Source organism: Pseudomonas sp. ANT_J12 (assembly GCF_008370045.1).
GTDB lineage: Bacteria > Pseudomonadota > Gammaproteobacteria > Pseudomonadales > Pseudomonadaceae > Aquipseudomonas.
On record NZ_VOBN01000001.1, the window covers coordinates 170,122 to 624,011 of the forward strand.

The 453,890-nt window shown below is 60.6% G+C and carries 433 protein-coding genes, 2 tRNA genes, 4 pseudogenes and 1 riboswitch (2 of these 440 only partly in view); of the genes and pseudogenes, 188 read left to right on the forward strand and 251 right to left on the reverse strand.

Annotated features, from left to right (window positions below):
• The 5 genes from FQ192_RS00835 to sdhC all read right to left on the reverse strand — a co-directional run.
• Nucleotides 1–803 carry the beginning of a 2-oxoglutarate dehydrogenase E1 component gene (locus FQ192_RS00835; protein ID WP_149656972.1) on the reverse strand. The gene continues 2,029 nt to the left of window position 1, outside the view, so 803 of the gene's 2,832 nt are visible here — the first part of the coding sequence; it begins with the start codon at nt 801–803; its stop codon lies beyond the left edge, outside the window.
• Between the two features lie 260 nt (nt 804–1,063).
• Nucleotides 1,064–1,768, reverse strand: a complete 705-nt coding sequence (locus FQ192_RS00840; RefSeq protein WP_149656973.1) for a succinate dehydrogenase iron-sulfur subunit — start codon at nt 1,766–1,768, stop codon at nt 1,064–1,066.
• Between the two features lie 11 nt (nt 1,769–1,779).
• Entirely contained in the window at nt 1,780–3,555 is a 1,776-nt protein-coding gene (gene sdhA / locus FQ192_RS00845) for a succinate dehydrogenase flavoprotein subunit (protein WP_123510548.1), read from the reverse strand.
• A gap of 3 nt (nt 3,556–3,558) precedes the next feature.
• Nucleotides 3,559–3,927 carry a succinate dehydrogenase, hydrophobic membrane anchor protein gene (gene sdhD / locus FQ192_RS00850; protein WP_133836530.1) on the reverse strand — a complete coding sequence of 123 codons (369 nt, stop codon included), beginning with the start codon at nt 3,925–3,927 and terminating at the stop codon, nt 3,559–3,561.
• The gene (gene sdhC / locus FQ192_RS00855) at nt 3,921–4,307 is read right to left on the reverse strand and encodes a succinate dehydrogenase, cytochrome b556 subunit (protein WP_178076575.1); all 387 of its coding nucleotides are present in this window, start codon (nt 4,305–4,307) and stop codon (nt 3,921–3,923) included. The genes sdhD and sdhC overlap by 7 nt, the downstream gene beginning before the upstream one ends.
• Nucleotides 4,308–4,656: 349 nt before the next feature.
• On the opposite strand from sdhC, the gene gltA reads away from it, so the two are divergent.
• Nucleotides 4,657–5,946 carry a citrate synthase gene (gltA, locus tag FQ192_RS00860; RefSeq protein ID WP_003222994.1) on the forward strand — a complete coding sequence of 430 codons (1,290 nt, stop codon included), beginning with the start codon at nt 4,657–4,659 and terminating at the stop codon, nt 5,944–5,946.
• Between the two features lie 919 nt (nt 5,947–6,865).
• On the opposite strand, the gene FQ192_RS00865 is transcribed toward gltA, so the two are convergent.
• The 3 genes from FQ192_RS00865 to FQ192_RS00875 all read right to left on the reverse strand — a co-directional run bounded on the left by FQ192_RS00865 (nt 6,866) and on the right by FQ192_RS00875 (nt 9,967).
• Nucleotides 6,866–8,524 carry a cation acetate symporter gene (locus FQ192_RS00865; RefSeq protein WP_149656974.1) on the reverse strand — a complete coding sequence of 553 codons (1,659 nt, stop codon included), beginning with the start codon at nt 8,522–8,524 and terminating at the stop codon, nt 6,866–6,868.
• The gene (locus tag FQ192_RS00870) at nt 8,521–8,832 is read right to left on the reverse strand and encodes a DUF485 domain-containing protein (protein ID WP_008148580.1); all 312 of its coding nucleotides are present in this window, start codon (nt 8,830–8,832) and stop codon (nt 8,521–8,523) included. Before FQ192_RS00870 ends, FQ192_RS00865 begins: the two co-directional genes overlap by 4 nt.
• Nucleotides 8,833–9,115: 283 nt before the next feature.
• On the reverse strand, nt 9,116–9,967 hold the full coding sequence (locus tag FQ192_RS00875) for a glycine betaine ABC transporter substrate-binding protein (protein ID WP_149656975.1): 852 nt from the start codon (nt 9,965–9,967) through the stop codon (nt 9,116–9,118).
• A gap of 287 nt (nt 9,968–10,254) precedes the next feature.
• Here FQ192_RS00875 and FQ192_RS00885 point away from each other — a divergent pair, with 287 nt between their 5' ends.
• Nucleotides 10,255–11,850, forward strand: coding sequence for a beta (1-6) glucans synthase (locus FQ192_RS00885; protein WP_149656977.1), 1,596 nt, complete (start codon nt 10,255–10,257; stop codon nt 11,848–11,850).
• A gap of 120 nt (nt 11,851–11,970) precedes the next feature.
• Here FQ192_RS00885 and FQ192_RS00890 read toward each other — a convergent pair whose 3' ends face one another.
• Entirely contained in the window at nt 11,971–12,339 is a 369-nt protein-coding gene (locus FQ192_RS00890; protein ID WP_149656978.1) for a hypothetical protein, read from the reverse strand.
• A gap of 225 nt (nt 12,340–12,564) precedes the next feature.
• Between FQ192_RS00890 and FQ192_RS00895 the strand changes: the two genes are divergently transcribed.
• Nucleotides 12,565–13,863: a serine/threonine protein kinase gene (locus FQ192_RS00895; RefSeq protein WP_054049439.1), complete on the forward strand. Its 1,299-nt coding sequence runs from the start codon at nt 12,565–12,567 to the stop codon at nt 13,861–13,863.
• Entirely contained in the window at nt 13,856–14,644 is a 789-nt protein-coding gene (locus tag FQ192_RS00900) for a VacJ family lipoprotein (RefSeq protein ID WP_149656979.1), read from the forward strand. Before FQ192_RS00895 ends, FQ192_RS00900 begins: the two co-directional genes overlap by 8 nt.
• Before the next feature lie 304 nt (nt 14,645–14,948).
• Here the strand turns inward: FQ192_RS00900 and FQ192_RS00905 are convergent, their stop codons facing one another.
• Nucleotides 14,949–15,863 (reverse strand): DUF808 domain-containing protein, encoded by a 915-nt coding sequence (locus tag FQ192_RS00905; RefSeq protein ID WP_149656980.1) that lies wholly within the window; start codon nt 15,861–15,863, stop codon nt 14,949–14,951.
• Nucleotides 15,864–15,998: 135 nt separating this feature from the next.
• Here FQ192_RS00905 and FQ192_RS00910 point away from each other — a divergent pair, with 135 nt between their 5' ends.
• Nucleotides 15,999–16,607 (forward strand): TetR/AcrR family transcriptional regulator, encoded by a 609-nt coding sequence (locus FQ192_RS00910; protein ID WP_149656981.1) that lies wholly within the window; start codon nt 15,999–16,001, stop codon nt 16,605–16,607.
• Between the two features lie 55 nt (nt 16,608–16,662).
• Here FQ192_RS00910 and FQ192_RS00915 read toward each other — a convergent pair whose 3' ends face one another.
• Both FQ192_RS00915 and FQ192_RS00920 read right to left on the reverse strand, forming a co-directional pair.
• Nucleotides 16,663–17,730, reverse strand: a complete 1,068-nt coding sequence (locus FQ192_RS00915; RefSeq protein ID WP_149656982.1) for a hypothetical protein — start codon at nt 17,728–17,730, stop codon at nt 16,663–16,665.
• Nucleotides 17,731–17,829: 99 nt separating this feature from the next.
• Nucleotides 17,830–18,270, reverse strand: a complete 441-nt coding sequence (locus FQ192_RS00920; RefSeq protein ID WP_149656983.1) for a heme-binding protein — start codon at nt 18,268–18,270, stop codon at nt 17,830–17,832.
• A 267-nt stretch (nt 18,271–18,537) separates the two neighbouring features.
• Here FQ192_RS00920 and gcl point away from each other — a divergent pair, with 267 nt between their 5' ends.
• From gcl to FQ192_RS00960, 8 genes are all read left to right on the forward strand, one after another.
• Nucleotides 18,538–20,313 (forward strand): glyoxylate carboligase, encoded by a 1,776-nt coding sequence (gcl, locus tag FQ192_RS00925; protein ID WP_123510515.1) that lies wholly within the window; start codon nt 18,538–18,540, stop codon nt 20,311–20,313.
• Between the two features lie 145 nt (nt 20,314–20,458).
• Nucleotides 20,459–21,241, forward strand: coding sequence for a hydroxypyruvate isomerase (gene hyi, locus FQ192_RS00930; protein ID WP_149656984.1), 783 nt, complete (start codon nt 20,459–20,461; stop codon nt 21,239–21,241).
• A gap of 212 nt (nt 21,242–21,453) precedes the next feature.
• A complete protein-coding gene (locus FQ192_RS00935) occupies nt 21,454–22,347 on the forward strand; it encodes a 2-hydroxy-3-oxopropionate reductase (RefSeq protein WP_133839090.1) in 894 nt (297 codons plus the stop codon).
• A gap of 165 nt (nt 22,348–22,512) precedes the next feature.
• Complete coding sequence (locus FQ192_RS00940) at nt 22,513–23,793, forward strand: glycerate kinase (protein ID WP_149656985.1); 1,281 nt, start codon at nt 22,513–22,515, stop codon at nt 23,791–23,793.
• Nucleotides 23,783–25,198 carry a pyruvate kinase gene (gene pyk, locus FQ192_RS00945; protein ID WP_149656986.1) on the forward strand — a complete coding sequence of 472 codons (1,416 nt, stop codon included), beginning with the start codon at nt 23,783–23,785 and terminating at the stop codon, nt 25,196–25,198. The genes FQ192_RS00940 and pyk overlap by 11 nt, the downstream gene beginning before the upstream one ends.
• 135 nt (nt 25,199–25,333) lie before the next feature.
• Nucleotides 25,334–26,248 (forward strand): urea transporter, encoded by a 915-nt coding sequence (locus FQ192_RS00950; protein ID WP_149656987.1) that lies wholly within the window; start codon nt 25,334–25,336, stop codon nt 26,246–26,248.
• A gap of 21 nt (nt 26,249–26,269) precedes the next feature.
• The gene (locus tag FQ192_RS00955) at nt 26,270–27,094 is read left to right on the forward strand and encodes an ion transporter (protein WP_149656988.1); all 825 of its coding nucleotides are present in this window, start codon (nt 26,270–26,272) and stop codon (nt 27,092–27,094) included.
• Nucleotides 27,095–27,199: 105 nt separating this feature from the next.
• Entirely contained in the window at nt 27,200–28,195 is a 996-nt protein-coding gene (locus tag FQ192_RS00960; protein WP_149656989.1) for a sulfate ABC transporter substrate-binding protein, read from the forward strand.
• 211 nt (nt 28,196–28,406) lie between these two features.
• On the opposite strand, the gene FQ192_RS00965 is transcribed toward FQ192_RS00960, so the two are convergent.
• Nucleotides 28,407–29,036: a DUF5666 domain-containing protein gene (locus FQ192_RS00965; RefSeq protein WP_178128976.1), complete on the reverse strand. Its 630-nt coding sequence runs from the start codon at nt 29,034–29,036 to the stop codon at nt 28,407–28,409.
• Nucleotides 29,037–29,270: 234 nt separating this feature from the next.
• Between FQ192_RS00965 and FQ192_RS00970 the strand changes: the two genes are divergently transcribed.
• Nucleotides 29,271–30,476, forward strand: coding sequence for an MFS transporter (locus FQ192_RS00970; protein ID WP_149656990.1), 1,206 nt, complete (start codon nt 29,271–29,273; stop codon nt 30,474–30,476).
• Between the two features lie 30 nt (nt 30,477–30,506).
• Nucleotides 30,507–31,346: a hypothetical protein gene (locus FQ192_RS00975; protein WP_149656991.1), complete on the forward strand. Its 840-nt coding sequence runs from the start codon at nt 30,507–30,509 to the stop codon at nt 31,344–31,346.
• Between the two features lie 59 nt (nt 31,347–31,405).
• Here the strand turns inward: FQ192_RS00975 and FQ192_RS00980 are convergent, their stop codons facing one another.
• Both FQ192_RS00980 and FQ192_RS00985 read right to left on the reverse strand, forming a co-directional pair.
• Nucleotides 31,406–31,810 (reverse strand): type II toxin-antitoxin system HicB family antitoxin, encoded by a 405-nt coding sequence (locus tag FQ192_RS00980; RefSeq protein WP_149656992.1) that lies wholly within the window; start codon nt 31,808–31,810, stop codon nt 31,406–31,408.
• The gene (locus tag FQ192_RS00985; RefSeq protein WP_149656993.1) at nt 31,810–32,022 is read right to left on the reverse strand and encodes a type II toxin-antitoxin system HicA family toxin; all 213 of its coding nucleotides are present in this window, start codon (nt 32,020–32,022) and stop codon (nt 31,810–31,812) included. Before FQ192_RS00985 ends, FQ192_RS00980 begins: the two co-directional genes overlap by 1 nt.
• Nucleotides 32,023–32,244: 222 nt before the next feature.
• Here FQ192_RS00985 and FQ192_RS00990 point away from each other — a divergent pair, with 222 nt between their 5' ends.
• From FQ192_RS00990 to FQ192_RS01010, 5 genes are all read left to right on the forward strand, one after another.
• The gene (locus FQ192_RS00990) at nt 32,245–32,901 is read left to right on the forward strand and encodes a peroxiredoxin-like family protein (RefSeq protein WP_149656994.1); all 657 of its coding nucleotides are present in this window, start codon (nt 32,245–32,247) and stop codon (nt 32,899–32,901) included.
• A 48-nt stretch (nt 32,902–32,949) separates the two neighbouring features.
• Nucleotides 32,950–33,669, forward strand: coding sequence for an SDR family oxidoreductase (locus FQ192_RS00995; RefSeq protein ID WP_149656995.1), 720 nt, complete (start codon nt 32,950–32,952; stop codon nt 33,667–33,669).
• 159 nt (nt 33,670–33,828) lie between these two features.
• Complete coding sequence (locus FQ192_RS01000; RefSeq protein WP_149656996.1) at nt 33,829–34,716, forward strand: LysR family transcriptional regulator; 888 nt, start codon at nt 33,829–33,831, stop codon at nt 34,714–34,716.
• Between the two features lie 85 nt (nt 34,717–34,801).
• On the forward strand, nt 34,802–35,269 hold the full coding sequence (locus FQ192_RS01005) for a helix-turn-helix domain-containing protein (protein WP_149657727.1): 468 nt from the start codon (nt 34,802–34,804) through the stop codon (nt 35,267–35,269).
• On the forward strand, nt 35,266–35,841 hold the full coding sequence (locus tag FQ192_RS01010; RefSeq protein ID WP_149656997.1) for a PIN domain-containing protein: 576 nt from the start codon (nt 35,266–35,268) through the stop codon (nt 35,839–35,841). The genes FQ192_RS01005 and FQ192_RS01010 overlap by 4 nt, the downstream gene beginning before the upstream one ends.
• A 155-nt stretch (nt 35,842–35,996) precedes the next feature.
• Here FQ192_RS01010 and FQ192_RS01015 read toward each other — a convergent pair whose 3' ends face one another.
• From FQ192_RS01015 to ccmA, 10 genes are all read right to left on the reverse strand, one after another.
• Complete coding sequence (locus FQ192_RS01015) at nt 35,997–36,401, reverse strand: hypothetical protein (protein ID WP_149656998.1); 405 nt, start codon at nt 36,399–36,401, stop codon at nt 35,997–35,999.
• Between the two features lie 14 nt (nt 36,402–36,415).
• Nucleotides 36,416–37,615, reverse strand: a complete 1,200-nt coding sequence (ccmI, locus tag FQ192_RS01020; RefSeq protein WP_149656999.1) for a c-type cytochrome biogenesis protein CcmI — start codon at nt 37,613–37,615, stop codon at nt 36,416–36,418.
• A complete protein-coding gene (locus tag FQ192_RS01025; RefSeq protein ID WP_149657000.1) occupies nt 37,612–38,082 on the reverse strand; it encodes a cytochrome c-type biogenesis protein in 471 nt (156 codons plus the stop codon). Before FQ192_RS01025 ends, ccmI begins: the two co-directional genes overlap by 4 nt.
• Nucleotides 38,079–38,615: a DsbE family thiol:disulfide interchange protein gene (locus FQ192_RS01030; protein ID WP_149657001.1), complete on the reverse strand. Its 537-nt coding sequence runs from the start codon at nt 38,613–38,615 to the stop codon at nt 38,079–38,081. The genes FQ192_RS01025 and FQ192_RS01030 overlap by 4 nt, the downstream gene beginning before the upstream one ends.
• Nucleotides 38,612–40,600: a heme lyase CcmF/NrfE family subunit gene (locus FQ192_RS01035; protein ID WP_149657002.1), complete on the reverse strand. Its 1,989-nt coding sequence runs from the start codon at nt 40,598–40,600 to the stop codon at nt 38,612–38,614. The genes FQ192_RS01030 and FQ192_RS01035 overlap by 4 nt, the downstream gene beginning before the upstream one ends.
• 3 nt (nt 40,601–40,603) lie before the next feature.
• The gene (ccmE, locus tag FQ192_RS01040) at nt 40,604–41,059 is read right to left on the reverse strand and encodes a cytochrome c maturation protein CcmE (protein WP_123510460.1); all 456 of its coding nucleotides are present in this window, start codon (nt 41,057–41,059) and stop codon (nt 40,604–40,606) included.
• Nucleotides 41,056–41,232 (reverse strand): heme exporter protein CcmD, encoded by a 177-nt coding sequence (ccmD, locus tag FQ192_RS01045; RefSeq protein ID WP_149657003.1) that lies wholly within the window; start codon nt 41,230–41,232, stop codon nt 41,056–41,058. The genes ccmE and ccmD overlap by 4 nt, the downstream gene beginning before the upstream one ends.
• Nucleotides 41,229–41,984: a heme ABC transporter permease gene (locus FQ192_RS01050; protein WP_133839105.1), complete on the reverse strand. Its 756-nt coding sequence runs from the start codon at nt 41,982–41,984 to the stop codon at nt 41,229–41,231. The genes ccmD and FQ192_RS01050 overlap by 4 nt, the downstream gene beginning before the upstream one ends.
• Before the next feature lie 93 nt (nt 41,985–42,077).
• Nucleotides 42,078–42,746, reverse strand: coding sequence for a heme exporter protein CcmB (gene ccmB / locus FQ192_RS01055; protein WP_007980754.1), 669 nt, complete (start codon nt 42,744–42,746; stop codon nt 42,078–42,080).
• Entirely contained in the window at nt 42,743–43,378 is a 636-nt protein-coding gene (ccmA, locus tag FQ192_RS01060) for a cytochrome c biogenesis heme-transporting ATPase CcmA (protein ID WP_149657004.1), read from the reverse strand. The genes ccmB and ccmA overlap by 4 nt, the downstream gene beginning before the upstream one ends.
• Before the next feature lie 222 nt (nt 43,379–43,600).
• Between ccmA and FQ192_RS01065 the strand changes: the two genes are divergently transcribed.
• Together FQ192_RS01065 and FQ192_RS01070 are read left to right on the forward strand one after the other, a co-directional pair.
• The gene (locus FQ192_RS01065) at nt 43,601–45,226 is read left to right on the forward strand and encodes a flagellar hook-length control protein FliK (RefSeq protein ID WP_149657005.1); all 1,626 of its coding nucleotides are present in this window, start codon (nt 43,601–43,603) and stop codon (nt 45,224–45,226) included.
• Nucleotides 45,223–45,552 carry an EscU/YscU/HrcU family type III secretion system export apparatus switch protein gene (locus tag FQ192_RS01070; protein WP_149657006.1) on the forward strand — a complete coding sequence of 110 codons (330 nt, stop codon included), beginning with the start codon at nt 45,223–45,225 and terminating at the stop codon, nt 45,550–45,552. The genes FQ192_RS01065 and FQ192_RS01070 overlap by 4 nt, the downstream gene beginning before the upstream one ends.
• A gap of 318 nt (nt 45,553–45,870) precedes the next feature.
• On the opposite strand, the gene FQ192_RS01080 is transcribed toward FQ192_RS01070, so the two are convergent.
• The 66 genes from FQ192_RS01080 to FQ192_RS01410 all read right to left on the reverse strand — a co-directional run bounded on the left by FQ192_RS01080 (nt 45,871) and on the right by FQ192_RS01410 (nt 116,783).
• Nucleotides 45,871–46,263 (reverse strand): DUF2802 domain-containing protein, encoded by a 393-nt coding sequence (locus tag FQ192_RS01080; RefSeq protein ID WP_123509158.1) that lies wholly within the window; start codon nt 46,261–46,263, stop codon nt 45,871–45,873.
• On the reverse strand, nt 46,264–46,749 hold the full coding sequence (locus FQ192_RS01085) for a chemotaxis protein CheW (RefSeq protein ID WP_149657007.1): 486 nt from the start codon (nt 46,747–46,749) through the stop codon (nt 46,264–46,266).
• 89 nt (nt 46,750–46,838) lie between these two features.
• Nucleotides 46,839–47,726, reverse strand: coding sequence for a CheW domain-containing protein (locus tag FQ192_RS01090; protein ID WP_149657008.1), 888 nt, complete (start codon nt 47,724–47,726; stop codon nt 46,839–46,841).
• A 118-nt stretch (nt 47,727–47,844) separates the two neighbouring features.
• Nucleotides 47,845–48,633: a ParA family protein gene (locus tag FQ192_RS01095; RefSeq protein ID WP_133839117.1), complete on the reverse strand. Its 789-nt coding sequence runs from the start codon at nt 48,631–48,633 to the stop codon at nt 47,845–47,847.
• A 43-nt stretch (nt 48,634–48,676) separates the two neighbouring features.
• Nucleotides 48,677–49,570, reverse strand: a complete 894-nt coding sequence (motD, locus tag FQ192_RS01100; protein WP_372242321.1) for a flagellar motor protein MotD — start codon at nt 49,568–49,570, stop codon at nt 48,677–48,679.
• A gap of 12 nt (nt 49,571–49,582) precedes the next feature.
• On the reverse strand, nt 49,583–50,323 hold the full coding sequence (locus FQ192_RS01105) for a flagellar motor protein (RefSeq protein WP_092271414.1): 741 nt from the start codon (nt 50,321–50,323) through the stop codon (nt 49,583–49,585).
• Nucleotides 50,323–51,456: a chemotaxis response regulator protein-glutamate methylesterase gene (locus tag FQ192_RS01110; RefSeq protein ID WP_149657010.1), complete on the reverse strand. Its 1,134-nt coding sequence runs from the start codon at nt 51,454–51,456 to the stop codon at nt 50,323–50,325. Before FQ192_RS01110 ends, FQ192_RS01105 begins: the two co-directional genes overlap by 1 nt.
• A gap of 49 nt (nt 51,457–51,505) precedes the next feature.
• Nucleotides 51,506–53,746 carry a chemotaxis protein CheA gene (locus FQ192_RS01115; RefSeq protein ID WP_149657011.1) on the reverse strand — a complete coding sequence of 747 codons (2,241 nt, stop codon included), beginning with the start codon at nt 53,744–53,746 and terminating at the stop codon, nt 51,506–51,508.
• Between the two features lie 38 nt (nt 53,747–53,784).
• Entirely contained in the window at nt 53,785–54,573 is a 789-nt protein-coding gene (locus tag FQ192_RS01120) for a protein phosphatase CheZ (RefSeq protein ID WP_149657012.1), read from the reverse strand.
• Nucleotides 54,574–54,595: 22 nt separating this feature from the next.
• Nucleotides 54,596–54,967 carry a chemotaxis response regulator CheY gene (locus FQ192_RS01125; protein ID WP_003183998.1) on the reverse strand — a complete coding sequence of 124 codons (372 nt, stop codon included), beginning with the start codon at nt 54,965–54,967 and terminating at the stop codon, nt 54,596–54,598.
• 168 nt (nt 54,968–55,135) lie between these two features.
• The gene (fliA, locus tag FQ192_RS01130; RefSeq protein WP_085716996.1) at nt 55,136–55,876 is read right to left on the reverse strand and encodes an RNA polymerase sigma factor FliA; all 741 of its coding nucleotides are present in this window, start codon (nt 55,874–55,876) and stop codon (nt 55,136–55,138) included.
• On the reverse strand, nt 55,873–56,703 hold the full coding sequence (gene fleN, locus FQ192_RS01135; protein WP_003222917.1) for a flagellar synthesis regulator FleN: 831 nt from the start codon (nt 56,701–56,703) through the stop codon (nt 55,873–55,875). The genes fliA and fleN overlap by 4 nt, the downstream gene beginning before the upstream one ends.
• A 116-nt stretch (nt 56,704–56,819) precedes the next feature.
• A complete protein-coding gene (gene flhF / locus FQ192_RS01140) occupies nt 56,820–58,154 on the reverse strand; it encodes a flagellar biosynthesis protein FlhF (RefSeq protein WP_149657013.1) in 1,335 nt (444 codons plus the stop codon).
• An 11-nt stretch (nt 58,155–58,165) separates the two neighbouring features.
• Nucleotides 58,166–60,295 carry a flagellar biosynthesis protein FlhA gene (flhA, locus tag FQ192_RS01145; RefSeq protein ID WP_149657014.1) on the reverse strand — a complete coding sequence of 710 codons (2,130 nt, stop codon included), beginning with the start codon at nt 60,293–60,295 and terminating at the stop codon, nt 58,166–58,168.
• Nucleotides 60,296–60,462: 167 nt separating this feature from the next.
• Complete coding sequence (gene flhB / locus FQ192_RS01150; protein WP_149657015.1) at nt 60,463–61,602, reverse strand: flagellar biosynthesis protein FlhB; 1,140 nt, start codon at nt 61,600–61,602, stop codon at nt 60,463–60,465.
• A 3-nt stretch (nt 61,603–61,605) separates the two neighbouring features.
• Nucleotides 61,606–62,388 (reverse strand): flagellar biosynthetic protein FliR, encoded by a 783-nt coding sequence (gene fliR / locus FQ192_RS01155; RefSeq protein WP_149657016.1) that lies wholly within the window; start codon nt 62,386–62,388, stop codon nt 61,606–61,608.
• A gap of 3 nt (nt 62,389–62,391) precedes the next feature.
• Nucleotides 62,392–62,661 carry a flagellar biosynthesis protein FliQ gene (gene fliQ, locus FQ192_RS01160; protein ID WP_123409175.1) on the reverse strand — a complete coding sequence of 90 codons (270 nt, stop codon included), beginning with the start codon at nt 62,659–62,661 and terminating at the stop codon, nt 62,392–62,394.
• On the reverse strand, nt 62,658–63,416 hold the full coding sequence (gene fliP / locus FQ192_RS01165) for a flagellar type III secretion system pore protein FliP (RefSeq protein WP_149657017.1): 759 nt from the start codon (nt 63,414–63,416) through the stop codon (nt 62,658–62,660). The genes fliQ and fliP overlap by 4 nt, the downstream gene beginning before the upstream one ends.
• Nucleotides 63,416–63,862 carry a flagellar biosynthetic protein FliO gene (fliO, locus tag FQ192_RS01170; RefSeq protein WP_149657018.1) on the reverse strand — a complete coding sequence of 149 codons (447 nt, stop codon included), beginning with the start codon at nt 63,860–63,862 and terminating at the stop codon, nt 63,416–63,418. The genes fliP and fliO overlap by 1 nt, the downstream gene beginning before the upstream one ends.
• Nucleotides 63,863–64,321, reverse strand: a complete 459-nt coding sequence (fliN, locus tag FQ192_RS01175) for a flagellar motor switch protein FliN (protein WP_149657019.1) — start codon at nt 64,319–64,321, stop codon at nt 63,863–63,865.
• Nucleotides 64,322–64,384: 63 nt separating this feature from the next.
• The gene (gene fliM, locus FQ192_RS01180; protein WP_123409179.1) at nt 64,385–65,353 is read right to left on the reverse strand and encodes a flagellar motor switch protein FliM; all 969 of its coding nucleotides are present in this window, start codon (nt 65,351–65,353) and stop codon (nt 64,385–64,387) included.
• Nucleotides 65,354–65,362: 9 nt separating this feature from the next.
• Nucleotides 65,363–65,869: a flagellar basal body-associated protein FliL gene (gene fliL / locus FQ192_RS01185; RefSeq protein WP_149657020.1), complete on the reverse strand. Its 507-nt coding sequence runs from the start codon at nt 65,867–65,869 to the stop codon at nt 65,363–65,365.
• A gap of 312 nt (nt 65,870–66,181) precedes the next feature.
• Nucleotides 66,182–67,555, reverse strand: coding sequence for a flagellar hook-length control protein FliK (locus tag FQ192_RS01190; RefSeq protein WP_149657021.1), 1,374 nt, complete (start codon nt 67,553–67,555; stop codon nt 66,182–66,184).
• 105 nt (nt 67,556–67,660) lie between these two features.
• The gene (locus FQ192_RS01195; RefSeq protein WP_149657022.1) at nt 67,661–68,008 is read right to left on the reverse strand and encodes an Hpt domain-containing protein; all 348 of its coding nucleotides are present in this window, start codon (nt 68,006–68,008) and stop codon (nt 67,661–67,663) included.
• 31 nt (nt 68,009–68,039) lie between these two features.
• Entirely contained in the window at nt 68,040–69,755 is a 1,716-nt protein-coding gene (locus FQ192_RS01200; RefSeq protein WP_149657023.1) for a fused response regulator/phosphatase, read from the reverse strand.
• Nucleotides 69,752–70,057: an STAS domain-containing protein gene (locus FQ192_RS01205; protein ID WP_149657024.1), complete on the reverse strand. Its 306-nt coding sequence runs from the start codon at nt 70,055–70,057 to the stop codon at nt 69,752–69,754. Before FQ192_RS01205 ends, FQ192_RS01200 begins: the two co-directional genes overlap by 4 nt.
• Nucleotides 70,058–70,213: 156 nt before the next feature.
• Nucleotides 70,214–70,663, reverse strand: coding sequence for a flagellar export protein FliJ (fliJ, locus tag FQ192_RS01210; RefSeq protein ID WP_133839137.1), 450 nt, complete (start codon nt 70,661–70,663; stop codon nt 70,214–70,216).
• A gap of 6 nt (nt 70,664–70,669) precedes the next feature.
• A complete protein-coding gene (gene fliI, locus FQ192_RS01215; RefSeq protein WP_149657025.1) occupies nt 70,670–72,028 on the reverse strand; it encodes a flagellar protein export ATPase FliI in 1,359 nt (452 codons plus the stop codon).
• Nucleotides 72,018–72,842 (reverse strand): flagellar assembly protein FliH, encoded by an 825-nt coding sequence (gene fliH, locus FQ192_RS01220; protein ID WP_149657026.1) that lies wholly within the window; start codon nt 72,840–72,842, stop codon nt 72,018–72,020. Before fliH ends, fliI begins: the two co-directional genes overlap by 11 nt.
• Nucleotides 72,843–72,849: 7 nt before the next feature.
• Nucleotides 72,850–73,869 carry a flagellar motor switch protein FliG gene (fliG, locus tag FQ192_RS01225; RefSeq protein WP_003184041.1) on the reverse strand — a complete coding sequence of 340 codons (1,020 nt, stop codon included), beginning with the start codon at nt 73,867–73,869 and terminating at the stop codon, nt 72,850–72,852.
• Nucleotides 73,862–75,649, reverse strand: coding sequence for a flagellar basal-body MS-ring/collar protein FliF (gene fliF, locus FQ192_RS01230; RefSeq protein WP_149657027.1), 1,788 nt, complete (start codon nt 75,647–75,649; stop codon nt 73,862–73,864). The genes fliG and fliF overlap by 8 nt, the downstream gene beginning before the upstream one ends.
• Before the next feature lie 15 nt (nt 75,650–75,664).
• Nucleotides 75,665–75,994: a flagellar hook-basal body complex protein FliE gene (fliE, locus tag FQ192_RS01235; RefSeq protein ID WP_054049322.1), complete on the reverse strand. Its 330-nt coding sequence runs from the start codon at nt 75,992–75,994 to the stop codon at nt 75,665–75,667.
• A gap of 115 nt (nt 75,995–76,109) precedes the next feature.
• On the reverse strand, nt 76,110–77,489 hold the full coding sequence (locus tag FQ192_RS01240) for a sigma-54 dependent transcriptional regulator (RefSeq protein WP_149657028.1): 1,380 nt from the start codon (nt 77,487–77,489) through the stop codon (nt 76,110–76,112).
• Nucleotides 77,490–77,494: 5 nt separating this feature from the next.
• On the reverse strand, nt 77,495–78,688 hold the full coding sequence (locus FQ192_RS01245; RefSeq protein WP_178128979.1) for a PAS domain-containing sensor histidine kinase: 1,194 nt from the start codon (nt 78,686–78,688) through the stop codon (nt 77,495–77,497).
• A gap of 128 nt (nt 78,689–78,816) precedes the next feature.
• Nucleotides 78,817–80,292: a sigma-54 dependent transcriptional regulator gene (locus FQ192_RS01250; protein WP_133839143.1), complete on the reverse strand. Its 1,476-nt coding sequence runs from the start codon at nt 80,290–80,292 to the stop codon at nt 78,817–78,819.
• Between the two features lie 169 nt (nt 80,293–80,461).
• Complete coding sequence (locus tag FQ192_RS01255) at nt 80,462–80,758, reverse strand: flagellar protein FliT (RefSeq protein WP_133839144.1); 297 nt, start codon at nt 80,756–80,758, stop codon at nt 80,462–80,464.
• 10 nt (nt 80,759–80,768) lie between these two features.
• Entirely contained in the window at nt 80,769–81,164 is a 396-nt protein-coding gene (gene fliS / locus FQ192_RS01260; RefSeq protein WP_149657030.1) for a flagellar export chaperone FliS, read from the reverse strand.
• Nucleotides 81,165–81,293: 129 nt separating this feature from the next.
• Nucleotides 81,294–82,736 (reverse strand): flagellar filament capping protein FliD, encoded by a 1,443-nt coding sequence (gene fliD, locus FQ192_RS01265; protein WP_149657031.1) that lies wholly within the window; start codon nt 82,734–82,736, stop codon nt 81,294–81,296.
• An 82-nt stretch (nt 82,737–82,818) separates the two neighbouring features.
• The gene (locus tag FQ192_RS01270) at nt 82,819–83,187 is read right to left on the reverse strand and encodes a flagellar protein FlaG (RefSeq protein ID WP_149657032.1); all 369 of its coding nucleotides are present in this window, start codon (nt 83,185–83,187) and stop codon (nt 82,819–82,821) included.
• A gap of 72 nt (nt 83,188–83,259) precedes the next feature.
• Nucleotides 83,260–84,111 (reverse strand): flagellin domain-containing protein, encoded by an 852-nt coding sequence (locus FQ192_RS01275; protein ID WP_133839148.1) that lies wholly within the window; start codon nt 84,109–84,111, stop codon nt 83,260–83,262.
• 243 nt (nt 84,112–84,354) lie between these two features.
• A complete protein-coding gene (locus FQ192_RS01280) occupies nt 84,355–84,621 on the reverse strand; it encodes a hypothetical protein (protein WP_149657033.1) in 267 nt (88 codons plus the stop codon).
• A complete protein-coding gene (locus tag FQ192_RS01285; protein ID WP_149657034.1) occupies nt 84,618–85,910 on the reverse strand; it encodes a motility associated factor glycosyltransferase family protein in 1,293 nt (430 codons plus the stop codon). Before FQ192_RS01285 ends, FQ192_RS01280 begins: the two co-directional genes overlap by 4 nt.
• A gap of 138 nt (nt 85,911–86,048) precedes the next feature.
• Nucleotides 86,049–86,975, reverse strand: a complete 927-nt coding sequence (locus FQ192_RS01290) for a ketoacyl-ACP synthase III (protein WP_133839151.1) — start codon at nt 86,973–86,975, stop codon at nt 86,049–86,051.
• Nucleotides 86,976–87,204: 229 nt separating this feature from the next.
• Nucleotides 87,205–88,257 (reverse strand): pseudaminic acid synthase, encoded by a 1,053-nt coding sequence (pseI, locus tag FQ192_RS01295; RefSeq protein ID WP_149657035.1) that lies wholly within the window; start codon nt 88,255–88,257, stop codon nt 87,205–87,207.
• Nucleotides 88,250–89,755 (reverse strand): UDP-2,4-diacetamido-2,4,6-trideoxy-beta-L-altropyranose hydrolase, encoded by a 1,506-nt coding sequence (gene pseG / locus FQ192_RS01300; protein WP_149657036.1) that lies wholly within the window; start codon nt 89,753–89,755, stop codon nt 88,250–88,252. The genes pseI and pseG overlap by 8 nt, the downstream gene beginning before the upstream one ends.
• Complete coding sequence (gene pseF / locus FQ192_RS01305; RefSeq protein ID WP_149657037.1) at nt 89,752–90,453, reverse strand: pseudaminic acid cytidylyltransferase; 702 nt, start codon at nt 90,451–90,453, stop codon at nt 89,752–89,754. The genes pseG and pseF overlap by 4 nt, the downstream gene beginning before the upstream one ends.
• Nucleotides 90,450–91,070, reverse strand: a complete 621-nt coding sequence (locus FQ192_RS01310) for a pseudaminic acid biosynthesis-associated methylase (protein ID WP_149657038.1) — start codon at nt 91,068–91,070, stop codon at nt 90,450–90,452. The genes pseF and FQ192_RS01310 overlap by 4 nt, the downstream gene beginning before the upstream one ends.
• 57 nt (nt 91,071–91,127) lie before the next feature.
• Nucleotides 91,128–92,288, reverse strand: a complete 1,161-nt coding sequence (gene pseC / locus FQ192_RS01315) for a UDP-4-amino-4,6-dideoxy-N-acetyl-beta-L-altrosamine transaminase (RefSeq protein WP_149657039.1) — start codon at nt 92,286–92,288, stop codon at nt 91,128–91,130.
• Complete coding sequence (gene pseB / locus FQ192_RS01320; protein WP_149657040.1) at nt 92,285–93,286, reverse strand: UDP-N-acetylglucosamine 4,6-dehydratase (inverting); 1,002 nt, start codon at nt 93,284–93,286, stop codon at nt 92,285–92,287. Before pseB ends, pseC begins: the two co-directional genes overlap by 4 nt.
• A 13-nt stretch (nt 93,287–93,299) precedes the next feature.
• Entirely contained in the window at nt 93,300–96,224 is a 2,925-nt protein-coding gene (locus FQ192_RS01325; RefSeq protein ID WP_149657041.1) for a TIGR00180 family glycosyltransferase, read from the reverse strand.
• A 51-nt stretch (nt 96,225–96,275) separates the two neighbouring features.
• On the reverse strand, nt 96,276–97,004 hold the full coding sequence (locus FQ192_RS01330; protein ID WP_149657042.1) for a cephalosporin hydroxylase family protein: 729 nt from the start codon (nt 97,002–97,004) through the stop codon (nt 96,276–96,278).
• Nucleotides 97,005–97,032: 28 nt separating this feature from the next.
• Complete coding sequence (locus FQ192_RS01335; protein ID WP_133839160.1) at nt 97,033–97,698, reverse strand: DapH/DapD/GlmU-related protein; 666 nt, start codon at nt 97,696–97,698, stop codon at nt 97,033–97,035.
• On the reverse strand, nt 97,695–98,816 hold the full coding sequence (locus FQ192_RS01340; RefSeq protein ID WP_149657043.1) for a DegT/DnrJ/EryC1/StrS aminotransferase family protein: 1,122 nt from the start codon (nt 98,814–98,816) through the stop codon (nt 97,695–97,697). Before FQ192_RS01340 ends, FQ192_RS01335 begins: the two co-directional genes overlap by 4 nt.
• A complete protein-coding gene (locus tag FQ192_RS01345; RefSeq protein WP_149657044.1) occupies nt 98,813–100,039 on the reverse strand; it encodes a class I SAM-dependent methyltransferase in 1,227 nt (408 codons plus the stop codon). Before FQ192_RS01345 ends, FQ192_RS01340 begins: the two co-directional genes overlap by 4 nt.
• A complete protein-coding gene (locus tag FQ192_RS01350; protein WP_149657045.1) occupies nt 100,036–100,596 on the reverse strand; it encodes a dTDP-4-dehydrorhamnose 3,5-epimerase family protein in 561 nt (186 codons plus the stop codon). The genes FQ192_RS01345 and FQ192_RS01350 overlap by 4 nt, the downstream gene beginning before the upstream one ends.
• Entirely contained in the window at nt 100,593–101,675 is a 1,083-nt protein-coding gene (rfbG, locus tag FQ192_RS01355; protein WP_149657046.1) for a CDP-glucose 4,6-dehydratase, read from the reverse strand. The genes FQ192_RS01350 and rfbG overlap by 4 nt, the downstream gene beginning before the upstream one ends.
• On the reverse strand, nt 101,657–102,430 hold the full coding sequence (gene rfbF / locus FQ192_RS01360) for a glucose-1-phosphate cytidylyltransferase (protein WP_149657047.1): 774 nt from the start codon (nt 102,428–102,430) through the stop codon (nt 101,657–101,659). The genes rfbG and rfbF overlap by 19 nt, the downstream gene beginning before the upstream one ends.
• A 306-nt stretch (nt 102,431–102,736) precedes the next feature.
• On the reverse strand, nt 102,737–106,333 hold the full coding sequence (locus FQ192_RS01365; protein ID WP_149657048.1) for a glycosyltransferase: 3,597 nt from the start codon (nt 106,331–106,333) through the stop codon (nt 102,737–102,739).
• A gap of 111 nt (nt 106,334–106,444) precedes the next feature.
• Entirely contained in the window at nt 106,445–108,019 is a 1,575-nt protein-coding gene (locus FQ192_RS01370) for a flagellar hook-associated protein 3 (RefSeq protein WP_149657049.1), read from the reverse strand.
• Between the two features lie 13 nt (nt 108,020–108,032).
• Entirely contained in the window at nt 108,033–110,075 is a 2,043-nt protein-coding gene (flgK, locus tag FQ192_RS01375; protein ID WP_149657050.1) for a flagellar hook-associated protein FlgK, read from the reverse strand.
• A 23-nt stretch (nt 110,076–110,098) separates the two neighbouring features.
• Nucleotides 110,099–111,406: a flagellar assembly peptidoglycan hydrolase FlgJ gene (gene flgJ, locus FQ192_RS01380; protein ID WP_149657729.1), complete on the reverse strand. Its 1,308-nt coding sequence runs from the start codon at nt 111,404–111,406 to the stop codon at nt 110,099–110,101.
• Between the two features lie 14 nt (nt 111,407–111,420).
• The gene (locus tag FQ192_RS01385) at nt 111,421–112,527 is read right to left on the reverse strand and encodes a flagellar basal body P-ring protein FlgI (RefSeq protein WP_133839169.1); all 1,107 of its coding nucleotides are present in this window, start codon (nt 112,525–112,527) and stop codon (nt 111,421–111,423) included.
• Nucleotides 112,528–112,536: 9 nt separating this feature from the next.
• The gene (flgH, locus tag FQ192_RS01390) at nt 112,537–113,232 is read right to left on the reverse strand and encodes a flagellar basal body L-ring protein FlgH (RefSeq protein ID WP_149657051.1); all 696 of its coding nucleotides are present in this window, start codon (nt 113,230–113,232) and stop codon (nt 112,537–112,539) included.
• 52 nt (nt 113,233–113,284) lie between these two features.
• A complete protein-coding gene (gene flgG / locus FQ192_RS01395; protein WP_054049256.1) occupies nt 113,285–114,070 on the reverse strand; it encodes a flagellar basal-body rod protein FlgG in 786 nt (261 codons plus the stop codon).
• Between the two features lie 46 nt (nt 114,071–114,116).
• The gene (locus FQ192_RS01400) at nt 114,117–114,857 is read right to left on the reverse strand and encodes a flagellar basal body rod protein FlgF (protein ID WP_149657052.1); all 741 of its coding nucleotides are present in this window, start codon (nt 114,855–114,857) and stop codon (nt 114,117–114,119) included.
• A 363-nt stretch (nt 114,858–115,220) separates the two neighbouring features.
• Nucleotides 115,221–116,783, reverse strand: coding sequence for a sigma-54-dependent transcriptional regulator (locus FQ192_RS01410; RefSeq protein WP_149657053.1), 1,563 nt, complete (start codon nt 116,781–116,783; stop codon nt 115,221–115,223).
• A 280-nt stretch (nt 116,784–117,063) separates the two neighbouring features.
• Between FQ192_RS01410 and phhA the strand changes: the two genes are divergently transcribed.
• The 6 genes from phhA (at nt 117,064) to FQ192_RS01435 (ending at nt 121,488) form a co-directional block, all read left to right on the forward strand.
• The gene (phhA, locus tag FQ192_RS01415) at nt 117,064–117,855 is read left to right on the forward strand and encodes a phenylalanine 4-monooxygenase (protein WP_149657054.1); all 792 of its coding nucleotides are present in this window, start codon (nt 117,064–117,066) and stop codon (nt 117,853–117,855) included.
• A 105-nt stretch (nt 117,856–117,960) separates the two neighbouring features.
• Nucleotides 117,961–118,317, forward strand: a complete 357-nt coding sequence (locus FQ192_RS01420) for a 4a-hydroxytetrahydrobiopterin dehydratase (RefSeq protein WP_123509107.1) — start codon at nt 117,961–117,963, stop codon at nt 118,315–118,317.
• A complete protein-coding gene (locus FQ192_RS01425; RefSeq protein ID WP_149657055.1) occupies nt 118,317–119,510 on the forward strand; it encodes an amino acid aminotransferase in 1,194 nt (397 codons plus the stop codon). The genes FQ192_RS01420 and FQ192_RS01425 overlap by 1 nt, the downstream gene beginning before the upstream one ends.
• 284 nt (nt 119,511–119,794) lie before the next feature.
• A complete protein-coding gene (locus FQ192_RS34275) occupies nt 119,795–119,926 on the forward strand; it encodes a hypothetical protein (protein ID WP_256672193.1) in 132 nt (43 codons plus the stop codon).
• Nucleotides 119,927–120,002: 76 nt separating this feature from the next.
• The gene (locus FQ192_RS01430) at nt 120,003–120,185 is read left to right on the forward strand and encodes a hypothetical protein (protein WP_149657730.1); all 183 of its coding nucleotides are present in this window, start codon (nt 120,003–120,005) and stop codon (nt 120,183–120,185) included.
• 103 nt (nt 120,186–120,288) lie between these two features.
• On the forward strand, nt 120,289–121,488 hold the full coding sequence (locus FQ192_RS01435) for an MFS transporter (RefSeq protein ID WP_149657056.1): 1,200 nt from the start codon (nt 120,289–120,291) through the stop codon (nt 121,486–121,488).
• On the opposite strand, the gene arfB is transcribed toward FQ192_RS01435, so the two are convergent.
• Nucleotides 121,485–121,898, reverse strand: a complete 414-nt coding sequence (gene arfB, locus FQ192_RS01440) for an alternative ribosome rescue aminoacyl-tRNA hydrolase ArfB (RefSeq protein WP_007920134.1) — start codon at nt 121,896–121,898, stop codon at nt 121,485–121,487. The two genes, FQ192_RS01435 and arfB, sit on opposite strands and share 4 nt — an antisense overlap.
• A 153-nt stretch (nt 121,899–122,051) precedes the next feature.
• Between arfB and FQ192_RS01445 the strand changes: the two genes are divergently transcribed.
• Complete coding sequence (locus tag FQ192_RS01445) at nt 122,052–122,366, forward strand: type II toxin-antitoxin system RelE/ParE family toxin (RefSeq protein WP_149657057.1); 315 nt, start codon at nt 122,052–122,054, stop codon at nt 122,364–122,366.
• Nucleotides 122,366–122,656, forward strand: coding sequence for a DNA-binding transcriptional regulator (locus tag FQ192_RS01450; RefSeq protein WP_149657058.1), 291 nt, complete (start codon nt 122,366–122,368; stop codon nt 122,654–122,656). The genes FQ192_RS01445 and FQ192_RS01450 overlap by 1 nt, the downstream gene beginning before the upstream one ends.
• A 58-nt stretch (nt 122,657–122,714) precedes the next feature.
• Here FQ192_RS01450 and FQ192_RS01455 read toward each other — a convergent pair whose 3' ends face one another.
• Nucleotides 122,715–124,127: an amino acid permease gene (locus FQ192_RS01455; RefSeq protein WP_149657059.1), complete on the reverse strand. Its 1,413-nt coding sequence runs from the start codon at nt 124,125–124,127 to the stop codon at nt 122,715–122,717.
• Between the two features lie 31 nt (nt 124,128–124,158).
• Entirely contained in the window at nt 124,159–124,320 is a 162-nt protein-coding gene (locus tag FQ192_RS33925; protein ID WP_178128981.1) for a hypothetical protein, read from the reverse strand.
• Between the two features lie 733 nt (nt 124,321–125,053).
• On the opposite strand from FQ192_RS33925, the gene FQ192_RS34280 reads away from it, so the two are divergent.
• Nucleotides 125,054–125,188, forward strand: a complete 135-nt coding sequence (locus tag FQ192_RS34280; protein WP_054049237.1) for a hypothetical protein — start codon at nt 125,054–125,056, stop codon at nt 125,186–125,188.
• 70 nt (nt 125,189–125,258) lie between these two features.
• The gene (locus FQ192_RS01460) at nt 125,259–126,224 is read left to right on the forward strand and encodes a leucyl aminopeptidase (RefSeq protein WP_149657060.1); all 966 of its coding nucleotides are present in this window, start codon (nt 125,259–125,261) and stop codon (nt 126,222–126,224) included.
• 189 nt (nt 126,225–126,413) lie between these two features.
• Here the strand turns inward: FQ192_RS01460 and rluB are convergent, their stop codons facing one another.
• From rluB to FQ192_RS01490, 6 genes are all read right to left on the reverse strand, one after another.
• The gene (rluB, locus tag FQ192_RS01465) at nt 126,414–127,706 is read right to left on the reverse strand and encodes a 23S rRNA pseudouridine(2605) synthase RluB (protein ID WP_149657061.1); all 1,293 of its coding nucleotides are present in this window, start codon (nt 127,704–127,706) and stop codon (nt 126,414–126,416) included.
• A gap of 155 nt (nt 127,707–127,861) precedes the next feature.
• A complete protein-coding gene (locus FQ192_RS01470; RefSeq protein WP_149657062.1) occupies nt 127,862–128,053 on the reverse strand; it encodes a DUF1289 domain-containing protein in 192 nt (63 codons plus the stop codon).
• 358 nt (nt 128,054–128,411) lie between these two features.
• The gene (scpB, locus tag FQ192_RS01475) at nt 128,412–129,434 is read right to left on the reverse strand and encodes an SMC-Scp complex subunit ScpB (RefSeq protein WP_149657063.1); all 1,023 of its coding nucleotides are present in this window, start codon (nt 129,432–129,434) and stop codon (nt 128,412–128,414) included.
• Nucleotides 129,435–129,445: 11 nt separating this feature from the next.
• Nucleotides 129,446–130,204, reverse strand: a complete 759-nt coding sequence (locus tag FQ192_RS01480; RefSeq protein WP_178129007.1) for a ScpA family protein — start codon at nt 130,202–130,204, stop codon at nt 129,446–129,448.
• A 60-nt stretch (nt 130,205–130,264) separates the two neighbouring features.
• Nucleotides 130,265–130,894 carry an L-threonylcarbamoyladenylate synthase gene (locus FQ192_RS01485; protein ID WP_133839183.1) on the reverse strand — a complete coding sequence of 210 codons (630 nt, stop codon included), beginning with the start codon at nt 130,892–130,894 and terminating at the stop codon, nt 130,265–130,267.
• 13 nt (nt 130,895–130,907) lie between these two features.
• Nucleotides 130,908–131,771, reverse strand: a complete 864-nt coding sequence (locus FQ192_RS01490) for a PHP domain-containing protein (RefSeq protein WP_149657064.1) — start codon at nt 131,769–131,771, stop codon at nt 130,908–130,910.
• A gap of 117 nt (nt 131,772–131,888) precedes the next feature.
• On the opposite strand from FQ192_RS01490, the gene FQ192_RS01495 reads away from it, so the two are divergent.
• From FQ192_RS01495 to FQ192_RS01520, 6 genes are all read left to right on the forward strand, one after another.
• Nucleotides 131,889–132,455, forward strand: a complete 567-nt coding sequence (locus tag FQ192_RS01495) for a septation protein A (RefSeq protein ID WP_256672228.1) — start codon at nt 131,889–131,891, stop codon at nt 132,453–132,455.
• A 1-nt stretch (nt 132,456) separates the two neighbouring features.
• Entirely contained in the window at nt 132,457–132,756 is a 300-nt protein-coding gene (locus tag FQ192_RS01500; RefSeq protein ID WP_149657065.1) for a YciI family protein, read from the forward strand.
• Nucleotides 132,757–132,866: 110 nt separating this feature from the next.
• The gene (locus tag FQ192_RS01505; RefSeq protein WP_149657066.1) at nt 132,867–133,280 is read left to right on the forward strand and encodes a translation initiation factor 2; all 414 of its coding nucleotides are present in this window, start codon (nt 132,867–132,869) and stop codon (nt 133,278–133,280) included.
• A 7-nt stretch (nt 133,281–133,287) separates the two neighbouring features.
• Nucleotides 133,288–133,965 carry a response regulator transcription factor gene (locus FQ192_RS01510; RefSeq protein WP_123409237.1) on the forward strand — a complete coding sequence of 226 codons (678 nt, stop codon included), beginning with the start codon at nt 133,288–133,290 and terminating at the stop codon, nt 133,963–133,965.
• Between the two features lie 219 nt (nt 133,966–134,184).
• Complete coding sequence (locus FQ192_RS01515) at nt 134,185–134,634, forward strand: Spy/CpxP family protein refolding chaperone (protein ID WP_149657067.1); 450 nt, start codon at nt 134,185–134,187, stop codon at nt 134,632–134,634.
• Between the two features lie 192 nt (nt 134,635–134,826).
• On the forward strand, nt 134,827–136,161 hold the full coding sequence (locus tag FQ192_RS01520; protein ID WP_149657068.1) for a HAMP domain-containing sensor histidine kinase: 1,335 nt from the start codon (nt 134,827–134,829) through the stop codon (nt 136,159–136,161).
• 105 nt (nt 136,162–136,266) lie between these two features.
• Here FQ192_RS01520 and FQ192_RS01525 read toward each other — a convergent pair whose 3' ends face one another.
• Complete coding sequence (locus FQ192_RS01525; protein ID WP_149657069.1) at nt 136,267–136,830, reverse strand: NAD(P)H nitroreductase; 564 nt, start codon at nt 136,828–136,830, stop codon at nt 136,267–136,269.
• A 122-nt stretch (nt 136,831–136,952) separates the two neighbouring features.
• Between FQ192_RS01525 and FQ192_RS01530 the strand changes: the two genes are divergently transcribed.
• Entirely contained in the window at nt 136,953–138,407 is a 1,455-nt protein-coding gene (locus FQ192_RS01530) for a TrkH family potassium uptake protein (protein ID WP_149657070.1), read from the forward strand.
• On the opposite strand, the gene FQ192_RS01535 is transcribed toward FQ192_RS01530, so the two are convergent.
• Nucleotides 138,364–139,425 (reverse strand): AraC family transcriptional regulator, encoded by a 1,062-nt coding sequence (locus FQ192_RS01535; protein WP_149657071.1) that lies wholly within the window; start codon nt 139,423–139,425, stop codon nt 138,364–138,366. The genes FQ192_RS01530 and FQ192_RS01535 overlap by 44 nt on opposite strands.
• A gap of 160 nt (nt 139,426–139,585) precedes the next feature.
• Between FQ192_RS01535 and FQ192_RS01540 the strand changes: the two genes are divergently transcribed.
• Nucleotides 139,586–139,897: a DUF962 domain-containing protein gene (locus tag FQ192_RS01540; RefSeq protein WP_149657072.1), complete on the forward strand. Its 312-nt coding sequence runs from the start codon at nt 139,586–139,588 to the stop codon at nt 139,895–139,897.
• Nucleotides 139,898–139,995: 98 nt separating this feature from the next.
• Nucleotides 139,996–140,586: an HD domain-containing protein gene (locus FQ192_RS01545; RefSeq protein WP_149657073.1), complete on the forward strand. Its 591-nt coding sequence runs from the start codon at nt 139,996–139,998 to the stop codon at nt 140,584–140,586.
• A gap of 105 nt (nt 140,587–140,691) precedes the next feature.
• Here the strand turns inward: FQ192_RS01545 and FQ192_RS01550 are convergent, their stop codons facing one another.
• Nucleotides 140,692–141,507, reverse strand: a complete 816-nt coding sequence (locus FQ192_RS01550) for a UDP-2,3-diacylglucosamine diphosphatase (protein WP_033055919.1) — start codon at nt 141,505–141,507, stop codon at nt 140,692–140,694.
• Nucleotides 141,508–141,634: 127 nt separating this feature from the next.
• Here FQ192_RS01550 and FQ192_RS01555 point away from each other — a divergent pair, with 127 nt between their 5' ends.
• Nucleotides 141,635–142,399: an AraC family transcriptional regulator gene (locus tag FQ192_RS01555; RefSeq protein WP_149657074.1), complete on the forward strand. Its 765-nt coding sequence runs from the start codon at nt 141,635–141,637 to the stop codon at nt 142,397–142,399.
• A 70-nt stretch (nt 142,400–142,469) separates the two neighbouring features.
• Complete coding sequence (locus FQ192_RS01560; RefSeq protein ID WP_149657075.1) at nt 142,470–143,360, forward strand: DMT family transporter; 891 nt, start codon at nt 142,470–142,472, stop codon at nt 143,358–143,360.
• Here the strand turns inward: FQ192_RS01560 and FQ192_RS01565 are convergent.
• Nucleotides 143,354–143,641 carry a SelT/SelW/SelH family protein gene (locus tag FQ192_RS01565; protein ID WP_054049193.1) on the reverse strand — a complete coding sequence of 96 codons (288 nt, stop codon included), beginning with the start codon at nt 143,639–143,641 and terminating at the stop codon, nt 143,354–143,356. The two genes, FQ192_RS01560 and FQ192_RS01565, sit on opposite strands and share 7 nt — an antisense overlap.
• Before the next feature lie 72 nt (nt 143,642–143,713).
• Here FQ192_RS01565 and FQ192_RS01570 point away from each other — a divergent pair, with 72 nt between their 5' ends.
• On the forward strand, nt 143,714–145,903 hold the full coding sequence (locus FQ192_RS01570) for a patatin-like phospholipase family protein (RefSeq protein WP_149657076.1): 2,190 nt from the start codon (nt 143,714–143,716) through the stop codon (nt 145,901–145,903).
• Nucleotides 145,904–146,085: 182 nt separating this feature from the next.
• Here FQ192_RS01570 and FQ192_RS01575 read toward each other — a convergent pair whose 3' ends face one another.
• From FQ192_RS01575 to recQ, 3 genes are all read right to left on the reverse strand, one after another.
• Complete coding sequence (locus FQ192_RS01575) at nt 146,086–147,831, reverse strand: FimV/HubP family polar landmark protein (protein WP_149657077.1); 1,746 nt, start codon at nt 147,829–147,831, stop codon at nt 146,086–146,088.
• A gap of 129 nt (nt 147,832–147,960) precedes the next feature.
• Nucleotides 147,961–148,395, reverse strand: a complete 435-nt coding sequence (locus FQ192_RS01580) for a MarR family transcriptional regulator (protein ID WP_133839199.1) — start codon at nt 148,393–148,395, stop codon at nt 147,961–147,963.
• A gap of 119 nt (nt 148,396–148,514) precedes the next feature.
• A complete protein-coding gene (gene recQ / locus FQ192_RS01585; protein ID WP_149657078.1) occupies nt 148,515–150,641 on the reverse strand; it encodes a DNA helicase RecQ in 2,127 nt (708 codons plus the stop codon).
• Nucleotides 150,642–151,037: 396 nt separating this feature from the next.
• Here recQ and FQ192_RS01595 point away from each other — a divergent pair, with 396 nt between their 5' ends.
• From FQ192_RS01595 to lapD, 4 genes are all read left to right on the forward strand, one after another.
• A complete protein-coding gene (locus FQ192_RS01595) occupies nt 151,038–151,625 on the forward strand; it encodes a YecA family protein (RefSeq protein ID WP_133839201.1) in 588 nt (195 codons plus the stop codon).
• A 10-nt stretch (nt 151,626–151,635) separates the two neighbouring features.
• Nucleotides 151,636–152,031, forward strand: coding sequence for a YbaN family protein (locus tag FQ192_RS01600; RefSeq protein WP_149657079.1), 396 nt, complete (start codon nt 151,636–151,638; stop codon nt 152,029–152,031).
• Nucleotides 152,032–152,272: 241 nt separating this feature from the next.
• Nucleotides 152,273–152,977, forward strand: a complete 705-nt coding sequence (gene lapG / locus FQ192_RS01605) for a cysteine protease LapG (protein WP_149657080.1) — start codon at nt 152,273–152,275, stop codon at nt 152,975–152,977.
• A 22-nt stretch (nt 152,978–152,999) separates the two neighbouring features.
• Entirely contained in the window at nt 153,000–154,940 is a 1,941-nt protein-coding gene (gene lapD / locus FQ192_RS01610) for a cyclic di-GMP receptor LapD (RefSeq protein ID WP_149657081.1), read from the forward strand.
• Nucleotides 154,941–155,120: 180 nt separating this feature from the next.
• On the opposite strand, the gene FQ192_RS01615 is transcribed toward lapD, so the two are convergent.
• Complete coding sequence (locus FQ192_RS01615) at nt 155,121–162,995, reverse strand: retention module-containing protein (protein WP_149657082.1); 7,875 nt, start codon at nt 162,993–162,995, stop codon at nt 155,121–155,123.
• Between the two features lie 592 nt (nt 162,996–163,587).
• On the opposite strand from FQ192_RS01615, the gene FQ192_RS01620 reads away from it, so the two are divergent.
• The 3 genes from FQ192_RS01620 (at nt 163,588) to FQ192_RS01630 (ending at nt 168,612) form a co-directional block, all read left to right on the forward strand.
• Nucleotides 163,588–164,946 carry a TolC family outer membrane protein gene (locus FQ192_RS01620; RefSeq protein ID WP_149657083.1) on the forward strand — a complete coding sequence of 453 codons (1,359 nt, stop codon included), beginning with the start codon at nt 163,588–163,590 and terminating at the stop codon, nt 164,944–164,946.
• Nucleotides 164,947–165,075: 129 nt separating this feature from the next.
• On the forward strand, nt 165,076–167,235 hold the full coding sequence (locus FQ192_RS01625; RefSeq protein WP_149657084.1) for a type I secretion system permease/ATPase: 2,160 nt from the start codon (nt 165,076–165,078) through the stop codon (nt 167,233–167,235).
• Between the two features lie 9 nt (nt 167,236–167,244).
• Nucleotides 167,245–168,612, forward strand: coding sequence for an HlyD family type I secretion periplasmic adaptor subunit (locus FQ192_RS01630; RefSeq protein ID WP_123515350.1), 1,368 nt, complete (start codon nt 167,245–167,247; stop codon nt 168,610–168,612).
• A gap of 153 nt (nt 168,613–168,765) precedes the next feature.
• Here FQ192_RS01630 and FQ192_RS01635 read toward each other — a convergent pair whose 3' ends face one another.
• Nucleotides 168,766–169,359 carry a tRNA-uridine aminocarboxypropyltransferase gene (locus tag FQ192_RS01635; RefSeq protein WP_149657085.1) on the reverse strand — a complete coding sequence of 198 codons (594 nt, stop codon included), beginning with the start codon at nt 169,357–169,359 and terminating at the stop codon, nt 168,766–168,768.
• Nucleotides 169,360–169,363: 4 nt separating this feature from the next.
• A complete protein-coding gene (locus FQ192_RS01640; RefSeq protein ID WP_008013540.1) occupies nt 169,364–170,257 on the reverse strand; it encodes a LysR family transcriptional regulator in 894 nt (297 codons plus the stop codon).
• 309 nt (nt 170,258–170,566) lie between these two features.
• On the opposite strand from FQ192_RS01640, the gene speB reads away from it, so the two are divergent.
• The 6 genes from speB (at nt 170,567) to FQ192_RS01675 (ending at nt 176,191) form a co-directional block, all read left to right on the forward strand.
• The gene (gene speB / locus FQ192_RS01645) at nt 170,567–171,517 is read left to right on the forward strand and encodes an agmatinase (RefSeq protein ID WP_054049162.1); all 951 of its coding nucleotides are present in this window, start codon (nt 170,567–170,569) and stop codon (nt 171,515–171,517) included.
• 9 nt (nt 171,518–171,526) lie between these two features.
• Complete coding sequence (locus FQ192_RS01650) at nt 171,527–171,934, forward strand: nuclear transport factor 2 family protein (RefSeq protein WP_149657086.1); 408 nt, start codon at nt 171,527–171,529, stop codon at nt 171,932–171,934.
• Between the two features lie 54 nt (nt 171,935–171,988).
• Nucleotides 171,989–173,506, forward strand: coding sequence for a cytosine permease (locus tag FQ192_RS01655; RefSeq protein ID WP_149657087.1), 1,518 nt, complete (start codon nt 171,989–171,991; stop codon nt 173,504–173,506).
• A gap of 189 nt (nt 173,507–173,695) precedes the next feature.
• Nucleotides 173,696–175,075 (forward strand): sodium:solute symporter, encoded by a 1,380-nt coding sequence (locus FQ192_RS01665; protein WP_149657089.1) that lies wholly within the window; start codon nt 173,696–173,698, stop codon nt 175,073–175,075.
• Nucleotides 175,076–175,159: 84 nt separating this feature from the next.
• Nucleotides 175,160–175,885 carry an MBL fold metallo-hydrolase gene (locus FQ192_RS01670; protein ID WP_149657090.1) on the forward strand — a complete coding sequence of 242 codons (726 nt, stop codon included), beginning with the start codon at nt 175,160–175,162 and terminating at the stop codon, nt 175,883–175,885.
• Between the two features lie 54 nt (nt 175,886–175,939).
• A complete protein-coding gene (locus FQ192_RS01675; protein ID WP_149657091.1) occupies nt 175,940–176,191 on the forward strand; it encodes an acyl carrier protein in 252 nt (83 codons plus the stop codon).
• A 191-nt stretch (nt 176,192–176,382) separates the two neighbouring features.
• Here the strand turns inward: FQ192_RS01675 and FQ192_RS34285 are convergent, their stop codons facing one another.
• Together FQ192_RS34285 and FQ192_RS01680 are read right to left on the reverse strand one after the other, a co-directional pair.
• Nucleotides 176,383–176,511: a PA1414 family protein gene (locus tag FQ192_RS34285; protein WP_003184145.1), complete on the reverse strand. Its 129-nt coding sequence runs from the start codon at nt 176,509–176,511 to the stop codon at nt 176,383–176,385.
• 138 nt (nt 176,512–176,649) lie between these two features.
• Nucleotides 176,650–177,543, reverse strand: a complete 894-nt coding sequence (locus FQ192_RS01680; RefSeq protein WP_149657092.1) for a LysR family transcriptional regulator — start codon at nt 177,541–177,543, stop codon at nt 176,650–176,652.
• A 103-nt stretch (nt 177,544–177,646) separates the two neighbouring features.
• Here FQ192_RS01680 and FQ192_RS01685 point away from each other — a divergent pair, with 103 nt between their 5' ends.
• On the forward strand, nt 177,647–178,825 hold the full coding sequence (locus FQ192_RS01685; protein WP_149657093.1) for an MFS transporter: 1,179 nt from the start codon (nt 177,647–177,649) through the stop codon (nt 178,823–178,825).
• Here FQ192_RS01685 and FQ192_RS01690 read toward each other — a convergent pair.
• The 3 genes from FQ192_RS01690 to FQ192_RS01700 all read right to left on the reverse strand — a co-directional run bounded on the left by FQ192_RS01690 (nt 178,770) and on the right by FQ192_RS01700 (nt 181,158).
• Nucleotides 178,770–179,702: a DMT family transporter gene (locus tag FQ192_RS01690; RefSeq protein ID WP_149657094.1), complete on the reverse strand. Its 933-nt coding sequence runs from the start codon at nt 179,700–179,702 to the stop codon at nt 178,770–178,772. The genes FQ192_RS01685 and FQ192_RS01690 overlap by 56 nt on opposite strands.
• 168 nt (nt 179,703–179,870) lie before the next feature.
• Complete coding sequence (locus FQ192_RS01695) at nt 179,871–180,275, reverse strand: DUF2177 family protein (protein ID WP_149657095.1); 405 nt, start codon at nt 180,273–180,275, stop codon at nt 179,871–179,873.
• A gap of 46 nt (nt 180,276–180,321) precedes the next feature.
• On the reverse strand, nt 180,322–181,158 hold the full coding sequence (locus tag FQ192_RS01700) for a S1 RNA-binding domain-containing protein (RefSeq protein ID WP_054049140.1): 837 nt from the start codon (nt 181,156–181,158) through the stop codon (nt 180,322–180,324).
• Between the two features lie 352 nt (nt 181,159–181,510).
• On the opposite strand from FQ192_RS01700, the gene FQ192_RS01705 reads away from it, so the two are divergent.
• From FQ192_RS01705 to FQ192_RS01715, 3 genes are all read left to right on the forward strand, one after another.
• Nucleotides 181,511–181,699 carry a hypothetical protein gene (locus FQ192_RS01705; RefSeq protein WP_017337097.1) on the forward strand — a complete coding sequence of 63 codons (189 nt, stop codon included), beginning with the start codon at nt 181,511–181,513 and terminating at the stop codon, nt 181,697–181,699.
• A 208-nt stretch (nt 181,700–181,907) separates the two neighbouring features.
• Nucleotides 181,908–182,627 (forward strand): TorF family putative porin, encoded by a 720-nt coding sequence (locus FQ192_RS01710; RefSeq protein WP_149657096.1) that lies wholly within the window; start codon nt 181,908–181,910, stop codon nt 182,625–182,627.
• A gap of 80 nt (nt 182,628–182,707) precedes the next feature.
• Nucleotides 182,708–183,577 (forward strand): DUF6279 family lipoprotein, encoded by an 870-nt coding sequence (locus FQ192_RS01715; RefSeq protein ID WP_149657097.1) that lies wholly within the window; start codon nt 182,708–182,710, stop codon nt 183,575–183,577.
• A gap of 124 nt (nt 183,578–183,701) precedes the next feature.
• On the opposite strand, the gene FQ192_RS01720 is transcribed toward FQ192_RS01715, so the two are convergent.
• Entirely contained in the window at nt 183,702–184,091 is a 390-nt protein-coding gene (locus FQ192_RS01720; protein ID WP_149657098.1) for a transcriptional regulator, read from the reverse strand.
• Nucleotides 184,092–184,268: 177 nt separating this feature from the next.
• Here FQ192_RS01720 and FQ192_RS01725 point away from each other — a divergent pair, with 177 nt between their 5' ends.
• Nucleotides 184,269–185,003: a thioredoxin family protein gene (locus FQ192_RS01725; RefSeq protein WP_149657099.1), complete on the forward strand. Its 735-nt coding sequence runs from the start codon at nt 184,269–184,271 to the stop codon at nt 185,001–185,003.
• 97 nt (nt 185,004–185,100) lie between these two features.
• On the opposite strand, the gene FQ192_RS01730 is transcribed toward FQ192_RS01725, so the two are convergent.
• Nucleotides 185,101–186,006, reverse strand: coding sequence for a LysR family transcriptional regulator (locus FQ192_RS01730; protein WP_149657100.1), 906 nt, complete (start codon nt 186,004–186,006; stop codon nt 185,101–185,103).
• A gap of 103 nt (nt 186,007–186,109) precedes the next feature.
• Here FQ192_RS01730 and FQ192_RS01735 point away from each other — a divergent pair, with 103 nt between their 5' ends.
• From FQ192_RS01735 to FQ192_RS01755, 4 genes are all read left to right on the forward strand, one after another.
• A complete protein-coding gene (locus tag FQ192_RS01735; RefSeq protein ID WP_149657101.1) occupies nt 186,110–186,850 on the forward strand; it encodes an SDR family oxidoreductase in 741 nt (246 codons plus the stop codon).
• A 289-nt stretch (nt 186,851–187,139) separates the two neighbouring features.
• Nucleotides 187,140–187,415 (forward strand): hypothetical protein, encoded by a 276-nt coding sequence (locus FQ192_RS01745; protein WP_149657103.1) that lies wholly within the window; start codon nt 187,140–187,142, stop codon nt 187,413–187,415.
• A 277-nt stretch (nt 187,416–187,692) separates the two neighbouring features.
• Nucleotides 187,693–188,277, forward strand: coding sequence for a papain-like cysteine protease family protein (locus FQ192_RS01750; RefSeq protein WP_149657104.1), 585 nt, complete (start codon nt 187,693–187,695; stop codon nt 188,275–188,277).
• Nucleotides 188,278–188,289: 12 nt separating this feature from the next.
• The gene (locus tag FQ192_RS01755) at nt 188,290–188,889 is read left to right on the forward strand and encodes a hypothetical protein (RefSeq protein WP_149657105.1); all 600 of its coding nucleotides are present in this window, start codon (nt 188,290–188,292) and stop codon (nt 188,887–188,889) included.
• A gap of 228 nt (nt 188,890–189,117) precedes the next feature.
• On the opposite strand, the gene FQ192_RS01760 is transcribed toward FQ192_RS01755, so the two are convergent.
• Nucleotides 189,118–190,464, reverse strand: coding sequence for a DEAD/DEAH box helicase (locus FQ192_RS01760; RefSeq protein WP_123406347.1), 1,347 nt, complete (start codon nt 190,462–190,464; stop codon nt 189,118–189,120).
• Nucleotides 190,465–190,657: 193 nt separating this feature from the next.
• Between FQ192_RS01760 and FQ192_RS01765 the strand changes: the two genes are divergently transcribed.
• Nucleotides 190,658–191,956 (forward strand): mechanosensitive ion channel family protein, encoded by a 1,299-nt coding sequence (locus tag FQ192_RS01765; protein ID WP_149657106.1) that lies wholly within the window; start codon nt 190,658–190,660, stop codon nt 191,954–191,956.
• Between the two features lie 13 nt (nt 191,957–191,969).
• Here the strand turns inward: FQ192_RS01765 and FQ192_RS01770 are convergent, their stop codons facing one another.
• The 15 genes from FQ192_RS01770 to FQ192_RS01850 form a co-directional block, all read right to left on the reverse strand.
• The gene (locus tag FQ192_RS01770; RefSeq protein WP_149657107.1) at nt 191,970–192,233 is read right to left on the reverse strand and encodes a PAAR domain-containing protein; all 264 of its coding nucleotides are present in this window, start codon (nt 192,231–192,233) and stop codon (nt 191,970–191,972) included.
• A gap of 107 nt (nt 192,234–192,340) precedes the next feature.
• Nucleotides 192,341–192,733, reverse strand: coding sequence for a hypothetical protein (locus tag FQ192_RS01775; protein ID WP_149657108.1), 393 nt, complete (start codon nt 192,731–192,733; stop codon nt 192,341–192,343).
• A 37-nt stretch (nt 192,734–192,770) separates the two neighbouring features.
• Nucleotides 192,771–193,766 carry an ankyrin repeat domain-containing protein gene (locus FQ192_RS01780; RefSeq protein WP_149657109.1) on the reverse strand — a complete coding sequence of 332 codons (996 nt, stop codon included), beginning with the start codon at nt 193,764–193,766 and terminating at the stop codon, nt 192,771–192,773.
• Between the two features lie 208 nt (nt 193,767–193,974).
• Nucleotides 193,975–194,367: a hypothetical protein gene (locus FQ192_RS01785; protein WP_149657110.1), complete on the reverse strand. Its 393-nt coding sequence runs from the start codon at nt 194,365–194,367 to the stop codon at nt 193,975–193,977.
• A gap of 137 nt (nt 194,368–194,504) precedes the next feature.
• Nucleotides 194,505–194,912: a hypothetical protein gene (locus tag FQ192_RS01790; protein WP_178128983.1), complete on the reverse strand. Its 408-nt coding sequence runs from the start codon at nt 194,910–194,912 to the stop codon at nt 194,505–194,507.
• A complete protein-coding gene (locus tag FQ192_RS01795) occupies nt 194,909–195,115 on the reverse strand; it encodes a hypothetical protein (RefSeq protein ID WP_149657111.1) in 207 nt (68 codons plus the stop codon). Before FQ192_RS01795 ends, FQ192_RS01790 begins: the two co-directional genes overlap by 4 nt.
• 696 nt (nt 195,116–195,811) lie before the next feature.
• On the reverse strand, nt 195,812–196,075 hold the full coding sequence (locus FQ192_RS01800) for a PAAR domain-containing protein (protein WP_149657112.1): 264 nt from the start codon (nt 196,073–196,075) through the stop codon (nt 195,812–195,814).
• A 32-nt stretch (nt 196,076–196,107) separates the two neighbouring features.
• On the reverse strand, nt 196,108–196,494 hold the full coding sequence (locus FQ192_RS01805) for an Imm10 family immunity protein (protein ID WP_149657113.1): 387 nt from the start codon (nt 196,492–196,494) through the stop codon (nt 196,108–196,110).
• A gap of 425 nt (nt 196,495–196,919) precedes the next feature.
• Nucleotides 196,920–197,288 (reverse strand): hypothetical protein, encoded by a 369-nt coding sequence (locus FQ192_RS01810; RefSeq protein WP_149657114.1) that lies wholly within the window; start codon nt 197,286–197,288, stop codon nt 196,920–196,922.
• Nucleotides 197,289–202,031, reverse strand: coding sequence for an RHS repeat-associated core domain-containing protein (locus FQ192_RS01815; protein WP_256672199.1), 4,743 nt, complete (start codon nt 202,029–202,031; stop codon nt 197,289–197,291).
• Entirely contained in the window at nt 202,028–204,934 is a 2,907-nt protein-coding gene (locus tag FQ192_RS01820) for a type VI secretion system tip protein VgrG (protein WP_149657115.1), read from the reverse strand. Before FQ192_RS01820 ends, FQ192_RS01815 begins: the two co-directional genes overlap by 4 nt.
• A 129-nt stretch (nt 204,935–205,063) precedes the next feature.
• Entirely contained in the window at nt 205,064–205,579 is a 516-nt protein-coding gene (locus tag FQ192_RS01825) for an Hcp family type VI secretion system effector (protein ID WP_149657116.1), read from the reverse strand.
• Nucleotides 205,580–205,879: 300 nt separating this feature from the next.
• Nucleotides 205,880–206,746, reverse strand: coding sequence for a carboxylate/amino acid/amine transporter (locus FQ192_RS01830; protein ID WP_149657117.1), 867 nt, complete (start codon nt 206,744–206,746; stop codon nt 205,880–205,882).
• 328 nt (nt 206,747–207,074) lie between these two features.
• Complete coding sequence (locus tag FQ192_RS01840; RefSeq protein ID WP_123507765.1) at nt 207,075–207,674, reverse strand: FMN-dependent NADH-azoreductase; 600 nt, start codon at nt 207,672–207,674, stop codon at nt 207,075–207,077.
• A 309-nt stretch (nt 207,675–207,983) separates the two neighbouring features.
• Nucleotides 207,984–208,298 carry a 3-phosphoglycerate kinase gene (locus FQ192_RS01850; RefSeq protein ID WP_149657120.1) on the reverse strand — a complete coding sequence of 105 codons (315 nt, stop codon included), beginning with the start codon at nt 208,296–208,298 and terminating at the stop codon, nt 207,984–207,986.
• 49 nt (nt 208,299–208,347) lie between these two features.
• On the opposite strand from FQ192_RS01850, the gene FQ192_RS01855 reads away from it, so the two are divergent.
• From FQ192_RS01855 to aqpZ, 5 genes are all read left to right on the forward strand, one after another.
• The gene (locus tag FQ192_RS01855; RefSeq protein ID WP_149657121.1) at nt 208,348–209,271 is read left to right on the forward strand and encodes a LysR family transcriptional regulator; all 924 of its coding nucleotides are present in this window, start codon (nt 208,348–208,350) and stop codon (nt 209,269–209,271) included.
• Between the two features lie 14 nt (nt 209,272–209,285).
• Nucleotides 209,286–210,089, forward strand: coding sequence for an alpha/beta fold hydrolase (locus FQ192_RS01860; RefSeq protein WP_149657122.1), 804 nt, complete (start codon nt 209,286–209,288; stop codon nt 210,087–210,089).
• 3 nt (nt 210,090–210,092) lie between these two features.
• On the forward strand, nt 210,093–210,650 hold the full coding sequence (locus tag FQ192_RS01865; RefSeq protein WP_149657123.1) for a peptidylprolyl isomerase: 558 nt from the start codon (nt 210,093–210,095) through the stop codon (nt 210,648–210,650).
• 85 nt (nt 210,651–210,735) lie between these two features.
• Nucleotides 210,736–212,568 carry an ABC transporter ATP-binding protein gene (locus FQ192_RS01870; protein WP_149657124.1) on the forward strand — a complete coding sequence of 611 codons (1,833 nt, stop codon included), beginning with the start codon at nt 210,736–210,738 and terminating at the stop codon, nt 212,566–212,568.
• 280 nt (nt 212,569–212,848) lie between these two features.
• Nucleotides 212,849–213,544, forward strand: a complete 696-nt coding sequence (aqpZ, locus tag FQ192_RS01875) for an aquaporin Z (RefSeq protein WP_149657125.1) — start codon at nt 212,849–212,851, stop codon at nt 213,542–213,544.
• 15 nt (nt 213,545–213,559) lie between these two features.
• Here the strand turns inward: aqpZ and FQ192_RS01880 are convergent, their stop codons facing one another.
• Nucleotides 213,560–214,684 (reverse strand): GNAT family N-acetyltransferase, encoded by a 1,125-nt coding sequence (locus FQ192_RS01880; protein WP_149657126.1) that lies wholly within the window; start codon nt 214,682–214,684, stop codon nt 213,560–213,562.
• Nucleotides 214,685–214,964: 280 nt separating this feature from the next.
• Here FQ192_RS01880 and FQ192_RS01885 point away from each other — a divergent pair, with 280 nt between their 5' ends.
• A complete protein-coding gene (locus FQ192_RS01885) occupies nt 214,965–216,281 on the forward strand; it encodes a putative porin (protein WP_149657127.1) in 1,317 nt (438 codons plus the stop codon).
• Between the two features lie 439 nt (nt 216,282–216,720).
• On the opposite strand, the gene FQ192_RS01890 is transcribed toward FQ192_RS01885, so the two are convergent.
• The 3 genes from FQ192_RS01890 to aceK form a co-directional block, all read right to left on the reverse strand.
• Nucleotides 216,721–217,842 (reverse strand): beta-ketoacyl-ACP synthase III, encoded by a 1,122-nt coding sequence (locus FQ192_RS01890; protein WP_149657128.1) that lies wholly within the window; start codon nt 217,840–217,842, stop codon nt 216,721–216,723.
• Between the two features lie 348 nt (nt 217,843–218,190).
• Complete coding sequence (gene hrpA / locus FQ192_RS01895; RefSeq protein ID WP_149657129.1) at nt 218,191–222,102, reverse strand: ATP-dependent RNA helicase HrpA; 3,912 nt, start codon at nt 222,100–222,102, stop codon at nt 218,191–218,193.
• Nucleotides 222,103–222,381: 279 nt separating this feature from the next.
• The gene (gene aceK, locus FQ192_RS01905; protein ID WP_149657131.1) at nt 222,382–224,103 is read right to left on the reverse strand and encodes a bifunctional isocitrate dehydrogenase kinase/phosphatase; all 1,722 of its coding nucleotides are present in this window, start codon (nt 224,101–224,103) and stop codon (nt 222,382–222,384) included.
• Nucleotides 224,104–224,260: 157 nt separating this feature from the next.
• Between aceK and FQ192_RS01910 the strand changes: the two genes are divergently transcribed.
• Complete coding sequence (locus FQ192_RS01910) at nt 224,261–225,169, forward strand: DMT family transporter (RefSeq protein ID WP_149657132.1); 909 nt, start codon at nt 224,261–224,263, stop codon at nt 225,167–225,169.
• A gap of 110 nt (nt 225,170–225,279) precedes the next feature.
• Here FQ192_RS01910 and FQ192_RS01915 read toward each other — a convergent pair whose 3' ends face one another.
• The 3 genes and pseudogenes from FQ192_RS01915 to FQ192_RS01925 all read right to left on the reverse strand — a co-directional run bounded on the left by FQ192_RS01915 (nt 225,280) and on the right by FQ192_RS01925 (nt 227,284).
• Nucleotides 225,280–225,660 (reverse strand): type 1 fimbrial protein, encoded by a 381-nt coding sequence (locus FQ192_RS01915; RefSeq protein WP_149657133.1) that lies wholly within the window; start codon nt 225,658–225,660, stop codon nt 225,280–225,282.
• Between the two features lie 134 nt (nt 225,661–225,794).
• Entirely contained in the window at nt 225,795–226,094 is a 300-nt protein-coding gene (locus FQ192_RS01920; RefSeq protein WP_149657134.1) for a hypothetical protein, read from the reverse strand.
• A gap of 340 nt (nt 226,095–226,434) precedes the next feature.
• Nucleotides 226,435–227,284: pseudogene (locus tag FQ192_RS01925) on the reverse strand (DMT family transporter).
• Here FQ192_RS01925 and FQ192_RS33930 point away from each other — a divergent pair.
• On the forward strand, nt 227,283–227,456 hold the full coding sequence (locus FQ192_RS33930; protein WP_178128985.1) for a hypothetical protein: 174 nt from the start codon (nt 227,283–227,285) through the stop codon (nt 227,454–227,456). The pseudogene FQ192_RS01925 and the gene FQ192_RS33930 sit on opposite strands and share 2 nt — an antisense overlap.
• 263 nt (nt 227,457–227,719) lie before the next feature.
• Here the strand turns inward: FQ192_RS33930 and FQ192_RS01930 are convergent, their stop codons facing one another.
• From FQ192_RS01930 to cysK, 3 genes are all read right to left on the reverse strand, one after another.
• Nucleotides 227,720–228,967, reverse strand: coding sequence for a TerD family protein (locus FQ192_RS01930; RefSeq protein ID WP_149657135.1), 1,248 nt, complete (start codon nt 228,965–228,967; stop codon nt 227,720–227,722).
• Between the two features lie 220 nt (nt 228,968–229,187).
• Nucleotides 229,188–230,126, reverse strand: a complete 939-nt coding sequence (locus FQ192_RS01935; RefSeq protein WP_149657136.1) for an aspartyl/asparaginyl beta-hydroxylase domain-containing protein — start codon at nt 230,124–230,126, stop codon at nt 229,188–229,190.
• Between the two features lie 364 nt (nt 230,127–230,490).
• On the reverse strand, nt 230,491–231,465 hold the full coding sequence (cysK, locus tag FQ192_RS01940) for a cysteine synthase A (RefSeq protein ID WP_133839252.1): 975 nt from the start codon (nt 231,463–231,465) through the stop codon (nt 230,491–230,493).
• A gap of 127 nt (nt 231,466–231,592) precedes the next feature.
• Here cysK and FQ192_RS01945 point away from each other — a divergent pair, with 127 nt between their 5' ends.
• The 3 genes from FQ192_RS01945 to FQ192_RS01955 all read left to right on the forward strand — a co-directional run bounded on the left by FQ192_RS01945 (nt 231,593) and on the right by FQ192_RS01955 (nt 234,851).
• Nucleotides 231,593–232,669, forward strand: coding sequence for a DUF748 domain-containing protein (locus FQ192_RS01945; protein WP_149657137.1), 1,077 nt, complete (start codon nt 231,593–231,595; stop codon nt 232,667–232,669).
• A 144-nt stretch (nt 232,670–232,813) separates the two neighbouring features.
• Nucleotides 232,814–233,659, forward strand: a complete 846-nt coding sequence (locus FQ192_RS01950; protein WP_149657138.1) for a MoxR family ATPase — start codon at nt 232,814–232,816, stop codon at nt 233,657–233,659.
• A 13-nt stretch (nt 233,660–233,672) separates the two neighbouring features.
• A complete protein-coding gene (locus FQ192_RS01955) occupies nt 233,673–234,851 on the forward strand; it encodes a VWA domain-containing protein (protein WP_054049045.1) in 1,179 nt (392 codons plus the stop codon).
• Between the two features lie 123 nt (nt 234,852–234,974).
• On the opposite strand, the pseudogene FQ192_RS34820 reads toward FQ192_RS01955, so the two are convergent.
• From FQ192_RS34820 to FQ192_RS01985, 6 genes and pseudogenes are all read right to left on the reverse strand, one after another.
• Nucleotides 234,975–235,055: pseudogene (locus FQ192_RS34820) on the reverse strand (hypothetical protein); the annotation flags it as partial.
• Nucleotides 235,056–235,177: 122 nt separating this feature from the next.
• Nucleotides 235,178–235,258, reverse strand: a pseudogene (locus FQ192_RS34920) (hypothetical protein); the annotation flags it as partial.
• A gap of 108 nt (nt 235,259–235,366) precedes the next feature.
• The gene (locus FQ192_RS01970) at nt 235,367–236,293 is read right to left on the reverse strand and encodes a biotin-dependent carboxyltransferase family protein (RefSeq protein WP_149657139.1); all 927 of its coding nucleotides are present in this window, start codon (nt 236,291–236,293) and stop codon (nt 235,367–235,369) included.
• The gene (locus tag FQ192_RS01975) at nt 236,290–236,994 is read right to left on the reverse strand and encodes an allophanate hydrolase subunit 1 (RefSeq protein ID WP_149657140.1); all 705 of its coding nucleotides are present in this window, start codon (nt 236,992–236,994) and stop codon (nt 236,290–236,292) included. The genes FQ192_RS01970 and FQ192_RS01975 overlap by 4 nt, the downstream gene beginning before the upstream one ends.
• Nucleotides 236,991–237,743 carry a 5-oxoprolinase subunit PxpA gene (locus FQ192_RS01980; RefSeq protein ID WP_149657141.1) on the reverse strand — a complete coding sequence of 251 codons (753 nt, stop codon included), beginning with the start codon at nt 237,741–237,743 and terminating at the stop codon, nt 236,991–236,993. Before FQ192_RS01980 ends, FQ192_RS01975 begins: the two co-directional genes overlap by 4 nt.
• A gap of 75 nt (nt 237,744–237,818) precedes the next feature.
• Nucleotides 237,819–239,105 (reverse strand): MFS transporter, encoded by a 1,287-nt coding sequence (locus FQ192_RS01985; RefSeq protein WP_149657142.1) that lies wholly within the window; start codon nt 239,103–239,105, stop codon nt 237,819–237,821.
• 147 nt (nt 239,106–239,252) lie between these two features.
• Here FQ192_RS01985 and FQ192_RS01990 point away from each other — a divergent pair, with 147 nt between their 5' ends.
• Nucleotides 239,253–240,164 carry a LysR family transcriptional regulator gene (locus tag FQ192_RS01990; protein ID WP_149657143.1) on the forward strand — a complete coding sequence of 304 codons (912 nt, stop codon included), beginning with the start codon at nt 239,253–239,255 and terminating at the stop codon, nt 240,162–240,164.
• Nucleotides 240,165–240,290: 126 nt separating this feature from the next.
• Here the strand turns inward: FQ192_RS01990 and FQ192_RS01995 are convergent, their stop codons facing one another.
• Genes FQ192_RS01995 through FQ192_RS02005 form a run of 3 tightly spaced genes read right to left on the reverse strand, consistent with a single transcriptional unit; the run spans nt 240,291 to nt 242,151 of the window.
• Entirely contained in the window at nt 240,291–240,833 is a 543-nt protein-coding gene (locus FQ192_RS01995) for a DUF2937 family protein (RefSeq protein WP_133839262.1), read from the reverse strand.
• Between the two features lie 11 nt (nt 240,834–240,844).
• The gene (locus FQ192_RS02000) at nt 240,845–241,621 is read right to left on the reverse strand and encodes a class II glutamine amidotransferase (protein WP_149657144.1); all 777 of its coding nucleotides are present in this window, start codon (nt 241,619–241,621) and stop codon (nt 240,845–240,847) included.
• A 32-nt stretch (nt 241,622–241,653) separates the two neighbouring features.
• Complete coding sequence (locus FQ192_RS02005) at nt 241,654–242,151, reverse strand: MFS transporter (protein ID WP_149657145.1); 498 nt, start codon at nt 242,149–242,151, stop codon at nt 241,654–241,656.
• Nucleotides 242,152–242,520: 369 nt separating this feature from the next.
• Between FQ192_RS02005 and FQ192_RS02010 the strand changes: the two genes are divergently transcribed.
• Both FQ192_RS02010 and FQ192_RS02015 read left to right on the forward strand, forming a co-directional pair.
• The gene (locus tag FQ192_RS02010; protein ID WP_149657146.1) at nt 242,521–244,575 is read left to right on the forward strand and encodes a S9 family peptidase; all 2,055 of its coding nucleotides are present in this window, start codon (nt 242,521–242,523) and stop codon (nt 244,573–244,575) included.
• A 188-nt stretch (nt 244,576–244,763) separates the two neighbouring features.
• Entirely contained in the window at nt 244,764–245,237 is a 474-nt protein-coding gene (locus FQ192_RS02015; RefSeq protein WP_133839266.1) for a cyclic nucleotide-binding domain-containing protein, read from the forward strand.
• Here FQ192_RS02015 and FQ192_RS02020 read toward each other — a convergent pair.
• Nucleotides 245,234–245,524 (reverse strand): hypothetical protein, encoded by a 291-nt coding sequence (locus FQ192_RS02020; protein WP_149657147.1) that lies wholly within the window; start codon nt 245,522–245,524, stop codon nt 245,234–245,236. The genes FQ192_RS02015 and FQ192_RS02020 overlap by 4 nt on opposite strands.
• 88 nt (nt 245,525–245,612) lie before the next feature.
• Here FQ192_RS02020 and FQ192_RS02025 point away from each other — a divergent pair, with 88 nt between their 5' ends.
• The 4 genes from FQ192_RS02025 to FQ192_RS02040 all read left to right on the forward strand — a co-directional run bounded on the left by FQ192_RS02025 (nt 245,613) and on the right by FQ192_RS02040 (nt 248,646).
• Nucleotides 245,613–246,299, forward strand: a complete 687-nt coding sequence (locus tag FQ192_RS02025) for a spermidine synthase (protein ID WP_133839268.1) — start codon at nt 245,613–245,615, stop codon at nt 246,297–246,299.
• A 48-nt stretch (nt 246,300–246,347) separates the two neighbouring features.
• The gene (locus tag FQ192_RS02030; protein ID WP_133839269.1) at nt 246,348–246,719 is read left to right on the forward strand and encodes a YajD family HNH nuclease; all 372 of its coding nucleotides are present in this window, start codon (nt 246,348–246,350) and stop codon (nt 246,717–246,719) included.
• Nucleotides 246,720–246,903: 184 nt separating this feature from the next.
• Nucleotides 246,904–247,758, forward strand: coding sequence for a hypothetical protein (locus tag FQ192_RS02035; protein ID WP_149657148.1), 855 nt, complete (start codon nt 246,904–246,906; stop codon nt 247,756–247,758).
• 204 nt (nt 247,759–247,962) lie between these two features.
• Nucleotides 247,963–248,646, forward strand: coding sequence for a response regulator transcription factor (locus tag FQ192_RS02040; protein WP_149657149.1), 684 nt, complete (start codon nt 247,963–247,965; stop codon nt 248,644–248,646).
• 215 nt (nt 248,647–248,861) lie between these two features.
• Here the strand turns inward: FQ192_RS02040 and FQ192_RS02045 are convergent, their stop codons facing one another.
• Both FQ192_RS02045 and FQ192_RS02050 read right to left on the reverse strand, forming a co-directional pair.
• On the reverse strand, nt 248,862–249,272 hold the full coding sequence (locus FQ192_RS02045; RefSeq protein WP_149657150.1) for a hypothetical protein: 411 nt from the start codon (nt 249,270–249,272) through the stop codon (nt 248,862–248,864).
• A 45-nt stretch (nt 249,273–249,317) separates the two neighbouring features.
• The gene (locus tag FQ192_RS02050; protein WP_149657151.1) at nt 249,318–249,722 is read right to left on the reverse strand and encodes a hypothetical protein; all 405 of its coding nucleotides are present in this window, start codon (nt 249,720–249,722) and stop codon (nt 249,318–249,320) included.
• A 226-nt stretch (nt 249,723–249,948) separates the two neighbouring features.
• Between FQ192_RS02050 and FQ192_RS02055 the strand changes: the two genes are divergently transcribed.
• From FQ192_RS02055 to FQ192_RS02075, 5 genes are all read left to right on the forward strand, one after another.
• Nucleotides 249,949–253,170, forward strand: a complete 3,222-nt coding sequence (locus FQ192_RS02055) for an efflux RND transporter permease subunit (RefSeq protein WP_149657152.1) — start codon at nt 249,949–249,951, stop codon at nt 253,168–253,170.
• Nucleotides 253,160–254,326 carry an efflux RND transporter periplasmic adaptor subunit gene (locus FQ192_RS02060; protein WP_149657153.1) on the forward strand — a complete coding sequence of 389 codons (1,167 nt, stop codon included), beginning with the start codon at nt 253,160–253,162 and terminating at the stop codon, nt 254,324–254,326. Before FQ192_RS02055 ends, FQ192_RS02060 begins: the two co-directional genes overlap by 11 nt.
• Complete coding sequence (locus FQ192_RS02065) at nt 254,310–255,722, forward strand: efflux transporter outer membrane subunit (RefSeq protein ID WP_149657731.1); 1,413 nt, start codon at nt 254,310–254,312, stop codon at nt 255,720–255,722. The genes FQ192_RS02060 and FQ192_RS02065 overlap by 17 nt, the downstream gene beginning before the upstream one ends.
• A 199-nt stretch (nt 255,723–255,921) precedes the next feature.
• Entirely contained in the window at nt 255,922–256,392 is a 471-nt protein-coding gene (locus FQ192_RS02070; protein WP_010462134.1) for an RNA methyltransferase, read from the forward strand.
• A 77-nt stretch (nt 256,393–256,469) separates the two neighbouring features.
• The gene (locus FQ192_RS02075) at nt 256,470–256,847 is read left to right on the forward strand and encodes a DUF2892 domain-containing protein (RefSeq protein ID WP_149657154.1); all 378 of its coding nucleotides are present in this window, start codon (nt 256,470–256,472) and stop codon (nt 256,845–256,847) included.
• A 253-nt stretch (nt 256,848–257,100) separates the two neighbouring features.
• On the opposite strand, the gene FQ192_RS02080 is transcribed toward FQ192_RS02075, so the two are convergent.
• Together FQ192_RS02080 and FQ192_RS02085 are read right to left on the reverse strand one after the other, a co-directional pair.
• Nucleotides 257,101–258,330 carry a hypothetical protein gene (locus FQ192_RS02080; protein ID WP_149657155.1) on the reverse strand — a complete coding sequence of 410 codons (1,230 nt, stop codon included), beginning with the start codon at nt 258,328–258,330 and terminating at the stop codon, nt 257,101–257,103.
• 144 nt (nt 258,331–258,474) lie between these two features.
• Nucleotides 258,475–258,924 carry a YcgN family cysteine cluster protein gene (locus tag FQ192_RS02085; protein ID WP_149657156.1) on the reverse strand — a complete coding sequence of 150 codons (450 nt, stop codon included), beginning with the start codon at nt 258,922–258,924 and terminating at the stop codon, nt 258,475–258,477.
• Between the two features lie 280 nt (nt 258,925–259,204).
• Here FQ192_RS02085 and FQ192_RS02090 point away from each other — a divergent pair, with 280 nt between their 5' ends.
• Nucleotides 259,205–259,798: a nitroreductase family protein gene (locus FQ192_RS02090; protein WP_149657157.1), complete on the forward strand. Its 594-nt coding sequence runs from the start codon at nt 259,205–259,207 to the stop codon at nt 259,796–259,798.
• A 177-nt stretch (nt 259,799–259,975) separates the two neighbouring features.
• Here the strand turns inward: FQ192_RS02090 and FQ192_RS02100 are convergent, their stop codons facing one another.
• The 6 genes from FQ192_RS02100 to FQ192_RS02125 form a co-directional block, all read right to left on the reverse strand.
• Nucleotides 259,976–260,908, reverse strand: coding sequence for a D-2-hydroxyacid dehydrogenase (locus FQ192_RS02100; protein ID WP_149657158.1), 933 nt, complete (start codon nt 260,906–260,908; stop codon nt 259,976–259,978).
• A 109-nt stretch (nt 260,909–261,017) separates the two neighbouring features.
• Entirely contained in the window at nt 261,018–261,311 is a 294-nt protein-coding gene (locus tag FQ192_RS02105; protein ID WP_133837473.1) for a YcgL domain-containing protein, read from the reverse strand.
• The gene (gene rnd / locus FQ192_RS02110) at nt 261,308–262,441 is read right to left on the reverse strand and encodes a ribonuclease D (RefSeq protein ID WP_149657159.1); all 1,134 of its coding nucleotides are present in this window, start codon (nt 262,439–262,441) and stop codon (nt 261,308–261,310) included. Before rnd ends, FQ192_RS02105 begins: the two co-directional genes overlap by 4 nt.
• Nucleotides 262,442–262,564: 123 nt before the next feature.
• Entirely contained in the window at nt 262,565–263,227 is a 663-nt protein-coding gene (locus FQ192_RS02115; protein WP_149657160.1) for a class I SAM-dependent methyltransferase, read from the reverse strand.
• A gap of 73 nt (nt 263,228–263,300) precedes the next feature.
• On the reverse strand, nt 263,301–264,950 hold the full coding sequence (locus FQ192_RS02120; RefSeq protein WP_149657161.1) for a phosphoethanolamine transferase: 1,650 nt from the start codon (nt 264,948–264,950) through the stop codon (nt 263,301–263,303).
• 167 nt (nt 264,951–265,117) lie between these two features.
• On the reverse strand, nt 265,118–266,500 hold the full coding sequence (locus tag FQ192_RS02125; RefSeq protein ID WP_149657162.1) for a glutamine synthetase family protein: 1,383 nt from the start codon (nt 266,498–266,500) through the stop codon (nt 265,118–265,120).
• A gap of 650 nt (nt 266,501–267,150) precedes the next feature.
• Between FQ192_RS02125 and FQ192_RS02135 the strand changes: the two genes are divergently transcribed.
• Nucleotides 267,151–268,335 carry a cyanate transporter gene (locus FQ192_RS02135; protein ID WP_149657164.1) on the forward strand — a complete coding sequence of 395 codons (1,185 nt, stop codon included), beginning with the start codon at nt 267,151–267,153 and terminating at the stop codon, nt 268,333–268,335.
• Nucleotides 268,336–268,538: 203 nt separating this feature from the next.
• On the forward strand, nt 268,539–269,474 hold the full coding sequence (locus FQ192_RS02140) for a LysR family transcriptional regulator (protein WP_149657165.1): 936 nt from the start codon (nt 268,539–268,541) through the stop codon (nt 269,472–269,474).
• A gap of 4 nt (nt 269,475–269,478) precedes the next feature.
• Here the strand turns inward: FQ192_RS02140 and FQ192_RS02145 are convergent, their stop codons facing one another.
• The 6 genes from FQ192_RS02145 to FQ192_RS02170 form a co-directional block, all read right to left on the reverse strand.
• On the reverse strand, nt 269,479–269,844 hold the full coding sequence (locus FQ192_RS02145) for a 5-carboxymethyl-2-hydroxymuconate Delta-isomerase (protein WP_149657166.1): 366 nt from the start codon (nt 269,842–269,844) through the stop codon (nt 269,479–269,481).
• Nucleotides 269,845–269,929: 85 nt separating this feature from the next.
• The gene (locus tag FQ192_RS02150) at nt 269,930–270,868 is read right to left on the reverse strand and encodes a LysR substrate-binding domain-containing protein (protein WP_149657167.1); all 939 of its coding nucleotides are present in this window, start codon (nt 270,866–270,868) and stop codon (nt 269,930–269,932) included.
• Nucleotides 270,869–270,941: 73 nt separating this feature from the next.
• Nucleotides 270,942–273,050 (reverse strand): DUF6311 domain-containing protein, encoded by a 2,109-nt coding sequence (locus tag FQ192_RS02155; protein ID WP_149657168.1) that lies wholly within the window; start codon nt 273,048–273,050, stop codon nt 270,942–270,944.
• Nucleotides 273,047–273,433 carry a GtrA family protein gene (locus FQ192_RS02160; protein ID WP_149657169.1) on the reverse strand — a complete coding sequence of 129 codons (387 nt, stop codon included), beginning with the start codon at nt 273,431–273,433 and terminating at the stop codon, nt 273,047–273,049. The genes FQ192_RS02155 and FQ192_RS02160 overlap by 4 nt, the downstream gene beginning before the upstream one ends.
• Nucleotides 273,430–274,140 carry a bifunctional 2-polyprenyl-6-hydroxyphenol methylase/3-demethylubiquinol 3-O-methyltransferase UbiG gene (locus FQ192_RS02165; protein ID WP_149657170.1) on the reverse strand — a complete coding sequence of 237 codons (711 nt, stop codon included), beginning with the start codon at nt 274,138–274,140 and terminating at the stop codon, nt 273,430–273,432. The genes FQ192_RS02160 and FQ192_RS02165 overlap by 4 nt, the downstream gene beginning before the upstream one ends.
• 3 nt (nt 274,141–274,143) lie before the next feature.
• Complete coding sequence (locus FQ192_RS02170; RefSeq protein ID WP_149657171.1) at nt 274,144–275,112, reverse strand: glycosyltransferase family 2 protein; 969 nt, start codon at nt 275,110–275,112, stop codon at nt 274,144–274,146.
• A 278-nt stretch (nt 275,113–275,390) separates the two neighbouring features.
• Here FQ192_RS02170 and FQ192_RS02175 point away from each other — a divergent pair, with 278 nt between their 5' ends.
• The 3 genes from FQ192_RS02175 (at nt 275,391) to mtlD (ending at nt 279,206) form a co-directional block, all read left to right on the forward strand.
• The gene (locus FQ192_RS02175; RefSeq protein ID WP_007958030.1) at nt 275,391–275,582 is read left to right on the forward strand and encodes a DUF1508 domain-containing protein; all 192 of its coding nucleotides are present in this window, start codon (nt 275,391–275,393) and stop codon (nt 275,580–275,582) included.
• A gap of 108 nt (nt 275,583–275,690) precedes the next feature.
• Nucleotides 275,691–276,386 carry a DUF1963 domain-containing protein gene (locus FQ192_RS02180; protein ID WP_149657172.1) on the forward strand — a complete coding sequence of 232 codons (696 nt, stop codon included), beginning with the start codon at nt 275,691–275,693 and terminating at the stop codon, nt 276,384–276,386.
• 681 nt (nt 276,387–277,067) lie between these two features.
• The gene (mtlD, locus tag FQ192_RS02185) at nt 277,068–279,206 is read left to right on the forward strand and encodes a bifunctional mannitol-1-phosphate dehydrogenase/phosphatase (protein WP_149657173.1); all 2,139 of its coding nucleotides are present in this window, start codon (nt 277,068–277,070) and stop codon (nt 279,204–279,206) included.
• Nucleotides 279,207–279,432: 226 nt separating this feature from the next.
• Here mtlD and FQ192_RS02190 read toward each other — a convergent pair whose 3' ends face one another.
• The 7 genes from FQ192_RS02190 to dapA all read right to left on the reverse strand — a co-directional run bounded on the left by FQ192_RS02190 (nt 279,433) and on the right by dapA (nt 284,064).
• A complete protein-coding gene (locus FQ192_RS02190; protein ID WP_149657174.1) occupies nt 279,433–279,867 on the reverse strand; it encodes a DUF86 domain-containing protein in 435 nt (144 codons plus the stop codon).
• Nucleotides 279,857–280,252: a nucleotidyltransferase domain-containing protein gene (locus FQ192_RS02195; protein WP_149657175.1), complete on the reverse strand. Its 396-nt coding sequence runs from the start codon at nt 280,250–280,252 to the stop codon at nt 279,857–279,859. Before FQ192_RS02195 ends, FQ192_RS02190 begins: the two co-directional genes overlap by 11 nt.
• 119 nt (nt 280,253–280,371) lie before the next feature.
• A tRNA-Ser gene (locus FQ192_RS02200) sits at nt 280,372–280,461 on the reverse strand.
• A gap of 84 nt (nt 280,462–280,545) precedes the next feature.
• Nucleotides 280,546–281,259 (reverse strand): phosphoribosylaminoimidazolesuccinocarboxamide synthase, encoded by a 714-nt coding sequence (gene purC, locus FQ192_RS02205; protein WP_149657176.1) that lies wholly within the window; start codon nt 281,257–281,259, stop codon nt 280,546–280,548.
• 28 nt (nt 281,260–281,287) lie between these two features.
• On the reverse strand, nt 281,288–282,046 hold the full coding sequence (locus FQ192_RS02210) for an MBL fold metallo-hydrolase (protein ID WP_123406244.1): 759 nt from the start codon (nt 282,044–282,046) through the stop codon (nt 281,288–281,290).
• 6 nt (nt 282,047–282,052) lie between these two features.
• Entirely contained in the window at nt 282,053–283,168 is a 1,116-nt protein-coding gene (gene bamC / locus FQ192_RS02215; RefSeq protein ID WP_149657177.1) for an outer membrane protein assembly factor BamC, read from the reverse strand.
• 17 nt (nt 283,169–283,185) lie between these two features.
• Nucleotides 283,186–284,064, reverse strand: coding sequence for a 4-hydroxy-tetrahydrodipicolinate synthase (gene dapA, locus FQ192_RS02220; RefSeq protein ID WP_149657178.1), 879 nt, complete (start codon nt 284,062–284,064; stop codon nt 283,186–283,188).
• A gap of 328 nt (nt 284,065–284,392) precedes the next feature.
• Here dapA and FQ192_RS02230 point away from each other — a divergent pair, with 328 nt between their 5' ends.
• Together FQ192_RS02230 and FQ192_RS02235 are read left to right on the forward strand one after the other, a co-directional pair.
• Nucleotides 284,393–284,953 carry a glycine cleavage system protein R gene (locus tag FQ192_RS02230; protein WP_054046705.1) on the forward strand — a complete coding sequence of 187 codons (561 nt, stop codon included), beginning with the start codon at nt 284,393–284,395 and terminating at the stop codon, nt 284,951–284,953.
• Nucleotides 284,954–284,963: 10 nt separating this feature from the next.
• Nucleotides 284,964–285,437: a peroxiredoxin gene (locus FQ192_RS02235; protein ID WP_123597202.1), complete on the forward strand. Its 474-nt coding sequence runs from the start codon at nt 284,964–284,966 to the stop codon at nt 285,435–285,437.
• Between the two features lie 120 nt (nt 285,438–285,557).
• Here FQ192_RS02235 and FQ192_RS02240 read toward each other — a convergent pair whose 3' ends face one another.
• Both FQ192_RS02240 and FQ192_RS02245 read right to left on the reverse strand, forming a co-directional pair.
• Entirely contained in the window at nt 285,558–286,628 is a 1,071-nt protein-coding gene (locus tag FQ192_RS02240) for an AI-2E family transporter (RefSeq protein ID WP_149657180.1), read from the reverse strand.
• 31 nt (nt 286,629–286,659) lie between these two features.
• Nucleotides 286,660–286,899, reverse strand: coding sequence for a sulfurtransferase TusA family protein (locus tag FQ192_RS02245; protein ID WP_133837453.1), 240 nt, complete (start codon nt 286,897–286,899; stop codon nt 286,660–286,662).
• Nucleotides 286,900–286,997: 98 nt separating this feature from the next.
• Here FQ192_RS02245 and FQ192_RS02250 point away from each other — a divergent pair, with 98 nt between their 5' ends.
• The gene (locus FQ192_RS02250; RefSeq protein WP_149657181.1) at nt 286,998–288,431 is read left to right on the forward strand and encodes a M48 family metalloprotease; all 1,434 of its coding nucleotides are present in this window, start codon (nt 286,998–287,000) and stop codon (nt 288,429–288,431) included.
• 77 nt (nt 288,432–288,508) lie between these two features.
• Here FQ192_RS02250 and FQ192_RS02255 read toward each other — a convergent pair whose 3' ends face one another.
• The 4 genes from FQ192_RS02255 to rpoE form a co-directional block, all read right to left on the reverse strand.
• Nucleotides 288,509–289,933, reverse strand: a complete 1,425-nt coding sequence (locus tag FQ192_RS02255; RefSeq protein WP_149657182.1) for a DegQ family serine endoprotease — start codon at nt 289,931–289,933, stop codon at nt 288,509–288,511.
• A 246-nt stretch (nt 289,934–290,179) separates the two neighbouring features.
• Nucleotides 290,180–291,139, reverse strand: a complete 960-nt coding sequence (locus tag FQ192_RS02265; protein ID WP_149657184.1) for a MucB/RseB C-terminal domain-containing protein — start codon at nt 291,137–291,139, stop codon at nt 290,180–290,182.
• 8 nt (nt 291,140–291,147) lie between these two features.
• Entirely contained in the window at nt 291,148–291,735 is a 588-nt protein-coding gene (locus FQ192_RS02270) for a sigma-E factor negative regulatory protein (protein ID WP_149657185.1), read from the reverse strand.
• A gap of 30 nt (nt 291,736–291,765) precedes the next feature.
• On the reverse strand, nt 291,766–292,347 hold the full coding sequence (gene rpoE, locus FQ192_RS02275) for an RNA polymerase sigma factor RpoE (protein ID WP_007944079.1): 582 nt from the start codon (nt 292,345–292,347) through the stop codon (nt 291,766–291,768).
• 559 nt (nt 292,348–292,906) lie between these two features.
• On the opposite strand from rpoE, the gene nadB reads away from it, so the two are divergent.
• The gene (gene nadB, locus FQ192_RS02280) at nt 292,907–294,523 is read left to right on the forward strand and encodes an L-aspartate oxidase (protein WP_149657186.1); all 1,617 of its coding nucleotides are present in this window, start codon (nt 292,907–292,909) and stop codon (nt 294,521–294,523) included.
• Here the strand turns inward: nadB and FQ192_RS02285 are convergent.
• Together FQ192_RS02285 and FQ192_RS02290 are read right to left on the reverse strand one after the other, a co-directional pair.
• A complete protein-coding gene (locus tag FQ192_RS02285) occupies nt 294,492–294,944 on the reverse strand; it encodes a protein YgfX (RefSeq protein WP_149657187.1) in 453 nt (150 codons plus the stop codon). The two genes, nadB and FQ192_RS02285, sit on opposite strands and share 32 nt — an antisense overlap.
• Entirely contained in the window at nt 294,928–295,182 is a 255-nt protein-coding gene (locus FQ192_RS02290) for a succinate dehydrogenase assembly factor 2 (RefSeq protein WP_007944081.1), read from the reverse strand. Before FQ192_RS02290 ends, FQ192_RS02285 begins: the two co-directional genes overlap by 17 nt.
• A gap of 148 nt (nt 295,183–295,330) precedes the next feature.
• Here FQ192_RS02290 and FQ192_RS02295 point away from each other — a divergent pair, with 148 nt between their 5' ends.
• Together FQ192_RS02295 and FQ192_RS02300 are read left to right on the forward strand one after the other, a co-directional pair.
• Nucleotides 295,331–296,272 carry a folate-binding protein YgfZ gene (locus FQ192_RS02295; protein ID WP_149657188.1) on the forward strand — a complete coding sequence of 314 codons (942 nt, stop codon included), beginning with the start codon at nt 295,331–295,333 and terminating at the stop codon, nt 296,270–296,272.
• A 36-nt stretch (nt 296,273–296,308) separates the two neighbouring features.
• Nucleotides 296,309–297,130 (forward strand): HDOD domain-containing protein, encoded by an 822-nt coding sequence (locus FQ192_RS02300; protein ID WP_149657189.1) that lies wholly within the window; start codon nt 296,309–296,311, stop codon nt 297,128–297,130.
• 104 nt (nt 297,131–297,234) lie between these two features.
• Here FQ192_RS02300 and FQ192_RS02305 read toward each other — a convergent pair whose 3' ends face one another.
• Together FQ192_RS02305 and FQ192_RS02310 are read right to left on the reverse strand one after the other, a co-directional pair.
• Complete coding sequence (locus FQ192_RS02305; RefSeq protein ID WP_149657190.1) at nt 297,235–298,623, reverse strand: sensor histidine kinase; 1,389 nt, start codon at nt 298,621–298,623, stop codon at nt 297,235–297,237.
• Nucleotides 298,616–299,287 carry a response regulator gene (locus FQ192_RS02310; RefSeq protein WP_054046730.1) on the reverse strand — a complete coding sequence of 224 codons (672 nt, stop codon included), beginning with the start codon at nt 299,285–299,287 and terminating at the stop codon, nt 298,616–298,618. The genes FQ192_RS02305 and FQ192_RS02310 overlap by 8 nt, the downstream gene beginning before the upstream one ends.
• A gap of 234 nt (nt 299,288–299,521) precedes the next feature.
• Here FQ192_RS02310 and FQ192_RS02315 point away from each other — a divergent pair, with 234 nt between their 5' ends.
• Genes FQ192_RS02315 through FQ192_RS02335 form a run of 5 tightly spaced genes read left to right on the forward strand, consistent with a single transcriptional unit; the run spans nt 299,522 to nt 304,901 of the window.
• Nucleotides 299,522–300,814, forward strand: a complete 1,293-nt coding sequence (locus tag FQ192_RS02315; RefSeq protein WP_149657191.1) for an OprD family porin — start codon at nt 299,522–299,524, stop codon at nt 300,812–300,814.
• A gap of 39 nt (nt 300,815–300,853) precedes the next feature.
• Nucleotides 300,854–301,831 (forward strand): tripartite tricarboxylate transporter substrate binding protein, encoded by a 978-nt coding sequence (locus tag FQ192_RS02320; RefSeq protein WP_149657192.1) that lies wholly within the window; start codon nt 300,854–300,856, stop codon nt 301,829–301,831.
• A 59-nt stretch (nt 301,832–301,890) separates the two neighbouring features.
• Nucleotides 301,891–302,349, forward strand: a complete 459-nt coding sequence (locus FQ192_RS02325) for a tripartite tricarboxylate transporter TctB family protein (protein WP_149657193.1) — start codon at nt 301,891–301,893, stop codon at nt 302,347–302,349.
• A 1-nt stretch (nt 302,350) separates the two neighbouring features.
• Nucleotides 302,351–303,865, forward strand: coding sequence for a tripartite tricarboxylate transporter permease (locus tag FQ192_RS02330; RefSeq protein WP_149657194.1), 1,515 nt, complete (start codon nt 302,351–302,353; stop codon nt 303,863–303,865).
• Nucleotides 303,858–304,901 (forward strand): AbrB family transcriptional regulator, encoded by a 1,044-nt coding sequence (locus FQ192_RS02335; protein ID WP_149657195.1) that lies wholly within the window; start codon nt 303,858–303,860, stop codon nt 304,899–304,901. The genes FQ192_RS02330 and FQ192_RS02335 overlap by 8 nt, the downstream gene beginning before the upstream one ends.
• A 105-nt stretch (nt 304,902–305,006) precedes the next feature.
• On the opposite strand, the gene ung is transcribed toward FQ192_RS02335, so the two are convergent.
• Nucleotides 305,007–305,702, reverse strand: coding sequence for a uracil-DNA glycosylase (gene ung / locus FQ192_RS02340; protein WP_149657196.1), 696 nt, complete (start codon nt 305,700–305,702; stop codon nt 305,007–305,009).
• Between the two features lie 132 nt (nt 305,703–305,834).
• Between ung and FQ192_RS02345 the strand changes: the two genes are divergently transcribed.
• The gene (locus FQ192_RS02345) at nt 305,835–306,947 is read left to right on the forward strand and encodes an enoyl-CoA hydratase/isomerase family protein (RefSeq protein WP_149657197.1); all 1,113 of its coding nucleotides are present in this window, start codon (nt 305,835–305,837) and stop codon (nt 306,945–306,947) included.
• A 55-nt stretch (nt 306,948–307,002) separates the two neighbouring features.
• Here the strand turns inward: FQ192_RS02345 and FQ192_RS02350 are convergent, their stop codons facing one another.
• The gene (locus FQ192_RS02350; RefSeq protein WP_149657198.1) at nt 307,003–307,413 is read right to left on the reverse strand and encodes a hypothetical protein; all 411 of its coding nucleotides are present in this window, start codon (nt 307,411–307,413) and stop codon (nt 307,003–307,005) included.
• Between the two features lie 199 nt (nt 307,414–307,612).
• Nucleotides 307,613–307,882, reverse strand: a complete 270-nt coding sequence (locus FQ192_RS02355) for a hypothetical protein (protein ID WP_149657199.1) — start codon at nt 307,880–307,882, stop codon at nt 307,613–307,615.
• Between the two features lie 274 nt (nt 307,883–308,156).
• A riboswitch (guanidine-I (ykkC/yxkD leader) is annotated at nt 308,157–308,257 on the forward strand.
• A 63-nt stretch (nt 308,258–308,320) separates the two neighbouring features.
• Here FQ192_RS02355 and FQ192_RS02365 point away from each other — a divergent pair.
• The 17 genes and pseudogenes from FQ192_RS02365 (at nt 308,321) to FQ192_RS02440 (ending at nt 326,085) form a co-directional block, all read left to right on the forward strand.
• Nucleotides 308,321–309,388: a putative urea ABC transporter substrate-binding protein gene (locus FQ192_RS02365; protein ID WP_149657200.1), complete on the forward strand. Its 1,068-nt coding sequence runs from the start codon at nt 308,321–308,323 to the stop codon at nt 309,386–309,388.
• 17 nt (nt 309,389–309,405) lie between these two features.
• Nucleotides 309,406–310,221 (forward strand): ABC transporter permease, encoded by an 816-nt coding sequence (locus tag FQ192_RS02370; protein WP_054615877.1) that lies wholly within the window; start codon nt 309,406–309,408, stop codon nt 310,219–310,221.
• Nucleotides 310,218–311,006: an ABC transporter ATP-binding protein gene (locus FQ192_RS02375; protein WP_149657201.1), complete on the forward strand. Its 789-nt coding sequence runs from the start codon at nt 310,218–310,220 to the stop codon at nt 311,004–311,006. The genes FQ192_RS02370 and FQ192_RS02375 overlap by 4 nt, the downstream gene beginning before the upstream one ends.
• Nucleotides 311,007–311,020: 14 nt before the next feature.
• Complete coding sequence (locus FQ192_RS02380) at nt 311,021–311,746, forward strand: urea amidolyase associated protein UAAP1 (RefSeq protein ID WP_149657202.1); 726 nt, start codon at nt 311,021–311,023, stop codon at nt 311,744–311,746.
• An 11-nt stretch (nt 311,747–311,757) separates the two neighbouring features.
• A complete protein-coding gene (locus FQ192_RS02385; RefSeq protein ID WP_149657203.1) occupies nt 311,758–312,399 on the forward strand; it encodes an urea amidolyase associated protein UAAP2 in 642 nt (213 codons plus the stop codon).
• A gap of 228 nt (nt 312,400–312,627) precedes the next feature.
• Nucleotides 312,628–316,338 carry an urea carboxylase gene (locus FQ192_RS02390; RefSeq protein ID WP_149657204.1) on the forward strand — a complete coding sequence of 1,237 codons (3,711 nt, stop codon included), beginning with the start codon at nt 312,628–312,630 and terminating at the stop codon, nt 316,336–316,338.
• Nucleotides 316,339–316,362: 24 nt separating this feature from the next.
• Nucleotides 316,363–318,129, forward strand: a complete 1,767-nt coding sequence (atzF, locus tag FQ192_RS02395; RefSeq protein ID WP_149657205.1) for an allophanate hydrolase — start codon at nt 316,363–316,365, stop codon at nt 318,127–318,129.
• Between the two features lie 203 nt (nt 318,130–318,332).
• Nucleotides 318,333–319,820, forward strand: coding sequence for a sensor domain-containing diguanylate cyclase (locus FQ192_RS02400; RefSeq protein WP_149657206.1), 1,488 nt, complete (start codon nt 318,333–318,335; stop codon nt 319,818–319,820).
• A 5-nt stretch (nt 319,821–319,825) separates the two neighbouring features.
• Nucleotides 319,826–320,044 (forward strand): cysteine-rich CWC family protein, encoded by a 219-nt coding sequence (locus tag FQ192_RS02405; RefSeq protein ID WP_123507553.1) that lies wholly within the window; start codon nt 319,826–319,828, stop codon nt 320,042–320,044.
• Between the two features lie 34 nt (nt 320,045–320,078).
• Nucleotides 320,079–320,771: a pseudouridine synthase gene (locus FQ192_RS02410; RefSeq protein WP_149657207.1), complete on the forward strand. Its 693-nt coding sequence runs from the start codon at nt 320,079–320,081 to the stop codon at nt 320,769–320,771.
• 312 nt (nt 320,772–321,083) lie between these two features.
• A complete protein-coding gene (locus FQ192_RS02415; RefSeq protein WP_149657208.1) occupies nt 321,084–321,968 on the forward strand; it encodes an alpha/beta fold hydrolase in 885 nt (294 codons plus the stop codon).
• Nucleotides 321,969–322,147: 179 nt separating this feature from the next.
• A tRNA-Gly gene (locus tag FQ192_RS02420) sits at nt 322,148–322,221 on the forward strand.
• Nucleotides 322,222–322,913: 692 nt separating this feature from the next.
• Nucleotides 322,914–323,648, forward strand: coding sequence for a zeta toxin family protein (locus FQ192_RS02425; protein ID WP_149657732.1), 735 nt, complete (start codon nt 322,914–322,916; stop codon nt 323,646–323,648).
• Entirely contained in the window at nt 323,636–323,803 is a 168-nt protein-coding gene (locus FQ192_RS33935; RefSeq protein ID WP_178128987.1) for a hypothetical protein, read from the forward strand. Before FQ192_RS02425 ends, FQ192_RS33935 begins: the two co-directional genes overlap by 13 nt.
• 498 nt (nt 323,804–324,301) lie before the next feature.
• Entirely contained in the window at nt 324,302–324,565 is a 264-nt protein-coding gene (locus FQ192_RS02430) for a short-chain dehydrogenase (RefSeq protein WP_149657209.1), read from the forward strand.
• A gap of 82 nt (nt 324,566–324,647) precedes the next feature.
• Nucleotides 324,648–324,935: pseudogene (locus tag FQ192_RS02435) on the forward strand (type II toxin-antitoxin system HicB family antitoxin); the annotation flags it as partial.
• Between the two features lie 421 nt (nt 324,936–325,356).
• The gene (locus FQ192_RS02440) at nt 325,357–326,085 is read left to right on the forward strand and encodes a class I SAM-dependent methyltransferase (protein WP_149657211.1); all 729 of its coding nucleotides are present in this window, start codon (nt 325,357–325,359) and stop codon (nt 326,083–326,085) included.
• Nucleotides 326,086–326,165: 80 nt separating this feature from the next.
• On the opposite strand, the gene tam is transcribed toward FQ192_RS02440, so the two are convergent.
• Nucleotides 326,166–326,936 carry a trans-aconitate 2-methyltransferase gene (gene tam, locus FQ192_RS02445; protein WP_149657212.1) on the reverse strand — a complete coding sequence of 257 codons (771 nt, stop codon included), beginning with the start codon at nt 326,934–326,936 and terminating at the stop codon, nt 326,166–326,168.
• 393 nt (nt 326,937–327,329) lie between these two features.
• Between tam and FQ192_RS02450 the strand changes: the two genes are divergently transcribed.
• The 3 genes from FQ192_RS02450 (at nt 327,330) to FQ192_RS02460 (ending at nt 329,079) form a co-directional block, all read left to right on the forward strand.
• Nucleotides 327,330–327,833, forward strand: coding sequence for an inclusion body family protein (locus FQ192_RS02450; RefSeq protein ID WP_149657213.1), 504 nt, complete (start codon nt 327,330–327,332; stop codon nt 327,831–327,833).
• 124 nt (nt 327,834–327,957) lie between these two features.
• On the forward strand, nt 327,958–328,497 hold the full coding sequence (locus FQ192_RS02455) for an AidA/PixA family protein (RefSeq protein ID WP_149657214.1): 540 nt from the start codon (nt 327,958–327,960) through the stop codon (nt 328,495–328,497).
• 171 nt (nt 328,498–328,668) lie between these two features.
• Nucleotides 328,669–329,079 (forward strand): low affinity iron permease family protein, encoded by a 411-nt coding sequence (locus FQ192_RS02460; RefSeq protein ID WP_149657215.1) that lies wholly within the window; start codon nt 328,669–328,671, stop codon nt 329,077–329,079.
• A gap of 42 nt (nt 329,080–329,121) precedes the next feature.
• Here the strand turns inward: FQ192_RS02460 and FQ192_RS02465 are convergent, their stop codons facing one another.
• The 7 genes from FQ192_RS02465 to FQ192_RS02495 all read right to left on the reverse strand — a co-directional run bounded on the left by FQ192_RS02465 (nt 329,122) and on the right by FQ192_RS02495 (nt 334,015).
• Entirely contained in the window at nt 329,122–329,625 is a 504-nt protein-coding gene (locus FQ192_RS02465; RefSeq protein ID WP_149657216.1) for a DUF4142 domain-containing protein, read from the reverse strand.
• 74 nt (nt 329,626–329,699) lie between these two features.
• Nucleotides 329,700–329,858: a KGG domain-containing protein gene (locus tag FQ192_RS02470; RefSeq protein ID WP_133837415.1), complete on the reverse strand. Its 159-nt coding sequence runs from the start codon at nt 329,856–329,858 to the stop codon at nt 329,700–329,702.
• 117 nt (nt 329,859–329,975) lie between these two features.
• Complete coding sequence (locus FQ192_RS02475) at nt 329,976–331,325, reverse strand: sensor domain-containing diguanylate cyclase (RefSeq protein WP_149657217.1); 1,350 nt, start codon at nt 331,323–331,325, stop codon at nt 329,976–329,978.
• An 81-nt stretch (nt 331,326–331,406) separates the two neighbouring features.
• Nucleotides 331,407–332,045 carry a LysE family translocator gene (locus tag FQ192_RS02480; RefSeq protein WP_149657218.1) on the reverse strand — a complete coding sequence of 213 codons (639 nt, stop codon included), beginning with the start codon at nt 332,043–332,045 and terminating at the stop codon, nt 331,407–331,409.
• Nucleotides 332,046–332,078: 33 nt separating this feature from the next.
• Nucleotides 332,079–332,519, reverse strand: a complete 441-nt coding sequence (gene fos / locus FQ192_RS02485) for a fosfomycin resistance glutathione transferase (protein ID WP_149657219.1) — start codon at nt 332,517–332,519, stop codon at nt 332,079–332,081.
• A gap of 6 nt (nt 332,520–332,525) precedes the next feature.
• Nucleotides 332,526–333,251, reverse strand: a complete 726-nt coding sequence (locus FQ192_RS02490) for a hypothetical protein (RefSeq protein ID WP_256672204.1) — start codon at nt 333,249–333,251, stop codon at nt 332,526–332,528.
• Between the two features lie 26 nt (nt 333,252–333,277).
• A complete protein-coding gene (locus FQ192_RS02495; protein WP_149657220.1) occupies nt 333,278–334,015 on the reverse strand; it encodes a hypothetical protein in 738 nt (245 codons plus the stop codon).
• Nucleotides 334,016–334,179: 164 nt separating this feature from the next.
• Here FQ192_RS02495 and FQ192_RS33940 point away from each other — a divergent pair, with 164 nt between their 5' ends.
• Nucleotides 334,180–334,485, forward strand: coding sequence for a hypothetical protein (locus FQ192_RS33940; protein ID WP_178128989.1), 306 nt, complete (start codon nt 334,180–334,182; stop codon nt 334,483–334,485).
• A gap of 9 nt (nt 334,486–334,494) precedes the next feature.
• Here the strand turns inward: FQ192_RS33940 and FQ192_RS02505 are convergent, their stop codons facing one another.
• On the reverse strand, nt 334,495–335,409 hold the full coding sequence (locus FQ192_RS02505) for a LysR substrate-binding domain-containing protein (RefSeq protein WP_149657221.1): 915 nt from the start codon (nt 335,407–335,409) through the stop codon (nt 334,495–334,497).
• A gap of 78 nt (nt 335,410–335,487) precedes the next feature.
• Here FQ192_RS02505 and FQ192_RS02510 point away from each other — a divergent pair, with 78 nt between their 5' ends.
• A complete protein-coding gene (locus tag FQ192_RS02510; RefSeq protein ID WP_149657222.1) occupies nt 335,488–335,976 on the forward strand; it encodes a DMT family transporter in 489 nt (162 codons plus the stop codon).
• A 78-nt stretch (nt 335,977–336,054) separates the two neighbouring features.
• Here FQ192_RS02510 and FQ192_RS02515 read toward each other — a convergent pair whose 3' ends face one another.
• The 4 genes from FQ192_RS02515 to FQ192_RS02535 all read right to left on the reverse strand — a co-directional run bounded on the left by FQ192_RS02515 (nt 336,055) and on the right by FQ192_RS02535 (nt 340,835).
• Nucleotides 336,055–337,386 (reverse strand): MFS transporter, encoded by a 1,332-nt coding sequence (locus FQ192_RS02515; protein ID WP_149657223.1) that lies wholly within the window; start codon nt 337,384–337,386, stop codon nt 336,055–336,057.
• A 178-nt stretch (nt 337,387–337,564) separates the two neighbouring features.
• Nucleotides 337,565–338,491 (reverse strand): hydroxymethylglutaryl-CoA lyase, encoded by a 927-nt coding sequence (locus FQ192_RS02525; protein ID WP_149657224.1) that lies wholly within the window; start codon nt 338,489–338,491, stop codon nt 337,565–337,567.
• The gene (locus FQ192_RS02530; RefSeq protein ID WP_123597175.1) at nt 338,488–339,681 is read right to left on the reverse strand and encodes a CaiB/BaiF CoA-transferase family protein; all 1,194 of its coding nucleotides are present in this window, start codon (nt 339,679–339,681) and stop codon (nt 338,488–338,490) included. Before FQ192_RS02530 ends, FQ192_RS02525 begins: the two co-directional genes overlap by 4 nt.
• Before the next feature lie 245 nt (nt 339,682–339,926).
• Nucleotides 339,927–340,835: a LysR family transcriptional regulator gene (locus tag FQ192_RS02535; protein ID WP_149657225.1), complete on the reverse strand. Its 909-nt coding sequence runs from the start codon at nt 340,833–340,835 to the stop codon at nt 339,927–339,929.
• A gap of 201 nt (nt 340,836–341,036) precedes the next feature.
• Between FQ192_RS02535 and FQ192_RS02540 the strand changes: the two genes are divergently transcribed.
• Both FQ192_RS02540 and FQ192_RS02545 read left to right on the forward strand, forming a co-directional pair.
• Nucleotides 341,037–342,263, forward strand: a complete 1,227-nt coding sequence (locus FQ192_RS02540; protein WP_149657226.1) for an aminotransferase class I/II-fold pyridoxal phosphate-dependent enzyme — start codon at nt 341,037–341,039, stop codon at nt 342,261–342,263.
• A 17-nt stretch (nt 342,264–342,280) separates the two neighbouring features.
• Entirely contained in the window at nt 342,281–343,447 is a 1,167-nt protein-coding gene (locus FQ192_RS02545) for a multidrug effflux MFS transporter (RefSeq protein WP_149657227.1), read from the forward strand.
• On the opposite strand, the gene yiaY is transcribed toward FQ192_RS02545, so the two are convergent.
• The gene (yiaY, locus tag FQ192_RS02550; protein WP_149657228.1) at nt 343,444–344,592 is read right to left on the reverse strand and encodes an L-threonine dehydrogenase; all 1,149 of its coding nucleotides are present in this window, start codon (nt 344,590–344,592) and stop codon (nt 343,444–343,446) included. The genes FQ192_RS02545 and yiaY overlap by 4 nt on opposite strands.
• A 157-nt stretch (nt 344,593–344,749) precedes the next feature.
• Between yiaY and FQ192_RS02555 the strand changes: the two genes are divergently transcribed.
• On the forward strand, nt 344,750–345,769 hold the full coding sequence (locus tag FQ192_RS02555; protein WP_149657229.1) for a DUF4917 family protein: 1,020 nt from the start codon (nt 344,750–344,752) through the stop codon (nt 345,767–345,769).
• Between the two features lie 268 nt (nt 345,770–346,037).
• Here the strand turns inward: FQ192_RS02555 and FQ192_RS02565 are convergent, their stop codons facing one another.
• Nucleotides 346,038–346,382 (reverse strand): YegP family protein, encoded by a 345-nt coding sequence (locus FQ192_RS02565; RefSeq protein WP_123597168.1) that lies wholly within the window; start codon nt 346,380–346,382, stop codon nt 346,038–346,040.
• Between the two features lie 140 nt (nt 346,383–346,522).
• On the opposite strand from FQ192_RS02565, the gene FQ192_RS02570 reads away from it, so the two are divergent.
• Nucleotides 346,523–346,858, forward strand: a complete 336-nt coding sequence (locus tag FQ192_RS02570; RefSeq protein WP_149657230.1) for a sigma factor-like helix-turn-helix DNA-binding protein — start codon at nt 346,523–346,525, stop codon at nt 346,856–346,858.
• The gene (locus FQ192_RS02575; RefSeq protein WP_149657231.1) at nt 346,855–347,802 is read left to right on the forward strand and encodes a FecR domain-containing protein; all 948 of its coding nucleotides are present in this window, start codon (nt 346,855–346,857) and stop codon (nt 347,800–347,802) included. Before FQ192_RS02570 ends, FQ192_RS02575 begins: the two co-directional genes overlap by 4 nt.
• A gap of 282 nt (nt 347,803–348,084) precedes the next feature.
• Here FQ192_RS02575 and FQ192_RS02580 read toward each other — a convergent pair whose 3' ends face one another.
• Together FQ192_RS02580 and FQ192_RS02585 are read right to left on the reverse strand one after the other, a co-directional pair.
• A complete protein-coding gene (locus FQ192_RS02580; protein WP_149657232.1) occupies nt 348,085–348,390 on the reverse strand; it encodes a ribbon-helix-helix domain-containing protein in 306 nt (101 codons plus the stop codon).
• Nucleotides 348,391–348,404: 14 nt separating this feature from the next.
• On the reverse strand, nt 348,405–348,986 hold the full coding sequence (locus tag FQ192_RS02585) for a DJ-1/PfpI family protein (protein WP_149657233.1): 582 nt from the start codon (nt 348,984–348,986) through the stop codon (nt 348,405–348,407).
• Nucleotides 348,987–349,322: 336 nt separating this feature from the next.
• Here FQ192_RS02585 and FQ192_RS02595 point away from each other — a divergent pair, with 336 nt between their 5' ends.
• Nucleotides 349,323–350,213 (forward strand): DMT family transporter, encoded by an 891-nt coding sequence (locus tag FQ192_RS02595; RefSeq protein WP_149657235.1) that lies wholly within the window; start codon nt 349,323–349,325, stop codon nt 350,211–350,213.
• A gap of 133 nt (nt 350,214–350,346) precedes the next feature.
• Here FQ192_RS02595 and FQ192_RS02600 read toward each other — a convergent pair whose 3' ends face one another.
• From FQ192_RS02600 to FQ192_RS02625, 5 genes are all read right to left on the reverse strand, one after another.
• Nucleotides 350,347–351,561 carry an SAM-dependent methyltransferase gene (locus FQ192_RS02600; protein WP_149657236.1) on the reverse strand — a complete coding sequence of 405 codons (1,215 nt, stop codon included), beginning with the start codon at nt 351,559–351,561 and terminating at the stop codon, nt 350,347–350,349.
• 264 nt (nt 351,562–351,825) lie between these two features.
• The gene (locus FQ192_RS02610; protein ID WP_149657237.1) at nt 351,826–352,443 is read right to left on the reverse strand and encodes a TPM domain-containing protein; all 618 of its coding nucleotides are present in this window, start codon (nt 352,441–352,443) and stop codon (nt 351,826–351,828) included.
• 28 nt (nt 352,444–352,471) lie between these two features.
• Nucleotides 352,472–353,230, reverse strand: a complete 759-nt coding sequence (locus tag FQ192_RS34825; RefSeq protein ID WP_149657238.1) for a YgcG family protein — start codon at nt 353,228–353,230, stop codon at nt 352,472–352,474.
• Nucleotides 353,231–353,264: 34 nt separating this feature from the next.
• On the reverse strand, nt 353,265–354,221 hold the full coding sequence (locus FQ192_RS34830; RefSeq protein ID WP_149657239.1) for a YgcG family protein: 957 nt from the start codon (nt 354,219–354,221) through the stop codon (nt 353,265–353,267).
• Nucleotides 354,221–354,829 carry a LemA family protein gene (locus FQ192_RS02625; protein WP_149657240.1) on the reverse strand — a complete coding sequence of 203 codons (609 nt, stop codon included), beginning with the start codon at nt 354,827–354,829 and terminating at the stop codon, nt 354,221–354,223. The genes FQ192_RS34830 and FQ192_RS02625 overlap by 1 nt, the downstream gene beginning before the upstream one ends.
• A gap of 239 nt (nt 354,830–355,068) precedes the next feature.
• On the opposite strand from FQ192_RS02625, the gene bglX reads away from it, so the two are divergent.
• On the forward strand, nt 355,069–357,360 hold the full coding sequence (gene bglX / locus FQ192_RS02630; RefSeq protein ID WP_149657241.1) for a beta-glucosidase BglX: 2,292 nt from the start codon (nt 355,069–355,071) through the stop codon (nt 357,358–357,360).
• Nucleotides 357,361–357,499: 139 nt separating this feature from the next.
• On the opposite strand, the gene FQ192_RS02635 is transcribed toward bglX, so the two are convergent.
• From FQ192_RS02635 to FQ192_RS02655, 5 genes are all read right to left on the reverse strand, one after another.
• Nucleotides 357,500–358,657: a phosphatidylserine/phosphatidylglycerophosphate/cardiolipin synthase family protein gene (locus tag FQ192_RS02635; RefSeq protein WP_149657242.1), complete on the reverse strand. Its 1,158-nt coding sequence runs from the start codon at nt 358,655–358,657 to the stop codon at nt 357,500–357,502.
• A 1-nt stretch (nt 358,658) separates the two neighbouring features.
• Nucleotides 358,659–359,249, reverse strand: coding sequence for a YceI family protein (locus FQ192_RS02640; protein ID WP_149657243.1), 591 nt, complete (start codon nt 359,247–359,249; stop codon nt 358,659–358,661).
• Between the two features lie 150 nt (nt 359,250–359,399).
• Nucleotides 359,400–359,723, reverse strand: a complete 324-nt coding sequence (locus tag FQ192_RS02645; protein ID WP_149657244.1) for an amidase — start codon at nt 359,721–359,723, stop codon at nt 359,400–359,402.
• Nucleotides 359,720–360,814, reverse strand: coding sequence for a serine hydrolase (locus FQ192_RS02650; RefSeq protein ID WP_149657245.1), 1,095 nt, complete (start codon nt 360,812–360,814; stop codon nt 359,720–359,722). The genes FQ192_RS02645 and FQ192_RS02650 overlap by 4 nt, the downstream gene beginning before the upstream one ends.
• 158 nt (nt 360,815–360,972) lie before the next feature.
• Entirely contained in the window at nt 360,973–361,860 is an 888-nt protein-coding gene (locus FQ192_RS02655; protein WP_149657246.1) for an acyl-CoA dehydrogenase family protein, read from the reverse strand.
• 154 nt (nt 361,861–362,014) lie between these two features.
• Between FQ192_RS02655 and olsB the strand changes: the two genes are divergently transcribed.
• Nucleotides 362,015–362,770, forward strand: coding sequence for an L-ornithine N(alpha)-acyltransferase (gene olsB, locus FQ192_RS02660; protein ID WP_149657247.1), 756 nt, complete (start codon nt 362,015–362,017; stop codon nt 362,768–362,770).
• The gene (locus FQ192_RS02665; protein WP_149657248.1) at nt 362,770–363,564 is read left to right on the forward strand and encodes a 1-acyl-sn-glycerol-3-phosphate acyltransferase; all 795 of its coding nucleotides are present in this window, start codon (nt 362,770–362,772) and stop codon (nt 363,562–363,564) included. The genes olsB and FQ192_RS02665 overlap by 1 nt, the downstream gene beginning before the upstream one ends.
• A 127-nt stretch (nt 363,565–363,691) precedes the next feature.
• Here FQ192_RS02665 and FQ192_RS02670 read toward each other — a convergent pair whose 3' ends face one another.
• The gene (locus FQ192_RS02670; protein ID WP_149657249.1) at nt 363,692–364,261 is read right to left on the reverse strand and encodes an ACP phosphodiesterase; all 570 of its coding nucleotides are present in this window, start codon (nt 364,259–364,261) and stop codon (nt 363,692–363,694) included.
• A gap of 170 nt (nt 364,262–364,431) precedes the next feature.
• Between FQ192_RS02670 and FQ192_RS02675 the strand changes: the two genes are divergently transcribed.
• From FQ192_RS02675 to FQ192_RS02685, 3 genes are read left to right on the forward strand one after another with little or no spacing between them, the layout of a single operon-like run.
• Nucleotides 364,432–364,752: a helix-turn-helix transcriptional regulator gene (locus FQ192_RS02675; protein WP_054046859.1), complete on the forward strand. Its 321-nt coding sequence runs from the start codon at nt 364,432–364,434 to the stop codon at nt 364,750–364,752.
• Nucleotides 364,753–364,755: 3 nt separating this feature from the next.
• The gene (locus FQ192_RS02680) at nt 364,756–365,925 is read left to right on the forward strand and encodes an MFS transporter (RefSeq protein ID WP_149657250.1); all 1,170 of its coding nucleotides are present in this window, start codon (nt 364,756–364,758) and stop codon (nt 365,923–365,925) included.
• A gap of 21 nt (nt 365,926–365,946) precedes the next feature.
• A complete protein-coding gene (locus FQ192_RS02685; protein ID WP_149657251.1) occupies nt 365,947–366,996 on the forward strand; it encodes an alkene reductase in 1,050 nt (349 codons plus the stop codon).
• Between the two features lie 291 nt (nt 366,997–367,287).
• On the opposite strand, the gene emhR is transcribed toward FQ192_RS02685, so the two are convergent.
• Nucleotides 367,288–367,920: an efflux system transcriptional repressor EmhR gene (emhR, locus tag FQ192_RS02690; protein ID WP_149657252.1), complete on the reverse strand. Its 633-nt coding sequence runs from the start codon at nt 367,918–367,920 to the stop codon at nt 367,288–367,290.
• A gap of 264 nt (nt 367,921–368,184) precedes the next feature.
• Between emhR and emhA the strand changes: the two genes are divergently transcribed.
• From emhA to FQ192_RS02715, 5 genes are all read left to right on the forward strand, one after another.
• Nucleotides 368,185–369,339, forward strand: a complete 1,155-nt coding sequence (gene emhA, locus FQ192_RS02695) for an efflux RND transporter periplasmic adaptor subunit EmhA (protein WP_149657253.1) — start codon at nt 368,185–368,187, stop codon at nt 369,337–369,339.
• 3 nt (nt 369,340–369,342) lie between these two features.
• Nucleotides 369,343–372,492: an efflux RND transporter permease subunit EmhB gene (emhB, locus tag FQ192_RS02700; protein WP_149657254.1), complete on the forward strand. Its 3,150-nt coding sequence runs from the start codon at nt 369,343–369,345 to the stop codon at nt 372,490–372,492.
• Nucleotides 372,489–373,949, forward strand: a complete 1,461-nt coding sequence (gene emhC, locus FQ192_RS02705; RefSeq protein WP_149657255.1) for an efflux RND transporter outer membrane subunit EmhC — start codon at nt 372,489–372,491, stop codon at nt 373,947–373,949. The genes emhB and emhC overlap by 4 nt, the downstream gene beginning before the upstream one ends.
• Nucleotides 373,950–374,252: 303 nt before the next feature.
• The gene (locus FQ192_RS02710; RefSeq protein WP_149657256.1) at nt 374,253–375,512 is read left to right on the forward strand and encodes an OprD family porin; all 1,260 of its coding nucleotides are present in this window, start codon (nt 374,253–374,255) and stop codon (nt 375,510–375,512) included.
• Between the two features lie 263 nt (nt 375,513–375,775).
• A complete protein-coding gene (locus tag FQ192_RS02715; RefSeq protein WP_149657257.1) occupies nt 375,776–376,585 on the forward strand; it encodes a methyltransferase domain-containing protein in 810 nt (269 codons plus the stop codon).
• An 83-nt stretch (nt 376,586–376,668) separates the two neighbouring features.
• On the opposite strand, the gene pcaC is transcribed toward FQ192_RS02715, so the two are convergent.
• The 11 genes from pcaC to pcaR all read right to left on the reverse strand — a co-directional run bounded on the left by pcaC (nt 376,669) and on the right by pcaR (nt 387,616).
• The gene (gene pcaC, locus FQ192_RS02720; protein ID WP_149657258.1) at nt 376,669–377,061 is read right to left on the reverse strand and encodes a 4-carboxymuconolactone decarboxylase; all 393 of its coding nucleotides are present in this window, start codon (nt 377,059–377,061) and stop codon (nt 376,669–376,671) included.
• Nucleotides 377,062–377,071: 10 nt separating this feature from the next.
• Nucleotides 377,072–377,863, reverse strand: a complete 792-nt coding sequence (gene pcaD / locus FQ192_RS02725) for a 3-oxoadipate enol-lactonase (RefSeq protein WP_149657259.1) — start codon at nt 377,861–377,863, stop codon at nt 377,072–377,074.
• 11 nt (nt 377,864–377,874) lie between these two features.
• Nucleotides 377,875–379,239, reverse strand: a complete 1,365-nt coding sequence (locus FQ192_RS02730) for a 3-carboxy-cis,cis-muconate cycloisomerase (RefSeq protein ID WP_149657260.1) — start codon at nt 379,237–379,239, stop codon at nt 377,875–377,877.
• A gap of 45 nt (nt 379,240–379,284) precedes the next feature.
• Nucleotides 379,285–380,589, reverse strand: coding sequence for an MFS family transporter (locus FQ192_RS02735; RefSeq protein ID WP_149657261.1), 1,305 nt, complete (start codon nt 380,587–380,589; stop codon nt 379,285–379,287).
• 238 nt (nt 380,590–380,827) lie between these two features.
• Nucleotides 380,828–381,394 carry a protocatechuate 3,4-dioxygenase subunit alpha gene (gene pcaG / locus FQ192_RS02740; protein ID WP_149657262.1) on the reverse strand — a complete coding sequence of 189 codons (567 nt, stop codon included), beginning with the start codon at nt 381,392–381,394 and terminating at the stop codon, nt 380,828–380,830.
• A 1-nt stretch (nt 381,395) separates the two neighbouring features.
• Nucleotides 381,396–382,100: a protocatechuate 3,4-dioxygenase subunit beta gene (gene pcaH / locus FQ192_RS02745; RefSeq protein WP_149657263.1), complete on the reverse strand. Its 705-nt coding sequence runs from the start codon at nt 382,098–382,100 to the stop codon at nt 381,396–381,398.
• Between the two features lie 35 nt (nt 382,101–382,135).
• Complete coding sequence (gene pcaF, locus FQ192_RS02750; RefSeq protein ID WP_178129011.1) at nt 382,136–383,341, reverse strand: 3-oxoadipyl-CoA thiolase; 1,206 nt, start codon at nt 383,339–383,341, stop codon at nt 382,136–382,138.
• On the reverse strand, nt 383,338–384,117 hold the full coding sequence (locus FQ192_RS02755; protein WP_149657265.1) for a CoA-transferase subunit beta: 780 nt from the start codon (nt 384,115–384,117) through the stop codon (nt 383,338–383,340). The genes pcaF and FQ192_RS02755 overlap by 4 nt, the downstream gene beginning before the upstream one ends.
• The gene (locus tag FQ192_RS02760; protein WP_123406032.1) at nt 384,117–384,974 is read right to left on the reverse strand and encodes a CoA transferase subunit A; all 858 of its coding nucleotides are present in this window, start codon (nt 384,972–384,974) and stop codon (nt 384,117–384,119) included. The genes FQ192_RS02755 and FQ192_RS02760 overlap by 1 nt, the downstream gene beginning before the upstream one ends.
• Before the next feature lie 285 nt (nt 384,975–385,259).
• The gene (locus FQ192_RS02770; protein ID WP_149657267.1) at nt 385,260–386,606 is read right to left on the reverse strand and encodes an MFS transporter; all 1,347 of its coding nucleotides are present in this window, start codon (nt 386,604–386,606) and stop codon (nt 385,260–385,262) included.
• Between the two features lie 167 nt (nt 386,607–386,773).
• On the reverse strand, nt 386,774–387,616 hold the full coding sequence (pcaR, locus tag FQ192_RS02775; protein WP_149657268.1) for a pca regulon transcriptional regulator PcaR: 843 nt from the start codon (nt 387,614–387,616) through the stop codon (nt 386,774–386,776).
• 675 nt (nt 387,617–388,291) lie between these two features.
• Between pcaR and FQ192_RS02780 the strand changes: the two genes are divergently transcribed.
• Entirely contained in the window at nt 388,292–388,492 is a 201-nt protein-coding gene (locus FQ192_RS02780; RefSeq protein ID WP_133837358.1) for a hypothetical protein, read from the forward strand.
• A gap of 376 nt (nt 388,493–388,868) precedes the next feature.
• Nucleotides 388,869–390,344: an inorganic phosphate transporter gene (locus tag FQ192_RS02785; RefSeq protein WP_133837357.1), complete on the forward strand. Its 1,476-nt coding sequence runs from the start codon at nt 388,869–388,871 to the stop codon at nt 390,342–390,344.
• Between the two features lie 269 nt (nt 390,345–390,613).
• Here FQ192_RS02785 and ccoM read toward each other — a convergent pair whose 3' ends face one another.
• Together ccoM and FQ192_RS33945 are read right to left on the reverse strand one after the other, a co-directional pair.
• The gene (ccoM, locus tag FQ192_RS34835; protein ID WP_054046898.1) at nt 390,614–390,727 is read right to left on the reverse strand and encodes a cytochrome c oxidase subunit CcoM; all 114 of its coding nucleotides are present in this window, start codon (nt 390,725–390,727) and stop codon (nt 390,614–390,616) included.
• Between the two features lie 144 nt (nt 390,728–390,871).
• Complete coding sequence (locus FQ192_RS33945; RefSeq protein WP_008016476.1) at nt 390,872–391,033, reverse strand: hypothetical protein; 162 nt, start codon at nt 391,031–391,033, stop codon at nt 390,872–390,874.
• Between the two features lie 171 nt (nt 391,034–391,204).
• Here FQ192_RS33945 and FQ192_RS02795 point away from each other — a divergent pair, with 171 nt between their 5' ends.
• From FQ192_RS02795 to FQ192_RS02805, 3 genes are all read left to right on the forward strand, one after another.
• Nucleotides 391,205–392,077, forward strand: a complete 873-nt coding sequence (locus tag FQ192_RS02795) for a LysR substrate-binding domain-containing protein (protein WP_149657270.1) — start codon at nt 391,205–391,207, stop codon at nt 392,075–392,077.
• A gap of 88 nt (nt 392,078–392,165) precedes the next feature.
• Nucleotides 392,166–392,636, forward strand: a complete 471-nt coding sequence (locus FQ192_RS02800) for a RidA family protein (protein ID WP_149657271.1) — start codon at nt 392,166–392,168, stop codon at nt 392,634–392,636.
• The gene (locus FQ192_RS02805) at nt 392,633–393,823 is read left to right on the forward strand and encodes an aminotransferase class V-fold PLP-dependent enzyme (RefSeq protein WP_149657272.1); all 1,191 of its coding nucleotides are present in this window, start codon (nt 392,633–392,635) and stop codon (nt 393,821–393,823) included. Before FQ192_RS02800 ends, FQ192_RS02805 begins: the two co-directional genes overlap by 4 nt.
• A gap of 66 nt (nt 393,824–393,889) precedes the next feature.
• Here the strand turns inward: FQ192_RS02805 and FQ192_RS02810 are convergent, their stop codons facing one another.
• Nucleotides 393,890–394,231: an aspartate-semialdehyde dehydrogenase gene (locus FQ192_RS02810; RefSeq protein ID WP_149657273.1), complete on the reverse strand. Its 342-nt coding sequence runs from the start codon at nt 394,229–394,231 to the stop codon at nt 393,890–393,892.
• Between the two features lie 240 nt (nt 394,232–394,471).
• Between FQ192_RS02810 and rapA the strand changes: the two genes are divergently transcribed.
• Entirely contained in the window at nt 394,472–397,318 is a 2,847-nt protein-coding gene (gene rapA / locus FQ192_RS02815) for an RNA polymerase-associated protein RapA (RefSeq protein WP_149657274.1), read from the forward strand.
• Nucleotides 397,319–397,511: 193 nt separating this feature from the next.
• On the opposite strand, the gene FQ192_RS02820 is transcribed toward rapA, so the two are convergent.
• Nucleotides 397,512–398,861, reverse strand: a complete 1,350-nt coding sequence (locus tag FQ192_RS02820; RefSeq protein ID WP_149657275.1) for an MFS transporter — start codon at nt 398,859–398,861, stop codon at nt 397,512–397,514.
• Between the two features lie 348 nt (nt 398,862–399,209).
• Here FQ192_RS02820 and FQ192_RS02825 point away from each other — a divergent pair, with 348 nt between their 5' ends.
• Nucleotides 399,210–399,575, forward strand: coding sequence for a YkgJ family cysteine cluster protein (locus FQ192_RS02825; RefSeq protein ID WP_149657276.1), 366 nt, complete (start codon nt 399,210–399,212; stop codon nt 399,573–399,575).
• A 148-nt stretch (nt 399,576–399,723) separates the two neighbouring features.
• Complete coding sequence (locus tag FQ192_RS02830) at nt 399,724–402,006, forward strand: bifunctional diguanylate cyclase/phosphodiesterase (RefSeq protein WP_149657277.1); 2,283 nt, start codon at nt 399,724–399,726, stop codon at nt 402,004–402,006.
• On the opposite strand, the gene FQ192_RS02835 is transcribed toward FQ192_RS02830, so the two are convergent.
• Nucleotides 401,897–402,793 carry an NAD(P)-dependent oxidoreductase gene (locus tag FQ192_RS02835; protein WP_178128991.1) on the reverse strand — a complete coding sequence of 299 codons (897 nt, stop codon included), beginning with the start codon at nt 402,791–402,793 and terminating at the stop codon, nt 401,897–401,899. The genes FQ192_RS02830 and FQ192_RS02835 overlap by 110 nt on opposite strands.
• 197 nt (nt 402,794–402,990) lie before the next feature.
• Here FQ192_RS02835 and FQ192_RS02840 point away from each other — a divergent pair, with 197 nt between their 5' ends.
• Entirely contained in the window at nt 402,991–405,186 is a 2,196-nt protein-coding gene (locus tag FQ192_RS02840) for a hypothetical protein (RefSeq protein ID WP_149657279.1), read from the forward strand.
• 355 nt (nt 405,187–405,541) lie between these two features.
• On the opposite strand, the gene FQ192_RS02845 is transcribed toward FQ192_RS02840, so the two are convergent.
• On the reverse strand, nt 405,542–405,847 hold the full coding sequence (locus FQ192_RS02845; protein ID WP_123405996.1) for a DUF2288 domain-containing protein: 306 nt from the start codon (nt 405,845–405,847) through the stop codon (nt 405,542–405,544).
• Between the two features lie 339 nt (nt 405,848–406,186).
• Between FQ192_RS02845 and FQ192_RS02850 the strand changes: the two genes are divergently transcribed.
• From FQ192_RS02850 to FQ192_RS02870, 5 genes are all read left to right on the forward strand, one after another.
• Nucleotides 406,187–407,314 carry a branched-chain amino acid ABC transporter substrate-binding protein gene (locus tag FQ192_RS02850; protein WP_149657280.1) on the forward strand — a complete coding sequence of 376 codons (1,128 nt, stop codon included), beginning with the start codon at nt 406,187–406,189 and terminating at the stop codon, nt 407,312–407,314.
• Between the two features lie 232 nt (nt 407,315–407,546).
• Nucleotides 407,547–408,470 (forward strand): high-affinity branched-chain amino acid ABC transporter permease LivH, encoded by a 924-nt coding sequence (livH, locus tag FQ192_RS02855; RefSeq protein ID WP_149657281.1) that lies wholly within the window; start codon nt 407,547–407,549, stop codon nt 408,468–408,470.
• Entirely contained in the window at nt 408,467–409,723 is a 1,257-nt protein-coding gene (locus tag FQ192_RS02860; protein WP_149657282.1) for a high-affinity branched-chain amino acid ABC transporter permease LivM, read from the forward strand. Before livH ends, FQ192_RS02860 begins: the two co-directional genes overlap by 4 nt.
• The gene (gene livG / locus FQ192_RS02865) at nt 409,720–410,487 is read left to right on the forward strand and encodes a high-affinity branched-chain amino acid ABC transporter ATP-binding protein LivG (RefSeq protein ID WP_149657283.1); all 768 of its coding nucleotides are present in this window, start codon (nt 409,720–409,722) and stop codon (nt 410,485–410,487) included. The genes FQ192_RS02860 and livG overlap by 4 nt, the downstream gene beginning before the upstream one ends.
• Entirely contained in the window at nt 410,488–411,189 is a 702-nt protein-coding gene (locus tag FQ192_RS02870; protein WP_059407957.1) for an ABC transporter ATP-binding protein, read from the forward strand.
• 64 nt (nt 411,190–411,253) lie between these two features.
• On the opposite strand, the gene acpP is transcribed toward FQ192_RS02870, so the two are convergent.
• Entirely contained in the window at nt 411,254–411,493 is a 240-nt protein-coding gene (gene acpP, locus FQ192_RS02875; RefSeq protein ID WP_149657284.1) for an acyl carrier protein, read from the reverse strand.
• A 308-nt stretch (nt 411,494–411,801) separates the two neighbouring features.
• Between acpP and FQ192_RS02880 the strand changes: the two genes are divergently transcribed.
• Complete coding sequence (locus FQ192_RS02880) at nt 411,802–414,030, forward strand: hypothetical protein (protein ID WP_149657285.1); 2,229 nt, start codon at nt 411,802–411,804, stop codon at nt 414,028–414,030.
• A 78-nt stretch (nt 414,031–414,108) separates the two neighbouring features.
• On the opposite strand, the gene FQ192_RS02885 is transcribed toward FQ192_RS02880, so the two are convergent.
• Nucleotides 414,109–415,017 (reverse strand): LysR family transcriptional regulator, encoded by a 909-nt coding sequence (locus FQ192_RS02885; protein WP_149657286.1) that lies wholly within the window; start codon nt 415,015–415,017, stop codon nt 414,109–414,111.
• A 105-nt stretch (nt 415,018–415,122) separates the two neighbouring features.
• Between FQ192_RS02885 and FQ192_RS02890 the strand changes: the two genes are divergently transcribed.
• The 3 genes from FQ192_RS02890 (at nt 415,123) to FQ192_RS02900 (ending at nt 418,288) form a co-directional block, all read left to right on the forward strand.
• Nucleotides 415,123–415,722, forward strand: a complete 600-nt coding sequence (locus FQ192_RS02890) for a short chain dehydrogenase (RefSeq protein ID WP_149657287.1) — start codon at nt 415,123–415,125, stop codon at nt 415,720–415,722.
• Between the two features lie 204 nt (nt 415,723–415,926).
• A complete protein-coding gene (locus FQ192_RS02895; protein ID WP_149657288.1) occupies nt 415,927–416,580 on the forward strand; it encodes a COG3650 family protein in 654 nt (217 codons plus the stop codon).
• 94 nt (nt 416,581–416,674) lie between these two features.
• Nucleotides 416,675–418,288 (forward strand): NAD(P)/FAD-dependent oxidoreductase, encoded by a 1,614-nt coding sequence (locus FQ192_RS02900; protein ID WP_149657289.1) that lies wholly within the window; start codon nt 416,675–416,677, stop codon nt 418,286–418,288.
• Between the two features lie 168 nt (nt 418,289–418,456).
• Here FQ192_RS02900 and FQ192_RS02910 read toward each other — a convergent pair whose 3' ends face one another.
• Nucleotides 418,457–419,554 (reverse strand): PLP-dependent cysteine synthase family protein, encoded by a 1,098-nt coding sequence (locus FQ192_RS02910; RefSeq protein WP_178129013.1) that lies wholly within the window; start codon nt 419,552–419,554, stop codon nt 418,457–418,459.
• A 247-nt stretch (nt 419,555–419,801) separates the two neighbouring features.
• On the opposite strand from FQ192_RS02910, the gene nhaA reads away from it, so the two are divergent.
• The 4 genes from nhaA (at nt 419,802) to FQ192_RS02930 (ending at nt 422,818) form a co-directional block, all read left to right on the forward strand.
• Entirely contained in the window at nt 419,802–420,989 is a 1,188-nt protein-coding gene (gene nhaA / locus FQ192_RS02915) for a Na+/H+ antiporter NhaA (RefSeq protein WP_149657291.1), read from the forward strand.
• Between the two features lie 120 nt (nt 420,990–421,109).
• Nucleotides 421,110–422,282 carry a colicin E3/pyocin S6 family cytotoxin gene (locus FQ192_RS02920; protein WP_149657292.1) on the forward strand — a complete coding sequence of 391 codons (1,173 nt, stop codon included), beginning with the start codon at nt 421,110–421,112 and terminating at the stop codon, nt 422,280–422,282.
• Complete coding sequence (locus FQ192_RS02925; RefSeq protein ID WP_149657293.1) at nt 422,279–422,503, forward strand: hypothetical protein; 225 nt, start codon at nt 422,279–422,281, stop codon at nt 422,501–422,503. Before FQ192_RS02920 ends, FQ192_RS02925 begins: the two co-directional genes overlap by 4 nt.
• 84 nt (nt 422,504–422,587) lie before the next feature.
• The gene (locus FQ192_RS02930) at nt 422,588–422,818 is read left to right on the forward strand and encodes a hypothetical protein (protein WP_149657294.1); all 231 of its coding nucleotides are present in this window, start codon (nt 422,588–422,590) and stop codon (nt 422,816–422,818) included.
• A 99-nt stretch (nt 422,819–422,917) separates the two neighbouring features.
• Here FQ192_RS02930 and FQ192_RS02935 read toward each other — a convergent pair whose 3' ends face one another.
• The gene (locus tag FQ192_RS02935) at nt 422,918–423,382 is read right to left on the reverse strand and encodes a glycine zipper 2TM domain-containing protein (protein WP_149657295.1); all 465 of its coding nucleotides are present in this window, start codon (nt 423,380–423,382) and stop codon (nt 422,918–422,920) included.
• A 167-nt stretch (nt 423,383–423,549) separates the two neighbouring features.
• Here FQ192_RS02935 and FQ192_RS02940 point away from each other — a divergent pair, with 167 nt between their 5' ends.
• Nucleotides 423,550–423,786 (forward strand): hypothetical protein, encoded by a 237-nt coding sequence (locus FQ192_RS02940; RefSeq protein ID WP_149657296.1) that lies wholly within the window; start codon nt 423,550–423,552, stop codon nt 423,784–423,786.
• Nucleotides 423,787–423,791: 5 nt separating this feature from the next.
• Here the strand turns inward: FQ192_RS02940 and pdxH are convergent, their stop codons facing one another.
• The 5 genes from pdxH to dinG form a co-directional block, all read right to left on the reverse strand.
• Nucleotides 423,792–424,439, reverse strand: coding sequence for a pyridoxamine 5'-phosphate oxidase (pdxH, locus tag FQ192_RS02945; protein ID WP_054046956.1), 648 nt, complete (start codon nt 424,437–424,439; stop codon nt 423,792–423,794).
• A 37-nt stretch (nt 424,440–424,476) separates the two neighbouring features.
• Nucleotides 424,477–425,589, reverse strand: coding sequence for an OmpA family protein (locus tag FQ192_RS02950; protein ID WP_149657297.1), 1,113 nt, complete (start codon nt 425,587–425,589; stop codon nt 424,477–424,479).
• Between the two features lie 112 nt (nt 425,590–425,701).
• Entirely contained in the window at nt 425,702–426,847 is a 1,146-nt protein-coding gene (locus FQ192_RS02955) for a serine hydrolase domain-containing protein (RefSeq protein ID WP_149657298.1), read from the reverse strand.
• A 294-nt stretch (nt 426,848–427,141) separates the two neighbouring features.
• The gene (locus FQ192_RS02965; protein WP_149657299.1) at nt 427,142–429,637 is read right to left on the reverse strand and encodes a beta-agarase; all 2,496 of its coding nucleotides are present in this window, start codon (nt 429,635–429,637) and stop codon (nt 427,142–427,144) included.
• A gap of 95 nt (nt 429,638–429,732) precedes the next feature.
• Nucleotides 429,733–431,877, reverse strand: coding sequence for an ATP-dependent DNA helicase DinG (gene dinG / locus FQ192_RS02970; protein WP_149657300.1), 2,145 nt, complete (start codon nt 431,875–431,877; stop codon nt 429,733–429,735).
• 99 nt (nt 431,878–431,976) lie between these two features.
• On the opposite strand from dinG, the gene FQ192_RS02975 reads away from it, so the two are divergent.
• Nucleotides 431,977–432,441, forward strand: a complete 465-nt coding sequence (locus tag FQ192_RS02975; RefSeq protein ID WP_149657301.1) for a CopD family protein — start codon at nt 431,977–431,979, stop codon at nt 432,439–432,441.
• A gap of 172 nt (nt 432,442–432,613) precedes the next feature.
• On the opposite strand, the gene FQ192_RS02980 is transcribed toward FQ192_RS02975, so the two are convergent.
• From FQ192_RS02980 to FQ192_RS02995, 4 genes are all read right to left on the reverse strand, one after another.
• Nucleotides 432,614–433,372: a collagen-like protein gene (locus FQ192_RS02980; protein WP_149657302.1), complete on the reverse strand. Its 759-nt coding sequence runs from the start codon at nt 433,370–433,372 to the stop codon at nt 432,614–432,616.
• A complete protein-coding gene (locus FQ192_RS02985) occupies nt 433,365–433,643 on the reverse strand; it encodes a DUF1145 domain-containing protein (RefSeq protein ID WP_149657303.1) in 279 nt (92 codons plus the stop codon). The genes FQ192_RS02980 and FQ192_RS02985 overlap by 8 nt, the downstream gene beginning before the upstream one ends.
• Nucleotides 433,644–433,793: 150 nt before the next feature.
• Nucleotides 433,794–434,516, reverse strand: coding sequence for an OmpA family protein (locus tag FQ192_RS02990; RefSeq protein WP_149657304.1), 723 nt, complete (start codon nt 434,514–434,516; stop codon nt 433,794–433,796).
• A 92-nt stretch (nt 434,517–434,608) separates the two neighbouring features.
• The gene (locus FQ192_RS02995) at nt 434,609–435,304 is read right to left on the reverse strand and encodes an OmpA family protein (protein WP_149657305.1); all 696 of its coding nucleotides are present in this window, start codon (nt 435,302–435,304) and stop codon (nt 434,609–434,611) included.
• Between the two features lie 190 nt (nt 435,305–435,494).
• On the opposite strand from FQ192_RS02995, the gene FQ192_RS03000 reads away from it, so the two are divergent.
• The 4 genes from FQ192_RS03000 (at nt 435,495) to FQ192_RS03015 (ending at nt 437,326) form a co-directional block, all read left to right on the forward strand.
• Nucleotides 435,495–435,992: a DUF6231 family protein gene (locus tag FQ192_RS03000; protein ID WP_133837321.1), complete on the forward strand. Its 498-nt coding sequence runs from the start codon at nt 435,495–435,497 to the stop codon at nt 435,990–435,992.
• Between the two features lie 4 nt (nt 435,993–435,996).
• Nucleotides 435,997–436,473 (forward strand): YchJ family protein, encoded by a 477-nt coding sequence (locus FQ192_RS03005; protein ID WP_149657306.1) that lies wholly within the window; start codon nt 435,997–435,999, stop codon nt 436,471–436,473.
• Nucleotides 436,474–436,619: 146 nt separating this feature from the next.
• Nucleotides 436,620–437,105 (forward strand): LEA type 2 family protein, encoded by a 486-nt coding sequence (locus FQ192_RS03010; protein WP_149657307.1) that lies wholly within the window; start codon nt 436,620–436,622, stop codon nt 437,103–437,105.
• A gap of 5 nt (nt 437,106–437,110) precedes the next feature.
• Nucleotides 437,111–437,326, forward strand: coding sequence for an SEC-C metal-binding domain-containing protein (locus FQ192_RS03015; RefSeq protein ID WP_054046981.1), 216 nt, complete (start codon nt 437,111–437,113; stop codon nt 437,324–437,326).
• Nucleotides 437,327–437,433: 107 nt separating this feature from the next.
• Here FQ192_RS03015 and FQ192_RS03020 read toward each other — a convergent pair whose 3' ends face one another.
• Nucleotides 437,434–437,991 carry a cysteine hydrolase family protein gene (locus FQ192_RS03020; RefSeq protein ID WP_149657734.1) on the reverse strand — a complete coding sequence of 186 codons (558 nt, stop codon included), beginning with the start codon at nt 437,989–437,991 and terminating at the stop codon, nt 437,434–437,436.
• Nucleotides 437,992–438,134: 143 nt separating this feature from the next.
• Between FQ192_RS03020 and FQ192_RS03025 the strand changes: the two genes are divergently transcribed.
• The 11 genes from FQ192_RS03025 (at nt 438,135) to pdeM (ending at nt 452,160) form a co-directional block, all read left to right on the forward strand.
• A complete protein-coding gene (locus FQ192_RS03025) occupies nt 438,135–438,779 on the forward strand; it encodes a glutathione binding-like protein (protein WP_149657308.1) in 645 nt (214 codons plus the stop codon).
• 218 nt (nt 438,780–438,997) lie between these two features.
• The gene (locus tag FQ192_RS03030; protein WP_149657309.1) at nt 438,998–441,448 is read left to right on the forward strand and encodes a penicillin acylase family protein; all 2,451 of its coding nucleotides are present in this window, start codon (nt 438,998–439,000) and stop codon (nt 441,446–441,448) included.
• 192 nt (nt 441,449–441,640) lie between these two features.
• Complete coding sequence (locus FQ192_RS03035; protein ID WP_149657310.1) at nt 441,641–442,672, forward strand: ligase-associated DNA damage response exonuclease; 1,032 nt, start codon at nt 441,641–441,643, stop codon at nt 442,670–442,672.
• Complete coding sequence (locus FQ192_RS03040) at nt 442,669–444,357, forward strand: ATP-dependent DNA ligase (protein ID WP_149657311.1); 1,689 nt, start codon at nt 442,669–442,671, stop codon at nt 444,355–444,357. Before FQ192_RS03035 ends, FQ192_RS03040 begins: the two co-directional genes overlap by 4 nt.
• A gap of 314 nt (nt 444,358–444,671) precedes the next feature.
• Nucleotides 444,672–445,454 (forward strand): transporter substrate-binding domain-containing protein, encoded by a 783-nt coding sequence (locus FQ192_RS03045; RefSeq protein WP_123405931.1) that lies wholly within the window; start codon nt 444,672–444,674, stop codon nt 445,452–445,454.
• A gap of 56 nt (nt 445,455–445,510) precedes the next feature.
• Nucleotides 445,511–446,239, forward strand: coding sequence for an ABC transporter permease (locus FQ192_RS03050; RefSeq protein WP_123512059.1), 729 nt, complete (start codon nt 445,511–445,513; stop codon nt 446,237–446,239).
• The gene (locus FQ192_RS03055) at nt 446,236–446,946 is read left to right on the forward strand and encodes an ABC transporter permease (protein WP_149657312.1); all 711 of its coding nucleotides are present in this window, start codon (nt 446,236–446,238) and stop codon (nt 446,944–446,946) included. Before FQ192_RS03050 ends, FQ192_RS03055 begins: the two co-directional genes overlap by 4 nt.
• A 12-nt stretch (nt 446,947–446,958) precedes the next feature.
• A complete protein-coding gene (locus FQ192_RS03060) occupies nt 446,959–448,077 on the forward strand; it encodes a succinylglutamate desuccinylase/aspartoacylase family protein (RefSeq protein ID WP_149657313.1) in 1,119 nt (372 codons plus the stop codon).
• A gap of 13 nt (nt 448,078–448,090) precedes the next feature.
• A complete protein-coding gene (locus tag FQ192_RS03065; RefSeq protein ID WP_149657314.1) occupies nt 448,091–448,855 on the forward strand; it encodes an ABC transporter ATP-binding protein in 765 nt (254 codons plus the stop codon).
• A gap of 162 nt (nt 448,856–449,017) precedes the next feature.
• Nucleotides 449,018–451,504, forward strand: a complete 2,487-nt coding sequence (locus FQ192_RS03070; RefSeq protein WP_149657315.1) for a ligase-associated DNA damage response DEXH box helicase — start codon at nt 449,018–449,020, stop codon at nt 451,502–451,504.
• Complete coding sequence (pdeM, locus tag FQ192_RS03075) at nt 451,504–452,160, forward strand: ligase-associated DNA damage response endonuclease PdeM (protein ID WP_149657316.1); 657 nt, start codon at nt 451,504–451,506, stop codon at nt 452,158–452,160. The genes FQ192_RS03070 and pdeM overlap by 1 nt, the downstream gene beginning before the upstream one ends.
• A gap of 136 nt (nt 452,161–452,296) precedes the next feature.
• Here the strand turns inward: pdeM and FQ192_RS03080 are convergent, their stop codons facing one another.
• Nucleotides 452,297–452,506: a hypothetical protein gene (locus tag FQ192_RS03080; RefSeq protein ID WP_109628267.1), complete on the reverse strand. Its 210-nt coding sequence runs from the start codon at nt 452,504–452,506 to the stop codon at nt 452,297–452,299.
• Between the two features lie 106 nt (nt 452,507–452,612).
• Complete coding sequence (gene dcd, locus FQ192_RS03085; protein WP_054047011.1) at nt 452,613–453,179, reverse strand: dCTP deaminase; 567 nt, start codon at nt 453,177–453,179, stop codon at nt 452,613–452,615.
• A gap of 355 nt (nt 453,180–453,534) precedes the next feature.
• Here dcd and FQ192_RS03090 point away from each other — a divergent pair, with 355 nt between their 5' ends.
• Entirely contained in the window at nt 453,535–453,744 is a 210-nt protein-coding gene (locus FQ192_RS03090) for a cold-shock protein (RefSeq protein ID WP_002554837.1), read from the forward strand.
• Between the two features lie 132 nt (nt 453,745–453,876).
• Nucleotides 453,877–453,890 carry the beginning of a toxin-antitoxin system YwqK family antitoxin gene (locus FQ192_RS03095; RefSeq protein WP_149657317.1) on the forward strand. 1,417 nt of this gene lie beyond the right edge of the window, so only the first 14 of its 1,431 coding nucleotides appear in the window; the start codon lies at nt 453,877–453,879; the stop codon falls past the right edge of the window.

The window sequence follows — 453,890 nt, forward strand, 5'->3', positions numbered from 1 at the left end:
CCACGGTGGGCCATGCCGATCACGATTTCCTTGGTGCCGTAGGAACCGGAACGCTGGATCAGCTCGTCGAGCATCGGAATCAGGCTCTCGCCGCCTTCCAGGCCGAAACGCTTGGTACCCGGGTATTTGGTGCCCAGGTATTTTTCCAGACCTTCGCCGGCAGTGACGCGTTCGAGCAGGTGGCTCTTGATGTCGGCGGAGTACGTCGGACGACCGCGCACGCTTTCCAGACGCTGCTGGAACCAGTGACGCTGCTCGGAATCGGTGATGTGCGTGAATTCAGCGCCGATGGTGCGGCAATATGTCTGCTGCAACGCTTCGTGAATTTCGCGTAGGCTCGCCTCCTCTTTGCCGATGAACAGGTCGCCGGCACGGAAGGTCGTATCAAGATCGGCATTGGTCAAGCCGTAATGATTGATTGACAGGTCTGCAGGTGCAGGACGCTGCCACAGCCCCAGCGGGTCAAGCTGGGCTGCCTGGTGGCCACGCATACGGTAGGCCTGGATCAATCGCAGCACTTCAACTTGCTTCTTCTCGTGCTCACTGCTCACGCTCCCGGCGGAAACCGGTTGGGCGCGGCGCTGGTTCTTTGCCAGCAAGACGAAATGATCGCGAATTGTGGAGTGCGAAACATCGGTGGCAGTGTTGCCGTCAGCAGGCAACTTCTGAAAGTAGGTGCGCCACTCTTCTGGCACAGCGTTAGGGTCGTGCAGGTAGAGCTCATAGAGCTCTTCCACATAGGCAGCGTTACTACCGGATAGGTAGGCGCTGTTCCACATGCGCTGCATCACGCTTTCTTGCATGCTTGGTCACCCTCGGTTAGGGGAACACCACCGGCGTCGACACCGAGCAAACTTGCAGAAGTCCGAATGCAGCGACCAAAACAAGCCACTTAGGATCACGCTGATAGTCCGGGTACCAGCCCGGATGCCCCTGCTTGTCTCATTTCTTCAAAATAAGAGCCGCAGCTTTATGGGCTGCTGCCCAGGTTAAAACTACGGCGCCGGTTGAAGCCTGCGCCGTAGCATCTACGGGTACAACGGTCCTGCAGTTACAGCCTGTATCACACGCCGCTTTGCAGCAGCATGTTACGTATGTGACCGATGGCCTTAGTCGGGTTCAGGCCTTTCGGACAGACGTTGACGCAGTTCATGATCCCGCGGCAGCGGAATACGCTGAACGGGTCATCCAGCGAAGACAGACGCTCGGCAGTCTGGGTGTCGCGGCTGTCTGCCAGGAAGCGGTACGCTTGCAGCAGGGCAGCTGGACCCAGGAACTTGTCCGGGTTCCACCAGAAGGACGGGCAAGAGGTCGAGCAGCAAGCGCACAGGATGCACTCGTACAGACCATCGAGCTTTTCACGCTCTTCCGGGGTCTGCAGACGTTCGATGGCCGGAGCCGGCGTGTCGTTCTGCAGGAATGGCTTCACCTTCTCGTATTGCTTGTAGAAGATGCTCATATCGACGACCAAGTCACGGATAACCGGCAAACCTGGCAGCGGACGAACGATCAGCTTGTTACCTTTTACTACAGCGGACAGCGGCGTGACGCACGCCAGGCCGTTTTTGCCGTTGATGTTCATGCCGTCGGAACCGCAAACACCTTCACGGCAAGAGCGACGATAGGAGAAACCCTCGTCCTGCTCTTTGATCAGGGCCAGCACGTCCAGCACCATCAGGTCTTTACCACCGGTATCGACCTGGAATTCCTGCATGAACGGCGCGGCGTCCTGATCAGGGTTGTAGCGATAAACACTGACTTTCAACATGGCAGCCACCCTTAATAAGTCCGAATCTTAGGTTCAAAAGTCGGAACAGTCTTCGGCGAGAAGTTCACGGCACGCTTGGTTACGCGCTTGTCACCCGGGAAGTACAGGGTGTGGCACAGCCAGTTTTCGTCGTCGCGGTCTTCGTAGTCTTCACGGGCGTGAGCACCGCGGGACTCTTTGCGGATTTCTGCAGCGATGGCGGTGGCTTCGGCCACTTCCAGCAGGTTTTGCAGTTCCAGCGCTTCGATACGGGCGGTGTTGAACGCCTGGCTCTTGTCGTTGATCTTGACGTTGGCGATACGGCCACGCAGGTCAGCGAGCTGGGCAATACCCTTCTGCATGTATTCGCCGGTACGGAATACACCGAAGTAGTTCTGCATGCAGCTTTGCAGCTCTTTACGCAGGGTAGCGACGTCTTCGCCTTCGGTACGCGAGTTCAGACCATCGAGACGTGCCAGGGCAGCGTCGATGTCGGACTGGCGTGGGCGAGCGTAGTCGACGCCTTCTTTCAGGGTCTGTTCCAGGAACAGGCCGGCAGCGCGACCGAATACCACCAGGTCGAGCAGCGAGTTGCCGCCCAGACGGTTGGCACCGTGAACCGATACGCAAGCCACTTCGCCTACCGCGAACAGGCCCGGGATGATCTGGTCTACGCCTTCAGCGTCCTGGGTGATCGCCTGGCCATGAATGTTGGTCGGCACGCCGCCCATCATATAGTGGCAGGTTGGAACGACCGGGATCGGCGACACGGCTGGATCGACGTGGGCGAAGGTCTTGGACAGTTCCATGATGCCTGGCAGACGGCTGTGCAGAACTTCTTCACCAAGGTGATCGAGTTTCAGCATTACGTGGTCGCCATCCGGACCGCAACCGTTGCCGGCGATGATTTCTTTAACCATCGAGCGAGCCACTACGTCACGACCAGCCAAGTCTTTGGCGTTCGGAGCATAACGCTCCATGAAACGCTCGCCGTGCTTGTTGATCAGGTAACCGCCTTCACCACGGCAGCCTTCTGTAACCAGTACACCGGCGCCGGCGATGCCGGTCGGGTGGAACTGCCACATTTCGATGTCTTGTACCGGCACGCCAGCACGCAGAGCCATGCCAACGCCGTCACCGGTGTTGATCAGGGCATTGGTGGTGGACGAGTAGATACGGCCTGCACCGCCGGTCGCCAATACGGTGGCGTTCGCGCGAACGTAGGAGGTTTCGCCAGTTTCGATGCAGATGACGATCATGCCGACAAAGGCACCATCTTCGTTCTTCACCAGGTCGACGCCATAGTATTCGTTGAGGAATACGGTGCCGGCCTTTAGGTTGGCCTGGTACAGGGTGTGCAGCAGTGCGTGACCGGTACGGTCGGCAGCAGCGCAGGTACGGGCAGCCTGGCCACCTTTACCGAAGTCTTTCGACTGACCGCCGAACGGACGCTGGTAGATGCGGCCTTGTTCGGTACGGGAGAACGGCAAGCCCATGTGCTCGAGCTCGAAAACCGCTTCCGGGCCTACGGAACACATGTATTCGATAGCGTCCTGGTCACCGATATAGTCGGAACCCTTGACGGTATCGTACATGTGCCAGCGCCAGTCATCGTTCGGATCGGCCGAGGCGATGGCGCAGGTGATGCCACCCTGGGCGGATACGGTGTGCGAGCGAGTCGGGAAAACCTTGGTTACCACGGCAGTCTTGTGACCACCTTGTGCCAGTTGCAGCGCAGCGCGCATGCCGGCACCGCCGCCGCCAATAATAATGGCGTCGAACGAAAGCGTATTAACTGTAGTAGACATGAATCAGATACCCCAAAGAATCTGCACACCCCAGACGAAGTAGGCGAACATCGCAACGCCGCATACTGCCTGGAAGAGGAAACGTACTGCAGTCGCGGACTTGCCCAGCGCCATCGGCGTCAGGTAGTCGGTCGCGATGGTCCACATGCCAACCCAGGCGTGTGCGCCCAGGGCCACCAGGGCCAGCAGACTGAAGATACGCATTCCGTTGCTTGCAAACAGCTCATGCCATTGGACGTAGCCAATGCCAGGGTGGGTAGCGAGGTATCCGATCAGGAAGATGAAATAAGCCGCGAGAACAACCGCAGACACACGCTGTGCCATCCAGTCATAGAGGCCTGAACGCGACAGGTTCGTAACGCTGGTTACCATATCCAAACTCCCGCCAGAACGATCAACACCGCAGACACGGCGATAATGATTTTCGAGCCCAGCTTGCCGCCTTCCAGCGTCTCACCGATGCCCATGTCCATGATCAAGTGGCGCACACCGGCTACCAGGTGATACAGCAGAGCGGACAGGAGGCCCCATGCTACGAACTTGGCCAGCGGGCTGGTCAAGGTTGCCTTCACGTCGGCAAAACCTTCCTCGGAACCCAAGGATTTGCTCAATGCGTACAGCATGAAGCCAATGCCCAGGAAGAGGATGATGCCGGAAACACGGTGAAGAAACGACGTAACGCCGGTGATGGGGAGTTTGATGGTCCTTAGGTCTAGGTTTACAGGTCGTTGGCTTTTCACGGCTTTTTTCACACTGAAGAGCCCCTAACAATCAGGGCAAAGTTGTTGGGGAGTGCACTGGTCAGGTAACCACCACCCAGGGATGCGACCCCCAGCGAAGCGGGCCCAAAAGCCCCTGGCGGTCGGTGGCCGAGTATAGACAGTTAGGCTACTAATGACAACGCAATCACCTTCCCCTAATAGCTCATTGCACAAGTCGGATAAAAGGCGTAAACGGCAGGTAATTTCGAGGAAAAAGTCCGGTTAAAGCCTTCTGGAGCAAGACTTTAGGCAAATTGACATTCGAATTTATCTCACTATAGTGGTGCGGGCCCTGCGTGGGGGGTCTGTCTGATGATTTCAAGCATAAATAGGAGGCCACATGGCTGACAAAAAAGCGCAGTTGATCATCGAGGGCGCAGCCCCCGTCGAGCTGCCCATTTTAACCGGCACCGTTGGTCCCGATGTAATTGATGTTCGGGGCCTGACGGCCACGGGCCGTTTCACCTTTGACCCTGGCTTCATGTCGACCGCCTCCTGCGAGTCGAAGATCACCTATATCGACGGCGACAACGGCATCCTGCTGCACCGCGGCTACCCGATCGAACAGCTGGCTGAAAAGTCGGACTACCTGGAAACCTGCTACCTGCTGCTCAACGGCGAACTGCCGACCGCAGAACAGAAGGCCCAGTTCGTCAGCACCGTGAAGAACCACACCATGGTCCACGAGCAGTTGAAGACCTTCTTCAACGGCTTCCGTCGCGACGCCCACCCAATGGCCGTCATGTGCGGTGTAGTCGGCGCCCTCTCGGCCTTCTACCACGACTCCCTGGACATCAATAACCCGCAGCATCGCGAAATTTCCGCGATCCGCCTGGTTGCCAAGATGCCGACCCTGGCAGCGATGGTTTACAAGTACTCCATGGGCCAACCCATGATGTACCCGCGCAACGACCTGACGTACGCGGAAAACTTCCTGCACATGATGTTCAACACCCCGTGCGAGATCAAACCGATCAGCCCGGTACTCGCCAAGGCCATGGACCGGATCTTCATCCTCCATGCCGACCACGAGCAGAACGCATCGACTTCGACCGTACGCCTGGCCGGTTCTTCGGGTGCCAACCCGTTCGCCTGTATTGCCGCCGGTATCGCTGCACTGTGGGGCCCTGCCCACGGCGGCGCGAACGAAGCTGTCCTGACCATGCTGGACGAAATTGGCGATGTGTCGAACATCGACAAGTTCATCGCCAAGGCCAAGGACAAGAACGATCCGTTCAAATTGATGGGCTTCGGTCACCGGGTTTACAAAAACCGCGACCCACGCGCTACCGTCATGAAGCAGACCTGCGACGAAGTACTGAAGGAACTGGGGATCAACAACGATCCGCAACTCGAACTGGCCATGCGCCTGGAAGAGATCGCCCTGACCGATCCGTACTTCATCGAGCGCTCGCTGTACCCGAACGTCGACTTCTACTCGGGGATTATCCTCAAGGCGATTGGCATTCCGACCAGCATGTTTACCGTGATCTTCGCTTTGGCGCGGACCGTGGGCTGGATCTCCCACTGGAAAGAAATGCTCTCCAGCCCGTACAAGATTGGCCGTCCGCGCCAGTTGTATACCGGCTACGAGTCGCGTGATATCACCAAGCTGGAAGACCGCAAATAAGAGTTGTCTTGCGATAACGTCTTTAAGTTGCACCGGGAACGGCCTCTATTTTTGAGGCCGTTTTTGTTTGTTTGGGTTGTGTGCATATCCATTCCTTCGGTAACGGCGACTATTGGTTTCGCTCTTACAGCGAGTCACTTTCGAAAAGCGCGAAAGTAACCAAAGCGCTTTTGCCCCTTTCGTTCGGTGCCTCGCCCAGGCTCGGCATGCCCTCGCTCCGGCCTCCCGAGGGGGCCTGCATCGCACCGCGAGGCGGCCTGCCGGCCGGCCTGGCTCGGGGGTTGTGCGCGTACGCCAGCTACTGATCGTTCCCACGCTCCGCGTGGGAATGCATCCCGTGACGCTTCGCGTCACCATTGCGCAGGACTCAAGACTCGCGTCGACAGCGGAACGCAGAGCGTCCCCGGCGGCATTCCCACGCGGAGCATGGGAACGATCACAGAAACAAATCCCTGTAGGAGCGAGGCTTGCCCGCGAAGCTTTTGATCTTGTTTTGGCTTTTGATCTTGATCTGCCCCGTCGGAAGGCCGAACGCAGGTTCTGCGCAGCGGGCACCGCGGCAGGGATGCCGCGGTAGCCGCCCCCGGCCATGAATGGCCGATGGCGGCGGGCCCACGGAGCAGGACCGGAGTGAGGGCATGCCGAGCCCAGGCGAGGCACCGTACGTCAGGGGCGAAAGCGTTTTGGTTACTTTGCGCCGGGCCGCGCAGGCTCTTCCAAAGTGACTCGCCGTAAGGGCGAAACCATAAGTGGCCGTTACCGCAGGAATGGATATGTACACCATCAAAAATCCCGGTCGGCAATGAGGCCGCCTTCGCGGGCAAGCCTCGCTCCTACAAAAGCACAAAACCAAAACCAAAAAAAATGCCCCAATCTCTCGACCAGGGCATTTCCATTCAACGCAGCTTATATAAAAGCCTTAGTGCGAAACCGCCCCACTCGCCCCCAACCCAGTCTGCGAACGAACAAACTGAGGGAAGAACAACGCCCGCTCATTGTCAGCCGCAGTCGACTTGTCAGTGATCGAGAAGAACCAGATCCCGATAAACGCAATCGCCATCGAGAACAACGCCGGATACTCGTAAGGGAAGATCGCCTTCTCATGATGCAGAATCTGCACCCAAATGGTCGGCCCAAGCACCATCAAGCCCACGGCACTGATCAGGCCCAACCAGCCACCAATCATCGCACCGCGCGTGGTCAGTTTCTTCCAGTACATGGAAAGCAACAGCACCGGGAAGTTACAGCTCGCCGCGATGGAGAACGCCAGGCCTACCATGAACGCAATGTTCTGGCTTTCGAACAGAATGCCCAAGCCGATCGCCAACACACCCAGGCAGACGGTGGTGATTTTCGAAACGCGGATCTCATCCTTGTCGTTGGCTTTACCCTTCTTGATCACACTGGCATACAGGTCATGAGACACCGCCGTAGCACCGGCCAGCGTCAGACCAGCCACTACAGCCAGAATGGTCGCGAACGCGACTGCCGAGATGAAGCCCAGGAAGATACTGCCACCCACCGCGTTAGCCAGGTGCACCGCCGCCATGTTGTTGCCGCCCAACAGCGCGCCAGCCGCATCTTTAAACGCAGGGTTGGTGCTGACCAGCAAGATCGCGCCGAAGCCGATGATGAACGTCAGGATGTAGAAGTAGCCGATGAAGCCGGTTGCATACAACACGCTCTTGCGCGCTTCTTTTGCATCACTCACGGTGAAGAAGCGCATCAGGATGTGCGGCAGGCCCGCGGTACCGAACATCAGTGCCAGGCCAAGGGAGAACGCCGAGACCGGGTCTTTCACCAAGCCGCCCGGGCTCATGATCGCTTCACCTTTAGGGTGAACCTTGATCGCCTCGGAAAACAGCTGGCTGAAGTCGAAGTTGACGTGCTTCATCACCATCAGCGCCATGAACGTGGCACCGGACAGCAACAGCACAGCCTTGATGATCTGCACCCAAGTCGTCGCCAGCATGCCGCCGAACAGCACGTACATGCACATCAGGATACCGACCAGGATCACCGCGACGTAGTAGTCGAGACCGAACAGCAGCTGGATCAGCTTGCCGGCACCGACCATTTGCGCGATCAGGTAGAACGCCACCACCACCAGCGAACCGCAGGCGGACAGTGTGCGGATCTGGGTTTGCCCGAGGCGGTAAGACGCCACGTCGGCAAAAGTGTATTTACCCAGGTTACGCAGGCGCTCGGCAATCAGGAACAGGATGATCGGCCAGCCCACCAGGAAGCCGATCGAGTAGATCAGACCGTCGTAACCGGAGGTAAACACCAGCGCGGAAATCCCCAGGAAGGACGCCGCCGACATGTAGTCACCGGCAATCGCCAGGCCGTTCTGGAAACCGGTGATCTTGCCGCCGGCCGCGTAGTAGTCGGCCGCCGAGTTGTTGCGCTTGGAGGCCCAGTAGGTGATGCACAGGGTCAAACCGACAAACGCCACGAACATCAGGATCGCGGACACGTTGAGCGGTTGTTTGTGCACTTCGCCGGTCAGGGCTTCAGACGCCCAGGCGCCTGGTGCGAAGGCTGCGATGCTCAATAGAGCCATTAGACGCCGGATCATTGCTGAGCCTCCTTGAGAATCGCATTGTTCAGGTCGTCGAATTCGCCATTGGCGCGTCGTACGTAGATTGCAGTCAGGATAAAGGCCGAGAGAATCAGCCCGACACCAATCGGTATCCCCCAGGTAATCGAAGATTCAGGGCTGATTTTCGCCCCCAGAATATGCGGCCCGTAAGCAATCAAAAGGATGAATCCGGAGTAAAGCCCAAGCATGATCGCCGATAGAATCCAGGCGAACTTTTCTCGTTTACTAACCAGCTCCTTGAAGCGCGGGCTGTTTTGAATCGAGAGGTAAATGCTGTCGTTCATTGTTTTTATCCTCGCAGCACAAATTATTGTTAGAACGTAGCCACTTTATGCGGCTGCGGGACGGCTTCCAGACGACCTTAGTATTAGAACGACATGACGGTTTCGCCAATTTCTAGAACAAAATAATTAGCCTGCTTTGCATCTGTAGGAGCAAGGCTTGCCCGCGACGGCGTGCTCGGGATCGCCATCGCGGGCAAGCCTTGCTCCTACAGGAATGCAAAAGGCCCCTTGGCAGTTATGCCAAGGGGCCTTGAGAGATGCTGATTAGACGCTTGCGCTCAAATCACTTGGTCCATTCGGCAACGCGTTCCGGGTGTTTGGCCACCCAGTCCTTGGCCGCGGCTTCAGGTTTTGCACCATCCTGAATCGCCAACATGACTTCGCCAATTTCGTCTTTCGAGGCCCACTGGAAGTTTTTCAGGAACTTGGCCACTTCCGGCGCTTTGGTTGCCAATTCCTTGCTGCCGATGCTGTTCACGGTTTCAGCCGCGCCATACACGCCTTTCGGGTCGTCGAGGAAGCGCAGTTTCCACTTGGCGAACATCCAGTGCGGCACCCAACCGGTGACAGCGATGGATTCGTTCTTTTTCTCGGCACGGGTCAGCTCGGCAATCATGCCGGCGCCGGAACTGGCCTTGAGGGTGTAGTTGGTCAGACCGTAGTCCTTGATCGCCTGATCGGTCTTGAGCATCACGCCCGAACCGGCGTCAATGCCGACGATACGGCCTTTGAAGCTGTCATCGGTTTTCAGATCGTCGATGCTCTTGGCTTTCACGTACTCCGGCACGATCAGGCCGATTTTTGCATCCTTGAAGTTCGGGCCGTAGTCGACGACCTGATCCTTGTTCTTGGTCCAGTAGTCGCCGTGGGTCACCGGCAGCCAGGCGGACAGCATGGCGTCGAGTTTGCCGGTGGCCACGCCTTGCCACATGATCCCGGTCGCGACGGCTTGCAGCTTCACGTCATAGCCGAGTTTCTGCTTGATCACTTCGGCGGCCACGTGAGTGGTCGCAACGCTGTCGGACCAGCCGTCAACGTAACCGATGCTCAGGGTCTTGCTCTCGGCATTGGCGAATGTGGAGCCAATCGCAAGCACCAGAGCGGCACTCGCGCCTAAAAGTCGTCGCATCTTCATCGTTACTTCCCCGAAAGTGCTGCGCCCGACGGATGCCGAGCGGCGTCAACGTATTGTTATGGTGCACAGCGCCCCCATCACGCCTCACCGCAAAATCGTGAAAACGTCAGCGGAGTACTGACGCTTCGATAATCAACCTCACGACAACAGCGACCTGTGCTGCCAACGACCTCAAGGCATCGAGAAACGACATCAGAACGCCATTAATCGTGATCGCCGCAACCACCCCGCCCGATCCGCCCGAACTTTGCATGTCAAAATCATGCAGGGCACCAAGCCCGGGGCAAATGCAGGTAACATGCGCGGCTTTGCTCCCAGACGGCCTGACCATGCCCGCGACATCACGCTTTCCTTTTTTCGCTTATGTTTTCGCCTGCCTGCTCGGGCTGTTTGCCCTTGGCGGTTTCTGGTACGGCCTCGGCAAACCGGTGATTCTGCCGGACGTGGCCAGCGCCACGCACAAGTTGCAATGCGCCTCCTACACCCCGTTCGACAAGGACCAGTCGCCGTTCGACCAGCCGTTCAAATTGCGCCCCGAGCGCATGGACGCCGACCTCGCGCTGCTGTCCAAAAGCTTCGAATGCATCCGCACCTATTCCATGACCGGCCTCGAGGCCCTGCCCGACCTGGCGCGCAAGCACGGGTTGAAGCTGATGATCGGTGCCTGGGTCAACAGCAACCCCGTGGACACGGCCAAGGAAGTCGATCTGCTGATCGCTTCGGCCAACGCCAACCCGGACGTGGTGACTTCGGTGATCGTCGGCAACGAAGCCCTACTGCGCAAGGAAGTCACCGGCGCGCAATTGGCGAAGCTGATCAATCAGGTGAAAAGCCAGATCAAGCAGCCGGTCACTTATGCCGACGTCTGGGAGTTCTGGCTCAAGCACCCGGAAATCGCCCCGGCGGTGGATTTCCTGACCATCCATTTGTTGCCGTACTGGGAAGATGATCCGTCGAACATCGACGCCGCCCTGCAACACGTGGCCGAAGTGCGCCAGGTGTTCGGCAACAAGTTCGCGCCCAAGGACGTGCTGATCGGCGAAACCGGCTGGCCGAGCGAAGGTCGCCAGCGTGAAACCGCGCTGCCGAGCCGAGTCAACGAAGCCAAGTTCATCCGTGGTTTTGTCGCCATGGCCGAGCAACAGGGCTGGCATTACAACCTGATCGAAGCCTTTGACCAGCCGTGGAAGCGCGCCAGCGAAGGCGCGGTGGGCGGTTACTGGGGCCTGTTTGATGCTGATCGCCAGGACAAGGGCGTGCTGGCCGGTCCGGTATCCAACGTGCCGTACTGGTCACAATGGCTGGCGGTGGGCGGTGTGATCTTCCTTGGCACCTTGCTGCTGGGCGGTCGGGTCCGCAGCATCCGCGCGGCGTTGGTGCTGCCACTGTTGGCGGCGCTGGCGGCTTGCTCGATCGGGGCCTGGGGCGACCTGGCGCGGGTCACCACCCGGTTTGCCAGTGAATGGCTGTGGGTCGGCTTGCTGACGGCATTGAATCTGTTGGTGCTGGCCCATGCCGCGCTGACCTTGAGTGCGCGCAACGGTTGGCGTGGATGCGCCTTTAATCTGCTGGAGCGCCGAGCAGGCTGGCTGGTAGCAGCCGCCGGGTTTGCGGCGGCAGTGATGATGCTGGAGCTGGTGTTCGACCCGCGCTATCGCAGTTTCCCGAGTGTCGCGTTTATCCTGCCGGCGCTGGTGTACCTGTGCCGTCCGGTGAGCGTGCCGCGTCGGGAGATTGCGCTGCTGACCTTCATCATCGGTGCCGGCATTGCGCCGCAGCTGTTTCGTGAAGGGTTGCAGAACCAGCAGGCCTGGGGTTGGGCGCTGGTGAGTGTGTTGATGGCGGCGGCGTTGTGGCGGTGTTTGCGGGTTCGCAAGGGCTGATCTTCGGAGCCTTTGCGGGCCTCTTCGCGGGCAAGCCTCGCTCCTACGGATTTGTGTCGTTCACATCATTTGTGTACGACGCAACCCTGTAGGAGCAAGGCTTGCCCGCGATGCGATCTGTCAAACGCCGCGGCTTTCCCGGACCAACCGCAACGCCGCAATCACCACCGCAAACACTGCCAGCGTCGTGTTGTACAACGCCAACGCCGGGAACCCCAGCACCAGCGCCAACACCGCCAGCCACCACCCTGCCCGACCCGGTACGACAAAACCGATGACCGCCGCGGCGACGGCGCCCCAGCCCAAGACCTTGAAGTGAATCATCAGCCCCAGGTTCGAGCGGACCTGGCACTCCCAGCGGCTCGCCTCGTCCACGCACAGGCCGACCCATTGCGCGTCCTCCATGAAGCCATAACGCGCGCCATAACTGGCGGCCAGCCATAAAGGCAGCAAAACAAGCAGCAGAATCACGGGCAGACGGCGGGACATGAAGCACTCCAATAGACGAAAACGGCGGCCAGCTTAAGCGCCCGGCGGCTTTGTGCAAGCCTTAACAACACTTAACTGGGCAGGCAATCACTGCAAAGTGTATCGTCCAGCTACTATTACCCCGAATTTAGGCCTGATTGGTGCCGATCCATGGCACTTTGGCGCAAACCCCGTGGTCATAGCCTGCGAACCTCAATCGGCACCTTTCCTCTAAGGGATTTAGTCATGCTCCGTTCCTTGCGCTTCGCCGCCCTGTTTGGCGGCCTTATTTTGAGTGCGTCCGCACTGGCGGTCGACATCGACGCCGCCAGCTATGGCTACCCCTTGACGAACCCGTTCGAGGCGACCATTGCCACCACTCCACCGGAGTTGCGCCCGGAGTTGCCGGCCAACGAAGACATCAATCAGCAGGACCGTAGCGTCCGTTTGCGCCCGGAGCGTGAATTCAGCCTGCCGGACAACTTCTGGCCGGTGAAGAAACTCACCTATCGCATCGCCACCCAGGATCACGCCGCGCCGCTGATTTTCCTGATCGCCGGTACCGGCGCGCGTTATGACAGCAGCCTCAACGAATACCTGAAGAAGCTTTACTACAAGGCCGGCTACCACGTGGTGCAGCTGTCGTCGCCGACCAGCTTCGACTTCATGAGCGCCGCGTCACGCTTCGCCACGCCCGGTATCACCAAGGAAGACGCCGAAGACATGTACCGGGTGATGCAGGCCGTGCGGGCGCAAAACCCGAAGACGCCCGTCACCGAGTACTACCTGACCGGTTACAGCCTCGGCGCACTGGACGCAGCCTTCGTCGCGCACCTGGACGAAACCCGTCGCAGCTTCAACTTCAAGAAAGTCTTGCTGCTCAACCCGCCGGTCAACCTCTACACCTCGATCACCAACCTCGACAAGCTGGTGCAGACCGAGGTCAAGGGCATCAACAACAGCACCACCTTCTATGAACTGGTGCTGAACAAACTGACCCGCTACTTCCAGCAAAAAGGCTACATCGACCTCAACGATGCCCTGCTCTATGACTTCCAGCAGTCCAAGCAGCACCTGACCAACGAACAGATGGCGATGCTGATCGGCACCTCGTTCCGGTTCTCGGCGGCCGACATTGCCTTCACCTCCGACCTGATCAACCGCCGTGGCCTGATCACGCCGCCGAAGTACCCGATCACCGAAGGCACCAGCCTCACGCCGTTCCTCAAGCGTGCGCTGCAATGCGACTTCGACTGCTACATCACCGAGCAGGTTATCCCGATGTGGCGCGCCCGCACCGACGGCGGCAGCCTGCTGCAACTGATCGACCAGGTGAGTTTGTATGCCCTGAAGGATTACCTGCACGACAGCCCGAAAATCTCCGTCATGCATAACGCCGACGACGTGATCCTCGGCCCTGGCGACCTGGGTTTCCTGCGCCGCACCTTCGGCGATCGCTTGACTGTTTACCCATTGGGCGGCCATTGCGGCAACCTTAACTATCGCGTCAACAGCGACGCCATGCTGGAGTTCTTCCGTGGCTAAATATCTCCTGCTTATCGCAGCGTTACTCTGTGCAGGCGTCGCCAATGCCGACAACAGCAAAGCCAACGCGCCGGTCGTGATCGACAACGATGGCTTCAAGGAACCGCTGAGCAAACTCAAGTTCAACCCGGGCCTGGACCAGCGCGAGTTCGAGCGTTCGACGCTCAACGCGCTGAACGTCTACGACCCGCTGGAGGAGTGGAACCGTCGGGTCTACCACTTCAACTACCGCTTCGACCAATGGGTGTTCCTGCCCGTGGTCGACGGCTATCGCTACGTGACCCCGAGCTTTTTGCGCACCGGTGTGAGCAACTTCTTCAACAACCTCGGTGACGTGCCGAACCTGTTGAACAGCATGCTCCAGCTCAAGGGCCACCGCTCGCTGGAAACCACCGCGCGACTGCTGCTCAACACCACCATCGGCGTTGCCGGCCTGTGGGACCCGGCCACCGCCATGGGCCTGCCGCGCCAGAGCGAAGACTTCGGCCAGACCCTGGGCTTCTACGGCGTACCGGGCGGTGCCTACTTCGTGCTGCCGATCCTCGGCCCCTCCAACCTGCGCGACACCGCCGGGCTGGTGGTCGACTACACCGGCGAGTCGGCGGTCAACTTCCTGAACGTCTCCGAAGTCAGCTCCAACCACCCGGAAATCTGGGTCCTGCGCGGCGTCGACAAGCGCTACCAGACCAGCTTCCGCTACGGTCAGCTGAACTCGCCGTTCGAGTACGAGAAGGTGCGTTACGTGTACACCGAGTCGCGTAAGTTGCAGATCGCCGAGTAACGCTGGCGATACACAATCTGGCGGCAATAAAAAAGGCCATTCGATGCGAGTCGAATGGCCTTTTTGCTTTCTGATGATCGTTCCCACGCCCTGTGTGGGAATGCCTCAACGGACGCTCCGCGTTCAGCTTTGAATGGGACGCGGAGCGTCCCGGGCTGCATTCCCACCCGGAGCGTGGGAACGATCAATCAACACCACCACCGACCCACCGTAGGAACAACGCTTGCTCGCGATGGCGGCTCGGCAGTCAACCCAGATGTTGAATGTTATGGCCTCATCGCGAGCAAGCTTTGCTCCTACAGGTTCAGCCTTTGACTGAGCGCCAGATCTTGCTTGCGATCATGACGCCGGCCAACACCACCGCCCCCGCCACAATCCCCGCCACCGCATTCAACAACGTCGGCACGATAAACGCCGCACCGCCAGCACTCGCGCTGACGCTTTCAATCCAGTGATGCACCACCGGCACGCCATGGGTCAGGATCCCGCCGCCGACCAGGAACATCGCCGCCGTGCCGATCACCGACAGGCTTTTCATCATGTACGGTGCCGCCCGCAGGATCGCGCCGCCGATGCTTTTGGCCATTTGCCCCGGTTTCTGGGTCAGCCACAGGCCCAGGTCGTCGAGTTTGACGATGCCCGCCACCAGGCCATAGACGCCGATGGTCATGACGATGGCGATGCCCGACAGCACGATCACTTGCTGGGTCAGCGAAGCGCCGGCGACGGTGCCGAGGGTGATGGCGATGATTTCTGCCGAGAGGATGAAGTCGGTGCGGATCGCGCCTTTGATCTTGTCCTGTTCGAACGCCACCAGATCCGTGGCCGGATCGGCCACGGCCTCGACCAGTTGCGCGTGCTCGGCGTCGTCTTCAGCCTTGCTGTGCAGGAACTTGTGGGCCAGTTTCTCGAAACCCTCAAAGCACAGGTAAGCACCGCCGACCATCAACAACGGCGTGACCAGCCACGGAATGAACACGCTGATGGCCAATGCCGACGGCACCAGGATCAGTTTGTTGAGAAACGAGCCCTTGGCGACCGCCCAGACCACCGGGATTTCCCGTTCGGCACGCACACCGCTGACTTGCTGGGCATTGAGCGCCAGGTCGTCGCCGAGTACGCCAGCCGTCTTCTTCGCGGCCATTTTGGTCATCAATGCCACGTCGTCGAGTACCGCGGCGATGTCGTCGATCAGCACCAGCAAACTGCTTCCTGCCATGAATCAGGTTTCCTTCGAGTAATGAATGCCGCGCAGCATAGCGCGGCCGAGCGCCGCACGGTGCATTCTTGAGCGCCGCGCGAGCCCGGTGCTACCATGCGCAACCGCCAGAACAGGCAAGGAACCCCCTGGTTTATGAGCACTATCCGCGAGCGCAACAAAGAACTGATCCTGCGTGCCGCCAGTGAAGAATTTGCCGACAAGGGCTTCGCTGCGACCAAAACCAGCGATATCGCGGCCAAGGCGGGATTGCCCAAGCCCAACGTCTACTACTATTTCAAATCCAAGGAAAACCTCTACCGCGAGGTCCTGGAAAGCATCATCGAGCCGATCCTGCAGGCCTCGACGCCGTTCAACGCCGACGGCGTGCCCAGTGAAGTGCTGAGCGGCTACATCCGCTCCAAGATCCGCATCTCCCGCGACCTGCCCTTCGCCTCCAAGGTGTTTGCCAGCGAAATCATGCACGGCGCGCCGCACCTGAGCGCCGACCTGGTCGAACGCCTCAATGGGCAGGCCAAGCACAACATCGACTGCATCCAGACCTGGATCGACCGCGGCCAGATCGCCCCCATCGACCCCAACCACCTGATGTTCAGCATCTGGGCCGCGACCCAGACGTACGCCGACTTCGACTGGCAGATTTCTGCGGTCACCGGCAAGTCGAAGCTGGATGAGGCGGATTATGAAGCGGCAGCGCAGACGATTATTCGCCTGGTGCTCAAGGGGTGTGAACCGGATCGTTAGATCCGGTTTTCAATCAAGCAAAGATCGCAGCCTTCAAACCTGCGATCTTTTGCTTTCAAGCTTCGCTGCCCATCAACCAGCGCAGCGCCTGCGGGAACGAAGTACGCCAGTCATCCGGGAACGTGTGCCCTTCTTCATGGGTACGGGATTTAACCTCGTTGCCATCACTGAACAGCTTGCGGAAATCGGTGGCCATCTGCTGGTTGCCCGGCCCTTCCATCTTGCCGTTGATCACGAACACCCGTTTGCCATGGGCCTTGCTCACGGTCGGCGTTGGCTGCATGCCGCCGGGTGACACCAGCAGTGCGCCGGCGTAGTCATCCGGATGCTGCGCCAACAGCGCGCCGGCATGTTGCGAGCCTTGGGAGAAGCCCATCAGGTAAACATGCTTGCGGTCGACGCATTGCTGCGCCTCCAGTTCTTTCAAGCCGTTCTGCACCGCTTTATGGGTGCCTTCAAAGCCCGGACCGATCCAGCGGAAGCTGTCGACCGCATTGATCATCTCGGTGCCGTTGATGCCGAGAACGATCGCGCCGGTGTCCGCGAGCGACTGATAATCATCGACCTCGCCGTTGACCCCGTAGCCATGCATCCACACCAGCACCGGCCGGCACGCGGCGGGCACGGGAACACCGGCGGGAGGATTGAGCACCGAAATCGCACCGACCTTGCCGGGGGCGATTTTCTGATAGCGCTGCTGGGCGTTGGCCAACACGGTTTTGTAAGTGGCGGTCTGGCGCAGTTCGGAAAAGTCTTCGTCGCTGGCCAGCATCGGGCCGAACCACATGCCGCGATCATCAGCTTCCCTCAGGAAGCGTTGCGCCAGTTTGTCATCGCCGCGCCGGGCGAACAGCGCCGCCACCTGATAAGGCGCGAGCAGTTGCTTGGGGTCTTCACGGCTGGCCGCCAGATACACCGCGATGGCCTGCAGGGTGTCGGTGTCTTCGAGCTTTTCGGCCCGGGCCATCAGCTCATCCACGTCGTCGGCATTGAGCAGCGCGGTGACCACCGGGCTGAGAGCCTGGAACGCAATGTCTTCGGCGTCCAGCGGTTCGGCGGCGTGCAGAAAGGGTGTGCAGAGGGTCATGGCCGTGGCCAGAGAGATGCCAAGTAGCGTCTTCACGCAGATCTTCCTTGATACAAAAACGAGAGGGGCGGCAGTCTATCGACCCCGCCCCGCTTCGTCATCACCGCGCTGCCGGCGGTGTCGATTTACTTCAGATCAAGCCGTCACCCCAGCATCCGCGCGCAAGCCCTGGGCCTCGATCGCGCTGATCGCACATTGTTCGTCCACATCCGACAGATCGCCGCTGATGCCTACCGCACCCAGCACGTTGCCGTCCTGATCCCGAATCAACACACCGCCCGGTGCCGGCACCACGCTGCCCTGCCCCATGCTATTGAGCGCGGCAATAAATGCCGGGCGTTGTTGGGCGTCCAGCGCCAGCAGGCGTGAGCCCTTGCCCAGCGCTATCGCGCCCCACGCTTTGCCGATGGCGATTTGCGGGCGCAGCAGGCTGGCGCCGTCTTCCCGTTGCAAAGAAATCAAATGTCCGCCGGCATCCAATACCGCGATGGTCAGTGGAGCTGCGGAAACTGCACGCCCTGCGGCGATGGCCTGGTTCGTCAGGTTGACTGCGTCTTTCAAGGTTAAAGCGCTCATGGTGCCGTCCTCATTTTGTTATTGGAAAGCGGTTGGGCTGCGGTTTTGTGCCGCAGTCCGATTCAACAAATAGAACACAATAGATTATTTATTTGTATACAATAATTCTCGAAAAGCGCCACATGCGACGAAAAGCCACAGTAGAACGGGCTTCCGACGAATGAAACAGCCGCTTGAGAAAATGGATTGACCTGCGCCGTCCGCCGTGAATACACTCTGCGCAAAGCCACTTGTATACAATTACAAAACGTAAGAGGCACCAAAACCATGAGCAAAATGAGAGCAATCGAAGCCGCCGTTCTGGTGATGCGCCGTGAAGGGGTTGATACCGCTTTTGGCATCCCGGGCGCCGCGATCAACCCGCTGTACTCCGCCTTGCAGAAGGTCGGTGGCATCGATCACGTCCTCGCTCGCCACGTTGAAGGCGCTTCGCACATGGCTGAGGGCTACACCCGCACCAAGGCCGGCAACATCGGCGTGTGCATCGGCACTTCCGGCCCGGCGGGCACCGACATGGTCACCGGCTTGTACAGCGCCTCGGCCGACTCGATCCCGATCCTGTGCATCACCGGCCAGGCACCGCGGGCGCGCATGCATAAAGAAGACTTCCAGGCAGTCGACATCACCGCCATCGTCAAGCCAGTGACCAAGTGGGCCACCACCGTCATGGAACCGGGCCAGGTGCCGTACGCGTTTCAGAAAGCGTTCTACGAAATGCGCTCCGGCCGTCCGGGCCCCGTGCTGATCGACCTGCCGTTCGACGTGCAGATGGCTGAAATCGAATTCGACATCGACGCCTACCAGCCACTGCCGCTGGCCAAGCCCACCGCCAACCGCGTGCAAATCGAGAAGGCCCTGGCCATGCTCGACCAGGCTGAGCGTCCGTTGCTGGTGGCCGGTGGCGGCATCATCAATGCCGATGCCAGCGACTTGCTGGTGGAGTTCGCCGAGCTGACCGGCATTCCAGTGATCCCGACCCTGATGGGCTGGGGCACGATTCCGGACGATCACCCGTTGATGGTCGGCATGGTCGGCCTGCAAACCTCGCACCGCTACGGCAACGCGACGCTGTTGAAATCGGACGTGGTGCTGGGCGTCGGTAACCGTTGGGCCAACCGTCACACCGGTTCGATCGACGTCTACACCGAAGGCCGCAAATTCATTCACGTTGACATCGAGCCGACGCAAATCGGCCGCGTGTTCAACCCGGACCTGGGCATCGTCTCCGACGCCGCGGCCGCGCTGACCGTGTTCATCGAAGTCGCTCGCGAATGGCAGGCCGCCGGCAAGCTGAAAAACCGTAGCGCCTGGCTGCAAGACTGCCAGCAGCGCAAGGCCAGCCTGCAACGCAAGACCCACTTCGACAACGTGCCGGTCAAGCCGCAGCGCGTGTATGAAGAGATGAACCAAGTGTTCGGCAAAGACACTTGCTATGTAAGTACCATCGGTCTGTCGCAAATTGCCGGCGCGCAGTTCCTGCACGTCTACAAGCCGCGTCACTGGATCAACTGCGGTCAGGCCGGCCCATTGGGCTGGACCATTCCGGCGGCGCTGGGCGTGGTCAAGGCCGATCCGACGCGCAAGGTCGTGGCACTGTCCGGCGACTATGATTTCCAGTTCATGATTGAAGAATTGGCGGTGGGCGCGCAGTTCAAACTGCCGTACATCCACGTGGTGGTGAACAATTCGTACCTGGGGCTGATCCGTCAGGCCCAGCGCGGTTTCGACATGGACTACTGCGTGCAGCTGTCCTTCGATAACCTCAACGCTCCGGAGCTCAACGGTTACGGTGTCGACCACGTCGCAGTCGCCGAAGGCCTCGGCTGCAAGGCACTGCGCGTGTTCGAACCGGGTCAGATCCAGCCTGCCCTGCGCAAGGCCCAGGAGCTGATCGAAGAGTTCAAGGTGCCGGTGATCGTCGAGATTATCCTGGAGCGCGTAACCAACATTTCCATGGGCACCGAGATCAACGCCGTCAACGAATTCGAAGACCTGGCGCTGGTCGGCAACGATGCGCCAACCGCGATTTCGTTGCTCGATTGACCACTATGATCGTTCCCACGCTCTGCGTGGGAATGCATCCGGTGAAGCTCCGCGTCACATAACGGCTGGACGCAGAGCGTCCGGGACGGCATTCCCACGCAGAGCATGGGAACGATCGGCCCTCACACATTTACGGGAGACCACCATGCCGCGTTTCGCAGCCAACCTGTCCATGCTGTTCACCGAACAGGATTTTCTTGCCCGTTTTGAAGCGGCCGCCAAGGCCGGTTTCAGTGGTGTCGAGTACCTGTTCCCTTACGACTTCAGCTCCGCCGAGATCAAGGCCAAGCTCGACGCCAACGGTCTGACCCAGGTGCTGTTCAACCTGCCGGCCGGTGACTGGGCCAAGGGCGAACGCGGTATCGCGTGCCTGCCGGATCGGGTCGAAGAATTCCGCGCCGGGGTCGATCTGGCGATTGCCTACGCCCAGGTCCTGGGCAACACCCAGGTCAACTGCCTGGCCGGTATTCGTCCACAAAACGTCGATGACGCCACCGTGGAAAAGACGTTTGTCAGCAACCTCAAGTACGCCGCCGACAAGCTGCAAGCGGTGGGCATCAAACTGGTGATGGAAGCGATCAACACCCGCGACATCCCGGGTTTCTACCTGAACAACACGGCGCAAGCCCTGTCGATTCGCGAACAGGTCGGCAGCGCCAATCTGTTCCTGCAATACGACATCTACCACATGCAAATCATGGAAGGCGACCTGGCCCGCACCCTGCAATCGCACCTGGGCGAAATCAACCACGTGCAGTTGGCAGACAACCCAGGGCGCAACGAACCGGGCACCGGAGAGATCAACTACCGCTTCCTGTTCGAACACTTGGATCGCATTGGTTATCAGGGTTGGGTCGGTTGCGAATACAAGCCGCTGACCACCACAGAAGCGGGCCTGGGCTGGTTGAAAACCCATAACGCAATCTGAGCAGTTCCCCTTGTGGGAGCGGGCTTATGTGGCGAGGGGGCTTGCCCCCGTTCGGCTGCGAAGCAGTCGTAAAACCTGCATACGCGTTCTGTCTGATTCACCGTGAATACAGTTTTGGGGCCGCTTCGCGACCCAACGGGGGCAAGCCCCCTCGCCACAAAAAGCTCACCGGTCAAGCATCGGGAGCTACACAAAAACAAGAGGATTTTCTCATGGCTAAAATCGGATTTATCGGCACCGGCATCATGGGCCACCCAATGGCATTGAACCTGCAGAAAGCCGGTCACAGCCTGTTCCTGTCGGCGCACCACGACGCCGCCCCGGCGGATCTGATTGCCGGCGGCGCGGTCGCCCTGGCCAACCCGAAGGAAGTCGCCCAGGAAGCCGAATTCATCATCATCATGGTGCCGGATACCCCGCAGGTCGATGACGTGCTGTTCCGCGCCGACGGCATTGCTGCCGGTGTCGGCAAAGGCAAAGTCGTGATCGACATGAGCTCGATCTCGCCGACCGCCACCAAAGCCTTCGCCGCCAAGATCAACGAAAAAGGCGCCCAGTACCTCGACGCGCCAGTGTCCGGTGGTGAAGTCGGCGCCAAGGCGGCAAGCCTGAGCATCATGATCGGCGGCGATGCCGACGCCTTCGAACGCGCCCTGCCGCTGTTCCAGGCGATGGGCAAGAACATCACCCTGGTTGGCGGCAACGGCGACGGTCAAACCGCGAAAGTGGCGAACCAGATCATCGTGGCGTTGAACATCCAGGCTGTGGCCGAAGCCCTGTTGTTCGCGTCGAAAAACGGTGCTGATCCAGCCAAGGTTCGTGAGGCTCTGATGGGCGGGTTCGCTTCGTCGAAGATCCTCGAAGTACACGGCGAGCGCATGATCAAGGGCACCTTCGATCCGGGCTTCCGCATCAGCCTGCACCAGAAGGACCTGAACCTGGCCCTGCAAGGCGCCAAGGAACTGAACATCAACCTGCCGAACACCGCCAACGCCCAGCAAGTGTTCAGCACCTGCGCGGCCATCGGCGGCAGCAACTGGGACCACTCGGCGCTGATCAAGGGCCTGGAACACATGGCGAATTTCTCGATTCGCGATAAGAAGTAAGCCCTTTGCGGCACTGATCGTTCCCACGCTCCGCGTGGGAATGCATCCCGGGACGCTCCGCGTCCCTGCCGAAGCGGACGCGGAGCGTCCATTGAGGCATTCCCACGCGCAGCGTGGGAACGATCATTAGCACCAAACCAAGAACAATAAGATTGGGAGCCCGCCATGTCGGTCGATCCGCAACACCTGCTGCGCGAGCTGTTTGCCACAGCCATCGACGCAGCCCATCCGCAGCAAGTCCTCGAAGCCTATCTGCCGAAAGATCGCAGCGGTCGCGTGATCGTGATCGGTGCCGGTAAAGCCGCAGCCGCCATGGCCCAAGTGGTCGAGCGCTGCTGGCAGGGCGAAGTCTCGGGTCTGGTGGTGACCCGCTACGGCCACGGCGCCCCGTGCGAAAAAATCGAAGTGGTCGAAGCCGCGCACCCGGTGCCGGATGCGGCCGGTCTTGCCGTCGCCAAACGGGTGTTGGACCTGGTCAGCAACCTGACCGAAGACGACCGTGTGATCTTCCTGCTCTCCGGCGGTGGCTCGGCACTGCTCGCCCTTCCGGCGGCAGGCATTACCCTCGCGGACAAGCAATCGATCAACAAAGCCCTGCTCAAATCCGGCGCGACCATCGGCGAGATGAACTGCGTGCGCAAGCACCTCTCGGCGATCAAGGGCGGGCGCCTGGGCAAGGCTTGCTGGCCGGCGACTGTTTATACCTACGCGATTTCCGATGTGCCGGGCGACCTCGCCACCGTCATCGCCTCCGGCCCGACCGTGGCCGACCCGAGCACCTCCGCCGAAGCCCTGGCGATCCTCAAGCGCTACGACATCGACGTCCCGGCGTCCGTGCGCACCTGGCTGCAAAGCCCCGAATCGGAAACCGTCAAACCCGGCGACCCGAGCCTGGCCCGCAGTCATTTCCAATTGATCGCCCGCCCCCAGCAATCCCTGGAAGCGGCGGCGGTGAAGTGCCGCCAGGCCGGTTTCAGCCCGCTGATCCTCGGTGACCTGGAAGGCGAATCCCGGGAAGTGGCCAAGGTCCACGCCGGCATCGCGCGGCAGATCGTTTTGCATGGCCAGCCATTGGCGGCGCCGTGCGTGATTCTGTCCGGCGGTGAAACCACGGTTACCGTGCGCGGCAATGGTCGCGGCGGGCGCAACGCCGAGTTCCTGCTGAGCCTGACCGACAGCCTCAAAGGCCTCCCCGGCGTGTACGCCCTGGCCGGTGACACCGATGGCATCGATGGCTCCGAAGACAACGCCGGCGCGATCATGACCCCGGACAGCTATGCCCGCGCGGTTGCCCTCGGTTTGAGTGCCAGCGACGAGCTGGACAACAACAATGGCTACGGCTATTTCGAGGCGCTGGACGCCCTGATCGTCACCGAGCCGACCCGCACCAACGTCAACGACTTCCGCGCGATCCTGATTCTCGAGAGCACAAAAAATGACGCCTGATAAAAAGGTCAAAATCCTCGCCACCCTCGGCCCGGCCACCGATGGCATCGATGACATTCGCGAACTGGTGCAGGCCGGGGTGAATATCTTCCGCCTGAATTTCAGCCACGGCGATCACGCCGACCATGCCCAGCGCTATCAGTGGATTCGTGAAGTCGAGCGTCAGTTGAATTACCCGTTGGGGATTCTGATGGACCTGCAAGGCCCGAAACTGCGGGTCGGCAAGTTTGCCGAGGGCAAGGTGCAACTGCATCGCGGCCAGGCCCTGCGCCTGGACCTCGATCCGACCCCGGGCGATCAACGCCGGGTCAACCTGCCGCACCCGGAAATCATCGCCGCCCTTGAGCCGGGGATGGACCTGCTGCTGGACGACGGCAAACTGCGCCTGCGGGTCGTCACCCAGTACTCCGACGCGATCGATACCACGGTGCTGAATGGCGGTGAATTGTCGGATCGCAAAGGCGTGAACGTGCCGCAAGCGGTGCTCGACTTGAGCCCGCTGACTGCCAAGGATCGTCGCGATTTGAGCTTCGGTCTGGAGCTGGGCGTGGACTGGGTGGCGCTGTCGTTTGTGCAGCGCCCGGAGGACATCCGCGAAGCCCGTGCGCTGATCGGCGACAAGGCGTTCTTGATGGCGAAGATCGAGAAACCGTCGGCGGTCACTCAACTGCGGGAAATCGCCGAATTGAGCGACGCGATCATGGTCGCTCGCGGGGATCTGGGCGTGGAAGTGCCGGCCGAAAGCGTGCCGCAGATTCAGAAAAACATCATCAGCATTTGCCGTCAGCTCGGTAAGCCGGTGGTGGTGGCGACGCAGATGCTGGAGTCGATGCGCTTCTCCCCGGCCCCGACCCGCGCCGAAGTCACCGACGTCGCCAACGCCGTGGCTGAAGGCGCGGACGCCGTGATGCTGTCGGCGGAAACCGCGTCCGGCGAGTACCCGCTGGAGGCGGTGCAGATGATGAGCAAGATCATTCGCCAGGTGGAAAACGGTCCGGACTATCAGACGCAACTGGACGTGAGCCGGCCGAAGGCTGAAGCCACGGTTTCCGATGCCATCAGCTGTGCGATTCGTCGCATCAGCAACGTGCTGCCGGTGGCGGTGCTGGTGAACTACAGCGAGTCCGGGACCTCGAGTCTGCGGGCGGCGCGGGAGCGGCCGACGGTGCCGATCCTCAACCTGACGCCAAACCTGCAAACCGCGCGCCGCTTGACCGTGGCCTGGGGCGTGCACTCGGTGGTCAATGATCGGCTGCGCCAGGTGGACGAGGTGTGTTCGACGGCGCTGGAGATTGCCCAGGCCCAAGGCATGGCGCAGCGCGGGGATACGTTGTTGATCACCGCGGGTGTGCCGTTTGGGCAGCCAGGGTCGACTAATTCGTTGCGTATCGAGACGTTGATTTAACCCACACGATGATCGTTCCCATGCTCTGCGTGGGAATGCAGCCCGGGACGCTCTGCGTCCCAAGAGCAGACGCAGAGCGTCCATTGAGGCATTCCCACGCAGAGCGTGGGAACGATCTGTACTAAGACCCTTATCATGCCTGCCAACCACTTCAACACCCACTGCCCCGACTGGGCCACGGCCCTGCTCAACGGCTTCAGTCAGATCTTCCTCCAGCGCCATCCGCTGTGCGGTCTGCTGTGTCTGTTGGCGATTCTTTTTACCGCACCCGCGCTGCTCGGCGGTGCGCTGCTGGGCGGGGTCGCCGGGTTGCTTACCGCGCAACGTCGCGGCTATGCCAAGGCTGATCGTCAGGCCGGGCTGTTCAGCTATAACGGCGTTCTGCTTGGCGTGCTGCTGAGCCTGTATTTCCCCTGGTCCGCGATGTTACCCCTGCTAATCATTGCCTGCGGCGGTCTGAGCGCGATGATTACGCAGCAGTGGCTCAAACGCGCGCGGGTCAGCCAATATCTGCCGGCCTACACCACCCCCTTTGTGGGAATGAGCTGGTTGCTGCTGTGCTTCGCCACACCGTCGACCACGGCGCATTTGATCGAAATCAACACGCTGAACATGCTCGTGGCGCCCCTCAAAGGCCTCGGCCAGGTGATGTTCCTTGGTCATCCACTGGCCGGCGCGATGATTGCCATGGGTTTGCTGATCGCTGATCGCCGCGCCTTCTGCTGGGCGTTGCTGGCGTCCGTCGCCGGCATGGGCTGGAGCCTGCTGCACCACGACTTCTATAGCGCATTGCTCGGGCTCGGGAGCTATAACGCCGTACTCGCCGCCCTCGCCTTCAGTTCGCAGCGCCAGCGGTCGTGGCTGCCTGTGCTCGGTATTGCGTCAGCGCTGTGGCTGACGCCGGTGTTTGCCGCCATCGGTCTGCCCACGCTGACCGCGCCGTTCATCCTCGCCTGCTGGCTGGTCCGCGCCGCCACTCAAAAGCTCGGCAAAGCCACAGTCGCCCTTGAGCCTTGCGCTCCTGGGGAGAATCAACCTAGGCTTCGCTGATTCTCGGTTCAGGCGTTATCCATGGACATCAGCAAAAACTGGCGTGAAGAGCTTTACGTCATGGTTTTCCAGAGCGACACCAAGGCTGGGCGGCGCTTCGACGGCATCTTGCTGTTGATCATCCTCGCCAGCATCGTGATCGTGATGCTCGACAGTATCGACGCGATCCACCAGAACTACGCCGACGTGCTGGCGTACATCGAGTGGGGCTTCACGGTTATTTTCGCCATCGAATACGGCCTGCGCCTGTACTGCTCGCCCAAGCCGTTGCGCTATGCGTTCAGCTTCTATGGCTTGGTGGATTTGCTGGCGATTGTGCCCGGCATTCTCGCGCTGTATTACGCCGATGCGCAGTACCTGCTGATCATCCGGATCATTCGGATGTTGCGGATTTTCCGCGTACTCAAGCTCAGCCCCTACCTCAAGCAAGCCAACTATCTGATGTCGGCGCTGCGCGGCAGCAAGCAGAAGATCGTGGTGTTCCTGGTCAGCGTCTGCACCCTGGTGACGGTGTTCGGCACGTTGATGTACGTGATCGAAGGCCCGGAACACGGCTTCACCAGCATTCCCAAAGGCATCTATTGGGCTATCGTGACGCTGACCACCGTGGGCTTCGGCGACATCGTGCCCAAGACCCCGCTGGGCCAGGTGATTTCGTCGCTGGTGATGATCACCGGTTACTCGATCATCGCCGTACCGACGGGGATTTTCACCGCCGAACTGGCCAACGCCATGCGCGGCGAACAGCTGCAACACGACTGCCCGGTGTGCAAGAAAAACAGCCACGAACATGGCGCGGCGTTTTGCTCGCGGTGTGGCAATCAGCTGTTTAAGAAAATGGAATAAGCAAAGTGCTTTTTAATCTTTAAAGGCCTATGTAAGCCCGGCTATAGTCGCTGGCAAATGGCCTCACTTTTAATAAGAACATCTATTTAGAACAAGGAATGCGCAGTGAAAAAACTCTTTGGCGCCTCACTTCTGGCCGCAGGCCTGGCCCTGACCAGCGTGGCTCAGGCCGCACCGACCCTGCTCAACGTTTCCTACGACGTGATGCGCGATTTCTATAAGGACTACAACACTGCGTTCCAGAAACACTGGCAAGCCGAGCACAACGAAAACATCACCCTGCAGATGTCCTTCGGCGGCTCCAGCAAACAGGCGCGTTCGGTGATCGACGGCCTGCCGGCTGATGTCATCACCATGAACATGGCCACCGACATCAACGCCCTGGCGGACAACGGCAAACTGATCCCGGACAACTGGGTCACGCGCCTGCCGAACAACAGCGCGCCGTTCACCTCGGCCACCGTCTTCATCGTGCGCAAAGGCAACCCGAAAGCCCTGAAAGACTGGCCCGACCTGCTCAAGGACGGCGTCCAGGTGATCGTGCCCAACCCGAAAACCTCGGGCAACGGCCGCTACACCTACCTCTCGGCCTGGGGCTATGTGCTGAAAAACGGCGGCGACGAAAACAAGGCCAAAGCCTTCGTCGGCAAACTGTTCAAACAAGCGCCGGTACTCGATACCGGTGGCCGCGCCGCCACCACCACCTTCATGACCAACCAGATCGGCGACGTGCTGGTGACCTTCGAGAACGAAGCGGAAATGATTGCCCGCGAGTTTGGTCGCGACCAGTTTGAAGTGATCTACCCGAGCGTTTCGGCTGAGGCGGAGCCGCCGGTGTCTGTCGTCGATAAAGTCGTCGACAAGAAAGGCTCCCGCGCCGCGGCTGAGGAATACCTGAAGTACCTGTGGTCGCCGGAAGGCCAGGAGATTGCGGCGGCTAACTACCTGCGTCCGCGGGACCCGGCGGTGTTGGCCAAGTACACCGATCGCTTCCCGAAGGTTGATTTCCTCTCGGTAGAGAAGACCTTTGGCGACTGGCGCACCGTGCAAAAGACCCACTTCAATGATGGCGGGATCTTTGATCAGATTTATGCGCAGTAAGGCCTAGGCAACCATGAAAAAGGCGACCTGCAGAGGTCGCCTTTTTTGTGCTCGCTGTATCACCCAAACCCACGGCACGACGGCGATCCCCCGTTGATCGTTCCCACGCTCTGCGTGGGAATGCAGCCCGGGACGCTCCGCGTCCCAAGCGGACGCGGAGCGTCCATTGAGGCATTCCCACGCGGAACATGGGAACGAACGGTTGGGGTCATTACATCGGCGGGGCCACGCCATCCTTGCCGGCGGAGATGGATTGCGCCGTCAGCGTCCCGTCCGCGCTCTGGGTCACGAACGTCACGATCTTCACTCCGACCTTGAGCAGGCTGCGATCCCCCGGCATCAGGTTCACGATCGGCACGTCCTCCGGCACCAAAATCTTCTGCTGGCCGCCTTTGTAATTAACGGTCAGGGTCCTGCCGTTGCTGACCACCAGATCACCCACGCTGCCATTGGTCATGCTGCTGCCCTTGGCCAAGTCGAAGGGCCGATGGCCGTCGCCGCTGCCGGCCAGTTCCGGCGGAAAGACGTGGACTTCCAGAGCCTTGAGCGTGCCGTCATCCTGGGGAATCGCCGCCGAGCCGATGTAGCTGCCGGGTTTGATGTCTTCGATATTGGCCAGGGTGACCGCGCGGACTTTGGTGTCCTGGGTCAGTTTGATCACCACGTTTTCGCCGCTGTTGGCATGGACCTTCAAGCTGTCGGCGCTGACCCCGGTGATCTCGCCGCGCACGCCGATGCGCGTGCCTGGCGCTTCGGCCGCCATGGCGGTGGTTGCCGTGAACAAGCTGATCAAGGTAACCACCGATGCACCGCGAATCAGGTGACGAAACATCGCATTCATGGAAGTGCCTTCCTGTTATGAAACGTGAAGAGAGAACATAAGCACGCTATCGAACAAGATGTAAGTGAATGTATCATCAGACCTCAATGTTTTGACGACAGGTCCACCGAAGGACAGCACATGCGTCCATCACTCATTCCGCAATGGAATGATTACTATCACTCCAACCTCTCTTCCGCAGTATGGGTCAGCCCTTTAGCCTTCGCGCATTCCTCCTGTTTAGCGAGACACGTTATGAACCCAGCAACTCAGACGCCCCACGGCGCCGTGACAATGACCAAAGGCATGGTGATGTTGTTCGCCTTCTGCTGCGGCGCCATTGTCGCCAACATCTACTATGCCCAACCGATCATCGGCCTGATCGCACCGGACATCGGCCTGACCAGCACCATGGCCAGTTTCATCGTTTCGCTGACCCAGATCGGCTATGCGCTGGGCCTGTTTTTCCTGGTGCCGCTGGGTGATCTGCTGGAGAACCGCAAGCTGATGATCATCACCACTCTGGTGGCGATTGCCAGCCTGCTCGGCGCGGCGTTTACCGATCAGCCGAATGTGTTCCTGCTGATCTCGTTGCTGGTGGGTTTCAGTTCGGTGTCGGTGCAGATCCTTATTCCATTGGCCGCCCATCTGGCGCCGGAAGAATCCCGCGGCCGGGTGGTCGGCGGGATCATGGGCGGTTTGCTGTTGGGTATCCTGCTGGCGCGGCCAGTGTCCAGCGTGGTGGCGGACCACTTCGGCTGGCGGGCGATGTTCATGATTGCGGCGGCGTTGATGGCGGCGATCAGCATCGTGCTGGCGTTGACAATCCCCAAGCGTCAGCCTGATCACAGTGCCTCTTATGGCCAGTTGCTTGGCTCGTTGTGGACGTTGCTGCGTCAACAACCGGTGCTGCGCCAGCGTGCGTTCTACCAGGGTTGCATGTTCGCCACCTTCAGCCTGTTCTGGACCGCCGTACCGCTGGAACTGGCGCGCAATCATGGCCTGAGCCAGACCCAGATAGCGATCTTCGCCCTGGTCGGCGCCATCGGTGCCATCGCCGCGCCCATCGCCGGTCGCCTGGCCGATGCCGGCCACACACGCATCGCCTCGCTGCTGGCCCTGGTGTTCGCCAGCCTGAGCTTCCTGCCGGCGTTCATCCACCCGATCTACAGCGTCATCGGCCTGGCCGTCACCGGCGTGGTGCTCGATTTCTGCGTACAAATGAACATGGTCCTCGGCCAACGCGCGGTCTACGCCCTCGACGCCAAAAGCCGCAGCCGCTTGAATGCGCTGTACATGACCAGCATCTTCATCGGCGGCGCGTTTGGTTCGTCGGTGGCCAGTGCGGTGTATGAACACGGCGGCTGGTTGTGGATCGTGATTGTGGGCAGTGCGTTTCCGCTGTTGGCGTTGGTGCGGTTTTTGAGTGTTTCGCGCGTCGCAGAGCCCGTGACGGCCTGATCGAGACCGCTATCGACGCAGCGGGCGTGGATGTTTATCCTCACGCCCACTCAGGTGCTTGCAATCATCGAGGCACACATGGAGCTGCCGCCGAACAGCGCAATCAAGGAAGACTTCCCCCTCATGTCTTCAAAAAACCCTGAGCGTCTGCGACGCCAGCGCAAGGCGTTGCGCGATAAAGAACGCAAAGCCAACCCTCCTCCCGTGGCTGAAACCGACTTCACGCAAGTTATCGCCGAACTGAAGGAAGAACAGCGAACCCGGCACGAGAGTCGTTTTGCCACCAACTTTGTGGTGTGGACGTTGGCAGTGGTGTTCTACGCCATCGTCATGCTGGTGATGATCTACAACCCGGGAATCTGGCTTGGTAACCAGAGCTGGGCCTGGAAGATTGGCAAATACTTTCTGCCGATGATGACCTGGCCTTATCTGCTGAACTTGTTGTTTTCCAGAGTTGGGGTGGTGCGCGCCTGGGGCCTGTCCGTTCTCGCCAGTTGCATATGGTGGTTCGGCTGCCTGTTTCTGCAGTTCGGCGAGAAGGCGGTGGTGATGTACAACGAAGCGTCGCCACCGCAGACCGTTACAGCGTGCATAGACTCCATCAGGAGAACCTATTCCTTCGACTTTATGAGCACCCGGCAAAGGAACAAGCCAACCCCGGGCATCCCCTACACAACCTTTCGCCTCAGCCCTCAGAACAGCAGCATCAGCCCGCTCACCAGTGCAGACACACGGGGACATGTTGACGAGTCCTACACCGGCGAAGTTGAAATAGCCCTGAGTCAAAGTGCACTGGGAACGTCAATCAGGGAGCTCATCAGCCACCATGGCATGACTGACCTTTGCAGACCTCCCGATCAAGCGCGATGACACGTTGATCGCTTACGGGCATGCCCTTCGCCGGCTTGCCCGTGAACATGTTGTTTCATTCAATGCCGAACCAATTTTTCCATCGCCGCATCCGCCAAAAAGGAGGAGCGGCTTTTGATGTTATGTTCCCGCACATAGCGGTCGATACGCTGGATGACATAGCCGGGCAATGTCACGTTGACCTTCTCGGTTTTGCCCATGTAAGGCGCAATGTCCAGTTCCAGCATTCCCCAGCCCATATCAGCAAACTCGGGATTGCCACGGTGTGCGGCCGCTGAAGTCGGCATAGGAATCGGCTCTCCGTCAGCCGCAATTTCCTGCAGCATTATGTGAGCAACCTCGATTGCAGCGTTATAGGCGTCTTCAAACGAATCCCCGGCAGTGACAGCGCCCGGAATATCGGGGATCTGAATACCGATGGCGGTGTTCTCGTCGCCCCACTCGATACAGATGGGATATTGCATTATGGATCTCCTGTGTAACTGGCAGGCGGGCAATACAGCCCGGCTCGCCTCCTGATGCTTTTAACCGTCCCGATCGGTAAATCCTTTTTCGGGTGCGGGACGGGGATCGTGTATGGGTTGTAACGGTGAATGAAGATGTGATGACTGCCGGTGACCCGGTCCAGTGTCCAGCCCGCCTCCTCCAGCTCCTTGATCAATAGCCTGCTTTGCACCACCAGCCTCCTTGCTCCGGCCAAACAAAAGTAACTCTAGAGTTATCTTTATTCAAGCATGAAAACTGGAAGCACGACGTTCGGTTGTTTTACAGCGTGTGATTCGAGACACGACATTCCCCCCAAGAATGAATCCTATGCCCCCCACCCACGTTCCCCGCGGCCCCGTCCAAGGTCACCATTGATCCCAGCCAACCGGCTTCCTCTTCAAGGATTACGATCATGACCCTGCAAGCAAAACTCGATGCGTTCAAAGCTGACTTCAAGGCCGGTAAACCGCCTTACAACGCCCCGGCTGAAATCCACCCGATCATGGAGCGCGCCACTGCGCAATTGATTGCGTCCGGCGCGGCCGGCAACGCCCTGAAGGTCGGGGATAAGGCGCCGTTGTTTACGCTCAAGGACCCCGACGGCAACCCTGTGTCCTCCGCCGATCTGCTGGCCAAGGGTCCGTTGGTGCTGACGTTCTATCGCGGTGTCTGGTGCCCGTACTGCAACATGGAGCTGCAAGCCGTGCAGGCGTTCCTGCCGACGTTGCAGGAATTGGGGGCGAACCTGGTGGCGATCTCGCCGCAGATCGCCGCCAACAGCCGCAAATCGGTGCGCATCAACGGGTTGGAGTTCCCGATCCTGAGCGACACTCACAACGATGTAGCGCAGGCTTTCGGTCTGCGTTTCGCGTTGCCGGATTACCTGGTCGAGTTGTACAAAAACCTGCGTAACGACCTGCCCACCTTCAACGATGACCCGTCCTGGACCCTGCCGATGCCGGCGCGTTATGTGATCGGTCAGGATGGCGTGATCCGTTACGCCGAGGTCAACCCGGATTACACTCAGCGGCCAGAGCCTGAAGCGATGCTGGATGCGCTTCGCGGCTGAACCGATCAAGTGCCGCGTTACCCGCGGCACATCCTGATAGGAGTTGTCATGACCCGACGTACATTTCTCATCACCGGCGCCAGCAAAGGCATTGGTCGTGCCGTGGCCGAGCACTTGGACCGAGCGGGTCATCGCGTGGTCGGGATTGCCCGGACACCCGACCTGTCGTTTCCCGGCACGCTGTTTCCACTCGACCTGAGCGACAGGACGCTGACCCGGGAAGTATTGGCTGATCTGGCCAGCCAGTACGAGTTCGATGGGCTGGTGAACAACGTCGGCCTGGTCCGACCGCAGGTGTTGGGCGAAATCGACCTCGACACCTTTGACGACGTGATGCGGGTCAATCTGCACTCAGCCCTGCAAACAACCCAGACGTTGCTGCCGAACATGCGCGCCAAAGGCTGGGGCCGAGTGGTGAATATTTCCAGCCTGACGGTGCTCGGGATCACCCAGCGCACGGCGTATGCGGCGGCGAAAGCGGCGCTGGTCAGCTTCACCCGATCCTGGGCGCTGGAACTGGCGCAAACCGGGATCACGGTCAACGCCGTGGCCCCCGGCCCGACGGAAACGGAACTGTTCCGAGAGAACAATCCGATTGGCAGCGAAGGTGAAGCGCGTTATCTGGCTAGCGTACCGATGGGCCGGTTGGGACAACCGGAAGAAATCGCTTCGGCGATTGCCTTTCTGTTGTCCGAGCAGAGCGGGTTCATTACCGGGCAGACACTGTTTGTCGATGGTGGTGCTTCGGTGGGTAAAGCGGCGTTTTGATGGGTTTTTTCAGACCACATAAATCCCCTATGGGAGCGGGCTTGCTCGCGAAGGCGGCGTGTCAGTCGATATCAATGTTGCTGATACATCGCTTTCGCGAGCAAGCCCGCTCCCACGGGGGGATCTCGGCAAGTCACCACATTTGCACAAGGACTCAAGATGGATCGCCTCGGCGCAATGGAAACCTTCGTCTATGTGGTGGAAACCGGTTCGTTTTCCGCAGCGGCCCGGCGTCTGAATATCGGCCAGCCCGCCGTGTCGAAAACCATCGCGCAACTGGAAACCCGGCTCGCCGTGCGCCTGTTATTGCGCTCGACCCGTGGCCTGACCCCCACCGAAGCCGGGCTGGCTTTCTTCGACCGGGCCAAACGCGCCATCGAAGAAGCCAACGAGGCTGACAACGCGGCCCGCGGTGCCGCCGGCGGCCTCACCGGCAACCTGCGGATCTGCGCCGCCGTGACCTTCGGCCGCCAGCACATCGTGCCGCAGCTTGGGCCGTTCCTGGAGCAGAACCCCGAGCTGAACATCGACCTGATGCTCGACGACCGCAACATCAACCTGGTGGAGGAAGGCGTCGACATTGCCCTGCGCATGGGCACCTTGATCGACTCCGGCCTCACCGCGCGCAAGATTGCTCAATGCCGGCGTGTTGTGGTGGGCACACCGCAGTACTTCGAACAACACGGCAAACCGGCCTATCCTGCCGACCTGACCAAACACCAGGCCGTGGTGTACACCCTGGGTGGCGGTGCAAATTGGCAGTTTCAGAAGTCTGGCGAAGAACACCCGGTGATCATCAGCGGCCGCATCCGCGTCAACGCCGCCGAAGGCCTGCGTGAGTCGGTGCTGGCTCATTTGGGGCTGACCATGGCGTCCGAGTGGATGTTCGCCCCGGAACTGGCCAGCGGCGCGGTGGTGGAAGTGATGAGCGATTGGACCTTGCCGAATCAGGACCTGTGGGCGGTGTTTCCGACGGGGAGAATGGCCAGTGCCAAGGCTCGGGCGTTTGCTGATTACGTTCAGGCGTTGATGGCAAAAGAGTCTTAAACAAGACTCCAGTTTCGTTTGTTGCGATTTTCGTTTGATTCGAATAGCCTCTCCAACATCGCTACTTTGAATGTTGGAAACCATCATGTCTTTAATCATCCATCCCCCGATCAACCTGCCCATGGCGCGCGAAGTCCAGGCTGCTATCGAAGGCCAGCGCGCCCTCACCGCCTACCTCGCCACTCAATTCGAAACCCAGCGCATCCAGATTTTCGACGAGCAGAACGAGGCCCACAGCGTCGAACTTCCCACGTCGGCACTGCGCTTGCTGGTCGATATCCTGGCGGCATTGGCAGAAGGCAATGCCGTCAAAGTCGTCCCGGTGCACGCCGAACTGACCACCCAGGAAGCGGCGGACCTGCTCAATGTCTCACGCCCGCACCTCATTAAACTGCTGGAATCCGGCGAGTTGTCCTACCACAAAACAGGCAAGCACCGACGTGTGCGCTTTGCCGATTTGATGGAATATAAAAATCGGCGCGACACCGCCAGCGAGCAGGCAATGACGCTTCTCGCCGAGCAAGCACAAGCGTTAAGGACAGGATACGAGTGAGGCACTCCCCGTTTACCGCTGTATATGACGCATGTGTTTTGTACCCTGCCCCTTTGAGAGATTTCCTGATGTGGCTCGCGCTATCAGGACGTTTCCGGGCGCGGTGGTCATTGGAGATACACAACGAATGGAAACGAAATCTGCTGAAGAACCGTCCAGACCTGACAGCCGAACAACTGGATCGAACCTCCGAACTGATGGATCACGCCATCCCCGACGCCTGTGTCACGGGTTACGAAAACCTCGTTGAAGGGTTAATGCTGCCAGACATGAATGACCGCCATGTGCTGGCGGCGGCCATTCGCTGCAATGCCAGCGTTATCGTGACTTTTAACAAGAAAGACTTCCCATGCACATTGCTGGAGCCTTTTGGTCTGGAGGCACAGCATCCTGACGAGTTCGTCGATGACCTGTTTGATCTAGACCCGGCAGCGGTTGTCTGCGCGGCACAACGACAACGCAAGCAGCTCAAGATGCCGCCGATGGATGTCGGAACGTACCTTGACCTTCTGTTACGCCAAGGTTTGGTCCGCTCGGTTGAAGCGCTGACTGATTACCGCGCCATTCTTTAAGCATGATCAAAAGATCGCAGCCTTCGCCAGCTCCTGCAAAAGCCGAGTACGCCGGCAGATCATCGTCGTGCGCGGTCCCGTAGGAGCTGGCGAAGCCTGCGATCTTTTCAAACGCCAGACAGCAAAACGGCGATCCAAAGATCGCCGTTTTCTGATTACTGCCCGAATTGCCGTCCCAACCCACCCGGCACGCCATGGATGTCGGTGTCTTCCCACGGCCCGTTCGGGCTGATCGAGCGGCTCCAGCCGTTGTTCCAGCGGTAGTAGGTGCGCTGGCGGTAGAAGGTGTTGGGTTGGTCGTCGAGGACGTAGACGCCCATCTTCGCATCCCAATGGCTGTTGCCCCCCGGTGGCGGGGCGAAGCTGGCGGAGGTGCGGGGCAGCGGTTTGGCGGGTTTGGCCGGGATGCTCGGTTTGCTCGGCGTGGGTGTCGGTGACGGCGTCGGGCGGGGTTGCGACGGCGGGATCGGCGGCAACGTCTGCTCAGGTGGCCGATGGACCGCACAAGCGCTCAACCCCAGGACGAGACTGAGCAGGGTGATACGAGCGATGGCGGTCATGGCGGTGGTTCCTGTTATTTATCCGGGCTGTCGATGGTCACGTGCTGCTGCGCAGTGGTGCTGCTGGCCAGCGGCTGGCTGCGACCGATCCACTCGCCGGCGGTCGGTTGGCCGGCGCGTGAGATGCGTGCAACCAGTTGGACTTCAGGGAAGTTCGACAGTTTCAACTGCGGCATCATCGCGTCGGCATCACCCAGCTCAACGGTGGCCGGCAGGTCGGCCACGGTCAGGCGCTTGGCCGCCAGCGGTGCCGGTGGGCCGGAGGTGGCGCGGGCGAAGATGAATACGCTGTCACCCGGTTGCACCTTGGCTTTCAGGTCCGCCGCGAGATCGACACGCACCTTGAGCAACGCGCCTTTGGTGACCGGCACTTGGGCCACTTTGCCGCCGCTGGCCTCAAGTTTCTCGGTGGCCCGGGCGATCCCGCCTTGCAACGCGCCACGGGAGTTGTCGTCCGGCGGCAGTTGCGCCAGCAGACGATTCCAGTAGTCGATGGCGTCCTGATAGCGCTGGGCCTCAAACGCGGCGATGCCGAGCAGGCCAAGGCTGGTGACTTCTTTCGGATCAGCTTTCAGCGCTTCATCGGTCAGGGCCTGGATCTTGTCTGACCATTTCTTGCCATCGGCGAAGTACTGGGCCTGGGCCCATTGGCCGAGCAGTTCCGGCTGACGACCGGCGAGGTTCACCGTGCGTTCGAAGATTTTCGCTGCGTCCGACGGGCGATCCTGAGCCATGTAGGTGCGACCGAGGAAGTACAAGCCTTCCGCCGAATCCGGCTGAGCGGCCACCGCACGTTCCAGGCGACGGGTCATTTCTTCCATCGACTGCGGCGCCTGGGCGAATTCCCGGGTCAGCTCGACCTTGTCACTGGCCCCGAAGTGCAGGTACAGGCCAAGGCCCAACACAGGAACGAGGATCGCCGCCAACAACGGAAACGCTTTACCCAGACGAGACACGCGCGGCGCGGCAACACCTTCGGTGTCCGCCAGCAACTCGCGGGCCGCTTCGGCGCGGCCAGTGTCCATTTGCGCGGCGTTGAGCACGCCCTCTTCCTGCTGAGTCTGCAACTCAGCCACGCGCTCTTGGTAAAGCGCGACGTTAAGGGCCGTACGATCCTCTTCAAGCTGGGCACGACGGCCCCGTAGAACCGGGATCAACAGAAAACTCAGGGCAACCAGAAGTAGCAGACCTGCAGCGAGCCAGAAATCAATCATTCTTGGTTTTTATCCAACAGGTGGTCGAGGCGCTGACGCTCCTCGGCGGAAAGCGTGTCCGGGGTGTCAGCGCGTTGCACGCGACGACGGCGGACGATCACGGCGATGACCACGAAACCGCCCAGCAGCAGGCCGGCGGGGCCGAACCAGAGCAGAGCGGTCTTGGCGTTCAGAGCGGGTTTGTAGCGCACGAAATCACCGTAGCGATCGACCATGAAGTCGATGATCTGCTGGTTGTCCTTGCCCTCGCCGAGCATGCGGAAAATCTCTTTGCGCAAGTCAGCGGCAATCGGAGCGTTGGAATCGGCGATGTCCTGATTCTGGCACTTGGGGCAACGCAGCTCTTTGGTCAGCTCACGGAAACGCTCACGGTCGCCTTCTTTGGCGAACTCGTAGGTGTCGATGGCCGCGTGCGCCACGCCAGCCATGCTCAAGCCCAGTACAGCGGCGGCGATCCAGCGCTTCATGGCTTGGCCTCGTCGACCAGCGCCTGATACTTGGCCGCCAGTTTTTCGCGCCAGACCTGTTCGTCGATCACGCCGACGTACTTGTCGCGGATGATGCCCTTGGCGTCGATAAAGAAAGTTTCCGGAGCACCGTACACGCCGAGGTTCAGGCCCAGGGTGCCTTCGTCGTCGCGGATGTCCAGTTGGTACGGGTTGTGGAATTCCGTCAGCCACTTCAAGGCGTCGGCGTTGACGTCCTTGTAGTTGATGCCGTAGATCACCACGCCCTTCTCCGCCAGCTTGTTCAACACCGGGTGCTCGACCCGGCAGGAAATGCACCAGGTGCCCCACACGTTGACCAGCGCCGGTTTGCCGAGGATATCGGCCTTGGTCAAGGTCTTGTCGCCCTGCACTGCCGGCAGGGAAAACTCCGGGAACGGCTTGTTGATCATCGCCGAGGGCAACTCGGCGGGGTCCAGGTACAGACCGCGATACAGGAAAACAGCCACCACCAGGAAAATCGCCAGGGGCAGCAGCATCAACCAACGTCTCATGCAGTGGCTCCCGTCATACCGAGTGCTTCACGCACGCGGCTTTTCACCTTGACCCGATAACGGCGATCCAGCGCCGCCAGCAACCCGCCGAAACCTGTGAGCAGGCCGCCGAACCAGATCCAGCGCACGAACGGTTTGACGTGCACGCGCACGGCCCAGGCGCCATCGCCCAGGGGTTCACCGAGGGCGACGTAGAGGTCACGGGTGAAACCGGCGTCGATCCCGGCTTCGGTCATCACCGAGTTTTGCACGGTGTACAGGCGTTTTTCCGGGTGCAGCACGCTGACTTCCTTGCCATCGCGGATCACGCGGACGGTGCCCTTATCGGAGGTGAAGTTCGGCCCTTCGAAGTGCTTGGCGCCTTCGAAGATGAAGTGGTAACCGGCCAGGTCCATGGACTCGCCCGGCGCCAGGCGCAAGTCGCGCTCGGCACTGTTCTGGCTCGACAACACGACACCCAGCGCACACACGGCGATGCCGAGGTGAGCAACTTGCATGCCCCAGTAGCTGCGGGTCAGGGTCGGCAAGCCTTTGATCAGGCCTTTGTGACGCGTTTTGTCGAGAATGTCGCGTACGCCGGCCAGCAATACCCAGGCCGCGAGCATGAATGTGGCGATCACCGCCCAGTTGAAATCACCGTAGGCAACGCCAGCCACCACGGCCAGCGCGGCGCTGCCGAGCAGGACCGGGGTCAACATGCCCACCAGCCATTTGACCGGGGTGTCTTTCCAGCGCACCAGCATGCCGACCGCCATCACCACCATCAGCAACGCCATCAACGGAATGAACAACGCGTTGAAGTACGGCGGGCCGACCGACAGCTTGGCGCCGGTCATCGCATCAAGAATCAGCGGGTACAAGGTGCCGAGCAGGATCATCGACGCCGCCACCACCAGCACCAGGTTGTTGCCCAGCAGCAGGGTTTCCCGGGACCAGAGGTTGAAGCCGACGTGGCTCTTGACCACTGGCGCGCGCAGGGCGAACAGCGTCAGCGAACCACCGACCACAAACAGCAGGAAGATCAGGATAAACACGCCGCGCTCAGGATCGGAGGCAAACGCGTGCACCGAGGTCAGCACGCCGGAACGCACGAGGAAGGTCCCGAGCAGGCTCAGCGAGAACGCGGCGATGGCCAGCAGCACGGTCCAGCTCTTGAACACGCCACGTTTTTCCGTGACCGCCAGGGAGTGAATCAGCGCCGTACCCACCAGCCAAGGCATGAAGGAGGCGTTTTCCACCGGGTCCCAGAACCACCAGCCGCCCCAGCCGAGTTCGTAATAGGCCCACCACGAACCCAACGTGATGCCGATACCGAGGAAGGCCCAGGCAACGATGGTCCACGGACGGGACCAGCGTGCCCACGCCGCATCAAGACGACCGCCCAGCAGAGCAGCGATGGCGAAGGCAAACGCCACGGAGAACCCGACATAACCCATGTACAGCATCGGCGGATGCACGATCAGGCCGATGTCTTGCAGCAACGGGTTAAGGTCGCGACCGTCCGCCGGAATCTGCGGCAGGATCCGCGCGAACGGGTTCGAGGTCAGGATCAGGAACAGCAGGAAACCGGTGCTGATCATGCCCATCACCGCCAGCACCCGGGCGAGCATGACTTGCGGTAACTGCCGGGAGAACACCGACACCGCGAAGGTCCAGCCACCGAGGATCAAGGCCCACAACAGCAGCGAGCCTTCGTGAGCGCCCCACACCGCGCTGAACTTGTAGTACCAGGGCAACGCGCTGTTGGAGTTGCTGGCCACATAGGCGACGGAGAAGTCGTCGGTCATGAAGGCGTAGGTCAGGCAACCGAAGGCGAACACCAGGAACGCGAACTGCCCCCAGGCCGCCGGTTGAGCCAGGCTCATCCACAAGCGGTCGCCGCGCCAGGCGCCCATCAACGGCACGATGGCCTGAACCAGCGCGAAACACAGCGCCAGGATCATGGCCAGTTGGCCCAGTTCGGGGATAAAGATTGCAGAGGTCATCGATCAACCCTCCTTGGCTTGGGTAGGCGCCGACTGACCGCTGTCTTTCAGGGCCTTGGTCACTTCGGGCGGCATGTACTTTTCATCGTGCTTGGCCAGCACTTCGTCGGCCACCACCACACCCTCGGCGTTGAGTTTGCCCAGGGCCACGATGCCCTGCCCTTCGCGGAACAGGTCCGGAAGGATGCCGCGATAGCTGATGGTTACGGATTTGTTGAAGTCGGTGACGATGAATTTCACGTCCAGAGAATCGCCGGAACGTTGCAGCGAACCTTTCTCGACCATGCCGCCGGCGCGGATGCGCGTGTCTTGCGGGGCTTCGCCGTTGGCGATCTGGGTCGGGGTGTAAAACAGATTGATGTTCTGCTGCAGGGCGCTCAGGGCCAGGCCGACGGCGGCGCCGACTCCGACCAAGATCGCGAGAATGATGATAAGACGCTTTTTGCGCAGCGGATTCACTTGCCGTTCTCCCGGCGCAAACGACGCGCCTCTTGTTGCAGATACCGCTTGCGGGCCAGGATCGGCGCCGCCACGTTGAAGGCCAGCACCGCCAGGCAGATGCCATAGGCCGACCAGACATACAGGGCATGATGACCCATGGCGAGGAAATCGCCGAATGAAGCAAAACTCATCGAGCGGCCTCCAGACTGTTCTGTACTTCGGCTTTCACCCAGCTCGCCCGGGCTTCGCGCTTGAGCACTTCAAGACGCATGCGCAGCAACAGCACCGCGCCGAAGAAACAGTAGAAACCCAGCACCGTCAGCAGCAGCGGCAGCCACATCTCGGCGGGCATCGCCGGTTTTTCGGTGAGGGTGAAGGTCGCGCCCTGGTGCAGGGTGTTCCACCACTCCACCGAGTATTTGATGATCGGGATATTGATCACGCCGACAATCGCCAGCACCGCGCAGGCCTTGGCCGCGCTGTCACGATTGCTGATGGCGTTGCCCAGCGCAATGAGACCGAAGTACAGAAACAGCAGGATCAGCATGGACGTTAGTCGCGCATCCCAGACCCACCACGAGCCCCAGGTCGGTTTGCCCCAGATCGCCCCGGTGACCAGCGCCACGGCGGTCATCCAGGCCCCGATGGGCGCCGCGCATTGCAGGGCGACATCGGCCAGTTTCATCTTCCACACCAGCCCGACCACGCCGCACACCGCCAGCATTACGTAGCAGGACTGCGCCAGCATGGCGGCGGGAACATGGATATAGATGATGCGAAAGCTGTTGCCTTGCTGGTAGTCCGGTGGCGCGAACGCCAGGCCCCAGACCACACCGACGCTGATCAGCAGCAACGCCGCGACGCTCAGCCACGGCAGCAGTTTGCCACTGATGCCGTAAAACCATTTGGGTGAGCCGAGCTTATGAAACCAGGTCCAGTTCATTACTGTTTCCATCACGGGTGCTCTTCTCTATTGAAGAGCCAAGGGTCTGCTTTTTTTAACAAAAAGCGGTTAAAAAACAACCAGACCTCATTATTATTCGCCGACGCTGATCTTCAGGCCAGCAGCTATTGCAAAAGGTGTAAGCGTTATCGCCAGGGCGGTCAGGCTACCAAGCCACAGCAGATAACCGGTCGCCGGCATGCCTTGGAGCGCAGCCTGCAAGGCGCCACTGCCAAGAATCAACACCGGGATGTACAGCGGCAGAATCAGCAACGCCAGCAACAGGCCACCGCGCTTCAATCCGACCGTCAGGGCCGCGCCCACCGCACCGAGCAGGCTCAGTACCGGTGTACCCAGCAATAAAGAAAGCAGCAACACCGGCAGACAAGCGGCAGGCAAACCGAGCATCAACGCCAGTAGTGGTGCGAGCAAAACCAGTGCCAGGCCGGAGAAGGCCCAGTGTGCCAGTACCTTGGCCAAAACCAGAAGAGCCAGGGGGTGCGGCGAAAGGACCCACTGTTCGAGGGATCCATCTTCGAAATCACTGCGGAAGAGCCCGTCCAGCGAGAGCAGGACCGATAAAAGGGCTGCTACCCAGACCAGTCCCGGAGACAAGGTTTGCAACAATTGAGACTCGGGGCCGACCGCCAACGGGAACAGCGACACCACGATGGCGAAGAATACCAGCGGATTGGCCAGCTCTGCCGGACGGCGGAACAGCAAGCGAGCCTCACGGGCGACCAACAGGCCGAAAACACTCATACGGCCCAGTTCCCCAGATCAATGTCGCGATAGCCGGCCGGTGTGCGACTCAGGGTGTGGTGGGTGGTCAGAATCACCATGCCGCCCCGCTCACAGTGGCCGGCCAGGTGTTCTTCGAGTTGCGCCACGCCCTGTTTATCGAGCGCAGTGAAGGGTTCGTCGAGGATCCACAGCGGCGGGCTGTCGAGGTAAAGGCGCGCCAAGGCCACACGGCGTTGCTGGCCGGCGGACAAGGTGTGACAGGGAACATCCTCGAAGCCGCGCAGCCCGACAGCGGCCAGCGCTTGCCAGATCGCCTCGTGGCTTGCCGGTTGGTGCAGGGCGCAGAGCCAGCTAAGGTTTTCTTCCGGGGTCAGTAAATCCTTGATCCCGGCGGCGTGGCCGATCCACAGCAGGTTGCGCGCCAGTTCGCTGCGTTGCTCGTTCAATGGCTGGCCGTTGAGCAGCACTTGACCGGCCGTCGGTTGCATCAATCCGGACAGCAGGCGCAGCAAACTGGTCTTGCCGCTGCCGTTGGGGCCGCTGATCTGCACCATTTCGCCACTGGACAGTCTCAATTCGAGATTTTCGAAGAGCAGCCGAAGGTCTCGCTCACAGGCGAGGTCGACGGTTTGAAGGACTGGACTGGTCAAGAGATCACGGGCCTTTACATTACAAGTCGGCGTTACAGTCGGCGGTTCAAGTCAGCAGTGGCGCGGCCGCTAAAGAGATGCAGCATAGATGCATTGGCGGCCGGTTTTAGAGAGCTGCGTCAAAACAATTGCAATGTTTTCACCGTTCCCTGAAAGACGGGCGGCATTATACATGCCATGCCTTACTCTAAAGAGCGCATTTTCCGAAGGTTGTGACCGCGTATGACAGGCGAAATGAACATCCTCCCAACCCCTCCGACCACGCCGACGGTTGCACGTGCGCCGGTGGTCAGCGGCGACTTGCTCAAGCTGTTGACGCCGATGGAGGGCCTGATCAGTGCCGGCCAGACCGCCAACGCCGAGGTGCTGTCGCTGAAGCAGGCGGATCAGACCTTTCAACTGTTGCTCAAAGTCACCCTCGACAGCGGCCGCCAGACCACAGTCCAGGCCACCAGCCTGCAACCGCTGCCCACCGGCACCAATCTCGCGATCACCCAGCCGTCCGCCAGCAACCTGGCGATCACCCAGCCGTCCGCCAGCAACCTGGCGATCACCCAGCCGTCCGCCAGCAACCTGGCGATCACGGTGCAGCAGGCAATTGCTTCCAGCGTCGCCACCCTCACCCGCATCGACACCGCGCAACTGCCGGTCGGCACCTTGCTGCAAGGCAAAGTGCTGACGTCCCAGGTGTTGCCGCAGACGCCGGGCCAGCCCACGGTGTTTCGTTCGCTGGTGAGTTTGCTCAACACCGCCCTGAGCGGCAGCACCCTGACCATCGACAGTCCTCAGCCGCTGCGCATCGGCACGCTGTTGAGCGCGTTGGTCCAAGACACGCAGACCCTGAAGTTCCTGCCGCTGAGCAATCGCCAGGACCAGTTGGCGGTGTCACAGCAGTTGACCACCCAGCAGAGCCGCCAGGGTTCGCTGGACGGCTTGCTCAGCGCCTTGCAGAACCTGCCGCAGACCGACGATACCTCCGCCGACCTGCAAGCCGCCGTGAACAAACTGCTCGCCGGGCTGCCGGACGTGCAGCAGTTGAGCACGCCGAAAGGCCTGGCCCTGGCGCTGGCCAACAGCGGTATGTTCCTCGAAGCGAAACTGCTGACCGGCCAGACCCCGGCGCTGGCCCCGGACATGAAAGCCGATCTGCTGAAATTGATCGCGCAATTGGCCCCGGCCAACACCAACCTCACCGCGATCATCGCCGCCAACACCCTGGCCCAGGCCATGCCAAGCTTCGTGCGCAGTGCGCTGGGCATGCTCGGCCAGGTCAGCGCCAAACCGCTGCCCACCCATTTCCCCCTGCCCGATCGGCTGTTGCAAAGCCAGGATGGCGAAGGCGATCTGGAGCATCTGTTGCGTCTGGCGGCCGCTGCCATTTCGCGCCTGCAAAGCCATCAACTGTCGAGCCTGGAACAAACCGGCGTCACCGACGATGGGCGGCTGATGAGCACTTGGCAGCTGGAAATTCCGATGCGCAACCTCCAGGACATCGTGCCGTTGCAGGTCAAGTTCCAGCGCGAAGAAGCACCGGAAAAACAAGCGCAAAACGAACGGCGCGAAGAACGGGAGCCGAAACAACAACTGTGGCGGGTCGAGCTGGCGTTCGACATGGAGCCCCTGGGCCCGTTGCAGGTTCAGGCGCAGTTGATCCAGGGCAGCCTGTCCAGCCAACTTTGGGCCGAACGGCCGTACACCGCGAGCCTGATCGAAAGCAACCTGGCGGCACTGCGCGAGCGCTTGCTGGCGTCCGGGCTCAACGTCGGCGAACTCGATTGCCACCTCGGCACTCCCCCCCAAGGCGCACAAACCCGCCTCGAACAACGCTGGGTCGACGAAACCGCATGAGAAACCCCAACACCCCGCGCCAGGCCATCGCCCTCAAATACGACGGCACCCACGCCCCGACCCTCACCGCCAAGGGCGACGAGGAACTGGCCGAAGCCATCCTTAAAATCGCCCGCGAATGCGAAGTGCCGATCTATGAAAACCCAGAGCTGGTAAGGCTGCTGGCGAAGATGGAGTTGGGGGACAGCATTCCGGAAGAGTTGTACCGCACGATTGCCGAGATCATTGCGTTCGCGTGGAACCTGAAGGGGAAATTCCCGCAAGGGCAGGATCCGAATGCGCCGATGGTGGAGAAGGACGTTACCGGGCGTGGCGACGACTACTGATCGTTCCCACGCTCTGCGTGGGCATGCAGCCCGTGACGCTCTGCGTCACCGTTCAAGAGCGGAACGCGGAGCGTCCAAAGAGGCATTCCCACGCGGAGCGTGGGAACGATCTCAAATGGGAGGGGAAATTCCCGCAAGGGCAGGATCCGAATGCGCCGCAGGTGGAGAAGGACGTTACCGAGCGTGGCGACGACTACTGATCATTCCCACGCTTTGCGTGGGCATGCAGCCCGTGACGCTCTGCGTCACCGTTCAAGAGCGGAACGCGGAGCGTCCCAAGAGGCATTCCCACGCGGAGCGTGGGAACGATTTCAACAGTCAGTTCTTGTGAAGCTTACGCATCAACTCCGCCTCAGCCTGGGTCAAGCCGCAGGACTGAGTCAGTTCATCGACGGTGGCGCCCATCCCGACCAGTCGCGCCGCCTGGGCGAACGACAGGCTTGAAGGGTCGCGCTGTTCCAGCTGGGCCAGTTTGTCCGGCAACGGGCTGACCACCGCGCGCAGCTCGTGCAGGTCTTCACCCATGCGCACGTTGCCGCTCTGGTAGTTGTCGACGCGCTTGGCCAGGTCCTTGATGCGCTGATCGCGCAGCGCATCGCCCTCGGCCTGTTGCGCCGCGATCACGCGCTGGCTGCGGATGTACGACAGGAACATCGCCAGCGTGCCTGCCCAAAACAGGAACAGGACAATGACAGCAACCTCAAGAATCAATCAGATGTTCTCCAGATCCGACCATTCTTCTTCGCTCATCATCTTGTCGAGTTCGACCAGGATCAGCAGTTCGTTGTTCTTGTTGCACACGCCCTGGATGAACTTGGCGGACTCTTCGTTACCGACGTTCGGCGCGGTCTCGATTTCCGACTGACGCAGGTAAACCACTTCGGCCACGCTGTCGACCATGATCCCGACCACTTGCTTGTCGGCTTCGATGATGACGATGCGGGTGTTGTCGCTGATTTCGGCATTCATCAGGCCGAAGCGCTGACGGGTGTCGATCACGGTAACCACGTTACCGCGCAGGTTGATGATGCCCAGCACGTAGCTCGGGGCACCCGGGACCGGGGCGATTTCGGTGTAACGCAGGACTTCCTGAACGCGCATCACGTTGATGCCGTAGGTTTCATTGTCCAGTTTGAAGGTGACCCATTGCAGGATCGGATCTTCAGAACCTTTTGCATTCGTCGCGTGACTACTCATACCCTGACCCCTCGAAAAACCGCGCTTGGCGGTGTGTGTTCTGTGTGGCGGCATTCAACAATGCCGTCGCTTACTTGTTATGTCGGCTGCTATGTCGATTTGTGTAGCGGCTTGCTGCCGCTCATGTGTTTTGCCCCACCGCTGGCGATCAACTCGGCCAGGGCGGAAACGTCCAGCAACGCACACATGTGCTCAATCACCGTGCCGGCGAGCCATGGCCGCTGACCTCGGTGACTTCTCCATTTGATTTCGTTCGGGTCCAGGCGCAACGAACGGCTGACCTGATGCACCGCCAGCCCCCACTCGTAGCCCTGCACCGAAATAACGTATTGCAGGCCCTGGCGGAAGTCATCGCGATAGCGGTCCGGCATGACCCAGCGCGCGGTATCCAGCACTTTGAGGTTGCCGGCCTGGCTCGGCAGGATCCCGAGGAACCATTCCGGCTGACCGAACAGCGGCGTCAGTTCGTGGCCGGTCAAGGAATAAATCGAACCCAGGCACACCAACGGCACCGCCAGGGTCAGCCCCGCGACGTCGAACAACAGGCATTCAAACGGCTCGGCGGCCCAGGACGGACGGCCATCGGTTTCCACCGGTGGCGGCGTGTTGCTTGGCGGCAGGTGCACTTCAACGACAGGTGGTACCAAGGCTTGCAGCAGCGGCGCGATGGTCGAGACGGGCGCCAGGATCGGGGCCGGGGCTTCGATCACCTTGACGGGTGCTTGCTCAACAACTGGCGCAACCACTGGCGCGGCGACGGCAGCCGTTGGGCGCGCATCACGGGCCTGTTCTTCGAGCACCGCCAACTGGAACTCATCCAGCGCCGCCTCAACCTCGACCGCTTCGACAACTTCAATGACTTCAGCCACCGCCTCGACTTCCGGCGGCAACTCTTCCGTCGCCTCCATCAGCAAGCTGTCCAGATAAGACTGGAGCGCCAGTTGCGGACGCGAAGTGACCTTCACCGGCCTATTCATGCGCGACACCGCCCTGTAGGAGCGAGGCTTGCCCGCGAAGAACGATAACGCGGTTTAACTGTGGAGACCGTGGTGCTGCCTTCGCGGGCAAGCCTCGCTCCTACAGAAATTGGGTTCATCAGGCCACCGCCGGGACGAGTTGTGCGGCCAGCAGGTGCTTGAGCAGCGCCCGATAGGCGAGCACGCCACGGCTCTTGCCGTCGAACTGCGAAGGCGTGACACCGGCCCGACTCGCGTCGCGCATGCGGGTGTCCACCGGGATGTAGCCTTGCCAGATTTCTTCCGGGTACTTGTCGCGCAACACCCGCAGGGTCCCGAGGGAGGCCTGGGTCCGGCGGTCGAACAAGGTCGGGACGATGCTGAACGGCAACGCCTGTTTGCGCGAGCGGTTGATCATCGCCAGGGTGTTGACCATGCGTTCCAGGCCTTTGACGGCCAGGTGTTCGGTCTGCACCGGGATCACCAACTGCTGGCTCGCGGCCAGGGCGTTGACCATCAACACACCGAGCAACGGCGGGCTGTCGATCACCGCGTAATCGAAGTCTTGCCACAATTGCGCCAGACTCTTGGCGATCACCAGGCCCAGGCCACTCTGGCCCGGCGACTGACGCTCAAGGGTCGCCAGCGCGGTGCTCGACGGCAACAGGGAAATATTCTCGTGACTGGTGGGCATCAACAGCTGACCGGGCAAGCCTTGGGGCACGCTGCCCTTGTGCAGGAACAGGTCGTAGCAGCTGTGCTCCAGGGTGTCGGGGTCATAGCCGAAATAGCTGGTCATCGAGCCATGCGGGTCAAGATCGACGATGACCACGCGCTTGCCCGCCTCGGCCAGCAACCCGGCTAAAGCGATAGAGGAAGTGGTTTTACCAACACCACCCTTTTGATTGGCAACTGCCCAGACTCTCATTCGGATTGTTCCTCCCGGTCGATCAGGTCGACCGAGAAATAGCTCAACGTATTAATGCGGGTGACGGAGAATTGACGGCGCTCTCTCGTACCGGCGACTTGACCGGGGTCGGTGCAGTTTGTGTGCCAGCCCGCTTCAATGCGGCGTCCGGTTTCGCATTAGCGGTTCCGGTGCCCGTGAGACTGCGACGGACATCGAGATTGCGCGAAACCACCAGCACCACCCGACGGTTGCGTGCACGGCCTTCGGCGGTGGCGTTGTTGGCCACGGGCTGGAATTCACCGTAGCCCACCGACGCCAGGCGACCGGGGTTTACACCCTGCATCGCCAGCATGCGAACGATGCTCGCCGAACGGGCCGAGGACAGTTCCCAGTTGGTCGGGTACTGCGCGGTGCGGATCGGCTGATCGTCGGTAAAGCCTTCGACGTGGATCGGGTTGTCGAACGGTTTGAGGATCGCCGCGACCTTGTCGATGATGTTGAAGGCCATGTCGCTGGGCATGGCGTCGCCGCTGCCGAACAACAGGCTGGAATTGAGTTCAATCTCGACCCACAACTCGTTGCCGCGAATGGTCATCTGGTTGGAGCTGATCAGGTCGCCGAACGCGGCGCTGATGTCGTCGGCAATGCTTTTCAGCGGATCGCTGGCACCGGAGATGCCGGCGTCAACCTGCTCGGCATCCTTGACCAGCGGCTTGGCCGGGGTCACGGTCACCGGGCGTTCTTCGCCGATCGGGATCGGCTTGAGGGCACGGTCCGAGTCGGTGAACACGCCGATCAACGCTTCCGAGATGACCTTGTACTTGCCTTCGTTGATCGAAGAGATCGAGTACATGACCACGAAGAACGCAAACAGCAGGGTAATGAAGTCCGCATAGGACACCAACCAGCGTTCGTGATTGACGTGTTCTTCAGGTTGCCGGCGACGAGCCATAATCCATTACCCCCATCAATCCATGAAGCCCTGAAGCTTCAGCTCAATAGAGCGAGGGTTTTCACCTTCGGCGATCGACAGAATCCCTTCCAACAACATTTCGCGATAACGCGACTGACGCAACGCGATGGACTTGAGCTTGGCCGCTACCGGCAGCAACACCAGGTTGGCACTGGCCACGCCGTAGATGGTCGCGACGAACGCAACGGCAATCCCGCTGCCCAGTTGCGACGGATCGGCGAGGTTGCCCATGACGTGGATCAGGCCCATCACCGCACCGATGATGCCGATGGTCGGCGCGTAGCCGCCCATGCTTTCGAAGACTTTGGCGGCTTCGATGTCGCGGCTTTCCTGGGTGTAGAAATCCACTTCCAGGATGCTGCGAATCGCTTCCGGCTCGGCGCCATCGACCAGCAGTTGCAGGCCTTTGCGCGAGTAGTTGTCCGGCTCGGCGTCAGCCACCCCTTCCAGACCGAGCAAACCTTCCTTGCGCGCGGTGAGGCTCCAATTCACAACACGATCGATACCACCGGCCAGATCCACCCGAGGCGGAAACAGAATCCAGGCAAGGATCTGCATGGAGCGCTTGAACGCGCTCATCGGCGATTGCAACAGCGCCGCACCGACGGTCCCACCAATGACGATCAACGCCGCCGGGCCGTTGGCCAGAGCGCCGAGGTGACCGCCTTCAAGGTAGTTGCCGCCGATGATGGCGACGAACGCCATGATGATCCCGATAAGGCTCAGTACATCCATCAGATACAGGCCTCAACCAAATGTTTGCCAATGTCGTCGAGGCTGTAAATCGCATCGGCGAGATCGGCTTTGACGATGGCCATCGGCATGCCGTAGATCACGCAGCTGGCTTCATCCTGGGCCCAGATCGCACTGCCGCCCTGCTTGAGCAGACGCGCGCCTTCGCGACCGTCGGCGCCCATGCCGGTCAGCACGACCGCCAGAACTTTGTCACCGTAGGATTTGGCCGCCGACCCGAAGGTGATGTCCACGCACGGCTTGTAGTTCAGACGCTCGTCGCCCGGCAGGATTTTCACCGCCCCACGGCCATCGATCATCATTTGCTTGCCACCCGGTGCCAGCAGCGCCAGGCCCGGACGCAGGATGTCGCCATCCTCGGCTTCCTTGACGTTGATGCGGCACAGCTTGTCCAAACGCTCGGCGAAGGCCTTGGTGAAGGCCGCCGGCATGTGCTGGATCAACACAATCGGCGCCGGGAAGTTGGCCGGCAATTGGGTCAACACCCGCTGCAGCGCAACCGGCCCGCCGGTGGACGTACCGATGGCCACCAGTTTGTAGGCTTTGCGTTTTGGCGCGGGCGACGATGGGCCGGCAGACGCTGGCGCACGGGTCGGCAACGGTGCCGGTGCCGGACGCGCAGGCGCGCTGCTGCCATAGCTGCTGACGCTCGAAGGCGCAGGCGTCGGTGCAGGTGCTGCCACCGGAGCCGGCGCCGTGTAGGTATTGGCGCGACGGTTACTGCGCGAGATGCTCAGGATCTTTTCGCACAGCAGTTGCTTGACCTTCTCCGGGTTACGGGAGATGTCTTCGAAATTCTTCGGCAGGAAATCCACCGCACCGGCATCCAGCGCATCCAGAGTGACCCGGGCGCCTTCGTGCGTCAGTGAGGAGAACATCAAGACCGGGGTCGGGCAGCGCTGCATGATGTGCCGCACCGCCGTGATGCCATCCATCATCGGCATCTCGTAGTCCATGGTGATCACGTCTGGCTTGAGGGCCAGCGCCTGATCGATCGCCTCTTTTCCGTTGGTTGCCGTACCGACAACCTGGATGTTCGGATCCGCTGAAAGAATTTCCGAGACGCGGCGGCGGAAAAACCCCGAATCGTCCACCACCAGGACTTTGACTACCATAAACACTCCGTTAGACGCAGCGGGGCGTTGTCGCCCCGCTGCGGCAGAATCAAATACGCCGTGCGGCGTAACGCTTGAGCATGCTCGGGACATCGAGAATCAGCGCAATGCGGCCGTCACCAGTGATGGTGGCGCCGGACATGCCCGGGGTTCCCTGGAGCATTTTGCCCAATGGCTTGATGACCACTTCTTCCTGGCCCACCAGTTGATCGACGACAAAGCCGATCCGCTGGGTGCCCACCGAAAGGATCACCACATGGCCCTCGCGCTGCTCTTCATGAGCGGCGGAGCTGACCAGCCAGCGCTTGAGGTAGAACAAGGGCAGTGCCTTGTCCCGCACGATCACCACTTCCTGACCGTCGACGACGTTGGTGCGCGACAGGTCGAGGTGGAAGATCTCGTTGACGTTCACCAGCGGGAACGCAAACGCCTGGTTGCCGAGCATGACCATCAGCGTCGGCATGATCGCCAAGGTCAGTGGCACCTTGATGACGATCTTCGAGCCCTTGCCCTTGGTCGAGTAGATATTGATGGTGCCGTTGAGCTGGGCGATCTTGGTTTTCACCACGTCCATGCCCACGCCACGACCTGACACATCGGAGATCTCGGTTTTGGTCGAGAACCCCGGTGCGAAAATCAGGTTGAAGCAGTCCGACTCGCTGAGGCGGTCCGCCGCATCCTTGTCCATCAAGCCTTTCTTGACTGCGATACCGCGCAGGACATCAGCGTCCATGCCCTTGCCGTCATCGGAGATGGACAGCAGGATGTGGTCGCCTTCCTGTTCGGCGGACAGAATCACCTTGCCGCTGCGCGGCTTGCCCATTGCTTCGCGTTCGGCCGGCTCTTCGATACCGTGGTCGACCGAGTTGCGCACCAAGTGGACCAGCGGGTCGGCCAGGGCCTCGACGAGGTTCTTGTCGAGGTCGGTTTCTTCGCCGACCAGCTCCAGGTTGATCTCTTTCTTGAGCTGGCGAGCCAGGTCGCGAACCAGGCGCGGGAAGCGCCCGAAGACCTTCTTGATCGGTTGCATCCGGGTCTTCATGACCGCGGTTTGCAGGTCGGCCGTGACCACGTCGAGGTTCGACACAGCCTTGGACATGGCTTCGTCGCCGCTGTTGAGGCCCAGACGGACCAAGCGGTTACGCACCAGTACCAGTTCGCCCACCATGTTCATGATTTCGTCGAGACGCGCGGTATCAACCCGCACGGTGGTCTCGGCTTCGCTGGCCGGTTTTTCCGGTGGCGGCGCGGACGGGGCACGGGCCGGAGCCGGTGCAGCCGCGGCGGCCGGTTTCGGCGCTTCGGCTTTAGGCTCGGGCGCTTTGGCGACAGGTTTCGGCGCCGGTGCCGGGGCTTTGGCGACGGGAGCCGTCACCACAGTGCCGGTACCGACTTCAGTGAACTTGCCTTTGCCGTGCAATTCGTCGAGCAGCGATTCGAACTCGTGATCGGAGATCAGATCGCCGCCGGCCGCTTTAGCGGTTGGCGCAGCCGGGGCTGGCGCCGAGGCAATGGCGGTTTCCAGCGCATCGACGGCAAAGTTGCCCTTGCCGTGCAACTGATCGAGCAGTGCTTCGAATTCGTCGTCGGTGATGTCCGAGCTGTCGCCAGCCGCTTTCGGGGCCTTGGGTGCCGGTGCAGCCGGAGCGGCTACGGCATCCACCGCGAACTGACCTTTACCGTGCAACTGATCGAGCAACGACTCGAACTCGGCATCGGTGATTTCGTCGCTGGCCGATGCGGCCGGCGCAGGCACAGGCGCCGGGGCTTCGGCCTGGGCCTTGACGGCGTTCAGCGAGTCCAGCAGTTGTTCGAATTCGTTATCGGTGATGTCGCCCGACTCGCTTTCAGCGGCCGGTTCTTCCACCGCGTCGGCAACCGGGGCTGCGACGTCGGCCGATTGCGGCTCGGCCAGACGGGCCAAGGCTTCCAGCAATTGCGGAGTGGCAGCCGTGATCGGGCTGCGTTCGCGGACTTCGGTGAACATGCCGTTCACCGCATCCAGCGCTTCAAGAACCACGTCCATCAGTTCCGAGTCGACGCGTCGTTCACCCTTGCGCAGGATGTCGAACACGTTCTCGGCGATGTGACAGCACTCCACCAGCTCATTGAGCTGGAGGAAGCCGGCGCCCCCTTTTACAGTGTGAAAACCGCGAAAAATTGCATTGAGCAAGTCCGCATCATCCGGTCGGCTTTCCAGCTCGACCAGCTGCTCGGACAGTTGCTCTAGAATCTCGCCGGCCTCAACCAGGAAATCCTGAAGGATCTCTTCATCGGCGCCGAAGCTCATTAAGGGGGTGCTCCTAAAGGTCTAAAAACCTAAAAAACCTAAAATCCAAGACTGGATAACAAATCGTCCACATCGTCCTGACCGGACACAACATCTTCTCTTTTATCGGCATGAATCTGCGGACCTTCACCCTGCGAGAGATGTTTTTGTGGATCTTTTTCAGCCAGCATCGCTTCACGGTCATGTTCGATACCCGCAAAGCGGTCTACCTGGCTGGCCATGAGCACGAGCTTGAGCAGGTTGCTTTCAACTTCGGTGACCAATTGGGTCACGCGCTTGATCACTTGACCGGTGAGGTCCTGGTAATCCTGGGCCAGCAGAATGTCGTTGAGGTTGCTCGACACTGTGCGATTGTCCGCGCTGCTGCGCGTCAGGAAACCGTCGACCCGCCGGGCCAGCTCGCGGAACTCTTCAGCCCCGACTTCGCGACGCATGAAGCGTCCCCAGTCGGCGCTCAATGCCTGGGCTTCAGTGCTCAGGCCATTGACCAGCGGCGTGGCGTTTTCCACCAGGTCCATGGTGCGGTTGGCAGCGGCCTCGGTCAGCTTGACCACATACCCCAGACGCTCGGTGGCGTCCGTGATCTGCGAGACTTCCTCGGCTTGCGGCATGTTCGGGTCAATCTGGAAATTGACGATCGCGCTATGCAGCTCGCGAGTGAGCTTGCCAACTTCCTGGTACAGGCCGCGGTCACGGGTCTGGTTGAGCTCATGAATCAGTTGCACAGCGTCGCCAAACTTGCCTTTTTCAAGGCTGTCGACCAGTTCGCGGGCATGTTTTTTCAGGGTCGATTCAAAATCGCCCTGTGAAGATTCGTTGTGGTCCATAGCTACCCCGTGGCGCAGTGACTCAACCGATGCGTTCGAAAATCTTTTCGATTTTTTCTTTCAACGCCTGGGCCGTGAAGGGTTTGACCACATAGCCGTTAACACCGGCCTGGGCCGCTTCGATGATCTGTTCGCGCTTGGCTTCAGCGGTCACCATCAGCACTGGCAGGTGCTTGAGTTTTTCATCGGCGCGCACGTGGCGCAGCAGGTCGATACCGGTCATGCCCGGCATGTTCCAGTCTGTTACCAGAAAGTCGATGCTGCCGCTGTTGAGCACCGGAATGGCAGTGGTGCCATCGTCAGCCTCGACCGTGTTGGTGAACCCAAGGTCACGCAACAGGTTTTTAATGATCCGCCGCATCGTTGAGAAGTCATCAACGATGAGGATTTTCATGTTCTTGTCCAATTCGACCTCCAAGCAGTCTTAAACGCGCCCAGCACCTGGACGCGCCATTTCATTCAATCCGGCAAAGCACTCAAATGACTGTCTGGAGCACAACAGATCGAGACCGCTGCAGTTCATCACCACACCAGCCTCGTTCGCAGTGTCCCCACACTGCCTTCAGCGCGCTCGCCACTCCCCCAAACGCCCCCGCAAACGGGCCGCGCACTGGCTGTGTAACTGGCTGACACGGGATTCGCTGACACCCAGGACCTCACCGATTTCCTTGAGGTTCAGCTCTTCGTCGTAGTACAGCGCCAACACCAGTCGCTCACGCTCCGGCAAATTGGCAATCGCGTCCGCCAAGGCGGCCTGGAAGCGTTCATCTTCCAGATCGCGCGACGGCTCCAGATGAGCACTGGCGCCATCCTCGTGCAGCCCTTCGTGTTCGCCGTCCTGCAACAGATCGTCGAAACTGAACAGGCGGCTGCCCAAGGTATCGTTCAAAATCCCGTAATAATCGTCGAGACTCAATTGGAGTTCGGCCGCAACTTCGTGATCTTTAGCATCACGGCCGGTTTTAGCTTCAATCGAGCGAATTGCGTCGCTGACCATGCGGGTATTGCGGTGGACCGAACGTGGCGCCCAGTCCCCCTTGCGTACTTCATCGAGCATCGCGCCACGGATTCGAATGCCCGCGTACGTTTCGAAACTCGCGCCTTTGCTGGCGTCGTATTTGGTTGACACTTCAAGCAGGCCAATCATCCCGGCCTGGATCAGGTCTTCCACCTGGACACTGGCCGGCAGACGCGCCAGCAAGTGGTAAGCAATGCGTTTGACCAGTGGCGCGTAACGCTCGATCAGCTCGTATTGCGAATCACGTGCCGACTTCTTGTAGAGGTTGTAGCCACTGGCTGTCATAGGACGGGTCCTGCGGTCTGTTGCACGAGGCGCTCGACGAAAAATTCCAGGTGCCCGCGCGGGTTGGCCGGCAGCGGCCAGGTGTCGACTTTCTGTGCAATCGCCTTGAACGCCAGGGCGCACTTGGAGCGCGGGAAGGCTTCGTAGACGGCACGTTGCTTCTGCACGGCCTTGCGCACGCTTTCGTCGTAAGGCACGGCGCCGACGTATTGTAGGGCCACGTCGAGGAAGCGGTCCGTGACCTTGGTCAACTTGGCGAACAGGTTGCGCCCTTCCTGCGGGCTCTGGGCCATGTTGGCCAGGACGCGGAAGCGGTTCATGCCGTAATCGCGGTTGAGCAATTTGATCAGGGCGTAGGCGTCGGTGATGGAGGTCGGCTCGTCGCAGACCACCAGCAACACTTCTTGCGCGGCGCGGACAAAACTGACGACCGAGTCACCAATACCCGCAGCCGTGTCGATCACCAATACATCAAGGTTATCGCCGATATCGCTGAAGGCCTGGATCAGGCCGGCATGCTGGGCCGGGCTCAGATGAACCATGCTCTGGGTGCCGGACGCGGCCGGGACGATACGGATACCGCCCGGGCCCTGCAACAGAACGTCGCGCAGCTCGCAGCGGCCTTCGATCACGTCGGCCAGGGTACGTTTGGGCGTCAGTCCCAGCAGAACGTCGACGTTCGCCAGACCCAGATCGGCGTCCAGCAGCATGACGCGTCGGCCAAGCTCTGCTAGAGCCAGGGACAAGTTCACTGACACGTTAGTCTTCCCGACGCCACCTTTGCCGCCGGTCACCGCGATCACCTGTACGGGATGCATGCTGCCCATGTTATTTCTTTACCTTGTCTTGCATAGACGGAGGCCACATTACTGGCTGCGCGTTCATCAACTGAACAATGCATGGCAGACCATCGATGTAGGTACAAAAACTGTTCATTAGTACCTCAGCCAACCTGCTTGGTCGGGCTGTGGTAAATATCAGCGAACATGTCAGCCATGGCTTCCTCGCTGGGTTCTTCCTGCATTTGCACGCTCACCGCGCGACTGACCAACTGGTGACGCCGCGGCAGATGCAGATCATCTGGAATGCGCGGGCCATCGGTGAGGTACGCCACTGGCAATTCATGACTGATGGCCAGGCTCAACACCTCGCCCAGACTCGCCGTTTCATCCAGTTTAGTCAGGATGCAGCCAGCCAGCCCACACCGCTTGTAACTGTGATAAGCGGCGGTTAGAACCTGTTTCTGGCTGGTGGTTGCCAGGACCAGATAATTTTTCGATTTGATCCCGCGACCGGCCAGGCTTTCGAGCTGCATGCGCAAGGCCGGATCGCTGGCCTGAAGGCCGGCGGTATCGATCAGAATCACGCGTTTGCGCAGCAACGGATCCAGCGCCTGCACCAGGGACTGGCCCGGATCGACGTGGGTCACCGACACATTCAGAATGCGGCCCAGCGTCTTCAATTGTTCCTGGGCGCCGATGCGGTAGCTGTCCATGCTCACCAGCGCGATGTTCTGCGCGCCGTACTTGAGCACGTAACGGGCCGCGAGCTTGGCCAGGGTGGTGGTCTTGCCCATGCCGGCAGGGCCGACCATGGCAATCACGCCGCCCTCTTCCAGTGGCTCGACTTCCGGTGTGGCGATCATCCGCGCCAGGTGCGCCAGCAACATGCGCCAGGCCTGACGAGGCTCTTCAATATCGGTAATCAGCGCCAGCAGGTCGCGGGACAACGGGCCGGACAAGCCGATGCGTTGCAGGCGACGCCACAGGTTGGCCTGGGCCGGACGGCTGCCTTGCAGCTGATTCCAGGCCAGGGAGCCGAGTTGCACTTCCATCAATTCGCGCAGGCTGTTGAGTTCGAAACGCATCGAATCGAAAGCCCGTGGGTCAACACCGCCGGACACGGGCGCCGGGGCTGGCGCGGCACGACGGGGCTGTTCGTAAGTCGGTTCGATCAGCGGCTCGGCAGCGGTCAATGGCAGGCCGGCGAACAACTGGCGATTGGTGGTCTTGTCACCGTCGGTTTCGCCTTCGCCGCGCAGGCTCAGTTCGGCCTGGGCGGTGACGATGCGCGACTGGGTCTTGCGCAGCTCATCCTCGAGTTCCATGTTTGGAACGCGCGGGGCTAGCGCCGACAATTTGTAATCCAGGGCAGCCGTCAGCTCGACACCACCGGCGATCCGGCGGTTGCCGATAATGGCCGCATCAGCGCCCAGCTCATCACGTACCAGTTTCATGGCCTGACGCATATCGGCGGCGAAAAAACGCTTAACTTGCATAAACCACTACCTCAGCCGTTGGGCCCTACTGTCGCAACGATGGTCACTTGCTTGTTGTCAGGGATTTCCTGATACGCCAACACGTGCAAACCCGGGACTGCCAGCCTGCCGAAACGCGACAACATGGCGCGAACCGGACCGGCTACCAGCAGAATCACCGGCTGACCTTGCATCTCTTGACGCTGTGCCGCATCGATCAACGAACGTTGCAGCTTCTCTGCCATGCTTGGCTCCAGCAGAACGCCCTCTTCCGAGCCTTGTCCTGCCTTCTGAAGACTATTGAGCAATATCTGTTCCAACCTTGGCTCCAAGGTGATAACTGGCAGCTCCGACTCAGTCCCTACAATGCTTTGGACGATTGCGCGGCTTACGCCGACGCGCACCGCCGCCACCAGCGCGGCAGTATCTTGACTCTTGCTGGCATTGTTGGCGATGGCCTCGGCGATGCTGCGGATGTCGCGAACCGGCACTTGTTCGGCGAGCAACGCCTGCAAGACCTTGAGCAGTTGCGACAGCGACACCACCCCCGGCACCAGCTCTTCAGCCAGTTTCGGCGAGCTTTTGGCCAGCAATTGCATGAGTTGCTGCACTTCTTCGTGGCCGATCAGCTCACTGGAGTGCTTGTACAGAATCTGGTTCAAGTGGGTTGCCACTACCGTACTGGCATCGACCACGGTGTAACCGAGGGACTGCGCCTGGGCGCGCTGGCTGATTTCGATCCAGACCGCCTCCAGACCAAAAGCCGGATCTTTGGCGGTTATGCCGTTGAGCGCGCCGTAGACCTGCCCTGGGTTGATCGCCAGCTCGCGATCCGGGTAAATCTCGGCTTCGGCGAGGATCACGCCCATGAGCGTCAGGCGGTAGGCACTTGGGGCCAGGTCGAGGTTGTCACGAATGTGCACAGTCGGCATCAGGAAGCCCAGGTCCTGGGACAGCTTCTTGCGCACACCCTTGATCCGCGCGAGCAACTGGCCACCCTGGTTGCGGTCCACCAGCGGAATCAGGCGGTAGCCCACTTCCAGGCCGATCATGTCGATCGGGGTCACGTCGTCCCAGCCCAATTCCTTGGTTTCCTGGGAGCGGGCCGGGGATGGCAGCAGTTCTTGCTGACGCTGGACCTCTTGCAAGGCCTGGACCTTGACCACGTTCTGCTTCTTCCAGAACAGGTACGCGCCGCCGGCCGCCAGGGCCGCCATGCTGAGAAAGGAGAAGTGCGGCATGCCGGGCACCAGGCCCATCACCGCCATCAAACCGGCCGCGACGGCCAACGCTTTGGGCGAGGCGAACATCTGGCGACCGATCTGCTTGCCCATGTCTTCCGAGCCGGAAGCACGGGTCACCATGATCGCGGCCGCTGTCGATAACAACAGTGACGGCAATTGCGCCACCAAACCGTCACCGATGGTCAACAGCGCGTAAACCCGACCGGCGTCACCGAAGGACATGCCGTGCTGGAAGATACCGACCGCCATGCCGCCGATCAGGTTGATGAACAGAATCAGCAGGCCGGCGATGGCGTCACCACGCACGAACTTGCTGGCACCGTCCATGGAACCGTAGAACTCGGCTTCCTGGGCAACTTCCATGCGGCGCAGTTTGGCCTGGTTCTGATCGATCAGGCCGGCGTTCAAGTCGGCGTCGATGGCCATTTGTTTGCCGGGCATGGCGTCGAGGGTGAAACGTGCGCTCACCTCGGAAATCCGCCCGGCACCCTTGGTCACCACGACGAAGTTGATGATCATCAAAATCGCGAAGACCACGATACCGACCACGTAGTTACCGCCGATCACCACCTCACCGAAGGCCTGGATCACCTTACCGGCGGCGGCATGCCCTTCCTGACCGTGGAGCATCACCACCCGCGTGGAGGCCACGTTCAGCGCCAGGCGCATCAGCGTCGCCACCAGCAAAATCGTCGGGAACACCGCGAAATCCAGCGGCCGCAAGGCGTAGACGCAGACCAGCAACACCACAATCGACAAGGCAATGTTGAACGTGAAGAACACGTCCAGCAGGAACGGCGGCACCGGCAACATCATCATGGCCAGCATGACCAGCAGCAACAGCGGCACACCCAGATTGCCCCGACTCAAGTCGGCGACGTTTGTGCGAGCACTGTTGAATAACTGAGAGCGATCCACCGGTTTTCCCCGTTCCTTTAAAGCAAACTTTTGACGCCTGAAGCAGACGCAGAGCGGCTACTGCAAGAAGCCTTCCAACTTTTGCCGGGGTGGGGATGATCGTTCCTACGCTGCGCGTTGGAACGATCCGTGTGGGGGCGAGTCCGCTTGCAGGGATTGAGGCGTTATCAGGAATCCCGGCGCAAATCCGGCGGAATCGGCAGGTCGTCCTTGAGCGGATCCGGGCGTTTGCCCTTGCCAGCGCGGTGCTGGCGGATCTGGTAGACGTAGGCCAAGACCTGGGCGACGGCGAGGTACAGGCCGCCGGGGATTTCCTGGTCGAGTTCGGTGGAGTAGTAGATCGAACGCGCCAGGGCTGGTGATTCGAGTAGCAGCACTTCGTTGGCCACGGCGATTTCGCGGATTTTCAAGGCCAGGAAGTCGCTGCCCTTGGCAATCAACATCGGCGCCCCACCCTTGTCCGGGTCGTATTTGAGGGCCACGGCGTAGTGGGTCGGGTTGGTGATGATCACGTCGGCATCGGGGATCGCCGCCATCATCCGGCGCTGGGACATCTCGCGTTGCAGTTGACGAATACGCTGCTTGACCTCCGGTCGCCCGTCCGAATCCTTGTGTTCATCGCGCACTTCCTGCTTGGTCATCAGCAGTTTCTTGTGGCTTTCCCACAACTGCACCGGCACGTCGACCGCGGCGATGATGATCAGCCCGCAGGCCATCCACAACGTACTCCACCCCACCACTTGAATGCTGTGGATGATCGCCGATTCCAACGGTTCATGGGCGATGCGCTGCAAGTCATCGATGTCCGATGACAACACCGCCAGCGCCACGAACAGGACGATGGTGAATTTGGCAAACGCCTTGAGCAGTTCCACCAGGGCCTTGGTGGAAAACATCCGCTTGAGGCCGCTGAGCGGGTTCATCCGGCTGAACTTCGGCGCCATGCTGCTGGCCGAGAACAGCCAGCCCCCCAGGGAAATCGGGCCCAGAAGCGCCGCCAACACCAGGGAAATCATGATCGGCTGAATCGCCCACAAGGCAATCTGCCCCGAGTGCAGCAGGTAGTTGGTCATGGCTTTCTGATCGAGGATGACTTCGCGCGGCAACGAGAAATTCATGCGCATCAATTCCATCATGTCCTCGGCCAATGCACCGCCGAAAATCAGCAACGCACTGGCGCCGACCAACATGATCGCCAAGGTATTGAGTTCTTTGGAGCGCGCCGTCTCGCCCTTGTCCCGGGAGTCCTTTTTCTTTTTCTCCGTGGGGTCTTCTGTCTTGTCCTGACCGCTTTCGCTCTCAGCCATGACTCAGCGCGCCTGTACCAGTGAACGTAACAACTGCAGGGCCTCGGTGGCCAACGGTTGATACTGATTGAGAATGTCGCCCAGGCTGACCCAGAGGATGAACATCCCCAGGACCAGGGTCAGCGGAAAACCAATGGAGAAGATGTTCAGTTGCGGCGCCGCCCGGGTCATCACACCAAACGCGATGTTGACCACCAGCAACGCGGTGACCGCCGGCAAGACCAGTACCAGCGCGGCCCCCAGCACCCAGCCGAGCTTGCCGGCCAGCTCCCAGAAATGATTGACCATAAACCCGCTGCCGACCGGCAGCGTGGTGAAGCTTTCGGTGAGGACTTCGAACACCACCAGGTGGCCGTTCATCGACAGGAACAGCAGCGTCACCAGCATGGTGAAGAACTGCCCGATCACCGCCACCGACACGCCGTTGGTAGGGTCGACCATGGACGCAAAGCCCATGCCCATCTGGATCGCGACAATCTGCCCGGCAACGACGAATGCCTGGAAGAACAGCTGCAAGGAGAACCCCATCACGGCGCCGATGACGATCTGCTCGCCGATCAGCAGCAGCCCACTCAGGTCAAGCGGATTGACCGGCGGCATGGGTGGCAACGCCGGAGTGATGACGACGGTGATGGCCAGGGCGAAATACGCCCGCACCCGCCGTGGCACCAGGGTCGTCCCGAAAATCGGCATGACCATCAGCAAGGTGCCGACGCGAAACAGCGGCAACATGAACGTCGCAACCCACGTGCTGATCTGGGTATCGGTCAGTTGCAGCAGCGACATGGTTTAGCCAATGACCATAGGAATATTGCCGTACAGCCGCAGGATGTATTCCATGAAGGTCTGTACCAGCCACGGGCCGGCCACAATCAGCGTTACCAGCATCACCAACAGACGCGGCAGGAAGCTCAAGGTCTGTTCGTTGATCTGCGTGGCCGCCTGGAACATCGCCACCAAAAGGCCCACCAGCAGACTCGGAATCACCAGCACCGCGACCATCATGGTGGTCAGCCAGAGCGCGTCCCGAAAGATGTCTACGGCGACTTCCGGGGTCATGGCGAAACACCTCCAAAGCTGCTGGCCAACGTGCCGATGATCAACGCCCAGCCATCCACCAGCACAAACAGCATGATCTTGAACGGCAGGGAAATGATCAGCGGCGACAGCATCATCATCCCCATCGCCATCAGCACACTGGCCACGACCAGGTCGATGATCAGGAACGGAATGAAGATCATGAAGCCGATCTGGAAGGCGGTTTTCAGCTCAGACGTCACGAACGCCGGCACCAGAATGGTCAACGGCGCCTGATCCGGCGTGGCGATGTCAGTGCGTTTGGACAGGCGCATGAACAGCTCCAGATCGCTGGTGCGGGTCTGGGCGAGCATGAAGTCCTTGATCGGCACTTGCGCCTTGAGCACGGCGTCCTGGGCGGTGAGTTTCTCCGCCAGGTACGGTTGCAGGGCATCGTTATTCACCCGGTCGAACACCGGCGCCATGATGAACATGGTCAGGAACAGCGCCATGCCGGTGAGGATCTGGTTCGACGGCGTCTGCTGCAGGCCCAGGGCCTGGCGCAGGATCGAAAAGACAATGATGATCCGGGTGAAGCTGGTCATCAGCATGACGAACGCTGGAATGAAGCTCAGCGCGGTCATGATCAGCAAGATCTGCAGGCTGACCGAGTATTCCTGCGCACCCTGGGCATTGGTGCCCAGCGTAATGGCCGGGATCGACAGCGGATCGGCGGCGAACACCAGCGGCGCCGCCAGCATCAGGGCCAGCGTCAAGACGATGCGTAGCGCACCCATTACTTCTTATCCTTCTGATCCTTGCCCAACAGTTCCATCAGGCGCTGGGCAAACTCCGGGGTCGTTTTTTCACTCGCGCTCGGCACGTGCACCGGCTCCTTGAGCACATGCAATGCCGTGATGGTGCCGGGGCTGAGGCCGAGCAGAATCTGTTCGTTGCCGACCTGTACCAGCATCAGGCGATCACGGGGACCCAGCGCGCGGGAACCGATGATATCGATCACCTGCGCCTTGCCCGCCGGCCCGGCCTGCTGGACCCGGCGCAACAGCCAGGCGAGGAAAAAGATCAACGCCAGCACGAACAACAGGCCGAACACCAATTGCGTCAATTGCCCGGCCACGCCGCTGTTGACCACCGGTGCAGCCGCCGCAGCCGCCGTGGCCACCGGTTCGGCAGCCAAAGCGCTGACCGGCAGCGCCAGCATCAACCCCAGGACCTTGTTCACTTAGCGCAGCTTCTTGATGCGTTCGCTAGGGCTGATCACGTCGGTCAGGCGAATGCCGAACTTCTCGTTGACCACGACCACTTCGCCGTGAGCGATGAGGGTGCCGTTGACCAGCACGTCCAGCGGCTCACCGGCCAGGCGATCAAGTTCGATCACCGAACCCTGGTTGAGTTGCAGCAGGTTGCGGATGTTGATGTCGGTGCTGCCGACTTCCATGGAAATCGACACCGGGATGTCGAGGATGACGTCCAGGTTCGGGCCGTCCAGGGTCACCGGGTCGTTGTTCTTCGGCACGCTGCCGAATTCTTCCATCGGCAGACGGTTGGACGCCGAGCTACCGGTATCGGCAGCCAGCAGCGCATCGATATCGTCCTGGCCGGCATCACCGGTTTCTTCCAGGGCAGCGGCCCATTCATCAGCCAGTGCCTGGTCGTCCTGGGCGTTCATATCGTCGTTCATCATGTGTCCTCGGCGGGCAGCTCTTAGAAGCGGCCAGTGTTAAATGGGGGAATTGAGCGCCGGTCAGCGGCGCTCGATCGGCTCGATCACTTGCAACGCGAGGTTGCCTTTGTGCGAGCCCATCTTGACCTTGAACGCAGGCACGCCGTTGGCGCGCATGATCATTTCTTCCGGCATCTCGACCGGGATGATGTCCCCCGGCTGCATGTGCAGGATGTCCCGCAGGCGCAGTTGGCGACGGGCCACCGTAGCACCGATCGGCACATCCACGTCCAGCACGTCCTGACGCAGGGCGTTGACCCAGCGTTCGTCCTGATCGTCGAGGTCCGACTGGAAACCGGCGTCGAGCATTTCGCGCACCGGCTCGATCATCGAGTACGGCATGGTCACGTGCAGGTCGCCGCCACCGCCATCGAGTTCGATGTGGAAAGTCGACACCACGATGGCTTCGCTCGGGCCGACGATGTTGGCCATGGCCGGGTTCACTTCCGAGTTGATGTACTCGAAGTTCACTTCCATGATCGCCTGCCAGGCTTCCTTCAAATCGATGAAGGCCTGCTCCAGCACCATGCGTACTACACGCAGCTCGGTCGGGGTGAACTCACGCCCTTCGATCTTCGCGTGACGGCCGTCGCCGCCGAAGAAGTTGTCCACCAGCTTGAACACCAGTTTGGCGTCGAGGATGAACAGCGCGGTGCCGCGCAACGGCTTGATCTTGACCAGGTTGAGGCTGGTCGGCACGTACAGCGAGTGCACGTATTCGCCGAACTTCATCACCTGCACGCCACCGACGGCCACGTCCGCCGAGCGGCGCAGCATGTTGAACATGCTGATGCGGGTGTAGCGGGCGAAACGTTCGTTGATCATTTCCAGGGTCGGCATGCGTCCGCGGACGATCCGATCCTGGCTGGTCAGGTCGTAACTTTTGACGCTGCCGGGTTCGGCGGCGGTATCGGTCTGTACCAGACCATCGTCGACGCCATGCAACAGCGCATCGATCTCATCCTGGGACAGCAGGTCTTGCACGGCCATGTCGTGTTCCTACTGCAGTACGAAATTAGTGAAAAGCAACTGTTCGATCACCACTTTGCCCAGCTCTTTCTGCGCCACTTCCTGGACGCTGGCGGTGGCCTTCTGGCGCAGCATTTCCTGGCCGACCGGGGTCGCGAGGGTGGCGAAGTCCTGACCGGAGAACAGCATGACGAGGTTATTGCGAATGACCGGCATGTGCACTTTGAGCGCTTCCATATCCGCCTGGTTGCGGCCGAGCATGGTGATGCTCACCTGCATGTAGCGCTGGCGACCGTTCTGGTTGTAGTTGGCGACGAAGGCCGGCGCCATGGGTTCGAAGACTGCCGGTTGCTTGCCCAGCGGGGCCGTTTCAGCCGCCGCGACAGGTTTGCTTTGGGCGCTGTGCATGAAGTACCACGTGGCCCCCACGGACAAGCCGATGGCCAGCAGCACTGCCAGCACGATCGCAATGATCAGCTTGAGTTTGCCTTTGGTTGCAGGGTCTTTAACCACTGCTGCTGCTTCGCTCTTCGCCATGCCAATAATCCGTCACTATTCAAGTTTTCACAGTCGCACGGCAAGGCAAGAGCAAGTGTTATGCCAGAAGTGTCGGGGAGGGGATTTGAGGCAGGGGTGAATGATCGTTCCCAAGCTTCGCGTGGGAATGCCTCAATGGACGCTCCGCGTCCGCTTCGGCAGGGACGCGGAGCGCCCCAGGCTGCATTCCCACGCAGAGCGTGGGAACGATCAGGCATGTAGGAGCGAGGCTTGCCCGCGAAGAACGATGACGGGGTTTAACTGATAAACCGCAGCGTCTTGTTCGCGGGCAAGCTTCGCTCCTGCAGGAGACTAGGCGTAATAGTCGACGGCACTGGAGCCAATGACGCTGGCGGTGCTGGCCGCGACTTCCGCGACGGCCGGCACGATCTCGTCATCCATGGCATCAACCCGGCCACCGCTGGCGCTGGTGCGCCCGCCCTGCCCTTGCTGAGCCTGTTGCTCCTGGCCCTGGCCCTGCCAGCCACGGGACTGGTCGGACACGTTGACATCGACCTGGCCCATGCCCTGCTGCGCGAACATGTCGCGCAAGCGATGCATTTGCCCGTCCAGCGCTTCGCGAACACTTGGGTGAGCGCTCATGAAGGTCACTTGGGTCTGCTGGTCCGGCACCATGTTCACCCGAATATCCAGGCGCCCCAGTTCGGCGGGCTGCAACTGAATGTCGGCCGCCTTGAGATTGGCGCTGGACAGGTACATGACCCGGTTGACCACTTCTTCGGTCCAGCCACTCTGATGCATGGCGATCGGTTGATTGACCGGCAGTGCATTGGCGGTTTTCGGTGTGGCAGCCTGGGTCAATGCCGCCAGACGACTGGCGAAATCATCGACGCGGGTATCGCTGCTGGCGGACGTCAGGTCCTTGAGCCCTTCATTGAGCAAGCCACTGAACGCCTTCTCGCCGCCCTGACTGGTACTGTCCTTGTCGGATTGCACAGTGAGCATGCTCGCCATGCCGGCGGCAAAGTTCTGCGCCGAAGTCAGCTCACCCTCGGCGGATGCCTGGGCCGGTGTCGCTTTGGCCTGGGATTGGCTGGAGGCGGAGACGTGACCGCTCTGTTCCATGGCCATGCGCAGGGCCGGCAGCGCGTCGAGCGGGTCGGCCTCTGGATCGAAATCGGTGTCGGTGGTCGCGGCGGCCTGTACCGGCGCGGCGGTGACGGCGGCAGCAACCGCTGCCTCGACTTGCGGTTGCACAGTGGCTACCGCTGGCGGGGTTTCGGGTGCGGGTGCGGGCGCCACTGGCTGCACCGCTTGCATCAAGGCCGGGTCCAGCGTCGGGTCGACCGGCGGAGCATCGACCGCCACCGGCGTAGTGGTCGTCTCCGGGTCGCTGTCGCTGGCGCTCTTGTCATCTGTCGAGGCGGACGCCGGTTTGTCGGCGGGCAAGGATTTGCCGCTATCGGCAACCGCTGGCTGCGGGGCGGCAGACTTGTCGTTGCTGACGTCTTTCTTCGCCGAGTTGTCCGGGGTTTTATCCCGGGACGGTTTGACCGGCGCATCAGCCAATGCGGCAGGCTTGTTCTGGCCCTGTTTGGCGAAGACATTGGCGAAGCTGGAGGCCTTATCCCCAGGCTCAGCGGTCACCGCCGGGGTATTGGCGGAGGCAGCTTGAGGCTTGGCCTTGGCAGCGGCCTGAAGAAGCAAATTGGGGGTAACGGGCATGACGCGGTCTCCGCTGCACTGGGATCGTAGGTACAGTTGAGTGAGATGATTGCAAAGGTCGAGCCAGGTTTGGAAAACCGGCGCCTGATGCGCCGGACGGTCATGCTACTGCGCTAAAGAACGCTGACGCTCGGCTTCATAGAGCGGACGGACGATGGCGAATTCGCCGTCAATTTCGCCGACCAGTTTCTCAATGCCGGCGAGGCGCTGGTGCTTGGCTCGCTGTTCCAGCTCATTGCACAGTTCCGCCAGGCGGACGGCGCCCATGTTGCTGCTGCTACCTTTGAAACTATGGGCCGCATTCATGAGCTGCGCCGCATCCTCGGCCTTGCGCAGGACGAGTAGACGCTCCTCGGAGTCGGCGATGAAGGTATCCAGTAATGTCGGATATTCGTCCTCCATGACCTCCTGCAACGCGTTCAGCACGTTGCGATCCAGATGTGTATCAGCCACTTGTTCACTCCTTGATCAAGAATTCGCGGGATTATGCCAGAGCCTCCCAATAAAACTCCACGTGCGCACTACGACCTTCGTCGGACCAGCTCGCCTTGCGGCTCAACTGACGGATCAATCCGACACCGCGCCCCGACAGACCGACGCCATCCACCGGCCGCTCCATCACCCGCGCCACATCAAAACCCTTGCCACTGTCGTCGACCCGAATCGACAGGCAACCGCCCTCGCCCTTTGGCGTGACCTGCAAATGCAAGCGCACATAGCCGTCCTGCAATTGGTCGAGGCGGGAATTGCGCTCCTGATAATAGCGCGCAAAACCCGAGGCATCACGCTTGAGGCTGGAGTCCAGCCCCAGCACGCCGTGCTCCAGGGCATTGGAATACAGCTCGGCCAGCACGCTGTACAACGCGCCGCTTTGCGCCCGCAGGCCATGAACTTCAAGCAACAATTGCAACAGATAGGGCAGCGGATTGAAGCGCTTGAGGGTGGCGGCACGAAACTCGAAACTCACGGACCAGTCCAGCGGGCACGACTGTCCACTATCGGAATACACCAGCGCCGGCGGGCTCAGTTGCGCCGATTCCAGCAGGCGGACCTCGACCATGCTCACATCGTCCCGGGCCTCGCCACGGAAATCGCGCAGGGCCTGCTCGATCTCCGCGAACAATGCATCCGGCCGACGGTTGGCGGCAAACACCTGCTCCAGCCGCTCCACGCCAAACAATTGCTCGTTCACATCGCAGGTGTCGATCACCCCGTCGGACAACAGGAACACCCGATCGTCGACCGCCATCGGAAACACTTCCGTGCGATCGTTAAACGTGGTCGGGCTCAACACCCCCAACGGCAGGTGCCGCGCCCGCAGCGGCGTGCGCTCGCCCGTGGCATTGCTGTGCAGATATCCGTCCGGCATCCCGCCGTTCCAGACTTCCACCGAACGGCGCTGAAAGCTCAGGCACAACAGGGTTGCGCAACAGAACATGTCCACCGGCAGGATGCGCTTGAGCTTGGCGTTCATCTCGCGCAGGGTTTCGGACAAGCCGTAGCCCTTTGCAGTCATGCCGTAGAACACTTCCGCCAGGGGCATGGCGCCGACGGCGGCCGGCAAGCCATGACCGGTGAAGTCGCCGAGCAACACATGCATGTCGCCGGCCGGGGTGAACGCGGCCAGCAGCAGATCACCGTTGAACAATGCGTAAGGCGATTGCAGGTAACGGATATTCGGCGCATTCAGGCAGCCGGAGTGGGCCACCTTGTCGAACACCGCCTTCGCCACCCGCTGCTCGTTAAGCAGGTATTCGTGGTGCCGGGCAATCTGGTCGCGCTGCTGAAGCACCGTGGCCTGCAAGCGCCGCAAGCGGTCCATCGCCTTGATTTTGGCGCTGAGGATCACCTGGTTATAGGGCTTCGCCAGAAAGTCGTCGCCCCCGGCCTCCAGACAACGGGCCAAGGCTTCGCTTTCGGTCAGTGACGTCAGGAAGATGATCGGCACCAGGGTTTCCCCGGCCAGGGCCTTGATCTGCTGCGCCGCCTCGAAACCGTCCATCACCGGCATCATGGCGTCCATCAGCACCAGTTGCGGCCGTTGCTCACGGAACGCGGCAACCGCTTCGGCACCATTGGCCGCCGTCAGCACCTGATGGCCCTGGCGCCGGACGATACTCGACAGCAGCATGCAATCGGCCGCGCTGTCTTCAGCGATCAGGATCGTCAGCGGCTCGAACACCGACTGCACGGCGCTCATGCCACGTCGAAGATCTGTTCGAAATTGGAGATAGCCAGGATCTTGCGCACATCGGCATTGGCGTGGGTCAGCTTGATCTCGGCGTTCTCGCCACCGGCGTGATCACGCAACAGCAACAACATGCCGAGCGCCGAACTGTCGAGGTAGGTGGCGTCCTTCAGGTCAACCTCAAAGGACTCGGGTTTTGGCTGAAGATTTTCGTAGGACTCGCGAAATTCCTGATGCTTGGCAAAATCGAATCGTCCCTTGATCGAAATCGTCAGCTTTTGCCCATCTTGGGAGACTTCTGTAACGACTGACATTTAACGGCTTCCTTGTCATTGGTGAACGTGCGTGTACAAGGTTTAGCACTTGGCGGGGGTGGGGGCAAGGCGGGAAGTTGTGTTGCGACAGATAGATCGCTATCGCTTGTAGGAGCAAGGCTTGCCCGCGATGAACGATAACGCGGTAGACCTGCCTTAATACGGATCCTGACGCGGCAACCGCTGGGACAACTCATCCAGCAGCTTCTGCTCGCGCCGGTCTTCGAGCTTGCGCGCCTCGTCCATGTAGCGCTGGACCAGTTTGCGCAAGCCTTCGACCCGGGCAAACGCCTGCTGCCAGGCATCACGCGCCTTGTTCAGGTTGTTCTGGTGCCAGACCAGACTCTGTCGCTGCTGATCGATGGCCGTGCCCAGTTGCGCCAGAAAGCCCTGATAACCCAGTAACCATTGGCCGGACACGCCACTGCTGCCGCGCACGATCCATTGTTCCTGGTAATCGAGGCGGAAGGCTTCCAGGTCGTCGAGCTTGCTTTGGGCCAGGCGCACCTGGCCCTGAAAGTGGCCCAGGCGCTGGACTGCGGTCTTCTCGGCCTTTTCGGCCATTTCGACCACCGGTGCCAGGCGCCCTGCGCGACTCTGGGCCATGACCGGTTAACCGCCGGCCGCAGGGGCGAAGAGCGTACCGAGGTAGGATTCGCTTTCGCCCAGGCCGATTTTGTCGTTCAGGCCCTGGCGCAGGTAGCGGACCAACTGCGGTTGCAGGGAAATCGCCAGGTCGGTTTCCCGATCGCCACCGGCCACATAGGCGCCGACGCTGATCAAGTCGCGACTCTGCTGATACCGCGACCACAGTTGCTTGAAATACTGGGCGCGCATCATGTGTTCCGGCGTGACCACCGACGGCATGACCCGGCTGATGGACGCTTCGATGTCGATGGCCGGGTAATGCCCTTCCTCGGCCAGGCGCCGGGACAGCACGATGTGGCCGTCGAGCACGCCTCGGGCGGCGTCGGCGATCGGGTCCTGCTGGTCATCGCCTTCGGACAATACGGTGTAGAACGCAGTGATCGAACCGCCGCCCTTCTCGGCGTTACCGGCCCGTTCCACCAGTTTCGGCAACTTGGCGAACACCGACGGCGGATACCCCTTGGTCGCCGGCGGCTCGCCAATGGCCAGGGCGATTTCCCGCTGGGCCTGGGCGAAACGGGTCAACGAATCCATGAGCAACAGGACATTCTTGCCCTTGTCGCGGAAATACTCGGCAATGCGCGTGCAATACATCGCCGCGCGTAGACGCATCAGCGGCGCATCGTCCGCCGGGGACGCCACGACCACCGAGCGCTTGAGGCCTTCTTCACCGAGGATGTGCTCGATGAACTCTTTAACCTCACGACCCCGCTCACCGATCAGCCCGACCACGATAATGTCGGCCTCGGTGAACCGGGTCATCATGCCCAGCAGCACCGACTTACCGACGCCGGTACCGGCGAACAGGCCCAGACGCTGACCGCGACCGACCGTCAACAAACCGTTGATGCTGCGAATCCCCACGTCCAGCGGCTCGCTGATCGGGTGGCGCTTGAGCGGGTTGATGGTCGGGCCATCCATCGGCACCCAGTCTTCGGCTTTCATCCCGCCCTTGCCGTCGAGTGCGCGACCGGCGCCGTCAAGCACCCGACCGAGCATGCTCATGCCCATCGGCAAACGCCCGGTATCGGCCATCGGCACCACCCGCGCGCCAGGGGCAATGCCAGCGACGCTGCCCACCGGCATCAGAAACACCTTGCTGCCGGAGAAGCCCATGACTTCGGCTTCGACCTGTACCGGGTGATAACTGTTGTCGTTGATGACCATGCAGCGGCTGCCCATGGCGGCGCGCAAGCCTTCGGCTTCCAGGGTCAGGCCGACCATGCGCAGCAAGCGACCTTCAAGGATCGGCGCGCCTTCCAGTTCCGTGGCCTCGACGTAGCTGCCCAGGCGCTTGGCGAAACTGGTGCGATCAAGGCGCATCGGGGGTGTCCAGTTCTGGCGGCAGTTCCAGCTCCGCTTCCGGCGCGGGCTCAGGCTTGGCGTCGATTGGCAGTTCAAGGCTCATGTCCGGCTCGGCCGGGTGCAGCGCTTGTTCATGCAACTGATCGAACAACTTGTCCATGACCCGGGTGACGCGGGTTTCGACGGTGGCGTCGATGCGGCTGTGCTCGGTTTCGACCCGGCAACCGCCCGGCAACAAGGCTTCGTCTTCGACGATGCGCCAGGTTTCTTCATGGCGCTCGCGCAGGGCTTTGACCTGTTCGAAATCCTGGGGATTGATGTACAGCCGCACATTGCCCACGCCCAGCGGCAACAGTTTGAGGGCTTCGCGCATGACGCTTTCGATGTGCGTGGAATCGATGGCGAGCTCGCGCTGAATCACCTGTTTGGTGATGTGCTGCACGAGGTCGACCAGGGACTTTTCGATCTGGGTGTCCTGCTCGGCGATGGGCTCGAACAGGTTGGCCATCAGCTGTTCCAGGCCGGCAATCTTGGCGGTCAGGGCCACTTCGGCTTCCTGGCGAACCTTGAGCGTGGCGCTGTGGAAACCTTCTTTCTCACCCGTGGCGAAGCCTTCGTTGTAGGCCTCCTGACGGATGCTTTCGAGTTCTTCCAGGGTCAGAGGCTGGACTTCGTCCAGCGGCACTTCTTCCATTTCCGGCGGCTCGGGCTCGGGTTCCGGCTCGGGCTCGGGCACATGCGGGTCGAAGCTGGGCAGCGACCAGACGTCGAAACCACCGACCTCCTTGCCACGGATCAGGTCGGTGTTGGACTCATCATGTTTGGACGACATAGTGACCTTAGATCATCTCTTCGCCACCCTTCCCACCGAGAACGATTTCTCCGGCTTCGGCCATACGGCGGGCAATGGTGAGGATTTCTTTCTGCGCGGTTTCCACGTCGCTGACACGCACCGGGCCTTTGGCCTCGAGGTCGTCGCGCAACAGTTCGGCCGCTCGTTTGGACATGTTCTTGAAGATCTTTTCCTTGACGCCTTCGTCCGAACCCTTGAGGGCCAGCACCAGCACATCGGAAGACACTTCGCGCAGCAACGCCTGGATGCCGCGGTCGTCGACATCGGACAGGTTGTTGAACACGAACATGAGGTCTTCGATCTGACCGGACAGGTCTTCGTCGACTTCGCGGATCGAGTCCATCAACTGACCTTCGATCGAGCTGTCGAGGAAGTTCATGATGTCGGCCGCACGCTTGATGCCACCCAGGGTGGTGCGCGAGGCGTTCGAGTTGCCGGAGAACTGCTTCTCGAGAATCTGGTTCAGTTCTTTCAGGGCCGCAGGTTGCACGGTGTTCAACGACGAGACGCGCAGGATGATGTCCAGACGCACCTTGTGGTCGAAGTTGCCGAGCACTTCACCGGCCTGGTCCGGGTCGAGGTACGCCACGACGATCGCCTGGATCTGCGGGTGCTCGTATCGGATCACGTCAGCGACAGCGCGCGGTTCCATCCACTTCAGGCTGTCGAGGCCGCTGGTGTTGCCACCCAGCAGAATGCGGTCGATCAGGCCGTTGGCCTTGTCTTCGCCCAAGGCCTGGGTGAGCATCTTGCGCACGTAGTCGTCGGAGCCGACGCCCAGGCTGGTCTGGTCGCCGACGATGTCGACGAACTCGCTCATCACCTGCTCGACCTGCTCGCGGTGCACGTTACCCATTTGCGCCATGGCCACGCCCACACGCTGGACCTCTTTAGGCCCCATGTGGCGCAGCACTTGGGCGGCGTCAGTCGAACCCAGGGACAGCAGCAGAATCGCGGCTTTATCGACCCGGGACAGTTTGGCGACAGCGGCTCGGTTATCACTCATCTGCGTTAATCCACTCTTTCACGACCTGGGCCACACGACCCGGATCTTCTGCCACCAAACTCTTGATTGCATTCAACTGTGCGTCATAGCCTTCGCTCGGGCTCGGCAACAGGATGCTTTGCGGACCGCCCAGGCTGACGCGGTCGTTGGCCAGTTCGCCGTCCAGGCCGCCCATGCCACCCAACTCGACGTCGCTGCCCAAGCCTGCAAGCTGTTTGCCTTTACCGCCACCGGTGATGTTGTTGAGCACCGGACGCAGCACACCGAACACCAGCACCAGGATGAACAACACACCCAGCACTTGCTTGACGATGTCCCAGAACCAAGGCTGGGAGTAGAACGGAATATCGGCAATCGCTTCGGCGCGCTCGGCGGAGAACGGCATGTTGATCACGCTGACGCTGTCACCACGGCTGGCGTCGAAACCGACGGCGTCCTGCACCAGGCGAGTGAAGCGCGCCAATTCGTCGGCGCTCCACGGCGCGCGGGTGGTTTCCCCGTTGGCCGCGTTGATCTTGACCTGGTCATCCACCACCACCGACACCGACAGGCGATTCAAACGACCCTGTTGCTGCCTGGTGTGGCTGATGGAGCGATCAAGCTCGAAATTCTTGGTGGATTGTTGACGCTTGTCCGCCGGGTAAGGAGCAAGCATAGGCTGGCCGGTGGCCGGGTCCATGATTTGCTGACCATTGGCATCAAGCAACGGCTGGCCTGGCTGCACCATGCCGGCCGACGCAGTGGCGCCACCGGTGGTTTGCGGCGCGGAGGCTGGCGACGGCGGCTGGTTGCTCAAAGCACCCGGCACACCTTGCGGGCCATTGCTGGCGGTGCGTTGTTCAGAGGTCGATTGCTCGCTGCGCAGCGCCGGTTGATCCGGGTTGAACTGCTCGGACGTCGATTCGACGGCACTGAAATCCACATCAGCCGAGACTTCGGCTTTATAGCGGTCATTGCCCAGCACCGGTTGCAGGATGTTGTGCACACGCTGGGTGAGCATGCTTTCCATACGGCGGCTGTAATCGAATTGCTTGCCGGCCATGGTCAGCTCGGAGTTCTCCGCCTGATCCGACAGCAGGTTGCCCTTCTGGTCGACGACGGTGATCTGCGACTTGCTCAGTTCGGGAACGCTGGTGGCGACCAGGTTGATGATCGCCAGTACCTGGCCTGGCTCCAGGGAGCGGCCGGAATACAGCTCAACCAGAATCGAAGCGCTAGGCTTGCGTTCATCGCGCACGAACACCGAGCTTTTCGGAATCGCCAAATGGACGCGGGCGCCCTTGACGTTGTTCAGGCTGGAGATGGTGCGAGCCAGTTCGCCTTCGAGGCCGCGACGATATCGGGTCGCTTCCATGAACTGGCTGGTGCCCAGGCCCTGGTCCTTGTCGAGGATTTCAAAACCGATGTTGCCGTCGCTGGGAGTGACACCAGCGGCCGCGAGCTTGAGCCGCGCACGGGACACATCATCGGCCTTGACCAGCAAGGCGCCGGAGTTCGGTTCAACGGTATAAGGGATGTCAGCGGCGGCCAGGGTTTCCATGACCTGCTTGGCGTCCATACCGGCAAAACTGCCGTACAGAGGCCGGTAGTCCGGCTGCTGCGACCACAACACCACGGCAAAGCCAATCGCCACGCTCGCAGCCAGGCCGACCAACAGGCCCACCTGACGCAACATGGTCATCTCGGAGAGGTTTTCCAGGAAGGACAACCCGAACAACGGCGGTTTGCCGTCTACTGGGGTGGCCTTGGCCGGAACATTATCGGCGACTGCTTCTGCCATGACTCAATCTCGTCCTTAAACCGGCATCTGCATGATGTCTTGGTACGCCTGAACCAGCTTGTTACGCACCTGGGTCAACGCCTGGAAAGACACACTGGCCTTCTGCGAAGAAATCATCACATCCGTCAGATCAACGCCGCTCTTGCCAATTTCAAAGGCACTGGACAGCTGATTGGACGCCTGCTGGGTGTCATTCACTTTATTGACGGCCTGACCGAGCATGTCGGCAAAGCTGCTGCCACCCAGTTCGGGAACTGCGGCAGTCGATTTCGGTGCCGACATCGCGTCCATCTGCATGGAGCGCATGTCCAACATCAATCGATTAAATTCAATACCTTGGCTCATGGTCTACTCTCTCTGGCGACCCGCAATTTTTTGACACTCACTCGGCGGGTACTGAGGTGTTAGCAACAAGGGTGCCAGCTCAGTGGCCTTGCTTCACAAAAGCCTTGCCGGTGAATCAGGTGGCAAACAGATAAGCTTCCACATCCATTCCGGCGTCACGCATTTGCGCCAGTTTGTAGCGCAAGGTGCGCGGGCTGATGCCCAGGCGTTCGGCAGCCTCTTTGCGCCGGCCGCGCTCGGCGCGCAAGGTGTCGATGATCATCTGGAACTCATGACGGCGCAGGTCATCCCCCAAGGCACTGGCCGATTCAGCCTCGACCTCCACCGCCCGCACCGGCGTCAACGCGGGTAACGGCGCACAGGCGACCGGCCCCGACAGGCAGAAATCCTGCGGCTGGATCAAACCGCCCTGCTGCAGGATCAGCGCGCGCTGGATGGCGTTATCCAGCTCACGCACATTGCCTGGCCATGGGTAACCGATCAGGCACGCCTGCGCCTCGGGCGATAGCCTGGCTGCCGCATGCTTCATTTTATTGACGTGTTTGGCCAAAAGACGCTCGGCCAGCGGCAGGATGTCGGCGGTGCGCTCGCGCAACGGACGCCAGGCCAGCGGAAAAACCGACAGCCGATAATAAAGGTCTTCACGAAAACGCCCCGCCGCCACTTCGCCGGCCAGATCACGGTTAGTGGTGGCGACGACGCGAATGTCCAGACTGATCGGTTTGCGCGCGCCGACCCGTTCGACTTCGCGCTCCTGCAACACTCGCAGCAACTTGGCCTGCAAGCCCATGGGCATTTCGGAAATTTCGTCGAGCAGGATGGTACCGCCGTCGGCCTGTTCAAACTTGCCGGCCTGGGCCGCGATGGCGCCGGTGAACGAGCCTTTCTCGTGACCGAACAGCGTGGCCTCGAGCATGTTGTCGGGAATTGCCGCGCAGTTGATCGCAATGAATGGTTGGCTGGAGCGATGGGAATGCTGGTGGATGTAGCGCGCCAGCACTTCCTTGCCGGTGCCGGACTCGCCGGAGATCAACACCGTGGAATCGCTGCGCGCCACCCGCGCGGCCAGTTCCAACAATTGCGCACTGGCCGGCTCAAAGGCAATCGGCCCTTCACCGTCGGTGGCACCCAAACTGCCGAGCGCATGCCGCGCCACCAGATCGAGCAACGCCTTGGGCTCGAACGGCTTGACCAAGTAGTCCGCCGCGCCCTGGCGCATGGCATCGACGGCCCGCTCCACAGCGCCGTGCGCGGTCATCAGCAGCACCGGCAATTGTGGCTGGCGTGCCCGCAACAATCCGAGCAACTGATGGCCATCCATGCCTGGCATGTTGACGTCACTGACCACCAGATTGAACGCTTCGACGCCGACCGCCGCCAGCGCCTCTTCCGCCGAACCGACCGCCTTGTAATCGTGCCCCGCGAGCAGCAGCGTATCCGCCAGTGCTTCCCGTAGCGCGCGGTCATCCTCGACCAGTAGAACCTTGATTGCCATGCCCTTCACTCCGCGTCCGATGCGCTGATAAACAACGGCAGGGACACCAGCGCACAGGTGCCGCGACCGAGCCGCGAGCGCAACTGCAATTCTCCCTGATGAGCGCGGGCCACTGCCTTGACCACGGTCAAACCCAGCCCGGTCCCGGTGGTCTTGGTGGTGAAAAAGGGTTCTCCCAGGCGCGCCAGTACGGCGTCATCGATGCCACTGCCGCTGTCGCTGACGCACAGGCGCAGATTGCTGCCCCGGGTATAGAGGTGAACCTTCAAGCGAACAGCACCGTTGCTGGCCTGAATCGCGTTTTCGATCAAATTCAGAATCGCCCCGACCAGGGTGTCGCGATTGCACAGCAACTCCCCGGCATGACTGTCGCACTGCCAGCGGATGGGCAGGTCCTGCACGTGGGTCAGTGCCGCCGCTTGCAGTGATTGCAGCAATTCTTTGGGCGTCACGCGATTGGTCAGCGGCAGTTCGCCGCGCGCGAACACCAGCATGTCCCGCACCTGATGCTCCAGCTCGTGCAGACGCTCTTTCAAGCGACCGGCGAAACGTTGCTGGGTGGCGACGGGCAATTCCTGCTCAGTCAAATGACTGGCGTACAGCAGCGCGGCGGACAGTGGCGTGCGAATCTGGTGAGCCAGCGAGGCCACCATCCGACCCAGGGACGACAGGCGTTCATGACGGGCCAGCTGATCTTGCAGGTGGCGGGTTTCGGTCAGGTCGTTGAGCAATACCAACTGACCGGGCTCGGCATCCAGCGAGCGGGTGGCGATCGACAGGCGTCGACCATCCTTGAGGGAGATTTCATGACCGTCGTCTTCACGAGGTGCGAAGCAGCGCGCAATCACCTGGCGCCACAGCTCGCCCTCGAGGGGCAGGCCGAGCAACTCGCAAGCCGCCGGGTTGGCTTCGCGCACCATGCCCTGGGCGTCGATTACGATGACGCCACCGGGTAACAGATCAAGGAGGTTTTGCAGGCGGTTGGCCAGGCGTTCTTTTTCCGCCAGCTCCTGCATGCGCTGGGCGCTGACTACCGCCAGCTCACCCTTGAGCTCGGTGACCCGGGCTTCGAGCATGCTGTAGGAGTCAGTCAGTTGGCTCGACATCTGGTTGAACAGCGCGAACGCCTGCTCAAGACCCAGCCGGCTTGCCTGCTCTACGGACGACGGTTGCCCCGAAGCGTCAGGGACAGGAGACATCTGGGCGGCTTGGGGCATCGTGCTCTCTCGCTTGGCTGACCGTCAGTGAAACGGAACGTTGCGAGAGATGTAGCAATACCCGTGCCTAAAAAAAACCACCTATAAATGAAGGACTTGAAAAACAGGCGTCAATCATCCGCCTGTTCATCACCGTCACGACGACTCATGCCGTACTTGCGCATCTTCTCCACCAGGGTGGTGCGACGAATGCGCAGACGCTCGGCGGCACGCGCAACGATGCCATTGGCATCATCCAGAGCCTGCTGAATCAGCCCTTGCTCCAGACCACCGAGGTAGTCCTTCAGGTCCAGGCCTTCCGGCGGCAGCAGGGCATTGGCGCTGAAGTCCGGGGTGTGCCCGTTGATGGCCACCCGCTCTTCCAGATCGCTGCGCAGGCTGTCGACCAGCTGTTCGTCCTCGTCGTCGACGTAGCGGAATTTCTTCGGCAACTCGACCACACCGATCACCCCATATGGATGCATGATCGCCATGCGCTCCACCAGGTTGGCCAGTTCACGGACGTTGCCCGGCCAGCCGTGACGGCACAGGGACATGATCGCCGCCGAGTTGAAACGGATCGAACCGCGCTTCTCGTGCTCCATGCGCGAGATCAACTCGTTCATCAGCAACGGGATGTCTTCGACACGTTCGCGCAGCGGCGCCATCTCGATCGGGAATACGTTCAAGCGGTAGTACAAGTCTTCGCGGAAGGCGCCGATCTCGATCATGCTTTCGAGATTCTTGTGGGTCGCCGCGATGATGCGCACATCGGCGCTCTGGGTCTTGTTGCTGCCCACGCGCTCGAAGGTGCGTTCCTGCAGGACCCGCAGCAGCTTGACCTGCATCGGCAACGGCATGTCGCCGATTTCGTCGAGGAACAGCGTACCGCCGTTGGCCAGTTCGAAACGCCCGGCACGGCTGGTGATGGCCCCGGTGAAGGCGCCCTTCTCGTGGCCAAACAGTTCGCTTTCCAGCAACTCGGCCGGGATCGCCCCGCAGTTGACCGGAACGAACGGCGCGTCGCGACGCTTGGAGTGGTAATGCAGGTTGCGCGCGACCACTTCCTTGCCGGTGCCGGATTCGCCGAGGATCAGCACGCTGGCATCGGTGTCGGCCACCTGCTGCATCATCTGGCGCACGTGCTGGATCGCACGGCTGGTGCCGACAAGGCTGCGGAACAGATTGGGTTCGCGGTGACGACCGCGCTCGCGGGCCTGGTCATACATCTCGCGATAGACCTGGGCACGGTGCAGGGAGTCGAGCAATTTGCTGTAGCTGGGCGGCATTTCGAGGGTCGAAAGCACTCGGCGACGCTGGTCTTCAGGCAAGTCAACGGAAGAATTATCGCCCATTAACAAAACCGGAAGGAACTCATCCCAGGTTGAGAGTGTCTTTAGCAAGCCCAAAAGCGCGCCAGGAGCATTGACCGTCCCGATCAGCACACAAATGACTTCACGACTTGATGACAACGAGCCGACCGCCTGCTGCCAGTCATGGCTTCCGCAGGGTAAATTTTCTTCACCGAGAAAATTTAAAATCACCGCCAGATCGCGGCGACGGACGCTATCGTCATCAATTAGCAGAATTTTGGTTTCACGCCACATGCAATAGCAACTTCCCTAGTCAACTCAATGCCCGAAATGAGGGGGCAAGCTAGACGCTTGCAGACACGTTATGCCTGTAGACGCCTGAAATCTGGATACAGCCACTAGTTAAGTCAAAAAACCGTGCACAGTCAAATTTATGGCGCACTATGTTTGGATTAACCGCGGATTAACCAAACAGATGGTAAACCTTTGCGGCATTCTGTGCTTGGTGGATCTGAGACATCTCGTCGACTATCGCCTGCCTCTCCCCCATCGCCACCTCAAGCAGCTGCTTGTAGACATGCAGCAGCTCCTCAAGATTGTCGCGCAACGCCCCCTCGTCCAGCGAAGCTTCACTCAAGACGTCTTCCATGCAGGAACGGCAATCCAGGTCCAACTGACCGATTGCCTCCCAGTTGCGTTCGGCCAGGGCACCGACCAACGCTTCGCGGGTTTGTTCGATTCGCTGCAATACAAGACTCATGGTGATCTCCTTAAAACTGCGGACCTGGCGCTGCGATAGCATCCCAGCCTTCTTTGACCGTGCGCAGCAAACCGGCGACTTCATCGAGAATCCGCGGGTCGCTCTTGATGTTCGCCTCGGCGAGGCGCTTCATCATGTAGGAATAAAGACGGTCAAGTTCGCCAACGGTTTCGGCGGCCTTGTCCAGATCCAGGCCTTCACGCAAGCCACCGACAATGCCGATGGCCTTGCTGATCGCCACGCACTTGGCAGGCACGTCTTTACGCTCAATGGCACCCTTGGCCTGGGCGATGCGGTCCAGGCCGCCTTCCATCAGCATTTGCACCAGACGGTGCGGACTGGCCTCGGACGCCTGTGCTTGCGCGCCCACCTTCTGGTATTGCCGAAGGGCTAACATCGGATTCATGTTCTACCTCATTGCCACAATGACTCGTATGACCAGTGTATCGCCTGCGAGCCAAAAAACTTTAGATCAAAAGACAAAAACCCGGCGCACGCCAGAAAGCGTAGCCGGGTTTTTGTCGTCAGCTCATGACTAGCTGGCGGACTTCTGGGCGTTCAAGGAAGCGAAGAACGAGGTGATGTTGCTCGCCGTCGCTTTCATTTGCCCAACCAGCAGGTCCATGGCGTTGTACTTGGCCGTCAAGGTCTGCGTCAGGCTGGTGACATGCAGATCCAGCGTCTTCTGCTGCTCGGAAATTTTCTTGGCCGTACTGGTAAGGTTGGTGTTGCGCTGATCGAGCAATCCGCCCGTCTTCAAGTAAGGGTCGATCGCCTTGCCCATGCGCGCCAACAAGCCGTTGTTAGCGTCCGTACCACTGAACAACTGCTGCACCTGGCCGGTCATGCCATTGTTGCTCATGGTCTTGGTGAACGCAGCCGTGTCGAATTTCAGGTTACCGGTGAACGCGTCTGTCATCACACCGATCTGCGACAGCACGGACAGCGGACCCGCCGCACCCGGCGCGGTCAGCACGCCACGTACGTCCGCAATCAGCGAGCGCGGCAGCGAATCACCGGTGAACGCCGCTGAAACAGTCAGCTTGCCATCGGCATCCGCTGTCGCAGTGGTCAGGGAATCAACGGTTTTTTTCAGGGTGTTGTAGGCATCGACGAACGCCTGAATCGATGTCTGCAAGCCAGTGGTGTTGCTCGCCACAGTGACCACAGTCGGGGTTCCAACCCCACCCGAAGTTGGACTCATTGCAGCCAGGTTTAGCGTCAGGCCACTGATCGCACCGGTCACCGTATTGCTCTTGCTGGTAACGGTCAGGCCGTCGATGGTCAGCTTGGCATCTGCGGCAATCCCGTTGATGGCCCCGGAAGCACCCGGCGCAGGGGTGGACCCCATCGGCACGGTGCCATCAATTTCGAGGCCGGCAATACCGCTGACATTTAGGTCAGAACCGGCACCGGTCTTGTTGGAGTTGATCACCAGGCGCGAGGCACCGGTGCTGTCGGTCACGATGTTGGCGGAAATACCGTTGACAGCTTGAGCGGTGTTGATCGCGTCCCGGGTACTTTGCAACGTCGCATTGGCCGGAATCGTGACGTTGTAATCAGTGCCATTTTGACTGATTTTCAGAGTACCACTCGGAATGGCACTGGCGGCACCGCCGGCGAAAGCAGCACTGCCGACTTTCGAACCCGTGGCCAGACTCTGCACAACCACGTTGTAGGTACCCGCAACCGCCGTGTTATCCGAGGTTGCAGCCAGAACAGAAGTATTGCCCGACGTCGCGGTAAAACCGGCAAACGCAGGACTGGTCGCGCTGTTGAGTTGAGTCAGCGTGGCCTGGTAGGCCGCCAGCGCACTCTTCAAGGAGCCGACACCGGAAATTTTCAGGGTGTTGGTTTTGGTCTGGGTATCAATTTGCGTTTGTTTGGCCGACTTGTCGGAGTTGACCAGCGCGGACACGATCGAACCGATGTCGAGACCAGAGCCTAGACCCGCACCCGGTAAAATTGGACTTGCCATGTGCATCTCCCTTTCTGTGTGTCGCCGGTCTTTTGACCACTGTCAGCGATCAATGATCGTACAAACACGTTTCATGCCAGTATCAGGCTTTGGCATCGAACAAAACATTGCTGGCATTGTGCAGGCTTTCAGCCAGCTTCATTGCTTCGGCTGACGGAATCTGCCGAATGACTTCACCGGACTCGCTGGCAATCACCTTGACGATGACCTTGCCGGACGTTTCGTCGATGGAAAATTCCAGATTGCGCTTGACCGACTGAACGAACTTTTCGATCTCTTGAACGGCCATTTTCAACTCATCCGAATTGTCCGATTTACCAGAATCAGAGCCTTTGCTGGCTGCGACAGGCTGGGTACTTTCGGCACGAGGCTTTTCGACCGGCTTTTCGGTAGTGCTGACCGCCGGTTGCGCGGCCGGGTAAGACAAGTTCAGCTTCACGCTCATGTCCATAACCATCACCTCTTAAACGGAAAAAGCGAGAGAGCACGCAAGCGCACTCCCCCGCCAAAACCCGATCCGAAATTACTGAAGCAGTTTCAGTACAGCGGATGGCAGCTGGTTAGCCTGGGCCAGAACAGCGGTGGAAGCTTGTTGCAGAGTTTGCTGTTTGGTCAGGTTAGCTGTTTCTGCGGCGAAGTCGGTATCTTGTACGCGACCTTGTGCAGCAGTGGTGTTTTCAACAATGTTTTGCAAGTTGGCGATGGTGCTGGTCAGACGGTTTTGCGAAGCACCGAGGCTAGCGCGAGTGCTGTTGATGCTTGCAATTGCAGCGTCGATCGCGGTGATTGCGTTGTCGATGTTTGCAGCAGCGCCCGAAACGCTTGCACCGGTCAGAACTACAGTACCGCTACCAACCGACAGGCTGACGGCGTCGAACTTGGAGCTCAGTACCAGGTCGATGTGGTTAGCCGAACCAGTGTTTGCGCCCACTTGCAGGGTCACGGTGCCAGCCGAACCGTCCAGCAGGTTTTTGCCGTTCAGGTTGGTCGAAGCGGAGATACGGGTCAATTCGTCAGACATCTGACCGAATTCAAGGTTGGTAGCGGTCTGGTCAACGCTGCCGTTGGTACCGGTACGTGCTTTAACAGCCAGTTCACGCATACGTTGCAGAATGTCGGTCGAAGCTTGCAGCGCGCCTTCAGCGGTCTGAGCAACGGAGATACCGTCGTTGGCGTTCTGGATCGCCTGGTTGCCACCACGGATCTGAGTCGTCATGCGGGTTGCGATCTGCAGGCCAGCGGCGTCGTCTTTAGCGCTGTTGATACGCAGGCCGGAGGACAGGCGCTGCATCGAGGTGGACAGGGCATCGGAAGCGCGGTTCAGGTTTTTCTGAACGTTCAACGACGTAGTGTTGGTGTTTACTGTTAAAGCCATGACGAATTCCTCGTTGGTTGGGTACTGCGGCTTCCGGCCCTGGCAACCGCCGGGTGTGGCCTAGAGAACCTTCGTAATAGTTATCGTCGGCTTGGCAGGTTGCTTGAGGGCTTTTTCAAAAATATTTGCCATCACCCTGCCACCCCTTGCAAAACAAGGGCTTGGCGGCCCCTCAATCACGAAAAAATGACGTCATAAAACTGTCCATGGCACCAACCCGTAGGCCAGAGCCGTTGGTCGACCTCAACCCTGAGCACTTTCCAGCAAATCAATCAGCTCATATTCCATGAAATCGGCAAGCCCCAACCAATCCTGACGCTCCTGACTCGCCAGCATTTGGGTCAGTACCTGCGCCCACGTCAGCTGAACATCCTGAGGCGCGGACGCTAAAAGCCGTTGTGCCTCATCGAAGACATCCACCATGATCAGCGCCGCTTCGACATCCCGCCCCAACCGGAACAATCCGGCACATTGGCGGCACTCACCGATGCACTTCACCAGCGCACTCATTGCACAAACTCCTGATTGAACTGCGTACCGACGATCATCGCGCCCGCGCGGCTGCTGTTAAGGAAGTTCACTTGCGGATGCGCGGCGATATAACGCTCCAGCACACACAGGTAGCCGCGAAAATTCAGCTGCGTGCGGACCCGTTCGCCATAGCCGTCACGGACCCAATGTCGAGCCTGCTCCAGGGCTGGCCCCAGGTCGCCGTCATTCCAGCCGGCATGGGTCTTGTTCATCGGGAAGGCAAAGTCGGCGCCGAACAGGGTAATGCGCGTGGCGCCCATCTTTACCGCCAGGTCCACGGCCGGGTGAATCACGCTGCCGCCCGCATGCAGTTGCGCCCTGGGATGCTGCTGACGCAACGCGTCGTAGATCGGGCTGGCGGTATAACCGCCATAGCGCTTGCCCTTCCAGGCCTTCAACACCGCCGGATCGCTCATGGGCAGGTACACCAACGGGATGCCGTCGGATTCCTCGAAAGGCAAGTGTCGAAAACTGATCAGTTTGTCGATCGTCACCACCAGATCGGGAACGATCCCGTGCTTGCGCAAGGGCAGATAGGCGGTGTCGACACAGATGAACAGCGGCCGCTCGGCCTGCCCGCGCACCGCCGCCAGGCGCTCGAAGTGACTTTCCAGGGTCGGCCCGGTGCCAATCACATAGATTTCACGGCCGGTGCAGGTGCCAAACAGCTGTGCCACATCGTCATCCGCGAGCAGCACGTCCAGGCAATCCTGCAAGCGCTGCTGAATGAACGGCAATTGCGGGTCGAAATCGCGATTGTTGAAACTCAGATGGACTTCGTTGACCAGCCGATCACGAATCTTGGCGTTGAAGTCATCGGCCAGCAGCATTTCCGCCGGCAGTGCGAAAAACGGCGTGTAGATATCCGCATGATCGCCGGCATACAGCAACTCCACCCGTGGGTCGTCGAGCCAGTGCCGCTGATCGAGCAATTGCAGCACCAGCGCAAACAGGGCGCCGTTGAGGATGTGCACGTACAAGCGCTCAAGCCCGGCACGCGCCAGCAGGACCGCCGGCAAGTCCCCAAGGCCGGTGCCGTAGACATGCAACTGCGGCCTGTCGGTCGGCAAACTGGCGGCCTGCACACGGGCTTCATGGACACGGTCATGGCGACTGGTGAGCTGGATGCCGTCAATGCTCAGCGTCGAAGCCAGGCCCTCGGTCAACTCGGCCTGGACCGACGTGCTGTCTTCCAGCATCAACCGCGTATACAACGCCGGCCAGCGGCGCTCGATCACCTGGGCATTGTCATCAAAGCATTCGCTCATGCTGCCTCGCTGTTCATACAGGCAAAAAAATAGCGTTCAAGGTTAACCCTTGAACGCTATTTTGTGTCGGCCGTTTTGGTTCTCAAGGCTGCTGCATACCCGGTAGGAGCTACCGAAGGCTGCGCCTACAGAACCGACTCAGGGACGATAGATAATCGCCGAGCCCCACGACAGTCCCACCCCAAAGCCGCTCAGCGCAACGCGCTGCCAGTCAGAGTCCAGGACGTGTTTTTCCAGCAGCAGCGGAATACTCGACGACACGGTATTACCGGTCTCGACCATGTCTTTGATGAACTTCTCCGGCTCGCCTTCGAAACGCCGGGCGACCGCATCGACAATTGCCGCGCTGCCCTGGTGAATGCAAAAGGCGTCGATGTCGTCAGCCTTGAGGCCTGACTCATCCAGCAGTTCATGCAGATGCGCCGGGACTTTGAGCAGCGCGAAATTGAAGACCTGGCGACCGTTCATGTAGAACACGCCATCGGTGACCTTCAAGTGCGGCGCGCCGGAACCGTCGGTGCCGAACTTGGCCTTGCCCAGTTGCCACGGCGCGCCCTCGCCCATCCAGGTCGCGGTGGCGGCATCGCCGAACAGCATGGTGGTGTTGCGATCTTCCGGGTCGACGATCTTGGAGTACGGATCGGCGGTGATCAGCAGGCCATTCTTCAGGCCCGTGGCTTCCATGAAGCCCTTGATCGCGTAGAGGCCGTAGACATAGCCCGAGCAGCCCAGGGAAATATCAAACGCGGCCACGTTGGTCGACAGGCCCAGCTTGTCCTGAACGATGGCGGCGGTGTGCGGCAGGCCTTCTTCGTCACCGTTCTGGGTCACGACGATCAGCACGTCGATGGCTTCACGTTTCAAATCGGGGTTGTTGGCGAACAGCGCGTTGGCTGCTTCGACACACAGGTCCGAGGTTTCCTGCTCAGCGTCTTTGCGCGGCAGGAAGGCCGAACCGATCTTGCCTAGGATGAACTCTTCATCCTTCTCGAATTTTGCACCTTGTGCGTAATTGTCCACGCCGGCTACAGGAACGTAGCTCGCAATGCTTTTTATGCCAATCATTACGGCTTCCCAATAATAAACAGCCCAATACCACCGCTCGCAAGGATTCGAGGGGCGCCGACATACAAAGATTTTCAGCCGCCCGAAACGGGCGGCAGCGGGAAGCGTCAAGGGCTATCACTGGACCCGATAAAGGGCCAGGCGCCATCTCCCCGGTCAATACAATACAGTGAAGATGCGCGTTATGACTCACAGGTCACGCTATTTTGCCGAATCAGCCCGACAAGGGTTATTCGACCAATGACCAGTCGAGCGCCGTTCCGCGCTTGATCGCCTGGCGGGCGCGGCGCCCCAGCAGGGTTTGCGCGTGTTTGGGCGCCAGCCCCAGGCCTGGGCGAATGGCCCGCAGATTGGCGGCGGTGAAGGGTTCACCGGCGGCCATGTCCTGAGTGACGTACAGCGAGCGTCGGTACACCAGCGACTTGCGCTCGGCCTCGGTCACGCCGTAATGCACATTCCCCATGGCCTGCCAGGCGCGCTCGGTTTCGATCACCAGGCTGGCCAGTTCCGCCGGCTCCAGGGAGAAACTGGCGTCGACCCCGCCAGCGCCACGGTCGAGGGTGAAGTGCTTTTCCACCACGGTCGCCCCGAGCGCCACCGCCGCGACCGACACACCAACGCCCATGGAGTGATCGGACAGCCCGACCTCACAACCAAACAATTCCCGCAGATGCGGGATGGTCCGCACATTGCTGTTGGCCGGGGTCGCCGGGTAGGTGCTGGTGCACTTGAGCAGCACCAGATCCTTGCAACCGGCCTCGCGGGCGGCGCGCACGGTTTCGTCGAGCTCGGCGATGCTGGCCATGCCGGTGGAGATGATCAGCGGCTTGCCGGTCGCGGCCACACGGCGAATCAGCGGCAGATCAGTGTTTTCGAAACTGGCGATTTTGTAGGCCGGCACATCGAGGCTTTCGAGGAAGTCCACCGCTGTATCGTCGAACGGCGTCGAAAACGCCAACATGCCCAACGCCTTGGCGCGGGCGAAAATCGGCGCGTGCCACTCCCACGGCGTATGAGCCTTCTCGTACAGCGCGTACAACGAGGTGCCGGTCCACAGGCTGTTGGGGTCCTTGATGAAGAACTCGCCTTCATCGAGGTCCAGGGTCATGGTCTCGGCGGTGTAGGTTTGCAGTTTCAAGGCGTGGGCGCCGGCCTTGGCGGCGGCGTCGACGATTTGCAGCGCCACGTCCAGGGACTGGTTATGGTTGCCACTCATCTCGGCAATGATGAACGGCGGCGCATCGGCACCGATCAGGCGATCGCCAATCTTGAAACTAGTCATTTACGTGATCCTTCAATACGCGGGTGAACGCGCAAGCACTCTGGGTGAAACCGGCTTCGCGAAACAGGCTCAGCGACGGCTGGTTGGCGGGCAAGACTTGCGCGGTGATGCTTTGCAGTTGCGGCCAGCGGGCCTTCACGAAGGCTTCGCCCCGGGCCAGCAGCGCCCTGCCCCAGCCCAGCCCGAAACGGCCTTCGAACAGATAAATCGAAACTTCGGCGCTCAACCCATGAAGGTCATAACGCAGCGCCCCGACCGGGCCATCGCCGGCCTCGGCGATCAATAGCACGCGCTGCTCGTTGTCCAGACTTGCCGCCAGCCACGCCTGGTGCGACGGCCAATCGAGGAGGCGGCTGTCCAGTGACCAGCGCCGTACCGCGTCGGCATTGCGTCCGTCGAACAACAATCGCGCGTCGTCGAGCGTCGCCTCGCGCAGCGGCAACACCGCACCGACCAGCGCGGTCGCCACTCGCTGCGCACCACGGCCATCGACCAACTGCCGGGAACGCTCGGCCAGGCTCTGGCGTAAACCCTGATTGCCCGCCACGAAACCGATGGCCTGGCGCAGTTGCTCGACGCTGACCTGCTCCCGGGCGCCGAGGAACACATGGGCCCCTGCAGTGGCCATGACCTCGCCATTGGCCTGCTGATTGTTCGACACGGCAATGCAAATCGTCGGCAGCCCCATGGCGGCGCGCTCCCAACTGGTGCCGCCACCGGCGCCGATAAACAGATCGGCCTCGGTCATCAACCGGTAAAAGTCGCTGACAAAACGGTGCAGGCGCCAATTCGGACGACCGGCCGCCAGCGCGTGCATTGCATCCCAGGCCGGGTTGTCGGTACCGGCGACGAAGTCGACTTCCAGCGCTGCAAAGTCCATCAGCGCGAGCATGGCGTGATGGGTTTGCATCGCGACATCGAAGCCGCCGAAGTTCACCAGCACCCGTTTGGCCTGAGGTTTGATATCAATCGCCGGGCAGCAGAATTCATCGCGCAGCAGGGCGAAACGGGGTCCGAGCAAGGTCCGGCAATCGGGGCCAATCAGCCCGGCATAGGCCTGTGGCGTGCCCGACAGGTTCTGGTTCAGCAGCAAGTCGACGCTGTAGATGCGTGTCGCCAGATCATCCACCGCCGCGATCCGTGGCGCCCAGCGGCGCGCTGCGGTCTGCCAGTGGTGATCGAGGCCATAGTGGTCGACGATGATCCAGTCGAACGACGCCTGGCTTTCCAGCAACACGCCCAGCGCGGCAATGTCTGCCTGCCACGGCAGCATCGATTCGATGGCTTGTTGCGGGTCTTCTTCGGGATAGCGCTCAGGTAGCGCGAAGGTTTCAAAGCCTTCGGCCGCCAGACTGTCGAGCCGATGCCCCGGCAACTTGCGGCAGGCAAACGCGACGTGCACGCCCTGCTTGCGCAAGGTCCGGGCCAGGGGCAGCAAGCGGGCGATATGGCCGCTGCCGATGGTCGGCGAGGCGTCGGCACGGATCAGCACTCTCATTGCAATTCCCCACCGGCCTTCAACGCGGCATACAGGTACTCGGCGCGCTTCCAGTCTTCAGGTGTGTCGATGTCTTGCACCAGATAGCGCGGCAAGATCACCGGCAGGCTTTGCGTCGAATACAACACCTCGCCCTGCAACCAGGCGCTGCGCCGCCCCCAATAAAACTGCCCGGCGTCCTGATAGGCCGGCGGCAGATCCTGAGAGCGCGTCTGGCGAAACTCGGGGTACAACGCGGTCAATGCGCCGTGATCGTCAAGGGTCAGCGCCCGCTGTACGGGAAAGGCGAAGTCGCACACCGAGAACGCAAAGGACTTGTCCGGGTGCTGCTCCAGCAACGCCAGGCCCTGTTGCAGAAACCGGATTTGCAGCAGCGGCGCCGTGGCATAGATGCAACAGGCGAAATCAAAATCCTGCGCCGGCAACGCTTGCAAGGCGTGGGCAATCACCGCCGCCGTGCCGGTGAAGTCATCCGCCAGCGCCGCCGGCCGCATGAACGGCACCTGTGCACCACAGGCCCGGGCCAGCTCGGCGATGTCTTCATCGTCGGTGCTGACCACGACCTGGGCGAACAATCCCGAATCGAGGGCGGTTTTAATCGAGCGGGCAATCATCGGCACGCCGTCGAACGGCTTGAGGTTCTTGCGCGGTATGCGTTTGCTGCCACCGCGGGCCGGGATGATTGCGACGTTGTTCACGGGCGTTTTTCCAGAAGGAACCAGGTGATGTCGTCCACCGGGAATTGCGGGTCGCGATGGTAGCCGAACCCATAATCCAGCAGTTGCAGGTCAGCGTAACGATCGAGCATTTCACCGGCGAAATCACGCTTGAACAATTTGCCGCTGTTACCGCGATACGACACCTCGACCGGCACCGGGTTGTAGTACTCGGCGATCAGGATGTACCGCTGGCTCAACTCATACAATTGCGCATACGCGGCGGACAGCAGTTCCGGCGCCAGATGAATCAGCACGCCTTTGCTCAGGGTCAGCTCAAACGTGCGCTGACGGGGGAAATCGAACAGCGAACCGTGCCAGATCTCGGCGATCCCCAGCGCCTGGGCCTGGGCGCACGCGCTTTCATTGATCTCCACGCCGAACAGTTCCGATTGCGGCAACAGCTGACGCAGGGCCTGCAAATTGTTGCCGGCATTGGTGCCCAACTCCAACAGGCTTTCGATGCGCCCGGCGCGGGTCAGCGCCTTGGCGAACAAGGCCAGGTTAGCCGCGACCAAGGGTTGCCCGACGTTGCGCTCGACGTACTGGTTGCCGAAATCGCCCTGCCAGAATTTTTCCTGTTCACTCAGCTCACGCATTGCACATTCCCATCCGCTCATCACTAACACCGGGGTGTACACCCGTAGGGGTCGAGGTCATTGTTCGGTCAATCGTCGCAGTTGCTCGACCACGTAGTCCTGTTGTTCATCGCTGAGCAACGGAAACAGCGGCAGGCTGATGGCCTCGGCGTAGTAACGTTCCGCTTCAGGAAAATCGCCTTCAGCAAACCCCAGATCACGGTAGTAGGGCTGCAAATGCACCGGAATGTAGTGCAGGTTTACGCCGATCCCCGCCGCTCGCAACCCTTCGAAGACCTGCCGATGGCTCAGGCTGATGCGATCCAGCTGCAAGCGCACCACATACAGGTGCCACGCCGATTCGGCCTCGGGTTGGGCGCTCGGCAAGGTCAACGGCAAGTACGCCAGCAAGCGGTCGTAACGCGCGGCCAGTTCCCGCCGACGCTCGATAAAGTCATCGAGTCTGTTGAGTTGCGACAGCCCAAGGGCCGCTTGCAAATCGGTGATCCGGTAATTGAAGCCCAGCTCCACTTGCTGGTAATACCAGGGGCCGTGGCTGGGTTCGGTCATCTGCGCCGGGTCTCGGGTCATGCCGTGGCTGCGCAAGCGTTGCAGGCGCTCGGCGAGGTCCTGGCGATTGGTCAGGACCATGCCACCTTCGGCGCTGGTGATGATTTTCACCGGATGAAAACTGAACACCGTCATTGCCGCAAATTCACCGCAGCCCACCGGTCGCCCGGCATAGGCGGCGCCGACCGCGTGGGAGGCGTCTTCAATGACCGTGAAGCCGTAACGCTCGGCCAGTGCGGCGATCATCCGCATGTCGCAGCTCTGCCCGGAGAACGCCACCGCCACCAGCACTTTGGGCAGCGTGCCGTTATCCTGCGCCACTTCCAGTCTGGCTTTCAGGGCATAGGCGTCGAGGTTCCAGGTCAGCGGGTCGATGTCGACGAAGTCCACCTCGGCGCCGCAATAACGGCCGCAATTGGCCGACGCCAAAAAGGTATTGGGCGTGGTCCACAACCGATCGCCCGGCCCAAGCCCCGCCGCCAGGCAAGCGATGTGCAACGCCGCCGTGGCGTTACACACCGCCACCGCGAAATCGGCCTGGCAACGCTCGGCCATGGCCTGTTCGAAGCGCTCGACGGTCGGGCCCTGGGTCAGCCAGTCGGACTGCAACACCGCGACCACCGCGTCGATGTCGCTCTGATCCAGGCTTTGCCGACCATAGGGAATCATGCCGGCAGCTCCGCGTGCAGATCGGCGATCTGGCTGACCGTGAGGTAATGCGGGTTGGTGTCGGAGCGGTACTCGAAGTCTTCGCTCACCGGTTTGCCCTGCTCGCCCAGTTTGTCCACGGCAAAATCCACGTCGACGCTGGTGAAGCGGATCGACGGCTGGATGGTGTAGTGATCGGCGAACTCCAGGGTCATCCGTGCATCGTCCAGCGGCACCATCAGTTCATGGAGTTTTTCCCCCGGACGAATCCCCACGTGTTTGTGCGGCAAGTGCTCGGCCATGCCCAGCGCCAGATCGACGATGCGAATCGACGGGATCTTGGGCACGAACACTTCACCGCCGTGCATCCGGGCAAAGCTGTCGAGCACGAACTGCACACCGTGGTCGAGGGTGATCCAGAAGCGCGTCATGCGCTCGTCGGTGATCGGAAGTTCGGTGGCGCCTTCGTTGATCAGCTTGCTGAAAAACGGCACCACCGAGCCCCGCGAGCCGGCCACGTTGCCGTAGCGCACCACGGCAAACCGGGTCTGTTGCTCGCCGGCAATGTTGTTGGCGGCCACGAACAGTTTGTCCGACAGCAACTTGGTCGCACCGTACAGGTTGATCGGGCTGGCCGCCTTGTCGGTGGACAGCGCGACCACTTGCTTGACGCCGTTGTCGATGGCGGCGGCAATGATGTTTTCCGCGCCGTTGACGTTGGTCCGAATGCATTCGGTCGGGTTGTATTCGGCGGCCGGCACTTGCTTGAGGGCTGCGGCATGCACCACGTAATCGATGCCGCGCATGGCCTGGCGCAAACGCTCGGCATCGCGCACATCACCGAGGAAGTAGCGCATGCAGGGTGCGTTGAACGTCTGCTGCATCTCGTACTGCTTGAGCTCGTCGCGGGAGAACACCACCACCCGCTTGGGCTGGTATTGCTCCAGCAAGCGGCGGATGAAATTGCGCCCGAACGAACCGGTGCCGCCCGAGATGAAAATCGATTTACCGTTGAACATGCCGTGAATCCTTTTAGACGAGCAACTGCGCCCAGTCGATCGGAGTGCTTTCGCCCAGGGCGAAGCCTTTGCCAGTCAAGGCCAGGTTGGCGTTGTAGGCCGAGTCCTGAGTGAAGTGGGCGGACCATTTTTCACGCAACGCACTCAGGGCCTGCGGCGCCTGCGACAGGTCGCCCGAATGAATCACCTGGACCAGCGGCGTCCACACGGTGAGATAACCCGCCTGCCCGGCCTTGAGGCACAAATCGACATCACTGAAACCGTCGCCGAAGGTCACGTCGTCCAGACCGCCCAAGGCGTCGAACAGGTCTTTGCGCACCATCAGGCACACCTTTGAGACGGCGGAGTAGTTCTGCTCCACCACCAGTCGCTGCATGTAGACGCTGGCGTCGTATTCTTCCCCGACAAAGGCCGAACCGACACCGCCGTTCAAGCCCAGAATCAGACCGGCCTGGGCGATCTTGCGCTCACGATCAATCAACTTGGCACCGACGATACCGACTTCCGGACGCTGGGCATGGTTGAGCAACGACTCGATCCAGTTCGGGTTGACCACTTCAGCGTCAGCGGCCAACAGCACCAGGTACTCGCCCTGAGCCTGCTGACTGGCGGCGTTGCACGCGGCCGCGTCGCTCAAGGGTTGATCCGCAAACAGGACCCGCACCTTGGCGTTCTGCAGCGTGCCCAGCCAATCGTTGACGGCCGCCGACTGATTCGGGTTGGCCGCGATGAGCATTTCATAGCGGGTGTATCGGGTTCTGAGCAACACGCCTTCCAGGCAGCGTTGCAACTCAGGCAGATCATCCCCGGCAGGCACAATGATCGAGACCAGCGGCCGTTCGGTATGGCGGTAATCGATCTGATAGGTGCCCGGCACCGACGACGTGATCTTGGCCTTGTAGCCACGATTGCCCAGGTGTCGCAGCAACGCCTGACGCTCATGCGGGTTTTCTTCCAGCGCGGGTGCCTGGGTGATCAGCAACGGCTCGTCCAGATGCGCCAGACCGCCGAGACCGCCCTGTTCAATGATGCGCAGCAGCACGTCGAATTCCAGCGCCTTGCTGAAATCGGCTTCGTAACCACCGACCTCAAGCAGCACGTCCCGACGAATCAGCCAGTGCCGCGCCATCAGCGCCGGCAGGCTTTGCAGCAGGTCAAGGTTGAAGCCAGGGCGGAACACATCCACCAGCGCACCATTGGCCATTCGCTGGATTTCGTCGGTGGCGACCGCTCGCACATCGGTCGCCGCCATCAGCTCCAGACTGGCGCGCAACAGCCCGCCAGCGGTGAACTCGTCACCCGCTTGCGCCAGCAACAGCCAGTCGCATGCCGACTGCCGGGCGCTCTGGTTGAGCTTGTCGACAAAGTTGCCCTGGGTGACCCGGACAAAGTGCAATGTGTTGTGCCCGGTGGTCGCCGCTGGCGGTTCACCGGTGGTGAAGACCACGATTTTGAAGGCTTTGCCATGCCCCTCGACCAGGCTGTCGAGGGTGACTTGCACCTGGTCGATGTTGTTGTCGAGGTCGAGCACAAAGATGCCGAACTGCGGGCCGCCATCGTTCGCGGCCAGGTGCCGGGCAATTGACTCGGACTGCTCGGCATCGGGCTGTCGCGGCGCCAGCCATTTGAGCAGGCGGCCGGACTGCATCTTGTCGAAGGCCGCTTGTTGCGTATCGACCGATACGGCCTCGAGGCGAGCGAGCCAGTCACGCAGGGTTTGCGCGTCCTCCTCCTCGCCCAGCAGCCCCAGTTGCGCCGCCAGGCGTTTGACCACGGTGCGGTTGAACGCATTGCAGTCATGGGCCATCCACAACCGGTCGACCACACTTTCCGGCGTATCGTTGTTGCGCGCGCGCAGCAAGTGTTCCTGCTGTGTCCACACACCTTCCAGGCCTTGCAACTGGACGCGACCGGCCGGCATGGCGTGCATCAGGAATTCGAAGTGCGTCAACTGATCGAAAAACGCCTGATTGTAAAACGGCATTTCGACGTACTGCTTGGGCCCGAAACGACGCTGAGGACCTGGCTCGGCACTCGTCCATGCGGACTCGATGATCAATTCGGCCGTCAGTGCACGCCCCTTTCGCAGGCCATCGGCCATCGCCGCGAAGGTTTGGAGCACGACCTGCGCCCCCTGCTCTGGGTCCGGATCACCCACTTGCGTGGTCAGCCCGGCCAGGAAACCGGCGAAGTCTTCGCGCTCGGCGACCGATTTGGCGTCGGTATAGGCCAGCGAGTGGAAAATCTCGGTCTTGTGGTCGGAGTGCTCGTAGTTGATTTCACGCACGACATAGGGGATTGGCAGAATGCGCGCCTTGCCACGTGCCAGCATGTAATACGTATGGCCGACTTCCTGCCACTGGAAGCTGGTTTGCTCCGGCAGGACTTGATACCAATCATGCAGCAGCGCGGTGCGCTGCACGGCATAGAACGGCGGGAGGTATTGCTCCATGTAATCCCGGGTGCGGGCCTGGGCACATTCCGCCGAATAATCTTCACAGACTTTCTTGTCGCGCCGGTAGTAACTGACGCCATTGGCCAGCGCCAGGTACATCATGCTGTAGCCATGGCACAAGGCGTAGTCGGGGTTGGCCATCATGAATTCGGTGGCTTCGTACAACGCGTCATGCACATGGAAGTCATCGTCGGCGGCGAACACCATGAACGGTGTGGTCACTTGCTCGACGCCATACGCCAACTTCGCGCGAATCCCCCAGTAACCGAACTGCGGCAGGTGCTGATAGTCCACGTTCGGGAATTGACCCGCCATGGCTGGATGGGCCTGGGCCGAGGAGTCCAGTACGAGAATCCTGCAGGGCAAGCTGCTGTAAAAACGTACCGCCCGCCGCAGAAAGGCCGGGCGTTCGTGAGAGATCAGCACCACGGTCAACTGTTCGTTGAGCGCCAGCCCGTGTTCAGAATTGTTCTTGCCTTGCATAAATGTCCCCACAACCGGCCGTTAGCCGAAAAAACCCGACGATGTTGTTGATTAACGTACGCGACGCAGGTAGCCATCCGGCGCGACGGTGATCAGCAATTTGCTGTGAATGGCCTGGTCGATTTCGAAATCGCGGTTTTCTTCCAGGTAGGCCCACACGGCGGTTTTCGGGTTATCCCCCTTACCCCATGGACGGTCCGGGAACGCGTCTTCCGGCATGTCTTCAACCACGGTGTCCATCACCACGCAGTAGCTGCCCACCGAGACCATCGGCGCGTAGGCGCGCAGTTCTTCGAGCACGTGTTCGTGGGTGTGGTTGGAGTCCAGCACCACCAGCACTTTCTTGCCTTCGATGCGCTGGCGAACCTGATCGACGATGGCCGGATCGATGCTCGAGCCCTGGATCATGTCGATTCGCTTGAACATCGGGTGCGCTTCGATCGCTTCACGGTTGTGCTGGCGAATATCGATGTCGATGCCCAGCACTTCGCCATGGCCCATCAGCTCCAGAATCGACGCGTAGAACACCAGGGAACCGCCGTGGGCGATACCGGTTTCGACGATGATGTCCGGGCGCAGCTCCCAGATGATCTCCTGCATGGCGACCATGTCCTGGGGGAACTGGATGATCGGGCGGCCCATCCAGCTGAAGTTGTAGGTGTACTTGTGTTTGGCGGTCGTACTGATCCAGTCCTGCGAGGCGGCTTGCAGGTCTTTGTCTTGTTGCAGGCCTTCGATGTTGTCTTTTACTTCTTCACGAAACTGTTCATGCGGATTCATCACACTCTCCAGAAATGGGCTGCGGCGGTTACTTGAAAACCCGGCCGTCTTGAAAGGAATCAGGGTTGGATTTGAGGACCTTGCCGGGGTTGCCGACGACGACCGCATAATCCGGAACATCTTTGGTGATCACCGCGCCAGCGCCGATCGTGGCCCAGCGGCCGATCCGGGTGCGCGGCAAGATGCTCGCATTGGTGCCGATGAACGTGCCGTCACCGATCTCGCAGCAACCGGAAACGCTCACGCCATGGGCAATGAACACCGAGTTGCCGATGTGGCTTTCATGGCCGATCAACGCGCCCATGTGAATGCTGCTGTTGTCACCAATGGATACTTCGGCCTGCAGCATCACGCCATCTTGCAGGTAGTTGCCCAGGCCGATGCGGGTCATGGTCAGGTCGATGTTGGGGTGCAGGAAGTTACCCAGCAGCCCGCCGGCCTCAACGATCTGGCAGGTGGTTTGATAACGGGTGGTCGTGCTGCCGGTGATCAAGTTGACGAAACGCACGTCGTCACCCTTGAGGTCCGCGACGCGGTCCAGGCCACCGACCACCGGCACGCCGTAGTACAACGTGCCTTGCTTGGCCGGGTCGTTGTCCAGAAACGCGAATTCGAGGTTGGGCGTTGCGCGTTGGACCGCCTGGATCATGCGGATCGATTCAGGGTTGGCCGCACCGAGTAGATAGACTTTCACAATTTCCCCTTGCTCATGAGAACACCGCGCACAACCTCGATGACCCGACGCTGATCGGCGTCCGTCATGTCGTGATAGCTCGGCAGGTTGATTGCACGCCCAGGCAACGCGAAGGCCACCGGCGTATTGACAGGTACGTCACAGAACATGGGCAACGACGACAGCGGCCAGAAGAACACCCGGGCGTCGATGTTGGCGGCCTGGAACGCCGCGATCAGGTCTTCGCGGGTGATCCCTGTGGTTTCATCGAACACCACCGTGGGCATCCAGTAACCGTTTTGCGAATGCGCTGGCTGCGGGTTCATCGACACACCCGGCAAACCGACCAGCGCCTGGGCGTAGTTGTCGAAGATCGCACGCTTGCGCTCGATCAGCTCCTCGACGCGCTCGATCTGCGCACAGCCGACCGCCGCCTGCAAGTTGCTCATCTTGTACTTGTAGCCGACAAAATCCGGCCAGAACTGACGCGTGCTGCCCGCGACGCGGCCATGGTTGGACAGGGTCAGGACGCGCTCGTACAAGGCTTTGTCCGAGCAGACAAAAATCCCGCCCTCACCGGTGGTCATGGTCTTGGTGCCATGAAACGAAAACGCACCAAACGCCCCCAGCGAGCCCGCCGGGCGGCCGCGCCATTGCGAGCCGATGGCTTCGGCGGCGTCCTCGATCACCGGCAGGTCGAATTCCCTGCCGATCTCCAGCAGTGCGTCCATGTCACACAAATTGCCGTAGATATGCACAGCGAGAATGGCTTTGGTCCGCGGGGTAATCGCGCGACGCACCTGCTCAGGGTCCAGGCACCAACTGTCGGGCAACACATCGACGAACACCGGGGTTGCGCCCAGGTACGTGATTGGTGCCGCCGAGGCGATCCAGTTGGTATTGGCCAGGATCACTTCGTCTCCCGCGCCGACGCCCAGTGCCGCCATGCCCATGTGCAAGGCACCGGTGCAGCTGGAGGTGGCAATCGCATAGGGCAAGCCCATGTGCTCGGCGAAAGCTTTTTCGAAGCGGGTCAGGTATTCGTAACAGCGCTCGCCCCAACCGTTCTGCACGGCATCGAGGGCGTAACGCGCTTCCAGCTCACCGACACTCGGTTTGGTGTAATGAATTCGGCTCATCGAATAATCAACTCGGGAATGGCGATGACAAAACGACCGTCCCAGGCACGAATGCCGGCAAACGCCTGGGTGATTTCATCCAGCAGGTTCCACGGCAACACCAGCACGTAGTCGGGTTTCTCGATCTCGATGCGTTCGGGCGAGACAATCGGAATGCGACTGCCCGGCAGGTACTTGCCCTGCTTGTGCGGGTTGGCATCAGCGACCCAGGCCAGCAGGTCCGGCTTGACCCCGGCGTAGTTGAGCAAGGTGTTGCCCTTGGCGGCGGCGCCATAGCCGACGACACGTTTACCGTCGGCCTTGGCCTGCAACAGGAAGCGCAGCAGCTCGTGCTTGATGCGCTCCGCCGCCGGCGCCAGGGTCGCGTAGTACTCGGGGGTTTTCACACCCGCCGCGAGTTCGGCCTGCAACTGCCGTTGAACGGCAGGCTGGACCTCGCGACGCTGGCCATCGGCGCGCTGGACGAACACCCGCAGCGAACCGCCATGGGTCGACAGCTGGCTGACATCGAACACTTCCAGGCCATTGCGCTCGCACAAGGTTTGCACGGCCGTCAGGGACAGGTACGAATAGTGCTCGTGATACAGCGTGTCGAACTGCTGGCCGGCGATCAGCGTCAGCAGTTGCGGAAATTCGAAGGTCGCCACGCCGGTCGGTTTGAGCAGGGTCGCAAAACCGCCGAGGAAATCATTGATGTCCGGGACGTGGGCCAGCACGTTATTGGCGGCCATCAGGTCGGCGGACCAGCCTTCCGTGGCCAGTTGCGACGCCGTCTCGCGACCGAAGAACAGTTCACGAATCTCCAGGCCTTTTTCCCGCGCCGCTTGCGCGGTGCTGCGGGTCGGCTCGACACCCAGGCACGGAATGCCGCGCCCGGCGACGTACTGCAACAGGTAACCGTCGTTGGCGGCGATTTCCACCACGCGGCTGTCAGCCGTCAAGCCAAAGCGCTCGACCATCTCCGCCACATAGCGCTCGGCATGGGCCAGCCAGGTACTGGAGAACGAACTGAAATAGGCGTATTCGGCGTCGAACAGGCTGTCGGCGCTGGTGTAATCCTCGGTTTGTACCAGCCAGCATTGTTGGCACACCGCGACTTTCAGCGGCACCCACTGCTCGGCCTGCTCCAATTGATCGGCGCGTACATAGGCATTGGACGGCGGCGAGGTGCCGAGGTCGATCAGCGGCAAGGCCAGCGGCGCAGCGCAACCACGGCAGTTCATAGACGCACTCCGGCGAAGTGTTCGTCGAGCACGGGATGGCTCGCGTCCCGGGCTGACAGATTATTGACAGGCAACGGCCAGGCAATCGCCAGCCGTGGATCGTTCACCGACACACCGCCCTCATGGGCCGGCGCGTAGTAGGCGCTGTGCAGGTACAGCAACTCGGCGTCATCGGTGAGGGTCTGGAACCCGTGGGCGAACCCGGCCGGGATCAACAGGCTGCGACCGTCACCGGCGCGCAGGTGTTCGGCGTGCCAGTGCAGGAAGGTCTCGGAGTCGGGGCGCAGGTCCACCGCCACATCCCAGACTTCACCGCGCAGGCAAGTGATCAACTTGGCTTCCGGGGCCTCGGCATTCTGGTAATGCAAGCCGCGCACACTGCCGCGCTCGCGGGTGCAGGAATGGTTGATCTGACGGATATGAAACGCCTGGCCGAAGGCGCTCAGGCTGCCCTCGCAGAACAGCCGGGCGAAGTGCCCGCGATCATCTTCAAAGCGTTTGTGCTGCACGCTGAACAAGCCGTTCAGCGGCAATGCTTTCAGTAAAAACTCGCTCACAGTGCGCCTCGGTACAGGTTCAACTGGCTCAGCGTGACGCCGCGCATGTCATCGCCGTTTTGCCACGCCAGATGCCAGTCGAGGGTCTGCGTCAGGCATTGCTGCAACGACCAGCGTGGCTGCCAGCCGAGCAGTTGCCGGGCACGGCTGCTGTCGAGGCGCAACAGGCCGGCTTCATGCAGATCACTCGGTTCGATGCGCAAGCCACGGGCTTGCGGCCAGCGGCTGGCGAGCAGTTCGACCACTTCGCCAACGCTGCACATGTCCGCCTCGCTCGGGCCGAAGTTCCACGCACCAGCGTAGTCCGGGCCTTTCTCGTAAAGCCCGGCCGCCAGTTGCAGGTAACCGGCCAGCGGCTCCAGCGCGTGCTGCCACGGGCGCACGGCTTGCGGGTAGCGCAGGGTCACCGGCTCGTTGGCCGACCAGGCCTTGAGCACGTCCGGGATCAGTCGCTCCGGCGCAAAGTCGCCACCGCCCAACACGTTGCCGGCGCGGGCCGTGGCCAGGGCCAGACCGTGTTCTTCATAACGCTCGGCGGCGAAAAACGACGCGGCATAGGATTGCGCCAGCAATTCGCAGCAGGCCTTGCTGCTGCTGTAGGGATCGTGGCCACCGAGGGCTTCGTCTTCGCGGTACGGCCACAGCCATTCCTTGTTGGCGTAGACCTTGTCGGTCGTCACCAGCACGCAGGCGCGGACGCAGCCGACCTGGCGGATCGCTTCGAGCAGGTTCAGGGTGCCCATGACGTTGCTGGAATAAGTGCCCAACGGGTCGCGATACCCTTCACGCACCAGCGGCTGTGCCGCCAGGTGCAAGACAATCTCCGGCTCGGTGTCGGCGATCAGTTCCAGCAAAGCGCCGAGGTCACGCAGGTCGCCCCGCTGATCGTTGATGCCTTCGTGCACGCGCGCCAGTTCGAACAGGCTCGGCTCGGTCGACGGATCGAGGGAAAATCCGCTGACCTCGGCGCCCAGGCTTTGCAGCCACAACGTCAGCCAACTGCCCTTGAAACCGGTGTGCCCGGTGACCAGCACCCGTTTGCCGCGCCAGAATTGCGGGCTCAGTCCCATTGCTTCCATGGGGCCTCCCCGCTCTGCCACAGTGCTTCGAGGTGGTTCTTGTCGCGCAGGGTGTCCATCGGTTGCCAGAAGCCGTCGTGCTGGAACGCCATCAACTCACCGCGTTCGGCCAGGCCATCCAGCGGCCCCGACTCCCACGACGTGTCGTCGCCGTCGATCAAGGGCAAGACCTTGGGCGACAGGACAAAGAAGCCGCCATTGATCCAGCCACCATCGCCCCGGGGTTTTTCGGTGAAGCCAAGGACGCGGTCGCCATCGCGATTCAGCGCACCGTAGCGGCCTGGGGGTTGCACGGCCGTGACGGTCGCGAGCTTGCCGTGTTCAAGGTGGAAGTCCACCAGGGCCCCGATATTCAGGTCCGAGACACCGTCGCCGTACGTAAAACAGAAGGCCTGCTCGTCTTCGACGTAACGCCGGGCGCGGCGCAAACGGCCGCCCGTCATGGTGTCTTCGCCAGTATCAATCAGCGTGACGCGCCATGGCTCGCTGTAGTTTTGGTGCACATCCATGCGGTTGTTGCACATGTCGAAGGTGACGTCAGAGGTGTGCAGGAAATAGTTGGCGAAGAAGTCCTTGATCGCGTAGCCCTTGTAACCCAGGCAAATCACAAAATCGTGGATACCGTGGGCGGAGTACTGCTTCATGATGTGCCAGAGAATTGGCTTGCCGCCGATCTCGATCATCGGTTTGGGTTTGAGGTGCGACTCTTCACTGATGCGAGTGCCCAGTCCGCCCGCCAAAATAACTGCCTTCATCCCTCTTCCCCTCTTGTTCGTCACAGGGCCCGGCCACGCTGTATCAAGCGTTGGCGGGCCATCTGGATAAAACGCTGAACGCCGCGCCTGGCACCGCCGGCAACGCCGCCAGTGCTCTTTTTATGGCGATATGGAGGGGGACTTGCAGGAAACGCGCCAGCTCTTTCAATCGCCTAATGCCAGTCAGGCAAGCGAAGGGATTGGCGATAAACAACCTGTGGCGAGGGAGTCGGGCACCTCGATATCACAGGCAACAAAAAGGCGACTCGAAAGTCGCCTGTTTTGGAAATGGCATCGGCAAAACGATCAGTCCGCCAGCCAGCCATTCTCCCAATAACGCAGGTTGTCCCCACGCAACACGTAGTCACGCAGGACCACCTCGCGCAACTCATCGCCCATGCGATAGCTGGCATCCGGGTCGGCCAGGTGCATGCGGATCGCTTGCAGCCATTCGTCCGTGGAGTTGGTCTTGACCCGGGTGCACGGCAGGTAACCGCGATAGGCCTCGGTATCGGTGCAGATCACCGGATAGCCGCACGCGCCGTACTCCAGCAGGCGCAAGTTGCTCTTGCAGTCGTTGAAGATGTGGAATTCAAGGGGCGCCAGGGCCAGGTCGAGGTTCAGGCTGGCAAGTTTGGCCGGGTAGATATCCAGCGCGATCACGCCGTGGAACTCATGCATGAACGGCAGCAAGTCATCCGGGCACATGCCGAAGAACACCCAGTCGACTTCATTGGCCAGTTCGCGCACCACATCGGCAATGATCGCCAGGTCACCGTGGTGACTGGTGCCGCCGCCCCAGCCGACGCGAGGTTTTTTAGAGGTCCGGCGCTGACTGCGCAGGTCACTCCACAAGTGCTTGGCGAGCATGTTCGGGACCACGCGAATGTCATGGTGCATGTCCGACAGCGCATTACCCAGCGGCTCGGTCGACACCACGACGCGGTCGCACATGCCGATGGCCCGCCGGACCAGTTTTTCCATGTCGTCCTTGCCCGGCATGTTGCGAATATGCGCGTTGCGGTGTGGAACATTGATGACGTAGTCATCCAGCTCATAAATCCGGCGGGCACTGGAGTACTTTTGCAGGGCCGGGATTTCTTTGATCGAGGCCTCGGAATAGCGCCCCTGCAAGACGATCACGTCAGGTGACTGACGCTCGATTTCAATAATCGATGGCAAGTTGTAGTGGATGCAGCCTTGCGCCCTGCCCGCCGCTTCCAGCTCGATCAAGGGCTGGGTCACTCGGTAGTGACCGATGGCAGAGGAGTTGGCCGGCACCGCCAGCACCCGTGGCAGTTGGGGCTTGGTAAATGGACTCCAGCCGCTGCGCAGGCCCGGGTCGAGACTGAAACTGGTCCCGGTCGGACCGTTCAATGCCAGGTTGGTGTTATAGGCCGGATCCCGCGCAACCAAGGGGAGCCAGCGCTTATAAAACACTTCCTGCTCCTGGCTGCGCAACGCGTCATCCGAGGCCTGCGCCGCCACGGCCGGCTGGACGCCGAACGCCAATCGGGCAAACGGCGTCCAGACCACCAGGTAACCGTCGCGACCGACACGCAGGCACAGGTCGACATCACTGAGCGATAGCGCAAGGTTCTGCTCGTCCAGACCACCGACCGCGTCAAAAATGCTTTTGCGGATCATCAGGCAATCGCTGCCGACCGCGCTTAAATCGTGAGCGGCCTGCAACCGGTACATGTACCCCGACGCGTGCACCGGCTCACCGTGAAACGGCACACCGGCGGGCCCTTGCAGACCCAGGATCAGGCCGGCGTGCAACACGCGACCATCCGGGTTGAACAACTTGGCACCGACCACGCCGACTTCCGGACGTTGCGCGTGATTGAGCAGCTCACTCAGCCAGTCGCCGTCGACGATCACCGTGTAAAGGTTGAGCAGCAGGACATAGTCGCCCCGGGCCTGTTCGACGGCGAAGTTGCGCACTGCGGCGCCATTGCCCTGGGCCGGATAGCTGAGCACACGGACCCGCTCACCGCCCAGCTGCGCCATGCCGGCCAGCCATTCCCGAGCCTCGACACTCTCGCTGCCGTTGTCCACCAGCAGCAGTTCATATTCGCTGTAGAGGGTCTTTTCCAGCAGGCTTTCAATACAGCGCTGCAAGGCCATGACATGGTCCTTGCAGACGATGATGATCGATACCAGCGGCCGAGCCACATGCTGATAATCGACCCGATTGAGCAGCGCCGAGCTACCGCTGCGAATGCCATGGGCGATCCCCAGCCGATCCAGGTGAGCTTCGAGCACCAGCGGGTTGGTGTCGACCACTTCGGGCAGTGACAGCCACTTCGCCAGGTCGAACGTCGATTCCAGCAAGACCTCGGCCACATGGCCGATCACCTGCGGGCCTTTATGCTCGACCATGCGCCAGAGCACATCGTGGGGGGCCAACTCGCCGTAACTGGAATGAAAACCGCCCAGGGCCAGGAAACCTTCGCGCTCGAACGCCAGGGCCCTGCCGACGTAGGGGTAGCTGCGCATGAGGTCCAGGTTAAAGTCGGGCTTGAACGCCGGGCTGGCAGACTCGCCCTGCAGCAAACTGCCTTCGTCGCTGTACAGGCACGTCAGCGCGGGCGTGAGGGCAATTCGCTCCGCCATCGCCAGCAAGGCCGGCGGAATCAGACGGTCGCCCGCACGCAGCAGATAGAACCAGTCAGCCCCGTCGAGTTGCGGCAGCAGATCATTGACTTGCTGCTGCCAGTCATCTTGCAGTGGCAAGCGGAACACCCGCCCATCCAGTTCAGCCTCGGTGCAGGAGGTGGACAGCACCAGGGTCAGTTCGGGTGCGTAATCCTGCGCAGCCAACGACTCCAAGGTGAACTCAAGGGCCGAGCGGCTGCCGAGGCTATCGACAATGATCGGGACGATTTTAGGGTTGTACGGCCAACTCGCCAGGGCATCCGGCAACTGCTTGCGCTGCCCGTCAGTCAAGGTACGACAGGACAGCCACTGCGCATACAGCTCGGAAAAACTGACGCTGTTGACGCCGACATGCCACTCCTGATTGCTCTGCTTGGTGCCCAGGGTTCGGCTCAGGGGCAACTCTTCCCAGACACGCGGCAACTCGTCGGCCTTGGTCAGTGGCAGGTAGCGCACCCAGCCGGGGGCCGGCGCCGATTCGCCGCTGCGCGCCTTGAGCATCTGCAAGACCCACTGGCGCTCGACTTCCAGGGCATCCTTCATCGGTTGCTGGCCACTCAAGCGCTCTGGATACAGGCGTTCGACACTCAGCACGTGATTGGAGACCACGACGTTGCCACGGCGCAGCAGGCACACATACAAGGCAAAATCGAGGCTCGCGACAAAGCAGTGACCCGCCTGGGTCAGGGCTGGCAACAACTCCAGCACATCGCGACGACGGAACAGCGCATTGCTGAAACCACCAAGGATATTGACCGGGAAGTTCTCGAAAATCGCCAGCAGGTCCTCGCCCTTGAACAAGCCGCACAACGGTGACAGCGGCGTGTTTTCAAGCCGCGAAGGCAGGGCCAGATCATCCGCGTCCCAGAACAGGCGCTGGGCCAATACCAGATTGACCTCTTCAAGATGGGCGAGCACGTGGGCCTGACGCTCGATACAGGTCGAGAACAGCTGATCATCGTCACACAGAAATTTGATGAACTCGCCTTGCGCTTCCTCCAGACACTGCGCCAGGTTACCCACCAGCCCCAGGGTCCGCGGGTTACGCACGTAGCGCGCCGCCACGCCGGTCTGCTCGCTCAGCGAGGTGACAATGTCCTCGATCTCATGACCGCGACTGTCGTCGCAGACGATGATTTCGAGATTGCCGTAGCTCTGGCTCATGGCACTGCGCAACGCCCGTTCGAAGAAGCGCGGGTTGAAGGCAGGAATGACCAGGCTGACAAGGGGGAGTGAATTCACGGCGGGCTCACAGGCGGTGCGAGCCCGCTCAGGAAAGCGAGCCCTTGAAACCGCTAAAAGACGATGACTATTGAAGGGTCAGGCTTACGGGCGCTTGCGCGCCCGACACCGTTAGATCTTGTTGAACAGGCCCAGCGAGGAGATCTTGCTGAACGCCAGTTGCGCCGCTTGCAGCATGGTTTGCTGCAAGGTCAGGCGGGTCATGACTTCGGCAGGGTCGGAATCGCGAATCGCCCCCTGGGTCGTGGTGTTCGCCATGCTCAGGCTTGAGTTGGTCGAGCTTTGAGTGTCCAGGGTCTGACCGCGGGCACCAATCGAGGTGACGGCAGTACCGATCTGATTGCTGGCGCTGTCGAGGTTACCGAGGGCCGCTTCCATGGCGCCTTGAAACTGCTGCTTGGCGACGTCATTACCGTCGATCGGCGCCGTCATGGCGTTCATCATCTTGCCCAGTGTGTCGAGCACGTTCTGGGTCTGGTGATTGTTGGGCTGGACCACGAACTGATCACCCGCTGCCGGGGCACCGCCGCCCAGCGCGAAGGTCACGCCCGCAGCGGTGGCATTGCTGCCGGCCACGGTGCCGGACGACACCGGCCGGCTGTCGGCGGTGACCGGCGCGGCATACAGGTCGAAGGCCGTGGCGCTGGTGAACTTGAGGATCGCCCCGCCCGCCGGGAAGGCACTGTTGTAGGCCGTCGGGTCAGTGATGGTGGCACCGGTGACGACCGCGGTCGACGCGTTGCCCGGGCTGCGCGAGGTGTTAAACGTGTCCGCCGTGGCCGACAACTTGAAGGTGTGACCGGCGATAGCGGCATCCGGGTTGGCGGCATCACCCGCCTTGAGGTTGATGTTCAGTTGCAGATCAACGCCACGGAAACTGATCTGCTGATTAGCGCCGTTGCTGTTGCTGATCACGCCGCTCTTGCTGGCTTCGGCGGTGACGTCGTTGCCCAGGGCATCGGTGATTTTCAGCTGGGTGCTGCTCAGGAAACTGACAGTGTACGGCTCGCCACCGGTAAATTTGGCGTTGTAGGTCGCTGCAGTGCCGACCGTACCGTTGGACAGAACCACGCGACCGTCATCCACCGCCGGAGCGGTCATGTTGGTCTGGGTGCGGCTGGTGTTGATGGTCTGCTGGAACGCGTCCCAACCCGTGGTGTTGGTGGCAACCGTCATGCCGTCGCCAACGCCCAGGTTGATGCTGGTCTGGTTGCCGTTGTAGCTGTAGGTACCGTCGGAATTCTGCGAGTAAGGCGCGGTGTCGGTCTTCGAGCCGGAAAACAGGTAGTTGCCGTCCGCATCCTTGGAGTTCATCAGGCCCAAAACTTGTGACTGAATCTGGCCGAGCTCCGCCGCATAGGCCTTGCGATCCGAGTCGGTAGCAATACCGTTGTTCGCGGCGAGGCCGAGTTCCTTGGCGCGTTGCAACGCCGTGCCGATGGACGTCAGGGTGGTTTCCTGAAGGCTCAGCGCGCTCTTGGTGCTGCTGATGTTGGTGGTGTACTGCTCAAGATCCGCGCTCTGCTGGCCGAGGGAGAGCAAACGCCCGGCACCGATCGGATCATCGGAGGCGGTGTTGATGCGTTGCAGGCTACTGGCTTCAGCACTGGTGGCAATGGCGTTGTTGAAGTTGCGCTGATAGTTGGCAGCGGTTGTTTCGTAATACTGGGCGGTAGCAATGCGCATGAATTACGACTCCTTAAAGGCTGTTGATCAGCGTGCTGAAAGTTTCCTGCGCCGCTTTGATGATCTGCGACGAGGCGGTGTAGTACTGCTGGTATTTGACCAGGTTGCCGGTTTCTTCATCCAGGTTGACCCCGGAGAGCGAATCACGCGCGCCCTTGGCCTGGGTCAGGATCGCCGAGGTGGCAGCGGCGTCGGACTTGCCCTGGGCAGCCTGGGTACCGACGTTGGTCACCAGTTTGCTGTAGGCGTCGGTCAGGCTGATGCCTTTGCTCGCCGAACCGGTATCCACGGTCTGTTTGGTTTGCAGCGCTACCAAAGATTGCGCGTTGCGGTTGTCCGAGGAGGACGCGCCGGTCAGGGAAATCGTGAAGCTTTCGCCGGTCTTCGGCGTACCGCCTACCGTGGTCTGCACGGTGAAGGTTTTCTGGATCGGCGGGGTGCCGCCGTCCGTAATCGGGTTGCCGCTGGCGTCGACCATGCCCACTTTCAGGTTCAGGGTGTTGCTCTGGCCCGGCACGATGGTGCCGCTACCCAACGGGTTACCTTGGGCGTCGCTCAGGGTGTAAGTCTGGCTGCCACCGCTGGCGGCACCGAACGACAGTTTGACCGGGGTCGAATTTTTCAGCGCCGACTGCAATTCCGCCTGGGACGCCGGGTTGTAAATGTCCAGGGTGCTGCTGAGCGTTGGCTGGGTGTAGGTGCCGCCGTTAGCCGCGCTGGTGACGCCGGTCAACGGAGCGGCCGCCGCGATCTTTTTCGGGTCGCTCAGTACCATCTGAATGCTGGCTGCGGCACCGCGAGTCGGGGTGATCTTGAAGCTGTCACCGGCGCTCAAGGCACCGCCGTTGAGCGACAGGGTGAAACCGTCGATCACTGGCGGCGGCGTGGTCCCGGTGTTGAACGAGCCCATATCGGTACCGTCGGAACGCTTGACGCTGTACGCGGTGGGACTGGTGAACGTCACCGAATAATCGCTGGTGGTCAGCTTGCCGGTGTCCTTGATGGTGACATCGAGGTTGCCGGAACCGGCACTGTTGCTCGCATTGCCGATGCTGCGCTGACTGATCAGCGCGGCACTGTTGATGTTGTTGAAAATGGCCGCGCCGAAATCGCCGTTCTTGTCGATGCCTTGCGCTTGCTGGCTGTTCATCTGGTCCGCAATTACCAACGCCACACGCCCCAACTCATTGAGCGACGGGTCGAGTACTTCCTTGCGGTAGGTCAGCAGGCCGCCGATTTCGCCACCGCTGATCACTGACGTGATGTCGATGGTGCTGGAGCCGCGGTTCATCTGCAGGCCCATGCGCGTCGGGTCGTCCTTGCTCGGGGCGGTTTCCAGGGTATTGGTGGTGTTGCCCATCACCAATGGCTGGCCGCTGCCGACATAGATGTCGTAGCTGGTGCCGCGCTCGACGACTTGCGCACCGGTCAACTCGGACAGTTGGCGCACTGCTTCGTTACGGGAATCGAGCAAGTCGTTTGGCTGGCCGCCGCTGGTGGAGACTTCGCCGATCTTCTGGTTCAGGCCGGCAATCGCGGTGGCCAGCTTGTTCACCTGGGCCGCCATGTCCGACAGACTGCCATTGATGGTGGTGTTCTGGTCGTTCAACTGTTTGGCAATGGTATTGAAACGATTGCTCAACGCCTGGGCACCGGTCAGCACCGACTGACGGGACGTATCGTCGGTCGCCGAGGTCGAGACACCCTGCATCGAGGTGAAGAATTTCTGCAACACGCCGGTCAGGCCGGTGTTGACGTCCGACAGCGACGCATCCAGCGGCGTGGCCTGGGCCTGGAACGAAGCGGCTTCGCTGTTGAGCGAAGTGGCGGTCTGCAACTGGGAATCGAGGTAGGCGTTGTACACCCGGCGCACATCCGCCAGGGTCGTGCCAGTGCCGATGAAAACATTCCCGTACTGCTGCGAGGCCTTGGTGCCCTGCACGGTTTGCTGACGCGAGTAACCGGCGGTGTCGACGTTGGCAATGTTGTTGCCCGTGACAGCCAAAGAGGATTGGCTAGCCGCCAGACCCGACATCCCGATATTGAGCAAACTCATGGTTCAGACCTTATGCCTTGTGCCTATAAAGGCGTGGTGGTAGCGCCCGCCGCAGCGTAGTTTTGGTAACTCGTCATCTGCTTGGCTATCTGCGAAATCTTGTTGGCGTAGTTCGGGTCGGTTGCATAACCGGCCTTTTGCAACTCGCGCACAAACTGTTCTGGGTTATCGGCCGACTTCACCACATCTTGATAGCGATTATTGGATTGCAGCAACGTCACAAGGTCGTGGAAGCTGTCCTTGTACGAGGCATAGGAGCGGAACTCCGCCGTCTCCTTGACCATCGCGCCATCCCTGAATTCGCTGGTGATTGCCCGTGCCGAATCGCCCTTCCAACTGCTGCCGGTCTTGATGCCAAACAGGTTGTGACTGCTGCTGCCATCCTGAGCGCGCATGACCGATTTGCCCCAACCGGTTTCCAGGGCGGCCTGGGCCACCAGGTAACGCGGATCGACGCCGATGCGGTCGGCGGCTTCCTTGGCCATCGGCAACATGGTGTTGACGAATTCGTCGGCGGAACTGAACGCTTTCTTCGCCGGTGCCAACGGAATTTGCGCCATGGCACGGCCGTAAATCTGCATCTGTCCGCCCGACGCCGCAGACGTTGCCGAGGCCAGCCAATCGCCGTTGTACAGCGGGCCGGCGCCGGTCGTCATGGCCGTGGCGCGCTCTGGCAAAACATTCTTGAGGGTCGTTGCCGCAGTCGTGGCGGCGGTCGCGGTGGACGGCACCAGGCCGGCGAGCAAGCGGTCGGCCAGTTTCGGCGGCAAGGCCAGGCGGCGCTGGTTGAGCAGCGCCACGTCATTGCTGTGAGCGGCGGTCGCCGTCGGCGCCTTGACCCCGCGCGAAGCCCACAACGGACGCTCGCCATTGAGGCGCGACAACGGACCATTGGTGGCAGTTGTGCCGGCGGCCACCGGCGTGCTGATCGCCTCGGCCTTGGCTTTCGCCGCGTCCTGCTTGGCTGCCGAGTTGGCAGCGGCTTCACCCGGCGCCAGCGGTTTGTTCTTCGACATCTGGCGCAACAACACGTCCGCCAGACCAATACCGCCGCCCTCGCGGGACATGGAAACGGCCAACTGCTGGTCGGACATTTCCTGGTATTGCTTGGCGGCTGGCGTGTTGAGCGGATTGTCCTTGCCCAACTCGTCAGTGGCGGAGCGCATGGACTTGAGCATTTCACCGAGGAACAGCGATTCGAATTCCTGCGCAACTTTACGCATGTTGCCTTCGCTGTTCTTGTCGCCGACTTTCAGTTGGTTCAGGCGGTTAAGGTCCGAGTACGAACCCGAATCGCCGGTGCCAACCAAAGCGCCTTTGCGCATATCCACCATGGTCGTCGTCCTCAGATCACGATCAGGTCGGCTTGCAGCGCGCCGGCCTGTTTCAGTGCTTCAAGGATGGCCATCAAGTCACCCGGCGCCGCGCCGACCTGGTTCACCGCACGCACGATCTCGTCGAGGGTGGTGCCCGGGCCGAACTTGAACATCGGCTTGGCTTCCTGCTGGGCGTTGACCCGCGAGCGCGGCACGACCGCCGTCTGCCCGTTGGACAGAGGGCCGGGCTGGCTGACGATCGGGTCTTCGGTGATGGTCACGGTCAGGCTGCCGTGGGTCACGGCGGCTGGAGAAACCTTGACGTTCTGGCCGATCACGATGGTGCCGGTGCGCGAGTTGATGATGACTTTCGCCACCGCCTGGCCCGGATCGACTTCAAGGTTTTCCAGGATCGACAGGTAGTCGACGCGCTGGCTCGGATCCAGTGGCGCCGTGACGCGGATCGAACCGCCGTCGATGGCCTGGGCCACGCCGGGGCCGAGCAGGTCGTTGATCTTGTCGACCACGCGCTTGGCGGTGGTGAAGTCGGAACGGTTGAGGTTCAGCGTCAGGCTGTTGCCCTGGTTGAAACCGCTCGGCACCGAACGCTCGACCGACGCACCGCCAGGGATTCGACCGGCCGACGGAACGTTGACGGTGATCTTCGAACCGTCGCGACCTTCGGCATCGAAACCACCGACCACCAGATTGCCTTGGGCGATGGCGTAGACGTTGCCGTCGATACCTTTAAGCGGCGTCAGCAGCAAGGTGCCGCCGCGCAGGCTCTTGGAGTTACCGATGGACGACACCGTGATGTCGACCTGCTGACCCGGCTTGGCAAACGCCGGCAGATCCGCACTGATCGACACCGCCGCGACGTTCTTCAACTGCACGTTGCCCGAACCCGGCGGCACCTTGATGCCGAACTGCGAGAGCATGTTGTTGAAGGTCTGCAGAGTGAACGGGGTCTGGGTCGTCTGGTCGCCGGTACCGTTAAGCCCGACCACCAGGCCGTAACCGATCAATTGGTTGGTCCGCACGCCGGAGATGCTGGCGATGTCCTTCAACCGCTCGGCTTGAGCGGTGAACGCTGCGGACAGCAACAAGGCGGCAACAATGAGACTTTTGAAGTTCAACGTAGCCACCTAGAAAGGGAACAGCGGGCTGAGGAAGAAACGGTCGAACCAGCCTGGCTGACTCGCATCGGCAAACGCGCCGGTGCCCGAATAGGTGATACGTGCATCGGCGACGCGGGTCGACGACACGGTGTTATCGGTAGCGATGTCGTCGGCGCGTACCAGACCGGCAATCCGCACCAGCTCATCACCGGAGTTGAGCGTCATCCACTTCTCGCCGCGCACGGCAATGATGCCGTTGGGCAAGACGTCGGCGACGGTCACGGTGATCGAACCGGTCAGGCTGTTGCTCTGGCCGGATTTGCTGGCGCCGTTGGTGGCACGGTCGCCGCTGTAGCCGACGTCCAGGCTCAGGTCGCCGCTGCCTACCGGGTTATTGGTGCTCAAGCCGCCACCGAACAGCGACGACAGGCCGATGCCGGTCTTGCTGGTCTTGCCGATCTGCGAGTTGGCGCCTTTGCTGGCCTGGGTCTTCTCGTTCAGGGTGATGGTGATGATGTCACCGACCCGGAATGCCTTGCGGTCGCTGTACAGGTTCTGTTCGAAACCGGCCTGGTAGATCGAGCCATTATTGGCGGCCGCCGGCAACGGCGTGCGCGGCAACACCGGGGCGTAGTAAGGGTCATTGGGCTTGGCCGTCGGCGCGACGCAGCCCGCGAGCGCGACCACCCCACTCAGTGCCACAACAGATACAAAGCGATTCATGACCCTACCTCACGGTGTTGCTGGCGACCTTATGGCCGCCCCATAGACTTGATTACAGATTCTGCGTTACGAACGAGAGCATCTGGTCGGCGGTGGAGATCACCTTGGAGTTCATCTCGTAGGCACGCTGAGTGGTGATCATGTTGACCATCTCTTCAACGGTGCTCACGTTGGAACCTTCCAGGGTGTTCTGCAGCGTGGTGCCGAAACCGTTCAGGCCCGGTGTGCCGACTTGCGGCGCGCCGCTGGCGGCGGTTTCCAGGAACAGGTTGTTACCCACTGCTTGCAGACCAGCCGGGTTGATGAAGTCGGCGGTTTGCAGGTTGCCGATCACCTGGGAAGCCGGGTTGCCGGGAACGGTGATGGACACCGTGCCGTCAGTGCCGACGGTGAAAGTCTGGGCGTTGTTCGGGATGACAATCGCCGGCTCCAGGGCGAAACCGCTGGCGTTGACGATCTGGCCATTGGAGTCGAGGTGGAAAGTACCGTCACGGGTGTAGGACGTGGTGCCATCCGGTTGCAGGATCTGGAAGAAACCGCGACCGTCGACCGCCAGGTCCAGCGGCTGCTCGGTGGTTTGCAGGCTGCCGGCGGAGAAGTTCTTCTGGGTGCCGACGATGCGCACACCGGTACCCAATTGCAGGCCGGACGGCAGTTCGCTGTCCTGGGTCGACTGGGCGCCAGGCTGGCGTTTGATCTGGTACAGCAAGTCCTGGAACTCGGCGCGATCACGTTTGAAACCCGTGGTCGATACGTTCGCCAGGTTGTTGGAAATGGTGGTCAGGTTGGTGTCCTGGGCGGACAGACCTGTTTTGGCAACCCATAGAGCCGGAAGCATTTCGATTCTCCTCGTGCGCCTGTTTTACGGCGCGACGTTCTGGTAATTAGGTGATCTGCAAGACCCGAGCCATGGCCTGGTCATCGTCTTTGGCGGTGTTCATCATCTTGATGTGCAGCTCGAATTGCTTCGACAAAGCCAGCACCGAAGTCATCTCTTCCACGGCATTGACGTTGCTCGACTCCAGAAACCCGGACACCAGCTTGACGCCCGCATCGGCTTGCGCCGGCTTGCCGTCTTTGGTGTGGATCGAACCATCCAGGCCTTTGGTCATGTTCTTCAGGTCAGGGTTGACCAGTTTGATGCGGTCGATTTCGGCCATCACTCGCGGACCTTCGCCCATCGAACGAATGCTGATGGTGCCGTCCTCGCCCACTTCGATTTTCTGCTCGGGCGGCACGGCAATCGGCCCGCCATTGCCCATCACCGGCATCCCATTGCCGGCGCGCAATACGCCCAGGGCGTCAATGTTCAGGCTGCCGGTGCGCACATAGCTTTCACCGCCATCGGGCGTCTGCACGGCGATCCAGCCGTTGCCGGCCACGGCGACGTCGAGGTCACGACCGGTTTCCACCATCGAACCTGGCGAGAAGTCGGTGGCCGGGCGTTCGGACATCGCATAGGCACGCGCCGGAAAGCTGTCACCAAACACCGGCATCGAACGGGCCTGCTCCAGGTCCTTTTGAAAACCGTTGGTGGAGATGTTCGCCAGGTTGTTCGCATGAGCCTTCTGCGCCAGTGCATTCTGGCTGGCGCCGGTCATTGCCACATAAAGGTACTTGTCCACACTCTTTCCTCTGCATGCCGGACGTTTGCCGCCCACTGCTGTACTGCTGAGCCTTAAGCAATTTGCAGACCAACTTTTTTCTGACGGCGCCGGGCCCGGCAAACAAAGGACTTGAGGGGTTTTGAGGGGATAAGGGGATTGTGTCGAAGTCGAAAAACCGGCGGTGTTATGCCGCTAACGGCAAGGTCCGGCCTTCATGGACCACGCCGTACCCTGTGGCGAGGGAGCTTGCTCCCGCTGGGCTGCGAAGCGGCCCCAAAACGGACGTCCGAGATCTGACAAACACACCGCACGGAATGGTTTTGCGGCCGCTTCGCGCCCGAGCGGGAGCAAGCTCCCTCGCCACAAAAGCCTCGCATTACCTTAGTTTCCGGGTTCTTTACCGACATCGTACTCACGCAACTTATTGGCAATCGTCGTATGGGAAACCCCCAACCGCTTACCCAGCTGCCGACTGCTCGGATGTTCTGAGTACAAGCGCTCCAGCACCGCTTTTTCAAAGCGCCCGACAATCGCATCCAGCCCGCCTTCCAGCGAGAAATCGCCAAGCGGCTGACGCACGCCGTAATCCGGCAGGCGAATATGCTCGACCTTGACCGTCCCGCCCTCGCACAGGGAAACCGCCTGGAACAGTACGTTTTCCAACTGCCGGACATTGCCCGGCCAATGGTAATGACTGAGCCGTTCCATGGCCGCCGGCGCCAGTTTCGGCAATGGGCAGCCGATCTGCCGGCTGGCCTGATCGAGGAAGTGCTCCACCAGCGGCGTCAAACCGTCGAGACATTCGCGCAGCGGCGGGATGTGCAACGACAGTACGTTCAAGCGGTGATACAAATCCTGGCGAAACTCGCCGCGCGCGCAGAGCTCCGACAGGTCCACTTGCGTGGCGCAGATCACCCGCACGTCGAGATACACCTCTTCATCACTGCCGACACGGCGGAAGCAGCCGTCCTGCAAGAAGCGCAGCAATTTCACCTGCAAGCGCGGGCTCATCTCGCCGACGCCATCGAGAAACAGCGTACCGCCCGCCGTCAGTTCCAGCAGCCCAAGCTTGCCCTCGGCCCGCGCGCCTTCGAAGGCGCCGGGGCCGTAACCGAACAACTCGGTCTCGGCCATGGACTCCGGGAGGCCCGCGCAATTGAGCGCCATCAGCGGCGACTGGCCGCGAGGGCTCGCCAGATGACAGGCCCGGGCCAGCAGCTCTTTGCCGGTGCCGGTTTCGCCTTCGATCAATAGCGGCGCATCCAGAGGTGCCATGCGCCGGGCTTCGCGCACCACCGCTGCCATGACTTTCGAGCTCTGGAAAATGCTGTCGAAACCGCGCAACTCTTGCTTGCGCACGTTATAGATGCGCTCACCCACCCGGTCGGCCCGGTGCAAGGTCAATACCGCGCCGGCCATGGCCTCGCTGTCGTCGTGCTCCGATTGCAGCGGGGCGATGTCGGCGAGAAACACATCGCCCTTCACCTTGACCCGCAGGCCATTGATCCGCGATTTGTTGGCGCGCACCAGTTCCGGCAAGTCGAAGTCCTCGGCGTACCGGGACAAGGGAATCCCCGGCACCTCGTCCACCCGCACCCCGAGCAACTGCGCCGCCGCCCGGTTGGCCGCCACGATGGAACCGCCCATGTCGATCGACAGCACCGGGAACTCAAGGGCACCGAGCAACGCGTTCAACTCCATGTGCCGACGCTCGCTGGGCATCAGCCCTACCCGCTTGACGCCGAATACCCCGGCAATCGCCTCGAATTTAGGACGCAGCGCCTGGAACTGGATATTGATCAGGTTCGGACAGTGCAGGTAGATCGCGTTGCCATGTTCACCGCCAACCTCGCCGCGCGCGACGTTGATCCCGTATTCCACCAGCAGGTTGAGAATGTCACGCAGGATGCCGATGCGGTTTTGGCAGTGGACTTTGATACGCATATAAAGAGCCTGAACAGAGTGATCGAGGCTCACCGCCGGAAAATTTCTGCGGGAGTGCTCAGTTAGTCGTCAAGATTATGTGACAGCCAGAGCGCTTTTCAAACCCGGAAAACTCAATACCTGCGCCACAGCAGCCATTCCGTAACGAAAACTTTACGAAAAGCACAGATTTTTCCTACGCGCGACGCGAACCACCTGCTGCATCACCGCACGCCTTGGGGTATCTCTAGGTCCATAGCTGTACATAACAAGAACGAATTCCCCCTAGCAGGAGAGCAGCATGAAGCAGACGCAATACGTGGCCCGCGAGCCCGATGCGCAAGGTTTTATCGACTACCCCGCCGAAGAACACGCGGTGTGGAACACGCTGATCACTCGTCAACTGAAGGTGATTGAGGGTCGTGCGTGCCAGGAATACCTGGACGGTATCGAAAAACTCGGTCTGCCCCACGACCGCATTCCGCAACTCGGCGAGATCAACAAAGTCCTCGGTGAAACCACCGGCTGGCAGGTTGCCCGAGTCCCTGCGCTGATCCCCTTCCAGACATTCTTCGAATTGCTCGCCAGCAAGCAGTTTCCGGTGGCGACCTTTATTCGTACCCGTGAAGAGCTGGATTACCTGCAAGAGCCGGACATTTTCCACGAGATCTTTGGCCACTGCCCGCTGCTGACCAACCCCTGGTTTGCCGAATTTACCCACACCTACGGCAAACTTGGCCTACAGGCCACCAAGGAAGAACGCGTTTACCTGGCGCGCCTGTACTGGATGACCATCGAGTTCGGCATGGTCGACACCCCGCAAGGCCTGCGCATCTACGGCGGTGGCATCCTGTCCTCGCCCAAGGAAACTGTTTATTGCATGTCGGATGAGCCAGAACACCAGGCCTTCGATCCGCTGGAATGCATGCGCACGCCGTATCGCATCGACATCCTGCAGCCGCTGTACTTTGTGCTGCCCAACCTCAAGCGCCTGTTCGACGTGGCCCACGAAGACATCATGGGCATGGTCAAGCAAGGCATGCAGCTGGGCTTGCACGCACCGAAATTCCCACCCAAACCGAAGGCCGCGTGAACCGCGACTTTTACTCACAAGTGAGTCTGTCAGTCGTCGCGACTTTGGTTTAGCGTGACGGCATTGACGACCGATATAAAAAACATCCGATACAGGAAACAGACTATGTCCACTTTGAACCAAGCCCACTGCGAAGCTTGCCAAGCCGGCGCCCCTCAGGTCAGCGACGAAGAGTTGCCGGTACTGATCAAACAGATCCCTGACTGGAACATCGAAGTGCGCGACAGCGTGATGCAGCTGGAAAAAGTTTTCCTGTTCAAGAATTTCAAGCACGCCCTGGCGTTTACCAACGCGGTCGGTGAAATCTCCGAAGCCGAAGGTCACCACCCGGGCCTGTTGACCGAGTGGGGCAAAGTCACCGTGACCTGGTGGAGCCACTCCATCAAGGGACTGCACCGCAACGACTTCATCATGGCTGCGCGCACTGACGACGTGGCCAAGGATGCCGAGGGCCGTAAATAATGCATTTCGACGCCATCGGCCGAGTACCCGGCGACCCGATTCTCGGCCTGATGGAGGCCTATGCGCAGGACCCCAACCCGCGCAAATTCGACCTGGGCGTGGGTGTCTACAAAGACGCCCAGGGCCTGACGCCGATTCCGCAAGCGGTGAAACTCGCCGAGGCGCGACTGGTGGATCGCCAGACCACCAAGACCTACATCGGTGGCCATGGCGATCCGGCATTCGGCAAAGTCATGAACGAGCTGGTGCTCGGCGCCGATTCGCCCTTGATCGCCGAGCAACGGGCCGGCGTCACCCAGACCCCGGGTGGCACCGGTGCGCTGCGCTTGAGCGCGGACTTTATCGCGCACATGCTGCCGGGCCGCGGCGTCTGGTTGAGCAACCCGACCTGGCCGATCCATGAAACGATTTTCGCCACGGCCGGGGTCAAGGTCAGTCACTACCCGTACGTGGGCAGTGACAATCGCCTCGACGTCGACGCCATGCTCGTGGTGCTCAACGAAGCGCCCAAGGGCGACGTGGTGTTGCTGCACGCCTGCTGCCACAACCCGACCGGTTTCGACCTGTCCCATGACGATTGGCGTCGGGTGCTGGACGTGGTCCGCCGTCGCGAGCTATTGCCGCTGATCGACTTCGCCTATCAGGGTTTTGGTGATGGCCTGGAACAGGACGCGTGGTCCACCCGGTTGTTCGCCGATGCATTGCCGGAAGTGCTGATCACCAGTTCTTGCTCGAAGAACTTCGGCCTGTACCGCGATCGCACCGGCGCACTGATTGTCTGCGCGAAAACCGCCGACAAACTGGTGGATATCCGCAGCCAACTGGCCAACATCGCCCGCAACCTGTGGTCGACGCCACCGGATCACGGCGCAGCCGTGGTGGCGACCATCCTTGGCGACCCGGAGCTGAAAAGCCTCTGGGCCGACGAAGTGGAAGCCATGCGCTTGCGTATCGCGCAACTGCGCAGCGGTTTGGTCGAAGCCCTGGAACCGCACGGCTTGCGCGAACGCTTTGCGCATATCGGCGTGCAACGCGGGATGTTCTCTTACACCGGGTTGACGGCGGAACAGGTTAAACAGCTGCGCGATCATCACAGCGTGTACATGGTCAACTCCGGCCGGGCCAACGTGGCGGGGATTGATGCGACGCGTCTGGCGTTGCTGGCTGAAGCCATTGCTGAAGTCTGCAAATAACCCTCCTCAGCACCGATCATTCCCACGCTCCGCGTGGGAATGCAGCCCGGGACGCTCCGCGTCCCAAAGCGGACGCAGAGCGCCCAGTGAGGCATTCCCACGCAGCGCATGGAACGATCATCTAGGGACTGCGATCTTTTGTGATTCGCCCCCCCCTGCGGCCATTGGTCGCAGAAATCCCAGATAAAAGTCTGTTTGTCATTTGTCCTGCTGTATCCTGCCCAAGCTTTTTAAAAGCGCGGATCTACCAGATCTATCAACAGACTTTGCGAGGAGCGCGAAACATGCACGAGATCCCTAATCTCCCCTTCCCAAGCCTGCACGAAACTGAGCAGACAACCCCGCAACAAGCCAGTGCCCAACAGCCTGAGCCGAAAGAAGCCACTGACCGTCGAAAGACTGACAGCGAAGACTGATCCACCTGCAATGCCAGACCGTGTGGAAAGCGCTAACATGCGCTTTCCACACCGCCTGAACCCCGAGTCCCCCGCCATGACCAACGAATTTTCCGACACCCAGGCCAGCGTCCTGATCGGCACCGCCGAGAAGATGATCGAGATCTGGAATCGCCTCTCCCCTGAAAAACAAGCCGCCCTGCTGGCCCGTTTCGGCAGCGAAGAAAATGCCCTCGCCGCCCTGGTCACCACGCAACTGGTCGCCCCCGCCAAACCCTGACTCCCCCCGCCCGGCAAATAGTTTTACTTTTCCACGACCGCCCGCCCTTCGCGCCGCTATCATAAGCAGCCTATCTATCCTGCTGCCCCGTGGACTTTTACCCATGTCAGAAAACCAGCGCCCCCTGGCGGTCACGCTGCAAGTCGTTTCCATCGTCCTGTTCACCTTCATCGGCTACCTCAACATCGGCATTCCCCTGGCCGTATTGCCGGGCTACGTCCACAGTGACTTGGGCTTCGGCGCGGTGATCGCCGGGCTGGTGATCAGCGTGCAATACCTGGCCACCCTGCTCAGTCGGCCTTACGCCGGGCGCATTATCGACAACAAGGGCAGCAAACTGGCGGTGATGTACGGCCTCGCAGGCTGCGGTTTGAGCGGTGTGTTCATGCTGGTGTCGGCCTGGACCCAAAGCCTGCCAATGCTCAGCCTCATCAGCCTGCTGATCGGCCGCCTGATCCTCGGCAGCGCGGAAAGCCTGGTGGGCTCCGGCTCGATCGGCTGGGGCATCGGCCGGGTCGGCGCGGCAAACACGGCCAAGGTCATCTCCTGGAACGGCATTGCCAGTTACGGCGCCATTGCCATCGGCGCTCCGTTTGGCGTGTGGCTGGTGTCTAAATTGGGCTTGTGGAGCATGGGCGTGAGCATTGTGCTGCTGGCCGTGTTGGGCCTGGCGCTGGCCTGGCCGAAAACCGCCGCGCCGATTGTCGTCGGTGAACGCCTGCCGTTCATGCATGTGCTGGGCCGGGTGTTACCTCACGGTTGCGGCCTGGCGCTGGGCTCGATCGGTTTTGGCACCATCGCCACCTTCATCACCCTGTATTACGCGACCCAGCATTGGTCGAACGCGGTGCTGTGCCTGAGCCTGTTCGGTGCCAGCTTCATTGGTGCGCGCCTGCTGTTCGGCAATCTGATCAACCGCCTCGGCGGGTTTCGCGTGGCAATTGCCTGCCTGTCGGTGGAAACCCTGGGCTTGCTGCTGCTATGGCTCGCGCCGGACGCCAATTGGGCGTTGGCCGGTGCGGCGCTGAGTGGCTTCGGCTTCTCGCTGGTGTTCCCGGCGCTGGGCGTGGAAGCGGTGAACCTGGTGCCAGCCTCCAGCCGTGGTGCCGCGGTGGGGGCTTATTCGCTGTTCATCGATTTGTCGCTGGGGATTACCGGGCCACTGGCCGGTGCGATTGCGGCGGGTTTTGGTTTTGCCTCGATCTTCCTGTTCGCCGCCCTCGCCGCATTGAGCGGTTTGGCGTTGAGCGTCTACTTGTACCGCCAGGCGCCGAAGTATCGCGAAGAGCGCGCCACCCGTTAGAAATCCACCTTACCGCGCCCGGCCTTGATGCTGCCGCGCTTGGTCTTCGACTCCAGCCGACGCTTCTTCGAACCGAGGGTCGGCTTGGTCGGACGGCGCTTCTTCTCGACTTTGGTAGCGCTGAGGATCAACTCCACCAGCCGCTCCAGCGCATCGGCGCGATTGGCTTCCTGCGTGCGGTATTGCTGGGCCTTGATGATCAATACGCCGTCGCTCGTGATGCGACTGTCGCGTAGCGCCAGCAGCCGCTCCTTGTAGAATTCGGGCAAGGACGAGGCCGGGATGTCAAAGCGCAGGTGCATCGCGCTGGAAACCTTATTGACGTTCTGCCCACCGGCGCCCTGGGCGCGGATGGCGGTCAATTCGATCTCGGCATCCGGTAGGTGCACGTTGTTGGAGATAACCAGCATGGAAAAGCGTCCGGGTTCAGGACGTGCAGGATAGCGCGAATGCAATTTACGACGCGCAGAAGATCATGTGGGTGCGGCTCGAGTTTGTCGTTGCTCCACCTTGATTGAATGGCTATAGTCGAACTACGCCAATGACGTACGCCAAGGAAAGGCATGATCTTTATTGAAACCCCGATCTTTACCGAAGACGTCAAAGGTCTTCTCAGTGAGGATGAGTACCGAGCACTACAGAATTCGTTGGCAGAAAACCCAGACACGGGGGATGTAATCCAAGGAACAGGAGGTCTCAGGAAGGTACGCTGGGGCGCACAAGGAAAGGGCAAGCGAGGTGGGGTTAGAGTGATCTACTACCATCTCGTATCGGCTTACCAGATCCGCCTGATTCTGATCTATCAGAAAGGGGCCAAAGACGATCTGTCCGAGGATGAGAAAAAAGTGCTTCGCGAACTAAACAGTAGGTGGAAATGATGGAAAAAAATCTCTTCAACCGCCTTGTAGATAGCATGACCCAGATGGACGAAATTGACCGTGGCGAGCGTCAGCCGTCACGTGAATTCCACATTGATGCTGCACAGGTAAAAAAAATCCGACAGGCCACAGGGCTATCTCAAGCCCGGTTTGCCGAAACTATTGATGTGGCATTGGGCACTCTTCGTAACTGGGAGCAAGGCCGTCGCGACCCGGAAGGGCCTGCACGCGCTCTGCTGCGAGCGATACATAATGATCCTGATCATGTATTGGCGGCATTAAAGCAGTGAGCGTTAAAAAAACAACAAACCCGGCACTTGGCCGGGTTTGTTGTTTCTGTGTACCGCGTTATTTCACCGCGGTGTGCAACGCCTGCTGTGCGCGGCGCTTGTTCTTGATGCCGTAACAGATCCACATGAACGCGACCCACACCGGAATCGCATACACCGAGATCTGAATGCCCGGGATCAGCAGCATCACGCACAAGATGAAGGCCACGAACGCCAGGCAGATGTAGTTCCCGTACGGGTACCACAGGGCCTTGAACAGCGGCGTCTGCTTGGTTTTGTTCATGTGTTGGCGGAACTTGAAGTGCGAGAAACTGATCATCGCCCAGTTGATCACCAGGGTCGCCACCACCAGGGACATCAACAGCTCCAGGGCGTTTTGCGGGATCAGGTAGTTGAGCAACACGGCGATCAACGTCACCGCCGCCGACGCCAGGATCGAACGCACCGGCACGCCGCGCTTATCGATCTTCGCCAGGGCCTTCGGCGCATCGCCCTGCTCGGCCATGCCCAGCAACATGCGGCTGTTGCAGTAGGTGCCGCTGTTGTACACCGACAATGCCGCGGTCAGGACCACGAAGTTGAGGATGTGCGCGGCGGTGTTGCTGCCCAGCATCGAGAACACCTGCACGAACGGGCTGCCGCTGTAGGAATCGCCGGACGCATTCAGGGTCGCCAGCAGGCTGTCCCATGGCGTCAGCGACAGCAGGATGACCAGGGCGCCGATGTAGAAAATCAGGATCCGGTAGATCACCTGGTTGATGGCTTTCGGGATCACGGTCTTCGGCTTGTCGGCTTCGGCCGCGGTGAAACCGAGCATTTCCAGGCCGCCGAAGGAGAACATGATGATCGCCATGGCCATCACCAGACCACTGACGCCATTCGGGAAGAAACCACCGTGGGACCACAGGTTGCTCACCGAGGCCTGCGGGCCGCCGTTGCCGCTGACCAGCAAATAGCTGCCCAGGGCAATCATGCCGACAATCGCCACGACCTTGATGATCGCGAACCAGAACTCGGCTTCGCCAAACACTTTGACGTTGGCCAGGTTGATCAGGTTGATCAATACGAAGAACCCGGCGGCCGAGACCCACGTCGGGATATCCGGCGCCCAGTAGTGGATGTACTTGCCGACCGCGGTCAGCTCCGACATGCCCACCAGAATGTACAGAATCCAGCAGTTCCAGCCCGACAGGAAGCCGGCGAAACCGCCCCAGTATTTATGGGCGAAGTGGCTGAAGGAACCGGCCACCGGCTCTTCGACGATCATTTCGCCTAGTTGGCGCATGATCATGAACGCAATGAAGCCGCAGATGGCGTAGCCGAGGATCATCGACGGGCCGGCGGATTTCAGCACGCCCGCCGAGCCGAGGAACAGCCCGGTACCGATCGCGCCACCGAGGGCGATCAGTTGAATGTGGCGATTTTTCAGGCCGCGTTTCAGCTCGCCTGAATGCGAGTTTGGTCCACTCATGAAAAGGGTCTCACGCAAGGTTTGATGATGTTCAGTAGACGTTGCTGCTCGGTTGCAATTTCAAGCAGCGCCGATCAAACCCCAGCGCAAGCACCAGGAGTTCAGCGTATTTACAACGGTCATGCGTCACCTGTTTGTTTTTATCCGTGACGAAATCGAACCCGACACGCTTGTGGCGCAGCGGAGTGAACAAGACGGGTAGCCTTGAAGTGCGCAGATGCGCAGGAGGTCACAGTTAAAACGCGGCGCATTGTACACCGCTAACCCCCTGCTGCCAGACCCGCTGGATCAGCGCGTCGGTTGCCGGGATTGTCTGTGTCCGCCTCGGGGGTGCCGGGCAGCTGCAAAAAAGGAGTCAGACCTTTGCAGGTCGTCGGCGCGGGCGATGGAAGAATCGGCCCACGGAGAGAATTGGAGATCGATCACGGCGTTCATTGCGCCTCCTTCTTGTTATGCACCTGCACGGCAGGCATGGCACGCATCTCACCCGTCAAGCGCGGCTGAAACAAGCGGGCCAGAGCCCTGCGGATGGACTGTGAGCGGGCATGGCGGAAGCTTTTCCTTACAGTCGACGAGACAGCCTTATCAGGCAAGGTTTAACTGCGTATTTCGTAAAGATTCCGTTACAAGCCGTAACGTAAATTTGCCAAATCAGATCTTTCTGAAGGCCGACTGCAAATTGACGTTAGGAAGCTTCCTAAGGAAAAGGTCGAGTTAGTTTTTTGTTTCTTATTAAGAAATTCACTCTGGAAAAACGGAATAAATAGTTCAAACAAATCTTATTTAATTATTTTTTTGCATTTTAAAAACCAGTGAACTAGGTTTTCAGCGACTTGCCGAGCCACATCGACCGGCAAGTTGGCGTTGTATTCATCGATTGAAAACTACGCCGCTGTTCTTACTCAAAAGTCATCTAGGAGATTCACATGCAACTGGACAAAGACTTGGAAACTGAACTGCAACTGGACGATTGGTTTGAAGCACCGACCCATGAAGCCGCCGTTGAAATGATGCAAGCCGACGCGGTTGTTCCGTTCGGCACGGCGATGTGGCCTCTGTAAGCCATCCCCGGCAGGCACGATCCGGCCGGTCGTGCCTGCCACATTTTCTCGGTTTGTCAGGGAGGATTACATGGATAAGCAACGGGCTATCTCGCATTTCCTTTACTACCTCGAACACCACCCGGCCCTTGTCGGTATCAACCCGGCGAAGGTCTTGCTCGGCCACACCGCTGATTACGAGGCACTGACCGGCGCCATCGCCGAACAGGCCGGTCTGAGCACACCGTTCAGCTTCAGCACCCTGCGCCTGGACCTCGAACCCACCGAATTGCTGGCGCAGGCGATTACTGACAGCGATCTGTACATTTTCTTCTACGACTCTTCCACCCTGCCCAACCCTCGTCCCGATGGCCCGGAGTTTGTCCGCGCGCTGCAAGGGGTGATGGCGCAAAACTGGAAGAAGTCGTTGCTGTTCAAGGATTACGGCGATTACTTTTACGACACCTTCAGCGTCACCCCGCAGCGCATTGCCGGGTTGAACAGCCACTTGATCCAGCGCATGTCCCATGCCACGACGCTCAGCTTCAAAGATGATCACGGTTCATGGTTCGAAGCACCGTTGAGCAGCATCAAGAAGTGGACTGATATCAACGGTGTGGGCAACTTTGACCTGGCCCCCGGCGAAATCGCGACGCATAGCGAAGAGATCAATGGCCGCGTGAAGTTCATGGGGACGTTCCTCAGCACCATTCCGTTCGCGCGCAAATACGGGGTCTTGGAATCGCCGCTGGAACTGTGGATCAAGAACTCGACCATCCACAAAATCGCCACGGATGTGCCGGGGCTGGAACATGACTTCAATAAATACCTGGACGCCAATCCGTCGAATCGACGGATCGAGGAGTTGGGCATTGGCACCAATGAAGGCGTGAAGGAGCTTTACGCGCGCAACGCCGGGTTCGAGGAGCGCCATTGCGGCTTGCACCTGGGGTTGGGCGGCGGGGCCAAGGGCAGTCATCACCTGGACCTGATCTTCTCCGGCGGTGTGTTGGCGCTCGATGATGAGCCGGTGTTTGATGGACGGTTTGTCTTTTAAATGATCGTTCCCACGCAGAGCGTGGGAGTGCAGCCCGGGACGCTCCGCGTCCCTTGCGAAGCGGACGCGGAGCGTCCATTGATGCATTCCCACGCAGAGCGTGGGAACGATCAGCCAGACGAAAAAAAACGCCAACCCTGAGGTTGGCGTTTTTCACTTGCAGCTTGTCGCTAAAAACTCAACGCTGCTTCACTCCGGCTTACGACGCCCGAACCCCGGACGCTGGCCCGAACCGGCCGGTGCGCCACGGCGCTTGCCCGATGGCGTGTCCTTGTCGACCAGCACGATGCCCGGGCGTTTCTTCGCCGGCGCCTTGGCCGGACGCTTGGTGTCGGCCGGACGGTCCGCCACTGGCGTACCGCGACTCGAATCACCACGGGCCTCACCACGAGGAGCACCGCGATCGCTACGACCACCGCTTGGCGCACCACGGCCTTCGCCGCGCTCGGTGCGACCATTGGCCGGACGTGGCGTGCGTGGACCGCGCTCGCCATCAGCACGAGGTGCTGCGGGCTTGCGGGCTGGACGCTCGCCTTCGATATGCGGTTCGCGGGTGTCACGCGGCGTCGCAGCGGTCTGGTTGCCGATGGCTGGACGCAACGAACGCACGCGCTCGGTCTTGCCCATCGGACGCGACGATTTACGCTGCATACGGTCGAGCTTGTCTTTGCTCTTGGCATTCATCTGCGGCATGGCCACAGGCGTCAGGCCCACTTCAGCACTCAGAATGTCGACTTCGTACTGGCTCATTTCGCGCCAGCGACCCATCGGCAGGTCGGAGTTGAGGAACACCGGACCGAAACGCACGCGCTTCAGACGGCTGACCACCAGGCCCTGGGATTCCCACAAGCGACGAACTTCGCGGTTGCGACCTTCCATCACCACGCAGTGGTACCAGTGGTTGAAACCTTCGCCGCCCGGCGCCTGCTTGATGTCGGTGAACTTGGCCGGGCCGTCTTCGAGGACAACCCCTGCTTTCAAGCGCTCGATCATCTCGTCATCGACTTCGCCACGCACACGCACCGCGTATTCACGGTCCATTTCGTAGGAAGGGTGCATCAGGCGGTTGGCCAGTTCACCGTCGGTGGTGAACATCAGCAGACCGGTGGTGTTGATGTCCAGACGGCCGATGTTGATCCAGCGACCTTCTTTCGGTTTTGGCATCTTGTCGAATACGGTCGGACGGCCTTCCGGGTCAAGGCGGGTGCAGATTTCACCGTCGGGCTTGTTGTACATGATCACGCGGCGTACCGACTCGGCGGCTTCTTCGCGCTTGATCACGCGGCCATCAATGGTGATGGCGTCGTGCATGTCGACGCGCTGGCCAAGGGTGGCGTCTTTGCCATTGACCTTGATGCGGCCGTGGCTGATCCAGGCTTCTACGTCACGGCGCGAGCCGACGCCGATACGGGCGAGGACTTTCTGCAGTTTCTCGCCTGCGGGGCCGATTTCGGCGTCGTCTTTCTGGTCGTTGATACTCATCTGGGCACCTCCCGGTGTGGTCTGTTCAGGACGCTCTGAAGTGAGGGTCCTGAAGTGTTGAAAGCTGGGTCTCGGACGAAGGGATCGCCGGAGGGTCGCGAATCATACGCTCATGCAAGCGTTCGCGCATCAGAGACTAGCTGATGAATGCAGACTTACTTGGCTTTCCGCCGACCGGTGGCACCGAGTTTGATCAAGCGCAACGCCGCTTCGGCGAGCACGGTGCGCTTGTCGGTCTTGTCGAGTTTCTTCCAGGCCTTGATTTCACCCTTGCTGCGCCCGCAACCGACGCAGATGTCGTCGGTGAACTTGCAGAGGCTGATGCAGGGGTCTTTGGTTGAGCTCATCAATAATTCCTGTGAACGCGCTTCCTGTAGGAGCGAAGCTTGCTCGCGAAAGCGGTGTGTCTGACCCATCGGTGCTGGATGTGCCGCCGTCTTCGCTGTAGGAGCAAAGCTTGCTCGCGATGGCGGTGTGCCTGACGCATCGATGTTAAATGTGCCGCCGTCTTCGCTGTAGGAGCAAAGCTTGCTCGCGATGGCGGTGTGCCTGACGCATCGATGTTAAATGTGCCGCCGTCTTCGCTGTAGGAGCGAAGCTTGCTCGCGAAAGCGGTGTGTCTGACCCATCGATGCTGGATGTGCCGCCGTCTTCGCGAGCAAGCTTCGCTCCTACAAGGGATTTTTATTGCCTGCGGGGATTCGGTCAGTCGTCGAATTCCCGGCGTTCGGCTTCGATCGCTTCAGCCAGGGCGCGGGCTTCGGCTTCTTCGTCGCTCAGCTCGGGTTCCGGTTCGGGCTTGTGTGGCTCTAGCGCGGCGACAGCAGCCAGGAGTTTCTCGCGGGCTTCGGCAACGCCCAGAACATCATCCTCCAGCTCCTCTTCCGGCTCGTCTTCCGGTTCTTCTTCCGGTTCTTCTTCGATTGTGGCTTCTGGGTCAGGCTGAAGTTCAACTTCGATGACTGGCTCTGGCACCGCTAGATCCAGACCTTCTTCCGTCTCCGTCACTGCCCCATCACGCAACAAGTCATCAAAGTCCGTCTTGATCCCCTGCTCCATGTCATCCAGTTCCAGCAGCAGCGTATGGAAACTGGTTTCTTCCTTGGGCTCTTCCGGCTCGGCGCTGGCGTCGGCCAGTTCCTGCAAGCCGGCCGGCACTGGCGCGTCATCGAAATCGAGCACCGGGTCGGGCTCCATCTCGCGCAGTTCAGCCAGCGGCGGCAGGTCATCGAGATTTTTCAGGTTGAAGTGATCGAGAAACACCTTGGTGGTGGCGAACATCGCCGGTTTACCCGGCACATCGCGATAACCGACGATGCGAATCCACTCGCGCTCCAGCAACGTCTTGACGATGTGACTGTTGACCGCCACGCCCCGCACGTCTTCGATCTCGCCCCGGGTGATCGGCTGGCGATAGGCGATCAGCGCCATGGTTTCGAGCATGGCCCGGGAATAACGCTGCGGACGCTCTTCCCACAACCGACCGACCCACGGCGAAAACTTCTCGCGGATCTGCAGGCGGTAGCCGGAGGCGACTTCCTTCAATTCGAAGGCGCGGCCGTCGCAGGACTTGGCGAGGATCGTCAGGGCTTTCTTGAACACTGGCGGTTCAGGCCGCTCGCCCTCTTCGAAGAGTTCGAACAGGCGTTCAAGGGATTGCGGTTTTCCCGAGGCCAACAGAAAGGCTTCAAGCAGTGGCGCCAGCTCGCGGGGTTCAGTCAGGTTCATGATTCAACTCGTTATTCGGCTCGGGCCCGCACATGGATCGGCGCGAACGCTTCATTCTGCACCAGCTCGACCAAGGATTCCTTGACCAGTTCGAGGATCGCCATAAAGGTCACCACCACCCCCAGCCGTCCTTCCTCAGCGGTGAACAGCTCGACAAAGGGCACGAAACCGCCGCCCTTGAGCCGTTCCAGCACATCGCTCATGCGCTCGCGGGTGGACAAGGCCTCCCGGCTGACCTGGTGACTTTCGAACATGTCGCCCCGGCGCAGGACCTCGGCCATGGACATCAGCAATTCTTCCAGGCTCACGTCCGGCACCAGTTTGCGCGCCCGCGCTTCCGGGGCATCGAGCTTGGGCACCACGACGTCGCGACCGACCCGGCTCAGGCCATCGATGCCTTCGGCGGCAGCCTTGAAGCGCTCGTATTCCTGCAAGCGCCGGATCAGTTCGGCGCGCGGGTCGTCTTCCTCGGCTTCGATGGACTCGGCGCGGGGCAGCAGCATTCGCGACTTGATCTCAGCCAGCATCGCGGCCATCACCAGGTACTCGGCGGCCAGTTCCAGGCGCACCGACTGCATCAACTCGACATAACCCATGTACTGCCGGGTGATCTCCGCCACCGGGATGTCGAGGATGTTGATGTTTTGTTTGCGGATCAGGTACAGCAGCAAATCGAGCGGACCCTCGAAGGCTTCGAGAAAGACTTCAAGGGCATCCGGCGGGATGTACAGGTCCAGCGGCATTTCCATGACCGCCTGGCCATAGACCATCGCGAAGGGCAGCTCTTGCTGGGCTCCGGCCTGACTGTCGACGGGTTCTACTGCAGACATCTACGCCTCGGCCATGAACGGCGCTGGGTCGCCGCAACCGACGCGGATCACTTCCGGTTCGCCATCGGCGAGGTTGATCACCGTGGACGCCTTGATCCCGCCGAAACCGCCGTCGATGATCAGGTCCACCTGGTGCTCCAGCAACTGGCGCATTTCGTGGGGATCGCTCAGCGGATCGGTGTCGCCGGGCAGGATCAGGGTCACGCTCATCAACGGCTCGCCCAATTCGGCCAGCAGCGCCAGGGCAATCGGATGGCTCGGCACCCGCAGGCCGATGGTGCGCTTCTTGGCGTGCAGCAACAGGCGCGGCACTTCGCGGGTGGCGTTGAGGATAAACGTATAGGGCCCAGGTAAATGGGCCTTGAGGATGCGGAAGGTTCCGGTGTCGATCTTGGCGAAGATGCCCAGTTGCGACAGGTCGCTGCAAATCAACGCGAAGTTGTGCTTGTCATCCAGCCCACGCAGCCGGCGCACGCGTTCCACGGCGTTCTTGTCGCCGATCTGGCAACCAATGGCGTAGGACGAGTCTGTTGGATAAATCACCACCCCGCCTTTGCGGATGATCTCGACCGCCTGTTTGATCAGGCGCGCTTGCGGGTTTTCCGGATGAATCTGGAAAAATTGACTCACATTCTCTACCTGTTCAGACGGCGGCAATAATTGGGTCATGTTTGAATCGACACCATAACGGTGGCAGATCCTCCGGAACCGGGCGGTATTCACCGATTTCCGACCAGCCTCCAGGGCCATGAAAATCGCTGCCGGCGCTGACCAGCAGACCGAACTCGCGAGCAAGTATGGCCAGGCTGCCGACCTGTTCGGCGGGCTGATGGCCATTGACCACTTCAATCGCGTGGCCTCCCGCTTGAATATAGTCAGAAATCAGGCGGCGACGCTTGCTGCGAGTGAAATCGTAATGCCACGGGTGCGCCAGGCTGACCCAGGCACCGGCGGCGCGCAGGGTCGCGACGGTGTCTTCCAGGGTCGGCCAGTGTTGCTTGACGTCCCCCAGCTTGCCGGCGCCGAGCCATTTGCGGAACGCTTCGGCGCGATCCTTGACGTAGCCTTCGCGCACCATCCAGTCGGCAAAATGCGGACGGGCCGGCGCGTTGCCACTGTCACCCAGGGCCTGTTGCATCTCCCGGGCACCGTCCATCGCACCGGGCATGCCCTTGAGCGCGAGTTTGCGGCTTATTTCTTCGGACCGTAGCCAGCGGCCATCGTGCAATCGGGCAATCGCCTCGACCAACGGTACCGCGTTGACGTCGAAACCGTAGCCCAGTACATGAATGGTCGCGCCGCCCCAGGTGCAGGACAATTCGACGCCGTTGACCAGTTGCATCCCCAGCGCCGTCGCGGCGCTGCGGGCCTCATCGAGGCCTTCGAGGGTGTCGTGATCGGTCAAGGCCAGCACTTGCACGCCTTTCTCGAACGCACGCGCAACCAGTACCGCAGGCGCCAGGGCGCCATCGGAGGCCGTGCTATGGCAGTGCAAATCAACATTCACAGGGCTTTGTAACCTCAAATCAGCTGGCGCTATCGCGCGTCAATATGTTTGTTATTATGCCGACACATCCTGCTTCTGGCTGCCACTGTGAAACAATTCATCGACTTCATCCCGCTTCTGCTGTTTTTCATCGTCTTCAAAATCGATCCACGGGTCGTCGACATAGCCGGTCATGAGGTCACTGTAGGCGGTATTTACAGTGCCACCGCCATGCTGATCATTAGTTCCCTGGTGGTGTACGGCACGCTCTTCATCAAACAGCGCAAGCTGGAGAAGAGCCAGTGGCTGACCCTGATCGCCTGCCTGGTCTTCGGTAGCCTGACCCTGGCCTTCCACAGCGAAACCTTCCTGAAATGGAAAGCCCCGGTGGTCAACTGGCTGTTCGCCCTGGCATTCATCGGCAGCCACTTCATCGGCGACCAGTTGCTGATCAAACGCATCATGGGCCACGCGCTGACCCTGCCGGATGCAGTCTGGACTCGCCTGAACATCGCCTGGATCGCCTTTTTCCTGTTCTGCGGCGCCGCCAACCTGTTCGTCGCGTTCACCTTCCAGAACTACTGGGTCGACTTCAAGGTGTTCGGCAGCCTGGGCATGACCCTGCTGTTCCTGGTCGCGCAAGGCATCTACCTGTCCCGCCACCTGCATGACGCTGACACTACTACGCCAAAAACCGAGGACTGACATGCTCTACGCCATTGTTGCCACAGACGTCGCCAACTCCCTGGAAGCCCGCCTGGCCAACCGGCCCGCGCACCTTGAGCGCCTGCAACAGCTCAAGAGCGAAGGTCGTATCGTGCTGGCCGGCCCCAACCCTGCCGTGGACAGCAATGATCCGGGTGCCGCAGGTTTCACCGGCAGTTTGATCGTCGCCGAATTCGAATCCCTGGTCGCCGCACAAGCCTGGGCCGAGGCCGATCCGTTTGTGGCCGCAGGCGTCTACGCCAACGTTTCCGTGAAGCCGTTCAAGCAAGTCCTGCCGTAATCTCTCCCCTCGCGATGAACCTTATCGGTTCATCGCGCTCTCAATCGCTCATTATTCTCGTTTGCCTGCCGACAACTTGCCCAATAACTCGATTGGAATCAGGAGTCGTGATGCGCAAGGGTCCGTTGTGTCTGATGTTGGTGACGTTGTCGATCGTGGCCCCCGTGCACGGTGAAGAGGCTGCCCCCGGCAGTAACTCCACACCGTTGTCGTTGAGCGCCGGCAGCCAGATCGCCGAGTTGCAGCAGCGTTTGAAAGTCAGCGAGCAGCAACGAGAAGAACTGAACAAACAACTGCAAAGTGCCGATGCCGAACGCGAAAGCGCCCAGCTGAGCCGGTTGCGCCAGGAGAACCAGCGCTTGAAGCTGCAACTCAAGGAAGCCCTGGCCAGCAGCCCGCTGCCTCGCTTGCTGACGGATCAGCAGCAATGGTTCGTCACCGGTGGCGGAGTTGCGCTATTGGCCCTGCTCTGCGGTATCTTTGCCAGTGGAGCAAGTCGAAAACGTCGGCAATGGCTAAATTGAGTGAGTCATGAGCGAGCTGTTATTAATTGATGATGACCAGGAGCTGTGTGAGCTCCTGGGCAGTTGGTTGAGTCAGGAAGGCTTTGTGGTCCGTGCCTGTCACGATGGCCAGAGTGCCCGCCGTGCGTTGGCCGAAACCTCCCCGGCGGCCGTGGTGCTGGACGTGATGCTGCCCGACGGCAGCGGCCTGGAACTGCTCAAGCAATTGCGCAGCGACCACCCGGACTTGCCGGTGCTGATGCTCTCGGCCCGGGGCGAGCCGCTGGATCGCATCCTCGGCCTGGAACTCGGCGCCGACGATTACCTGGCCAAGCCATGCGACCCACGAGAACTGACAGCCCGGTTGCGCGCGGTGTTGCGCCGCAGTCATCCGGCCGCAGTGTCCAGCCAGCTCGAACTCGGCGACCTGTGCTTCAGCCCGGTGCGCGGCGTGGTCAGCATCGATGAACAGGAATTCACCCTCACCGTCTCCGAAAGTCGCCTGCTCGAAGCCCTGATCAAACAACCCGGCGAGCCCCTGGATAAACAGGAACTGGCGCAGATCGCCCTCGGTCGCAAGCTGACTCTGTACGACCGCAGCCTGGACATGCACGTCAGCAACCTGCGCAAGAAGATCGGCCCGCACCCTGACGGTCGTCCGCGCATCGTCGCCCTGCGCAGCCGCGGCTATTACTACAGCCTCTAACCCCGAGCATTTTCCGTGCAGGAGCAAGGCTTGCCCGCGATGACGTTCTGGAGGACGCCATCGCGGGCAAGCCTTGCTCCTACGCAACGTGTAAGTTTTGTCAGGTCGGCGCAAAACTGTCTTTACCCAAGCTTTACGCTCCGCTGACCGCCGCTGACCTTGATCTCCGTAATCTGAACTCATCCGGAACGTACCGGGAACGAGACAAGGAGATTCACCATGCGCAAGACTCTTATCGCTCTGATGTTCGCCGCCGCCCTGCCAACCGTTGCCATGGCCATGCCTGAAGGTGCCGGCCCGATGGGTGGCCCGATGGACGGTTCGCGCCACGGCGGTCAGATGCACGGCATGCACGGCAAAGGCCCGTACAGCCAGCTGGACCTGAGCCGCGAACAGCGCGAGCAGATCCGCAAAATCATGGGCGAGCAGATGCATGATCGCAAACAACTGGTCGAGAAATACCTGGAGAAACTCTCCCCGGCTGACCAGAAAGCCATGAAAGACGAAATGGCCGCCAAGCATCAGAAAGCCCAGGCCGATGTACGCGCCGTGCTGAAACCGAATCAACAGAAGAAATTCGACGAGATCCAGAAGAAACAAGCCGAGCGCCGTGCCGAGTGGGCCGAGTTCAAGGCCTGGAAAGCGCAACAGCCGCAAAAAGCGCAATAATGCGTTAACTACGGACCCAACGGCTCACCCCGTTGGGTCTTTTGCCATTGTTCAATGTGGGTGCAAGCCCCTGTAGGAGCGAGGCTTGCCCGCGAAAGCGATCTGACATTCAACATTTCGGTTGATCATGAAATCGCCTTCGCGGGCAAGCCTCGCCCCCACAGGGGATTTGTGTTTGTTCGAGGATTTTCTGTGCGTTCATTGTTCTGGCGTATCTTGGCCAGCTTCTGGCTGGCCATCGCTCTGGTTGCAGGGCTTTCCCTTTTGCTGGGGCACATGCTCAACCAGGACGCGTGGATTCTCAGCCGCCACCCGGGCCTCAACACCCTGGCCGAAGAGTGGACGCAAACCTACGAAGCCCAAGGCGAAGATGCCGCTCAGGACATCCTCGAACAGCGCAAACGCCAGTATCACATCGACGTTCAGGTGCTCAACGAGAGCGGCGACCCGGTGGTGCGCGGCACCTTCCCACGGCGTGCGGCGGCCTTCGAAGCGCGGCAGAATGATGATGATCGTCGCCTGCCATGGCGCCGCCTGACCGCTGAATACACCAGCAAAAAAACCGGCAACACCTACCTGTTGATCTACCGCATCCCGCACCCGGAACTGGACTCGTGGCACCGCGAAAGCCTGCTCTGGCCGTTGAGTGCGCTGGGGATTGCGCTGGTGGTGCTGACCTTGTTCAGTTTGCTGGTGACCCTCTCGATCACCCGCCCGCTCAGCCGTTTGCGCGGTGCGGTGCATGATCTGGGGCAAACCACTTATCAGCAGAACAGCCTGGTGAAACTGGCTAACCGTCGTGATGAGTTCGGCGTGCTGGCCAACGACTTCAACCGCATGGGCGCACGTTTGCAAAGCCTGATCGGTAGCCAGCGACAACTGCTGCGGGACGTGTCCCACGAACTGCGCTCGCCGCTGGCGCGGTTACGGATTGCCCTGGCCCTGGCCGAACGGGCCAACCCTGAAGAACGGCAAAAACTCTGGCCGCGCCTGACCCGTGAATGCGACCGACTGGAAGCACTGATCAGCGAAATCCTGGTCCTGGCCCGGGTCGACGCCGATAACGCCAGCGCCGAAGAGGTCGATCTCAACGCCTTGCTTCATACCCTGCAAAAGGATGCGCAACTGGGCTTCCCGGAACAGACCGTGCGCCTGGACGCCGAGCCGCAGCTGAACCTCAAGGGTTGGCCGACCATGATCGAGCGCGCGGTGGACAATCTGCTGCGCAATGCCCAGCGCTTTAACCCGGTAGGCCAGCCGATTGAAATGCAGGCCTCGCGCCAGGGCGAGCGGATGGTGGTGAGCGTGCGTGACCATGGGCCGGGGGTCGGGGCCGAACACTTGAATCTGCTGGGCGAACCGTTCTACCGCGCGCCGGGGCAAACGGCCGCCGGGCATGGCCTGGGGCTGGCCATTGCGCGGCGAGCCGCTGAGCGCCATGGCGGCAGCCTGGTGCTGGCCAATCACCCGGAGGGCGGGTTTATTGCCAGCCTGGAATTGCCGTTAGTGCCGGGAGTGCCTGCTTAGATCATTCCCACGCTCTGCGTGGGAATGCAGCCTGGGACGCTCCGCACCCCATTGGTACGCAGAGCGTCCCTTGAGGCATTCCCACGCAGAGCGTGGGAACGATCGTCAAGCGGCCGGCCAGGCGCTAACGAACTCGGCCAGATCAACCTTCTCCGCCACCCGCGGCTCTTTCTGCGGCGTGCCGAGGTACAGAAACGCAATCACCTCTTCCCCTTGCGCCAGTCTCAGGCCCTTGGCCACATGCGCCGAATACGCCAACTCACCCGTACGCCACACCGCACCAATCCCCTGCGCATAAGCCGCCAGCAAAATCCCGTGCGCCGCACACCCTGCCGCCAGCAGTTGCTCGGACTTCGGATACTTGACGTGATCCTGCAACCGCGCAATCACCACGACCACCAGCGGTGCTCGCAGCGGGCCGTTGCGTGCCTTGTCCAGCGCCGCTTCGGACACTTCGCTGTCCTGCAACTTTGCCGCTTCGGCCAGCAACTCACCCATTTGCTCGCGGGCCGCGCCTTCGACGGTCAAAAAGCGCCATGGCTGCAAATGGCCGTGGTCCGGCGCACGCATCGCGGCGGCGAACAGCACTTCGCGCTGCTCGGCGGTGGGGGCCGGTTCGACCAGTCGTGGAACGGAAACACGGTTGAGCAAAGCGTCGAGAGCCTGCATCGGCCACCTCCTGTAAAAAATGTTTGGCTATTCTAGCGGGATCCACCTCGGGAGTGCCGGTTTACATGCCCTGCCCCACAGGTAGAATGGCGCCCTTCACTACTTCAGCCCGAGCGGACTTCATGGCGTTGCCGACCTTACGGATCATTGGTTTCATCATCGGCATCTTCCTGATCACCCTGGCCATCGCCATGGTCGTGCCTATGGCCACGCTGGTGATTTTCGACCGCACCAGCGACCTGCCATCGTTCCTTTGGGCCAGCATGATCACCTTCGTCGCCGGCCTGGCGCTGGTCATCCCCGGCCGCCCCGAGCACATACACCTGCGCCCCCGGGACATGTACCTGCTGACCGTCAGCAGCTGGCTGGTGGTGTGCATCTTCGCTGCGCTGCCGTTCCTGCTGACCCAGCACATCAGCTACACCGACTCGTTCTTCGAAAGCATGTCCGGCATCACCGCCACCGGTTCCACGGTGCTCACCGGTCTCGACGCCATGTCCCCCGGCATCCTGATGTGGCGTTCGTTGCTGCACTGGATCGGCGGCATCGGCTTTATCGGCATGGCGGTGGCGATTCTGCCGCTGTTGCGCATCGGTGGCATGCGCCTGTTCCAGACCGAATCGTCGGACCGTTCCGAAAAGGTCATGCCCCGTTCGCACATGGTGGCGCGCCTGATCGTCGCCGCCTACGTCGGCATCACCATCGTCGGCAGCCTGGCGTTCTGGTGGGCGGGGATGAGTCTGTTCGATGCGATCAACCACGCGATGTCGGCGATTTCCACCGGCGGGTTCTCCACCTCCGACCAGTCCCTGGCCAAATGGACACAACCGGCGGTGCACTGGGTCGCGGTGGTGATCATGATTCTCGGCAGCCTGCCTTTCACCTTGTACGTGGCAACCTTGCGCGGCAACCGCAGGGCCCTGATCAAGGATCAGCAGGTCCAGGGTTTGCTCGGCATGTTGCTGGTGACCTGGCTGGTGCTGGGCACCTGGTACTGGTGGACTACCGATCTGCATTGGCTGGATGCCCTGCGGCACGTGGCGCTGAACGTGACCTCGGTGGTCACGACCACCGGCTTTGCGCTGGGGGACTACAGCCTGTGGGGCAATTTCTCGCTGATGCTGTTCTTTTATCTGGGCTTTGTCGGCGGCTGTTCGGGCTCGACGGCGGGCGGGATCAAGATTTTCCGCTTCCAGGTCGCCTACATCCTGCTCAAGGCCAACCTTAACCAGCTGATTCACCCGCGCGCGGTGATCAAGCAGAAGTACAACGGCCATCGCCTCGACGAAGAGATCGTGCGCTCGATCCTGACCTTTTCCTTCTTCTTCGCCATCACCATTTGCGTGATCGCGCTGCTGCTGTCGCTGCTGGGTGTGGACTGGATGACCGCGCTGACCGGCGCCGCCAGTACCGTGTCTGGCGTGGGCCCGGGGCTGGGCGAGACCATCGGCCCGGCGGGCAATTTCGCCACCCTGCCGGACGCCGCCAAATGGATTCTTTCGTTCGGCATGCTGCTCGGCCGATTGGAGATCATTACGGTGTTCGTTCTGTGTATTCCGGCGTTCTGGCGTCACTGATCAGTTTCGGCGCGTCGAGCAACCGCGCCCGGTACTCGCCGGGCGTGGCGTCAAACCAGCGGCGGAAGGCGCGAAAGAAGTTGCTCGGGTCGGCGAACCCCAACAGGTAGGCAATTTCCAGCAGAGTCATCGTTGGCTGCGCCAGGTACTGCTCGGCCAGTTCGCGGCGGGTGTCGTCGAGCAAGGTCTGGAAACTCGTGCCTTCTTCCTGCAGGCGGCGCTGCAAGGTGCGTTGCGACAGGTGCAACGTCTGCGCCACGGTTTCGCGCTTCGGTTCGCCCTGGGGCAGCAACCGGCACAGCACTTGCCGGGCCTTGTGGGTCACGCGGCTTTCAGAAAACCGCGCCAGGTACTCACCGGCAAACCGGTCATGCAGCAGCGCCATCGCCTCGTTGGCGGTGGGCAGCGGTGCTTCCATGTCGGCGCGCTCGAAGATCAACGCGTCATACGGCGCGTTGAACACCAAAGGCGCGTGGAAGGCTTGTTTATAGGGTTCCAGATCGGTGGGTTCATCCCCTTGCACCAGCACCTTGCGCGGTTGCAGGGTGCGCCCGGTCAGCCAGCCGCACAGCGCCAGTGCGCAGGCCAGTGACGCTTCGGCACTTTGCCGGGTCGGTGGCAGGTGGTCGCCATGCACCGTCAGGATCAGCGCGTAGCCCTCGTCCAGCAAGCGGAAACTCAGGTCGGCACTTTCGGCAATGATCCGCTGGTAACGCACCAGCCGCTGAAAGCCTTCGGCCAATGTCTGGCTCGACATCAAGGCGTAACCGGCAACATGGAAGGATGCCGGTCGAACCACCTTGCCCATGTTCAGGCCGATCGCCGGGTTACCGGACAGCTCGACCGCACGCTGCCACAGCCGCGTCATGGAATCCTGCGGGAAGCGCGCATCCGGATCATCCAGCGACGCGTAGTCGAGCCCCAGTTGCTTGAACAGAACCCGGCAATCCAGGCCGTCCATCTCCAGTGCTTTGACAATCCCCATCGCCCAGCTTGCAGAAGTCGTTCGTTCGCTCATGGCGTTTACTTAAATGATGAGCCGCATGCTACGGCCAATTACCGAAGGATACTAAAGTGGCGCCTATTGTCACTGGCTGATGCCAATGATCACTCTAGACTCAAATAAGCTACCCGCAGAACAACTTGCCATCAGAACAATAACCACAGAGATCGCAGTCGTGGAAAACACCAAACGTTTCAATAGCTTCGCTGAGTTTTACCCGTATTACCTCAGCGAACACAGCAACAGTACTTGCCGACGATTGCACTTTATCGGCACCACCCTGGTCATTTTCATCCTGGCGCTGACCATCGGCAAAGGCGCGTGGCTGCTGCTGATCGCCCTGCCGCTGGCCGGTTACAGCTTCGCCTGGGTCGGGCATTTCTTCTTCGAGAAGAATCGTCCCGCCACCTTCCAGCATCCGCTCTACAGCCTGCTCGGCGATTTCGTCATGTACCGCGACATGATTCTGGGCCGCGTGCCGTTCTAGGCTCCGCAGGCCAGTAATGCGTCCCGTGCAGACAGTGCAGCAGTGGATCCAAGTTCTACACTCAAGCCATCACTTCGCCAAAAACAAGAAGATCGCCGATGAACGCCAATGCCCGCTTCACCCACATGCAGGACGGCACGCAAGAAGACTGGGCGATCATCGCCGCCGACTTCAGTGCCTACGCGAAGCAATTGCCGACACGGATTGTGGCGCACCTGAAATTACTGGAGGGTGACTTTGGTGGCTTCCCGGTGGATCGCCTGACCCATTCCCTGCAAACCGCCACCCGCGCCTTTCGCGATGGCCGCGACGAGGAATACGTGGTCTGCGCCCTGCTCCACGACATCGGCGACACCCTCGGCTCCTACAATCACCCGGACATCGCCGCCGCGATCCTCAAGCCCTTCGTCAGCGCCGAGAATTTGTGGATGGTGGAGCAACACGGGATCTTCCAGGGCTATTACTTCTTCCATCACCTGGGGATGGACCGGCACCTGCGCGAGCAATTCAGCGGGCACCCGCAGTACCAGGCGACCATTGAATTCTGTGCCAAATACGATGCGGCGGCGTTTGATCCGGCGTATGAGCATTTGCCGTTGAGTTTCTTCGAACCGATGATGGAGCGGTTGTTTGCGCAGCCGAAGCATTCGATTTACAAGGCGGCGATGGAAGAGCACGCGCCAGCCTGAGATCAGGGTGATTGTGATGGCCTCTTCGCGGGCAAGCCTCGCTCCTTCAGGGAAATGCATTCCAACCGTAGCAGCGAGGCTTGCCCGCGAAGGCGTCTGACTTTCCTACGCCGGCTCCGCGATTTTCACCGCTTTCAACTCCGCCTCCCGCGCCTGGGCATCCGCCAGGCGATACAGCTCGATCGACCCGTCCCAATGCTCGATCAGCGCCGTGCACGACTCCACCCAATCTCCGCAATTGAGGTAATCCACCCCGCCGACCTTGCGAATCTCGGCATGGTGAATGTGCCCGCACACCACGCCATGCAACTCGCGTTTGACGCATTCGTGGGCGATGGCTTCTTCGAAGTCGCTGATGAAGCTGACTGCGGTTTTCACCTTGTGCTTGAGGTATGCCGACAACGACCAATAGCCGTAGCCATAGCGGGCGCGCCAATGGTTGAGCCAGCGGTTGAGGGTCAGGGTGAATTCGTAGGCCGAGTCGCCGAGAAAGGCCAGCCAGCGGTGATAACGAGTGATCACGTCGAACTGGTCGCCGTGGATTACCAGCAGATGCCGGCCATCGGCGGTCACGTGCACCGCCTCGTCCACCAACTGGATGTTGCCCAGGATCAGCTTCGAATATCGACGCAGGAATTCGTCGTGGTTGCCGGTGACGTAGATCACCTCGGTGCCGCGCTTGCTCATGGTCAGCAAACGGCGGATCACGTTGGTGTGGGCCTGGGGCCAATACATGCCGCTGCGCAGTTTCCAGCCATCGATGATGTCGCCCACCAGATAGACCTTGTCCGCATGGTAGCCCTTGAGAAACTGCGACAGGTGCTCAGCCTGGCAATCCCTCGTGCCCAAATGCACATCGGAAATCCATAGGGTGCGCACACGTTGTTTACGGCTGGGTTTGGCGAGCTCGGCGCTGGTCATGGGCAACCCTCTGCGATGTTTTTACAAGCTTGCGCCGGTCGGATTAATTGCCCATGACAGCGGCGAGTCAATCCTGTGACAGCGCCCGGCCGGTGTAGACTGGCCGCACCTTGCCCGGAGACCTGCGATGAGACCGCTCCTCACGCTGCGCCAGTACACCGAAGACCTGATCATCCACAGCCACGACCACGCGCAACTGGTGTTCGGGCTCTCGGGTGCGCTGGATTTCGAGGTCGGCGGCCATGGCAGCCAGGTGATCCAGCAGAGTTTCGTGGTGGTCCCGTCCGGCATGCACCACGCCTGCGGCAGCGCCAACGGCAGTCGTTGCCTGGTGCTGGATGTGCCGAGCGATCAGTGGGTTTCGCAATCGTTGGGCGAACACGCCGACGCCAGCCGCCGCTTGCTCGACAACGCCGGACGGCTGCCACTGGATGCCGGGCAAAGCCAATTGGTCAGTTGGCTGGCGGGCAGCCCGGTGAGCGATCCGCTGATAGCCCAGCAAGGCGCGGTGCTGTTGCTGGCCAGTCTCAATAACGTCAAACCGGACGCCATCGGTGGGCGGCGCCTGCCGTATGCGGCGATGAATGCGCACATCGATCAACACGCGGCCTATCCGCTGCAAGTGGCCGACCTGGCGCGCATTGCCGACCTCTCCAGCGCTCGGCTGCACGCGCGATTCGTGGCGGAATGCGGGCAGACGCCGATGGACTACATTCGCAGTCGGCGCTTGCACATCGCGGTGGGGTTGTTGCGGGATACGCCATTGCCGATTGGCGAGATTGCCAGCCGCGTCGGCTACAGCTCACAAAGTGCGTTTGCGGCAGCGGTGTTGCGCGAGTTTGGCGCATCGCCCGGGACATTGCGGCGCGAGGCTGGCGACAAAAGACGATAGTCTGCCGACAGACAGGCCGGGGCATTACGCGGTTCAATGGCCCGACTCAACACGTTTATCAAGGACTGCAATGACTCCCCGTACCGCCCTCGGCGCCCTGCATATCGGCGCATTGATGTTTGGCCTGACCGGCGTGTTCGGCAAACTCGCGGCCGCCTCCCCCGCCGTCATCGTTTTCGGCCGTGCGGCGTTCGCGGTGCTGGCCCTGGCATTTTTTGCGCGGTTCGCCAGCAACACCCGTTGGCAGAAACTTGAAGCCGTGGACTGGCGCCGCCTGCTGCTCAGCGGCTTGTTGTTGGCCGGGCATTGGGTCAGTTTTTTTATCGCGGTGAAAGTCGCGGGGGTGGCGATTGCGACCCTGGGCTTTGCCAGTTTCCCCGCGTTTACCGTGATCCTCGAAGGGCTGATTTTCCGCGAGCGCATCCGCGCCAATGAAATCCTGTTGGTGGTACTGGTCAGCGTAGGCCTGGTGCTCGTTACCCCCGCCTTCGACCTGGGCACCGGCGCGACCGTCGGCCTGCTCTGGGCCGTGGGTTCCGGTTTGCTGTTCGCCCTGCTGTCCCTGACCAACCGCGCCAGTTCCGGGCGCATCCCCGCGGTGCAGGCCGCGCTGTGCCAGAACGTGGTGGTCGCACTGTGCCTGCTGCCGGTGGCGGCGCCGCAGTTGAGCGAAGTGCACGCCCTCGACTGGTTGTGGATCGGCCTGCTCGGGGTGTTCTGCACCGGCGTTGCCCATAGCCTGTTCGTTGCCAGCCTGGCGGTGATCAAGGCGCGGACCGCCGCGGTGGTGTTTGCCATGGAGCCGATCTACGGCATCACCGTGGCCTGGCTGCTGTTCGATGAAAACCCGACCCCGCGCATGTTGCTCGGCGGTGCATTGATCATCGTCGCCATCGTGGTCAGCAGTCGGTTATCCGGCAGCAGCAAGAAAACCGTGGCCGCCGAAGCCGCCTCTCACTGAGTGCGGTCGTTGTGCCCGAGGTCGCGGTCCGGGTCGATCTGATCCCGGACCCGTTGCTTGAGCACCTTGGCCTCGGGGAAACCGCCGTCGGCCTTGCGCTCCCAGATTTGCACCTCGTTACAAAAGATATGAAAGACCCCGCCCGTGCCCGGCACCAGGGACACCTTGCCCAAATCATCGCCAAAGGTGCTGAGCAGTTCCTGGGCCAGCCAGGCGGCGCGCAACAGCCACTGGCATTGCGTGCAATACGTGATGACGATTTCCGGTTTTTGCATGGTCATGATCGCTGAAACTCCTGAGCCAGAGGGGCGCCGCTATAATAGCCGCCTTTGTCGCTTGCCCCGAGATTCACGATGCGCCGTTTATTCTGTTGCCTGTTGCTTTGCCTCCTCCCCCTGATCGCCCAAGCCGTCGATGCGCCCCGACCGAAAATCGGCCTGGTGCTGTCCGGCGGCGCCGCCCGTGGCCTTGCCCACATTGGGGTGCTCAAGGCGTTGGAAGAACAAGGCATCAAGATCGATGCGATTGCCGGCACCAGCATGGGCGCGGTAATCGGCGGGCTCTACGCCTCGGGCTACAAGATCGATGAGCTGGAAAAACTGGCGCTGAACATCGACTGGCAACAGGCCCTGTCAGACGCACCGCCGCGCGAAGACGTGCCGTTCCGGCGCAAGCAGGATGACCGGGACTTCCTGGTGAAACAGAAGCTGAGTTTTCGCGATGACGGCAGCCTCGGCCTGCCGCTCGGGGTGATTCAAGGCCAGAACCTGGCCTTGTTGCTGGAAAGCCTGCTGGCCCACGCCAGCGACACCCGCGACTTCGACAAACTGCCGATCCCGTTCCGCGCGGTCGCCACCGACATTTCCACCGGCGAAAAAGTCGTGTTCCGCAAAGGCCATTTGCCCCAGGTGATCCGCGCCAGCATGTCGATCCCGGCGGTGTTTGCCCCGGTCGAGCTGGGCGGTCGGCTGCTGGTGGACGGCGGCATGACCGACAACATCCCGCTGGATGTGGCGCGGGAGATGGGCGTCGATATCGCCATCGTGGTCGACATCGGCACCCCGCTGCGCAACCGCAAACAATTGACCACCGTGGTCGATGTGCTGAACCAGTCGATTACCCTGATGACCCGGCGCAACTCCGAAGAACAACTCGCCGCCCTGCACAAGGACGACGTGCTGATTCAGCCGTCACTCGCCAGTTTCGGCGTGACTGATTTCGGCCGCGCCCAGGACATGATCGACGCCGGTTACCGCGCCACCAAAATCCTCGAACCGCGCCTGACCCAACTCAAACCGGCGCAAGCGCTGGATGCCGAACTGACCGCCGCCCGGGCACCGAGCCAGCGCACGCCGATCATCACCGCGATCAAGGTGGAAAACGACTCGAAAGTCGGCGACGACGTGATTCGCTACTACATTCGCCAACACGTCGGCGAACCGCTGGACATGGGCCGCCTGCAAACCGACATGGGCACCCTGTACGGCCTCGATTACTTCGAACAGGTGCAATACCGCGTGGTGCACAAGGGCGAGGATCACACCCTGGTGATCAGCGCCCGGGGCAAGCGCAGCGGCACCGATTACCTGCGGGTCGGCTTGAACCTGTCGGACGACATGCGTGGCGACAGCGCCTTCAACCTCGGCGCCAGTTACCGGGTCAACGGCATCAATCGCCTCGGCGCCGAATGGCTGACCCGGGCGCAGCTCGGCGACAAACAGGAACTCTACAGCGAGTTCTATCAACCGCTGGACGTCGGTTCACGCTATTTCATCGCGCCCTACGCGGCGTTTGAAGCGCAGAACGTCGAGTCGATCCTGGATAACGACCCGATCGCCCAGTACCGCGTCGAACGTTATGGCTTCGGCCTGAATGTCGGCCGACAGATCGGCAATAGCGGCGAAATCCGCTTCGGCGTCGGCGAGGCCTGGGGCAAGGCGGACGTGCGCATCGGTGATCAGGACTTGCCGAGTGAAAGCTTCAACGAGGGTTTCTATCAGCTCAAGTATTCGTTCGACTCGTTCGACAACGTCTACTTCCCTCACGAAGGCAAGGACATCAGCCTCGCGTTCCGGCAATTCGAACCGGGGCTGGGCTCGGACCAACGTTACCGCCAGTGGGAGTTCAAACTGGACAAGGCCATGAGCAGCGGGCCCGACACCCTCATTCTCGGTGGGCGCTATGGCCGCACTTTGGACGATGCCAACGTGGTGACTTCAAGCTTCCTGCTCGGCGGCGCGCGGCAGTTGTCGGGGTTTCGCGAGGATGCGATTTCCGGGCAGAACATCAGCCTGATGCGCAGCGTTTATTACCGACGCCTGACACCGCGCTCCTACCTGCCGCTGGACTTCCCGCTGTACATCGGCGGCTCGCTGGAACGCGGCCGGGCGTGGAACAACGACAATGCGTTCGACAGCGGCTACATCAACGCCGCCAGCGTGTTCATCGGTTTCGACACACCGCTGGGGCCGCTGAACTTCAGCTATGGCCTCAATGATGCGGATGAGCAGGCGGTTTATCTGAATTTGGGGCAGACGTTCTGAGCGCCGACCCGATGGCAAAACACTGAACCCTGTGGCGAGGTAGCTTACTCCCGCTGGGCTGCAGAGCAGCCCCAAAACCTGCACAGCCAGTGTGTCAGGTACACCGTGAGCGTTGAAATAACCTCTGCTGCGCAGCCGAGCGGGAGCAAGCTCCTTCGCCACAATGGATCACATGCCAAGGATCAGCGGATGCCGGCCAATAAGTTGCGCGCAGTCTGCTTCAGCGGTTCGTCGCCTTCCTTGAGCAATTCGTTGAGCAGCTCGATGGCGCTGTCCAGATCACCGTCATCGATGCAGGTCTGGGCTTGTTCCAGTTTCCCGGCGCTGCTCGGCAATGGCTCAAGCTCCAGCGCCGGACCCGGCTCGCTGAAGGCGTCGAGGAAGCTGTCGTCCAGGGATTCCGCCTCGGGTACGGCATCCCACTCCAGCTCCGGTTCGCCCAACGCCGGCTCATCCGGCATTTCGAAAACGTCGGGCATTACGTGCAGATTGGACGTGAACGCGGGTTCGTCCGGCGGCGTCGATGGTTTGGCCGCCGGTGCGTCGTCGAACGGGCTGACCAGATCCCAATTGGAATCCATCGACAGGTCGTCCAGATTCAGCTGGAACTCATCACGAGGTGCGGCTTCGGCCACCGCCGCCGCAACGGGTGGAATGACCGCCGTCGGCGCAATGGCCGCGATCGGGGTGGCATTCGCCAGTTTCGGGAAGCGGGCGCGAATGTCCGTCAGTTGCTGCGGGTCAAACCCGGCGTCACGCAGGCTGCTTTCCTGCGCGTCATAGGCCGCCACGTCCCCCTGCTTACCCAGCACCTCCAACAGTTGCACGGCCAGGTCGGTACGTTGCGGTTCCTTGACCAACGCCTCACGCAACAGGCCGGCCGCTTCGGAAAACCGACCATAAGCCAGGTAGATGCCCACGCCTTCCAGCACATCGCCGACGGGGGTTTCTTCGTGGTGATCGGGGACTTTCGCGAGACTGAGCGACGATGGCTGCACCTCTTGCGCGGGCTCATCGGGGGTCATCGATAACGGCTCGGTCAGCGCTTGCTGCCGCTGGCGGCGAATAAACAATCCCAGCAGCACCAGCAGCACCAGCCCCAGCAATCCGGCCATCAACAGCCAGTTGCCGGTCTCGGGCTGTTCAACCACGACAGGTGCAGGTGCCACGGCGACTGGCGCGGCGGCTGGCGTCTGCGCGACTTCGGACAATCGGGTCTGCAAGTCGCTGACCTGCTTTCTCTCGTCGGCGATTTGCCCATCCTGGGTCTTGAGCCTGGCGTTCAACTCATCGATGGTTTTTTGCAGTTGCTGGTTTTGCAAGATGCTGGCGGCCAGTTGCTCGGCCACTGCATCGTTTGCTGGCGCTGCCACCGGTGGAGCTACGACTGCGGCGAGCGCAGCTGCTTTCGCCGAAGGTTTGGCCTTGGGGGCAACCGAAGGTTCGACGCTTGGGAACCCGGAAGTCGGCGCGCTGGCCGTCGGTTCGTCAGTCGCCGGAACAATCCCCGGCGAACCCGGTGGATCGATCAGCACGGTGAACTCACGCAGCAAGCGCCCGTTGGGCTGATTGAGTTGCACCAGGAAATTCAGGAAGGGTTCATTGACCGGTTTGCTGGAGGTCACCCGGATCAGCGCGCGATTACCCCGCAGGATCGGGGTGAATTTCAGGTTATTGAGGAAAAACACACGTTCGACGCCCGCACGGCTGAACTCGTCGGCCGTGGCCAGGCTGACCGACAGGTCGCCCTCCGCCAGACCGGAGGCATCCACCAGTGCGATGTCGGCGCTGAGCGGCTGGTTCAGCGCCGAATGCAGCGTGATGTCACCCAACCCAAGGGCAGGTGCCAATGCCGAGTAAGTGACCGCACCACCCACCACAAGCAGCTGGGTGCAATACCGCAATACCACGTGCCAACTCTCGAGCATGAGCATCCCTTAGATTAAGCAGAACCAACCTGTACGCGTTCGCACATCCGGTACGAACACGATATTGCCGAGTAGTTCTTTATAGTCTGCCCAACGGGGTATCTCAAAAACTCGGCGTCTGGATTTACCTCAAGATTTTTCGAGGTTGCCCAGGATGTGACCGTGCACCCGCATGCAGACCTTCAAATCCGCCTCATCGACGCCTTCAAACAGTTCGTGGCGCAGTTGGGTGGCAATGGTTTCGATTTGTTCGATCAACGGTCGAGCCGGAGCACAAAGGACGATTTTTTTCGCCCGGCGGTCTTCAACCACCGATTGACGCTGAACCAGGCCTTGGCTTTCCAGGCTGTCGAGCAAGCGGGCCAGGGTCGGCCCTTCGACGCCGACGCTTTGCGCCAGTTCGCGCTGGGTCGGGGCTTCATCGAAGCGCGCCAGGTGCAGCAGCACCAGCCATCGCGCCTGGGACAAACCCAGGCCGGCGAGACGGCGGTCCAGTTCGGCACGCCAGCCACGAGACATCTGGGCCAATTGCATGCCAAAGCGGTGTTGATCGGTTAACGGCATAAAAAACTCATGGTTAGGCTTAAATAGAGAAAATCTAATTATTAGTCAGCTAAGCATGACCTTTCGCTATAGGCAAGGTTTGCTCCGTACTGAATCGTTACATCTATGCGGTGGGTCACCTAAATCTCGAATTCGGATTGCAGCGCCGCTCGCACGCAGTACAAAACCCCTTCCGGCACACGACCGGCGAACAATGCAGCAATCTCCGCCACCGGTGGCAACTCGCCCTCGCCGTCGAGGAACGCGTCCTGGATTTCGCCCATCAACTCTTCCGGCAGGTCCAACGCCTGTTCCAGGGACAATTGCTGCTTGCCAATCGCTTCGGCAAGCAGGGTGTAGACGTTCTTTTCCGAGCATTGCAGCTGACCGGCAATCTGCAGCGGCGTCATGCCGGCCCGGGCCAGGGTGATCAGCTCGTGGCGCACGTCGGCCACCACTTTCGGCGCCTCGACCTGACCGCCGAGCACCTCGAGGAAGGCCTCGCCATAACGCTCGAGCTTGCGGGCGCCGACGCCGCTGACCGTGGCCATTTCCGCCAACGAAGTCGGCTGGCTGCGCAGCATTTCCAGCAAGGTCGAATCGGGAAAGATGACGTAAGGCGGCACGCCGTGTTCTTCGGCAAGCTTGCGTCGCAGGGCGCGCAAGGCTTCCCACTGTTCGCGCTCTTCGCCACGCACCAGTTGGCTCGCCTGGCTCTTGCTGCTTTTGGCGGTGGTTTGCGGCTTGAGGTCGCGGCGCAGCTCCAGGGTCACTTCGCCCTTGAGCAGCGGCCGGCAGGTGTCGCTCAGACGCAGGCCGCCGTAGCCTTCCAGATCGATGTCCGCCAGGCCACGGGCAACAAGCTGGCGGAACAGCGAGCGCCATTCGCTCTCGCCCATCGCCTTGCCGACGCCGTAGACCGACAGGTGCTGATGGCCGAAGCTGCGCACCTTTTCGTTGTCCTTGCCCAGCAAAACGTCCACCAAATGGCCGACGCCGTAGCGCTGGCCGGTGCGGTAGATCGCCGAAAGTGCCTGACGGGCCGGCTCGGTGGCGTCCCAGGTCTGCACGCCGTCGACGCAGTTGTCGCAGTGGCCACAGGGCTCGGGCATGTCTTCATCGAAGTAGGCCAACAGGGTCTGGCGACGGCAGCGGGTTTCTTCGCAGAGCGAGAGCATGGCGTCGAGCTTGTGCTGCTCCAGGCGCTTGTGGCGCTCGTCGCCTTCGGAGTTTTGCAGCATCTGCTTGAGCATCACCACGTCTTGCAGGCCGTAGGCCATCCAGGCATCCGCTGGCAGACCATCACGGCCGCCACGACCGGTTTCCTGGTAATACGCCTCAAGGGATTTCGGCAAATCCAGATGCGCGACAAAGCGCACGTTGGGTTTGTCGATGCCCATGCCGAACGCCACGGTGGCGACCATGATCAGGCCTTCCTCGTTGAGGAAGCGCTTCTGGTGATGGGATCGCGTCTCGTTGGGCAGACCGGCGTGGTACGGCAGCGCCGGGAAGCCTTGTTCACTGAGGAACACCGCTACTTCGTCGACTTTCTTGCGCGACAGGCAATAGACGATGCCTGCGTCACTGCGCCGTTCGGCGAGGAACGCCAGCAATTGCTTGCGCGGCTGCTCCTTGGGGACGATGCGATAGAAAATGTTCGGCCGGTCGAAACTCGACAGGAAGCGCTCGGCATCCTGCAAATGCAGGCGATCGACGATTTCTTCCCGGGTGCGCTTGTCGGCGGTGGCGGTCAGGGCGATGCGCGGGACGTTGGGGAACAGCTCGGCCAACTGGCCCAGTTGCAGGTATTCGCGGCGGAAGTCGTGACCCCATTGGGATACGCAATGCGCCTCATCGATGGCGAACAGGGCGATTTCCAGGCTTTGCAGGAAGGCCAGCATCCGTGGCTGCACCAGACGTTCGGGCGCCAGGTAGAGCATTTTCACTTCGCCGCGCTTGATCCGGGCGGCCAGGTCGCGCTGTTGCTCGGCGCTCAGGGTCGAGTTCAATGCCGCGGCAGCAACGCCGAGCTCTTCAAGGGTCGCGACCTGGTCGTCCATTAACGCGATCAGCGGCGACACCACCACCGCCAGGCCTTCGCGCAGCAGCGCCGGAACCTGGAAGCACAAGGACTTGCCGCCACCGGTGGGCATCAGCACCAGGGCGTCGCCGCCATTGGCCACGCGCTCAATGATTGCACCCTGGCGGCCACGGAAACTGTCGTAGCCGAAGATGTCCTTGAGGACGCGTTGAGCCTGTTCGAGCATAAAAACTCCAAAAATCACCGAAACATCCCTGCAAGGCTGGTTCAGAACCACGCAGGCTGCACTGACAAATCGTAAGTGCGCATTGCATGACGCTTCACATCTCAGCCGCGACGCCAGCAGGGCATCACAAAACGCGCGAGTATACCCGACCCCTTCCCGGCAAAGGGTGCCGCTGATAAGACACATCAGGACAAACACTGATCCCCCCAAGGAGCTGCCGAAGGCTGCGATCTTTTGATCTTGTCTTTAAAAAGCAAAATCAAAAGATCGCAGCCTTCGGCAGCGCCTACAGGGAAACGTGGTGTGTATGAGGGGCAAATATCCCGCGCGGCTGGCCTGAGGGCTCAAGAAGGCCTAGAATTCCCGCATCTGTTTAATTCCCCAAGGTAGCTTTTAATGTCCTTCGCTGAGCAACTAACCCGCCTGCAAGTCTTCCTCGACGCCGACGAGCTGCATGACGAGGCGCTGGACTACGTGGCCGCCCACGGCTACCTCACGGCGCTGTCGATCTGTTCCGAAAACGTTCCAGACCGTGAATGGATCGACGCCCTCTTCGCCGAAGAGCCGCATTACGCCGACGACACCGAGCGTGAAGCGATCGAATCCACCCTGCTGGCCCTCAAGGCTCACATCGCGCGCCAACTGGCGTCCGACGAAGAATTCGAGCTGCCATGCGACCTGGACCTGGGCGAAGAGCCGGATGATTCCGACCTGCGCGGCTGGTGCATCGGTTTCATGGAAGGCGTGTTCCTGCGCGAAGCGGCCTGGTTCGAAACCGCCGAAGACGAAGTCAGCGAAATGCTCCTGCCGATCATGGTCGGTTCCGGTCTGTTCGACGAACAGCCTGAGTTCGAAGACATCGCCAAGGACGCCAACCTGATGGACGACATGATCGTGCAGATCCCGGAAGCCCTGACCGCGCTGTACCTGCTGTGCCAGGCACCCGACGAAAAACCGGCGATCCTCAAGCCACGTCACCACTAAGGTCTTGCCTATGGACAACCCCATAGGCCACCGCTCCCTGATGTTGCGCTACGTGCTGCTGGCCATCGGCTGGCTGAGCGTGGCGTTGGGGGTGATCGGGATTTTCCTGCCGGTATTGCCCACCACGCCGTTCCTGCTGCTGGCCGCCGCGTGCTTCGCTCGCAGTTCGCCGCGTTTTTACCAATGGCTGGTCGAGCATCCGCGGCTTGGGCCGTGGATTCGCGACTACCTGGACGGCAACGGTATCCCGCTCAAGGGCAAGGTCTACGCCATCGGCCTGATGTGGGTGAGCATTCTGTTCTCCTGCTACTTGGTGCCATTGCCGTGGGCGCGGGGGTTTATGTTGACCAGTGCGGTGTTGGTCACGGTTTACATCCTCAAGCAGAAAACCCTGCAAAAACCCTGATCCTGTCTCCGTGGTAAAGGGCTTTTGTGGCGAGGGGGCTTGCCCCCGTTGGGTTGCGAAGCGACCCCAAACCCTGCAACCCGGTTTCTTCTGACACACCATGCCGGCTGGTTTTACGACTGCTGCGCAGCCGAACGGGGGCAAGCCCCCTCGCCACAGGGTTCACTGCAAGCCGACGATCAACCCTCCCCCAGCTAAAACACCACCTAAACTCCAGTCATCTGCACCCGAGCAGCCAGACATGTCTTGCAGTCGGCGTAGTCCAGGATGGCCAGCGCTCCGACTTCGGTTCGGCGGCGGGCTGCTGGCGTTTTTTTTGCTGGCCGGGCTGGGCCGAGTCTGCGCCGACTGGGATTTCGGACTGATCCTGCAAACCGCCGAAAAACGCTACGGCTCCCTCGGCCCGGCTCAAGGGCGGATCAAGGCCTGGAACCAGATGCTGCAAGGTGAACGCAACCAGCCAGAGCGCGAACAACTGAACGCGGTCAATCGCTTCTTCAATCAGCAACTGAGTTTTCAAGACGACAGTCGCATCTGGCAGCAGATTGATTACTGGGCCACGCCAGAAGAATCCCTGATCAAGGGCGCCGGCGACTGCGAGGACTACGCCCTGGCGAAATATTTCAGCCTGCGTCAGCTCGGGGTTCCCGGCGAAAAACTGCGCATCACCTACGTCAAGGCCCTGACCCAGAACCAGGCGCACATGGTGTTGACCTTCTACAGCAGCCCCACGGCGGATCCTTTGGTGCTGGACAACCTGATCGGCGAGATCCGCCCTGCCTCGCAGCGCAAAGACCTGCTGCCGGTGTATGCCTTCAACGCCGAAGGCCTGTACCTGCCGGGCGCCAATGGCGGCAAGCGCAGCAGCGACTCGAAGAAGCTATCGCGCTGGCAAGACGTGTTGAAAAAAATGCAGGCCGAAGGGTTCGCCGTGGGCGACGGCTAGCCGCCAGAGCAAGGAGCGTTTTATGTCACTGCGCAAACAATTGTTTCTCGCCATTTGCCTGTTTCTGCTGGTGGCGTTCAGCGGCAGTTTTTTTGTCGGCCTGGAAAGCTCGCGCGAGCAAATGCTCGGACAATTGCGCTCCCACGCCCAGGACGCCGCCACCGCGCTGGGGCTGTCGCTGACCACGCAGATCGACGACCCGGCGATGATCGAGTTGATGGTCAGCTCGATTTTCGACAGCGGCTATTTCAGCAGCATCCGCGTGGTCAACATCGCCGATGAACAGGTGCTGGTGGAACGTGACGCTCCGGCGCGGATCGAGGGTGTACCCGACTGGTTCGTGCGCCTGGTGAACCTGCACGCGCAAGGGGGCGATGCGCTGATCATGCGCGGCTGGGAGCAAGTGGCGCGGGTCGAAGTGTTGAGCAATCCGCAGTTCGCACTGGCCAAGCTCTGGGACAGCACCCTCGGCAGTTTGGCCTGGCTGCTGCTGTGCGGCGTGGTCAGTGCGATGTTCGGCGGCTGGTTGCTGCGCCGGCAATTGCGCCCGCTGGACACGATGGTCAAACAGGCCGAAGCCATCAGCAAACGGGAATTTCTCAGCCTACCCAAACTGCCACGCACGCCGGAACTGAAACGGGTGGTGCTGGCGATGAATCAGATGGTCGAGAAGCTCAAGGCGCTGTTCGCCGAAGAGGCGGCGCGCAGTGAAAAGCTGCGGGCTGATTCCTATCAGGACAACCTCACGGGACTGGCCAACCGACGCTTGCTGGACGAGCAACTGGCCGATCACTTGCTGGTCAGCGAACAGAGCAGTGACGGCCACTTGCTGATGCTGCGGATCAACGACTTGGCGGGCCTCAACCAACGCCTGGGCGGCCAGCGCACTGATGCCTTGATCGGTGCCGTCGCCGAGTTGCTCAAACGCCTGACGCAAATCCCGGAGCGCCGGACCTGGCTGGCAGCGCGCAATCGCGGCGGCGAGTTCAGCCTGCTGACCCCGGGCCTGGACGACAAGGACGCCGCGCGCCTGTGCGCCGAAATCAGCGCCACCCTGGAAAACCTGCGCCTGACCGGTGCCAGCGACAGCATGCCGGTGGCGCACCTGGGCATCGTCGCCTACCAACCGGGCGAGCCGGCCGGCGAGGTGCTGCTGCGCCTCGATCAGGCCTTGACCCAGGCCCAGCAACATCCCGAACGGCCGTGGGCGCATCTGGATCATTCCAGCACCGCGCCGAACCAGTCCCAACACGACTGGCGCAACTGGATCGACGACGCCCTGACCCACGGCAAGCTGCAACTGTATTTCCAACCGGTGGTGCAATGCGCCGACACCAGCCAGGTGCTGCACCACAAAGTCCTCGCGCGCCTGCTCGACCCACAGGGCGAAGCGATTGCCGCCGGCCACTTCCTGCCATGGATCGAACGCCTCGGCTGGTCGGCCCGCTTCGACCTCGCCATGCTCGACGCCACCCTCGACTATCTCGCCGTCAATCGCTGGCCCCTGGCACTGAGCCTGTCCGGCACCACCCTGCGCGATCCGGCCTCGTTGCAACAGATCGTGCAGTCTCTCGACTCCCTGCCGGAACTCGCGCCGCTGCTGATCCTGGAAATCGACGAACGCCAACTCCCGCCCCCGGACGAATTGCAGCGCCTGAGCCACAGCTTGCTCAACACGGGGTATCGCATCGGGTTACAGCATTTTGGCGGGAGTTTTAGCCAGATCGGCAACCTCACTCAGCTGGGATTGGCGTACCTGAAGATTGACGGGAGCTACATTCGGGGGATTGATGAGCACAGTGATAAGCGGCTGTTCATTGAAGCGATATACAGGGCAACCAACAGCATTGATCTGCCGTTGATTGCGGAGAGGGTTGAAACGCAGGGAGAGTTGGCGGCGATCAAGTCGCTGGGGCTGTTTGGTGTCATGGGGCGGCTGATCGGGCCGCCGGAGCCGATGTGATGTCGTTAGCCTTTCTGATCGTTCCCACGCTCTGCGTGGGAATGCAGCCCGGGACGCTCCGCGTCCCATCAACAGCCGAACGCGGAGCGTCCGTTGAGGCATTCCTTTGCTGCGCGTGGGAACGATCCGCCATCCCCCTAGCAAGGGGATGGCGGGTTTCGTCGTTCCAGCCCTAGCGCATCAAACCGTATCCACCTTCAACGAGTGATCGTTGAGCATCCCGGTGATGATGGTCGCCGTGTCGTGCCCGCCCGCAACCACGCCGCCCGCTCCCGGTGTGACGCCGTAGTGGCTGGCCAGGTTGACGCCGGCCAGGTCGATGGTTTGGTTCGGCGTGGCGCCGGCCATGGCGCTGACGTCGATGCTGGTGACGAGGGTGGCTCCGCTGCCGGTGACTTTGAAGTGCAGGTAGTCATCCAGCGACGCTGCGGTGCCGTTTTCGCCTTGCAGCAGTTGCGACAGGTCGAGTTTGTCGGTGCCGGGGGTGAAGTCGGTGACCACGTCGTGGCCGCTGTTGCCGGCCAGCCACTGGAAGGTGTCGGCTCCCGCGCCGCCGGTCAGGGTGTTGTTGCCCAGGCCGCCGATCAGGAAGTCATCGCCGCCGCCACCGTTGAGCACGTCGTTGCCCAGGCCGCCGTTGATCACGTTGCTGTTATTGTCTCCGGTCAGGGTGTCGTTGAAGTTGGAGCCGGTCAGGTTCTCGATCCCGGTGAGGGTGTCGGTGCCGGCGCCGAGGGTGTTTTGTGCGGTGAGCAGGCTCAGGTCGACGGTGACGCCGGCCGTGGCGTGGGCGTAGCTGGCGGTGTCCGTGCCGGTGCCGCCGTCGAGCAGGTCGTTGCCCGGTCCGCTGTACAACAAGTCATTGCCGGCGCCGCCGTGCAACTCGTTGTTGCCTGAGCCGGCGGTGAGCACGTCGTTGCCGTCGCCGGCGTTGAGGACATTGTTGCCAGTGCCCGCGACCAACACGTCATCGCCCGCCGTGCCGGTGAGGGTGTGGCCGTCCTGGTAGCTGATGGTCACGTTCGCCGTGTCGCTGCCGCCATGGTTGTCGTTGGCGGTGTAGGTGCCATGGTAGTCCGGGGTGACATCGTGGGCCCCGGCGTAGTTGACGGTCATGGTCAGTTGGTAGTTCTCGGCCGCTGTCGGGCTGCTGCCCGTGGTGTTGCTGATGTTGGTGACGTGGATCTGGTAGGTGCCATCGGAGGTCGCGGTGATGGTCCCGCCATCGGCGATGCTCACGAACGCGCCGCCGTTGAGCGAGTACTCCATGGTCACGTGACCGGCCGCCAGGTTGTGGTCGAGGTTGAGGGTTTCGCCTTGTTTCAGTTTGACGGTGATGAGGTCTTCATCGTTGGCGTTAGCCGTGGTGACGGTGCCGAGGTAGCCGCTGATCACCAGCACGGCGGTCATCGCTGCCGTGTTGGCCGCAAACGCGTTACGCACATCGGCCAGTGCCTGGTTGGCGGCGGTATTGCCGGTGCCGGCGAAGCTGATCGCGCCCGTGCCGGTGAAGTCCGCGCCCTTGGCGGCCCAACCGGTGTTGAACGTGGTCGGGGTGGCCGTCATCGGATCGCCATTGGCGTCGGTGTCGTTGGCCAGCAGCAGCTCGCCTGGCACTACGATGGTGCCCGACAGCACGTTGGTGATGATGTGGTCATCCGCTGCCACCGGTGGTGCGTTCGGAATGACTTTGACCGTCAGCGTGGAGCTGGCCAGGTCGCCGTCGTTGTCGCTGACGGTGAAGCCGATGTTTTCGGTGATCACCACCGCCGTGGTTTTTTGCGAGGTGTAGGTGTATTCACCGGTATCGAGGTTGATCACCAGGGTGCCGCTGTTGTTGGTGGCGATGCTGATGCTGTTATCGGCGGTGTTGAAGGTGCCGTGGTTGGTGCCGCCGCTGAAGGTCAGCGAACCCTGGTTGCTGTTGCCTTTCGGGTCGTAGGTGTAAGTGGTGCCGTCGACCACGATGGTTTTGATGAAGCCGCCATCGGCACCGAACGAGCCGCCTTCCAGCAACGTGCCGGTGACCGGCGCGCCTTGCACCGTGCCCGAGAGCACCGAGTTGAGCTGGTTGAGGTCGGTCACCACTACCGCGTTGGTGTCGGTGTGGGTGCTGCCGTCATAGGCCAGCGGGTTGAGGTTGGCATTGCTGACGCCGCTGCCGAGGCCGATCGCATAGTTCTTGATGCCGTTGGCGTCGAGAAAAGCCTTCCAGGCGACCTCATCCGCCGTACCGGTTTCCTGGCCGGAGGTGGGCTTGCCGTCGGAGAAGAAGTACCCGACGTTCTGCGCCCCGGTCAGTTGCCCCGGTGTGCCAAACGCCAGTTTCGCCGCCGCGACTGCTGCGTCGTAGTTGGTGCCACCGCCGGCGGTGAGCGAGGCGATGATCGACTTGGCGGTCGCCACATCGACCCAGACTGTGGTCTTGTCGGTGGCACTGCTGCTGAAGGTGACGATCTGCACTCGCACGTCGCCGAGGTCATCGTACTTATCGAGCAAGGCGCTGATAGCCTGCTTCGCCAAGGCTATCCGCGACAGGCCGGGCACGCCGGAAGCATCCGCCATACTGCCGGAGACATCGATCACCAACAGCAGGTTGGAATCGATTTCCACTGCGGTGACCGAACGGTCCGACGCCACGGCTTTGGGCACGTCATCGACGATGTTGACCACGATGGTGCTGGTGGTGCTGTTGCCCAGGGCATCGGTGGCTTTGTAGGTGAAACTTTCGCTCAGGGTGTTCGCCCCGTCGTTAGCGTTCGGCGAGGTTTTTGGCGCCGAGGTCAGGGTGTAGGTGTAGCTGCCGTCCGGGTTGATCAGGATTTGCCCGTAGGTTCCGGTGGCGCTGCCGACCACGCTGTAAGTCAATGGACCGGTGCCGCCGGTGACCGAACCGACCAGCGTGCCGGTAGCGGTTTCGCCGGTGTTGGTCGGGTCGCTGCCGGTGACCGTGCCGGGGGCCAGGTCGAGGCCATCCTTGCTCAGGTCGAGGGCTTTTTCGAAGACCGTCACGTCCTGATCGACCACCGCTTTGAGGCCGCTGTCGTTGACGTTGATGGTGATGGTGGTGGTGCTTTCGTCACCGTCGGAATCGCGCACGGTGTAGACGAACGTATCGGTCGCCCCCGCCACGCCGACCGAGTTCGGGTTGCTGTGGTACACGGCGTTGCCTGCCGCATCCAGGGTCAGGTAGCCGTAGGTGCCGTTAATGTTGGTGCCCAAGCCACCCACCGCCGAAGTCGCGGTGTTGCTGCCGGCGCGCACGCCGACTACCGCCCCGCCGGCCGCTGCGCCATCGGCACCGAGCACGTCGTTGCCGAGCACGCTGATGTTGACGGTTGCGCCTTCGGTCACGGTGCCGGTGTTCGGCGCAGCGGTTGGCAAGTCATCGACGATGTTGACGTTGATCTGCCCCGACGCGGTGCTGCCGTCGGCGTCCGTGGCCACCACGTTGATGTTCTCGGTAATGCTGTTGGCGCCGTTGGCGGTCGGATGGGTTTCGTTGTCCACCAGGGTGTAGCTGTAGCTGACCACGCCGGTGGTGGCGTTGTAGCCGGTGACGGTGAACGTGCTGCCGAGCGCCGTGGTGACCGATTGCGGGAAGCCTGCGGCCACGCCGCCCGCGACCACATGAATGCCGCCGACATCAAGGGTTTGCAAGCCGTCCAGCGCGGTGACGGTGAAGGTGCCGTTTTGGGTCAGGGCCGGGGTGTTGGGGCTGGTGCCGTCGCTGAGGTTTTTCTCGTAGACGGTCAGCTCGCCGCCGGTGACGTTGAGGCCATTGAGGGTGACGGGATCGTCGTTGTTGTGGATTTGCAGCACCAGGTTGGCGGTGCTGGTGTCGCCGTCCGCGTCGGTGATGGTGTAGGCGAACGTCTCCGTGCCGTTGCCGCCGCCGTGCAGGTTTTTGAAGTCGGCATCGTTGGTGTTCAGCGTGTAGGTGTAGGTGCCGTTGGCATTCAGCACCAAGGTGCCGTAAGTGCCGGTGAAGGTGCCGGGGGTGACCGGCCCGGCGTTCGGCCCGGTGGCAACCTGGTCCGCGCCCTGAATGTCGTTGGTCAGGACGTTGCCATTGAGGGTCAACGCAGTCTCTGAGGCCACACCACTGTTGCTGTCGTTTACCGCTTTTGGCACGTCATCGACGATCTGCACGACGATGGTGCTGGTGGTGATGTTGCCCAGGGAATCGGTGGCCTGGTAGGTGAAGCTTTCCGTCAGCGTATTCGCACCGTCGTCGGCATGCGGTGTGGTGCTCGCAGGCGAGGTCAGGGTGTAGGTGTAGGTGCCGTTGGGGTTGAGCACAATCTGGCCAAAGTTGCCATTGGCGCTCCCCACCAGGGAATAAGTGATCGCGCCGATCGCCCCGGTGACCGAGCCCACCAGTGTGCCGCTGGCGGTTTCGCCGGTGCTGGTCGGGTCGCTGCCGACGACGGTGCCGGCCGCCAGGTCCTGGCCATCTTTGGTCAGGTCCAGGGCTTTTTCGTAGACGGTCACGTCGGTATCGCTGACCGCTTTGATGCAGCTGTTCGAGACGTCAATGGTGATGGTGGTGGTGCTTTCATCGCCATCGGCATCGCGCACGGTGTAGACAAAGGTATCGGTGGCGCCCGGGGCGTTCACCGCGTTGGGATTGCTGTGATAGACCGCGTTGCCGTTGGCATCCAGGGTCAGGTAACCATAGGTGCCGTTGATGTTCGAGCCCAGGCCACCGATGGCCGAGGTCGAGGTGTCACTGCCGGCGCGTACGCCAACGACTGCGCCCGTCACCGCGGGGCCATCGGCACCGCCGATGTCGTTATCCAGCACGTTGCCCGACACCGTCCCGCCCTCAGCCACCGACGCACTGTCCGGGTGGGCTGTCGGCAAGTCGTCGACGATATTGACGTTGATCTGATTGGTGGCCGTGCTGCCGTCGGTATCCGTGGCCACCACGTTGAAGTTTTCGGTGATGCTGTTGGCGCCGTTGGCGTTCGGATGGGTTTCGGTGCCCACCAGGGTGTAGCTGTAGCTGACCACGCCCGTGGTCGCGTCATAACCGGTGACCGTCAGCGTACTGCCGAGCGGGGTCACGATTGATTGCGGGAAGCCTGCCGCCACGCCACCGACCACCACATGAATGCCGCCCACATCGAGGGTTTGCAAGCCGTCGAGTGCGGTGACGGTGAACGAACCGGTCTGAGTCAGAGCCGGCGCGTTCGGGCTGGTGCCGTCACTGAGGTTTTTCTCGTAGACCGTCAGCTCGCCACCCACGACGTCGAGGCCGTTGAGGGTCACAGGGTCGTCGTTGTTGTGGATGTTCAGCACCAGGTTGGCGGTGCTGGTGTCACCGTCAGAATCGGTAATCGTGTAGGCGAAGGTTTCGGTGCCGTTGCCATTGCCGTGCAGCGCTTTGAAATCCGCATCGCTGGTATTGAGCGTGTAGGTGTAGGTGCCGTTGGCATTCAACACTAAGGTGCCGTAAGTACCGGCGAAGGTGCCGGGCGTCACAGGGCCGGTTGCGACGCGATCCGCGCCTTGCACGTCGTTGGTCAGCACGTTGCCGTTCAGTGTCAGCAAGGTTTCAGACGCAGTGCTGGCGTTGCTGTCGTCGATGGCTTTCGGTACATCGTCGATGACGTTGACGTCCAGCGAACCGTTGGCCGTGGTGCCGTTGTCATCGACCACCGTCACTGCAAATTGCTCAGGCAGGTTATTCGCACCGTTGGCCGTCGGATGCGCATCGTTGCCGTTCAAGGTGTAGCTGTAGCTGACCACGCCGGTGGCTGGATCAAAACCGGTGATGGTCAGCGTATTGCCCAACCCGGTCGGGATGGATTGCGGGAAACCTGCCGCCACGCCGCCGCTGACGACGGTGATGCCGCCGACAGTAAGGGTTTGCACGCCATCCAGCGCGGTGATGGTGAAGGTGCCGCTTTGGGTCAGTTGAGTACTGTCGGGCGCGCTGCCGAGGCTGAGGTTTTTCTCGTAGACCGTGAGCTCGCCGCCCTCGACGTTCAGGCCATTGATGATGACCGGATCGTCGTTGTTGTGGATCTGCAGCACCAGGTTGGCGGTGCTGGTGTCACCGTCAGAATCGGTAATGGTGTAGGTGAAGTTTTCGGTGCCGTTGCCGCCACCGTGCAGCGCTTTGAAATCCGCATCGCTGGTATTGAGCGTGTAGGTGTAGGTGCCGTTGGCATTCAACACTAAGGTGCCGTAAGTACCGGCGAAGGTGCCGGGCGTCACAGGGCCGGTTGCGACGCGATCCGCGCCTTGCACGTCGTTGGTCAGCACGTTGCCGTTCAGTGTCAGCAAGGTTTCCGAAGCCGTGCTGGCGTTGCTGTCGTCGATGGCTTTCGGCACATCGTCGATCACATTGACGTCCAGCGAGCCGTTGGCAGTGGTGCCGTTGTCATCGACCACCGTCACTGCAAATTGCTCAGGCAGGTTATTCGCGCCACCCGCCGTTGGATGCGCATCGTTGCCGTTCAAGGTGTAGCTGTAGCTGACCACGCCGGTGGTCGCATCAAACCCAGTGATGGTCAGCGTATTGCCCAAACCGGTCGGGATCGATTGCGGGAAACCTGCCGCCACGCCGCCGCTGACGACGGTGATGCCGCCGACAGTAAGGGTTTGCACGCCATCCAGCGCGGTGATGGTGAAGGTGCCGCTTTGGGTCAGTTGAGTACTGTCGGGCGCGCTGCCGAGGCTGAGGTTTTTTTCGTAGACCGTGAGTTCGCCGCCCTCGACGTTCAGGCCATTGATGACGACCGGGTCATCGTTGTTGTGGATTTGCAGCACCAGGTTGGCGGTGCTGGTGTCGCCGTCGGAATCAGTGAGGGTGTAGGCGAAGGTTTCCGTGCCGTTGCCGCCGCCGTGCAGCGCTTTGAAATCCGCATCGCTGGTGTTAAGCGTGTAGGTGTAAGTGCCGTTGGCATTCAGCACCAGAGTGCCGTAAGTGCCGGTGAAGGTGCCGGGGGTGATCGGGCCGGAATTCGGGCCGATGGCCACGCGATCCGCGCCTTGCACGTCGTTGGTCAGCACGTTGCCGGTCAACGTCAGCAGCGTTTCAGATGCGGTGCCGTTGTTGTCATCCACGGCCTTGGGCACGTCGTCGGTGATGTTGATGTCCAGGGAGCCGGTGGCCGTGTCGCCATTGGTGTCCCCGGCGACCACGGTGAATTGTTCGCTGAGGTTGTTGGCGCCATCGCCGGCCGAATGGGTGTCGTTGCCGTTGAGGGTGTAGCTGTAGCTCACCACGCCAGTGGCCGGGTTGTAGCCGGTGATGGTCAGGGTGTTGCCGAGTTGGGTGGTGATCGCTTGCGGGAAGCCCGAGGCCACCCCGCCGCTGATCACGTTGATGCCGCCGATACTGAGGCTCAGCAGGCCATCGGGCGCGGTCACGGTGAAGGTGCCGCTCTGGGTCAGGGCCGCCGGATTGCTCGCCGAGCCGTCGGGCAGATTAGCTTCGTTGAGGGTCAGTTCACCGCCCGCGGCGTCGAGGCCGCCGAGGGTGACGATGTTATTCACCGGAGGCACCACCACGGTGTTGTCGTTCTGCTGCACATCGGCGTTGTGCCGTTCTTCAGGAAACTCCGGAATGCCGCCAAACCCGGCGGTAGGGAAACCGATGTTCGGATCAACCCGCCCGCCCACTTCTTCGAGCAGCACGAAACTGTGACCGCCACCCAAGGCACCGCCAGGCGCACCGGTCGACGTCGGGCCGGCAGCGGTGGCTTCACCGGTTTGGGTCGGGTCGGCGCCGGCCGCGATGGCTTGCTGGAGTTTTTGTACATCGGTCAACTGCGCTTCAGTCGGCGTCACCGCTTCAGGGGTGTCCACGTGGGGCGCCTGATGCGCGAGCAGTTGGGACGTCATTTGCAGGCTGCTGCCTCGCCCAAGCGTCAGCTCCTGGCCATTTTGCAGATGCACCGCCACCGCGCCTTCGGCCCCGGTGACCAACTGGTCGCCGGCAAACAACCGGTCGCCCTCGACCAACGCGCGTCGAGTACCGTCGGCCGCAACCGCAAACACCTGACCAATGACCTTACTGACGATCCCAATGAGCGTAGCCATGTGCAAATCTCCTGCGCTGCCAACCGCTGTCGGCATCTGGTTGCGCGAAGAACGTGCTCATGGCGAAAGCGGGCTTGCCTGGCGGATCGTCTACCGGAATACGTGTTTACCAAGGTAAAACGCATTCCTGGCGACGTTCTCGCCAAGCGTGTCGTTCGCGGGCCATTTGTCCGGCTCGGCATAAAACCCTCTGCAATCAATGGCATCGGGTTCCCACTGCGGAACAACCTCCCTGCGAGCGATGCGTAACGGTCCTGATTCACTCAAGTGACAAAAAAATGTCGCCTCAAAACCGTCCCACCTCCCTCCCCTCCAGCACTTCTCCGCCCTATGTCGCTAAGTGGATGGAACTTTCCTCAAACCCTCTGGAGCTCCCTAAGGCTCATAAATCAAGGGCTTTCGGATTGAACAATGTGCTGGATTTTTCAGAGCGCATAAGTTTTTTTTGACATAAGCCTTATGAGAAATAGTTCTTAGGTTTTCCCTAGAATGTTCTTAGCTCTGTTGTTACAAGAGTGAAACGGTTTCGCCTAAAAAAACGTCAAGTATTTGACGACAAGTAAGCACCATCAGGAAACAGGGAGAAGTACCCATGCGCCTTTTAACCCCCCTCTGCAGCGCGGTTTTGCTGGCCATGGCCTGCACTTCTCAGGCTCAGGCCATGTCGTTGACCGACGCGATCCAAAGCACCATCGCGACGCACCCCGAACTTGCATCGCGCGTGGACGCGCGCTTGTCGGCGGATGAACAAGTGAAAGTCGCCAAAGGGGGCTTCTATCCATCGGTGGATCTGAACGCTGCCTACGGGCGCGGCTACAGCGATAACACCAACACCCGGGCCTTCGGCAACCACCACACCGAAATCCTCAATTACACCCAATCTGAATTGCGCCTGCGGCAGATGCTGTTCGACGGGTTCAACACCGCGAACGAAGTCGAGCGCACCAAAGGCGTGTCCAACTCCCGGGCCTATTACGCCCAGGGCACCGCCCAGGATTTGGCCCTGCGCACCATCGAGGTCTACCTCGAAGTGCTCAAGCGCCGCGAGCTGGTGACGCTGGCCACCAACAACCTGCAAGCGCACATGCGGGTCAACGACCAGATCGGCCTGCGCACCCAGCGCGGTGTCGGCAGCAACGCCGACTCCGATCAGTCCACCGCTCGCCGGGCACTGGCGCAGAACAACCTCGACACCGCCGAAGTCGACCTGGCCGACGCCGAGTCGAACTTCTACAGTGTCGTCGGGCGTATCCCCGACGAGCTCGAAACCCCGGCATCGACCCGCGGCGAATTGCCAACCAGCCTGCCGGAAGCCCAGCAGAGCATGGTCGAAAACAACCCGTACCTGAAATCCGCCCAGGCCGACGTGCAATCGGCCGAGAGCCAGTACGAAGTCGCCAAGTCGCCGTTCTACCCACGCTTCGACGCCGAAGCCGCGGTGGGCGCGAACAACAACGTGCAGGGCGATGAAGGCCACGACAACGAGTGGCGCGTCGGCGTGGTGATGAACTACAACCTGTTCCGCGGCGGCAGCGACAAGGCGCGCCTGGCTTCCGATGCGCACCAGATCAACCAGGCGATGGACATCCGCAACAACGCCCTGCGCCAACTCAACGAGAACATTCACCTGGCCTGGAACGCCATGGTGAATGCCAAGAAACAGACCCCGACCGCACGCGAATATGCCGAAACCACCAAACGTGTACGCGCGGCCTATCAGGATCAGTTCGGCCTCGGCCAACGGACCCTGCTCGACTTGCTCGACAGTGAAAACGAGCTCTACAACGCCAACCGCCGCTACACCGAAGTGCGCTACACCGAGGAGTACTCGATGTACCGCGTGCTGGCGAACATGGGTCAGTTGCTGAGCAAACAACGGGTGGTGCTGCCCGCCGATGCGATCGCCTCCTCGGAAGTGAAAAACGAAGCGCGTTTGCCTGAACTGAAATAACCCCCCGCGTAGGAGCTGCCGAAGGCTGCGATGTTTTGATTTTGATTTTTTAAGATCAAAAGATCGCAGCCTTCGGCAGCTCCTACACCGGGAGGTGTGTGGTTACCTATGCCAACAGGAGCGATCAATTTGACCAGCATGGAACCCGGCAACACTGGTGTCGATCCGCGCCTGAGCTTCGATGACCCGCTTCTGGACGGTCTGTTGATCCTCTGCAAACTCCACGACGCGGCCGTCAGCCGCGCCAGCCTGAGTGCCGGCCTGCCCCTGAACAAGCAACGCATGAGCCTGGACCTGCTGCCTCGCGCAGCGGCCAGGGCCGGTTTGCAGGCGCGTTTGTTGCGCCGGGATCTGGCGGATATTTCCGCGCTCAACCTGCCCGTTCTGCTCATCCTGAACAATGGTCGCACTGCCGTGCTGCGCCGCTTTGGCGAGGATGGTCAGTTGCTGATCCTGCCCAGCGAAGCCGAGGGCGGTGAACAATGGGTCAGCCGTGAAGAGCTGACCGCCAATTACAGTGGCCAGGCGTTATTCGCCCGGCCGCGCCATGAACTCGAAGACCTGCGCTCGCCGCTGGTGCCGCGAGTCGAAGCGTGGTTTCGCGACACGCTGAAGCTGTCGAAATGGCTGTACAGCGATGCGATCCTCGCCAGTTTCCTGATCAACCTGCTGGGGCTGATGGTGCCCCTGTTTGTGATGCAGACCTACGACCGGGTGGTGCCGAACCAGGCGGTTTCGACCTTGTGGGTGCTGGCTATCGGTCTGCTGATCGGCACCGGTTTTGAATTGGTGCTGCGGGTGGTCCGCGCGCACTTGCTGGACACCGCGGGCAAGAAAACCGACGTGATCCTGTCCGCGACCCTGTTCGAACGCATTACCGGCATGGCGATGAAAGCCCGGCCGGCGACCATCGGCGGTTTCGCCCAGAGCATCCATGACTTCCAGGGCCTGCGGGAATTTCTCACCGCCGTGACCCTGACCAGCCTGATCGACCTGCCGTTCGCGGTATTGATGCTGGTGGTGATCGGCCTGCTCGGTGGCTGGCTGGTGGTGATTCCGCTGCTGGCGTTTCCGATCACGATCATTTTCGCGATGGTGATCCAGGTACGTTTGCGCGACACCGTGCAGAAAAGCCTGAGCCTGGGTGCCGAACGCCAGGCACTGCTGATCGAAACCCTCGGCGGCCTGGAAACCCTGAAAGCGTGCAGCGCCGAAAGCGAGCGCCAGCACAAATGGGAAAGCACCCACGGCGCCCTCACCCGCCTCGACAGCCATGCGCGCAACCTCTCGGCGCTGGCGACCAACGGCACGCTGTTCATCCAGCAATTCTCCGGCATGGCGACCATCGTCGCCGGGGTCTACAGCATCATCGCCGGCAACCTCAGCGTCGGTGCGCTGGTGGCGACCTACATGCTCGGCAGCCGCGTGCTGGCACCGCTGGGGCAGATTGCCGGTTTGATCACCCGCTACCAGCAAGCGCAACTGACCATGAAAAGCACGGATGCGCTGATGTCCTTGCCACAAGAACGCGATCCAAAACAACGCCCACTGGAACGCACGCAACTGCAAGGCGCGATGGACGTCAGCGGCGTGACCTTCCACTACAACGGCCAGAACGCTCCGGCGCTGGCCAACATCAGCTTCAGCGTCAAACCCGGCGAACGGATCGGCATCATCGGCCGCAGCGGTTCGGGCAAAAGCACGCTCGCTCGTTTGGTGATGGGTTTCTACGCACCGGAAGAAGGCCAACTGCTGCTCGATGGCCTGGACCTGCGGCAACTGGACGTCGCCGACCTGCGCCAACAGATCGGCTACGTCGCCCATGACCTGCCGCTATTGGCCGGCAGCCTGCGCGACAACCTGACCCTCGGCGCCCGTTACGTCAGCGATTCGCGGATGCTCGAAGTGGCGGAATTGACCGGCGTGACCGAACTGGCGCGGCAACACCCGCAAGGCTTCGACCGGCCGGTAGGTGAACGCGGACAACTGCTGTCCGGCGGTCAGCGTCAGGCGGTGTTGCTGGCCCGGGCCTTGTTGCTCGACCCGCCAATCATGCTGCTCGACGAACCCACCAGCGCCATGGACAACAGCAGCGAAGACGTTCTGCGGCAAAAACTCCATAGCTGGGTCCAGGGCAAAACCCTGCTGCTGGTCACCCACCGCACCTCGATGCTGAGCCTGGTGGATCGGCTGGTGGTGCTGGACAACGGGCGGATCGTGGCTGACGGTCCGAAAGAAGCGGTCATCGATGCACTGCGCAAGGGCCGTGTCGGCTCTGCGGCCGTCTAGGAGTTGCCCATGGCTCGCTCATCGTCCGATGTTTCAAAGGATCGCGGCTACTTCGGCAGCTTCAGCAAAAGCGCGGAAAGCGAATACATGCCGGAAACCGCCGGCGCGGCGTTGCAGGATTCTCCGCGCCTGTCGCGGATCACCGTGTGGCTCGCGGCCGGGCTGCTGATCTCGGCGCTGGTCTGGGCCAAGTTTGCGGTGTTGCAGGAAGTCACCATGGGCGAAGGCAAGGCGATTCCGTCGAGCAAGGTCCAGGTGATCCAGAACCTGGAGGGCGGCATCGTCTCCGAGATTTTCGTGCGTGAAGGGCAAATGGTGAACAAGGGCGATACGCTGCTGCGCCTGGACGACACGCGTTTTCTGTCGAACAAGGGTGAGAGCGAGGCGGATCGCTATTCGTTGACCGCAAAGGTCGAGCGTTTGTCCGCCGAGGCCGAGGGGCGGCCGTTCAAGCTTTCCGATGAAGTGATCGCCAAGGCGCCGCAAGTGGCCGAGGACGAACGTTCGCTCTACGATCAACGGCAACGACGATTGGCCAGTGAACAGCGGACCTTGACCGAACAACTTCGGCAAAAAACCCAGGAACTGGCGGAATTCCGCTCGAAACAAGGGCAATTCAGTTCGAGCCTGGCGTTGCTGCAACAAGAGATGAACATGTCCGCGCCGCTGGTGGGCACCGGGGCGGTATCGCCAGTGGAAATCCTGCGGCTCAAACGCAGCGCGGTGGAGATTCGCGGTTCGCTGAATGCCACGACGCTGGCCATTCCTCGGGCGGAATCGGCAATCAACGAGATCAAAAGCAAGATCGACGAATCGGAACAGTCCTTCCGCTCGGATGCGGCCAAGGAGCTGAATGAGAAACGCACCGACCTGTCGAAAATCACCGCCTCCAGCATCGCCATCGACGACCGGGTGACCCGTACCACGGTGGTATCGCCGGTGCACGGGATCATCAAGGTGCTGAAGGTCAATACCATCGGCGGCGTGGTCCAGCCGGGCAGCGACATGGTGGAAATCGTGCCGCTGGAAGACAACCTGCTGATCGAAGCCAAGGTCCGCCCGCAAGACGTGGCGTTCCTGCATCCGGGGCAGAAAGCCATGGTCAAGTTCAGTGCGTATGACTACACGATTTATGGTGGGCTGAGTGCCAAGCTGGAGTTGATCGGGGCGGATACGATTACCGATGACAAGGGCAACAGCTTCTATCTGATTCAGGTCAGGACCGATAAGAATCACTTGGGCGGGGATGTGAAACCGCTGCTGATCATTCCGGGGATGGTGGCGACGGTGGACATTATTACCGGGGAGAAAAGTGTGCTGGATTATCTGCTCAAGCCGGTGCTGAAGGCGCGGACCGAGGCGATGCGCGAAAGGTAGGCTTCACTCACTCCCTGTGGCGAGGGGGCTTGCCCCCGTTCGGCTGCGAAGCAGTCGCAATCCTGCCAGCGCGTTCTGCCTGACCCAACTGGGTTGAATGGTTTTGGGGTCGCTTCGCGACCCAACGGGGGCAAGCCCCCTCGCCACAGGTGATCATTTGCCATGATTACGCTGGTACGTCTCCTCCCCCATCGCCGCAATCTGCCCCTCGATCAACGCCTCGAACGGCTTCAGCAACGGCTCGAACGACGTCGGTGACTCCAGCGTCTGCAACGCCTGCACAATCGCCTCCACCGTCGACAACGCCCCCGGCCCCGGAGCCTTGCGCAGCCGATACCGCGACACACCGCCATCGACCAATGTCACCCGGGGCAACGCCGCCAGCAACGGATTGAGGTGCAGCATCTTGCGCGCCTTGCGCCACGTGCCGTCCGGGACTACCAGCAATAGCGGTTGATCGTTTTCGGCATAACTGCGCAACGGCTGCGCCTCATCGGCAGGAAACAACAACCGCGCCTGATAACCGGGCGGGTTCAGCAGCGCCGGCAAATCCTCGAACACCTCACCGACGATCAACTCGGCATTCTTCAAGCCCAACGCGGCGAGACGCGCGGTGTTCAGCGCATGATTCACTTCACTGGGATGCTGCAACAGCAACACCCGGGTGCGGCTGTCGAGGCTCGGGATCAGCGGGCACAGGCAATGGCTTTGCGGACGCAGGCAGCGGGGGCATTGGATTCTGGACATGTTCTTAAGCCTGATTAAGCTGTGCTTTGAGCAGATCGCGGAAGGTCTGGATCAGCGGTTCGCGGCTGCGGCCTCGGCGCACGATCATCGAGAACGGCGCCTGATAACCGAAGGTTGCTGGCAGCAACACCCGTAAGTCGCCCTTGTCAGCCCAGGCCTGGGCGTAGTGCTCCGGCAAGTAACCGATGTAGGCGCCGGACAGCACCAGGATCAGTTGGGCTTCCATACTTTCCACGGTGGCGGCACTGTGCTTGAAGCCGTGGCGCGCCAATTCCGCCTGGCTCCAGTAACCGCGGCCGACCATGCGCTGCTGGGTGATGACTTGTTCGGGAATGCGCCGCTCGGTGAACAGCGGATGGCGGCTGCTGCAATACAGCCAGTGTTGTTCGCGGTACAGCGGCATGTACACCAGGCCGCTCATGCGCGTGGAAAACGCGCCGATGGCCAGGTCGAGGCGGTTGTCCTGCACGCCGAGTTGCAGTTCGTAGGGACTCATTACCGACAAATGCAAATGCACTGCCGGGTGTTCCTGGCTGTAGGCGCCGATGGCTTCGGCAAAGGGCAAGGCCTTGTCGCTGACGGTGGAATCGATGACCCCGAGGTTCAGAGTGCCACGCAACTCACCCTTCAATGCCGCTGCGTATTGCTCGAAACCTTCCAGTTCAGCCAATAGCCGCAAGGTTTCCTGATGGAACAACTCGCCCTTGCTGGTCAGGCTGAACCCACCGCGCCCGCGATGGCACAGCACCAGACCGAGCGCGGCTTCGAGCTGGCTCATGTAGGTGCTGATCGCCGAGGTCGAGAGGTTGAGCTCTTGCTGGGCGTTGGCGAACCCCTGATGACGGACCACGCTGACGAAGATGCGTAATAGTTTCAGGTCGGGTAAAGCGTTGGCCATGGGGTTCTCCACCTGTCGATCGTTCCCACGCTCTGCGTGGGAATGCAGCCCGTGACGCTCTGCGTCACATGCACAAAAGAGCGGGACGCGGAGCGTCCGTGGATGCATTCCCACGCAGAGCGCAGGAACGATCACGCGAGGGAGTCTATCGCCGTGCCCGCCATTAGTTTAGAAAAATCTGAACTAAGTATTTGCCCGTAGCGATTCTTCCCGCCCACTACATTTCGCATTATCGGCCCACAGCGGTGCCCGTCTCTCCCGTGAACGGCGCGCCGACATAAATAAAACAACGACGATGAGGCCTTACCCGTGGACAAGATTCTTCACCAACCACTGGGCGGCAACGAAATGCCGCGCTTCGGCGGCATCGCCACCATGATGCGACTCCCCCACTTGACCACCGCTGCCGGCCTGGACGCTGCCTTCATTGGCGTGCCGCTGGACATCGGCACTTCCCTGCGCCCTGGCACTCGTTTCGGACCTCGCGAAATCCGCGCCGAATCGGTGATGATCCGCCCGTACAACATGGCCACCGGCGCCGCGCCGTTCGATTCGCTGTCGGTTGCCGACATCGGTGACGTGGCGATCAACACCTTCAATTTGCTGGACGCCGTGCGGATCATTGAAGAGTCCTACCACAGCATCCTCGAACACGACGTGATCCCGCTGACCCTGGGCGGCGACCACACCATCACCCTGCCGATCCTGCGTGCGATCCATAAAAAGCACGGCAAGGTCGGCCTGGTGCACATCGATGCTCACGCCGATGTGAACGATCACATGTTTGGCGAGAAAATCGCCCACGGCACCACCTTCCGTCGCGCCGTCGAAGAAGGTCTTCTGGACCCCGACCGCGTGGTGCAGATTGGCCTGCGCGCCCAGGGTTACACGTCCGAAGACTTCAACTGGAGCCGCAAACAAGGCTTCCGCGTGGTTCAGGCCGAAGAGTGCTGGCACAAATCCCTGGCGCCGCTAATGGCCGAAGTTCGCGAGAAAGTCGGCGGCGGTCCGGTGTACCTGAGTTTCGATATCGACGGCATCGATCCGGCCTGGGCACCTGGCACCGGCACCCCGGAAATCGGTGGTCTGACGACCATTCAGGCAATTGAAATCGTGCGTGGCTGCCAAGGCCTCGACCTGGTCGGCTGCGATCTGGTAGAAGTCTCGCCGGCTTATGACACCACCGGTAATACCTCGCTGCTGGCCGCCAACCTGCTGTACGAAATGCTCTGCGTACTGCCGGGCGTGGCCCACCGCTGAGGAGTGGTCATGAACGAACGCGATCAGGTTTTGAAAGCCGCCGCCGATCTGGTGAGCGCTTTTGCCCGTAATGATCGCGAAGCCTACTTCGGCGCCTTCAGCGCCGATGCCAGCTTCGTGTTCTACACCCTCGAACAGCCCCTGCTGTCGCGCGATGCCTACCAGGCGTTGTGGGACACCTGGCGCGCCGAGGATGGCTTCGAAGTGCTGTCGTGCACTTCAAGCAACGCCTTTGTCAGCCTGCAGGGTGACGTGGCGATTTTCATCCATGACGTGGCCACCGAGCTGCGCATGCAAGGGGAGCAACACTTCAGCCAGGAGCGCGAGACCATCGTCTTTCGCAAAGAACAACAAGGCCTTTGGCTGGCCTGTCACGAACATTTGTCCGCTATGCCGGAAGGGCTGCCATCCCCTTAGCCAAACAGGTGACGCTCACACACGATGAGCGCGCCTTTATGATCGGAGCTGATCATGAATAACAACAACAAAGACAAAGACCAAAGCCTTACGCAAATTGAAACCTACGGGGTCGAACAGATCCCGGACAGCGAACGTACCGCAGGCCCGACGGACTTGTTCCGGATGATCTTCGGCGGTTCCAATACCTTCGCCACCGCCGTGCTCGGCAGTTTCCCGGTGCTGTTCGGCCTGTCGTTCCAGGCCGGTGTCTGGGCGATTGTGCTGGGGGTGTTGCTGGGTTCGCTGATCCTCGCGCCGATGGGCCTGTTCGGCCCGATCAATGGCACCAACAACGCCGTGTCTTCCGGTGCGCACTTCGGCGTGCACGGGCGGATCGTCGGTTCGTTCCTGTCGTTGCTGACCGCCATCGCCTTCTTCTCGCTCAGTGTGTGGAGTTCGGGAGATGCGTTGATTGGTGGTGCAAAACGCTTGATCGGCCTGCCGGAAACCGACCTGACTCTGGGCCTGGCCTACGGTCTGTTCGCGATCCTGGTGCTGACCGTGTGCATCTACGGCTTCCGCTTCCTGTTGTGGGTCAACAAGATCGCGGTGTGGAGCGCCAGCCTGCTGTTCCTGCTGGGCATCTTCGCTTTCGCCGGTCCCTTCGATGTGAACTTCGCCGGCACCGTGAGTATGGGTCAACCAGGCTTCTGGGCCGCGTTCATCGGCGCTGCGCTGGTGGCGATGAGCAACCCGATTTCCTTCGGGGCGTTCCTCGGTGACTGGTCGCGCTACATCCCTCGCGACACGCCAAAAGGCCGGATCATGGCGGCGGTGGTGATCTCGCAGATCGCAACCTTCATCCCGTTCCTGTTCGGCCTGACCACCGCGACCATCGTGGCGATCAAGGCCCCGGACTACATCGCGGCCAACAACTACGTCGGCGGTCTGCTGGCCGTTTCGCCGAGCTGGTTCTTCCTGCCGGTGTGCCTGATTGCGGTGATCGGCGGCATGTCCACCGGCACCACCTCGCTGTATGGCACCGGGTTGGACATGTCCAGCGTGTTCCCTCGGGTGCTGTCGCGGGTCAAGGCGACGCTGTTGATCGGGGTGATGTCGATTGCCTTCATCTTTATCGGGCGCTTTGCGGCGAACCTGGTGCAGAGCGTGTCGACCTTCGCCGTGCTGATCATCACCTGCACCACCCCATGGATGGTGATCATGATCATCGGCCTGGTGGTGCGCCGCGGCTTCTACTGCCCGGATGACCTGCAAGTGTTCACCCGCGGCGAGAAAGGTGGCCGCTACTGGTTCACCCACGGCTGGAACTGGCGTGGCCTGGGGGCGTGGATCCCGAGTGCGCTGGTGGGTTTGTGCTTTGTGAACCTGCCGGGGCAGTTCGTGGGTGTGCTGGGCAACCTCGCTGGCGGCATCGACATCAGCCTGCCGGTGACCCTGGGTCTGGCCTCCCTGGTGTATTTCATGCTGCTGAGCCTGTTCCCGGAACCGAAGGAAGTGTTCGGCCCGCAGGATGCACGCAGCAAGGGCACGGATTCGCTGGGTAAACCGGCGTTGCGCCAAGCCGCCTGATTCAACACATTACTTGTGGACAACGCATGACCTGTAGGAGCGAGGCTTGCCCGCGAAGAACGATAACGCGGTCTGCCTGACAGACCGCATCGCCCCCTTCGCGGGCAAGCCTCGCGCCTACAGGGATGATGTTTTCGCAGGAATTGATTTTCGCCTCACCATAAAAAAGACAATCGGAGACACGCCATCATGGCCCTGGATTTATTCGTCGTACTCATCTACGCCGCCGCGATGCTGATACTCGGCTATTACGGCATGCGCAAAGCCAAGACCAACGAAGACTTTTTGGTCGCCGGTCGTAACCTCGGCCCGAGCCTGTACATGGGCACCATGGCCGCCACCGTTCTGGGCGGCGCATCCACCGTCGGCACCGTGCGCCTGGGCTACGTCCATGGCATCTCCGGTTTCTGGCTGTGCGCGGCCCTCGGTTGCGGGATCGTGGCGCTGAACCTGTTCCTCGCCAAACCGCTGCTGAAACTGAAGATCTACACCGTTACCCAGGTCCTGGAAAAACGCTACAACCCGATGGCCCGCTCGGCGAGCGCGGTGATCATGCTGGCGTATGCGCTGATGATCGGCGTGACCTCGATCCTGGCGATCGGCACCGTGCTACAAGTGCTGTTCGGCCTGCCGTTCTGGATTTCGGTACTGCTCGGCGGTGGCGTGGTGGTGATCTACTCGGCGATCGGCGGCATGTGGTCGTTAACCCTGACCGACATCGTCCAGTTCGTGATCAAAACTGTGGGCCTGATGTTCATCCTGTTGCCGATCTGCCTGTATCGCGTTGGCGGCTGGGATGAGTTGGTGCTGAAACTGCCGGCGACTGCCTTCAGCTTCACCACCATCGGTTGGGACACGATCATTACCTACTTCATGATCTACTTCTTCGGGATCCTGATTGGCCAGGACATCTGGCAGCGGGTGTTCACCGTCAAGTCGGCCAAAGTCGCGCAGTACGCCGGTACCTTTGCCGGTTTCTACTGCATCCTCTACGGCCTGGCTTGTGCCCTGATCGGCATGGCCGCTCATGTGCTGATTCCGGACCTGGACAACGTCAACAACGCCTTCGCCGCCATCGTTAAGCTGTCCCTGCCGGACGGTATCCGTGGCCTGGTGATCGCCGCGGCACTGGCCGCCATGATGTCCACCGCCAGCGCCGGCCTGCTCGCCGCCGCCACCACCCTGACCGAAGACCTGCTGCCGAAACTGCGTGGCGGTAAACAGTCGAGCCTGCGCATCAACCGTCTGTTCACCCTGATGACCGGCGTTGTCGTGCTCGGTATTGCCCTGATCGTGAATGACGTGATCAGCGCCCTGACCCTGGCCTACAACCTGTTGGTGGGCGGCATGCTGATCCCGCTGATGGGCGCGATCTTCTGGAAACGCGCCACCACTGCCGGCGCCATCGCCAGCATGGGCATGGGCTTCGCCACGGCGCTGGTGTTCATGTTCAAGGATGGTCTGGATGCGAACACACCGATCTATTACAGCCTCGGCGTAGGTTTGGTGAGCTTTGTATTGGTCAGCCTGCTGTCCCGTCGCCCGGCCGTTTTGGCTAGCGCGGCCTAAGCTTCTATAAAGAACTGATGCTTTCTTCGACGGGTGTGGCGTCGGTTGCCACACCCGTTTTTTTTCGTCTGAAGGAAACTGCTTATGAAGATTGTTTCTCGTGACCAGTGGTTTGAAGTGAAAACCTTGTCCGACGGCATTCGCCTGATTCACGAGCCGTACATCCGCCCCTTCTACCGCTGCAACCTCTGGCACATCCAGGGCCGCGACAAGGACTTGCTGCTGGACAGCGGCTCGGGGCTGGTGAGCCTGCGCGAGCAACTACCGTGGATTACCGAGCGGCCGTTGGTGGCAGTGGCGAGTCATTGCCATTTCGACCACATTGCCGGGCATCACGAATTCGCTGAACGCCTGGTGCACCCGGCTGAAGCGCAGATTCTCGCGTCGCCCGACGGCGAGAACACCTTGAGCACGGCGTTTGTCGGTGACGAGATGTTCGAGGCGCACCCGGACTGCCCGCTGTGCTATGCCGAATACCGGGTCAAAGCCGCGCCGGCCACGGGTTACATTGAGGAGGGTGACGTGCTGGATCTGGGTGACCGCGTGTTGCAAGTGCTACACACACCGGGGCATTCGCCGGGCGGCATCAGCCTGTATGAAGCGGCGACCGAAACCCTGTTCAGCGGCGACATCATCTACGACGGGCCGCTGATCGAAGACGCCTACCATTCCAACCTCGACGACTATGCCCGCAGCCTGCAACGCTTGCGCGCGCTGCCGATCCGCACGGTGCATGGCGGGCATTTCGGCAGTTTTTCCGGAGAACATCTGCGCACGATGATTGACGAGTGGCAGCGCTGCCACGGCTGAAGCCTGCTGTACTCAGCCCAGGGACAACAACAATAACGCCCTCGAAGAACGACCATGAAAAGAGCCGCCGTTCGTGCTGCCGTGCACCGCTTTATCAGCCGCCTGCTGGAAGGCCGGGATGACTTCGACGACAACGCCAGCCTGGCGCAGTTGGGGCTGGATAAAGAGGATATCGAGGAGCTTATCTTTCATCTGGAGGATGAGCTGGGGCTGACAGCGTTTACGGCGGAGGAAGACCGGATGCTCAAGGACGCCAGGACGGCGGAAGATTTGAGTCGGTTTTTGGTGAGGATTGGACGGGATTGAGAATGGCTGCCAAACACACCGATATCTATGGCAGGGAGGCTTTTGTGGCGAGGGGGCTTGCCCCCGTTGGGCTGCGAAGCAGCCCCGAAACCATTCACCCCGGTTGTATCAGACGGACCGCGTCATGTGATTTACGACTGCTGCGCAGCCGGACGGGGGCAAGCCCCCTCGCCACAGGCACTGCATGCAACTTACCGGCGGCGCGGCTGGCGTCGACGTTGTTCGTCGTCAGTGCGGATTGGCACAGGTTGCAGAGGCGGTTCGATCAAACCGAGTGCGACACCCAGGTCGTGCAGCCAGTTTTGGATTTTCTCTTTCATGGTGCCCCCTTCAGGGTAGTGCCGAGTGGCGCAATTCTGTAGCCACTTCGCACTGATAGTAGTCCGAAGTGCCAAGCAATGCTCGCCCAAGATCGCAATGATCTGTTACTGAATTGATCCAAATAGCTGACCGAAAGTTCAAGCCGTCGCCAGCGCCTGACTCGGCGCCGTTGGAAAGGCCAATTGCTGCTGCTCCAGCCACGCGTTCAAATTCGCCCCGAGCATGCCTTTGCGCCACATCAGCCACGTCGTGGCGCTGGCAAATGGCTCGGCCAGCGGGTGCACCGCCACGCTTTCACGGCCCGGCAGACTGGCGAGCATCGACTCCGACATCAGCGCCACGCCTGAGCCTGCGATCACACAGGCGAGCATTCCCGGATAAGACTCAATTTCTATCGCCCGGCCCATCGCCGCGTGGTAATGCGCAAACCAGGCTTCCAGGCGCATCCGGTAGGAACAGCCCTGACGAAAGGTGAACACCGAGCGCCCTTGCACATCCATCGCGCTGTGGATCGGCGGGTGACCGGCCTCACTGATCAGCACCAGCCGTTCGTCGCACAGCGGCACGCCATCGAGCCCCGCCAGTTGCAGCGGACCGTCCACCAGCGCCGCGTCGAGGCGCCCGGTGAGCAGACCTTCAAGCAATTCGCCGCTGGGGCCAGACTGCACTTGCAGGTTCACCGCCGGATAGGTGCGGTGATAGTTCGCTAACAGCCCCGGAAGATGGATGGCAGCGGTGCTGTACATGGTGCCGAGCACGAAGTCGCCGGCCGGTTGCCCGCCCTGCACCGCCGCACTGGCTTCGTCGTGCAGGGCAAACAGTTTGGCGGTGTAGTCCAGCAGGACTTTTCCCGCAGGCGACAACTGCAAACGCTGACGCTCGCGCAGGAACAGTTCGACACCGAGTTGCTCTTCCAGCTGTTTAAGCCGGGTCGACAGGTTCGACGGTACCCGGTGCAGGCGTTCGGCCGCGCGAGTGATGGAGCCCTCTTGCGCGACGGCCTGGAAAATCCGCAGTTGGCTGAATTCCACAACCTTCTCCAATTCAGAACAAGTTGCTCACTATTATTCATTTTTAACGAAAGTCAATCAGTCCTAGCCTGACGGTCATTGAACCTCTGCAGGAATCCGGACCATGTCCCCGCTGATTCGCTTAACCTCCAGTTTCATCGCCCTGATGATGGCCATGGGCATCGGGCGTTTCGCCCTGACGCCGCAACTTCCACACTTGCTCAGTGAAGGTCAGATTGACCTGACGGCCGCTGGTCTGATTGCGGCGGCCAACTACCTTGGCTACTTCGTCGGCGCGGTGGACGCGATGTTCGCCCGCCGCCATCACCATGTGCGCCTGCGCCTGTTGGGTGGCCTGTGGCTCTGCGTATTGCTGACCCTGGCTTCGTTCTGGGCCAACGGCTTCTGGTCGCATCTGCTGCTGCGCTTCGGCACCGGCGTAGCCAGCGCCTGGGTGTTGGTGATGATTACTGCGTTGAGCCAGCCATTGGCTGCGGCCGCCGGTCGTCCACGGTTGGGCGCGCTGGTGTTTGCCGGACCGGGGTTGGGAATTTTTCTGACAGGGATGCTGGCTCTGGTCTCACACCTGTTGGGGCAGACTTCGGCAACTTTGTGGCTGATATATGCCGCCGTCGCATTGGTGATGCTGCTGGCGATCCTGCCCTTCCTGCCGCAACCGACTGCCGCCGTCTCGGCACCACCTGTTACGACTTCAGGCAATCAGGGCATCGGCCGCTTAGGGTTGATCTACGGCTTGTACGGCCTGGGCTACATCATCCCCGCCACGTTCCTCTCGCAAATGGCCAACGCGCAGTTCCACGGGCAATGGATGGCGGATCTGTTCTGGCCATGCTTCGGCCTCGCGGCAGCGCTTGGGGTGTTGCTGGTGAGTTTGCGTCGACACACGCCGAACGCCACGCGCCATTGGCTGATCGCCACGTTATGGCTGCAAGCCGCCGGGGTCTTCGCCTGCTTGCTGGGCAGCGGCCCGGGCCTGGCGTTGGGCGTGATCCTCTGCGGCACGCCGTTCCTGGCCTGCATGCAATTGGTGATGCAACGCTCCCGGGAACTGGCGCCCCACGCCACCCAACGCAACGCCGGGCTGCTGACCGCGTGCTTTGCCGTGGGTCAGCTCGCCGGGCCGTTGCTGGCCGCATTGAGCAGCCATTTCAGCGGTGGTTTGCAGCCTGCGCTGATATTCGCCGGCAGCGGTTTGCTGATCGCCGGCGGTTTGCTCCTGCGCCCACTCACTGCTGGCCGAGGGCTTTGCGCAAACGACGGCGCACCCACTGCTCAGCGCTGACAAAAGTAATGCCGAGCAACACCAGCACCGCGCCGATCACGAAGTTGAGGCTCAGGTCTTCACCCAGCAGCACCACGCCGAAGGTGACGCCGAACAGCGGTGTCATGAACGAGAACACCGCCAGGTTCGCCGCCAGATAACGGCGCAACAGCCAGAACCAGGTCAGGTAACTGAAGAACGACACCACCAACCCCTGAAACAACACGCTGGCCACCGCCACGGTGGTCAGGCTGACGTGGGTGACCTGGCCGCTGAGCACTGCAATCAGCAACAGGCCGACGAAACCGACGATCAGTTGATAGAACAGGGTCAGGGTCACGGGTGCTTCCGACAGGCGCGACGCGCGCACCACTACGGTGGTCGCCCCCCACGAAGCGCCGGCCAGCACGCCCAATGCATCGCCCATCAACATGCGATGGTCGAGGTTATCCCAGGACACACCGCCGGCAAACGCGATGGCGATCCCGACAAATGCTAGAAAAATCCCCAACCATTGCACCGGCCTCAAGCGCTCGCTGGGCAACAGCCAATGCACGCCCAACGCGGTAAAGATCGGCGCGGTGTAGAGAAACACCGACATGTGCGCCGCCGTGGTCAGTTGCAAACCTTCGGAAATGAAGAAGAACTCCAGGCCAAACAGCGCACCGGCCAGTAGTCCACCGCGCCACGTATGGCTCACCTGATCCCAACCGCCCTTCCAGCAGATGAGAAGTCCTACAAGCAACGCAGAAATACCCGACCGCCCGGCGGCTTGCATGACCGGCGCAATGTCCGGCGCCGCCCACTTGATCATCACTTGTTGCACGCCCCAGATCAGGCACAACCCGAGCATCACTTGCAGGGCAAACCCATCGGCGCTACGCCGGGTGGCGCTCACCGGAACACCTCGACAACACAATCCATGGCAGGAACTCGACAGTAAAAGCAAAGCCCCAGCACCAGGCTGGGGCGAAAAATCATGCCGTCGATTATTAACCAGATGGCCAGGAAATGCCGCCTGAAGTGGACCTTCAGATTCCCGATTGCGTCATCAACGCTGCCGTTGCTAGGCTTTGACCTTCGTCAGCTTGTGCGCCACCCAGTAACCAGCGGTACACGCCACACCTGTGGCAAAAGTCCCCCACGCCATATCCATCACCGCCAACCCCGCCGACCATCCCTTCAACGTCGCCCAGTTGCTCAAGTCATAAGTGCCATAAGCCACCAGCCCCAACAACGCCCCCAGGCGCGCGGCCCGCTGCCAGCTCAGGGCCGGCAACACCACGAACACCACACAACCGAAGACATAAAGGAGATAGAACACCGCTGCCGGGGCCAGCAGCGGTTGGTCGAGCATCAGGGGGCCGAGCAGCGTGCGGTAAGTCGGCGCCATCAACACGCCGAGCCAGAGGCCGTCGAGCAGGAGAAACGCCAGCAAGGTGCCGGCGTAGGCAAACAGAACTTTTTTCATCGCAGTCCAACCCCATGTCATCGACCTACATGGGGCCGGCGAGCGATCAGCTTAGTTCAATGCGATCGGCATGAATGACGATCTGGCCGTTCTTGTACAACGCGCCGATAGCCTTCTTGAAGTTGCCTTTGCTGACGCCGAACATGCTGCTGATCAGGGTCGGATCGCTCTTGTCGCTGATCGGCAGGGTGCCGTTGTTATCACGCAACTTGGCGAGGATCTTCGAGTTCAGACTGGTGGCGGCTTCTTCGCCGACCGGTTGCAGGCTCAGGCTGATCTTGCCGTCGGTACGGACTTCCTTGATAAAGCCCTTCTCTTCTTTACCGGCGCGCATGAACTTGAAGATTTCGTTCTTGTGGATCAAGCCCCAATGCTTGTTGTTGATGATCGCCTTGAAGCCCATGTCGGTTGCTTCGGCCACCAGCAAATCAACTTCCTGGCCCGGAGTGTAGTTGGCCGGGGTCTTGTCCAGGTAACGGTCCAGACGCGCAGTCGCGGTGATGCGGCGGGTGTGCTTGTCGAGGTAGACATGCACCACCACATACTCGCCGGCGGTCATCTGGCGTTTTTCTTCGGAGTACGGCAGCAACAGGTCCTTCGGCAGACCCCAATCCAGGAACACGCCGATGCTGTTGACTTCAACGACTTTCAAACTGGCGAATTCACCGACTTGAACTTTCGGTGTTTCGGTAGTTGCGATGAGTTTGTCATCGCTGTCCAGATAAACAAAAACGTTGAGCCAATCTTCATCTTCGCTGGGAATATCTTTGGGGATATAACGATTGGGCAGAAGGATTTCGCCATCCGCGCCACCGTCCAGATATAAACCGAAGTTAGTGTGTTTAACCACTTGCAAACTGTTGTAGCGCCCGACTAAAGCCATTTCCAATACCCTCATTGCGTGGGCGGCATTCTACCCGGTTTTGCGGGCCGCGTTCGCCGGCCGGCCCGGTGGCGCGAGAAAATCCTCCGGGAGCCTTAATTTTCCTGGGCTTGCCGACAGGTTTCTCACCGCTCGTCTGACCGATCCGCCAGCCCTGGCCAGCATTCGTTGCTGCCAAACAGGTTTTTTATTGCCCCATCTTCTTATTTAAAACAGCAGCTTAGCCGGGTATTTCGATCAATAACTTGTGAATAATCGAGTGATGGCCCCGGTTATTTCAGGGGGATATTTGCCAAGCAATTGTCAAGTATTTCCTGTACGATGCCTGGCCAAGTTAATTTTCTACAGGTTAATGGCCGCCATGCGTGTAAAAGCATCCAACAGCAAAGCAAAGCCAGCTCCAGCCGTTGAAACCAGCGAATCGATCAACAACCAGATCGCTGCGTTCCTCAAGTCCGGTGGCGAGATCCAGCAAATTGCCAAAGGCGTCAGCGGCCAGACATTCGGCCCGTCGAAGCAAATCACGCTCGGCAAGAAGTAACACCCTGCTTTAACTGGTCCGTAAGCGCTTTGAGCTTCGAAGCGCTTGGACTGGAACCCTCCCGCCACACCCCGCAAAACCCATCAATATTTCAGAAATCGACGAACGGCCTTCAATGCCGAGCATTCGCCGGTATGCTTGCACCCGTCTAGATTAAGCGTTTCAGCAGACTTTCGGTCACTGCTTCCTCGCTGTCATGGAGTGACGCATGCTCAAATTCTCCTACTTATTGCTCGGCAGCCTGCTCTTGTCGTGCTCTATCGCCCACGCGCAAATCTTCCAGCGCGAATTGGGCGACTTCGACCTCAAGCTCGGCACCACGCCCAGCCGCAGCATGGCCCAGGGGCTGGTCAAGCCCGCCAGCACCGGTTCATTCCACGGCGGCCTCGACTTGAGCCACGACAGCGGTTTCTACGTGGGCCAATGGTCACCGAGCGCCGGCCTAAACCCGGGCAGCAACCTCGAAATCGATTCCTACATGGGTTTTAAACAGCCTTTCGACCGTACCCTCGGCTACGAAGTCGGCATGATCCATTACAGCTATCCGAAAGTGGACACCCTCGACAGCCAGGAGCTGTTCGGTGGCTTGACCTTTCTCGGCAGCCGTTTCGGCGCCGCCTTCAGCAACGACCCGGACAAACAGAACAGCACGGTGTTCGCGGACCTCGGTGGCAATCAGCCGTTCGGCATCGGGATCAGCATGAAGTACACCACCCACCAGCTCAACGCGCCGGTTTCCGTAGATGGCGGCATGGTCGGCAGTTTCACCGACTGGTCACTGCAACTGTCCCGAGCGTTCATGGGCGTCGACCTGGACCTGATCTACAGCGACTCCAACCTCAGCGGCAGCGACTGCTCCGCCTACTCCGGGCACAACAGCCAGTGCGACGGGTTGGTAACGCTCAAGGCCGAACGCGCCTTCTATTGATTGGCTTGAACTGCCGGGCTTATCTTGCGCTCACATAAAGACCCTCATCCAAGAAGCCAGGCCTTCGAAAGGACTCGCCCATGTCGCGCTGGTTTAAACACATCGCCGTCCTCCTCACCCTCACGCTCGCCCTCGGCGCGTGCAGCCGTGTGGGGCTGGCTTACCGCAATCTCGACGTGATCATTCCCTGGACGCTCAGCGACTACCTGGACATGAACGGCGAGCAGAAAGGCTGGTTCAACGAGCGCCTCAAGGAACACCTGAGCTGGCACTGCACCACCCAATTGCCGGGTTACCTGGATTGGCTGGACCGATTGCAAGCCATGGTCGAGACCAACCAGGTCACCGACGACGCGCTGCAAGCCCGAACCCAGGAAGCCAAACAGGCCATCGCCCAAACCGCCCGGGAGATAACGCCATCAGCCATCGAACTGCTTCAGGGTCTCAATGACCAGCAAGTGGCGGAGATGAACGACGCATTCGCCAAAGATCAGCGCAAACGCCAGGAGGAATACCTCAAACCCTCCCTCGATCAGCAGATCAAGGAACGCGCCGAGCGTATGAACAAACGCCTGAACGACTGGCTTGGCACACTCAGTGCGACCCAGCAACAACGGGTGATGGCGTGGTCAAACGCATTGGGCGATCAGAACAAGCAATGGATCGCCAACCGCGTGCATTGGCAGACGCAGTTCAGCGCAGCGGTCGCGCAACGCCGCAGTCCAGAATTCCCACAACGGATCGAGACACTTCTGGTCAATCGCGAGAGTTTATGGACGGCAGATTACCGCCAGGCCTACGCCAACACCGAAGCCCAGGCGCGCGGATTACTGGTGGACTTAATGGCAGAAAGCACACCGGCGCAACGTCAACGGTTGCTAAAGAAAATTGAAGGCGTGAGAAAGGACTTCACTGATTTGAAATGTTTGAAGGCAGCACAGCAGGGTTGAATCCAACGCGGTACAAATGTGGGAGCGAGCGTGCTCGCGATAGCGGTGTAACAATCGACAGAGACGTTGAATGTCAAACCGCTATCGCGAGCAGGCTCGCTCCCACAATGGGTATGGGTGTTCCTCAGGCAATCTGCGCCTTCGACGCCACCTCATCAAACGTCGCTTCATCCAGCGCATCGGCCTGCTCATCCAGCACCTGCCGCGGGTGCTCCTTACCCGGAATGCTGCTGTCAATCAGGCTCAAAAGACTCGAGCCCCGGGCCGTCAAAATGTAATTCGAGCCAGAGCCGCCCTGCTCTTCAGGCCGGGGCTCAATATAGCCGCGCTGTAGCAGTAACTTTTCGTACTCGCCGGCCACCGCTTTCAGGTGATCCAGGTTTTCGGTCTGCTCGCCTTCCGCTGATTGCTTCGCGGCGTACTGCTCGGCATAGGCCCGAGGTGCGTAGCTGTCGTCACCTTCCTGCACTTTGTGCAGCAAGTGTTCAATCAAATCCCAGTTATAAGTCGTCATCCTGATTCAACCTCCAAGCCAGAGTGTGTGATGGCCTTCATAGGTTGTGACCGGCGCGGCGGTTAGCCGTTCAGCCGAGGTTTTGAACGGCACCGATCGGCGGTATGTCGAAATTCCCACAGGCCGAACGACTAGGTTGTGTAAGCCAACTCCCAGCATCCCGCAGGAGAAAACCCGATGAACATTCAGAATCATCCCGTCGTATCACGAGAAGAATGGCTCGCCGCCCGCAAGCAACACCTGGCCCACGAAAAAGCCTTCACCAAAGAGCGCGACAAACTCAGCGCCGAACGCCGCGCCCTGCCCTGGGTGAAGATCGACAAGGACTACCGCTTCCAGGGCCCGAATGGCGAACTGAAACTGGCCGACCTGTTCGGCGACCACAGCCAACTCATCATTTATCACTTCATGTTCGCCAAAGGCTGGGACGCAGGCTGCACCGGCTGCTCGTTCCTGTCCGACCACATCGACGGCGCCAACCTGCACCTGGCCCACCATGACGTGGCGGTGGTGGCGGTTTCCCACGCGCCATTCGCCGAATTCCAGGCCTTCAAGCGGCGCATGGGCTGGAAATTCGATTGGGTGTCGTCAGAAGGTTGCGATTTCAACTACGACTTTGGCGTCTCCGCCCGAGCTGAAGACGTCGCGGCCGGAACGGCTACCTACAACTACGAAAATTCTGACTGGACCGAGGAAGAAATGCCCGGCCTAAGCGTGTTTTATCGCAACGAAGCCGGCGACATCTTCCACACCTACTCCACCTACGAACGAGGTCTGGACCTGCTGGTCGGCGCCTACAACTACCTCGACCTGACGCCCAAGGGCCGCAATGAAGAAGAAATCATGGAGTGGGTGAAGCACCACGACAAATACGACGACAAGGCGTCGGCCAGTTGCTGCCATGGCGGATAGCGCCCTGGAGTGCAATTGCTCGCGCAAGCGATTTAGCATTCAACATCTCGGTTGATCATGAAATCGCTTTCGCGGGCAGCCTCGCTCCTACAAAGAATCAGGAGTCCGGTGGCATCGGCTTCTTCACAAAATCCAGAAACGCCCGCAGCGCCGGTGCCATCTGCCGCTGACTCGGGTAATAAAGGTAAAAACCGGGAAAGGCCGGTGTCCAGTCCTGCAACAGATGGACCAACCGGCCAGCGCTGATGTGCTCCCGAACCTGATGCTCAAACAGGTACGCAATACCAGCGCCTTCAAGCGCCACACGGGTGAGCATCTCCGGTTCGGTGACCACCAGCGGACCGTTGACCGAAATCGCGAGGCGTTCACCCGCACGCTCGAACTCCCAGCGATAAAGGCTGCCATCGGTGGGCCAGCGATAAGACAGGCACTGATGCTCGCTCAAATCGTGAGGCGTATGCGGCGTGCCGAATTGCTCGATGTAGGCCGGTGAGGCCACGACCATCATTTCCAGATGCCCGCTCAACTCCACGGCGATCATGTCCTGGTCGAGGCTTTCACCAAGCCGAATACCCACATCAAAACCGCCCGCCACCATGTCCACCAGACGCTCATCGGTCACGATGTCGAGGCTCACGCCGGGATACGTATTGAGGAACGGACCAATCAGCGGCGCCAGGTAGTGAATCGCCGCCACCCGTGGTGCATTGATGCGCAGTCGGCCGCTGGGCGTACCCGGCGTTTGCGTGACCCCGGCCAGAGCCGCGTCCACCTCGTTCAGCGCCGGTTGCAGGCGCAACAACAGCCGCGCACCGGCATCGCTCGGCGACACGCTGCGGGTGGTGCGGTTGAGCAGGCGCACATCCAGACGCTCTTCCAGCTGACGGATGGTCTGGCTCAGCGCTGACGCCGACATCCCCAGATGCGCCGCCGCCCGCACGAAACTGCCATGCTCGACCACCGCGACGAAGGCCCGAAGCTGGGCGTATTCACTGCCTCGCATTATGTATGGGTTCCTTAATAAGTCGTTCGGATACTAACGCATTATCAAAGCAATCCCTTGGCCTAATACTGGATTGGAGTTCAAAACGGCAAGGAGACGACGGATGGGCAGATTTACCGGAAAACGCATTCTGATCACCGGAGGCACCAGCGGCATCGGGCTGGCGGGGGCTATCCGTATCGTGGAAGAAGGCGGAACAGTGGCAGTGACAGGGCTCAGCCGGGCGCATTTGGATGATGCCCGACGGAAGCTACCTGCCGGGGCCCTGGTGTTCCAGAACGACGCTTCACAACCGACAGCAGCCGAAGAACTGGCCAACACCGTCGCAACGTTGGGCGGGCTCGATGGACTATGGCTGAACGCCGGCTATGCGCGAGTCGCAGGGATCGAGGACACCCGCTTCGAGTTTTTCGACCGCATGATGAACGCCAACGCCCGAGGGCCGATGCTGCAAATCGCCAGCCTGGCAAACCAGCTGAAACCGGGCGCTTCAGTTGTCCTCACCTCATCTACTTCTGCCTATGAAGCGGCGCCGATGGCGAGTGTTTATGCGGCCAGCAAAGGTGCGCTGATATCCATGGCGCGCTGTTTTGCGGCGGCGATGGGTGAGCGTGGTATCAGGGTTAATGTGTTAGTGCCGGGGCCTATAGAAAGCCCATTTCGGAGTTTTATGCTGGAGTCCATGCGCAAGGAATTTGAGGAAGGCGTTGTAAACCGACTGGCATTGAAACGCATGGGAACGGCGAGCGAAGCGGCGGCAGTGGCGCTATTTCTGCTTTCAGATGATGCGGCTTATGTTACTGGCAGCCAGTACGCGGTGGATGGGGGGTTGATGATGCGGTGAGCACTGTCGAACACGCACCTTCCACCCCACTCGCGTAACCGGAGACCTGGAACGGTTGATCGGAATCGTCTTGCGTCTCCAACTGCGAGAAGCGTTTAAGCGTGCCGTTCTTTTCGCTAGTGGATGTCCCGGAAGCAGGCAAAATTGATGGCCATATAGAAGCCGCATGACGGACCGCCGTAAATAGCCCATCACCGACCTTCGTCAGCTCTCGCACCTGCGCTGAACTTTTTTCATCCGACAACCCTCAACCGGATAACCCGCCTTAACCGGAACTGAGGCCTGCCCCATGAAAACCCTGCTGAAACTAACCCTCGCCGCTACCCTCGCTTGCGCCCTGCCCGCCTGGGCTTGCACACCCGAGGAAGCCACCGCCAAACGTGAACAACTGGCCAAGGAAGTGACCCGGCTCACCGAGCAGAATCCGAAGAAGGCCAAGGAGATTAACGATGAGTTGCAGAAGATGGATCTCGGCACAGCCAGCGCGGATTTGCCCGACAAGTGTCAGTTGATTGATCAGCGGTTGAAGGAATTGGATACGGCGGATAAGAAGGCCGAGGGTTAAGAACCAAGATCAAAAGATCGCAGCCTTCGGCAACTCCTACGGGGATCGTGTAAGACCGACATTCCCGTAGGAGCCGCCGAAGGCTGTGATCTTTTGACTTTGGTTTTGCACTAGTGCATTTAATTATTTGCACAAACGCATAACCGCGCCTAAGGTTACCTCGAGCCTGGATCGGAGCCGGCCATTCAACATGGCAAACCGCGTACGCCGATCGCTCAGCAACACCGCTACACCCCCACTAGCTGGACGCTAGTTTTCACTCATGGAGGATTGAAAAATGTTAACCACTGAAGCAACGCAATTCACCGGCGAGACACTGCCAAGGTGCCTGACCGGTCATCTGCTCAACCCGCACCTGGTCGACGTCGAGTCGGCGGCACCACTCAATGCACTGGCCGCTGCCAGCCTCAACTTCACGATGCAGCCACAAACCCAGACCAACTGGTGCTGGGCGGCGGTGTCCGCCTCGGTCGGCAACTATTACGGCACCGGGTCCTGGACTCAATGCGGCGTGGCCACTGCTGCGCTGGATCGCAATTGCTGTAATCAGCCAGGCCCGTGCAATGTGTATGGCTATCTGGATTCAGCCTTGAGGATCACCCGCAGTTTCAATGGCATGAATCAAGGCTCGTTGCAGATGTCGGCCATTCAGAACCAGATCAACATGGGCCGACCGATCGGTTTGCGCTGTGCCTGGTACGGCGGCGGTGCGCATTTCCTGACGATCTATGGCACCAACGGCAACTACGTGTTGATCGCGGATTCCATCTACGGTTACTCGACCCGCGCGCTGAACTCGTTCCCCGGTTCGTACAACGGCGGCGGCAACTGGACCAACACTTACTTCACCGTCAAAAACTAGGAGGGCGACATCATGCAACTGACTTATCCAAAGGCGCCTTCCAACGGCGTACAGACACTGCGTCCGGCGCTGCAAGCCGCCCTGCAAACCCGGGGCTTTGGCATTAATCGCCAGTTCGCCAGCGCCACGGCCAGCAAGATCAGCCTCAGCGAGGCCTATCGCGGTTACTCGCTCAGCCTGGAGGACTTGAGCCACGGCAAAGGCCTGAAAGACGCCAAGGTCGGCGATTGGCATTACCTGGTGTTTTCCGATGGCGTGACGATTGCCGATGCGCAATTGGCCGATGTCCGCGGTCATGTCGAGTTCGCCTCGCTGAACCACGGGGCCATCGCGGCCGCCACGGTGGCTGCGTTGAAACTGGCGGAGCAGTCGCCGCAATTGCAGGGTAAAACCGTTGAACTGCGGGTGCTGTTTGTCTCGGCGATTCACCTTGTGGCGATCTGGCTGCATGCAGACGGTGAAGACGTGCTGATCCCGATTGAGCCGACGCCCAAGGAACTGGCGGTCACTCAGTTGTACAGCGAGGCGGCGCTGCTGGCTTTGCTCAAACCGGTGGCGGATCAGGCCAAGCAACGCTTTGATGCGGACACCAGTGGGCTGTTGGGGAGCTGATAAACGCTGGAGATAAAAAAACCCGGACACTTGTCCGGGTTTTTTATTGGGTCATTCAGGTGCAACACAGAACCGGTGATTAGAGGGCTTTGTGGCGAGGGGGCTTGCCCCCGTTGGGACGCGAAGCGGCCCCAAAGAATGGGACTGCTGCGCAGTCCAACGGGGGCAAGCCCCCTCGCCACAACACGCCCCTTCACAGATTTGGTGTTCGCAAGCTTCTACGCGGCATTACTCAGCAGCCGGCGCTTCCGGCTTGCGGCGCTTGAGCGGCGCCATGCCGTCCTTGCTGACCAGCGACAGGGCGTCGGTCTTCGGGCGGTTAGCAATTTTGCGTTTGGTCGGGGCCTTGGCGCCGGTTTTCTTCTTGTCGCCTTTGGCGTCGACTTTTTTCTTCTTCACGCCAACGGCTTTGCCCGAAGCCTTGACCTTTTTCGGTCCGCCGTAGGTGCCTTTGACTTCCTTGATGGTGCGGCGCTCGAAGCTCTGCTTGAGGTAGCGCTCGACGCTCGACATCAGGTTCCAGTCGCCGTGGCAGATCAGCGAGATGGCCAGGCCATCGTTGCCGGCACGCCCGGTACGTCCGATGCGGTGCACGTATTCGTCGCCGCTGCGCGGCATGTCGAAGTTGATCACCAGGTCCAGGCCTTCCACGTCGAGGCCGCGAGCGGCAACGTCGGTGGCAACCAGAATCTTCACGCCGCCCTGCTTCAGACGGTCGATCGCCAGTTTGCGATCCTTCTGGTCCTTGTCGCCGTGCAGCACGAACGCTTTGTATTCCTGCGCCACCAGACGGCCGTAGATACGGTCGGCCATGGCCCGGGTGTTGGTGAACACGATGGCCTTCTGATAGGTCTCGTTGGCCAACAGCCAGTTCACGATCTGTTCTTTGTGCTGATTGTGGTCAGCGGTGATGATCTGCTGACGGGTGGTCGCGTTCAGGTCGCTGACGTTGTTGAGCTGCAAGTGCTCAGGGTTGTTCAGGACCTTGGCGACCATGTCGCGCAGGCCCGAACCGCCGGTGGTGGCGGAGAACAGCATGGTCTGCTGACGGTTGGTGCACTCTGCCACCAGACGCTGCACGTCTTCGGCAAAACCCATGTCGAGCATGCGGTCGGCTTCGTCGAGCACCAGCACTTCAACTTCTTTCAAGTCGAGGTTGCCGGCGTTCAATTGCTCGATCATCCGGCCCGGCGTACCGATCAGGATGTCCGGCACCTTGCGCAGCATGGCGGCCTGGACCTTGAAGTCTTCACCGCCGGTAATCAGGCCGGACTTGATGAACGTGTACTGGGCGAAGCGCTCGACTTCCTTGATGGTCTGCTGGGCCAACTCACGGGTCGGCAGCAGGATCAGGGTCTTGATGCTGACGCGAACTTTCGCCGGGCCGATCAGACGGTTGAGGATCGGCAAAACGAAAGCAGCGGTTTTGCCGCTGCCGGTTTGCGCTGTCACCCGCAGGTCACGCCCTTGGAGCGCCAGCGGAATAGCCGCTGCTTGCACAGGCGTTGGCTCGACAAATTTAAGCTCGGCCACGGCTTTGAGCAGGCGTTCGTGCAGGGCGAATTGGGAAAACACGGGTGCTACCTCGAAGAAATACAAAAAAACAGCTGCATAGGGTAACGGTTTCGAGCGCTAAGGCCGAGTTTCTTTATACAAACGACAGTAAACAGTGGCTTTTTTGTTGCCTGAAATGTCTCCAAACGTCATCCACAGCGTCTTAAATGCTCTAATCGCCCCGACGCAACCTACAGAAGAATCGTTTTCGCCCATGGATATCAAACAGCTCTGGCTCAATGCCCAAGACCTTTGGGGCGCCCTCGACCAGCACCCGCTCCTGCATTCCAGCCTGGCGCTGGTCCTGCTACTGGTGGTGGCGCTGGTCCTCGGACGAGTGGCGCGCTACCTCATTCTGCACGCCACCAAAATGCTCGGCCGCCAACCGGCGCTGCATTGGGTCAACGATTTACGGCACAACAAGGTCTTCCATCGGCTGGCGCAGATGACGCCGTCACTGGTGATCCAGTTCGGCCTGTACCTGGTGCCGGAACTGAGCAAAACCAGCCGGATCTTCCTCGGTAACGTCGCGCTGTCGTTCACCATTCTGTTCCTTCTATTGGCAGCCAGTGCCCTGCTCAGCGCCCTGCTGGACATCTACGCCCGCACCGAACACGCCCGCACCCGCTCGATCAAAGGCTACGTGCAACTGACGAAAATGGTCTTGTACGTGCTCGGCGCAATCATCATCGTCGCCACATTGATCGACCGTTCACCGCTGTTGCTGCTCTCGGGTCTGGGCGCGATGTCGGCGGTGATTCTGTTGGTCTACAAGGACACGCTGCTGTCGTTCGTCGCCAGTGTGCAACTCACCAGCAACGACATGCTGCGGGTCGGTGACTGGATCGAGATGCCGCAAGTCGGTGCCGATGGTGACGTGGTGGACATCACGTTACACACGGTCAAAGTGCAGAATTTCGACAAGACCATCGTCTCGATCCCGACCTGGCGCCTGATGTCCGAGTCGTTCAAGAACTGGCGCGGCATGCAGCAGTCCGGTGGACGCCGGATCAAGCGCAGCCTGTTCATCGACGCCAGCGGCGTGCGTTTCGTGCGCGATGACGAAGAGGCGAAACTGGCCCAAGTGCACCTGCTGACCGACTACATCGGCCGCAAACAAGCGGAACTCAAGGCCTGGAATGAGGCTCAGGGCAATGTCGCGGCGATGTCGGCCAACCGCCGGCGCATGACCAACATCGGCACCTTCCGCGCCTATGCGCTGGCGTACCTGAAAAGCCACCCGGAGATCCAGCCGAACATGACCTGCATGGTCCGCCAGATGCAGACCACCGCCCAAGGTATCCCACTGGAAATCTACTGCTTCACCCGCACCACCGCGTGGGCCGATTACGAGCGGATCCAGGGCGATATCTTCGATTACCTGCTGGCGGTGCTGCCGGAGTTCGGCTTGAGCCTGTATCAACAGCCGAGTGGTGGAGATTTGCGGTCCGGGTTGCTGCCAGCGGTGCTCGGCGCAAGCCATATTCCCGAACCCGAAAAACACGTCATGTAACCCTGTTCGATACTCAACTGATCACTGCGCCCTTTGGCCCGCTGGCAATCAACGCAGCACCGCACGCAGTTTTCATCCCCTCCAGCGCCACCGCGATACCGCCCACGGTGTAGGTGCTGCTGCCCTCGGCAATCGGAAAAATCCCTTTGCACAGTGGGCAACTGACCTTGTGGCCGACACCGGCAATCGGCTTGCCGTTGAGGTCGGTTTGGGAAAAGGCTTCAAGCACCACGCCACCGTGGCTGGTGGAGTCGCCCAAGCGAATGATGTCTTTCATGATGTGGTCATCCCTGTAATAACCGAACGTCCCCGACAGCTGAAAACGCTCGCCAGTCAGCGAGCGTCTTTCAGTCCAGGCAATCATAGTGGCAAGTGCAGTAACGCCTACAGACCGACTGACTTCAACCCTTCACGCACGCCTTCATCGGCTTCTTTGCACCAGGCTTCAACACCCTGGGGCGCGGCGCTTTCCACGCGCTCGTACTTTCCGTCTGGCCCCTTGCCCTTACCCTCGCGACCATAGGCTTCGTTCTTATCCCCGTCGCTGGTGTCCACACCGCCAGGCATACCTTTCGCGAACGCCACCATCTTCTTGGCGTTTTCAGTACTGTCCGACTTTAGAAAGCCTTTATCGACGCAGTAAGTAATGAGACCGGCAATGTTGCGTGTGGAGTCGTAGACATTCTTCATTGCTGCGGGATCAACGTCTTCTGCCTGTGCGACGTTAAAGGTTGAAAAAGTGCTTGTGAGTACGAAGATCAATGCTGCGTTTTTCATATTCATCCTTAAATTAATGGTGCTCGGTTTAATGTTTTTACTGGAACAACTTCACAACGGCATCCGAATACAGATCAGGTACATCTTTTGCCGACTTCAGTACATTTTGACGCACCGTCTGGCCTTTCGCACTGGGATCTTCAGCCACATATTCCGGAGGGAAAGCGAGAGCATCCTTGTCAGCACCTGCTGCCATCAAGGCCTTGGTGCAGTCAGGATTGTGGTGGATCGCACTTTCCAGCAAAGGTGTACCAACAGGCCATGCCTGCTGCTGTGGCTGAAATGCATCAATCGAAGTGCCAGCCTTGTGCAGCAGGGCAATCCGCTGTGCAGCTTGCGGATCAGGTTGATCGCTCAGGTTATAGGCGCGCTCGCAAACAAAATGCAAAGCGGTTGAACCAACCTTGGTGACACCATAAGGATCGGTGCCAGCGGCAATCAACACCTTGATAACCTCAAGATCAGACGCCGACTTCATGAGTGGCGAAAACCCCTGCGGCGTCACCATCTTGGCATCAGCACCAAATTGCAACAGTAACTTAATCAACTCCGGCGCCGATGACTTCTCTAGCTTTGCCGCCGCAATAAGTGGGGTATTAGTCCCGCCCTGAGCAATCACATTAGTGTCGGCACCCGCCTTGAGCAAACTATGCACAATGTGCGTTGTATCTTTGAGCTCTTCTGGATCGCCCATATGCCCCAGCATTGACAGCAGTACGGTTTCTCCGTTGTCACTGATGGGCTGATTGACATCAATCGGAAATTCAAGAAAACGATCGACCAGGTCAGGACGCTTGTAATAAGCGGCATGCCACAAAATCTGAATATCGGGTTTGGCGCCACTCTTGAGTAACCGGTTCACGGCCTCAAGATCTTTCTGCTCTTTGGAATAAGCGTATTGAAGTACCGCATTATCCAGTTGCTTGGACACGTCCGCCGACTGAGCTTGCACCAGGCTCGGGCCGCAGAAGAGAACCGAAGTGACGATGCAGGCAGTTCGGAAACGGTTAAAGACAGGAGTTAATTGCAGCATACAAAAATCTCATATTGGGATGGTGGGTTAAGCGTTATTTGAAGCGATTTCAGGCGATCTCGACGAATCATCACTAAGCTCACGCGACAACTAATCAAAATTAGCAACTTAGAAAAACTGAGGGATTTATTCTTTACATGCCAACGCTCTTAAAATAAATCCGTCACCTTTTCTGTTGCGTACTTTATTTTATATCTATTCTTCGTACTCAATCGTTTAACCGCTTTTTCGCTGCGGCAGAAACCATCTCATCCTCATCTGCCACCAGTTTAGCTAAGATAGCTTTAGGCACCTTTGGATTACACGCAATTCGATGCCTAACTTTTATATCCCCATCACATGCCAATCGTTCAAAAGTCGCTCTATTTATCCTCCGCTTCATGGCAACATCCCATCTCACGACAGCATCATCAATTAATGAAAGCCGCTCCAAAACTTCTACTGAGATGGTGTTATTTGCGACAACTTGACGTGCTAACTCAGGATATTTTAGTAGAATTTCAAACCAAACCTCATCTGAGGCAGCATCCTCAGCCTTAGCTCTTTCAACCTCATTTTTACTTTGAAGATAACGTTTGAACTCTTCAGCGCTATTTATCATGGACCACCTCCTTTAGCAAAAAATGAGCAAAAAATGGGACAGATTTATTTTCCTTATTTCCAGGGCTGACCCTTTTACCGACTGGATAAAAAATAAATCTGCCCCCTTTATTTTTGAAATAATCACCAGTAGAAAATCTAGCGAGTACATCCCCGCCGTTCTAAGTTATTTTTTTCCGCACTCACTACATCTTCATCTGCATCCATTAACAGGCTCTCCAAGACCGTCCTTGGCGCTTTATTATTCGCTGCAATTTCGACTCTTACATTAGCATCCAAATCATTGGAAAGAAGCTCGAAAAGCTTAAGCGATAGCTTTCTTTTTGAGGCAATAAATCGTCTCACATCCGACGAGAAAACGCATAACTCCTCAAGAATCTCAAGAGGAACCGTCTTGTTATGCGCAACCCACTTCCTATAGTCAGGATACTCACTTATAACTTCGCGCCACACTGATACAGGAGCTTCTTCCATTGCAGCTCTATCGTATTCGTCTTTTATTTGACTACTGCGTAACGCAACAAACTCCTCCGCTGTCTCAATCATTTCGCACCTTTACATTTCATAGAACTAAAATTCAAATTCTTACCTGTATCACCCTTATGCTTTCCTTCCATATAGTCGCCATACGCATCAGCATCAGCTATCCACTCACCGCTTTTATTATGAACTTTCCACGCACTTTCCCCATGACCGGTCTGATCTTCAGACCACCACCTTTTATTGTCGGTATCGCCATAATATTTCACATAACCTACGCCTGGCACGTGACCTTCGCATACTCCGAAAAGGGGATTTATTTATTTTCCTTAGTTCCAGGGCTGATCCTTTTACCGACTGGATAAAGATAAATCTGTCCCCTTTTTTTATTCCTTATTTCCTAGGCTGATTTCTTAGCAACTGGGTAGAAAATAAATCCGTCCCCTTTACCTGGAAAATATTATGTTTGTGCTCATGGAAGCTGCGTCCAAGTATCGCCAGAGACTTGGCAATACAGCTACTGGCATGCAGTGACCGCAATGGGTGGCATCCTGTTTTCGTTCGCGGAGATCGCTCTCTTCGTCAACACAGGCGACATCACCATTGACTGGAATGCGCCCTAATCATTCATCCAAGTGGACGGCTCAGCCGCAGCTTAGTTCTAGCGTTGAACATCTGCTTTTGGCCGATAACAGTCTTTTAGTGAGGTAGGAATCTGCCAGAAGCAGTCACTCCACGGTAGGTACCTGACCATCAACGTTCTCCACACGGATGGATTGCGACTAATCCTGAAACCAACACTGCGCTACAGCCATCAGGGCAAGGGCTTTGGGCCGAGACAGTTTATGAGCCTTGCTCTGCGCTTTAGAACTCGTCCGCGACCTATTCTAGCGGGCCTCGTTACAGACATATTTCTCGCGCTGAAAGGCCACTCAGCTCGGGTAATATAGGTATCCAAATTGGAATCAGCTGATCACTGCGCCCTTGGGACCACTGGCAATCAGACTGGCACCGCAGGCCGTTTTCATACCATCAAGCGCCACAGCGATCCCTCCCACCGTGTACGTACTACTTCCCTCGGCGATGGGGAAAACGCCTTTGCACAGTGGGCAACTTACCTTATGGCCTACACCAGCAATGGGTTTGCCATTGAGGTCAGTTTGAGAGAACGCTTCAAGCACCACTCCGCCATGATTGGTGGAGTCGCCTAGACGAATGATGTCCTTCATGGTTTCGTTCCCCTATCCGACCTCATGACCAATTACGACCGTGAGATTGTTGTTGGCGTGTCTATGAATATCTCTCTAAGAGATTTCTCAATATCGTCAATAGATCCCAACTGAGGCGCAATTTCAATTTCAATAGTTTTTATAGTCTTGCACCACTTGGTGGCGCTTGAAAAACTGAAAATCAGCTTATCTGCTGCTATCAAAACATCATCAATGCCACCATAGCCAGCCATCCCAGGCTCACCAATCTCAACGTAGTACGTGTCCTGGCCAAGCTCTACATCTTGCTCATCAACGTCTTCAGCGCGCTGCAAAATCAGAAAGTGCTTAGGATCATCTTCACTGTCTGCCAACCCTACTGTTAAAACATCATCCTCTGCGGAGGAATCATAATATTTTGCCGAAAATTGAATGTTCATTACTTTCTCCTACCAGTTTTTGGTGTGGCATTCCAAGTTTTGGTTTCGCCGTTCTCTGGCCATGTGTATTGAATAGCTGCACCTGACCAAAAAAGGGGACAGATTTATTTTCCTTATTTCCAGGTCTTATCCTTTTACCGACTGGACAAAAAATAAATCCGTCCCATTTTTTTGGCCATTTTTTTGCTCTTCACCATCAAATTATATGAGCACATTATTTTCAGGGCTAAACTCTTTACCGACGGGGTAGAAAATAAATCCGTCCCCCTTTATTGGCTTGAGAGAACGCCTCGAGCACCACTCCACCGTGGGAGGTGGAGTCGCCCAATCGTATAACGCCTTTCATTGAGCAACTTCCCTCGCCTTGATTCCGTAAAAATTATCAGTGGTCAATGCCCGCATTGATTCACGCTCTCCATGAGCTATCAGGAACCAATGTACTTATAATAAACCGCCAATTGGCCATTACTTTCGGAAACCTCAAGATGAAGGATCGCTTCACCGGGGGCGCCATTAGCAAAAAGGACACATTCTAATCCGAGTGCTTTACCGTCAGTTTCATATGCATCAATGAAAGGACGGTGTTGTGCACGTGAATCAAAAGCTTTTTCTTCTGGTGCGATGGATATCTTGGTTCCTTTGTCGAAGTAATCATCGATAGATTCGTAAATCTCATCAGCAACCGCGCTGGATATTCCAAAATCTCTCTCAAGCGCCGGCGAGTCACGCCGATCAATGGCCTCTACGAGCAATTTGGTCTTGGCATAGGCTTGCTGATTAGTAGGTGTACTCATTTATCGACTCCGTCTCTTGGAAGGTGTTGCGGTGCTGGTACCCGCGTTGGCTTCAATCCCGGTGAAATAGCCGCGTGCTTGGAGTGTCGCGCACTTCGCTGCCTTCGGGCTCAGTCCCGCAGCACGGAGCGACTTGAAAGCTACGACAGTTTCACTACCAAGCAGGCCAGCGGTTGATGCCTTATCTTGGGCTCGATTGGCATTATAGTGCGGCGTTCCACGAGTGGTTCCATCTGGGTTTCTTCCCTGAAGGCTTATAGCAGGCGCATCATTGTATTTGTAACCTGAAATCCCATTCATCGACGCATCTTGATAGATGTGGTGCGAGTCTTGGAGCCCGCCTATTTTTCGAAGATCGCCATGGCGACCTGTCACAACACCTTCGGCCTCAAGTACTTTTTTACACTCACATGGGCACGTTGCACTCAGACCAAGGCTATCGACCCAACCTGTCGGATTTGGTGCATAAGCATAAAGATTTAGCCCTCCCATATAACCGATCGGGTCTTTGCTTATGAAACGGCCAATTCCCGGATCATAGTACCGGTGTCGGTTGTAGTGCAGCCCCGTCTCATGATCGTGGTACTGACCCTGGAACCGTATCGGGTTCACCACCCCGTGCTGCCGCGCCCATTCCGAACGCTGTTCCGTCACCTGTCCCCACGCCTTGTACTGCGCAGTCCAGGCCATGTTGCCTTGCGGGTCCGTCAGTTCCTGCGGCGTACCCAAGTGATCGCACTGATACCAAGCCAACGCATCAAACGCTAAGGCCGTTGCCTTGTGATTCCACAACGGATCCTCGTCGAGGCTGTATTCGCCGCTGTAATCCGGTTGGCCCGCCAGGTTGATCGGCGCATGACGCACGGCCTGGGCGACCGGGACGAAACAGCCGGGTTCGAAGACGTAGTGAACGGTGCGGCTCGGCGCGCCGTCGGTTTGTGCCGGGCTGCTTTCCCAGGCGAGGTTGTCGCCGTCCCAGCCGTAGAGGGTAAAGCCGCAGCCGTATTCACGTTGTTTGCGCGCGTGTTCGCTGCGGTTCCATTGCGAGCCGGCTTCGGGACGCTGTTTGTAGTGGGCGCTGGAGTTTTTGTGCAGGCGCCGTCCTAACGCGTCGTAGGCGAAGTCGACGGCCAGGCGTGGGTCTTCGAAACGCACCAGTCGATCAAACAGGTCCCATTGCAGATCGCTGCGGGTGCCGTTGTGCCAGCGCTGGATCTGGTTGCCGCGCTCGTCGTAGTCGTAGTGGGTGCCGGCGTATTCGCGCAGCAGGTTATCGACCAGTTTGCTGCGTGGCGGAGTCTGATCCAGTGGGCGGCGGATTTCCGTGATTTTGTCGTCGAGCAGGTTGCTGGCCGGGTCGAAGGCAAAGGTTTCCACGCCTTGGCGGGTGGTAGCGCTGAGCAGGCGGCCGACCGGGTCGTAACGATAGGCGAGCGGGCCGCGGCGGCTGTCGTTGATGTCGGTCAGTTGGCCGGCGGCATCGTATTTGTATTCACGCTTGAGCAGTGTGGATTGGTCGTCGCTGCGTCCCAGCAGTTGCTCTTGCAATCGGCCGGCCGGGTCCCATTTTTGCGTTTGCAGCAGGTGGTTGCCTTGGTGGCGGGCGACTTCGCGGTGCAGGTCGTCGCGTTCGTAGCCGATCAGTTCGTGATCGTCCAAACGCAGGCCCAGCAAGTGGCCGCTGCCATAAGTGAGCCAACTGACGCGGTGCCCATCCGGGCGTACGGTGGCGACACGCTGGTTGAGCACGTCGTACTCGTGCTGCCAGATGGCGACCGTGGGTTGTTCCAGGCCGAGGTAGTGCTGGTGTTCACGCAACAGGTTGCCGGCCGGGTCGTGGAACCATTGCAAGCGGCTGTCGGCGTTGTTCGCCATGACCAGGTTGCCGTTGCCGTCGTAGGCGAAGGTTTCGCTTTGCGACTTGTCCCCCAGGCTGGCGCGGCGTTCGGTCAGGCGCCCCATGGGGTCGAAGCTGACCGAGATCACGCGTTCGCCGTTGACGGTGTGGGCCAGGCGCCCGGTCTGGGCGTCGTATTGATAGCGCGTGGAGCGGCCGTCGAAGCCGGTTTCTTCCAGCAGGCGACCGACCGGGTCGTAGTGGAAGTGCGCGCGTTGTTCGTTTTCGTTTTCCAGGGCCAGCAACTGGCCGAGGCGGTCCCAACGGTAGCGCAGGGTTTGTTCGGCGGCATCGACCCGTTCGGCGATCAGACCGGCAGCGGTGTAGCTCCAGGTGGTGCAGCGATCGAGGCCATCGACGTGGGCGAGCAAACGACCTTCGGCGTCGCGCTCAAAACGCTCTTCGGTCTTGTCCGGGTGTTTGATCAATACCAGTTGACCAGCCTTGTAGGCGTATTCGGTGCTCTGCCCGGCCGGGTCGGTGAAGCAGATCATCTGCCCGAGTTCGTTGTATTCCCAGGTGCTGGTTTTGCCCGAGCAATCGACGTATTTCACCAACTGTCCGGCGTCGTTGTAGGCCAGGGCTTTTTCGTTGCCGTTGGCGTCTTTGATCGCGGTGGGTTGGCCGGATTTGTTGTAGGCGTATTCGGTTTTGTTGCCCAGTGGATCGATCGATTCGACCAGGTTGCCCTGATCATCGTAGGCCCGCTGCCACTGGCCGCCCTCGGCATCGCTGATCTTGATCAACAAGTCCTGATCGTCGTAAGCGTAATGCATGACGGTGTGGTCGGCGCGGATGTGTTGAAGGCGATTGCCACGCTCGTCGTAGGTGTAGCGGTCGGTGCTGCCGTCGGTGTGCACGTGGCGGATCAGATTTTTCGCCTCATCGCGGAAAAACCATTCCGAACGCTCATCCGGGTGACGAACGCGGTAGGTGTAGCCGAGGATGTCGTAGTAGTGCCAGGTCTCGTTGCCGTGGGCGTCGGTGACGTAGGTCAGGCGGATGTTTTCGTCCCACTCCAGACGGGTGTCGAAGCTGCCGTCGTCGGCCCATTCGCGCACTGCTTTGGCGTCAGTGCCGGTACCTTGCCATTCCAGGTTCATGCCGCGACCGGTGCGGTCGGTGTAGCGGGTGATCAGGTGATGTTGGTACTGATAGGACCAGGCGGCGCCGTTCTCGTCTTGCGCCTGGATCAGGTCGCCGTAAGCGTCGTACTGATAGGCACAGAGCTGTCGCAGCGGTGCACCGTCGACGATTTCCCAGAGGCCAATAAGCCGACCGTGATCGTCGATCATCGTACCGAGGTGCAGGTGAACTTTGCTGATGTCGTTTTCTTGATACGTGATCAGGTCCGACAGTACCGACTGCTCGCCGTGGCGATGCTCGTAATGCAGCATGATCCCGGCGCCGTTGCGCAGGACCACATTCGTCAGCACATAACGCTGGCCGCGACGGACGTAGGTTTCTTTGCGCTCGAAACCACGGCACAGCAGTAATTGGTCATCTCCCGAGCGCACCAGGGTGATGTTTTCGATGGCGTCGTAATGAAACAGGCCGACCTTCGGCAGCGGATAGTCGTGGCTGCGGCCGTCGGCGTCGTGAAACTTCAGGCCATCGCCAATGCAGTCAAAACGGGTGGTGAATTCAGTGATCCAGCGGGCGCCTAGCTCGCTTTGATCGTAGGCCCCGAGGCGCGAACTGTAGGTACGAGTCCACTCAATCGGGAACGGCCCCGGCAGGCTGAAATCGATGTGGCTAAGACTCTCCGACCCCATGGCAAAACTGATGCTGTTGCAGGTGCCGGTACAGGTGCCATTTTTCTTGCCATTGGCAGTATTCGTGGCCGGCACCTGATGACTGTTGGCCCCCAAACCACCCTCAGACGCCGTGCGCTTGGCCTGACTCGTCTTGTCAGGTTTGACTCCAGCGCTCTGACCATGAGCATTGCGCTTACGCCAGACGGTGACGGCGCTGGACAGGATAAACAGCAACCAGCCGATGGAGTTCTGCACCGATTCATCGTCCAGCTTGCTCAACTGCGTGTGCAGTTCCGGCCCCATCGCCCGCAACTTCTTGGTTTCGGTGGCCACCCGTTCTTTGATGTCATCGGGTAGCAGGTTTTCGGCTGCGCTATTGGCCAGGCCCTTGCCTGCGGCTTTATATGCACTGGCTGCGGCCCCGAAAATGTTGCCGATCGCCGCGAGTGGATCATTGAGCAGTTGGTCGCCGGCGGCGCTGATTTTTTGACCGGCCGCCTGGGCATCACCCTTGGCATCGAGCTTGCCATTGGCCACCGCGTCGAGGCCTTTGGCGATCTCGTTGATGACGTCCTCGCCCAGCTTGCCGGCGTCCGCCAGAATACCCGGCAGCTTGCCTTTGGCTTGTTCAACGAAGTCGTCGAGGGTACCGATAATCGAATCGTTCAAGTGCCCTATCAGTATTTCGACCACCGACGAGCCAAGCAGCGCTTTGGTAGAGGCCTTCATCTCCTGACGCACCAGAAACAGGGTCGGACGCAGGGTCATGCGTGCAGCGGCCATGGCCGGCGGCAACGGCAGGACGCCGATCAGGTTGATGCCGAGACTGGCCCAGGCGAGCAGGTCGCGTTTCTGGGCATTCGACAGGGTGACGATGTCGCCCAGCGCATCGACCAGCGCCATGATGTTGCCCACCACCGGCAAGGCACCGGCGACGTTCTTGATCCGGTCGAGGGTGACCACGCCGCCGCTGGCGGATTGCAACCAGGCGTCGAAGACTGCCGCGCTGCTGGCGACGTCCTGAACGTCGATAGCGCTCAGCGGAACAATGGCAACCTGCGGTTCACGTTTTACGATTTCAGTGGTCATGACAGCATCTCACCGGCCAGCAGGCCCGGGGTTTTAAAGGAGGTCTTGGGAGGCGTGACAGCCGGCAGGCTCGGCAACTTGCCGCTCTTGCTCGCGGCACCGAGCAGGCTTGAGGCGCTCGGCATCGAGGCGCTGGCGAGTTTCGGCAACCCGGCCACGCCGCCCTGCACCGCGCCTTTGACTTGCTGCGCGGTCTGCATCGCGCCTTGGGCGGTTTGCACGGCGCTCATGCCGCTTTGCGCCAGGGCTTTGCCTGTCTCCAGCACGTCCCAGTTCTTGCTCGGCAATACCTGCGCAACCATCGATTGCACCGGGCCGGGAATGTCCTCGGCGCTCGGCGGTTGCAGCGGCCATTCCGGTTTACCGATGTAACTGCCATCACTCCAGGTGTCCGCCGGGTCCTTGCCAAACATCACCCGCGCCGGCCCCGGTGCGGCGCCGGCGACGGTGGCAAAACCCTTCGCATCGAGCGTGCCTTTGAGGCTCTTGCCCAAGGCATCGATCACTTCGAAGTCGCCACCCTTGATGCCTTGAAGCCCGGCGTACTGGTTGAACAGTTCCAGATTGCCCTTGCCCGGTTTCGGCGGTTCCGGGAACACGCCCGCCAGACTTTTCGCCCCGGTGTAGGCGAAGTTCGCCGCGTGGGCGGTATACGGGCCGGTGGTGGCGTGGGTGATGCCGCCGGCGTTGTAGGTCGTGGCGCTGCCGCCGCCCTGGATCACCAGTTCGGTTTTCGCGGTGATGGTGATGCGGTCGGCATTCGCGGTGATGTTGAGTTTGGCCAGCAGGTTGATGCTGTCTTTCAAGGCGCGAATGTCGATGTCACCCGACGCCGCGACCAGCCGCCAGCCGAGGTTTTGCACGAACAGGCGCATGCCCTGGCTGGCGCTGGCCAGCAGGCGTTTACCGATCGACAGGCTGGTGTGGCCGGTGCTGCTCAGGGCCAGGTGTTCGCCGGTGGCGATGTGGCTGGAGCGCGGGGTGGTCAGGGCGATGCCCGCCGGACTGGCGAGCACCAGATGCGCTTCGGTGAACTCGGGAAATTCGTTGGCGCTCATGTTCGCCGGGCCGCTACCGAGAATGCCCTGGTGCTGAGCGTGCAACGCCTTGGCCACGTCGTCCTGATCGCCCGCTTCCTGGGCTTGCAGTTCCTTGGCCTGTATCGCAAAACCGTCCTGCTGCTCGCTGGCCGTGGCCAAACGCTCGGCGGTTTCCGGCAAGTCTTTATGGTGTTTGGATTCGTTCGGCCGCGGCTCGGTGGTGATCAGCAAACCGGCGGCGGCACGCACCGCACCATGCCGGTCGGTGCGCAGCTCAAAGCCTTCGCCACGCGGCTGGCCGCCGGACGGGCGTGGATGGGTCAGGTAACCGAGGTTGATCGCACTGGCGCCATGATCGCTGCGCAGCGCAATGCTGATCTCGCTGGTGGTGTCGTCGATGCGCAGTTCGTTGGCGCGGCTGCCCTTGTACTCCTTGCTCTTGACCGTGGCCAGGGTCTTGAAGTCCGGCAGTTTGTACGGCGGCAGGTTGGCGCCGTGGTACAGGCAACCGGTGATCAGCGGCTGGTCGGGATCGCCTTCGAGGAAGGTGATCAGCACTTCCATGCCAACGCGCGGCAGGTTGATCGAGCCAAAGGTCTGCGCCGCCCAGTTCGACGCCACGCGCATCCAGCAACTGGTCTTGTCGTCGTGCTGACCTTCGCGGTCCCAGAAAAACTGGACCTTCACCCGGCCGTACTGGTCGCAGAAAATCTCTTCGCCTTCGGGGCCGGTGACCACCGCGCTCTGGGTGCCGAGGACTTTGGGTTTCGGGTGCTCGAGCGGCGGGCGGTACGGCACGTTCCATGGCGTCGCGCTGAAGCGGTTGCGATAGCCCTGGTGAAAGTCGTCCTTGAGGTCGGTGACGTCGCTGCTGATCACCTCTTCCAGCACCTGCGGCTGTTTGCCTTCGTGGAAGATTTCGGTGAGCAGCCACAGGTCGTTCCATGCCGGGTTGGCGTGGGCAGTCAGGGCGAGGAAATGCCCGGTGACCAGCAGCGGTTGATCGCTGCTGCCTTCGGCCAAGCGGTAGTCGCTGCGGTGTCTTTCGAGGGCGCGATTGGCCAGGTGTTTGCCGCGCTCGCGGTCGACAAAACGGCCGGGGTAATCGTAGTCCTCAAGGTCCGGTTTGGCCGCGCTCTTGGCGTCGCTTTCGAGCTCGATCTTCGGTTTGGTGAAGTCGTAATCGCGGCGCGTGGTGCGGCTGGTTCGGGTGATTACGCGCAGGCCGAAACGCTTGATCACCGGCTGATCGGCGACCAGTCCGGTGTCCTGCTGATAAGTCACCGGCGCCAGTTTCGGGAAAACGGTCTGGTCGTCGCCGAACATCAGCAGATGCCCGGAAGCGCTGTGCTGGAAGTGGTAGTGAATGCCCTCCTCTTCGCACAGGCGCTGGACGAAGTGCAGGTCCGATTCGTCGTACTGCACGCAGTAGATCCGCTCCGGGTACACGGCGCTGAGCTGGAACTTGTGGTCGCTGGCAAGGATGCCGTGTTCTTCCAACACCTGGCTGATGATCTGCGGCACGCTCATCTGCTGGAAGATCCGCTGATTGACCCGGTGCGCCAGGTACGCCAGTTGCGGGCGCAGCGAGATCTTGTAGCGGGTCAGACGCTTGCCGGCCTCGCCCTGGGCGATGCTGTATACCAGCCCGTGGATGCCGGTGCCGTTTTGCGCGAGCTGTAAAAACGCCAGTTTGTGCAGCAGGCTTTCGAGGTTCAGCGAGGCCTTTTCGCTGACCAGTTCCAGTTCGAACTCGAACGGTTGGTTGAGCGCTTCCCGGCCGGTGAAGGACAGCACCTGAAAATAGCTGTCGGCCCCGTCGATAGTCAGGGCAAAGTGGGTCTGATTGGCCGGTGCGAACATTCCGTGTTCCTCATGCGATGTTGCGACAGCCGTCGACGCCCGTTGGCGATCAACGACTGCAAAAATTCTTTAGGGGACAACCAACCGCCCCGGCCGCGCGGGCCGAGGCGGTACAACGGTCAACCTGGATCAGGCCACCGGCAGACGCCAGTCATCGGAACCCGAAGTACCGGATACTTCGTGGGTCCAGGTGATTTTGCGGTAGGTGAACTGCACTTCTTCCAGGTGCGTGAAGTGGGCGTTCGACGGATCCTGGCAGTTGTGCATTTTGTTGTTGATGGCGACGATGATCGCGTCTTCCAGTTTGGTGGTGTAGTAGTGCTCTTGGGTCCCTTGGGCCGAAGTGCGGTACCACTGGATAACGATTTCGCTCATGCGCTCGCCGGAGGTCAGAGCAGCTTGCAGCAGTGGCGAAGCCTTGTCGTAGACCTTGGTGATCACCACTGGCTTGTGCACGCGCTGACCGGTCGGTTGGCCGGATTGCGGGTCACGCGGGATGATCACGTCGTGGCTGAAAGCCTGAACCATGACCTGGTCTTCGTGACCTTCTTGATAAGTGTTGCCAACCGAGTCGGCGGTGAAGGCGCCGGCAGTGATCAGACCTTGTTTTTCGCCAGTGACGGACATGTAGGCAGGTGTTGCCATGGGGTGCTCTCCTTGCTTGAAAGACAGGACCGGACGGCGTGATTGCCTGTCCAGGTGCCGAAGGAGATATCAAAAGGCGTGCCAGCCATCATGTGGCCATTATGTTTCAAGGGTTTGGGCGACGTGACCGTGGGTTTTTCCGACTTTTGCTGTAGGAAACGGCCGACAAGTGCGCAAGAAGTTGCGCAGTACTGTGCAAGAAGTTGCGCACTTGGCTGTAAGCCTTGAACGGCGTGGCTTACAGCGCATTTACCCGTCGTTTTAGCCAAAAGCAGTGCGCAACTTTTTGCGCACTTGCGCTTACGACGTCAAGACAGGCCGGCGTACGCCCAATCGACTGATCCACACCGCCGCCAGGATCACCGAACCACCGAAGAATAACCGCCCCAACTCCTCATGTTGGTTCCAGATCAGCAGATTGATCAGCAACCCCACCGGCACATGCAGGTTGTTCATCACCGCCAGCGTCCCGCCGTTCACCAGGCACGCGCCTTTGTTCCACCAGTACAGCCCCAGCGCGGTCGAGACCAATCCGAGGAATACCAGCACGCCCCATTGCAGCGGTGCTTCGGGCAGGAAGTTCTGTTTGCCGAACAGCAGGAACGCCGGCAACGCCACCGCCAATGCGCCGAGGTAGAAGTAGCCGAAACGCCGGTAATGCGGCAGGTCGCTGGGGTGACGGGCCACCAGGTGTTTATAAAGGACTTGCCCCGCGGCGTAGGTGAAGTTGGCCAGTTGCAGCAGCAGGAAACCCATGAAGAAATCCGGGTTGATCCGGTCGTAGCGAATCACCGCCGCGCCTGCCACCGCCACCAGTGCCGCGACCAGGGCCCACGGGTTGAAGCGCCGGTTCAGCGCATCCTCGATCAAGGTCACGTGCAATGGCGTGAGGATGGTGAACAACAACACTTCCGGCACCGTCAGCACCCGGAAACTCAGGTACAGGCAGACGTAGGTCACGCCGAACTGCAACGCGCCGATCAGCAACATGCCACGCATGAACGCCGGCTCGACCGAACGCCAGCGCGTCAGCGGAATAAACACCAGCCCGGCCAGCAGCACCCGCACCAGCACCGCGAAGTAACTGTCGACATGCCCGGCCAGGTACTCGCCGATCAAACTGAAGGAAAACGCCTGGATCAGCGTGACAAAAAGTAGATAGCCCATGCTCGCCTCGTTTCGAATGGCGGCGACGATAGCGGGTTTTGCGCTTCACGGCTAATCACACAAATCCCTTGTAGGAGCGAAGCTTGCTCGCGAAGGCGGCGGCCCATCCAACATTGATGTTGGCTGACACACCGCTTTCGCGAGCAAGCTTCGCTCCTACAGGTCTGTGTGAATCCCGGGCAAAAAAAAGCCCGATCTCGCTAATGCGTTCAATCGGGCTACAGCACTCAGGAGCAACAAGTGCAAAGGGAGGTTCGATGCGCGTAAAGCCTTGAAGGGGTTGCGCCAGGCCACTTGAACATCAAGGGATTATCTGGCGATTAAAGCCTCAAGCCACTTGGGAAAGCTTGGCGTTGGCCTGGTTCAGGCCCTTCTCCTGGAAGTCGCCGCCCAGGTTCATGCCTTCGGCGTGAATGAAGGTCACGTCGTGGATGCCGATGAAGGCCATGACCTGACGCAGGTACGGTTCCTGGTGATCCGCCGGGCCACCGGCATAGATCCCGCCGCGAGCGGTCAGCACGTAGGCACGTTTGCCGCTGAGCAGGCCTTGGGGGCCGGTGTCGGTGTATTTGAAGGTCACGCCGGCACGCAGCACATGGTCGAGCCAGGCTTTGAGGGTGCTCGGGATCGCGAAGTTGTACATCGGCGCGGCCATCACCAATACGTCGGCGGCCAGCAGTTCGTCGGTCAACTGGTTGGAACGGTCGAGGGACGCCTGTTCGATGTCGTTGCGTTGTTCGGCAGGTTTCATCCAGCCGCCGAGCAGATTGATGTCCAGGTGCGGCACCGGGTTGACGGCCAGGTCACGGACGGTGATTTGATCCGCCGGGTGCGCGGCTTTCCATTGGCTGATGAAGGTCTGGGTCAGCTGACGGGAAACCGAGTCTTGCTGACGGGCGCTGCTTTCGATGATCAGAACGCGGGACATGGGATGTAGCCTCCATCTGAGAATGCTGTAGGGCGATGGAGTGGAGGTTAAACAGAGTTATATCGATGAAAAAGCGCAAATAACTGCTATAAAGCATCGATAAATTCGTTTATAAGCTGAGCATGCCCTATTCCTGTGGGAGCGGGCTTGTGTGGCGAGGGGGCTTGCCCCCGTTGGGACGCGAAGCGACCCCAAAACCATCCACCGCGGTGTTCCAGATAATCCGCGATGATTGGATTACGACTGCTTCGCAGCCGAACGGGGGCAAGCCCCCTCGCCACACAAGCCTCGCTCCTACCGGGGAGACATCTATTTCGGGGTGCAGCTCAGGTTGATACGCATCTTGATGATCGTACGGGTGAATTTGGCCGTGGCGTTTTTATGTTTGCCGGCGGGCACGTCGACGGTGCGGGTGCGCGGTGCTTCCGGGCCGTTGTTGAACACCACCTTACACGTCGCATCCGTACTGCCGTAGTTGTTGACCTGAATGGACGCGATGTCGTTATCCGTGTCGAAGGCGTTGTAGTCGATGCTCATGCCATTGAGCTGTTTTTGAACATCGATCGGATAGGCAAACGCCGTCAGCGGCAACAGCGCCAACACTACACAACAGAATTTTTTCATTCGGCAGTCTCCAATAGGGACCGCCAGCTTAGGACAAGAGGAGCTCATCATGAAAGCGCCCCGCGTGACCCTTGATCAATGGCGAACATTGCAAGCCGTGGTCGACCACGGCGGTTTCGCCCAGGCCGCCGAAGCGCTGCATCGCTCGCAATCGTCGGTCAGCTACACCGTGGCCCGCATGCAGGACCAGCTCGGCGTGCCGCTGCTGCGCATCGATGGCCGTAAGGCCGTGCTCACCGAAGCCGGCGGCGTGTTGCTGCGTCGCTCGCGGCAATTGGTGAAACAGGCCAGTCAACTGGAAGACCTGGCCCATCACATGGAACAAGGCTGGGAAGCGGAAGTGCGGCTGGTGGTCGATGCCGCTTACCCCAGCGCCCGTCTCGTGCGCGCCTTGACCGCGTTCATGCCGCAAAGCCGTGGCTGCCGGGTGCGGCTGCGCGAGGAAGTGTTGTCGGGGGTCGAGGAAGTCCTGCTCGAAGGCGTGGCCGACCTGGCCATCACCGGTTTCAGCATTCCCGGCTACCTGGGCGCGGAATTGAGCGATGTGGAATTTGTCGCCGTCGCCCACCCCGATCACTCGCTGCATCGACTCAACCGCGAAATCAATTTCCAGGACCTGGAAACCCAGATGCAAGTGGTGATCCGCGACTCCGGCCGCCAGCAGCCACGGGACGTCGGCTGGCTCGGCGCCGAACAGCGCTGGACCGTCGGCAGCCTGGCCACCGCCGCGACTTTTGTCAGCAGCGGGCTAGGCTTTGCCTGGTTGCCCCGGCACATGATCGAACGGGAATTGAAGGAAGGCACGCTCAAGCTGCTACCGTTGGACCAGGGCGGCAGTCGCAACCCGAGCTTCTATCTGTACTCGAACAAGGACAAACCCCTGGGCCCGGCGACGCAAATCCTCATCGAACTGCTGCGCACCTTCGACACTGCGCCGCTGGATGCGCCTTTCGCCGCCCCTGAACAAGCCTGACACGGAGTTTCTGCATGGCCTATTTCGAACATGAAGGTTGCAACCTGCACTATGAGGAATATGGCCACGGCACGCCGTTGCTGCTGGTCCACGGGCTGGGTTCCAGCACGTTGGACTGGGAAATGCAGATCCCGGCGCTGTCCGCCCGCTACCGGGTGATCGTCCCGGATGTGCGCGGCCACGGTCGTTCGGACAAACCCCGCGAGCGCTACAGCATCGCCGGGTTCAGCGCCGACCTGATCGCGCTGATGGAACACCTGAACCTCGGCCCGGCCCATTACGTGGGCCTGTCCATGGGCGGCATGATCGGTTTCCAGCTAGCCACGGATCAGCCGCAACTGCTTAAGAGCCTGTGCATCGTCAACAGCTCGCCCGAGGTCAAGTTGCGCAGCCGCGACGACTATTGGCAGTGGTTCAAGCGCTGGAGTCTGATGCGCGTACTCAGCCTCGGCGCCATCGGCAAGGCCCTGGGCGCCAAGCTGTTCCCGAAACCGGAGCAGGCGGACTTGCGACAAAAGATGACCGAGCGCTGGGCAAAAAACGACAAACATGCTTATCTCGCCAGCTTCGATGCCATCGTTGGCTGGGGGGTTCAGGAACGACTTTCGAAGGTCGTCTGTCCAACCCTGATCGTCAGCGCCGACCGTGACTACACACCGGTGGCGCTGAAAGAAACCTATGTAAAACTGCTGCCCGATGCGCGGCTGGTGGTGATCGCCGATTCGCGCCACGCCACCCCGCTGGATCAACCCGAACGCTTCAACCAAACCCTGCTCGAGTTTCTCACCGCAGTCGACACCACTACTCAGGATCACTGACCCATGCTGAAAAAAATCGCCCTCGTCGCCGGCTCCGTGCTGTTTGCCGCCAACCTGATGGCCGCTACGCCCGCCAAGGCACCGCACGTGCTGCTGGACACCACCAACGGCCAGATCGAAATCGAGCTGGACGCGGTCAAGGCACCGATCAGTACCAAAAACTTCCTTGATTACGTCAACAGTGGCTTCTACAACAACACGATTTTCCACCGTGTGATCCCGGGCTTCATGGTCCAGGGCGGCGGCTTCACGCAGCAGATGCAGCAGAAAGAGACCAAGGCGCCGATCAAGAACGAATCCAAAAACGGCCTGCATAACGTGCGTGGCACGCTCTCCATGGCGCGTACTTCCAATCCGGATTCGGCCACCAGCCAGTTCTTCGTCAACGTCAAGGACAACGATTTCCTCGACCAGGGCGATGGCTACGCCGTGTTCGGTAAAGTCGTCAAAGGCATGGACGTGGTGGACATCATCGTCAACACGCCAACCACTACCCGTGGCGGCATGAAAGACGTACCCGCCGATCCTGTGTTCATCAAGTCGGCCAAAGTCATCGACTAAGCTTCACAGGATGTCTTGAGCGGTTGTCGCCCTGCGGCACCGCTCACACTGTTCAAAGGAGAGCCCCAGCGCGGGCGGAGAACCCATGCTTTATCGCCGTTTTGAAAAACTGATCGACATCTTCCGCGATGCACCAACGGCGGCTCCGCCGGACCGGGTTCTCCCCTTCTATACCTATTACCTGAAGCAAGTCTGGCCGAGTTTCGCCGCCCTGCTGATTGTCGGCCTGTTCGCCTCGCTGATCGAAGTCGCGCTGTTCAATTACCTGAGCCGCATCATCGACCTGGCGCAAGGCACGCCGAACCCGAATTTCTTCCAGGATCACGCCCTCGAACTGACCTGGATGGTGGTGGTCACCCTGGTGCTGCGCCCGATTTTCTTCGGCCTGCATGACCTGCTGGTGCACCAGACCCTGACCCCGGGCATGACCAGCCTGATCCTGTGGCAGAACCACCGCTACGTGCTCAAGCAGAGCCTGAATTTCTTCCAGAACGACTTCGCCGGGCGCATCGCCCAACGCATCATGCAAACCGGCAACGCCCTGCGCGACTCGGCCGTGCAAGCGGTGGATGCGCTGTGGCATGTGTTGATCTACGCGATCAGCGCCCTGGTGCTGTTTGCCGAAGCCGACTGGCGCCTGATGATCCCGTTGATCACCTGGATTGCCGGTTTCATCGGCGCGCTCTATTACTTTGTGCCACGGGTCAAGGACCGCTCGGTGCAGTCCTCCGATGCGCGTTCCAAACTCATGGGACGGATCGTCGATGGCTACACCAACATCACCACGTTGAAGCTGTTCGCCCACACCAATTACGAACAGCAGTACGCCAAGGAAGCCATCAAGGAACAGACCGAAAAAGCCCAGATGGCCGGCCGCGTGGTCACCAGCATGGACGTGGCCATCACCAGCATGAACGGCTTGCTGATCGTCACCACCACCGGCCTCGCGCTGTGGCTGTGGTCGCAGTCGCTGATCTCGGTGGGCGCAATTGCCCTGGCCACCGGCCTGGTGATCCGCATCGTCAACATGTCCGGCTGGATCATGTGGGTGGTCACCGGCATCTTCGAAAACATCGGCATGGTCCAGGACGGTCTGCGCACCATCGCGCAACCGGTCAGCGTCACCGATCACGCACAAGCCAAACCCCTGGCCGTGGCCCGTGGCGAGGTGCGTTTCGAGCACGTGGATTTCCACTACGGCAAGAAGAAAGGCATCATCGGCGGCCTCAACCTGACCATCAAGCCCGGAGAAAAAATCGGTCTGATCGGGCCGTCCGGCGCTGGCAAATCGACCCTGGTCAACCTGCTGCTGCGTCTCTATGACGTGGAGGGTGGGCGCATTCTCATCGATGGCCAGAACATCGCCGAAGTCCGCCAGGAAAGCCTGCGCGAGCGCATCGGCATGATCACCCAGGACACCTCGCTGCTGCACCGTTCGATTCGCGACAACCTGCTTTACGGCCGGCCCGATGCCACCGACGCCGAACTCTGGGACGCGGTGCACAAAGCCCGCGCCGACCAGTTCATCCCGTTGCTCTCGGACGCTGAAGGTCGCAGCGGTTTTGATGCCCACGTCGGTGAGCGCGGGGTGAAACTCTCCGGTGGCCAGCGTCAGCGGATCGCCATCGCCCGGGTGCTGCTCAAGGACGCGCCGATCCTGATCATGGACGAAGCCACCTCGGCACTGGACTCGGAAGTCGAAGCGGCGATCCAGGAAAGCCTGGAAACCCTGATGCAAGGCAAAACCGTGATCGCCATCGCCCACCGCCTCTCGACCATCGCGCGCATGGACCGCTTGGTGGTGCTGGAAAACGGCAAGATCGCCGAGACCGGCACCCACGCCGAACTGTTGGCCCATGGCGGGTTATATGCGCGGTTGTGGGCGCACCAGACGGGTGGGTTTGTCGGGATCGATTGAAACCGTTACCTGATCGTTCCCACGCTCTGCGTGGGAATGCCTCAGGGGACGCTCCGCGTCCAGTGACGCGGAGCGTCACGGGCTGCATTCCCATGCGAAGCGTGGGAACGATCACCGCCAGAGCCCTTTAATGACGTGCTCTGGCGGTTTTTTCATGGCTGCTGGATTTCCGCCAGAACCCTGCTGTACTCAGCCAAGGTTCTGGAAATGAGCCTGTCGTACATCTGCAGGACGCATCACGCACTACAGTCTCGATAGGTCGCCTATCAAGGACGCTCTCATGTCTCTGTTCAAACGTTCAGTCACTGAGTTGTTAGGTACGTTCTGGCTGGTGTTGGGAGGTTGCGGCAGTGCGGTGCTGGCCGCGTCTTCGCCGTTGGGTATCGGGGTGCTGGGTGTGGCCCTGGCGTTTGGTCTTACCGTGCTGACCATGGCGTTCGCCATTGGCCATATCTCTGGATGTCATCTCAACCCGGCCGTATCGGTCGGCCTGTTCGTCGGCGGTCGGTTCCCGGCCAAGGAATTGCCGGCCTACATCATCGCCCAAGTCATTGGCGGGATCATCGCGGCGGCCTTGCTTTACTACATCGCCAGCGGCAAGGAAGGCTTCGACCTGTCGGCAGGCCTGGCCTCCAACGGCTACGGCGAGCATTCCCCCGGCAAATACTCGATGGCCGCAGGCTTCGTCTGTGAACTGGTGATGACAGCGATGTTCGTGCTGATCATCCTCGGCGCCACCGACCAACGCGCGCCGGCCGGGCTGGCACCGATCGCCATCGGCCTGGCCCTGACGCTGATCCACCTGATCTCGATTCCTGTCACCAACACTTCGGTCAACCCGGCGCGCAGCACCGGCCCGGCGTTGATAGTCGGCGGCTGGGCCATCGCGCAGTTGTGGATGTTCTGGGTCGCCCCGCTGCTCGGCGCGGTGGTCGGCGGGGTGACTTATCGCTGGCTGGCCAAGGAAGGCAGCTGATGCCCGTGGCGAGGATCAGGCTTGCCGGTAAGGCAAGGCGGTCCTCGCTTCCTCGGCATACGCCAACACTCCGACCCGTTCTTGTTGCAGGAAGTCTTTGACCGCCGCTTTCAACCCCGGATGGCGCAGGTAGTGCCAGGAATGGGTGATCACCGGCTCGAAGCCGCGAATCAACTTGTGCTCGCCCTGAGCCCCGGCGTCGAATCGCTGGAAGCCATTGGCGATGGCGTAATCCATGCCCTGATAGAAACACGTCTCGAAATGCAAACGGTCGTACTCCGCCAGGCAACCCCAGTAACGACCGTAAAAACTGTCGCCCCCCACCAGGCTGAAGGCCATGGCCACCGGCCGTGAACCTTGCTTGGCCAGCACCACGCGAATCGATTCCGGCATGCGCTCGGCCAGCAGGCTGAAGAATTCCCGCGTCAGGTACGGCGTTTGCCGACGCACCGCATAAGTATTGGCGTAGCAGGCGTAGACGAAATCCCACTGCGCCTCGGTCAGTTGCGCCCCCTCGAGCCATTCGAACTCGATGCCCTGCCCCGCCACTTGCTCGCGCTCTTTGCGCATCTGCTTGCGCTTGCGCGAACTGAGGGCGTCGAGAAAGTCCTGGAAGTCCCGATAGTCGCGGTTCTGCCAGTGGTACTGACAGCCGATGCGTTGCAGCCAGCCGGGCTGTTCGGCCAACGCGGCGTCGGTGAACGGGTCGGTGAAATTGATGTGCGCGCTGGAGAGTTCTTCGATTTCCAGATAACCCGGCAGGCTTTTGAGCAACTCAAAACCATCCTCGACACGGGCCGCCAACAAGCGCGGGCCGCTGACCGGGCTGAACGGCACGGCGGTCAGGAGTTTGGGGTAATAGTCGATGCCGGCACGGGCGCAGGCATCGGCCCAGGCATGATCGAACACGTATTCGCCGTAAGAATGCCACTTGCGGTAACTGGGCAATGCGGCGATCAGACGCTCGCCTTCGATGTGCAGCAAATGCTCGGGTTGCCAGCCGGAATGCGGGCCGACGCTGCCGCTGTCTTCCAACGTACTGAGGAAGGCATGGCGCAGGAATGGCTGATTTTCGGGCACCAGCGCGTCCCACGTGAGCGGCGCGATTTCGGACAGGCTTTCCAGACGTTGCAGCGGCATCGGCATTCTCACAATTGTTCGCGTAACAGCCCGGCGAGTATCGCTTATCGCCGCCCATTGCACACCCGTCATCCGCCGACAGTGCTCTAGAACAAAGGTTCACGAAAGGTTTGTATCGTCATCGAGCTGCAATCACTTTGCCACTGCACTGTCATAAACCATCGCGATACTGGCGCCTGTTTTTAGAGCGCCGGGTTCTACCCGGTCACTGTTTTCCGTCCGTCATTGGTCGGTTGTGTCCTGGATGGCTCAGTCATCCCTTTCATCTTCGGAGATTGATATGCGTCTTGCTTCCACGAAAACTGCGGCGGCCTTGTGTGGCGGCCTGATGCTGGCCATGAGTGTTCCGGCCAGCGCCGCAGTCGACGCCAAACTGCTCGACATGCTCAAGGCAAACGGCTCGATTTCCCAGGCGCAATACGCCGAACTGCAAGCCGAACTGGCCCGTGACCAGAAAGACCAGCAAATCGCCCGCCAGGCTCAGCAAGAGACCAACGAGCAGATCGCCGCGACCGCGAAGAAAACCAATGAACTGAGCACCTTCGACCAGAAACTGGCCTGGGCTGCCAAGACCCAGTTCAAGGGTGACGTGCGTTTCCGCCAGGAAACGGTGAAGAACGATGGTGTGTCGAACAACAAAGACCAGGACCGTCAGCGCATTCGCGTTCGCCTGGGTGCCTACAGCGAAATCAACCCGCAGGTCGACACCGGTATCCGTATCGCCACCGGCAACAACGACGACGCTCGCTCCACCAACCAGAGCCTGGACGGCTACTTCGACAAGAAGTCGATCTGGCTGGATCAGGGCTACGTCGACTACCACCCCGACTTCCTCAAGAACCTGCACGTTGTGGGCGGCAAGATGCCGCAGCAATGGGTGAGCATGGGCGACATCATCTGGGATAGCGACATCAGCCCGGAAGGTCTGGCACTGACTTACAAGTACCCGTTGGGCGCCAGCACCGAGCTGTTCGGCAGCGCCGGCCACTACACCCTCAAGGACAACGTCGACGGCGACGGCGTGCAGTTCAAGCACGACCTGCGTCTGTACGCCGGTCAGTTGGGTGCGCGCTTCGCCATCACCGACAACCTGAAACTGACCCTGGGTGGCAGCGTCTACGGTTACGACAACGACGACGACATCACCGCAGGCGGCACCACCACGCCATCGATCCTGGCCACCAACGGCAACACTCCGAACGAACAGTTCAAGCTGTACGAAGGTTTTGGTCAGATCGACATCGGCGGCCTGCCAATGCCGTTGTCGCTGTACGGTCAATACGTCACCAACAAAGACGCCAGCAACGATCAGGACGCTGCCTGGTTGACCGGTGTGAAGACCAAGCTTTACGGCTTCGCTGTGGATTACAACTATCGCGACGTACAGCGTAACGCCGTGGTCGGTGCCTTCACCGATTCCGACTTCGCCAACGGCTTCACCGGTTCGCGTGGCAGCAAGTTGAAAGTCAGCTATGAAATCGACAAGAACTTCGCCCTGGGCGCGACGTATTTCATGGCTAAATCCGACTTCACCAACGCCACCATCCGCGACTCGGACATCAAGACCCTGCAACTGGATGCCGAAGCCAAGTTCTAAAAAAGCAGTTGCAAGTTTCAAGCTACAAGCTTCAAGTTCAAGCGCACTGCTGGCAGCTTGAAGCTTGCCGCTCGAAGCTGCTCCTTTACAGCCTCGCGTTGGTCTATCGGTCCCCATCATCCGTCCGATAGCCCAACGCGGGGCTGTTTTCATTTCCCATTCACACCGGCCTTTTGTGGCGAGCGAGCTTGCTCGCGTTGGAGCGCGAAGCGGTCCCCTGCATGTCATCAGACAGACCGCATTCGCTGACTTTACGACTGCTTCGCAGCCGAGCGGGAGCAAGCTCCCTCGCCACAAAAGCGTCCTTGGCCCAAATACCTCATGCACAAAAAAAGATCGCAGCCTGCGGCAGCTGCTACAGAATCGAGTCCAACCTCACTATTGAGTTGAACCCGATCCTGTAGCAGCTACCGCAGGCTGCGATCTTTTAGTCGTTAACTCAGCGCTTGCGCAGAATCACGCTACCAATCGAATACCCGGCACCAAACGAGCTGAGCACTGCCAGCGAACCGCTGGCCAGGTCATCCTGGTTCTTGTGAAACGCAATCACGGAACCGGCGGAGCTGGTGTTGGCGTAGGTATCCAGAATCACCGGGGCTTCTTCTTCGGTGGCTTCGCGACCCAGCAGTTTCTTGACGATCAAGTGGTTCATGCTGAGGTTGGCCTGGTGCAGCCAGAAGCGTTTCACATCGCCGATGTTGAGCTTGTTTTCGTCCAGGTGCGTGGCGATCAGCTCGGCGACCATTGGGCACACGTCGCGGAATACCTTGCGGCCTTCCTGCACGAACAGTTTGTCCCTGGCACCGATGCCCTCTTCCGCCGCGCGGTTGAGGAAGCCGAAGTTGTTGCGGATGTTGTTGGAGAACTTTGTCAGCAGCTTGGTGCTGACAATGTCGAACTGGTACGGGGAGGTCGCCAGGTCGGCACGTTCGATGATCACCGCGGTGGCGGCGTCGCCGAAGATGAAGTGGCTGTCACGGTCGCGGAAGTTCAAGTGACCGGTGCAGACTTCCGGGTTGACCATCAGGATCGCCCGGGCCTGGCCCAGTTGCACGCTGTTGGTGGCGGCCTGGATACCGAAGGTCGCCGAGGAACAGGCCACATTCATGTCGAAGCCGAAACCTTCAATGCCCAGGGCTTCCTGGACTTCGATGGCGATGGCCGGGTAGGCGCGTTGCAGGTTGGAACAGGCGACGATCACGCCGTCGATGTCCGCGGCGGTCTTGCCGGCGCGCTGCAAGGCTTGCTCGGCAGCGCCGATGGCCATCTGGCAGAGCACCGACCATTCGTCGTTGGACCGCTCGGGCAGGCGTGGCGCCATGCGTTGCGGGTCGAGGATGCCGTCCTTGTCCATGACAAAGCGGCTCTTGATGCCGGAGGCTTTTTCGATAAACGCCGCGCTGGACTCGGTCAACGCTTCGAGCTCGCCACGCGCGATGGCGTCGGCGTTGTCGGCGTTGAATTGCGCGACGTAAGCGTTGAAAGACTGCACCAGCTCTTCGTTGGAGATGCTGTTGGCCGGGGTGTAGAGGCCGGTGCCGCTGATGACGACGTTATGCATGGTCGTTTCTCTAATCTGTTCAGGCAGAAAGCGTTGGCACCGACGTACCAACACACAAAGGGTCGTTTCCCGTCCGGGGAAGCAAACCTGGCATCGCTTTATTCCGAACCGCCCGGGCCTGTGAAGGCGCAAAACGGCGGGGCCGGCGTTTATAGGCGCGAAGTTTGCCATAAACGCTGGGGTTTGGCCCTATTTGCCGGATCAAACACCTCACCCCTGTGGGAGCGGGCTTTTGTGGCGAGGGAGCTTGCTCCCGCTTGAGTGCGCAGCGCTCACAAAATTTTGGGGCCGCTGCGCAACCCAGCGCGAGCAAGCTCGCTCGCCACAAAAGCCGCTCCCACAGAGGGGTTATGGTTCGACCTGGGTCCACTGTTTGTTCAGGCGCTTGTCTGAGATCGGCACCTTGGTCCCCAGTTGCTGGGCGAACAACGACACCCGGTATTCCTCCAGCCACCAGCGATACAGTTCCAGTTGCGGATCGCGTTTGCCTTCCTGCGCATGTTTGTTGGCGCGGGTCTGGTATTGCGTCCACAGGCCCGACAACTCACCACTCCAGACCCGATCCCGCTGCACCTGCGCGCCGATCTTCTCGAAACGCTGCTCGACGGCTTTCAGGTAGCGCGGCAGTTCCTTGAGCCACTGCATCGGCGTTTCCCGGACAAATCCCGGATACACCAGATGACTGAGCTGCTGCTTGATGTCATTCAACGCCACAGCCTGGGCCAGGTCGATCTTGCCCTTGAAGCGTTTTTGCAGACCGTGCCAGAGCTTGAGAATCTCCAGGGTCAGCTTCGCCAGACGTTCGGCATGTTCGGTCCAGCCGCCACGCTTGCGCTCGGCCAGGGACGCCAACCCGGCGCCATCGCGCGGCAACGGGTCTTCGCCGTCGAGGATGCAGCTGTCGAGACTCGCCAGCAGGATGTCTTCGACCAGGGCATCAATGCGCCCCAATTCGCGGTACATCAGCCCCAATTCGGTCAGCCCCGGCAACTTGCCGCGCAAGAACTTCGCCGGCTCGGCCAATTGCTGCATCAGCAAACGCTGCAACGCGCGACGGTGCTGGAACTCGGCCTCAGCCGGGGTCGAAAAACGCCCTTCCTTGACTGTCCCGCTCTCCTCCACCAATGCCGGATACACCGTCATCGACAACCCGGCGATCTTCTGCTGGGTTTTCTCGGCGACAGCGGCAAAGACTTTCGGCTCCACCGGCAGCTGGTTTTTCGCGGTTTGCGGCACGGCCAATGCCGCTTGGCTGGCCTCGGCGAAGCGTGCGGTCAACTCCGCCAGATCCCGCCCTTCGCCAAGGAACTTGCCCTGGCCATCGACGATTTCCAGGTTCATCCGCAAATGGCTGTCGACCTGCTGCGCCGCTTCGGCCCAGGCTTCATCGCTGACCCGCGCGCCAGTCATGCGCAGCAGTTCGCGGCCCAGAGCCTGGGGCAATGAGCCCTCGGCGAAGGTCATGCGCTGCAGCGCGGCTTTGACGAAATCCGGCACCGGCACGAAGTTCTTGCGTAGCGCCTTGGGCAGGTTGCGCACCAACGCGATGCACTTGGCTTCAATGACGCCCGGCACCAGCCATTCCAGGCGTTCCGGCGGCAGCATCGGCAACAACGGTGCCGGTACGCGCAGGGTCACGCCGTCGCGGGGGTGATTGGGTTCGAAGTGATAACTCAGGGCCAGTTCCAGATCACCGATGTGCAAGGTGTCCGGGTAATGCAGGGCGGTGACTTCACTGGCCTCGCGGGCCAGCACGTCTTCTTCGCGCATGATCAGCAGTTGCGGGTCTTTCTGGCTGTTGACCTTGTACCAACTGTCGAAGGTTGCGGTCTGGTGGATCTCCGCCGGCAGCCGCGCATCGTAGAAGGCGAACAGGGTTTCTTCGTCGGCGAGGATGTCGCGACGCCGGGCCTTGGCCTCCAGTTCGTCGAGCTGCTCCAGCAACTGCGCATTGGCGGTCAGGCACTTGGCCTTGGACTGAATTTCGCCCCGGACCAGGCCTTCGCGAATGAAGAATTCACGGGACACCACCGGATCAATCGGCCCGTAATGCACCGGTCGGCGCCCCACCACGATCAGCCCGAACAAGGTGATCTGTTCAAACGCCACAACCTGGCCGCGCTTCTTCTCCCAATGCGGTTCGAAGTGGTTTTTCTTGATCAGGTGCCCGGCCAGCGGCTCGATCCAGTCGGCGTCGATCTTGGCCACCATGCGCGCATACAACTTGGTGGTTTCCACCAGTTCGGCGGCCATCAGCCATTGCGGGCGCTTCTTGCCCAGGCCGGATGACGGGTGAATCCAGAAACGCCGCTGACGCGCGCCGAGGTAGTCGCCCTCGTCGGTTTTCTGGCCGATCTGGCTGAGCAACCCGGAGAGCACGGCTTTGTGCAGTTTCGGGTAGTCCGCCGGCTCTTTATTGAGGATCAACTGCATGTCGCGGCAGATCAGGCTCAATTGCCGATGCGAGTCGCGCCACTCGCGCAGGCGCAAGTAGTTGAGGAAATTCTTGCGACACCAGTTACGCAGCGGACTCGCGGTCAACGCCTGGCGCTGCTCTTCAAAACCGCGCCACAGATTGACCAGCCCGGCGAAGTCCGAATCCACGTCTTTCCACTGGGCGTGGGCCTGGTCCGCGGCTTGTTGGCGTTCCGGCGGACGTTCGCGCGGGTCCTGGATCGACATGGCGCTGGCGACGATCAGCACTTCCTGCAAGCTGCCGAGTTTCGCCGCTTCCAGCAACATGCGGCCCATGCGCGGGTCCACCGGCAGGCGCGCCAGATTGCGCCCCAGCGGGGTCAGTTGGCTGTTGCGATCCACTGCCGAGAGTTCTTGCAGCAGGTTGAAACCGTCGCTGATCGCCTTGCCATCCGGCGGCTCGATAAACGGGAAATCGGTGATCTCGCCGAGGCGCAGATGCAGCATCTGCAAAATTACGGCGGCGAGGTTGGTGCGCAGGATTTCCGGGTCGGTAAATTCCGGGCGACCGATGAAATCTTCTTCACCGTAGAGACGAATGCAAATACCCGGCTCGACCCGCCCGCAACGCCCTTTGCGCTGGTTGGCGCTGGCCTGGGAAATCGCTTCGATGGGCAAGCGCTGGACCTTGGCGCGGTAGCTGTAGCGACTGATGCGCGCGGTGCCGCTGTCGATCACGTAACGAATGCCCGGCACCGTCAGCGACGTCTCGGCGACGTTGGTCGCCAGCACCACGCGGCGCCCTGGGTGCGACTGGAAAATCCGCTGCTGTTCGGCCGGCGATAACCGCGCGTACAGCGGCAGAATTTCGGTGTGCTTGAGCTGGGCCTTGCGCAGCATGTCCGCGGCGTCGCGAATCTCGCGCTCGCCAGGCAGGAACACCAGCACATCGCCGGGGCTCTTGCGCTCGCTGCGTTCGAACGCGGCGATTTCATCGAGGGTGGCGAGGATCGCCTGGTCCACGGTCAAGTCATCCTCGACGCGGTTGCCCTCTTCGTCCTGCTCCAGGGTCAGCGGGCGATACCAGGTGTCCACCGGGAAGGTCCGGCCCGAGACTTCGACAATCGGCGCGTCATCGAAATGCTTGGAGAAACGCTCCAGGTCGATGGTCGCCGAAGTGATGATGACTTTCAGGTCCGGGCGACGCGGCAGCAGGGTTTTCAGGTAACCGAGCAGGAAGTCGATGTTGAGGCTTCGTTCGTGGGCTTCGTCGACGATGATCGTGTCGTAGCGTTCGAGGTAGCGGTCGTTCTGGGTTTCCGCCAGCAGGATGCCGTCGGTCATCAGCTTGATCAGGGTGTTGGAATCGCTCTGGTCCTCGAACCGCACCTGATAGCCGACCAGCGCGCCCAGTGGCGTGGCCAGTTCTTCGGCGACCCGGCTGGCGACGCTGCGGGCAGCGATCCGACGCGGCTGGGTGTGGCCGATCAAACCATGCTGGCCGCGCCCGATTTCCAGGCAGATCTTCGGCAACTGGGTGGTTTTACCCGAACCGGTTTCGCCGGCAATGATCAGCACCTGATGCTTGAGCAGCGCCTCTTTGATTTCGTCGCGCTTGGCGGCGATCGGCAGGCTGTCGTCGTAGCGAATCACCGGCAGGCTGGCGCGCCGCGCCAACACCTGATCACAGGACGCCTGCATGCGCGTCACCCACTGGGCCAACTTGGCCTCGTCAGGTTTCTTGCGCAGCTCAAGCAACTGCCGCCGCAGCCGGTGGCGGTCGGCAATCATGGCGTGATCGAGGTTTTTCAGCAGTTTGTCGATGGAAGGCGATTCGTCAGTCATAGAAGCAGCGGCAAGCTGTAAGCCAAAAGCCGCAAGGGTAACAGAGAAGCAGCGGCAAGCTACAAGCATCAAGCTACAAGCAGATCGGCTTTTAGCTTGAAGCTTGCAGCTTGATCGTTCCCACGCTCTGCGTGGGAATGCAGCCAGGGACGCTCTGCGTCCCAAGAGCGGACGCGGAGCGTGGGAACGATCAGCACAGAGAAGCAGCGGCAAGCTACAAGCATCAAGCTACAAGCAGATCGGCTTTTAGCTTGAAGCTTGAAGCTTGCAGCTTGATGCTTACAGCTGCTCTCCTCCCTTACGCCGATACGGGAACACATCAATAACCTTCCCGGCCCGAATCGCTTCCTGAAGGCTTTTCCAGTAATCGGCGTTGTACAACTCGCCATGCAACTGATCAAACAACCGCCGCTGCCCGGCATCGGCAAACAGAAACGGCGGAAACTCCTCGGGAAACACGTCCAGCGGCCCGATCGAATACCACGGCTCGGACGCCATTTCGTCTTCCGGCGTGCGCGGCTGCGGGATGTGGCGGAAGTTGGCTTCGGTCAGGAAACAAATTTCGTCGTAGTCATAAAACACCACCCGCCCATGTCGGGTGACGCCGAAGTTCTTCAGCAACATGTCGCCGGGAAAGATGTTCGCCGCCGCCAGTTGCTTGATCGCCAGGCCGTAATCTTCCAGCGCCTCGTGGACCTGCGCCTCGTTGGCGTTTTCCAGATAGAGGTTGAGCGGCGTCATGCGCCGTTCGGTCCAGCAGTGGCGAATCAGCACGGTGTCGCCTTCGACTGACACCGTGGACGCCGCCACGTCGAGCAGTTCTTCCAGGCACGCCGGTTCGAACTTGCTCAGCGGGAAGCGGAAGTCGGCGAATTCCTGGGTGTCGGCCATGCGCCCGACCCGGTCGACGCTTTTCACCAGTCGATACTTTTCGATCACCGTGGCGCGGTCGACGTTTTTCGACGGCGAGAAGCGGTCCTTGATGATTTTGAACACGGTGTTGAAGCCCGGCAGGGTGAACACGCTCATGACCATGCCGCGCACACCGGGGGCCATGATGAATTGGTCGTCGGTGTTGGCCAGGTGGTTGATCAGCGCCCGGTAGAACTCGGATTTGCCGTGTTTGTAGAAGCCGATCGAGGTGTACAGCTCGGCGATGTGCTTGCCCGGCAGGATGCGCTTGAGGAAGCCGATGAACTCCGCCGGCACCGGCACATCGACCATGAAGTACGAACGGGTGAACGAAAAAATGATCGACACGTCGGCTTCATCAGTGATCAGCGCATCGATCTGAATCCCGCGCCCTTCGCGGTGCAGCAATGGAATCACCAGCGGCCATTGCTCGTCCTGGGTGTAGATGCGCCCGACCAGGTATGCGCCTTTATTGCGGTAGAGCACCGAGGAGAACAGTTCGACGGACAGTTCCGGGTCCTTGCACACCCAGTCCGGCAGGTTCTCGCGCAGTTGCGCTTCGAGGCGGCGCAGGTCGCCGGCCAGGTCGGCGTAATCTTCGCTGAAGCGGTAGTCGGCAAAAATACTCGCCAACATTTCCGACAGGTGCCCCTGGGGCTTGTAGGTGCGGGTCTGCGCGGCCCGGGCCCGGCGCAGGCTCGGCCGGGTGGTGTGGATGAACATGCAGCCGTCGCTGATCAGGTCATGGCTGAACAGCCCGCAGAAGATCGAGTTGTACCAGGTCTCGGACAGTTCATCGTCGAAGCGCAGGTCGATCAGCGTGATATAGGCGCTTTTGACCAGTGGCCAGCAGCTCACGTCCATCAGCGTTTCGCTGTCTAAGGCCGCGCGCAATCGCTCGATGGTTTCGCCGACCTTTTCTTCATAGAGGTTGATCCGCGCCGCCGAGGCGACTTGCGCCTCCTGCCACCGGGCCTGCTCGAAACGCGCCCGGGCACCGTCAGTGATCTGGCGAAAATGCTCGCGGTAATCGTCAAAGCCGTCGAGGATCCTTCGGGCGATATCGGCGGCTGGCCATTGCTGCGGCATGGTGAGACCTCTGCGGGTATTTCGGAGCCCTGAGCTTAGCCAGTGAACCGGGTGCAGGAGAAGCGTAATTTTCGGCCGGAGTTAATTGCACGTTTTTCGGTTGCCATCGATCAGGCGCTCGGCAACACTTCCGTCCCCATAAAGGAAGGAGTGCACCGTGAGCCCTGTCGATATTGTCCGTTTACTCTCGCTGGCGGCGATCTGGGGCGCGAGTTTCCTGTTCATGCGCATCATCGCCCCGGTGATTGGCACCATTCCCACAGCGTTTTTCCGGGTGTCGATTGCGGCCGTTGGCTTGCTGGTGATCCTGGGGCTGATGCGCATCAGCTGGGACTTCAAAGGCAAACTCAAGACCGTGATGCTGCTCGGGGTGATCAACTCCGGGATTCCGGCGACCCTGTATTCCGTGGCTGCCCAAGTGCTGCCGGCCGGTTACTCGGCGATCTTCAACGCCACCACGCCGCTGATGGGCGTGTTGATCGGCGGGTTGTTCTTCCATGAAAAACTCACCGCAGCCAAGCTAGGCGGGGTGTTCCTCGGGCTGTTTGGCGTCGGCGTGCTGACCCGCGCCGGGCCGGTGGCGTTCGATCTGCAATTGCTGATGGGCGCCCTCGCCTGCCTGCTCGCCACCACGTGCTACGGCTTCGCCGGGTTCCTGGCCCGACGCTGGCTGGATCAGGCCGGCGGCCTCGACAGTCGCTTGTCGGCGTTGGGCAGCATGCTTGGCGCGACATTGTTCCTGTTGCCGCTGTTCGGCTACAGCGTGATCAGCAACCCTCCGGCAAGCTGGGGCGGCTGGAATGTCTGGTTGTCGCTGCTGGGGCTGGGCCTGGTGTGTACCGCGTTTGCGTACATCGTGTACTTCCGCCTGCTCAGCTCCATCGGCCCGGTGAAGTCGATGACCGTGACCTTCATGATCCCGCCGTTCGGCGTGTTGTGGGGCGCACTGTTGCTGGATGAGCCGTTGTCGATGGCGCACATCTATGGCGGGGTGTTGATTGCGGCGGCGTTGTGGCTGGTGTTGAAACCGGCGGTGGTGAAGCCGGCGGAGGTGGCTACCCGCTAGAGACTGCCCCCCGCAGGAGCTGCCGAAGGCTGCGATCTTTTGATCCTGATCGTAAAAACAAGATCAAAAGATCGCAGCCTTCGGCAGCTCTACGGGGTACTGGGCGGCTATTAAGGCGCTGTCAGCGTAATCAGGTAATTGCCGGCCGTCAGCGGTTTGCCGGCGCCATCGACCAAGGCGTATTGCTGATCGTAGTAATGCTCACCCTGACGGCTTTCGCTCAGCAGTTTCACATCCACGCTGGAAGGGTCCAGTGCACTCACCGAACGCGCCGGTTCGGCGCGATGCGCACTGACGTTGCCACCCCGCGCCGACGTCGCGCAATCGCTGAGTTCAACCGTCGAATTCGCCCCGATGCCGGTGGCGCAACTCGATTCGACAAGACTGCCGCGAAACTCGATGACGCCCTGGCTGATCGTCGTGCTCGCCAGGCAAGCACCGCTCATGGCGAAAAACAGACTGATCCCGACGGCCAAACGCTGACTGTTCATAGTGAACGCTCCTTGAGTATGTAAGGAGGTTGTCGACAGGCAGGGGTCGGTTCTTGAGGTTTTCTGCAAAATTCGAGGGTTATTTTTCGTGTGCGGCGTGCCTGGCATACCGCACGCTGGTCAGGCGTCAGTCGCTACACCGCCGCTTTGTAACCGTCTTCTCGCTGCCGCGCCCGGGCCTGGACCACGTTGAGCATGGCGCAGCCTTCGCGCGCCAACAGGTGGACGGCACGGGTGACGCGGGTCAGGTCGCCGTCGGAAATGCCGGTGAGGTTGAGGCTGGTCAGGGTGTCGGTCAGGTCGCGGATCACGGTGAAGCGGTGCATTGCGCAGGCGGCGATGTCGCTGACTTCTCGGTGGGTGTTGATGTAGAGCACCGGGTGGTCGGCGTCGTAGGTATCGATGGGAAGGTAACGGGGCATTACTTCGAGCATGGGTAAAACTCCAAATAGGGCTACCTCTCGTCCGCGGCCAAACGAAAAAGGTGGCAGCTGTGTACGGGTTGGCCGACCGGCACCCATCAAACCGGCACACCCGAAGATGTCCCGAGCACAGCTGCCATAACACGACATCCAGGCATGAAAATGCCTGAACAATGACGCTGATGCGTTTTGGATGCTCGACCGGCCAAGGTCATTCGCGGGATTTTCCGCGAGCCCAAACTATAGAGGTCGATGCCGAAACGCGGCAACAGGGTACTTCGTAGGAAACGTCTTGGAAAGTTGTGCGCCGCCGCGACAGCGCACAGGTTCGCTGTAGGACCAGCAGTCAGCGTTAGCGAGCCTGACGGAACACAAACACCAATCCCACAATGATCAGCAACATCCCAAGCACGCTCAACAACGCCAGCCGATTACCAAAGATCAGGTAATCCATCACCGCCGTCACCGCCGGCACCAGGTAAAACAGGCTGGTGACGTTGACCAGGTTGCCCCGGGCAATCAGCCGATACAGCAACAACGTCGCCAGCACCGACACCACCAGGCCCATCCACAACACCGGCACGATAAACCCGGTGTTGTGTTCGAAATGAAACGGCTGGAACGGCACAAAGACCCCGCACAGCAACAGCCCGGCCAGGTACTGCACCTTGCTCATGGAGTCAAACTACATTGACTTCCGAGCCGAAGGTCATGCTCGCCAGCGCCAGCAGACCAAAGAGCATTCCGGCCAGCGACATCCCGGCCAGGCCGATGCCTTGGTAAACCACCATGATCAACCCGGCCAACCCCAGCGCCAGGCCGAACAGGCGGCTAATAGAGCGCTGGCGCTCCATGATCACCACGGTGAGGATCGGCTGCACGCCCATGATCGTCGCTATCACGCCCGGCGTGACCTTCAGGTCCAGGGCCAGCAGATAGAAAATCTGATACGCCCCCAGCAACACCACGCCCGTGGCCATCGCATACAGCATCGGCTTGCCGCCCTTGGGCCGTTTCAGCTTGAGCAACGGCATCAACAGCAGCAGCCCGCACAGGGCGATGGTGAAGCGGATCAACAGAAAGGCAAACGGTGACGCGTGGGCCAGGCCCCATTTGGAGAAGATCGCCCCGCTGCTCCACAGCAGGACGAACAGGCTCGTGGACGCCGCCGCGAGCGCGGTTTTTTTCGAAAGGACAAACATGAAATACCACCTGTCATCAGGCAAAAAAGCCAACTCAGCCGAGGCTGAAGTTCAGTCGTTTTTTCAGACGGGCATGGGGGAACAGCAGAGAAAAGCTGATCAGCCCGAAATGCCAACGCCTGGCGGTGATACGACGGCGCACACCGGCGTGCTACTGACAGGAGGGGGGTAATGACTGATCTGCACAGGCTGCTGGATCCCGCACGGCACGACGCCAGCGTTGACCGCTGAATCGACTACCGCGTTGATGTGGGATGCAGGCATGGGCTGATCTTTTTTGAGGGGAAGAACGGTGCGTCGCAAGACCACCGAGCGCCGACTATAACCAGCGCCAGACACAGATTGCAACGACTTGCCGAAAAGGCTCGGCAAGCCTGCGTTGCGTCACGTTAGCGCGTGGCGACTCGACGAGTGCCACGCGCCCGTCACAGGGACTCAGACGTAACGTTTGTTGCCGCTGTTTTCCGGCGGATGACCTTTGAACACAGCGGGGCCATCCATGGTGATTTCCAGTTTGTCACCCTTGCGCGACAGCCACGGGGTCGCTTCGCTGGTGCTCTTGGAGGTCTTGCCGGATGGGCTCAGTTCAATGTGATCCAGGTCGATTTCGATCAGGCCAATCACGTAGGTGTAGATCGCGCTGCTGAAAAAACCGTCCTTGAACTCAAAGGCGCATTCGACGATCTGGTCGCCGTATTCCATGCGCATTTTCGGTTTCAGCGACGCCACCGAGACGGCGCCGTTGTCCACCGCGGAGTAGACGCTGCAGACCAGCGCGACCTTGCCGCCCATGCGCTGGGAGATGGCTGGGTTGATTTCGACCGTTTCGATGCCCGGTGCCGACGCACTGGCGCTGACCACGTCGCCGGTGTGGAACACAAAAGGGTCGACGTCAAAGGCACCGCTCTTGTCGGGCGCCTGGATGATGGACATCCGGCCGTCCGGGCGCAGGATGCCGATGCGCAGGTCGAGGTCGTCGTTGTCCTCGCCATCGCCGTTGTCCACCCAGGTCGCACTGACCCGGATGACCTTCGGTGCGCTCGGGCCTTTTTCCAGGGACACTTTGTGGCTGGTGCCTGGCTTGTCCAGAGTGATGACCGATTTGACGATATTGACTGGTTTGGCGGCGGGAGTCGGGGCCGCTGCCGGGGCAGGCGCGTCGTCCACTTCAATCCCGTAGAGACCGCAGAGCCCGGCCAGGCCCGAAGCGAACCCCTGCCAGACCGAGCGCGCCTTCATTTGGCCGTTTCGAACGTACAACTCGAGCACGACAATGCCGGTCTCCTGGGAGAACGCACCCGGCGCGAGTTCCAGCACCTGGTCGCCGACCACCACTTGGGCGCGCAGGTCCTTGACCGCCGCAAAACCGCCGGCGCTGCCATCTTGGGTCAGGGTGATGGCGATCTTGGTGATGCTGGCCGGCAGGCGCGACAGATCAAAGCCGATACGGTGGCTGACGGTGCCGCTTTGCGTGACCGGGGCGATGAACATGGCGGCGCCGGACGCGTGTTCCGGGGCGTTGAAGAACACCATGTCGCTGTCGTTCGTCACCTTGCCGGTTTCGGTGACCAGGAAGGCGGTGAGGTTGACGTCCAGCTGGTCGCCAGCCGCATGGGTGACCACGACATGCCCTTTGGGCAGGCTGAGGGTGGTGTTTTCGCCGGGCTTGAGGGATTGAGTCAAGGGGAGTCGCCTATTCCATGGGGTGTATGGCAGCACACTGCAGGTGTGCTGCGCCTTCATTGAGAGAGTGCGCGAGCCAGCCAAGGGAAAAGCCTGTGGTTCAGGGCCGTACCGCCGGGAGGGAGTTTAACGGCTTGTGTCGGTTTGTCGCGCTTTGTGCGCTTTCTGACACGCATAAAAAAACCGCTCATACAGAGCGGTTTTTTGTTCAGTGGCCGATTCAACCAAACAACCAATACCCCAACAACGTCAGCACCACCACTGCCAGCACCGGGCGCAATACGCGGTAGGCCTTGGGATGCCGACGTTTCCACTGTTTGACCACGCCGCTGAACTTGTCAGTGGAATTCTTGCTCCAGGCGTAAACCTGGTTGATCCCGCCGACGCGTTCATCATCAAGGTTCTGCGGTGCTGTGGCGCGGCCCAGCAAACCGCTGACCCAGCGGTTGATACGGGTCATGACACGGTTGCTCAGCGGTCGCTCGATGTCGCAGAACAGGATGACCCGGGTCTTCTCGGTTTCGTTCTTGACCCAGTGCACATAAGTTTCGTCGAACATCACGTCCTCGCCATCGCGCCAGGCGTAGACCTGACCGTCGACAAAGATGCGGCAATCGTCGGAGTTCGGGGTCGACAGCCCCAGGTGATAACGCAGGGACCCGGCGAACGGGTCGCGATGCGGGTTCAAATGGCTGCCGCCCGGCAACAGGGCAAACATCGCGCCTTTGACATTCGGGATACTGCTGACCAGTGCCACGGTTTTCGGGCACAGGGCTGCTGCCGAGGGCAAAGGCTTGTCGTACCACTTGAGGTAAAAACGCTTCCAGCCCTTCTTGAAGAACGAGCCAAAACCGGCGTCGTTGTTCTTTTCGGCGGCGCGGATATAGCCCTCGTCGAACAGGTGCATGGCTTCGTCGCGGATGATTTCCCAGTTGTCCCGCAGCACGTCCAGTTCCGGGAACTTGCTGCGATCCAGGTAGGGTTTAGACGGAACACCGGAAAACAGGTACATCAGGGCGTTATAAGGTGCGAACAGCGCCGAATGGTTGACGAACTGACGCAGGACCGGCAACCGTGCCTTGCCGCGCAAATGCACATAGAGCGTACTGCCGAGGAATAACAGCAACACCGACGCTTTCGCGGCCAGGGAAAAGGTCATCAACGACTCCTTGAGAATAAACAACTGTGCACCGCGCCATTTACCCGACGTGGCAGCCGGCCATGATACCCACTACCGGACTGGGGAAAAACCCACCTATCTGAACAAACAGTGTTGAGGATTGCGCAACAAAGCACTTATTAACATAAGGTTCCTGAACGAAGGCTGACCTGAATCAGCGTTCATCCCTGTGACGAGGGGGCTTGTCGGAATGCCGCACCACCCCGTTCGGCTGCGAAGCAGTCCTAAAACCGGTAAACGCAATTTATCTGATATATCGAGGCGGCCGGTTTTAGGGCCGCTGCGCAGCCCAACGGGGTGGTGCGGCATTCCGACAAGCCCCCTCGCCACAATGGTCAGCGAGTTATTGCTGGGTCTCCGCCTCGGTAAACAGATCACTGAACAACATGCTCGACAGGTAACGCTCGCCCGAGTCCGGCAGGATCACCACAATCGTCTTGCCCTGCATTTCCGGGGTTTCGGCCAGGCGCACTGCCACCGCCATCGCCGCACCGCAAGAGATCCCGCACAAAATCCCCTCTTCCTGCATCAGGCGCAGGGCCATGGCCTTGGATTCGTCATCGGTTACCAGTTCGACCCGGTCAACCATCGACAAATCGAGGTTCTTCGGCACAAAACCGGCGCCAATGCCCTGGATCTTGTGCGGGCTCGGCTTGATCTCTTCACCGGCCAGTTTCTGGGTAATCACCGGCGACGACACCGGTTCCACGGCCACCGAGAGAATCGGTTTGCCTTGGGTATTCTTGATATACCGCGAAACACCGGTAATGGTTCCGCCCGTTCCGACGCCTGCCACCAGTACATCGACCGCACCGTCGGTGTCGTTCCAGATTTCCGGGCCGGTGGTTTTTTCGTGGATCGCCGGGTTGGCCGGGTTTTCGAACTGTGCCGGCATGAAGTACTTGGCCGGGTCGCTGGCGAGAATTTCCGCAGCCTTTTCAATCGCGCCTTTCATGCCCTTGGCGGGCTCGGTCAGCACCAGCTCAGCCCCCAACGCCTTGAGCACCTTGCGCCGCTCGATACTCATGGACGCCGGCATGGTCAGCATCAGCTTGTAACCACGGGCGGCGGCCACAAACGCCAGGCCGATGCCGGTATTGCCCGACGTCGGCTCCACGATGGTCATGCCAGGCTTGAGTTTGCCGGTGCTTTCGGCGTCCCAGATCATGTTCGCGCCGATCCGGCACTTGACCGAGTAACCGGGGTTGCGTCCCTCGATCTTGGCCAGGATGGTCACGCCCCGAGGCGCGATGCGATTGATCTGCACCAGCGGTGTATTACCGATGGAATGGGCGTTGTCAGCGAAAATACGGCTCATGGCTGGGTCCTTATGCAGCGTTGAATTAGCTGTTCAAGGTATGCCTGTTGCCGAGGGTCGTCCAGTCAGGTCGAACGTCCGCCGGCGCCAGCAGTCAATGGCTTTACATTGCCAAGGAATTGCCATCATGAAACGTCGATACAGTTGGCCCCTTTGGACCCTCGCCGGCCTCGTTATCCTGTTGGTCGCCCTGGACATCGCCTTGCCCTATATGGTGCGCAATTACCTCAACGACAAACTCGCGGACATGGGCGACTACCGTGGCCAGGTGGTCGATGTGGACCTGGCCCTGTGGCGCGGCGCCTACAAGATCAACGGGCTGAAGATCGTCAAGGTCGACGGCAAGGTGCCGGTGCCTTTCGTCAACGCGCCGCTGATCGACCTCTCGGTGAGTTGGCACTCCCTGTGGTACGACCATGCCGTGGTGGCCGAGGTGCAGTTCATCAACCCCGAAGTGAACTTCGTCGATGGCGGGGCCAACAAACAGAACTCCCAGACCGGTCGCGGCACTGACTGGCGCGCTCAATTGAGCAAACTGCTGCCGTTTACCCTGAACGAAGTGCGGATCAACGACGGCAAAATCAGCTTCAGGAACTTCAACTCCACGCCGCCGGTGAACATGAACGCCACCCAGGTTAACGCCAGCCTCTATAACCTGACCAACGTGGTCGACACCCAAGGCAAGCGCGACGCCCGTTTCGAAGGCAAGGCCCTGCTGCTGGGCCACGCCCCGCTGGAAACCACCGCCACCTTCGACCCCCTGAGCAACTTCGAAGACTTCGAATTCCGCCTGCGGGCCAAGGACATCGAACTCAAACGCATGAACGACTTCGCCTCGGCTTACGGCAAATTCGATTTCAATGCCGGCCACGGCGACGTGGTGATCGAAGCCGAAGCCAACAAGGGCCAGCTAAAGGGTTACATCAAACCGTTGCTGCGAGACGTTGAAGTGTTCAACTGGCAGCAGGACGTCGAGAACAAAAACAAAGGGATCTTGCGCTCCGTCTGGGAAGCCATCGTCGGCAGCACCGAAACCGTGCTGAAGAACCAGCGCAAGAACCAGTTCGCCACCAAAGTTGAACTCAGCGGCAACGTGCACCAGCAAGATATCAGCGCGTTCCAGGCGTTTTTGCAGATTTTGCGTAATGGTTTCGTCCAGGCGTTCAATGCGCGGTATGAACAGCCGAAGCCGGATAAGGGTTAAGTCACCAAGTGACGCCCCATTCAGAGACTGAATAACCCGTCTGCGTTCACAGTCGACCGGGCAGCGCGTTATAGTCGGGGCATCATAAATGTCGCGTCCCGCCCTGCCCCGTTCAGGCCGGCGTTACCGTTCGAGGATTAGCAGATGAAGTTCGAAGGCACCCAGGCCTACGTCGCCACCGATGACCTGAAGCTGGCGGTCAACGCCGCCATCACCCTGGAGCGTCCGCTGCTGGTCAAGGGCGAGCCGGGCACGGGCAAGACCATGCTCGCCGAGCAATTGGCCGAGTCCTTTGGCGCCCGGTTGATCACCTGGCACATCAAGTCCACGACCAAGGCGCATCAGGGCCTGTATGAGTACGACGCGGTCAGCCGCTTGCGCGATTCGCAACTGGGCACCGAGAAGGTCCACGACGTGCGCAATTACCTGAAGAAGGGCAAGTTGTGGGAAGCCTTCGAGTCCGAGGAGCGGGTGATCCTGCTGATTGACGAGATCGACAAGGCTGACATCGAGTTCCCGAACGACTTGCTGCAAGAACTCGACAAGATGGAGTTCTACGTTTACGAGATCGACGAGACCATCAAGGCCAAGGTTCGCCCGATCATCATCATCACTTCCAACAACGAGAAAGAGCTGCCAGACGCGTTCCTGCGCCGCTGCTTCTTCCACTACATCGCGTTCCCGGACCGCACCACGATGCAGCGCATCGTCGACGTGCATTACCCGAACATCAAGAAAGACCTGGTCAGCGAAGCGCTGGACGTGTTCTTCGACGTGCGCAAAGTGCCGGGCCTGAAGAAGAAGCCTTCGACCTCGGAACTGGTGGACTGGCTGAAACTGCTGATGGCCGACAACATCGGCGAAGCGGTGCTGCGCGAGCGCGATCCGACCAAGGCCATCCCGCCGCTGGCTGGAGCCCTGGTGAAGAACGAACAGGACGTGCAATTGCTTGAGCGCCTGGCGTTCATGAGCCGTCGCGGCACCCGCTAAGAGGCTGACCGCCATGCTGCTCAACCTGTTTAATGAAATGCGTGCCGCCAAGGTGCCGGTCTCGGTGCGCGAGTTGCTGGACCTGATCAACGCGCTGAAACAGCGCGTGGTCTTCGCCGACATGGACGAGTTTTATTACTTGGCCCGGGCGATCCTGGTGAAGGACGAAAAGCATTTCGACAAGTTCGACCGCGCCTTCGGTGCCTACTTCAATGGCCTGGAAAAACTCGACGATCACCTTCAGGCGTTGATCCCCGAAGACTGGCTGCGCAAGGAGTTCGAACGCTCCCTGAGCGATGAAGAGCGCGCGCAAATCCAGTCCCTCGGCGGTCTGGACAAGCTGATCGAAGAGTTCAAGAAACGCCTGGAAGAACAGAAAGAACGCCACGCCGGCGGCAACAAGTGGATCGGCACCGGCGGCACCAGCCCGTTCGGTTCCGGCGGCTTCAACCCGGAAGGCATCCGGGTCGGCGATGCCGGCAAGCGTCAGGGCAAAGCGGTGAAAGTCTGGGACCAGCGCGAGTACAAGAACCTCGACGACTCGGTGGAACTGGGCACGCGCAACATCAAGGTCGCCCTGCGCCGGTTGCGCAAATTTGCGCGTCAGGGTGCGGCGGAAGAGCTGGACATCGATGGCACTATCGACCATACCGCCCGGGATGCTGGCCTGCTGAACATCCAGATGCGGCCGGAGCGGCGCAACACCGTCAAGCTGTTGCTGCTGTTCGACATCGGCGGCTCGATGGACGCCCACGTGAAGATTTGCGAAGAGCTGTTCTCGGCCTGCAAGACCGAGTTCAAGCACTTGGAGTATTTCTACTTCCACAACTTCGTCTATGAATCGGTGTGGAAGAACAATATGCGCCGCACCTCCGAGCGCTTTTCGACCCAGGATTTGCTGCACAAATACGGCGCCGACTACAAGGTGATCTTCATCGGCGACGCCGCCATGGCGCCCTACGAAATCACCCAGGCTGGCGGCAGCGTCGAGCACTGGAACGAAGAGCCGGGCTATTTGTGGATGCAACGCTTCATGGAGAAGTACAAGAAGCTGATCTGGATTAACCCGTATCCGAAAGACACCTGGGGCTATACCTCGTCGACCAACATTGTTCGGGATTTGATTGAAGACCGGATGTACCCGCTGACGCTGCGGGGGTTGGAAGAAGGGATGCGGTTTCTTTCCAAGTAGCGTACCGATCGTTCCCACGCTCCCGCGTGGGAATTCCGCCCGGGACGCTCTGCGTCCCCTGTGACGCGGAGCGTCACTGGATGCATTCCCACGCAGAGCGTGGGAACGATCAGTGTGAAGCAAACCGCCAATGGTCTGCCGATCATTGAGGCGCACAATCGGCTGTCCATCCGGCGGCACCTGCACCGCGCCCAGCGGGATGCCTTACCGATCGTTCCCACGCTCCCGCGTGGGAATGCCGCCCGGGACGCTCTGCGTCCCCTGTGACGCGGAGCGTCACTGGATGCATTCCCACGCAGAGCGTGGGAACGATTACTGTGAAGCAAACCGCCAATGGTCTGCCGATCATTGAGCAACACAATCGGCTGCCCATCCGGCGGCACCTGCACGGCGCCCAGCGGGATGCCTTACCGATCGTTCCCACGCTCCCGCGTGGGAATGCCGCCCGGGACGCTCTGCGTCCCCTGCGACGCGGAGCGTCACTGGATGCATTCCCACGCAGAGCGTGGGAACGATCACTGTGAAGCAAACCGCTGCAAATACCCGACCTGCTCCCGATGCGCCACGTCCTGCACCACCGGCCGCAACCTGACCTTCGCCCCCGGCAGACACTGCGCCAGCCGCGCCAAGGCCAACGGCGTCAACGCCCCCAAACGCGGATAACCGCCAATGGTCTGCCGATCATTGAGCAACACAATCGGCTGCCCATCCGGCGGCACCTGCACGGCGCCCAGCGGGATGCCTTCGGAGATCATCGGTTTGCCCTGATATTCCAGCGGCATGCCCAGCAGGCGAATGCCCATGCGGTCGGCACGACTGTCCAATTCCCAGACACTGTTGAACGCGTCGAACAGACTTTGCCCGCTGAACGCACCAATCTGCGCGCCGAGCACCAGGTCCAGCGGTGCATTGAGTTTGAAATCCGGGACATGCTCCTGCGGCAATTCGCGCAACAGGATTAATCCGCTGCCCGAATAGCTCAACGGCGCGTCCTTGGCCAACGGCCGGCCCATGCAATCGAGTCCACCAAGTTCTTCGCGAACCACCGTCGAACTGCTGCCCAACACCTTCGGCGCATCAAACCCGCCCGGCGCGGCGAGATAGGCCCGAGCGCCAAGCAGCGGCTGGGTGAATTGCAGCCGCTGACCTTTGTGCAGCCTGAAACTGCGCCACGGCGCCAACGCCTCGCCATCCACTTGCGCGCCCAGATCCGCGCCGGCCAACGCCAATACACAATCCTCTTCGGCCACCACGCTAAAGCCACCGAGGGTGATTTCGATCACCGGCGCATCCAGCCCATTGCCGAGCAGCCAATTGGCCCACGACATCGACCGCCAATCCAGCCCGCCACCCTGGGTCACGCCCAGGTGCCGCACGCCGAATCGGCCGGCATCCTGCAACAGGCACAGCGGCGTACTTGCTGCAATTTTTAGACGGCTCATGCCTGGGCCTCCAGTGGCGTGTCGTCTCCGCCCAGGTTGATGAACTCGGCATGGCTGACGGCTTCGAAGCGCACCGTGTCGCCGGGCTGCATCAGGCTGTAGCCGTCCCGCTCGCGGTCGAACAGTTTGGCCGGGGTGCGGCCGATCAGGTTCCAGCCGCCGGGGGACACTACCGGGTAAGCGGCGGTTTGCCGCTCGGCAATGCCGACGCTGCCCGCCGCGACTTTCTTGCGCGGCGTGTTCAGGCGCGGGGCTGCGAGGATTTCCTCTACCAACCCCATGAAGGCAAACCCCGGGGCGAAGCCCAGTGCGAACACTTGGTACTCACGCTCGCTGTGGCAGCGGATCACCTCGTCCATCGCCAAGCCGCTGCGTTGAGACAACAGACTCAATTCGGGACCCACGCTCAAGTCATACCAGACCGGCAGCACATGGCATTTGCCACCGGCACTGGCATTGGGCGACAGATCGATCAACGCCTCAGCGATCAATTCCCGCGCCTGGGCCGGGCTCAGCGCGGTCAGGTCGTAATGCACCATCAATGTCGTGTAGGACGGCACCAAATCGATCAAATGCCCGGCAAACGCAGCGCGCAGACTTTCGCTGGCCGCGAGCATCCATGGCATGTTCGCTTCGGCGATTTCATCGAACAGGCGCACCATCAGGCAATCCAGCGCGACCACTTCCACCCGTGGTTTCATGACGCGCTCTGCTGGTTCAAGGCCTCACGGATACGGCGCACGGCCGCCACCGAACTGGCGTTGTCGCCGTGCACGCACAGGGTGTTGGCCCGCAAGTGCAAAGCGCTGCCGTCATTGGCCGTGAGGTGATCGCCACGGGCGATGATCAGCGCTTGTTCGATGATCTTCTCCGGATCGTGATGCACCGCCCCCGGCAATTGCCGCGAGACCAGCATCCCGGCGCTGTCGTAGGCGCGGTCGGCGAAGACTTCGAACCACAGGGTCACGCCGTACTCATCGCCCAATTGCTGCGCGGCGCTGTTGTCGCGGGTGGCCATCAGCATCAGCGGCAAGGTGCGGTCATAGGCGGCCACAGCCTGGATCACCGCGCGCAATTGCGCCGGGTTGGCCATCATGTCGTTGTACATCGCGCCGTGGGGTTTGACGTAGCTGACCTTGCCGCCCTGGGCCCGGCAGATGCCGTCGAGGGCGCCGATCTGGTAATGCAGAATGTCTTGCAGTTCCTGGGCGGTGTAGGCCATGGAACGCCGGCCGAAGCCGACCAGGTCTTGATACGCCGGGTGCGCGCCGATCTGTACGCCATGGCTCAGGGCCAGGCTGACGGTCTTGCGCATGATGCTCGGGTCGCCGGCATGGAAGCCGCAGGCGATGTTGGCGCAATCAATGAAAGGCATGACCTCGGCGTCCAGACCCATGGTCCAGTTGCCGAAGCTTTCGCCGATGTCGCAGTTCAATAGCAGGCGGCTCACGGTGAACACTCCTGTAGGCATATTCTTTTTTTACTGCCGGGACATGCTTGTAAAACATGCCCGGCAGATTATCAGTTACTCGGCTTCAAGTTGCTTGCCACGGGTTTCTGGCAGGCTCAACGCCGCCAGGATCACCACGCCGTAGGACACCGCCGCAAACGCTCCGATGCCGACGCTCAGCGGCACTTTCTGGCTGAGCAAACCGATAAACAGTGGAAACAACGCGGCCAGCGCCCGCCCGATGTTGTAGCAAAAGCCCTGGCCCGAGCCGCGAATCCGCGTCGGAAACAACTCGGTCAAAAACGCGCCCATGCCGCTGAAAATCCCCGAGGCAAAGAAGCCCAACGGGAAGCCCAGCCACAGCATCACGCCGTTACTGACCGGCAATTGGGTGTAGAGCAAGACGATGGTGAACGAGCCGACGGCGAACAGGATGAAGTTCTTCTTGCGCCCGAGGATGTCGGTCAAGTACGCGCTGATGACGTAACCGACGTAGGAACCGACGATCACCATCGCCAGATAACCGCCTGTGCCGAGTACGCTCAAGCCCCGTTCGTTCTTCAGAAAGGTCGGCAGCCAGGAGGTGATCGCGTAGTAACCGCCCAGTGCGCCGGTGGTCAGCACCGAAGCGCGAATCGTGGTGAAGAGGATGCCAGGGGCGAAGATCTCGTAGAACTTGGCCGGGTTGTCCGGGGTTTGTTTGGCTTTGGCTTCGCGATAGATTTCCGGGTCCTTGACCAGGCGGCGGACGAAAATCACGAAAATCGCCGGGACGATGCCGAGAATGAACAAGGCGCGCCAGGCGTCTTCCGGCGGCAGTACCGAGAACAGCAGCGCATACAGAATCGCGGTCAGCCCCCAGCCCAGCGCCCAACCGGATTGCACCATACCCACCGCTTTGCCGCGGTCCTTGGCGCGAATCACTTCGCCCATCAACACCGCGCCAGCCGTCCACTCACCACCGAAACCGAAGCCCATCAAGGTGCGGCTGATCAGCAGCTGTTCGTAATTCTGGGCGAAGCCGCAGAGGAAGGTGAAGAAGGCGAACCACAGCACGGTGAGTTGCAAGGTGCGCACCCGGCCGATGCGGTCGGAGAGAATCCCCGCCACCCAGCCGCCGATGGCCGAGGCGATCAGGGTGCTGGTGTGAATCAGCCCCGCTTCACCGGTGGTAATGCCCCACATGGCAATCAGGGTCGGCACCACGAAGCTGAGCATCTGGGTGTCCATGCCGTCCAGGCCATAGCCGATCTTGCAGCTCCAGAACGTGCGGCGTTCCTGGTTGTTGATGTTGCGATACCAGTCGAAAGGTCCGGGGCGAGCCGTGGCCTTGGGGATGGCGGTGGTGTCGGGCGCACTCATGGCGAATCTCCGTGCAAATTTTATTGGTATTGTTCGAAGCCCCGACGACGCCTATCGTGGGAACCGGATGGCCCGATTTTTGGGCGCCCGGCCCTGCTGCGTCCAACTAATAAAAACCCGGCCTAGGCATAAGAAAAAGTTGATCTTATGAATTTGAAGTTCCTCGAAACCTTCGTTTGGGTCGCGCGGCTGAAGAGTTTTCGCCTGACCGCGGACAAGCTCTTCACCACCCAGGCGTCGATTTCCAGCCGCATCGCCGTGCTCGAAAGCGAGCTGGGGGTAAAGCTGTTCCTGCGCGATTCCCGGGGCGTGAGCCTGACCCCGGAAGGCTTGAAAGTGCTCGAATACGCCGAGCAGATGATGGACACCATGCAGGCGCTCAAGCAGTCGATCGAGACCCGTTCGAGCAAGGTCGGGCGGGTGCGCATCGGGGTGATGGACACGGTGATTCACACCTGGCTCAGCCCGTTGGTGGCGCAGATGATGGATCACTATCCACTGGTGGAAATCGAGCTGGTGGCCGATACCTCGCTGAACCTCTGCGATCAGCTGCAAAAAGGCTTTCTCGACCTGATCCTGCAAACCGACCTGCTGCGCCAGGAAAGCGTGCGCAGCCTGGAACTGGCCAGCCACCCGATGGGCTGGATCGTGGCCAGCAACTCCATCTACAACCGCGAGTATTCAGGGGTGGCGGACCTGGCCCGCGAGCGGATCATTATCTACTCGAAAAACTCCCATCCACACCAGGACATCCTGGCGTTGATGCAGGCCAATGGCGTGATGGCGCCACGGTTGAACTGCGTGAACTCGGTGTCGGCGATTACCCGGTTGCTGCGCGATGGCTTTGGCATCGGCGCGTTGCCACCGGTGCTGGTGGCCGAGGAGCTGGCCCGGGGGGAATTGACCTTGCTGGCCATTGATCAACGGCCACCGAACTTGCAAGTGGTGGTGTCGTGGCGGGTCGGGGTGGAATGGGTCGAGGAGATTGTGGCGTTGAGTCAGCAGGTGCTGGAGGGGTATGCGCGCAAGGTGGGTGAAAGCTACATCGTGCTGGCCTGACACACCGCCGCCCTCGTAGGAGCGAGGCTTGCCCGCGAAGGCGTCGTGTCAAACAACGTCGATGTCGACTGACACGATGCCTTCGCGGGCAAGCCTCGCTCCTACAGGGGGCAGTGATCTTTGGTTTTAGAGGCCGCGCACATCCCGATCTTCAATCGGACGGCTTTGGCGCAGGCGTTTGCCGCCCAGTACCACCCAGTCGATCAACCGGAACAGGCATTCAATGCCGAACGACAGCAGCAATGCGCCGCTCATGCCCCAGATCATCGCTTCCGGGGTCAGCAGGATCTGGTAGCTGTAGCCGTTCCAGGTTTCCTTGCGAATGTCCGGATCAGCCGCCAGTGCCACTTGCAGGAAGCGGATGTACCACGGGCCTTGCATCGCCATGTGCTGTTTATCGAGGGCGACCTGACGGGTGAGCAGGTTGCTCAGGCTGTCGGCATCGCTGCGAAAGATCGGGTCTTCGCTCGCCCGGTAATGCGCGACCAACGCCTGCATGTCGCCCTTGAAGAACTCATTGGCCGTGCCCTGGAAACCGCTCAACCCGGTCTGCGCCTCAATCAGGTGCGCTTCGATCCGCTTGGCGTAGTCGCTGATAAACCCCGGCACCTGGACACCGATCAACAGGCCCGCCGCAAACAACACCAGCCGTAGATAACTGAGCAACATGGGGTAAGTCCTTATTCGGTCTTGCCCTGGCTGACGCATTCACCGCGTCGCCAGAGGCTCCATTGGCCCGGTTCGTAGCGGGTCCAGGTTTCGTTTTCGGTCAAGGGTTCGGTGGCGATCACCGTGACCACGTCGTTGGGCGTGGTTTCGGCCTGGAAGTCGACGATCACATCGACGTCCTTCAGGCGCGCCGGGCCGAACGGGGCGCGGCGGGTGATTTGCGCCAGTTTGGTCGAGCAATAGCAGAACAGCCAGTCGCCGTCGCTGAGCAGGCAGTTGAACACGCCTTTGCTGCGGTATTCGGCGCAAGCCGCTACCAGGTCCGGCAGCAGTGCTTCGATTTCCACCGGTTCCGGGAACGCTGCGCGCACGCGGTTGAGCAAGTCACAGAACGCTGCTTCGCTGTCGGTATCGCCGACCGGGCGGTAGAAACTCTTGATCGGTTCAAAGTCCGCAAGCTGGCCGTTGTGGGCGAAACACCAGTTGCGCCCCCACAACTCGCGCACGAATGGGTGGGTGTTGGACAGGCAGACCTTGCCGACGTTGGCCTGGCGGATATGCCCGATCACCACTTCGCTCTTGATCGGGTAGCGCTGCACCAGGTTCGCGACCTCGGACTCGCAACTCGCCGCCGGGTCCTGGAACAGACGCAGGCCTCGGCCTTCGTAGAAGGCGATGCCCCAGCCGTCACGGTGCGGCCCGGTACGCCCGCCGCGCTGCATCAGCCCGGTGAAGCTGAACACGATATCGGTCGGGACATTGGCGCTCATGCCCAATAACTCACACATGCTCGGACTCTCGCTTCAATGCTGGGGCAAGGTTACAAACGCGGTTCGATGCGCGAACGCTGAGGGTTGTTCGGGATTGGTGGACGGCCGTAGCGATCATCCCCGGCGACGCCGAACGGTTGATCGTCTTCATAATCGTCAGGTTTGATCGCGGCTTTGGCAGCAGCGGCCTGTTCCTTGCGGGTTGCGGCGGCGCGTTCGATCGGCCAGCGGATCAGCACCAGAATCAGGTAGAGGCCGAAGGCGATCATGCCGTACATGAACAGATCGGAAATCGCGCGCCAGGCGTTGTTGCCCACTTTGAACGCCAGGTCCAGGGCGGTGATGGCGATGGCCGGAGCGACCTTTTCCTTCACCGGGTCGATGATGGTCGGGCTGAACAGCAACACCGCCATCAGCAGCCGCAGGGGTTCACGCAGGTAGCGCCACATCCAGCGGGTCAGGCGCATCCACACCAACAGGCAGCCTAAAGCGGCAAAGGCGTAGAGGCCCCAAGCGATCAGATAGTCGTTCTCGGTCATGGTGTCCATGGCAAGGCAGGCAAAGAGGCGCTTATAGTAACGACTTTTCGCGCGTCCGGCTTGTCCCAATGCCAGCCGGTCAAGACACAGAACCTGTGGGAGCGAGCTGGTGTGGCCAATGAGCTCGTGTGGTCAATGAGCTTGTGTGGTCAATGAGCTCGTATGGTCAATGAGCTTGTGTGGCGAGGGGGCTTGCCCCCGTTCGGCTGCGAAGCAGTCGTAAAACCATTGCACGCGGTGTATCTGGTGCACCACGATCTCAGGTTTTGGGGCCGCTTCGCGACCCAACGGGGGCAAGCCCCCTCGCCACAGGTCCGCACCCACCAGGTTCTGCAGCGCTGCGAAACCCTTATTCCGTACATTGTCCGAGAGCCCTTCATGCCCTTAACCGCCAACGTCACCCGCGCCCCGATTGCCCGCAAGGCCGATGGGGTTGACCCGTATGCCTGGCTCCAGGAGCGCGACACCGACGCGGTGCTCGACTACCTGAAGGCAGAAAACAGCTATCAAGAAGCACAAACCGCCGATCAGGCCGGATTGCGCGAAACCCTGTTCGAAGAGATCAAGGGCCGGATTCTGGAAACCGACCTGTCCCTGCCGTCGCCGTGGGGGCCGTTTTTGTATTACACCCGCACCACGGCCGGTGACGAATACGCTCGCCACTACCGCTGCCCGCGCCCGGCCGATGACAGCCTGCTGATCGACGAAAGCCAGGAGCAACTGCTGCTGGACCCGAACGAACTGGCCAACGGCGGCTTCTTCTCCCTCGGCGCCTTCAGCATCAGCCCGGACCACCAGCGCCTGGGCTACAGCCTCGACACCACGGGCGATGAGATTTACACGCTGTTCGTGAAGGAATTATCCAGCGGCCGTGTCAGCGAACTGGCGTTCGAGGACTGCGACGGCAGCATGACCTGGGCCAACGACAGCCTGACCCTGTTCTTCGGCGAACTGGACGACACCCATCGCCCGCACAAACTGATGCGCTATCGCCTGGACGGCACGGCGGCCGAAGAAGTGTTCCATGAGCCGGACGGCCGCTTCTTCCTGCATTGCTACCGCTCCAGCTCCGAACAGCAACTGCTGCTGTCCCTGGGCAGCAAGACCACCAGCGAAGTCTGGGTGCTCGACGCCTTCCAGCCGCATCAGGCCTTCACCTGCCTGGCGCCCCGGGTCGAAGACCACGAGTACGACGTCGATCACGGCGCCCTCGATGGCCAGTGGACGTGGTTCATCCGAAGCAACCGCGACGGCATCAACTTCGCCCTGTACACCGCCGCCGACACGGGCGTGGCGCCGACCGAGGCCGAGTGGCAGAACCTGATCCCCCACAGCGACACGGTGATGATCGAAGGCCTGAGCCTGAACGTCGAAGCCGTGACCCTGAGCCTGCGCGAAGGCGGCTTGCCGATCATTGAGGTGCGCCCACAAGGCCTGGCGCCTTATCGCGTGCAACTGCCGGACGCGGCCTACAGCCTGCATGTGCAAAACAGCCTGGAATTCGTCAGCGACCGGATCCGCCTGCGGTATGAGGCGTTGAACCGTCCGGCGCAGGTGCGTCAGCTGGACCTGGCCACCGGCGAGCAGAAAGTGCTGAAGGAAACCCCGGTGCTCGGCCCGTTCGACGCCGATGCCTATGTCAGCCAGCGCCTGTGGGCGACCGCGCCGGACGGGACGCAAGTGCCGATCAGCCTGGTGGTCAAACGCGAAGTACTCGGCAAACCGACGCCACTTTATCTGTACGGCTACGGCGCCTATGGCGAAAGCCTCGACCCGTGGTTCTCCCATGCGCGCCTGAGCCTGCTGGATCGCGGCGTCGCCTTCGCCATCGCCCATGTGCGCGGCGGCGGTGAATTGGGCGAAGCCTGGTACCGCGCCGGCAAGCAGGAACACAAGCACAACACCTTCAGCGACTTTATCGCCTGCGCCGAGCATTTGATCGCCAATGGCTTCACCACTTCGCAGCAATTGGCGATCAGCGGTGGCAGCGCCGGGGGTTTGTTGATCGGCGCGGTGCTTAATCAGCGTCCAGAGCTGTTCGCGGCGGCGATTGCCGAGGTGCCGTTCGTCGATGTGCTCAACACCATGCTCGACCCGGACCTGCCACTGACCGTCACCGAATACGACGAATGGGGCAACCCGGAAGAGCCGGACGTCTATGATCGGATCAAGGCCTACGCCCCGTACGAAAACGTCACTGCCCAGGCGTATCCGGCGACGCTGGTGATCGCCGGCTACAACGACAGTCGCGTGCAGTATTGGGAAGCGGCCAAGTGGGTGGCGAAATTGCGCGCGACCAAAACCGACGACAACCCGCTGCTGCTCAAGACCGAACTGGGCGCCGGGCATGGCGGGATGAGCGGGCGTTACCAGGGATTACGTGACGTAGCCCTCGAATACGCATTTGTTTTCCAGGTTTTGGGCATTGCCTGAGGAACTTGGCTCGGTGTACGGGTCTTAAATCCCGTACGCCGACCTACCCATGTAGGAGCGAGGCTTGCCCGCGAAGAGGCCGCAACATTCAACATCTATGTTGGCTGACACGACGCCTTCGCGGGCAAGCCTCGCTCCTACAGGGATACGAGCATCATTCAGCAAAAAACAAAAAAGACCGTGACGACATGTCAGAACCGACCTTACTGAACAACGAAATCCGCGACTGGCTGATGGACTGCGGCCTGTTCGATCAACTGCTGCCGGTGGACTTCGCCGCCGCGTCCGGCTACTTCAGCATCAGCACCATCGCCCAGGGCGAGGAGATCTTCCACGAGGGCGATGCCGGCAGTTTCATGTGCATCATCCACACCGGCCAGGTCTCGGTGCAGAAGACCAACAGCGACGGGCAAACGGTGATCATGGCCACCCTGCGCAGCGGTCGGGCGTTCGGCGAAATGGCCGTGCTCGACGGCGAGCGGCGCTCGGCCAGCTGCGTCGCGGCGAGCAACTGCCAACTGCTCAACTTGGGCAAGGATTCGCTGGAAAAGATGCTCAACGACGCGCCGAAAATCGCCGCCAAGATCATCCGCGCCCTCGCCGTCTCCCTGTCCAAGCGTTTGCGCATGGCCGACGGGCAGTTACTCTCGCAACAGGTCTAACCCCCCGGCGACTTGCTTTTCGCACCGTTCGGCTCAAGGCCCGGCAACGGCTGGTCCTTGGACGGCGGGCTGGGCATTTCGATCGGCACCAGGGGCGGGCCGCCGCTGCCAGGCCCGGTGCGGGGCACGCTGGTCGGGGTGATTTGCGGGTAGGGCGTGGGGGTCGCGGTGCCGGGCGAGCCGGGCATTGGCGCCGGGCTGATGGGGATGATTTGCTGCTCCTGGGCCTGCACTGCAGTTATCGAGAGCGCGGCCAAGGCAATGACCGTTAGAATGGTGCGCTTCATCAATGGCTCCGTTGGCCTTGTTGTCTGCTTGCAGGCTACTCCCAACCGCGTCCGTTTGCCTTATGCCAATTTTTTCCAAGAGCCTGCCATGAAACGTTTCGTTTTACTCGACACCGCCCCCATCCCTGAAAACGGCGGTGCCCTGTGCCTGTTCGAATACGGCGAGGATTTCGTCATCAAGATCCAGGGTGGCGATGGCGGGCAACTGATGAACACCCGCATGCACGGCTCCGAAGACGCCCTGGCCGAGATCCCGTGCCGCAAGGTCGCCGGCCGGCCGAACTCCCGCGTCTTGATCGGAGGCCTGGGCATGGGCTTCACCCTCGCCTCCGCCCTCAAGCACCTGGGCAAGACCGCTGAAGTGGTGGTCGCCGAACTGGTGCCCGGCGTGGTCGAGTGGAATCGCGGACCGCTGGGCGAAAAGGCCGGCAACCCGCTGCTCGACCCGCGTACCGTGATTCGCATGGAAGACGTGGCAAAAGTGCTGCAAGCCGAGCCCCAGGGTTTCGACGCGATCATGCTCGACGTCGACAACGGCCCCGAAGGCCTGACCCAGCGCGCCAACAGTTGGCTCTATTCCTCCGGCGGCCTCAGCGCCTGTGCCAAGGCCCTGCGCCCCAAAGGCATACTGGCGGTGTGGTCGGCCAGCGCCGACAAGCAGTTTTCCGACAAATTGAAGAAGGCCGGGTTCAAGGCCGAAGAAGTCCAGGTCTTCGCCCACGGCAACAAAGGCACGCGCCATACGATCTGGATTGCCGAGAAGCTCAAGGGCTGAGCTAAACTCTGTTCATTACCGTCATTAGTCTTCTACAAAGGTGAACCCATGAGTTCGTCCACCCCAACCAATACCTCGAAGCTGGATCGCATCCTCGCCGACAACCAGCGCGACAAGGAAATGGGTTACCGCGACAAGGCCCTGAAGATGTACCCGCACGTGTGCGGCCGCTGTGCCCGTGAATTTTCCGGCAAGCGCCTGAGCGAACTGACCGTGCACCACCGCGACCACAACCACGACAACAACCCCCAGGACGGCTCGAACTGGGAATTGTTGTGCCTGTATTGCCACGACAACGAACACTCGCGCTACACCGACCAGCAGTACTTCAGCGAAGGCTCCCTCAGCACGCCGAAGGTCGCCAAGGCCACGCACAACCCATTCGCCGCGCTGGCGGGGTTGATGAAGAAAGAAGACTGACACCTGGCCATGCAGCGGCCAAAAACTGCCGCTGCTGGCAAAGGATGTCATTTTTTTGCCGCGCTCCAATCGTGTCTGACCCGTTACAAAAGCCCCTGCCCGTTTGGGTTCGAGATGCCATCAGCGTTGCTGGCACTGTTCTTGCGATGTATCCGCATCAATACACGCCAGACAGTGGAAGACGATGAACGTCACCTCAACCTTCAACAGCCCTGCGATGCTGGCTTACGGCGCCGCTGCTCAGGCCAAGGCTAAAACCGCTGCCACCGAGCAGGCCGCCAAAGACCCTAAGACTGGTGACTCGGTCAGCCTCTCGCCAAAGTCCACCGACTACAGCGGCTCTATCGGCAACAACGCGCCGTTCTTCCCGGTGCGCAAGGGCATGAATGCGGATGCCCTGGTGCTGGGCGTCACCCAACCCGGCGCGGTGTCCAGCTCCAAGGACAAGACCTTCCCGGAAGTCGCCGCGGATGCACGCAAGCGTATGGACGTGAAATACGCGCAGATGAAGGCCGGCGAAAAGCCCTACGACGCCAGCGTCGAAGACAAGAATGCGTTGATGGGCGACCTGGATCGCCGTTCGCTGAACGCCGTCGCCACCAACGAGGGCGGCAAGTTTTCCAGCGATGAACAGGAAGCGGCCAAGGCGCTGATGCAGCAACAGGCGCGCTTGGCGTCGGGTCATTACAGCGGCCCGGAAGATCAGAAGAAAAACTGGAAAGACCCGTTCGCCAACGACCCGATTGGCCGGGCCAAGGCTGCGCTGAATTTCCTCGACAACATGAGCCCCGAGGAAAAGACCAAGCCCGAATGGCTGTCCCAGCACCAGACCTTGCAGGACGCGTTGACCCAGTACGGCAAGGACGATGCCGTCGCCGGGGGCAAGAAAAAAGACGGGCACTTCAACAATCTGGCGGAAATCCTCGCGGGCGTTGATACCAACGGTACGGGGAGCAAGGACCCGGCAAGCAACCAGATCGCCAATGCACCGGCCTCCATGATGGCCAAGCTCAAAGCGATGTTGCCCAAGGCGCAGTGAATCGGGCGCATTGTCTGTAGGAGCAAGGCTTGCCCGCGATAGCGATCTTCAGTTCGCCATCGCGGGCAAGCCTTGCTCCTGCAAAATGAAACCGCATCAGGCCTAGCGCATTTCCTTTGTATCGCACATGAAACTTTCATCAGAAAGTCGGCAATCGTTTATTGGCAAAATCGCGACATACGGAACTCTTCACAGGTAACCGACATGTCCCGAATCTTGACCATCGAAGACGATGCCGTGACCGCCACGGAAATTGTCACCGAATTGCAAAGCCACGGTTTTGAAGTGGATTGGGTGAGCAATGGCCGCGAAGGTCTGGTGAGCGCGGTCAGTGGCAATTACGACCTGATCACCCTCGACCGCATGCTTCCCGAACTGGATGGCCTGGCCATCGTCACCACGCTGCGCGCCATTGGCGTGGCGACGCCAATCCTGATGATCAGCGCCCTCTCCGACGTCGATGAACGCGTGCGCGGCTTGCGTGCCGGGGGCGATGATTATTTGGCCAAACCGTTCGCCACTGACGAAATGGCCGCGCGGGTCGAAGTGTTGCTGCGACGTAAAAGCCCGGCCAAAACCTTCGACACCACCCTGCGCATCGCCGACCTGGAACTGGACCTGATCAGCCACGAAGCCCACCGCGCCAACCAGCCGCTGAGCCTGCTGCCCACCGAGTACAAACTGCTGGAATTCATGATGCGCAACCCGGGGCAGATTTTGTCGCGGATGATGATTTTCGAAGAGGTCTGGGGCTATCACTTTGATCCGGGCACCAACCTGATCGATGTGCACATCGGTCGGCTGCGCAAGAAAATCGACCCGCCGGGCATGCCGCCGTTGATTCGCACCATGCGTGGGTCGGGGTATGTGATTGCAGAACCGCTTTAAAGGCCAGCGATGACGACCTGTAGGAGCTTGCTCGCGATGGCGGTCTCGAGGACGCTATCGCGAGCAAGCTTTGCTCCTACAGCCGATGGCGGTCTCGGGGACGCTATCGCGAGCAAGCTTTGCTCCTACAGCCGATGGCGGTCTCGGGGACGCTATCGCGAGCAAGCGATGCTCCTACAGGGGCTATGTTCGGCACACCGCCGTCGCGCAGCGGCTTATCCCGGCATGCACTGGAAATCGCCAGTCTGCGCCAGTTGCTTGCCGTGCGAATCCTCAAGCCGCGCGCTCACCTCCTCGCCCAGACTCGACTCTACCAACCGGTAATGCTCGCCAGCCTTGAACTGCGGGTAACTGACCTTGCCCTCACAATCCTCCTGGTTCGAATCGCCACTCGGCATCTCGAACAACGTCACCTCCAGGTCATGGGCGCCGGGGGCCACTTCGAAGAAGCGGCCGTCATCGATACGCTGGCCATCCACCCGTTCGGCCAGCATGTCATTGGGCGCCTCTTCCTGCAGCCCGATCCAGGCCATGCCTGGATCGGGTTTGGGCATCGGCCCGGCGCAAGCGGACAACAGACAAACCAGGCTCAGGCCCGGAATCAACAGCAGTGGTTTAAGTGTCATTGCAATGACCTTCCTTCATGAAAAAACAACCTTGAAACGCCGGGCCTACGAGCACTGAAAACGATCGCTCTGCGCCACCTGTTTGCCGTGGGAGTCCACCAGGCTGGCGCTGGCCGACAAGCCTGCGCTGGACGCATTCATCTGGTAGCGCTCACCCGCCTGAAAGTGGCTGTAGTCCAGGCGCCCCGTGCAAATAGGTTCCGCCGAGTTGCCATCGGTGCCGCGGATCAGCGTCACGTCCAGCCGATGAACGCCGGGCTTGACCTCGAAATAACGTCCGTCTTCAACGCGCTGGCCATCGATCTTTTCCGCCAGCACGTTGGTGTTTCCCGGTTGTTGCAGATCGATCCAGGCTTCGCTCGGGTCCGACTTGGGTTCCGGGCCGGCACACGCCGATAACAGGCAGATCAGGCTCAGGCCGGGGACCAGTAACAGGGGTTTGAGCGTCATGGCAAAACACCTCGAAAGTTGAGCGTCGATGCCGCCGTCAGGTGTGACGACGGGCCATCGGCTTGAGGTGAAGAGTGGCGGGCTAGAGCGGCGCGGACAAATGAAGACCCATGAAAGGTTTTTCAGGAAAACGTTAAAGATTTCTTCATCCCCGTGAAGGCAAATCTTTAAGTTGCACACGCAAGACTGCCGGGCAATTGCATTCAAGACCTCGGAGGTTTACGGCATGCTCGGGCTGGTAAAGACTGCACTGCTCAAGCCCTACACGTTTATCGTGCTGGCAATTTTCATCTGCATCATCGGGCCGATGGCGGCCCTGCGAACGCCCACCGATGTGTTTCCCGACATCGGCATTCCGGTCATCGCCGTGGTCTGGCAGTACAACGGCCTGGCGCCGCAGGACATGGCCGGGCGGGTGATCTACACCTATGAGCGCTCCCTGAGCACCACGGTCAACGACATCGAGCACATCGAGTCGCAATCCCTGCCGGGCATGGGCATCGTCAAGATTTTCTTCCAGCCCGGCGTCGATATCCGCACCGCCAACGCCCAGGTCACGGCGGTGTCGCAGACCGTGCTCAAACAGATGCCACCGGGCATTACGCCGCCGCTGATCCTCAACTACAGCGCCTCGACCGTGCCGATTTTGCAGATGGCGTTCTCAAGCCCCACGCTGTCGGAAGCGAAGATCCGCGACCTGGTGCAGAACAACATTCGCCTGCCCCTGACCTCGGTGCCGGGCCTGGCGATTCCGACGCCGATGGGCGGCAAACAACGGCAGATCACCCTCGACCTCGACCCGCAGGCGCTGGCCGCCAAAGGCTTGTCCGCCCAGGACGTCGGCAATGCGCTGGCTGCCCAGAACCAGATCATCCCGGTCGGCACCGCCAAACTCGGTCCCAATGAATACACGGTGCTGCTAAACAACAGCCCGAAAGCCATCGACGAACTCAACGACCTGCCGATCAAAACCGTCGACGGCGCGCTGATCACCATCGGCCAGGTGGCCCACGTGCGTGACGGCTCGCCGCCGCAGACCAATATCGTGCGGGTCGATGGCCGTCGCGCGGTGCTGATGCCCGCGTTGAAGAACGGCAATATTTCCACGCTGTCGATCATCGACGGCATTCGCCAGATGCTGCCGCGCATCAACGAAACCGTGCCGCCGTCGCTCAAGACTTCCCTGCTGGGCGATGCCTCGGTGTTCGTCAAACAGTCGGTGGGCAGCGTGGCCAAGGAAGGCATCATCGCCGCGTTGCTGACCAGCGCGATGATCCTGCTGTTTCTTGGCAGTTGGCGTTCAACCCTGATCATCGCCGCCTCGATTCCGCTCGCGGTGTTGTCGGCCATCGCCCTGCTCGCCGCCAGCGGCCAGACCCTCAACGTCATGACCCTCGGCGGGTTGGCGTTGGCGGTGGGGATTCTGGTGGACGATGCCACGGTGACCATCGAGAACATCAATTGGCACCTGGAACAGGGCAAAGCAGTGAAGACCGCGATCCTCGACGGCGCGAAACAGATTGTCGGCCCGGCGTTCGTGTCGTTGCTGTGCATTTGCATCGTGTTTGTGCCGATGTTCCTGTTGCAGGGCATCGCCGGTTACCTGTTCCGGCCGATGGCGCTGGCGGTGATGTTTGCCATGGCCAGCTCCTTCATTCTGTCGCGCACCTTGGTGCCGACCCTGGCAATGTTTTTGCTCAAACCTCACGTACCCGAGCAAGGTCCGGGGCATCACCCGGAAGATGAATTCATCAACCATCACGAGGGTGAGCAGCACCGAAAAACCCATCATCCGTTGCTGCAACGGGTGCTGAATTTCCAGCAGGGTTTCGAGCGGCATTTCTCCAACCTGCGGGACACTTACTTCGGTCTGCTGGAACTGGCGCTGGAATACCGCAAGCGGTTCCTGCTCGGGTTCCTGGCCTGTGTGCTGGCTTCGTTTGCGCTGCTGCCGAGCCTGGGCGAGGACTTCTTTCCCGCCACCGACGCTGGCGCGTTGTCGCTGCATGTGCGCCTGCCATTGGGCACGCGGATCGAGGAAAGCGCGGCGGCGTTCGACCGCATCGAAGCGCGGATCCGCGAGATCATCCCCGCCGAGCAACTGGACACCATCGTCGACAACATCGGCATCCCGCTGAGCGGCATCGACATGGCCTACAGCAACAGCGGCACCATCGGCCCCCAGGACGGTGACATCCAGGTCAGCCTCAAGGCCGAGCACCGCCCCACCGCCGATTACGTGAAACGCCTGCGCGAAGCCTTGCCGGAAAGCTTTCCCGGCAGTCACTTTGCGTTCCTGCCGGCGGACATCAGCAGCCAGATCCTCAACTTCGGCGCCCCGGCCCCGCTGGACGTGAAAATCTCCGGGCCCAATGACGTGGCGAACCGCGCCTATGCCGTGGAGCTTGAGCGACGCTTGCAGCATGTGGCCGGGGTCGCCGATTTGCGCATCCAGCAGTCCACCGGTTATCCGTCGTTGCAGGTCAATGTCGATCGACTGCGGGCCAATGGCCTGGGCATCACCGAGCGCGACGTGACCAACAGCATGGTCGCGTCCCTGGCCGGCAGTTCGCAGACCGCGCCGACGTTCTGGCTCAACCCGGCCAACGGCGTGTCCTACGGCGTGGTCGCCGCGACGCCGCAATATCGCCTCGACAGCCTGCCGTCGCTGGAAGCCTTGCCGGTGACCGGCAGTGACGGGCAATCGCAGATCCTTGGTGGTCTGGCGAGCATTTCCCGGGTGCAGAGCCCGGCGGTGGTCAGCCACTACAACATCATGCCGACCCTCGACCTGTACGCGAATGTGCAGGGCCGCGACCTCGGCGGCGTGGCCAAGGACATTCAAAAAGTGCTGGATGACACCGCTTCGATGCGGCCCAAAGGCGCGGTGATCAGCCTGCACGGGCAGATCGATGCGCTGCACGAAGCGTTCAGCGGTTTGAGCTTCGGCCTGCTCGGCGCGGTGGTGCTGATCTACTTGCTGATCGTGGTCAACTTCCAGTCCTGGGTCGATCCGTTCGTGATCATCACCGCCCTGCCCGCCGCGCTGGCCGGGATTGTGTGGATGCTGTTTCTCAGCGGCACCTCGCTGTCGGTGCCGGCCCTGACCGGGGCGATCCTGTGCATGGGCGTGGCCACGGCCAACTCGATTCTGGTGGTGAGTTTCTGCCGTGAACGCCTGGCCGAACACGGCGACGCGCTCAAGGCTGCGCTCGAAGGCGGCTACACCCGGTTTCGCCCGGTGTGCATGACCGCCCTGGCGATGATCATCGGCATGCTGCCGCTGGCCCTGTCCGAGGAACAGAACGCGCCGTTGGGCCGCGCTGTGATCGGCGGCTTGATCCTCGCCACCACTGCCACGCTGCTGTTCGTACCGGTGGTGTTCAGCCTGGTTCACGGACGTCAATCAACTCGTACTGTTGCTGGAGAAAGCTCTCATGTCGCCTGATCAAAAACCGTCGCGCAAACGCCTGATGTGGGTCGGGGTCGGCGGCCTGACCCTGGCCGCGCTGCTGGTGGCCAACGGTCTGGCCGCCCGCACTCGCCACGAGAAAGCCGTGGCCGCCTGGACTGAAACGGCGGCCATGCCGCTGGTCAGCGTGTTCCAGCCGCAACAGAACGTGCACGGCGACAGCCTGCGCTTGCCGGCGCATCTGGAGGCGTGGAGCAAGGCGCCAATCCATGCGCGGGTCAGCGGCTACCTCAAGGACTGGAAAACCGACATCGGCGCCCATGTGAAGGCCGGGCAGATCCTGGCCGAGATCGAAAGCCCGGACCTCGATCAACAAGTGGCGCAAACCCGTGCCCGGTTGATTCAGGAACAGGCCAATGCGCGCCTGGCCGAAACCACCGCCAGCCGTTGGCAAAACCTGTTGGCGACGCATTCGGTGTCGCGTCAGGAAGCCGATGAAAAACGCTCCAACGCGGCCGCCGCCAAGGCCAACGCTGATGCCGCTGCGGCTGATTACGCGCGGCTGTCGGCGCTGGAAGACTACAAGACTATTCGTGCGCCATTCGCCGGCACCATCACCGCGCGCAACACCGACATCGGCCAGTTGATCAAGGCCGACAATGACAGCGATCCGCAACTGTTCGACATCGCCGACACCCATCAACTGCGCCTCTACGTGCCGGTGCCGCAGAACTACGCCAGCGTGATCCGACCCGGCATGTCGGCTGAATTGATCGTGCCGGAGCATCCCGGCCAGCACTTCACCGCGCGGTTGCTCGGGGATTCGACGGCGGTGGATCGCCGCTCCGGCACCTTGCTTGCGCAGTTTGTCGCGGATAACCCGGACGGCGCGTTGTTGCCCGGTGACTATGCCGAAGCGACGTTGCAGATTCCCGCCGATACCCATGGTGTGAGCATACCGGCGAGTTCGCTGATCTTCCGCGCCCAGGGCACCCAGGTGGCGGTGCTGGATCCGGAGAATCACGTGCACTTGCGCGACATTCATATCGGTCTGGATCTGGGGGAGCGGCTGGTGATTGATCAGGGCTTGAAACCTGCGGATCGAGTGGTGGATAACCCGCCGGATGCGCTGCGTGAAGGCGATGCCGTGCAACTGGCCGATGCTGGAGGTGTGCATGCGCCCAAGGCTTGAGCTGCTGGTGATGGCGTTGCTGTTGCAAGGCTGTTCGATGGCGCCGACCTACCAGGTGCCGGCCATCGATTTGCCGGCGCAGTATCGCGAGCAGACCAGCGACGGTCCGTGGCACTTGGCAAAAGCGCCGCCCTTGACGTCGAACTGGTGGCAGCTCTATCGGGACCCGCGCCTGAACCACCTGCAACAGCAATTGCTCAAGGCCAACCCGGACCTGGCGGCGGCCCTCGCGCACTTTGAGGCGGCGCAGGCGTATGCCGGTCAACTGCATGCCGGGTTGTTCCCGCAGATCAGCGCCAGCGCCCAGCCGTTGCGCCAGCGTCAGTCGGACGGCAAGCCGTTGCGCGGCAGCAATCAGCCGTCGGTGTACAACAGCAATACCGCCGGGTTGGTGCTGAACTTCGATCTCGATTTGTGGGGGCGGATTCGCAATCAGGTGGCGGCGGGTGATGCCCAGGCTCAGGCGTCGGCGGACGACTTGGCGGCGGCGCGGCTGCGCCTGCAACAGCAACTGGCCACGCTGTATATCCAGCTCAATGGCCTGGATGCCCAGCGCAAAATTCTCGCCAGCTCCCTCGACGATTACACCCAGGCCCTGCAATTGACCCGCGACCGTTACGAAGGCGCCATCGCCTCGGAACTGGACCTGACCCGGGCGCAAAGCCAACTGGCCGAGGCCCGGGCGCAACTGGACGATGTGCGGGCGCAGCGGGATCTGGCCGAGCATGCGATTGGAGAGTTGGTGGGTGAGCCGGCGAGTGTTTTCCGATTGAATGCGAGCGATCAGGCATTGGGGCTTCCTTCAGTCCCCGACGCGCTGCCGAGCACCCTGCTGCAACGCCGCCCGGACATCTCGGCCGCCGAACGCCGGGTGTATGCCGCCAACGCCAATATCGGCGTGGCCCGCGCGGCGTGGTACCCGGATTTCAGCTTGACCGGGTTGCTCGGTGGGCAAACGGCGGGCAGCGGTAATCTGCTGGCCGCCGGTAATCGTTATTGGGCGTTGGGGCCGTTGGTCAACCTGCCGATCTTCGACGGCGGTCGCCTCAACGCCAACGAACGCCAGGCCCAGGCCGAGTTCGAAGAAGCGGCCGCGCATTACCGTAGCCAGGTGCTGCGGGCGGTGCGCGAAGTCGAAGACAAGCTCGGGCAACTGCGCGACCTGCAACGGGAGGCAGAGGATGAGCAAGCGGCGGTCGAGGCTGCGCAACGCACGCAGACATTGGCGATGAATAGCTATGAGGCCGGGGCGGTGAATTATCTGGATGTGGTGACCGCGCAGACCTCGGCGCTGCAAGCGCAGCGGCAGTTGCAGAGGTTACAGACACGGCAGTTGCAGGCGAGTGTCGGGTTGGTGGTGGCGTTGGGTGGGGGTTGGAACAGCGCCGAAAATTGAGGCTGGATGTGCTGGCCTCTTCGCGGGCAAGCCTTGCTCCTACGGGATTGGGGCGTTCACTCATTTGGGGTTCGACACAAACCCCAAGGAGCAAGGCTTGCCCGCGATGACAGTCGCCCGAACGCCGCCAATCCCGAAACTGCCCGCTCCCGGCCAATCCCCGTATAATCGCCCTCTTTTTCCCGAAGGCACCCCGCTCGTGGCAGACAAACGGTACAGCTGCATTGGTTTGTATAACCCCAAGTCACCGGAGAACGTCGGTTCGGTGATGCGCGCCGCGGGCTGTTATGGCGTGGCGTCGGTGTTCTACACCGGCAAGCGCTATGAGCGCGCCGCCGACTTCGTCACCGACACCAAGCGCGTGCACTACGACATTCCGCTGATCGGCATCGACGACCTGAAAAAGATCCTGCCGCTCGGCTGCGTGCCGGTCGCCGTGGAACTGGTCGAAGGCGCGCGCTCACTGCCGGAATACACCCACCCGGATCGCGCCCTCTACATCTTCGGCCCGGAAGACGGCTCGCTGGATAAAGAGATCCGTGATTGGTGCGAAGACGTGGTCTACATCCCGACCACCGGTTGCATGAACCTGGCGGCCACGGTCAACGTCGTGCTCTACGACCGCATGGCCAAAGGGCTGAACACTCGCTCGGGGGCGAAATTCCGCTGACTCACCGCACATCCGATGGAACAAGCGGCGCGCCTCGGCAGTCAGCTTAATTATCCTTCCCAGCCTGGAGACAGATCATGAGCGAACTCAAACGCGTAGAACGCATCGAATCCACCCCGTTCCAGACTCGCCACGAACAGAACGTCGAGGGCTGGGAGCGCATCGGTTCCCTGGCCGGCGGCGTGGTGATGGTCGGCAAGGGCCTGCGTCGCGGCGGTGTGTTTGGCTTGATTCAAGTGGCGATCGGCGGCGTGGCCCTGGCCCGTGGCATTACCGGGCACAGCTCGGTGAAAAGCCTGCTGGAGAAAAGCCGCCAGGACATGAACAACGTACGGGCGAAGATTCAGCGGGCGGGGGAAGAGCTGAGCCAGTTGAAGGCCAATGCCGAGGCGGCGACCCATACCGCTACGGTGACCGGCAATGATTCGTTGAAATCGCCGAAAGCCGGGGTTTAACCCCCCGTCCTGATCGTTCCCACGCTCCGCGTGGGAATGCAGCCCGGGACGCTCCGCGTCCCTTTCCAGCGATGGAACGCAGAGCGTCCCCGGAGGCATTCCCACGCGGAGCGTGGGAACGATCAATCCGGATATCGCGGTGAGGTTGATGGCCTCTTCGCGGGCAAGCCTCGCTCCTACGGGTTGAGGTCGTTCACATAATGGGTGAGCGACTCATGTCCTGTAGGAGCGAGGCTTGCCCGCGAAGGCTGCGTTACTGAAGCAACTCGGTATCGAGGACTTTGGAAGGTTCGCCAATCACGCTCTCCGCGAGCTGAACAAATTCCTTGGTATCGACGCTTTCCAGGTGCATCGCCCCACGCTGTACATCATCCAGCGAGCGTTTGTTGCGGGTCTTCAGGCGAATCTCGCGGTCCAGTTCCTGTAGCAGCAACACAGCCTTGGCCATCTGCGCCGGGCTGATCTGCGAGCCGCGCAAAGTTGTCACCTTCTGGCTGTCCTTGGCCAACTTCTTCTGCAAAGCCTCATAGCGCTCATCACTCATGCCACCCCCGCGGCGCACCAGTTCGATGGCGTAAAACTCGGCCAGGCCTTCACTGATCCAGTCGCTGTGCTGGCGGTCATTGACCCGCCCGAAGACTTGCGCCAATTCACGCACCAACGGGCTGGTGCCGTTTTCGCTGACCAGCGGCAAGCGGCTGTTGAGGTAGATCGACTCCCGCGCCGCCAGGCTGCCGCGCCACATCGGGTCGTTGGCGCCGACGATCAGCAGTTTGCTCGGGTGACGGGGGAACACGGCCTGGGCTTGCGGCCAGACAAAGGTCAGCAACGTCAGCACGTCCATGCGGCGCATGCCCTGCCCCAACGGCGAGGCGACGGTGACTTCGGTTTCCCCCAACCGGGTGCGACGGCTGCCGAGGTGGCCGGCGAGCATCCAGCCGGTCGGGCGGTCGAACAACCGGGACACGTTGTTGATACGGAATTTGTTCTTGCCGATCCGCGGCCAGGCGGTTTCGACGCTTTTCCAGCCGTTGGGCAATTCGAATTCCAGGCGTGACACCAACTCGACGCCGTCCTGCTGATCGAGCTTGGCCGCCGGCACCAGGTCGTCACCGCGCATCAGTGCCCAGGTCGGGGTCATGCGCGTGTCGAAGCTGCCGTTCTTGCGCCCGTGGCTGATGCGCACGCGGTAGGTCAGGCTGGCTTTGTCGGCGGCCGGGTGCCAGACACCGCGAGCGGTTTTCCCCGGGGTCAGTTGCCATTGGCCGTCGGCCTTGAAGTCGCTGTAGTGGCTGCCGTCGCCCAGGTCAAAGTCGAGGCTGCGTACTGCCGAGCCTTGGGCGAGGGTCAGGCGCACTTCGGCCTGATCGCTTTGGGGCAACAGGCGCACGTGATAATCCAGATCGACCTTCTTCGCCGCCCACACCGACGAACTCAGGGCCAACGCCCCGACGGCCAACGCGAGCCGCAATCCCACAGCCATACACACTCCTTATGTGGCGAGCGAGCTTGCTCGCGCCGGGCTGCGTAGCGGCCCCAAATTTTATTAATCACTGATGGTTTTGTGAGTGCTGTGCACTTAAGCGGGAGCAAGCTCCCTCGCCACAGCAAGCTCCCTCGCCACAAATTAACCCGCGCGGAAAATCAGGTGATCTTCCCAATCGTCTTCCGGCACGCTGCCTTCGGCGAGCATGCGCCCGGACTGGGAGATACGTTCGTGGTGCACTGCCTCGCGATCGCCGCACACCAAGTGATGCCACAGCGGCAGGTCCTTGCCTTCGCTGACCAGCCGATAGCCGCAGGTCGGCGGCAGCCACTGGAACTCTTCCGCCTTGCCCGGCGTGAGCTGGATGCAGTCCGGCACGAATTCGCGACGGTTCGGGTAGTCCGTGCACTGGCAGGTGTTCAGGTCCAGCAGTTTGCAGGCGATGCGCGTGTAGTAGACGCTGTTGTCTTCTTCATCTTCGAGCTTTTGCAGGCAGCACAGGCCACAGCCGTCGCACAGCGATTCCCATTCCTGGGGATCGAGTTGATCGAGGGTTTTGCGCATCCAGAACGGTTCGATTTTGGCGACCATGGTTCAAGCATCAACATCAGGTGGTGAAAAGGCCGCCAGTCTAGTGCCCCAGGCCTTGCGGGCCAAGCGCCGGCGACTGTCGGTAGAACGCTCTTGTCAGTTTTTGCGCCGCCGCGTAGCTTTGCCAGTCGCAACGAGCCAAACCCGAAGGCCATTAACGCGCAACCGCGTTGCATTCCGGTGAACTGCCACGGCTCATGAAAACCTCATCGCTCAGCTCAACTGCGGCCGCAGGTTTTTACTTCGACAGTCTTACTCAAACGTAGCAAGGAACCTCTGCATGAGTGCCAACCCACGCGTCGCCGATTACGCCATTCACCCACAGTTCACCGATCGCTGGTCGCCACGGGCGTTTACCGGCGAAGCCATCCCGGAAGAAACCCTGCTGAGCTTCTTCGAAGCCGCGCGCTGGGCGCCGTCGGCTTATAACTCGCAGCCTTGGCGGTTTCTGTATGCGCGTCGCGATACGCCAAACTGGGAGCGTTTCCTCGGCCTGTTGAACGAATTCAACCGTGGCTGGGCGCAACACGCCTCGGCGCTGGTGATCGTGATCTCGAAAACCACCTTCACCGCACCGGGCGCCACCGAAGAAACCCCGGCGTTGTGGCACACCTTCGACACCGGTTCGGCCTGGGGCCACCTGGCGCTGCAAGCGAGCATCAGCGGCTGGCACACCCACGGCATGGCCGGGTTCGACCAGGAACTGACCCGCAAAGAGCTGAACATTCCCGAGGGTTATGCACTGCACGCTGCGGTGGCCGTTGGCAAACTGGGGGATAAAGCGACGTTGGCGGAATATCTGCAAGCCCGGGAAGAACCGAGCCCGCGTCGGCCGTTGAGTGAACTCGCGGCAGAAGGCAGCTTCACCCTCTAACCCACTACCCCGATCGCCTGATCGCCTGATCGTTCCCACGCTGTGCGTGGGAATGCATCCTGTGACGCTCCGCGTCACTTGCGAAGCGGAACGCGGAGCGTCCCTGGCGGCATTCCCACGCAGAGCGTGGGAACGATCACGGGGGCAAGCCCCCTCGCCAAGTTGATTGGAGTGGGTTCAATACCCGCGATTGAAATCCACTTCCCCGCGCAGCGCTTCACCCGCCTCGTACGCCCGCAGGTTCTCGACAAACAGGTTCACCATCATCGATGGCGAGGTCGGTGCCGAGCTGTGGCCGGTCAGGAGCAAGCCCCAGGCAGTCCAGAACGGATGCCGTTGCGGCAAGGGCTCCTGACGGCAGACGTCGATCACCGCGCCGGCCAGATGCCCTTCTTTCAAGGCTTCGACCAAATCCGCATCCACCACCGCCACGCCGCGCCCGACGTTGATGAACACAGCCGTCGGCTTGAATTGCTTGAACAGTGCCGCGTCGTACAGGTCGTGGGTATTGGGTGTGTTGGGCAGCAGGTTGATCACGTAATCCACTTCGCCAACCAGGCGCGGCAAGTCAGCCAGCGCGCCGACTTCAACGAATGGCGCCTGTTCCCGGGCTTCGCTGGCGATGCCGTACAACTCGACGCCAAAGGGTACGAGGAACTGCGCCACGGTCTGGCCGATGTCGCCGGTGCCGACGATCAACGCCTTGCGCCCCGCCAGGCTTTGCCCCTGACGACTGTCCCATTTGCGCTCGACCTGGCTGACCAATCGCGCCAGTACTTCGCGCTCGTGGCCGAGCATATAAGTCAAAACGTATTCAGCCATGACCTGGCCGAAAATCCCCACCGCCCGTGTCAGGCGATAGTGGCGTGGCAGGCCGTCGGCCAGCAGCGGCGTAATGCCGGCCCAGGTCGATTGCAGCCACTGTGGCTGGTGGCTCTGACGCAGCAGGTTGGCCAGCAAGTCCGGCTGGCCGAGCCAGATCGGGCAATCGGCGGCCTGGCGGGCGAGTTCGGCGGAGTCGCCGCTGGTCAGCACTTCCAGCTCGGGCGCTGCCTGACGCAGCAGTTGGGCGTACACAGGGTGGTCGTGTTCAGCAATCAGAACGCGCATGGTTCAAACCTTTCGAAAACAGTGCAAACGGCCACCGCGCTGTCGCGGCGGCCATCGCCAAAATCATTCCAGTGTTTCATACAGGCTCTGAACGGAACCTGTCTGCCGCTCACATCGGGTCGTTGCGACGCAGCAACTCTTCGGGCAAGTGTTCGATGTACTCGTCCTCGGCCGGCGGCATCTGCAAGTGGTAACCCTGCTTTTCAAGGTTTTCCAGGACCACGGTGATGTCCTCGCGCGACAGTTTGCGCTCGGGGCTCAGCACCAGGTCGAAGGCGTGATGGGGCTTGCCGAACGCCGCCATCAGCGATTCCGGGACGCGCTCCAGTGCATCGCTTTTGAGCACATAGAGGTACATCTCGTTTTTCTTCAGGCTGCGGTAAATGGAGCAAATACGTTTCAAGGCTGTTCTCCGGCGGTGGCCAGGCTGTCGAGCAGCGCCTGGCCCATCAATTCGCGGCGCCAGCCACGCAGCGAATCAGGCAATTGGTAAGGACCGTTGGGGTAGCCGCTCTTGAGCAGCGCTTCCAGGGTTTTCTTGCGCAGCATCAGTTCTGGCGCGATGTTCAGGCGCTCGGCTTCGGCCTGGCCGATGGCCCGCAGTTGCTTGACCAGCGTGGCGGCGTCCACCGGCAACGGCTCCGGCACCGCCGGCGGCCATTGATCCGGCGACACAGTGGCAGAACGCTTGATCAGATCAAGCAGGAATTCGCCGTCCTGACGCACGGTACGTGGGTGCATGTCTTCGATTTTCGCCAGCGCGCCGAGGTTGTCCGGCTGAGTCCGGGCCAGCGGCCACAAGGAATGCTCACGCACGATGCGGTTGCGCGGCAGATCACGGGCGCGGGCCTCATGCTCGCGCCAGGCGCAGAGTTCACGCAATACGGCGAGTTGGGCGCGGGACAGCTTCCAGGCCAGTTTGGCTTCGCGGTAGACCTCGTACGGATCGACCTCGCGGCGCAGGTTGGCCACCAGTTCGGCGCCGTCCTCCAGCACCCAGCTGTATTTGTCTTCGGACAGCTTCGGTTGCAGGCGTACGTAGACTTCCGCCAGATGCAGGGCATCTTCGGCGGCGTAGCTGATCTGGGTGTCGGACAGCGGACGTTGCAGCCAGTCGGAGCGGGTCTCGCCCTTGGGCAGGTCGATGCCGAGCACTTCCTGGACCAACCGCGAGTAACCCATGGAGAAGCCGAGGTTCAGATAAGCGGCGGCCAGTTGCGTGTCGAACAACGGCGCCGGCAGGCTGCCGGTCAGGCGCAACAGGACTTCGAGGTCTTCGCTGCACGCGTGCACGACTTTGACCACGGCCGGGTTTTCCAGCAGCGCGGCCAAGGGTTGCCAGTTGTCGATGGTCAGCGGATCAATCAGGTAAGCGCGTACGCCATCGCCGATCTGCAACAGGCCGGCAATCGGATAAAAGGTGTCGACCCGCATGAATTCGGTGTCGAGGGCAACGAATGGCAGCTTTTGCCACTCGGCGCAAAACTGACCGAGGCTATCGTTGTCGCGAATCCAGTGAATATCGATGGCCACACGGCTCTCCCTTGAAGAATGGCGCGCAGTATATATCGCCCCCGGCGATTTCCGCGCATCCACTGCACAAGAGCTTTAGCGAAAAACCCTACAAAAGGGCAAGAAGCGTCTGACGAAGGGAGGTTATCCGGTCTTACGCAGTACGTAGACCCGCATCCGCGCGCAAGCGGGAAAGAAGTCCTGATGACTGAGCAGGCTGAAACCCGCTTGCCTGAACTCGGCTTCCACCACGGCCTTGCTCTCCAGCGGCGTGGGCATGGCGCCCTGCGCAGCGCTGGGCCGACGCTGGAAGCGGCTGGCGAGGCGCACCGCAACAATCACCGTGTCACGACTGACGCGGTGAAACTCCCCCAACATGGCCAACCGGTGTTCAGGGCTGGCGATATGTTGAAACAGTTGCATGCAAATCATGCTGTCGACTGCGTTCGCCGACAAACCGATGGTGAACGCCGAGCTCTGGAAGGTCTTGATCCGCTCAAGCAAATGCGCCGGATGATGGGTGCGTGCGTGATCGAGCATGTCCTGGGACGGGTCCGACGCCAGGATCACGCGGTTGCCGTGCTCGGCCAGCACCGGCCAGAAACGCCCGACACCACAGGCCACGTCCAGCAACAAACCCGGTTCACCAGCGACCTTGAGCGCATTGCGCACCAACTGCTCGACGCGCCAGAACGCCAGGCGCCCGGCCAGGCCACGGGGTTGCGGCTGCAGGCAGACGCGTGCGTGTTCCTGATCGTAGCGCCGGGCGAACTCAAGCTCGACAACAGATGGGGGCAGCGCGGACATATACAGGGGCTCTTATTGGAAGATCTAACGGCCGCAGGTTAGCGACCAGCCTGTGAAAAATAAGTCGAAACCCTCATTTCCTGGCCAGCACGCCATCGATCACAGGCGCGCGGCAGCCGGCGAACATGTCCAGGTCCGGGTTGTAGACCTTGCTGTCGACCTCCAGCAGACCAATCATCGAATGGAACAGATTGTCCTGGCTCAGGGGTTTTTCCCGACTCATCTGCAGGCAATGAGTGTCCACCGAGAACGAGCGTTGATAGCTGTCGGAGAACCACGCCAGCATCGCCACATGTTTCTGTTGCTCGGGCGCCATCATGTACGGCGTGCCGTGGAGGAACAGGTTGTACTCACCCAAAGACTCGCCGTGGTCGGACAGGTACAGCATCGCGGTATCGACCTTGTCCTGGTTGCTGCGCAACAGATCGATCAGGGTCGAGAGCACGTGGTCGGTGTACACCAGGGTGTTGTCGTAGCCATTGACGATGCTTTCGCGACTGCAATTGTTCAGCGCATTGCTTTCACACACCGGCGTGAAGTGTTCGTACTCTTTCGGGTAACGCTTGAAGTATTCCGGGCCGTGGCTGCCCATCTGGTGCAGGACCAGCACGGTGTCTTTGTCCAGGGTGTCGATAAAGTGCTGCAAACCTTGCAGGAGAATTTCATCGCGGCATTCGCTGCTGGAGCACAGCACCGGGTCTTTCAAGTTGCTGACATCATCGATCGTCACCCGATCACACGTGCCTTTGCAGCCCGACTGGTTATCGCGCCAGATCACGTCCAGCCCGGCGCGCTTGAGCACATCCAGCAAGCCTTCTTCATTCTTGGCCTTGCTGGCGCTGTAGTCTTTGCGCCCCATGTTGGAGAACATGCATGGCACCGATACTGCGGTTTCCGTGCCGCAGGAATGCACGTCAGTGAAGGCGATCAGACCCGCTTCTTTACTCAACTTGGGGGTGGTGTTTCGGTCATAACCCAGGATGCCGAAGTTCTCGGCCCGGGCACTTTCGCCGACCACCAGCACTGTCAGGGATTTACGGCCGTGGGTCTGCCAGGTCAGGTCCTTGCGGGCGTCCTCGCCGATCTTGACGAAGGGTTGTTGTGCCGATGCGACCTGTTCACGCAAATAACCGGCCGACGCGCCGATGTAGTTGCTCGGCACCACCATCAGGTGCAGTTCATGGTGATTGCGAAACAGCGATGACAGGCCCTGGTAATTCACCAATGCGACGCCACCGACCACCACTACGGAGGCGACACTCACCAATGCCTTACTTAATAGATCACGATGCCAGGCGCGATAATTGATCGGTGTTTTCCACACTAACCACGCGGGCAAAACACCCAACAAAACAATGTAGACAAACAACTTTATCGAGAGTAAATCGCGCACTTCCGTGGCATTGGTTTCGGCGAAGTTGCGAAACATGCCGGCGTCGATCAATACGCCATATTGGCTCATGAAATACGCCACGCCCGCACTGACCATAAAGATCAACATCAGCAGCGGCTTGAGCAGCGGCCGGAACGCCAGCAGGGTCAGGACAATATTGAACGCGCCAAGCACCATCACGCCAAACGCCACGCGCATGGCAATGCCCTGGGCGTCCGAGGCAGTGATTTCGAAAAGATGCTGCCAAAGCACCAGGTTAAACCCGGCCAATAAGAACGCACTGGCAATCAGTGTCACCCACTCGGGGCGCACGGCTTTGAATTTCAACATGCGGATCGACTGTTCCTGAAAAGAAGTGCCGCCGGAAATGTGAAAATTTCATTTTCCGCGACAGCACAAACTTTAAGCAGCGAACCATCAATTTTTCGTGAAAAAGAAGCCAACGATTAGTTGGCTCCGGATATAACCGTGAAACGCTTAAAGTCATTCAGAAACGGTCAGGCCTGGTTCAGGTACCAGCGCCAGTCCTGCTCGCCGACCTCGCCCATGAACTGCCGATACTCGGCACGCTTCACCGCCAGGTACACCCCCAGAAACTCGGCGCCGAACGCTTCCCGCGCCCAATCCGAACCTTCCAGTGCGCGCAGGGTGGTCAGCCAGTCGGTCGGCAGTAGCTCCGTGGCCTGGGCGTAGCCGTTGCCTTCCACCGGGGCGCCGGGGTCGAGTTGCTCGCGGATGCCACGGTGAATGCCCGCCAGAATCGCCGCCGCGGCCAGGTACGGGTTGGCATCGGCGCCGCAGATGCGGTGTTCGATGTGCCGGGAGAACGCCGGCCCGCCGGGGATGCGCAGGCTCACGGTGCGGTTGTCCACGCCCCAGGTGGCGGCCAGCGGCGCGTAGCTGTTGGTCTGGAAGCGCCGATAGGAGTTGGCGTTGGGGCAGAACAGCAGCAACGAATCGAGCAAGGTGCCGAGCATGCCACCCACCGCATGTCGCAGCAGCGGCGTGCCGTCGGGCGCTTCGCTGGCGAACAGGTTGTTGCCGTCCTTGTCCGCCAGGCTGACGTGCATGTGCATGCCGGTGCCGGCCAGGTCATCAAAAGGTTTGGCCATAAAGCACGCGGCCATCCCGTGCTTGTGCGCTACGCCTTTGACCAGCCGCTTGTAACGCACCGCTTCGTCCATCGCCTGCAAGGCGTCGGTGCGGTGTTCGAGGGTGATTTCTACCTGGCCCGGCGCGTATTCGGAAATCGCCGTGCGTGCCGGGATGCCCTGGAGTTTGCAGGCGCTGTAGAGGTCGGCGAGGAACGGCTCGATCTGTTCCAGCTCGCGCAAGCCGTAGACCTGGGTGGCCCGCGGCCGGCCGCCATCGACGTCCCGCGCCGGTTGGGGTCGGCCGTTGCTGTCGCGCTTTTGATCCAGCAAGTAGAACTCCAGCTCCGCCGCCATCACCGGGTAATAGCCGTCGGCCTGCAAGCCTTCGATGACCTTGGCCAGCAAGTGCCGTGGGTCGGCAATCGTGGCCGGCATCCCTTCGGTGGGGTGCATGCTCACTTGGACCGCCGCCGTCGGAATCAGCCGCCAGGGCATGCGCTGCAAACTGCCGCTGACCGGATAGGCGCGGCAATCGATGTCGCCGACGTCCCACACCAGGCCGGAGTTTTCCACATCGTCGCCGTTGATCGTCAGGCCCAGAATGGTGCTCGGCAATGGCCGGCCGCTTTCGTACACCGCCAGCAGTTCATCGCGATGCAGCAACTTGCCCCGGGGTACGCCGTTGTTGTCGAGGATGAACAACTCGAACATCTCGATATCCGGGTTCTGTTCCAGAAAGGTCAGGGCTTCTTGCTGCGTGGCAAAGGAGGTCGTGGCACAACTCATGGGAATTCTCGTTTTTCCGTGTCAGGCAAACGCACAGGCGTCAGCGATTTGATCCCGACGTGTGGCGCGGGGACCTGTAGGAACAATCAACGGGAAACGCAGGAATCCGGCGGGCGCGCATGACGACAATGCCACAGCGCCCAGAAGGCCAGTTCGGAAGGAAGTGCAGAGAGGTTTGGCGCGGTGGCAGGCCGGAACCGACGACCACGGCTGGACGCACAAGCGCCGCTGGATGCCGGGTGGTGGAGTGCGACTGGCCAACCGTCCATAGAAAAAACCGCAGAAAACAGATGAGCCGCAGCGTCACACGGGTGGAGGGTGGGTTAAATCGGGAATTCAAGAACTTTGGTTGCGGGTTGGCTAAACATACTCCTGAGATCGCCACGAATCCTTGTGGCGAGGGGGCTTGCCCCCGCTGGGTTGCGCAGCGGCCCCAAGCGCGTTTTTCAGTCACGCCGTGCAGCATCCTTTACGACTGCTGCGCAGCCGAACGGGGGCAAGCCCCCTCGCCACAGGTTTCTCGTTGCTCGCTCTATTCCTGCACACCAACGCAACACCTATTTAATTTCTAAATACCACCCCCGACTTTCTGATTTGCCGCCGCCCTGCCCCTCCCGCCTAATCGGGGCCTTGTTTTGTAAGGTCCGCTCATGGAAAACGTTCGCGCAACAGCCCGCCCTGCCCTGTGGTTGATGGTCAGCATCATTCTGGTCGCCTTGAACCTGCGGCCTTCCATGGCCGCCGTCGGTCCGTTGTTGTCGGCGATACGCGGGGATATCCCGTTGAGTTTCAGCCTCGCGTCGCTGCTGACGATGCTGCCGGTGATGGCCATGGGGCTGGCGATGTTTTTCGGGATCGGCATCAGCCAACGCCTGGGCGAGCAGCGCACCGTGGTGCTGTCGCTGCTGATTATCGGCCTGGCCACAGCGTCGCGACTCTTCCTCGGCTCCGCCGCCGAACTGATCGTCAGCGCCATCGCCGCCGGCGTCGGCATCGCGTTGATCCAGGCATTGATGCCGGCGCTGATCAAATCCCGCTTCAGCGACAACGTCGCCGTGTGCATGGGGCTGTATGTCACCTCGATCATGGGCGGCGCGGCGATTGCGGCGTCGTTTGCGCCGTTGGTGATGACCCATACCGGCAGTTGGCGCACCAGCCTGGCGATCTGGGCGGCGCTGGCCGTGCTGGCGTTGCTGTTCTGGACCGCCCAGCGCAAGACGACCCTGACGCTACCGGCGCAGGCACGGCGCGGCGAATCCTTCTTCGCCAATTCCCGCGCCTGGTTACTGGCGATCTTCTTCGGCCTCGGCACGGCGTCCTACACCTGTGTGCTCGCCTGGCTGGCGCCGTATTACGTGGAGAAAGGCTGGAGCGAACAGAACGCCGGATTGTTGCTGGGCTTTCTGACGGCCATGGAGGTGATATCCGGCCTGCTGACCCCGGCCATCGCCAACCGCAGCCGCGACCGACGCCTGGTGCTGGTGGTGTTGCTGGGGCTGATCATGGCCGGTTTCTGCGGCCTGATTCTCAGCCCGCAACACCTGAGCCTGCTGTGGCCGTGCCTGCTGGGCCTGGGTATCGGCGGGTTGTTTCCGATGAGCCTGATCGTGTCGCTCGATCACCTGGACAACCCTCAGCGCGCTGGCAGACTGACGGCCTTTGTGCAAGGCATCGGCTACCTGATCGCCGGCCTCTCGCCGCTGATCGCCGGGCTGATTCGCGATCAGTTGGGCAGTTTCGAATGGGCCTGGTGGTCACTGACCGGGGTCATGGCGCTGATGATAGTGATGGTCCTGCGCTTCGATCCACGGCACTATGCCAAACACATTCACTGACCCGCCAACGCGGGGGCCTGAGGCTAGAGGCCTCTGGCCATGTTTGCGGAGATTAAAATCGTAGGTCGTGTTCACAACATTTTCTGTCCCACACCTGAACGTGAAACTTCCTACAGGCCATTCTCCTGGCACCATCGTTCCGTTAGGATCGTTCGCACACGTTTGCGCACTGTCAGCGCAAGGAGCACAGCGAGACAGAACGGATGCTGAACAGTAACTTGCTTAGAAAGCTCGATATGCAGGACCTCATGGTGTTTGTCGCCGTGTATGAGCAAAGCAGCGTCACCGGTGTGTCGGAGGCCCTCTTCGTCAGTCAATCCACCGTGAGTTACTGCCTGAAGAAACTACGGACCAGTTTCGAAGACGAGTTGTTCATCAACACCCGCACCGGCATGCGCCCCACCTACAAAGCCAGCACCATGTATTCCCACGTGCTGAAGATCCTTGAAAGCATCAACTTGTGTCACGCCGGCGCCCAAGTGTTCGACCCGACCGCACAGCCCGTCACCTTCAATATCTGCGCACCGGAATACTTCGAGCAATTGATCCTGCCGCGCCTGTTGAAGCGTTTCGATTTCGCGGACCTGCCGGTGCTGGTCAACATGCATAAGTTCGAAACCGATATCCCGGCCGACGAACTGCGCGATGGCAGCCTCGACCTGGTGATCTGTTTCGGGCCGAACTTTCATTGCAGCCACACCGACCTCAAGTCCCGCAAGCTGCTAGAAGACGATCTGGTGTGTGTCTTCGACAAGCGCGCCACGCCGCTGGAACCGCGTTTAAGCCTGCAAGCCTTTACCGAACGCCGTCACGTGTTCCCGACGCCCTGGACCTCGACCACCAACATGGTCGACGGCTGGCTGGCGCGGCAGGCGCAAAAGCGCCAGATTGTGGCGCGATCCAACAGCTACAGCGCGGCGCTGAAGATGATTACCGGCACGGATTTCATCCTGACCCTGCCCCGGCGCATCCAGCGCTTGCTGGCCAACGAGGCGGTATTCAAACATTGCGAGGCACCCAACGGGTTGCCGGGTTTCACCCTCGACATGCAGTGGAGCCAAAGCGTCGACCAGGACAGCGCCAACACCTGGCTGCGCGAACAAGTGGCCTTGGCCTGCGCGGAGCAACAAGCCGCCTGAACACTCAGAGGCCGATGGCCGTCTTGGTGTAGGACTCGCGGTCGATGTCGAGGATTTCCACACACAACTGGACTTCAACCCCCGTCGGCCATTCACACAAATCCTGCACAACGGCCAACAGGCTTTCGGACAGCTGCTTCTTGACCTGCGGCGGGCGACCACTGAGCAACGCCAGTTTCACATGCACAAACGCCCGCTCACCCAACGCGGTGCCGACCTTGAAGGTCTCGACCTTCACGGCACGGCTCTTGATATCGAACTCCGCCGCAAACTGACCGGACCCCACCAACGTATTGTTGAGCCGGATCAACGCCACGTCGGCGTTCAGCTCGGGCAGGTTGGCGGTGTATTCCATGTGCAGGTGAGGCATGACGGTGCTCCTGTGGATGGGAAGAAAGGGCCTACATATATCACAGAGCCGGGCTACGCTCCGGCGGCTTCTTTGGACTCGATTATCAGAGTGAACCGGTAGTGTGCAGGTCGGCCAGGCCACGCTCACTCATGAACGCTTCCAGGCGCGAACGCAACCAGCGTTCGGCCGGATCGGTGTCGACATGACTGAGCCAGACCATGGACAGGTCCAGGGTCGGAGTCTTGAACGGGAAGGGTTCCTGGAACAATTGACCGGACGCCGCCATGGCGGTGGCGGTGTAGTCCGGCAAGCTGGCAATCAGGTCAGTCCCCGCCAGCAAGGCCGGCAACGAGCTGTATTGCGGTACGGAAAGCACGACGTGGCGCTTGCGCCCGATCTCCGCCAGCCACTCATCGGCATAGCCACTGACGTTGGCGGTGTGGGACACCAGCACGTGCGGGCGTGAGCAATATTCATCCAGCGTCAGCGGCGTGTCGGACGCATCGGCACGCAAGATGCTGGGCAGGATGTGTCGCAGCAGTTTGCGCTTGGCATTGGCCGGCAAACCGCGGGTCTGGCTGATGCCGACGGTGATATCGCCGGAGGCCAACAGGTCGGGAATGCGCCAGTAATCGACATGCTGGACCACGAACACCACCTTAGGCGCTTCATGGCGCAGGGCGCGCAGCAGCGGCGGCAACAGGCCGAACTCGACATCGTCCGACAGGCCGATCCGAAAGGTCATGGTGCTGCTGGCCGGGTCGAAATCGTGGGTCAGGCTCAGGGCCACTGACAACGAGTCCAGCGCCGGCGACAGGTGCAGGATGATTTCTTCGGCCCGGGCCGTGGGTTCCATGCGATGGCCGACGCGAATGAACAGCGGATCGTTGAACATCGTGCGCAAACGGTTGAGCGCGGCACTGATGGTCGGCTGACCGAGAAACAGTTTCTCCGCCACCCGCGTCACGTTGCGTTCCAGCATCAAGGTCTCGAACACCACCATCAGGTTGATGTCGGCCTTGCGTAGTTCATTGCGATTCATCCACTGCACCCCGGTCCCCAAGACTCCGGGCAGTGTAGAAAGGCGCGGCAAGTGCGTCTACGTGCACAAACGTTCAATTGACCGTCAGGGCTTTAAGGCCCATCGCCAGTTTGCGTGGGTCGCGACTCAAGCCGGACGCTGATGGGCTGACCGCATCGGCGAACTGGAACTGCAGACGCAACATCCCTTCGCTGAACACACGTTGCTTCATCGCCTCGGTCAGGTTCACATCGATCACGTTGCCATCAGCCTTATCCAGCACGGTTGTCACTGCCGACAGGCCGTTAATGCTGATGACCGCACCCTGCCTGGCATGGCCCGGAGGTAGAAACGCCGTGGTTTCAAGGCGCAGCGTGCGTGCGGATGGGGGGACCCGAAACACTATCTCAGCGCTGGTCTCTTCAGACCAGGTGCCCCAGAGTTCAGACTCCGACCAGCCATTGGCCAGCAACGGCTTGCCTTCGCCCCCGACATTGAACAGCTTTTTATGTCCGGGTTGGACAACGGGAAGCAAGTCGGCGGGCGGAATCTGCGCAATCGTCTGCGGGCAATCCGCGCATTGCTTCCAGCCAGGTGCCAACACGGTAAAACCATCGATTCTGGCAAAGAGATCGGTCTCGGTATTCACGGTCGGGACCGCTTGAAGCAATGCGCGGTCGTCGAGCAGGTACAACGAGTCCGCCTCATATTGCCCCGTCGCGAACGCCTTGCTCGCCTTCTGGTTGGCCTGGCGCCATTGATTGAGATCCATGCGCCCCAGGTACACGGCATCGGTCGGCAAACCATGTTTACCTGCGAACGCAGCAACGTTCATCCATTGCGGCGACAGGTTTTGCGGCACGATCCAGCGTACTTTGCGGTAATGGGAAGCCGCGCTGTTCCAGAACGGGTCGACAAAGGGGCTGGCCCACTCGGACGCCGGGGGCGCCATCAGTCTTTTGCGAATCATCGACCAGCCGCTGTGGGTATCGAGCACCTGGATCAACACCGCGATCATGAGCAGGCACGTCGCCGCTCGTGGCCGATTGGAACGAATCACCAGGAAAATGATGGCCAGGATAACGGCGTAGTACACCGGCCAGAACATTCGTCCTGACGCACGAAAAATATTCGCGATGGAGATAACCGCCGAAGGCAGCGGATAGGCAAACTCCAGCGATCCGAAAGCGATGTGGTTTGAAACGGAAAAAATCCCCAGCCCAATCAACGCCAGTAACAAAAATGGCCGTTTGCGTACTGCCGCGCCAAACCCGGTATTGCCTTGCAGATAGCCGAGCAAGGCACAGATCGCCAGAAACAGCAGCCCCAGGCCGAGGAAACCATAACCTTCGCCGTCACCCGGTGCGCCGGGAATGTCCTTCAACAAGTAGGACCAGGTGACAGGGGCGAACAACGACAACAGATTGGCCCGATACAGGCCAAAGCCATCGGAAATCGCGCCGTCGCCCCCGACGGAGAAATACGCCGCTTGCCAGCAACAGAAACTGACCAGTGAAAACAACAGCGCAAACTCGATGAGCACCGCTCGCAAGGTCAGTTTTTGCTTGATGTATTTTGCGGCGAGATCGGCGATCCAGATCAGCGCAACCATGGCCAGAAAATACGCATGGATCAACGCCGCCGCTGCCAACAAAGCGCCCCAGGCCAGACGCCGTCTGTTCAATTGCGGATGCAGGCTCAGGTACAACGCGGCGAGAATCAGGAAATGCCCACCCAATGACAGATGCACCGGCATGCGCATGATCATTGGCGGTACAAACAAAAACAACACGGTACTGGCGGCACGCATGGCGACGCTGGGCGTAATCAGTCCTACCAGTTTCCAGGCGAACCACGCCTGCAAGACAAAACAGGCCAGGAACCATATGCCGAAATACTGGAAAGGCTCAGGCAATAGCGCAGCAAACGGCTTGAACAAAAAAGCCAGCAGCGGATTGGAGTCAGAGAAAATGATGCCATTGCCCAACTCCAGGCCGTAGGTGGGATTCAGGCCGATCGGAAAGGTCCATGGCGACTGCCTGAAAAAGACCCAACCCAGATAATGCGTAGCCGGGTCGCCCGTGCCCAGCCAGGCAATGTTCTGCGGATTGAGCGCCCGCGGCCCAATCACGATGAAAAAAGCCAATACCCCCATCAGCAATGGCAGCAGCGTGACAGCCCAGCGCTTTCCCGAATCCTTCATCGATACGTCCAGAAATTATGCAATACGAAGGTAAACGCCGGGATTGTCAGCGCCACCGCGCCAATCCCCAGCAAATAATTGAGCCCGGCGATTTGCGCCGCCCAGGCCACGAACATCGCCAGCAAGAACCCCGCCGCCGAGACCATCATGAAACGCAGCAGTGTGCGGCCATGCAACCGGGCGGAAAAACTCCAGGTCGTGTTGATCAGGTAAGACGCCACCGTCGCCACGGCAAATGCCACACCATTGGCCAGGGGCGGCATCGGCATCACGAAATTGATGAACAGCACAGCCACGACCGCGTGAAGCGCCGTGACAAACAACCCGGTCACGGCAAACCTCAACGCTCTTTTGATCAACGCTGACTTTTCGGCTGAGGTCACGGCTTCTGCGCCAGCACAAACACCGTGAGGCCGGCCAGGCGATTGGCCCCCATGAACGGCAGCTCGATGCTGCACAGGGTCTTCAGAATTGAATTCACCACCGGATGATGCTGCTTGAGTTGCGAACGCGGCGGCGACGGTTGTGTGCCCTTGGGCAACAGCCGCAGGGTGGCCGCAATCGGAAACACCGCGCCGAAGTAGTAAGCGCCCTGCTTCACCGTCAAACCGGCGTCCCGGGCCACGGTTTCAAACTGCGCCAGGGTGTAACGGCGTTTGTGTTCCAGAAAATCATCGTGCCCGCTCCAGAGAAACTGGAACGCCGGCACCGTCATCAGGAAACGGCTGCCGGACGGGACTTTATCGACGTAAGCCTTGAGCAGCCCGACGTCGTCATCGACATGCTCCAGCACGTCCATCAGCAGCACCAGATCGGCGTCCACCGCCTCGATGCCGCGACGGTAATGCACCGGTTTCCCGGAGGTGCTGGCGTCGGAATCGGCGTCGTAGCTGATATCCACGCACCAGGCTTCATTCGCGGCGGTGTGGGTCAGCAGGTGGTGAGTGAAAAACCCGGAACCGGCACCGACATCGAGAATCTTCCTGATGGGCGTGTCGCCCAGCAAACGCTTGGTCGCCGCCGCTTTGGACGCGTAATACCAGTGCTGATCAATGCTTGAACCGAGGATGTCGGTTTCCTTGAGATCCATGGTTCAGTCCTTGGCGTTATAGACACGGCGCACCAGATAAACCGGCCGGCGTTTTGATTCGATATAGGTGCGGCCCAGGTATTCGCCGAGCACCCCGATGCCGATCAGTTGCAGGCCACCGAGAAAGGTCACGGCCACCATCAGCGAGGCATAACCCGGCAAGTCGATGCCAGAAATCAACGTGCGCAAGATGATGAAAATGGCAAATGAGAAAGACACCACGGACACGAACGCCCCCAGATAGGTCCAGACCTTGAGCGGGTCGGTACTGAAACTGGTGATGCCCTCCAGCGCGAAATTCCACAGGCGCCAACCGTTGAACTTGGTTTCACCGGCGACCCGTTCCGGGCGCTCATAATCGACATGCGTGGTGCGAAACCCGACCCAGGCAAACAAGCCTTTCATGAAGCGCCGGGACTCGGGCAGGGTCTGCAAGGCATCGACCACACAGCGGTCCATCAGCCGGAAATCGCCGACATCCTTGGGCAGCGGTTGATCCGCGATTTTGTTGTGCAGGCGATAGAACCAGTTGGCCGAGGTTTTCTTGGCCCAGGAGTCGGTCTTGCGACTCACACGATGGCCCAGCACCACTTCATAGCCTTGGCGCCACAGGGCAATCATCTGCAGGATCACTTCCGGCGGGTCCTGCAAATCGACGTCGATTGGCACCACCACCTGGCCGGTGGCTGTTTGCAAGCCTGCGGTCAACGCCGCTTCCTTACCGAAATTACGGCTCAGATCGACGATCCGCACACGCGGGTCAGACGCCTGGCGTTCCAGAAGAATGTCCAGAGTCGCGTCGGTACTGCCGTCATTGACGAACACCATTTCCAGACCGACCAGCGCCTCATCCTTGAAGACGTCAGAAATCCGCGCGATGAACAGATCAATGGTCGCCGCTTCATTGAACACCGGGATGACGAGCGAAAGCGCCACATGCCCGGCGAGTTGCGTTCCGTGCTGATGAGTCAATGGATTGCTCTTTTTTATAGTGATTTTTCAACAATCTTCGGTCGCCGGGGTGTTTTCCAGCGCCATGAGCCGAGTCGTATTAAGCAGGAGCATGCAGGGTGATGCAAGGGCGAAACTGCGGCGGTTTTGGCCATTCTTTCAGAGCCCGGCCAGCTGTAGGAAAAGCCCTCAAATCATTGGAAACAAATGCCCGATGGCCAAAAAAACCAGCTCCGCTAGGCTTGCTGACATGCGGCACACAGGTTGTCGCAATTGACCCATCGCATGGAGCGAGCTGAATGTATTTTGAGATTTACAGGCAATCGAAAGGCACCCCGAGCACAGGAAAAGGACAGTGGCGCTGGCGGCTACGGGCGGGGAATCATGAGACGGTTGCCAGTGGGGAGTCATATGTGAACAAGGCGGACTGTTTGCATGTGATCGAGTTGATCAAGGGGGTGCAGGGGGAGACTCCAGTCAAGGAAATCTAAAGGATTGAGCCGGCTGCTCATGCTTGATGGGCAGCTCCTGGATCCCGAACTCGACACTGCAGACAAGACATAGTTGACTGCAACACCCTGATCAGGAGTTTGGTTGTAATGGAGATACAAGAAATCAGGCGCCGCCTCGCGGTACCCGCCATCAAGTTCGTCGCTGGCGGGTTCCGGCCTACGCTCAAGGATGAGGAAAGCTGGCTGGGCAACGTATTCCTTTTCCGCCCGGATGAAGCGATCCCCAAAAACGATGCAGGCGAGGAACTGCATCCCTATGCTCAGTTTTTTCTACCCTGCCTGCCGTTTGCCAGCCTGGCCCTCAAGGGGATTCGCGTACTGACAGTCTTTGTCTCTTACCCGTTTCCCGAGCCCTTTGAACCCATGGGCAACAACTGGGTCATCCGGGAATACACCTTTGATGATGAGCTGGTACGCAAAGAACTGCCGGTAGCCAATACCTTCCTCAAGCCCTTTGCGCTGAAGGCCGAATTGGTTGAAGAGGACTTTCCACTCTGGGACGGCGGCGGTGTCCCCAGAGATCTCGAGCTTGAAATACTCGAACTTGAGCGATCTGGGCAAATCGAATCCTATTACGACGTGATCACTCACACCTACGAACACAAAATCGGCGGCTATCCCTCGTTCTGTCAGTCAGGCATGGACCCCGGCGATGATTTTGAATTCGTGTTCCAGATTTCGTCCGACTCGAAAATCAATTTGAATGTCGTGGACAGCGGGAGCCTGATGTTCTGGAAGAACAGGATCAACGGAACATGGGCCATTTACTACGATTTCTATTAGTAAAAAGAGGCCGCACCTTCATCCGCCCGTGAACGAGCACGGGCACATCCCAGCCCTCAAAAAAACCTCTCAACATGGCGTCAGGAGATTTTTTCATGGGCGAGTGATGTGCTTGCGCATGGGGCCATACCACCTCATTCCCGCTCGAGCTCCACCGCGCCCCAACCTTGATATAGACGCTTCCCATGCTGTATACCTAAAAAGACCCTAAGCCACGCCGCAGGAAATCACAGCGTCTTATGCTCGGAATCACACGTATCGATCGCCTTGTCGGCCCACTTTCCGCATCCCTGATTGCGCACTGTGGGCCTCACGTCAAACGCTTCGCTGAAGCAGCCACAGGGCTTGTTCCTCGCCTCTTTGCACTCCTCGCTGTACACCGCCTGCGACTTCGATTGTCGGACTGGTGCGCCCATCGGCGCCATTGCTCCGTCCCTCCGCCTGTCTGTTCCTGATCATCAGCCACTGAACCGGTGCGCCCTTCTTCCGTTTTTTCGCGGAGTTCGTGCTCGTCTGGCTTTTCCATCTGAACCCATCACTTCCTGAGCGAGACATCGCCCGGTCGGCCTTCGCGCCTCGAACCGTGCCCGTCGGCTCCAGGCCATCTCATTTCGCAGATGCAGTGCCCCTTTTCAGGCGGCTTTGCGTCGCGCCACCCCACGGTACAAGGAGTATCAATCAATGATTTTTTTCCAGGGAAAAAGAATATTCAGCGCCATCTTCGACATGGATGGCACCATGTTTGACACCGAACGCCTGCGCTTCAAAACCCTCAAGCAGGCGTCCAGCGAGATTTTCGGCAAGCCGTTGAGCGAGGAAACCCTGATCGGCTCGCTGGGCCTGAGCGCCAAGAAGGCCGAGGCCCTGGCGAAAGCGCACAACGGGGAAGACTTTCCCTACGCCGAGATTCGCCAGCGCGCCGATGAACTTGAGTTGGCGTATGTGCGCAATGAAGGCGTGCCGATCAAGGCCGGGTTGCTGGAAGTGCTGGAGCGTTTGCGCAAGTACGGCCTGACCATGGCGGTCGCGACCTCAAGCCGTCGGGCGATTGCCGAGGAGTATTTGATCAATGCCAACGTGCTCAAGTATTTCGACATCACCGTGTGTGGCGACGAAGTCACCCAGGGCAAGCCCCATCCCGAGATCTTCCTGCGGGCAGCCAGCGCGCTCAATTGCGAGCCGGGCCACTGCTTCATGGTCGAAGATTCGGAAAACGGCCTGCTCTCGGCGATCCGTGCCGAGGGGCAGCCGATCCTGATCGAAGACATCAAGCCGCCCGCGCCTGAGGTCAAGGCCGGTGCGCTTAAGGCCTATAGCAACATGCAGGAATTTCTCGGCGACCTGACCGAATGCATGCCCGACCTCGGCACCCCCGAACTGACCGAGACCTTCCCCCAGGCCCTCAATCAGTTTCGCGTCGGCATCCACGGCTTCGGCGCCATGGGCGGCGGTTACCTGACACAGATTTTCTCCCACTGGGACGGTTACACCCGGCCCTGTGAAATCATCGGCGCCACCCGTTCGCGCATGCTGCGTGAAACGGTCGACGCCTTCGGCCGGTTCAGCGTGCGCTACGGCGCCACGTCCTTCGACCAGACCATCGAAAACCTGCGGATGATCGACATGGACGACGCCGAAGCGGTGATCGATATGTACGACGTCGCGGAAATCGTCGGCCTGAGCCTGCCCGAGCCCGCCATCCGCAAACAGGCCGATGTCATCGCCAAGGGTTTGATCCGCCGTTACGAACGCCGTAGACGCGAACTGACCATCCTGATCGTGCTGAACAAGGTCGGTGGCGCCGCCTTCGTCCGCCGCCATGTCGAAGCGCAACTGTTGCTGCTGGTTTCGCCTGAAACTTGCCAGCAGATCCTGGACAAGACCCACTTTGCCGAAACCGTCGTCAGCCGCATCGTCTCGAAGATTTCCAACGAGGCCTTGCTTCGGCAACTGCGGATCAAGTCGAAGATCTTCCAGAACAGCCTTAGCGACGAACCGAGCGCCCCCCAGGCACTGACGACCACAAAGGCGCCCGAATATGAACGGCTGATCGGCCGTTTCCGGCCCTTCGCCCAGTCGAGCAACGCCCTGAGCCAGATGCACCTGATCCTGTTCAACAGCGAACCGGACATGCCTCTCTACGTCGAGCGCGGCAGCAACTTGCTAGAGCGACTGCGCCAGGTGAAAACCGTGGAAGACATCACCCAGACCCAGGTCATCAAGAACCTCTTGTGGAACGGTCCCCACGCGATCATTGCCTGGTACGCCAGCCTGTTGGGCTATTCGTGGCTGGGCCAGGGCATGGGCGACCCGCGCGTCAGTGCATTGGCTGAACGCCTGATCCGCCAGGAAGTCGGTCCGGCCCTGGTAGCGGAAAACCCGCAAATGAGCGAAGCCGTCGCCGGTTTCGCCAAAACCTTCCTCGAACGCTGCAACACCTCCTTCAAAGACCCGTGTGCCCGAGTCGGCCGTGACCCGCTGCGTAAACTGCAACGCAACGAACGCATCTTGCGCAGCATCGACCTGGCCCGCAAACACGGGATCGATTCTACCGGCCTCGAGTTCGGCACAGCGCTAGCCCTGCATTACGCGCTGCGTTCGACGGACGCCAAGGATCAGGAAAGTCAGTTGATGCGCACGCTTTATGAAGAGAGCGGGAGTGTCGAGGCAATGTTGACGTATACGGGGAGTTACAACGGCAAACCGTATCCGGGGCTGGATCCGGTCAAGGATGCAGGGTTGATTGAGGGGATTGGTGGGCATTTTGAACGGCTGGTAGAGCCGGATTCCGGGCACTGGGGGTGGCCGAAAGCGGGCTAGCCTTGCACGTCCTTGCGCCACAAGGGCGCCTTTTTAGCGCCCTTGTTCGTATGGACTTTAAATTGCCCTAAACAAAACCCCAGAAACGAAAAAGCCCCCGTCATCAGCAATGATTACGGGGGCTTCGTCTTGTTCAATAATGGCGGAGAGATCAGGGGGTAGAACTTTGCGCAGCTTATCGTTGGAGACGTTGCAGCGTATATATCCGCTCGGAAAGAGGGAGTTGTCAGCCCTGTTGACTTCCCAAACTCGCATCCCTGATCAAAATATGGGAGCTGAATTGCAGAAAGTCATCGAGATGATTGGTGATTATCGCCACAGTAATCGGCAATTGGAGGATTTGATACTCGTGTACGGCAATATTGCGGAACCCCACCATATTCTTAAGACTGCTGAGCAGCGAAGCGCTTACCCATCCACCCGTGGATAGCAGCTCAAACACGTCACGCGCACTCTGTGGCACCCCTAGACGCTCACGGCGAATTAGATGCTGCCCCATATCCAACGCGGCTTCGCAGGCACGCTGAATATTCAGTATCGCGGCGTCCTGACGAGTGAAATCAGTGGCAAAACTGACGGGATCCTTCTCATATTCCTGACGAGCTCGCGCTACACAACGCTCAATGCTCGCAGCCTTATTGATGAGAACATCATCGACCATACACTTTCCCTTCCTTCTGGATATCTGCCAGCAACTCCGCTCTTGCAGCATCCAATGCAGTTTTTTCGCTCAAGATAAAGCTTTCGAAAAGACCTGCCTGGCTGTCTTTGGACCAAAGTCGACGCCCTGTAGTCAGTATCTGGTATTGCATCACTGTTGATGCAGCACGCAGATCGAGCAAATCGACAGGAACACCTACGATATCAGCAAGCTCTCCAGACAACCGCCAAAGTACCAGCGGCTCGACCGCCCCTGCAGAAAGCACCGCTACATCCAGATCACTCTCAGCGCCAGCATCACCGGTCATCTGACTGCCGAATACGTACACAGCCAACAGATCAGGAAGTTGCGCCTGCAAGAGTGTCAGCGGTTTTTCCAGGTTCATGACTGATATCCAGATCGCCAATTAACGAAGACCGTACCAGAATTAGTCATTTTGTTTTTGCCCTAAACGAAAAACCCCCGACAACGTTGAAGTTATCAGGGGTTTTCGTTTTTCAATAATGGCGGAGAGATAGGGATTCGAACCCTAGGTACCGGTGAAGGTACAACGGATTTCGAATCCGTCCCATTCGGCCACTCTGGCATCTCTCCAACGGCGCGCATCATAACAACACTTTTGCCGGAAGCGAACCCCCTTAAGCAATTTTTTTCCGTGCTATCAGATGCTTGCGTCGATTAAAGCAGTACGCCCAGACGATTGGCGACTTCTTCGTAGGCTTCGATGACGTCACCGAGGCCCTGGCGGAAGCGGTCTTTGTCCATTTTCTTGCCGGTGGCCTTGTCCCACAGGCGGCAGCCGTCCGGGCTGAATTCGTCGCCCAGGACGATGGAGCCGTCGGAGAACACGCCGAATTCGAGTTTGAAGTCGACCAGCAGCAGGCCGGCGTCATCGAACAGTTTGCTCAGGACTTCGTTGACCTTGAGCGACAGTTCTTTCATGCGAACCAGTTGCTCGGCGGTGCCCCAACCGAACGCCACGACGTGGGATTCGTTGATGAACGGGTCGCCCTTGGCGTCGTCCTTCAGGAACAGTTCGAAGGTGTAAGGGTTGAGCTTCATGCCCTCTTCGACGCCCAGACGCTTGACCAGGCTGCCGGCGGCGTAGTTACGCACGACGCATTCGACCGGGATCATGTCGAGTTTTTTAACCAGGCATTCGTTGTCGCCCAGCAGTTTGTCGAATTGAGTCGGCACGCCGGCGGCTTCGAGTTTCTGCATGATGAAGGCGTTGAACTTGTTGTTCACCATGCCTTTGCGGTCGAGCTGCTCGATGCGCTTGCCGTCGAACGCCGAGGTGTCGTTGCGAAACAGCAGGATCAAGCGGTCAGCGTCATCGGTCTTGAAAACCGATTTGGCTTTGCCGCGGTAGAGTTCTTCACGTTTTTCCATGATGGGCTCCGCTTGCTAAGTAGGTGGGCTAGGCGATGTGTCGCCAGTCGAGCCCTGAATCTTGATCGGCCAGTTGCAGCCAGTCCGGGTCGCACCCGAGGGTGTCGACAAAACATTGCCGGGCCAGCTGCGGCAGGTTGTTCTTGCTGCTCAGATGGGCCAGGACCAGGTGTTGCAGGCCTTGCCAGCCCAACTCGGACACCAGGAATGCCGCCTGGTGGTTGTTCAAATGTCCCAGTTCACCGCCCACCCGCTGCTTCAGGAAGTAGGGGTAGTGACCGCGAGCCAGCATGTCACGGCAATGGTTGGACTCGATCATCAACGCATCGAGGTCCCGATAGCCGTCCAGCACCTTGTTGCAATACGAGCCCAGGTCGGTCAGCAGGCCGAAGCGTCGCTCACCGTCATTGAACACGTATTGCGTCGGCTCTTGTGCATCGTGGGCCACAGCAATGACTTCGATGTTCAGGGCGCCGATTTGCAATTGCTCGCCGCCGGCCAGGAAGCCTGCGGGTTCGATCGGTTTGCGCATCCCGCGCAGGGTGCCGCGACTGAGGTAGACAGGCAGATTGTAGCGCCGAGACAGCAAACCCACGCCATGCACGTGGTCGGCATGTTCGTGGGTCACGAGTATCGCGCTCAACTGCGCCGGGTTTACACCCAGGCGCAGCAGGCGTTTTTCGGTTTCCCGCAGGGAGAAACCACAATCCACCAGCACATACGTGTCAGCGCTGGCTATCAGCGTGCCGTTCCCTTGGCTACCGCTGCCGAGAACGGCAAAACGCATGTGATATCAGCCCAGGTTGTCCTGAATCACGCTCAACACTTTGCGCGCCACTTCTGCCGGCGCCACGGTATTGATGTTTTTCTCGACGGTGACCTGGACGTTCTCGCCAACCTTGCTCAGGCGAACCTGATAACGCTCGGCACGGGCTTCAACTTCTTCCTTGGTCGGCGCACTGCCGAACAGGCTGCTGAAGAAGCCAGGCTTCTCGTCTTTCTTCTCGGCTTTTTCGGACAGGTTGATGTAGTACAAGCCCAGGCTGCGGTTGATGTCTTCAACGCGCCACTCGCCCTGTTCCAGCGCGCGACCGACGCTCGACCAGGCACGATCCAGGTCCGGACCGACGTTCAGGATCGGGTTGCCGCTGCCATCTTCGCTCAGGCTGACGCGACTTGGCTTATCGGAGTCCTGGGAAGCCAGCATCGAAACCGAACCGCCCTTCTCGGCCGTGCGGCTCATGCTCGCGAGCATGTCGTCGACCAGTGCAGCGTCGAGGCCGGTGTTGACCGAGCGGTTGGTGAAGTCGACGTCGGCGGTGCTGCCGGCCGGGCGCTGGGCGCTGACCACGTAGATTTCACTGGTGTTGCGCTGCACGCCTGGCTCGATGCGGACCCGCACGCGGGTTTCGCTGTCGGCGCTGACGCCGGCCGCGCTCAGGCGCTTGGCCATCGCGGCGGACAGTTCGTCGGAATGCTGCCAGGTGGTGGTGAATTCGCCGGTTTGCGGACGTTGTTCATCCAGGCGGAAACCGTTGTCCTGGAAGAATTGCACGGCCACAGGCCAGGCTTCGGCCGGTGGGTGCTGACCCATGACCCAGCTCGAGTCACCGCTTTTCTGCAGGGTGTAGTCGCTGGCGTCAGCCACCGCCGACAGCGGCTGCGGACGCGGCACGATGTATTCGCCCTTGGCGGTGTCATCGGCCACGTTACGCGGGATCGGCAACAGCGGATCCAGACGTTTGGCGGTCTGGACATCCGGTGGAAGTTGCATCGGTGCAGTCTGTTGCGCTTCCAGGTAATCGCTACCACGGTCACGGAAGTAACCTTCCGGGCCCCAGATCCATCCACAGCCACTGGTGCTGGAGATAATCAAGGCAAGTGCGGAAAGTCCGGCCATTCGCTTCATGCGTTGTACTTCCTCAATTAAACCAGGACGCCGGACTGGCGCATGGCCTGCCGCAGCGGATCGTGACAGGCAGCACTGAGCCAGGTGAGCGGCAGACGGATACCGTCCGGCATCAAGCCCATTTCATGCAGTGCCCATTTCACGGGGATAGGGTTGGATTCGATAAACAGGGTCTTGTTGAGCGGCATCAGTTTTTCGTGGATGGCCCGCGCAGTCACGGCGTCGCCCTTGAGCGCGGCGTTGCACAGGTCGGCCATGTCACGCGGGGCGACGTTGGCGGTCACCGAGATGTTGCCTTTGCCGCCCAGCAGGATCAGCTCGACCGCCGTGGCGTCGTCACCGGAGATCACCAGGAAGTCTTTGCTGACACCGTCGATGATCGCCTTGGCACGGCCCAGGTCGCCGGTGGCTTCCTTGATACCGATGATGTTTTTCACGGTCGACAGGCGGATCACGGTCTCGGCCTGCATGTCGCACGCAGTGCGGCCAGGCACGTTATAGAGGATCTGCGGGATATCGACGGCTTCGGCGATGGCCTTGAAGTGCTGGTACAAGCCTTCCTGGGTCGGCTTGTTGTAATACGGCGTGACCAGCAGGCAGGCGTCCGCGCCGGCGCTCTTGGCGTTGGTGGTCAGCTCGATGGCTTCGCGCGTCGAGTTCGCACCCGTACCGGCGATGACTGGGATGCGCCCTGCAACCTGCTTGACCACGTAACGAATCACTTCGATGTGCTCGTTCACGTCTAGCGTGGCCGATTCACCTGTAGTGCCGACCGCCACGATCGCGTGGGTGCCGTTTTGCAGGTGAAAGTCCACCAGTTTGCTCAGGCTGTCCCAGTCGAGACGACCTTGTGCATCCATGGGTGTGACCAGTGCCACCATACTGCCCGCAATCATGCAACCGCTCCTGCCGGAAAAAGAGAGCCGTAATGGTACTGGCGCCAAGATGCTTGTACAAGCGAAGTACTGCGCTGCTGCCATTCCCCTTGGCGCTGCTTTTCGCTACCCTTCAGACTTTGATCGGTACTGATAAGCTCGTACGCCGGGTTCCAGCCTCCATTTTCGGCATCACAAGCCCCGATCCAGCGTTGCCACCCCTCGCTCCCGCCACTGCGGAGCACGTTGCAACCTTCGGCTCGGGTTTTCTGAATTCGTCTGCGCAGGGTCGCCCCCGGTAAAAAAAGCCCGTAGAAGTATCGACCGCTCATCGCTTTAGGAATGCTGCATGTCCACCCCCACAGTTCGCGAACAATTCCTTGTCATCAGTGCCCTCGGCGCCAACCCCATGGAGCTGACTAACGTCCTGTGCCGCGCCAGCCATGAAAACCGCTGCGCCGTGGTCACTTCTCGCCTGACCCGTCATGGCGAGTGCAGTGCCCTGATCCTCGAGATCTCCGGCAGCTGGGATGCCCTGGCCCGCCTGGAAGGCAGCCTGCCGATCCTCGCCAAGAAGCACGCCTTCACGGTCAACGTGGTGCGTAGCGCGGCCCTGGAGAACCGTCCACAGGCCCTGCCTTACGTTGCCTATGTCAGCTCGGCCTACCGCTCGGACATCATCAATGAGTTGTGCCAGTTCTTCATGGACCACAACGTCGAGCTGGAAAACCTGACCTGCGACACGTATCAGGCACCGCAAACCGGCGGCACCATGCTTAACGCCACATTTACCGTGACGCTGCCGGCCGGCGTGCAAATCAGCTGGCTGCGCGATCAGTTCCTGGATTTCGCCGACGCGCTGAACCTGGACGCCCTGATCGAACCGTGGCGCCCACAAAACCCAATGTAAGGAAGCTTTAATGGCCGTTGCTATCGACCAACCGGTTACCGACTTCGAAGCACCCGCCACCAGCGGGCAGACCGTCAGCCTCGCGAGCCTCAAAGGCAAGCAGGTGGTGATTTACTTCTATCCGAAGGACAGCACCCCGGGCTGCACGACCCAGGGCCAGGGTTTTCGCGATCAGCTGGAGGCCTTTAAAGCCGCCAACACTGAAGTTTTCGGCGTGTCCCGCGACAGCCTGAAATCCCACGAGAACTTCAAGGCCAAGCAGGCGTTCACCTTCGAGCTGATCAGCGACAAGGAAGAAGCGCTCTGCCAGCTGTTCGATGTGATCAAGCTGAAAAAGCTCTACGGCAAGGAATACATGGGCGTTGATCGCAGCACGTTCCTGATCGACAAGAACGGTGTGCTGCGTCAGGAATGGCGCGGCGTGAAGGTGCCGGGGCATGTGGATGCGGTTTTGGCTGCGGCTCAGGCACTGAACAAGGCCTGATTTTATTGACGCCTGTTCCGGCGCCTTCGCGGGCAAGCCTCGCGCCTACAGGGTTTGCGCCGTTCGCCAGATCGGGAACGACGCAAGTCTGCAGGCGCAAGGCTTGCCCGCGAGAGGTCCTCAAAGCAACGGCGCCACCACCGGCTCCTTGCGCGGCCACGCATCGAGCACAGCCTTGAACAGCGTCGCCAGGGGAATCGCAAAGAACACCCCCCAGAAGCCCCACAACCCGCCAAACAACAACACCGCGCAGATGATCGCCACCGGATGCAGGTTGACCGCCTCCGAGAACAGCAGCGGCACCAGCACGTTGCCGTCCAGGGTCTGAATGATCCCGTAGACCGCCATCAGGTAGATAAACTGATCGCTCCAGCCCCACTGGAACAACGCAATCAGCATGACCGGCACGGTAACCACTACGGCGCCGACATACGGCACCACCACCGAAACGCCCACCAGCAACGCCAACAGCGCCGCATAGTTGAGCCCCAGCACGACGAAACCGACGTAGGTCACGCCACCGCAGATGAAGATCTCAATGACCTTGCCGCGAATGTAATTGGCGATCTGCCGGTTCATCTCATGGGCAACGCGGGTAATCAGCGCCCGCTCACGCGGCAGGTAGCCGCGAACCCACTGCCCGATCATTTCCCGATCCTTCAGGAAGAAGAACACCAGAATCGGCACCAGCACCAGGTAGATCATGATGTTGACCAGCAGCGGCAGGCTCGACAACGAGAACGTCAGCGCCCACTGGCCAAACTTGCCAATCTCGCCCCGGGCCACTTCGATGGCTTGCAGCACCTGCTCGTCGGACACCAGGTGCGGGTAACGCTCAGGTAGCAGCAACAGCAGCGACTGCCACTTGGCGAGCATGCCGGGCAATTCGTTGAACAACGTGATCAGCTGATGCCAGAGCAACGGCACCACGACCACGATAAACACCAGCAACAGCCCCATGAACAACGCGAACACCAGCCCTACGGCCGCGCCACCGGGCACACGCAGACGCTCAAGGGTGACGACCAGTCCTTGCATCAGATACGCCAGCACCATCCCGGCCAGCACCGGCGCGAGCATGCCGCCCAAGGTGAGCACGGCGGTAAAGCCCAGGATCAGCAGCACCGCCAGCACCACGGCTTCTTCATCGGAGAAGTAGCGCTGAATCCAGTCGCGTAACACTTTGAACATCAATAATCCTTAGTCACAAACGCAGCCGGTTTCAGGCTTTTTTCAACCAATAGCGGTAAATGCCCGCTTCGTCTTCTTCACGCAGCAGCGTATGACCGGCCAACCGGGCAAAGGTGCGGAAGTCGCGCTGGGAACCCGCATCCGTGGCGATCACCTTGAGAACCGCGCCGCTGGCCATCCGATTGAGCTCCAGCTTGGCCTTGAGCAATGGCAACGGACAATTCAGGCCACTGGCGTCCAGTTCAACGTCATGGGCTACCGCGTCAATCATTGCATCACTCCGGGTCAGGTGGTTGAGCGGCTTAGAATATCTGGTCCGAAGCCCGGTGTCCGGCTACAGTAAGGTCTTTGTCGACTAAGGCTTTGTGCATGACTTTTTTGCGCCCTACCCTGCTGACGCTCGCTTGCCTGCTCGCCTCACCAGGCTTCGCCGACGACCTGCCGTCACTCGGTGATGCCAGTTCTGCCATTGTCTCGCCGCAACAGGAATACCAGTTGGGCCGCGCGTGGCTGGCAATGTTGCGCAGCCAGGTCTCGCAGCTCAATGACCCGCAGCTCAAGGATTACGTCGAATCCAGCGTCTATAAGCTGGTGGAGACCAGCCAGGTCACTGACCGGCGCCTGGAATTCATCCTGATCAACAGCCCGCAGCTCAACGCCTTTGCCGCGCCGGGCGGGATCATCGGGGTCAACGGCGGTTTGTTCCTCAATGCCCAGACCGAAGGCGAATACGCGTCGGTACTGGCTCACGAATTGGCTCACTTGTCGCAACGCCACTTCGCCCGTGGCGTTGAAGCCTCGCAACGCATGCAAGTGCCGATGATGGCCGCCCTGCTGGCCGGGATCGTGATTGCCGCCGCTGGCGCCGGTGATGCCGGGATCGCGACCATTGCCGGCACCCAGGCGGCCGCGATTCAGGAGCAACGCCGTTTCTCACGCCAGAACGAGCAGGAAGCCGACCGGATTGGCATCCTCAATCTGGAAAAGGCCGGTTACGATCCACGCTCGATGCCGAACATGTTCGAGCGTTTGATGCGCCAGTATCGCTTCGACGCCAAGCCACCGGAGTTCCTGTTGACTCACCCGGTGACCGAGTCGCGGATTGCCGACACCCGCAACCGTGCCGAACAGGCCAAGGCGGGCGGCATCGAAGACAGCATGCGTTATCAACTCATCCGCGCGCGGGTGCAGTTGGTCTACGAAGAAACCCCCGGTCTGGGCGCCAAACGCTTTCGCGCCCAGCTCGATGAAAACCCGAAAAACGATGTCGCTCGCTACGGCCTGGCCATCGCCCAGATCAAGGGCGGCCAGTTGAATGAAGCCCGGGAGAATCTCAAGCAACTGCTGGCCACGGCGCCGAACGAGATCATCTACAACCTGGCCCAGGTCGATCTGGACATCACCAACAATCGCTTGCCGGATGCACAGTCCCGGGTTGACCGGTTGCTCACCCAGTTCCCGGGCAACTACCCGCTGAATCAGGTCCGAGTCGACCTGCTGCTCAAACAGAACCGCACCGCCGATGCGGAAAAAGCCCTGGAAAATCTGCTCAAGTCCCGGCCGGACGATCCGGATGTCTGGTACATGGTGGCGGAGACTCGCGGCCTGTCGGGCAATATCATCGGCTTGCATCAGGCGCGCGCCGAATACTTCGCGCTGGTCGGCGATTACCGCCAGGCCATTCAGCAGCTCGACTTCGCCAAGCGCAAGGCGAGCGGCAACTTCCCGCTGTCATCGCGCATCGACGCCCGGCAACGGGAACTGATGGAGCAGGAGCGGATGATCAAGGACATGATGGGTTAAACCAGCCTCTTCAACAAAAAGCAGGCATAAAAAAACCGCCTCTTTCGAGGCGGTTTTTTATTCAGCCGACAACCGGTTTATTCAGCCAGTTTGAAGGTGATGAAGCTGGCACGACCTTGCCGCAGAACCCGCATCGACACCGAACGGTTCTTCGGCAGCGCCTTGGCGATTTCGGTGAACTCCTTGGTGGAGCCGATCGCCTGGTTATTCAGGTGCGTAATGACGTCGCCAGGCTGCAAGCCGATCAGCGAAGCAGGACCGTCCTCGACGTCCTTGATCACCACACCGCCCTTGAGGTCGTAGGTTTTCTTCTGCTCATCGGTCAGCTCGATGACAGAAACACCCAAGCGGTTGCTGCTGCTCTCGACACCGGATTTCGGCAGGCCATCCGACTCTTTACCTTCCTCCGGGATCGTGCCGACGACCAGTTCGACATTCTTGCGCTTGCCCTCGCGGACAACTTCAAGATTGGCCTTGGCACCCGCCTTCAGCGCGCCGACCAGATGCGGCAGGTCGGCAGACATGATGATTGGTTGACCGTTCATGCTCAGGATCACGTCGCCCACTTGCAGGCCACCCTTGGCAGCCGGGCCGTCATCCTGGATCTGAGCGACCAGCGCACCGGCCGGTTTCTCCAGGCCGAACGATTCAGCCAGATCCTTGTTCACTTCCTGGATCACCACACCCAGCCAGCCGCGGCTGACTTTGCCGCCGCTTTTCAGCTGATTGGACACGTCCATCGCAACGTCGATAGGGATGGCGAACGACACGCCCATGAAGCCGCCGGAACGGGTGTAGATCTGCGAGTTGATCCCGACCACTTCACCGTTCAGGTTAAACAGCGGGCCACCGGAGTTGCCCGGGTTGATCGGCACGTCGGTCTGGATGAACGGCACATAGTTTTCGTTCGGCAGGCTGCGACCGATGGCACTGACGATGCCTTGGGTCACGGTGTGGTCAAAGCCGAACGGCGAACCGATGGCGACAACCCATTGACCGGCCTTAAGGTCCTGGGATTTGCCGAGCTTGAGCACCGGCAGGTCCTTGCCTTCGATTTTCAGCAGTGCCACGTCGGAACGCGGGTCGGTGCCGATCAGCTTGGCTTTCAACTCACTGCGATCAGCCAGGCGGACGAGAATTTCGTCGGCATCGGCAATCACGTGGTTATTGGTCAGGATGTAGCCGTCAGGCGAGATGATGAAACCCGAACCCAGGGACGTGGCTTCGCGTTGACGATCGCCACGCGGCGAGCGCTGTTGCGGCATGCCACGCTCGAAGAACTCGCGCAGCGCTGGCGGCAGGCCTTCGAGATCGGGCATCTGGCCTGACACTTTACGATCAGGCAGTTTTTGCGTGGTACTGATGTTCACCACCGCAGGCGAGGCCTGTTCGACCAGTTGCGTGAAGTCAGGCAATTCCGCCGCTTGGGCAGAAACCGCCTGACCGAGCACGAGCACGGTAGCGAAAATGGAAAGGTAAGACTTCAAGCGTGGTATCGACATACGGCTCCCGTTACGACGAGCATGGTTAAGCGATATGGAGCAAGGAACACCGGGAACGATACGCCGGTATTTTTGTTCCGGGAACAACAAACAAGGCCAGAGCCGAGAGGCTCTGACCTATAGGAAAATTCGGGGGGATTTGCAAATTGAAATGCTCACTAAACATTTCGACATCTCAATGGTGGGATGGGCATCGCTGACCTCTCGCACTATCAAATCGTCGATCCATGAGCATTTTGGTTCAGCTCACTGTTTGGCTGTTGTAGCGCTGGAGCGCATGGAAAGCGCAATCCGTTCGGCGGTACCGATCGGGATCTCACCAACAACGGTCACCATCATCTCGCCCTGAGGCGTGGTCAAGCGTCGGGAAACCGCGACGGTTGGGCCCAGTTGAGTACGGGTGTCGGTGACGGTGCCGCCATTCAACGGTTCAAGGAATACCGAGAAGCGGGCCAGGCCATCGTCGTACATCAGACTGCTGACTTGGGTTTTTGTCTCGGGATCTTTGCGCGAGGAGCTGCTGCTGAGTTCGAAACCCGGCGGCAACCAATCCGAATGCCAGACCTCGGCGGTTTTGATCGCCGTCGCCTTGTCAGTGTCGAGGACAAGCGCCTTGCAGTCAGAGCCTGCCTGCAAATCGCTGTCCGACGGCGCGTCGGCGGTATCCAGTTGAGTGAACTGGAAACGCTCCAGCAATTGCCCTTTGTCATTCAATAGCAATGACTTGAGGGGCAAGCCGGTTTCTTTATCCAGGTGTAACTCGAAACTGTAACGATGCTGATCGAGCGGCGTCAGTGAAACAATCACCGCCGCACGCCCAGCCACACGCGACTTGCCGATGACGGCAAGGTCGTACCAATTCTTGAGCTTTTGTGGATCGAGTGCACGAGCGGCAGAGTTGGGAGAGTCCCCCAGCCCTGCGATCAGGGTGCCGCTGACGCATTGAGTATGCCCATCAATGCGCACGACTTCCTGTGCCGAGCCGTCGAGCTGGAGTAAACGCTCGCGGACCTTGCCATCCTGGACGCGATGCCAGATGTTATGGGTAGAAAAACTACCGTTACGCTCGTAAACAAAAGTACCGTGAAAGCTTTGCGTTTGCTCGGCCTGGCCCAGACGTGTCAACCAGTCCTGGGCGTCATCGGCGTGGGCTGGAACAACGAACCAGCCACTAAGCAGAAGCGAAAGTAGAGGTATGGCGCGCATGATCCTCCTTAACGGTTTTCCAGGCTTGCTGCACGAGCGTAAGGCAGAGCGCTTTCAGTGCCTTTCAGTGCAGCCTGTTGAGCATGTTGGCGCAAGTAGCTTGGCAGACGCTGATCGTGCCAACCCGGCTGACCTTGCAATACGCCGTTGGCCATAGGGCCAGTGGCTTCCGAACTCTCACTATAGCCTGCCAATACAGCCGGACCCTTGACTTGTGGAGCAACAAGGGCGGACTGAGTGGATTGCTGCGCCAATTCGACGCCAGCAATTTCGTCCTGGTTGTACAGACGAACACCCGCCAATACAGCAACGGTGACCGAAGCAGCGACGGCCAGACGACCCAGGCTACGCCATGGACCGCGAGTTGCCTTGGCCGGGACGGCTTCGTCTTCCAACGCAGCAGAGACTGCCGCAGCGATGTCCAGACGTGGAAGCAGCAGATCCTTGTGCATGACTGCCCGAGCGATCTGGTAACGAGCCCAGGTTTCGCGGGTTTCAACATCGTCAAAGGCATTCAGTACCCGACGCAATTCCAGCTCGTCCGCTTCGTTATCCATCACTGCGGACAGCGATTCCTGCAGGGCTTCACGACTCATGGCGTTCCTCTCTTGGCTGTCGCCGCTGTCTCAGTTTTCCTGCAACAACGGCTGCAGGGCTTTATCGATGGCTTCCCGAGCCCGGAAAATCCGGGAACGCACGGTACCCACCGGACATTGCATGACTGCCGCAATGTCCTCGTAACTCAGACCATCGAATTCACGTAAAGTTAAGGCCGTACGCAAATCTTCTGGAAGTTGCTGGATGGTTCGATGGACAGTGCCTTCGATCTCATCCCGCAGCAATGCGCGTTCTGGCGACTCGAGATCCTTGAGGCCATGATCGCCGTCGTAGAACTCTGCATCTTCGGAACTGACATCACTATCCGGCGGCCGACGGCCGCGTGAAACCAGATAGTTTTTCGCCGTGTTGATGGCGATGCGGTAAAGCCACGTATAAAACGCGCTGTCTCCGCGGAAATTACCAAGTGCACGGTAAGCCTTGATAAAGGCTTCCTGTGCCACATCCTGGGCTTCATGGGTGTCGTGCACGAAACGCACGATCAACCCGAGAATTTTGTGCTGGTATTTCAGCACTAGCAGATCGAAAGCTCGCTTGTCGCCGCGTTGGACGCGCTCAACCAGCTGCTGATCCTCTTCCTGGGTTAGCATGAACACTCCTCGATAAGCTCGAAGGAGGCTTGCATAACTAAACGACCAGACTTGCAAACATAGACTCGGGCTTTTCGCAAAAGTTCTCCCCCTCCAAGCAAGTTTCCTGCGGGCTCTCTGATTTGGCACGCACGAAAAGCGCAGCTCGGGACAACCCGGCTGCGCGAATAATCTTGTCATCGGTTCGCCGGCGAGGACCAAACCGCAGGTCCCGCACTGAAGCCGACACTGTCCCTTGATTCAGGCAACCCGCTATTGATCTTGGGCCCTTGGCAAAAGTTCCAAATATTTATAGCCGGGTGCAACCAACATTGTGCAACCGTGAAGTGAAAAAGAGTGTTAAATCCTCGATACAGTCGTCTTGTCGCCGAACCGGCGAAAAAAACATCCGACGAAGCGTCCAGTCTTTTCTGTCACTGTAGTTTCACAATGCCATGGTGGCCCGGCTATTGTGCCGCTCCCCCCCTCTATATACTAGTGGGCTGTATGGCTGCCTGACTCGCCGATCCAGGTGTCTTGCGCCAACCCCGACCCGGGTCGCTTTGAGCGGAATCCTGAAATGAGCCAACAGTTTCAACACGATGTTCTGGTGATTGGCAGCGGCGCTGCCGGTCTGAGCCTTGCGCTGACCTTGCCCGGTCACCTGCGCATCGCCGTCTTGAGCAAAGGCGACCTCGCCAACGGCTCGACATTTTGGGCCCAGGGCGGGGTCGCCGCCGTCCTGGATGACACCGACACCGTTGAATCCCACGTCGATGACACGCTCAATGCCGGCGGTGGCCTGTGCCATGAAGATGCCGTGCGCTTTACCGTCGAGCACAGCAAGGAAGCCATCCAGTGGCTGATCGACCAAGGCGTGCCCTTTACTCGCGATGAACAATCCGGCACCGAAGACGGCGGTTTCGAGTTTCACTTGACCCGCGAAGGCGGCCACAGTCATCGGCGCATCATCCACGCCGCCGACGCCACCGGTGCGGCGATCTTCAGGACGCTGCTCGATCAGGCGAAAAAACGCCCGAACATCGAATTGCTGGAACAGCGGGTCGCGGTCGACCTGATCACCGAAAAGCGTCTCGGCCTGGAAGGCGACCGCTGCCTCGGCGCCTACGTGCTCAACCGCGCCAGCGGCGAAGTCGACACCTACGGCGCGCGCTTCGTGATCCTCGCGTCCGGCGGCGCCGCCAAGGTCTACCTCTATACCAGCAACCCCGACGGCGCCTGCGGTGATGGCATCGCCATGGCCTGGCGTTCGGGCTGCCGGGTGGCGAACCTGGAATTCAACCAGTTTCACCCTACCTGCCTGTATCACCCCCAGGCCAAGAGCTTCCTGATCACCGAAGCCTTGCGCGGCGAAGGTGCGCACCTGAAGCTGCCAAACGGCGAACGCTTCATGCAGCGCTTTGACCCTCGGGCCGAACTGGCGCCCCGGGACATCGTCGCCCGGGCCATCGACCATGAAATGAAGCGCCTGGGCGTCGACTGCGTCTACCTGGACATCAGCCACAAGCCCGAAGCGTTCATCAAGACCCACTTCCCGACGGTCTACGAGCGCTGCCTCGAATTTTCCATCGACATCACCAAGCAACCGATTCCGGTAGTGCCGGCGGCGCACTACACCTGCGGTGGCGTGATGGTCGATCAGCAGGGCCGCACCGATGTGCCGGGGCTGTACGCCATTGGCGAAACCAGTTTCACCGGCCTGCACGGCGCCAACCGCATGGCCAGCAACTCGCTGCTGGAATGTTTCGTCTATGCGCGTTCGGCGGCGGCGGACATTCTTGAACAGTTGCCGCAGGTGTCGATCCCCATCGCCCTGCCCGTCTGGGATGCCAGCCAGGTGACTGACTCCGACGAAGACGTGATCATCGCGCACAACTGGGATGAGCTGCGGCGCTTCATGTGGGACTACGTCGGCATCGTGCGCACCAACAAGCGTCTGCAACGAGCCCAGCATCGGGTGCGGTTGTTGCTGGACGAAATCGACGAGTTCTACAGCAACTATAAAGTCAGCCGGGATTTGATCGAGTTGAGGAACCTGGCCCAGGTGGCCGAATTGATGATCCGCTCAGCCATGGAACGCAAGGAAAGCCGCGGCCTGCATTACACCCTCGACTACCCAAACCTGCTGCCGGTGGCCCTGGACACTATTCTGGTGCCGCCCACCTACGCCGACTGAACTTCAACCGGACTCGCAGGCGACGGTGCAGATCCGCTGCCTGCGCATCCCGGGGCACACAGATCGTCCTGACCCGCCGCTCGCCTCGCAGACGAAACCGCAGCACCACGACCAACGGTAGCGCCAGGCTGTCCGGCCGCAGTTGCACCGACTGCCAACCTCCCGCCTGATTCCACAATTGCCAGCCGTCCGCATCACGACGCAACCCGCGAAACGCCTGCGGATGCGTCAGTAAAATCTGTCGCGGCAACGCCCAAAAGCCATGAACCGCGCACAGCAAGATGCCGAGCACGCTAGCCCAGGCAGGTATAGAAAGAAGAAACAAAGAACCCAACGCGAACAGCTGGGCCACAACGTAAACCGCCAGCAACTGCCGTGAGGCATGCCAGCGGCATTCGAACCCATTACTTGGGCTGGACACGGTCCAGGATCATGCGAACCATGCGCTGAAGCTCCGGATCTTCCGATTCGGCGCGTTCCATGAACCAGCCGAACATGTCCTGATCTTCGCACTCAAGCAGCTTGCGGTAGCAATCGCGGTCGACATCATTGAGGTGCGGGTAGACCTCTTTCACGAACGGCACCAGCAACACGTCAAGCTCAAGCATGCCGCGGCGGCTGTGCCAGTAGAGGCGATTCAGTTCAACATCTTCGACCATGGAGCGCTCCTCAAATAGGCGGCAAGTATACAGCCCCACGCACGGTCGAACAGTCGGCTTTGGTCGGCCCTCCCGACCTTTTGTGAACTACCCATTTCATGGGCGCCCCCTTATGATGTCCCCCAGACTCTTTACCCTGCGATGACCCATGGCCGATTCTGCTTTTTTCTGCACCCTGTCACACGAAGGCGTTCTCGCGGTCCGCGGCGCGGATGCCGGCAAGTTCCTGCAGGGCCAACTGACCTGCAACCTCAATTACCTGAGTGACACCCAGGCCAGCCTCGGTGCCCGCTGTACCCAGAAAGGCCGGATGCAGTCGAGTTTCCGCATTCTGCTGGATGGCGATGGCGTGCTCCTGGCCATGGCCAGCGAACTGCTGGAGCCGCAACTGGCGGACCTGAAAAAATACGCGGTGTTTTCCAAATCCAAACTGACCGACGAAAGCGCCGCCTGGGTGCGCTTGGGCCTCGACCATGGCGATGCCGCATTGCGCAGCCTGGGTCTTGAGTTGCCGGCCGACACTGACAGTGTTGTGCGTAACGATGGCTTGATCGCCATTCGTGTATCGCCTGAGCGGGCGGAACTGTGGGTCGCTGCCGATCAAGCCGATGCGATCAAAGGCAAACTCGCTACCCTGCTGACCGAAGGCGAGCTGAATCAATGGCTGCTGGGCCAGATCCGCGCAGGGATCGGCCAGGTCATGCCGAGCACCCGCGAGCTGTTCATCCCGCAGATGCTCAACCTGCAAGCCGTCGGCGGCGTGAGTTTCAAGAAAGGCTGCTACACCGGCCAGGAAATCGTCGCGCGCATGCAATACCTGGGCAAACTCAAGCGTCGCTTGTATCGCCTGAAGCTGGATGGCAATGAATTGCCTGAGCCCGGCACCCAGCTGTTTGCTCCAAGCCACGGCAGCGCCATCGGCGAAGTGGTGATTGCCGCACGCGGCGAACTAAACATTGAACTCCTGGCGGTGCTGCAAGCCGAAGCTGCAGAGTCGGGTGATATCCATCTGGCAGCGCTCGAAGGCCCTGCCCTGCACCTGCTCGACCTGCCCTACACGCTGGATCGCGATAAAGAAATCCAGCGCTGAGAGCAGTATTTTTTTGCAAGACCCTAGAGAACAGAAATGAGTGAGCTGGCGGATAAGGTCCAACAGGATTTGGTTGAGGCCATCGATAACGATGACCTGGTTCTGCCAACATTACCGGAAGTGGCCCTGCGGATTCGCAAGGCCGCTGAAGATCCGGAAATCAGCGTTAGCACCTTGAGTAAGGTGATTGGCCGCGATACCGCACTGTCGGCGCGCCTGATCAAAGTGGTCAACAGCCCGTTGCTGCGGGCGACCCAGGAAGTCACCGACCTGCACACCGCCATCACCCGGCTGGGCGTGAATTACAGCAGCAACCTGGCCATTGGCCTGGTGATGGAGCAAATCTTCCACGCCAGTTCCGAGGTGGTAGAGCAGAAAATGCGCGATGTCTGGCGCAAAAGCCTTGAAATCGCCGGGATCAGTTATGCCCTGTGCCGCCGTTACACCCAGCTCAAACCGGATCAGGCAGCCTTGGGCGGTCTGGTGCATCAGATTGGGGTGCTGCCGATCCTGACGTACGCCGAAGATCACTACGAACTGCTCTCGGACCCGGTCAGCCTCAATCATGTGATCGACCGCATTCATCCGCTGCTGGGCGATAAACTGCTCAGCGTCTGGGAATTTCCGGAAATGCTGGTGAAATTGCCGGGCCAGTATCTGGACTTCAAGCGTGAGTCCGCAAAGGTGGATTATGTCGACCTGGTGCAGGTCGCCAGCCTGTATTGCCACAAAGGCACCGACCACCCGCTGGCGCGCATCGACGCGTTCAGTGTGCCGGCCTTCAAGAAGCTGGGGATTGATCCCGAGAACGAGGCGATGTGCCTGGAGCTGGAAGAATCCAGGTCGATGTTTTATTAATCGAGACCGAGTTGCGGCCTTCGCGGGCAAGCCTTGCTCCTACAGACGCAACGAGCCCTCTGCAGGAGCGAGGCTTGCCCGCGAAGAGGCCGGCACAAACACCCTCACTCCCCGGCAATAAAACTCACCCTCACCTTCAACCCCGCACGCTCCCCGTCGTGAAGACTGATCTGCGCCAAATGCGCACGACAAATCTCCCCCACAATCGCCAACCCCAACCCGGACCCCGCGACCTGCTGATTACGCCGGTAAAAGCGCTCGAATACCCGATCGCGCTCTTCCAGGGGAATGCCCGGCCCGTCGTCCTCAACCTCCAACACGGCGGGTGCCGTTACGCGCAGGATCACATTGCCGCCCGGCGGTGTGTGGGCCAGGGCGTTGTCCACCAGATTGCTCAGCAATTCGTTTAACAACGTCGGTTCACCGCGCAACCACACCGGTTCGTCCGCTTCCAGCGCCAGCGCCACGCCGCGCGCGTGGGCCAGTGGTGCCATGGCCATGCCCAGTTCCCGAGCCAACTGGCTCAGGTCCAGCAGCTGTGCGCCCCCCTCGGCAATCGCCCGCGCGCCATTTTCGACCCGCGCCAGGGACAGCAACTGGTTAGCCAGATGGGTCAGGCGATCCGTGCTCTGGGCGGCCGTCTCCAACGTACTGCGCCAGGTTTGCGGTTCGCTGGCGCGCAAGCCCAGTTCAAGACGCGCCTTGAGCGCCGCCAACGGCGTGCGTAATTCATGGGCGGCATCGGCGATAAATTGCGCCTGACGCTCGAACTGCCCGCGCAGACGCTCGGTAAAGTGATTGAGCGCCCGCACCAATGGCCACAGTTCATGCTGCACTTCTACCAACGGCAAGGGACGCAAATCGTCGGACTGGCGCTCTTCCACCGCCGTGCGCAGGCGCTCCAGCGGCCGTAATGCGGCACTCACCGCAAACCACACCAGCAGCAACGCACCAATCGCCAACATCCCCAGGCGCAGCAGCGTATCCGCCGCCAGACTGCGGGCCATGCTGACCCGCGCCTCGTCGGTTTCCGCAACACGGATTTCCGCCATGCCGTTCATATTCGGCTCGCTGACGGGTTTGAGCAGGCTCACCACGCGCACGTTCTGCCCGCGATAAACGGCGTTGTAGAAACGCGCCAGCGCCGGATAGTCATCGGTGCGCGGCGTACCCGGTGGTGGTGGCGGCAGGTTTTCGTAGCCGGAGATCAGGTTCTGGTGGATGTCGTTGACCAGATAAAAGATTCGCCCGGCGCTGTCGTAGGCGAACGTATCGAGCGCCACGTAAGGCACGTCGGCGCTGAGGGTGCCGTCGCGCTGGGAGACCCCGGCGGCGATGGTCCGCGCCGAGGCCAGCAAGGTCCGGTCATACGCCGTGTCGGCGGCTTCGCGACCGTTCCAATAAGCGCTCAAACCACTGGCCAGCATCAACACCACCAGCAGCAACGCCAGATTCCACAGCAACCGCCAGCGCAGGCTGCTCGGCTTATGCATCGCGGCTTTCCAGCAAATAGCCGAGGCCGCGGAAGGTCACGATCGCCACGGGTTGGCCGTCGAGTTTCTTGCGCAAACGGTGGACGTAGATTTCGATGGCGTCGGGGCTGGCCTCTTCGTCCAGGCCAAACACTTGAGAAGCCAATTGTTCCTTACTCATCACCCGACCGGGACGAGCGATCAAAGCTTCAAGCACTGCCTGCTCGCGAGAAGTCAGGGTCAGCAATTCTTCGCCGAGGGTGAAGCGCCGGGTGTCGAGGTCATAGGCCAGCACGCCGCAGCGCTGTTGACGCTCGCCGCCGAGCACGCTACGGCGCAGCAAGGCTTTGACCCGGGCCTCGAGTTCGGTCAATTCGAACGGCTTGGCCAGGTAATCGTCGGCGCCCAGATTAAGGCCGTGAACCCGATCCTTGACGTCGCTGCGCGCGGTCAGCATCAACACCGGCAGGTTCTTGCCCCGGGCTCGCAAACGCGCCAGCACTTCGAAACCATCCATTCGTGGCAGGCCGACGTCGAGGATCGCCATGGCGTATTCCTCGCTGCTCAAGGCCAGGTCGGCCGCCACGCCGTCGTGCAGCACATCCACGGTCAGACCCGTGCTCTTGAGCGCCTGGGCGACACTTTCGGCGAGCTGCAGATGGTCTTCGACGAGCAGGACACGCATGGCTTTTTACCTCATTCAGGGATGGTCGACGCCATTCTTTGCCGCGGAGTTTACAGCCGCAACCGCCGCTGTGAAGCCCTAAAACCGTGAAAGTCAGCTGAAAGGTTAGCGAAAGGTTGGCCGGTTAGAGTCCAGCCACGGACAGTTTTAACTGGCCGTCGCTAGCGCACTAGTGAACACGAAAAACGCCTCGATGCGTTTTCGCCAATAAGAACAATAACGGAGTACTTCACGATGCTGTCCATGCAGCTTCAGGCTCGCCCGCCTGTTCGTTTTTCCCGCCTCAGCCAGACCGCCCTTGCCAGTGCCGCCGCCTTCGCCGGCTTTTCGCCGTTGAGCCAGGCTGCCTTCTTCGAAGACAGTACGGCAACCCTTGAAACCCGCAACATGTATTTCAACCGCGACTTTCGCGACGGCACCAGCGCCCAGCAATCCAAGCGTGACGAATGGGCCCAGGGCTTTCTGCTCAATCTGCAATCGGGTTACACCGACGGCACCGTGGGGTTCGGTGTCGATGCGCTGGGCATGCTGGGGGTCAAGCTCGATTCGAGTCCCGACCGCACCGGCACTGGCTTGTTGCCGACCCATGATGACGGCCGCGCCGCCGACGAGTACTCCAAACTGGGCCTGACCGGCAAAGTAAAAATCTCCGCCACCGAACTGAAAATCGGCAGCCTGATTCCGGAACTGCCGATCCTCAAGCCCAACGACGGACGCATCCTGCCGCAGACCTTTGAAGGCGGTCTGCTGACCTCCAAAGAGATCAAGAACCTGACCTTCACCGGTGGCCGACTGGAGAAAGCCAAGGACCGCGACAGCACCGATTTCGAAGACATTGCCCTCAACAACAAGAACAGCCGTTTCGCCGGCACGGCCGCCGGCAAGCACTTCGATTTTGGCGGCGTGGACTACAAGTTCACCGACAAGATCACCGGCAGCTACCACTTCGCGCAACTCGATGAAGTCTATAACCAGCACTTCCTCGGCGTGGTCGCCTCGCAACCGTTCGGCCCGGGCACTTTCGGCACCGACCTGCGACTGGCGATCAGTGATGACCAGGGCGCGGCCCGTGGCGGCAAGATCGACAACAAATCCCTCAACGGCCTGGTGAGCTATGCCTTGAGCGGGCATAAATTCAGCGCCGGTTATCAGCACATGTCCGGCGACAGTGCGTTCCCGTATGTCGATGGCGCCGACCCGTACCTGGTCAACTTTGTACAGATCAACGACTTTGCCGGTGCCGAAGAACATTCCTGGCAGGCACGCTACGACTTCGACTTCGCCAAACTCGGCATCCCCGGCCTGAGTTTCATGAGCCGTTACCTGAGCGGTGACAACATCAAGCTCAAGAACGGTGACGAAGGCAAAGAGTGGGAGCGCAACACCGAGATCAAATATGTTGTACAAAGCGGCGCGCTCAAGGACGTCGCCGTGCGCCTGCGTAATGCCACCTACCGTTCCAACTACTCCGCTCGCGATGCCGATGAAGTGCGTCTGCTGGTGAGCTATAGCGTTGCACTTTGGTAATTCAGTACATCCATAACAACAACTCCCAAGGAGACTTGAATGAACTTATCACTGCGTAAAGTTGCTCTGACCGCCAGCGCCCTGCTGTTCGCCGGCCAACTGATGGCCGAGCCCAAGCGCCCGGAATGCATCGCCCCGGCCTCCCCCGGCGGCGGTTTCGACCTGACCTGCAAACTGGCGCAAAGCGCGCTGGTGAATGAAAAACTGCTGACCAAACCGATGCGCGTGACCTACATGCCCGGCGGTGTCGGCGCGGTGGCGTACAACGCGGTGGTCGCCCAGCGCCCGGCGGATGCCGGCACGCTGGTGGCGTGGTCCAGCGGTTCGCTGCTGAACCTGGCCCAAGGCAAGTTCGGGCGTTTCGATGAAACCAACGTGCGTTGGCTGGCCGCGGTCGGCACCAGCTACGGCGCCATCGCGGTGAAAAGCGATTCGCCTTACAAGACCCTCGACGATCTCGTTCAAGCGTTGAAGAAAGATCCGAGCAAAGTGGTGATCGGTTCCGGCGGCACTGTCGGCAGCCAGGACTGGATGCAAACCGCGCTGATCGCCAAGGCCGCCGGGATCAACCCGCGCGACCTGCGTTACGTCGCCCTCGAAGGCGGCGGTGAAATCGCCACCGCCCTGCTGGGCGGCCACATCCAGGTCGGCAGCACCGACATTTCCGACTCCATGCCGCACATCCAGAGCGGCGACATGCGCCTGCTGGCGGTGTTCTCCGACAAGCGTCTGGACGAGCCGGAAATGAAGGACATCCCGACGGCCAAGGAGCAAGGCTACGACATCGTCTGGCCAGTGGTTCGCGGCTTCTACCTCGGGCCGAAGGTCAGCGACGAAGACTACGCCTGGTGGAAAGACGCTTTCGACAAACTGCTGGCTTCCGAGGACTTCGCCAAGCTGCGCGATCAGCGTGAGCTGTTCCCGTTCGCCATGACCGGCCCGGAGCTGGACACCTACGTGAAGAAGCAAGTCGCGGACTACAAAGTGCTGGCCAAAGAGTTCGGCCTGATCCAGTGATCGTCTCTGTCTAGCGGCTGCGACCCCGTTTTCGCGGGGTCGCGGCACAGGAGTTCCTCATGCTCTTACAACGCATTTTTGCTTCGGTGTTGCTGGCGGCCTGTGTCGGCCTGGCGCTGATGGCGTGGCCATACCAAGCGGCTTTTTCCTACGAACCGGTGGGGCCACGGGCCTTCCCTTTGTTGATGCTGGCCCTGATGGGCGTGGCGCTGTTGTACATGGTGTTTCGTCCCGCACCGATCAAACACAACCCTGACGAACCACCGATGGACCGCGAGACCCTGACCAAAATCGGTATCTGCGTGGTGCTGCTGCTAGTGTTCGCGGGGACCTTCGAACCCCTTGGTTTCATTGTCGCAAGCATCCTGACCGGGATACCGATGGCCCGCCTGTACGGCGGCCGCTGGCTGCCCAGCGTGGTGATCATCAGCCTGATGGCGATCGGTCTTTATTTGCTGTTCGACAAGGTGATGGACGTGCCGCTGCCCTTAGGCGTGCTCGACGTTCTGGAGAACTGATATGGATACTCTTGGCTATTTGGGGCACGGATTTGGCGTCGCACTGACCCCGTACAACCTGGTGACCGCACTGTGCGGCACGCTCATTGGCACCGTGGTCGGCCTGCTGCCGGGCCTGGGCCCGATCAACGGCGTGGCGTTGTTGATCCCGATCGCATTCGCCCTCGGCCTGCCACCGGAATCAGCACTGATCCTGCTGGCGGCGGTGTACCTGGGTTGCGAATATGGCGGCCGGATCAGCTCGATCCTGCTGAACATACCCGGTGAAGCGTCCACCGTGATGACCACCCTCGACGGTTACCCGATGGCCCGCAAAGGCCTGGCCGGTGTAGCGCTGTCGTTGTCGGCATGGAGTTCGTTCATCGGCGCGTTTATCGCCACCTGCGGCATGGTGCTGTTCGCCCCGTTGCTGGCGAAATGGGCGATTGCCTTTGGACCGGCGGAATACTTCGTGTTGATGGTGTTTGCGATTGTCTGCCTGGGCGGTATGGCGGGTGATCGTCCGCTGAAAACGTTTATTGCGGCGCTGATCGGTCTGTTTCTGTCGACGGTCGGCATCGACGCCAACAGTGGTGTGTACCGCTTCACCGGGGACAACATCCACCTGACCGACGGCATCCAGTTCGTCGTGTTGGTACTGGGCCTGTTCTCCATCAGCGAAATCCTCCTGCTGCTGGAAAAAACCCACCACGGCCAGGAAGCGGTGAAAGCCACCGGCCGCATGATGTTCAACTTCAAGGAAGCCTCGGCGGTGTTCGTGGTGAACATTCGTTGCGGCGTGCTGGGCTTTATCATGGGCGTGTTGCCCGGTGCCGGCGCGACGCTGGCCAGCGCCGTGGCCTACATGACCGAGAAACGCATTGCCGGCGCCAAAGGCACCTTCGGCCAGGGCGACATGCGCGGCCTCGCAGCGCCGGAAACCGCCATCGGCGGCGCAGCGTGTGGTGCACTGGTGCCGATGCTGACCCTTGGCGTTCCAGGCTCGGGCACCACCGCGGTGATGATCGGCGCACTGTCGCTGTACAACATCACCCCGGGACCGCTGCTGTTCCAGCAACAACCGGACATCGTCTGGGGCCTGATCGCATCGTTGTTCGTCGCCAACATCATGCTGGTGATCCTTAACATCCCGATGATCCGCATCTTCACCCGCATCCTCGCCGTACCCAACTGGGCGCTGGTGCCGGTGATCGCGATCATTACCGGGATCGGCGTCTACGCGGTGCACGCCACCACGTTCGACCTGTTCCTGATGGTCGGCATCGGCATCTTCGGTTACCTCCTGCGCAAGCTGGACTTCCCGTTGTCGCCGGTCCTGCTGGGGTTCATCCTCGGCGGCTTGATGGAGCAAAACCTGCGTCGTGCGCTGTCGATTTCCAACGGTGCGCTGGAGATTCTCTGGTCCAGCCCGATCACGTTTGGTGTCTGGGTGCTGACCGCAATCATGCTGCTGATGCCAATCATCCGGATCTGGCGCAAACGTTCGGCCTCCCGGCGCGCTATCGCCGATGTCTGATCGTCCGTTCAAAACCTGGTGGGGAACACCGCTGGTCGGCCTGCTCGGCGGTTACCTCGCCAGCCAGGTCGGCTGGCCGCTGCCGTGGATGGTCGGCTCGTTGCTGGCGATCATCCTGGTGCGCTGCCTCACGCCCTGGCAATTGGCGGAAATCCCGGGCGGACGCAAGTGCGGGCAGTGGATCGTCGGCATCGGCATCGGCCTGCACTTCACCCCGGTGGTGATGGAGCAGGTGCTGAGCCACTTCGGCTTGATCTTCTTCGGTGCGCTGGTCACCAGCCTGTCCAGTGTGGTCGGGGTCTGGTTGATGCGGCGTACCGGGGAGGATCGCGCCACTGCATTCTTTTCCAGCATGCCGGGGGGCTCCGGGGAGATGGTCAACCTCGGCGCGCGCAATGGCGCGGTGCTCAGCCGGGTCGCGGCGGGGCAGAGTTTGCGGGTATTGGTGGTGGTGCTGTGTGTGCCGGCGGCGTTCAAGTATTTGCTGGGGGACGGTACGCCAATCGGGCATGCCACGGTGGTTGATTGGCGCTGGCTGGCGATGCTGTTCCCGGCGGGCGCCCTGCTCGCCTGGGGCTGGCAGCGCTTGCGTCAACCCAATCCGTGGCTGTTCGGGCCATTACTGGTCAGTGCCGCGGTGAGTATTGGTTGGGACCTGCACATTGGATTGCCCAACGGTGGCAGCCAGATTGGCCAGTGGCTGATTGGCAGCGGGTTGGGGTGTCACTTCAATCGGCAGTTCTTCCGCCGGGCGCCGTCCTTTATGGGGCGGACGTTGATCGGCACGGTGTTGACCATGTTGATCGCCACGGCGGCGGCCTTGGGGTTGAGTGCGCTGACCCATCTGGATTTGCGCTCACTGACCCTGGGCATGATGCCCGGCGGGATTGCGGAGATGAGTTTGACGGCGGAGACGCTGCAATTGTCGGTGCCGCTGGTGACGGCAATGCAGGTGATGCGGCTGTTGTTCGTATTGTTTCTGGCGGAGCCGTTGTTCAAGTATTGGAATCGAGCGCCGGATTCCCCCCTACCCTGATCGTTCCCACGCTCTGCGTGGGAATGCAGCCCGGGACGTTCCACGTCCCAAAGCGGACGCGGAGCGTCCAATGAGGCGTTCCCACGCGGAGCGTGGGAACGATCATTACGCGACCGGCGGCAACCGCCATTCAATCGGCGTCTCGCCATTCTGTTCCAGAAACTTGTTGGTCCGGCTGAAGTGCCCACACCCCAGAAAACCACGATAAGCGGACAACGGTGACGGATGCACCGAGGTCAGCACCAGGTGCTTGGTGGCATCGATGAGTTTCTGCTTGCTCTGGGCATGGGCGCCCCACAGCATGAACACCAGATGCGGCTGATGTTCGCTGACCACTTCAATGATCCGATCGGTGAAGTACTGCCAGCCCTTGTCCTTGTGTGCATTGGCGTTGGCGCGCTCGACGGTCATGGTGGTGTTGATCATCAGCACGCCCTGGTCGGCCCAGCTTTGCAGACAGCCATGGCTCGGGATGTCGATGTTCAGGTCGCGCTTCAACTCTTTATAGATGTTCACCAGCGACGGCGGCGCCGGCACGCCCGGTTGCACCGAGAAGCACAAGCCATGGGCCTGGCCCGGGCCGTGATACGGGTCCTGGCCGAGGATGACGACTTTGACCTTGTCCAGCGGCGTCGAGTTGAGCGCGTTGAAGATCATCGGGCCAGGGGGATAGATTTCCTTGCCCGCCGCGCGCTCCTGTTGCAGGAATGAGCGCAACTCTGCCATGTAGGGCTGGTCGAACTCAGCACGCAGTGCCTCCTTCCAGCTCGGTTCGAGTTTGATACGGTCGTCAGCAGTCATGGTCATACCCGGCAAAAACAATGGGGCGAACCCTAGGAAAGCTGAGCAGGCTTGTCAATTGATCTGACACAGAACCGGCACTTTCCTGCAATGCGATCATACTGAACGCTCAAATTCCCGATCGAGGTCACGATGAATCTGCACTTCGAAGAACTCACCGGCACCGACGGCGCGCGCATCGGCATCGCCAGCCTGGATGCCGAACAGTCGTTGAATGCCCTCTCCCTGCCAATGATCAACGCCCTGCGCGATCAGATGGACGCCTGGGCCAAGGATCCGCAAATCGTCTGCGTCCTGCTGCGCGGCAACGGCGCCAAGGCCTTCTGCGCCGGCGGCGAAGTGCGCAGCCTGGTCGAAGCCTGTCGCAATCATCCCGGGGAAGTACCGCCCCTGGCCGCGCAATTCTTTGCCGCGGAATATCGCCTGAACTTCAAGCTGCACACCTACCCTAAACCGCTGATCTGCTGGGGCCACGGCTACGTACTCGGCGGCGGCATGGGCCTGCTGCAAGGCGCGAGCATCCGGATTGTCACGCCGAGCAGCCGCTTGGCGATGCCGGAAATCAGCATCGGTTTGTACCCGGACGTCGGCGCCAGTTGGTTCCTGTCGCGGTTGCCGGGCAAGCTCGGGTTGTTTCTCGGCCTGACCGGCGCGCATATGAACGCGCGGGATGCGATCGACCTGGATCTGGCGGACCGCTTCCTGCTCGAAGAACAGCAAGAAGAACTGGTCGAAGGCCTGCTGCAATTGAACTGGCAGGAACAGACCTCGATGCAGCTCAACAGCCTGCTCAAGGCGTTGCAGCAGGAAGCCGTCGCACAGATGCCCGAAGCGCAATGGCTGCCGCGCCGCCAGCAGATCGACGAACTGCTGGATGTCAGCGACGTGCGCTGCGCCTGGAAAGCCATCAGCCATCTTCGCGACTCCACCGATCCGCAGCTCAGCCGCGCGGCGAAGACCATGACCGAAGGTTCACCCGTGACCGCTCATCTGGTCTGGGAACAAATCGTCCGGGCCCGGCATCTGTCGCTGGCTGAAGTCTTTCAGATGGAATACACCCTGAGCCTCAACTGCTGCCGTCACCCCGAATTCAGCGAAGGCGTGCGGGCGCGGTTGATCGACAAGGACCAGAAGCCGCGCTGGCACTGGCCGGACATCAATAACGTGCCGGATGCGGTGGTCGAGGCGCATTTCCATAAGGTGTGGGAAGGTCGGCATCCGTTGGCGGATTTGTCGGATTACTGAAATCCGGGCACAAAAAAAGCGGCGCTTGATGCGCCGCTTTTTTTATCGCTGCTGATTAACGGTGATTGCCCCGGCCATCGCGACCGTCATGATCGCCACGCCCGCCTCGGTGGTCGCCTCGACCACCACGACCACCGCGGTCATTGTCCCAGTTGCCCCGGTTGCGGCCATCCCAGCCGCCCCGATCATGCCGTTGCCAGCCACGGTTGTGGGACTGGTAATAGCGCGGCTGCGGCTGGTAATAACGCGGCGCCGAGTAATAACGGGGAGCCGGCTGGTAGTAACGCGGTGCAGGTTGGTAATAGCGTGGTGCCGAGTAGTAGCTGCCACCGCCCGAGTAATAAGCCGGCGCAGGGGACGAGTAGACCTCAGAACTGTAGTAGCTGCCTCCATCTCCGTAGGAATAGGGAACGCATGCACCAAGGGACAAACTCAACACGACCAGCATAAGAATTCGACGATACATGGCGGCCTCCTGGACCGCGGGTGAGCCACACCAGCGACGCTGGCAGGCGACAGTCAATTGATGGCGACTGTCGAAAGATCAGACATCGATTTCGGAATCTGGTGCGTTCATGAAACACATTGAAACAACTCGCCGATGAAAGGTTTTTCATCTTTGCCCTGAAAAAACGGCGCCGCCCTCAATGGCGGCGCCGTGCTGATCAATGGCGACCGTAGCGACCGCCACCGCCGTGGTAATAGCCCGGCCCGTGACCGCCGTAATACCCGTGGTTGCCGTAGTAATAGTAGCGATAGCGACCGTAGTACCGAGGGTAGGAATAGCCGTAGTAATAAGGCGAGTAGTAATAGCCGGGGTAGTAATACGGTGTGGCGTACACGTCCGCAGTGCCAGCGTAGTAATAGCAACCGGACAAGCCCAGGCCCAACACCGCGCCCAGCAACAATCGACGAAGCAGTTTTTGATAAACCATGGCGGCCTCCTGAAAGACCCGCGACAGCAGTCGGCACAGGCCCGACTCGCACCTGTTTTGACTGTGAAACCGACACCGAGTGCGCGCCGGCCAAAACCTTCTGATCAGCGGCCCATTGCGGTGCGCCGCTGCACCATGACAAAGCAATCACACGCCCTCTCCCGCCCGTCATTCGCCGTCATGCCCCAGCCCAGACGCTTTGCGCCGACTTGGCACGGCTCTCGCTTTAGTAAAAGCGTGCAGGAGTCATCACAGGTTCGCGGCACCACAATTTGCAATGGCTGACTAGGGTTCCGGCTCGCTTAAGCGAGTGGCTGGTCCGAGAGTTGGCGACCTCCAGTTGAGGTTACACGGCGGGACAAAAGCCCGGGAGACAAGCCACCGTTCGCGGTGCCGCGTTGACTCCTGCCCGCCCTTGATCAACTGGAGAACCATCCCATGACCCGACTTCGTTTACCCGCCCTGCTCGCCGCCGCGTTTGCCGCCCTCGTCAGCGTCTCGTCCCACGCCGCCCAGAAAGACCACTTCAGCGTCTGCTGGACGATCTATGCCGGCTGGATGCCCTGGGAATACGCCGGCAGCCAAGGCATCGTCGACAAATGGGCGAAGAAGTACGGGATCAAGATCGATGTGGTGCAGCTCAACGACTACGTCGAATCCATCAATCAATACACCGCCGGTCAGTTCGACGGCTGCAACATGACCAACATGGATGCGCTGACCATTCCGGCGGCCGGTGGCGTGGACAGCACCGCGCTGATCGTCAGCGATTTCTCCAACGGCAACGACGGCGTCGTGCTCAAGGGCGAAGGCAAGAAAGTTACCGACCTCAAGGGCATGGACGTCAATCTGGTGGAACTGTCGGTCTCGCACTACCTGCTGGCCCGGGCCCTGGATTCGGTCGATCTCACCGACAAAGACCTGAAAGTGGTCAACACCTCCGACGCCGACATCTCGGCCGCCTTCAACACCGACCAGGTCAACGCCGTTACCACCTGGAACCCGATGCTCTCGGACATCAAAGCCAAGCCCGGTGTGACCGAAGTCTTCAACTCCAGCCAGATCCCCGGCGAAATCATGGACATGATGGTGGTCAACAGCGCCACCCTCAAAGACAACCCGGCCCTGGGCAAAGCCCTGACCGGCGCCTGGTTTGAAGTGGTCGAGTTGATGAACGCCAAGAACGCCGCGAGCAAAGCCGCTCTCGAGCACATGGCCAAAGCCTCGGGCACCGATCTGGCGGGTTTCCAATCGCAACTCGACACCACCAAATTGTTCTCCACCCCGCAGGAAGCCCTGGCGTTTTCCACCAGCAAGCAACTGCCGGAAACCATGCGCAAGGTCGCCGAGTTTTCCTTCCAGCACGGCTTGCTGGGTGAAGGCGCCAAGGACACCAGCGCCGTGGGCATGGCGTTCGCCAACGGCGTGACCAGCGGTGACAAGGCCAACCTCAAGCTGCGCTTCGACCCGAGCTACGTGCAGATGGCTGCCGACGCCAAGTTGTAAGACTGGAGGACCTGGCCATGCGCCTGATCAATCGCCACCCGGATCGCCCGAGTCGCTTGCTGTTGGTGATCCTGCCGTTCGCCCTGGTGCTGCTCGCCTACTTCCTGGGCTCGGCCGAGCGGCTGACGGACAACCCCAACGACAAGCTGCTGCCCAGCGCCGTGCAAATGACCGATGCGGTGAAACGCCTGGCCTTCGTCGCCGACAGCCGCACCGGCGACTACCTGCTCTGGCAAGACAGCGCGTCCAGCCTGCGACGGCTGGCGATCGGCCTGGGCATCAGTGCCTTGGCCGGGTTGTGCCTGGGCATGGCGGCCGGCACCTTGCCGCTGTTCGGCGCGCCGTTGTCGCCGCTGCTGACGGTGCTTTCGATGGTGCCGCCCCTGGCGATCCTGCCGATTCTGTTCATCGTCTTCGGCCTGGGCGAGTTGTCGAAAGTGATGCTGATCGTGATCGGTATCACCCCGGCGCTGGCCCGGGATCTGGAACAGCGTGCGCGGGAAATCCCCGTCGAGTTGCTGATCAAGGCCCAGACCTTGGGCGCTTCGACCTGGACCTTAATGCTGCGGGTGGTGCTGCCGCAATTGTTGCCGCGCCTGCTGATCTCGTTGCGGCTGATGCTCGGTTCGGCGTGGCTGTTCCTGATCGCCGCCGAAGCCATCGCCTCCACGGACGGCCTCGGTTACCGGATTTTCCTGGTTCGCCGCTACCTGGCGATGGATGTGATCTTGCCCTACGTGGTGTGGATCACCCTCCTCGCCTGGCTGATGGATTGGGGCCTCAAGCGCCTGACCCAACGGGCCTTCCCTTGGTATGAAGGAGCGCGGGCATGAGCTTCATCACGGTGAAAAACGTCTGGCAGCAATACGCCGATCAGGTTGTTCTTGAAGGTCTGAACCTGAGCGTCAACGAAGGTGAGTTTTGCACCTTGGTCGGCGCGTCGGGTTGCGGCAAATCGACCTTCCTGCGCCTGTTGCTGGGCCAGGAAAAAGCCAGTCGCGGCGAGATCCTGCTCGACGGCCAGGCCCTGGCCGGCGAGCCGGATGCCAGCCGTGGCGTGGTGTTCCAGCGCTATTCGGTGTTCCCGCATCTGACGGTGCTGGACAACGTCGCCCTCGGCCTCGAACTGCCCCGCTCACCGCTGCTCGGGCGCTTGTTCGGCAACGCGAAAAAAGACGCCCGCGAACAGGCCTCGGTGCTGTTGCACAAAGTCGGCCTCGGCCACTCGCTGGACAAGTACCCGGCGCAGCTCTCCGGCGGCATGCAACAACGGTTGGCCATCGCCCAGGCGTTGATCATGAAACCCCGGGTGTTGCTGCTCGACGAACCCTTCGGTGCCCTCGATCCGGGCATCCGCAAAGACATGCACGTTCTGCTGCTGGAGTTGTGGCGCGAGACCCGACTGACGGTGTTCATGGTCACCCATGACCTGTCCGAAGGGTTCAGCCTCGGCACCCGTTTGCTGGTGTTCGACAAGGTCCGCCTCGATCCGCATGCCCCCGGCGCCTATGGCGCACGCATCACCTACGACATCCCTTTGAACAGCGACCGCCGCGCCACTCGCGCCGCCGTCGATGCCTTGCCGACTGAGTTGGCAGGCACGCTTCGCACCGCTTAAGAGGACTTTCAAAAATGACTGATTCAACCCAACTGTTCCCGCCCTTCGCCGAAGAAATGCTTCCCGGCGGCGGCCATCGCTCCTTCGTATTGAAACGCGGCCAACTGCTGCGTCTGACCGACCTGCGCGGTGGCGCCAATGTCAGCCTGACGCTGCTCAACGCTAACGAAAAAACCGAACGCCTGAACCTGCCCGACAGCCTCAAATGCCAACACACCGCCAAGCTCACCATCGGCCACTGTTTGTACTCGGACATGGGTCGCGTATTGGCGGCGATTACCGCCGACACCTGCGGCTGGAGCGACAGCCTCGGCGGCGTGCTCTGCGCTGAAGAAGTCGCGCAAAAGTACGGCACCGGCCGCTATCAGGAACTGCGCAACGGCTTCTTTCGCAACGGCACCGACAACCTGTTGGTGGAACTGGGCAAGTGGGGGCTGGGCCTGTCGGATTTGCTGATGACCCTCAATTTGTTCAGCCGGGTGAATGTCGACGAGGCCGGACGCTTCCACTTCGTCGAGGGCAACTCCAAGGCCGGCGACTACATCGAGTTGTACGCGCCGATGGACACGCTGGTGGTGCTCACGGCCCTGCAACACCCGATGGATCCGTCGCCCGAATACGCACCAAAACCCTTGAAGCTGAGCTGGATGAACGCCGACCCAAGCGTCGCCGAACACTGCCGTACTTCGCGCCCGGAAAACGAGCGCGGCTTCATCAACACCGACCGTTTGTTCGCCTGAGGATCGCTGCCATGTCACTCGCCATCGCTACTTCACACCAGCAGCCTGAGAACGCCGTGTACCGCGCCACCATCCCCGCCGGGGAACCCTGGCTGATGGAGGTCAAGGCCGGCCAGACGTTGCGCATCCTCGACCTGGAAGGCAACCAGGCGGTCGATACCTTGTTCTACAGCGTCGCCAACCCGAAGGAACGCTACGACGTGCAACGCACCTTGCGTCGGCAGAACAGCGTCTACCTGAGCACCGGCAGCGTGCTCTATTCCAACCTCGGCAAACCGATGTTGACCATCGTCGCCGACACCTGCGGCCGTCACGACACCCTCGGCGGCGCCTGTGCCCAGGAGAGCAACACCGTGCGTTATGCGTTGGAGAAACGCTACATGCACAGCTGCCGCGACAACTACCTGCGGGCCTGTGTCCACGACGGGCGACTGGGCAAGGGTGACATCGGGCCGAACATCAACTTCTTCATGAATGTGCCCGTCACAGCGGATGGCGGGCTGACGTTTGAAGACGGGATTTCGGCGCCGGGCAAGTACGTGGATTTGCGGGCGGAGATGGACGTGATCGTGTTGATCTCCAACTGCCCGCAGTTGAACAACCCGTGCAATGCGTACAACCCGACACCTGCGGAGCTCTTGGTATGGAACTGAAATTGGCGCGGTTGCGTAAATGGTTGTTTGCCCTGTGCCAGGCCCGTTCAGGCCAGTGCCTGCAACAGCGAGAGCACCGCTAAACCTTGTGGCGAGGGAGCAAGCTCCCTCGCCACAAAAAGCGCGAAATTCGTTCATCCGGGACGGCCCGGGTGCCTTTCGAAAAACTGCGGGACGGCCCGCAACCCAGGTCGAGGCTGATGCGTTATCGCCTCCGGGGGTTTTGCCATGTTCGAAAAAGTCCTGATTGCCAACCGTGGTGCCATTGCCTGCCGCATCCTGCGCACCTTGGGTGAATTGCAGGTCAAGAGCGTCGCCGTTTACTCCGAAGCCGATGCCGCGAGCCTGCATATTTTGCAGGCCGATGAAGCCCACAGCCTCGGCGAAGGCGCCGCCGCCGGCACCTATCTGGCGGTGGATAAAATCCTCGCCATCGCCCAAACCTCTGGCGCCACGGCCATTCATCCCGGCTACGGATTTCTTTCAGAAAACGCTGCCTTCGCCGAAGCCTGCGAAGCCGCCAACATCGCCTTCATCGGCCCAACGCCACAGCAGTTGCGAGTGTTCGGTCTCAAGCACACGGCCCGCGCGTTGGCCAAACAACATGGCGTGCCGATGCTCGAAGGCACCGAATTGCTCGACAGCCTCGACGCAGCACTGATTGCCGGCGAACAGGTCGGCTATCCGGTGATGCTCAAAAGCACCGCCGGTGGTGGCGGCATCGGCATGCGCGTGTGCCGTAGCGCGGCCGAGTTGAGCGAGTCCTTCGAAGCCGTAAAACGCCTCGGTCAGAACAACTTCAGCGATGCCGGGGTGTTCATCGAGAAGTACATCCAGCGCGCCCGGCATCTGGAAGTGCAGGTGTTTGGCGACGGTCGCGGCGAAGTGATTGCCCTCGGCGTGCGCGATTGCTCGGTACAGCGGCGCAACCAGAAAGTCCTCGAAGAAACCCCGGCGCCGAACCTGCCCGAGGGCATGGCGGATGAGCTGTGCGCGGCGGCGATCAAACTGGCGAAAGCAGTGAATTACCGCAGCGCCGGGACGGTGGAATTTGTCTTCGACAGTGAAGACCAACGCTTCTATTTTCTGGAAGTGAATACGCGATTGCAGGTTGAGCACGGCGTCACCGAACAGGTGTGGGGCGTGGACCTGGTGCGCTGGATGGTCGAACTGGCGGCCGGTGATTTGCCGCCCTTGTCCGAGCTAAGTCGTGGATTGAAACCTGAGGGCCATGCGATTCAGGCACGGCTTTACGCGGAAGATCCGGGCCGGGATTTCCAGCCGAGTCCGGGCCTGCTGACGGCGGTGAATTTCCCTGCTGCCGATGGCAGAAAATTGCGCATCGACACCTGGGTCGAGGCCGGTTGCGAGATCCCGCCGTACTTCGACCCGATGATCGCCAAGCTCATCAGTTGGGCGCCGACCCGGGAGCAGGCGCTTACAGATTTGCATCAGGCCTTGGGCGACAGCCTGCTCTACGGCGTGGAAACCAACCGCGATTACCTGCGCCAGATTCTGCTCGATACGCCGTTCGCCAGCGGTCAGCCGTGGACGCGGTGCCTGGAAGGTCTGGTGTACCAAGCCAACACCTTTGAAGTACTCAGCGCCGGGACGCAAACCAGTGTTCAGGACTACCCCGGTCGCCTCGGTTACTGGGCGGTGGGCGTACCGCCGTCGGGGCCGATGGACAGTCGAGCGTTGCGTCTGGGCAACCGATTGCTGGGCAATGACGAAGGTTTTGCGGCACTGGAAATCACCATGAGCGGGCCGTTGCTGCGCTTCAACTGTGATGCTGTGGTGGCGGTGACCGGGGCGGTGATTCCGCTGACGTTGAACGGTGACGCGGTGCCGATGAACACCGCGTTGCTGATTCCGGCCGGCGCTACGTTGAGCCTCGGCACGATGGCCGGGAGCGGCGCCCGTAGCTACCTGTGCCTGCGCGGCGGACTGCAAGTGCCGGATTATCTGGGCAGTAAAAGCACCTTCACCCTGGGCCAGTTTGGCGGGCATGGTGGGCGGGCGTTGCGGGCCGGGGATGTGTTGCATGTGCCTTTGTTGATTGACCGCAGTGCCGGTGCGCAGCTTCCGAACATTGCTGATCTGCCTGCCGTGCGACAGATTCGAGTGATCTACGGCCCGCACGGTGCACCGGAATACTTCACCGAACATTACATCGGCACCTTCTTCGCCACTCAGTGGGAAGTGCATTTCAACTCCAGTCGTACCGGCGTGCGACTGATCGGGCCGAAGCCGGAATGGGTGCGGGCCGATGGTGGTGAAGCGGGGCTGCATCCGTCGAACATCCACGACAATCCGTATGCGATCGGGGCCGTGGATTTCACCGGCGACATGCCCGTGATACTCGGCCCGGACGGCCCTAGCCTGGGCGGGTTTGTGTGCCCGGTGACGGTGATCGAGGCGGATCTTTGGCAGTTGGGGCAGCTCAAGGCCGGGGATAAGGTGCAGTTTTTGCCGGTGGACCTGCAGACCGCTCGATCACTGGCCACACGAGCCCTCTGTGGCGAGGGAGCTTGTCGGATCGCCCCACCGTCCCGTTCGGCTGCGCAGCAGTCGCCAATCGGCCAACTCCAAACACCTGATGTGCCGTGGCGGGAAAATTTGGGGGCGCTTCGCACCCCAACGGGGGCAAGCCCCCTCGCCACAAGTAATGGGTCTCTACATAAATTGATGTCGCCCGTTGTACTGGATCTTGGACAGGACGACACGAGACTGGTGGCCAGATTATCGGGCGACACACATCTGCTCCTTGAGATCGGCGCCCCGGAACTGGACCTGGTCCTGCGCTTCCGCGCTCACGCCCTCATGCAGGCGCTCGAAAGCAAACACCTGCACGGCGTCATCGACCTCACTACCGGCATCCGCTCGCTGCAAGTGCACTACCAACCCGAGCAACTGCCGCTGGCCGATCTGCTCGGCATCATCGCCGGTGAATGGGACGCCGTGTGCGCCGCCAAGGACCTACAAGTCCCGTCGCGCATCGTCCATCTGCCGCTGTCCTGGGACGACCCGGCCTGCCAATTGGCAATCGAAAAATACATGACCACCGTGCGCAAGGACGCGCCGTGGTGCCCGAGCAATCTGGAGTTCATCCGCCGCATCAACGACCTGCCGAACCTCGACGAAGTGCAGCGTACGGTGTTCGATGCGAGCTATCTGGTGATGGGCCTGGGCGATGTCTACCTCGGCGCCCCGGTCGCCACCCCGCTCGATCCGCGTCATCGATTGGTGACCACCAAATACAACCCGGCCCGCACCTGGACCGCCGAGAACTCGGTGGGCATCGGCGGCGCGTATATGTGCGTGTACGGCATGGAAGGCCCCGGCGGTTATCAGTTTGTCGGGCGTACCTTGCAGATGTGGAATCGCTACCGCGAAGTGGCGGCGTTCGACGGCAAACCGTGGCTGCTGAGGTTCTTCGATCAGATCCGTTTCTACCCGGTGAGCGCTGATGAGTTGCTGCGCATTCGCCGGGATTTCCCCCTCGGGCGCTTCGAACTGAACATCGAGCACAGTCAGTTGAACCTGGCGGATTACCAAGGGTTTCTGGCGCAAGAAGCCGAGAGCATTGCGGCGTTCCGCGACCAGCAAAAAGGCGCGTTCAATGCCGAACGCGAACGCTGGATCGCCAGCGGCCAGGCGCATTTCGACAGCGAGGAATTGATTCCGGAAGCGACCGAAGACGCACCGCTGGCCAGCGGTCAACAGAGCGTCGACAGCCACATCGCCGGCAACCTCTGGCAGGTTCAGGTTGAAACCGGCACCCGGGTTGAGGCCGGGGATGTGCTAGTGATTCTGGAGTCGATGAAGATGGAAATCCCGCTGCTGGCGCCGATGGCCGGGGTAGTACGGGAGATTCGCGTGCAACCGGGTTCGGCGGTGCGCGCCGGGCAGCGGGTCGTGGTACTGGACCTCGACTGAACTCATTTTGAAAAGGATCAAGTCATGAATTTCAATCTGCAACTCGACGCCCTGCGCAGTGCCTATCGCGACGGCCAGGTCACGCCTCGGCAACTGCTGCTGAGCCTGCGGGACAAAGCGGCCGCGCTGAATCCCGACTATCACCTGTTCATCCATTTGCTCAGTGTCGAGGAGCTGGAACCGTACCTCGCCGCCCTCGACGGTCGCGACCTCGACAGTCTGCCGCTGTATGGCGTGCCGTTCGCAATCAAGGACAACATCGACCTGGCAGGCATTCCGACCACAGCGGCTTGCCCCGCCTTTGCCTATGTGCCGGAGCATTCGGCGACCATCGTCGAGCAGTTGCTGGCGTTGGGGGCGATTCCGTTGGGCAAGACCAATCTTGATCAGTTCGCCACCGGGCTCAATGGCAGCCGTTCGCCTTATGGCGCATGCCCGAACAGCGTGTTGCCGGAATATCCGTCGGGCGGTTCCAGCGCTGGATCGTCGCTGGCGGTGGCGTTGGGGGTGGCGAGTTTTTCCCTGGGGACGGACACGGCAGGTTCCGGTCGGGTGCCGGCGGCGTTGAATAATCTGGTGGGGTTGAAAGCCACTAAAGGGTTGATCTCCACGGGCGGTGTGGTGCCGGCCTGTCGCACGCTCGATTGCGTCACCACGTTCACCGCCACCGCGCGGGAAGCCAGTCAGTTGCTGGCGCTGACGGCGCGTCTCGATCCACGGGATGCCTACAGCCGCAGCAATCCGTTGTGGAATGACGGCTTGGCATTCGGTGCGCCGCGCCCGTTTCGATTCGGCGTGCCACGTGCGCAAGACCTGGAGTTTTTCGGCTGCCCTGAAGGCCCGTTGTTGTTTGGCGATGCCATCGATCAGCTCAAAGCCTTGGGCGGTGAAGCGGTTGAGCTGGACCTGTCGCCGTTCCTCGAAGCCGCACAGTTGCTGTATGCAGGCCCGTGGGTCGCCGAGCGCTATAGCGTGGCTGGCGAGTTGATGGAGCAAAACCCGCCAGCGGTGCTGCCGGTGATCCGCGCGGTGCTGGCCAAGGCCCCGGCGGTGACTGGCGTGCAGACCTTCCGCGCGCAGTATCGACTGCAAGAACTGAAGGCGCTGTGCGACCGGGCGCTGGAAGGCCTCGACTGCGTGCTCACGCCAACCATCGGCCGCCCCGTGACCTTGGCGGAACTGACCGCCGAACCCGTGCTGCGCAACTCGGAACTGGGCTACTACACCAACTTCATGAACCTGCTCGACTACGCCGCCGTCGCCGTGCCCAGCGGTTTCATGGGCAACGGTTTGCCGTGGGGCGTGACGCTGTTTGGGCGAGCGTTTACCGATCAGTATTTGTTGAGCGTGGCGGATGCGCTTCAACGTCAACCAGGCTCGCCTGCGCCCGCGACGGTGGCCCGCAATGATCGCGCACGACTGGTGGTGTGTGGCGCGCATCTGGAGGGGTTGGCGTTGAATTGGCAACTGAAGCAGCGTGGCGCGCGGTTGGTCGAGACGACGTTCAGTTCGCCGGATTATCAGCTCTATGCGTTGGCCGGTGGCCCGCCGTTTCGTCCGGGAATGGTGCGGGTGAAGGACGGTGGCGTGGCGATTGCGGTGGAGGTTTGGGAATTGCCGAGCAGCGAATTGGGCTCGTTTTTGACCGCGATTCCGGCGCCGTTGGGGTTGGGCAAGGTGCAACTGGCGGATGGGCGCTGGGAGAGCGGGTTTATTTGTGAGGGTTATGGGCTGGAGGGGGCGGTTGATATCAGTCGTTTTGGCGGGTGGCGGGCATACCTCGCCAAATGATCGTTCCCACGCTGATCGTTCCCACGCTCCGCGTGGGAATGCCGCCCGGGACGCTCCGCGTCCCTTCGCAAGCGTGACGCAGAGCGTCACCGGATGCATTCCCACGCGGAGCGTGGGAACGATCACCCCGCGTAAATGCAGCGGTTATTTCCGCTCGGGCCCACTAGAATGCATGCCATCGGGTCACTGCCAACGGAACCACCATGCCGCTTCGCTCGCCGCTGTATTCCCAACGTTCGTTGGTGCTCACGCTGATCGCATTGCTCGGTGCAGGTTTCCTCGCCACGTCCTTTCTCAGCTACTACGCCTCGCGAGCGTCGATCCGCGACAACATCGTCAACACCGAATTGCCGCTGACGTCCGACACGGTTTATTCGGAAATCCAGAAAGACCTGGTCAGACCGATCCTGATTTCCTCAATGATGTCCCGCGACACCTTCATGCGCGACTGGGTGGTCAACGGCGAGCACGACCCCGACCAGATGACCCGCTACCTCAACGAGGTCATGACCCACTACGGCGCCTACACCGCGTTCTTCGTCTCCAACAGCAGCCTCACCTACTACCACGCCAAAGGCGTGCTCAAGCAGATCAAGGTCGACGAGCCACGGGACGCCTGGTACTTCCGCGTTCGCGACATGAAAGAGCCTTACGAGATCAACGTCGACCCGGACCTGGCCAACAAGGACAACCTGACGTTTTTCATCAATTACAAAGTCTATGACTACAACAAACGCTTCATCGGCGCGGCTGGCGTGGGCCTGACGGTGGATGCGGTGATCAAGCTGATCGACAAGTATCAACAGCGCTATCAACGCAGCGTGTACTTCGTCGACACCTTCGGTCGCTTGGTGCTTACCGGTGCCGAGGGCGGCCCTGAAGGTGCGCGGGCCGGTCAGAGCCTGGGTGAACTCAGCAGCATGAAGGGCCTGGTCAGCCAGTTGCCCAAACCCCACAGCGGCAGCTACGAATATTCCGTCCACGGCCAGGGACATTTCCTCAACGTGCGGTTCATTCCGGAGCTGAACTGGTACCTGTTCGTCGACAAACGCGAAGACGGCGCTCTCAGTGAAATCCGCCAGTCGCTGTACCTCAACCTGCTGATCTGCCTGCTGGTCACGCTGATTGTGCTGGCCCTGCTCAACCGCGTAATCAAACGCTATCAGAGCAAAATCCAGGCCCAGGCCACGCTCGACAGCCTGACCGAGTTGCCCAACCGCCGTGGCTTCGACCTGTTGGCGGCGCAAGCCATGCACGAAGCCCAACGCGAGCCGAAACCGCTGACCGCGCTGCTGCTGGACCTCGACCACTTCAAGGTGTTGAACGACACCTACGGTCACCTCGCCGGCGATCAAGTGCTGATCGGTTTCGCTCGGGACCTGGAAAGTTGCCTGCGTCATTCCGACATCGTCTGCCGTTGGGGCGGCGAAGAATTTATCGTGCTGCTCAAGGACACCGACGGTGAGACCGGTCAGAAAATCGCCGAGAAAATTCGCCAGCATGTGGAAAAACAGCTTTATGCCTACAACGGCAAGGAGCTGCAGCTGACCGTGAGCATTGGCCTGACCACCCTGCAAGCAGATGAAACCTTGCATACGTTGCTGTCCCGGGCCGATCATGCGATGTACCGGGCCAAACAGGCCGGCCGCAATCGCACCTGCGTGGAATTGCCCCACTCCGTTTATGAATGACGTTGATGACCAAGCCTGAAACCTGCCCGGCCTGCGGCGCCCCCAACGACTGCAGCCTGGCCGACCCTCGAACCGCCGACCGCGCCTGCTGGTGCTTTGGCGTCAGCATCGACCCGGCGGTGCTCGAAGCGCTGCCGGCGGAACTGCGCGACCTCTCCTGCCTGTGCCCGCGCTGCGCCCAGGTCGAAGCGCAGCTGCAAGCAGCCGCCCGGCCGATCACGTAAGATGCGCGGCCCTTCCCCATCCGATTTTTAACCGATGCGTGTAGACCGTTTCCTCAGCAACCTGCCGCGCTTCAACCGTAAGCAGGTTCGTCTGTTGCTGGTGGAAAAACGCGTGCGCATCGACGGAAAAGTCGTCAGCGATCCTCACAGCGAAGTACTGGAATTCAGCCGCGTCGAGGTCGACGACGAGGTGCTGCAAGTCGGCAAGCCCGCGCGCTACTTCATGCTCAACAAGCCGCCCGGCTGTGTCAGCGCCACCCGCGACCCGCAACACCCGACCGTGCTCGACCTGATCCACGAGCCGGACAAGGATGACCTGCACATCGCCGGGCGCCTGGATTTCAACACCACCGGCCTGATGATCATCACCAACGATGGCAGCTGGTCACGACGCCTGACCCAGCCGCAGACCAAACTGCCCAAGGTGTATTACGTCGAGACCGAACAGGACATCGGCCCGGAGTATGCAGTCACCTTCAACGAAGGGCTGTACTTCGCTTTCGAAGACCTGACGACGCAGCCCGCCGAGCTGGTGCTGCTCGGGGCGAAGTCGGCGCGGCTGAGCATTGTCGAAGGCCGGTATCACCAGGTGAAGCGCATGTTCGGCCATTTCGACAACAAGGTGCTGCGCCTGCACCGCGAAAGCATGGGCCCGTTGCTGCTCGATAACGCGCTAAAACCGGGCGAGTACCGCGCCTTGCGCACCGAAGAGATTCAATTGATCTAAGCAGGCGACCGCTCAGCAGAAGTTGTCGAACAATTTACCAATGACACTTGCGCGATGCCGTCACCCCTGCTTGAATCAGGACGTCGGCCAGATTGTGACCGATGAGTCACCACATACTTCTAAGAAACTTTTTGCCGGTCGGGGACCCTCAGGTTCCGCCTTCCACCGGCAGACTGCCCGCCAATAATAAAACCCGTCGACCGGCCTTCAATGGATCGACATGGGCTCCAAATTCCAGGCGAATGCCTACCTGTCACAAAGCTCGTGCAATCTCATTTGCGCGCATACCCGCTTGCTCAGGAGTCTTATGACATGAGGCCAGAAATCGCTGTGCTGGATATACAGGGTCAGTATCGGGTTTACACGGAGTTCTATCGCGCAGACGCCGCAGAGAAGACCATTATTCTGGTCAACGGCTCGATGGCCACGACTGCGTCGTTTGCTCAGACCGTGAAAAACCTTCATCCGCAGTTCAATGTGGTGTGCTACGACCAGCCCTACGCGGGCAAGTCAAAAGCCCACAACCGGCATGAGAAATTGCTCACAAAGGAAGTCGAAGGACAGATCCTGCTGGAGCTGATCGACCACTTCGCCGCCGAACACGTGCTGTCGTTTTCCTGGGGCGGCGCCGCGACCCTGGTCGCCCTCGCCCACCGGCCACGGCGCATCGAAAAAGCCGTGATCAGCTCGTTCTCCCCGGAGATCAACGAGCACATGCGCGACTACCTCGAACGCGGCGTCGACTACCTCGGCAGCCGGGATGGCGACCGGGTCGGCAACCTGGTGAACAGCACCATCGGCAAACACCTGCCGTCGCTGTTCAAGCGCTTCAACTATCGCCACGTGAGCAACCTGGCCGAGCACGAATACGGGCAGATGCACTTCCACATCAGCGACCTGTTGCACAGCGATCGCCAGTGCTTCCTCAAGGCTGCCGAGAAAATCAACGTGCCGGTGCTGTTCATGAACGGCGAATGGGACGAATACACCGCCGCCGACGGTGCCCGGCTATTCGCCAACCACGTGCAACACGCCACCTTCAGCACCCTGCAAGCCACCGGGCACTTCCTCGACATGGAACACAAAGCCGCCTGCCGAGACAGCCAGAACGCACTGCTGGGCTTCCTGAAACCGGCGCAACACACCAGCCGACCGCGTTACCACTACGTCCAGGAACACCATGCACTGGCAATCTGAAATAGAGTCATCGCGAGCAACCTTGCGCCCATAGACGCCACCACCTCTGTAGGAGCAAGGCTTGCCCGCGATTGGCCGTTACTCGGTCCGTGCCTTCGTGTCACCCACGCTAAATGCAGCGCACATAAAGAAAAACTTCAAATCCGCGCGCACATCTGGTACAAAGTCAGCCGCTCTGAGCGGGTGTCGTATAATGGCATTACTCCAGCTTCCCAAGCTGATAACGAGGGTTCGATTCCCTTCACCCGCTCCAATCGAATTTTTGTCTCGCGTTGAAGGTTTTTGACGGGGGATGTAGAGATAGAAAAAAACCGGTCCAGATGGCCGGTTTTTTTGTGCCTTGAATTTGAGCTTTGCGAGAGCTTCAGGGTCTTCGTCGTTGAAGCTGATCGAATAGGTCATCCGCGACGCCGGACAAAACGAGGGCGAAAAAAAACCGCCTTAGTAGGGCGGTTTTTCGTCGCAAGCTCGGTTAGTAGCCAAGCATGCAAGCCTCACAGGGACCTCCAACGAGGCTTAAGTCTACTTTTGAGTACTTGGATACGCTAGAAAATAAATCTGTCACCTTTTCTGGCTTGATGCCCACTTGGCTCACAAAAATCCGAAACTCAAGGGCGTTTACGATAAGGCCATCTATCTACTTCAGCGTCAAAAAAAAATGGGTGGCGGTACGCGGACTCTCGACGCGCTTGAGGCAAATTTGCCCAGTAGTATGAGCTAGTCCCTTGCGGAGAGATTGCGCGCCGTGCTCAATTAGTAAATCTGACCGCTTGCACGAGATGTAAAGCAGTGAAGAATCGTGAGGAGATTCATAGGAAAGTGACGGATGTCCGAGATCCCCTCCCGCGTATCGCATGCAGTGCGGTAATCCAGGAGCAGAAACGGCAAGCAACCAGTCACTTGAAAAAGGGATCTCTATCAGTGCAAGAAGACAAAAAGCTTGGGATGACGGCAGAAGAGCAAGCCGTGTGGGATGAGGCGATTAGATTTGCTCGATCAAACAAGAAGACGATCGGCAAGAGACTCACGGATAGGGACAGATATCCGCCCGAAACAGAACCTGTATCGGTTTTCATGGCCGGGTCGCCCGGCGCTGGCAAAACAGAAGCATCCCTAGCTCTCCTAAACTTTTTCTGCGATACCGCCATCCTACGAATTGATCCGGACGAGCTCAGAAACGAATTTGAAGGATACCAGGGTGGCAATGCCTGGCTTTTCCAAGGAGCTATATCAATTCTTGTTGGAAAGCTGATTGATCTCGCATTAGATCGAAAGCAATCTTTCCTGCTGGACGGGACGCTTTCAAATATCCAGATTGCCAGGAGTAATGTCGAGCGGTGCCTGAGCAAAGGGAGATTCGTGCAAATTCTTTACGTCTATCAAGACCCTAGGCTTGCATGGTCCTTCGTGAAGGCCCGAGAGGAAGCCGAGGGACGACGGATTCGACCCGAGCATTTCGTCGAACAGTATTTCGCAGCGCGTGACGTAGTGAACACGCTTAAGCTAGAGTTCGGTAAAGATGTCCACGTCGATCTACTTTTGAAGCACATTGATAACTCTGCCAGGCTCTACAAGGCTGGCGTTGACAAGATCGACTACCATATACCCGAGAAGCACACGAGACACGAACTGATGGCCATGCTTGGGATAACAGACGGAGCAACCCCATGTTTACGATGAAATTCGGATCTACAAAAGAATCCTCGAGTCCATTCGCAGACTTCATTCGTAACGCCAAATCTGAAGAAAAGAAACGCGTATACAGTGAGGTTTTGACGGAGGCTACCAAAAAACAGAACGAAATCATGTTGGCAGCACAGGCCAAGCAAGCCTGATCGCATTACTGAATTTCGAAAAAGCCCGGCCAAGTGCTGGGCTTTTTCATTTCTGACGTTTACGTTGTTTCAGACTCCGACACATACGTTGATTTTGCTCCCTACAAGCCCCTTAAGCCCGCTGATCCCAATGAACAGCAAGTCAGCGCCCGCCGAACCAAGCACTGCCAGCGCTTTTTTCGAAAAAGCAACGTCCTACACTACTCTAGGAATTGTCCGTAGACTTGCGGATTGCAGTGCCTTTGCCACGAGCCCTATAGTCGATCCGCGCCCAAATGGCGTATCGAGTTTGGCGACTCGATGGCAAGGTACAGAAACCTCCGAGCTAGCTCGGAGCGTTTCTGAACGCACTCGGCTACCTGTTTTTTGGTGGCTGTGCGTGGGAGACCTTCGGGTCTGCCGGTTTTTACCTTGCCCGGTTCGCCAACCCGCGTACAGCTACCACCCTTTGTTTGGCGACAATGAGTGGTAGATAACCTCACTTCAAGGTAATCACTCATGAACGAATACATGGCTTTAACCAGCAACGCCGACGATCTACCTTCCCTGTTCGTCAACACCACTCAACCGCTGCACTCCCTGCTCAGCACTGCCAGTTACAGAATTCGGGCCGTGACGCAGCTCCTTGAAAACCTCGCGATGCGAGGTGACATTACATCTGATTCGGTGATCCTCAGCGATTTCGCATTGCTCTGCTGCGTGCCCTTGCGCGATGGTTGCGATGTGCTGGACGTGATCGCTCGACGCATGGATGCGGAATAGATCTGACGGTTAGATCGGGCGCCTTTTAGGGCGCCCTTTTCGTTTCATAGCCCTACTACTCGGGTCCATGAAGATAATGATCATGTTTTATCCAATAGCGATTTCAACGGGTGATGATAAACACGCCTGGGGTGTGGAGGTGCCGGATATTCCTGGGTGTTTCTCCGCCGGGAAGGATCTTGAAAATGCAGTGACTATGGCTCGCGAAGCCATTGAGGGGCATTTTGAAATTCTGGCTGAGATTGGTTCGCCGATTCCACCGGCCAAAACAGTCACTGGGTACGAAAAAGATCCGCAATACGCGGGATGTACTTGGGAAGTGGTGGAGATCAATTTGACCAAGTACCTAGCGAAGTCCAGTGGCATCGACGCATGACCTGGCTCTTTTGACTTATGCCCGTCATATGCCCGTCAGTTAATAGTTGGCGCGAACAACTAATAACCTGTGGCGAGGGAGCTTGCTCCCGTTGGACTGCGCAGCAGGCCCCTGCTTTTTAAGTGAAGAGAGGGGCTGCTTCGCAGCCCAGCGGGAGCAAGCTCCCTCGCCACAGGTTCGGTGTCAGGTTTGAATGATTGGTACTGTTTTGAATAGTCGGGGCCTGGAGCTTCGTTTACATATCCATAACGCTCGGTCAGTTTCCCCTCTTCTCCCAACCCGCTAGCATTCCCCCATCTGCAACCACCCTCCCCCTGCGCGGCCATCAACGAATACGCGCCACAACTCTTCGAGGGAAACCAATCGGCCGCACCACCGGTGCCGCCCGTGACGAACTCAATAGAGCAACCCGAACATGACGCAAAACATTTACGACGATCCGGAGTTTTTCCAGGGTTACAGCCAAATGGGCCGTTCCATCGGTGGCTTGGATGCCGCACCGGAATGGCCTGCACTTCAATCCCTGTTGCCACCGATGAAAAGTTTAAAAGTGGTGGACCTGGGCTGCGGTTACGGCTGGTTCAGCCGCTGGGCCAGTGAGCAAGGCGCCCACAGCGTGCTCGGCCTCGATGTGTCGGAAAAGATGCTGGAACAGGCGCGCAAGACGACGTCTGCGGCCAACATCCAATACGCCCGCGCCGACCTTGAACATCTCGACTTGCCTACCGACAGTTTCGACCTGGCCTACAGCTCTCTGGCATTGCATTACATCAAGGATCTGCCGGGCCTGTTCGCCAATATCCACGCAGCCCTGAAACCCGGTTCACGCTTTGTGTTTTCCATCGAGCACCCGATTTTCATGGCGCCGCGTAATCCGGGTTGGCTGATCGATGGCGAAGGTCGCAAGCGTTGGCCGCTGGACAGTTATCAGCTGGAAGGTGAGCGGGTGACGAATTGGCTGGCGGAAGGTGTGATCAAGCAGCACCGCACGGTGGGTACTTTGTTGAATACCTTGATCGCGGCGGGATTCACGATTCAGCACGTCAATGAATGGGGGCCGAGCGATGCCGAGGTGGCGGCGCAGCCGGCTCTGGCGGAGGAGCGAGAGCGGCCGATGATGATGTTGGTGGCGGTGGAACGTTGACACTTAAATAGAACGAACACTGATGACTCTGTGGCGAGGGAGCAAGCTCCCCCGCCACAGGTTCAGTGCGACATCCGCTTTTACCGCGTCGCGACGATGAACAACCGTGGAAACGGCAACAGCACCGTCCCATCCTCCAGCGCCGGATAAGCCTGCTCGACCGCCGCCAGATACCGCTTCAAATACTCCGCCCGCTCGCCCTCATCCAGCGGATCGAGAAACGGCCGCAGGCCACTGCCCTTGAACCACTCCACCATGCCCGAGGCACCACCCGCCAGTGGATGATGGTAAGTCGTGCGCCACACATCAACCCGCTTACAGTGCGGCCGCAGCATCGAGTAGTAATCGCTGGCACTGGCCATTTCCGTCCGTTGCCCGGCGGCGTCCGCCAGTTTGCTGGCCCACGGGCCATTGGCGGCGATTTCGCGCATCAGGCGATGGGACGGTTCGTTGAGGTTGTCGGGCATCTGGATTGCCAGGCTGCCCCCCTTGGTCAGTCGAGAGGCGAGCGACGGCAGCAACGTCCCGTGATCGGGCAGCCACTGCAATACGGCGTTGGCGAATATCACGTCGAACGGGCCGCTATCGTTCCAGGTTCCGATGTCAACGGTGTCGAACTTCACTTGTGGCAGGCGCTTGCGGGCGGCTTCGATCATGTCGGGCGAGCTGTCCACGCCGCGCACCCAGGCATTATCGAAACGCTCTACCAGCAATTCCGTGGAGTTGCCGGGGCCGCAGCCGATATCAATGGCCGAGCGCGCATCCACGGGCGGGATGGCTGCGAGCAGATCCCGGGCCGGGCGGGTGCGTTCATCTTCAAAAGCGACGTATTGCTTGGCGGACCAACTCATTGCGTTCTCCTGTCGAAGGGGTGTCCTGGCCTGGGCCGACAACCGGTTCGCTACGATACTCCGCCCTGTGCGCCAGCCCAATCCGACTTATGGCGATCGCAGAGGATATGCCGCGCGGTTTTTATCGCTGATTCATTGCAAGACATAACCCAATCGACCGTTCGTCGAGGGAACAGTCAAGCGATTTTGACAGCCTGAATATCACACCTATAGCCCTTATCGCGGCCAGTCGGAAGGAACCCGACCTGTCAATTTGCACGCAAGGAGCAAGGCCAACTCGTGCCTCGTGCAAGCAGGGTTCCGCCCGTAGTGTTTCAGCAACGGCCGTAAGGCAAGCAAACGTTGTCATGCCTGAGGGTTATCAGGCACTCACTATGAACAAGGAGCTTTACTATGTCTCGAGTCACGGATGTGCTGGTCTCTATCGACACCGAAACCATTCTGAAAAACTACCCGAACATCAGCAAAAACCCTGCTTCGCCAACGATGATCGACGTTAATCATGTGTACATGGTGACCAACCGGGACAACGTGATAAATGGTCAGGCCGGGGGCGAACTCAACCTGAAAGCACAGGTGGGCGACTTGATTCGCTGGCGAGAAACCAGCCTGTCGCAGAGCTTCGAAACCGCGGTTATTTTCTACAAGTTCATTGGCAACAAAGGCAGCGAGTTGATCTCCACCCCTACGCCACGCAAGGCTAAGGCCTGCGTCGCCGTCCCTAACACCAGCAACCCATCGGTGCCGAGCTGCCAGAAAGTCGATAACCATTATTGGTCTTCGGAAACACTGGACTGCGGTAGCGTGACCTATCACTTCCATTTCCTGATCGTCGATCGCAACTGCAAAATCGTCGGCTGCTGTTCGTGGGACCCGTTCATTACTATCCGTAACTGACGAAGGCTGGCCCCTTGGCGACAAGGGGCCTCCCCCCGTTCGTTGCCGTTTCGGCAGGAACAGGATGTCTTGCATGAACCGAAGCGGCTGCCGTGCAGTGCCACCATCATGAAAGGAATCCATGATGACTTCCGAACCGATCAAATCGCCTTCATCCAGCGTCGCGACGGCCAACAATGTGCTGCTGATTGTTGATGCCGAATCGCTGCTGACAAAGTACCCGACACCCAGTCTTGAGGCACAAGATCCGACGACCATCAGCGAAGGATTCATCTTTGCCGTCGGCGGGAAAGACGCCAATCAAATAGCGATTAGTGACAGCTATTTGACGCTACCCACCTGCAATGGAAAAACCTTCCACATTCGCGGCCGCACCGTGAGTCTGCTCGCTGAAAACAGCGTGGTGTTCTACGACATGGCCGTGAGCGATACCCAAGTGCTCTCCGCGCCGAAACTGGTGGTACACGCAGGCCTCACCGTTCCGGCCCCCGACCCGATAAACCCGACCCAACCGGCCAGCCACCTGGCCGATGATCACTACTGGGAGTGCGCGCAACTGACCCCGGGCGTCGCCGCCTGCGAATTGAGCTTTATGTTGGTTAACCAACAGTGCGAAGCGGTGGGGTATTTCAGTTGGGCGGTTGAGGTGAAGTTTTCTGCTTGAGTGTATTCGGCTTCAACATCGCCAAAAGATCGCAGCCTTCGGCAGCTCCGCCGAGCGTATTCCACCGAAGGCTGCGATCTTTCGCCCCCCCCCACAACCCTCGTTAAAAAAGAAATTCCAACACGCCGTCGCTGTCTGAATTTCAGGCGCATCCCTAGAAGGAACACGGCAATGAAATTCGCAAAAGTCTCGCAGAAACTCGCGCTGTGGGCCGGCAGCCCCACGACGTTTTTGATCGCGATCATTCTGATTGCTGTGTGGGGGTTAACCGGGCCGATTTTTGGTTACAACGACACCTGGCAGCTGATCATCAACACCTCGACCACCATCATCACCTTCCTCATGGTGTTCCTGATCCAGAACACCCAGAACCGCGATACGGACATCTTGCATTTGAAGATCGATGAGTTGCTGCGGGTGACGAAGGAGGCGCAGAACGCGATGTTGGGGCTGGAGTCGCTGGATTTGAAGCAGTTGGAAGAGTTGCGTAAGCAGTACCGCAAGATTGGCGAAGGCGAGACGATTTCCATGAATGTCGCCCCCAGCGGCGACAAGCCGAAGTCGAACCTGGATCAATGCTGAAAACCTCGGCGGGTGACCTCGGTCACCCGCGCTGCATAGAGGCTAGCGGCTGGCTTGCAGGGCCTTGGCCATCTGCAGATGGTTTTGCAGTTTGGGCAAGGTTTCTTCGGCGAATGCCTTGATTTCCGGAACGTCGGTGGTCTGCGCTTCCTGCTGGATCTGGTCGATAGCAGCCTGGGTGTTTTGCACCTGACTGGCCGCGTAGGCCTGGTCGAACGTCGGACCATCCTTCACTTCGGAGATCATCGTTTTGGACTTATCGATCACTTCTTCCCGAGGCGCGACCGGCAGGTCGAGCTTCTTGGCGATTTTCGCCAGATGCTGGTTGGCGGTGGTCAGGTCGTTGATAACCACGACGGTGTAGTCCTTGACCTCCTTGGATTCGGTTTTCTGGTGCGCCAGGCGACTGGCTTCGATGTCGGCCATGCCTTTGGCGGAGGCATCGTTGATGAAGTCGGCAGGCGACTGGGCAAAAGCGCTGCTGGCGCACAGGCCCAGCAACGTGGCAAAACTGGCATTGCGTATACGGGTGGCCATCCGGCTCATGGTCGCGCCCTCCATTCGAAAAAATTCAAACGGGAGCTTTCGCTCCCGCCTCTCGATCAAAACTACCTTATCCACTACTTGGATTTCTGACCACCTTTGCGGCCCATATCGGGTTTCGCAGGGTCTTTGTCGACAGTCGTGGTGGTAGTTTTCCCACCTTTGCGACCGGCTTCAGACGCCTTCGTTCGATCGTTGGCATGGTTATCCGCGTTCGAGTTTCTTGAGTTAGGCATGATTCTCTACCTCTTGGTGTTGATCGCGGCGAGCACAGGCCCGCATAGGATCAGAATTCCGATCTGGCCAAAGGTTTAGAAAAAATCGGGGATATTGCGACGAACGGTGGTGAAAACTCAGGCTTCGAGCGGCCGGTGACGCAGGCGCTTGACCGCGTACATCGCCTCGTCGGCGTAGCGGAACAGCTGCTTTTCTTCCAGGCCATGCTCAGGATAAATCGCCGCGCCGATACTCGGTTCGATATTCAGGCTGTGGCCATCCAGGCGCAGGGGTTGCAGCAACACCTGTCGGATTTTTCCGGCGACGCTGTCGGCATCTTCGGCGGCATGGATGCTGTGCAGCAGCACCACGAACTCATCCCCGCCGATGCGCGCCACGGTGTCGCTTTCCCGCACGCAGCCCTTGAGCCGATTGGCCACCGCTTGCAGCAACATATCGCCGACCGCATGACCGTGGGTGTCGTTGACCAGTTTGAAACGGTCGAGATCAACGTACAACAGCGCCATCCGCCCGCCCTCGGAGCGGGCCTGCGCCAGCGACGATTTGAGCCGCTCGCGGAGCAATTCGCGATTGGGCAGTTGGGTGAGTTGATCGTATTGGGCCATGTGTTGCAGGCGCGCGTGCAGCTGCTTGCGCTCGATGGCGGTCGCCACCTGGGCGCAGACGTATTGCAGCAGCTCTTTGTCCTGCTCGGTGTAGCGCTCGCCGCCGGCCTCGCTTTTGACGATCAGCGCACCGATGGTGCCGTTCTGCGAGTTCAGCGGCACGCCGAGCCAGCACGGGGAATCCTGCCCCGCCACCAGCGCCTTGAAGCCTTCGGGGAGTTGATCTTGTTCCGAGGTCAGCAGGATCGACTGACCGTTGCGAATGACCTCCGCACACAAACGCCCGGTGACGGTGCCGGGCAGTTCGGGCTGATGTTCACGGTCGTCGACGTGATAGGGGAAATTCAGCTGCGCACAGTGTTCGTCATACAACGCCACGGAAAAATTCAGCGCGGGCAGCCATTCGCCGATGATGGTGTGGATGCGTTTGAACAGCGCCAGCAAATCTTCCGCCGCATGGGCCGCTTCGGAGATCGCATACAACGCCGCTTGTCGCGACTCGGCCTGTTTGCGTTCGGTGATGTCCCGGGCCACGGCGATGCGCAGTTGATCGACTTCCGACCAGCGCGCCGACCAAAGGATGTGAACCACCCGGCCGTCCTTGCGCAGGTAGCGGTTTTCGAAGTTGAGCTTGGGTTCGCCGCCGATGATTTCTCGCGCGGCATCGAGGGTGCGCTGGCGATCGGCGGGGTGTACCAGCTCGATCATCGGCTGACCGATCAATTCATCCGGGGTGTAACCGAAAATACGCTCGCAGGCCGCGCTGACAAATACAAAGCGACCTTGCCTATCCACCGCACAGACGGCGTCCAGCAAGAGGTCGATATAGCTCGCCAAAGGCGCGGAATTTCTAGTGGTCATGGTGCAGGGTGCGTGTCCGGGCCATGTAGCGCTGAAAAACCATCCGTGACCGGTGCCGCTGACGCGTCCCTGCGATCAGCCTCAAGCCTTGTTCGTGACCAGGCCTGGCAATGCATGCACCAAGGCGTTGATCGCGAAACCGATGAACATCACCCCGCACAACCGGGTGATCAACAGCTCATGCCGTTGATACACGGTGCGCACCTGCCGCGCACCGACGATGCCAATGAGAATAGCGTACGCCAGCAATCCGCCCACGAAGCTCAGGGCAATCAGCCAGGGCAGCATCGACCAATGGAGCAATTCGGCGCGGCTGGACAGCAACGCGGTGAACGTCGCCACGGCCACCGGGTAGGCTTTCGGGTTGGTCAGGCCGAACATAATGCCGTGCCAGAACGGCTGCCGCGCCGGCCCTTGCGGGGTTTCAGCGCTGCTGCGGCGAGCGCGAATCGCGCGCACACCGAGCCAGAACAGATACAGCCCGCTGAGCACGCCCAATACATCAAACGCCGTGCTGCCGATTTCCCGGGCGCCAACAATTGCGATCAGCGCCGTGCTGCACCAGACCACATCCCCAAGCAAATGCCCGCACAGGAACCCCGCCCCCGCCCGTCGCCCCCGCGCCGCGCCAATCCCGAACACCGCCAACACACCCGGGCCGGGGGTGATGCCGTAGATGAAGCCTGAGGCGAGCACGGCCATTAGTAGTGATGGGGTCATGGGGAACTCCTGTTTAAGCGAATGCTGGCCAGTCTATCTCAGGACTTGGTGTGCGACTGACTGATCGTCGAAGAACTTCATGCCAGCGTACGGCCGTTGCCGACAGGCTTGCAGCCGTGACGCCAGATCCCCGACATGGGCTTCGAGCTTGTGGCCGTCCGGGTCGAGGAAGTAGAACGACGCGCCCTCGCTGCGGTTATCGCGCCATTCCTGCACCCCGGTAGATCGCAAGTGTTCAACGAACACGGTGAAATCCGCAGCGCTGACGGTGAACGCGTAATGGGTGTAGTCGGCGGCAGGTTCGGACTTGCGCTCGGGATCGAGGGACAGGCACAACCACAGGCCCGGCAGCGAGAGATAGGCGCCGGCATCCCAGATCGCGTCGAGGCGCAGGTGCAGCAGGCCTTGATAGAACGCGACGCTGCGATTGAGATCGGTGACCGCGAGGGTCAGGTGGTTGAGGCCGGTGAGCATGGGTGATTAACCTCTGAGCGCTTCGGGCACGACGTACTGTTTACCGTCGTAATTCAGGATGACCCGTGTTGTTTTCAACTTTTTGGCCTTGTCCTGGCACTCTTCGCCCACCAGAAAGCGTTGGGTCACGGTCACGGTGGAGCTGACAACCAGATCCGCAAAGCCGTTGTGAAGCGTGTTGCCGATATCGACGGTTCTTTCGGTTCGCTCGCCCTGTCCCGCACAGTTACCGTCCCACTCGCCCCGCCCCGTCGACATCACCAACCCTTCCAACACGGGGCGCAAGGTGGCGCCATCGCGCAAATACAACGCCAGTTCATTCGTGTAGTAAGAATTGATGCTTGATCGTGTTTCAAAACGCGAGCGGATGCCGAACGCGCGAGCGTCCGGCGTCAACTTGTAGCGTGCCGTATCAATGCTCAGACCTTGAAACGCCACGGCGTCCGAAGAATAGGCATCTTTTTTACGGTAGCTGGCCAGCGGTTTCGCACTGGACGAACGGATGAGCGCCAACTCCAGATCGACGTTTCCGACATCGCCGTTGCCGTCGGGAGAATCCGGCTTGAACGTCGTCGTGGCGACAATGGTCTGGTCCTCATACGCCGGCCAGACTTTGCAAAGGGTGACAGACGGCGTGTCTGCGGGTGCTTCTTCGCAACCCGCTTGTGCCTGGTTGGCCGCCGCGATGAGGCCGAGGACAGTGAGAGAGGTCAGCAGTTTGCGTGTGCTCATCATGTTCTTCCCTGATGGATGCGCAGTCATTGAACGCTCGTGAAGTCACCTGGCAACACATAGTTTTTACCGTCGTACCGAAGCGTCGTCTGTATCGGTTTGGCGGTCACGGAGTTGGATACACACGCCTCGCCCTCACCCTTCCCGACCGTGCTCATGGACACTGTTTTGACAATCAGGTCCGCGTAGCCATGGGAGCTGGTCTTGCCGATTTCGAGGGTTCGAGTGATTTCATAACGCTCGCCGGCACAATTGCCATCCCATTCACCGCCGTACTGATAGGTGATGAGTCGATCCATGACCGGACGCAGCGTGTTGCCCTCTTTGACGTAGAGCGAGAGCAACGTTTCATCCATTGGGTTGACCCGTGACGAGCCCTTGAACGTGGCGCGCACGCCGAAGGCTCGCAGGTTGGGGGTAAGCGTGTAGCGCGCCGTATCGAGTTGCAGGTCTTCAAAGGTAATGGCATCCGACTCGAACGCGGACGACTGGTGATAAGTCGCCAGCGGTTTCGAATCACCCGCCGAGACAACGGCAAGGTCGAGATCATATTTACCCTCGGGACCGGAACCGCTGGCCGAAAAGCCCGACTCGAATTGCGAGATCGCCGTAATCGCCAGCCCCGGGTAAGCGGGCCAGTCCTTGCACACCGAATAGCCAAAATCCCCATAAAACGGTGGCTTCTCACACGCAGCAAATGCCTGCCCCGTCATCACCAGACCGCACAGCGCTGCAAAACCCATCCAGCCAGACTTCAATGTCATTCCCTGTTCCTTGTGTGTTTCAAACCAGTCAAATGCTGCCGCGCACTATCCTCGGTGCGCGGCTTCCGCTCAACAAATTGTTACGACAAGAAGAACGGACCGGACCGCCACTCGACGCGGCCACATTGTATGTTCGAGTTACAAGCCGTGAAATCGAGACCTCCATGCCTAACTTTTCAGAGCATCTGCCACTTAACACCGCCGATACTTCCACCAACCATTCCTGGGAAATGGAGGACATTCGGGCGGCGATCAAAGAAGCCGATGCAGGTGACTTCGCTACAACCGAGGAGTTGAATGCAATCGCCGAAAAATGGCGCCCAGTGCCTAATACCGATCATTCAGGCCTGACACCGAACCTGTGGCGAGGGAGCTTGCTCCCGCCGGGCTGCGAAGCGGCCCTCTCTTTACCTAAAAAGAAGGGGACTGCTATGCAGTCCAGCGCGAGCAAGCTCCCTCGCCACAAGTGACTCATCGGCTTAACTGACTGGGTTTATCCCCTGCCCAATCCGCCCATTCAACCAATTCAACGCCTGATCCCCGCCCCGCCGTTTATGCCAGGCCAGCACAAAGGTAAACGACGGAATATGAAACGGCGGCGCCACGACGATCAATGTCTTTTCATCGACGTCGCGCAACCCACGCGAGGCCACCGTCAGGATCAAATCCGTCCCGGCGATAAATTCCGGCGCAACACTCCAGTGCGGCAGGCTGATTGCCACGCGTCGGCGCTCCCTTAACGCCGTTAGTGCCCGTTCGATTTCCGGGGTGCCGCTGCCGCGCATTTCCAGCAGGACGTGGGGGCGGGCCAGATAGGTTGGCAAGTCAAGTGTGCCGTCGGCGGGCAGGCTGTGGCGGTCGACCAGGCAGGCGTAGTGCTCGTCGAACAACGGCGTGCTGCGCAGTTCGTTGGGCAGTTCCGGAAACACGCCGGCCGCGACGTCGATATCACCGTTGAGCACGCCATCGAGCATGCCTTCGCGGCTGGCGTGGCTGATTTGAAGGTCGATGCCCGGCGCTTCCCGGCGCAAGGTGCGGATCAGCCCCGGCAGGACGATGGCCGCGCCGTAGTCGGACATCGCCAGGCGAAAGGTGCGCTTGGCGGTGGCCGGATCGAAGGTGTTCGGCGCCAGCAGCGATTGCACCTGGGCCAGGGCTTCGGCCAAGGGTGCGATCAACTCCAGCGCTCTTGGGGTCGTCACGAGCGTGGCGCCGGCGCGCACCAGCAATGGATCGCCGAGCAGATCGCGCAAGCGTCCCAACGCATGGCTGACCGCCGGTTGACTCAGGTGCAGACGCTCGGCGGCGCGGGTCACATGCTGCTCGCTGAGCAAGGCGTCGAGGATCACCAGCAGGTTGAGGTCGATGCGTCGTAGATCATTCATCTGCTGCATGTTCTGCATAGCGTATTGGAATTTAAATTTGCGCGGCGAATACCTTAGAGTCCAGCAAAACCTGTTGGAGTCATGAACATGAGTACGTTGCAGTGGGCCGGCCTGTTGCTGCTGGCGGTGATTGCCGGGGCGGTGGTGCCGTTTCAAAGTGCGATCAATGCCAACCTGAGTCGCGGCCTCGGGCATCCGTTATGGGCGACGCTGGCCTCGTTGCTGGTGAGTTTGCTGGTGTTGCTGCCGATCATCCTCGCCCTGCGTTTGCCGCTGCCGTCGTTGGCGTTTATCAGCAAGGCGCCGTTGTGGATGTGGGCCGGTGGTGTGTTCGGCGTGTGCTTTGTGGCGCTGGCGGTGATGTTGCTGCCGAAACTCGGTGCGTCAGGCTTTGTGGTGCTGGCGCTGACCGGGCAAGTGATTGCCTCGATGCTGCTCGATCATTTCGGACTGTTCGGGCTGGTGGAGCGGCAGTTGACCTTGCCCCGGGTGTTGGGCGCGGTGTTGCTGGTGGCGGGGGTGGTGTTGATTCAGTTCAGTGGAGCATCGGGTAAAGCGTTGATTGCGACTTCTTGAAAATCAAAAGATCGCAGGCTGCGCCAGCGCCTACGGGGATGCGTGGTCCCTGTCGGCGCTGGGGCAGCCTGCGATCTTTTAAAACTTGTCGAGGGTGCGCAGCTTCTGCGGCAAGCCCCACATCAGCAGTGCAGCCGCAATCAGCGCCGCAACGCCAATCACGTACAGCGCCGGGGTGGTGCTGCCGGTCAGGTCCTTGATCCGCCCCACCATCACCGGGCTGACGATGCCGCCAAACTGGCCAAGGGTGTTGATCACGGCGATCCCGCCCGCCGCACCGGCACCCGCGCCGGCCAGCAGTTTCGGCGGCAGGGTCCAGAAGCTCGGGATGCAGGCAATGATCCCGGCACCGAGCAAGCCCAGCGCGACAATCAGGAACGTCGTGTGGCTGGCGAAGATCCCGGCACAAAAGAACCCGACCGCCCCCAGCGTCACCAGGCCGGCGACAAACTTGCGGCGCTCACCGGTGGCGTCAGACAAGCGCCCGATCACCACCATGCTGATCGCCCCGCAGATGTAGGGAATGGCGGTCAGCAAACCGATCATCACCGGGCTTTCGGTACCCGCGCTGCGGATCAATTGCGGTGCCCAGAAATTCAAGCCGTAGGACGCGACCTGGATCAGAAAGTAGATCAGCCCCAAGGTCAGGAACCCCGGAATCTTCAACGCCGCGAGCAGCGAGCCGCCGCCCTTGTGCGGTTCATGGTGAGCGATGCGGCTGGCCAGCAGGGTTTTCTCCGCAGCGGTCAGCCAATGGGCGTCTTCGATGCGGTCCTTGAGCAATTTCAGCACCAGCAAACCGAGAACGATGCAGGGCACGCCGCCGAGCAGAAACAGCCAGTGCCAGCCGCGCATGTCCATAAAGCCGTCGAGGTGTTGCAGCACCAGACCGGAGAACGGTGCGCCGACCAGACCGGCAAACGCCGAGGACAAAAACAGCATCGAAGTGATGCGCCCGCGATAGTGCTGCGGGAACCACAGCGTCAGGTAATACAGCACGCCTGGGGCAAAACCGGCCTCCATCGCGCCGATCACAAAGCGCAGCGCGTAGAACTGCCATTCGCTGTTGACGAAGACCATGGCGGCGGTGGCGACGCCCCAGGACATCATGATCCGGGCGATCCAGCGCCGGGCGCCGACCTTGTACAGCATCATGTTGCTCGGCACCTCGAACAGCACGTAACCGACCACGAACAACCCGGCGCCGAGGCCGTAGGCGGTGTCGCTCAGGCTCAGGTCGGTCTGCAACTGGAACTTGGCGAAGCTGATGTTGATGCGGTCAAAAAATGCGAACAGGTAGCAGACCATGATCAGCGGCATCAGGCGCCAGGCGACTTTGCTGACCAGGGCTTTTTCGACATCGTGGCTAACGGACGGGCTCGCGCCCGCCTCCAGTACGTTGAGGCTCATGGGGTTTCTCCAGGCGGACTGCCCGTGGGTGTCCGATTGTTTTTGTTGTCTGGTTTGTAATCGTTTTTCTGTAGGAGCGAGGCTTGCCCGCGAAGGCGGTGTGTCAGTCAACGATGATGTTGAATGTGAGGGCCTCTTCGCGGGCAAGCCTCGCTCCTACAGGGAGTATTCGGTGGTGTCAGGATGGGCTTGGGTGCAGGTCGCAGTTGCGTCCGGCCTTGGCCAGTTGGCCGGGCACTTCGTGGCCCAGCAGTGCTGGCAAGCCTCGGGACAGTTTCAGCAGCAGCGGCAGGTCGATGCCGGTGTGGATGCCGATTTCATCGCACAGGTTGACCAGGTCTTCGGTGCAGATATTGCCCGAGGCGCCCGGGGCAAACGGGCAACCGCCGAGGCCGCCGAGCGCGGCGTCGAAGCGGCGGGCGCCGGCCTCGTAGGCGGCCAGCACGTTGCACAAACCGAGACCGCGGGTGTTGTGGAAATGCAGGGTCAGGTCCGCCGGCGACACCCGCTGCAACACCCGCCGCACCAGTCGATCCACTTGCCGCGGATTGGCCATGCCGGTGGTGTCGGCCAGGGTGATGCCTTGAATGCCGAGTTCCTGATAGGCCTCGACGATTTGCAGCACGCGATCCTCATCGATCTTGCCTTCGAACGGGCAGCCAAACGTGGTGGCGATGCTGCCGTTGAGGCGCACCTGTGTGCCGTCGACGTACTGCACGATCTCGCCGAACGCCGCCAATGAGTCTTCACAGCGCATGCGCATGTTGGCCAGGTTGTGGGTCTGGCTGGCAGACATCACCAGATTCAGTTCATCCGCCCTTGTCGCCAACGCCCGTTGCGCGCCTTTCAAATTGGGGATCAATGCGACGTAGATCACCCCCGGTTGCCGGGTGATGCCCTTGAACACCAACTCGCCATCGCGCAACGCCGCAATGGCCTTGGGCGAGACGAACGATCCCGCCTCGATCCGGCTGAACCCGGCCAGCGACAGCTGATCGATCAGCGCAATCTTGTCAGCGGTTTCAACCCAGGTCGGCTCGATCTGCAAACCGTCGCGCGGCGAGACTTCCTGCACGATCAGCGTCTGGGAAAAGTCAGTGATCATTGCACCACTCCTGCGGCTTTCAGCCGTTCGATGTCGGAGCCGGTCAGGCCCAGCCCGGCAAGGATACCGTCAGTGTGCTGACCCAGTTGCGGCCCGGACCAGTTCACCCCGCCGGGGGTTTCGGAGAGTTTGGGCACGATGCCCGGCATCTTCACCGTGGCGCCGCCGGGCAGGTCGGCGTTGAGCAGCATGTCCCGCGCCTGGTAGTGCGGATCGGCGACGATGTCGGCCACCGAATAGATGCGCCCGGCCGGGACTTCGGCGGCTTCGAGCGCGGCCAGCACGTCATCGATGGGCAGGCTGCTGGTCCAGTGGGTGATGGCGGCGTCGAGCACATTGCTTTTCAAGGCGCGGCCGTCGTTGTGGGCGAATTCCGGGGCGTCGGCCAGATCGCTGCGACCAATCACATTCATCAAGCGCTTGTAGATCGGGTCGCTGTTGCCGGCGATCACCACATAGGCGCCATCGGCGGTCAGGTAGGTATTCGACGGTGCAATGCCCGGCAACGCCCCGCCGCTGCGTTCGCGAATGTGGCCTTGCATGTCGTATTCCGGCACCAGGCTTTCCATCACGTTGAACACGCTTTCGGCCAACGACACGTCCACCACTTGCCCGCCGCCCTGCCCGGTCTTGACCCGCAGCAGCGACATCAGCGCGCCGATCACCGCGTGCAACGACGCCAGGGAATCGCCGAGGCTGACCCCGACCCGGGCCGGCGGTGAACCGGGGGTACCGGTGGTGTAGCGAATCCCGCCCATGGCCTCGCCGATGGCGCCGAAGCCCGGACGGTCGCGGTACGGGCCGGTCTGGCCGTAGCCGGAAATGCGCACCAGGGTCAGGTTGGGGTTGAGGGCGTGCAGCACGTCCCAGCCCAGGCCGAGTTTTTCCAGGGCGCCGGGGCGCAGGTTCTCGATCAGCACGTCGGCGCTGGTCGCCAATTGCTTGACCAGTTCGATGCCTTCAGGGGATTTGAGATTTAGCGCCAGAGACTTCTTGTTGCGCGATTGCAGGTACCACCACAGCGAGGTGCCCTCGTGCAGTTTTCGCCATTTGCGCAGGGGATCACCCTGGCCCATGGCTTCGATCTTGATCACCTCGGCGCCAAACTCGGCGAGCATGCGCGCAGCAAACGGTGCAGCGATCAGCGTGCCGATCTCGATCACCTTGATTGCACTCAGGGGGGCAGTCATCGCGGGGTACCTCTTATTCTTGGACTATGTGCCAAGGCTAGAGGACCGAGGGGTAAGGAATCCAACCTTCAGTTGGCAATGGGCGTTCGTGAAACGCGAACGCTCGGCCGACATTACCGCGACCTCAGGTCCGCCTTCGCGGGCAAGCCTCGCTCCTACAGGTTTGGTGGTGTTTCACGCCGGGCGCTGCCCTTGTAGGAGCGAGGCTTGTCCGCGAAGAGGCCGGCCCATCCAACAACGATCTGTCAGGCATGCCCGCGCAACTGCTCAAACAACATCCGACTCACCGGCGACAACCCCGCTTCATCGCGCACCACCAGAATCAACGCCCGATCCGACCAGTCATCGGTCAACGGCACCGCGTGCAACCCCAGCGCCCGGCCAAACAATTCATAGGCCTTTTGCGGCAGGATGCCGATGCCCATGTTGGCCTGGACCATCCGGCACATCGCATCAAATCCCGGCACATGAATCCGCAACCGCAGCACCTTGCCCGCCTTGCGCGCCGCCGCGTGGGTGCGCATGTTGATCGAGCTGGCGGCATGCAGGCCGACGTAATCGCTGTCCAGGGTATCGGCGAAGGCCAGGGTTTCACGGCTGGCCAAGGGATGATCCGGCGGCATCAACACCACCAGTTTGTCCTGGCGATACAGCACGCTGTGCAGGCCTTTGACGTCGCTGTCACTGGAGCAGATCCCCAGGTCCGCCACACCATCCAGCACGCCTTGAATCACCCCGCTGCTGGGACGCTCCTCAAGGTCGGTCTTCACTTGCGGATGCCGCTCGGAGAAGTCCCGCAAGTCTTCGGGCAGGAACTGAATGATCGCCGACAGGTTCGCCAGCATCCGCACATACCCGCGAATTCCGTGGCTGTGCTCGCCCAGTTCCAGGCCCATCTTCTCGACGTTGAACAACATCTGCCGGGCATGGTGCAACAGGGTTTCACCGGCCGGCGTCAGGGTCATGCCCTTGGCCTGACGCACGAACAGACTGATGCCGAACGCCTCCTCCAACTCCATCAAGCGCTTGCTGGCCGCCGACACCGCGATCGCTTCCCGCGTGGCCGCACGGGTCAGCGTGCCCTCTTCGTGGACGGCGACGAATAACTGCAGGGTGATCAGGTCGAGGCGGCGGATCAGGCTTTTTTGCAGCATGGGTGGGCTCGATGGCGTGGGTTCGGCTGAGTCGGCAGGATAGCCCGGTTTTAGCCCACAGCCTCACACGCCACCGTCCTACACGTAAATCTCTTGTAACACTCAAACATGCAGGAATCGGCCGATTCAACGCTCCCGCCGCATTCCGTAAAGTCTGGAAACACACAAACACGCTGTATCACACAAGGAGCAACACTCTCTATGGACCAGACAGCCAACACCTTCACCAATTATCGAAAACTGATCGCCCTGGCCGATTACGACTGGGAAACCGCCGAAGCCGGAAAAGTCGCGGGGCTCAACGTCGACATCCGCAGCGCCAACCGCATGGTCGACCAGTACGGACGGGCGTTTCATCACTTCTGCACCACGTCCTACCTGGGCCTGGATCACCACCCCGACTTGCTCAAAGGCGCCATGAGCACCTTGTGGGAAACCGGCACCCTGCGCGTCGCCAATTCGAAAAACCGCTGCAAACTGGCGATCCTGGACCAGTACGAAAGCGAACTGTCCGACCTGTTCGGTGCCCGATGCCTGAGCACCTTGTCGTGCAGCGCGGCGAGTGCCGGGATCCTGCCGCTGCTGGCCAGCGGCGTGTTCACTGAAAACCGCCCGCCGGTGATGGTGTTCGATCGCTTGGCGCATTACTCGATGAACCACCTCAAGGCCGCGTGTGCCGACGAAACCCGGGTGGTGACCAGCCCGCATAACGACATGGACTTCCTGGAAAAGCAGTGCCAGCAGCACGGCACGGTCGCGTATGTCGCCGACGGCGCTTACAGCATGGGCGGGGTGGCGGACCTGGACAGTCTGTTGTACCTGAAGGATCGCTACGGGCTGTTTCTCTACCTGGATGATTCCCACGCCCTGTCCGCCGTCGGCACGTCCGGCGCCGGCCTGGTCCGCCCGAGGCTGCACGCCCTTGACGATGACTGCCTGATCGTCGCGTCACTGGCCAAATCGTTCGGCGCCAGCGGTGGCCTGGTGATGTTCGGCAACGAACGGCAGAGGAAACTGATCCAGCGTTACGGCGGCCCGAGCAATTGGTCGCAAAGCCTGAACAGTGCGGCGATCGGTGCCGGCCGGGCCTCGATCAAGCTGCATCGCACGGCGGAATTCAGTGCATTGCAGGAAAAACTTCAGGTTAATATCCGGCTCTTTGACAGCCTGATCCGCACCGAGCAGCACCGCAGCAACATGGCGATTCGCTTGATCCGCTGTGGTGAAGCGGCGCTGGCCAACCGCCTGGCGACCGAGTTGGCCAACCTCGGCTTCTTCACTTCGGCGGTGTTTTTCCCGGTGGTGGCGCAAGGTCAGGCGGCCATCCGGATTACCCTGCGGGCCGACATGGAGCCCGGGTTGATCCGCCACTTTTGTGAACTCATCAGCGAACTGTTGCGCACCCACGGCCAGGATGTCGGCCACTGAAACCCGGGGAAGATGCCATGAAGAGCAGCACCACCCTCCTCGTCACCTGCAGCACGGTTTTTCTCGCGCAATTGGGCATGAGCATTTACCTGCCTGCATTGCCGGAGATCGCCCGGCATTTGTCCGCCGATGCGTCGCAAGTGTCGTGGGGGTTGGCGGTGTACCTGATCGGCATGGCGCTGCCGATGTTGTTCTGGGGCAGCCTGGGCCAGCGCATCGGGCGTAAACCGGTGTTGCTCGCGGCGCTTGGCATCTATGGGGTCGGCAACCTGGCCCTGCCCTTGGGCCAGACGCTGGAGTCGTTCCTGTTCCTTCGCTTGCTCCAGGGCGTTGGCGCTAGCGGGATTTCGGTGATGGCCCGGGTGCTGATCCGCGACAGTTTTCGCGGCGACTTGCTGGCCAAGGCGCTGTCGTGGATTTCGATTTCCTTTGTAGTGGCGCTGGGGATTGGGCAGTACCTGGGGTCGATCATCCAGGTGGCGCTGGGTTGGCCCGCGATTTTTTATCTGTTGGGTGGGGTGAGTCTGCTGATGGCCGGGATCGTGGCGCGGGTCGCGTTCCCGGTACTGACGGACGAACCCCGCCCATCCCCCAGTTGGCCGAGCTACTGGCGCATCTTGCGTCATCGAGCGTTTCTGCTGCCGGCCCTCGCGGGAGGCCTGGGTTACGGGGTGATCATCGCGTTCAACACCGCCGCGCCATTGATCCTGCAAGGACCGTTCAACTGGACCGCCGTGGAATACGGGTTGTTGGGATGGCCGATCAGCGCGGCGTATTTTCTCGGAGCGCTGGGGGTCAATCGTTTCGTCGTGCGCACTGGTCAGCATTGGCTGATGACGTTGGGCGTGGGCCTGGTTTTGGCCGGCAGCGGGGTGATGTGGCTGGGGAGTGTGGCGGGGACGTCGATGGCGTTGCTGTTCTGGTTGCCGTACTGCTTTGCGGTGCTCGGCCAGTCGCTGAATTATCCGATCAGCCTGTCGCTGGCCAATGAGGGCTCGCCGGTCAGCGGGGCTTATGCAATGGCGTTGAGCGGTTTCATCCATCAACTGATGGCCGCCGTGATTGGCGGCATCGCCAGCCTGATCGCCAGTCAACAGGCCTGGCCGTTGTCATTGCTGTGCGTTGTGCTGGCCCTGGGCGCGATGCTCTGCGTGAGGTTCGCGCCGGGTGGCAAAAAGGCTTAGAACGCGCTGCGAAAAATCTCCTCGATCTGCCGCTGGTCCGCCGCACGCGGGTTGGTCAGGCCGCAAGCGTCTTTCAGGGCGTTGGTGGCGAGGATCGGGATGTCGTTGAGCTTGGCGCCGAGGTCACGCAAACCGCCGGGGATTTCCACGTCCCGGGCCAGACTGCGGATCGCCGCGATGGCCGCTTGCGCGCCTTCTTCCGGGCTGAGCCCGCGTATCTCGGCGCCCATGGCGAGGGCCACATCGTTCAGGCGATCGGCACACACCAGTGCGTTGAAGCTTTGCACATGCGGCAACAACACCGCGTTGCACACGCCGTGGGGCAAGTCGTAGAAACCGCCCAACTGGTGGGCCATCGCGTGCACGTAGCCGAGGGAGGCGTTGTTGAAGGCCATGCCGGCGAGGAACTGCGCGTACGCCATGTTTTCCCGGGCGGCCAGGTCGCTGCCGTCGCGCACGGCCAGGCGCAGGTTGTTGCTGATCAGGGTGATGGCCTTCAGCGCGCAGGCGTCAGTGATCGGGTTGGCGGCGGTGGAGACGTAGGCTTCGATGGCGTGGGTCAGCGCGTCCATGCCGGTGGCGGCGGTCAGGCTCTTGGGCATCGCGACCATCAGCGCCGGGTCATTGACCGACAGCAGCGGCGTGACGTTGCGGTCGACGATGGCCATTTTCACGTGGCGCGATTCGTCGGTGATGATGCAGAAACGGGTCATCTCGCTGGCGGTGCCGGCGGTGGTGTTGATCGCGATCAGCGGCAGTTGCGGCTTCTCGGATTGATCGACGCCTTCGTAATCGCGGATCTGCCCGCCGTTGGTCGCGCACAGGGCGATGCCTTTGGCGCAGTCGTGGGGCGAACCGCCGCCCAGGGACACCACGAAATCGCAGTTACTTTCCTTGAGCAGGCCCAGGCCGCGTTCGACGTTGGCGATGCTCGGGTTGGGCTTGGCGCCGTCGAAGATCACCGAATCGATGTCCTGCATCGCCAGCTTCTCGGCGATCATCGCCGCCACGCCAGCCTTGGCCAGCCCGACGTCAGTGACGATCAGCGCTTTGCGAAAACCGTACTTGCGGATGGCGTCCATGGCTTCGTCGAGGCAACCGCTGCCCATGATGTTCACGGCGGGGATGAAAAACGTGCTGCTCATGGCGAATCTCCTGCGAGGGGCCGAATCGACAGCTCCGATTCAGCGGATGTGCACAGGATCGACCGATCAGTCACGGCGTATGTTGATCTGGCTCAAGTGCGGGTCGTGATAAAGTCGCCGCCCATCAGACCCTTCGCTTTTTGAGACGACCAACGCAATGACCGATTTCCAGGATGTCGATGCCCAACTTGAAGACTGGAACGCCTTGCGCACCAGCGCTTCGTTCAGCGGCCTGCTGCTGGGCAACGGCGCCAGCCGTGCGGTGTGGGATGACTTCGGTTACGACTCGCTGTTCGAAAACGCCCGCACCGTCGAAGAAAAGCCCTTGAGCCAGTCCGAGCTGAGCGTGTTCGATGCGCTGCAAACCCGCAGTTTCGAACAAGTGCTGAGCGCGCTGAAAATCACCAGCCGCGTCAACAAGGCCCTGGCCGTCAGCTCCGCCGCGCCGCGCAATCGCTACTACGCGATCAAGGAAGCGCTGATCAACACCGTGCACGCGGTGCACATCCCGTGGCGGCTGGTGGTGCCTTCGACGTTGGCGACGATCAATCAAGAGATGGGCCGCTATCGGACGGTGTTCACCACCAACTACGATCTGCTCGGCAACTGGGCGCTCCAGCACCAGCCGGAAGCCATCACTGACCTGTTTCACGGCGATGAACCGAGCTTCGACTTGAGCGCCAGCGCCACCGATAAAACCCGTTTGCTGTACCTGCACGGTGGCCTGCACCTGGTGCGCAACCAGGACGGCACGGCGCGCAAATTGAAGTCGACCGAGGGCACGTTGCTCGGCAGTTTTGCGATCAACAACACCATCAAGACCCTGGACGACGTGCCGCTGTTCGTCAACGAAGGCCCGGCGCAGGACAAGCTCAAGACCATCCGCAGTTCGGATTATTTGTCGTTCTGTTATGACCAGTTATTGGGGCATGGCGAGGGGTTGTGCATCTTCGGGCATGCGCTGGGCGAGCAGGACAACCACATCATCCATGCGCTGCGCCAGGCGAAACCGAAGGTGGTGGCAGTGTCGATCAAGCCGCGCAGCAAGGCGTTTGTTCAGCATCAGAAGCGGCATTACGCGAAGGTGTTTGAGGGGACGGGGGTTGAGTTGAGGTTTTTTGATTCGAAGACACATGCGTTGGGGAGTTCGAAGCTGACGGTTCCAGTCGAAGTCTGAAGAGAACACCGAACTTGTGGCGAGGGGGCTTGCCCCCGTTGGGTCGCGAAGCGGCCCTCAGCGGTCTTTCAGTTAAAAGGTGCCAGCAGGTTTACGACTGCTTCGCAGCCGAACGGGGGCAAGCCCCCTCGCCACAAAAGCACTCCTCATTCTTTAAGGATCGTTCCCACGCGCAGCAAAGGAATGCAGCACGGGACGCTCTGTGTCCCATTGGGACGCGGAGCGTCCCTGGAGGCATTCCTTTGCTGCGCGTGGGAACGATCTCGCGTCAAAGCACCGGCAATGTCTTGTCCTTGATCACCGTCGTCGGCCCGTTGGCCTTCACACTGGCAATCCCCTTCTCCCGCGCGGCATCGTTGGAGTACGCCTCGCTGCTGCCGATGATCTCGTGATTACCGGCCTTGAGGTTGAAGTAAGGATGGCCATCCTTGGTGGTCTTTTTCTCGTAGCGTTCATCCAGCGGGCTGTTTTTCTGCACCGAGGCGATGCCGCCATCGGCAGCGGCGCGGGTGGTGTAGTGCTCGCTGTTCAGAATGGTTTCGGCATTGGCTGCTTTGAGCACAAAGCGAAACTGACCGGTGCTGGTTTTGCTCAACTCATACCATCCAGACATGGTGCCACTCCTGTCGATTGATCCAACCAAAGTTGCCTGACAGTAAAGACCTTCCATGGGGTTTATCCACTGCTTGAGAATAGACCTCACGCGGCAGCCACCCGCGACCTTTCTGCACCCGCGCCTCAAGCAGGATCTCCATGTCTCGCCTCACGCCCGACCCGCTGTCGGCTGATTCCTTTCGCCGGTTCTACGGGGACATCCTGAATTACCTGCGCAAACGCACGGATAACCCCAGTGACGCGGCGTACATGACCGGCGCGCAACGCCTGAAGCAACTCAAAGGTGTGCTCGTAGAACCCTCGCCGCGCCGCCGCGAAGCCCTTATGCTGCACAGCTTTGAAGGCCTGAGTCAGGCACAGTTCGCGCAACGCATGGGTATTTCCCTGAGCATGGTGGAAAAACACATCGCCTTCGCCCTGCTGCATTGCAAGCAACGCCTGGACCACGAAAAAGGCACGGAGCAGCCAGAATGAATCGTGACACTGATCTGCCGGATGACGGCATCGACGCCCAGGCCGCCAGCTGGTTTGTGCGCAATCGCCAGGCGCACGGCAGCGCCGACCGCGAAGCTTTCGAGCTGTGGATGTGCGTACCGGAACACACCAAGGCCTACCGCGCCTTCGAAGAACTGTGGGCCGACCTGGCCGAACTCAAGCAACAGAACAAACCGGCGCCGATCAGCCTGCGGCGTAAACCGAGTGTGTGGCGCCCGGCCCTGGCGATTGCGGCGGCGTTGGTCTGCGCCGTTCTGGCGTTCAACCTCGGCACGCCCCATGGCGTCTATCAGCAACAAATCGCGGCCCAGGCCAAAGGCTCGCGCACGTTCAATCTGCCGGATGGCAGCACCTTGTCGGTCAACGCCAATACGCGTTTGCGCATCGATTTCGACAGTCAGCAGCGTCAGGTTTATCTCGATCAGGGCCAGATTTATCTGGAAGTGGCGCCGGATAAAGAGCGCCCGCTGTGGGTGCATACCGGTGAATCGACGGTGCGGGTGGTCGGCACCGCTTTCGATGTGCGGCGCACGCCCAGGCACGTGGTGGTCAGCGTCGCCCACGGCCAGGTCGCGTTTGCCCCGGACAGCAAGACCCAAACCCAGCTCGGCGCGCAACAGCAGGCCGCGTTTGACCTGGCCAGTGGCACCCTGCAACAGCAGACGTTGACCGACGGGCAAGTGGCGGACTGGCGCAGCGGGCACTTGTCATTTCGCAATCGCGAACTGGCCAGCCTGGTGGATGAGTTGAACCTGTATCGCGCCCGCCCGGTGCTGTTGGCCGATGGGAAACTGGGGCGCTTCAAGGTCTCCGGCGACCTCGACGTCAATGATCCCGATGCCTTGCTCAACGCGTTGCCGGCGCTGATTCCGGTGAAAACCGTCACCCTCGCCGATGGCCAACTACGCATCGAAGCACGCTGAAACACCTCACATGAGAATATCTTGCAGTCGCATGTGAGGTGTTTTTGCCTGCCGCGTCTTCCTCGGGTCTGCGTTGAGTGGGGATCGGGCGTATAGCCAGGGGCGCAATGCCAAGGTGAGTGTGACGCGGTTCTTCTGATCCGGGGTTTGTGGCGCCTGGGCTGACGTCTTCGCGGGCAAGCCTCGCTCCTACAGGGTTTTGTGGTGTCCGCGAAATGGTCGAACACCACCAAACCTGTAGGAGCGAGGCTTGCCCGCGAAGAGGCCCGCAAGGTCAATAAACTATTTGGCCGCCGAACGCACCACCGACAACCCCGGCGCCATCCCCCGCCGCTGACTCAAATACCGCATGCAACTCACCCGCAAGAACGAAGCAAAATTCACCACTTCGCCGCGATAGTCCATCACCTCTTCATACAGCTTGGCGATCAACTGGTTGGTGGTCATGCCGTCGACTTCGGCGATTTCGCTGAGGATGTCCCAGAACTGATTCTCCAGGCGCAGGGTGGTGACCACCCCGCAGATGCGCAGCGAGCGGGAGCGCGATTCGTAGAGGATCGGATCGGCCTTGACGTAGAGCTCGCACATGCAAAAGTCCCTCGTTACAGCGTGATTTTAGTGCCCAGCAAGCCGAGGAAACCGGCGAGCCAGTTCGGGTGGGCCGGCCAGGCGGGCGCAGTCGCCAGATTGCCTTGTACGTGGCCTTCCGTCACCGGGATATCGATGAACGTACCACCGGCCAGCCGCACTTCCGGGGCGCAGGCCGGGTAGGCGCTGCATTCGCGACCTTCGAGGATCCCGGCAGCGGCGAGCAATTGCGCGCCATGGCACACGGCGGCGATCGGCTTGCCGGCCTTGTCGAAATCGCGCACCAGTTCCAGGACTTTTTCGTTCAGGCGCAGGTACTCCGGCGCACGACCGCCCGGCACGAGCAGTGCGTCGTAATCGGCCGCCTTGACCTTGGCGAAGTCAAAGTTCAGGGCAAACAGGTGACCGGGTTTTTCGCTGTAGGTCTGGTCGCCTTCGAAGTCATGGATCGCGGTGCGCACGGTCTGGCCGGCGGTCTTGTCCGGGCACACGGCGTGCACGGTGTGGCCGACCATCAGCAGCGCCTGGAACGGCACCATCACTTCGTAGTCTTCGACGTAATCGCCGACCAGCATCAGGATTTTCTTGGCAGCCATGGGAAGGACTCCTCTGGGAATACGTGGGCGTGCAGGAGTCTTCACGGTAGTCCTAATCGGCGGCGGCAGGTAATAACCGACTACTACGGCCAACATGGTTTTTTGTGGCGAGGGGGCTTGCCCCCGTTGGGGTGCGAAGCGCCCCCGACGTTCCGTCAGTTAAACCGTGCGCACAGGTTCTGCGACTGCTGCGCAGCCGAACGGGGCAAGCCTCCTCTCCACAGGGATCGCGGCAAACTGTACGGATATTTCCGCACCTAGCTGTAACAGAGTAATCGCCGCGGTTTGTGGCTAGATGAAGTCACGTCCAATCACCCTGAATCCTGGTTGCCCATCATGTCCTCGCGCGAAAACACCGGCATGGCCCTCGGCCTGCTCGGCGTCATCATCTTCAGCCTCACCCTGCCCTTCACCCGCATCGTCGTGCAGGAAATCCACCCGCTGCTCAACGGCCTGGGCCGTGCGTTGTTTGCGGCGGTGCCGGCGGCGATGCTGTTGCTGTGGCGGCGCGAGAAGTGGCCGACCTGGAAACAGGTCAAAGGCCTGACCCTGGTGATCGCAGGGGTGATACTCGGTTTCCCGGTGTTGTCAGCCTGGGCCATGCAAACCTTGCCGGCGTCCCACGGCGCGCTGGTCAACGGCCTGCAACCGCTGTGCGTGGCGCTGTATGCCGCGTGGCTGTCCCATGAGCGCCCGTCCAAAGCGTTCTGGGCCTGCGCCGCACTGGGCAGCGCGTTGGTGCTCGGTTATGCGCTGATCAGCGGCGCCGGCAGCATTCAGGCCGGTGATTTGTTGATGCTCGGGGCGATTGCCGTGGGCGGTCTGGGCTATGCCGAGGGCGGCCGGTTGGCCAAGGAAATGGGCGGCTGGCAGGTGATCTGCTGGGCGCTGGTGCTGTCGACGCCGCTGTTGATCGGGCCGGTGACGTACCTGGCGCTGCAACACCAGGGCGAGATCTCGGCCAAGACCTGGTGGGCGTTTGGCTACGTCTCGCTGTTTTCGCAGTTCATCGGTTTCTTTGCCTGGTACGCCGGGTTGGCGATGGGCGGGATTGCGCGGGTCAGTCAGATCCAGTTGTTGCAGATCTTCTTCACGATTGCGTTTTCGGCGTTGTTTTTTGGCGAACACATCGAGCCGATTACCTGGCTGTTTGCGGGTGGGGTGATTGTGACGGTGATGCTCGGGCGCAAGACCGCCATCAAACCCGCCCAAGTAGCCACAGCATAGCTCTTGTAGGAGCCAGGCTTGCCGGCGAAGGCGTCTTCAAAATCGCCTTCGCCTGTAGGAGCAAAGCTTGCTCGCGATGGCGTCCTCAAGATCGCTATCGCGAGCAAGCTTTGCTCCTACAGGGGTGTGGCGATCAGAGGTAGCCGTCGGAACGCAGCAATGTTTCCAGACAATGCTCGGTGATCTGATAGAAATCTTTCAACTCCTGAATCTTCACCAACAGCTGCGCCGGGTCCACCGGTTCGGCGCGTTTGACCGCCAGGATCATCTTGTTCTTGTTGGTGTGGTCCAGTGAAATGAACTCGAACACCTTGGTCTCGTAGCCGCAGGCCTCAAGGAACAACGCGCGCAAACTGTCAGTGACCATTTCCGCCTGCTGGCCCAGGTGCAAACCGTATTGCAGCATCGGCTTGAGCAGCGCCGGACTCTGGATTTGCAGGCGGATCTGTTTGTGGCAGCACGGCGAGCACATGATGATCGAGGCGCCGGAGCGGATGCCGGTGTGGATCGCGTAGTCGGTGGCGATGTCGCAGGCATGCAGGGCGATCATCACGTCCAGCTCGCTCGGCGCGACGCTGCGTACGTCGCCGCATTTGAACACCAGCCCCGGATGCTCCAGCTTCGCGGCGGCAGCGTTGCACAGGTTGACCATCTCTTCGCGCAGCTCGACGCCGGTGACTTCGCCTTCGGCATTCAGGGTGTTGCGCAAATAGTCGTGGATCGCGAACGTCAGGTAACCCTTGCCCGACCCGAAATCCGCCACGCGCACCGGTTTGTCCAGGGCCAGTGGCGAAGTGGTCAGGGCATGGCTGAACACTTCGATGAATTTGTTGATCTGCTTCCACTTGCGCGACATCGCCGGGATCAGCTCGTGCTTGCTGTTGGTCACGCCCAGGTCGGCGAGGAACGGCCGGTTCAGGTCGAGGAAGCGGTTTTTCTCGCGGTTATGCTCGGCGGAGGGCACTTCACGCAATTGCTGGGGTTTGCTCTTGAACAGCGAAGACTTGCCCTTTTTGCTGTATTCGAGCTGGGCTTCGTCGGTCAGGGAGAGTAAATGCGCATTTTTGAACGCCTCCGGCAACAGCCCGGCGATGGTCGCCACGCCTTCGGCCAGCGGGAAGTTCTTGGTGATGTCGCGGGTCTTGTAGCGGTAGACGAAGGACAGGCAAGGCTGATCCTTGACCGTGAGTTGCTTGATGATCAGCCGCTGCAAATCCACTTCGCTGCCGACGTACTTGGCCAGCACCAGTTTGATGAAGGCATTGGCGTCGAGGCTGGTTTGCAACAGGTCGATGAACTGGGCGTGATGATCCGGCGCGAGGCTGGCGGGAGTGGCGGTAGCGGACATGGGGAAAACGGCCTCGGGCGGTGCGAATCGGGAATGGCGGGTATTTTAGGGGGGATGGGGTTCGGGAACACGCGGTTATTTGCTCAACGGCGTGATTTCTGAGGTTAGGTGAGCTTCTGTGGCGAGGGGGCTTGCCCCCGTTCGGCTGCGAAGCAGTCGTAAACCCGCCGACTTGGTATGACTGAAAGAATGCTGGGAGCGCTTCGCACTCCAACGGGGGCAAGCCCCCTCGCCACAATAATGTGGGTCAACTCCAGGGGGAAATCAGCCCAACACCACCAACCGATTCGGCAATTCATTGCGCACCTGCGTCACCGGCACATGCACCTTGAGCAACTCGCCGCACGCCTCGATGCAGGTCACAAACCCCTGCAACGTCTGGCCCTGTTTCACCTGTTGGGTAAACGCCGCGACAATCCCTTCCCAGGTCTTGTTGTCCAGGCGCCTGGAGATCCCTTCATCCACCAGGATTTCCACATAACGCTCGGCTTCGCAGACAAAAATCAACATCCCGGTGCTGCCCACGGTGTGGTGCAGGTTCTGCTCCAGGAACTGCCGCCGGGCCAGGTTCGAGGCGCGCCAGTGACGAACCCGGCGCGGGATCAGATGCGTGGTGATTTTCGGAATCCGGAACACCAGGCACAGCACGATAAAACTCGCCCATTGCACCAGCAACAGGCTGTGCAGGGTCAGCACGCCGGTCAGGTAATGCACGACACCCGGCACCACCAACGCCAGCAAACTCGCCCACAGCAGCGGGATGTACACGTAGTCGTCGGCGCGGGCCGCGAGCACCGTCACCAGTTCGGCGTCGGTTTCGCGCTCGACCCGGGCAATCGCCTCGGCGACTTTGCGTTGTTCGTGTTCAGTCAGTAATGCCATGGTTATAAACGCTCGCTCATTATTATTGTCACCAGCCGCCCGACGAACCGCCGCCCCCGAAACTGCCCCCGCCACCGCTGAAGCCCCCGCCACCTCCACCGCCGCCACCAAACCCACCACCGCCGAAACCGCCTCCCGAACCACCGGAGCCGCCGCGACCGGCCGGCAGGATACCGAGCATCTGGCAGATGAAAATCGTCAGGATGAACAGCATCACCAGAAAGATGAACACGCCGGGGTGCCGTGAGATGAAATCGCTGTCCTCATCACCGCGCGGCTCATACACCGTGGAGGGTTCGTCCAGCGAACTACCGCCCAACACCACCAGCATCGCCGCAACCCCGTCGCTGATGCCCTTGCTGAAGTTGCCGGTCTTGAACGCCGGGGTGATCACCTGGTTGATGATCACCGAACTCTGGGCATCGGTCAGGCGATCTTCCAGGCCATAACCGACTTCGATCCGCAGCTTGCGCTCGTCACGGGCCACGATCAGCAGCGCGCCGTTGTTCTTGTCCTTCTGGCCGATGCCCCAGGCGCGGCCGAGTTGATAGCCGAAGTCCGCGATGTCGGTGCCCTGCAAATCCGGCAACGTCACCACCACCAATTGCTCGCCGGTGGCGGTTTCGTGAGCCTGGAGCTGCTGGGTCAACTGCTCGCGCACCGCCGGTTCGATCATCTGCGCGTTGTCCACCACCCGCCCGGTCAGCGGCGGGAATTTCAACTCGGCCTGGGCCGTGATCGCAACAACCCAGAGCAACAGCACCAGGCCGGATTTGAAGATTCCCATCAGCACCTCTTCCTTAATTGTTCACCCCGGCGCACTACCAACTGCCGGAAGCCCCGCCACCGCCAAAGCTGCCACCGCCGCCCGAGAAACGGTCCGAGTCCGAATCGGAACTCGAACTGCTGCTGGAATCGTCGGAGGTACTCGAGCTGCTGATCCAGCTCCAACTTGATTCCTGGTCAGCCTTCGGTTCCCGTCGTGGCGGACTGTCGTCATCATCGACCGGCGTGTATTTGTCAGACTCGGACGGAAAATATTCTTCCTCTTGCCACGATCTGAGAAACCCCACAATTGGAATCCCCAGAAAAACAAAAAAGAACACGAGCTTTACCCACCAACTCCAGTCAATCGAATCCAGCCAGCTCCTTTCCACGGAACGATTGACCACCCTCGGCAGGTCGGTTGGCACAAGCATTCTTACGATCGATGTAGTCCCGGCAATGATCCCCGATGAGTACAGATCATCCTTGAAATAGGGAACGATCGATTCATTGATGATAAAGCCGGCCCACATGTCATTGATCTGCGCCTCAAGCCCGTACCCTACTTCAATCCGCACCTTACGGTCATCGCGCGCCACCAACAGCAGGACGCCATTGTTTTTGTCCTTCTGCCCGATGCCCCAATGCCGGCCCAGTTGCACACCGAATTCCTCGATGCTGTAGCCACCCAGGCTCGGGACCGTGACCACCACCACTTGATCGGTCGTGGCCTGTTCCAGTTGCTTGAGCATCTGCTCAAGGTAAACCACCGCTGAAGGTGTCAATAACTGCGCCGTGTCGACAACGCGTCCGGTCAGTTTGGGAAACAGACTGTCCAGGGGGATTGCCGTCGCGGGGGCCGGTTTGGGCTCGACCTGCGAAACGGGCTGCGATTGACGCAACGCTAACCCGTCCGTGGGTGTTGGAGCCTGTTGTTGCGCCATCACGGCGCAACTGGTTACCAGCCACAGCGACAGCAGCGTGCCTCGCAGCACGCGCTGTACGCCGCCCATCAGAATTTAACTTGCGGCGCTTTATCGGCATCCGGGCTGGTGGCTTCGAAGGTTTCGCGGATCGGCAAATCGCTGTACATCACGCTGTGCCACAGCCGACCGGGGAAGGTGCGGATTTCGGTGTTGTATTTCTGCACCGCGAGGATGAAGTCGCGGCGGGCCACGGCGATGCGGTTTTCGGTGCCTTCAAGTTGCGATTGCAGGGCCAGGAAGTTTTGGTTGGCCTTGAGGTCCGGGTAGCGTTCGGACACCACCATCAAACGGCTCAAGGCACCGGTCAGTTGATCCTGGGCCTGCTGGAATTGCTTGAGCTTTTCCGGGTTGTCCAGGGTATTGGCATCGACCTGGATCGACGTCGCCTTGGCCCGGGCTTCGATCACCGCGGTCAGGGTGTCTTCTTCGTGCTTGGCGTAGCCCTTGACGGTTTCCACCAGGTTGGGGATCAGGTCGGCACGGCGCTGGTACTGGTTCTGCACCTGGCCCCAAGCGGCCTTGGCCTGCTCGTCGAGGGTCGGGATGTTGTTGATGCCGCAACCGGTCAGCAGCGTGGTCAGCAGCATCAGCGCCGCGACGTGCAGGCTTGAGCGATAGTTGAGTCGTACATTCATGTAGGTAGTGCTCCCGTGCACAATCCATTGAAAAACTGCCCGTAACCTTTGAACCAGGCTCTTGGGGCATAATCTGCCGCCGCCACTGGATTGCAGCGGAGCAATGGGCTAAAAGATGCCCCCAGTACAAGAAACGCGTCAGAAGTGTGCTGCATTTACCTGAACAACAATAGTCGCTCCCTAAATTTTGGCTGATCGGCGCGTATTCACTGCCGTTTAGGCCTTTGAGAAAACTATTCATGAAGAAGCTGTGTTTGCTGGGCCTGTTCGTCAGCCTGGCCAGTCATCACGTATTGGCCGCCACGACACCCGCACCTCTGGAGAACAAGGACGCTTTCATCAGCAACCTGATGAAGCAGATGACCCTCGATGAAAAAATCGGCCAGTTGCGCCTGATCAGCATCGGCCCGGAAATGCCTCGGGAGCTGATCCGCAAGGAAATCGCCGCCGGCAACATCGGGGGCACGTTCAACTCCATTACCCGCCCGGAAAACCGTCCGATGCAGGACGCGGCCATGCGCAGCCGGTTGAAGATCCCGATGTTCTTCGCCTATGACGTGATCCACGGCCACCGGACCATTTTCCCGATCCCCATTGCCCTGGCGTCGAGCTGGGACATGGACGCCATCGGCCGCTCCGGGCGCGTTGCCGCCAAGGAAGCCGCGGCCGATAGCCTCGACATCACCTTCGCGCCGATGGTCGATGTCTCCCGCGACCCGCGCTGGGGCCGCACTTCCGAAGGCTTCGGTGAAGACACGTATCTGGTGTCGCGCATTGCCGGCGTGATGGTCAGGGCCTTCCAGGGCCAGGGCGCCAACGCCGCCGACAGCATCATGGCCAGCGTCAAGCACTTCGCCTTGTATGGCGCGGTCGAAGGGGGTCGCGACTACAACGTGGTCGACATGAGCCCGGTCAAGATGTACCAGGACTACCTGCCACCGTACCGCGCCGCGATTGATGCCGGCGCTGGCGGGGTGATGGTTGCCCTGAACTCGATCAACGGCGTGCCGGCCACGGCCAACACCTGGCTGATGAACGACCTGCTGCGCAAGGAATGGGGCTTCAAGGGCCTGGCGGTCAGTGACCACGGGGCGATTTTCGAGCTGATCAAGCACGGCGTCGCGGCGGACGGTCGTGAAGCCGCGAAGCTGGCGATCAAGGCCGGCATCGACATGAGCATGAATGACACCCTCTACGGCAAAGAGCTGCCGGGGCTGTTGAAGGCTGGCGAGATCGAACAGAAAGACATCGACAACGCCGTGCGCGAAGTGCTGGCCGCCAAGTACGACATGGGCCTGTTCAAGGACCCGTACCTGCGCATCGGCAAGGCTGAAGACGACCCGGCCGACACCTACGCCGAAAGCCGTCTGCACCGCCCCGAGGCCCGCGATGTGGCGCGCCGCAGCCTGGTGTTGCTGAAAAACCAGAACGACACCCTGCCCCTGAAGAAAACCGCGAAGATCGCCCTGGTCGGTCCGTTGGCCAAGGCGCCGATCGACATGATGGGCAGCTGGGCCGCCGCCGGTAAGCCGGCGCAGTCGGTCACCCTGTTCGACGGCATGAACGCCGCCGTGGCCGACAAAGCCACGCTGATCTATGCGCGTGGCGCCAACATCACCAGCGACAAGAAAGTCCTCGATTACCTCAACTTCCTCAACTTCGATGCCCCGGAAGTGGTGGATGATCCGCGTTCGGCCAAGGACCTGATCGACGAAGCGGTGAAAGCGGCCAAGGATGCTGACGTTGTGGTTGCCGCTGTTGGCGAATCCCGTGGCATGTCCCACGAGTCGTCGAGCCGCACCGACCTGAACATCCCGGCCAACCAGCGCGAGTTGATCAAGGCGTTGAAAGCCACCGGCAAACCGCTGGTGCTGGTGTTGATGAACGGCCGTCCGCTGTCGATTCTCGAAGAGAAAGACCAGGCCGACGCGATCCTGGAAACCTGGTTCAGCGGCACCGAAGGTGGCAACGCCATCGCCGACGTGCTGTTCGGCGACTACAACCCGTCGGGCAAATTGCCGATCACCTTCCCGCGTTCGGTGGGTCAGATTCCGACCTACTACAACCACCTGAGCATCGGCCGGCCGTTCACGCCGGGCAAACCGGGCAACTACACCTCGCAGTATTTCGATGACACCACCGGGCCGCTGTTTCCGTTCGGTTTCGGCCTGAGCTACACCACGTTCAGCGTGGAAGACATGGCCCTGTCGTCGACCACCCTGAACAAGACCGGCAAGCTCGACGCCAGCGTCATGGTGAAAAACACTGGCCAGCGTGACGGCGAAACCGTGGTGCAGTTGTACATCCAGGACGTGACCGGCTCGATGATCCGCCCGGTCAAGGAACTGAAGAACTTCCAGAAAATAATGCTCAAGGCCGGCGAACAGAAAGTCGTGCACTTCACCATTACCGAAGACGACCTGAAGTTCTTCAACGCCCAGCTCAAGTACGGCGCCGAACCGGGCAAGTTCAACGTGCAGATCGGCCTGGACTCCCAGGACGTGACGCAGCAGAGCTTTGAATTGCTGTAACACCGTGGGAACGATCAACCCGTCCTTGTAGGAGCGAGGCTTGCCCGCGAAGAGGCCGTCACATTCAACATCTTCGTCGAATGTGATGCCGTCTTCGCGGGCAAGCCTCGCTCCTACAGGAGGTCGTCGGTGTGGGTGGTTAGCCCCGCCGATCCAGCAGATTCACCACCACCCGATCCACCCAGCCCCACACCCTCTGCTTGATCCGCCGCCACAATGGCCGGCGTTGCCATTCCTCCAGGCTGACTTCCTGGCTCAGGGCAAAGTCCTTCTCGAAACTCGCCGCCACTGCCGCCGTCAATCCGGGGTCCAGCGCTTCAAGGTTGGCTTCGAGGTTGAAGCGCAAATTCCAGTGATCGAAATTGCACGAACCAATGCTCACCCAGTCGTCCACCAGCACCATTTTCAGGTGCAGGAAACACGGCTGGTACTCGAAGATTTTCACCCCGGCCTTGAGCAGGCGCGGGTAGTAGCGATGCCCGGCGTAGCGCACCGACGGGTGATCGGTGCGCGGCCCGGTCAGCAGCAGGCGCACGTCGATACCGCGCGCGGCGGCTTTGCGCAACGAGCGACGGACTTTCCAGGTCGGCAGGAAATACGGCGTGGCCAGCCAGATGCGCTGCTGGCCGCTGTTCAAGGCACGGAACAACGACTGCAGGATGTCCCGGTGCTGGCGGGCGTCGGCATAGGCCACGCGGCCCATGCCTTCGCCCATGGACGGCACACGCGGCAAACGCGGCAGGCCGAAATGCGAGGCGGGTTTCCAGGCGCGGCGGTGGCGGTTGGCGATCCATTGACGGTCGAACAGCAATTGCCAGTCGAGCACCAGCGGGCCGGTCATTTCCACCATCACTTCGTGCCATTCGCTGGTGTCTTCGCCCGGGGTCCAGAATTCGTCGGTCACGCCCGTGCCGCCGACCACCGCCAGACGTTGATCGACCAGCAACAACTTGCGGTGATCGCGATAGAAATTGCCGACCCAACGCCGCCAGCTCAAGCGATTGTAGAAACGCAGTTCCACCCCCGCCGCCATCAAGCGTTGGCGCAGGTTCAGGGTGAAGGCGAGGCTGCCATAGTCATCGAACAGGCAACGCACCCGCACACCACGCTCGGCGGCTTGCACCAACGCCTGGACCATCGCCTCGGCGCAGGCCCCCGCCTCCACCAGATACAGCTCCAGTTCGACCTGCTCTTCGGCACGGGCAATCGCCACCAACATGCGCGGAAAAAACTGCGGACCGTCGATCAGCAATTCAAAGTGATTGCCTTCACGCCACGGAAATACGGCACCGGCCATGTCAGCGCGCCGTGAAAATCAGTACCGCACTCACCGGCACCGACAGACTGATGGCCGACAAACCGGCGACCTTGCGCAAACTGTCCAGCCCTGGGGCCAGGTCGAAATCTTCAGCGTTGATCACCAGCGGCTCCAGCGTGACCACTTGAAAGCGCCGGTCATCGAGGCGGGTCGCCAACAGTTCAGTGGTGTATTGGTGTTGCTTGCCGTGGAGGCTGACGGTCAGCGGCAAGCGCAATTCCAGCTGGGCGCCGGGGGCCAGGTCGTTGATCGGGCGCAGGTCGATCTGCGCGGTGATCACGGCGTCGGGGAAGGTCTGGATCTCGAACAGGTCCTTGCGCATCCGCTCGTCACGCAACGGGATTCCGCTGTTCACTGAATCCATCTCGACTTCCACCTGGGCCAGGCCCGTGGGATCGACCTTGCCGTGCAGCACGAGAAAGCGCTGCACTTCGGAAATATTGGCGTTTTTGGTGCTGATGAACGACAGCCGCGACGACTCGCCATCGAGGTACCAATCGGCGTGGGCCGACAGCGTGGCGCCGGTCAGCAGCAGGAAGGCGAGGGTTTTGCAAAAGGAGCGGTTGAACATAAAGACCCGTGGGGCAAGAAAACCTGAGCGAACCTTAACCGGGCGTGGGCGTGTTGCAAACCGAAACCTGTAGGAGCAAGGCTTGCCTGCGATGGCGATCTCAGGGACGCCAACGCGGGCAAGCCATGCTCCTACAGAATGCGATCTGTTTCAGGGTTGCAGGCGACAGCCCTGGCGCTCGCCGATCCACTGCGCGCTGTTGCTGCGCCCCAGGCCGCTGACCGTCACGCGCTTGCTCGCTTCATCATCGGTAAACCCGCTGAAGGACAACCACTGCTTCACATAGCCCCGGCAATACTGGGCGTCGTTGTTCATCACGTAGCGGCACGAACAATATTCCTTGGCGGTGTAGCCGCTGATGATGTCCGGAAACGCCCACAGTGCGACACGCTCCTGCCAGATCCAGCCGAGCAGTAAAAACAGCAGCAAAAGAAGAATGCTGGTGAACGGACGGCGCCGAACAAACCGGCTCATGGCTGCACCTTCCCGGCAAACGCCTTGAGCGCGAGGTTGAGCAATTCGTTGTGCCGATACGTCCCGTCGCGATCATCGCCATAACGCACGATCACCAGGTTTTCGCTGGGGATCACGTACAACGCCTGGCCCCAATGCCCCAGCGCGGCGAAGGTGTCGGCCGGGGCGTCCGGCCAAGGTGGTGCCGCGCCGTCCACTGCGCGGTTGAGCCACCACTGGCCGCCGGGCACGGCTTCGTCCTGATGGGCGCGATAACCGGCGAAGGGTTCACGGTTGAAGGCGACCCAGTCCTTGGGCAGCAATTGCCGCTCGCCCCAACGACCATCGCGCGCCATCAACAGACCGATCCGCGCCAGGTCCCGGGCGGTGAGGTAGGCATAGGACGAGGCGACAAACGTGCCGGTGGCGTCGGTTTCCCACACGGCATGCCGAATCCCCAGGGGCTCGAACAATGCCGTCCATGGATAGTCGGGATAACGGTTCGGGCCAACGATGGTTTTCAGTGCTGCCGACAGGAGGTTGCTGTCGCCGCTGGAATAGCGAAACGCCTGGCCAGGGGCCGCGTATTCGTCGTGGGCGGCGGTGAACGTGGCCATGTTCGCGTGACCGCGGGTGTAGAGCATGGCCACCACCGAGGATTTCAGCGGCGCGTATTCGTAGTCTTCCTGCCAGTCCAGCCCGGAGGCCCAATGCAACAGGTCGGCCAGGGTGATCGCCGGGTGGTTTTCCAGCGCCGGATAAAACTTCACGGCCGGGTCCTGCAACCTGAACAAGCCTTCGCCATAGGCCACGCCGAGGACCGTGGCCATCAGGCTTTTGCTGATCGACCAGGTCAGGTGCGGGGTGTCGGCGGTGGTCGGGCCGGCGTAGCGTTCGTAGATCAGTTGACCGTCGCGGATCACCAGCAAGGCGTCGGTGCGGATGCCGGTTCGGGTGGAGTCATCGCGGGTCGCAAAGGCGTAGGTTTCCAGGGCTTCCAGGGCCGGGCCGGTGATGGTCGGGCCTTGCGACCATTGTTCAGCGGGCCAGTTTTCGGCGTGGGCCGTTTGGCTGAGCAGCAGCATGATGAACAGCGACAAGCCTTTGAACATGGTGGGGGCTCGGGAGGATGGACCTGCTGAGCCTAGTTGAGGTTGATGACAGTTTTGGAATGTGCGTCGGTCATGATGACGCCTTCGCGGGCAAGCCTCGCTCCTACAGGGAATTGCGCTAAACCTGTAGGAGCGAGGCTTGCCCGCGAAGAGGCCCGTCAGCCGGACAAGGATCCCGCCAACGCCTTGGCCAACCGCTTCCCCCGCGCCCCCGCCGCCAGATCCATCACCGCTTGATCGCGCTGCCACATCTGCGCCCAAAGCGGCGGCCCTTCAGCCAGCGCCTGATTCACCTCGGCCTTGAGCCCATCGAACTGCGCAAACAACCCGCCGAGCACCACGTGCCCGGCCGGATTGCCTGGCGCTTGCCGACTGACCTCCGCACACCCGGCCAACAACGCGAGCAACCGCAATTGCAGGGTTGGCGGCCAGTCGCTGTCCTGCCCGACGCCATACAGCCACGCGCTCATGGCACTCAGCACATAGATGTCTTCCAGGGTGCGGAACGGTTTGACGTAAGCGTCCCAGCCATCGCCGGCCAGCAACTCGCAGAAGGCGTTGTCGAGAAATACCCGACCGTGGCTGATGTCCGGCATCAAGGCGATGGCCGGGAGTTTTTCCAGGCGCACGCCTGGCTCGCCGGGATAGACCACCGCCAGGTTCAGGCGCGGGACTTCGCCGGGTTCTTCGCTGCGAGCAGCGATCAGCAGCCAATCGGCGGCGTCGCCGGCGGTGACGAAATCCTTGCGCCCGTTCAGACGCAGATCCTTGAGGCGGGTCTGCATGTCGGCCGGGCGCAGGCTGCGTTGTTCGGTCGCACACAAGGCGCCGAGGCTCTGTGGCGCGCTCGGCCACAACACGCGCAACGCCGCTTGATAACCCACCAGAAACGCCAACCCCGGCGTCGCCATCAGGCGCGCGCCAGCCACCGCCAGTTCGAACGGCGTGACCGCGCCCAACTGATGCAACAGCGTCGCAAAGCCTTCGGCCAGGTCGGCATTGGCCGGCAGGCGTTCGCGGCGATTGAGCAGGGTTTGCCAGGGCATAAGAGTCTCCTTGTGGGCTGTCATATAAGCATCACCAAAGCTTAACGGCGATGACACCGGGGCTACATAGCCTGACTTTGCACAACACGGCTGCATAAAGAAAGTCGATCGGCTGCAACCCACGACGGGTGCACGGCCCGTACGGAGATTCACAATGACTCAGATCGCCCGCATCAGCGACACCGGCAATGAACGCCGCCTGCAAGCCGAACGCCTGATCGGCAGTGAGGCCTTGCAGGAAGCCCAGGCCTTGCGCTTCAACGTATTCAGCGGCGAATTCAACGCCAAGCTGAAAGGCGCGGAACGCGGTCTGGACATGGATGACTATGATGTTCACTGCGCCCACATCGGCGTGCGTGACTTGAACACCGGTCGTCTGGTGGCCACCACCCGATTGCTCGACCACACCGCCGCCAGCAGCCTGGGCAAGTTCTACAGCGAAGAAGAATTCAGCTTGCACGGCCTGGTCCACTTGAAAGGCCCGATCCTCGAAATCGGCCGCACCTGCGTCGACCCGGCCTACCGCAACGGCGGCACCATCGCCGTGCTCTGGGGTGAACTGGCCGAAGTCCTGAACCAGGGCGGCTACAGCTATTTGATGGGTTGCGCGAGCATCCCGATGCAGGACGGCGGGATCCAGGCCCACGCCATCATGCAGCGACTGCGCGAACGCTACCTGTGCACCGAACACCTGCGGGCCGAGCCGAAAAAACCGCTGCCTGTGTTAGACCTGCCGTCCAACGTCATCGCCGAAATGCCGCCGCTGCTCAAGGCCTACATGCGCCTGGGCGCGAAGATCTGCGGCGAGCCGTGCTGGGACGAAGACTTCCAGGTCGCCGACGTATTCATCCTGCTCAAGCGCGACGAACTCTGCCCGCGTTACGCCAAACACTTCAAGGCGGCCATGTAATGAGCCGCCTTCGGGTGTACGCGCGAATTGCGCGAGTGCTGTTTGTGGTGGCGCTGGGCCTGACCATGGCCAGTGTGTTCGGCGTGTTCGAACGCGCCGGGATTGCCCATTCGATGGTCCGTCGTCAGCGCTGGTCGCGGTTTTTCATGGCGCGGCTGAGCAACGCCCTGCCCTTTCGCGTGACGGTGCATGGCGAATTACCGAAGGCGCCGATGCTCTGGGTCAGTAATCATGTGTCCTGGACCGACATTCCGTTGCTGGGGATGATCACGCCGCTGTCGTTCCTGTCCAAGGCCGAAGTGCGTACCTGGCCGGTGGCCGGCTGGTTGGCGGCCAAGGCGGGCAGCCTGTTTATCCGTCGCGGTTCGGGCGACAGCCAGTTGATCCGCAAGCAGATGACCCGTCACCTGGAGCAACAGCACCCGCTGCTGATGTTCCCGGAAGGCACCACCACCGATGGCCGTTCGCTGCGTACCTTCCACGGTCGCTTGCTGTCAGCGGCGATTGATGCCGAAGTCGCGATGCAGCCGGTGGCGATCCGTTATCTGCGCGATGGTGAAATCGATCCGCTGGCGCCGTTCATTGGTGATGATGATTTGCTCTCGCACCTGATGCGCTTGTTTGCCAATGACCGGGGCGAGGTGGAGATTCACTTGCTTAAGCCGATTGCCTGCGAAGGTCGCGAACGTGCGGCGCTGGCGTTCGAAGCGCAGCAGGCAGTGCAGCGGGCGTTGTTTGGTGAAGTGGCGAAACCTGCCGAACCGCGGCGAGTCGGCGAACTGATCGCCGCGTAATGCCGCATCAAACCGAACTGAACGCCGCGCAACCCCTGCTTCTGTAGGAGCGAGGCTTGCCCGCGAAGCTTTTAGCGCTTTCAAAGGCCCCTTCGCGGGCAAGCCTCGCTCCTACAGGTAATGGGTGTCAGCGGTTTTTGACGAAATCCTGAAGCTGCGGATAGAACAACCGAAAGTCATCACTCAACGGCTCATACAACACCCGCAACTCCTGCATCGCCCCGGCCAGTTCTTCAGGCTTGGTCAAGCGCCGGGAAATCCCCCGCAGCACCTGCGCCAGCACCTCGAAATCCTCGTAAGACCCCAACCAGTCATTGGCCAACATGTGCGGCGCGATTTGCGCCAGGCGCTCGGGCAACTGCGGTTCGCTGGACAGCACCCGGTAAACGTCCGACGTGAACTGCGCCAGCGGCTGATCGGCATAAAGCGTCCAGTCCCGCGCCAGGCAATGGTCGAAAAACACATCGAGGACGATCCCGGCATAGCGCCGACGCGTGACGGTAAACCGCGACAACGCGATGTCCACCAACGGATGGCGGTCGGTAAAGACGTCGATGCTGCGATGCAGCTGGATGGCGGCTTCGATGTCCGGGGTGTACTGCCCTTGCAGGCGCCCTTTGACGAAATCGCCATACAGGCTGCCGAGCCATTGACCGGGGCGCTGGCCACCGAGATGAAGATGTGCGAGATAGTTCATGTCGCGCAGCTTAGCACTGCCGCCTCCTGTTGTTACAAACACGTATCGTTATAACCCGATATACCGATTTACACGGTCAACAGATCGAAATCATATTGATATATCGCGATTCAACGATTTAAAGTTCGCCCCATCGCGATATAGCGTTTTACTCATTACGAGCCCACACCATGACCCTTGACCTCGACGAAATAATAAAAGCGCTGGCACACCCAGTACGCCGAGACATCCTCATCTGGCTGAAAGACCCCAAGGTCCAGTTTCCGGAACAGATCCACAACCACGAATACGGCATTTGCGCCGGGCAGATCGATCAACGCTGCGGCTTGTCGCAGTCGACCGTGTCCGCCCATTTGGCCACATTGCAACGTGCGGGTCTGATCAGCAGCCAGAAAGCCGGTCAATGGCACTTCTTCAAACGCAACGAGGACGTGATCCAAGCGGCCCTCGACGCCATCGTCAAAGAGCTCAGTGCTCCGACCAGGAATTAACCAATGCCCCTCTCGCTACTCATTCTGGCCCTGAGCGCCTTCGCCATCGGCACCACCGAGTTCGTCATCATGGGCCTGCTGCCCGATGTGGCGGCTGACCTGGGTGTTTCAATCCCCGGCGCCGGCTGGCTGGTGACCGGTTACGCCCTGGGCGTGGCCATCGGTGCACCGTTCATGGCACTGGCCACCGCCCGCCTGCCGCGCAAGGCCGCCCTGGTAGCGTTGATGGGGATTTTTATCGTCGGCAACCTGCTGTGCGCCATGGCCAGTGACTACAACGTGTTGATGTTTGCCCGCGTGGTCACTGCCCTGTGCCACGGCGCGTTCTTCGGTATCGGTTCGGTGGTGGCGGCAGGCCTGGTGCCGGCCAACAAGCGCGCTTCGGCCGTGGCGCTGATGTTCACCGGTTTGACCCTGGCCAACGTCCTTGGCGTACCGCTGGGCACCGCGCTCGGTCAGGAAGCCGGCTGGCGCTCGACCTTCTGGGCGGTGACCGTGATCGGTGTGATTGCATTGATCGGCCTGATCCGCTTCCTGCCGGCCAAGCGCGATGAAGAAAAACTCGATATGCGCGCTGAATTGCGAGCCCTCAAAGGCGCCGGGATCTGGCTGTCGCTGACCATGACGGCGTTGTTTGCCGCGTCGATGTTCACCCTCTTCACCTACGTCGCTCCGCTGCTTGGCGATGTGACCGGCATCTCGCCCAAAGGCGTGACCTGGACCCTGCTGCTGATCGGCCTGGGCCTGACGGTCGGCAACATCATCGGCGGCAAGCTGGCGGACAAACGCCTGGCCGCCACGCTGATCGGCGTCTTCATCTCGATGGCCGTGGTTTCGACAGTCCTGACCTGGACCAGCGTCGCGCTGATCCCGACTGAAATCACCCTGTTCCTCTGGGCCACCGCTTCATTTGCCGCCGTCCCTGCGCTGCAAATCAACGTGGTGACCTTCGGCAAGGCGGCACCGAACCTGGTCTCGACCCTGAACATCGGCGCCTTCAACGTCGGCAACGCACTCGGTGCCTGGGTCGGCGGCAGCGTCATCGCCCACGGCTTCGGCCTGACCAGCGTGCCCCTCGCGGCGGCCGCACTGGCGGTGCTCGCCCTGCTGGTGACCCTGATTACTTTCCGTCAGAGCGGCGATCCCGAACTGGCCCCTGCCACTACTCATTGATCTTCAAAAGAGAGCTATTTCATGACGACTATTTTCGATCCAATCAAACTGGGCGACCTCGAGTTGGCCAACCGCATCATCATGGCGCCGCTGACCCGCTGCCGCGCCGACGAAGGCCGTGTGCCGAACGCGCTGATGGCCGAGTACTACGTCCAACGGGCCTCGGCCGGCCTGATCCTCAGCGAGGCCACCTCGGTCACGCCGATGGGCGTCGGCTACCCGGACACCCCGGGTATCTGGTCCAACGACCAGGTGCGTGGCTGGGCCAACGTGACCAAAGCGGTCCATGCGGCCGGCGGCAAGATCGTCCTGCAACTGTGGCACGTCGGCCGGGTCTCCCACCCGTCGTACCTGAACGGCGAAGCTCCGGTCGCACCGAGCGCCATCCAGCCTAAAGGCCATGTCAGCCTGGTGCGTCCACTGGCCGACTATCCAACGCCACGGGCTCTGGAAATCGAAGAAATCGCTGATGTCGTCGACGCCTACCGCGTCGGCGCCGAAAACGCCAAGGCTGCCGGTTTCGACGGCGTGGAAATCCACGGCGCCAACGGTTACCTGCTCGACCAGTTCCTGCAAAGCAGCACCAACCAGCGCACCGACCACTACGGCGGCTCCCTGGAAAACCGTGCACGCCTGCTGTTGGAAGTGACCGACGCCGCCATCGAAGTCTGGGGCGCTGGCCGTGTCGGTGTGCACCTTGCACCGCGCGCCGACTCCCATGACATGGGCGACGACAACCTGTCCGAGACCTTCACCTACGTCGCTCGCGAACTGGGCAAGCGTGGCATCGCGTTCATTTGCTCCCGCGAGAAAGAAGCCGGCGACAGCCTCGGCCCACAACTGAAAGAAGCCTTCGGCGGCCCGTACATCGCCAACGAGCGCTTCACCAAGGACAGCGCCAATGCCTGGCTGGCCTCCGGCAAGGCTGATGCGGTCGCGTTTGGCGTGCCGTTCATCGCCAACCCGGATTTGCCCGCGCGCTTGAAGGCGGATGCGCCGCTTAATGAAGCGCGCCCAGAACTGTTCTACGCCAAGGGTCCGGTCGGTTATATCGACTATCCAACGCTGTAAGGGTGCTTACAGGAGCAAACGCTGCTCCTGCGCAAACGCAAAAGCCCCGACTCGAAAGAGCCGGGGCTTTTTGCATAGAGCGTTCAAAGATTGCAGGCTAAGGTCGCTTTTTCGGGTTTATTTACAGTCGTTCACACGCACGAAACAAATTCCCTACAAAATACGTAGCTCGCTACCTATCAACCTGCTACTAGTCCGTATATAAAAGCACACCATGCCTTGGGGTGAAGAAATCAGCGCCTTCTACCCACTGGGGTGTTGACACACCCTGTCCCAAATACGCATTTTGTTTCATTTGCGCAGGCTGGGGCTCAGGCGCAGCATGTCCAACCCTGTATCGACCCAGCGCTCGGCTTCGGCGTGCAGCTCAAAGCTGTCCGGGGCCAGCAGCCACTGATACAGGATGCCGTCGATGTAGGCGTGCAGGCTGATCGCCGCGCGGGCCGTGTCGAGATCTTCGGGCAACTGTCCGCGATTCACCGCATTACTCAAGGCCAGGGCGATTCGCACGTTGCAGTCGAGGCTGACCGCACGGCGCTGCTGGCGCAGGTCACACATTTCATCGGTGAATTCGCACTTATGAAACAGAATCTCATTGATGCGACGGGTCTTCGGGTCCAAGGCAACTTGATGAAACAAATGAGTCAGCAGCTTGCGCATGCAGCCCAGCGGATCGAGTTCATCCTCACTCTCGCTGGCCTTGGCCATTTCATCCAGCGGCTCATGCAAGGTATCGAGCATGGCCTGCACCAGATCCGCCTTATTGCTGAAATGCCAGTAGATGGCCCCGCGAGTTACGCCGGCCAGGGTGGCGATGTCCGCCAGTGTTGTGCGCGCCACGCCCCTTTCATAAAAGGCTTTCTCTGCCGCTTCGAGAATCTGGCTACGGGTTTCTTGAGCTTCCTCTTTGGTACGACGGACCATGGCAGTACAACCTCAATCAGGATGCTTCAGCGATGTCTGAACAGCCGCTGAATAAAAGTGGGGCAAGCGCTCTTGGGCATCGTCCCCGGCCTACAATTCAAACCTTTGACGGCTTTTGTAACGAAGTGGGTAAGCAGCCAAGGTATTTACAAACAACCATGAACGTAAGTATATTCCTTAGCAAGCTACTTATCCACTCAGCACACCTTTTTTACCCTTCCACCTTTCTAGTGCGCATTTTGCGCGCCTGACCCGAGGATTTTCATGCAATTCAAGCCAGCTGTTACCGCCCTGGTCACTGCCGTCGCCCTGGCATCGCTGCTCAGCGGATGTAAAAAGGAAGAGGCACCTCCTGCCGCTCCCGCCCCTCAGGTCGGCGTCGTCACCCTGCAACCTCAAGCCTTTACCCTGACATCCGAACTGCCGGGTCGTACCAGTGCGTACCGCATCGCCGAAGTTCGCCCGCAGGTCAACGGCATCATTCTCAAGCGCCTGTTCAAGGAAGGCGGCGACGTCAAGGCTGGCCAGCAGCTCTATCAGATCGATCCGTCGGTCTATGAGGCCACCCTGAAAAGCGCCCAAGCCAACCTGCAACAGACCAAGTCGATCTCCGATCGTTACCAGCAACTGGTCAAGGAGCAAGCGGTCAGCCGCCAGGAATACGACACGGCCCTGGCCAATCGTTTGCAGTCGGAAGCGACCTTGCAATCGGCCCAGATCAACGTGCGCTACACCAAGGTCTACGCACCGATCACCGGTCGTATCGGCCGCTCTTCGGTAACCGAAGGCGCGCTGGTCACCAGCGGCCAGACCGACGCCATGGCCGTCATCCAGCAACTGGACCCAATCTACGTCGACGTGACCCAGTCTTCGGTCGAGCTCCTTGAGCTGCGCCGTGAACTGGAAAGCGGTCGCCTGCAAAAGGCTGGCGACAACTCGGCCGCGGTCAAGCTGACCCTGGAAGACGGCAGCCAGTACAAGCAGGACGGCAAACTGGAGTTCTCCGAAGTCTCGGTTGACCAGACCACCGGTTCCGTCACCTTGCGCGCCGTGTTCCCCAACCCTGATCACACCCTGCTGCCGGGCATGTTCGTGCACGCCCAACTGCAATCCGGCGTGAACAGCGCAGCGATCCTCGCGCCGCAACAAGGTGTGACCCGCGACCTCAAAGGCACCCCGACCGCACTGGTCGTCGGTACGGACAACAAGGTCGAGCTGCGTCAGTTGAAGGCCAGCCGCACCGTCGGTAGCCAATGGCTGATCGAAGACGGTCTCAAGGCGGGCGATCGCCTGATCACCGAAGGGCTGCAATTCGTCAAGCCTGGCGTTGAAGTCAAGGCCACGGAAGCAACCAACGTTGGCAAGAACCCGGCCCCCGCTCAAACAGCTGACAAGGCTTACAGCGGCAAAGGGGAGTAAACCATGTCGAAATTTTTTATCGACCGTCCGATTTTCGCCTGGGTAATTGCCCTGGTGATCATGCTGGTCGGGGCTCTATCGATCCTCAAACTGCCGATCAACCAATACCCGAGCATTGCGCCTCCGGCCATTGCGATCCAGGTCACCTACCCAGGCGCGTCCGCACAAACCGTGCAGGACACCGTGGTCCAGGTCATCGAGCAACAGCTCAACGGTATCGATAACCTGCGTTATGTGTCGTCGGAAAGTAACTCCGACGGCAGCATGACCATTACCGCCACCTTCGAGCAGGGCACCAACTCCGACACCGCGCAGGTTCAGGTCCAGAACAAACTGAACCTGGCCACCCCACTGCTGCCGCAAGAAGTGCAGCAACAGGGGATCCGCGTGACCAAGGCAGTGAAAAACTTCCTGCTGGTAATCGGCGTGGTGTCGCAAGACGGCAGCATGTCCAAGGACGACCTGTCCAACTACATCGTGTCGAACATGCAGGACCCGATCTCCCGGACCGCCGGTGTCGGTGACTTCCAGGTCTTCGGTGCCCAGTACGCGATGCGGATCTGGCTCGACCCGGCCAAGTTGAACAACTACAACCTGACCCCGGCCGACGTCAGTGCCGCGATCTCGGCACAGAACGTTCAAATCTCCTCCGGTCAACTGGGCGGCCTGCCTGCGTTGCCTGGCCAGCAATTGAACGCCACGATCATCGGCAAGACCCGCCTGCAAACTGCCGAGCAGTTCAAGGCGATCCTGCTGAAGGTCAACAAGGATGGTTCGCAAGTTCGTGTCGGTGATGTCGCCGATGTCGGCCTCGGTGGTGAGAACTCCAGCATCGCGGCGCAGTTCAACGGCAAGCCGGCTTCCGGTCTGGCAGTAAAACTGGCCAACGGCGCCAACGCTCTCGACACGGCCAAGGCTCTGCGCAAAACCATCGACAGCCTGAAACCATTCTTCCCGGAAGGGATGGAAGTGGTATTCCCGTATGACACCACGCCAGTGGTGACCGAGTCGATCAAGGGTGTGGTTGAAACCCTGGTCGAAGCGATCGTACTGGTGTTCCTGGTGATGTTCCTGTTCCTGCAAAACTTCCGCGCCACCATCATCACCACGATGACCGTGCCGGTGGTATTGCTGGGTACGTTCGGGATCCTCGCGGCGTTCGGTTTCAGCATCAACACCCTGACCATGTTCGGTATGGTGCTGGCCATCGGCTTGCTGGTGGACGATGCCATCGTCGTGGTGGAAAACGTCGAGCGGGTGATGAGCGAGGAAGGCCTGTCACCCAAGGAGGCCACCAAGAAATCCATGGGGCAGATCCAGGGCGCGCTGGTCGGTATCGCGTTGGTCCTGTCGGCGGTACTGCTGCCGATGGCGTTCTTCAGCGGCTCCACCGGTGTGATCTACAAGCAGTTCTCGATCACCATCGTCTCGGCCATGGCCCTGTCGGTATTGGTTGCCCTGATCTTCACCCCGGCACTCTGCGCCACCATGCTCAAGGCGATACCGAAAGGCGAGCACGGCACTCCTAAACGCGGCTTCTTCGGCTGGTTCAACCGCAACTTCGACCGTGGCCTCAGAAGCTACGAGCGCGGTGTCGGCAACATGCTCAAGCACAAGATCCCGTACTTGCTGGCTTACCTGTTGATCATCGTCGGCATGATCTGGCTGTTCACCCGCATTCCGACCGCGTTCCTGCCGGAAGAAGACCAGGGCGTACTGTTCGCCCAGGTGCAAACCCCGGCCGGTTCCAGTGCTGAACGCACGCAAGTGGTGATCGACGAGATGCGTTCCTACCTGCTGGAGAAAGAATCCGGCGCGGTGGCTTCGGTGTTCACCGTGAACGGCTTCAACTTCGCCGGTCGCGGCCAGAGCTCCGGCCTGGCGTTCATCATGCTCAAGCCGTGGGGCGAGCGTAACGCTGACAACAGCGTGTTTGCCCTGGCAGGTCGCGCCCAGCAACACTTCTTCAGCTTCCGCGACGCGATGGTGTTTGCCTTCGCACCGCCGGCGGTCCTGGAGTTGGGTAACGCCACCGGTTTCGACGTGTTCCTGCAAGACCGTGCCGGTATCGGTCACGACAAGCTGATGGCGGCGCGTAACCAGTTCCTCGGCATGGCGGCGCAGAGCAAGGTGCTGTATCAGGTGCGTCCGAACGGCCTGAACGACGAGCCGCAATACCAGCTGGAAATCGACGACGAGAAAGCCAGCGCCCTGGGCCTGACCCTCTCCGACATCAACAGCACGCTGTCGATTTCCTTCGGTAGTAGCTACGTGAACGACTTTATCGACCGTGGTCGGGTGAAGAAGGTTTACGTTCAAGGCAAGCCAGGCTCGCGGATGAGCCCGGAAGACTTGAAGAAGTGGTATGTGCGCAACAGCGCGGGGACCATGGTGCCGTTCTCCGCCTTCGCCAAGGGCGAGTGGGTCTACGGTTCGCCGAAACTGGCCCGTTACAACGGCGTGGAAGCGATGGAAATCCTCGGGGCTCCGGCGCCGGGCTACTCCACCGGTGAAGCCATGGCCGAAGTCGAAGCCCTTGCCAAGAAACTGCCGGCGGGTGTGGGGATTTCCTGGACCGGTCTGTCGTACGAGGAACGCTTGTCCGGTTCCCAGGCGCCGGCGTTGTACGCCCTGTCGCTGCTGATGGTGTTCCTGTGTCTGGCGGCCCTGTATGAAAGCTGGTCGATTCCGATCGCGGTCATGCTCGTGGTACCGCTGGGGATCATCGGTGCGTTGATGGCTACCAGCCTGCGAGGGCTGTCCAACGACGTGTACTTCCAGGTGGGGCTGTTGACAACCATCGGTCTGGCATCGAAAAACGCCATTCTGATCGTCGAGTTCGCCAAGGACTTGCACGAGCAAGGACGCAGCCTGCGCGAGGCGGCCATCGAGGCCTGCCGCATGCGTCTGCGACCGATCATCATGACGTCGCTGGCCTTCGTCCTTGGTGTGGTTCCGCTCGCCATCTCCACTGGTGCCGGTTCGGGCAGTCAGCACGCGATCGGTACCGGGGTAATTGGCGGTATGATCACCGCCACGGTCCTGGCGATCTTCTGGGTCCCACTGTTCTTCGTCACCGTGTCGTCCATCGGCCAGCGCAAAAAAGCTGACGAGGAAGACGCTATTGAAAATCCTAAAGAGGCTGGCCAATGAGCAAGTCGCTACTCTCCCTAGCTGTTGCCGCCTTCGTGCTCGGTGGCTGCTCGCTGATTCCTGACTATCAGCAGCCGGCAGCACCGGTGGCAGGTCAATTCCCGCAGGGGCCAGCGTATTCGCCGGCCCAGGCGCCGAGCCAGGCCGCCGCCGAACAGGGCTGGAAGCAGTTTTTCCATGACCCGGCGCTGCAACAGATGATCCAGGTCGCCCTGGAAAACAACCGTGACCTGCGTGTCGCGGCCCTGAATATCGACGCCTTCGCGGCGCAGTACCGCATCCAGCGTGCCGATCTGTACCCGGCCATCTCGGCTAACGGCACCGGCAGCCGCCAGCGCGTTCCGGCGGACGCTTCGCAAACCGGTCAGGCGGGCATCACCAGCTCCTACTCGGCAACTGTCGGCATCAGCGCCTATGAACTCGACCTGTTCGGTCGGGTTCGCAGCCTGAGCGAAGAAGCCCTGCAGAAGTACTTCGCCACCGAAGAAGCACGGCGCAGCACGCAGATCAGCCTGGTGGCCAGTGTGGCCAACGCCTACATGACCTGGCAGGCCGACAAGGAACTGCTGAAACTGACTCAGGACACCCTCGGCGCCTTCGAGGAGAGCTACAAGCTCACCTCGCGCAGCAACGAAGTCGGGGTCGCCTCGGCCCTGGACCTGGCCCAGTCACGTACCTCGGTGGAAAACGCCCGGGCGCAACTGGCCAAGTACACCCGTCAGGTCGCCCAGGACGAAAACAGCCTGGTGCTCCTGCTCGGCACCGGTGTCCCGGCCAATCTGCAAGCCGCCAAGCCACTGTCTGACGACCTGCTGAGCGATGTACCGCCGGGCCTGCCGTCGGACTTGCTGCAACGCCGTCCGGACATCCTTCAGGCCGAATACAACCTGAAGGCCGCCAACGCCAACATCGGCGCGGCGCGGGCTGCGTTCTTCCCGAGCATCAGCCTGACCGCCAATGCCGGGACCCTGAGCCCGGACCTGTCCGGTCTGTTCAAAGGTGGTTCGGGGACCTGGCTGTTCTCGCCGCAGATCAACCTGCCGATCTTCAACGCCGGCAGCCTGCGCGCCAGCCTGGATTACTCGAAGATCCAGAAAGACATCGGCGTGGCGAACTACGAGAAGTCCATTCAAACGGCCTTCCAGGAAGTCGCCGACGGCCTGGCCGCCCGCCAGACCTACACCGAACAGTTGCAGGCCCAGCGTGATTTCGTCGCCGCCAACCAGGACTACTACCGTCTGGCCGAGCGTCGCTACCGCATTGGTGTCGACAGCAACCTGACCTTCCTCGACGCCCAGCGCCAGTTGTTCAGTGCCCAACAGGCGCTGATCACCGACCGTCTGGCGCAGTTGAACAGCGCCGTCAATCTGTACAAGGCGCTGGGTGGTGGCTGGAACGAACAAACGGCGAAGAACGAGCCGCTGAAAGAAGAAGCGCCGAAGTTGAAGTTGTTCTGATAGCGCTTTGAAATACAAGAAGCCCACCGATTGGTGGGCTTTTTGTTGGCTTGGGAAAAAGCGAAGATCTTTGTCGTTCGATAATCGCCCAAAACCCGCTCCCGCCAATTGAATCCCGCCGCCGATCCCCCGCACCATTCGCTCCACAAAACCAATAACAACAGGTTCACCACCATGCCCCCACGCCCTGCCCTGTCCGGCTGATCGCTCCCGATTCATCTCCCGATTTCGAATCTTGTGTCTGCACCCCCAGGTTGCGGCAGCGCCCCGTTTCACCCCTAACAATTAGAGAGCCCCGTGCACATGAAGCCTTCCACCGCGCAGTACCTGTTTCCCAGCCTCATCGCCGCCGCGCTGGCCGGCAACGCCCTGCCCGCCGCCGCCGAGGAATCGGGTTTTGTCGAAGGAGCCAAGGTCAACCTGAACCTGCGCAATTTCTACATCAACCGCAACTTCACCAACCCGACCAAGGCCCAAGGCAAGGCAGAGGAATGGACGCAAAGCTTCATCCTTGACGCCAAGTCCGGCTTCACCCAGGGCACGGTCGGTTTCGGCATGGATGTGCTGGGGTTGTACTCGGTGAAACTCGACGGCGGTAAAGGCACGGGCGGTACACAGTTGCTGCCGCTGGACCATGACGGGCGCCCGGCGGACAACTTTGGCCGCACCAACGTCGCGTTCAAGGCCAAGCTGTCCCAGACCGAAGTGAAGGTCGGCGAATGGATGCCGGTGCTGCCGATCCTGCGCTCGGACGACGGCCGCTCCCTGCCGCAAACCTTCCGTGGCGGGCAGATCACCTCGAAGGAAATCGATGGCCTGACGCTCTACGGCGGTCAGTTCCGCGCCAACAGCCCACGGGACGACAGCAGCATGAGCGACATGTCGATGGTCGGCAAAGCGGCATTCACCTCCGACCGCTTCAACTTTCAGGGCGGCGAATATGTGTTCAACGACAAACACACCCAGATCGGCCTGTGGAACGCCGAACTCAAGGACATCTACAGCCAGCAGTTCATCAACCTGATCCACACCCAGCCCCTCGGTGACTGGACCCTCGGCGCCAATATCGGCTACTTCTATGGCAAGGACGACGGCAGCGCCCGGGCCGGGGAACTGGACAACAAGACCTGGTCGGGCATGTTCTCGGCCAAATACGGCGGCAACACCTTCTACGTCGGCCTGCAAAAGCTCACCGGCGACAGCGCCTGGATGCGCGTCAACGGCACCAGCGGAGGCACGTTGGCCAACGACAGTTACAACAACAGCTACGACAATGCCCAGGAACGCTCCTGGCAGTTGCGCCATGACTACAACTTCGTCGCCCTCGGCATCCCCGGCCTGACCCTGATGAACCGTTACATCAGCGGCGACAACGTGCACACCGGCACCATCACCAACGGCAAGGAATGGGGCCGCGAGAGCGAACTGGGCTACACCGTGCAAAGCGGCACGCTCAAGGACCTGAACTTCAAATGGCGCAACTCGACCATGCGCCGGGATTTCAGCAACAACGAGTTTGATGAGAACCGCTTGATCGTGAGCTATCCGATCAGCTTGTTGTAAGGCTCGATGACGCCTTCGCGGGCAAGCCTCGCTCCTACACCGTCCCTGTAGGAGCGAGGCTTGCCCGCGAAGAACGATAACGCGGTCCCCTTGCCACCCGTCAGCCCAGGTGGCACTTCGCGGCCCTTCTATTACAGTGAAAAAACCTGACAGGACTCAGGCATTTTCCATACACCCTACTTCCGTTATCTGTTGATGTTGGTCCCCAGGACTTGAGCCAGGCTGTCATCGGAAGACACCGCTGATCAACGGAGGACCACCTCATGATCACCCGACTACCACCCGGCGACACCGCTTGGGACGCCAAGGCCTACCAGCAGTTTTCCCGCCTCAGGCAACGACCAGTCAACGAATTGCTCGACCGCATCGACCTCGAACACCCCACACACATCTATGACCTGGGCTGCGGCACCGGCATTGCCACGCAACTGCTGGCCAAGCGCTGGCCCCGAGCCCGATTAATGGGTGTGGACAGCTCCGAGCACATGCTCGCCGAGGCCCGCGCCCTGCCCATCAAAGCCCGGTGGAAACACTGCGATCTGTTGACCTGGCAACCGGAGGTGCCAGCGGATCTGCTGTTCGCTGCCGCCGTGCTGCACTTTATCGACGACCACCAACAGTTGCTGCCGCGCCTGCTGCGACAACTCAACCCCGGAGGCTGCCTCGCCGCGCACATGCCCGACTGGTGGGATGCCTTGTGGTACCAACTGATGCTCGACACCCTGGACGATGCGGGGCCTGGTGGTGTGCCGCTGGGAACGCCGGAGTTGCGCCAGACGATGGCTCACCGAACGTTATTGTCCCTGGAAGGCTATTACCGCCTGCTCGCACCGATCACCCGATCCCTTGATATCTGGGAAACCGAACAGTTGCAGGTGGTGGACGGCAAATCGCCGATCTACGACTGGGTCAAGGTCTCGGCCTTGCGACCGGTGCTGCTGGGATTGAAGGCTGAGGAACAGGCGCGATTCATCTATCACTACCTGATGCGCGTGCATAAGCATTACCCGCCGGAGAACGACGGCCGCACGTTGTTTCCGTTCAAGCGGATTTTCATTGTGGCGACGGTGTAAACATCAAAAGATCGCAGCCTTCGGCAGCGCCTACGTGTTTGTGGGCGCTGCCGAAGGCTGCGATCTTTTTTGCGGCCTTCACGCTAGCCCCGCGACTCAACCCCCAACTCATCCCACACCGATTCCGCCAAATGGAACGTGGCATTCGCCGCCGGGATCCCGCAGTAGATTGCGCTCTGCATGATCACTTCCTTGATCTCGCCACGGGTCACGCCGTTATTGGCGGCGGCGCGCAGGTGCAGTTTGAGTTCTTCGTTGCGGTTCATGCCGATCAGCATGGCGATGGTGATCAGGCTGCGGGTGTGGCGTTCCAGGCCCGGGCGGGTCCAGATGTCGCCCCAGGCGTGGCGGGTGATCATTTCCTGGAACTCCGAGTTGAACTCGGTCAGGGCGTTCAGGCTGCGGTCGACATGGGCGTCGCCCAGTACTGCGCGGCGCACTGCCAGACCCTCGTCGTAACGTTGTTTCTCGTCCACACATTTCCCCTCAAGACTTCGACAAAAACGCCAGCACCCGCTCGCTGAACGCGGCGCCGGCCTGAACGTTGGACAGGTGCGCGGCGTAGAACTCGGCGTACTCGGCGTCCGGCACGTGTGCCTGGATAAAGTGCCCACCGGACGGCGGCGTGACGGCGTCTTCGGTGCCGGCGATCACCAGCAGCGGCACCTTGATCGACGACAGCTGATCACGGAAATCCGCATCGCGCACGGCGGCGCAATTGGCCGCATAACCTTGCGGCGAAGTGGCAGCGAGCATGTCTGTGATCTTCTTCGCCGCCGCCGGATTGGCTTCGGCAAAATCCGGGGTGAACCAGCGCGCAATCGAGGCATCACGCAACGCAACCATGGCCGCAGGGCCATCGCGCAACACGGTTTCGATCCGAGGGTTCCACACCGATGGATCGCCGATTTTCGCCGCGGTGTTGCACACGATCAGCTTGTTCAGACGCTCGCCCGCGTTGATCCCCAGCCATTGGCCGATCAAGCCGCCCATGGACAGGCCACAAAAATGCGCGCGCTCGATGTGCAAGGCATCCAGCAGCGCCAACACGTCGTGGCCCAGTTGCTCAATGCTGTAAGGCCCCGGCGTGACCAGCGACTGGCCATGGCCACGGGTGTCGAAACGCAGCACCCGGAACTGCTCCGTGAACGCCGCAATCTGTGCGTCCCACATGTGCAGGTCGGTGCCCAGAGAGTTGGACAACACCAGCACCGGCGCATCTTCCGGGCCATCTAGCTTGTAATGCAGTTCGCCCTCGGCGAGTTGTACGAATGCCACGGCAGCCTCCTTCAGGCAGTCAACGCAAAATGTTCAGCCACCGCGCGCTCGACCCAGGTACGGGCCTGGCCGAGGTAGTGGGCAGGGTCCAGCAGTTGGTCCAGTTCAGCGTCCGACAGTTGCGCCGTCACTTGCGGCTCATCGCAGAGGACGGCGCGCAAATGGCGTTGCTCGGCCACCGCGCGTTTGCAGCAGTGTTCCAGCAGATGATGCGCGGTCTCGCGACCGACCCGTTGCGCGAGGACGATGCTCACCGCTTCGGCCAGCACCAGGCCCTGGGTCAGGTCGAGGTTGCGCGCCATGCGCTCAGCATCCACTTCCAGCCCATCAGCCACCAGTAGCGCCTGTTTCAGACTGCCAGACACCAGGCAGCAAATCTCCGGCAGGGTTTCCCACTCGGCATGCCACAGGCCCAGGCTGCGTTCGTGCTCTTGCGGCATGGCGCTGAACAAGGTCGAGAGCAAGCCCGGCACCCGGGTCGCCGCGCCGATCAACACCGCCGCGCCGACGGGGTTGCGCTTGTGCGGCATGGTCGAGGAACCGCCCTTGCCCGGCGCCGCCGGTTCGAACACTTCGCCGGCTTCGGTCTGCATCAACAGGCTGATGTCGCGACCGAATTTGCCGAGGCTGCCGGCGATCAGACCGAGCACAGAACCGAACTCCACCAGGCGATCACGCTGGGTGTGCCAAGGTTGTTCCGGCAAGCTCAACTGCATCTCTTCGGCCAGGGCGCTGGCAATCGGTATGGCCTGCTCGCCGAGGGCCGCGAGGGTCCCGGAGGCACCACCGAATTGCAGCACCAACAGCCGTGGCTTGAGTTCGCGCAAGCGCTGGCGGCTGCGGGTCACGGCGCCGAGCCACCCGGCGATCTTCATGCCGAGCGTGACCGGCGTCGCGTGTTGCAACCAGGTGCGCCCGGCCAACGGCGTGGCAACGTAGCGCCGGGCCTGGGTCGCGAGGATTTCCCCGAGTTGTGCCAGATCGCTTTCGATCAACGCCAGGGCTTGGCGCAGTTGCAGCACCAGGCCTGAATCCATCACGTCCTGACTGGTCGCGCCCAAGTGTACGTAACGCTCGGCTTCGGCATCGTTCGCCGCAATCTGTTTACCCAAGGCCTTGACCAACGGAATCGCCGAATTCCCCGCCGTGGCAATCGCTTCACCGAGGGCGGCGAAATCGTAATGCCCGGCCTGGCACGCGGCTTCGATAGCCGCGACTGCGGTGTGCGGGATCAGCCCGACCCGCGCTTCGGCCCGGGCCAGCGCCGCTTCGAAATCGAGCATGGCCTGGACCCGGCCCTGATCGCAGAACACTTCACGCATATCGCGGGCAGTGAAATAGGCATCGAACAATTGATTGTTCGGTCGCTGGTTCATAAAAAGTCCTTGGAAGCGTGGGCCGAGCGGGCCCACGCGTAGGGATCAAAGGTCGTGGTGCAAATACTTTGCCTGTTTGGGCAGGCGCAGGCTGAACAGGAACGCCACCGCCATCATCACTGTGACGTACCAGTAGAAGGAGTTTTCCATGCCCACGGCTTTCAGGCTCAGGGCTACGTATTCCGCCGAACCGCCGAAGATTGCATTCGCCACGGCGTAGGCCAGACCGACACCCAGGGCACGCACTTCCGGCGGGAACATCTCGGCTTTGACCAGGCCGCTGATCGAGGTGTAGAAACTGACGATCGCCAGCGCCACGGTAATCAGCACAAAGGCCAGGAATGGGCTGCTGACGCTTTTCAGGCTGAGCAGGATCGGCACAGTGAACAGCGTGCCGAGGGCGCCAAACCAGAGCATCGAGTTACGCCGGCCGATCTTGTCTGCGAGCATGCCGAACAGCGGCTGCATGCACATATAAAGGAAGAGCGCGCCGGTCATGATGTAGCTGGCGGTCTTGGCGTGCATGCCGGCGGTGTTCACCAGGTATTTCTGCATGTACGTGGTGAAGGTGTAGAAAATCAGCGAACCGCCGGCGGTGTAGCCAAGCACGGTGATGAACGCGGCCTTATGGTCGCGAAACAGCGCCATGATGCTGCCGGCGTCTTTGTTTTCACGCATTTCCTTGCTGGTGGTTTCTTTGAGCGAACGACGCAGGAACAGCGAGATAAGCGCCGCCACGGCACCCACCACAAACGGGATCCGCCAGCCGTAGGCGCGCAAATCATCTTCGGTGAGGAACTGCTGCAGGATCACCACCAGCGACACCGCGAGCAATTGCCCGCCAATCAGCGTCACGTACTGGAACGAGGCGAAGAAACCGCGCTGGCCCTTGAGCGCCACTTCGCTCATGTAGGTCGCGGTGGTGCCGTACTCGCCACCCACCGACAGGCCCTGGAGCAGGCGCGCGAACAGCAGCATGATCGGTGCCCAGACGCCGATGTCCTTGTAGGTCGGCAGGCAGGCGATGAGCAGCGAGCCGAAGCACATCATCAGAATCGAGATCAGCATCGAATTCTTGCGCCCGTGCTTGTCCGCCACCCGGCCGAAAATCCAGCCACCAATGGGCCGCATCAGGAACCCGGCGGCGAACACACCAGCGGTGTTGACCAGCTGTACCGTGGGGTTGTCGGACGGGAAAAACGCCGGGGCGAAATAGATGGCGCAGAAGGCATACACGTAAAAATCGAACCACTCGACCAGGTTGCCGGACGAGGCGCCGACAATGGCGAAGATGCGCTTGCTGCGCTCTTCCCCGGTGTAGTGTTCGGTAGCAGCGGTAGTCGTTGTCATTGTTTTTCACTCAATGGGGACAGTGAGAGTCTAGACACACTTCGCAACAGTCCTGTTCCACAGACGCATTACTTGAGCGCAACACCGTCCCTGTGGCGAGGGAGCTTGCTCCCGCTCGACTGCGCAGCAGTCGCAAAAACGGCCAACGCGGTCAGCCTGATACACCGCGCCAACCGGGACAGGGCTTGCTTCGCAAGCCAGCGGGAGCGAGCTCCCTCGCCACAAAATCAACGATCACTCAGTAATCGAAGAACACCGTCTCCGCATCGGTCCCCTGCAAAATCACGTTCCACTGATAAACACCCGCCGCATCCGCCTTCGCTAGCAACGTGCCACGACGCTCGGCCGGCACGCACTCCAACAACGGATCCGCCACGTTCGTCGGCTCGCCATCAAAGTAAATCCGCGTCAGCAGGTGCTTCACCAACCCACGGGCAAACACCAGCACCACCAGATGCGGCGCCTGGGTCGTGCCGTTGAGGCCTTGCACCGTACCGGGCTTGATCGTGGTAAAGCGAAACCGCCCTTCCCCGTCCACCGGCACTCGGCCGAAGCCTTCGAAGTTCGGGTCCAGGGGTTTGTCCTGTTCGTCTTCCGGGTGGTCGTACTTGCCGGCGGCGTTGGCTTGCCAGACTTCCAGCATGGCGTCGTTCACCACATCGCCATTGCCGTCGATCACTTGCCCGGTGATCGCCACGCGCTGGCCCAGGGTTTGCTCGACGGTCAGGTCTTCGCGGTTCAGCCAGGTCAGGCCGATGTGGTAATACGGCCCGACGGTGTGGGATGTGGTCGCGTTCAGCGTCATCTTATTTCTCCATCGGCGTGGCTTCGCGGCCGCGCAAGACGATGTCCCAGCGATAACCGAGGGCATAGGAAGGGATGGTTTTTTCCAGATCGAAACTGGCGATCAAGCGCTCTTTGGCGCGGGTATCGGGCACGCAGTTGTAGATCGGGTCGTAGGCCAGCAGCGGATCGCCCGGGAAATACATCTGAGTCACCAGCCGCGTGAGGATGCTCGGCCCGAACAACGAGAAATGGATGTGCGCCGGGCGCCAGGCGTTGTGGTGATTGCCCCACGGATAAGCGCCGGGCTTGATGGTCTGGAACTGATACCAGCCATCGGCGTCGGTCACGGTGCGGCCAGTGCCGGTGAAATTCGGGTCCAGCGGTGCGTCGTGCAGGTCCCGGGCGTGGTTGTAACGCCCGGCGGCGTTGGCCTGCCAGATCTCCACCAGAATCCCCGGTACCGGCAAGCCGTCTTCATCGAGCACGCGGCCGTGGATGATGATGCGCTCGCCCAAGGGCTCGCCGGCGTGTTGGGCGGTCAGGTCGTTATCGCGTTCGTTGATGCGTTCGGCGCCGATGGTCGGACCGGTGATTTCCGACAGCGAATGGGGCAAAAACACCAACGGCTTGGACGGGGCGCGACGGTTGGTGGATTGATAGGTCGGGTGCAGGTATTGCGGCTGAGTGCCTTCCTTCGGACGACGGTAACCAGGCTTGTCAGTCATTTCGCTTTTCCTCTGTTCTTATGAGTCGGCGGCTGTCAGACGCGTTCGATCGCCAGGGCCAGACCCTGGCCAACGCCGACGCACATGGTCGCCAGACCTTTCTTGCCACCGGTCTTTTCCAGTTGATGCAATGCCGTCAGTACTAGCCGCGCGCCGCTCATGCCCAATGGATGGCCCAAGGCAATGGCGCCGCCGTTTGGATTGACCTGAGCCGCATCGTCCGCAATGCCCAGTTCCCGCAACACCGCCAAACCCTGGCTGGCGAAGGCTTCGTTGAGTTCGATCACGTCGAAATCGCTGACGGCCAGGCCGAGACGTTCGGTGAGTTTGCGCACGGCGGGGACCGGGCCGATGCCCATGATGCGCGGGGCAACCCCGGCACTCGCCATGCCAAGCACTTTGGCCCGGGCGGTCAGGCCGTGTTTCTTCACGGCTTCGGCGGACGCGAGGATCAGCGCCGCAGCGCCATCGTTCACGCCCGAGGCATTGCCGGCGGTGACGGTTTTGTCCGGGCCGTTGACGGGCTTGAGTTTGGCCAGGGTTTCCAGGGTGGTATCGGCACGCGGATGTTCGTCCTGGGTGACGACGGTTTCCCCTTTCTTGTGGGCAATCCGCACTTCAACGATTTCTTCAGCGAAAAATCCTGCGGCTTGCGCGGCGGCCGTCCGCTGCTGACTGCGCAGGGCGAAAGCGTCCTGATCTTCGCGGGACACTTCATAGTCGTCAGCCACGTTGTCCGCGGTTTGCGGCATCGCATCGACGCCGTACTGGGCTTTCATCAACGGGTTGATAAAACGCCAGCCGATGGTGGTGTCTTCGAGCTTCATGTTGCGTGAGAACGCCGCGTCGGCCTTGCCCATCACGAACGGCGCGCGGGACATCGACTCGACGCCGCCGGCAATCGCCAGCTCCATCTCGCCGCTGGCGATGGCGCGGAACGCGGTGCCGATGGCGTCCATGCCCGAGGCGCAGAGGCGATTGAGCGTGACGCCGGGAATGCTTTCCGGCAGCCCCGCCAACAACAGCGCCATACGCGCGACGTTACGGTTGTCTTCGCCGGCCTGGTTGGCACAGCCGAGGAACACCTCGTCCACCGCGCTCCAGTCCACCGAGGGATTGCGTTCCATCAGCGCCTTGATCGGTACGGCGGCCAGGTCGTCGGCGCGCACCGCCGACAAGCCACCGCCGAAACGGCCAATGGGGGTGCGAATCGCGTCGCAGATATAAACGTCACGCATCAGGCTTCTCCGGGGGCTTGGCCGTGGGCGGCGGCAGTGCGGGCTTCCAGATCCCTTAAGGCTTTGAGTTCAATCTCGGTCGGCTCGGCGGTGTTTTCAACATGCTCGGCAAAACGAATCGCCCAACCAGTGGCCGCCGTGACTTGCTCGCGGGTCACGCCGGGGTGCAGCGCGGTGACCACGAATTCATGGGTTTGCGCCTCGGGCTCCATGATGCACAGGTCGGTGATGATGCCGACCGGTCCGGCGCCCGGCAGCCCCAGACGCTTACGCGAATCGCCGCCCTCGCCATGGCCGACCGAGGTGATGAAGTCCAGTTTGTCGACAAACGAACGCGCCGACTGTTTAAGGATGATCAACACGCTCTTGGCCGAGCCGGCAATTTCCGGCGCGCCACCGGCACCCGGCAGGCGGACTTTCGGCTGGTGATAATCGCCCACGACCGTGGTGTTGATATTGCCGAAGCGATCAACCTGCGCCGCGCCGAGAAAACCGACGTCGATGCGCCCGCCCTGCAACCAATAGCGAAAAATCTCACCGGTCGGCACGACCGTGTCGGCGGTTTCCGCCAGCTCACCGTCACCGATCGACAGCGGCAGTACGCTTGGCTTGGCACCGATCGGACCCGATTCGTAGATCAGGACGACATCCGGCGAAGACGTCAGCCGCGCCAGGTTGGCCGCTTTCGACGGCAGGCCTATGCCGACGAAGCACACCGAACCGTTCTTCAAACGGCGGGCGGCGGCGACGGTCATCATTTCATTGGTGGTGTAGGTCATTACTTGGCCTCCGAAGCAGCGGCCAGCTTGGCCTGGAACTCACTGAAGTCAGCGCAGCCGTGGATGTACTCGTTGATCCACGCGGTGAAGGTGTCGCGGTCCCGGGCAATCGGGTCCCAGGCCTGATAGAAGCGGTTGTCACGCTCGTTGTAACCGTGGGCGTAGGACGGATGCGCACCACCAGGGACGTGGCAAACCGCGCTCAGGGCCCAGGTTGGCAGCACACACGAGTTCATCGGTGCATTGAGATCGTCGACGATTTCTTCAACGGTGACGATGCAGCGCTTGGCCGCCAGCGCGGCTTCTTTCTGTACGCCGAGAATGCCCCACAGCAGCACGTTGCCTTTGCGGTCGGCCTTCTGCGCGTGAATCACGGTGACGTCCGGGCGCACCGAAGGCACGGCGGCCAGCACTTCGCCGGTAAATGGGCAGGTCACGGTCTTGATCAGCGGGTTGACCTTCGGCAGGTCGGAACCGGCGTAGGCCCGCAACACTGCGAACGGTAGGCCGGAAGCGCCAGCGACGTAGGCATTGGCCAGGTCGGCGTGGCTGTGTTCTTCGATTTCCAGTGGGTGCGGCCACTGCTTCTCGACGGCGTCACGCAGTCGGTGCAGCGAACCCACGCCGGGGTTGCCGCCCCAGGAGAAAATCAGCTTGCGAGCACAACCGGCACCGATCAACTGGTCGTAGATCAGGTCAGGCGTCATCCGCACCAGCGTCAGATCTTTCTTGCCCTGGCGAATGATTTCATGACCCGCCGCCGTCGGAATCAGGTGAGTGAAGCCTTCGAGCGCGACGGTGTCGCCGTCGTTGACGAATTGCTTCACCGCATCGTGCAGCGAAAGGATTTCAGCCATGGGGCAGGCTCCCGTTTTGTGTGAACCGACAGTGGAAGAAAAGGGCGCGAGGTTCAGCGCCGGAGTCACTGAAGAGTAAGCCTGAGAAAATCGTCAAACAATCCGATAATCGACTGAGTGTTCGTTTATCGAACAGATTGTTGTTTGGCTATCGATCCTTAAAAGCTTCGCGGACAAGCCCGCTCCTGCAGAATTGGCGCATGTCGTACGCACACCTAAACCTGTAGGAGCGAGGCTCGCCCGCGAAGAGGCCCTCAAAGCCAATAGAGATTCCCGAGCCTGTCCTCAGGTCGCATCCGCATGACTGACCATGCCCTTGATCACCACCGCGGTGGTCGCCAATGCCGCCGGAATCACCAGCGCCGTCAGCACCTGTTCGAAATTCCAGCCCAGGCCCAACAATGTCGCGCCCATCCACGCCCCGAGGATCGCGCCGAAACGGCCAATCCCGAGCATCCACGACACGCCGGTCGCCCGGCCCTGGGTCGGGTAAAACCGCGCCGCCAGGGAAGGCATCGCCGATTGCGCGCCGTTGACACACATTCCGGCCACCAACACCAAGGTCGCCAACACCGTGATATGCCCCAGGCTCTGCCCGACGGCGTAGGCAAACACCCCGGCCAGCAAGTAGAAAGTGCCGATGACCTTGTGGGGATTGAACCGGTCCATCGCCCAGCCCACACCGACGGCGCTCAGCACCCCGCCGAACTGGAACAGCGCGCCGATAAACGCCGCCTGCTCCATGCTCGCGCCGCTGTCACGCATCAGCGTCGGCAACCAGCTGGTCAGTAAGTAAACGATCACCAGCCCCATGAAGTAGGTCAGCCACAGCAGCAAGGTGCCGGTGCTGTAGGTGCCGGAGAAAATCACCGCGAACACATTGCGCGCCTTCACGGTTTTCTGTTCCGGCACGCTGAAGCTCGAGGCCTGGGCCACCGCCACCGGGTCGATCGGGGCCAGGGTTTTGCGCACTTTGTCGGTGCCGCGGTTACGGACGACAAGGTAACGCGCCGATTCCGGCAGCCAGAACAGCAAAACTACCGCCAGGATCAGCGGCAAAATCCCACCGATCAACAGCAGGCTGTGCCAGCCGAACGCCGGGATCAATTTGGCCGAGATAAACCCGCCGCCGGCCATGCCGAGGTTGAAGCCGCAGAACATGCTGGTCACCAGCAGGGATTTCTTGCGCTCCGGGGTGTATTCCGACAGCAGCGTGGTGGCGTTCGGCATGCCGGCGCCCAGGCCCAGGCCGGTGAGGAAACGCAGCACCAGCAATTGATCGACGTTGCTGCTGTAGGCCGAGGCCAGGCTGAAGATGCCGAACAGAAATACCGCGCCGACCAGTACGATTTTTCGCCCGAAGCGGTCAGCCAATGGGCCGGAACCGAGTGCGCCGAAGACCATGCCGATCAGCGCGGCACTCATCACCGGGCCGAGGCTGGCGCGGTCGATGCCCCAGTCTTGGGACAGGGCTGGCGCAATGAAGCCCATGGCCGCGGTGTCGAGGCCATCGAGGAAAACAATCAGGAAACACAGGATCACCACTCGCCACTGGTAGCGCGAGATGGGTTGGGCATTGATGAAGGACTGCACGTCGAGGCAGTTTCCTACAGCAGACTGAGGCTGATTCATTGTTTTTATTCCACGCCAGGGACGCGTGGCCTCTTCTCATTATTATGGGGGTCATCGTCCGGCGTGACCGAGGGTCGACCGCGCCGGATGACGCTGCCGCGACATTAATGATCCGAGGGAAAGAGCGTCAATTCGATAAACGCAACTCTGTGCGTTTATCGAACAGCTTAGGCAAACAGCTGCGCGCTGAGATCGCGGCTGGCACTCAACAAACCGGGGAGGAAGCGTTGTTCCAGCTCATTGCGGCTGACGCGTCCGGCGTGGGTGCTGACGTTGAGTGCCGCCACTACCTGGCCGGACGCGTCATACACCGGCACCGCAATTGAGCGCAGGCCCTGTTCCAGTTCTTGATCGACGATGCACCAGCCTTGCTGCCGAACTTCTTGCAGGCATTCGAGCAACGCTTCGGGGGTGTGCAGGGTGCGGCTGGTCTTAGCCTGGAATTCTGCGTGATCGAGGTATTCGCCCAGGCTCGTGTCATCCAGCGCGGCCAACAGGATCCGGCCCATGGACGTGCAATAGGCCGGCAGCCGCCCACCCACCGACAAGTCCACGGAAATCAGGCGCTGAGTGGTGGCCGAACGGGCGATGTACAGAATGTCATCACCTTCCAGGGTCGCCATATTGCAGGCCTCATGGAGTTGCTCGCTCATGCGGTCCAGGTACGGCTGGGCGGAAACTGCGAGCGGCGTCGAGGATAAATAGGCATGGCCGAGTGTCAGGACTTTGGGCAGCAGCGAATAGGTCCGACCGTCCGTGGTGGCGTAGCCGAGTTTGATCAGGGTGTGCAGGCAACGTCGGACGGCGGCGCGGGGAATTTCCGTGCGGTGGCTGATCTGGGCGATGGTGAGGTGGCGCTTGCGCTCCTGGAACGCCTGCACCACCGCCAGGCCACGGGCCAGGGACGTCATGAAGTCCGGGTCGCCAGTCAGGGCCTGGATTCGCTTGGCTGGCGAGGCGACGATCGGCGGCGCCACTGACGCGAAGGAATTGCGCATTTGATCGTTCATATCAGGTCCTTTTCCTACACGGCTCAGTGGCTATTACAAGCGGCTCAAGCCCCGTACACAAGCCACGAGCGACAAGATTGGGCGATTATCGAACCATCGACCGATAATCGCAATCGACACACCCTTACCGTCAAGCGCGGACGGCAATGTTAGATGTTGTCACTATTGAACGGTTGCCGACTGTTAAAGGGCAAAGTAATGAAGCGAACTTGTCCGACTTGTTGGCGCCAGAAACAGGTCACTGAAAAGTCGCATCCTGCATACTCTAAATACCCATAAAGTTACGAGTAACAAAATCATCACATGCCAGGAAGCACTTTTAACTCCCTGGTGATAGTGTTCTTCGAATCGACGGCTATAATGCACCTCAGTGGCCCGCCGGTTTCTTACTTGCCGATTACGCCACCCGGAGCGCGATGTCCCATCGCCGCCGCCCGCAGCAAGCGCCTGACGCTCATTTGATATGCACCGCCAACGCGCTGGCTGAAACAGGATACTGAAGCTACGTCAGCTGTATTTATCTGGTGCCGTGGCCGCCTGCAACATGGAAGTGTTGATCATTAGGTCGTTAAAAAGCCGATACCCCTTCAGGTATTGTCCTTTCGACGAACGTGGTCAATAAACTTGAAGCAGCGCGTTTCACCAGAATTTATCTCAACTCAATCAGGTAGCACTGTGACGAAAGACGAACTGCGCGCGGAACTTGAGCGCCAGGAACAACGTTACAAGGATGTTTACGGCGGGGAAGTCACCACCTACGCCGCCCAGCCCGAACCGGAACGCAAGCCCTGGCGTAAACGCGCCACCGTTCAAGATCAGGCATTCACCCAGGAACTGCAGAAGATGGAAAAGGAACTCAAAGCCGAAGAGCCTTGACCGCCTCGGCCTGAATCCTTCAAGGGCCTGCGTTTGCATCCGCTAAAAGCGCGGTGTTTCGACGTTGCCTTTCGCGCCCGCTACCAGCGGGCAGCGGCCACCTCACCCTCTGGATGAGGCAAATGGCGCATGTCCGACCCTCTTCTCAGAAATTTCATACAACCTTCTGCGCCTCTCGCACCGACGAGAGAAACCCGCGTGCTTGTTGGCTTTTCAAAGAAAATCAATGAGTTGCAAAACCCGGTAAAAACCTCGGGCTTAGGGCTTTGCGACAAACTAATTCGTTGAAGAATGTTACCGATGAGCAGCTAGTGCATCGATTCCTAGTCTTTTCTGGCATAATCGCGCCCCCTTACGACCGGGTCAGAAAACCTTCATGATCGATTTATTCAGCGGACTGGATGCTTGGGTGCTTGTGAGCCTCTTGCTCGCCCTGGCCTTTGTCCTCGCCTTCGAGTTCATCAACGGCTTTCATGACACTGCAAACGCGGTGGCCACTGTTATCTACACCAAAGCCATGCCGCCTCATCTGGCGGTGTTCTTTTCCGGTGTGTTCAACTTTCTCGGCGTTTTGCTGGGCGGTGTTGGCGTGGCGTATGCCATCGTCCATCTGCTGCCGGTAGAGCTGCTGATCAATGTGAACACCGGACACGGACTGGCCATGGTGTTCTCGTTGCTCGCCGCCGCCATCACCTGGAACCTGGGCACCTGGTACTTCGGTATCCCGGCCTCCAGCTCCCACACGCTGATCGGTTCGATCCTCGGTGTCGGCCTGGCCAACGCCCTGATCAACGACATCCCGTTGGCCGATGGCGTGAACTGGCAGAAGGCGATCGATATCGGCGCTTCCCTGGTGTTCTCGCCAATGGCCGGCTTTATTGTCGCCGCGCTGGTGTTGATCGGCCTTAAATGGTGGCGCCCGCTGTCGAAGATGCACAAGACCCCGGACCAGCGTCGCAAGCTCGACGACAAGAAGCACCCGCCGTTCTGGAACCGCCTGGTCCTGGTGATATCGGCCATGGCCGTGAGCTTCGTCCACGGTTCCAACGATGGCCAGAAAGGCATCGGCCTGATCATGCTGGTGTTGATCGGTATCGTGCCGGCGCAGTTCGTTCTCGACCTGAGCAGCACCACTTACCAGATCGAACGGACTCGCGATGCGACCCTGCACTTGAGCCAGTTCTACAAGCGCAATGCCGACACCCTGGGTGAATTCCTGGCGCTGGGCAAAAGCGTGGAAGGTGATCTGCCGGAGAAATTCCGTTGCAACCCGCAACAGACCGAACCGACCATCAGCGCGCTGCTCGACACCCTCAAGGGTGTAGCCGATTACCACTCGCTGACGTCGGAAAGCCGCATCGAAGTGCGTCGCTACCTGCTCTGTCTGGATGACACGGCACGCAAGGTTGCCAAGCTGCCAGGCCTGCAAGCCCGTGAAAAAGCTGACCTGGACAAACTGCGCAAAGACCTGACCACCACCACCGAATACGCGCCGTTCTGGGTGATTCTGGCGGTTGCACTGGCCCTGGGCCTGGGCACCATGGTTGGCTGGAAACGCGTGGTGCTGACCATCGGCGAGAAGATCGGCAAGCAAGGAATGACCTACGCTCAGGGCATGTCGGCTCAGATCACCACCGCCTGCATGATCGGCCTGGCCAACATCTTCAGCCTGCCGGTGTCCACCACCCACGTCCTGTCTTCGGGCGTGGCCGGCACCATGGTCGCCAACAAAAGCGGCCTGCAAGGTGGCACCGTCAAGACCATCCTGCTGGCCTGGGTCCTGACCCTGCCCGCCACCGTGGCCCTGTCGGCCGGCCTGTTCTGGCTGGCGTCGAAGGCACTGGGTAGCTGATACATCGCTGCAACGAAAAAGGCGCGTTCCGTAAGGTTCGCGCCTTTTTCATGCCTGCTGATTTCTCCCAAACACCCCAATGATCGTTCCCACGCTCTGCGTGGGAATGCCGCATGGACGCTCCGCGTCCACCTGTGACGCGGAGCGTCACGGGATTCATTCCCACGCAGAGCGTGGGAACGATCATGTACCGATAGATTTTCGTGGACGAAAAAAAGGGCAACCGAAGTTGCCCAAAATGCCTTGCGTGCTCATTGCTCTGGAAAGAACTACGGTTTGCGCTTATGCGAATCCTTCCAGATGAAATATCCAAACCCTGCAAAAAACAGAACCATGAGGCCGACTGTCAGCACTCCGGCGATCACCACGTTGTCGAAAAACATGACTGGCCTCCTGCACTTGCCCTGTTGCGATGGAGCTAAGTTAACCAATCGGGCAGGAGAGAAAATTGACCGGGATCAATGTCGCCCGCGACGGGGCGTAAAGGAGGGGAAATAACTGACCTGCATCAATCGATGCAGGGGGTATCAACGCTTTTTCGGTTTGTTTTTCGGCTTTTTCTTCGCTTTACCCAATGGCATGGCCTGCTCGAAAGCCTGGCGCACTTCGTTCAGGCGCTTGTCGTTGAGGTCATGAACCCGCTTGGCGCGTTCGGCATTAAGGTCGATCAGTTTGTCGTCTTGGCTCATGGCGTTCAGTGCATCGCTGGAAAAGGACGTTCAGTCGGGATTGCGTCAATAATGCGGTGTGTCGCCCGCGCTGACCAGTCACCCCGCTGAACATGGCCTTAACAAAATATGTGCTCACGCGGATTTTCACCGCACAATCGGCCCGTTGCGATGAACCCAAAGGACCCTACCGTGGAATTGCACCAGGATCTGCCGCCCTTGATGGCTCTGCGCGCCTTCGAGGCCGTGGCGCGGCATTTGAGTTTTAACAAGGCGGCCGATGAGCTGTCGGTGACCCAAAGTGCGATCAGCCATCAGGTGCAGAAACTTGAGCAGTTCCTCAACCAGCGGCTGTTTATCCGACGCACCCGTGCGATTGATCTGACGCCAGCCGGCGAAACCTATTACCGCCAGATTCAGCCTGCCCTGGAATCCATTGCCTCGGCCACCCGCGAACTGCGCGGTGACGAACAACAGGAAACCACCCTGCGCATCGGCCTGCTCGCTTCGTTCGCCACCCTGTGGCTGGCACCGCGCCTGGCCAGTTTCAATACGCGTTACCCGCACATTCATGTGGAACTGCTGCCGTCGGTGCAACTGGCCGACGTCAATGGCGGCGAAGTGGACCTGGCGATCCGTTACGGCAAGGGTGGCTGGCCCAAGGTTCAAGCCCGACGTTTCATGGGGGAAACGATCACCCCGGTGTGCAGCCCGGCATTCAAGGCCCAGGGCGTCGGCCAAGGCCCGCTGCTGATGGCCAAGTCCTACCAGCCATTCGAGTGGATCGACTGGAGCGCCCACAACGGCATCGACATCACCCACTACCCCAGCGTGATGCTCCACGATTACAACATCGTCGTTGAAGCCGCCGTGGCCGGCCAGGGCATCGCCATGGGCCGCCGGCACTTGATCGAACGTCGGCTGAAGGAAGGCGTGCTGGTCGAAGCCTTTGATACCCCGCCGTTCACCAACGAGATCGGCTATTGGCTGGTCACCCCCGAGCGCCCGCCCAGCCCTGCCGCCGAATGCTTTGCACAATGGCTGGATGAAACTTCAGACACATGAGTTATTTGAATACGTCGGATTAAATCTATCCGTTTGTCGCGCCCGCGCGAGGCCAACATTCTGAACCCTTCATTCAGGAGGATTCACCATGACTGATTCACTCGCCCAACGGGTCCAGCAACTCGGCTTGACGTTGCCGACCCCGAGCCAACCAATCGCCAACTACGTCAATCACGTGGTCAGCCAGAATCAGCTGTTCATTTCCGGGCAGATTCCATTGCTCGATGGCAAACCAACCTTTATCGGTCGACTGGGGGAGGCGATCTCCGAGGAAGAAGGCGCTAACGCCGCCGAACTGGCCGCACTGGGCTTGCTTGCCCAGCTGAGCAACGCCCTTGGTGATGACTTGAATAAACTGGTACGCCTCATCCGCCTCGGCGTATTCATCGCCAGCGCCGGTGATTTCAAGAGCCAGGGCTTGGTGGCCAACGGCGCCTCCAACCTGCTGGTCAACGCCCTCGGCGAGAAAGGCAGACACGTGCGCACGGCGGTCGGCGTTTCCAGCCTGCCCGGCGGCGTGGCGGTGGAAATCGACGCGATTTTCGAGCTTAAGCCATGACACCCGCTGAAGTGGCGCGTTTGCGGGCGGCCACACCCGGTTGCGCCAGCGTGATTCACTTCAACCACGGCGGCGCTTCGCTGCCGAGCCAGGCCACCCTCGACGCCATCCTCGGGCAACTGCAACGCGAAGCCCTCGGCGGTCCGATGGAGGCCGCCGATCAAGGCATTCAGGCTCGCGCCCGGGCAGCGGCGGCCACCCTGCTCAACAACGTGCCCGAAGCCATCGCCTTCGCCAGCAGCGGCTCGGCGGCCTGGGGCATGGCGTTCAATGCGCTGGGGCCGTGGCAACCCGGCGAACGGATTCTGGTCGGTCGTCACGAATGGGGCGGCAATCTGGCCTGCATCGCCCAGGCCGTAAAAGCCGGGGCGCGATTGGAGGTGATCCCTTGTGACAAGACCGGCGCGGTCTGCGTGACCGCCCTTGAGCAAATGATCGACCACAAGGTGAAGCTGATCGCCCTGACCTGGTTGCCCGCCAACAGTGGCCTGATCAACCCCGCCGAGGCGATCGGCGCGGTGGCGCGCCAACATGGCATCCCCTATTTCATCGACGCCGGTCAGGCGCTGGGGCAACTGCCCTGCGATGTACAGGCGTTGAATTGCGATGTGCTCAAGGGCGCCGGGCGCAAATTCCTGCGCGGGCCGCGCGGTACAGCGCTGCTGTATATCCGGCCGGGATTCATGGAACGGCTCAAACCCACGCAACTGGATGTGCTGTCGGCGCCGTGGGATGGCCAGGGCTTTACGCTGCGCAACGACGCCCGGCGCTTCGAAACCAGCGAAGTGTCGGTGGCGTTGCTGGCCGGGCTGGCCAATGCGCTGGAGGAATGCAATGGCCTGGGCCCGGCCAACATTCGTCGGCGGATCGATTCGCTCAGCCGGGGTTTGCGCAAAAACCTCACAACGATCCCCGGCCTGACGCTGCACAACCTCGGCCCCACCGACCATCAATCCGGACTGATCGCGTTTACGCTGGAAGGTTGGGACAGTGTCGAATTGAAGCTAAGGCTGGCACGGCACGGGATCAACATAGGCGCCAATGGCGTGGCTTATACGCCGCTGGACATGCAGGCCCGAGGCCTGGAGAGCATTGCGCGGATTGCCGTGAGTTACTTGAACACCGAGGAGGAGATTGAACGGTTGCAGGGGTGTTTGCGGGAATTGGCCGAAGAACGCGACGGCTGAAAAAGATCGCAGCCTTCGGCAGCGCCTTGGGGGATTGCGAGTTTTTAGCAGGCGCGTTGCGCCAGGCTAGATCTGGATATCAACCCACAGGCCCTGGCGCGGCTCGTCTTCGATCAGCGGTGCGACCGGCACGGTGTTGTCGGCGTTGAGCTCGTCGCCGGGGATCGCCAGGTGCACTTCGGGATCTGAGTCAGCTTCCTGGCGACGGCGATCCTGCTCCTGCCGACGGCGCTGTTCTTCGCGCAGTTGCAGGGCGGCCTCTTCCGGGTCGCGTCTTTTCAGGTCGATCGTGGTTTCGCTGGAGCTTTCCTGCACGGGCACGACCGGCGCAATGTCCGGGCGCTGGCGGATCGGATCGTGCTGTGAGGTGATCGGCACGGCACTCAAGGGCAGCATCGGTTGCAGCATAATTATTAGTCTCCTGTCTTCAGGCTGTCGGCTGCGCGGGGGGCGACTTGAGCCATCGGTCGCAAAGTTGTGAACCAGCGCACGCACACGCAATGATGTTTTATCCGACCACACAGAACCCAGGTGTTCCCGAACATCGAAAATTCAGGGCCTTCACCGGCGCCGACGCGAGTTATCCTTTGGCCCTGAAGGCTCATTCCGTTAAGATAGCCCGCTTTTTCAAGGTGGGAGTCAGGCAGCATGGCGCAGCAGTATCAACCGGGGCAACGCTGGATTAGTGACAGCGAAGCCGAGCTGGGTTTGGGCACCGTTCTGGCACAGGACGGCCGCTTGTTGACCGTGCTCTATCCGGCCACTGGCGACACTCGTCAGTACGCGCTACGGAATGCGCCCCTCACACGTGTGCGGTTTTCCCCGGGTGACTCGATCACTCACTTCGAAGGCTGGAAACTGACCGTACAGGAAGTCGACGATGTCGATGGCCTGCTGGTCTACCACGGCCTCAACGCGCAGAACGAAGTGGTGACCCTGCCGGAAACCCAACTGTCGAACTTCATTCAGTTCCGTCTGGCCAGCGACCGTCTGTTCGCCGGGCAGATCGACCCGCTGGCCTGGTTCTCCCTGCGTTACCACACCCTGGAACACACCAGCCGTCAGTTGCAGTCGTCCCTTTGGGGCCTGGGCGGCGTGCGTGCGCAGCCGATCGCGCACCAATTGCACATCGCCCGTGAAGTCGCCGACCGGATCGCCCCGCGCGTCTTGCTGGCGGACGAAGTGGGCCTGGGCAAGACCATCGAAGCCGGTCTGGTGATCCATCGCCAACTGCTGTCGGGCCGCGCCAACCGCGTGCTGATCCTGGTGCCGGAAAACCTGCAACACCAGTGGCTGGTAGAAATGCGCCGCCGCTTCAACCTGCAAGTCGCGCTGTTCGACGAAGAACGCTTCATCGAAAGCGATGCCGCCAACCCGTTCGAAGACACCCAGCTCGCCCTCGTGGCGCTGGAGTGGCTGGTGGACGACGAGAAGGCCCAGGACGCGCTGTTCGCCGCCGGTTGGGACTTGATGGTGGTCGACGAAGCTCACCACCTGGTCTGGCACGAAGAAAAGGCCAGCGCGGAATACTCGCTGGTCGAGCAACTGGCCGAAGTCATTCCCGGCGTGTTGCTGCTCACCGCGACCCCGGAACAACTGGGCCAGGACAGCCACTTCGCACGTCTGCGCCTGCTTGACCCGAACCGTTTCCATGACCTGCACGCCTTCCGCGCCGAGAGCGAAAACTATCGCCCGGTGGCCGAAGCCGTTCAGGAGTTGCTGGATAAAGGGCGCCTGTCGCCTGAAGCGCACAAGACCATCCACGGTTTCCTCGGCAACGAAGGCGAAGCCCTGCTCACCGCCGTCAACGATGGCGACGTCGAAGCCAGCGCCCGCCTGGTGCGCGAGCTGCTCGACCGCCACGGCACCGGCCGCGTGCTGTTCCGCAACACCCGCGCCGCCGTGCAAGGGTTCCCGGAGCGCAAGCTGCACCCGTACCCGCTGCCGTGCCCCGACGAATACCTCGAACTGCCGTTGGGCGATCACGCCGAGCTGTACCCGGAAGTCAGCTTCCAGGCCCAGCCTGACGCCAACGAAGAAGAACGCTGGTGGAAATTCGACCCCCGCGTCGAGTGGCTGATCGACACCCTGAAGATGCTCAAGCGCACCAAAGTGCTGGTGATCTGCGCCCACGCCGAAACCGCCATGGACCTGGAAGACGCCCTGCGCGTGCGTTCCGGCATCCCGGCCACGGTGTTCCACGAGGGCATGAACATCCTCGAACGTGACCGCGCCGCCGCCTACTTCGCCGACGAAGAATTTGGCGCGCAAGTGCTGATCTGTTCGGAAATCGGCAGTGAAGGTCGCAACTTCCAGTTCTCGCACCACCTGGTGCTGTTCGATCTGCCTTCGCACCCGGACCTGCTGGAGCAGCGGATCGGTCGTCTCGACCGGATCGGCCAGAAGCACATCATCGAGCTGCACGTGCCGTACCTGGAAACCAGCCCGCAAGAGCGCCTGTTCCAGTGGTACCACGAAGCGCTGAACGCCTTCCTCAACACCTGCCCGACCGGCAACGCCTTGCAGCATCAGTTCGGTTCGCGCCTGCTGCCGCTGCTGGAAAACGCCGACGATGGCGAGTGGCAAGCGCTGATCGACGAGGCTCGCGGCGAGCGTGAGCGTCTGGAAGCCGAACTGCACACCGGTCGCGACCGCTTGCTGGAACTCAACTCCGGCGGTTCGGGTGAAGGCGATCAGTTGGTTGAGGACATTCTTGAGCAAGACGATCAGTTCGCCCTGCCGATCTACATGGAAACCCTGTTCGATGCCTTCGGTATCGACAGCGAAGACCATTCGGAAAACGCGCTGATCCTCAAACCGAGCGAAAAAATGCTCGACGCCAGCTTCCCGCTGGGCGACGACGAAGGCGTGACCATCACTTACGACCGCAACCAGGCGCTGTCTCGCGAAGACATGCAGTTCATCACCTGGGAACACCCGATGGTGCAGGGCGGCATGGACCTGGTGTTGTCCGGCTCGATGGGGAACACCGCCGTGGCGCTGATCAAGAACAAGGCGCTGAAACCCGGCACCGTGTTGCTGGAACTGCTCTACGTCAGCGAAGTGGTTGCCCCGCGCTCGCTGCAACTGGGTCGTTATCTGCCGCCGGCCGCCCTGCGCTGCCTGCTGGATGCCAATGGCAACGACCTGTCCGGTCGCGTGTCGTTCGAAACCCTGAACGACCAACTGGAAAGCGTGCCCCGCGCCAGCGCCAACAAGTTCATCCAGGCCCAGCGCGATCAGCTGACGCCACGGATCAACGCCGGCGAAGAAAAAATCACCCCGCGTCACGCCGAGCGTGTGGCTGAGGCGCAGCGTCGCCTGGCCGCCGACACCGACGAAGAACTGGCGCGCCTGACCGCGTTGCAAGCGGTCAACCCGACCGTGCGCGACAGCGAACTGGTGGCCCTGCGCAAACAGCGCGAGCAAGGTTTGGCCATGCTCGACAAGGCTGCGTTGCGACTGGAAGCGATTCGGGTGTTGGTAGCGGGTTAAGTCCCCTGCTCCACCGCTGAAACAAAAAAGGCCCGCAGTGATGCGGGCCTTTTTTGTGCGTCAGCACACACCATTGTGGCGAGGGAGCTTGCTCCCGCTCGGCTGCGAAGCAGTCGTCGCTGTGAGATTTCAGGGCCGCTTCGCGCCCCAGCGGGAGCAAGCTCCCTCGCCACAGGTGTTGTGTTCGCTCCGGTTACGCGGTGACGGCAGGGATTTGCGGCTCGACCACCACCACCAACCCCTCCTTCATCCGCTTCGCATCGCGCACAAAACACCGCGATGCCATAAATAGAAACACCATGGTGAGAAACAGCGCTACCGGGATCAGGTACATCGCGTCGTGCAGCCCGACCGCTTTGAACGCCTCGGTCATCTCCACGGCGCCTGCCGCCAGCATCGCCGTGTTGGCGAAGTGATCGGACAGCCCCCCGACCACCACCGGCCCCAAGCCCCCGCCCAGCAAATACAACCCGGCAAAGAACAACGCCATCGCCGTGGCCCGCAGACGCGGTTCGACCACGTCCTGGATCGCCGTATAAACGCAGGTGTAGAAGTTGTAGGCGAACAGCCAACCCAGGCTGAACACCGCGACAAACACGCCAATCTCGATGCGCCCGGCATGCAGCGCCCAAGCGGTGCACACCGTGGAGACGATCAAACTGAACGCGGCAAACAATAGTCGACCGTTGGCGACGCGTTGGTGGATCTTGTCGGCAATCAAGCCGCCCAACGTCAGGCCGAACAATCCGGTCACGCCGACGATGACCCCGGTGGCCACCGCCGCTTCATGCAAGGGCATCAGGAAATAGCGCTGCAACATCGGCACCAGGAACGAGTTGCAGGCATAGGTCGCAAAGTTGAAACACAGCCCGGCCAGCACCAGCCACAGGAACGTCGGCACCGCCAGCACGCGGCGGATCGGCCGGTCCACGCGCTCCTGGGACACTTGCACGCTTTCCGCCGCGCCGCGTTTCGGCTCCTTGATGAAGAACATGAAGATCGCCAGGACCAGCCCCGGCACCGCCGCGATAAAGAACGGGGCGCGCCAACTGTCGAAGGTTTTGACCATCCAGCCGATGGTGAAGAACGCCAGCAGCAAGCCCAGCGGCAGCCCGAGCATGAAAATCCCCATGGCCCGCGCGCGGCGGTGCGCCGGGAACAGGTCACCAATCAGCGAATTGGCGGCCGGTGCGTAACTGGCTTCGCCGATGCCGATGCCCATGCGCACCAGCAGGAACGTCCAGAAATTGCCCACCAGCCCGTTGACGGCGGTCAGCCCGCTCCATACCGCCAGCCCCCAGCCCATCAATTTGGCCCGGGAACCGGTATCGGCCATCCGCCCCAGCGGCAGGCCGGCAATGGCGTAAACAATGGTGAAGGCCGTGCCGATGATCCCCAGTTGAAAGTCGCTGAGGTGCCATTCCATGCGAATGGGCTCGATGATGATGGCGGGGATGGTGCGGTCGAAGAAGTTGAACAGGTTGGCCAGGAACAGCAGGAACAGAATGCGCCAGGCATTCGCCGCTTGGGTCGAGTTCTGCATGGGGTCCGTCTCTTTTATTGTTATGAAGGCGTCGCTGCCCCCGGAAACTGCAATCTAGTCAGGCGCGCGCGGCCTGTCTGTGATCATTCGCCAGCCTGATATCAGCCAATGCCACACACGCCCCCTGTAGGAGCGAAGCTTGCTCGCGAAAGCGGTCGTTCAGTCAACATGTTCGTTGGCAGACAGTCGCTTTCGCGAGCAAGCTTCGCTCCTACAGGTGCCGGGGAATTTCAAGCCAATCCGCTGAAAAATATACCTGCACACCCCCCTTCCCAAGTCCGGGCCGAAGCCTAGAATAGCGACCTGTTCTCCCCCACCGTTGCCCCCATCCCTCTTTGACTATCGCCCATGTCCGAAGCCAGTCCGTGTCTGAATTGCGGTGCCTGCTGTTCTCATTTTCGCGTGTCTTTTTTCTGGGGTGAATGCACCTCGGCCGGTGGGACGGTGCCCGACGAACTGGTCGCGCCGATCAGCCCCAGTCGAGTCGCGATGCTCGGGACAGACTGCAAACCCACCCGCTGCACCGCCCTGGTCGGCGAGGTGGGCAGCACCGTGCAGTGCTCGATTTACGATCAGCGTTCGAGCACGTGCCGGGAGTTCGACGCCTCCTGGGCCAATGGCGAAGCCAACGTGGATTGCGATGCGGCACGGGCGGCGTTCGGCCTGCCAGCCCTGCAACCCGACGTTGAAATACCTTATGAGCAGAGCGCCTGAAATTTATCGCCAATCGTTATAACGCCAATATCGAAATCATTAGCGTCAACTTGCCACTACGTCTTGCGCTCTGTACATGGCCTCTATACTCCAAAGCATTCGCCGGCATTCAGGCTGCCGACCACAATGACTTGAGACGGGACGTGCTATGGAGTGGCTTGGTTTGCAGTTCCTTACCGAGCTGCCAGAAGGCGGGCAGGTCATCCTCAACTGTACACACAACCCTTTTCTGGTCGCGCTGGCGTATGTGGTCGCCTGTGTGGCCGGCTTCGCCACGCTGGACATGACCGAACGGGTCGGTCATGTGGAAAAATCCGGCACCCAACGGCTCTGGCGTTGGGTCGGTGCCTTGTGCCTGGCGGGCGGCATCTGGGCCATGCACTTCATTAGCATGCTGGCCTTCCAGGCGCCGGTGGACATTCACTACCAACTGCCCATCACCCTGCTCTCGCTGATCTTTGCCCTGACGGCTTCGTGGCTGGCGATGCACACCCTCAGCCACCCTCACGTGAATGTCTGGCAATACCTGCGCGCGGCCGTGTGGATCGGCCTGGGCATCGCGACCATGCACTATGTGGGCATGGCCGCCATGCGTTCGGTCGCCACGGCTTTTTACGATCCCTGGCTGTTCGCGCTGTCCGTCTTCATCGCGATAGGCGCCAGTCTCGCCGCCCTGTTGATTTCCAGTCACCTGCGCGATGGCACCGGTTTGTATCATCAACTGCGCAAATTCACCGCCAGCCTGGTGCTCGGCGCCGGCATCGTCAGCATGCATTTCACCGGCATGGCGGCGCTGACACTGGTGGTGCCCGTTGGCACCCTGCCGATGTTGCCCGGTGAAAACAATCATCTGCAGCTGGGGCTGACGGTGGCGATCATGACCCTGCTGATCATCGGCAGTTGCATCAGCGCGGCACTGGCCGACAAGAAATTGCAAATCAAGGAACACGACCTGCGCCGGGTCAACACTCTGCTCACTCAACTGGACCAGGCGCGCATGTCGCTGCAACAGGTGGCGCACTACGATGCACTGACCAACCTGATCAACCGTCGCGGCTTCAATCAGATCTTTGCCGAAAAACTGATCGAGAAGACCAACGAGGGCGGCATGCTGGCGGTGATGTTCCTCGACATCGACCATTTCAAACGCATCAATGACAGCCTCGGCCATGACGCCGGCGACGAATTGCTCAAGGTGCTGGCCGGGCACATCAAGAGTTCGGTCCGCAGCCACGACGACGTCGTGGCGCGCTTTGGTGGCGATGAGTTCTGCATTCTCATCGGCCTGCATGACCGCGAAGAAGCCCGGCACATGGCCCAGCGCATCATGCTGAAAATGAAAGAGCCCATCGAGCTGTCCGGCCGGCGCATGGTCATGACCACCAGCATCGGCATCAGCCTGTTCCCCGAAGACGGCAAGACCTGCGAGGAACTGCTGAAAAACGCCGACCTGGCGCTGTATCAGTCCAAGGGCGGCGGCCGCAATAGCCTGAACTTCTTCAGCTCGAACCTCAGGACCCGGGCCACCCTGGAGCTGCAACTGGAAGAAGAACTGCGTCACGCCCTGCGCGAAGACACGGGGCTGAAGCTGTATTACCAACCGATCTATGAGCTCAAAACCGGCCAGGTCACCAAGCTCGAAGCGCTGATTCGCTGGCAACACCCGATTCACGGCCTGCTCACCCCCGACCGTTTTATCGCCATCGCCGAAGCCAACGGGCTGATCGCCGAACTGGACAACTGGGTGCTTCGCAAAGCCTGTGAAGACTTGGGCGAGCTGTCCCGCCATGGCTGTGAAGCCCTGAAGATTGCCGTGAACTGCTCGCCCCTGAACCTGGCGCGCGAGGAGCTGGCCGACGAAATCGAAAACGCCCTGCACGTGACCGGCGTCGAACCCCAGCGCCTGGAGCTGGAGGTCACGGAAAACGCACTGATGGGCAATATCGCCAACACCCTCGTGCTGCTGCGGCAGATTCGCGCCCTCGGGGTGTCGCTGTCGATCGATGACTTCGGCACCGGTTATTCATCCCTGGCCTACCTCAAGCGCCTGCCGCTGAACACGCTGAAAATCGATCGCTCATTTATTCAGGACATCCCCAAGGCGACCCAGGACATGGAGATCGTCCAGGCAATCATCGTCATGGCGCACACCCTGCATTTGCAGGTGGTCACCGAAGGCGTCGAAACCGTCGAGCAATACGAGTTTCTTGAACGCCTGGGCTGCGACTTCGTCCAGGGCTATCTGCTCAGCCGCCCGGTGCCGCTGGAAGAACTGCGTCCGGTGCTGGACGAAATCAACCAGCGCAAGCACTCGCACACGGTCAGTCCACTGAGCCTGGCGCGCGGTATAACTGCACTAACGTTGACGGATCCTTTTCCAAAAAGCCCTGGCCCCCATGCAGGCGCATCAATTGTGCGGCCAATCCGCTGATCGGCGTGGCCGAGCCTTGTTCGCGAGAAAACTTCACCGCCGTGTCCAGATCCTTGAGCAGCGTGCGCACGTGCCATTTCACCGGCTCGAAACGGCTTTCGGCCATTTGCGGGGCGAGGATCTGCAAGGGTTTTGAGTCGGCGAAACCACCGGCCAGCGCTTCGGCGATCAGGCTGGCATCGACACCGGAGCGTTCGGCCAGCGCCACCACTTCGGCGATCACCAGGGCATTGCAGGCGACGATCATCTGATTGCAGGCCTTGGTCACCTGGCCGGCACCGACGGCGCCCATGTGCGTCACGCGTTGGCCCAGGCTCAGCAACACCGGCCGCACGCGTTCAAGGTCCGCCGCTTCGCCACCGACCATGATCGCCAGGCTGCCCGCCTGCGCGCCGACCACCCCGCCCGACACCGGCGCATCCAGCCAAGTCATGCCGGTTTTGCTGGCGAGTGCTGCCGCCATTTCCCGGGTAGCGGTGGGCTCCAGGCTGGAAAAATCCACCAGCAGCTGAGTACTTTTCCCACCTTCGGCAACGCCGTTAGCGCCGAACACCACCTCGCGCACCACGGCGGTGTCCGCCAGGCACAGCATCACCACGTCTGCGTGCTCGCACAGTTCAGCCGGCGTCGCCACTTGCCGCGCACCGGCTTCCACCAGCGGCGCGCACTTGTGCAGATTGCGATTCCACACGATCAGCGGGTAGCCCGCGGCCAACAGACGCTGGCACATCGGCAAGCCCATCAGGCCGATCCCGGCGAATCCGAGTGCAGGTAACGATGGCATCATTTTGCCTCCTTTTGATTAAAGATCGCCGAATGCTGGCCGATCCATCATAAATCAGGAAAGGACTCCCCCGAGCGGCGCACCGCCAACACCCCTGTCGCTCGGGCAAAACACGCGCGCAAAAAAGACGCGAGATCCCATTCCGTGACGTTCGATGACGCCTTGTCGTCGAGCCAACCAGTCCAAGTACATGGCGCACAATGACCTCTAAAAACAATCCGGCCACTGCGGTATCCGACTTGACGTTGAGCCCTGCGGCCAACAGCCCTTCAGCGTCGAAGCCATTGATCCCGTCGCGCCCGCTGGCGACCCAGCAGTACCTGTACTTCACCGAAACCAATACCGACCGCATCCTCGATAACCTCGATGGCCTGCGCGACATGGTATTCCCGCGCCCACCGCACCTGGAAGGCGACAGCGAACAGCACAGCGAACAGGAATTCCCGTCGGTGTGCCTGATCGGCCTCGGCCGCTGCGGTTCGAACATCGCGCTGGACGTCGCCGAACTGGTGTACAACGCGCGCAAGTTCTACCTCAACGAATTCAACAACGAAGATCGCCTGTCGCCGGACAAACGCTACGCCGAAAAAGGCTACAGCCCGGCCCAATGGATTCGTAACAACCTGCGCCTGGGGCCGAACAAGGCCACCAAACCGGTGTTCCTGGTCGAGCCGCTGGTGATGCTCGGCGACCTGGACAAGGACATCGCCGGGCGCATCCGCTTCTCGCGCAAGGGCGAAAAAAGCGGCTTCCTGCGCGACTACAGCAAAATGAAAATCATGGACTTGTCCGAAGTCCACGCTGGTGGCGCCGGTAACGCGCCGATCCTGGGCCAGTACCTGGCCAAGATCATCCTGAACAAGGACACCCAGCGTTTCTCCAGCCCTGACTGGAAGATGATCCACTCGTACCTGATCGACAGCTGCGGGATCAAGGCCAACCAGTCGCGCCTGTACTTCTCGATCTTCAGCGCCGGCGGCGGTACCGGTTCGGGCATGGCCTCGGAATTCGGCCTGGCCCAGCAACACTCGTACATGAACAAGACGTTCGACACCAAGCCGATGGACGAGCACGACAGCAAAAGCGGCCACGCCTTTGTTTTCGAGCCGATCTTCACCAGCGGCATCTGCGTGCTGCCGAACATTTCCGACCACCGCAGCGAAATGTCCGAGGCGCTGCACATCAACGCCGGGCGCCTGCTGTGCAAATACCTGTCGGAGGAATGGGACTTTTCGTACAACTTCGACAATGAAGACAGCAGCGAAGCCAGCGTCATGGGCCGGATCCGCCCCTGGAACGCGATGATGCTGATCTCCAACGACATCATGCGTTACGCCGAAGAAAGCGATGACGGCAACATCCAGAACATTGATGTGAATGCGATGGAAAAGCACGCCAACCAATACATCTCGCAGCAGATCTTCAACATTCTGACGGCGCAGGCGGTCACGACTGACTACGACCAGAACTATTTCCGACGTGCCGGCATCGACATCGGCGAAACCATTCGCCTGGACGCCAACGACCTGTTCATGAGCCTGGCCGGCCCGGTGGCGATTGCCTACGCCGAGTCCGTGGTGCCGGAAACCCCGGCGCCGAGCAGCGACAAATTCAAGGTGTTCGACAAAGAGCCGCAGCGCCTGAACATCGACGACCTGTTCTTCCGCTCCATCGACCTGCCGCACTTCAACAAGGTCACCCAGGCCATCGAAGGCATCAGCCTGTTGCCGATCGAGTCCAAGCGCTATCGCGCGTCGCTGGAGCAGTACAAGAATTCCGGCTACGACGCGGCCGCGTTGCACGACCTGCACTTCTTCAAGAACTGCTCGTCGGTGGTGTCGATCGTGTCGCTGCCCAAGGACTACAAGCTGTCCTACATGGACCTCAACCGCTTGAAGACCCACCTCAACAGCCTGTTCCCGAACACCACGCTCAAGCGTTACGCGCTGGTGATCGGCGCCTCGGCCAACCTGTCGCTGACCACCCTGATCGCCAAGAGCCCGTGCCTGTCGGACGACTTCCTGACCCTGATCGTGGCCTTCATCAAGCGCTGCTTCGCGAAGAACCCATATCGCTTCGACGAGACCCTGGACAACTCGATCCTCGACTTCATCATTCATGAAGACTTCGACGAAGACTTGATCGACGACCTGCTCAACGAGTTCGAAAACCCGGCGAAGATCCTCGATACCAACTGGTATGCGATCAAGCCGATGTACGAGAAGAAGTACCGCGAGCTGATCAGCGACAAGGACAAGTTTGTGTCGATCAACGACATTCGTTTGTCCCGTGATTGCGTGAAGAAAGCGATCAAGTATCTGCGCGAGATTTATCGCCACCGGATTGGCAAGACCAAGGTTATTTCCCTCAATAACCACACCGGTAAAACCGCTTAAATCAGCGTTGCTCCCAAAAAGATCGCAGCCTTCGGCAGCTTCTGCAGAGGTTAGATCGTTCCCACGCTCTGCGTGGGAATGCATACACGGACGCTCCGCGTTCGGCTTCTGATGGGACGCAGAGCGTCCCGGGCTGCATTCCCACGCGGAGCGTGGGAACGATCGCAGACCGTGGGAACGATCACATCCAGAAACAATTAAGCAGCCGTTAGGCTGCTCACTAAACTGTTCCCGTTACGTTTACGTCACCCTCGCCAAGACCCTTCTGTGGCCTTTCTCTACGGCAACATGCCATCACGCTACTCACCTACACACTTTCACCCGGCCAAGCCGCGCACTCTTTTGGTGCCGACTATCAGCTCGTCGCCCTTTCCTGGATCAGAATCCAAGGCGAAACCACCACGGCCCACAGCTCGGGATCGCGCTCGAAAAGATCCAGCGCCCGCGTTTCAGAGAGCTTGGCGAGGCTGTCGGCGGCCAGCCAGGCAGCCACTTTCTCGCCTTCGTCCGTGGCCACGGCCTCGGCGGCCGCGATCAAATCCAGGCTTGGGTCGACCCACAATAGGGCACCCTTGGCGAAGAACGGTTCCAGTTCCTTCCAGGTAATAGATGCGGTCTCACCAAGCAGCTTGGCATAGAGGGTGCTAGGTTCTTGAGTCATGGGTCCTGTCCGGAAAAGAAATCGACGCGAATGATAACGTCGGTGGTCCGGCAGAAAAACCCGGATGCAAATGAGTCATCGAATGAAAAGCGCAGGAAAGCCAAGGATTGCTGTGAATACAGCCTGAACCCCCGCCGCAATTCTGTATTTTTCTTTCAAAAAAGCGACACCCTCAGGTTTTGCCCCCCGGCGCTGCCTTCCCAGGCTAACAATCGGCGCTCTACACTGTACCGGTACAGTTGCCGGGGGCATTTTCCGGAGGATATCCAAGATATCTGACCCGGTTCTGCTGCTACGGCGCCAGGACTATAAAAACTACAACAGTAAGAGTGGAGCACTATGACTAAGGCTACTAAGCAGATTTCCAAACTGTTTGCCGCTATGGTTCTGGCCGGGGTTGCCAGCCATTCGTTCGCAGCTGACACCATCAAGATCGGTATCGCCGGCCCCAAGACCGGCCCGGTAGCCCAATACGGCGACATGCAGTTCAGTGGCGCCAAAATGGCCATTGAACAGATCAACGCCAAGGGCGGCGTCGACGGCAAGAAGCTCGAAGCCGTTGAATACGACGATGCCTGTGATCCGAAACAAGCGGTTGCTGTAGCGAACAAAGTCGTCAACGACGGCGTCAAGTTCGTGGTCGGTCACCTGTGCTCCAGCTCCACTCAACCCGCTTCGGACATCTACGAAGACGAAGGCGTGATCATGATCACCCCGGCTGCCACCAGCCCGGACATCACCGCCCGTGGTTACAAAATGATCTTCCGTACCATCGGCCTCGACAGCGCCCAGGGCCCTGCCGCCGGTAACTACATCGCCGATCACGTCAAACCGAAAATCGTTGCTGTACTGCACGACAAGCAGCAATACGGTGAAGGCATCGCCACCGCCGTGAAGAAAACCCTCGAAGGCAAGAACGTAAAAGTTGCCGTGTTCGAAGGCATCAACGCCGGCGACAAGGACTTCTCCTCGATCATCGCCAAGCTCAAGCAAGCCAACGTCGACTTCGTCTACTACGGCGGCTACCACCCGGAGCTGGGTCTGATCCTGCGTCAAGCATCGGAAAAAGGCCTGAAAGCCAAGTTCATGGGCCCGGAAGGCGTGGGTAACGACTCCATTTCGCAGATCGCCAAAGACGCTTCCGAAGGCCTGTTGGTGACCCTGCCGAAATCCTTCGACCAGGATCCGGCCAACGTCGCCCTGGCTGACGCGTTCAAAGCCAAGAAAGAAGATCCGAGCGGTCCGTTCGTGTTCCCGGCCTACTCGGCTGTTGAAGTCATCGCCGGTGGTATCACTGCCGCCAAGAGCGAAGACTCTGCCAAAGTGGCCGCGGCCATCCACGCTGGCACCTTCAAGACCCCGACTGGCGACCTGAGCTTCGACGCCAAGGGCGACTTGAAAGACTTCAAATTCGTGGTTTACGAGTGGCACTTCGGCAAACCTAAAACTGAAGTTTCGCCTCAGTAAGGCGTTGCCTGACTGACTGCCAATAAAGCCCACGGCGTGCCGTGGGCTTTGTTTTACGAACGTATAGGGCCGCGCTGGCGTGATCCGCCAGTCTCCCCACCTGAAAATCTCAAAACCGTCATCAGCGGTTCGCTGGCAAACCTCGAATTCGAAGTGGATGCAGATCCACGGGGCTCGAGCGGGAAAATGACTCCACCAGTGAAATGCGTATCAGGTTTTTAGGAGCGCTGTAATGCCTGACATCTATCACTTTTTCCAACAGCTGGTTAATGGTCTGACCATTGGCAGCACGTATGCCCTGATCGCCATCGGCTATACGATGGTTTACGGCATCATTGGAATGATCAACTTCGCCCACGGCGAGGTGTACATGATTGGTTCCTACGTGGCGTTCATCGCCATCGCGGGCCTGTCCATGATGGGACTCGACAGTGTGCCGCTGTTGATGACCGCCGCTTTCCTGGCGACCATCGTCGTGACCAGTGCCTACGGCTACAGCATCGAACGGATCGCCTACCGCCCCTTGCGCGGCAGCAACCGTCTGATTCCGCTGATTTCCGCCATCGGCATGTCGATTTTCCTGCAGAACACGGTTCTGCTGGCGCAAGACTCCAAGGACAAATCCATCCCCAACCTGATCCCCGGCAACTTCACCATCGGGCCAGGTGGCGCACATGAAGTGCTGATTTCCTACATGCAAATCGTGGTGTTCGTGGTGACCTTCGTCGCCATGCTCGGCCTGACGCTGTTCATCTCCCGCTCTCGCCTGGGTCGCGCCTGCCGTGCCTGTGCCGAAGACATCAAGATGGCCAACCTGCTGGGTATCAACACCAACAACATCATCGCCCTGACCTTCGTCATCGGTGCTGCGCTGGCGGCCGTCGCGGCCGTGCTGCTGAGCATGCAATACGGCGTGATCAACCCCAACGCCGGTTTCCTCGTCGGCCTCAAGGCCTTCACCGCCGCGGTACTGGGCGGTATCGGCAGCATCCCCGGAGCCATGCTCGGCGGGATTGTGCTCGGGGTGGCGGAAGCCTTCGGTGCCGATATCTTCGGCGACCAGTACAAGGACGTTGTGGCGTTCGGCCTATTGGTTCTGGTGTTGTTGTTCCGGCCTACCGGCCTGTTGGGCCGTCCGGAGGTTGAAAAAGTATGACTAGGAATCTTAAACAGGCGTTGTTCAGCGCCTTGCTGGTGTGGGCCGTGGCCTACCCGGTACTCGGTCTGAAGCTGACTATCGTCGGCATCAACCTCGAAGTGCATGGCACCAGCACCAGCACCCTGATCACCATCGCCGTGTGTTCGGTGCTGATGTTCCTGCGGGTGCTGTTCGACCAGCAGATCAGCGCGGCGTGGAAATCCTCGCCGAACATGCCGGTGATGCCGGCCAAGGCCAGCAGCTTCCTGACCCTGCCGACCACCCAGCGCTGGATCATCATTGCGTTGATCATTGGTGCCCTGGTGTGGCCGTTCTTCGGCTCTCGTGGCGCGGTGGACATCGCGACGCTGGTGCTGATCTACGTGATGCTCGGCCTGGGCCTGAACATCGTGGTCGGCCTGGCCGGCCTGCTCGACCTGGGTTACGTCGGCTTCTACGCCGTCGGCGCCTACAGTTATGCGCTGCTGTCGCACTACTACGGTCTGAGCTTCTGGATCTGCCTGCCGATTGCCGGCCTGATGGCGGCGACGTTCGGTTTCCTGCTCGGCTTCCCGGTCTTGCGCCTGCGGGGTGACTACCTGGCGATCGTGACCCTGGGCTTCGGTGAAATCATCCGTCTGTTCCTGCGTAACCTGACCGACATTACCGGTGGCCCGAACGGCATCAGTAACATCGAGAAGCCCACGTTCTTCGGCCTGACCTTCGAGCGTAAAGCGGCGGAAGGCATGCAGACGTTCCACGAGTATTTCGGCCTGGAATACAACTCGATCAACAAGGTGATCTTCCTTTACCTGATCGCACTGTTGCTCGCCCTGTTCGCGTTGTTCGTGATCAACCGCTTGCTGCGCATGCCCCTGGGCCGTGCTTGGGAAGCGTTGCGTGAAGACGAAATCGCCTGCCGTGCGTTGGGCCTGAACCCGACCATCATCAAGCTGTCCGCGTTCACCCTGGGTGCCTGCTTCGCCGGTTTCGCCGGCAGCTTCTTCGCCGCGCGCCAAGGCCTGGTGACCCCGGAGTCCTTCACTTTCATCGAGTCGGCGACCATCCTCGCCATCGTGGTGCTGGGCGGCATGGGCTCGCAACTGGGCGTCGTGCTCGCCGCCACGGTGATGATCCTGTTGCCGGAAATGATGCGTGAGTTCAGTGAATACCGCATGTTGATGTTCGGCGCCTTGATGGTGCTGATGATGATCTGGCGCCCTCAAGGTCTGCTGCCCATGCAACGTCCTCACATGGAGCTGCGCAAATGAGCCGCGAGATCCTCAAAGTCGAAAATCTGAGCATGCGCTTTGGCGGCTTGCTGGCGGTCAACGGCGTGGCCCTGACCGTGTACGAAAAACAGGTCGTGGCGCTGATCGGCCCTAACGGCGCCGGCAAGACCACGGTGTTTAACTGCCTGACCGGTTTCTACAAGCCGAGCGGCGGCAGCATCCTGCTCGACGGCCAGGCCATCGAAGGCCTGCCCGGCCACGAGATCGCCCGCAAAGGCGTGGTGCGCACCTTCCAGAACGTGCGGTTGTTCAAGGACATGACCGCGGTCGAGAACCTCTTGATCGCCCAGCACCGTCACCTGAACACCAACTTCCTGGCAGGCCTGTTCAAGACTCCGGCATTCCGCAAGAGCGAACGCGAGGCCATGGAGTTCGCCGAGTACTGGCTGGACAAGGTCAACCTCACGGCCTTCGCCAACCGTCCGGCCGGCACCCTGGCCTACGGTCAGCAACGTCGCCTGGAAATCGCACGCTGCATGATGACCCGCCCGCGGATCCTCATGCTCGACGAACCGGCCGCTGGCCTGAACCCGAAGGAAACCGAAGACCTCAAGGCGCTGATCAGCGTGCTCCGCAACGAGCATGATGTGACCGTGCTGCTGATCGAACACGACATGAAACTGGTCATGAGCATTTCCGACCACATCGTCGTGATCAACCAGGGCACGCCCCTGGCCGACGGCACGCCGGAACAGATCCGCGACAATCCTGAAGTGATCAAAGCCTACCTGGGGGAAGCGTAAATGCTGCAATTCGAAAACGTTTCCACCTTCTACGGCAAGATCCAGGCCCTGCACAGCGTCAACGTGGAAATCCGCCAGGGCGAAATCGTCACCCTGATCGGGGCCAACGGCGCAGGCAAATCCACCCTGCTGATGACGCTGTGCGGTTCGCCGCAGGCCCACAGCGGCAGCATCAAATACATGGGTGAAGAACTCGTGGGGCAGACCTCGGCGCAGATCATGCGCAAGAGCATTGCCGTGGTGCCGGAAGGCCGTCGGGTGTTTGCCCGACTGACCGTGGAAGAAAACCTCGCCATGGGCGGCTTCTTCACCGACAAGGGCGACTATCAGGAACAGATGGACAAGGTTCTCGGACTTTTCCCACGCCTGAAAGAGCGTTTTGCCCAACGCGGCGGCACCATGTCCGGCGGCGAACAACAAATGCTCGCCATCGGCCGCGCGCTGATGAGCAAGCCCAAGCTGTTGCTGCTCGACGAGCCTTCTCTGGGCCTGGCGCCGATCATCATCCAGCAGATCTTCGATATCATCGAACAGCTGCGCAAGGACGGTGTGACGGTGTTCCTGGTCGAGCAGAACGCCAACCAGGCGCTGAAAATCGCTGACCGCGCGTACGTTCTGGAGAACGGCCGGGTGGTGATGCAAGGCACCGGTGAAGCGCTGCTGACTGATCCGAAAGTGCGCGAGGCGTACTTGGGTGGTTGAAGTTTTGCGGTGAACAAAAAACGGCCTTCGGGCCGTTTTTTTTGTGCGCTGGAACTTGCGGCGGCTACAGGATCAACTGGTGTTCTATGTAGTCGATTACGTCCTGGACGGTTATCAGTTTTACAGCTTCTTCATCCGGGATCTCGATATCGAATTCCTCTTCAAAAGTCATGACGATTTCAACGGCGTCCAGAGAATCTGCCCCTAGGTCATCAGCAAAACTAGAGTCATTTTTGAGGTCTGCCGGCGCTATCCCCAGCCACTCACACGTAATTTCTTTTACACGCGCTTCCACGCTTTCCATTTTCTGACTCCCTGTTCAGCCGATGATCCGCACTCCAACCTGACGTTTTCGCCCGACATCACTGTATTGCCCGCACAGGCAGTTTTCTACTGTCAGAAATAACAGGTCTGGATAACAAATAACGATAAGCGACCTCTGTTTATTCCGAACACTTCTGTCTTACATGGGGTCGAGCACCCTGCAGCAATGCCCGATAGCTGACCGTCGGTCGAATGCCCCTCTCTACCTGTTAGTTCTGACAGTAGCCACACTGCCGGTACGAGTATTCACTGGAGACCCCCTATCCAATGATTGACGGAGTCACGTCCATGGCCACCGATGAATCCGATTCCGAAGTGCTTACTATTTATCCTCCGCGAGTTCCAAACGGTACAGAGCCGATCATTCCCTATCCTTCCCCGCAGCCGGGAATCCCCTATGTCGGTCTTCGGCAGGCTGCGTTCGACAGGATTGTGACGCTGGACGCCACCCGGCAAAACGCGGCATTGCTGATTGCCGACCCGATTCCGCCGCCGCCTTATGAGAGCCTCAGACTGTTCGTCAATGGCGAGCAAATAGGTTCCTGGGTGATCCCGCCGAGTGCCCAGAATGATCCTGTCGAGCTAGACCTTCCTCAGGCAGAGCTCAACGAGGGCCTGAACATCATCCGGTTGCGCTACCAACGTGGCAGCAGCAACTTCGATGACTCGCAGGAGCTGGGGGTGCAATACCACCGTAACCTGCCTGGCGGTAACGAGGTGCCCGGGACGGGTGATCATCCGGCGCTGAATATTCGTTTGCCGGCGGAACTGGGCGATCCAGCGCTGATCGGTTACGAGGAGTTGACCAATGGCGTGCCGTTGACACTCCAATACCCGTTCTGTCGGGCGTACGACAGAATCAAACTGGAAATCAACAATGTACCGTTCTATTACACGGTGCAGCCCGGTCAAGAGGGTCAGCCCTATACCGTTCTCCTGACAATGGAGATGTACCTCAACCTGCAAAAACCCTCGACACTTTCAATCAACTACACCGTCACCGACACATTGCTGAACACCACCGACCGCCGGCGCTGGTCGAAGAAAATCCTTGCCGAGGTCGATCCGGTGGACGGCCAGTTACTGGTCATGGGCGCCCGCGTTGCCTCAGTGTCTTATTGGATGAATAAAGGTAGCTCACGTTATGTGACGGCTCTCGATGCCCAGACCGGAGGCCTGCTCAGGGCGCGTTGGCGCTACGAGGGCGACGCCGTGGAAACGGTGGGTGCGCGCTTCGATGACACTCAGCCCAGACGCCCGTTGCTCGTAAGGCATGGGGCCCGGCAGTTCAGGCTCAATCCAGCCAATTTCTATGGTAATGGCCTGTGCGACCTCACTGCGCCCGGTACCCCTCACTCTGCGTTCGTGGCGTTGCGCGACAGGGGCGACATGATCGCGTGGGGAGTCTCGTCGAATGGCGGCCATCTGCCGCCGGCCCCCATCCCCCTTGGCACCATCAAAGATGTAGCCTGGTCCTCCAGGGCATTTGCCGTATTGCTCGATGACGGTTCCGTGAGGGCATGGGGCGATCCCGCTGTCGGCGGCGCACTTCCCAACGAAGTAGCCAGCCTGCGCGATGTGAAAAAACTGTTCAGTGGGGGCCAGGCGTTTGCGCTGCTGCGTAACGATGGCTCAGTGCTTGCCTGGGGGGCCAAGGATTATGGCGCCGTCGTTCCCGCCGATATCAGCAGGCTCAAAGACATTCGTGATATTGCCTGCTCCGGTTCTGCATTTGCCGCATTGCGCTCCACCGGCGGTGTTTCAGCCTGGGGAAACCCGGCCTACGGTGGCAGCGTCCCCGCCGATATTGCAGGGCTCACCACCATCACCGAAGTGATCAACAACCACGATGCGTTTGCCGCGCTGACCCTTGATCGCACGGTAGTGACCTGGGGGCTCGCAGGCTCAGGCGGTACTGCGCCCGCCGAGATAACCAGGCTCACAGATATCGTCAGGATTTCGAGCTGCGGCTATGCATTTGCGGCCCTTAGAGCTACCGGCCAGGTGGTGGCCTGGGGCAGAACAGGCTGGGGTGGCAACCCGCCGGCCGCCATCCTCAATCTTTCCAATATCGTTGATATCGTGGGGGCGGGTTACGCCTTTGTGGCGCTGCTGGACAACCAACAAGTCGTGGCATGGGGTGACCCGGCTCAGGGCGGCAGCGTGCCACCGGCGATCTCCGCACTTCGCAACATTGTGCAACTCGCCGCCACCAACGGCGCGTTTGCGGCCCTGTGTGCCGACGGCAGCGTGGTGACGTGGGGCAATGCAGCGTGGGGAGGCAATAACGCACTGGTGGCCAGACAATTGGTCGATGTGAGGGCGATTTATGCCAATGCCGAGGCGTTCGTCGCGTTGACCGCTGACGATCGAGTCGTCACATGGGGGCTCGCGGGCTCGGGCGGAAACAGCGAGCCCGTGCGGGACGAGTTTTTCAGAGAAGTGTCCTACCTGGCACCGGTATCACAAGGGGTGGCAAGTAACGCGATAGTCGAAGCCGGGACCGAGCAAACCTGACAGCCTCCGCCTGGGAGCCTGAGCTCAACACAGGATGGCCAGGCTTACAGACGACAGGATCACGGCAGGCACTGGCGGCTATAGCCGATCCAGTGCCTCGCCGCTGCGCTTGAACCAGCTCATCAGATAATCCGCCAACACTTGGGTGCGCTTGGGCAAACCGCCCTGATACGGATGCACCAGGTACATCGGCATACGACGGGTCTGATAATCCCGCAGGAGCCAGCGCAATCGGCCGTCAGCCAATTCCGCTTGCAACAGGTACGACGGCAATCGCGCAATACCGGCACCGGCCAACGCGGCTTTCTTCAGCAAGCTGTAATGGTTGCTGGCGAACGGCCCCGAGACGCGCACCCGCAACAGCTCGTGTTGCTGGTGATAGAGCCATTCTTCGCGGCCGCTGTAGTGGCTGTTGAGCAGGCACCGGTGTTCGACGAGTGCTTGCGGTGTCGACGGTTCGCCGTATTGCTCAAGGTAGGCCGGGCTGGCGCAGGTCATTTCATGCCAGGCCAGCAACGGACGGGCCACCAGACGTTCGTCATTGCCCACCTCGGAGCGCACCGCCAAGTCAAAGCCGTCGCGGGACAGATCGCGATAGCTGTTGCTCAGGTCCAGCTCGATCTGCACCTCGGGGTACTTGCCGGAAAACTCCAGAAGCAAGCCGTCGAAGAAGGTTTCCCCCAGCGAGACCGGCACCGTCATCCGCACCGGGCCGGCCATGTCGTCCTTCAACCGCGCCAGGGCCTGACGCGCTTTCTCCACCTGGACGACAAGCGCCTGGGCTTGCGGCAATAGCGCCGCGCCTGCTGCCGTCAGACTCAGGCGGCGGGTGGTGCGTTGCAGCAGGACCACGGAAAACCGCGTCTCCAGCAGGCTGATGCGTTTGGACAGTTGGCCCTTGCTGCAACCCAATTGCTGGGCGGCCAGGGTAAAACTCCCGGCTTCGATCAACACGGCGAACGCCGCCAGGTCATCCATTTCGCTCATGGATTGTTTCCATTAGAAAACCAAAGGTTGCCTATTAGCGCGCTTATCAACAGGAAAATCCACTCTAGACTGAGCTCTCTTTTTACTCATTCGAGGAACGGCACGATGAAGATTCTTTTGATAGGCGCAGGCGGCACCATCGGTTCGGCGGTCGACAAAGAGTTGTCGCAACGTCATGAAGTCATCCGCATTGGCCGTAACAGCGGCGATTTCCATGTGGATATCAGCGACAGCGCCTCGATCCGCATGCTGTTCGAACAAACCGGCAAGTTCGATGCGCTGGTCTGTGCCGCCGGTAACGTGACCTTCGCCCCGCTGGACGAAATGACCTCGGACAGTTTTGCCCTGGGCCTCAAAGACAAGCTGATGGGCCAGGTCAACCTGCTGCTGATCGGTCGTGAATTCGCCAATGACGGCGCCTCGTTTACCTTCACCACCGGCGTGCTCAGCCACGATCCGATTCGCAGCGGCGCCTCGGCTGCGTTGGTCAACGGCGCGCTGGACAGCTTCGTCCGTGCGGCCGCTATTGAACTGCCCCGCGGTCTGCGCGTGAACTCGATCAGCCCGACCGTGCTGCTGGAAGCCATGGGCAGCTACGCACCGTACTTCCGCGGCTACAAGCCGGTTCCTGCAGCGGATGTGGCGTTGGCCTACGCCAAAAGTGTGGAAGGCCTGCAGACCGGTCAGACCTTTCACGTAGGTTAAGAGCGGCGCGATCCGTGTAGGAGCAAAGCTTGCTCGCGATGGCGTCCTGGAGATCGCTATCGCGAGCAAGCTTTGCTCCTACAGGTGGTGTGTTTGAGGACGCCATCGCGGGCAAGCCTTGCTCCTACACGGATCGTCACAAGGCGGGGTTGTGATGAACGGTCAGGCTGCGTAACGTGGCGACACTTGTCTGGAGAACCAAAGATGCGTGTTGCCCGTTCCCTTGTCCTCGTTGCCCTGCTTCCGTTGTTCGCCGCGTGCCAGTTGTTCGATGGCCCGCGGCAGAGCGCCTCCCATGTCGGCCAGACCCGCATGCAGGGGCAATTGACCGCGGCGGACGGCAAGCTGATGTTCCAGCCGTGCAATGAACAGCGCAGCCTGGAGGTCAACGACACTGGCGGCACCAGCGTGCTGCAAGAAGCCGCGAGCCTGGCCGATGATCAGGGCAAATTGTTCGCCGATGTGCGTGGCCGCATCGATGGCAGCCGCCTCGATCTTGCGCAGTTGTACCGCGTCGAGCGCTCGGGCACGGCGTGCGACGATCCCAATTTCAAACTGCTGATCCTGCGGGCCGCCGGTCATGGGCCGCAGTGGAACGTCAAGGTCAGCGGCAAAGGCATGGCGATTGATCGCGCCGGCGAGCCGCCCCTGGCGGTGCCCTATGTTGAAGAGCAGCTGGGCGACGGTCGCTTCAACCTCAGCAGCGAAGCCAACGGCAAGCACATCGAACTGTGGGTCGCGCCCAATCGTTGCGTCGACAGCAGCACCGGCAGCATCCAGCACATGAGCGCCGAACTGCGGATCGACGGCCAGGTGCAACGCGGCTGCGGGTATTTCGGCGGCTCGCGTAACGACTGATCGTTTTTGCCTCACGGGACCGGCGTTTGGGGCTTATAATCGCCGCCTTCAAACGCCTTGGCGCAGTTGTGCGCCCCGCGAACCGGATCCTGTCATGTTACGAATCACCGAACTCAAGTTGCCGATCGACCATCCCGAAGAAGACCTGCGCCCTGCCATCGTGCAGCGCCTGGGCATCGCCAGTGATGACCTGCTCGACTTCACCTTGTTCAAGCGCAGCTACGATGCGCGCAAAAAATCCTCCGAACTGTGCTTCATCTACACCATCGACCTCACCGCCAAGGATGAGGCGGCGTTGCTGCACACGTTCGCCGATGACCGTAACGTCAACGTCGCGCCGGATGTCAGCTACAAAGTGGTAGGCCATGCGCCGGCCGATCTGGCGCAACGCCCGATCGTGGTCGGTTTCGGCCCCTGCGGGATCTTCGCCGGGTTGCTGCTGGCGCAAATGGGCTTCAAGCCGATCATCCTCGAACGCGGTACCGAAGTGCGCCAGCGCACCAAGGACACCTGGGGCCTGTGGCGCAAAAGCGTGCTCAACCCCGAATCCAACGTGCAGTTCGGTGAAGGCGGCGCGGGGACGTTCTCCGACGGCAAGCTCTACAGCCAGATCAAGGACCCGAAATTCATCGGCCGCAAAGTCCTGCATGAGTTCGTGAAGGCCGGCGCGCCAGAAGAAATCCTCTACGTCAGCAAACCGCACATCGGTACGTTCCGTCTGACCGGCGTGGTGGAAAACATGCGCGAGCAGATTCGTGCGCTGGGCGGCGAAGTGCGCTTCCAGCAGCGGGTCACTGACGTGTTGATCGAAGACGGGCAACTGGTCGGCGTCGAGTTGAACGGCGGCGAGCAGATCCATTCCAAACACGTGATCCTGGCCCTCGGCCACAGCGCCCGCGACACCTTCCGCATGCTCCACGGTCGTGGCGTGTTCATGGAAGCCAAGCCGTTTTCGGTGGGGTTCCGTATCGAACATCCGCAGTCGCTGATCGACCGCGCGCGCCTGGGTAAATACGCCGGCCACCCGAAACTTGGCGCCGCCGACTACAAACTGGTGCACCACGCCAAGAACGGCCGTTCGGTCTACAGCTTCTGCATGTGCCCGGGCGGCACCGTGGTGGCGGCGACCTCCGAGCCGGGGCGCGTGGTCACTAACGGCATGAGCCAGTACTCGCGTAACGAGCGCAATGCCAACTCCGGGATCGTCGTCGGCATCACCCCGGAAGTCGATTACCCGGGCGGACCGCTGGCCGGTATCGAGTTGCAGGAACGCCTGGAATCCCACGCCTTTGTGCTCGGCGGCAGCAACTACGAAGCGCCGGCGCAACTGGTCGGCGACTTTATCGCGGGCAAGCCGTCCACCGAGGTGGGCAGCGTCGAACCGTCCTATAAGCCGGGTGTTTCTTTCGGTGATTTGGCCCTGGCCTTGCCGGCGTTTGCCATCGAAGCGATTCGCGAAGCCTTGCCGGCGTTCGAGAAGCAGATTCGGGGCTACTCGCTGCACGACGCGGTGTTGACCGGGATCGAAACGCGGACTTCGTCGCCGTTGCGGATTACCCGTAACGAGTCGATGCAGAGCTTGAACGTCAAAGGCCTGTTCCCGGCCGGTGAAGGCGCGGGTTATGCGGGCGGGATTCTGTCAGCGGGTGTCGATGGGATTCGGATTGCCGAAGCGGTTGCTCGCGACATTCTCGGCCTCGAAGCCTGACCCCGAAACCTGAAAACAACACCGCCCTGTAGGAGCGAGGCTTGCCCGCGAAGAATGCACCCCGGTCTATCTGAAAGACCGCGTTATCGTTCTTCGCGGGCAAGCCTCGCTCCTACAGGGGCAGTGTTGACGATCGTTCCCACGCAGAGCATGGGAACGATCGTCACGTCAGATATTGGCGCGCAGCACGGTGGCCGGCAGCGGTTCGCCGCGCTCGACACTCGCCGCCACCGCATCGATCAAGCCACTCAACGCATACCCCTGGCCCTTGAGCCAATCCTGGTCGTAATAGGTGGTGGCATAGCGTTCGCCGCCGTCGCACAAAATCGCCACGATCGACCCCGACTCCCCCGCCGCCACCATCTGCTGCGCCGCGATCAAGGCGCCGATCAGGTTGGTCCCGCTCGACCCGCCCACGCGCCGGCCCAAGCGTTGTGCCAGGTAATGCATGGCTGCCAGCGACAGCGCATCCGGCACCTTGACCATCGCATCGATCACCTTGGGCAGGAACGACGCTTCCACCCGTGGTCGGCCAATCCCTTCAATCCGCGAACCGCAATCCAGGCGCAGACTGGCATCGCCGGTCTGGTAGTAATCGAAAAACACCGAACGCTCGGCATCGGCACACAGTACGCGGGTGCAATGCTGGCGATAACGCACGTAACGGCCGAGGGTCGCGGTGGTGCCGCCGGTGCCGGGGCTGGAGATCAGCCAGCTCGGCTCCGGGTGCTGTTCGAAGCGCATCTGCTGGAAGATCGATTCAGCGATGTTGTTGTTCGCCCGCCAGTCGGTGGCGCGCTCGGCGTAGGTGAACTGGTCGATAAAGTGACCATCGTGTTCCCGGGCCAGGCGCTCGGACTCGGCGTAGATCTGGGTCGGATCATCCACCAGGTGGCTCTTGCCGCCGTAGAACGCGATTTGCGCGATTTTCTCTTTGGAAGTGGTCGCCGGCATCACCGCAATAAACGGCAAGCCCAGTAAACGGGCGAAGTACGCCTCGGAAATCGCCGTCGAACCGCTGGACGCCTCGATCACTGGCGCGCCGGGCTTGAGCCAGCCGTTACACAACGCATAGAGGAACAGCGAACGGGCCAAGCGATGTTTCAGGCTGCCGGTGGGGTGGCTGGACTCATCCTTGAAGTACAACTCGATGCCCGGCAGACCCGGCAGCGGCAAGGGGATCAGGTGGGTGTCGGCGCTGCGCTGGAAGTCGGCTTCGATGATCCGGATGGCTTCGCGGGCCCACTGTCGGGTGTCGCTCATGATGATGATCTCGTTGTAAGGGCGGCCTTGTTGCAAGGCTCAGCCCCCAAGCTTAGGAAAAAACCTACATCACGCACAGATACAGCTGAGGTCCAATACGTCCGGCAACTGCTAGGCTCAGTGCTCGTTGGGCCTTGCGCCCGCTTGCTTCGTAACGGCATATAACAAAAAAGAATATAACTTTTGTTTTAACAACTAACGGTACGGGTTAGGGTGTGCCACCTTTTGAATTCATCGATGGAGAGCGACCTTGCCTCTGCGTAGCACGTTCACGCGTTTCTTTCAGTTGGAAGCGGCCAGCGGTCTTTTATTGATCGCCGCCGCAGCCCTGGCTCTGATCATCAACAATTCGTCACTGTCGTGGCTCTATAACGGCTTGCTGGACACCCCCGTGGTGGCCCAGATCGGCGCGCTGAAAATCGCCAAGCCCCTGCTGCTGTGGATCAACGACGGCCTGATGGCGATGTTCTTCCTGCTGATCGGCCTGGAAGTGAAGCGCGAAGTCCTCGACGGCCAGCTGTCGAAACCCTCGCAAATCGTCCTGCCCGGCGCGGCGGCGATTGGCGGCATGGTGGTGCCGGCGCTGATCTACTGGTTCATCAACCGGGACGATCCGTCGGCGCTGGGTGGCTGGGCGATCCCGATGGCCACCGACATCGCCTTCGCCCTCGGCGTGCTGGCCTTGCTCGGCAAACGCGTACCGGTGTCGCTGAAGCTGTTCCTGATGACCCTGGCGATCATCGACGACCTCGGTGCCATTATCGTCATCGCGATTTTCTACTCCGGCACCTTGTCGACGTTGTCTCTGGCCCTGGCCGGGGCGTGCATCGTCGCGTTGATTGCCATGAACCGGCTCGGCGTGGTCAAGCTCGGGCCCTACATGATCATCGGTTTGATCCTCTGGGTCTGCGTACTCAAGAGCGGTGTCCACGCGACACTGGCCGGCGTGACCCTGGCGTTCTGCATTCCGCTGCGCACGAAAAATGCCGAACCTTCGCCGCTGATGACCCTGGAACACGCCCTGCACCCGTGGGTGGCTTACGGCATTTTGCCGCTGTTCGCCTTCGCCAATGCCGGCCTGTCCCTGAGCGGCGTGACCCTGGAAAGCTTCACCCACCACGTGCCGATGGGCATCGCCATCGGCCTGCTGCTGGGCAAGACCCTGGGCGTGTTCGGCCTGACCTGGCTAGCCGTGAAAATCGGCATCGCCGCCCTGCCCCAAGGCGCCAATTGGGGCCAGGTGCTGGGCGTGGCAATCCTCTGCGGCATCGGTTTCACCATGAGCCTGTTTGTCGGTTCCCTCGCGTTTGTGCCGGGCGCCAGCGACTACGCCGGGATGGACCGGATGGGGATCTTGACCGGTTCGATTCTGGCCGCGTTGATTGGTTATGCGGTGACGGCGCTGGCGAGTCGCAAGCGTGCTGTGCTGCAATCCTGAGAAACAGAGAACACTCCTAGTTACTTCAGAGACTCGTCCTACAGCCACGATTAGCCGCATTCGTTAACGTCGCACAGCCCCTTTATAGGGGCTGCCGATGGACGAATGAAAGGACGATCAGTGGCTGGCAACAAGGACATCCCACGGGTTAAAAACCCGCCGTCAGGTGACGGGCATCGCGTCACCCACCGCTTCATGACCGCCACCGAACTGGCTGAGCGGGACGCCCGACAGAACGCCTACGACGCCATGCTTGCCCGGCAAGACGCCTTCGAACGCAGTCTTGCGCCCTCTTCCCCTAAAGATGAAACCCCTCGCGCGGGCTGCGTCTTCGCCAAGTCCTGCAAGCTGCCGGACGCCATCATCGATTACGCCAACCCTTCGGGCATGGTGCCCACCGACAGCCTCAAGGACTACGGGGAAATCGCCTGGCTGGGTGCTCGCGAGGTGGATGAAGCCGGGCTGCTGAACCTGGAGACGATCAGCGGTAACACACAGCCGCTCGACATCGGGCGACTCGCGTTACGCTTTCCGGCCATACCGGCAATCGGTGTGGCGGGTGCTACCGCGTTGGCCGGTTTGGCCGCGCTGTTCTGGACGCCGAGCCTGGGCGATAGCGCGCTCTACACCGAAGAACAATTGCGCGCACTCAAGCAAGCGCGCACCCGTGTTCGGCTGAGAATCGAGCAACAGGCTGATGGCAGTCTCAAGGGTTACGCCTTCTACACCGGCAAGAACCGCGATTGGGAAATGGTAGATGTCGCGCAGTTTGATTTGCGCGACAGCCAGCAAGTGGCTGACCTCGGGGATGGCGTCGAACTGATCTGGACCCCGGCGGAGGACGGTTCCGACATCCTCGGCATTCCCGCTCTGGAAGCCGCGCCACAAGCCCCGCATATCTGGGTTTATCCACCGACGAAAGCGGCGGACAGCATCATCGTGAACCCGGTTTATCCGCCTGAGTACAAGGATTTCATTCTTGTGTTTCCGGTGGGGTCGGGGGTTAGGCCGGTTTACATCGTCCTGAGCATGCCTCAGCGTACCTACCATCAAAAACCTGATTTTTTAGCAGCTTTTCCAGATGCTAAATGGGCATCCCCAAAAACCTCCATAAAGGGCGGAGGAGGATTGCGGCCACGCTGGAAGGATAGGAGCGGAACGATTTACGAGTGGGACTTCCAGCATGGGGCCGTTGAAAAATACAACAAGCGCGGAAAACACTTGGGCGAGTTCAACCATGAAACCGGCACTCAGAATAAACCAGCGGACCCAACAAGAAAGGTAGATCCATGAAGTATTTAATTATGGGCGTTCCAAAAGGTGAGGACTTTCCTTCATTTGAGAAGCAGATTCCTATTACCACTATCGAACTCCAATTGATTATGGGATGGGTGAGTGACGAAGAATCATTTCATGACTATCGCCTGACCGAGTCTCAAATACTCAAGATAGAAAAAGCGTGCTCTCTAGAGCTACCAAAGGACTTGGATTTGTTTTTGACTTCACGCGGCTAACGATTTATCGAAAAACTTTCACAGGCGTTTATCAGTGAGTCGAGAGCAGGCGAAGCCTGCCAATCCGACTAGGAGAGTAAGAAAATGAAACATGTCGTAGAGGTTTTCGACCGTCAGACCGAAGATCTGCTTCTTACCGTTGATGTCCCCGCCAGTCGACGCGAAGCGTTGAGAACGCTGATGAACTGGCAACAACCGGACGACGAATTCGACGGTTACGACTTGTCTCCCGAACAAATAAAGGTACTGGAAGACTGGACCGGAAAACCCCTCATGGGTGCAAATCACATCGTACAACTTGTGTGCGCAGAGTGACTTTGCGCAACTACTCAATCGAATGTCTCTCTTACTCCCACAAACAAAAAACCCCGACCAGTCACCTGATCGGGGTTTTCTTTTACCCTGCGCTTCCGCTTAATGCGAAACGCGACTAGTCCCGCCAACAGTAGAAATCCGCACCCGCTCACCCACACGGAACACTTCATTCTCCTGAACCTGCTGCACATAGGCACGCATGCTGCCGTCGTCTTCACGCACGGTAATTTCAACGCCCTGAGCACGGGTCAGGCCTTCTTCAGTGGCCGAACCAATCAAACCACCCGCAACGGCGCCGATGACGGCGGCAACGATACTGCCGCGACCGCCGCCGATGGCGCTGCCGCCGACACCGCCCACGGCTGCACCGGCGATGCCGCCGATTGGGGTTTTGGTGCCTTCGATTTTCACCGGGCGCAGGGATTCGATGGTGCCCATGCGAATCGTCTGCACACGACGCGCTTCGTCACGGGAATAGGAGTCACCGGTCAGGCTGGACTGGCAGCCGGTGAGCAACATCGCCATCGTGGAAAAGGAAGCAACCAGCAGAACAGACTTACGCATAGCATCAACTCCAAAGGACAGGTAATCATTAAACTCCGCGGCTTGACGCGTGTCACGGCGTCGCCCGGATAAAATTGGTTTCATTCAGGCCCGGTACAGGCGCCTCGGAACTCCCAACACAGTAGCGTCAAATCACAAAAACTGCGCCGTTGACCCAAGGAATTTTCATGGATTACTTCATCATTGTCGTCACGACTGTGGCCGGTCTGTACTTCCATGGGTGGTTGTACGTCCGGATCAAACGCTGGATGGACCGCGATCTGGCGTTAGCCCTGGCTGGCAAAGACGAGCAGAAGAAAGCCTTCATGCTCCAGCAACTGGCGAACGCTCAGGCGCAGAAGATCAAGCGTCGGGACCTGCCGCAGTGGCTTGAGGCCGCGGCGGCAGGCTATCCCGGTCGGTAGACTGCCTAGGGTGCCAGACGTTCAAGAATCCAGTCGGCGCCTTGCAGGCGGTAGTTGAGGCGATCGTGCAGGCGGCTCGGACGGCCTTGCCAGAACTCGATGCGCTCGGGGAGCAAGCGGTAACCGCCCCAGTGCTCCGGGCAGTGTGGCTGGGTATCGCTGAAGCGCTGCTCGGTGATCTTGAGCAACTCTTCCAGTTCACCACGATCGGCAATCACCCGGCTCTGAGGCGAAGCCCAGGCACCTAGACGGCTGCCCAGGGGACGCACCTGAAAGTAAGCGTCGGACTCTTCAGGCGAAACCTTCACCACCCGCCCTTCGATGCGCACCTGGCGCTCCAGGGTCGGCCAGAAAAACGTCATGGCGGCGAACGGGTTCACTGCCAGGTGCTGACCCTTGGCGCTGTCGTAGTTGGTGAAGAATGTGAAGCCCTGAGCATCCAGGCCCTTGAGCAGCAGAATGCGGCAATGGGGCCGACCGTCCAGATCGACGGTGGCCAGGGTCATTGCATTGGCCTCGACCGGCACCTGTTCGGTTTTCACCGCGTCGGCGAACCACTGATGAAACAGCGCGAACGGCTCGGCCGGGGCTTGCGCCTCGGTCAGGCCGTCACGGGTGTAATCGCGACGCATATCAGCCAGGGCCTGGGTCATGGCACATTCCTTCTGGTTAACGAACAGTTCTCAACGATCAGTTCTTCGCAGCATCCGCGGCGACGGTTTTCTTCGAGTCAGCAGCGGCCTTGGCCGGCGCAGGCTTTTTCGCCGGGGTCGCGGCCTTGGCGGGTGCTTTTTTGGCCGGAGCCTTGGCAGCGGCTTTTTTCGCTGGAGCCTTTTTCGCGGCCGGTACGGCGGCTTTCTTGGCCGCTGGCGCCGGGGTGACCGGTTTGGCCACAGGCTTGACGTCCTGAACGGCCACCATCCTGACCGGAGCCGGCGCTGGCATGTTGTACTTGCTCAGCAACGCGACCATGGTGTTTTGCGGGGTCACCAGCAGTTCCACGCGACGGTTCAAGGCGCGGCCTTCATTGCTGTCGTTGGCCGCGCGCGGCGCTTCGCCGCCCATGCCGCGAAGCATCAGGCGATCGCGCTGCAAACCGCTGAGACGGAAGATCGCGGCCACAGCCTGCGCACGTTCCTGACTCAATTTGACGTTGGCCGGCGCTGCGCCGGAGGTATCGCTGTGACCGAGGACCAGCACAGCGGTCTTCGGATCGACTTCAAGGATTTTCGCGACGCGGCTGAACGGGCCAAGGGTGATCGGCAGCAACATGGCCGGGCGATCCGGGTTGAACGAGCCGTCCACCGGCGCCGTTACCACCAGCACGTTGTCCCGGCGTTCGAGTTGCAGGTTGCTGTCCTTGATCGCTTCACGCAGGCGCGGTTCGTAATCGTCGAGCCAGGCCTGGGTCACCTTCGGATCGGGCATCGGCACGGCTTTGGCGGTGCTTTGATCTTTGCCACCGAACGGCCACCACCACTTGCCACTCGCCTCGGCGTCAGCTTTGGCGACGTCGGCAGGTTTGGCTTCAGGTTTCACGTCGGCCTTGGCCACAGGCTTGTCGGCGCTGTCATCAGAACCAAACGGCCAGTACCAATGGCTGCTGCTTTCAGCCTTGACCACCGGCGCGGTGATCGCCGCTTTCAGTGGATCGGCGGCGGGGGCCGGCGCTTTGGCGGCGACTTTGTCGGAAGAACCGAACTGCCACCAGTGGCTGGCGCCGTCGGCGTCATTTTGCGGAGTTTGCGCGCAACCGGTGATGGCGAAGCACAGTGCCAAAGCGAGAGTTTTATTGGATGACATTGGATATCCACAAAATGAAGTAATAAACACAGGCCCCAATCGGACCGCATAAACAGACGCTTTGAATCGAAAAAGGTTACGAGGTTCCTGTGTAGGAAATTTCAGCAGAGCTTTACAGACAAGTGGCAAGTACCCGTACGAGCTTCTGCGCGCGTGGATCCATCAAGACGTACGGTCCCAAGGTATTTGTCACAAAGCCGAAGGCCACATCGTGCTCTGGGTCAGCAAAACCGATGGAGCCGCCTGCGCCCGGATGACCGAACGCCCGTGGGCCAAGGCCGTAGGTCGCGTTGGGCACGTCCGGTTGATCGAGCATGCAACCCAGGCCGAAACGGGTCCGGGTCAGTAAAGTCTTGTCGTCGCCGAGGCTGTGTTCGCGGGTCAGCTCGTCGAGCATTTCGCTTTCCAGCAGGCTGCCGTCCAGCAGGCCGGCGTAGAACCCGGCCAGGCTGCGGGCATTGCCGTGGCCGTTGGCGGCAGGTTGCTGCATGCGCCGCCATTCCGGTTTGTTGGTGCTGGTCATGATCGACGGCGGGTTGGTAAAGGCCCGGGTGGTCATGGCCGTCGGTTCGCGCATCGTGACTTGCAGCAGGCGCTGGGCCGCGGCATCGCCGACGTTGCCCTTGCCCCGGGCGATGTGCGCCACGCGGTGGAATTCTTCATCCGCCAGGCCGACATGGAAGTCCAGGCCCAACGGCTTGGCGACCCGGGCGACGATGGATTCGCCGGGGCCACGACCGTCGACACGGCGCAGCAATTCGCCCACCAACCAGCCGTAGGTGATCGCCGCGTAGCCGTGGCCTTGGCCCGGTGTCCACCAAGGTTCTTCGGCGGCCAGCGCGTCGACCATGGTTTGCCAGTCATACAAGGCTTCGGGCGCCAGCAACTCGCGCAGGGCCGGCAGGCCGGCCTGGTGGCAGAGCAATTGGCGCAGGGTCACGGATGCTTTGCCGGCGGCGGCAAATTCGGGCCAGTAGCGGGCCACCGGGGCGTCGAGTTGCAGTTTGCCTTCGGCCACCAGTTGCAGCGCGGTGACGGCGGTGAAGGTCTTGGTGCAGGAGAACAGGTTGGCGATGGTATCGCTGTGCCAGGCCTCAAGGCCATCCTTGTCGGCGGTGCCGGCCCAGAGGTCGAGAACGGTTTCACCGCCGACCTGGATGCACAACGCCGCGCCACGTTCCTGGGGATCGTCGAACAGTGCAGCGAAGGCTTCGCGCACCGCTTCGAACTTAAGCTCGTAATGACCCTGAATCTGCAAACGCAACTCCCCCGGATAAACGCTCTACAAAGTGGTCCGCATTGTTCCAGCCCCGAAGGGTTTTGGGAACAAGGGCGGGCTGGGCGGTGTAGCCGCCTATAGATTTGTTCAGAAAACATGTGTCGATATTTAAGGGAAAACACAGCACCTGTGGCGAGGGGGCTTGCCCCCGTTGGGCTGCGAAGCGGCCCCAAAACCTGCAACCGAGGTGTATCAGATACACCGCATGCATTGGTTTACGACTGCTTCGCAGCCGAACGGGGGCAAGCCCCCTCGCCACAGGGGTCTCAACTATTAATGACCATTGCCCGAATGCCCACCCGCATGCCCGGCGCCCTGCCCCGGGCCTTTACCGGCGTCGCCTTTGCGGCCGCCCTCGGCTTCGTGACTGGCTTTATCCGCCTCAGCCTTGGCCTTCTCGGCCTCTTTGCCCAGTTGATCAACGGTCTGCAAATTGCTTTTGCGCACGCTGTCGACAAAGCCCTGGAACGGCAGATCGGTAATCCCCACCAGGCCGAAGTGCCCGTTCTCCCCATCCAGCAGACGCCCGGTCACCGGTTGATCGAGGTACTGGAACCAATGCACGCCGACAATCGACGGTTCACTCATCGCCTGTTTGAGGAAGTTGGCGTAGGCCGGACCACGGTCTTCTTCTTTGGCCAGTTGGGTCACGCCGCCCCAGAACGGGCCGCGATCCGCCGAACCGAAGTTGAATTCGGTGATCAGCACCGGTTTATCCAGGCTGCGCAACTTGGCAAAGTCGTAACCGTCCTGGGGTTGCAGGGTGTACATGTTGAAGCTCAACACATCGCAATACTGCGCGCAGGACTCGACCGCTTCCGGGGTGCTGATGGCGAAACGGCCGCCCAGCAACAACTGGTTCGGCGCGTGCCATTTCAGCGAATCGGAAATGGTCTTGAAGTAAGTGTCGGCGAAGACCTTCTGGAAGTATTTGAAGTCAGCTTCGATTTCCGGGTGATCGGCGCTCGGCAACGGCGCTTCGAAGCCCGGATCTTCCATCAATTCCCACGCCGGCAGGTCAATGCCCCAGGCTTTCGACAGGCCCGCCTGGTTGCGGTACTTGTCGCGCAATTGCTTGAGGAACGCGCGTTTGGCTGGCACGTCGGTGGTCATTTTCAGCGTGCCATAAGCCAATGCGTATCGAGCTTTCGGGTCGTCGCCGGGACCGGCCCAGGCCAGTTCGTTGTCGGCGAAGTAGCCGATCAGCCACGGATCGTCGCGGTGATCCCGGGCGGCGATGGCCACGGCGCGCTCGGTGGCCATGGCGAAACGCGGGTCGAACGGGTCAGGCATGCCGCCCCACCAGTCCTTGCCGGTGCTGATGCTGGCGTAATCGCCGACGATCGACAGCGGCAAGGTGTACGGCACGCGGTCCGCGTTGGCCAGCGTCGGGGCGCTCCAGTTGCCGACGGTGTTGAAGCCCCAGGCTTGCAGGCGATCAAGGGTGTGCGTGGTCCAGCGTTGTTCATCCACCACCGCTTTGCAGGGTTCGACGGCTTTGGCGACGGTGGCTTCGGTGGCGCCGGTCTTCGCGGCTTCGGCGATACCGGATTCGGCGGAGGTCGGTGCGACAGGTTGCTCAGCGGCTTTTTCCGCGGTCTGCGCCACCGCATCAGCCTTGGCGGCTTCGGCGACGCCCGCCTTCGCTTCGCTGGTCACCGCGCACGGCTGACCGTAGAGGCGTTGCAGGTTGGCGCCGTAAAAGTCAAACCAGCGACCGTTATTGAAGGCCCGGCCCTGATCGGCGCCGTTGCCGCCCCGGTTGTCGCCTTCGCCAAAGTGGCTGGCCAGCGGTTCGTCGGGTTTGGGCAGGTTTTCGAACATCCACTCGCGACCGGCGACGTAGGTTTGGTCGACGTCCGGCGCCACGGTGTTCACGCCCAGGGAATAGAACGGATGCCCTTCCGGCGTCACCAGATACCAGCGACCGTCACGCTTTTCGGTGCGGAAAAAGCCGCTGGCCTTGAAGGCCGGGCCTTTGTTCCAGCCGCCGAATTTGTCCAGGGACGACTTCTGGCGCTCGGCCAGCCAGGTTTTCAGTTGTTGCTGTTCTTTGGCGGCGGCGGATTTCAGTTGCTCGTCGCTGCTGACTTTTTCCGGCCATTTGGCCCGGGTCGATTGACCGTAAGCATCGACAAGGCTGCCGTAAACCGCTTTGCTCACGTCCTCGCCGGCCTGCACGCCAAAGCGCTCCAGCAGGATACTTTGGGCGACTTTCGGCTGGTCCATCGACAAACTCACCGACACCACCTGGCTGCGATCCAGCTCACCGCTGCTGCTGGACAGCAACACGCGCTGACCGTCGACGGTCATCGGCATCGGCGGGCCGGCCTTCATGCCCTGGCTCAATGGCGAACTGGCGACCAAAGGCACCAGCAGGGTTTGCGCCGGGCCGGCCGGCAGGTCGACGCGGCTGATCAGAGTCTTGCCGTCGTTGCTCTGGATTTTCACGTAAAGGGTCACGGCCCAGTCCATGGCGCTCTGGACCCGCAAGGTCATGACGCCCGACTGCGACCAGTCCCAGGCGCCGGTTTGCGGGGTCAGACGCAAGGTCGGCTGGGCCGTCGGATTAAAAGTCACCCGGCGCAGCACTTCGCCTTCGGCCGTTTGCTCGGCGTTGGATTGCGGCAGGCTGGCGTCCTGGGTCGCCACCGTGACCACATCGGCGGGGCGCACAAAGTTGAACAGCGTCTGCTGGCCCGCAGGGGCGGCCAGCAACGGCGTTGCGAACAACAGGGCAAATACAGCAGGCAACGAACGACGAATCATGAGAACGAAATTCTCCCTAACGACCCACAATGGCCAATGGAAAAGCGATGACAGAGAGATAGACAACGCCGTGGGCAAAACTGCCCACGCGTGTATCAGGAAATTTCACGTCGGAAGGGTGGCAACGCATTGAGGATCGCTTTGCCATAACGCTGGGTCACCAGCCGTCGATCGAGCAACGTGATGGTGCCGCGATCTTCTTCAGTACGCAGCAAGCGACCGCAAGCCTGGACCAGTTTCAGCGAGGCATCGGGCACGGAGATTTCCATGAACGGATTGCCGCCCCGGGCTTCGATCCATTCGGCCAACGCGGCTTCCACCGGATCGTCGGGCACCGAGAACGGAATCTTCGCAATCACCACGTGTTCGCAGTAGGCACCGGGCAAGTCGACGCCTTCGGCGAAACTCGCCAGGCCGAACAGCACGCTGGAATCCCCGCCATCGACCCGCGCCTTGTGCTTGTTCAGGGTTTCCTGTTTCGACAGGTTGCCTTGAATGAACACTTGCTTGCGCCAGTCGCGATCCAGGCCGTCGAACACGTCCTGCATCTGTTTGCGCGAGGAGAACAGCACCAACGTGCCGCGCGAGCCTTCCACCAGCGACGGCAGGTCACGAATGATTGCGGCGGTGTGGGCCGGCGCATCACGGGGATCGGCCTTCAGGTCCGGCACCCGCAGCACGCCGGCATCGGCGTGATGGAACGGGCTTGGGACCACGGCGGTCACGGCTTTTTTCGGCAGCCCGGCGCGCATGCGGAAGCGGTCGAAAGTGCCAAGCGCAGTCAGGGTCGCCGAGGTCACCAGCGCGCCGTAGGCCACGTTCCACAGATTGCGACGCAGCATTTCCGCCGCCAGGATCGGGCTGGCATTGACCTCGATGTCGAACAGCGAACCGCTTTCGGCCAGGGTCAGCCAACGGGCCATCGGCGGGTTGTCTTCCGGGTCTTCGGCGGTGAACGCGGTCCACAACTCCCAGTTACCGGAAGAACGGGACAACAGGCTGCCGAACAGCGGATACCACTCTTCGGCCTGGTTGCTGGTGATGCCGATGTTGACCTCGCCGTCCATGCCTTCCTTGAGCAGTTCGGTGAGGCGGGTGAACAGGTCGGTCAGGCGGGCGAAGGCTTTCTTCAGCTCGATGCCCATCTCGCGCATGTGCTCGGGAATGACCCCGGCCACGAAACGATGACGCGGCCGCTCCCGGCCTTCGACGTCTTCGCCGGGTTTGAAGTCGGCGACCTGCTCGCAGGCGGTGAACATGAACTGCTGCTGGGTCTTGATCTCCCGCGCCAGCTCCGGCACTTGTTCGATCAACTTGCCCAAATCCCCCGGCAACGGGTGCTGGGCCAGCAATTTGGTGAGGTTCTTCGCCGTTGTTTCCAGCCAGTCGGCGGTGGAACGCAGGCGCGTGTAGTGAGCGAAGTGACCGATCGCCTTGTCCGGCAGGTGGTGGCCTTCGTCGAACACGTAGATGGTGTCGCGCGGGTCCGGCAGCACGGCGCCGCCGCCCAATGCCAGGTCGGCCAGGACCATGTCGTGGTTGGTGACGATCACGTCAACCTTGCCCATGCCTTCGCGGGCCTTGTAGAAGGCGCACTGGCCGAAGTTCGGGCAATGACGGTTGGTGCACTGGCTGTGATCGGTGGTCAGGCGCGCCCAATCGGCGTCTTCCAGGGCGGTGGACCAACTGTCGCGGTCGCCGTCCCACTTATTGCCGGCCAGTTTTTCGATCATGCTGGTGAACAGTTTCTGGCTGGCCTCATCCACCTCGATCTTGAAACCTTCTTCTTCGAACAACTGCGCGGTGGCGGTTTGTGCGTGGCCTTCCTGGAGCAACATGTCGAGCTTGGACAGGCACATGTAGCGCCCACGGCCCTTGGCCAGGGCGAACGTGAAATTCAGCCCGCTGTTGCGCATCAGGTCGGGCAAATCCTTGAAGACGATCTGCTCTTGCAAGGCGATGGTGGCCGTGGCAATCACCAGGCGTTTGCCCGCCGCCTTGGCCGTCGGGATCGCCGCCAGGCTATAGGCCACGGTTTTGCCGGTACCGGTGCCGGCTTCCACCGCGACAATCGCGGGGTCGCCACTGCGCCGGCCTTCGTCGTCGGTGTCGATGTCACCGAGGACTTTGGCAATTTCGGCGATCATCAGGCGTTGGCCATAACGCGGCTTGAGGCTCTTGGCTTCAAGAAAACGCGTGTAGGCGCCCTGGATCGTGGTTTTGAGTTCGGTGCTGATCATGAATTGTCGGGCGCAAAAAACGCTGGATAAATTTTCAGTGGTTTCGGATGGCGGCTATCATACCGCGCTAATTAATCCCGCGCAGAACGGAGTACCTCAATGACCGCTTTTAGCCTCGTTTATACCCTGCATGTCCTGTCCGCCCTGGTCTGGGTGGGCGGAATGTTTTTCGCCTGGATGGTCCTGCGCCCGGCGGCGATGAAGGCCCTGGAAGGCCCCGGCCGGTTGAAACTGTGGGTAGAAGTGTTTCAAGGTTTTTTCCGCTGGGTCTGGGTGGCCGTGGTGCTGTTGCCGATCAGCGGTGTGGGCATGATTCATCTGCAGTACGCGGGGTTTGAGCTGGCGCCGCGCTATGTGCAGGTGATGATGGGCTTGTACGTGGTGATGACCGCGCTGTTTATCCGGATTCAGGCGTTGTTGCTGCCGGAGTTGCGCACAGCGGTGGACGCGCAGGATTGGCCGGCGGGTGCGGCTGCGCTGGGGAAGATTCGCAAGTTGGTGGGGATTAATCTGATAGTCGGGTTGGTGTTGGTGGCGATTGCGGCGGCTCGGCCTATGTTCTGAGGCGAATCGAGCACCTGTGGCGAGGGAGCTTGCTCCCGCTCGGCTGCGCAGCAGTCGTAAACCCATTCAACGCAGTCATTCTGAAAAAACGCGTTGAATGGGTTTGGGGCCGCTTCGCGACCCAGCGGGAGCAAGCTCCCTCGCCACAGCGTGGGAACAATCCGTGTAGAAATTACAACCGCTGAACCGTCACCACCCCCGCCGCGCCCGCAGGCCCTGGCTGGCCATCAACGCCAGGACGCCCGCTCTTGCCGCCATCGGCCTTATACACGAGGCAACCTTTGGCCTTGCCGCCCGCCCCCGGTTTACCACCAGGGCCGGCCAGACCACCGGCACCGCCAGCGACCTGGACCTTGATTTGTTCCGCCGGATAATCACGCGGCACTTCCAGGCGCACCAGCGCACCGGCCGCCCCTGGCTGACCGTCGCTGCCATTGCTGCCGTCAAATCCGCGACCGGCCTGGCCCCAGGTGCAGCCCGGCTCTTCACCGTTGGCGCCATCCAGGCCGACAAACCCCGGCGCACCCGCACCGCCGCGTGCGTCCACGGTTAAGGTCGGTGCGTTCAGCGCTTTGATCTGCAAGTTCAGGTTGCGCCCGGAGCGCGCAGCCTTCAGGTAAGTCCCCGGTGCACCGCGCGCGGTGATCAGGCTGCCTTCGGACAACTCGGCACGGCTGACTTTCAATTCCAGCGCCTGTTCGCCGGGCACGATGGCGATTCGCGCGTCACGCCCCAGATGCAGTTCGCCGACCGTCACTTCGGTCACATTCGAGGGAATCAACAAGGTGCCGTAATCGGCGACTTCGAGTTTTTCCAACTGCAAGGTGCTGGCCGTGTTGGGCAAACGCATCAGCGAGTTGGTTTCGACGCTCACCACCTGGGCACAGGCAAGTGGGCTGATAAATGCAGCGAGCAGACAGAGTTTACGCATGGGAAGCCCCTGGTACGGCCGGGGCCGGAATGGTTTGCAGGTGGAAAACGCCAAACAACAGAATCTTCAGGCGATCACGCCATGGGTGGGCGCGACCTTTGAGGCTGCGAAAACACAGCAGCGCTTCCAGAAAATGGATAACCGCCAGCAGCGCCCCGGCCATGTTGACCAGCAGGTGCAGCGGATTGATAAACGGGATCAGCAGATTGACCAGCACCACCAACCAGAACAGCAGGGTCAACAGCTTCCCCAGCCCCCAAAACACCTTCATACGCTCCCCCGTTGAGAATTATTCTTTGAGCGCACAGTAACGGCTTCCACAAGGGATGCGCCAGTGGGCAAGAGAAAATTCATCCAGATGGCCGCCGGATTCGCGACGTTGGTCGCCCGGCGGCTCTAGATCGAGGCTCTACGTCACGCGTCAGCGGTTGATGTGCAGTTCCACACGACGGTTTTTCGCCCGCCCTTCTTCGGTTTCGTTATCGGCCACTGGCTCGCTTTCGCCCCTGCCCTCGCTGGTGAGTTTGTTGGGCGCCAGGCCCTGGCTCAACAGATAAGCCGCCACGCTGCTGGCGCGACGTTCCGACAAGGCCTGGTTATAGGCATCCGACCCTTTGCTGTCGGTATGGCCCACCACCTTGATGCTGACCACATCGGCGTTTTGCAGCTTGGCCATCAGCGCGTCGAGTTGGCTGCGTGCGGCGGGTGTCAGATCAGACTTGTCGAAAGCAAACAGCACATTGCCGGCATCGCTCAGGGTGATGACTTCAGAGACCGGTGCCGGTTCGACGGGTTTCACACCGACCGGGTATTGCGGCAACGGGCAGCCACGATGATCGACCGGGGTATTTTCCGGTGTATCGGGGCAACGATCGCGGCGGTCGAAGACCCCGTCGCTGTCTTCATCACCATCCTGGGCAAAGCAGATCAAGCCGCCGGTCACGATACCGAGCGCCGCACCACCGGCCGCCCAACCGCCACTTTCGAGGGCACCCAGGCCACCGCCGACCAGGCCGCCAATGACGCTGCAGATCGGCCAGGTACGTTGATTCAGGGGGGCAGTGCCATCGCTGTGAGTAGCGCAACCGGTCAACAGGCTGCCAAGCAGCAGAACCGGCAAGACGGTCCTTGTGAGAACGCTCATTTGTGAATGCTCCTGTGTTACCGGCCCATACCGGTTACACAGGAGTAAAGACCCGCATCCGCGACTGCACAAGCCGCGGAGCGGAAGGCGCTTTAACGCTCGATTTTGATTTCGGTGCGACGGTTCAGCGCGCGACCGTCAGCGGTTTTGTTATCGGCCACTGGCCGGCTTTCGCCGGCACCGGTTACCGACACGAAGCTGCTGCGCGGTACGCCGTCGTGAATCAGGTATTCCACCACCGAGTGCGCACGTTTATCCGACAGTTTCTGGTTGTAGGCATCGCTGCCAACGCTGTCGGTGTGGCCAGTCACGGTCAGGCGTGCGGTGGACGCTTCCTGTTTCAGGCGGGTGGCGACTTTATCGAGCACTTCCTTATCGGAAGGCGTGAGCGTGGCTTTGTCGAACTGGAAGTGCACATCGCGGATCACGATGGTTTCTTCCTTGACCACGACGACTTCCTCGACCACAGGCGCAGGGACGGGAGGTGGGCAGCCGTCAGCATCGACCTGCACGCCTTTAGGCGTACCCGGGCACTTGTCGCGGCTGTCCGGCACGCCATCGCCGTCTTCGTCGCCATCACCGTGCACCCAGCAATAAGCCGCCGCCATGCCGCCGACGAACAGCGCACCGCCGCCCGCCCAGGATGCGCTTTCCGTCGCACCCAGCCCCGCACCGACGACACCACCGACTGCCGCACAGGTCGGCCAATCGGTTTTCTGCAAACCTGCGCAACCAGTCAACACACTGGTTAGCAGAACCAAGGGTAATGCTGTCCGAACTATGCTCATCTAGTGTTCTCCTGAGGGATCGGCTTAAAACCGATTCAGGGAGTAAAGACCCGAGTTTTAATCTCCGCCAGCAATAGGCCACTGCCGTTTCGCCCCGTGTTCACGGCAGATCGGCACTTTTGCCGCACAATGGCTCTAGGCCCGATCGTTGGGGCAGGCTAGTCTTGGCAGCTCTGATTGAGGATCTTCGATGATTGCAGGTATTTCTTCGCGCACGCCCCAGCAGGCGTTGGCCGCTTTGCTTGACCGCTACGCCCCCGCGCGCCTGTTGCTGATTGGCGCCAGCCAGTTCCCGGCGCTGGAGGCTTTCAAGCTCGCGCACCCGGACAGTTGCGTCGCCCATACGGCGCCCGGGCCTTTGCCGGCGGAACTGGCCGCACGGCGTTTTGACCTGGCGCTGGTGGTCGATTGCCTGGAGCACCTGCCCAAGCGCGACGGCCTGAATTTACTGGGCGGGATCCGCAATCTCAACGCCAGTCGCATCGCGGTACTGGCTGACTTGCCGGCCAGCGGCTGGCAGGAAACCGACTTTTTTTCCCTGGCCCTGCAAGCGAGCGAACGCTTCCAGCGCGACGATCAGGTGCTGACGCTGTTCACCTATGATCTGCTTGACTATAAACAGGTGCCTGACTGGCTCAACGCGCGGTTCTGGGCCAATCCGGAAAACTTCGGGAAATATTGGTGGTAACGCAATGAGTACATCCATTTGCCCTTGCGGCAGCGGCACCCTGCTCGACGCCTGCTGCGGCCATTACCATGCCGGCCACCCGGCGCCTTGTGCCGAAGCCTTGATGCGATCGCGCTACAGCGCCTATGTGCTGGGGCTTGTCGACTATCTGGTGGCAACCACCCTGCCCGCCCAACAGGCCAGCCTGGATCGCCAGTCCATCAGCGACTGGAGCGCGCAAAGCACCTGGCTGGGCCTTGAAGTGGAAAGCTCCGAGGTGTTTGGCGGGCAACCGGAACACGCCTTCGTGACCTTCACCGCGCGCTGGCACGATGGCGCCGGCGAACACAGCCACCGCGAGCGCTCCTCGTTTGTGCAGAACAGCGGCCACTGGTACTTCATCGACCCGACCGTGCAGCTCAAAGCCGGGCGCAACGACGCCTGCCCGTGTGCGAGCGGGCAGAAATACAAGAAGTGTTGTGCGGGGTATTTCGGCGCGTAGGGCTCTTTGTAGGAGCAAGGCTTGCCCGCGAAAGGGACGCCTCGGTCTTTCTGAAAGTCCGCGTTATCGTTCTTCGCGGGCAAGTCGGGTCGCCGCATCGCTTGCTCCTACAAGGGCTAGACTGGGGTTCAAGGAGAACCATCACGATGACCGGTCAACGCCGCACCTTACATCTGCTCACCCTGCTCGCAATCCTGAGCCTCGGCGGCTGCGCGTCCTGGTTCAGCGACGATGAACCGGAGCCTCAGGTGCACCTGGTCAAGGTCGAGGTCGTGCGGGCCAAACTGCTGGAGCAGAAATTCATCCTGCACTTTCGCGTCGACAACCCCAATGACAGTGACCTGACCGTGCGCGGTCTGGAATACCGCATTCATTTGGGCGACATGCTGCTGACCGAAGGCGAGCATGAGCACTGGTTCACCGTCGGCCCCAAACGCAGCGCCTATTTCAAGGTGCCGATCCGTACCAACCTGTGGCCCAAGGTGCGGGATCTGGTGAAAATGCTGAAAAGTCCGAAGCAACCCATCCCCTATCGCCTGGAAGGTGAACTGGAAACCGGCCTATTCATCGCGCACTACGTGCACCTGGCGCGTAATGGCGTGATAATCCCCGCCGATTTAATTCCGGAGTAACCCCGATGACCCAGCAACCTCATGTCCATGGCCCTGACTGCAACCACGATCACGACGATCATGCCCATGACCACCATGATCACGACCATGGCCATGTCCACGGCCCGAACTGCGGCCACGCCCACCAGGAACCGGTGCGCAACGCCCTGAAAGATGTCGGCCGCAACGACCCTTGCCCGTGCGGCAACGGCAAGAAATTCAAGAAGTGCCACGGCGCGTAAAACGTCGGTACCTGTAGGAGCGAGGCTTGCCCGCGAATGGGACGCCTCGGTCTTTCAGGCAAACCGCGTCATCGTTCTTCGCGGGCAAGCCTTGCTTCTACAGGTTTTCAGTCATCGTTCAAGATCTCTGCGGTGTTGATGACGGTGGCGTACTCGCCATGCAGATTGCCCAGTGACATGGCGTGAACCTCCGCGGCTGAATGGGGGTTGCCGAAAAAATCCGCCTTGTCGAAGGTAAAACACGCATCCTCCACCACCCACGCATCAAACCCCAGATTGCCGGCCGTGCGTGCCGTGGATTCCACCGAGTTGTTGGTGGCCACGCCAACGATGATCAATTGCCCGATCCCCGCCTCACGCAAACCCGCCTCCAGTCCCGTCGCACAAAACGCATCCGGCACGCGTTTCTGGATCAGTCGTTCCCCGGCCGATGGCTGGAACCGTTCCTGGAACTCCACCCCCGATTGCTCCGGCCAGAACACTGAGTCCGGTGAGTGGGACAGGTGCTGCACGTGAATCACCGGGCGCCCGGTGCGTCGCCAATGCGCCAGCAAATCACCGATTCGTTCCTCGGCCTGGGGATTGTTTCGACGCCCCAACCTGGGCTCCAGGATGCCTTTCTGTTGATCGATGATGATCAGTGCCGCGTTCGACTTTAGCGCCATGCTGACTTTTCTCATGCCGGGTCATTGAATTTCACGCACTTGAGCATCACTTCTTCCTACAGGCAAGTCTGCGGTGCACACAGGACGACCTGATGCGAGCGGTTGCTGTCCGTACCTAATGACGTCCATTTCTGGAGTACTCCATGATCGACCTGTATTACTGGACCACCCCCAACGGCCACAAAATCTCGATTTTCCTCGAGGAGGCCGGCCTCAAGTACGACGTGCACCCGATCAACATCAGCCAGAACGACCAGTTCAAGCCTGAATTCCTGAAGATTTCCCCGAACAACAAAATCCCGGCCATCGTCGATCACGAACCGGCCGATGGCGGCGAGCCGCTGCCGTTGTTCGAGTCCGGGGCGATTCTGCTGTACCTCGCGGAAAAGACCGGGAAGTTCCTGCCCAAGGACCTGCGCGGGCGCCAGCAGGCGTTGCAATGGCTGTTCTGGCAGATGGGCGGTCTCGGCCCGATGGCCGGGCAGAATCACCACTTCAGCCAGTTTGCCCCGGAAAAAATCCCTTACGCGATCAAACGCTACATCGACGAAACCGCCCGCCTGTATGGGGTTCTGGACAAACAACTGGCGAGCAATGAATTTGTGGCCGGCAACGAGTACAGCATTGCCGACATGGCGATCTACCCGTGGATCGTGTCCCACAAGTGGCAGAGCCAGAACCTCGAAGACTTCCCGAATGTGCTGCGCTGGTTCACCCACATCCAGAACCGCCCGGCGACGGTGAAGGCGTATGCGCTGGCGGCGAAGGTCAATCCACCGAAGGCCTGAGATCGATGCGACTGATCGTTCCCACGCTCTGCGTGGGAATGCCTCAACGGACGCTCCGCGTTCGGCTTTGGATGGGACGCGGAGCGTCCCGGGCTGCATTCCCACGCAGAGCATGGGAACGATCACTGAAGAAATAACCTGCGCCCCGCTTGCGCGGCCACCTCCTGCTCACTAACGTAGCGCCTTTATTGCGTTACTACCCCCGCAGGAGCTTTGCCATGGCCTCGCCAGCCCTCACACATTTTCTTCCCCGGTTCGGCGTTGCCGCAGCAGTGGCCGGTGTTTTGAGCCTGACCGGTTGTCAGACCTGGAACACCCAGGACACCCTCCCGCCCACCTCCGGCGTGCAGCCGCTCAAGGGCCTGGCGCAGAACGTGTCGGTGCGACGCAATGCCATGGGCATGCCGTTGATCGAAAGCAACAGCTTCCACGACGCACTGTTCGCCCTGGGCTACGTCCACGCCAGCGATCGCCTCACGCAAATGGTGACCATGCGCCTGTTGGCCGAGGGCCGTCTGTCAGAAATGTCCGGCGCGGATCTGCTCGACGCTGACCGCTACATGCGTGCGGTCAACCTGAAGAAGAGCGCCGGTGAGCTGTACAAAGCCTCGTCGCCGCGACTCAAGCGCTTCTTCGAAGTCTATGCCCGGGGTGTCAACGCCTACCTGTTCCGCTACCGCGACAAACTGCCGGCGGACCTCGCGGCCACCGGCTACAAGCCGGAATACTGGAAGCCGGAAGACTCGGCGCTGATTTTCTGCCTGTTGAATTTCAGCCAGTCGGCCAACCTGCCAGAAGAAATCTCCTCGCTGGTGCTGGCGCAAACCGTCACCACCGACAAGCTGCCATGGCTGTCGCCGTCCGCACCGGACGAAAAACTGCCACTGGGCGAAGCCGACAAGCTGCAAGGCATCAAGCTCAACGGCGCGATCCCGGGCCTGGCGGAAATCACCAAGGCCACCGGGCAACTCTCCGATCTGAATCTGCTCGGCGCCACCTCGTCGAACAACTGGGCCATCGGCCCGCAACGCAGCCGCAGCGGCAAAAGCCTGCTGGCCAGCGACAGCCACGGGCCGCTGGGCGTGCCGTCGTTGTTCAGTTACGTGCAGATCCGTGCGCCGAAATACCAGGCGGCGGGCGTGAGCATTGCCGGTCTGCCGATGGTGCTCGGCGGTTTCAACGGCAAAGTGGCGTGGAGCATGACCACGGTCATGGGCGATAACCAGGACCTGTTCCTGGAAAAAATCAAACGCCAGGGCAATGGCCTGACTTACGAAGCCAACGGCAAATGGCAACCGGTGGTGGTGCGCAACGAAACCTACTTCGTCAAAGGCCAGCGGCCGCTGCGCGAAGCGGTGTATGAAACCCGCCACGGACCGCTGCTCAACAGTGCCCAGGGCCTGAGCATGGCCAACGGTTTCGGCCTGGCCCTGCAAACCCCAAGCTTCACCGACGACAAAACCCTGGATGCGTTCTTCGACCTGTCCCGGGCGCAAACCGTGGAGAAAGCCTCGGACGCCAGCCGCGAAATCCGCGCCATCGCCCTGAATCTGGTCTTCGCCGACGCCAGCAACATTGGCTGGCAAGTCACCGGTCGTTACCCGAACCGTCGCGAAGGCGAAGGCCTGCTGCCGTCGCCGGGCTGGGAAGGTCGCTACGATTGGGACGGTTACGCCGACCCGATGCTGCACCCCTACGACCAGGACCCGGCTCAGGGCTGGCTCGGCACCGCCAACCAGCGGGTCATCCCCCATGGTTATGGCATGCAATTGTCCAATTCCTGGTCCGCCCCGGAACGTGGCGAACGCCTGGCCGAACTGGCGGGCACGGGCAAGCACGACACCCGCAGCCTGATCGCCATGCAATACGACCAGACCACCACCTTCGCCGCCAAACTGAAAAAAATGTTTGCCGCACCGGGGATGGCCCAACCACTGAAGCAGGCGATCGACACCTTGCCTGAAACTGATCGCAGCAAGGCCCGCGAGGCGTTGGCGCGCTTGATGGCGTTCGACGGCAAGCTCAGCCCGACGTCCAGCGATGCCGCGATCTATGAGCTGTTCCTGCAGGAAAGCGCCAAGCAGATCTTCCTCGACGAACTCGGCCCGGACAGCAGCCCGGCGTGGAAAGCCTTTGTCGCCAACGGCAAGTTGTCCTACGCGGCCCAGGCCGATCACCTGCTGGGGCGCGAAGACAGCCCATTCTGGGATGACGCGCGCACGCCGCAGAAAGAAGACAAACCGGCGATCCTCGCCCGCAGCCTGGCGGCGGCCATCAGTGCCGGCGACAGTCAGTTGGGTGGCGATCACAAGGCTTGGCAGTGGGGCAAACTGCATCGCTACGAGTGGAAAAACGCCAGCGGCCAGACCGTCCGTGGCCCGCTCGCGGCCGGTGGCGATCACACCACGCTCAACACCGCGGCGTTCGCCTGGGGCCAGGATTTCAACACCACCCTGGCGCCGTCCATGCGTTTCATCGTCGACTTCGGCCAGTCCGAGCCGTTGATGGGCCAGAACGGCAGCGGCCAGTCCGGCAACCCGGCGAGCCCGAACTACCTCGACAGCATTGATCCGTGGCTCAAGGGCCAGTACATGAGCCTGCCGATGCAGCCGCAGAACTTTGACAAGGCGTATGGCAAGGCGCGATTGACCCTCACACCGGGTAAATAACCCACGATGATGATCGTTCCCACGCTCCGCGTGGGAATGCAGCCCGGGACGCTCCGCGTCCCATTGGAACGCGGAGCGTCCCTGGAGGCGTTCCCACGCGGAGCGTAGGAACGATCAATCGCTAAAACCCGATAGAACTTCCAGCCTCGCGCAAACCTCATAGCTAACAAATCACTCCATTTTGGTCACAACATGGATCTTGTTATCGCGCGCCCCGAAGGTTTGTACTGCCCCGCCGGGGATTTCTACATTGACCCGTGGCGCCCCGTGGAGCGGGCGGTGATCACCCATGCCCACGGCGATCACGCCCGCACCGGTAATCAACACTACCTGGCGGCCGCGCCCGGCGAAGGGATTCTGCGCGCGCGCCTGGGCCAGGACATCAACCTGCAAACCCTGCCCTATGGCGAGCGCTTGCTGCACCACGGCGTCATCTTGAGTTTTCACCCAGCCGGCCATGTGCTCGGTTCGGCCCAGGTCCGTTTGGAATACGGCGGTGAAGTATGGGTCGCTTCCGGGGACTACAAAATCGAGCCCGACGGCACCTGCGCCCCTTTCGAACCGGTGCGTTGCCACACGTTCATCACCGAATCGACCTTCGGCCTGCCGATCTACCGCTGGCAACCCCAGGCGCAGGTGTTTGCCGAGATCAATCAGTGGTGGCGGGCCAACATCGACGCGGAAAAAGCCAGCGTGCTGTTCTGCTATTCCTTCGGCAAAGCCCAGCGCATTCTGCACGGCATTGACGCCAGCATCGGCCCCATTCTGGTGCATGGCGCCGTGGAACCGCTCAACCGCGTGTACCGCGAAGCGGGAATTTACCTGCCGCCCACGATTTACGCCGGCGAGGTCAAAAAGACCGATCCGATGATGCGCCAGGCCCTGGTCCTCGCCCCGCCCTCGGCCGGTGGCAGCACGTGGATGCGTCGGTTCGGCGACTACAGCGACGGCTTCGCCAGCGGCTGGATGCGATTGCGCGGCACGCGGCGGCGGCGCGGGGTGGATCGGGGTTTCGTCCTGTCGGATCACGCCGACTGGCCCGGCCTGTTGTGGGCCATCGAACAGACCGGGGCCGAGCGGGTGATGGTGACCCACGGTTCGGTCGGCGTGCTGGTGCGGCATTTGCGCGAACAAGGGCTGGATGCCCAGGGTTTCAGCACCGAGTACGGCGATGATGAGGAAGATCATGCCGCCACGCCGGAACCCGCCGAGGTGCTGCCATGAAGGCCTTTGCCGAGTTGTACGCCGAACTCGACGCCACCACCTCAAGCAACGCCAAACTGGCGGCGATGCAGGCTTACTTCGCCCACGCCGCGCCGGAAGATGCCGCGTGGGCGGTGTACTTTCTGTCCGGTGGCCGTCCGCGACAATTGGTGCCGGTGCGCGCGCTGCGGGAACTGGCGGTGGAGGTTTCCGGGCTCTCGCCGTGGCTGTTCGAAGAGAGTTATCAGGCTGTCGGCGACCTGGCGGAAACCATCTCGCTGGTGCTACCGGAAACGCCCCACAGTTCTACCGAGGGGCTGGCGACCTGGATCGAAGACAAACTGCTGCCCCTGCGCGGTGAAACCCCGGAGTTCCTGGCCCGGCACCTGCCCGCCCTCTGGGCGCAACTGGACCGCCCGAGCCTGATGCTGTGTATCAAACTGATCACCGGCAGTTTTCGCGTGGGCGTCTCTAAACTGCTGGTGACCCGCGCACTGGCCGCCATGGCCGGGCTCGACAGCAAACGCGTGGCGCAGCGCCTCGTGGGTTACACCGACCTGTCCAATCGTCCGAGCGCCGCCAGTTACCTGAAACTCATCGCCCCACAGTCCGAAGACGAACATGCCCAGCGCGGGGGCCAACCGTATCCGTTTTTCCTTGCCCATGCCCTGCAACAACCCGTTGAGCAGTTCGAAGCCTTGATCGGCCCGGCCAGCCAGTGGCAAGTGGAATGGAAGTGGGACGGCATCCGCGCCCAAGTGGTCAAGCGTGAGGGCCGGCTGTGGATCTGGTCCCGGGGCGAGGAACTGGTCAGCGAACGTTTTCCCGAACTGGAAACGCTGACCCACGGCTTACCCGATGGCACGGTGATCGACGGCGAAATCGTCGCCTGGAAATCGGCGCAACCCACCACTGAAGATGCCTTCAACCCGCACTCCACGGCGCCACCGGCGGTGCAACCCTTCGCCCTGTTGCAACAGCGGATCGGCCGCAAAACCCTGGGCAAGAAAATCCTCGACGAGGTGCCGGTGGTGGTGCTCGCCTACGATTTGCTGGAATGGCAGGGCGAAGACTGGCGCAACCACACCCAGGTTGAACGCCGCACCCAACTGGAGCAGGTCATCGCCACCTGTAACAGCCCGGTGCTGCTGGCCTCCCCCGTGCTGACCGGCGAAGACTGGTTCGACCTCGCCCGGCAACGGGAAGCCTCTCGGCGGCTCGGCGTCGAAGGCATGATGCTCAAGGCCCGGGATGCGCTGTATGGCGTGGGCCGCACCAAGGACATGGGCGTGTGGTGGAAATGGAAAGTCGACCCGTTCAGCGTCGATGCGGTGCTGATCTATGCGCAACGGGGCCATGGTCGCCGGGCCAGTCTCTACAGCGACTACACGTTCGCCGTGTGGGACGGTCCGCCCGAGGCGAGCGAACGCACGCTGGTGCCGTTCGCCAAGGCGTATTCCGGGCTGACCGATGAGGAAATGCGCAAGGTCGACGGCATCGTGCGCAAGACCACGGTGGAAAAGTTCGGGCCGGTGAGCAGTGTGAAACCGAGCCTGGTGTTTGAACTCGGATTTGAAGGCATCGCCCTGTCCCGCCGGCACAAGAGCGGGATTGCGGTGCGGTTTCCCAGAATGCTGCGCTGGCGCCAAGACAAATCGGTGGAAGAAGCCGATAGCTTGGCCACACTGCAGGATTTGTTGAGCTGACACCTGATCGTTCCCACGCTCCGCGTGGGAATGCCTCATCGGACGCTCCGCGTCCGCTCTTGGGACGCAGAGCGTCCCGGGCTGCATTCCCACGCAGGAGCGTGGGAACGATCATCGAGCGAACCAACTTGGTGCATGAAATTCACGTCGCCCATTTTCGTGCACAAATGCGTCACAACCTTCTCTTTAATCACCTTTTAAAACGCTTGTTCGGGACTCTGGTTCGGAAATTGCTACTTTCATTAGGTCTTACGCTTTCCAGTAACAATAATTCTGCGCCACAAGCGCTCATATTGGTTCTTAGGGATTGAATAATGAAAAAAGCATTGCTGACCCTTTCTGCACTGGCGTTGTGCATGGCTGCCGGCTCCGCGCTGGCCAAGGAATACAAAGAACTGCGTTTTGGCGTTGACCCTTCCTATGCACCGTTCGAGTCGAAAGCAGCGGATGGCAGCCTGGTGGGCTTCGATATCGACCTGGGCAATGCGATCTGTGCCGAGTTGAAGGTCAAGTGCAAATGGGTCGAAAGCGATTTCGACGGCATGATTCCGGGCCTCAAGGCCAATAAATTCGACGGTGTGATCTCTTCGATGACCGTCACCGAAGCCCGCGAAAAAGTCATCGACTTCTCCAGCGAGCTGTTCTCCGGCCCAACCGCTTACGTGTCGAAGAAAGGTTCTGGCATTACCACCGACGTGGCTTCGCTCAAGGGCAAAACCGTCGGCTACGAACAAGGCACCATCCAGGAAGCCTACGCCAAAGCCGTGCTGGACAAGGCTGGCGTGAAAACCCAGGCCTATCAGAATCAGGATCAGGTGTATTCGGACCTGACTTCCGGTCGTCTCGACGCCGGGGTCCAGGACATGCTGCAAGCCGAACTGGGCTTTTTGAAGTCGCCACAAGGGGCTGATTACGAAGTCAGCAAGCCGATTGATGCTCCGCTGCTGCCTGCCAAAACAGCTATCGGTATCTCTAAAGGTAACAAAGACCTCAAGGCACTTTTGGATAAAGGTATCAAAGCGTTACACGACGATGGCACTTACGCCACCATTCAGAAGAAACACTTTGGCGATCTGAATCTGTACAGCGGCAAATAATGCCCGGCGCCCATCTCACGATGGGCGCTTTTTTTACTCGATCAGGTTGCTGATTTATGTTCGAAAACCTCTTACAAAACCTGGGGCTCTCAGCCTTCAGCCTCAAGGGCTTCGGTCCTTTGCTGTTGGAAGGCACCTGGATGACCATCAAATTATCGGCGTTGTCGCTGCTGGTGGCCGTGTTACTCGGGTTGCTGGGCGCCAGTGCCAAACTGTCGAAATCCAAATTGTTGCGCTTGCCGGCCCAGCTCTACACCACGCTGATTCGCGGCGTGCCGGATCTGGTGCTGATGCTGCTGATCTTCTACAGCCTGCAAACCTGGTTGACGACGTTCACCGAATACATGGAATGGGAATACATCGAGATCAACCCGTTCAGCGCCGGGGTCATCACCCTGGGCTTCATTTATGGCGCGTACTTCACTGAAACCTTCCGCGGGGCGATCCTTGCCGTGCCGCGGGGTCAGGTCGAAGCCGCCACCGCCTACGGCCTCAAACGCGGCCAGCGCTTCTGGATCGTGGTGTTCCCGCAGATGATGCGTTTCGCCCTGCCGGGCATCGGCAACAACTGGATGGTGATGCTCAAGGCCACTGCCCTGGTGTCGATCATCGGCCTTGCCGACCTGGTCAAGGCTGCCCAGGACGCGGGTAAAAGCACCTATCAACTGTTCTACTTCCTGGTCCTGGCAGCACTGATTTACCTGCTGATCACCAGCGTCTCCAACTTCGTCCTGCGCAAGCTTGAACGCCGCTACGCCGCCGGCTCCCGGGAGGCCGTACGATGATCGAACTCTTGCAGGAATACTGGAAACCCTTCCTCTATAGCGACGGTTACCACATCACCGGCCTGGCCATGACCCTGTGGCTGCTCAGCGCCTCGATCTTCATCGGCTTCCTGGTGTCGATCCCGCTGTCCATCGCCCGGGTCTCGCCGCACTTCTACATTCGTCTGCCAGTGCAGTTCTACACGTACCTGTTCCGTGGCACGCCGCTCTATATCCAACTGCTGATCTGCTACACCGGGATCTACAGCCTGGCGGCCGTCCGTGCGCAACCGGTACTGGATGCGTTCTTTCGCGATGCGATGAACTGCACGATCCTGGCCTTCGCCCTGAACACCTGCGCCTACACCACGGAGATTTTCGCCGGGGCGATCCGCAGCATGAACCACGGTGAAGTCGAAGCGGCCAAGGCCTATGGTCTGACAGGCTGGAAGCTGTATGCCTACGTGATCATGCCGTCGGCCTTGCGCCGTTCGTTGCCTTATTACAGCAACGAAGTGATCCTGATGCTGCACTCGACCACCGTGGCGTTCACCGCGACCATCCCGGATATCCTGAAAGTCGCACGGGACGCCAACTCGGCGACCTTCCTGACCTTCCAGTCGTTCGGCATCGCTGCGCTGATCTACTTGACCGTGACCTTTGCGCTGGTCGGCCTGTTCCGTCTCGCCGAACGCCGATGGCTGGCCTTCCTCGGGCCGACTCACTAGGACCTATCGTAAATGCGCCACCAGAAACATGACTTGCTGGCCCCGCTGCCGGGGACCGCACGACAGATCCACAGCTTCCATTTCGGCCCGGCCAATGGAGCGGGCAAGATCTACATCCAGTCGTCCCTGCACGCCGATGAAATGCCCGGCATGCTGGTGGCCTGGCACCTCAAGCAGCGCTTGGCGCAGCTGGAAGCCGCCGGCCGCCTGCGCAGCGAAATCGTGTTGGTGCCCGTGGCCAACCCGGTCGGCCTGGAACAGGTGTTGATGGACGTGCCCTTGGGCCGCTACGAACTGGAGAGCGGGCAGAACTTCAACCGCTGGTTCGTCGATTTGAGCGAAGAGGTGGGCAACGAGATCGAAGGCCTGCTCGGCGACGATCCGCAGCACAACCTCGAACTGATCCGCACCAGCCTGCGCAACGCCCTTGCCCGCCAGACGGCCGGCACCCAACTGCAATCCCAGCGCCTGACCCTGCAACGCCTGGCCTGCGACGCGGACATGGTGCTGGACCTGCATTGTGATTTCGAAGCCGTCGCGCACCTTTACACCACGCCGGAGGCTTGGCCGCAGGTCGAGCCGCTGGCGCGCTACATCGGTGCCGAGGCCAGTTTGCTGGCCACCGATTCCGGCGGCCAGTCGTTCGATGAATGCTTCACCCTGCTCTGGTGGCAGTTGAAGGAGCGCTTCGGCGAACACTTCGATATTCCGCTGGGCAGTTTCTCGGTCACCGTCGAATTACGCGGCCAGGGCGATGTGTATCACCCACTGGCCAGCGCCGATTGCCAGGCGTTGATCGATTACCTGATTCACTTCGGCGCCATCGCCGGCGAAGCGGCACCTCTGCCCGAACTGCCCTACCCGGCCACGCCGTTGGCCGGTGTCGAACCGGTGGCCACGCCGGTCGGCGGGTTGCTGGTGTTCACCGCGCGGCCTGGGCAATACCTGAAAGCCGGGCAGCAGATTGCCGAAGTCATCGACCCGATCCTTGACCGCGTCACCCCCATCCATTGCACCGCCGCCGGGTTGATGTACGCCCGTTCGCTGCGCCGCATGGCCACTGCAGGCATGGTGATCGCCCACGTCGCGGGCACCGAAGCCTATCGCAGCGGCTACCTACTTTCGCCTTGAGGATGCATGCCCCATGTATAAATTGACCATCGACGGCCTGCATAAAAGCTATGGCGACCATCATGTGCTCAAAGGTGTTTCGCTCAAGGCCAACACCGGCGACGTCATCAGCCTGATCGGCGCCAGCGGCTCGGGCAAAAGTACCTTCCTGCGCTGCATCAACTTTCTCGAACAACCGAATGACGGCGCCATGAGCCTGGATGGCAAGGACATCCGCATGGTCAAGGATCGTCACGGCATGCACGTGGCCGATCCCGCTGAACTGCAACGCATCCGCACGCGCCTGGCCATGGTGTTCCAGCATTTCAACCTGTGGAGCCACATGACCGTGCTGGAAAACATCACCATGGCCCCGCGCCGGGTGCTGGGTTGCAGCAAGGAGGAAGCCGAGGATCGCGCCCGGCGCTACCTCGACAAAGTGGGCCTGGCGGCGCGTGTTGCGGATCAGTACCCGGCGTTTCTCTCGGGTGGTCAGCAACAGCGTGTGGCGATTGCCCGCGCCTTGGCGATGGAACCGGAAGTGATGCTGTTCGACGAACCGACTTCGGCTCTCGACCCGGAACTGGTGGGTGAAGTACTGCGCGTGATCCAGGGTTTGGCTGAAGAAGGCCGGACCATGATCATGGTGACCCACGAAATGAGCTTCGCCCGCAAAGTGTCGAGCCAGGTGTTGTTTCTGCACCAGGGACTGGTGGAGGAAGAAGGCGCGCCGGAGGAGGTGTTGGGCAGTCCGAAGAGTGAGCGGTTGAAGCAATTCCTCAGCGGCAACCTCAAGTAACCCGCCACCGTGCCCCTGTAGGAGCAAAGCTTGCTCGCGATGGCGCCCATGAGATCGCCATCGCGGGCAAGCCTTGCTCCTACAAGCCTGCGTTTCGTCATTAAACCTTTCGCCTCCCGCTGCGGTCACTGAAAGAGGACTTTCAGAGCGCACACCGCCCGCATGGGAACCTCCCCCGACTACGCAAAACACTGGTTCGCCGCCCGCGGCTGGAAGCCTTTCGCCTTCCAGAAACAAGTGTGGGCGGCGGTCAAGCGCGGCGAATCCGGGTTGCTGCATGCCAGCACCGGTACCGGTAAAACCTACGCAGTGTGGTTCGGTGCGCTCAATCGCTTCGGCGCGTCTGCCACGCCTGCAGAAACGCCGCGCAAACGCAAACCGGTTGCGCCACCGCTGACGGTGCTGTGGATAACCCCGATGCGCGCCTTGGCCGCCGACACCGCCCGTGCGCTGGAAGCGCCGCTGGCTGATTTGCAGATACCGTGGAGCGTCGGCCTGCGCACCGGCGACACCAGCAGCAGCGAACGCGCCCGTCAGAGCCGGCGCTTGCCCACCACACTGATCACCACTCCCGAAAGCCTGACCCTGATGCTCGCCCGGGCCGATGCGCAAACCGCGCTATCGACCTTGCGCATGGTGGTGGTCGACGAATGGCACGAATTGCTCGGCAACAAGCGCGGCGTGCAATTGCAATTGGCCCTCGCCCGTTTGCGCCGCTGGCATCCCGGATTGATCGTGTGGGGCGTTTCCGCGACGTTGGGGAATCAAGCCCACGCCGAACAGGTATTGATCCCACAAGGGAGCGGCATCAGCGTCCAGGGCCAAAACGGCAAGGAGCTGCGGGTCGACACGTTGTTGCCACCCGCCATCGAGCGTTTCCCTTGGGCCGGGCACATCGGGTTGAAGATGTTGCCGCAGGTGGTCGCCGAACTCGACTCCAGCCCCAGCACTCTGGTGTTCACCAACACCCGCGCGCAATCGGAGATCTGGTATCAGGCGTTACTGGAAGCCCGCCCGGATTGGGCCGGGTTGATCGCCTTGCATCACAGCTCGCTGTCACGGGACACCCGCGACTGGGTCGAGCGCGCGCTCAAGGACGGGCAACTCAAAGCGGTGGTCTGCACCTCCAGCCTCGACTTGGGCGTGGATTTCCTGCCGGTGGAGCGCGTATTGCAAATCGGCTCGGCCAAAGGCGTGGCGCGGCTGATGCAGCGGGCCGGACGCTCCGGGCATGCCCCGGGACGCGTATCACGGGTGACGTTGGTGCCGACCCACAGCCTGGAGCTGATCGAAGCGGCCGCCGCGCAGGACGCCGTGGCGCAACGGCGGATCGAACCGCGCGAATCGCCCTACAAGCCGCTGGACGTGCTGGTGCAGCATCTGGTGAGCATGGCGTTGGGGGGTGGGTTTGTGCCCGGTGAGCTGTACGAAGAAGTCCGCGCTGCCTGGGCATATCGGGATCTCACACTGGCGGATTGGGCCTGGGCGCTGGCTTTCGTACGCCACGGCGGACTTTCCCTGACAGCCTATCCGGATTATCGCCGGGTCGAACCCGATGAACAGGGCGTGTGGCGTGTGCCGGATGCGCGACTGGCGCGGCGACATCGCATGAGCATCGGCACCATCGTCAGCGATGCGAGCATTCAGTTGAAGTTCTGGAGCAAGGGCGGCGGTGGCAAGCAATTGGGCAGTGTTGAGGAAGGGTTTATCGCTCGCCTGAAACCTGGCGATGGATTTCTGTTCGCGGGGCGTTTGCTGGAATTGGTGCGGGTGGAAAACATGACGGCCTACGTGCGGCGCAGCACCGTGAAAAGAGCGGCGGTGCCCCGTTGGAATGGCGGGAGGATGCCACTGTCCAGCGAGTTGGCTCAGGCGGTGGTTGCGCGGTTCAGTGCGGCGGCTTGCGGTGACTTTGCTGGCCCGGAAATGGCGGCGGTGCGTCCACTGCTGGACGTGCAGCAACGCTGGTCCGGACTGCCGACCATTGATTCCCTGCTGGCGGAATCGCTCAAGTCCCGTGAAGGCTGGCACTTGTTCCTCTATCCGTTTGCGGGGCGCCAGGTGCATCTGGGGCTGGCGAGTCTGTTGGCTTGGCGGGTAAGCCAGCGGCAGGCAGTGACGTTTTCGATTGCGGTGAACGATTACGGCCTCGAATTGCTGAGCGCAACACCTGTCGATTGGTCCCAACACCTGAATCCCGAACTGTTCAGCGCCGAGCACCTGCTGCCCGACGTTCTCGCCAGCCTGAACGCCGGCGAGCTGGCGCTGCGACGCTTTCGGGAAATCGCACGCATTGCAGGGCTGGTGTTCGCCGGCTACCCCGGCGCGCCCAAGAGCACGCGACAGGTCCAGGCATCAAGCGGTTTGTTCTTTGAAGTGTTCAAGCAATACGACGCCGACAACCTGTTGCTGGCCCAGGCCGGGGAAGAAGTCCTACGGGAAGAATTGGATATTCGTCGACTGGAGCAGACCTTGGCCCGCATCAATCGCTTGAGATTCGACCTGCATCTGATCAAGCGTCCTACGCCGCTGGGCTTCCCGCTGCTGGTGGAACGGATGCGCGAAAGCATGAGTTCCGAGAAACTGGCGGATCGCATTAGGCGAATGGTCGGCGATCTGGAAAAAACCGCTGAAACCGGGAAAGCCTGATGAGCGCGCCCTACCCTGTGCGCCTGGCTGGCGAAGAACTCTGGTTGTTGCCCGAGAAAGCCATCTACTGGCCGGCCCAGCAAGCGCTGCTGGTTGCCGATGTGCACTTTGGCAAGGCCGCGGCCTATCGCAGCCTCGGTCAACCGGTACCGAGGGGCACGACGGCGCAAAACATCGCGGTGCTGGATGGCTTGCTGGCTGCCCTGCCCTGTCGCCAGTTGATTTTCCTTGGCGACTTTCTCCACGGCCCCGGCTCCCATGCTGCGGATACGTTGCAGGCCCTGGCCGCGTGGCGGGAACGCCATTGCGACCTGCCGATGACGCTGATTCGCGGCAATCACGACAAACGCGCGGGCGATCCGCCGTTGTCGCTGAACATTCGTGTGGTGCCGGAACCTCTGCTGCTGGGGCCGTTTGCCCTGCAACACGAGCCTGATCCCCATCCCAGCCGTCACGTGCTCGCGGGGCATGTGCATCCGGTCTACCGGCTCAACGGCCGGGGCCGTCAAAGCTTGCGCCTGGCGTGTTTCAGGTTAGGGGAGCAAGTCAGCCTGTTGCCCGCGTTCGGCGCATTTACCGGCGGGTATCAAGTCGAGCGGGATGATAGCTGCAGGATTTTTGTCATCGGCGACAACGAAATATGGCCAGTCAGCTGACGCTCACCCTATAGGAGCAAAGCTTGCTCGCGATGACGTCGTATCAGCCAACATCATTGTTGGATGTACAGCAGCCTTCGCGAGCAAGCTTCGCTCCTACAGGATGACGCATCGTGCGACGAGCGCAGGACCGGCATCAAGCAACCGGCGCGGGTGGTGGCTCGTCCGGCAGGGTTGGCTCACCGGGCTCGGTGGGTTGTTCGTTGGGGGTATCGGGATCAGGCTGGCCGGGGATGCCGCCTGCCATGCTGATAGGCGGATGCGCCAGCAAGGACCAGGCCAAAACGCCAATCTGATTGGGCTCAAGCCTTGCCAGTTCGGCGCTGATTTGCGGATCGATCTTCATGGAGCACTCCTGAGCAATGGCCCGGTTCGCTGTGCGCAAAACGGGCAGTACACCCAATAGAGTGTCTACCCGCCGAAGAATTCCCGGGAACTGTCAGATGGACGGATCAGGTGCGTGGCAGGGTGACGCCGCGCTGGCCCTGGTACTTGCCGCCACGGTCCTTGTAGGAGACTTCGCACTCTTCGTCGGATTCGAAGAACAGCATCTGTGCGACGCCTTCGTTGGCGTAGATTTTCGCCGGCAAGGTGGTGGTGTTGGAGAATTCCAGGGTCACGTGGCCTTCCCACTCAGGCTCGAGCGGCGTCACGTTGACGATAATGCCGCAACGGGCGTAGGTGCTTTTACCCAGGCAGATGGTCAGCACGTTGCGCGGAATGCGGAAGAATTCCACGGTGCGGGCCAGGGCGAAGGAGTTCGGCGGGATGATGCAGACGTCGCTGGTCACGTCGACAAAGCTCTTCTCGTCGAAGTTCTTCGGGTCGACGATGGCCGAGTTGATGTTGGTGAACACCTTGAACTCACCGGCGCAACGTACGTCGTAGCCGTAGCTCGACACACCATAGGAAATCAGGCGCTCGGCACCTTCGCCGCGCATCTGGCGCTCGACGAACGGTTCGATCATGCCGTGCTCTTGCGCCATGCGGCGAATCCACTTGTCCGATTTGATGCTCATGGCGGGGTGTCCTGAATAGCGAGGTGGAAAAATTCTGTCCGGCATCTTACTAGGCGCGCACTCCGGGTTCAAAGCGCAGCTATTAATTCTCGCCGATCCCCCCTGATTGCCGGGTCTTCCCGCCAAAACGATGCACCGTCAGTCACGAAAACAGAGAAACCTTCGCAGGAAGCATTGGCACGTTCCGGAAAAAGGGTTAAGGTGGCGCCACTGTGCTGCTTGTGTCACTGAGAATCTCTACACGATATGTTGAATTTCGATCCAACCATCTACAAGAATTTTTCCTGCTCTTTGCACTCAGTCTCGGCCAGGGTTCTTCCTGCGTCGCAGTTATCTTTGTTCAAGGAGTTACACCATGTCTAATCGCCAAACTGGTACCGTTAAGTGGTTCAACGATGAAAAAGGCTTCGGCTTCATCACTCCACAATCCGGTGACGACCTGTTCGTTCACTTCAAAGCAATCCAATCCGACGGCTTCAAAAGCCTGAAAGAAGGCCAACAGGTTTCTTTCATCGCTACCCGCGGTCAGAAAGGCATGCAAGCTGAAGAAGTTCAAGTTATCTAACTTGTACTTGCTTTAGTAAAAAGCCCCGCCCTTAAAAGCGGGGCTTTTTTGTGGGCGCCTGTTTTTGCGTTGGGCCATCTTCTCGTCCTTCTATATGATTCGCCACCTGGAAAATCACATGGAAGCAGCAGGATGCCGTTCAACCA

Bases quoted from the DNA above. Each gene is read 5' to 3' on its own strand.
- FQ192_RS02625 (WP_149657240.1), bottom strand. From the start codon at position 354,829: ATGAATGTACGACTCAACTATCGCTCAAGCCTGCACGTCGCGGCGCTG.
- FQ192_RS01250 (WP_133839143.1), bottom strand. From the start codon at position 80,292: ATGTGGCGTGAAACCAAAATTCTGCTAATTGATGACGATAGCGTCCGT.
- FQ192_RS01420 (WP_123509107.1), top strand. From the start codon at position 117,961: ATGTCCACTTTGAACCAAGCCCACTGCGAAGCTTGCCAAGCCGGCGCC.
- FQ192_RS02990 (WP_149657304.1), bottom strand. From the start codon at position 434,516: ATGAGCGTTCTCACAAGGACCGTCTTGCCGGTTCTGCTGCTTGGCAGC.
- FQ192_RS02930 (WP_149657294.1), top strand. From the start codon at position 422,588: ATGAAACATGTCGTAGAGGTTTTCGACCGTCAGACCGAAGATCTGCTT.
- FQ192_RS01715 (WP_149657097.1), top strand. From the start codon at position 182,708: ATGTCGCGCTGGTTTAAACACATCGCCGTCCTCCTCACCCTCACGCTC.
- FQ192_RS02060 (WP_149657153.1), top strand. From the start codon at position 253,160: ATGTCGCCTGATCAAAAACCGTCGCGCAAACGCCTGATGTGGGTCGGG.
- FQ192_RS01450 (WP_149657058.1), top strand. From the start codon at position 122,366: ATGGAAAAAAATCTCTTCAACCGCCTTGTAGATAGCATGACCCAGATG.
- FQ192_RS02570 (WP_149657230.1), top strand. From the start codon at position 346,523: ATGTCTCGCCTCACGCCCGACCCGCTGTCGGCTGATTCCTTTCGCCGG.
- fliN (WP_149657019.1), bottom strand. From the start codon at position 64,321: ATGAACGACGATATGAACGCCCAGGACGACCAGGCACTGGCTGATGAA.
- fliA (WP_085716996.1), bottom strand. From the start codon at position 55,876: ATGACAGCCAGTGGCTACAACCTCTACAAGAAGTCGGCACGTGATTCG.
- FQ192_RS01290 (WP_133839151.1), bottom strand. From the start codon at position 86,975: ATGATTGGCATAAAAAGCATTGCGAGCTACGTTCCTGTAGCCGGCGTG.
- FQ192_RS02665 (WP_149657248.1), top strand. From the start codon at position 362,770: ATGAGCCGCCTTCGGGTGTACGCGCGAATTGCGCGAGTGCTGTTTGTG.
- FQ192_RS02365 (WP_149657200.1), top strand. From the start codon at position 308,321: ATGACCCGACTTCGTTTACCCGCCCTGCTCGCCGCCGCGTTTGCCGCC.
- FQ192_RS02175 (WP_007958030.1), top strand. From the start codon at position 275,391: ATGTATTTTGAGATTTACAGGCAATCGAAAGGCACCCCGAGCACAGGA.
- FQ192_RS03090 (WP_002554837.1), top strand. From the start codon at position 453,535: ATGTCTAATCGCCAAACTGGTACCGTTAAGTGGTTCAACGATGAAAAA.
- FQ192_RS03065 (WP_149657314.1), top strand. From the start codon at position 448,091: ATGTATAAATTGACCATCGACGGCCTGCATAAAAGCTATGGCGACCAT.
- emhA (WP_149657253.1), top strand. From the start codon at position 368,185: ATGCAATTCAAGCCAGCTGTTACCGCCCTGGTCACTGCCGTCGCCCTG.
- FQ192_RS01950 (WP_149657138.1), top strand. From the start codon at position 232,814: ATGAAGTTCGAAGGCACCCAGGCCTACGTCGCCACCGATGACCTGAAG.
- bglX (WP_149657241.1), top strand. From the start codon at position 355,069: ATGAAGAAGCTGTGTTTGCTGGGCCTGTTCGTCAGCCTGGCCAGTCAT.
- FQ192_RS02190 (WP_149657174.1), bottom strand. From the start codon at position 279,867: ATGGTCGATGATGTTCTCATCAATAAGGCTGCGAGCATTGAGCGTTGT.
- FQ192_RS02800 (WP_149657271.1), top strand. From the start codon at position 392,166: ATGACTGATTCACTCGCCCAACGGGTCCAGCAACTCGGCTTGACGTTG.
- FQ192_RS01985 (WP_149657142.1), bottom strand. From the start codon at position 239,105: ATGAGTGCGCCCGACACCACCGCCATCCCCAAGGCCACGGCTCGCCCC.
- FQ192_RS02535 (WP_149657225.1), bottom strand. From the start codon at position 340,835: ATGCTGCAAAAAAGCCTGATCCGCCGCCTCGACCTGATCACCCTGCAG.
- ccmD (WP_149657003.1), bottom strand. From the start codon at position 41,232: ATGAGTTTTGCTTCATTCGGCGATTTCCTCGCCATGGGTCATCATGCC.
- FQ192_RS02000 (WP_149657144.1), bottom strand. From the start codon at position 241,621: ATGTGTGAGTTATTGGGCATGAGCGCCAATGTCCCGACCGATATCGTG.
- rfbF (WP_149657047.1), bottom strand. From the start codon at position 102,430: ATGAAGGCAGTTATTTTGGCGGGCGGACTGGGCACTCGCATCAGTGAA.
- FQ192_RS02595 (WP_149657235.1), top strand. From the start codon at position 349,323: ATGTCCTCGCGCGAAAACACCGGCATGGCCCTCGGCCTGCTCGGCGTC.
- FQ192_RS01615 (WP_149657082.1), bottom strand. From the start codon at position 162,995: ATGGCTACGCTCATTGGGATCGTCAGTAAGGTCATTGGTCAGGTGTTT.
- FQ192_RS02195 (WP_149657175.1), bottom strand. From the start codon at position 280,252: ATGAACCTGGAAAAACCGCTGACACTCTTGCAGGCGCAACTTCCTGAT.
- FQ192_RS01600 (WP_149657079.1), top strand. From the start codon at position 151,636: ATGGACAACCCCATAGGCCACCGCTCCCTGATGTTGCGCTACGTGCTG.
- nadB (WP_149657186.1), top strand. From the start codon at position 292,907: ATGAGCCAACAGTTTCAACACGATGTTCTGGTGATTGGCAGCGGCGCT.
- FQ192_RS02085 (WP_149657156.1), bottom strand. From the start codon at position 258,924: ATGGTCGCCAAAATCGAACCGTTCTGGATGCGCAAAACCCTCGATCAA.
- FQ192_RS02680 (WP_149657250.1), top strand. From the start codon at position 364,756: ATGCCCCTCTCGCTACTCATTCTGGCCCTGAGCGCCTTCGCCATCGGC.
- FQ192_RS01125 (WP_003183998.1), bottom strand. From the start codon at position 54,967: ATGAAAATCCTCATCGTTGATGACTTCTCAACGATGCGGCGGATCATT.
- FQ192_RS02600 (WP_149657236.1), bottom strand. From the start codon at position 351,561: ATGTCCGCTACCGCCACTCCCGCCAGCCTCGCGCCGGATCATCACGCC.
- FQ192_RS02255 (WP_149657182.1), bottom strand. From the start codon at position 289,933: ATGTCGATACCACGCTTGAAGTCTTACCTTTCCATTTTCGCTACCGTG.
- FQ192_RS02980 (WP_149657302.1), bottom strand. From the start codon at position 433,372: ATGCGTAAACTCTGTCTGCTCGCTGCATTTATCAGCCCACTTGCCTGT.
- flgK (WP_149657050.1), bottom strand. From the start codon at position 110,075: ATGAGTTTGCTCAATATCGGGATGTCGGGTCTGGCGGCTAGCCAATCC.
- FQ192_RS01705 (WP_017337097.1), top strand. From the start codon at position 181,511: ATGGCCGCCATGCGTGTAAAAGCATCCAACAGCAAAGCAAAGCCAGCT.
- FQ192_RS01105 (WP_092271414.1), bottom strand. From the start codon at position 50,323: ATGGATGTACTGAGCCTTATCGGGATCATCATGGCGTTCGTCGCCATC.
- FQ192_RS02100 (WP_149657158.1), bottom strand. From the start codon at position 260,908: ATGCGCGTTCTGATTGCTGAACACGACCACCCTGTGTACGCCCAACTG.
- FQ192_RS02125 (WP_149657162.1), bottom strand. From the start codon at position 266,500: ATGAGTTGTGCCACGACCTCCTTTGCCACGCAGCAAGAAGCCCTGACC.
- FQ192_RS02940 (WP_149657296.1), top strand. From the start codon at position 423,550: ATGGATTACTTCATCATTGTCGTCACGACTGTGGCCGGTCTGTACTTC.
- FQ192_RS33935 (WP_178128987.1), top strand. From the start codon at position 323,636: ATGTTTACGATGAAATTCGGATCTACAAAAGAATCCTCGAGTCCATTC.
- FQ192_RS02860 (WP_149657282.1), top strand. From the start codon at position 408,467: ATGACTAGGAATCTTAAACAGGCGTTGTTCAGCGCCTTGCTGGTGTGG.
- FQ192_RS01885 (WP_149657127.1), top strand. From the start codon at position 214,965: ATGCGTCTTGCTTCCACGAAAACTGCGGCGGCCTTGTGTGGCGGCCTG.
- FQ192_RS01665 (WP_149657089.1), top strand. From the start codon at position 173,696: ATGGCCCTGGATTTATTCGTCGTACTCATCTACGCCGCCGCGATGCTG.
- hrpA (WP_149657129.1), bottom strand. From the start codon at position 222,102: ATGACTGACGAATCGCCTTCCATCGACAAACTGCTGAAAAACCTCGAT.
- FQ192_RS01840 (WP_123507765.1), bottom strand. From the start codon at position 207,674: ATGTCCCGCGTTCTGATCATCGAAAGCAGCGCCCGTCAGCAAGACTCG.
- FQ192_RS02585 (WP_149657233.1), bottom strand. From the start codon at position 348,986: ATGGCTGCCAAGAAAATCCTGATGCTGGTCGGCGATTACGTCGAAGAC.
- pcaR (WP_149657268.1), bottom strand. From the start codon at position 387,616: ATGAACGATCAAATGCGCAATTCCTTCGCGTCAGTGGCGCCGCCGATC.
- fliD (WP_149657031.1), bottom strand. From the start codon at position 82,736: ATGGCAAGTCCAATTTTACCGGGTGCGGGTCTAGGCTCTGGTCTCGAC.
- FQ192_RS00905 (WP_149656980.1), bottom strand. From the start codon at position 15,863: ATGGCAGGAAGCAGTTTGCTGGTGCTGATCGACGACATCGCCGCGGTA.
- FQ192_RS02400 (WP_149657206.1), top strand. From the start codon at position 318,333: ATGCCGCTTCGCTCGCCGCTGTATTCCCAACGTTCGTTGGTGCTCACG.
- FQ192_RS02635 (WP_149657242.1), bottom strand. From the start codon at position 358,657: ATGGCCGGTGCCGTATTTCCGTGGCGTGAAGGCAATCACTTTGAATTG.
- fliP (WP_149657017.1), bottom strand. From the start codon at position 63,416: ATGGGTGCGCTACGCATCGTCTTGACGCTGGCCCTGATGCTGGCGGCG.
- FQ192_RS02055 (WP_149657152.1), top strand. From the start codon at position 249,949: ATGCTCGGGCTGGTAAAGACTGCACTGCTCAAGCCCTACACGTTTATC.
- FQ192_RS02935 (WP_149657295.1), bottom strand. From the start codon at position 423,382: ATGCGTAAGTCTGTTCTGCTGGTTGCTTCCTTTTCCACGATGGCGATG.
- FQ192_RS00950 (WP_149656987.1), top strand. From the start codon at position 25,334: ATGCCTGCCAACCACTTCAACACCCACTGCCCCGACTGGGCCACGGCC.
- FQ192_RS01945 (WP_149657137.1), top strand. From the start codon at position 231,593: ATGAAACGTCGATACAGTTGGCCCCTTTGGACCCTCGCCGGCCTCGTT.
- FQ192_RS02165 (WP_149657170.1), bottom strand. From the start codon at position 274,140: ATGGATCTCAAGGAAACCGACATCCTCGGTTCAAGCATTGATCAGCAC.
- ung (WP_149657196.1), bottom strand. From the start codon at position 305,702: ATGACTGCTGACGACCGTATCAAACTCGAACCGAGCTGGAAGGAGGCA.
- pdxH (WP_054046956.1), bottom strand. From the start codon at position 424,439: ATGACCCAGGCCCTGGCTGATATGCGTCGCGATTACACCCGTGACGGC.
- FQ192_RS02405 (WP_123507553.1), top strand. From the start codon at position 319,826: ATGACCAAGCCTGAAACCTGCCCGGCCTGCGGCGCCCCCAACGACTGC.
- FQ192_RS01575 (WP_149657077.1), bottom strand. From the start codon at position 147,831: ATGCTCGAGAGTTGGCACGTGGTATTGCGGTATTGCACCCAGCTGCTT.
- pcaG (WP_149657262.1), bottom strand. From the start codon at position 381,394: ATGACGCTGAACGCGACCACATCCCACACCGTCGGGCCGTATTACCAC.
- FQ192_RS01455 (WP_149657059.1), bottom strand. From the start codon at position 124,127: ATGAGTGGACCAAACTCGCATTCAGGCGAGCTGAAACGCGGCCTGAAA.
- FQ192_RS02810 (WP_149657273.1), bottom strand. From the start codon at position 394,231: ATGCTGCAACCGATGCTGCCCTTGAGTGCCGTGCCGATCACCTCACAG.
- FQ192_RS01745 (WP_149657103.1), top strand. From the start codon at position 187,140: ATGAAAACCCTGCTGAAACTAACCCTCGCCGCTACCCTCGCTTGCGCC.
- FQ192_RS02345 (WP_149657197.1), top strand. From the start codon at position 305,835: ATGAATCTGCACTTCGAAGAACTCACCGGCACCGACGGCGCGCGCATC.
- fliQ (WP_123409175.1), bottom strand. From the start codon at position 62,661: ATGACCCCGGAAGTCGCCGTAGACATCTTTCGGGACGCGCTCTGGCTG.
- tam (WP_149657212.1), bottom strand. From the start codon at position 326,936: ATGAGTTGGTCCGCCAAGCAATACGTCGCTTTTGAAGATGAACGCACC.
- FQ192_RS02710 (WP_149657256.1), top strand. From the start codon at position 374,253: ATGAAGCCTTCCACCGCGCAGTACCTGTTTCCCAGCCTCATCGCCGCC.
- FQ192_RS01810 (WP_149657114.1), bottom strand. From the start codon at position 197,288: ATGAGTACACCTACTAATCAGCAAGCCTATGCCAAGACCAAATTGCTC.
- FQ192_RS01435 (WP_149657056.1), top strand. From the start codon at position 120,289: ATGTCAGAAAACCAGCGCCCCCTGGCGGTCACGCTGCAAGTCGTTTCC.
- FQ192_RS03060 (WP_149657313.1), top strand. From the start codon at position 446,959: ATGCGCCACCAGAAACATGACTTGCTGGCCCCGCTGCCGGGGACCGCA.
- FQ192_RS02245 (WP_133837453.1), bottom strand. From the start codon at position 286,899: ATGATTGACGCGGTAGCCCATGACGTTGAACTGGACGCCAGTGGCCTG.
- FQ192_RS00885 (WP_149656977.1), top strand. From the start codon at position 10,255: ATGCAGGTAACATGCGCGGCTTTGCTCCCAGACGGCCTGACCATGCCC.
- FQ192_RS02240 (WP_149657180.1), bottom strand. From the start codon at position 286,628: ATGTTCAAAGTGTTACGCGACTGGATTCAGCGCTACTTCTCCGATGAA.
- FQ192_RS01640 (WP_008013540.1), bottom strand. From the start codon at position 170,257: ATGGCCAACGCTTTACCCGACCTGAAACTATTACGCATCTTCGTCAGC.
- FQ192_RS02895 (WP_149657288.1), top strand. From the start codon at position 415,927: ATGCGTGTTGCCCGTTCCCTTGTCCTCGTTGCCCTGCTTCCGTTGTTC.
- FQ192_RS02005 (WP_149657145.1), bottom strand. From the start codon at position 242,151: ATGGACACCATGACCGAGAACGACTATCTGATCGCTTGGGGCCTCTAC.
- FQ192_RS02480 (WP_149657218.1), bottom strand. From the start codon at position 332,045: ATGACCCCATCACTACTAATGGCCGTGCTCGCCTCAGGCTTCATCTAC.
- FQ192_RS02380 (WP_149657202.1), top strand. From the start codon at position 311,021: ATGACTGATTCAACCCAACTGTTCCCGCCCTTCGCCGAAGAAATGCTT.
- FQ192_RS00975 (WP_149656991.1), top strand. From the start codon at position 30,507: ATGTTTATCCTCACGCCCACTCAGGTGCTTGCAATCATCGAGGCACAC.
- FQ192_RS02670 (WP_149657249.1), bottom strand. From the start codon at position 364,261: ATGAACTATCTCGCACATCTTCATCTCGGTGGCCAGCGCCCCGGTCAA.
- olsB (WP_149657247.1), top strand. From the start codon at position 362,015: ATGACTCAGATCGCCCGCATCAGCGACACCGGCAATGAACGCCGCCTG.
- FQ192_RS01050 (WP_133839105.1), bottom strand. From the start codon at position 41,984: ATGAACTGGACCTGGTTTCATAAGCTCGGCTCACCCAAATGGTTTTAC.
- FQ192_RS01545 (WP_149657073.1), top strand. From the start codon at position 139,996: ATGAACGCCAATGCCCGCTTCACCCACATGCAGGACGGCACGCAAGAA.
- lapD (WP_149657081.1), top strand. From the start codon at position 153,000: ATGTCACTGCGCAAACAATTGTTTCTCGCCATTTGCCTGTTTCTGCTG.
- FQ192_RS01370 (WP_149657049.1), bottom strand. From the start codon at position 108,019: ATGCGCATTGCTACCGCCCAGTATTACGAAACAACCGCTGCCAACTAT.
- FQ192_RS01340 (WP_149657043.1), bottom strand. From the start codon at position 98,816: ATGAGCCGAATTCATTACACCAAACCGAGTGTCGGTGAGCTGGAAGCG.
- FQ192_RS33945 (WP_008016476.1), bottom strand. From the start codon at position 391,033: ATGAGCCAAGACGACAAACTGATCGACCTTAATGCCGAACGCGCCAAG.
- fliG (WP_003184041.1), bottom strand. From the start codon at position 73,869: ATGAGTGATAACCGAGCCGCTGTCGCCAAACTGTCCCGGGTCGATAAA.
- FQ192_RS01935 (WP_149657136.1), bottom strand. From the start codon at position 230,126: ATGACCTTTTCCCTGGCCGCGAAAGCGTCGGTGTTGCTGTTATTCCTC.
- acpP (WP_149657284.1), bottom strand. From the start codon at position 411,493: ATGGAAAGCGTGGAAGCGCGTGTAAAAGAAATTACGTGTGAGTGGCTG.
- FQ192_RS00990 (WP_149656994.1), top strand. From the start codon at position 32,245: ATGACCCTGCAAGCAAAACTCGATGCGTTCAAAGCTGACTTCAAGGCC.
- FQ192_RS02985 (WP_149657303.1), bottom strand. From the start codon at position 433,643: ATGAAGGTGTTTTGGGGGCTGGGGAAGCTGTTGACCCTGCTGTTCTGG.
- FQ192_RS01190 (WP_149657021.1), bottom strand. From the start codon at position 67,555: ATGCCCGTTACCCCCAATTTGCTTCTTCAGGCCGCTGCCAAGGCCAAG.
- pyk (WP_149656986.1), top strand. From the start codon at position 23,783: ATGACGCCTGATAAAAAGGTCAAAATCCTCGCCACCCTCGGCCCGGCC.
- FQ192_RS01750 (WP_149657104.1), top strand. From the start codon at position 187,693: ATGTTAACCACTGAAGCAACGCAATTCACCGGCGAGACACTGCCAAGG.
- FQ192_RS02925 (WP_149657293.1), top strand. From the start codon at position 422,279: ATGAAGTATTTAATTATGGGCGTTCCAAAAGGTGAGGACTTTCCTTCA.
- FQ192_RS03080 (WP_109628267.1), bottom strand. From the start codon at position 452,506: ATGAAGATCGATCCGCAAATCAGCGCCGAACTGGCAAGGCTTGAGCCC.
- FQ192_RS03005 (WP_149657306.1), top strand. From the start codon at position 435,997: ATGAGTACATCCATTTGCCCTTGCGGCAGCGGCACCCTGCTCGACGCC.
- FQ192_RS02120 (WP_149657161.1), bottom strand. From the start codon at position 264,950: ATGTTGAAATTCAAAGCCGTGCGCCCCGAGTGGGTGACACTGATTGCC.
- fliE (WP_054049322.1), bottom strand. From the start codon at position 75,994: ATGAGCCAAGGTATTGAATTTAATCGATTGATGTTGGACATGCGCTCC.
- FQ192_RS02760 (WP_123406032.1), bottom strand. From the start codon at position 384,974: ATGGCTGAAATCCTTTCGCTGCACGATGCGGTGAAGCAATTCGTCAAC.
- flgH (WP_149657051.1), bottom strand. From the start codon at position 113,232: ATGAATCGCTTTGTATCTGTTGTGGCACTGAGTGGGGTGGTCGCGCTC.
- emhB (WP_149657254.1), top strand. From the start codon at position 369,343: ATGTCGAAATTTTTTATCGACCGTCCGATTTTCGCCTGGGTAATTGCC.
- gltA (WP_003222994.1), top strand. From the start codon at position 4,657: ATGGCTGACAAAAAAGCGCAGTTGATCATCGAGGGCGCAGCCCCCGTC.
- FQ192_RS01410 (WP_149657053.1), bottom strand. From the start codon at position 116,783: ATGCGTATCAAAGTCCACTGCCAAAACCGCATCGGCATCCTGCGTGAC.
- FQ192_RS01085 (WP_149657007.1), bottom strand. From the start codon at position 46,749: ATGAGTAGTCACGCGACGAATGCAAAAGGTTCTGAAGATCCGATCCTG.
- FQ192_RS01255 (WP_133839144.1), bottom strand. From the start codon at position 80,758: ATGAGTCTTGTATTGCAGCGAATCGAACAAACCCGCGAAGCGTTGGTC.
- FQ192_RS02755 (WP_149657265.1), bottom strand. From the start codon at position 384,117: ATGACCTACACCACCAATGAAATGATGACCGTCGCCGCCGCCCGCCGT.
- FQ192_RS00870 (WP_008148580.1), bottom strand. From the start codon at position 8,832: ATGAACGACAGCATTTACCTCTCGATTCAAAACAGCCCGCGCTTCAAG.
- FQ192_RS01815 (WP_256672199.1), bottom strand. From the start codon at position 202,031: ATGACCACTGAAATCGTAAAACGTGAACCGCAGGTTGCCATTGTTCCG.
- ccmB (WP_007980754.1), bottom strand. From the start codon at position 42,746: ATGAGTGTTTTCGGCCTGTTGGTCGCCCGTGAGGCTCGCTTGCTGTTC.
- FQ192_RS02685 (WP_149657251.1), top strand. From the start codon at position 365,947: ATGACGACTATTTTCGATCCAATCAAACTGGGCGACCTCGAGTTGGCC.
- FQ192_RS02315 (WP_149657191.1), top strand. From the start codon at position 299,522: ATGCTGTCCATGCAGCTTCAGGCTCGCCCGCCTGTTCGTTTTTCCCGC.
- flhB (WP_149657015.1), bottom strand. From the start codon at position 61,602: ATGGCTGAGAGCGAAAGCGGTCAGGACAAGACAGAAGACCCCACGGAG.
- fleN (WP_003222917.1), bottom strand. From the start codon at position 56,703: ATGGGCAGCATGCATCCCGTACAGGTGATCGCGGTGACCGGCGGCAAA.
- FQ192_RS01535 (WP_149657071.1), bottom strand. From the start codon at position 139,425: ATGAGCGAACGAACGACTTCTGCAAGCTGGGCGATGGGGATTGTCAAA.
- FQ192_RS01650 (WP_149657086.1), top strand. From the start codon at position 171,527: ATGAACGAACGCGATCAGGTTTTGAAAGCCGCCGCCGATCTGGTGAGC.
- FQ192_RS01245 (WP_178128979.1), bottom strand. From the start codon at position 78,688: ATGTCTCCTGTCCCTGACGCTTCGGGGCAACCGTCGTCCGTAGAGCAG.
- fliI (WP_149657025.1), bottom strand. From the start codon at position 72,028: ATGCGCCTTGATCGCACCAGTTTCGCCAAGCGCCTGGGCAGCTACGTC.
- fos (WP_149657219.1), bottom strand. From the start codon at position 332,519: ATGCTCACCGGCCTCAACCACCTGACCCTCGCGGTCACCGATCTCAAT.
- FQ192_RS02540 (WP_149657226.1), top strand. From the start codon at position 341,037: ATGGACCAGACAGCCAACACCTTCACCAATTATCGAAAACTGATCGCC.
- FQ192_RS01725 (WP_149657099.1), top strand. From the start codon at position 184,269: ATGAACATTCAGAATCATCCCGTCGTATCACGAGAAGAATGGCTCGCC.
- FQ192_RS02640 (WP_149657243.1), bottom strand. From the start codon at position 359,249: ATGTTCAACCGCTCCTTTTGCAAAACCCTCGCCTTCCTGCTGCTGACC.
- FQ192_RS02850 (WP_149657280.1), top strand. From the start codon at position 406,187: ATGACTAAGGCTACTAAGCAGATTTCCAAACTGTTTGCCGCTATGGTT.
- FQ192_RS02155 (WP_149657168.1), bottom strand. From the start codon at position 273,050: ATGAAGGATTCGGGAAAGCGCTGGGCTGTCACGCTGCTGCCATTGCTG.
- FQ192_RS01630 (WP_123515350.1), top strand. From the start codon at position 167,245: ATGGCTCGCTCATCGTCCGATGTTTCAAAGGATCGCGGCTACTTCGGC.
- FQ192_RS01070 (WP_149657006.1), top strand. From the start codon at position 45,223: ATGAGAAACCCCAACACCCCGCGCCAGGCCATCGCCCTCAAATACGAC.
- FQ192_RS02965 (WP_149657299.1), bottom strand. From the start codon at position 429,637: ATGATTCGTCGTTCGTTGCCTGCTGTATTTGCCCTGTTGTTCGCAACG.
- FQ192_RS00865 (WP_149656974.1), bottom strand. From the start codon at position 8,524: ATGATCCGGCGTCTAATGGCTCTATTGAGCATCGCAGCCTTCGCACCA.
- FQ192_RS02030 (WP_133839269.1), top strand. From the start codon at position 246,348: ATGAGTTCGTCCACCCCAACCAATACCTCGAAGCTGGATCGCATCCTC.
- FQ192_RS01525 (WP_149657069.1), bottom strand. From the start codon at position 136,830: ATGCAGGCTCTCGACGCTTTGCTCAACCGTGTTTCCGTTCCACGACTG.
- pdeM (WP_149657316.1), top strand. From the start codon at position 451,504: ATGAGCGCGCCCTACCCTGTGCGCCTGGCTGGCGAAGAACTCTGGTTG.
- FQ192_RS02735 (WP_149657261.1), bottom strand. From the start codon at position 380,589: ATGACAACGACTACCGCTGCTACCGAACACTACACCGGGGAAGAGCGC.
- FQ192_RS33930 (WP_178128985.1), top strand. From the start codon at position 227,283: ATGAAATACCACCTGTCATCAGGCAAAAAAGCCAACTCAGCCGAGGCT.
- FQ192_RS01755 (WP_149657105.1), top strand. From the start codon at position 188,290: ATGCAACTGACTTATCCAAAGGCGCCTTCCAACGGCGTACAGACACTG.
- FQ192_RS01955 (WP_054049045.1), top strand. From the start codon at position 233,673: ATGCTGCTCAACCTGTTTAATGAAATGCGTGCCGCCAAGGTGCCGGTC.
- FQ192_RS03050 (WP_123512059.1), top strand. From the start codon at position 445,511: ATGTTCGAAAACCTCTTACAAAACCTGGGGCTCTCAGCCTTCAGCCTC.
- FQ192_RS34280 (WP_054049237.1), top strand. From the start codon at position 125,054: ATGCAACTGGACAAAGACTTGGAAACTGAACTGCAACTGGACGATTGG.
- FQ192_RS00970 (WP_149656990.1), top strand. From the start codon at position 29,271: ATGAACCCAGCAACTCAGACGCCCCACGGCGCCGTGACAATGACCAAA.
- FQ192_RS34275 (WP_256672193.1), top strand. From the start codon at position 119,795: ATGCACGAGATCCCTAATCTCCCCTTCCCAAGCCTGCACGAAACTGAG.
- FQ192_RS01880 (WP_149657126.1), bottom strand. From the start codon at position 214,684: ATGCCGCTGCAACGTCTGGAAAGCCTGTCCGAAATCGCGCCGCTCACG.
- FQ192_RS01765 (WP_149657106.1), top strand. From the start codon at position 190,658: ATGGATATCAAACAGCTCTGGCTCAATGCCCAAGACCTTTGGGGCGCC.
- FQ192_RS02010 (WP_149657146.1), top strand. From the start codon at position 242,521: ATGCCCTTAACCGCCAACGTCACCCGCGCCCCGATTGCCCGCAAGGCC.
- FQ192_RS02325 (WP_149657193.1), top strand. From the start codon at position 301,891: ATGCTCTTACAACGCATTTTTGCTTCGGTGTTGCTGGCGGCCTGTGTC.
- FQ192_RS00955 (WP_149656988.1), top strand. From the start codon at position 26,270: ATGGACATCAGCAAAAACTGGCGTGAAGAGCTTTACGTCATGGTTTTC.
- FQ192_RS02300 (WP_149657189.1), top strand. From the start codon at position 296,309: ATGAGTGAGCTGGCGGATAAGGTCCAACAGGATTTGGTTGAGGCCATC.
- pseC (WP_149657039.1), bottom strand. From the start codon at position 92,288: ATGATTCCCTATGGTCGGCAAAGCCTGGATCAGAGCGACATCGACGCG.
- phhA (WP_149657054.1), top strand. From the start codon at position 117,064: ATGAAGCAGACGCAATACGTGGCCCGCGAGCCCGATGCGCAAGGTTTT.
- FQ192_RS02465 (WP_149657216.1), bottom strand. From the start codon at position 329,625: ATGAGCCGGATGGCCACCCGTATACGCAATGCCAGTTTTGCCACGTTG.
- FQ192_RS34830 (WP_149657239.1), bottom strand. From the start codon at position 354,221: ATGGGCGGCGTACAGCGCGTGCTGCGAGGCACGCTGCTGTCGCTGTGG.
- FQ192_RS02510 (WP_149657222.1), top strand. From the start codon at position 335,488: ATGAGTACGTTGCAGTGGGCCGGCCTGTTGCTGCTGGCGGTGATTGCC.
- FQ192_RS02565 (WP_123597168.1), bottom strand. From the start codon at position 346,382: ATGTCTGGATGGTATGAGTTGAGCAAAACCAGCACCGGTCAGTTTCGC.
- FQ192_RS02820 (WP_149657275.1), bottom strand. From the start codon at position 398,861: ATGCAGAACTCGACCCAAGCGGCGAATGCCTGGCGCATTCTGTTCCTG.
- FQ192_RS02150 (WP_149657167.1), bottom strand. From the start codon at position 270,868: ATGAATCGCAATGAACTACGCAAGGCCGACATCAACCTGATGGTGGTG.
- FQ192_RS02425 (WP_149657732.1), top strand. From the start codon at position 322,914: ATGACGGCAGAAGAGCAAGCCGTGTGGGATGAGGCGATTAGATTTGCT.
- hyi (WP_149656984.1), top strand. From the start codon at position 20,459: ATGCCGCGTTTCGCAGCCAACCTGTCCATGCTGTTCACCGAACAGGAT.
- FQ192_RS02975 (WP_149657301.1), top strand. From the start codon at position 431,977: ATGACCGCTTTTAGCCTCGTTTATACCCTGCATGTCCTGTCCGCCCTG.
- FQ192_RS02675 (WP_054046859.1), top strand. From the start codon at position 364,432: ATGACCCTTGACCTCGACGAAATAATAAAAGCGCTGGCACACCCAGTA.
- FQ192_RS01720 (WP_149657098.1), bottom strand. From the start codon at position 184,091: ATGACGACTTATAACTGGGATTTGATTGAACACTTGCTGCACAAAGTG.
- FQ192_RS01470 (WP_149657062.1), bottom strand. From the start codon at position 128,053: ATGAGCTCAACCAAAGACCCCTGCATCAGCCTCTGCAAGTTCACCGAC.
- FQ192_RS00890 (WP_149656978.1), bottom strand. From the start codon at position 12,339: ATGTCCCGCCGTCTGCCCGTGATTCTGCTGCTTGTTTTGCTGCCTTTA.
- FQ192_RS02310 (WP_054046730.1), bottom strand. From the start codon at position 299,287: ATGCGTGTCCTGCTCGTCGAAGACCATCTGCAGCTCGCCGAAAGTGTC.
- FQ192_RS01920 (WP_149657134.1), bottom strand. From the start codon at position 226,094: ATGCTCGAAGTAATGCCCCGTTACCTTCCCATCGATACCTACGACGCC.
- FQ192_RS01310 (WP_149657038.1), bottom strand. From the start codon at position 91,070: ATGCGTGAGCTGAGTGAACAGGAAAAATTCTGGCAGGGCGATTTCGGC.
- FQ192_RS02450 (WP_149657213.1), top strand. From the start codon at position 327,330: ATGTCTCGAGTCACGGATGTGCTGGTCTCTATCGACACCGAAACCATT.
- yiaY (WP_149657228.1), bottom strand. From the start codon at position 344,592: ATGAGCAGCACGTTTTTCATCCCCGCCGTGAACATCATGGGCAGCGGT.
- fliJ (WP_133839137.1), bottom strand. From the start codon at position 70,663: ATGGCCCAGAGTCGCGCAGGGCGCCTGGCACCGGTGGTCGAAATGGCC.
- bamC (WP_149657177.1), bottom strand. From the start codon at position 283,168: ATGAAGCGAATGGCCGGACTTTCCGCACTTGCCTTGATTATCTCCAGC.
- sdhA (WP_123510548.1), bottom strand. From the start codon at position 3,555: ATGTCTACTACAGTTAATACGCTTTCGTTCGACGCCATTATTATTGGC.
- FQ192_RS02650 (WP_149657245.1), bottom strand. From the start codon at position 360,814: ATGTTCAAAGGCTTGTCGCTGTTCATCATGCTGCTGCTCAGCCAAACG.
- FQ192_RS02840 (WP_149657279.1), top strand. From the start codon at position 402,991: ATGACCTCTAAAAACAATCCGGCCACTGCGGTATCCGACTTGACGTTG.
- FQ192_RS02350 (WP_149657198.1), bottom strand. From the start codon at position 307,413: ATGTATCGTCGAATTCTTATGCTGGTCGTGTTGAGTTTGTCCCTTGGT.
- FQ192_RS01030 (WP_149657001.1), bottom strand. From the start codon at position 38,615: ATGAGACGTTGGTTGATGCTGCTGCCCCTGGCGATTTTCCTGGTGGTG.
- FQ192_RS02545 (WP_149657227.1), top strand. From the start codon at position 342,281: ATGAAGAGCAGCACCACCCTCCTCGTCACCTGCAGCACGGTTTTTCTC.
- FQ192_RS02335 (WP_149657195.1), top strand. From the start codon at position 303,858: ATGTCTGATCGTCCGTTCAAAACCTGGTGGGGAACACCGCTGGTCGGC.
- rpoE (WP_007944079.1), bottom strand. From the start codon at position 292,347: ATGCTAACCCAGGAAGAGGATCAGCAGCTGGTTGAGCGCGTCCAACGC.
- FQ192_RS02825 (WP_149657276.1), top strand. From the start codon at position 399,210: ATGTCCGAAGCCAGTCCGTGTCTGAATTGCGGTGCCTGCTGTTCTCAT.
- FQ192_RS02885 (WP_149657286.1), bottom strand. From the start codon at position 415,017: ATGAGCGAAATGGATGACCTGGCGGCGTTCGCCGTGTTGATCGAAGCC.
- FQ192_RS02235 (WP_123597202.1), top strand. From the start codon at position 284,964: ATGGCCGTTGCTATCGACCAACCGGTTACCGACTTCGAAGCACCCGCC.
- FQ192_RS01530 (WP_149657070.1), top strand. From the start codon at position 136,953: ATGGCGTTGCCGACCTTACGGATCATTGGTTTCATCATCGGCATCTTC.
- FQ192_RS00935 (WP_133839090.1), top strand. From the start codon at position 21,454: ATGGCTAAAATCGGATTTATCGGCACCGGCATCATGGGCCACCCAATG.
- FQ192_RS01065 (WP_149657005.1), top strand. From the start codon at position 43,601: ATGACAGGCGAAATGAACATCCTCCCAACCCCTCCGACCACGCCGACG.
- FQ192_RS01430 (WP_149657730.1), top strand. From the start codon at position 120,003: ATGACCAACGAATTTTCCGACACCCAGGCCAGCGTCCTGATCGGCACC.
- FQ192_RS02770 (WP_149657267.1), bottom strand. From the start codon at position 386,606: ATGAATCAGCCTCAGTCTGCTGTAGGAAACTGCCTCGACGTGCAGTCC.
- FQ192_RS01565 (WP_054049193.1), bottom strand. From the start codon at position 143,641: ATGACCATGCAAAAACCGGAAATCGTCATCACGTATTGCACGCAATGC.
- FQ192_RS02375 (WP_149657201.1), top strand. From the start codon at position 310,218: ATGAGCTTCATCACGGTGAAAAACGTCTGGCAGCAATACGCCGATCAG.
- FQ192_RS01025 (WP_149657000.1), bottom strand. From the start codon at position 38,082: ATGAAGCGCTGGATCGCCGCCGCTGTACTGGGCTTGAGCATGGCTGGC.
- FQ192_RS01120 (WP_149657012.1), bottom strand. From the start codon at position 54,573: ATGGACCACAACGAATCTTCACAGGGCGATTTTGAATCGACCCTGAAA.
- FQ192_RS02390 (WP_149657204.1), top strand. From the start codon at position 312,628: ATGTTCGAAAAAGTCCTGATTGCCAACCGTGGTGCCATTGCCTGCCGC.
- FQ192_RS02610 (WP_149657237.1), bottom strand. From the start codon at position 352,443: ATGGCATTACTGACTGAACACGAACAACGCAAAGTCGCCGAGGCGATT.
- FQ192_RS01825 (WP_149657116.1), bottom strand. From the start codon at position 205,579: ATGGCAACACCTGCCTACATGTCCGTCACTGGCGAAAAACAAGGTCTG.
- FQ192_RS02075 (WP_149657154.1), top strand. From the start codon at position 256,470: ATGAGCGAACTCAAACGCGTAGAACGCATCGAATCCACCCCGTTCCAG.
- FQ192_RS01015 (WP_149656998.1), bottom strand. From the start codon at position 36,401: ATGACCGCCATCGCTCGTATCACCCTGCTCAGTCTCGTCCTGGGGTTG.
- FQ192_RS02370 (WP_054615877.1), top strand. From the start codon at position 309,406: ATGCGCCTGATCAATCGCCACCCGGATCGCCCGAGTCGCTTGCTGTTG.
- FQ192_RS03025 (WP_149657308.1), top strand. From the start codon at position 438,135: ATGATCGACCTGTATTACTGGACCACCCCCAACGGCCACAAAATCTCG.
- FQ192_RS01735 (WP_149657101.1), top strand. From the start codon at position 186,110: ATGGGCAGATTTACCGGAAAACGCATTCTGATCACCGGAGGCACCAGC.
- FQ192_RS01855 (WP_149657121.1), top strand. From the start codon at position 208,348: ATGAAAGCGCCCCGCGTGACCCTTGATCAATGGCGAACATTGCAAGCC.
- FQ192_RS01500 (WP_149657065.1), top strand. From the start codon at position 132,457: ATGCTCTACGCCATTGTTGCCACAGACGTCGCCAACTCCCTGGAAGCC.
- FQ192_RS02475 (WP_149657217.1), bottom strand. From the start codon at position 331,325: ATGACCACTAGAAATTCCGCGCCTTTGGCGAGCTATATCGACCTCTTG.
- FQ192_RS02320 (WP_149657192.1), top strand. From the start codon at position 300,854: ATGAACTTATCACTGCGTAAAGTTGCTCTGACCGCCAGCGCCCTGCTG.
- ccmI (WP_149656999.1), bottom strand. From the start codon at position 37,615: ATGATTGATTTCTGGCTCGCTGCAGGTCTGCTACTTCTGGTTGCCCTG.
- FQ192_RS02530 (WP_123597175.1), bottom strand. From the start codon at position 339,681: ATGACTGCCCCCCTGAGTGCAATCAAGGTGATCGAGATCGGCACGCTG.
- FQ192_RS00980 (WP_149656992.1), bottom strand. From the start codon at position 31,810: ATGCAATATCCCATCTGTATCGAGTGGGGCGACGAGAACACCGCCATC.
- fliH (WP_149657026.1), bottom strand. From the start codon at position 72,842: ATGTCGTCCAAACATGATGAGTCCAACACCGACCTGATCCGTGGCAAG.
- FQ192_RS03055 (WP_149657312.1), top strand. From the start codon at position 446,236: ATGATCGAACTCTTGCAGGAATACTGGAAACCCTTCCTCTATAGCGAC.
- FQ192_RS02180 (WP_149657172.1), top strand. From the start codon at position 275,691: ATGGAGATACAAGAAATCAGGCGCCGCCTCGCGGTACCCGCCATCAAG.
- dapA (WP_149657178.1), bottom strand. From the start codon at position 284,064: ATGATTGCGGGCAGTATGGTGGCACTGGTCACACCCATGGATGCACAA.
- FQ192_RS00940 (WP_149656985.1), top strand. From the start codon at position 22,513: ATGTCGGTCGATCCGCAACACCTGCTGCGCGAGCTGTTTGCCACAGCC.
- fliL (WP_149657020.1), bottom strand. From the start codon at position 65,869: ATGGCGAAGAGCGAAGCAGCAGCAGTGGTTAAAGACCCTGCAACCAAA.
- pseG (WP_149657036.1), bottom strand. From the start codon at position 89,755: ATGAGAGTGCTGATCCGTGCCGACGCCTCGCCGACCATCGGCAGCGGC.
- FQ192_RS01115 (WP_149657011.1), bottom strand. From the start codon at position 53,746: ATGAGCTTCGGCGCCGATGAAGAGATCCTTCAGGATTTCCTGGTTGAG.
- FQ192_RS01780 (WP_149657109.1), bottom strand. From the start codon at position 193,766: ATGCTGCAATTAACTCCTGTCTTTAACCGTTTCCGAACTGCCTGCATC.
- FQ192_RS01280 (WP_149657033.1), bottom strand. From the start codon at position 84,621: ATGAGTGCGCTGGTGAAGTGCATCGGTGAGTGCCGCCAATGTGCCGGA.
- FQ192_RS02495 (WP_149657220.1), bottom strand. From the start codon at position 334,015: ATGACATTGAAGTCTGGCTGGATGGGTTTTGCAGCGCTGTGCGGTCTG.
- FQ192_RS01510 (WP_123409237.1), top strand. From the start codon at position 133,288: ATGAGCGAGCTGTTATTAATTGATGATGACCAGGAGCTGTGTGAGCTC.
- FQ192_RS33940 (WP_178128989.1), top strand. From the start codon at position 334,180: ATGCCTAACTTTTCAGAGCATCTGCCACTTAACACCGCCGATACTTCC.
- FQ192_RS02230 (WP_054046705.1), top strand. From the start codon at position 284,393: ATGTCCACCCCCACAGTTCGCGAACAATTCCTTGTCATCAGTGCCCTC.
- FQ192_RS01805 (WP_149657113.1), bottom strand. From the start codon at position 196,494: ATGAACATTCAATTTTCGGCAAAATATTATGATTCCTCCGCAGAGGAT.
- FQ192_RS02385 (WP_149657203.1), top strand. From the start codon at position 311,758: ATGTCACTCGCCATCGCTACTTCACACCAGCAGCCTGAGAACGCCGTG.
- FQ192_RS03070 (WP_149657315.1), top strand. From the start codon at position 449,018: ATGGGAACCTCCCCCGACTACGCAAAACACTGGTTCGCCGCCCGCGGC.
- FQ192_RS01730 (WP_149657100.1), bottom strand. From the start codon at position 186,006: ATGCGAGGCAGTGAATACGCCCAGCTTCGGGCCTTCGTCGCGGTGGTC.
- fliM (WP_123409179.1), bottom strand. From the start codon at position 65,353: ATGGCCGTGCAAGACCTGCTGTCCCAGGATGAGATCGATGCGCTGTTG.
- FQ192_RS02090 (WP_149657157.1), top strand. From the start codon at position 259,205: ATGAGTGCCAACCCACGCGTCGCCGATTACGCCATTCACCCACAGTTC.
- FQ192_RS01710 (WP_149657096.1), top strand. From the start codon at position 181,908: ATGCTCAAATTCTCCTACTTATTGCTCGGCAGCCTGCTCTTGTCGTGC.
- FQ192_RS02295 (WP_149657188.1), top strand. From the start codon at position 295,331: ATGGCCGATTCTGCTTTTTTCTGCACCCTGTCACACGAAGGCGTTCTC.
- FQ192_RS02415 (WP_149657208.1), top strand. From the start codon at position 321,084: ATGAGGCCAGAAATCGCTGTGCTGGATATACAGGGTCAGTATCGGGTT.
- FQ192_RS02115 (WP_149657160.1), bottom strand. From the start codon at position 263,227: ATGTCCGCGCTGCCCCCATCTGTTGTCGAGCTTGAGTTCGCCCGGCGC.
- FQ192_RS02505 (WP_149657221.1), bottom strand. From the start codon at position 335,409: ATGCAGCAGATGAATGATCTACGACGCATCGACCTCAACCTGCTGGTG.
- FQ192_RS02575 (WP_149657231.1), top strand. From the start codon at position 346,855: ATGAATCGTGACACTGATCTGCCGGATGACGGCATCGACGCCCAGGCC.
- FQ192_RS01995 (WP_133839262.1), bottom strand. From the start codon at position 240,833: ATGTTGCTCAGTTATCTACGGCTGGTGTTGTTTGCGGCGGGCCTGTTG.
- livG (WP_149657283.1), top strand. From the start codon at position 409,720: ATGAGCCGCGAGATCCTCAAAGTCGAAAATCTGAGCATGCGCTTTGGC.
- FQ192_RS02020 (WP_149657147.1), bottom strand. From the start codon at position 245,524: ATGAAGCGCACCATTCTAACGGTCATTGCCTTGGCCGCGCTCTCGATA.
- FQ192_RS01790 (WP_178128983.1), bottom strand. From the start codon at position 194,912: ATGATTGAGACAGCGGAGGAGTTTGTTGCGTTACGCAGTAGTCAAATA.
- FQ192_RS01550 (WP_033055919.1), bottom strand. From the start codon at position 141,507: ATGACCAGCGCCGAGCTCGCCAAACCCAGCCGTAAACAACGTGTGCGC.
- FQ192_RS01990 (WP_149657143.1), top strand. From the start codon at position 239,253: ATGAATTTGAAGTTCCTCGAAACCTTCGTTTGGGTCGCGCGGCTGAAG.
- sdhD (WP_133836530.1), bottom strand. From the start codon at position 3,927: ATGGTAACCAGCGTTACGAACCTGTCGCGTTCAGGCCTCTATGACTGG.
- FQ192_RS01445 (WP_149657057.1), top strand. From the start codon at position 122,052: ATGATCTTTATTGAAACCCCGATCTTTACCGAAGACGTCAAAGGTCTT.
- FQ192_RS00895 (WP_054049439.1), top strand. From the start codon at position 12,565: ATGCTCCGTTCCTTGCGCTTCGCCGCCCTGTTTGGCGGCCTTATTTTG.
- FQ192_RS01515 (WP_149657067.1), top strand. From the start codon at position 134,185: ATGCGCAAGACTCTTATCGCTCTGATGTTCGCCGCCGCCCTGCCAACC.
- FQ192_RS01830 (WP_149657117.1), bottom strand. From the start codon at position 206,746: ATGGGCTATCTACTTTTTGTCACGCTGATCCAGGCGTTTTCCTTCAGT.
- purC (WP_149657176.1), bottom strand. From the start codon at position 281,259: ATGGAAAAACGTGAAGAACTCTACCGCGGCAAAGCCAAATCGGTTTTC.
- rapA (WP_149657274.1), top strand. From the start codon at position 394,472: ATGGCGCAGCAGTATCAACCGGGGCAACGCTGGATTAGTGACAGCGAA.
- FQ192_RS01860 (WP_149657122.1), top strand. From the start codon at position 209,286: ATGGCCTATTTCGAACATGAAGGTTGCAACCTGCACTATGAGGAATAT.
- FQ192_RS02305 (WP_149657190.1), bottom strand. From the start codon at position 298,623: ATGCATAAGCCGAGCAGCCTGCGCTGGCGGTTGCTGTGGAATCTGGCG.
- FQ192_RS34285 (WP_003184145.1), bottom strand. From the start codon at position 176,511: ATGAAAGAGAAAATCCAAAACTGGCTGCACGACCTGGGTGTCGCACTC.
- FQ192_RS02715 (WP_149657257.1), top strand. From the start codon at position 375,776: ATGATCACCCGACTACCACCCGGCGACACCGCTTGGGACGCCAAGGCC.
- arfB (WP_007920134.1), bottom strand. From the start codon at position 121,898: ATGCTGGTTATCTCCAACAACGTGCACCTACCGGATGCCGAGATCGAA.
- flhF (WP_149657013.1), bottom strand. From the start codon at position 58,154: ATGCAAGTTAAGCGTTTTTTCGCCGCCGATATGCGTCAGGCCATGAAA.
- rfbG (WP_149657046.1), bottom strand. From the start codon at position 101,675: ATGGAAGCAATGGGACTGAGCCCGCAATTCTGGCGCGGCAAACGGGTG.
- FQ192_RS01090 (WP_149657008.1), bottom strand. From the start codon at position 47,726: ATGAATAGGCCGGTGAAGGTCACTTCGCGTCCGCAACTGGCGCTCCAG.
- FQ192_RS01555 (WP_149657074.1), top strand. From the start codon at position 141,635: ATGAGACCGCTCCTCACGCTGCGCCAGTACACCGAAGACCTGATCATC.
- FQ192_RS01580 (WP_133839199.1), bottom strand. From the start codon at position 148,395: ATGCCGTTAACCGATCAACACCGCTTTGGCATGCAATTGGCCCAGATG.
- recQ (WP_149657078.1), bottom strand. From the start codon at position 150,641: ATGCTCGAACAGGCTCAACGCGTCCTCAAGGACATCTTCGGCTACGAC.
- FQ192_RS03030 (WP_149657309.1), top strand. From the start codon at position 438,998: ATGGCCTCGCCAGCCCTCACACATTTTCTTCCCCGGTTCGGCGTTGCC.
- FQ192_RS03015 (WP_054046981.1), top strand. From the start codon at position 437,111: ATGACCCAGCAACCTCATGTCCATGGCCCTGACTGCAACCACGATCAC.
- FQ192_RS02845 (WP_123405996.1), bottom strand. From the start codon at position 405,847: ATGACTCAAGAACCTAGCACCCTCTATGCCAAGCTGCTTGGTGAGACC.
- FQ192_RS03045 (WP_123405931.1), top strand. From the start codon at position 444,672: ATGAAAAAAGCATTGCTGACCCTTTCTGCACTGGCGTTGTGCATGGCT.
- FQ192_RS03020 (WP_149657734.1), bottom strand. From the start codon at position 437,991: ATGGCGCTAAAGTCGAACGCGGCACTGATCATCATCGATCAACAGAAA.
- FQ192_RS01870 (WP_149657124.1), top strand. From the start codon at position 210,736: ATGCTTTATCGCCGTTTTGAAAAACTGATCGACATCTTCCGCGATGCA.
- FQ192_RS02455 (WP_149657214.1), top strand. From the start codon at position 327,958: ATGACTTCCGAACCGATCAAATCGCCTTCATCCAGCGTCGCGACGGCC.
- FQ192_RS01670 (WP_149657090.1), top strand. From the start codon at position 175,160: ATGAAGATTGTTTCTCGTGACCAGTGGTTTGAAGTGAAAACCTTGTCC.
- lapG (WP_149657080.1), top strand. From the start codon at position 152,273: ATGTCTTGCAGTCGGCGTAGTCCAGGATGGCCAGCGCTCCGACTTCGG.
- ccoM (WP_054046898.1), bottom strand. From the start codon at position 390,727: ATGTTTTTCGACAACGTGGTGATCGCCGGAGTGCTGACAGTCGGCCTC.
- dcd (WP_054047011.1), bottom strand. From the start codon at position 453,179: ATGAGCATCAAATCGGACAAGTGGATTCGCCGCATGGCGCAAGAGCAC.
- rluB (WP_149657061.1), bottom strand. From the start codon at position 127,706: ATGAGTATCAACGACCAGAAAGACGACGCCGAAATCGGCCCCGCAGGC.
- atzF (WP_149657205.1), top strand. From the start codon at position 316,363: ATGAATTTCAATCTGCAACTCGACGCCCTGCGCAGTGCCTATCGCGAC.
- FQ192_RS01570 (WP_149657076.1), top strand. From the start codon at position 143,714: ATGCGCCGTTTATTCTGTTGCCTGTTGCTTTGCCTCCTCCCCCTGATC.
- FQ192_RS01200 (WP_149657023.1), bottom strand. From the start codon at position 69,755: ATGAGCGCCGTGCAGTCGGTGTTCGAGCCGCTGACGATCCTGATCGCT.
- FQ192_RS02440 (WP_149657211.1), top strand. From the start codon at position 325,357: ATGACGCAAAACATTTACGACGATCCGGAGTTTTTCCAGGGTTACAGC.
- FQ192_RS01620 (WP_149657083.1), top strand. From the start codon at position 163,588: ATGCGCCTTTTAACCCCCCTCTGCAGCGCGGTTTTGCTGGCCATGGCC.
- FQ192_RS02830 (WP_149657277.1), top strand. From the start codon at position 399,724: ATGGAGTGGCTTGGTTTGCAGTTCCTTACCGAGCTGCCAGAAGGCGGG.
- FQ192_RS02645 (WP_149657244.1), bottom strand. From the start codon at position 359,723: ATGAGCCGGTTTGTTCGGCGCCGTCCGTTCACCAGCATTCTTCTTTTG.
- pseI (WP_149657035.1), bottom strand. From the start codon at position 88,257: ATGACTAGTTTCAAGATTGGCGATCGCCTGATCGGTGCCGATGCGCCG.
- cysK (WP_133839252.1), bottom strand. From the start codon at position 231,465: ATGAGCCGTATTTTCGCTGACAACGCCCATTCCATCGGTAATACACCG.
- FQ192_RS01865 (WP_149657123.1), top strand. From the start codon at position 210,093: ATGCTGAAAAAAATCGCCCTCGTCGCCGGCTCCGTGCTGTTTGCCGCC.
- FQ192_RS01005 (WP_149657727.1), top strand. From the start codon at position 34,802: ATGTCTTTAATCATCCATCCCCCGATCAACCTGCCCATGGCGCGCGAA.
- FQ192_RS34825 (WP_149657238.1), bottom strand. From the start codon at position 353,230: ATGGGAATCTTCAAATCCGGCCTGGTGCTGTTGCTCTGGGTTGTTGCG.
- FQ192_RS02900 (WP_149657289.1), top strand. From the start codon at position 416,675: ATGTTACGAATCACCGAACTCAAGTTGCCGATCGACCATCCCGAAGAA.
- FQ192_RS02025 (WP_133839268.1), top strand. From the start codon at position 245,613: ATGAAACGTTTCGTTTTACTCGACACCGCCCCCATCCCTGAAAACGGC.
- FQ192_RS02805 (WP_149657272.1), top strand. From the start codon at position 392,633: ATGACACCCGCTGAAGTGGCGCGTTTGCGGGCGGCCACACCCGGTTGC.
- FQ192_RS02730 (WP_149657260.1), bottom strand. From the start codon at position 379,239: ATGAACCAGCGACCGAACAATCAATTGTTCGATGCCTATTTCACTGCC.
- FQ192_RS02890 (WP_149657287.1), top strand. From the start codon at position 415,123: ATGAAGATTCTTTTGATAGGCGCAGGCGGCACCATCGGTTCGGCGGTC.
- FQ192_RS01460 (WP_149657060.1), top strand. From the start codon at position 125,259: ATGGATAAGCAACGGGCTATCTCGCATTTCCTTTACTACCTCGAACAC.
- FQ192_RS03000 (WP_133837321.1), top strand. From the start codon at position 435,495: ATGATTGCAGGTATTTCTTCGCGCACGCCCCAGCAGGCGTTGGCCGCT.
- aqpZ (WP_149657125.1), top strand. From the start codon at position 212,849: ATGTCTCTGTTCAAACGTTCAGTCACTGAGTTGTTAGGTACGTTCTGG.
- FQ192_RS02490 (WP_256672204.1), bottom strand. From the start codon at position 333,251: ATGAGCACACGCAAACTGCTGACCTCTCTCACTGTCCTCGGCCTCATC.
- pcaH (WP_149657263.1), bottom strand. From the start codon at position 382,100: ATGACTGACAAGCCTGGTTACCGTCGTCCGAAGGAAGGCACTCAGCCG.
- fliS (WP_149657030.1), bottom strand. From the start codon at position 81,164: ATGAATCCGATGTTAGCCCTTCGGCAATACCAGAAGGTGGGCGCGCAA.
- FQ192_RS01770 (WP_149657107.1), bottom strand. From the start codon at position 192,233: ATGAAAGACATCATTCGCTTGGGCGACTCCACCAGCCACGGTGGCGTG.
- FQ192_RS03040 (WP_149657311.1), top strand. From the start codon at position 442,669: ATGAAGGCCTTTGCCGAGTTGTACGCCGAACTCGACGCCACCACCTCA.
- FQ192_RS01975 (WP_149657140.1), bottom strand. From the start codon at position 236,994: ATGAAACCACGGGTGGAAGTGGTCGCGCTGGATTGCCTGATGGTGCGC.
- FQ192_RS01480 (WP_178129007.1), bottom strand. From the start codon at position 130,204: ATGGTCTATGGCCAGGCGGTCATGGAAATGCCGCTGGACCTGTACATC.
- FQ192_RS00965 (WP_178128976.1), bottom strand. From the start codon at position 29,036: ATGAATGCGATGTTTCGTCACCTGATTCGCGGTGCATCGGTGGTTACC.
- FQ192_RS01425 (WP_149657055.1), top strand. From the start codon at position 118,317: ATGCATTTCGACGCCATCGGCCGAGTACCCGGCGACCCGATTCTCGGC.
- FQ192_RS01685 (WP_149657093.1), top strand. From the start codon at position 177,647: ATGTCCCCGCTGATTCGCTTAACCTCCAGTTTCATCGCCCTGATGATG.
- FQ192_RS01785 (WP_149657110.1), bottom strand. From the start codon at position 194,367: ATGATAAATAGCGCTGAAGAGTTCAAACGTTATCTTCAAAGTAAAAAT.
- FQ192_RS01505 (WP_149657066.1), top strand. From the start codon at position 132,867: ATGCGCAAGGGTCCGTTGTGTCTGATGTTGGTGACGTTGTCGATCGTG.
- FQ192_RS01915 (WP_149657133.1), bottom strand. From the start codon at position 225,660: ATGAACAGTCAGCGTTTGGCCGTCGGGATCAGTCTGTTTTTCGCCATG.
- pseB (WP_149657040.1), bottom strand. From the start codon at position 93,286: ATGTTCAACGGTAAATCGATTTTCATCTCGGGCGGCACCGGTTCGTTC.
- FQ192_RS00875 (WP_149656975.1), bottom strand. From the start codon at position 9,967: ATGAAGATGCGACGACTTTTAGGCGCGAGTGCCGCTCTGGTGCTTGCG.
- FQ192_RS00995 (WP_149656995.1), top strand. From the start codon at position 32,950: ATGACCCGACGTACATTTCTCATCACCGGCGCCAGCAAAGGCATTGGT.
- FQ192_RS02290 (WP_007944081.1), bottom strand. From the start codon at position 295,182: ATGGTCGAAGATGTTGAACTGAATCGCCTCTACTGGCACAGCCGCCGC.
- emhR (WP_149657252.1), bottom strand. From the start codon at position 367,920: ATGGTCCGTCGTACCAAAGAGGAAGCTCAAGAAACCCGTAGCCAGATT.
- gcl (WP_123510515.1), top strand. From the start codon at position 18,538: ATGAGCAAAATGAGAGCAATCGAAGCCGCCGTTCTGGTGATGCGCCGT.
- FQ192_RS01560 (WP_149657075.1), top strand. From the start codon at position 142,470: ATGACTCCCCGTACCGCCCTCGGCGCCCTGCATATCGGCGCATTGATG.
- FQ192_RS02460 (WP_149657215.1), top strand. From the start codon at position 328,669: ATGAAATTCGCAAAAGTCTCGCAGAAACTCGCGCTGTGGGCCGGCAGC.
- FQ192_RS02065 (WP_149657731.1), top strand. From the start codon at position 254,310: ATGCGCCCAAGGCTTGAGCTGCTGGTGATGGCGTTGCTGTTGCAAGGC.
- FQ192_RS02330 (WP_149657194.1), top strand. From the start codon at position 302,351: ATGGATACTCTTGGCTATTTGGGGCACGGATTTGGCGTCGCACTGACC.
- FQ192_RS02270 (WP_149657185.1), bottom strand. From the start codon at position 291,735: ATGAGTCGTGAAGCCCTGCAGGAATCGCTGTCCGCAGTGATGGATAAC.
- FQ192_RS02355 (WP_149657199.1), bottom strand. From the start codon at position 307,882: ATGGTTTATCAAAAACTGCTTCGTCGATTGTTGCTGGGCGCGGTGTTG.
- FQ192_RS02555 (WP_149657229.1), top strand. From the start codon at position 344,750: ATGACCGATTTCCAGGATGTCGATGCCCAACTTGAAGACTGGAACGCC.
- aceK (WP_149657131.1), bottom strand. From the start codon at position 224,103: ATGCCGCAGCAATGGCCAGCCGCCGATATCGCCCGAAGGATCCTCGAC.
- FQ192_RS01240 (WP_149657028.1), bottom strand. From the start codon at position 77,489: ATGGCAATCAAGGTTCTACTGGTCGAGGATGACCGCGCGCTACGGGAA.
- FQ192_RS01850 (WP_149657120.1), bottom strand. From the start codon at position 208,298: ATGAAAAAATTCTGTTGTGTAGTGTTGGCGCTGTTGCCGCTGACGGCG.
- FQ192_RS02515 (WP_149657223.1), bottom strand. From the start codon at position 337,386: ATGAGCCTCAACGTACTGGAGGCGGGCGCGAGCCCGTCCGTTAGCCAC.
- FQ192_RS00920 (WP_149656983.1), bottom strand. From the start codon at position 18,270: ATGAGCGCTTTAACCTTGAAAGACGCAGTCAACCTGACGAACCAGGCC.
- FQ192_RS02870 (WP_059407957.1), top strand. From the start codon at position 410,488: ATGCTGCAATTCGAAAACGTTTCCACCTTCTACGGCAAGATCCAGGCC.
- livH (WP_149657281.1), top strand. From the start codon at position 407,547: ATGCCTGACATCTATCACTTTTTCCAACAGCTGGTTAATGGTCTGACC.
- dinG (WP_149657300.1), bottom strand. From the start codon at position 431,877: ATGATCAGCACCGAACTCAAAACCACGATCCAGGGCGCCTACACGCGT.
- FQ192_RS02470 (WP_133837415.1), bottom strand. From the start codon at position 329,858: ATGCCTAACTCAAGAAACTCGAACGCGGATAACCATGCCAACGATCGA.
- scpB (WP_149657063.1), bottom strand. From the start codon at position 129,434: ATGAACCTGACTGAACCCCGCGAGCTGGCGCCACTGCTTGAAGCCTTT.
- FQ192_RS02210 (WP_123406244.1), bottom strand. From the start codon at position 282,046: ATGCGTTTTGCCGTTCTCGGCAGCGGTAGCCAAGGGAACGGCACGCTG.
- FQ192_RS02250 (WP_149657181.1), top strand. From the start codon at position 286,998: ATGACTTTTTTGCGCCCTACCCTGCTGACGCTCGCTTGCCTGCTCGCC.
- FQ192_RS03035 (WP_149657310.1), top strand. From the start codon at position 441,641: ATGGATCTTGTTATCGCGCGCCCCGAAGGTTTGTACTGCCCCGCCGGG.
- FQ192_RS01820 (WP_149657115.1), bottom strand. From the start codon at position 204,934: ATGTTCGCACCGGCCAATCAGACCCACTTTGCCCTGACTATCGACGGG.
- FQ192_RS01275 (WP_133839148.1), bottom strand. From the start codon at position 84,111: ATGGCTTTAACAGTAAACACCAACACTACGTCGTTGAACGTTCAGAAA.
- FQ192_RS01095 (WP_133839117.1), bottom strand. From the start codon at position 48,633: ATGAGAGTCTGGGCAGTTGCCAATCAAAAGGGTGGTGTTGGTAAAACC.
- FQ192_RS03010 (WP_149657307.1), top strand. From the start codon at position 436,620: ATGACCGGTCAACGCCGCACCTTACATCTGCTCACCCTGCTCGCAATC.
- FQ192_RS02015 (WP_133839266.1), top strand. From the start codon at position 244,764: ATGTCAGAACCGACCTTACTGAACAACGAAATCCGCGACTGGCTGATG.
- emhC (WP_149657255.1), top strand. From the start codon at position 372,489: ATGAGCAAGTCGCTACTCTCCCTAGCTGTTGCCGCCTTCGTGCTCGGT.
- FQ192_RS02835 (WP_178128991.1), bottom strand. From the start codon at position 402,793: ATGATGCCATCGTTACCTGCACTCGGATTCGCCGGGATCGGCCTGATG.
- FQ192_RS02265 (WP_149657184.1), bottom strand. From the start codon at position 291,139: ATGCGCGCCATACCTCTACTTTCGCTTCTGCTTAGTGGCTGGTTCGTT.
- FQ192_RS01035 (WP_149657002.1), bottom strand. From the start codon at position 40,600: ATGACCTCTGCAATCTTTATCCCCGAACTGGGCCAACTGGCCATGATC.
- FQ192_RS02950 (WP_149657297.1), bottom strand. From the start codon at position 425,589: ATGTCATCCAATAAAACTCTCGCTTTGGCACTGTGCTTCGCCATCACC.
- FQ192_RS01285 (WP_149657034.1), bottom strand. From the start codon at position 85,910: ATGAGCGAATGCTTTGATGACAATGCCCAGGTGATCGAGCGCCGCTGG.
- FQ192_RS00840 (WP_149656973.1), bottom strand. From the start codon at position 1,768: ATGTTGAAAGTCAGTGTTTATCGCTACAACCCTGATCAGGACGCCGCG.
- FQ192_RS02995 (WP_149657305.1), bottom strand. From the start codon at position 435,304: ATGAGCATAGTTCGGACAGCATTACCCTTGGTTCTGCTAACCAGTGTG.
- FQ192_RS02525 (WP_149657224.1), bottom strand. From the start codon at position 338,491: ATGATCACTGACTTTTCCCAGACGCTGATCGTGCAGGAAGTCTCGCCG.
- FQ192_RS01775 (WP_149657108.1), bottom strand. From the start codon at position 192,733: ATGAAAAACGCAGCATTGATCTTCGTACTCACAAGCACTTTTTCAACC.
- FQ192_RS02430 (WP_149657209.1), top strand. From the start codon at position 324,302: ATGAACGAATACATGGCTTTAACCAGCAACGCCGACGATCTACCTTCC.
- FQ192_RS01205 (WP_149657024.1), bottom strand. From the start codon at position 70,057: ATGTCAGTCGTTACAGAAGTCTCCCAAGATGGGCAAAAGCTGACGATT.
- FQ192_RS02880 (WP_149657285.1), top strand. From the start codon at position 411,802: ATGGCCACCGATGAATCCGATTCCGAAGTGCTTACTATTTATCCTCCG.
- fliR (WP_149657016.1), bottom strand. From the start codon at position 62,388: ATGTCGCTGCTGCAACTGACCGATACCCAGATCAGCACGTGGGTTGCG.
- FQ192_RS02145 (WP_149657166.1), bottom strand. From the start codon at position 269,844: ATGCCTCACCTGCACATGGAATACACCGCCAACCTGCCCGAGCTGAAC.
- FQ192_RS01595 (WP_133839201.1), top strand. From the start codon at position 151,038: ATGTCCTTCGCTGAGCAACTAACCCGCCTGCAAGTCTTCCTCGACGCC.
- FQ192_RS02135 (WP_149657164.1), top strand. From the start codon at position 267,151: ATGGAAAACGTTCGCGCAACAGCCCGCCCTGCCCTGTGGTTGATGGTC.
- FQ192_RS02580 (WP_149657232.1), bottom strand. From the start codon at position 348,390: ATGTGCGAGCTCTACGTCAAGGCCGATCCGATCCTCTACGAATCGCGC.
- mtlD (WP_149657173.1), top strand. From the start codon at position 277,068: ATGATTTTTTTCCAGGGAAAAAGAATATTCAGCGCCATCTTCGACATG.
- FQ192_RS01000 (WP_149656996.1), top strand. From the start codon at position 33,829: ATGGATCGCCTCGGCGCAATGGAAACCTTCGTCTATGTGGTGGAAACC.
- FQ192_RS01800 (WP_149657112.1), bottom strand. From the start codon at position 196,075: ATGAAGGACATCATTCGTCTAGGCGACTCCACCAATCATGGCGGAGTG.
- FQ192_RS00910 (WP_149656981.1), top strand. From the start codon at position 15,999: ATGAGCACTATCCGCGAGCGCAACAAAGAACTGATCCTGCGTGCCGCC.
- FQ192_RS01655 (WP_149657087.1), top strand. From the start codon at position 171,989: ATGAATAACAACAACAAAGACAAAGACCAAAGCCTTACGCAAATTGAA.
- FQ192_RS01700 (WP_054049140.1), bottom strand. From the start codon at position 181,158: ATGGCTTTAGTCGGGCGCTACAACAGTTTGCAAGTGGTTAAACACACT.
- FQ192_RS01325 (WP_149657041.1), bottom strand. From the start codon at position 96,224: ATGCAAGGCAAGAACAATTCTGAACACGGGCTGGCGCTCAACGAACAG.
- FQ192_RS02035 (WP_149657148.1), top strand. From the start codon at position 246,904: ATGAACGTCACCTCAACCTTCAACAGCCCTGCGATGCTGGCTTACGGC.
- FQ192_RS02410 (WP_149657207.1), top strand. From the start codon at position 320,079: ATGCGTGTAGACCGTTTCCTCAGCAACCTGCCGCGCTTCAACCGTAAG.
- FQ192_RS01675 (WP_149657091.1), top strand. From the start codon at position 175,940: ATGAAAAGAGCCGCCGTTCGTGCTGCCGTGCACCGCTTTATCAGCCGC.
- FQ192_RS01330 (WP_149657042.1), bottom strand. From the start codon at position 97,004: ATGAATCCGCATGAACAGTTTCGTGAAGAAGTAAAAGACAACATCGAA.
- flgG (WP_054049256.1), bottom strand. From the start codon at position 114,070: ATGCTTCCGGCTCTATGGGTTGCCAAAACAGGTCTGTCCGCCCAGGAC.
- fliF (WP_149657027.1), bottom strand. From the start codon at position 75,649: ATGGCAGAAGCAGTCGCCGATAATGTTCCGGCCAAGGCCACCCCAGTA.
- FQ192_RS01635 (WP_149657085.1), bottom strand. From the start codon at position 169,359: ATGTCCAGAATCCAATGCCCCCGCTGCCTGCGTCCGCAAAGCCATTGC.
- FQ192_RS02140 (WP_149657165.1), top strand. From the start codon at position 268,539: ATGCTGAACAGTAACTTGCTTAGAAAGCTCGATATGCAGGACCTCATG.
- FQ192_RS02040 (WP_149657149.1), top strand. From the start codon at position 247,963: ATGTCCCGAATCTTGACCATCGAAGACGATGCCGTGACCGCCACGGAA.
- FQ192_RS01970 (WP_149657139.1), bottom strand. From the start codon at position 236,293: ATGAGCCGTCTAAAAATTGCAGCAAGTACGCCGCTGTGCCTGTTGCAG.
- FQ192_RS01695 (WP_149657095.1), bottom strand. From the start codon at position 180,275: ATGAAAAAAGTTCTGTTTGCCTACGCCGGCACCTTGCTGGCGTTTCTC.
- FQ192_RS02050 (WP_149657151.1), bottom strand. From the start codon at position 249,722: ATGACGCTCAAACCCCTGTTACTGGTCCCCGGCCTGAGCCTGATCTGC.
- FQ192_RS02045 (WP_149657150.1), bottom strand. From the start codon at position 249,272: ATGACACTTAAACCACTGCTGTTGATTCCGGGCCTGAGCCTGGTTTGT.
- FQ192_RS01345 (WP_149657044.1), bottom strand. From the start codon at position 100,039: ATGAACTGCCGTGGTTGCGCTGCGCCGCTGGCCTTGCCGCTGATCGAC.
- FQ192_RS02655 (WP_149657246.1), bottom strand. From the start codon at position 361,860: ATGCCCTGGCAAACCCTGCTCAATCGCCGCGAACGCCTGCCGGCCAAT.
- FQ192_RS01890 (WP_149657128.1), bottom strand. From the start codon at position 217,842: ATGCATAACGTCGTCATCAGCGGCACCGGCCTCTACACCCCGGCCAAC.
- FQ192_RS02785 (WP_133837357.1), top strand. From the start codon at position 388,869: ATGATCGATTTATTCAGCGGACTGGATGCTTGGGTGCTTGTGAGCCTC.
- FQ192_RS01270 (WP_149657032.1), bottom strand. From the start codon at position 83,187: ATGGACATGAGCGTGAAGCTGAACTTGTCTTACCCGGCCGCGCAACCG.
- FQ192_RS01110 (WP_149657010.1), bottom strand. From the start codon at position 51,456: ATGGTAGTCAAAGTCCTGGTGGTGGACGATTCGGGGTTTTTCCGCCGC.
- FQ192_RS02080 (WP_149657155.1), bottom strand. From the start codon at position 258,330: ATGGCTGTGGGATTGCGGCTCGCGTTGGCCGTCGGGGCGTTGGCCCTG.